Below are 458080 nucleotides of genomic sequence, written 5' to 3'. Positions count from 1 at the left end.
GGTGCCGATGTCGACGGCGTACGCCGACAGCGCGACCCCGGCGAAGACCCACCGCAGCCGTCGTGGAGCCCGCGGGGCCGACGTCTCGTCGTCGCCTACCGGCGTTCCTCGCGCTGCTTGCATGTCATGCAGAGTGTCGCACGAGGGAAAGCCATCAATCTATTCTTGCCGATGGGCTCCTCGCACGACTCGCACACGCCGTAGGTGCCGTCGTCGATCCGGGCGAGGGCCCGGTCGATCTGGTCGACCTTGTCGCGCTCGTGGCTCACCACGGTGAGCTCGTGGTCGCGCTCGAAGCTGGACGCACCGACGTCGGCCTGGTCGTGGCCGGCACCGTCGCCGGCGTCACGCATCAGGCCTGCGACCTCCTCCTCCAGCGCCGCCACGATCTCGGCGCTGTGGTCGCGTTGCTCGTGGAGCTCACCGAGCACCGTCGCGACCTCGGCCTTCGTCCACGCGGACTCGCCGGCGCCGACGACCAGGGCGCCGGGTGCCCTGCGGGCACGTGCCCTCGCGGCGGGCGCCCTCCGGGCGGGTGGCGACCCGGCCTCGGCGGCGGACGGTTCCGTGAGCCTGCGGGAGGAGCTGCGAACCATCGCCGGCCTTCCTGCCGCCGTGACCGCTGCGGGGTGCCACGGGCGGCACGACGCTAGCGGGTGCGGCTGGACGTCTCAACCACGCGCACGTCCGCGCCGGTGAGAACGCCGACGGCGGCCACCCCGCAGGGGTGGCCGCCGTCGTGGCGCGGTGGGGGCTGGGGTCAGCCCTCCTCCTCGCCGAGGATCGAGCGCAGACGCTTCGGCGCGGGGGCCTCGTCCTGCGGGACCTGCGACTCGTTGCCCGCGAGGGCCTCGAGCTGCTGGGTGAAGTAGCTCTTGAGACGCGAGCGGTACTCGCGCTCGAACGACCGGAGGTTCTCGACCTCGACGCTGAGCTTGTCGCGCTCCTTCTCGAGGTCGCCGAACAGCTGCGTGCGGCGCTCCGCGGTCTCGGAGTCGAGCATCTGCGAGCGGGTGCGGGCGTCGGACTCGAGCCGGTCGGCCTTGCCCTTCGACTCGTGCTCGAGCCGCTCGGCCTTGGTGCGGGCCTCGCCGATGATCTTGTCGGCGTCGTTCTTGGCCTCCTCGACCAGCTCGTCGGCGTTGCGCGTGGCGATCTCGAGGAGGCGGGCCGCGGCGTTGGACGCCTGGGGCACGGTCTCGACGCGGACCGTCTCGACCGGGGCGGCGACGGGAGCAGGGGCGGGCGGCTGCACGGGGGCGGGCTCGGGCTCGGGAGCCTTCTCGAACACGACGGGCGCGGGCTCGGCGGCCTGCGGCGCGGCGATCGGCGCGGTCTGCGGGGCCGGGGCACCGGACTGGGCCGCGGACAGCTTGGTCCGCAGGTCGTCGTTCTCCTTGGTGAGTCGGGCGAGCTCCGCCTCCACCTCGTCGAGGAACTGGTCGACCTCACCCATGTCGTAGCCCTCACGGAGCCGGACGGGAGTGAACCGCTTGTTACTCACGTCCTCAGGCGTCAGAGGCATGACTTCACTCAATTCTTCGTCGGTTGTTGCTTGCGATGGAGGCACCCGGAGATGCCCTGAGAGCAGTGCTTCGCGTGGTGCTGGAGGTGCGGGAGCATCTCCTCGGAGCACCTTAGCGCTTGAGACGGGACAGACGTGATCCGACGGGGCCCCGCGCAGGTCAGAGGAGCGCGCGGGTGGCGACGTTCAGCAGCACGTAGGCGGCGATGAAGACGATCAGGAAGCTGAGGTCGAGCGCGAAGTTCCCGATCCGCAGCGGCGGGACGAGCCGGCGCAGCGCCTTGATCGGGGGGTCGGTCACGGAGTACACCGCCTCGAGCACGACGAGGAGGATCCCCCGCGGGCTCCAGGAGCGGGCGAAGACCTGCACCCAGTCGGTGATGAACCTGACCCACATGCACCCGACGAAGACCCACAGGAGCGCGACGACGATCTGGCCGAAGACGTTCAACGATGCCCTAGCTCTGGTTGAAGAAGCCGCCCTCGGCGATCCGCTGCTTGTCCTCGGCGGCTACCGAGACGTTGGGCGGGGAGAGCAGGAACACCTTGTTGGTGATGCGCTCGATGGTGCCACGAGTGGCAAAGACCAGCCCGGCGGCGAAGTCGACGAGGCGCTTGGCGTCGTTGTCGTCCATCTCGGTGAGGTTCATGATCACCGGGGTGCCGTCGCGGAAGTTCTCGCCGACGATGCGCGCCTCGTTGTAGGTGCTGGGGTGCAGCGTGATGATCTTGGAGAGCTCGGCGACCGACGGCGTGGGCACGGCGGTCGGCCCGACCGGGGCCGCGCGGCGGCGCTCGGCGAGGTCGGCGACGGGGGCCGGACGCACCTCGGTGCGCTCGGCACGCTCGGGCCGGTCCTGACGGCGCTCCGCCCGGGTCGGGGCCGCGGTCTGGTGGACCTCGGTCTCCTGCTGGTCGTCGTACTCGTCGTACCGACCGGTGTCCTCGAGCAGGCCGAGGTACTCACCGATCCTGCGCATCGCACCGCTCATGACACTCCACTCATCTCGACTCGACGTCCTGCTCGGGGGTTGGGCATGGGCTGGGGGGACCTGGGAATCGGGTCCATTTCGGACACTACTTCACCGCCGGCCTCGAACCGAGGACCGCGGACCCGACGCGCACGTGTGTCGCGCCGTGACCGATCGCGGCCTCGAGATCGCCGCTCATCCCGGCCGAGAGGAGGACGGCGTCCGGGTGCGTCGCGAGGAGCTCCCGGCGGATCCCGGCCAGCCGCTCGAAGGCGGTGGCGGGGTCCTCCCCCAGCGGCGCGACGGCCATCAGGCCGCGCAGCCGGAGGCCGTCGGTCTCCTCGACCCGGCTCGCGAGCACGTCGAGGTCGGCGGGCTCGGCACCGGCGCGACCGGCGGCACCGGGTGGGTCGAGGCTGACCTGGAGGAGGACGTCCAGCGGCCCGCGCCGGTCGGCGTCGGCGCGTCCCTGCGCGCCGCGGGCCAGACCGGCGAGCAGCTTGACGCGGTCGACCGACTCGACGACGTCGGCGTGGGCGGCCACCGCGGCGGCCTTGTTGCTCTGCAGGCCACCGATGAAGTGCCAGGTGAGGCCGGAGACGCCCAGGTCGGCGCACTCGGCGACCTTCGCCTCGGCCTCCTGGTGCCGGTTCTCCCCCACGTCGGTGACGCCGAGGTCGGCGAGGATGCGCACGTCGGAGGCCGGGAAGAACTTGGTCACCGCCACCAGGGTCACCTCGCCGGGGTCGCGACCGGCGTCGCGACAGGCGGCCTCGATGCGCCGGCGCACCTCGGCGAGCCGGCCGGCGACCTCGTCGCGTCGTTCGCTCATCGCCGGCCCCTCACGATCGCACCCGGATCACACCGGCCAGGCGACCGGAACCGGCGCCGTCACGGCGGTAGGAGTAGAGGTCGGCCGTCTCGCGGGTGCACGCGGCCCCGTCGTCGACCACGGTGACGCCGGCGGCGGCGAGCTGGGCCCGGACGCCGGCGCCGATGTCGAGCGCGGGGGTGCCCCAGGAGGTGGTGGCGCGGGTCTCCGGCACCAGGGCGGCGACCTCGTCCTGCAGGGCGGGGGGCACCTCGTAGCAGGCGCCGCACACGTGCGGACCGACCCAGGCGGTGAGCTCGCGCGCCCCGAGCTCGCGCATCGCGGCGACGGTCCGCGGCACCACGCCGGCCGCCACCCCGGGCCGTCCGGCGTGGGCGGCGCCGACCACGCCGGCGTCGGGGTCGGCCAGCAGCACCGGCACGCAGTCGGCTGCCCGTACGAGCAGGACGACGTCGGCCCGGTCGGTCACGATGCCGTCGGCCGAGGGCCGCCCCCGACCGTCGGGGCCGGGCGCCGGGTCGGCGACCACGACGTGGTTGCCGTGCACCTGGCTCAGGTCGGCCACCGGCAGCCCGGGGGCGAAGTCGTCGAGCAGGAGGGCGAGGTTGCGGCGGGTGGCCGCGCGCTCGCCGTCCTCGTGGAAGGCCAGGTTGAGGGAGTCGAACGGCACGTCGCTGACCCCGCCGTGCCGGTCGGTGAAGGCCAGCTCGACGGGGCCGAGGGACGTGCGCAGGTGGTACAGGGCGACTACTTCAGGAAGTCGGGGATGTCGAGCTCGTCGTCGTCGAAGACGACCTGGGTCGCCGGACGCGCCGGCTGCTGCGACACCGCGGCCCGCTCCTCGGCCACCGGCGCCGTCTGGCGCGGGTGCTCGGCGGTCGGCGTCGGACGGGGCTCCTGACGGGCGGAGACCGCCGCCTTCACCTCGGCCTGGGTGACCTGCGGCGGCGCCTGCTGGCGCAGCGTGGAGCCCTCGGCCCGACGCTTGGGCGTGCCGCCGTCGAAGCCGGCCGCGATCACGGTGACCCGGACCTCGTCGCCGAGGGCGTCGTCGATCGTGGCGCCGAAGATGATGTTGGCCTCGGGGTGCACGGCGTCGGCGACCAGCGCGGCGGCGGTGTTGATCTCGAACAGACCGAGGTCGGACCCGCCGGCGATCGAGAGCAGGACGCCGTGGGCGCCGTCGATCGAGGCCTCGAGCAGCGGCGAGGAGACCGCCATCTCGGCGGCGGCGACCGCGCGGTCCTCGCCGCGGGCCGAGCCGATGCCCATCAGGGCCGAGCCGGCGTTGGCCATGACCGACTTCACGTCGGCGAAGTCGAGGTTGATCAGGCCGGGGGTGGTGATCAGGTCGGTGATGCCGGAGACGCCCTGCAGCAGCACCTGGTCGGCCTGCTTGAAGGCGTCGAGCACCGAGACGCTGCGGTCGCTGATCGACAGCAGCCGGTCGTTCGGGATGACGATGAGGGTGTCGACCTCCTCGCGCAGCTGGGCGATGCCCTCGTCGGCCGAACCCATCCGGCGCCGGCCCTCGAAGGCGAACGGGCGGGTGACGACACCGATGGTCAGCGCCCCGAGCGAGCGAGCGATCCGGGCCACGACGGGTGCGCCACCGGTGCCGGTGCCGCCGCCCTCGCCGGCCGTCACGAAGACCATGTCGGCGCCCTTGATGACCTCCTCGATCTCCTCGGCGTGGTCCTCGGCCGCCTGGCCGCCGACCTCCGGGTTGGCGCCGGCGCCGAGGCCGCGGGTCAGCTCGCGGCCGATGTCGAGCTTCACGTCGGCGTCGCTCATGAGCAGCGCCTGGGCGTCGGTGTTGATCGCGATGAACTCGACGCCCTTGAGGCCGACCTCGATCATCCGGTTGACGGCGTTCACGCCGCCGCCACCGATGCCGACGACCTTGATGATGGCCAGGTAGTTCTGTGCTGCAGCCACGACGGCTTCACCCCTCTGGGGTCGGGTTCTGGGTACTGATCGGTCTGGGTCGGCGTGTCCCTGAACTGTGACCCTCAACCTGAGGGTTATAGTTATGTCAACCTCGCCGTGACCACGACAGTAGGCAACCCGGCGCCCGGAACCCGGGAGGACACGCCGCGTGTCGTCAGGGACGGTCGCTGACGGTGGGCTGGCCCGGGACGCTGACGTCGTAGACCCTGCCCTCCTGCTGGAGCAGCGCGACCACGATCTCGGCCTTCTCCGCCGAGGCGTCCGCGGTGCCCCACCGCACGAGCCGCCCGTCCCCCAGCACCAGGTCGACCTGGTCGGTGCCGCTCAGCTCGACGTGGTCGAGGAGCGCCGTGACCTCCTCGGGCAGGGCGGCGACGACGGTGACCGCCTCGCGCAGCGCGTCGGGGTCGGCCGCGAGGTCCACGTCGGCGTCGGCGCCGGTCTCGATGCGGGGCAGGTCGGCGGGTGCGCGCTTGTAGGAGCCGAACAGCACGCCCTCGACGTCGACGGCACGCAGCAGCGCGCCCCGCTCCACGACCGCGACCGGCTCCCGCTCCTGGATCGTGATGAGGACGTCGTGCGGCCACTTGCGCGTGACCTCGACGCTGCGCACCACGGCGATCGAGGCGACCCGGCGCTGGATCGCGACCAGGTCCGCGGTCGCGAGCGGCCCACCGGTGGGGACGTCGGCCGCGGCGAGCACGTCCTCGGTCGCGATGGTCTCCTCCCCCACGACGTCGACGCCCTGCACCGACAGCGCGGTGGAGAAGTAGACGGCGTAGATCCCGCCGCCGACGAGCGCGACCACGACCACGAACACCAGGACGTAGCGCCAGGTCAGCCAGCGCCGGGCCCACTGGCGGCGCACGAACCGGCGCCGGGTGCGCTCCTCGGCGCTCCGGCGCCGCCTAGCCATCCGGGGGGCCGTCCGTGGGGCCGCCCGGGGGGCCGCCCGCCAGGAGGTCGAGCACCTCCGGGCCCACCCGGGTGACGGTGCCGGCGCCCAGGGTCAGCACGAGGTCGCCGGGCCGCGCGCGGGAGACCAGCTCGGCGGCGGCCGACTCGAGCGGGGTCAGCGCGACCCGCTCGGGTGCCAGCGGGACGGCGTCCGCGACGAGGCGCGAGGTGACGGCGGGGTCGGCCTCCTCCCGGGCCAGGTACAGGTCGAGGACGACGACCTCGTCGGCCGCGCCGAGCGCCCGGCCCATCGCGGCGCCGAAGATCCGGGTGCGCGAGACCAGGTGCGGCTGGAAGGCGACGACGAGCCGGCCGTCGCCCGCGAGCAGCCGCGCCGACTGGAGGTCGCCGTCGATCTCGGTCGGGTGGTGGGCGTAGCTGTCGTAGACCCGGACGCCGCCGGCCTCGCCCTTGCGCTCCATCCGGCGGCGGGTGCCGGTGTAGGCGGCCAGGCCGCGCACCAGGTCCGCGCGCGGCAGCCCGAGGGCCTCCCCCGCGGCGAGGGCCGCCAGCGCGTCGGCGACGTAGTGGTCGCCCGGCGCCCACAGCGTGGTGCCCCCGAGGGCGGAGGTGTCGGAGGCGGTGACGCGCACGACCCGACGGCCGGCGGCCTCCTGACGGTCGGCGAGCCGGGCCGCGCCGGCGTCGTCGACGCAGCAGACGAGGAAGCCGTCGGGGTCGAGACCGTCGGCGAACTCGTCGAACGCCGCGGCGTACGCCTCGGGCGTGCCCCACTGGTCGAGGTGGTCGGCGTCGACGTTGGTCACGATGGCGGCGTACGGCTCGTAGACGAGGAAGGCGCCGTCGCTCTCGTCGGCCTCGGCCACGAAGACCTCACCGGACCCGACCGCGGCGTTGACCCCGGTGGCCGCGAGGTCGCCGCCGATGGCGTACGTCGGGTCGGCGCCGGCCGTCTGGAGGGCCACCGTCAGCAGCGAGGTCGTCGTGGTCTTGCCGTGGGTGCCGGCGACGGCCAGGACGCGGCGGCCGGCCATCACCGAGGCGAGCGCGGCCGAGCGCGGCAGGATCCGCAGCCCGCGGCGCACCGCCTCGGCGTACTCGGGGTTGGTCTCGTTGACGGCGGTGGAGACGACGAGCGTGTCGCCGGCCTCGAGGTGCCGCACGTGCGAGGCGTCGTGGCCGACCGCGACCCGTGCGCCGAGCGCGCGGAGCGCGTCGAGGGTGGGCGAGTCGGTGCCGTCGCTGCCGCTGACCTCGACGCCCCGGGCGAGCATGATCCGGGCGATGCCGGACAGGCCGGCGCCGCCGATGCCGACGAGGTGGACGCGCCCGAGCCGCTCGACCGGCTCGAGGACGTCGGGGACGGGCACCCTCACGACGCCATCACCGGCGCGCCGCCTGCGCCACGATCGCGGCGAGCCGGTCGTCGGCGTCGCGGGGGACGAGACCCGCGGCGGCCGCGCCCATCCGGGCGAGCCGGCCGGCGTCGGTGGCGAGGGCGGGCACGGTGGCCGCGACCCAGTCGGCGGTGAGGTCGGCGTCGTCGACCAGCAGCGCTCCCCCGGCCGCCACGACCGGCTCGGCGTTGCGCCTCTGCTCGCCGTTGCCGATCGGCAGCGGCACGAAGATCGACGGGATCGCGCTGGCCGCGGCCTCGACGACGCTCGACGCGCCGCCGCGGCAGATCATCAGGTCGGCGGCGGCGAGGGCGAGGTCCATCCGGTCGACGAACGGGACCACGACGTACGGCACGCCGGTCGCCTCGGGGGCGGCCTCGCCCTTCGGGCCGACGACGTGCAGCACCTGCACGCCGGCGTCGCCGAGGGCGCGGGCCGCACCGGCGACGGCCTGGTTGAGCCGGCGCGCGCCCTGGGAGCCGCCGGTCACGACCAGCGTCGGCCGGTCGGCGTCGAGGCCGAAGAACGCCAGCGCCTCGGCCCGCAGCGCGGGACGGTCGAGCTGGGAGATCATCCGCCGGATCGGCAGGCCGACGTACTCGGCGTTCTTGAGCGGGGTGTCGGGGAAGCTGACCGCGACCCGCGTCGCGACCCGGGCGCCGGCCCGGTTGGCCAGCCCGGGGACGGCGTTCTGCTCGTGGACGACGAGCGGGATCCTGCGGCGCCGGGCGGCGAGGTAGGCCGGCATCGAGACGTAGCCGCCGTAGCCGACGACCACGTCGGGCTGCAGCCGGTCGATGATCGCCAGGGTCTCGCGGACGGCGCCGCGCAGCCGGCCCGGGACGCGGAGGAGGTCGGCGTTGGGACGGCGCGGCATCGGCACCGGCGCGATCAGCTCGAGCGGGTAGCCCGCCTCGGGCACCACGCGGTTCTCGAGGCCACGCGGCGTGCCGAGGCAGGTGACCACGACGTCGGGGTCGAGCCGGCGCAGGGCGTCGGCGGTCGCGAGCAGGGGCGAGGTGTGGCCGGCGGTGCCACCACCAGCGAGAAGGACGCGCATCACAGGAGCCAAAACTAGTCGGGTCAGCGTCGCGCCGAGACCCCGGCCGAGCGGATCTTCCTGCGCTGGGCGAGGGCCCGGGCGGCGGCGGGCTCGCGGCGGGCGAACCCGACGAGCAGGCCGAGCGCGGTCAGGGTGGGCAGCAGGCTGGAGCCGCCGTAGGAGACGAGCGGGAGCGGGATGCCGATGACCGGGAGCAGCGCGAGCACCATGCCGACGTTGATCGTCGCCTGGCCGATCAACCACACCACGATCCCGAAGGAGGCGTAGCGCACGAACGGGTCGGCGGTGTGCCGGGCGATGCGCAGCGCGGCGAAGGCGATGGTGACGAAGAGCCCGACGACCAGCAGGGTGCCGACCAGGCCGAGCTCCTCACCGAGGACGGCGAAGATGTAGTCGGTGTGGGCCTCGGGGAGCGAGCCCCACTTCTGCTGGCTGGCCCCGATCCCCTGGCCGAACAGGCCGCCGGAGGAGATGGCGTACAGCCCGTGGGCAGGCTGCCACCCGGAGCCGTGGAAGTCCTGGAACGGGTCGACGAAGTTGGTGATCCGTCCGAGCCGCTCGGCGTCGGTCGCGGCCATCGCGAGCGCACCCACGGCGATCGGCATGGTGGCCAGCAGGAACAGCCGCATCGGCGCGCCGACGACCCACAGCATGCCGGCGAGGATCGAGACGAACACGAGCGCCGTCCCGAGGTCGCGGCCGACGACGACCAGCAGCGTCGCCAGGAGCATCCCGGGCACCACCGGCACCAGGATCTCGTGGACCCGGCCGAGGCGACGCTCCTTGTTGGCGTAGATGTGGGCGGCCCAGATGATGAGGGAGAACTTGGCGATCTCGGACGGCTGGATCTGCAGGGGCCCGAGCGCGAGCCAGTTCCTGTTGCCGTTGATCTCCTCGCCGAAGATCGCCGTCGCCACCAGCAGCACCAGCGACAGCGAGAACGCCGGGTAGGTGAGGCGGCGGACCCACTGGTTGGGCACCCGGCTGGCCAGGAACGCCGCGGGCACGCCCACCACGACCCAGGTCAGCTGGCGCAGCACGACGGTGTAGGAGTTGCCGGTGCTGCGGTACGAGGCGACGCTCGAGGCGCTCAGCACCATGATCAGGCCGATGGTGAGCAGCAGCGCCGCGGCCCCGAGCAGCAGGTAGTAGGTCGTGAGCGGCCGGTCGAGGGCGTCGCGCAGCGCGGCGGTCCAGGCGCGCGGACGGGGACGTGGCACGGAGAGCCGGCGGGAGCGCTCGGGGGTCGCGGTGGTCACCCGGTCGTCTCCTGTCCTGCTACGGGGAAGTCTGCTCTCGGACCGCTGCGGCGAACAGGTCGCCCCGGGCGGCGTAGTCGGTGAACTGGTCCTGCGAGGCACAACCCGGTGCCAGGAGCACCGTGTCGCCGGGGACGGCCAGGTCGGCAGCCGCCTCGACCACGCGCCGCATCAGCTCCGGTCCGCCGTCTACGGAGCCAGTCTCACCGCCCTCGATCACGATCACCCGCACATCGGGTGCGTGTCGCGAAAGCGCGGCGGCGATCACGTCGCGGTCGCGCCCGATGAGGACGACGGCCCGCAGCCGCGAGGCGACCGACCGCACCAGCTCGTCGAACGCCGCCCCCTTGGCCAGGCCACCGGCCACCCACACCACGGGGTCGTAGGCCTGGAGCGAGGACTGGGCGGCGTGCGGGTTGGTGGCCTTCGAGTCGTCGACCCACGTGACGCCCCCGTGCGTGGCGACGACGGCGATCCGGTGCCCGTCGAGCCGGAAGGACCGCAGTCCCTCCCCCACGTCGGCGCGGCTCACGCCGTGGGCCCGGGCCAGTGCGGCCGCGGCCAGCGCGTTCGCGACCACGTGCGGCGCCGGGTCACCGCCCGCGGGTGCGAGGTCCGCCAGGGTGCACAGCTCGGCGGCGCTGGTCGCGCGCTCGGCGATGAAGGCGCGGTCGACCAGGATGTCCTCGACCAGGCCGAGCATCCCGACCGCCGGCATGCCGAGGGTGAACCCGACCGCCCGGGCGCCCTCCACGACGTCGGCCTCGCGCACCAGCGCCTCGGTACCGGGGTCGTTGACGTTGTAGACGCAGGCGCGCTGCACGTGCTGGAAGATCCGGCCCTTGTCGGCGGCGTACCGGTCCATCCCGCCCGCGGCTCCGGGCCCCACGGCGTCGTACCAGTCCAGGTGGTCCTCGGCGAGGTTGAGGACGGCGGCCGCCTGGGCGCTCATCGTCTGGGTGTAGTGCAGCTGGAAGCTGGACAGCTCGACGGCGAAGACGTCGTACGGCGCCGGGTCCATCACCGCCTCCACGATCGGCAGCCCGACGTTGCCGGCCGCGACGCTGCGCAGACCCGCGGCCCGCAGGATGCTGTCGAGCATCTGGGTGGTCGTCGTCTTGCCGTTGGTGCCGGTGACGCAGAGCCACGGGGCCGGCTCGCCACTCGGGCCCGGGGCGCGCAGCCGCCAGGCCAGCTCGACCTCGCCCCACACCGGGACGCCGCGTGCGGCGGCCTGGGCGAGCAGGGCCGAGTCGGGTCGGAAGCCCGGCGAGGTGACGACGAGGTCGACGTCGTCGGGCAGCGTCGCGGTGGCCCCGGTGTGGATGTCGACGCGGGCACCGAGCACCTCGAGGAGCTCGGCCTTCTCGAGCTGGGCGGCGGTGGCCCGCTCGGCCAGCGCCGTGACGCTCGCCCCGAGGTGGGTGAGGTTGTCGGCGGCGGCGAAGCCGGAGACGCCGAACCCCGCGACCACCGCCCGGACGCCGTCCCAGGGGGTGTCGCGGCCGAGGCCGTCGAGCCGGTCGGCTCCTGCTCCACTCATCGCCCGGTCCCCCGGGTCGCCGGCGCGGGGCGACGTGTCGTGACGCTCACAGCCGCGCGACCCACTCGGCGTAGAAGATGCCGAGCCCGGTCGCCACGAAGAGGCCGGTGATGATCCAGAACCGGACGACCACGGTGACCTGCTCCCACCCGAGCATCTCGAAGTGGTGGTGCAGCGGCGCCATCCGGAAGACGCGGTGCTGGGCCTCGACGCGGAAGACCTTGCGGAACAACGCGCTCTTGCGGCTGGCCTTGAAGACGGTGGTCTGGATCATCGAGGAGAGCGTGATCAGCACGAACAGGCCGCCGAGGATCACGAGCAGCAGCTCGGTGCGGGTCAGGATGGCGAAGCCGGCGAGCGCGCCGCCGAGGCCGAGCGAGCCGGTGTCGCCCATGAAGATGGCGGCCGGGGAGGCGTTCCACCAGAGGAAGCCGAAGCAGGCGCCGGTGATCGCGGCCGCGATGATCGCCAGGTCGAGCGGGTCGCGGACGTCGTAGCACTGGCCGCCGGGACTGTTCTCGCAGGACTGGCTGCTCTGCCAGATGTTCACCAGCATGTAGGCGCCGAAGACCATCACGCACGCGCCGGTGGCGAGCCCGTCGAGCCCGTCGGTGAGGTTCACCGCGTTGCTGGTGCCGGTGACGATGACCCAGATGAGCAGGACGGCCAGGATCGGCGGGAGCACCAGCCAGTCGATCTCGCGCAGGAACGAGATCTTCTCCGAGGCCGGCGTGTTGCTGCGGTCGTCCTCGAGCCACGGCGAGAGCGCGAGCGCGCCGAAGATCACCGCGACGAGGGTCTGGCCGACGATCTTGGCCTTGCTGCGCAGGCCGAGGCTGCGCTGCTTGTAGATCTTGATGAAGTCGTCGAGGAACCCGACCAGCCCGCAGCCGACGAAGAGGAAGATCAGCAGCAGCCCGGAGGCCGAGGGCGTCGTCAGGGTGATCAGGTTGGCGGCGAAGTAGGCGATGACGGTGGCGCCGATGATGACGACGCCGCCCATCGTCGGGGTGCCGCGCTTGGTGTGGTGGGAGGTCGGCCCGTCGTCGCGGATCTCCTGGCCGTAGCCGAGCTTGGTGAACTGGCGGATCGCGACCCGCGTGCCGAGCAACGAGATCAGCAGCGCGAGGCCACCGCCGAGGAGGATCGCTCTCATCGGGGCGTGTCTCCTCCGTTCTGGGGGGGCGAGCCGGCCAGCAGGTCGGATGCGATGTGCTCCAGGGCGGCTGCCCGGGAGGCCTTGACGAGGACGACGTCGTCGGCGTCCGCATTCTTCCGCACCCAGGCCGCGGCGTCGTCACGCCCCGCCGTGAGGACCACCTCCGGCACCCCGACGGCGCGGGCACCGTCGGCGACCCGGCCCGCGGCCTCCCCCACGACGACCACGACGTCGACGCCGGCGGCGGCCTCGCCCACCTCGCGGTGGCCGCTGTCGTGCTCGGACCCGAGCTCCTTCATCTCCCCGAGGACGGCGATCGTGCGTCCGGCGCGGTCGCGGCCGAGCGCCCGGACGGCGTCCAGCGCGGCGCGCATCGAGGCCGGGTTGGCGTTGTAGGCGTCGTTGAGCACCAGCAGTCCGTCGGCGCGCTCGGTGAGCTCCATCCGCCAGCGCGACACGGCCTCGGCCGACCCGAGGCGGTCGGCGACGACGGCGAGCCCGCGCCCGGCGGCCAGCGCCATCGCGGCCGCGGCGGCGGCGTTGGCGACCTGGTGGGCGCCGGTCTGGCGCAGCGCGACGGGGACCCACACCCCGTCGTGGCCGAGGTCGAACCGGGCTCGGCCCAGCCCGTCGAAGGTGACGTCGCGCCAGCGCACGTCGGCGTCCCGGCCGAACGTCAGCACCGGGGCCCGGGTGCGCGCGGCCATCGCCGCGACCCGCGGGTCGTCGGCGTTGAGGACGGCGACCCCGGTCGCGTCGAGCGCCTCGACGAGCTCCCCCTTCGCCGCGGCGATCGCGTCGACCCCGCCGAACTCGCCCACGTGGGCGGTCCCGACGTTCAGCACGGCGGCGATGCTCGGCGGGGCGATCTCGCACAGGTAGGCGAGGTGGCCGATCCCGCGCGCGCCCATCTCGAGCACGAGGAACTCGGTGGACTCCTCGGCGCGCAGCACCGTCAGGGGCACGCCGAGCTCGTTGTTCTGGTTGGCGCGGGTCGCGACCGCGCCGTCGCCCAGCACGTGGGCGAGGTAGTCCTTGGTGCCGGTCTTGCCCTGCGACCCGGTCATCGCGAGCACCGGGACCTCGAGGGTGCCGACCGTCAGCGCGGCCAACCGCCCGAGCGCGACCGTCACGTCGTCGACGACCACGGTGGGGGCGTCGGTCGGTCGGCTGCCGAGCACGGCGTGGGCGCCGGCGGCGTACCGGTGGCCGTCGACGTGCTCGCCCGCGATCGCGACGAACAGGCCTCCGGGCACCGCCTCGCGGCTGTCGAGGTAGGCGGCGCCGGTGACGTGCACGTTGGCTCCGTGGAGCTCGCCGCGGACGATCGAGGAGATCTCGCTCAGGGGAAGGTGGATCACGGACGCGCCTCCAGGACCTCGCGGGCGACGACCCGGTCGTCGAAGTCGTGCACCACGCCGTCGACCTCCTGGCCGGTCTCGTGGCCCTTGCCGGCGACCAGGACGACGTCGCCGGGGCGCGCGAGCCCGAGCGCGTGCTCGATGGCGGCGCGCCGGTCGCCGACCTCGACGACCCGCCCCGGCTGCGCGCGGTGCTCGGCGGCGACCCCGGCGAGCACGGCGGACCGGATCGTGGCGGGGTCCTCGGTGCGGGGGTTGTCGTCGGTGACCACGAGGACGTCGGCCAGCCGCGCGGCGATCTCGCCCATGATCGGTCGCTTGCCGGGGTCGCGGTCGCCGCCGGCGCCGAGCACCACGACGACCCGGCCGCCCCCGGCCTCCGCGAGCGGGCGCAGGGTCGCGACGGCGGCCTCGACCGCGTCCGGCTTGTGGGCGTAGTCGACGACGACGAGGAAGTCCTGACCGGCCTCGACCCGCTCGAGCCGACCGGGCACGCCACCGGAGCGACGGATCGCCGCGGCGACCGCACCGGGGTCGAAGCCGGCCTCTGCGGCGGCCGCGACGGCTGCGAGGGTGTTGGCGACGTTGAAGGCGCCCGGGAGCGGGACGCCGGCCTCGACGCGGACGCCGTCGGGCCCGAGCACGGTGAACGTCGACCCCTCCCGCTCCGACGCGACGTCGACCGCGCGCCAGTCGGCACCCGGGTCGCTCATCGAGAACGTGCGGACGGGCACCGACACCTCGCCGCGGAGTCGTCGGCCGTGCTCGTCGTCGAGGTTGACCAGCGCGAGCCGGGCCCGCTCGGGGGCGAAGAGGGACGCCTTGGCGCGGTAGTAGTCCTCGACGTCGGCGTGGAAGTCGAGGTGGTCGCGACCCAGGTTGAGGAAGACCGCGACGTCGAACACGACGCCGTCGACACGACCCATCACCAGCGCGTGGCTGGACACCTCCATGGCGCAGGCCTCGACGCCGCGCTCGCGCATGACGGCGAAGAGCCCGTGCAGGTCGGGGGCCTCGGGCGTGGTGAGGCTCGTCGGCACGTCGACGCCGTCGATCCGGGTGCCGACGGTGCCGACCACGGCCGCGCGGGTGCCCGAGCCCTGCAGCCCGGCCTCGGCGAGCCGCGTCGTCGTCGTCTTGCCCTGGGTGCCGGTGACGCCGATCATCCGCATCGACGAGGCAGGGTCGCCGTGGAGCCGCGCGGCGAGGCCGCCGAGCACGGCACGGGGGTCGTCGACCACGAGCACCGGGACCCCGGTCCCGCTCGCCGCGGCGACCGCGGCGCCGGCCGGGTCGGTGAGGACGGCGACGGCGCCGGACCCCACGGCGGCGGGGGCGAAGTCGATCCCGTGCACCCGGGCCCCGGGCAGGGCGGCGTACAGGTCGCCGGGGGCGACGCGCTTCGACGACAGCGTCAGACCGGTCACCGCGACACCCCGCGCACCGTCGGGGACCGTCGCACCCAGCCAGGCCGCGACGTCGTCCAGGGGCGTCGTGGTGGGGGTGCGGGGGCGGGTGGGCGGGAGCCCGGACTTGTCGGTGGACATCGGTCCACCATCCTCACCCATCACCACTCGACGGGCAGCCGCGAGGGTGGTGTGCCGGTGGGCGCCACCGCGTAGCGACGCAGCGCGTAGCCCATGATCTGGGAGAACGCCGGGCCGGCGACCGAGCCGCCGCCCTCGCCGTTGCGGGGGTTCTGGACGACGACGTAGATGGTGAAGCGCGGGTCGTCGGCGGGGGCGAAGCCGCCGAAGGAGACCGTGAAGGTGCCGTCGTAGCCGTCCTTGCCGGCACGCTGGGCCGTGCCGGTCTTGCCGGCCACCCGGTAGCCCGGGACGGCGGCCCCCGGCGCGACGCCGACGTCGGGGTCGACGACGCGCTCCATCATGAGCGCGGTCTGGCGCGCGGCCTCCTCGCTGACCACGCGCTGCTTGGTCGCCGCGCCGGTGCCGACCTCCGTGCCGTCGTCGAGGGTGGCGGTGCCGCGGACCACGCTGGGCTCGACGTGCACCCCGCCGTTGGCGATGGTGTTGACCGCGCTGGCCATCTGCAGGGCGTTGACCGAGTAGGACTGGCCGAAGGCGATCCGGTCGCCGGTCTGGCTGGTCCAGTCGTTGCCGGCCGGCAGGATGCCCTTGGTCTCGCCGCTGATGCCGACGTTGGTGCGCTTGCCGAGGCCGAAGGCCGACAGGTAGCGGCGCAGCTGGCCCGGCTCGAACTCGTCGGCGGCCATCACGGTGCCGATGTTGGAGGACTTCGCCAGGATCCCGGCCAGGGTCAGCTTGATCCACCCGTGGTCGAAGTAGTCGCCGATCGGGCGGTCCTGGCGCATCAGCTGCGGCGGGACGTTGAACTTCGTGCGCGGCGTGACCTTGCCGGCGTCGATCAGCCCGGCCACGGTCAGCACCTTCGACACCGACCCGGGCTCGTAGACGTCGGTGAGCGCACGGGAGTTGTAGTTGGCCTCCGGCGACAGCTCGGGGTGCTCGGCGTCGTACGTCGGGTAGTCGGCGAGCGCCAGGAGCTCACCGGTCTGGCGGTCCAGGACGACCGCGGAGCCCGAGTCGGCCCGCGCGCCCGTCACCGTATCGGCGAGGACCTCCTGGACGTACCACTGCAGGTCACGGTCGATCGTGGTCGTCAGGTCGGCGCCGTCGCGGGCCTCGTCGACGGTGTTGTCGCCCAGGGGGATCCGGGCGCCGCCACTCCCCGTCTGGTAGCGGGCCTCGCCGTCGTGGCCGGAGAGCCAGGTGTTGAAGGAGTTCTCGAGACCGGCGAGCGGCTGGGCGGCGCCGTCCTTGTCGGGCGTGCCGAGGAAGCCGACCAGGTTGGCCGCGACGTCGCGCGACGGGTAGACCCGCACCGGGTCGTCGCGCAGCTCGAGGCCGAGGAAGCCCTGCTCCTTCGCCGCGGCGACCACGTCGCGGGCCTCGGCGGCCGGCACCTGGCGCGCGAGGTACTGGAACCGGCTGTCGCGGGCCTGGAGCCGCTCGAGGGTGACGAAGTAGTCGAGGTCGAGCCGCTTGGACAGGAACGTCGCGAGCTCGGGTGCGTCCTGGGCGGTGAGGGAGGGGTCGGCGACGACCATCAGGCCGTCGATCGAGCCGGCGAGCGGCACGCCGTCGCGGTCGAGGATGTCGCCGCGCTCGGCCGGCAGCACGACGCTGACCTGGCCCTCGGCGGCCGCCATCGCGGCGTACTGCTGCGGGTCGATGCCCTGCAGCTGCACCAGGCGGGCGGCGAAGACCGACATCACCATCGCGATCGCCACGAAGCCGATGCGGAGCCGGACCGTGGAGGACCCGCGCCCGCTGCCGCGCGGGCGGCTCCGGGGGCGAGACGACACGGGCGTCCTCCTGATGCTGGGCCTGGTGCTGGGCCTGGCGCTGGGGCGTGGGGCGGGGCGCTTGCGGGGCCCGGTGCCGGGCCGGTTGCTCGTGCCCACTATCGGACGCCGCCCTGCCCGCGCCCGGACGACGCGCCGGGGCACGGCCCCGGGACCGCCGCGGTCGGCCTGCCCGTGACGGCGCCGGTCTCGACGTCGAGGAAGGTCGCCGACGGCGCGGCGACCATGCCCAGCGCGCACGCCTGGGCGGCGAGGTTCGTCGGGTTGCGGAGCTCGTCGATCTGGGTGGTGAGCGCCTGCTGGCGCGCGGCCAGCACGCTGGCCTCGTCCTCGAGCCGTGCCGCCGTGAACGAGGCCTGCTGCATCGAGGTGTTGAAGAGGAGGAGGCCGACGACGCCGGCGAGGAGGAGCACGCTCACCAGCGTCACGAACGGCACCTTCGGGGCCCGGCTGCGCAGCCGGGGCACGACGGCGAGCCGGGCGCGATCGGCCGCGCCGCCGCGGGCCAGGGCCCGCGGCAGCGGCCGCACACCCGTCCGCCGGGCTGTCGGGATCGTCAGGCTGCTCATCGGGCTGCTCATCGGTGTGCCTTTCCGTTCCACGGATCGCGCGGGTTGCTCGGGCGGGTGCGCTCGACGGCCCGCAGACGGACCGAGGCGGCGCGAGGGTTGGCGTCGATCTCGCCGGCGTCGGCCTTCTCCGCGCCGCGGGTGACCAGGCGGAAGGCGGGCTCGCTGCCCTCCGGCACGAAGGGCAGGTCCGGTGGCACCTCGCTGCGGGTGACCGCGACGAAGGCCTGCTTGACCAGGCGGTCCTCGAGCGAGTGGTAGGCCTCGACGACCACGCGGCCGCCGACCGTCAGGGCCTCGATCGCCGCCGGCAGCGCGCGGCGGAGCACGGCCAGCTCGTCGTTGACCTCCATCCGCAGGGCCTGGAAGGTGCGCTTGGCGGGGTGGCCGCCGGTGCGTCGCGCCGGCGCCGGGATCTCGGCGTACAGCAGCTCGACGAGGGCGGCGCTGGTGACGAACGGGGCGCTCTCGCGCTGCCGCACGATCGCGCCGGCGATCTTGCGGGCGAACTTCTCCTCGCCGTAGTCGCGCAGCACCCGGGTCAGCTCGGCGGCGCTGTAGGTGTTGAGGACGTCGGCCGCGGTCGGCCCGCCGCTGCGGCCGGTGCCGTCCATCCGCATGTCGAGGGGGGCGTCGACGGCGTAGGCGAAGCCACGCTCGGCGACGTCGAGCTGCATGGAGGAGACCCCGAGGTCGAACAGCACGCCGTCGACCCCGCCGTCGGTCCGGCCGCGGCGGTCGAGGCCGAGGTCGGCGACGACGTCGGGGATCTCGTCGTAGGTCGCGTGCACCCCGGTGAAGCGGTCGCCGTACGGCGCCAGGCGCGCGCCGGCCAGGGCCAGGGCGTCCGGGTCGCGGTCGATCCCGACGACGCGGGCGAGCGGGCAGCGGGCCAGGACCGCCTCGGTGTGGCCGCCGAGGCCGAGGGTGGCGTCGACCAGGACCGTCGGGCCGCCGGCGGCGCCCTCCCGGTCGAGTGCGGGCCGCAGCAGGTCCACGACCCGGTCGAGGAGCACCGGGTCGTGCTGGGGGCGGTTCACGTCAGCGTCCCAGCCCGGCCAGCAGGAGGAGGGCCACGGCACACGTCAGCGACATCCCCAGCGAGAACGCCATCAGGACCGCGGCGTCGCGGGCCTGCTGGCGGACCCGCGGCGGCGCGGGTGCGGGTGTGACGCTCATCGGTTCGACCCCAGAGACGTTGGTGGGTTGCTGAGTGGTGCCTGGTGGTGCGTGGTGGTGCGTGGTGGTGCGTGGTCGTGCGTGGTGGTGCGGTGGAGCCGCAGGGCCAGGTCCCGAGCCCGCCTCCTCCCGCTTCGCGAGCGAGCGTGCGAAGTCACGGGGAAGGTGTGCCTTCTGGAACCGGGGAAGGTGCCCCAGATGGCAGCGCGGAGGGAGCGGGCCAGAGACCTCGTCCTGCGGATCCGTTGTGCAGTTGAGTCGTGCGGGGCGGTGCGGTCGTGCGGGGCGGTGCGGTCGTGCGGGGCGGTGCGGTCGTGCGGGGCGGTGCGGTCGTGCGGGGTGGAGCGGTGGTGCGGGGTGGAGCGTGCGGGGCTACTCGCCCTCGTCGAGGTCGGAGAACTTCTGGATCTCGGCGGCCTGGTAGTCCTCCCAGGCGGTCGGGTTCCAGATCTCGAGGCGGTTGCGGACGCCGATGACGACCACGTCCTTCTCGAGCCCGGCGTACTCCCGCAGACCGGCGGAGATGGAGACGCGGCCCTGCTTGTCGGGCACCACCTCGTCGCCACCGGAGAAGAACATCCGCTGGTAGCCGCGGGCTGCCTTGTCGGTCATGGAGCGCTCGGCGGCCCGGTCGGCCTCCACGTCGAAGACGTCGGGGGGCCAGACGACGAGGCAGTGCTCCTGACCCTGCGTCACCACGACCCCCTCGGCCAGTCGGTCCCTGAACTTGGCGGGGAGGAAGAGGCGTCCCTTCTCGTCCAGCCTCGGTCGGTACGTGCCCATGAAACGCATCGGGCACCTCCTGCCTCAGCCTCGAGACACCACCGGCATCCCCGCTTGCTCCACTTTCCCCCACCTTACGCCACTTTCCCCCACGGTCAACCACATCCGCCCCCTTTCCCCCACCGCGCTCCACCGCGCTCCCCCGCCCTCCCTCGCGCCCACCTGCGCTCCCCCGCCCCCGCTCGGCGGGACGAGGTGGACCTCGGGCGGTCGCAGGACGGGCCGACCGACGGCGTAAGTTGCGCCCACGCCCTACGGTGGTCAGCGACGCGCGTCCAGGACGCGTGGGCACTGCCCGGACACGGAAGGACCTGGACAGGTGGAGCACGTGGATCAGAGGCAGGCGGGCATGGCCGGCGCAGGCTCGGCGGGCGACCTCGACACGCTCGCGCGGGTCGTGGGACGGATCCGCGGCAACATCGAACGGGTCATCGAGGGCAAGCCGGACGTCGTCCAGTCGGCCCTCGTCGTCCTGCTGGCCGAGGGCCACCTCCTCATCGAGGACGTGCCGGGCGTCGGCAAGACGATGCTGAGCAAGGCGCTGGCCCGCAGCATCGACTGCTCGGTGCGACGCATCCAGTTCACGCCCGACCTGCTGCCGTCCGACGTCACCGGCGTGTCGGTGTTCAACCAGAACACCCGCGAGTTCGAGTTCCGCCCCGGTGGCGTGTTCGCCAACATCGTGGTCGGCGACGAGATCAACCGGGCCTCGCCCAAGACCCAGTCGGCGCTCCTGGAGTGCATGGAGGAGCGCCAGGTCACCGTCGACAACAACACCTACCAGCTCGAGACGCCGTTCATGGTCATCGCGACCCAGAACCCGATCGAGATGGAGGGCACCTACGCCCTGCCCGAGGCCCAGCGCGACCGCTTCATGGCGCGGGTCTCGATCGGCTACCCCGTCGAGGCCGCGGAGATCGCGATGCTCGACAGCCACACCTTCGCCCGCCCGCTCGACGACCTCGAGCCGGTCGCCGACGCCGGCGAGATCCGCAAGCTGGCCGCCATCGTCGGTCAGGTCTACGTCGCCCCGGCGGTCCAGCAGTACGTCGTCTCGATCACCGGCGCCACCCGCCGCAGCAACGACCTCGTCCTCGGCGCGTCGCCGCGAGCCACGCTCCACCTGGTGCGCGCGGCCAAGGCCCAGGCCGCCATCGAGGGCCGCGACTACGTGCTGCCCGACGACATCCAGCGACTTGCACAGCCCGTCCTCGCCCACCGCCTGCTGCCGAGCGTCGAGGCCGCCATGGGGGGCCGCACCACGCAGGCCATCCTCGACGGGATCCTCGCCGGCGTCCCGGTGCCGAGCCCGCAGGGCGGCGCGGCACCCGTCCCCCACCGTGCGTGAGGCGTTCGCCGGGCTGACCGTCCGCGGACGGGCGTTCCTGGCCGCCGGGATCACCGCGATCGTGTGCGCGGTGCTCCTCGGGCAGCCGGCGCTGACCCGCGTCGGCGTCCTGGTGGTCGCCCTGCCCGTCGTCACCGCCGTGGTGCTCGGCCGCTCGCGCTACCGCCTCGCCCTGGTCCGCACCGTGACCCCCCAGCTGGTCTCCGCGGGTCAGCCGGCGCGCGTGCACCTCGCGCTGACCAACGAGGGCCGGACGCCGAGCGGCGTCCTCATGCTCGAGGACCACGTGCCCTACGTCCTGGGCACCCGGCCGCGCTTCGTGCTCGACGGCATCGGGCACGGGTGGCGTCGCCAGGTCGCCTACCAGGTGCGCTCCGACGTGCGCGGACGCTTCGAGATCGGTCCGATGACGGTCCGGGTCGGCGACGGCTTCGGCCTGGTCGAGCTCGGCCGGGCGTTCCGGATGACGGTCCCGCTCATCGTCACCCCCCGCACCGTGCCGCTGCCGGCCATCCCGCTCGGCGGTGGCTGGACCGGCTCGGGCGACAACCGCCCGCGCGCCTTCGCGATCGGCTCCGCCGAGGACGTCACCGTCCGCGACTACCGCCAGGGCGACGACCTGCGGCGCGTCCACTGGCGCAGCTCGGCGAAGACCGGCGAGCTGATGGTGCGCCGCGAGGAGCAGCCGTGGCAGTCCCGGGCCACGATCCTGCTCGACAACCGCCTCGTCGCCCACCGTGGGCAGGGCGTCGCGTCGTCCCTCGAGGCCGCGGTGTCGGCGGCCGCGTCGATCGCGCTGCACCTGAGCCACCGGGGCTTCCAGGTGCGCCTGGTGACCGCCGCCGGGGAGGACTCCGGCGGCCCGTCGCTGTCGCAGTGGCACTCCCGCGACGCCGACCTCAACGTCCGCCCGCTGCTCGAGGCGCTGGCGGTCGTCGAGCTCGACTCGCGCGACCGGCTCGACACGTCGTGGATGGGCGAGGCCGCGCACGGCGGGCTCACCGTCGCCGTCCTCGGCTCCGTCGACCAGCGTGACGGCCCCGCGCTGCGCCGCATCGTCCACCACACCGCCTCGGCCCTGGCTGTCGCGCTCGACGTCGACGCCTGGTCCGGTCCCTTCGTCGACACCGCGAGCGCCGCGCCGTTCCTCGCCGGCTCCGGGTGGCGAGCGGTCTCCCTCGGTCCGCGCGACCGGCTCGAGGCGGTCTGGGAGGACCTGGGCCGCAGCTCGGCGCGCGGCGCCTCCCGACTGCGGACCGCGGCGGTGCCGTCGTGACCATCGCACCCGTGCAGGACCGCCTGCAGGCCGGGTCGCCGGCGCCGCGCCGCGCGTGGGGTCGCGAGCGGGCCGCGCTCGGGGTCCACCTGCGCTTCGCCGCAGTCACGGCCGCGACCACGTGGATCGCGATGTGGTCGTGGCGCGGCTTCAGCGACGTCCCCGCCCGGTTCATCGGACCGCTCCTCCTCGTGGCGCTGACCGTCGGCGCCACCGGCGCCGTCGCCCGGTGGCGCCGCCTCCCGGCGGCCCTCGTGGTGCTCCTCCAGGCCCTCACCGGCCTCGCCGTGGTGTGCCTGCACGTCGGCGGCCGGCCCTACCCCGGGCACGCGTTCTGGGACGGGCTCGCGCGGGCGGTCGACGACGCCAACACCTACGCACCCCCGGTCCCGGTCACCAGCACGATCGACGTCAACCCCCTGCTCCTGGTCTCGGGCCTGGTCGCCCTGGTGCTCGTGGACCTGTGCGCCGCGACCCTGCACCGCGCTCCGCTGGCCGGGCTGCCCCTCCTCACCGTCTACAGCGTGCCGGTGAGCCTGCTCGGCGGTGGGCTGTCGTGGTGGATCTTCGCCCTCACCGCGGGCGGCTTCCTCTTCATGCTGTTCCTCCAGGAGGAGGAGCACCTGAGTCGCTGGGGCCGCTCGCTCGACGGGTCCGGCGCACCCGTGCGGCGGCTCAGCGACTCGATGCGCGCCAGCGCCTTCGGCATCGGGGCCGCGGCCACCGCGGCCGCCGTGCTGGTCCCGCTGGCCGTGCCGACCTTCGACTTCTCGATCTTCGACACCGGACCGGGTGGCGACGGCGACGGCGACATCGAGATCACCAACCCGATGGCCGACCTGCGTCGCGACCTCGTGCGCGGCGACGACATCGACCTCATCACCGTCCGCACCGACGACCCGAGCCCCGACCACCTGCGGATCTCGGTGCTCAACCGCTTCACCAACAACGAGTGGAGCGCCGGCGACCGCGACGTCCCGACCTCCAACCTGGCCCAGGGCGAGCTCCCCCTGCTCGAGGGCGTGGAGAGCTCGGTGGCGACCGAGGTCGCGACCTACGACTACGACGTCGAGATCACCGACGAGCTGGAGTCGAAGTGGCTGCCGACCCAGGCCCCGATCAACCGGATCGTGGCCGACGGCGACTGGCGCTGGGACCCCTCGACGATGGACTTCCTCGCCAGCGACGAGGACCTGACCACGGCCGGGATGGGCTACGACATGACGGCCGTCGAGCTCGCCTACGACGAGAACCGGCTGCTGTCGCTCGACGCCAACGCCGAGGCCGTCTCCGACGAGCTCACCGAGCTGCCCGACGACTTCTCCTCGGTGGAGGTCCTCGACGAGAGCGGCACCACCTCGGTCGCCACCCTCGCCCGGCGGGTCACCACCGGCAGCACCAGCGACTTCGAGGCCGCCGTCCTGCTCCAGCAGTGGTTCCGCCGCGACGGCGGCTTCACCTACGACGACTCGCCCGACACCACGCGGGTCGGCACCGACGAGCTGGCGTCGTTCCTCTCGGTCGGGGAGGGCGGCCGGACCGGCTACTGCGAGCAGTACTCCGCAGCGATGGGCGTGATGGCCCGCACCCTCGGGATCCCCGCCCGCGTCGCCGTCGGCTTCCTGCAGCCCGACGGCCCCGAGCAGACGGGCGAGGAGGACACCTACGTCTACAGCGCCCACGACCTCCACGCCTGGGTCGAGCTCTACTTCCCCGGCGCCGGCTGGGTCCTCTTCGACCCCACCCCGCCGCAGCGGGTCGACCAGTCGACGCTGCCGGACTACACCAACGCCGCGATCGAGCCGGCCCCCGTCCCGTCGGTGACCCAGGTGCCCGAGGAGACCCGGCCCACCACGACGCGCCCGCCCGAGCCGCCCGCGACCACCACCGACCAGCCCGACCAGCAGACGGCCGACGACACCGCGGCCGGTGGCTCCGGCGTCCCGTGGGGATGGCTGCTCCTCGGACTCGTCGTGGTCGTCGCCCTGGTGCTGCTGGTGCGCCTGCCCCGCCTGCTGCGCAGCCGCCAGCGCGCACGCCGGCAGGCGGCCGGTCCCGAGGCCGCCTGGGCCGAGCTGCGGGCCACCGCCCTCGACCTCGGCCGCCGCTGGCCGGAGGGCCGCTCCCCCCGCGAGACCGCCGCCGCCGTCACCGACTGGTTCGGCGCACCGAGCGCGCCCGACACCGCGGGCACTGGCACTCAGGACACCCCGGGCACCGACGAGCGCCCCGCGCACGGGCCCGGGGTCGCACCCGAGGCCGAGGCCGCCCTGGCCCGGATCGTCGCGCAGGTCGAGCGGTCGCGCTACGCCCGCCACCACGACGTCGAAGCCGGCTCGTCCGACGACGACGTGCAGACCTGCGCCGCCGCCCTCGCGCTCGGCGCGACCCCACGCGCCCGCCGACGCGCCACCTGGCTCCCGGTGTCGGCGTTCCAGCGCGGGGCGCGCGGCGAGGCCGCCGCGGCCCCCGACAGCAGCGACGAGCGCGGCCGTCGCGTCGAGCACATCTGACTCTCAGCCGAGCCCCGGCGAGGGCCCACCCGGAGGCTGAGCTAGCGAGCGCCGCCGCCCCAGCCGGAGGTCGAGCAAGCGAGCGCCAGCGAGCGCCGACGAGACCCCGGACGCCGACGGCTACGTCATCGGCGGCGTCGGCCTCGGAGGGCCGGAGGTCCCGACACGCGGGTCGCGACCTCGTTCCTCAGCCGCCCCGCTTGCTCGAGCGCCGACGACCTGACTAGGCCTCGCACGCTCGGACCGTCAGCCCAACGACCAACGACCTGACTCGTCCTCGCACGCTCGGACAGTCAGGTCACATGCCGCCGTTCTCCCGGCGGGTGCGCCAGCGGTTCTCCATGCGGTCCATGAAGGAGCCCCGGTTGGCCGTGCGACCGCGCGAGCGGCGGGTACGACGCCCGCCGTCGATGGAGGTGAATCCCGAGGGGTGCGACGTCATCCGGGGGTCGGCGGAGGCGGCCTGGCGACCACGGACGGCGCCGAGGCCGACCACGGCCGAGCCGAGCATCAGCACGAAGCCGGCGATGCCGACGTACCACTGGGTCAGCACGCCGACGAAGAGCAGCGCGATCCCGAGCGCGAACACGAAGCCGGCGGCGACGGCGCGGCGTCGTGCGCTGTGGCGCAGCGCGGTCCCGCGCAGCGTCGAGGCGAACTTGGGGTCCTCTTCGAGGAGGGCGCGCTCCATCTGCTCGAGAAGTCGCAGCTCCTGTTCGGAGAGTGCCACCGGAACCTCCCTGCGGGACGATGAAACCAACGCACGGGTCGTGCTTGGGGTCAGTCTAGGCAGGTGACCCACAGGACGGTAGGACGGATCCGAAAATTCGTGACCCGATCGGGTCAGGGCAGCAGGCTCGCCGGGCGGACCGCACCCGAGCCGAACCGGCGGGCGGCGAGGTCGACGGCCTGGTCGGCGTCGGACCAGCCGTGCTCGCGCTCCCCCAGGACGCCCTGGCGCTGCACCCGCGAGCGTGGCACCAGGCCCTCGACGCGCACGCCGACCAGCCGGACGCCGACCCCCCGCAGCCCCAACGCGTCGTGGAGGACGACGGCGGCGCCGTAGATCTCCTGGGTCACGTCGGTCGGCTCCGCGAGGGTCCGGCTGCGGGTGATCGTGCGGAAGTCGGAGAACCGGACCGTCAGGGTGACGGTGCGGCCGGCGACCTCGGCCGTCCGCAGCCGCCGGGCGACCTTCGCGGTGAGCCGGAGCACCTCGCGCAGCACGGTCTCCCGGTCGGCGCTGTCGCGGGCGAAGGTCTCCTGCGCACCCACCGAGCGGTCGGGCTCCCCCGCCCCCGAGCGGGCGCCGTACCCGAAGACCCCGGTGGTGCGGGTGGCGAGCTCGCTGCGGTCGGTGCCGTGCGCGAGGGCGTGCAGGTGGGCGCCGAGGTGCCGCCCGACCCGTTGCTGGAGCACGGCGACCGGGAGCCGGGTGACGTCGGCGACGGTGACCAGGCCGAGGTCGTGCAGCCGGGCCCGGGTCTTCTCCCCGATGCCGTAGAGCTCGCCGACGTCGAGCGGCGCGAGGTAGTCGGCCACCTGGTCGGGTGGCAGCACGAGGACCCCGTCGGGCTTGGCCCGTCGACTGGCGAGCTTGGCGACCGAGATCGTGGCCGCGATGCCGACCGAGCAGGTGATCCCCTGCTCGTCGCGGACCACGGCCCGGACCCGCTCGGCGATCTCGACCGGCGTGCCCAACCGGCGGGCCGCGCCGCGGACGTCGAGAAAGGCCTCGTCGGGCGAGACCGCCTCGACGAGCGGCGTGACGCGACGGAACACCTCGAGCACCGCGGTCGACACCGTCGAGAACGCGTCGTAGTCGGGCGCCAGGCGGACCGCCTGAGGGCACAGCCGCCGGGCCTGCGTGCCGCTCATGCCGGACCGGACGCCGTGGGCGCGCGCCGGGTAGCTCGCCGCCAGGACGACGCCGCGGTGCCCGCCGCCCACGATGACCGGCTGGTCGCGCAGGTCGGGACGCTCGCGCAGCATCACCGAGGCGTAGAACGCGTCCATGTCGACGTGCAGGAGCGGGGTCGCCGTCATCGGACGGCACCCCGCGCCGCCGGCGGCGGCTCAGTGGGCGAGCAGGTGCAGCTGGGTCGCCAGGGGGAGGTACTCCGAGCGGCCCGCGACGGCGCGCTCGAGGTCGACCAGCGCGGCGCCGGCGCCGGGCTCGAGGTCGAGCAGCGAACCGGGGACCAGGTCGGCGAAGACGCGGACCCCGTGGACGGAGTCGACGGTGATCCCGGCACCGTCGAGCAGCCCGGTGACCTCCTCCACGGTGAACCGTCGCCCGCTGCGACCTCGTGCCGCGGGCGCCCCGGCGCCACCGGTCGGTTCCACCGCGTCGAGGAGCGCGGCGGCCTGGGCGAAGTGCCCGGCCATCGCCCGGGCGACGACGGCGGCGTGCCGCTGGGCGACCAGCAGCGAGAGCCGTCCGCCCGGCCGCAGGACCTCGCGGATCGCTCCGAGCGCCGCCGCCGGACCCGGCACGACCTCGAGGACGCCGTGGCACAGGACCAGGTCGGCGCTGTCGGTCCCGACGGCGGCGGGCAGGTCGGAGAGGTCACCCTGGCGGCCGGCCACCTCGACGCCGCGCTCCCGCGCCCGCCGGCCGAGCGCAGCGAGGGCGTCGGGGCTGGGGTCGACGACGGTGACCCGGTGTCCGAGCCCCGCGATCCGGACGGCCGACCCGCCGGTGCCGCCGCCGATGTCGAGCACGTCGAGCGGCCCGGCCGCCAGGAGGGGCTCGAGGTCGTCCCAGACCACCGCGGTGCGAGGCGCGGCGGTGGGAGTACGGCGTTCGCTCGCGGACATGACCCGAACCCTAGCGGGCTGGCGGGGTCGATCTGGGCTGGCACAGCCACCTCGGCTCTTCGAACAGGTGTTCGAAGAACGGTATCACGAGGCCCAGATCTGCTGCGCCCACTCGGGGTGGTCGATGAACGGGTTCCGGTTGCCCTGGAAGTCGGACTGGACGAGGTCGTTGCGGCGCAGCTCGGCCGCGCTGGGCGGGTCCTCGGCGTTCCACTCGAGCAGGACCGACAGCCTGCCGTGGCGCGGGGCCGAGCCGTTGCCGACCGCGTCGTCGGCCTCGAGGTCGGGGTGGCCGTCCCCACCCTCGTAGCGGACCGACATGTAGAGGATCATCCGCGCGACGTCGCCCTTGTCCTCCTCGCGCGGCTCCCAGGAGTCGCCGTCGGAGAAGTTGCCGGGCGCCTCGTCGTTCTCGGCGCCCCCCTCGTCGAAGTCGAGGTTGCCGCGGTCGGAGTTGACCGTGACGTCGGTGGGCCGGAGGTGGTGGATGTCGGTGCCGGGCCCGGCGGCGGTGCCGAAGTCGCCGTGCGACTTGGCCCAGACGTGCTCGCGGTTCCACTGGTCGACGCCGCCGCCGTTGTCGGAGGCCGGGACGGAGGTGCCCTGGTAGAGCAGGATCACGCGGGTGGGGTCGGCCGGGTCCCGGTCGGTCACCTTGAGGGCGTCCCACACCTGGGCGTAGCTCAGCCTCGTGACGTCGGTGGAAATGATCTCGTGCAGCGCCGACTCCAGCTCGGCGCCGGTCTTGCCGAGGGCGGGCGCCCAGTAGGTGTCGTCGTGGGCGTCGGTGCCGCCGCTCGCGGCGACGGCGGAGGCGACCTGCGCGGAGGGTCCGCCAGCGTCGGCGAGCGCCGCCTGCGCCGGGACGGTGACGGCGATCGGGAGAGCCAGGGGCAGGGCGAGCAGGGCGGTGGCCGCGGTGCGGCGGAGGGGACCGAGGGGCATGCCACGACCCTGGCGAGTGGGAGCCGCCCGGTCGACCAGGGAAACCCTTGCAGCAGGGGTCAGGAGACGTGACGGACGAGCTGCTCGTGCAGCGGCGCGTGCGGGACCAGCCCGAGGGCCTGCTCGACGACGGCGAGGAAGCGGTCGGCGTCACGGACGAGGTCGTCGGCCTCGCGCTCGCTGACCGCCCGGGTGGAGCCGGCCTCGGCGGCCGCCCGCTTCGAGGCGCCGGCGGCGAAGAACGAGGCCCACTCCCCCAGCTCGGGGGCCACCTCGGCGAGCAGGACCCACGCGTTCCGCTGCGGGCGCCGCCGGGTCGCCGCCACCGGCCGGGCGCGCGCCGCGAGCAGGGCGGCCGCCGCCCGCAGTGCCGCGACGTGCGCGCAGGCGTAGCGGGTGGGCACCTCGGTGCTGGCGATGGCCTCGCTGAGCGACTCGGCGGCGCGGATGAGGTAGGAGTGCGTGGTGGCCGGGAGCATCATCGGGCGCTCTCCTGGGTCGAGGGGTGCCCCGGCGGGACCGGGGGTCGAGGTCGGCCCCACCGGAGGATCGAACACGTGTTCGAACAGGAGGAACGCTACACCCGGCCACCGACAAGCGGTCAAGACCGGATCGGCGACCCGTCGTCCGCGGTCTCGCGCCGGCTCACCGGCACGACGTGCGCCGCCGTCTCAGGCCGGTAGAGGTGGACGACGACCAGCGCCTCGAGCACCAGGCCCAGCACGCCGCCGACGACCGCGGCGAGCGGCGGGGAGGACGAGGTCAGCGCCGAGACCGTGCCCAGCCCGATCAGGGTGACGGTGCCGGCGAGCGAGTGCCGCGCCCAGCGGTGCCCGCCGACCACGAAGGCCAGCTGGACCAGCAGGAGGCAGGACACCGTCACGCCGAGGACCACCGCCACCGGCGCGAACGACGGCGGCACGCGGGTGTCGTCGGCGGAGGTGCCGGCGGCACCCAGGGCCCGCACCAGGTCGTCCTCGAACACGACGGTCAACGCGGCCAGCACCGTCGCGAGCACGACGAGTGCCCAGACCAGCTGCACCACCCGGATGACCGAGGTCGGTCGCTGCGCCATTCTCCGTCGTCTCCTGTCGGCCGTCCTGTCGGTCGGTGCGTTTACAGTCGGGCCCGTGTCCAGCGACCCGACCCCCGAACCGTCCCCGGCCGGCGAGCACCCCTCGGTGAGCCGGTTCCGCGCCGAGCACGCGCGGCTCGGCGGCACCGGTGAGATCGTCATTCTGCCCGACTCCGTCCACACCGCCGTCCTGGCGGCCCGGGCGCTCGGCTGCGAGCCGGGTGCGATCGCCAACAGCCTCCTCTTCGACGCCGGCGGCTCACCGGTCCTGATCCTCACCTCGGGCGCCCACCGGGTCGACCAGGCACTCGTGGCGGAGCGGATCGGCGTGCCGCGGCTGCAGCGTGCGACGCCCGACTTCGTCCGGGCCCACACCGGGCAGGTCATCGGCGGGGTCTCGCCGCTGGCCCACCCGGCTCCGGTGCCGACCTACCTCGACCCGTGGCTCGAGCGGCACCCCGTCGTGTGGGCGGCGGCCGGGCACCCCGCGGCGGTCTTCTCCACGACCCACGACGAGCTGCTGGCCCTGACCGGGGCCACCCTCGTCGAGGTCGAGTGAGCCGGGAGGCGTCGTCGTGGACTCCCTGGCACTGACCTTCTCGAGCGGGTGGGCGAGCGGGGTGAACGCCTACCTCGTCGTCCTGGTGCTCGGCATCGGTCACCGGGTGGGCGGCGTCGACGGCGTGCCCGACTCGCTCGCCCGGTGGGACGTCCTGGCGGTCGCGGGCTTCCTCTACGCCTTCGAGTTCGTCGCCGACAAGATCCCCTACATCGACTCCACGTGGGACGCGATCTCCACGTTCATCCGGCCGACGGCCGGCGCCGTGATCGGCCTGCTCCTCGCGGGCGACGCCGACTCGGTCACCCAGGCGCTCAACGCCACCGTCGGCGGCGGCACCGCCCTGGCCTCCCACCTCGTCAAGGCCGGCGGCCGGCTCGCCATCAACTCCTCGCCCGAGCCGGTCACCAACGTCACCGCCAGCGTCGTCGAGGACGTCGTCGTGCTCGTCCTGGTCGCCCTCGCGATCCAGCACCCGGTCGCGGCCGCCTCGATCGCCGCCGTCCTGCTGGTGCTCGGCCTCGGCATGCTGGTCCTGGCGATCAAGGTCGTGCGCCGGGGTTGGCGACGCATGCGCGACCGCCGCGCCCGCACGCGCACGTCCGCCTCCCCCGGGGCTCCGCCGGGTCCGCCGCCCCCGTGGACCTGAGCGACGCCGCCGTCCGGGCCGAGGTGACCGCGCGCCTGCAGCGCGACCACGCCGGCCGGCCCGTCGTCCTCGGGCCCGGCATCCTGGCCGGCTGGACGCCGGCCGTCGCGCGCCACGCGGCCCTCGGCTCCCCCGTCCTCGTGCTCTCGACCGGCCGCGGCGCCGGGCCGGTGCCCGACGACGGCGCGTGCCGCGTGGTCGAGGTCCCGCTCCCGCCGACCTGCTCGATGACCGAGGAGCTCCGGCTCCTCGACCGGGTCAGCCACCACCTGCCGGCCGACGTGGTCGCGGCGGTCGAGGCCTTCGACCCCGAGCGGCGCGCGGTCTGGTTCACCTCGCCGTTCGTGAGCAGCGACGAGCCGCTCCTGGGCCGCACGACCCGCGGTGGCCGGCCGGCGTCGTTCCTCGCGCTCGAGGACAAGCTGCGCGCCGACACCGTCTGGGACGCCGCCGGCGTGGCCCGGGCGCCGCGCCGGGTCGTCGCGCTCGACGCGGGGACGGCCGCGCTCGAGGCGGCCGCCGGTGCCGTGGCCGGCCCGCTCGGCACGGTGTGGAGCGGCGACGCCCGCGACGGCCCCAACGGCGGCGGCAACTTCGTCCGCTGGGTCGTCGACGAGCGCGACCGCGCGGCGGCGTTCGCGTTCTTCGCGCCCCGCTGCGACCGGGTGCGCGTGGTGCCGTTCCTCGACGGCGTGCCGTGCTCGATCCACGGGATGGTGCTGCCCGACGGCACCGCCGCCTTTCGACCGGTCGAGCTCGCCGTCCTGCGCGACCCCGTGCGACGCCGCTTCGTCTACGGCGGCCTGTCGACCTGGTGGGACCCCCCGGCCGCCGACCGCGAGCAGATGCGGGCCGCGGTGCGCCGGGTCGGGGCGCACCTGGCCGACGTCCACGGCTACCGCGGCGCCTTCGGCATCGACGGCGTGCTGACCGCCGAGGGGTTCCGCCCCACCGAGCTGAACACCCGGATGTCGGCCGGGCTGACCACCCTCGCGCAGGTCGACCGCGACCTCCTCGTCGCCCTCCAGGACCACCTCGTCGCCGGCCTCGACACCGGCCTCACCGCCGCCGACGTCGAGACGCTGGTGCCCTTGATGGACGCCGAGCGCGCCGGCCGCGCGGTCGCCGTCGGCGAGGGCGTCCCGGTCGGCGGCACGCTCTCCTACCCCGTCTCCCTGCGCGGGGGACGGTTGGTCGCCGACCCGGCCGGCAGCACGACCCTCGAGGCGGCCGACACCCCGGTCGGCTTCTTCGCCCGGCTCGACCCGGGCGGACTCCTCACGGTCGGGCAGCGCCTCGCGCCGCTCAACGCCGCGCTGCTGGCCCACCTCGACGAGACCTACGGCACGGCGTTCGGCCCGCTCGTCGCGGCGCCCGACCTCCGCACCGGCGGGTCGTAGGCCGCGCGCTCGGCGGCGTCCGGCGGCTGCCACCACCGCTGGTAGTCCTCGAGCTGGTCGCGGCTGATGACGACAGCGCCCGGCTCGGCGTTGCGCGCCGCCACCCGGCGCCAGCGCTCGTCGAGCGGGACGTCGAGCACGTGCAGCTCGACGTCCGCCCCGACGGCCCGGGCCTGCTCGCGGAGCCGGCGGCGCTCGACGCGGCTCCACAGCCCGAAGTCGACGACGACGGTGAGGCCCAGCTCGGCCAGGCGCAGCCCGTGGCGCCACTGCAGCCGCTCGAACCGGTCGCGGCGGCGCGCGTCGTGCGGGTCGATGCCGAGCGGGACCAGCCACTCGTCCGGGCACAGGTGGACGGCGTCCAGCTCGGCGACGAGGGCGCGCGCCAGCGTCGTCTTGCCGGCACCCGGCATGCCGCAGACCAGCACGATGCGTCCCACCGGCCCACCGTAGGGTTCGGCGCATGCGCGTGGTGGTCGTCGGGGGTGGGTACGGCGGCCTGGCCGTGTCGGTCCGCCTCGCCAAGCTCGGTCACGACGTCACCCTCGTGGAGGCCTCCGACCGGCTCGGCGGAGCGCTCACGACGGTCGAGACCGAGGGCTTCGCCTGGGACGCCGGCCCGTGGTCGCTGCAGGTGCCGGCCGTCGTCCGCGACCTGTTCCGCAAGAGCGGCCAGGCGCTGGAGCGCGAGCTCGGCGGGGACCTGACCCCGCTCGAGGTCGTCCGCGAGCACCGGTTCGCCGACCGCAGCGTCCTGCGGCTCCCCAGCGGCGCGCGACGCCAGACCGACGCGTTCGAGGCACTCGGTCCGGGGCTCGGCGACGCCTGGGACGCCTACGTGTCCCCGTACGCCGAGGTGTGGGACGTGCTGCGCCGTCACTACTTCGAGGAGCCGTGGACGCCGGCGGCGCTGCCGAGGGAGGTCGCCGCGCTCCTCGACAGCCGCGCGCACCTGCACCGGCGGCTGCGCAAGGCGTTCCGCGACGACCGGCCCGCGATGGTGGCCGGACACCCGTTCGTCGCCGAGGGCCACGACCTGCGCAACGTGCCGGCCTGGGCCGGCGTCGTCACGCACCTCGAGCAGCTCTTCGGCGCCTGGACGGTGCCGGCGCGGGACGGCGGCCTGGCACGGCTGCGCGACCTGCTCGTCGCGCGGCTGGCGACCCGCGGGGTGACGGTCCTGCTCGACACCCCGGCGACGGACCTCGTCGTGCGCGGGGGCCGGGTCGCGGCCGTCGCCACCGCCTCGGGCGAGGTCGCCGGCGACGCCGTCGTGTGCGCGGTCGACCCGCGCCGGCTGCCCGTGCTCGCGCCGCACGTCGCCCGCACCATGCCGGCGATGCCGCCGGTGATCGCCCACGTCGGCGTCGAGGGCGACCTCGACGACCTGCCCCACGAGACCGTGCTGCACGGCGACCCGATGGTCGTCGTCCGGCCCGGGGGTCGCGCCCCGGAGGGGCACGCCGCGCTCACCGTGCACGGCCGCGGCCGGCTCGCCGAGGACCTGCTGACCGTGCTGGCCCGCCACGGCACCGACCTGCGGCAGCGGGTCGTCGCCCGGGTCGACCGGACGCCGTACGAGACCGTGCAGGCGTGGGGCGGCTCGCCGCACGGCGTGCTGTGGCAGGGCCGCGGCACCGTGCGGCGACGCCTCGGGCCGACGACCCCGGTGCCCGGCGTGTACGCCGTCGGTGCGCACGCGACGCCCGGCTCGGGGCTGGCCTACGTCGGGCTGGGTGCGGCGCTGGTCGCGACCGTCATCGGTCCCGCCTGAGCGCGCGGGCCGGGCTCAGCCCAGCTCCCAGACGACCGTGACGGCGGCGGTGAGCTCCTCCTCGCCACCCTCGAGAGCCACCTCGGTCTTGGCGAGCGCCAGCCGCGCGTCGGCAGCACCGCCCCGGGCGACGCCACGCGTGGCGCCCTCGGCGATCGAGACCACGCTGCCGAGGCCGGCTCCGGCCAGGTCCGCGAGGTGCTCGGCGGTGGCCCGGGCGTCGGCGAAGGCGCGCTCGCGAGCCGTGCGGTGGTCGTCGGCGGTCGGCACGGAGGCCGGCGAGACGCCGTCGAGACTGATCCGGTCACCCACCTCGTCGGCCAGCGCCTGGACCAGCGCGGCGGCGGCGTCGAGGCCGGCGGCGCGGATGCTGAGCGAGTGCCGCGCCTCGTGGCCGACGCGGCGGCCCTGGTCGTCGGTGGTCTGCCAGATGTCGAGGCTCTGGGTCGCGATGCTGCCGGCGTCGGCCGGATCGACGTGGCGGCGGGCCACCTCGACGACGGCGGCACGCGCCGACTCGGCCCCCGCCAGGGCCTCGGACAGCGCCTCGGCACGGTGCGTGGCGGTCACCCGGACGACGGCGACCGAGCGCGGGAGGGCGACCCGACCGGAGCCGGTGGTGGTGACGGTGCGGGCGGCGAGCATGCTCCCGACCGTACCGTCAGACGGTGATCTGGAGCCGCTCGAAGATCTCGAGCGTGGCCCGCGAGAAGTTGAGGGTGTAGAAGTGCAGCCCCGGCGCCCCGCCGTCGAGGAGCTCGTCGCAGAGCTCGGCGGCGATGGCGATGCCCTCCGCGCGGACCGCGGCAGGGTCGTCGTGGGCGGCGACGCGGGCGACGAGGTCGGCCGGCACCTCGGCACCGATCAGCTCACCCTGACGGCGGATCGCGGCGACGTTGAGGATCGGCATGATGCCCGGAAGGATCGGGATGTCGACGCCGCGGGCGCGCACCCGCTCGACCAGGTCGAAGTAGTCCTGGGCGCGGAAGAACATCTGGGTGACCGCGAACTCGGCGCCGGCCTCGGCCTTCGCCACCAGGACGTCGGCGTCGGCGTCGCGGGACGCGGCGTTCGGGTGGCCCTCGGGGAAGGCCGCCACGCCGATCCGGAAGTCGCCGCGCGAGCGCGCGAGCTCGACCAGGTCGCGGGCGTAGTCGAGGCCGCCCTCGGTCGGGGTCCACTCGGCGCGCGGGCCGTCGGGCGGGTCGCCGCGCAGGGCCATCAGGTGGTGGACGCCCGCCTCGGCGTAGGTGTCGAGGATCCTCTCGAGCTCGTCGCGGGTGTGGCCGACGCAGGTGAGGTGCGCGACCGGGGTCAGCGACGTCTCGCGGGCGATCCGGCCGGTGATCTCGACCGTCGTGTCGCGGGTCGCGCCGCCGGCGCCGTAGGTGACCGAGACGAAGGTCGGCCGGTAGGGCTCCAGTGCCTGGATCGCCCGCCACAGGCGCTCGGTCCCGGCCTCGTCGCGCGGCGGGAAGAACTCGAAGGAGATCGACCGCTCGCCGTCGCGCAGGAGCTCGCCGATGCTGCGTCCGCGACCCGTTGCCATGCCTGGAATCGTAGAGCTCTACTGTCGTGGCGTGGTCATCGGCGACGGTTCCTGGGACGACGCGGAGTTCCGCTCCGGGCTCGATGCGAGCCTCTCGGCGTTCCTCGACGCGCAGGCCGAGCGGCTGGTTCCGCTGGGTGCCGACGCCGAGCGGCTGGTCGCGGAGGCGCGCACCGCGGTGGCCGGCGGCAAGAAGTTCCGGGCGGCGTTCTGCCACTGGGGCTTCCGGGCCGTCGAGCCCGTCGTGTCCGACGGGGCGGCGCTGCTGCGGGCCTGCGGCTCGCTCGAGCTGCTGCACGCGAGCGCCCTCGCCCACGACGACCTGATGGACGCCTCCGACACCCGCCGCGGCCGGCCCGCCACCCACCGCGCGTTCGAGGGGCAGCACCGCGGAGCGGGGTGGCGCGGTGACCCCGAGCAGTACGGCGCCGCCGCGGCGATCCTGCTCGGCGACCTGCTGCTGGGGTGGGCCGACGAGCTGCTGCGCCGCTGCGGCTTCGGCTGGGAACGCGTCGGCCCCGCCCTCGAGGTGTTCGACCTGTGCCGCACCGAGGTCATCGCCGGGCAGTTCCTCGACGTGTCGGTGCAGGCCCGCGGCCGCGCCGACGTCCAGGCCGCCATGACCGTGCTGCGCTACAAGTCGGCCAAGTACTCGATCGAGCGGCCGCTGCACGTCGGGGCCGCGCTCGCCGGCGCCGGCCCCGAGACCCTCACCGCCCTGTCGGCGTTCGGTCTCCCGCTCGGCGAGGCGTTCCAGCTGCGTGACGACCTGCTCGGCGTCTTCGGCGACCCGGCGACCACGGGCAAGCCGGCCGGCGACGACCTCGTCGAGGGCAAGCGCACCGTGCTGGTCGCGCTCGCCCTGGACGCCGCTCCCCCGGCCGACGCCGCGCTGCTCGACCGCTCCCTGGGAACGCCCCTGACGGCGTCGGAGGTCCAGCGCCTGCGCGAGGTCATCGACGCCAGCGGCGCGCACGCCCAGGTCGAGGACGTGATCTCCGAGCTCGCCGCCATCGCCGTGACCGGCCTCGACGCCGCGGCCCTCGACCCCGGCGCCACCGAGGTCCTGCGCGGACTCGCCGACGCCGTCACGCAGCGCGTGGTCTGAGCCCCCGTCCCCGGGGGTCGTGTGCCTGAGCACGGCGCATGGACCGTGCTCAGGCACACGACCCGCACGGGCCGGCCGGGGCCGCCCGGAGGGTGCCGTCAGTCGAGGGTCGGGAGGCCGGTCTCGGGGCCGGGTCCGCGCAGCAGGACGGTCAGCGACGAACCGAGGAGGTCGACGGCGATGGAGAAGACCCGCGGCTCGGCACGGGCCAGGACCGACCAGGTGTCCCAGAGGAGCACCTGGCGGGCGGGCAGGTCGGTGAGGCAGTCGGCGAGGGCGTCGAGGTTGCGGCCGTAGTGGTCGGGCAGGTCGAGGGCCTCCGCGAGGGCACCGTGCAGCTCGGGCACCGACTCGATCCGGGCGCCCTCGAGGTGCGCGAAGCGCCAGCCGGCCTCCTCGACCGGCTCGCGGACCCGGCCAGGCGGCCAGTTCGAGACCCAGTGGTAGGCGCCGGACGGCGTCCGGCCGGCCAGGATCGCGGCGAGCCCGCTCACCGGAGGATCCGTTCGAACGACGCGTAGTGGTCGGCGGTCCAGTACAGCTCGCCGTCGGCACCCGCGATGATCCGGCGGGCCCCCCGGTCGTCCTCACCGGGCGTGGGCACCGTGAACTCCTCGTAGTAGCCGCGTCCACGGTCGGGCAGCAGGCCCTCGTAGTTGCCGAACGTGCCGCCGTCCTGTCGGTAGGGGTAGGGCCCGCCCGCGTCGATCAGCCGGATGACGCCGGCCGCCTCGGGCGGCAGGTCGGCGACCGCGACCACGCCGTCCTCGGACGGGCTCGACCCGGTGGGGCTCGACCCGGCGGGGCTCGACGGTTCCGGGCCGACCGGGTCGGTCGCGATCGGGGTGGCGCCGGAGTTGCCGGTCGGCGTGCCGGGGTCGCCGCCGTTGATCAGCCAGATCCCGACGGCCACGACGAGGACCAGCACGATGGCCAGGGCGCTCGACCGCGCCGGCGCCGGCCCCGACCGGGCCGCCACTAGAAGGCCAGGGCCTGGGCGCGGCGCTTGACCTCGGTGCCACGGTTCTCGCGCAGCGCGTCGATGGCGCGGCCCGGGAAGTCCTGGTCGAGGAAGAGCCACGCGATGCACTCGCGGTCGTCGTAGCGGTTGTCGTGCATGACCGTGAGGAGGCCGGAGAGCCCCTTGACGGGCAGCCCGTCCTGGATCAGGTCGGCCGGCAGCTTCACGCCGCCGCCGGGCACCGGGACGGCGGCGGCCAGCTCGTGCTCGCGCACCATGGTCCGCACCTTGGCGGGCGTCACCTCGAGGCGGCGGGCCGCCTCGGCCCAGTCGATCCAGTCGTCGACGAGCGCGGCCAGGTCGGCCTCGGCGAGGGAGGGAGTACTCATCGCACCATGCTCCCACGCCGTCCCCACCCGGACGGGGCCGACCGCGCCACGCCGGTCGTCGGGTGGCAGGCCTCCCGGACCCGTCAACCGTAGGATGGCGGCCTCCGGCACCTTCCCCTGCCGGACAGGAGGGTCGACGTGGCGACAGACGCGAACGGCGCCGGCACGCCGTCGGCGGGCCCGCGCGGGCGCCTGCTCGACGGTCGCTACCTGGTCGGACCGCGGATCGCGCGGGGCGGGATGGCCAGCGTCCACGAGGCGCACGACGTCCGTCTCGACCGCACCGTGGCGGTCAAGATCATGCACGCGGGCCTCTCGGACGCCGACAGCGACCGCGACTTCGCCGACCGCTTCGTGCGCGAGGCGCGCGCCGCCGCCCGGCTCTCGCACCCGAACGTCGTCGCGGTCTACGACCAGGGCGACGACGACGGCACGGTGTTCCTGGCCATGGAGCTGGTCAGCGGCCACACCCTGCGCGACACGATCGCCAAGGAGAGCCCGATGCCGCCCGCGCGGGCGCTGGCGCTGATCGAGCCGGTGCTCTCAGCGCTCGCCGCCGCCCACCGGGCCGGGCTGATCCACCGCGACGTGAAGCCCGAGAACGTCCTCATCTCCGACGAGCAGTCCGGGGGGCAGGTCAAGGTCGCCGACTTCGGGCTGGCGAAGGCGATCAGCGCCGACACCCAGCACACGGCCACCCAGGGCGTGCTCATCGGCACCGTGTCCTACCTGGCGCCCGAGCTGGTCGTCGAGGGCCGCGCCGACGCGCGCGCCGACGTCTACGCCGCCGGCGTGATGCTCTACGAGCTGCTCACCGGTGAGAAGCCGCACGAGGGCGAGACCCCGATCGCCGTGGCCTACAAACACGTGCACCACGACGTGCCGCCGCCGTCGGCCCTGGTGCCCGGCATCCCGCCGTACGTCGATGCGCTGGTCGCCCGCGCCACTGCCCGCGACCGGGCGCTGCGGCCCGCCGACGCCGGCGTCCTGCTGCACCAGGTGCACCGGGTCTCGCACGCCCTCGACCGCGGCGTCCGCGACGACCCCGAGCTCACCCTGGACCTCGCACCGCACCTGCTGACCCCCGAGCGCGACGACCTCGACACCGACGTCGCGCTCTTCGCCGACCAACGGCTGCCCCGCGACCACCACGAGCCGACGACCACGCTGCCGGTCCTCGACGCGCCCGCGACCCGGCCCGTGCCGCTCCCCCCGCGAACCGACCAGCGCCCCGACCCGCGCACCGGCCAGCGCCCCGGCCAGCAGTCCCGCCAGGCCCAGCCGCCCGGCCCGCCTCCGCGTCAGCGGCCCGGGCAGGCGCCCCGGCAGGCGGGGCCGCCGGGATCGGGGCCGACCGGTCGTCCGCGGCGCTCGCGCCGCGGACCGGTCCTGCTCGTGCTGGCGCTCGTCCTGGCGCTCGCCGTGGGCGGCGGCGCGTTCTGGTACGGCTGGGCCCGCTACACCGCCGCGCCCACCGTCGTCGGGGAGTCCCGGGCGGTCGCGATCGCCGCCGTCGAGGACGCCGAGCTCGAGATCGCCTTCGCCGAGCCCGTCTACGACTCCGACGTCCCGGAGGGTGACGTCGTCTCCGCCGACCCGGCCGGCGGCGCCCAGGTGCTGCCCGGCGACACCGTCACGGTCACCCTCTCGCTCGGCAAGCTGATCGTCCCGGGGGTCCGCAACCTCACCGAGGACGCCGCGCAGGACGAGCTGATGGCCGTCCAGCTCGAGATCGGCGAGAGCATCGGCCGGTACTCCGAGACGGTCGGCGCCGACTCCGTGCTCGGCACCGTCCCGAAGGCCGGGGCCGAGCTCTCCAGCGGCGACACCGTCCAGATCGTCGTCAGCCTCGGCCGGCGTCCGATCAAGGTCGGCAGCTGGGTCGGCAGGACGCTCGAGGAGGCCGTCGCGGCCCTCGACCGCCGCAACCTCGACCACCAGAGCACCGAGGTCTTCGACGCCGAGGTCCCCCGGGGCACGATCATCTCCCAGGACCCCGCGGGCGGCACCCTGTTCCGCGACGACGTCGTCTCCCTCGTGGTCTCGAAGGGCCCGGAGATGGTCGAGGTCCCGCGCGTGAACCTGTTCGGCGTCGAGGCGGCCGAGCAGGCGCTGCGCGACGCCGGCCTGGTGCCGCAGCGCTCCGAGGAGGACGACTACTACGGCCTCGGGTTCGTCGTGCGCACCGACCCGGCGGCCGGCACCTCGGTGCCGAAGGGCAGCACGGTCACGATCTACGTCGTCTGAGGGCCTCCGGCCGGGGACGACGAGGTCACGGCCGGGTAACTCTCCACCCTCACGGGTTGCCGCCGGCCCCCGACCGGTTGTCAGATGTGCCGATGCCCACCAGCGACCTCGACGAGCCGTGGTCGCCGGACCGCACCGGCGGCACCGCAGCCGACCCGAGCCGGTCGGCGGCCCGCGGCGTCGAGGTCCGGTGCGAGGGCGTGGTCCACCTCTACCGCACCTTCGCCGGGCACGACGTCGTCGCCCTGCGCGGGATCGACCTCGTGATCGGTGCCGGGGAGCGGGTCGCGTTCCTCGGGCCGTCCGGGTGCGGCAAGTCGACGCTGCTGACCCTGCTCGGCGGCATCCAGCGCCCGAGCGCCGGACGGATCTTCCTCGACGACGAGGAGATCTCCCGACTCGGTGAACGGCGTCTGACCCGGGTCCGCTCGCGGCTCGTCGGCACCGTGCTCCAGGGCGCCACCCGCAACCTGCTGCCCTACGCGACCGCCCGGCAGAACCTCTCCTTCGCCCGGCTGGGCACCGGCGGGCGCGACGACCGGCGCGACCTCCCCCTCCCCGAGGAGCTGCTCGACGTCGTCGGGCTGGCCGACCAGCGCGACCAGACCGTCAGGACCATGTCGGGCGGACAGCGCCAGCGCCTCGCCCTGGCCTGCGCGGTCGCGACCGGGCCGCGCCTGCTGCTCGCCGACGAGCCGACCAGCGCGCTCGGCCACGACGACCGCGACGCCGTCGTCGCCCTGCTGCACCGGATCGGCACCGACCTGGGCACCACCGTGGTCGTGGTCACCCACGAGGCGGAGGTCGCGGCCACCTTCCCGCGCACCGTCACGATGAAGGGCGGCCGGATCGGGGCCGAGGGCCGGGCCGGGTCGGAGTACGTCGTGGTCGGCGAGGAGGGGCTGGTGCACCTGCCGACCGAGCTGGTCGACCTGTGGCCGGCGGGCACCCTGGTGCGGATCGAGCAGCACCCCGACGAGGGCTCGCTGGTCATCACCCGCGAGGACCGGGCCGGCGAGGTCGCCCCGTGATCCAGCTCTCGGGCGTCGGCTACGAGGCCGGCGGCAACGTCGTCCTCGCCGACGTCGACGTGCGCTTCGAGGCCGGGCGGATGACCGCCCTGTCCGGGTCGAGCGGCTCGGGCAAGACCTCGCTGCTCTCCGTCGCCGGTGGTCTGGTCGAGCCCACGGCCGGCACCGCGACGCTCGACGGCGAGCCGACCTGGCGGGGCACCGGCGACCCGCCGCCCGACGTCGCCTTCGTCCTGCAGGTCTACGGGCTGGTGCCCGTGCTGTCGGCCCGGGAGAACGTCTCGGTGGCGCTGCGGGCCCGGGGAACCACCCCCGTGGAGGCCGACGAGCGGGCCGACGCCGCGCTGGCCGCGCTGCACGTCGCCGACCTCGGCGACCGTCAGGTCGAGGAGCTGTCCGGCGGCCAGCTCCAGCGGGTGGCGATCGCGCGCGCCCTGGTCGTGCACGCCCGCGTGCTCCTGGCCGACGAGCCGACCAGCGAGCTCGACGCCACGACCCGCGGGCGGGTGATGGCGCTGCTGCGCGCCGAGGCGGACGCCGGGGCGGTCGTCGTGGTCGCGAGCCACGACCCCGACGTCATCGAGCTCTGCGACGCGCACCACCCGATGTCCGAGGGCAGGCTCGTCCGCCCTCGGCACCGGGCCGACTGATGGGGACCCGCTGATGCGCGTCCTCCGCGCCGCCCGGGCGTACGGCGGCGCGCTGACCCTGCTCGCCGCCACGGCCGCGGCGCTCGTGGCCGCGGTGGTCGTCGGCGTCGCCGCCACCGGTCCCGACGGGCGGCCCGCCACCGTCGTCCCGCTGCTGCTGCTGGCCCTGGTCGTGGTGCCCGTGCCGACCGTCGAGCTGGCCCGGAGGCGCCGGGCCGAGGTGGCGCTCGTGCGGGTGCGCGGCGCCGGGCCCGGCCGCCTCCTCGGCGCGGTGGCCGGGCCTGCCGTCGGCGCCGTTCTCGTGGGCGCGGCCGCCGGCGCCGCCGGCGGCCTCGCCGGCGCGTCCCTGCTCCGCGAGCCGTGGGACCTCCCAGCCGCCCCCGGATCGTCGCCGTGGGTCTGGGGCGGCGTGGCCGCCACGGTGGCGCTGCTCACCGCCCTGGCCGGCTGTGCGGCCGTCGCCCGGGAACCGCTGGCGACGGCCCTGGTCCGGCCGGGCTGGCGCCGCGCCCCCGGGGTGGCCGACGTCGTGGTCGGGGTCGCGCTGCTCGTCGCGGTCGCCGTCGTCGTCCAGCGGTCCCGCGGCGGTGCACCGGGCGACGGAGGAGCGCCCACGGGCGGCGACCTGGTGCTCGCGGGCTCCGCCGTGCTGGGCGTCGCCGCCGGGCACGCCCTGGTGACCGGCCTCCGCGCGCTCGTGCCGGCCGTCGCGGCCGACGGCAGGTCGACCGCCGTCCTGCTCGCCCTGCGCCGGGTCGTGGCGGGCGACCAGCGGGCACGGACCCGGGCGGTCGTGGCGGCCGGCGTGGTCGCGGTCGCGGCCCTCACCGCCGCCACCGCGGCCGGCGGCTGGGCCGACCGGGCGGCGCGGCTCGACCAGGGTGGCCCGGTCCGGGTCGCCCTCGCGGACACCGACGCGCTGTCGGCGCTGCTGCTCACCCGCGACCTCGACCCGGAGGGCCGCTGGTTGATGGCCGCCGCGTTCGACGCCTCGCGGGACGAGCCCGAGCTCCGGATCGCCTGGCTCGACCTCGCCCGCTACGACCGGGTCTCCGGCGACTTCCTCGCCGGCTCCGCCGCCGACGTGGGTCCGGAGACCGACTCCCTCCGCGCCGCGCCCGCGGTCGCGCCGGTCACCGGCGACGCCGTCACCGTCACCCGCGCCGGCGCCGACCGCCCAGTCACCGTCACGCTCTCGTTCCTCACCGACGACGCCGGCCTCGACACGGCGTCCGTCGCGCTCGGAGCAGGTGAGGCAACCGGCACCGCAGAGGTGTCCACGTGCCCCCGAGCCTGCGTCGTCGTCGGCCTCACCGCGACCGCCCCGGTGGAGGTGACCGCCCTGGGTCTCGGAGCGACCGACCTCCTCGCCGCTGCCTGGACGAGCGCCGGCACGACCGCCGGGTCGACCACCGGGACGAGCCGCAGGACGACCGACCAGACGACCGGGGGCAGCCTCGCCCTCGGTCCCGCCGCGCCCCTGGCACCCTCGGCCGCGACCACGGCGATCCCGGTCCTGACGGCCGGCCGGCCGTCCTGGCCCGACGCCGGACCCGCCGTGCCCGGGATCGGCGGCGGGTCCCGCCCGGCGACCGCGGCCGGCGACCGCACCGCGCTGCCGCTGGTGGGCGCGGCCGGCGTGCTCGCCGACCTCCCCACCGCGCTCGCCGGGGCCGTCGACTCGGTCTCCGGCGTCCAGGTGCTCGTGCTCGCGCGGGCCGACACCCCCGCCGACGTCCTGGCGGGCCTGCGCGACGCCGGCGGCGACCCGGTGACCTTCGGCGGCGGCGAGGCCGCGCTGGAGGGGCCGTGGGCGGCGGAGCGGCACGCCCGGTCGGTCGTCGCGGTCGGCGCCGGTGCGCTCGGGCTCCTGGTGTTCCTGGCCGGGCGCCGCCGCCGGGGTCTCGCCGCCCGCCGTGAGCACGCCGCCCTCCGGCTGGTCGGGGTCCCCGGGCCCGAGCGCCGCCGCGCCGACGTCCTCGAGGCGGCGGTCCTCGCCGGGGCGACCCTCGCCGCCACCGCCGGCGCCGGCTACCTCGCGGCGGTGACCGTCGTCGCCGCCACCCCGCTGGTCCCGGCCGGCCCGGCCCGGCCGCCGATCGGCTCGACCGTGGAGCCGTGGGTCCTGCTCCTCGGCGCCGTCGGCACGGCGGTCGCCGCCGTGCTCGGCGCCGCGCTCGTCCGGGCCGGCGCGGCCCGGCGCAGCGACCCCGCCCGCCTGCTCGAGGAGGAGTCGTGACGATCCTCGCGACCGTGCTGCGCGGGCTGCGCTCGCGCGCCCTGCTGTCCGTGGCGAGCCTGGTGATGATGGTGCTCAGCGTGGCCGGGGCGGTGCTCGGCCCCGCCTTCCAGCAGGCCGCGACGACGTCGTACACGCTCACCCGGCTCGCCGACGCGCCGCCGCCGCTCACGGGGCTCACCTTCGAGGTCGGCGCCGGCCGGACGGGCGACCTCGACGGCCTGGTCGCCGCCGGCGTGGCCGCGGTCGAGCGCGAGCTGCCCGACCTCTACGAGTCACCCGTCGTGATCCTGATGTCCCGGCCGGTCTACGGCGCCGCCGACGTCACCTACCTCGCCCGGGACGACGTCTGCTCCGTCCTCGACGTCCGGGGCCGCTGCCCGGAGCGTCCGGACGAGGTGCTGGTCAACGAGGACGACCTCGGCGCCCTGGCCGTCGGCGACCGCGTCGACGCGCCGCTCCTCGGCCGTCCCCGCATCGTGGGGACCTACACGACCCCCGACGACTCGGAGCACTGGCTCCTCCCGACCCTGCTGTCCTCGCGCCCCGAGTCGAGCAGCGGCGCGCCGGCGCTGGGGCCGTTCATCGTCACCGACGACGTGCTCGCCGGGCTCCCCCGTCGGCTGTGGGCGCCCCGGCTCGAGAGTCGCCTCCGGGTGCCCGACTCCCTGACCGACACCGAGCTCGACGCGCTGGTCGCGACCACCGAGCGGCTCCGGGCGGTCGAGGTCGACCTCGACGACGGCGGCACCGTCGTCGGCACGTCGGTGGTCAACGACCTGCAGACGGTCCTCGTCGACGTCCGCTCGCAGCGCGCCGCGGCCCGGTCCGCGGTCGCCCCGGCCGCCGTCTCGCTGGTGCTGGTCGCGCTGGCGATCATCCTGCGCCTGCAGACCGCCGCCGCCGAGCGTCGTGGCCACGAGCTGGCCCTGGCCGCGCTGCGCGGGGTCGGCCGACGACGGTCCTGGCTGCTCGGCCTGGCCGAACCCTGGCTCCTGGTCCTGCTGAGCGCCCCTCTCGGCGTCCTCGTCGGGTACGCCGCCACCGTGGCGCTGGCCCGGTCGTCGTTGCGCGACGGCCTGGTCGTCGACCTGCCGGCCGCGTCCGTCCTGAACGCGGTCGCCGTCACCCTCGTCGTCGCGGCCGTCACCGCCGTCGCCGTGGGGCAGGGGATGCAAGAGACCCTCGGCGCCCGCCTGGCAGGGGTACGACGCCCGGGTGGCCGGCGCGGGTGGACCGGGCTCGTCGTCGAGGTGGTCGTCGTCGCCCTGGCGGCCGCGCTGACCCTCGCCCGCCTCGGCGCCGGCAGCGACGGCAGCGACGGCCTCGGCGCCACCGACCTGCTGCTGCCCGTGGCCCTCGCGGTCGCCGCTGGGCTGCTGGTCACCCGCGGCACCGTCGCGGTCGCCGGCTGGTGGACCGAGCGGTTCGGCGACCGGCCCCTGTCGGCCTTCGTCGCGGGCCGGGCGATCGCCCGGCGCTCCCAGGGCACCCTGGTGATCCTCCCCGTGACGGCAGCCATCGCGATCTCGGTCTTCGCCATCGGGGTCGACTCGGCCGCGGGCCGCTGGCGCGACAGCGTGGCCAGCACCCGCTCCCCCGCCGACCAGGTCTGGGCCTCGCCCCTCGACGCCGTCGCGACCCTGCGGCTGACCCGTGCGATCGATGCCGACGGCCGCTGGACGATGGCCGCCGCAGCCGTGAGCATCCCCGAGACCGGCCCGATCGTCCTGGTCGACTCCGAGCGTCTCGGCCGGGTCGGCCGCTGGTCGCCGCAGTGGCTCGCCGACGGCGGGGACGCGGCCGAGGCCGCCGACCTGGTGCGCCCGCCGTCCCCGCTGCTCGTCCTCACCGGGCGCCGGGTGGGACTCACGGTCGCGACAGGGACACCGGTGACGCTCAAGCTCGACGTCCGCACCGCCACCGGCACGGCGTTCCTGCGCGTCGGGCCGTTCGAGCCCGGCACCTCGACCGTCGCCACGCCCGCGGAGGAGTGCGCGGCCGGCTGCGAGGTGCGCGCCGTCTCCCTGGAGGGCGGCACCGGACCGGCCCGGGTCTCCGCCGCGAGCACCGACCTCGGCGACGCCCGGCTCCTCGACTCCGGGTGGACGCGCGCCGACGCCGGGGGCTCCGCGGTCGAGGACGGCGTCCTGGTGGTGGAGCCGGGCGCACCGGTGGTGCCCGCCGCGATCGGTTCCCCGATGCGCGCGGTCCTGGGCCGCGACGCCGACGCCACCGTGGTCGACGGCTCCGGGGACGGGGCCGGGACGTCGATCACGGTCGCGTCCGGCACCATCCCGGTCGAGGTCACCGCGCGGGCCGAGAGCCTCCCGCTGACCGGTCCCGGCGGCATCATGCTCGACCTCGCGACGTTCCTCGCCCACGAGGAGCCGGCCACGGCCCTGGTGGAGCCGCTCGTGCTCGTCCGGGACGACGCGCCCGCCTCGGTGACCGACGCCCTCGGCGCGGCCGGGATGACCCGCACGGGCGGTGCGGCCGACACCCGACGCGCGCTCGACGAGACGGCGTACGCCCAGGCCCTCCGCCTCTACGTCGTGGTCGGGGCGGCGGTCCTGCTGATGGCCCTCGGCGGCCTCCTGGTCTCCACGCTGGTCCAGCTGCCCGACCGGCGCCGCGACGCGGCGGCGCTGCGCGTGGTCGGGGTGAGCCGCCGCACCGTCGTGCTCGCCGCGTGGTGGGAGTCGGTCGTCGTCCTGGGTGCGGCGACGCTGGCCGGGCTCGCCGCAGGCCTGCTCGCGCAGGTCGTCCTGCTGCGCTCGATCACGCTCGGGCTCGTCGACGACAGCGCGACGCCGCGGGTCCTCGCCGACGCCGACGGGAACCGTCTCGTGCTGCTGGCCGGTGGGGTGGCCGTGACCCTGGCGCTCGTGGCGGTCCTCGCCTCGGTCGCCGTCGTGCGCCGCGCCCGGGCCGCGACCCTGCGTGAGGACGCCCGGTAGCGCGGAGCCCCCGATAACCGTGCGACGGGTGTCGGCGCGAGGTGGGAGGATCCTCGGCGATGTCCACGCTCCTCACCCGTCTCGCGGCGCCGACGCCCCTCTCCGGGCGCCTGGCCCGGCAGTCGCTGCTCTTCGCGCTCGGCGAGGGCACCTTCATGACCGGCTCGGCGGTGTTCTTCACCCAGGTCGTCGGGCTCAGCGCCGCCCAGGTCGGGCTCGGCCTCACCCTGGCCGGCATCGCCGCTTTCGTGGCCGCCTGGCCGATGGGCCGGCTCGTCGACCGCTACGGCCCGAAGCGGTGCTGGGCGGTGAGCGCCGCCCTCCAGGCCAGCCTGTTCGGGGTCTGGCCGTTCATCGACGGGTTCGCCGGCTACCTCGCGATGGCGGTGGCGATGGAGGTCGTCGGGGCGCTCGGCGGCGCCGCGCACGGGTCGTACACGATCGACGTCCTGCCGGCCGACGAGCGGGTGCGCTCGCGCGCCTACATGTACTCCGCGCTCAACCTGGGCTTCACGATCGGCTCGATGCTCGGCGGCATCGCGCTCGCGTTCGAGTCCAACCAGGTCCTCCAGGTGCTGCCGTGGTTCACCGCCGCGGTCTTCCTGGTCAACGCCGCCGCCATCACCCGGCTCCCGAACGCCTCGCACGACGACCGCACCCCCGAGGAGCGCAAGGTCCGCGTCCCCGGGCCGGGCCCGCTGCGCAACCTCGGCTGGCTGGCGACGACGTTCTTCACCGGCGTGCTGTGGACCAACCAGGTCGTGCTCAACCTGGTCATCCCGCTGTGGCTGGTGGAGAAGACCGACGCGCCGCAGGTGCTGCTGGCGTTCCTGTTCGGCACCAACACCGTGATGTGCATCTTCCTGCCGATGGCCGCCGCCCGCACCGTCAAGGACGTGCCGACCGCCCTGCGCGCGATCCGCATCTCGACGGTGTTCTTCGTGCTGTCGTGCCTGATCACGCTCTACACCCACGAGACCGTCGGCTGGACGACGATCGCGCTGGTCTGGCTCGGTCACGTCACCGTCACCGGCGCCGAGCTCTACCTCTCCGCCGCCAGCTGGTCCTTCGAGGCCGAGCTGATGGACCCGCGGCGCCGCGGTGAGTACCAGGGAGCGGCCGAGCTCAGCGGCACCGCTGGCCGGGTGTGGGCGCCGGCGCTGTTCACCTTCCTTGCCATCGGCTGGGGCGAGGCCGGTTGGCTGGTGATCGCGGCGATCATCGTGGTCGCCGCGGTCGGGCTGCACCCGGCGACCCGGAGCGCGCAGCGCTTCCTCGACCAGCACGGGCCGCCCGCCGAGGAGCCACCCGCCGACCGGCCGGCCGCGACGGGTGCGGTCGAATAGGAGGGTGCGCAACCCCGTCGGTACCCACGTCCTGGTCGGTGCCGGGCTGGTGCGGGGCGCGCTCGCCTCGGCGCTGGAGCTGGGCTGCGAGGCGATGCAGGTCTTCGTCGGCAACCCGCGCGGCTGGGCGCTGAGCCCCGGACGCCCGGCCGAGGACGCGGCGTTCCGCGAGGCGTGCGCCGAGGCGGGGATGCGGGTCCTCATCCACACGCCGTACCTCGTCAACCCCGGGTCGCCGACGCCGGCCACCCACGAGCGATCGATGGCCCTGGTCGCGCACAACCTGCGCCGGGCGGTCGAGATCGGGGCCGAGGGGGTCGTCGTCCACACCGGCTCCTACGTCGACCCGGCCGGCGGGGTCGCCGAGCACGAGGCGGCCCTGGGCCGGGTGCGGGAGGGGCTGCTGCCGGTGCTGGACGCGCTCGAGGACGACGGCGACGGTGCCGCCCCGTGGCTGCTGCTCGAGCCGACCGCCGGTCAGGGCCGGTCGCTGTGCGCGGGGGTCGAGGACCTCGCGCCGTACCTCGCCGCGCTCGACGACCACCCGCGGGCCGGGATCTGTCTCGACACCTGCCACGTCTTCGCCGCCGGCGCTCCGCTCGACGAGCCCGGCGGCGCCACCGCCACGCTCGACCGGGTGGTCGCGATCGGTGGCCCGGGCCGGCTCCGGCTCGTCCACGCCAACGACTCGATGGACGTCCGCGGCGCCTTCAAGGACCGCCACCAACGCCTCGGCGAGGGGCACATCGGCGTCGGCGCCTTCGGCGAGCTGCTCGCCCACCCCGCGACCGCCGGCGTCCCGTTCATCCTGGAGACGCCCGGGTCGCGCGACGTCGGCGACGCCGGCATCGCGCTGCTGAAGGACCTTCGCGGCCCGACCTGAGCGGGGCTGGCAGACTTCCGTGGTGCAGCGCCGCAACACCACCCTCCTGGCCACGCTCGCCCTGCTGGTGACGGCCGCGGTGTGGGGCTCGACGTTCGTGCTCATCAAGGACCTCCTCGACCGGGTGCCGGTCCTGGACTTCCTGGCGGTCCGGTTCCTCCTCGCCGGGGTCGTCATGGCCATGGTGGCCCCGAGGGCGCTGGGCCGGCTCTCGCCGACCTCACGACGCCGGGCCGTGCTGCTCGGCGGCGTGTACGGCGTCGCCCAGATCCTGCAGACCGCCGGCCTGGCCCACACCGCGGCCAGCGTCTCGGGCTTCGTGACCGGCCTGTACGTCGTCGCCACCCCGCTCCTCGCCGCGGTCCTGCTGCGCACGCGGCTGACGGCGTACACCTGGACGGCGGTCGCCCTGGCGGCCGTCGGGCTCGGGGTGCTCACCCTCGACGGGCTCGCGATCGGGTACGGCGAGGCGATCACCCTGGTCTCGGCGGTGCTCTACGGCCTCCACATCGTCGGTCTCGGTGCGTGGGCCAACGCCGACGAGGCGCTCGGGCTGTCGATCCTGCAGCTCCTGGTCATCGCGGTCATCTGCCTGGTCGCCACCGCCCCCGACGGCGTGGTGCTCCCCGACCGCACCTCCGACTGGGTCTCGGTCGGCTACATGGCCCTCGCCGCCGGCGCCGCCGCCCTGGTCGCGCAGACGTGGGCCCAGTCGCACCTCGCGCCGACCCGGGCCGCGATCGTGATGAGCATGGAGCCGGTCTTCGCGGCGTCGTTCGCGGTCGGGTTCGGCGGCGAGTCCCCCACCTGGCGCCTGGTCCTGGGCGGGGCGATGGTCCTGACGGCGATGCTCGTGGTCGAGGCCGGCCCCCGCCGTCGGATCGAGGGCGAGGTCCAGCACCTGGCCGTCTGAGGCGGCTCGGGCGCCGGGGTCCGGGGTTTCCCCGGTCGACCGGGGAAACCTGAACTGGGGGGCCGGGATCCCGGTGCACAAGTTCAGGCATGGGCCGCCCAGTACGGCATCGACCCGGCCCTGGGCTACAGTCGTCGGCGTGGCGCACACCTATTTCTTCGGACACCTGCCGGGAGCACCCGTGCAGGCTCGTCCCTAGACGCGCCTCCACCACCAACGCCCCGGCCGACGGCTCGGGGCGTTTGTCATGCCGGGGGCCGGAACGCCGGAGCACCGACCCAGAGAAACCGAGGAATCACCATGGTCGTCGTCATGTCGCCGGACGCCACCGACGAGGACGTCGCGCACGTCGTCGAGAAGGTCCAGGAAGTGGGCGGTGAGGCCTTCGTCAGCAAGGGCGTCGTCCGCACCATCATCGGGCTGGTCGGGGACCTCGAGTCCTTCCACCACCTGAACCTGCGCACCCTGCGGGGCGTCGCGGACGTGCACCGCATCTCCGACCCGTACAAGCTCGTCAGCCGCCAGCACCACGCCGAGCGGTCGACGGTCTGGGTCGGCCGGGCCGGGCGCCGGGTGCCGATCGGGCCCGACACCTTCACCTTCATGGCCGGTCCGTGCGCCGTCGAGTCCGCCGACCAGACGCTCGAGGCAGCGCGGATGGCGCAGTCGGCCGGCGCCACGATCCTGCGCGGCGGCGCCTACAAGCCCCGGACGTCGCCGTACGCCTTCCAGGGCCTGGGCGTGAAGGGCCTCGAGATCCTGGCCGACGTCCGCGAGGCGACCGGCATGCCGGTCGTCACCGAGGTCGTCGACGCCCGCGACGTCCCGGTCGTGGCCGAGCACGCCGACATGCTGCAGATCGGCACCCGCAACATGGCGAACTTCGGGTTGCTCCAGGCCGCCGGCGAGTCCGGCAAGCCGGTCCTGCTCAAGCGCGGCATGACCGCGACCATCGAGGAGTGGCTGATGGCGGCCGAGTACATCGCCCAGCGCGGCAACCTCGACGTCGTCCTGTGCGAGCGGGGCATCCGGACCTTCGAGCCGGCCACCCGCAACACCCTCGACATCTCGGCGGTGCCGGTCGTGCAGGCGACCAGCCACCTGCCGATCATCGTCGACCCTTCGCACGCCGCCGGCCGCAAGGACCTCGTCGTGCCGCTCTCGCGCGCAGGGATCGCGGTGGGCGCCGACGGCATCATCGTCGACGTCCACCCCACCCCGGAGACCGCGCTGTGCGACGGCCCGCAGGCCCTGCTCGGCAACGACCTGCGCGACCTGGCCCAGGCCGTGCGCAAGCTCCCGCCGGTGGTCGGCCGGGTCGACTCCTCGGAGCGCGCCGAGAGGCCGTGACGCCGGCGGCGGAGGCCGACGGACGACTCCGGGGGGATCGCGGCGCGCGAGACCCCCGGAACCGGTCGTCTAGGGTTGACGCCGACCCGATCCCCGACACCGCAGGACCGACAGCAGGAGGGCGAGCCGATGGACGAGTGCCCGCACTGCGGCCACACCCTGGGCACGGGTCGGTTCTGCGTCTCCTGCGGCCACCCCCGCGAGGAGGCGGGTACGCCGCCCGAGGCGTGGCGCACCGACACCGCCGAGCGGCCCGCGGTACGGCCCGCCGGGCCCTTGAGGCCGCCGCCCGCGGCCCCGCCGGTGCTGCCGCCCGCGGCCCCGCCGGTGCTGCCGCCGGTGTCCCCGCCGGTGTCCCCGCTGCCGGCCTGGGAGCGCCCGCCCGAGCCGCGGTACCCGCTCTTCGCCGACGAGGCGCCGCGCGTGGCCCCTCCCTCGACCGGAGGCGACGACCAGGACCGTGACGACGAGCCGGCCGGTTCGGTCCTCCCGTACGCCGACGACGAGGCGGCCGCCTGGGCGGTCGCTCCGGAGGACACCACCGGCCGGGCCCGCCGAGGTCTCCTCCCGTGGCTGGTCGCCGCCGCCGCACTGCTGCTCGTGGCGGCCCTCGGCGGCTACCTCCTGCTCACCGGCGACGCCGACGACGACAGCGCCGACGACCCCGCCCCGACGGCACCCGCGGCGGGCACGGACCCGTCGTCCCCGAGCGGTTCCGCCTCCCCCGACCCCGCCACCTCGCCCCCGCCCGAGCCCTCTGCCCCGCCGACCACCAGGTCGGGCCCGAACGCCGGCGGCAAGCCGCGCGACGTCGCGGCGGCGGCCTCGGCGACCGCACCGCAGACGGCCCGGCCCTCGCGCGACGTCGGGGGCGCCGTCGTCCGCTACGGCGCCGGCAACCTGCTCGACGGCAGGACCGACACCGCCTGGCGGATGCCCGGCGACGGCACCGGGACGACGCTCTCGATCTCGCTGGCCGAGGCGACCCGGCTGACGAAGATCGGCCTGGTCAACGGCTATGCCAAGAAGGTCACCGGGTACGACGGCTACACCGCGAACCGGCGGGTGACCTCGGTGGAGTGGGTCTTCGCGGACGGCACCGTCGTGCCGCAGTCGCTCGTCGAGGGTCGCGGGTTGCAGAGCATCCCCGTCGACGTCGTCTCCGACACCGTCGAGCTCCGCATCCTCGGCGTCACCCGGCCCGGCCGCGGACCGAGCGGGCGCGACTACACCGCGATCAGCGAGATCGGCCTGGTCGGCGTCCCGCTCTGACGCTCGTCCTCACGAGAGGTCGGCGAGCACCGCCGCCGCCTTCTCGGCGTCCGCGCGGGTGACGTCCAGGTGGGTGACCATCCGCACCGTCGTCGGGCCGACCGTCGCCACGCGGACGCCAGCAGCCGCCGCCCGCCCGACGAAGGCGGCGGCGTCGGGGCGGTCGACGACGACGATGTTGGTCTCGACGGTCGCGGGGTCGACGCCGCAGGCCTCGGCGAGCAACCGGGCGTGGGCGTGGTCGTCGGCGAGCCGCTCGACGTGGTGGTCGAGGGCGTGCAGGCCGGCGGCGGCCAGGATCCCGACCTGGCGCATCCCGCCGCCCATCCGCTTGCGCCAGATCCGGGCCTCGGCGACGGTGTCGGCGGACCCGACGAGCAGCGAGCCGACCGGGGCACCGAGCCCCTTGGAGAGGCAGACCGACAGGACGTCGGCCGTGGCGCCGTACTCGGCGAGCGGGGTGCCCGTCGCGACGTGGGCGTTCCAGAGCCGCGCTCCGTCGAGGTGGACCGCCGCCCCGAGCCCGGTGGCGAGCTCCTTGAGGTCGCGCAGCAGCTGCAGCGGCAGCACGGTGCCACCGGCGAAGTTGTGGGTGTTCTCGACCGAGATCGCCGCGGTGCGCACGAAGAACGGCCCCATGTCGGGCGCGAACAGGCCGCGGACGGCGTCCAGGTCGACGTGGCCCCGCGGGTGGGTCCAGGTGCGCATCGTGACGCCGCTGTAGGCACCGTGGGCGCCGAGCTCGGCCCGCGCGATGTGGGCCGAGGAGTCGCACAGCACCTCCTGGCCGGGTTGCACGAGCGACCGGACCGCGAGCACGTTCGACATCGACCCGGTCGGCATGAAGAGGGCTGCCTCGTGGCCGAGCAGCCCGGCCACCCGCTCCTCGAGGCGCACGACGGTCGGGTCCTCGCCGTACACGTCGTCGCCGACGTCGGCGCCGGCCATCGCGGCCCGCATCGCCTCGGTGGGTCGGGTCAGGGTGTCGGAGCGCAGATCGATCACGACCCCATCTTGCCGACCCGTCACCCATCGCTGACGGGTCACCCCGGTTTCGCCGCTGACCCGTCACCTATCGCTGACGGGTCACCCCGGTCTCGACGCCGACCCGTCACCTATCGCTGACGGGTCACCCCGGTCTCGACGCTGACCCGTCACCTATGGCTGACGGGTCAGCGGGGGTCAGGCGCGGCGGAGCATCTCCGCGACGAGGAAGGCGAGCTCGAGGGACTGCACCCGGTTGAGGCGCGGGTCGCACACGGACTCGTAGCGGTCGCCGAGGTCGGCCTCGAGCAGCTCCTCGCCGCCACCGACGCACTCGGTGACGTCGTCGCCGGTGAGCTCGACGTGGACGCCGCCGGGCCAGGTGCCGAGCTCGTGGTGGACGTCGAAGAAGCCCTGGACCTCCTCGATGACGTCCTCGAAGCGCCGGGTCTTGTAGCCCGAGCTGGCCTCGAAGGTGTTGCCGTGCATCGGGTCGCACACCCAGGCGACCTCGAGCCCGGCGGCGGTGACCTTCTCGACGACCTGCGGGAGCCCGTCGCGGATCTTGCCGGCGCCGAAGCGGGTGATGAAGGTGAGCCGGCCCGGGGTGTTGTCGGGGTTGAGCCGCGAGGCGAGCGCGATGGCGTCGTCGGCGCTGGTGCTGGGGCCGAGCTTGACGCCGATCGGGTTGCGCACGTGGCTGAGCAGCTCGACGTGCGCGCCGTCGAGCTGGCGGGTGCGCTCGCCGATCCAGACGAAGTGGCCCGACAGGTCGTACGGCGCCCGGGTGCGCGAGTCGATCCGGGTCATCGCGTGCTCGTACTCGAGCACGAGCGCCTCGTGGGAGATGTGGAAGTCGACGCGGTGGAACTCGTCGGGGTCGGCGCCGATGGCCTCCATGAACGCCATCGCGCGGTCGATCTCGTGGGCCATCGCCTCGTAGCGCTGGCCGGCGACGGAGTCGGCGACGAAGTCGGTGTTCCAGGTGTGCACCTTGCGCAGGTCGGCGTACCCGCCGTCGACGAAGGCCCGGATCATGCTCAGCGTGGCCGCGGAGGTGCGGTGCACCTCGAGCAGCCGGCGCGGGTCGGGGATGCGCGACCCGGGCGTGAAGTCGTAGCCGTTGACGGCGTCGCCCCGGTACGCCGGCAGCGTGACCGGCCGGCCGTCGACCTGGCGGGTCTCGTCGTCGGAGCTGCGCGGCTTGGCGTACTGCCCGGCGAGCCGGCCGAGCTTCACCACCGGCACGGACGCGGCGTAGGTGAGGACGACGGCCATCTGCAGCAGCACGCGCAGCTTGTTGCGGGTGTTGTCGGCGGTGACGCCGGCGAACGTCTCGGCGCAGTCACCGCCCTGGAGCAGGAACGCCTCCCCGCGGGTCACGGCGGCGAGCTTGTCGGTGAGCTCGTCGCACTCCGCGGCGAACACCAGCGGCCGGGCCGCACGGAGCTGCTCGACGGTCGCGTCGACGACCGCCCGGTCGGGGTAGGACGGCTGCTGGGCGGGGTGGAGCGCGTGCAGCGCAGCGAGATCGGGAAGTACCACCCGCCAAGCCTACGCGGGCCCGACGCTCACTCCTCCAGGTGCTCGATGTCGCGGAACCCGGTCTTCTGCCCGCGCAGTCCACGGTTGGCCAGCCAGGTCAGTCCCCAGAGCACGATGCCGATGACCAGCAGCCCGCCGGCGATCTTGTACTGCACCATGTCGGCCTCCAGCCGGGCCCACGGTCCGAGCAGGTAGACGCAGGCGATGGCGCCGAGCACGGGGAAGGCGGTCGGCGCGCGGAACCGGCCCGCCGGGTCGCGCCGCAGGATGAGGACACAGACGTTGACGACCGCGAACACGGCGAGGAGGAGCAGCGCCGTCGTCCCCGACAGCGCGCTGACGACCGTGCTCTCGGACTGGGTGCGCACGTAGATGATGAGCCCGAACGCGAGCACCGTCGTGAACGCGATCGCGACGTACGGCGCGCGCCGACCGTGGGACACCCGGCCCAGCTGGCGCGGGAGCACGTCCTGCTGGGCCATGCCGTAGATGAGGCGGCTGGCCATCAGCATGTTGATCAGGGCGGTGTTGGCGACGGCGAAGACCGTCAGGAACGGGAAGATCTTGTCGATCGGGATGTCGGGCGCCCCGATGCGGACGACGTCGAGCAGGACCCCGGCCTCCGGGTTCTTCGGGGCGGCGATCTCACCGGGCGGGATGACCGCGACCACCGAGATGGCCACCAGCACGTAGATGACCACCGCGATGCCGAGGCCGGTGAGCATCACCCGGGGGAAGATCCGCTCGGGGTCCTTGGTCTCCTCGACCATGTTGACCGAGTCCTCGAACCCCACCATCGAGAAGAACGCGATCGCGGTCGCGACGGTGACCGCCATGAAGAGGCCCTTGTCGTCCGGGCTCTCGAAGACGGTGATGCGGTCCAGGTCGCCGTCGCCGGCGGTGATGGCGACGAACCCGATCACGATCACGATCGCCAGTGCCGTCATCTCGATGATCGTGAGGATCACGTTGAACTTGACGCTCTCCCCCACCCCGCGCAGGTTGATCCCGGCCAGCAGGAGCATGAACGCCAGGGCGACCAGCAGCGTCGCGGTGTCACCGGTCGGCACGCCGGGGAAGATCTCGTCGAGCCCGATCAGCAGGTTGGACGCCAGCAGGCCCGACGAGGTGGACGCGCTGGTGATGCCCGAGCAGACCACGGTGAAGGCGACGATGAACGTCACGAAGTGGATCCCGAACGCCTTGTGCGTGTAGAGGGCGGCCCCGGCGGCCTGGGGGTACTTCGTCACGAGCTCCAGGTAGGAGAACGCCGTGAGGGTCGCGACCGTGAAGGCGACCAGGAACGGGAGCCAGGCGATGCCGCCCACCTCGCCGGCGAGCTTGCCGGTGACGGCGTAGATGCCCGCGCCGAGGATGTCGCCGACGATGAACAGCAGGAGCAGCCTGGGCCCCATCACCCGTTTCAGGTCGGGTGTGTCCGGGCCGTTGACGTCTCCGTCTGCGGACTTGCTGAGATCGGTGGTCATGCCCGGGACACCTCCGCGTAGCGACTGGTGGAGCACAGCCAACACCGGTCGACCCCGCCTTGTCTGCCCCTGGTCTCGGGTGTCGTCCACCAGTTTTGAGGCAATCTTGTCTCATGTGAGACAGTTGTGTCTCATACCCACCGCAACGACCGAGGAACGAGCACCCCATGGCCACCCGTGACGACGTCCTGGCCGCCGCCCAGCGTCACCTGAACGTCGACGCCCGCGCCTCGATGGCCGACCTGGCCGGCGCGGCCGGCATCAGTCGGGCGACGCTGCACCGGCACTTCGCCACCCGCGAGGACCTCCTGCACGAGCTCGGCACCCGCTCGCTCGACCGCTGGGCGGCCAGCCTCGTCGCCGCGGACGCGCCCGGCGCGGCGGCCTCGGGCGACGCCGTCCGGATCCGGGCCTGTCTCGACGACCTGGTCGCCCGCTACCTCGCCGACTCCGACGACTTCGGCTTCGCCCTCACCGATCCCTACCTCCTCTCCGCCCCCGACCTCGTCGAGCGCAGCGACGCCCTCGTCGAGCGCGAGGTCGCGCTGTACGTCGCGGCCCAGGCGGCCGGCGTGCTGCGAGCCGACCTGCCACCGCGGTGGATCTCCCACGCCCTCTACGGGCTCCTCGTCGCCGCCCGGGACGCCCTCCTCGGCGGCGACCTGCCCCGGCGCGACCTCGACGCCCTCGTCCTCTCGACCTTCCTGACCGGAGCACAGCGATGAGCACGCCCCTGACCACCGGCTCCGCCGCCGTCACCCCGATCGAGGCGGACCCCCGCCGGTGGGCGGGCCTGGCCGTCCTGGCCGCCAGCCTCCTGGTCGTCGTGATGGACATGACGATCCTGAACGTCGCCCTGCCCGAGCTGACCGCCGACCTGCGCCCGGACGCCGTCGCCCAGCTGTGGATCGTCGACGTCTACGCGCTCGTCCTGGCGGGCCTGCTGGTGCCGCTCTCGGCGCTCGGCGACCGGTGGGGACGCCGCCGGATGCTGCTCGCCGGCTTCACCGTGTTCGGCGCCGCCTCGCTGCTCGTCCTGGTCGCCGACTCCCCCGGGGAGGTCATCGCCGTGCGGGCGCTGCTCGGCGTCGGCGGCGCGATGATCATGCCGACGACGCTCTCGCTGATCCGCACGCTCTTCCCCGACGCCCGCGAGCGGGCCACCGCGTTGGGCATCTGGGGCGCGATGGCCGCCGTCGGCGGCGCGATCGGGCCGATCGTCGGCGGCGCGCTCCTCGAGGCGTTCAGCTGGCACGCGGCCTTCCTTTTCAACGTCCCGGTCATGGTCGTGGCCGTCGTCGCCGGCGTGCTGCTGCTGCCCGAGAGCCGGTCGGAGCGCCCGGGCCGGCTCGACGCCGCCGGCGTCCTGCTGTCCTTCGGTGGCATGGCGTCGTTCGTCTACGGCGTCAAGCACCTCGGCAAGGAGGGGCTCGACCCGCTCACCCTGGCCACCCTCGGCCTCGGCGCGGTCCTGCTGACGGGGTTCGTGCTGCGGTGCCTGCGCCAGGACGACCCGATGCTCGAGGTCCGGCTGTTCACCCACCGGCCGTTCACCGCCGGCGTCCTCGCCGCGCTCACCAGCAGCATCGCGATGGTCGCACTGCTGCTCCTGGGCTCGCAGTGGCTGCAGCTCGTGCACGGCTGGTCGCCGCTGCAGGCCGGCGCCGCCCTGCTGCCGATGGCCGTCGGCGGCATCGTCGGCTCGCCGCTCGCCCCCTCGCTCGCCGAGCGGATCGGCGTGCGCACCGTCGTCGCCGGCGGACTCGCCGTCGCCGGCGTCGGCCTCCTGCTGCTGTTCGTGCTCCCCCAGCCGCTGGGCTACCTCTCGGTCGCCGCCGCACTCACCCTGGTCGGCATCGGCACGGCGTCCCTCGCCGTCGGCTCCGCGACGATCATGGGCTCGACCCCGGCCGACAAGGCCGGCAGCGCCGCCGCCATCGAGGAGTCGTCCTTCGAGATCGGCGGCGTGCTCGGGGTCGCCGTCCTCGGCAGCCTGGCCGCCTGGACCTACCGCGACGGGCTCCCCGCCGACGCCACCGACCTGGCCCGCGAGTCGCTCGCCGGCGCCCTCGGCACCCCGACCGCCGCGGCCGCGACCGCGTCGTTCGAGCACTCCTTCGCCGTCTTCGGGCTCGCCGCCGGCGTCCTGCTGCTCGCCGTCTCGGTGCTGGTCTGGTGGCTCACCCCCGCCGACCTCGACCTCGCCGACGTCGAGCACTGACGCGGGCCGGGCACACCGTCGCGCCGAGTCGGCGTGAAGTTGCACTGGAATCACGTCGAGTCGGCGTTCGCGTTCGACGCGAACGCCGACTCGGCGTCGTGGAGGGTCGGCTCAGCCGAAGAAGACCTGCGCCTCGGCGTACTCCTCGGGGCTGACGAGCTTGAGGTGGGCGGTGCCGTCGCTCAACGGGACCCGCACGATGCGGGTGCCGCGCAGCGCCATCATGGTGCCGAAGTCGCCGTCGGCGACCGCGTCGATGGCCTGGAGGCCGAAGCGGGTGGCCAGCCAGCGGTCGAACGCCGTGGGGGTGCCGCCGCGCTGCACGTGACCCAGGACGACGGCGCGCGCCTCCTTGCCGGTGCGGTGCTCGATCTCGGAGGCGATCCGGTCGCCGATGCCGCCGAGACGGACGTGACCGAACGCGTCCTTCTCGCCGGAGACGAGCGTCATGTCGCCGCCCTCGGCGGGCACGGCGCCCTCGGAGACCACGATGATCGGGGCGTACTCGCTCTGGAAGCGGGTCTCGACGTGGGCGCAGATGGCCTCGATGTCGAAGGGCTGCTCCGGGATCAGGACGGCGCTCGCACCGCCCGCGATGCCGGCGTGCAGGGCGATCCAGCCGGCGTGGCGGCCCATGACCTCGACCACGAGCACCCGGTGGTGCGACTCGGCCGTCGTGTGCAACCGGTCGATCGCCTCGGTCGCGATGTTGACCGCGGTGTCGAAGCCGAAGGTGAAGTCGGTGCCGGACAGGTCGTTGTCGATCGTCTTCGGGACGCCGACGACCTTCACGTCGAGCTCGGCGAGCTTGGTGGCCACGCCGAGGGTGTCCTCGCCGCCGATCGCCACGAGCGCGTCGACGCCGGCGGCCGCCATGTTGTCCTTGATCATCTCGACGCCGCCGTCGATCTTGAACGGGTTCGTGCGGCTGGAGCCGAGGATGGTGCCGCCGCGCGGCAGGATGCCGCGGCACTGCTCGACGCCGAGCGGCATCGTGAGGCCCTCGAGCGGGCCCTTCCACCCGTTGCGGTAGCCCACGAACTCGAACCCGTGCTGCTTGACGCCCTTGCGGACGACGGCACGGATGACCGCGTTCAGACCTGGGCAGTCGCCCCCACCGGTGAGTACTCCGACCCGCATCGCACGTCCTCCTTGGATCGTTCAAAGACTTGGCCGACCCACCTAACCACGTCGGTCGGCCGCGTGGCGACCGTCACCACACCGTGAGCACGAGCGCGGCCAGCCCGAACCCCACTGCGACGCCGACCGCGGCCGCCGCGACCAGGGCGAGGTAGCCGCCGACGACGGTGCGGTCGGTCGGCAGCCGCTGCGTCGTCCACCGCGGGTCGGCGTCGACGGCGGCCAGCGCGCCGGGCGCCACCCGGTCGTCGAGGACGGCGACGTCGCGCCGTCCGGGGTGCAGCAGGAGCAGGACGGGGGCGCCGTGTCCCAGGTCGAGGTCGGGCGGCACGAGCGCCGCGACCCGCCGGGCCCGATCGTCGTCCCGGCCGGCACGCGGCCCGTCGCCCAGCGCGACCAGCACCGTCAGGCTGGACGGCGCCGGCCCCGCCCCGCGCACCGGCAGGAACCAGCCGTGGCGGGTGTCGGCGCGGGCCCGGACGACGCGCCCGGCCGCGGGCACCGGCGTCACCTCGCCGCGGGCGATCTCGGCGGTGCCAGCGTCCACGGCGACCCGGAAGCGCCGCTCGGCCCGGCCGAGGAGCACCGGGAAGGCGCCGATCACCCCGAGCTCGACCAGCAGCCCGAGGAACAGCAGCGCCCACGATCCTCCCGACCCCTCGCCCAGGCTGGGTCCGCCGATCATCAGGCCGAGCGCGAGACCGAACCCGGCGATCAGCAGCCGGGTGGGTCGGGACAGGTCGTTCAGCACGGGCTCGATCCTCCCCCGTGACCGGGCGCGTACCCTCGCCGCCATGACGTTCTCGATCGTGGCCAGGTCCGACGACGGCGACTCGTGGGGCGTCGCGGTGGCCTCCAAGTTCCTGGCGGTCGGGTCGGTCGTGCCGGCCGCGGTCGCCCAGGTCGGCGCCCTCGCGACCCAGGCCCACGCCAACGTCGCCTACAAGGGACTGGCCCTGTCCCACCTCGACGAGGGCGCCACCGCGCCGATCGCGCTCGACCGTCTCCTCGAGGAGGACGACGGGCGCGACCACCGCCAGGTCGGCATCGTCGACGTCGACGGCGGCGCCGCCTCCCACACCGGGTCGGCCTGCATCGACTGGGCCGGCGGCGTGACCGGCGCCGGGTTCGCGATCCAGGGCAACTGCCTGGCCGGCGAGCAGGTCGTCGAGGCGGTCCGGGCGACGTGGGAGGCCGGCGCCGGGACGCCGTTCGAGCGCCGGCTGCTCGAGGCCCTGGCCGCGGGCGACGCCGCCGGTGGCGACAAGCGGGGCCGGCAGTCGGCCGCGCTCCTCGTCGTGCGCGACGAGGCCGGCTACGACGGCGGCGACGACATCGCCGTCGACCTGCGCGTCGACGACCACGCCACCCCGATCGAGGAGCTCGCGCGGCTCCTCGACCTCAACGAGCTCTACCTCGTCGCGTCGACCGAGGAGGAGAAGGTGCCGGTCGACGACGCCCTGCGCAGCGAGCTCGAGGCGTTCGCCCGCGACCAGGGCCACCCCGACTTCACGACCTGGGTCGGCACCGAGAACTACGAGATGCGCGTCGACGCCGGCCTCGCCTGGGTCGACCGGCGGGTGCTCGACATCGTCCGTGCGGTGGGGTCGCTCTCCTGAGCGTGCCGACCGTCCTGGCCGTCCGCGTCGGGGCCGGCACGGTCGCTGCGACCCTCGGCGCCGCGACAGCACGCCGCTCGGTCGCGGACGCCGACCGGCCCGAGCCCGGGGCGCTGTGGCGCGCGACGCTCGCGGCGGCGCAGGAGGTGCTCGGCGTCGCCGACCCGGCCGGCATCGAGACGGTGGAGGTCGTCGGCGACGGGGGCACCGTCGTCTGGTGGGACGTCGACACGCTCGGCTCCCCGCTGCCGGTCGCGCGCACCGGCGACGCCGCCGCGCACCTGGCCGGCCTGGCCGCCACCGAACCGCACACCTGGGCGCTCGCCGTCGCGGGCCGCTACGCCGCGGGCGACGTCGCGTCCTACCTGGTGGCGCGGATGACGCGCGGCCTGGAGCACCTGCTGCTCCCCGGCCCGGCCTGGGACCTCGACCGCTGCCGGGCCGCCGGCGTCCCCGCCGACGTCCTGCCCGAGCCCGTCACGCCCGGCGTCCCGGTCGCGACCACCGACCCCGCGACGTTCCTCGGCCTGGCCGTGGCGCTCACGCTCCGCACGACCCCGGCGGGGTAGTCCCGGACGATCGGCCCCACCGCCGCCGTCAGAAAGGGGCCGATCGTCCGGGACTACCGCAGCGTCGCCAGCACCGCCGCCGCGGCGTCGCGGTCGGCGGTGGCGCGCTCGAGGGTCTCGAGGGCCTCGTCGCGCACGGTCTCGGCGTCACCGAGCTCGTCGTCGACCTCGTCGTAGGTCTCCTCGAGCTCGGCGATCCTGCGCTTGAGCTCGTCGATCTCGGCCTCGATCTGCAGCTGGCGCGCGCGGAGCTGCTCGACGTCGGCGGCCGCCTCGTCGCGCGCGGCGCGGGCCTGCTCGACCGCCTCCTCGGCCTCGTCGACGGCGTCCTGGGCGGCCTCGCGGGCCTTCTCGCCGGCGTCCGGATCCGGGACGACGTGCAGGGCGGGTCGCCCCGGCGCCTCGGCCTCCCGGGGGACGGCGACGTGGCCGAGCGCCGCGGGCACGGCGACCGCCGCCACCGCCGCGGCGCGGTCGGCGTCCTCGTCGACGCCGGTGGTGCTCAGGGCGACCACGAGGAGCCCGCTGCTGACGGCCTCGCCGCACGCCGCCGAGATCATCGCCGCGGTCAGCGTCGCCTCGACCTGGTCGGCGACGGCCGGCGTCACCTTGACGCCGTCCTCGCGGGCCAGCGACCGGGCCTGCGTGGTGATCGCGGCCGTCAGCTGCCGGCGCTGCTTGGTGAGCTCGCGCAGCTCCGCACCCGACATCCCGGCCTGGGCCTCGCGCAGGGCAGCCCCGACCGCGAGCACCTGCTCGACCTGCTCGCCGGCCCGGCGCGCGAAGAGGTTGAGGACCCACGCCGCCAGCGACGGCTTCCTGAGCGCCTTGACCGGACCGGCCAGGTCGGCGTGGTCGGTGCCCTTGAGCGCCTTGGCGCGCGCGTCGCGGGCCGGGGTGAACTCCCCCAGCGGCAGCGCGTAGAGCTCGTCGGCGATCTCGAGCAGGGTGCCGTCGTCGTCGGCCACCGTCGCCCCGCTCAGTCCTCGTCGAGCCCGCGCTCGATGGCGTAACGGGTCAGCTCGACGCGGTTGTGCATCTGCAGCTTGCGCAGGGTGTTCTGCACGTGGTTCTGGACGGTGCGGTGCGACAGCACCAGCCGCTCGGCGATCTGCTTGTACGACATGCCCTTCGCGACCATCTTGAGCACCTCGGTCTCGCGCTCGGTCAGCTCCGGGTTGCCGGTGATCGACGGGTCGCCGCCGGGCTCGGAGAGGCGCCGGAACTCCCCCAGGACCAACCCGGCCAGGCCGGGCGTGAAGACCGAGTCGCCGCGCGCGACGCGCCGCACGGCGTCCAGCAGCTCCTCGCGGGAGGCCGACTTCACCAGGTAGCCGGTGGCGCCCGCCTTGACCGCCTCCAGGACGTCGTCCTGCTCGCCGGAGGCCGAGAGGATCAGCACCCGCGCGCTCGGGTCCTGCTGGAGCACCTGCTTGGTCACCTCGACGCCGTTCGGTGCCGGGATCTGCAGGTCGAGGACGACGACCTGCGGCCGCGCCGCCGCGAACCGCGCCAGCGCCTGCGTGCCGTCGGCCGCCACCGCGACCACCTGCAGGCCCGCGGCCTGGAGGTCCCGCTCGACGGCGTCGCGCCACATCGGGTGGTCGTCGACGACCATCACCCGGATGGCCTGCTCGCCCGGCTGACCGGGTGGACCCGCCTGGCCCGGACGTCTGGTCTCCCCTGCGCTCACCCGCCGACCCTAGGCCACGCCGCGCCACCCCACGGCGAGTCGCCGCCGAGTCGCCGCCGCGGACGCCACGGGGCGCCGCGGGGGCGCCACGGCGGGCGGGGTCGCGACGTCAGGTGGCCGGGTCGGTGCGGTAGCGCCCGCGCCGGTGCAGGAGCGGCGCGTCGTCGTCGCCGACGACGAGGTCGTCGACGGTGCAGGTCAGCAGCAGCGACCACCCGACGGTGACGGCCGACTCCATGCTCACCGACGCCCACGCCGCGGCGTCGGCCAGCCGCGGGCCGGCGCCGGTGTCGTCGAACGTCGCCATCCGGAACGGACCGCCCGGCGCGGGCGCGAGGCCGGCGAAGGCTTCGGCGAGGCCGCGGTGGTGCCACGACAGCAGGTGGACGACGGCGCGGCCGGTGCGCTCCACGACGTCGGCCAGGTCGGAGTCGGGGTCGACCAGGGCCAGCAGGCGGGCCGGCTCGCCGTGCGCGACCAGCAGCGAGCTGACGGTCAGCCCCGCCCGGGCGCCCGGCGCGGACCCGGAGCCGGCCGTCCAGAGCGAGACCGCGCCGCCGATCCGGCCGCGCAGCCGCCGGACCGGGTCGTCGCCGGTCGCGAACGGGTGTCCGGAGTGGATCGTCATCGGGGCACCACGAGCTCCCACTCGGTGCCGTACGAGCCGGTGCTCAGCTGCGCGGTGCCGCCCAGCTCGGCGATCCGGCCCCGGATCGACTCGCTCACGCCCAGCCGCCCGGCGGCCGCGGCCTCCTCGAGGCGACCCTCGGGGATGCCGGGCCCCTCGTCGCGCACCGAGACCTCGACCCGGTCGGGGAACGCCTCGAGCAGCACCCAGGCCGGCGCGCCCTCGCCGACGTGCACGGCCACGTTGTCGAGGCAGGCGGCCACGACGGCGACCACCTCGGCCGCGGCCGCCGACGGCAGCTCCACCGGGCCGCCCGGCACGGCGACGTCGACGCCGGGGCGCAGGCCGAGCCGACCCAGCTGGGAGGCCAGGTCGACGGTGCCCGCGGTGCCGGCGTCGCTGACGGCGTCCTGGGAGCGGATCAGGGTGCGCAGCGCCGACTCCTGCTCGCCCGCGAGCCGACCCAGGTCGGCGGCCGGCCCACCGATCTCGGCGCCCTTGCGCTGCACGAGCGCGAGCACCTGCAGGACGCCGTCGTGGACGACGCGCGCGAGCCTGGCCCGCTCCGTCGCCGCTGCCGCGGCCCGCTGGGCCTCGTCGCGCTCGGCGGCCATCTGCTGGAGCGAGCCGCACATGAACCCGACGATCGGGCCGCCGATCATCAGCAGGAAGAAGTTGCTGTAGTTGGTCTGGGTGAGCTCGTCGCGCAGGAACAGGTCGGCGCCGCCGATCAGGACGCCGGCGACGAACCCGCCCGGCGTCCGGAACCGGATCGCCCACGCGAACAGCGCCGCCATCACCCAGAACCCCGGGATCGTGGCGTTGAACCACGGCCCCTTCACCAGCGGCGTGAGCGCGAGCAGCGCCAGGGTCAGACCCAGGTCGGAGTAGAGCAGCAGCTGGCCGCGCCGGGCGCCGTCGGCGTAGGCCCAGGTGGCGAACGCCGTCCACGCGACCATCACCGCCATCAGCACGTAGCCGGCGGTCGGGTGGTCGTAGTTGTCGACGCCGCGGTAGAGCGCGAGGCCGACCGCGTTGACCAGCACCACCCAGCGCAGCACCGCGACGGCCCGGAACAGCCGGTCCTCGACGGCGACCGCGGCGTGGACGCCGTTGCCGCTGACGGGAGCCAGCCGGGTCAGGACGCCTTCTTCTGCTCTGCCGCGCCCTCGGCCTTCGCCCCGGCCTCGGCCTTCTTCGACTCCTCCTTGGCGACGCCGGCGTACTTGTCGACGTACTCCTGGCTGGAGAGGCGCATGATCTCGTACATGATCTCGTCGGTGATCGAGCGCAGGATGTAGCGGTCGTTCTCCATGCCCTCGTAGCGCGAGAAGTCGAGCGGCTTGCCGAAGCGCACGACCGGGCGGGTGAACGTGCCGAACTTCTTGCCCGGCGGCGCCACCACGTCGGTGCCGACGACCGCGGTCGGGACCACCGGGACGCCGGTCTCGAGCGCCAGTCGCGCGACCCCGGTCTTGCCGCGGTAGAGCCTGCCGTCGTGCGAGCGGGTGCCCTCGGGGTAGATGCCGAAGAGGCCGCCGGCGTCGAGGACCTTCTTCGCCGACATCATCGCGCCGGCCGCCGCGTCGGCGCCGGAGCGGTCGATCGGCACCTGGCCGGCGCCGGAGAAGAACTGCTTCTGCAGCCAGCCCTTGATGCCGGGCGTGGTGAAGTACTCGGCCTTGGCGACGAAGGTGACGCGCCGCGGGAGGGTCAGCGGCATGAACAACCAGTCGGCGTAGGACAGGTGGTTGCTGGCCAGGATGGCCGCGCCCTCGGCGGGCACGTGGTCGTCACCCTCGACCTGCGGACGGAAGACGACGCGGAGCAGCGGCCCCAGAGCGATCCACTTGAGGAACCAGTAGAACAACGCGACACCCCTCCTACGCGACCTGCCGGACCGACCTGCGCAGCGTAGACCCTCACGTGGCCTGCCTCACCAGTCCTGCGGCGCGTCTCACCGCCGCGGCGTGCGGCATGATCGCGCCATGTCCCTCGACCGGTCCCTCGACCCCCTGCACGAGCCGCTCACCGTCGCCGCCCGGCCCGAGCTGACCGGCGGCCGTCGGATCGGTGTCCTGCTCAGCCACGGCTTCACCGGCTCGCCGTACTCCATCAAGCCCTGGGGGCAGCACCTCGCCGACCGCGGCTACGGCGTGGCCGTGCCGCGGCTGCCGGGGCACGGCACCACCTGGCAGAACCTGAACGCGCACCGCTGGGAGGACTGGTACGGCGAGCTCACCCGCGCCTTCGACGCGCTCTGCCTCGAGAACGACGCCGTCGTGGTCGGCGGGCTGTCGATGGGCGGCGCGCTCGCGATCCGGGTCGCCGAGGAGCACCCCGACCGGGTCTCGGGACTGATGCTGGTCAACCCCGCCGTCGCCTCCCGGCGCCGCGACGTCAAGCTGCTGCCGGTGCTCAAGCGGGTGGTGCCGTCGCTCCCCGGCATCGCCAACGACATCAAGAAGCCCGGCCAGCTCGAGCACGGCTACGACCGGACGCCGCTCAAGGCGATCCACTCGTTCGCGCAGACCTGGCCGACGATCATCGCGGACCTGCCCCGGGTGACCTGCCCGCTGGTCTACTTCCGCTCCGCGGTCGACCACGTCGTCGACGACGCCTCGCAGCCGATCATCCTCGGCGGCGTCTCCTCGACCGACGTCACCGAGGTGCCGCTGCCCGAGAGCTTCCACGTCGCCACCCTCGACAACGACGCCCCCACGATCTTCGCCGGCAGCGCGGAGTTCGTGGCCCGCGTGACGGCCGCGTAAAGTCGAGGCGTGCCCACGGACGACGACGAGGCCTGGAAGGCGATCGTCGACAACTACGGCGACCGGCCGACCGTCGAGGACGACGCCCCGGCCGCGTCGCGGCCCGAGCCGACGCCCGAGCCGGAGCCGACGTCCACCCCGCTGCCGCGCGAGCGGGCGAGCGCGACCTGGGACGACGAGTACCCCGACTCCGACTGGAGCACCGACCGGTTCGTGCCGCCCGAGCCGCCGCCGATCCCGACGCCCACGCCCGACCGGCACGCGGCGTGGGCGGGGGTCTTCGGCTCCCCGGCGATCCTGCTGATCTGCCTGGTCCTCCAGGTGCGGGTGCCCGAGCTGGTGGCCTACCTGCTGGTGGCCGGCTTCGTGGGCGGCTTCCTCTACCTGGTCTTCACGATGACCCGCGAGCCCCGCGATCCGGACGACGACGGCGCGGTTTTATGACGCCGGCGCGGTAGTCGCCGGCGCCGATCGTCTGGACGCCACGGACGCTGCGAGCGGTGCGCGCCGACCGGGCCGAGCCGGCCCAGCGCGCCGAGCGGGAGAGCAGCGCGGCGCCGATCAGCCCGGCCTCCGGGCCGAGCCGGGCGCCGACGACCCGAGGCGGCGTGCGGTGGCCGGCCCCGACGACGGTGCGGGCCAGCGCGGCGCGGGCCGGCTCGAGGAGACGGTCGCCTGCGGCGGACACGCCGCCGCCGACGACGACGAGCTCGGGGTCGAAGGCGGAGGTGAGTCCGCCCAGGCCGACGCCGAGCCACTCGCCGATCGCCGCGAACGCCTGCCCGGCCACCGGGTCGCCCTGCTCGGCCGCCGCGGTGACCATCGGCCCGGTCAGCTGCTCCGGCCGGGAGTCGCAGAGGTCACCGAGGATCGAGGGGCCGGGGTCGAGGTGGGCGCGAGCGAAGCGCACCAGCGCGTTGCCGGAGCAGTACTGCTCCCAGCACCCCGACATCCCGCACTCGCAGTTGCGGCCGTCGGGGACGACCTGCATGTGGCCGAACTCGCCGGCCATGCCCTGGGCACCGCGCACCAGCTGGCCCGCCATCACGATCGCACCGCCGATGCCCGTGCCGAGGGTGATCATCAGCGCCGAGGAGGAACCGCGGGCGGCACCGAACGCCGTCTCGGCGACCGCCGCGCAGTTGGCGTCGTTGTCGAGCGCCACCGGGGCGCCCCACCGCCTGCTGAGGCGCTCGCGCACCCGCTCGCCGGCCCACGGCAGGTGCGGGGCGAACATGACCCGCTCCCCCGCGGCGTCGACGAAGCCGGCCGCGGCGAGGCCGACGCCGGCGATCCGGCGCCCGGCGGCGACGTCGAGGACCGCCTCGGTGAGCGCGTCCTCGACGGAGGCGACGCTGACCCGGCGGCCCGGTGTGCTGCGCCGCGCCGTCCGGACGACGGTCCCGGCGCGCGTCACCTCACCGGCGAGGACCTTCGTCCCGCCGACGTCGACGCCGATGTAGAGCACCATGTCGCTGCCTCAGCCCGCGCTCATCGTCGCGCCAGGTCGGCCGCGCCGATGACACCGGCCCGGTTGCCCAGGGACGCCGCCCGGATCTCCAGGACGGGGCGGTGACCCCGGCCGGTCAGCTCGCTCTCGAACGCCGCCCGCACCGGGTCGAGCAGCAGGTCGCCGGCCTCGCTGACGCCACCGCCGACCACCACGGCTCCCGGGTCGAGGACGGCGGTCAGGGACGCGATCGCCTCGCCGAGCCAGCGTCCGACCTCGGCGACCCGGGCGATGGCGAACGGGTCGCCGTCGGCGGCGGCCGCGGTGATGAGCGGCCCGTTGATCGCGGCGGCGTCGCCGCCGGCGCGCTCGAGCAGCGCGGCGGCCTCGGGGGTGGAGGCGAGCCCGCGGGTGACCTTCACCAGGGCCGAGCCGCTGGCGTACTGCTCGATGCACCCGCGGTTGCCGCAGCCGCAGAGCCGGCCGCCGGGCACCACGCGCAGGTGCCCGATCTCGGCCGCGGCACCGAACCCGCCGCGGTAGAGCTCGCCGTCGATCACGATGCCCCCGCCCACGCCGGTGCCGACGGTGACCATGAGCATGTCGTCGACGTCGAACGCCGCGCCGAAGGTGAACTCGCCCCAGGCGGCGGCGTTGGCGTCGTTCTCCACGACGACGGGCAGCCCGACCCGCTTCTGGATCTCGGTGCCGAGGTCCTCGTCGCGCCAGGCGACGTTGGGGGCGAACATCACGACGGCGCGGCCGGAGTCGACGTAGCCGGCGGCGCCGATGCCGACGCCGGTCAGCTCGTGGCGGCTGCCCAGCTCGGCGACGAGCTCGGCGATGGCGTCCTCGACGGCCTCGGCGTCGGTGGCCGGCGACACGACGCGGTGCTCGTCGAGCACGCGGCCCTGCGTGTCGACGACGGCGCCGGCGATCTTGGTGCCGCCCACGTCGATGCCGCAGGTCAGACCCCCCGCGGTGCCGTGCGCAGTGCCGTCAGGGGTCTCGGTGGTGGACCCTCGGGGGTCAGTCGTCGTCGCCATCGAGGTCGATCCTCTCGAACTGCTCGTCCGGGGGCGAGTCGGGTCCGCGGTGCGGGCGCGCGGCGACCAGCCCGTTGAGCGCCAGCAGCAGCGAGGACGCCGCGCTCGCGAGGTGTTCCCTGACCTCCGGGCTGGTGTTGCGCACGGCGTGCACGGTCCGGCAGATCGGGCAGTAGGTGCACTCGGCGGCGGCGGTGGCGAGGTGCTCGTCGATCCCCGACATCGCCTGCGCGGCGTGACCGGCGAACCCACCCAGCCCGCCCTGGCCGGCGCGGGGTCCGGCGCGGTGGCCGGCGCCGTCGCCGGCGCCCTGCCCGGCGTCCGGTCCGGCATCGGCGGAGTCGCGGGCCCACCCGCCCAGCGCGCCGAGCAGCTTGGCCGCCTCCTCGCCGACGCTCCCGACGTCGCTCGCGGCGTTGCTGTCTGCGTTGCCGGAGGCGCTGCCGTCGGCGTCGGGTCCTGCGGGGGTGGGCTCGGGCCCGCCGTCACGGCTCAAGGTCATCTCTCCTGTCCTGCGGTGGCGCCTGACGGGCCACCGCTGCGGTCCCCGGTCGGTTCGCGGAAGCGCACCCGCAGCTCCCCGTCGTCGACCCGGGCGCCGGCCACGCGCAGCCGCGCCAGTCCTGCCGGGAGCGTGAGGAGTCGACGATACGACCCCACGGTCACGACGAGCTCGTCGTGGTGCCTGGCGAGATCGACGTCGGCGCGCTGGACGTTCGGGAGGGCGAGGTGGAGCACCGCGCCCTCCGTGCTCCGGGTGACCCGGAACGGGCCGTCGCCGGTGGGGACGGCGAGGGGGTCGGCGCCGTCGTACAGCCCGGCGGCGACCTCGGTGAGCGCGGCCACGCCGACCGGCTCGGTGGACCGGTACTCCGAGCGCCACACCGGCAGGTCGGCGAAGGACTCCGCGACCTCGGCGAGGACGTCGTCCTGGGCGGCGACCCACCGCGCGCGCCACTCGTCGGCGCCACCGGCCGGGAAGACCCGGTTGGCGACGACGCCGTCGACGCGGTAGCCGAACAGCGACAGGCTCGTGTGGCTGCGCCTGGCCTCGGCGAGGACGACGTGCTCGGGGGTGAGCACGATCCGGACGCTCGCGCCCGGCCCGGACAGCAGGGCGTGGACCTCGCCGAGCTCGGCGTGCAACCGCTCGACCGCCTCGAAGACCGAGCCGCCCGGCATCGGGACACCGGCCGCGCGGGTCAGCACCGGCCGCAGGGCCTTCATCACGCGCTGCTGGGTCGGGAAGATCCGCTGCATGTACCAGCCGAGGGCCTCGGGCAGCGCGAGCAGCCGCAGCGTCTCGGCGGTCGGCGCGCAGTCGACGACGATGACGTCCCACTCCCCCGAGAGCGCGTGCAGCCGCAGCTCGAGCAGGGCCAGCACCTCCTCGGCCCCCGGGACGACGGTCAGCTCCTCGGCCGCGACCGGGTCGACGCCGGCGACGTCGAGCACCGACACGAGGTAGCCCTGCACCTCGGCCCACGACTGCTCGAAGCGCAGCTGCGCGTCGACCTGCTGCACGAAGAGCCGCGCGGCGACCTCGGTCGGCTCGGGGCCGACCTCGACCCCGAAGGCGTCGCCGAGCGAGTGCGCGGCGTCGGTCGACAGCACCAGGGTGCGGTGCCCGGCGGCCGCGGCGAGCGCGGCGGTGCCCGCGGCGACCGTCGACTTGCCGACGCCGCCCTTGCCGGTGAAGAGGAGGATGCGCAAGTTGTCGGGGTGGTCGGTCAGGGGGTCACTGGAGCGACTCGACGCGCTGCTTGAGGCCCTTCAGCGCGGTGTCGATGAGGATCTTCTCGCCCTTGCGCTTGATCATGCCGATCATCGGGATCGACACGTCGAGGGCGAGCCGGTAGGTCACCTCGGTCGAGCCGTTGCCGAGGTCGCGCAGCACGTAGGCGCCGTCGAGGGCCTTGAGCATCTTGCCCTCCGCGAGGGTCCAGGTGACCTGGCGGTCGCCGTCCCACTCGTAGGCGAGGGTGTACTCGTCCTTGACCGGCGCGACGTCGAGGGCGAAGAACACCTCGCGGGCACGGTCCTGGTGCTCGCCGGCGTACGACGACCGGGTCTCCGCGACCTTCACGCCCTTGGCCCAGGTGGGGTAGGACTCGAAGTCGGCGATCACGTCCATCACCGCCGCCGGAGGGGCGTCGACCGTGATCGAGGAGGTGGTCTGCTCGGCCATCGGGACCTCTCTCTGCTCCGAGGAGCACTGCTGGGCGGGCTGGACGGGACCGTCGGAGGCTACCGGATCGCGGGTCCACGCGGCGCGGCGGTAGCGTGCACGGGTGCGTGAGTTCTCGACCCCTCTGACCGTCGATCTCCCCACCTCGGGCAACCTCAGCGACGACGTGGTCCGCAACGCCGTCGAGGCGCCGGAGGTGGTGGTCCTGGCGCGGCGCTCCGACGACGGCACCTGGGCCGACGTCACCGCGGCGACGTTCCGCGACGAGGTCGCCGCGGTCGCCAAGGGGCTGGTCGCCGCCGGCATCGAGCCCGGCGACCGGGTGGCGCTGCTCTCGCGCACCCGCTACGAGTGGACGCTGCTCGACTACGCGATCTGGTTCGCCGGCGCCGTCACCGTCCCCGTCTACGAGACGTCCTCGGCCGAGCAGGTGGAGTGGATCCTGCGCGACTCCGGCGCCCGCGCCGTGGTGGCCGAGAGCGCCGAGCACCTGGCCCGGATCACGTCGGTGCGCGGCTCGCTCGACGACCTGCGCCACGTCTGGACGATCGACCCGCCGAGCGACGGGGCGGGCCACGGCGCCGTCGCCGTCCTGACCCGGCTCGGTGACGACGTCTCGGACGACGACCTGGAGACCCGCCGCACGAGCGCCGGTCCCGACGACGTCGCGACCCTCATCTACACCTCCGGCACGACCGGGCGGCCCAAGGGCTGCATGCTCACGCACGGCAACTTCCAGACCGAGCTGGGCGTCGCCGTCCACGAGCTGGGCGCCCTGTTCCAGCCCACCGACGGCAAGCAGCCCTCGACGCTGCTGTTCCTCCCCCTGGCGCACGTGTTCGCCCGGATCATCCAGGTGGGTGCGATCCAGGCCCGGGTGCGGCTCGGCCACAGCGCCGACGTCCGCAACCTGGTGCCGACGCTGCAGGAGTTCCGCCCGACGTTCGTGCTCGCGGTGCCGCGCGTCTTCGAGAAGGTCTTCAACACCGCCTCGCAGCGCGCGACCGCCGACGGGCGCGGCAAGATCTTCGACCGGGCCGCCGACACGGCGATCGCCTGGTCCCGCGCCCAGGAGAAGGGCCGCGCCTCGCTCGCCGTGCGCGGTCGGCACGCGCTGTTCGAGCGGCTCGTCTACGGCAAGCTCCGGCAGGCGCTCGGCGGGTCCTGCGTGTACGCCGTCTCCGGCGGCGCGCCGCTCGGCGAGCGGCTCGGGCACTTCTTCCGCGGCATCGGCCTGACCGTCCTGGAGGGCTACGGCCTCACCGAGACCACCGCCGCGATCACCGTCAACCTCCCCGACGCGCAGAAGGTCGGCACCGTCGGCCGGCCGCTCCCCGGCACCGCCGTCCGGATCGCCGACGACGGCGAGCTGCTGGCCCGCGGCGGCCAGGTCTTCCGCGGCTACTGGGGCAACGCCGACGCGACCGCCGAGGCGATCGACGCCGACGGCTGGTTCCACACCGGCGACGTCGGCGAGGTCGACGACGAGGGGTTCGTGCGGATCACCGGGCGCAAGAAGGAGATCCTGGTGACCGCCGGCGGCAAGAACGTCGCCCCGGCCGTCCTCGAGGACCGCCTGCGCGCCCACGCCCTGGTCAGCCAGGCGCTCGTCGTCGGCGACCGGCAGCCGTTCATCGCGGCCCTGGTCACCCTCGACGAGGAGTCGGTGCCGCTGTGGGCCGAGGCCCACGGCAAGCCGGTCGGCAAGGACCCCGTCGCCGACCTGGCCGACGACCCCGACCTGCTCGCGGCCATCCAGACGGCCGTGGACGACGCCAACACCGCCGTCTCGAAGGCCGAGGCGATCCGCAAGTTCCGCGTCCTGACCACCGACTGGACCGAGGAGGGCGGCCAGCTGACGCCGAGCCTCAAGCTGCGCCGCAACGTCGTCGTCCGCGAGTACAAGGACGAGATCGCCGCGCTCTACCTCTGAGCCGGCGGCACGTCCGGGCACATCCGGGCACATCGCGACGCCTCCCACGCCCTGTCGTTCCCCCGGGATGTCCCTCCGGGGCACTAGAGTGACGCGCGGTAATCCGGCCGCGATGGAGTTCGTGCTCGCGGGATGACGAGAGGCACGGGTAGTGGGCCGACGCATGGTGCTGCTGGTGGTCGCGATCGTGATGGCGGTGCTCGGCGCCGGCCTGGTCTACGCCTACGCCCAGGGAGCCGAGGAGCGGGCCGCCGACCAGCTCGACTCCGTGGAGCGGGTGGTGGCCACCGACACCATCGAGCCAGGTGAGCGCTTCTCCGAGCTCCTCGCCACCGGGCGTCTCGACCGGGTGAAGGTCCCACGCTCGGCTGTGATCACCGGTTCCAGCAACGAGCTCGACGACTTCACCGGCCTGGTGGCCACCACGCGGATCTACCCGGGTGAGCAGCTGCTCGCCGGCAAGTTCGGGGTCGTGGCGACGCCGGGCGTTCCCACCGGCATGGTCCCGGTGAGCGTGGCGCTCGACCCTGCGGAGCGGGGCGCCTTCACCCAACCGGGCAGTCGGGTGACGGTCTACCAGGTCCCCGTCGCCGGTAGTGGCGTGGCGGGCGTGCCGAAGGACGTGGTCCTCGAGGACGACGTCCTCGTGGTCGCGATCGGCAACCTCGTGCTCGGACCCGACGGGCTGACGCCCCTCGAGGTGCCCGGGAGCGAGGAGCTCTCCCCGGACCTCGTGACGGTCGCCCTGCCGCCGGCGGAGGCCGAGGAGCTCCAGCTGGCGACGTTCGACGACACGTTGTCGATCCGGATGCGGGTGGACGAGGTCGCGACGAACGACGCCGCGGACCAAGAGACGACGGGCTGACCTCGATGCCTGTCCTCGTCGAGTCGGACGACGCCGCGGTCGCCGCTCTCCTGCCGCTGCTTCCTCCCGGTTCGCACGCGATCTCCTCGCCGTCCCCCCTGGCCCCGTGGCTCGACCGGCATCCCGACGAGTACGTCGTCGTCCTCGGCCCGAGCACCGACCTCGAGGTCTGTCTCGCCGTGTGCGACGACCTCCGCTCCGCCCGACCCACGGTGAGCGTCGTCCTCGTGGTGCGGGAGCTCGACACCGTCACCGTGGTGCGGGCCATGAAGTCCGGCGCCCGCGACGTGGTCGCCCTCGGGGACGGACCTGCGTTCGAGGGAGCCGTGCGGCAGGCCTACGACACCTCGAGAGCGCTCCGGGGGCCGTCCGGGGCACGTCGGGTCGGACGGCTGGTGACCGTGTTCTCCCCGAAGGGGGGCGTCGGCAAGACCACCGTCGCCGTCAACCTGGCCCTCGCCCTCTCCGAGGGCGGGGCACATCGCGTCTGCCTGGTCGACCTCGACCTCGCCTTCGGCGACGTCGCCATCACCATGCAGCTCTTCCCGACCCACACCATTGAGCAGGCGATCGGCTCCGAGGTCTCCCTCGACCTGGCGGCGCTCGAGGGGTTGCTGACCCGGCACCAGGACTCCTTGATGGTGCTGGCCGCGCCGCTGCACCCCGACGTCCGGGAGCGGGTCACCCCCGCACTGGTCGTGAAGGTGCTCCGCACGCTGAAGGAGGGTTTCGACTTCGTGGTGGTCGACACCCCACCGTCCTTCGACGACCAGATCCTCACCGCGCTGGACGAGACCGACGAGTGTGTCGTCATGGCCGGTCTCGACGTGCCGACGCTGAAGAACGTCAAGGTCGCCCTCGAGACCCTCGACGTGCTCGACATCGCCCGCGGCCACCGCCACCTCCTCATCAACCGCGCCGACGAGGCGGTGGGCATCGACCTCGATCGCGTCCAGACGATCCTGGGGATGCCCGTGGCCGTCGAGCTGCCGTCGTCGCTCGCCGTTGCCGCCGCCACCAACTCGGGCACACCGATCGTCGCGGGAGACCCGATGCACCCGGTGAGCCAGGCCATCCGGCGTCTCGCCGCGTCCATGTCGGGCGTCACGGTCGCGGCACCCGCTCCCTCCGACGGGCGACACCTCGCCCTCGCCCCCCCGACGCGGAAGGGGATGTTCGGCCGTCGCAAGGGTGCCTCGGCATGACGACCGGCCCACGGCCCCGCAGCCTCGCCGAGCGCCTGGCCGCCGTTCGCGACGGAGCTGCGCCCAACCCCGTCGGTCCCGGTCCGGAGCCGCCGGAGACCGAGGCGCCGGTCGACCCGCTGTCCGCAGCACTGGCCGCCGTGGCGTCACCGGCCACCACCCGCCCGTCCGGCGGCCCGAGCAGCCACCGGGTCGCCGCAGCGGCGCCCGCGAACCGCCTCGAAGCGCTGAAGAGTGCGGTGCACGTCGCGCTCCTGCGCCAGCTCGGCCCGCACCTCTACGACGCCGACATGGCCCAGGAGGACCTCGAGCAGCGGGTCCGCGGGGTGCTGTCCGAGGTGCTCGGCTCGCAGGACCGGCCGCTCAGCAACACCGAGCGGGGCCGGGTGACCGAGGACATCACCGACGACATCCTCGGTTTCGGCCCGATCGAGCCCTACCTGCGCGACCCGGACGTGTCCGAGGTGATGGTCAACGGGTTCGACTCGATCTGGCTGGAGCGGGCCGGGCGCCTGGTGCGGGCCGACGCGAGGTTCGCCGACGAGTCGCACCTGCGACGCATCATCGACAAGATCGTCTCCCGCATCGGCCGCCGCGTCGACGAGTCGAGCCCCATGGTCGACGCCCGTCTCCCCGACGGCAGCCGGGTCAACGCCGTCGTCCCCCCTCTCGCGATCGACGGCTCGGCCCTAACGATCCGGAAGTTCGCCGCCGACCCGCTCGGCATCGACGACCTCGTCAACAGCGGCACCCTGACACCCCAGTCGGCCGGCTTCCTCGAGGCGTGCGTGCGGGGGCGGCTCAACATCGTGGTGTCCGGCGGCACCGGTGCCGGCAAGACGACCACCCTGAACGTCCTGTCGTCGTTCATCCCGGACGACGAGCGGATCGTCACCATCGAGGACGCCGCCGAGCTGCAGCTGCGCCAGGCGCACGTCGTCCGCCTCGAGTCGCGTCCCGCCAACATCGAGGGCCGTGGCGAGGTCAGCATCCGCGACCTGGTCCGCAACAGCCTGCGCATGCGGCCCGACCGGATCATCGTCGGCGAGGTCCGTGACGCCTCGGCGCTCGACATGCTGCAGGCGATGAACACCGGCCACGACGGCTCCATCTGCACCCTGCACGCCAACAGCGCCCGCGACGCGATGTCGCGCCTCGAGACGATGGTCCTGATGGCCGGGATGGAGCTGCCGATCCGGGCCGTGCGCGAGCAGGTGTCGGCGGCCGTCGACCTGGTCGTGCACCAGACGCGCTTCAAGGACGGGTCCCGCCGGATCACGCACGTCACCGAGGTGGGACGGCTGGCCGGCGAGACCGTGGAGCTGCACGACCTGTTCGTCTTCGACAACACCGCCGGCTTCGACGGCGACGGTCGGGCCCTGGGTCGGATCCGCCCGACCGGGCACCGTCCGGGCTTCCTCGAGAAGCTCGCCTACGCGAACGTCGCTCTCGACCCGCAGCTGTTGAGCGGGGACCGGGGGTGACGTGGCGTGCGCGGCTCGGGGCCGCGGCAGCAGCTCTCGGGACTGCGGCCCTCCTGCTGGCGACGGCCGCGCCGGCGACGGCCGACGACGGCACCGACATCCGCAGTCTCGACTACACCAAGCGCGGCCTGGTCCTCCTGGTCGACGTACCACCGGACGCGACGGTCGACGCGGACGCACCGGGAGCAGTGCGGGCAAGCGTCGCCGGTGTCGACTACCCCACCGAGGCCGGAGACTTCTCAGACGTGGAGGACCTCGTCGAGCGCACCACGATCCTCGCCATCGACACGAGCCGGTCGATGCGCGGGGCCAAGTTCGAGGCCGCCAAGCAGGCCGCCCGCACCTTCCTCGACGTCGTGCCGGCCGACGTGCGCGTCGGGATCGTCTCCTTCGACAGCGTCGTCGACCCCGTGCTGTCGCCGACCACCTCTCGCCAGGACGCGTTGGAGGAGATCGAGGCCCTCGAGCTCGGCCAGGGCACCCGCCTCTACGAGGCGGTCATCGAGTCCGTGGCGCTGGCCGGCACGGCCGGTGCAGGCAGCGTCCTGCTGCTCTCCGACGGGCGTGACACCAGCACGATGACACCGGAGTCGGTCGAGGCAGTCGTGGACGCGTCCGACGTGGCGGTCAACGCGGTGGCCCTCGACCAGGCCGACCGGATCCGCCCCATCCTGGACCAGATCACCGGAGCCGCCGGCGAGGTCATCGGTGCCGACCGCGACGAGCTCGACCGCGAGTACACCGAGCAGGCACGAGAGCTGGCGCGGCAGGTCTCCGTGACCATCGACGTGCCGCGCAGTGCCCTGGTCGATCCCGTCCAGGTCGAGATCGTCCTGGCCTCGAGCCGCGGCCCCCTCCTCGACCGGTCGCTCTACCAGCTGCCGCGCAGCCAGGTTCCCGACGAGAGCGCCACGCCACCCTCCTTCGATCCCGGCGGTGGGCCCGTGCTGCCCCCGTGGGTGATGTTCGCGGCCGCCGGCCTGGTCGCCGCAGCGGTGCTGCTCGCCTTCCTGGGATTCCTCCCGGTCGCGCCGGCGACCAACACGGCCGAGGCCCGCATCGCCAGCTACACGGCCGACATCCGGCGCGGCACGGCCAAGGACGAGCCCGAGGCGCCGATCCTCACCCAGGCGACCGAGGCCATCGACGAGGTCCTGCGCCGCAACCAGGGCGTCGAGGAGCGGATCTCGGCCCGCCTCACCTCCGCCGGCAGCGCCCTCAAGGCATCCGAGTGGTTGTTGCTCCACGCCGCTCTCGCGGTGGGTGCGCTGCTGCTCGGCCTGCTCCTGGGCAGGGGCAACCCCGCGGTGGTCCTCCTGCTCACCGCGCTCGGCGTCGTCGTGCCCTGGTTCTGGCTGGGCCTTCGACGTGGACGACGCCGTCAGAAGTTCGAGTCCGCGCTGCCCGAGACGCTCCAGCTGATGGCCGGGTCGCTCTCGGCGGGCCTCTCGATGCTGCAGGCCATCGACACCATCGTCCGTGAGGGCACGGATCCGGTCGCTGCGGAGTTCCGACGGGTGCTCATCGAGATCCGGCTCGGTGTGCCGCTGGACGACGCCCTCGAGGGTGTCGCCGACCGCTTCGACAGCGATGACTTCCGGTGGGTCGTGATGGCGATCCGGATCCAGCGCCAGGTGGGCGGCAACCTGGCCGAGCTGCTGACCACGGTGGCCGGCACCATCCGGGAGCGCGAGTTCATCCGCCGCCAGGTCGACGCCCTGGCCGCGGAGGGAAAGCTGTCGGCCGTGGTCCTCGGCGGGCTGCCACCGGCGTTCCTGCTCTACCTGGTCCTCGCCCAGCCCTCCTACGTGGAGCCGCTGTTCACCGACCTCCGCGGTCTGATCATGCTGGTCTTCTCCGCGGTCTGGCTGAGCATCGGCATCGCGTGGATGAGCCGCCTGGTCAAGGTGGAGGTCTGACGTGCTGCTCGTCCTCGGCACCCTGCTCGTCACCGGCGCCCTCGTGCTCGTCGCCGTGGGCGCCGGCCGATCCGCGACGACCCGCGGCGTGGACCGGTCGGTCGAGCTCCTCGACACGATGACGGCGGCGCCGGTGCGCCCTCGTCCCGGCGAGGACGACCGGCCCTTCGCCGAGCGCGTCCTGGCGCCCCTCCAGGAGCGCGCTCTCGCCGTCGGCCGTCGACTGACGGGGGCCGGCTCCGCCGAACGACTCCGCCGTCGGCTCGACCTGGCCGGCAACCCCCGCGACTGGAACGCCGACCGGGTGGTGTCGGTCAAGGTGATGGGCGCGGTCGCGCTCCTCGCCGCCGGCTCTGCGCTGGCCATCCTCCTCCACCTCGGGTTGACCGGTTCCGTGCTGCTCGTCGGCGGTGGCCTCGTGCTCGGCTTCTTCCTGCCGGACCTCTACCTCTACCAGGCCGCCTACGAGCGGACCGAGCGGCTCCAGCGCGAGCTGCCCGACGCGATCGACCTGCTCACCATCAGCGTGGAGTCCGGTCTGGGCTTCGACGCCGCCTGCCAGCAGGTGTCGCGCCACACCGAGGGTCCGCTGTCGGCGGAGTTCTCCCGGATGCTCCGCGAGATGCAGATCGGCCAGAGCCGCACCGCCGCGCTGCGAGCGCTCGCCGATCGCACCAACGTGCCGGACGTCCGCACGTTCGTCACCGCCATGGTGCAGGCGGACGCGTTCGGGATCCCGACCGCGCAGGTGCTCCGGGTCCAGGCCAACGAGATGCGGGTCCGACGCCGGCAGCGGGCCGAGGAGAAGGCCCAGCAGGTCCCGGTCAAGATCACCTTCCCCCTCGTGTTCTTCATCCTCCCGTGCCTGTTCATCGCCGTCCTCGGGCCGGCGGCGATCACGCTCATGGACAACTTCTGACAGGCGGCCCCCCGTGTCCCCCCAGCAGTCCCTCCGCGTCGCGCTCGTCGCGCGCTGCTTCATGCTCGTCGTCCTGGGCGCCAACGTGCTCCTCACGTCGGACGACTTGTTCGACCGCAGCGACGGTCTGCTGGCTCTGGCGGCACTGGCCACGATCTGGGCCACCGCCACCCTGGCCGAGGGCAGGCCGGAGCTGCGACAGCTGAGTCCGGTGGTGGAGGGCGCCGCCGTCGGCATCGTGTGCGGTGTCTCGGTCACACCGTTCACCACCATCCTCCTGGCCCTCGTTCTGCCGCCCTTCGTCGCCGCCCTCCTCGGAGGTCCTCGGATCGGCGCCCTGGCGCTGGTCGCCACGCTGACGGCGGTCGTCTTCGGGGCCCTGACCGTCGTGGGGCCCCTCACCGACACGCAGAGTCTCGCGATCTTCACGTGGGGCTTGGCCGGGCTGGGCTTCGGCCTCATCGGCGCCTTCGTGCACGTCAACGCCCGCGCGACCCCGGACCTCCTGGCGCCCTACCGTGACGCCCAGCGGCTGCTGCGCCAGCTGATCAACCTCTCCGACGACCTCAGCTCGGGCCTCGAGGTCACCACCCTCGCCGGCACCGTGCTCGAGGAGGTCGGCGACGCCGTCCCGACCGAGAGCCTGGTGCTGTACGCACCGCGGGGCGACGTGCTCGTCCCGCTCGCCGCACGCCAGCACGGCGTCGACAGCACCGACACCGAGAGCGTGTCGGCCCTCGCCTGGACCGGCCGCGAGACCGTGCTCCGTGACCGCGCCTTCGCCCTCCCGGTCGGCGACTCCACCGTCCTCGGCGGCGTCGTGCCGCCCGGAGCCGCGCGCGAGCCCACCGAGCTGCGGCGCACGCTCGACGCGCTGCGTGGACGACTGGCACCCACCGCGGTCCAGCTCGACACGGCCGTGCTGTTCGCCGACTTCCGCGACGCGGCCTCGGCCGACGTCCGCAAGCGGCTGGCCCGCGAGATGCACGACGGGGTGGCGCAGGACATCGCCTCGCTGGGCTACCTGGTCGACGCCCTGGCGGCGGCGCCGGCGAACGAGAAGCAGGGCCGACAGCTCGCCGTGCTGCGCGACCGGATCACCGCCGTGGTCGCGGAGGTGCGCCAGTCGGTGCTCACCCTCCGCACCAGCATCGGCGAGGCCGAGAGCCTCGGCACCGCGATCGGCGGCGTGGCGCGTCACCTCAGCGACGCCTCCCGGATCCCCATCCAGGTCACCCTCGACGAGCAGGCGGCCAGGCTGCGCCCGGAGGTCGAGGCCGAGCTGTTCCGCATCGCCCAAGAAGCGATGAACAATGCCGTCAAGCACGCGCGGTGCACCGTGATCGAGGTCCACTGCGAGGTCCACGCGCCGGACGCGCTGATCACCGTCTCCGACGACGGGCGCGGCCTCCAGCCCGGGCGCGCCGACTCGCACGGGCTCGAGATCATGCGCGAGCGGGCTCGCCTGATCGGGGCGGAGCTGGCGATCGACAACCGCCCCGAGGGTGGGCTCCGCGTCGCCGTGCGGGTCGGACCGGCCCGGTGACGCATCGGTTCGCGGGGGGTGCTTTCCCCCCGGCCGAAGTGTTGACAGAGTGCTCCCATGACCCCGACGTTCCCCGCCCGGAGGACCGCATGAGCGACGCTCCGACCCGGCTCCTCCTCGTCGACGACCACGAGCTCATCCGCGAGGGACTCGGTTCGGTCATCGACCTCGAGGACGACATGGACGTCGTCGCCACGGCCGGGACCGTGGGCGAGGCGCTGTCGATCTACGAGGAGCTGAAGCCCGACGTCGTCGTCGCCGACCTCCAGCTCCCCGACGGCACCGGCCTCGACATCGTGCGCGCGATCCGCAAGGCCAGCCAGACGACCGGCCTCATCGTCTTGACCATGCACTCCGGCGACGACCAGATCTTCGCGGCGATGCAGGCCGGCGCGTCCGGGTTCGTGGGCAAGGACGCCCCCTCCTCCGAGGTGGTCAAGGCCGCGCGGCACGCAGCGGTCTCGCCCCGGGCGTTCGTGTGCGCCGGTCTGGCCGGCGCCATGATGCGGCGCGTGTCGGGCGAGTCGGCCAGCCTCACCGAGCGCGAGCACGACGTGCTGCTGCTGCTCGCCGACGGCCTCGGCGCCGCCGCGATCGGCGACAGGCTCTTCCTGAGCGAGTCGACGGCGAAGTCCCACATCGCACGGATCTACCAGAAGCTCGGGGCCGCGAACCGGGCGCAGGCCCTTGTGACGGCCATGCGGGTCGGTCTGCTCTCGAGCATCCAGCCGACCGAGCGTTGACCGGCCGCATGGCCCGACCGGGCCATACGGACTAGTCATTCGTGACTAGAGAGAATTGCACGATCCGCCGATCAATCGCCGCCGCGCCCCCACGACACTGGAGCGGCACGGGTCTGTCGTGATCTCTCGGGCAGGCCAACCCGTCCCACCTCTCAAGGAGCATCCCGAATGGTCACCTACCTGCGCATCCTCCTGGACTCCCACCGGGCGCGCATGGACGAGCGTGGCGCTTCGGCGGTGGAGTACGGCCTCCTGGTAGCCGGCATCGCGGCGATCATCGTCGCAGTCGTGTTCCTGCTCGGCGACCAGATCACAAGTGCCTTCGACGACACCTGTGACAAGATTGCGGCGCGCGACGGCAACACCAACGTCAAGAAGAAGTGCGAATAGCGCGCGGTGCTTATGACCAAGTCCCGCAAGGACGACCGCGGTGCCTCAGCCGTCGAGTACGGCCTCATCCTGGTCGGCATCGCCGCGTTGATCGTGGTCATCGTCGTGCTGCTCGGCAGCCAGGTGGGAAGCATGTTCGGTGACACGTGCGACAAGATCCAGGAAGAGACAGGAGCTGCCCCCGAGGGCGGCAACTGCCAGGGCGACTGACCCCTACGGCTGACCCACCCGCTGCGCGATCGCGACCCGGGTGAGCAGGCCGGGGTGGCTGGCGAACCAGAGCTGGCCGAACGCCGGCGGGGTCGGGTCGGCCAGCGACCTCTGCGCCAGCCGCTGCTGCACGGCGACGAACGCCGGCACGTCGTCGGTGGCCCGGACCGCATCGACGTCGGCGCGGGCCTCGAGCTGACGACTGACCCCGTTGGTCACCGGCGACACGAGCAGCATCGCGACCGCGACGAGTGCCAGCACGAGGGGCACGGACGCCGGCTCGCCCGCCGCGGGCGCGCCACGGCGCCGGGCGGCGCCGAGCACCGTCGCGAGCAGACCCACGCCGGCCAGGGCGCCCGCGGCGCCGAGGACGGTGCCCGTCACGACGTCGTCGTGCCGGGCGTGCGCGAGCTCGTGGGCGACCACCGACAGCGTCTCGTCCTGGCTCGCCGAGTCGACGAGGGTGTCGTAGAGGACCACGCGGCGGGTGCTCCCGAACCCGGACACGTAGGCGTTGAGGGTCGTCGTGCGTCGGGAGGCGTCGGCCACGAGCACGTCGTCGACCGCGACGCCCTCCTCGTCGGCGAGGCGCAGGACCTCGCTCCGCAGCTGGCTGTCGGGCAGCGGCTCGACGTCGTTGAAGAGCGGCTCGACCACCAGCGGGTAGAGGAACGACCCCGCGACCACCAGCACCGCGAGCAGGCCACCGACGACCGCCGGCCAGGCGCGGGACCACCGCCGGGCGCAGCCGACCAGCACCAGCACGGCGAGGGAGGTCGACACGATCGCGACGGACTCGGTGCGCACCACGTCGCCCGCGAACGCCGTCCACGACTGCCGGGTGAGGCCCTCGTCGAGGCGCAGGCGCCGCAGCGCGACCGCGCACGGGAAGGTCACCAGCCGACCGACGAGGGTCAGCGCGGCCACCGTCAGGGGAACCTGCACCCACCACGGTCCGGGGAGCCACTCGACGAGACGGCGTCCACGGGAGGTCAGGCCGAACCAGCAGGCCACGGCGACCGAGACGCCGAGCGACGACCAGGACCACAGCCGCGCCCACCGCGAGTACGCCTCGGCGCGGGCGACCTCCTCGGAGTTGAGCACGCTCGCCACGGGCACCGGCGTCACCCGGCCGCCCGGGACGGCGTCCCACGGCACCAGCACGGCGCCGGCGACCACCAGCACGACGGCCCCGAGCACGAACGTCGCCAGGGCGACCCGCCGCTCGGTCGCCCGGTCAGCCACGGACCGCGCCCGGGAGTCCGGCGAGCCGGTCGCGCCAGGCCCGCACCAGGTCGGCCTCGCTCCAGTCGAAGCCGCCCCGGAGGACCTCCTCGAGCGCCTCGCCGTCGCTGACCCGGGCGTAGAGGTCGACGAGGACGTCCTGCCCGCCGCGCTCGGCGAGCGTGACGCAGGCCAGCCAGGCGGCCTCGTAGGCGGCACCGAGGTGGGGTCCGCGCGTGTCGAACTCGGCCTCGTCCGGGAGCGCCGCGGGCAACCCGTCGGCGCGGACCAGGTCGGCGACCTGGCCCGCGGTCCTGGTCAGGGGCAGGGTCGTGTCGCGCAGCGCGACGTAGTCGGCGAAGCCCTCGACCAACCAGGTCGGCGCGGCGCTCCCGGGCGCGGCCGTGGCGACGTGGGTGGCCTCGTGGGTCAGCACCACCTGTTGGCCGACGCGTCCGAGGCCGTCGAAGACGTCGGGGTTCACGTAGACGTGCACGGCACCCGCGTCGGCCGCCCCGTCGGCGGCCGTGCCGCCGGTGCCGGTCACGGCCGCGATCTGCTGGTAGTAGCCCGCCTCGACCCCGAGGGTCTGCTCGAGGGCCGCGGTGTCGGCGGGGACCTCGACGACGAGTCGAGGACGCCAGTCGCGGACGACGTCCGCCACCGCCGGAGCGGCGGCCCGCGCGCGCCGCAGGTAGGGCTCGGTGCCGCGCTCGGCCGCCGCGACGACGAGGACGTCGCGGTCGCGGGCCACCACCACCGGCCCGCTCATCCAGACCGGCGTGCGCAGCCCGGTGCCGGCGCCGCCGCCACCCGTGCCGCCCGTGCCACCCGTGCCGCCCGCGCCGCCCGCGCCACCGATGCCGGTCACCGCGACGCGACCGTCGACGGCCCGGAAGCCCACCCGCACCTCGGCCGCGGTCGGGACGTCGTCGAAGCCGCGGTAGGACCAGGTCGCGTCGACCGCTGCCGACCAGGCGCCGTCGGCGGAGACCCCGTCCTCCTCGTCGACGTAGCGCAGCGTGACGTCATCGAGCCGGATCGCGCGGGCCGCGTCGACCAGGTCGCCGAGCCGGGTCGCCGCGGCGGCGTCGTCCGGGGGCGCGAGAGCGGTCGCGGCCGACCGGTCGCCCTCCTGGAGGGCGCGAGCGAGGGTCTGCAGCGCCTGGGCCGCCCCGGCGGGCTCGACGACGGCCGGCGCAGCCGTCGGGGCGGAGGCCCGGTAGGGGACGTCTCCGTCAGGACCGTCGTCGACCAGGCCACGGACCACCAGGCCGCCGCCGAGGAGCACGGACAACGAAAGACCGGCCACCCACCATCGGGGGCGGCCGGTCCTCACGGCGTGCTCGGTCAGCGGATCAGCCGGGCCGGACCGCGCCGACGTAGGGCATCTCGTTGAGCGGGGAGATCTTGACGCCCGCGCCGGGGTTGGCGGCGTGGACGATCATGCCGTTGCCGATGTACATGCCGACGTGGCTGATCGGGCTGTAGTAGAAGACCAGGTCGCCCGCCTGCAGGTCGGAGACCGCGACCCGCGCGCCGGAGGAGTACTGGGCGCTCGAGGAGTGCGGCAGGCCGACGCCGGCCTGGGCCCAGGCCATCATGGTCAGGCCCGAGCAGTCGAAGGCGCTGGGACCCGCGGCGCCGTAGACGTAGGAGTCGCCGACCTGCGCCAGCGCGTAGTTCACGGCGGCGGTGGCCCGGCCGGAGACCGGGACGTCGGAGGGGACGCGGTCGCTGCCGCGGGAGAGGATCGCCTCGCGCTCCTCCTCCTTGAGACGGTCGAGGAGAGCCTCGGCGTCGGCGAGCTTGTCGTCGACGATCTCCTTGTCCTCGGCCAGGTCGGCCTCGATCTCGGCGACCTGGTCGACGCGCTTCTGGACGGCGTCGCGGCGGATGTCCAGCGCCTCCAGGCCGGTGGCGTAGTCGTCGAACACGCCGTCCTGGAGGTCCTGGTAGGACGACATCGTCGACAGGCGGTCGAGGAAGGCCCCGGCGTCGCCGGCGGTCACGACCTCGGTCACGGCACCGAGGTCGTTGCCGCCCCCGGTGTACTGACGCAGGATGCTCTCGCGGGCGTCGGTGCGGACGCCGTCGAGCGACTTCTGGGCGGCGCGCTGGTCGGCCTCGAGCGAGTCGAGGTCGTCCTGCAGCTCGTCGAGCTCGATCGTGGCGTCGTGATACCTCTCCTGGGCCTGCTCGGCCTCGTGGAAGAGGGTGTCGACGCGCGTCTGCACGTCGTCGATGTCGGGCTCGGCCTGGGCCGGCGAGCTGGTGACGAGGCCGGCGGTCGCGACGAGCGCGAGTCCGGAGACCATGGCGCTGAGGCGCACCCGGCGTGGGTTGGTCACTACGCGGCGTTTCCTTTGCAGTCGTACGCCTACCGGGTGAGCTGACGGATTCGGGCACGACCTGCCCTACCCCTGCTCCTCGGTCGATCCCGTGGGACCAGCCGCCTTGCAGAGGATTCACCCCAGAAGAGTTGGTTCCCCGGCTCCCCTGGGCACACGACGGGCGTGTACGACGGGGACTCAGCGTGGCGTCCGCGCGGGACCTGGTGGACCCACTTCCACGAACGCCTGAGCGATCACCGTAGACCGGTGCTCGCGGCCCCGCCAAAAATCCGCCCACATGGTGGCGTGGCGTGTCACACCCGTCACACGCGTCACAGATCGGCGCGGATCCGACCCGGTCAGGCGGACTCGACCTCGGGCCCGCTCACCGGGCGGACCAGGCGCAGCGGGGGCACCAGGCCACCGCCGGCCAGGACGTCGAGCGCGCGTCGCTCGTCGTCGTCGATGGTCAGCTCGGCGAGCTCGGGAGGTGGCCCGAGCAGCACCGTGACCACGCAGTCGTGGCACGCCAGCCCGCGGACCACGCAGGAGTCACAGTCGATTCGTGTCGTCATGGGAAGGACGGTGGCAGGACGTGGGGACAGTTCTGCCCGGGACGCCTCCGGGTCCGTGTGTCGCCCGGGGATTGTCGGTGGCCCCGCCTAGCGTGCGGTGGCATGAGCACGACCATGCCGGCCCGGACGGGTCGAGCCGACCCGCGGTGGGAGGCGCAGCGCAGCTTCGACGAGCTGGGCCGGTCCCTGGCCCAGATCACGTTCTGCGTGGTCGACCTGGAGACGACCGGCGGGTCGGCGCAGGCCGGGTCGCGGATCACCGAGGTCGGCGCGGTCAAGGTCCGCGGTGGCGAGGTGCTCGGCGAGTTCCAGACCCTGGTCAACCCGCACACCGAGATCCCGGCGTTCATCGCCGTGCTCACCGGCATCAGCAACTCGATGGTCTCCGACGCGCCGCCGATCGAGTCGGTGCTGCCGGCGTTCCTGGAGTTCGCGGCCGGCTGCGTGCTGGTGGCCCACAACGCGCCGTTCGACGTGGGGTTCCTCAAGCACTTCGCGCAGGAGCAGGGGCGCCCGTGGCCGGCGTTCGAGGTGGTCGACACCGCCGTGCTGGCCCGCCGCGTGATCACCCGCGACGACGCCCCCAACTGCAAGCTCTCCTCGCTGGCCAAGGCGTTCCGCTCGAGCACGACCCCCAACCACCGCGCCCTGTCCGACGCCCGCGCCACCGTCGACGTCCTGCACGGGCTGATGGAGCGGGTCGGCGCCCTCGGGGTGCAGACCCTCGAGGAGCTGCAGACGTTCTCCTCGCGCGTCACCTCCGCGCAGCGCAGGAAGCGGCACCTGGCCGACGGGCTCCCGCACTCCCCCGGCGTCTACCTGTTCAAGGACGACGCCGACCGGGTCCTCTACGTCGGCACCTCCCGCGACGTCCGCACCCGCGTCCGGTCCTACTTCACCGCCTCCGAGACCCGGTCGCGGATGGGCGAGATGGTGCGGCTGGCCTCCCACGTGACCGCGATCGAGTGCGCGACCCCCCTGGAGGCCGAGGTCCGCGAGCTGCGGCTGATCGCGCAGCACAAGCCGTCCTACAACCGGCGCTCGCGCCATCCCGAGAAGGTCACCTTCGTCAAGCTCACCCGGGAGCCGTGGCCGCGCCTCTCGCTGGTCACCAAGGTGCTCGACGACGAGGCCGACTACCTGGGGCCCTTCGGCTCCCGCGGGGCGGCCGAGCGCTGCCTGGCGGCGCTGCACGACACCTTCCCGGTCCGGCAGTGCTCCGACCGCCTCGCCCGGCGTCCCTCGCGCACGGCCTGCGTGCTGGCCGAGATGGGCCGGTGCCTGTCGCCGTGCGACGGCAGCGTCGACGAGCACACCTACGCAGCCGTCGTCCGCCGGCTGCGCGAGACGCTGCTGCAGCGACCCGACGACGTCGTCGAGGCGGTTAACGCCAAGATGGCCGCGCTGGCCGCCGAGGAGCGGTTCGAGGAGGCCGGCGTCCACCGCGACCGGTTGGCGGCCTTCGTGCGGGCGGCGGCGCGCACCCAGCGGCTCACCTCGCTGACCCACTGCCCGGAGGTGGTCGCCACCCGCCGCGAGGACGACGGCCGCTGGGCCGTCCACGTCGTCCGCTACGGCCGGCTCGCCGCCGCCGGCGTCATCCCAGCCGGCTCCGACGCCCACACCTACGTCGCCCAGCTGTGCGCGACCGCCGAGACCGTGCTCGCGCCGTCCGGCACCCCGGGCCCGACCCCGGCCGCGACGGCCGCCGAGACCGAGCGGGTGCTGCGCTGGCTCGAGGCGCCGGGGCTGCGCCTGGTCGACATCGACGGCGAGTGGACCTGCCCGGTCTCGGGCGCCACCCGTCAGCTCGCCCGGCACCTCGTCGAGCCGGCGCCGTTCGAGCCGGCCTGACGCACCCGCGCACTAGGGTGGGGCCGTGATCACCGCCATCGTGTTCGTGAAGGCCGAGGTCGACCGGATCCCGGAGGTCGCCGAGGCGATCGCCTCCCTCGAGGGGGTCACCGAGGTCTACTCCGTGACCGGTCAGATCGACCTCATCGTGATGGTGCGGGTCCGCCACCACGACGACGTCGCCGCCGTCGTCGCCGACCGGGTCAACAAGGTCTCCGGCGTCCGCGAGACCGAGACCCACATCGCGTTCCGGGCCTACTCGCGCCACGACCTCGAGTCGGCTTTCTCCCTCGGGCTGGACTGACCCGGGCACGAGGTCCGGCCGGCCACCGGTGACCGAGCGAGCCTGGCCGAGGGACCCGGTCGGGACCGCGCGTGTCGAGACGGCTGGACCAGCCACTAGCCTGCCGCGATGAGCTGGCTGGACATCCTGGGGTGGGGCGGAAGCGCCCTGCTCGTCTTCTCGCTGCTGCAGGCACGGGTGCTGCGCTTCCGCGCCCTGAACCTCGTCGCGTGCGTGATCCTGCTGGTCTTCAACGCTCTGCTCGAGGTCTGGCCGATGGTCGGCATGAACGCCGTGCTGTGCGCCATCAACATCTGGTTCCTCGTGAGGCTGCAGCGCGAGCGGCACGACGACGCGGTCTTCCAGGTGGTCGAGGTCGGTCGCGACGACGCCTACCTGCGCCACCTGCTGACCCTGCACGCCGACGACATCACCCGGTTCCAGCCCGACTTCGTCCGCAGCGACGCAGCGGAGCGCGACCACGCCTTCGTCGTCCTGCGGGGCGACGAGGCGGTCGGCGTCGTCCTGCTCGACGCCGACGGCGACGTGGCCCGGGTCCGGCTCGACTACGTGACTCCCCGCTACCGCGACTTCACCCCGGGCGAGTTCGTGTGGCGCGACAGCGGTGTCCTGACCACGCTCGGCTTCCGCCACGTGCTGTCGCCGCCGGGCATGGTCGGTGCCTACTACGACCGCGTCGGCTTCCGCCGCAACGGCCAGGAGTACGTGCTCGACCTCTGAGGGCGCTCAAGTCCCGCCTCCGGGAAGCCGAGGCTCCCGATGCCCCGCATCGGCGGGTCGCCGCCGACCCCGGGAGACCGCACCATGCACCACCCCTCGAAGCCACGCGCCCGGGTGCGCCTCGCGACCCTGCTCGCCGGACTCGTCGTCGGCGCCGGACTCGTCGCCACCGGTGCGCCGGGCCCGGCCGCCGCGCTCGACCCGCCGTCGAACCTGCGGGCCAGCGACGCCGTCAACCCGGTGCTGGCCTGGGACCGCGTCACCGGCGCCACCGGCTACGACGTCGAGCTGTCCCGCACGGCGGAGTTCACCGCGGCGGGCCGGATCGGCTCGGTCGTGTCGACCGCCAACGTGCAGTACGTGCCCACCGTGCAGCTGCCCGCGGGGACGGTCCACTGGCGGGTGCGCGCCAAGGGCGCGGAGACCGGCACCTACTCGGTCGGCGCCTTCACCCCGGCCACGACGGCCGCGCCGGTGCCGCTGCGCCCGGAGGCCGACCGGCACTTCCAGGCCCCGGAGACCCCGTACTTCACCTGGGAGCCGGTGCCCGGCGCGACGTCGTACACGATCCAGGTCGGTCCTGACCCGCAGTTCGTGGACACCGCCGTCGCCGGCTTCGCGACCCGCACCCAGAAGACGACCGCGGCCTACCTCACCGGCTACCAGTCGGCCGGGACGTACTTCTGGCGGGTGCGGGCCGAGCTGACGTCGGGCTACGCCACCCCGTGGACCGCGTCGAGCCCGTACGTCGTCGACGGTCTCCCGCCGGTCGTGCGCACGGCGCCGGTCGACGGCTTCGACGCCGCGGTCCGCGACGTCGTCCTGGACTGGGAGCCCGTGCCGGGCGCCGCCACGTACCAGCTGCAGGTCAGCACCGACGACGGCTTCCTCACGACCGTGGCGAACCCGACCGGCGTCGTCGCGACGCAGTGGTCCCCGACCACGACCCTGCCGAACGACGAGTACTTCTGGCGGGTGCGGGCGGTCGACGCGAGCGGCAACGCCGCGCCGTGGCCGGTCACGCCGTGGCGGTTCCGCCGCGCCTGGCCGCACCAGCCCACCCTGCTGCACCCGGTCGGCCCGACGGACCCCGCGACGCCGTTCTTCTTCGAGTGGACGGCGATCGAGCGGGCGAGCAAGTACACGGTGGTCCTCTACGCGGCCGACGACCCCGGGCAGCCGGTGTGCACCGCCGTGACCGTCCACACCACCTATGCCCCCAGCACCCCCGACGGCTGCGGGCCGAGCGCCGCGGGCGACTACCTGTGGCAGGTGCGCGCCACCGACGAGGGCGGAGCGGCCGCCCCGGTCACCGACCTCATCGGCCAGCCGGCCGCCGGCTTCCACTACGAGCCCCCCGCGCCGACCGTCGCCGGCACCGGCCTCACGGTCGACTCGGTGACCGGGCAGGCCACCTCGATCACGGGCACCGCCGCCTTCCCGGACGCCGGTGCGCCGGACGCGTGCACCGCGGTCATCCCGGCGACCTGCGTCGACCTGCGCCAGACGCCGGCGCTGTCCTGGGACCCGACACCCGGCGCGACGTCCTACCGGCTTACGGTCGCCTACGACCGTGAGCTGACCAACCTGCACCCGGACTTCCGGAGTGCCCCCGTGGTGCTCGACCAGCCGCTGTACACCTTCACCAAGACCCTGCCCGACAGCCAGGCCGGGTCGGCCTACTACTGGGTCGTCCAGCCCTGCGGCACGACGTGCGCGCCGATCGCCCACGCCCGGCACTCGTTCGCCAAGAAGTCGGTCGCGCCCACCCTCGTGGCCCCGGCAGCCGACGCCCTGGTGTCGGACGACGTCACCCTCGACTGGGACTCCGAGCTCGACACCCTCCGGGCCCCCGGCGCCGACACCGGTTCGTCGCTGCGCACCCCCGCGGCGACCGAGGCCCGCACCTACACCGTGCAGACGTCGACCAGCCCGACCTTCGCCACCACGATCGAGTCGGTCACCACCGAAGAGACCTCCTTCACCTCGCCCAGCGCCACCTACCCCGAGGGCTACGTCTACTGGCGGGTGCGGGCCAACGACGGCAGCAACAACCCGACCGTCTGGAGCGAGGTCCGACGGTTCGAGAAGCGCTCGCCCGTGCCGACGCTGCTCACCCCGGCGCTCGGAGCCGCCCTCGGCGCCGACTACACGCTGGGCTGGGCACCGCTGCCGTTCGCGGCGTCCTACGACGTCGAGGTGTACGCCGGCGGCAGCGTCACCCCGATCGCGACCGCCAACACCAAGCACGTCTCGTGGGCTCCGTCGGATCCGTTCCCGGTCTCCGCCACCGACTACACCTGGCGCGTGCGCCGGGTGGACGCCAGGGGCCTCAAGGGCGACTGGTCCGCGGTGCGGACCTTCCGCATGGAGGGCTTCCCCCTCACGGCCGCCGCACCGGCGGCCGGGGCCGTGGTCGCGCCGACCGGGGGTCTCTTCACCTGGTTGCCGGACGCCCGCGCGACCAGCTACCGGTTCGAGCGGCGCAAGCCGAACGACCCGACCAACACCGTCGCCGAGACGGTCACGACCCGGGCGACCGCCTGGGCGCCGACCAGCGGCCTGGCGGCCGGCACCGCGCAGTGGCGGGTGACCGCGCTCGACGTGGCCGGCAAGGACCTCGGGTCCTCGCCGTGGCGCGAGCTCGTCGTGATCGACCCTCCCGCCGTCGCCACCCCCGTGACGATCTCCGGCAGCGGTCGGGTCGGGACCGAGCTCCGGGCCTCGGCGCCGACGTTCGACCCGGTCGCGGAGTCGACGACGTACCAGTGGTACCGCGGCACGACGAAGATCACCGGCGCCACCGGTGAGGTGTACACGGTCACCAGCACCGACCTGGCGAAACAGCTCACGGTCGAGGCGACCGGCCTGCTGACGGGCTACAGGAGCGCCACGTCGCGCAGCGGCGGGATCCTCGCCGTCGACGGCGACGCCCTGGTCGCGACCACGGTCCCGGCCGTCGAGGGCGACCCGTTCGTGGGCCGCACGCTGACCGCCGTCCCCGGCTCCTGGCCGGGGACCCCCACGGTGACCCGCCAGTGGCACCGCGACGGCGTCGCCGTCGCCGGCGCCACCCGGACGACCTACGTCCTCACCGCCGCCGACCTCGGCCACGACCTCACCGTCGTCGAGACCGCCAGGAGGACCGGGTACGCGGACGGGACCGCGAGCAGCACCCCCGTCCCGGTCCTGGCTCCGCCGACGCTCGTCGCGACGGCCCCGCCCGTCGTCACCGGCACGCCGAGGGTCGGCCAGACGCTCACGGCGGGCCCCGGCACCTGGCCGGGCTCGCCCCGGTTCGCCCACCAGTGGTTCCGCGGCGGGACGGCGATCGCCGGCGCGACCCGGTCGACCTACACCCTGACCGCGACCGACGCCGCGCGCTCGGTGCACGTGGTCGTGACCGCGACGGCGTCCGGGTGGTCACCGGGAACCGCGCCGTCCGCCGCGCGTGCCGTGGCCAGGCTGGCCTCGACGACGGCGGTGACCCTCAGCGCCACGAGGACGCCGGCCAGGAAGCGGGTGACCGCGACGATCCGGGTCGCCGTGTCCGGGCTGTCGGCGCCGGGCGGCACGGTGACGATCTACGACGGGGCCCGCAAGGTGGCCACCAAGGCGGTCGGCACCGGGACGATCGTGTTCAGGCTGCCGAGGCTCGCCGTCGGCAGGCACACGGTCAAGGCCGTCTACGGCGGTGGCACCCAGGTCACCGGCTCGACGGGAACCGCGAAGCTGAAGGTGACCAGGCGCTAGGAGGCCCCGGTCAGGAGGCAGCGACCACCCAGCGGTCGAGGGTGGCCCGGGCGGCGCCGGTGTCGATCGCGGCGGCCGCCCGCACCATCCCGGCGGCCAGCGCGTCGTCGAGCGCCGCGCCCGACGCCTCGTGGACGGCGAGCGCGGCGCCGGCGTTGAGGACGACGGCGTCGCGCACCGGACCGGGGTCGCCGGCGAGCAGGCGGCGCACGACCTCGGCGTTGTGGGCGGCGTCGCCCCCGCGCAGGTCGGCGGTCGTGGCCGGGGCGAGACCGTGGGCGGCCGGGTCGACGGTGGCGGTCGTGACCTCACCGCCGGTGACCACCCAGACCCGGGACGTCGTGGTGGTGGTGAGCTCGTCGAGGCCGTCGTCGCCGCGCACCACCCACGCGTCGTCGCCGCGGCGCGCGAAGACGCCGGCCATCACCGGCGCCATCCGCAGGTCGGCGCAGCCGATCGCCGAGGCGGCCGGGCGGGCCGGGTTGGCCAGGGGGCCGAGGTAGTTGAACGTCGTGGCGATGCCGAGCTCGCGGCGCGGCGCGGCGGTGTGCCGCATCGCCGGGTTGAACGCGGCCGCGAAGCAGAACGTGATGCCGGCCTCGGCAGCGACCGCGGCCACGCGGTCCGGGGGCAGGTCGAGCCGGATGCCGAGCGCCTCCAGGACGTCGGCGCTGCCCGACAGGGAGGACGCCGACCGGTTGCCGTGCTTGACGACGGTCGCCCCGGCGCCGGCGGCGACGATCGCGGCCATCGTGGAGATGTTGACCGACATGGAGCGGTCGCCGCCGGTGCCGACGACGTCGAGGAGACGGCCCTCGACCGAGATCGGGACCCGGCGCGCGTACATGGCGTCGGCCAGTCCGGCCAGCTCCTCGCTCGTCTCGCCCTTGGCGCGCAGCGCGACGGCGAACCCGGCCACCTGGGCCGGCGTCGCCTCACCGGCGAGGATCTCCCCCATCGCCCACCCGGTCTGCTCGGCCGAGAGGTCGCGGCCGGCGACGAGGTCGGTGAGCAGGTCGGCCCAGGTCACGGGGTCGCGGGGACGCGGGACCGCAGCAGCCCGATCACGGACTCGGCGAGCTGGATCGGGTCGATCGGGTGCGGGACGGCGGCGTCGGCGCGCGACCAGGTGGCCAGCCACGCGTCCTGGGGGCGACCGGTCAGCACCAGGAGCGGCGGGCACCGGAAGATCTCGTCCTTGAGCTGCTTGGCGATGCCCATCCCGCCGGCGGGGGCGGCCTCGCCGTCGAGGATGGCCAGCCCGACGTGCCCGGCGTCCATGTTCTGGATGACGACCGGCTCGGTGGCCACCTCGATGTACTCGAGCTCGGGCAGGTCGGGGTGCGGACGGCGTCCGAGCGCGAGGATCACCTGCTGGCGGGTGTTCGCGTCGTCGCTGTAGACGAGCACCTTCAGACGGGGTGCGGGGCGCGTGTCGTCGGTCACGGCGCCCATCGTAGTGCCGGACCCGGAGGGCGCTCGCGCGGGACTCAGTCGGGGCGGTCCGCGCCGGCCGAGCGCACGGCGGCCGCCCGCTCGCGAGCCTCGGCCAGGTCGAGCCTGCGGTCCTCCCGCCTGGCCTCCTGCACCGAGGAGCGCACCCACTGGACGAACAGCACGCCGAAGAAGGACAGCCCGATGAGGTCGCCGGAGCCCCACAGGATCCCGCCGGCGAGCTCCTGGTCGGCGTACGGGTCGGGCAGCCAGGCCCCCATCGGACCGGCGTCGAGCCGCGGGTACCAGTCGCCGCCGATCAGGGTCGACTGCCCCATGATCGTCACCCCGAGGAACGCGTGGAACGGCAGCGTCAGCACCGTCAGCAGCACGCGGAACGGGTAGCCGACCCGGCCCGGCACCGGGTCGACACCCATCAACGGCCAGAAGAACAGCGCCCCCACGAGCACCAGGTGGACGTGCATCATCTCGTGCACCCACGCCGACTCGAGGGACGCGCGGTACCAGCCGGAGAAGTACAGCGCCCACGGCGAGACGACGTAGAGCGTGAAGGTGAGCGGCGGGAACGACAGCACCCTCGCGACCCGTGAGTGCAGGACGGCGAGCAGCCAGCGCCGCGGGGCGGCCGGGAGCGTGCGGAGCGCCAGCGTCACCGGGGCACCGAGGGCCAGGGCCAGCGGCGCCACCATCGACAGCACCATGTGCTGGACCATGTGCACGCTGAGCAGGGTGGTGTCGTAGGCCCCCAGCCCGGACGACGTGGCGACGTAGAACGCACCGAGCCCGAGGACCACGAACGCGATCGTGCGCCCGACCGGCCAGTGGTCGCCCCGGCGGCGCAGCGCGGCCACCCCGAGCAGGTACAGACCGCCGGCCCAGACGGTGACGACGAGCGGCAGCGGAGCCAGCGACCACTCCGTGAAGACCGCGCCCAGGGTGAACCGGGGCAGCACCTCGGAGGCGTTCAGCACGGCGTTGAGCCCGGCCACGGACGACGTTTCCCACACACCTCACAGGGTAGGTGGACCGCCCACCCGAGGGGGGTGGTGGCCCCGAGCGAGCGGGACGCCATAATGCTCTTGTGGCGACCACAGCAACCATCCCCGCATCCCGGCTGCACGGGCATCACGACCGCCCGTCCATGGTCGCGGTCGGCACGATCATCTGGCTCTCGAGCGAGCTGATGTTCTTCGCGGCCCTGTTCGCGTCGTACTTCACGATCCGCTCGGTGAGCAGCCCGCTGTGGGCCGAGAACACCGAGGCGCTCAACGTGCCGTTCGCCTCGGCGAACACCACGATCCTGGTGCTCTCCTCGCTCACCTGCCAGCTCGGCGTGTTCGCCGCCGAGCGCGGCCAGGTCGGTCGCTCCGGCTCGCTGCTCAAGATCAGCGGCTGGGGCCTGCGCGAGTGGTTCGTGCTCACCTACGTGATGGGCGCGATCTTCATCGGCGGCCAGGCGCTCGAGTACGCCGAGCTGATCCACGAGGGCATCACGATCCCCGACTCCGCCTACGGGACGATGTTCTACCTCACGACCGGGTTCCACGGGATCCACGTGACCGGCGGGTTGATCGCCTTCCTGCTGGTGCTGGGCCGCACCTACCTGGCCCGCAAGTTCACCCATGAGCAAGCCGTCAGCGCCATCGTGGTGTCGTACTACTGGCACTTCGTCGACGTGGTCTGGATCGGGCTCTTCGCCACGATCTACCTCATCAAGTAGCCGCAACCCGACCCCACATCGACGACACAGGAAAGAGAATCGTGCGTCTCCTGAACCGCTCCGCCGGTCGCCTCTCCCGGCACCGTAGAGGGCCGCTCGCCGGCCTGGTGGTGCTGCTGCTCGGCCTCCTGCTCACCGGAGGTCTCTACTCGGTGCTCTCCCCCGGCGCGCAGGCCGACGAGACCAGCACCAGCGCCGAGGACGTCCAGGCCGGCCGCGAGCTGTTCCTCGTCGGCTGCGCCTTCTGCCACGGCCAGAACGGCGAGGGCGTGCTGACCCAGAGCGGCACCCAGTACGGTCCGCCGCTCACCGACGTCGGAGCCGCCTCCGTCGACTTCCAGGTCGGCACCGGCCGGATGCCGATGGCCCAGCCCGGCCAGCAGGCCGTCCGCAAGCCCCCCGTCTACAACGACGACGAGGTCCGCCAGCTCGCCGCCTACGTCGACTCGCTCGGCACCGGCCCGGCCATCCCGGACGCGTCGGCGTACACGCTGCCCGACGACCTGACCGAGGAGGAGCGCCAGGAGGCGATCACCCGCGGTGGCCAGATCTTCCTGACCAACTGCACCGCCTGCCACAACTTCGACGGCTCCGGCGGCGCCATGCCCCGCGGCGGCTTCGCGCCCACGCTGCGCGGCGTGGAGGCCAAGCACATCTACGAGGCGCTGCTCACCGGCCCGCAGTCGATGCCGTCGTTCTCCGACGGCAACCTGACGCCCGACGAGAAGCGCGACGTCATCGCCTACCTCAAGACGACCGAGGAGAAGCCCGGCTACGCCGGCTTCTCCCTCGGCAGCCTCGGTCCCGTGAGCGAGGGCCTGGCCGCCTGGCTGATCGGCATCGGCGGTCTCGTCGGCGCCGCGATCTGGATCGCCGCCCACACCACCCGCACCGACCGCAAGAAGCCCACGGACCACACCCGCGTCAACCTGCCCTCGGGCACGCCCGACCCGGACCAGACGGGAGCAGCCTCGTGAGCGACCTGAACAAGCACGACGGGTCCGGCCCCGGCGACAGCGACGACCGCGTCGACCGCACGCCGGCCGTCCCGGAGGAGCCGATCGCCAACCCGGGTCTGCACCCGCACACCTGGCGTCCCACCGACGTCGACGAGAAGGCCTCGCGACGCGCCGAGCGGCAGGTCGCGACCCTCTTCGGGCTGTCGGCCGTCTGCACGGTCGCGTTCGTCATCTCCTACTTCACCCTCGACATCGGCACCAACTGGACGACGTTCGGCGGCCTCGGCGCCTCGACCCTGTTCCTCGGTGTCTTCCTCGGGCTGGCGCTGATGCTGATCGGCATCGGCATCATCCAGTGGGCCCGCAAGCTGATGGCCGACCAGGAGATCGTCGAGATGCGCCACCCGGCGCGCTCCTCCGACGCCGACCGCGAGGCCACCGTCGCCGCCCTGACGATCGGCATCGAGGAGTCGGGCATCGGCAAGCACAAGCTGGTGCGCCGCTCCCTGCTGCTCTCCGTCGGCTTCCTGGGTCTCCCGGCCGTCGTCATGCTGCGCGACCTCGGCCCGCTGCCCAAGGACGTCGCCAACGCGGCCGAGGGCACCGGCCTGCAGCACACGCTGTGGGGCGTCAAGCCCGGCGTCCGCGTCGTCCGCGACGTCGTCGGCACCCCGATCCGGGCCTCCGACCTCCAGATCGGCGACCTGGTCAACGCCGTCCCCGAGGGACTCTTCGACCTCCACGGCACCGAGCTGCAGGCCGCCAAGGCCAAGGGCGCGGTCATCGTGGTCAAGCTCGCCCCCGACGAGATCAAGTCCCAGCAGGGTGACCAGTGGGACGTCGGCGGCGTCCTGTGCTACTCGAAGATCTGCAGCCACGTCGGCTGCCCGATCTCCCTCTATGAGCGCACCACGCACCACGTGTTGTGCCCCTGCCACCAGTCGACGTTCGATCTCGCCGACTCGGCCAAGGTGGTCTTCGGACCTGCAGGACGACCCCTGCCGCAGCTCGCACTGGACGTCGACGACGAGGGTTTCCTCGTCGCTCAGCACGACTTCCTCGAGCCGGTAGGACCGAGCTACTGGGAGCGTGAGCGATGAGCATCGACACCAGCAAGGTCGCCGACAGCAACACCACGACGCCGGCTTCGGCCAAGGCGCCCTCGAAGGCCGGTGCGGTCGCGACCTGGGCCGATGACCGACTCGGTCTCGGCACGTCGATGAAGAAGCAGCTGCGCAAGGTCTTCCCGGACCACTGGTCGTTCATGCTGGGCGAGATCGCCCTGTGGAGCTTCGTGGTCCTACTGCTGTCGGGTGTGTTCCTGACGCTGTGGTTCGACCCGAGCATGGCCGAGGCCGAGTACCAGGGCTCCTACGACCCGCTGCGCGGCGTGGAGATGTCGAAGGCCATGATCTCGACCGTCGAGCTCTCCTTCGACGTGCGCGGCGGACTGCTGATGCGGCAGATGCACCACTGGGCCGCGCACCTGTTCATCGCCTCGATGCTGATCCACATGATGCGGGTGTACTTCACCGGCGCCTACCGCAAGCCGCGTGAGCTGAACTGGGTCATCGGCTGCCTGCTGATCCTGCTCGGCAGCCTCGAGGGCTTCACCGGCTACTCGCTGCCCGACGACCTGCTCTCGGGCACCGGCGTCCGCGCCGCCGACGGGTTCCTCAAGGCCACCCCGGTGGTCGGCAGCTACATGTCGTTCTTCCTCTTCGGGGGCGAGTTCCCCGGCGACGCGATCATCCCGCGCCTCTACATCATCCACGTGCTGCTGATCCCCGGCCTGCTCCTCGGCCTGATCGCTGCTCACATGCTGCTGCTCGTCTACCACAAGCACACCCAGTGGCCCGGTCCCGGCCGCACGGAGGAGAACGTCGTCGGCTACCCGATGCTCCCCGTGTACGCCGCCAAGGCCGGCGGGTTCTTCTTCATCGTCTTCGGCACGGTCGCCCTGCTCGGTGGTCTGCTGTCGATCAACCCGGTGTGGAAGTTCGGTCCCTACGACCCGACCAAGGTGACGGCGGGCTCGCAGCCCGACTGGTACATGGGCTGGCCCGACGGCCTGCTGCGCATCATCCCCGGGTGGGAGTCGGTCATCGGCGGTTTCACGATCTCGTGGAACGTCATGCTCCCGATCCTCATCGTCCCGCCGCTGATGCTCGTGATCCTGATCGCGCTGCCCTTCATCGAGTCGTGGATCACCAAGGACGACCGCGAGCACCACCTGCTGGAGCGCCCGCGCAACCGTCCTACGCAGACCGCCGTCATGGTGTCGCTGATGACCTTCTACGGCCTCGCCTGGGCCGCGGGCGGCAACGACATCATCGCGATCAAGCTGCACCTGTCGATCAACCAGATCACCTACTTCATGCGGGTGATGATCTTCCTCGGACCGCTGATCGCCTTCATCATCACGCGACGCTGGTGCATCTCGCTGCAGCGTCACGACGAGCAGACGCTGCTGCACGGCTACGAGACCGGCATCATCATGCGCTCGCCCGAGGGCGGGTACTCCGAGCGGCACCTGCCGATCAGCAACGATGCGGCGTTCCGGATCACCGCGCGTGACCGGGACGAGGTCTACGCCGTCGGCAGCAAGGTCGACGACAACGGCGTTGCGGCTCCGGGCGGCAAGCTCGACGGCCTGCGCGCCAAGCTGTCCACGCTGATGTACGCCGACAACGTGCAGAAGCCGACGGCTGCCGAGCTCGAGGAGGCGCACCACCACGCCGAGCACGAGCACGAGCTCACCGCGGCGCTCGACGGCCGGGTGGCCGACGGACACCAGTTCGACGGGCACCACGCCGTCGAGGGTGAGACCCTCCGCGGCGACCACTGACCGAGCGGTCCTGGATGACCTGACCGAGGCCGAGGCCGACCCCACCGGGGTCGCCCTCGGCCTCGTCGCTTTCGATGACGCCACCGTCGACGTCGAGGGTCGCGCCGTCCGTGCGGCGCGCGCCGTCGACCAGGCCAGCCCCTCCCCCGCTCTTCGTCCCCCACGGGTCCGGGCCCTCCCGCCTACACCCCGGCCGCGCCACCCTCCCTCCCCTCCCCTCCCCTCCCCTCCCCCCACCCCAGATCCAACCCTTCCGCTGACCCGTCACCTATCGGTGACGGGTCGATCCAGTCCGGGCGCTGACCCGTCGCCCATGGGTGACGGGTCGATCCAGTCCTGACGCTGACCCGTCGCCCATGGGTGACGGGTCGATCCAGTCCCGGCGCTGACCCGTCACCTATCGGTGACGGGTCAGCCTCGTCGGAAGTCCTCCCACGCCCTGCGCAGGGTGCGCTCGACGTCCTGGTGGCGTCCGACGACGTTGGGTCCGCGGGCGACGACGAGGGTCCATCCCTGTTGCTCGCGAGCCCAGGCGAGCCGCGTCTCGTCGTGGTCGTGCTGCTCCGGTCCGTGGAACTCCTCGCCGAAGAACTCGAGGCCGAAGCGGGTCTCGGGCAGGCCGATGTCGACGTAGAACCAGCCCCCGTCCGGCGCGGGCACCGGGACCTGGCACTCGGGGTGCGGCAACCCGGCCTGGTGCCACCGGAGCCTCGCGATGCTCTCGAACTGCGAACCCGACCGCGGGTCGACGATCGGAAGCAGCGCACGTGCCTGGACGATGCCCCGGTAGCCCTTGAACCGCGGGAGCTCGGTCGAGATCTCCTCCACCGCGCACAACGTCGCCAGGGCGTCCATCGCCGCCAGGGCCTGGTCGGGGTGCAGCAGCCGGCCGAGGTCGCACGCGGTGCGCAGCGGCGTGGTCACCAACACCCCCTCGACCTCCCGTACGTCGCGCGCGGCGAGTCGGCGTTCACCACTGTCGACGAGACCGTTGCGCAACCGCCGACCCGGCGGGCCGAAGACGCTGATCCTCGGGAGGTCGACGTGCTCGCCGGGAGCGAGGGCTCGTGCGCCGAGCCACACCCAGGCCGCTGTCCGGTCGGTCACGACGCAGTCCGGAGGGACCACGAGGCGCAGGGCCGCCAGCCTGAGCTCCAGCGAGTCGCGGAGCGCCGCCACGTGGTAGACGCCGGGCACCCGTCGCACCAGCAGTCGACGCGCCACGAGCTCGCGGCACTGCGGGTTGGAGAGACCGAGCGCCAGCGCCTCCGCCGCCGTGAACGGTCCGTCCTGGGGCAGGACCGCCAGGAGCGCCTGCACCTGCGCTGTCGTCCGTGCCCGAGTCATGGAGGCATGGTGCTCCGTCCGCGGCGCTCCGCGCTCCGGTCATCCACAGCCACGTCGACCCGTCACCTATAGGTGACGGGTCGACCTCGATGTCACGCTGACCTGTCACCCATGGGTGACAGGTCGACCTCGATGTCACGCTGACCCGTCACCTATAGGTGACGGGTCAGCGTTGCGGTGGAGAGAGGTCAGGCGAGGGCGGAGCCGGCCTGGTAGTCCTTGAAGGACTTGTTCCAGTCGCCGTAGCCGTTGTCGAAGGTCATCTCGCGGTCGGTGCCGGTGTACTCGACGACGTCGCCGCGGACGCTCATGGCGTAGAGCCAGCCGGCGTCGGCGGTGCTCATGCCGGTGCAGCCGTGGGAGACGTTGGCCTGGCCCTGGGAGCCGACCGACCACGGGGCGGCGTGGATGAACTCACCGGAGTTGGTGACCCGCATCGCCCACTGCACGTTGTCGATGTCGTAGGCCTCGGAGCTGCCCTGCGGGATCCCGACGGTCTCGGAGTTCATCCTCTTCGACTCGAACTTCTCCATGATCACCTTCGTGCCGGAGCGGGTGGTGAAGCCCGGCTTGCCGGTGGTGATCGGGAGGGTGCGGAGCAGCTTGCCGTTGGAGAAGACCTTCATCTGGTGCGCCCTGGCGTCGACCTGGTAGATGTGCGCGTCGCCGACCTCGAAGGCGACCTCGCGGTTCTCCTGGCCGTAGATCCCGTTGCCGGCGTCGACGCCGTTCACGTCGACGTCGACGGTGACCTCGGTGCCCGGCGACCAGTAGGCCTTGGGACGCCAGTGCGCCTCGGTGTCGCTGAGCCAGTACCAGGAGCCAACCTGCGCCGGCTTCGAGTCGACGACCATGTGCTCCTCGAAGGCGGCCTTGTCGGTGACCGGCAGGTCGAAGCTGACGATGACGGGCATGCCGACGCCGACGGTCTCGCCCTGCAGCGGCGCGACCGACGGGAACGTCTGCTCGTCGAGGGACAGGTCGACGGTGGTGAAGCCGAGGCGGGTGCGCGCGGTGGCGTCACCCTCGCCGGCACGGGAGCTGACGGTGTACGACGTGCCGGGCTCGAGCCGGTCGGACGCCGTCCAGGAGGCACCGTCGTCGGCGAGCGTGCCGGCCACCTCGCCGGCGTCGGAGGTCACCTTGACCTCGTCGAGGCTCCCACCCCGGGCGGTCACCTCGACCAGGGTCGAGACGGGCACGTCGGTCGCACCGCGCTCGACGTTGACCGAGACGGTGGGGGCGTCGGCGCTCTCGCTGGGGTCGTCGGTGGCGGCGGCGTCCTGGGCGGGGTCACCGGCTCCAGCGGCACCGGCGTCGGCGGTGGGGCCGGGCTCGCCGGAGCCTGCGTCGTCGGAGCTGCAGGCGGCCAGGGACAGGGCCAGGACCGCAGCCAGGGCGGAGGCGGACACGCGTGCCGAGAGACGCACGGACATCAGGGGTACTCCCAGGGGGTGAGCGAGCGCTACGAGGGTTCGACAGCGTCGTTCACGCTGCTGCACCAGCGTAACCGGGGGCCGGGCACGTTCCCGATTCCCCGGCGGGTCGGCCGGTGTGACCCGGGCGACCCACCACGGACCCGTGGGTCAGTGTGCGTGCACGCCGCGGTAGTACTCGAACACCAGGCCGCAGAGCGCCACGGCGCCGAGCACCCCACCGATGATGACGAGCCACCACGCGCCGGCGGCGACGCCGAAGACCATGACGCCGAGCGTCAGACCGCACCACAGCGGCCACCAGGAGTACGGCGGGAAGAACCCGAGCTCCCCGGCGCCGTCGGCGATCTCGCCGTCCTTGCGGTCCTCGGGCCGGGGCTCCATCTTCTTGGCGTGGAAGCCGAGGTAGAGGGTGACCATCGCGGCCAGCAGCGTCGTCATGACCAGCGCCGAGGTGCCGGTCCAGTCGCCGCCGTGCTCGCTGCCGTCGGTGACGAACCAGTACGCCGGCGTCACGAGCACCAGGAAGATGGTCGTGATGCCGAAGATCCAGGCCTCCGCCTTCATCGGGTGGTCTCCTCGCCCGCGGCGTCGTCGCCGTCGCCGTGGTCGTAGCTGTCGGCGCGGTCGGTGGCGTGGTCGTCCTTGCCGAGCCGTCCGTTGACGAGGTCCTCGCGGCCCTCCATGTCGGGTGCGTCGGCGAACTTGCCGTCGCGTGCCGAGGAGTTCTCGTCGAGCTCGATCGCGGCCACCTCGGGGTGGTGCAGGTCGAACGCCGGCGACTCCGAGCGGATCCGCGGGATGGAGTGGAAGTTGTGTCGCGGCGGCGGGCAGCTGGTGGCCCACTCGAGCGAGCGGCCCCAGCCCCACGGGTCGTCGACCTCGACCAGCGGCGCCTTGCGGGAGACGTAGACGTTGTAGAGGAACGGCAGCGTGGACGCGCCGAGCAGGAAGGCACCCACCGTCGAGATCTGGTTGAGGGTCTCCCAGCCGTCGCTCTCGAGGTAGTCGGCGTAGCGCCGCGGCATGCCCTCGACACCCAGCCAGTGCTGGACCAGGAAGGTCGTGTGGAAGCCCACGAAGAGCAGCCAGAAGTGGACCTTGCCGAGGCGCTCGTCGAGCATCCGGCCGGTCATCTTCGGCCACCAGAAGTAGAAGCCGGCGAACATCGCGAACACCACGGTGCCGAAGACGACGTAGTGGAAGTGCGCGACCACGAAGTAGGAGTCGGAGACGTGGAAGTCGAGCGGCGGGCTGGCCAGGATGATGCCGGTCAGGCCACCGAACAGGAACGTCGTCAGGAAGCCGATCGACCACAGCATCGGGGTGTCGAACGATATGGATCCGCCCCACATCGTGCCGATCCAGTTGAAGAACTTCACCCCCGTCGGTACGGCGATCAGGAACGTCATGCCCGAGAAGAAGGGCAGGTTCACCGCGCCGGTGACGAACATGTGGTGGGCCCACACCGCGACCGAGAGGATCGCGATGCCGAGCGTCGCGCCGACCAGGCCGACGTAGCCGAAGAGCGGCTTGCGGCTGAAGACCGGGAGGATCTCGGTCACGATGCCGAAGAACGGCAGCGCGATGATGTAGACCTCGGGGTGGCCGAAGAACCAGAACAGGTGCTGCCACAGGATCGCGCCGCCGTGGGCGGTGTCGAAGACGTGGGCGCCGAGCTGGCGGTCGGCCTCGAGCGAGAGCAGCGCGCCGGCGAGCACCGGGAAGGCGATCAGCACGAGCAGGCTGGTCACCAGCGTGTTCCAGACGAACAGCGGCATCCGGAACATGGTCATGCCGGGTGCGCGCATGCAGATGATCGTGGTGATGAAGTTGACCGCGCCGAGGATGGTGCCGAGACCGGCCATCCACAGGCCCATGATCCAGAGGTCACCGCCCACGCCCGGCGAGCGCACGGAGTCCGAGAGGGGCGTGTAGGCGAACCAGCCGAAGTCGGCCGCGCCGGCGGGGGTCAGGAACCCGGAGGCGGCGATGAGGCCGCCGAACAGGAACAGCCAGTAGCTGAACATGTTCATGCGCGGGAACGCGACGTCGGGCGAACCGATCTGGAGCGGCATGATCACGTTCGCGAAGCCGAAGAAGAGCGGCGTCGCGAAGAGCAGCAGCATGATCGTGCCGTGCATGGTGAAGAGCTGGTTGTACAGCTCGTCGTTGACGACCTGGTTGCCCGGGAACGCCAGCTCGGAGCGGATGAGCATCGCCATCAGGCCGGCGACGAGGAACCAGGCGAACGACGTGACGAGGTACATCTTGCCGATCAGCTTGTGATCGGTCGTGGTCATCATCTTGACCAGCTGCTGACCCAGCGGCTTGCGGTCCGGCGCGACGCTGCCCGTGATGGGGGCTGCGGTGGTGGTCACTGGCAGACCTCCCCGTTCTCCTCGGTGTCCAGACCGACCTGGGTGTTGGCGAACGAGCCGCCGCAGACCGGGTCGTCGGAGTAGAAGTCGGCGTCGTACTGACCCTGGAGGTACGCCTCGTACTCCTCCTGGGTCACGACGTCGACGGTGAAGAGCATGCGGGAGTGGTAGACGCCGCACAGCTCGTAGCACTTGCCGGCGTAGGTGCCGGTCTTCTTCGGCGTGACCTGGAAGTGGTTGTCCTGGCCCGGCATGACGTCCATCTTGATGAGGAAGCCGGGGACCCCGAAGTCGTGGATCACGTCGGGGCTGCGCAGCTCGAACCGCGTGGTCGTGTCGACCGGGATGACGAGCTTGGGGATGTTGTTGCCGGTGCCGGACTCGAAGACGTTGACGGGCTGACCGTCCTCGCCGTCGACCGCCTCGGGGTAGTTGAACGTCCACGACCACTGCTGGCCGACGACGACCACGGTGTTCTGGACCGGGACGTCCTCGTCGTTGAGCACGATGTTCTGCGTCTTGATCGTGTGGTCGAAGAAGACGATGACCATGATGATCGGGAAGATCGTGTAGAAGATCTCGAGCGGCAGGTTGTAGCGCGTCTGCACCGGGACCTCGTCGGCGTGCCGGCGGCGGTAGCGGAAGATGACGTAGAAGATCAGGCCCCAGACGAACCCACCGGTGAGGAGGGCGGCGATCCAGGCGCCCTGCCACAGCGCGAGGGTGGACTCACCCTCGACCGTGACCGGGTCGGGCATCGCGAGGCGCTCCAGCTCGGTGTCGGTGCCGCAGCCGGCGAGGACGACGAGCGCGACGCCGAGCAGGACGGCGAGACCGACACGGCGGCCACGTCGGGGAGCCGGCGCAGTGCGCTCGGGGAGTTGCAGACCCACGAACGAGCCTTCCTCTCAGCCAACAATCAGACGATCACGAACAGACCCGAACAGTATCGCGCGGAGTCCGTCCGCGGCGCCCCCGGGTGGGTGGTTGGATCGTGGTCGTGTCGGAACGTGGGGAAGCACCCCGGTCGGAGTCAGGGTCGGACGGCGCCGCAGCGCGCGGCGCCTACCTCGACGCGGCGTCCACCGAGCCTCTGCACCCCGTTGCCCGGACGACGTTCCTCGCCGCCCTCGACGCGGGGTACGCCGATCCCCGGCGGCTGCACCACCCCGGGCGCACCGCGCGGCTGCTGCTCGACAACGCCCGCGCCGTGGTGGCGGAGTGCCTGGAGGTGCGCTCCGACGAGGTGACGTTCACCGGGTCGGGCACCGAGGCGGTGCACCGCGGGCTGCTCGGGCTGGCCGCCGCGGACGCCGGCCGCGGGCGCCGGGTCGTGCTCGCCGAGGTGGAGCACGCCGCCGTCCGGCACGCCGCGCAGTGGTGGGGCGAGCCGACCCTGGTCGGCGTCGACCGCGGGGCCCGGGTCGACCGCGACGCCCTCGCCGCCGCCCTCGCCGAGGGCCCAGCCGCCGCCGTCGCGCTGCAGAGCGCCAACCACGAGGTCGGCACGCTCCAGCCCGTCGACGAGGTGGAGCTGCCACCGGGCACCCAGCTGTTCGTCGACGCGTGCGCCTCGATGGGCCGCGTCCCGCTGCCCCGCACCTGGCAGGCCCTGGCCGGCTCCGCGCACAAGTGGGGCGGACCGGCCGGGGTCGGCGTCCTGCTGGTGCGCCGCGGCGCCCGCTGGACGTCGCCGTTCCCGGCCGACGACCGCTCCGACCACCGCGCCAGCGGCTTCGAGAACGTCCCGGCCGCCTTGGCCGCCGCCGCGGCGCTGCAGGCCGTCGTGGCCGAGCGGGACGACCTCGGGGCCCGTCAGCACGCCTGGATCGCCCGCATCCGGGCCGCAGCGGCCGCGATCGGCGACGTCGACGTCGTCGGCGACCCCGAACGGCGACTCCCCCACCTGACGACGTTCTCGGTGCTCTACGTGAACGGCGAGCAGCTGGTCACCGAGCTCGACCGCCGCGGCTTCGGCGTCGCGAGCGGGTCGGCGTGCACCGCCTCGACCCTCGAGCCCTCCCACGTGCTGGCCGCCATGGGTGCCCTCACCCACGGCAACGTCCGGGTCTCGTTGACCCGCAGCACGACCGACGCCGAGGTCGAGGCGTTCTGCGCCGTGCTCCCCGAGGTCGTCGCGGGGCTCCGAGATGGATCCTGACCTCGTGCCCGACCTCGAGCTCGACTGCCGGGGCCTGCTGTGCCCCCAGCCGGTCATCGACCTGGCCCGCCGGATCGGGGAGGTCCCGGTCGGCGGGGTCGTCGCGGTCGTGGCGACCGACGCGGCCGCGCGCCACGACGTCCCGGCGTGGTGCCGCATGCGCGGTCAGGAGTACGTCGGGCAGGACACCGCCGACGACGGCGTCGCGCGCTACGTGGTCCGGCGCACGACGTAGCGCACGGCGTGGCGCACGGGGGCCGTCACCCGAGGTGCGCGGCGACCTCGGCGGCGGCCGCGGCCCCGTAGGACTCCTCGAGACGGGCCACGAACTCGGTCGGCGTGAAGGAGTACTCCTGGGTGCCGATGGTCTCGACGACGTAGGCGGCCAGGACGCAGCCGACCTGGGCGGCGCGCTCGAGGCCGAGGTCCCACTCGAGCGCGGCCAGGAAGCCGGCCCGGAAGGCGTCGCCGACCCCGGTCGGCTCGACCGCGGCCACACCGGTGGCGGCGGCGACCACGATCGGGTCCTCGCCGCTCCGGACGACGCGGACGCCGTGCTTGCCGAGCGTGGTGACCTGGGTGCCGACCCGGTCGAGCACCTCCGAGGCGCTCCAGCCGGTCTTCTGCTCGATCATGTGCGACTCGTACTCGTTGGAGAACAGCAGCGTGGCGCCGTCGATGAGCTGACGGATCATCGCGCCGTCACCGAAGGCCAGCTGCTGGCTCGGGTCGGCGATGAACGGGTAGCCGCGCTGACGGCACTCGTCGGTGTGCCGCAGCATGCCGGCCGGGTCGTCGGCGCCGACGAGGACGTAGTCGGGGGCCCCGACGCGGGCGACGATCGGGGCCAGCTCGATCAGCCGGGCCTCGCTCATGGCACCCGGGTAGAACGACGCGATCTGGGCGCCGGTCGGGTCGGTCGTGCACACGAACCTCGCCGTGTGCTTGGTCTCGGAGATCCGGACGCCGGAGCAGTCGACGCCGTGCCGCTCGAGCCAGGAGCGGTAGTCGGCGAAGTCGTCGCCGGCCGCGCCGACCAGCACCGGCCGCAGCCCGAGGCAGCCGAGACCGAACGTCATGTTGGCCGCGACACCCCCACGCCGGATCTCGAGCTCGTCGACCAGGAAGGACAGCGAGATCTTGTCGAGCTGCTCGACCACGAGCGAGTCGGCGAACTTGCCGCCGAAGGACATCAGGTGGTCGGTGGCGATGGAGCCGGCGATGAGGAGAGGCACGTGAGGGAACACTACCCAGCGGTACGCGTATCCGTACCAATCAGTAAGCCCTAGCGTCGAGACATGGCCTCGACCTCGCACTCCCACGACGACCTCGAGACCCCCGCCGAGATGCACGACGACTGCCGCGCGACGGGCGACCGGCTCCGGCTCCGGCGCGCCGCGCACCTGGCCTCGCGACCGGCGCCGAGCCTGCACTTCGACGAGCAGCCCGGCGAGCGGCCGAAGCCCCGGATCGAGGTCTCCGAGGCCGCCGCGAGGCTGGCCGCCGCGTTGTACGGGCGCTGAGTCCGGCCGGCCCGGCCCCGGCCACCGGTCCGGCCCTGGAGGCGACAAGAACCCCGCGACGTCGTCGCGGGGTTCTTGTGTTCGAGGGCCGGACCTCAGTCGGTCTGGCCGCTCGGCAGATCTCGACGCGCTCTCGCGACCTCGTCCCTCGGTCGCGACGCCTGCTCGATCAGTGGAAGGAGTCTCCGCAGGCGCAGGAGCCCGTCGCGTTCGGGTTGTCGATCGTGAAGCCCTGCTTCTCGATCGAGTCGACGAAGTCGATCTCGGCGCCGTTGAGGTAGGGGACGCTCATCCGGTCGACGACCACGGCGACGCCGTCGAAGTCGGTGACGACGTCACCGTCGAGGGTGCGCTCGTCGAAGAAGAGCTGGTAGCGCAGACCGCTGCAGCCACCGGGCTGCACGCTGATCCGCAGGGCGAGGTCGTCGCGACCCTCCTGGGCGAGGAGGCTCTGCACCTTGGCAGCGGCCACCGAGCTCAGGTTGATCTGGTCGGTGCGGCGCTCGGTCGTGGTGGTCTCGAGCTGCTCGGTCATGTCGATGACTCCCGTGAAGTTGGCCCTGAGAACTGGGCGGTTGTGCCTGGATCGATCTTCTGGTCAATGGTCGCACACCGAGGGTTATTCCTGGCCGGGACGTGACCAGGTCCTCGCGACCCTGGCCGCGACCTCCGCCAGGGCTCCGGACGGGTCTGCGAAGGCGCGCTCCTCCCCCACCAGGTCCGCCAGCGAGTACGCCGACTCGACCCCGAGCGCGCGCATCTCGCGGGAGCCGACCAGCACCTGGCCGGCGATCGCGACGCAGGGTCGCAGGGCCTCGGCGGCGACCTCGGCGACGCCGTAGGGCACCTTCCCGGAACGGCTGGAGAAGTCGAAGGCACCCTCGCCGGTGATCACGAGGTCGGCCCGGCGGGCCCGCTCGGCCAGCCTTACGGCGTCCGCCACCAGCCGGATCCCCGGCTCGCGGTGCGCGCCGAGGCAGAGCAGGGCGAAGCCGAGCCCGCCGGCGGCCCCGGCCCCCTTGTCGAGCGACGTGCGGCGGTTCGTGGCGGCCGCGAACCCCTCGAGCCAGCCGTCGACCTCGGCGATCCGGTCCTCGCCGAGCCCCTTCTGGGGACCGAAGGTCTTGGTGGCACCGAAGAGCCCGGTGAGCGGGATGTCGACGTCGGAGGCGAGCACCAGCGACACCCCCAGGCGCGGCAGCGTCACCGCGGTGACGCCGGCCAGGCCGGCGACGCCCGCGTCCAGGGGCCGGTCGGCCTCGGCGCCGAGCGCGGCGAGCAGGCCGGCCCCGCCGTCGTTGGTGCCGGACCCCCCGAGCCCGACCACGACGGTCGCCGCACCCGCCTCGATCGCGGCGCGCACCAGCTCGCCGACGCCGAAGGTCGTGGCCTCCTCGGCGCGCTCGCCGCCGGTCAGGTGGAGGCCGCAGGCCTGGGCGCTCTCGACGTAGGCGGTGTCGCCGACGTGGAGCAGCGTCGCGGGCACCGGCTCGCCGAGGGGGCCGCGCACGGTGACGACGTCGAGCCGACCGCCGAGCGCGGCGTGCAGGACGTCGACGAACCCGGGCCCGCCGTCGGCCATCGGAGCGAGGTCGAGCTCGTCGTCGGGCGCACGGCGGCGCCAGCCCGCGGCGATCGCCTCGGCCGCCTCCACGGCGGTCAGGGTGCCGGCGAACTTGTCGGGAGCCACGAGGACGCGCATGCGGCCATAGTGCCGACTCCCCGCGACGGTCCCTACGGTGGTGCCGTGAGTGGTGTGCTGATCCGGCCGATGCGGCCCGACGACGTACCGACCGCCGAGCGGCTCTCGGACGAGGCGTTCCTCGAGCTCGACCGCCGCGTGTTCCGGCGCGACCAGCCGGACCCGGAGCCGCGCCGCCCCGACCACAGCGCCGGGTGGATCGAGCGGACCCGGCACTTCCTCGTCACCGACGCCGGCGGGTGCTGGGTCGCCGAGGAGGACGGCGTGATGCTCGGCTTCGCGACCAGCATCCGTCGCGAGGGCACCTGGATCCTGGCGACGTACGCCGTGCGCCCCGGCCAGCAGGGCCGCGGGCTGGGCAAGCAGGTCCTGGACGCGGCGCTGACCCACAGCCGGGGCTGCCTGCGCGGGATGCTCTCGGCGTCCGACGACCCGAGGGCCGTGCGCCGCTACCTGCTGGCCGGCTTCACGATGCACCCGCAGATGGGTCTCTCCGGCACCGTCGACCGCACCGCGATCCCGCCGGACGCCGGGGCGAAGGTGCGCGGGGCGACCGCCGCCGACACCGACCTGATGGACTCCGTCGACCGGCACTGCCGCGGCGCCGCGCACGGCCCGGACCACCCGCTGATGCAGCGGATCTTCCGCGCGGTCGTGAGCGACTCCACCACCGGCTCGGGCTACGCCTACCTCAACCCTCGGGGCGCGGTGGTGCTGCTCGCGGCCACCAACCGCCGCACCGCGCAGCGGCTGCTGTGGTCGACGATCGCCGAGGGACCGGCCGTGCAGAGCATCGGTCACGTCACCGCCGCCAACGCCTGGGCGATCGAGATCGGCACCGCCGTCCGGCTCGGGCTGCGGACGTCGGGGTACCTGGCGCTGCGCGGGATGCGGCCGCCGACGACGTACCTGCACAACGGCGCACTGCTCTAGACCTAGGATCGAGCCATGACGACCGTCGACCTGCCGCTCCTGCCCCTCGGCCGGGGCGTCGACCGCGCCTCCGAGCGCGGGGTGGAGTGCCCCGGCGACCTGCCACAGGCCTCCGACCCCGACCTGGTGGCGCGCGCGCTGGCGGCCAAGGAGGCGCTCGGCGAGCGGGTGTTCGTGCTCGGTCACCACTACCAGCGCGACGAGGTCATCCAGTTCGCCGACGTCACCGGCGACTCCTTCAAGCTCGCCCGCGACGCCGCGGCCCGCCCGGAGGCGGAGTTCATCGTCTTCTGCGGCGTGCACTTCATGGCCGAGTCGGCCGACATCCTCACCGGGCCCGAGCAGCAGGTCGTGCTGCCCGACCTGGCCGCCGGCTGCTCGATGGCCGACATGGCCCGGCTGCCCCAGGTCGAGGCCGCCTGGCAGGCGATGGCCGACGCCGGGCTCCAGGACGTCGTCGTCCCGGTGACCTACATGAACTCCAGCGCCGACATCAAGGCGTTCTGCGGCCGCAACGGCGGCGTCGTCTGCACGTCCTCGAACGCCGAGGTCGCCCTCGCGTGGGCCTTCGAGCAGCGCGGCCCCGACACGAAGGTGCTCTTCCTGCCCGACCAGCACCTCGGCCGCAACACCGCCGTGCTCAAGATGGGCTACACCCTCGACGACTGCGTCGTCTGGAACCCGCACCTGCCGGGCGGCGGCGTCACCGTCGACGCGCTCCGCGACGCCAAGGTGATCCTGTGGAAGGGCCACTGCTCGGTGCACGGCCGGTTCTCCACGAAGGTCGTCGACGAGCTGCGCGCCACGCTGCCCGACGTCCAGATCCTGGTGCACCCGGAGTGCCCGCACGACGTCGTCCTGTCGGCCGACCTGGTCGGCTCCACGGAGTTCATCATCAAGACGATCGAGGCGGCGCCGCCCGGGTCGGTCTGGGCGATCGGCACCGAGCTCAACCTGGTGCAGCGCCTGGCCCGGGCCCACCCCGACAAGACGATCGTCTTCCTCGACAAGAACGTCTGCTACTGCTCGACGATGAACCGGATCGACCTCCCCCACTTCGTGTGGGCGATGGAGTCGCTCGTCGCCGGCGTCGTCGTCAACCGGATCGAGGTCGACCCCGAGACCGAGCGCGACGCCCTCGTCGCCCTCCAGCGGATGCTCGACCTGCCCGGCAAGAGCCACAAGGACTGATCCGGTGGCCCGCCCACGAGGGGCGGGCCACCGGAACCCTGGGTCGGGTCAGGGCGTGCTGGGCTCCAACCGGACCTCGGCGCTCCCGGTCAGCTCACCGTCGTCGTACTGCGCGACGAACACGGCGCTGAGGTCGTCCTCGTCCGGGTCGTGACCGCCGGGCACGGTCGTGGTGAGCGTGCCGACGCACCCGGTGGCGGTGCTCTGCGGGTGGCCGTGGGCGTCGTGACCCAGGATGTAGGTCACCGTCACCTGGTTGCAGTCGACCTCCGTGTCGTCGGTGACCGTCACCTCGTAGGAGACGGTGTCGCCGAACTGGAAGGTGTCGTCGGGCGTCGGGGTGACGAACTCGACGACGGGGGTCTGGTTCCCGACGACGATGTCGACGTCCGCCGAGGCGTGCCGGCCGCGGTGCTTGCCGCCGATGTCGGTCACCGTGAGCGTGGCCCGGTAGGTGCCGTCCTCGGTGTAGCGGTGGGTCGGGTTCTTCTGGGTGCTGTCGAAGCGTCCGTCGCCGTCGAAGTCCCACTGGTACTTCAGCTGGTCACCGTCGGCGTCGGTGGTGCCCGCGCTCGAGAACTTCACCCGGAGCGGAGCCTTGCCCGCGGACGGGTCGGCGGTGACCTGCGGCACCGGGCTGTGGTTGCCGTTGGCACCGATGTAGTCGATGCGCGAGAGCTGGGCGTCGGGGTTCTCGGCGAAGTACCCGTCGCCGTACTCGAGCACGTAGAGCGCGCCGTTGGGGCCGAACTCCATGTCCATCGGGTTGTCGGTGACGATGCCGGGGACGACGTCCTCGATCGCGACGTCGTCGCCGGTGACGTGCAGGCCCTTGATCCAGTCGCGGCTCCACTCGTAGAGCAGCGGCGTGTTGTCGTACTGCTCGGGCCACGCGACGGGGGTCTTGCCGCGGGTGTCGCGCACGTCGTACTGGTAGGCCGGGCCGGCCATCGGGGAGATGCCGCCCGTGCCGAGCTCGGGGAACTGCTCCGAGACGGGGTAGGAGTAGAAGATCTCCGGCTTCTCCACCGGCGGCAGCTTCACCCGGCCGGTGTTGTGGACCGAGGTGTTGCGGGGGTTGGCGCAGTCGAAGGTCTCGCCGGAGGTCTCGGTCTCGAAGTCGTAGTCGACGTAGGGCAGCTGGTCGGTCGCGCAGAAGGGCCAGCCGTAGTTGGCGGGCTTGTCGATCACGACCCACTTGCCCTGCCCGGACGGTCCGCGCTCCGGGTCGGCGGTGTTGGCGTCGGGTGAGTAGTCGGCGACCCACAGCTTGTCGGTGCGGGGGTGGATCTCGATGCGGAACGGGTTGCGCAGGCCCATCGCGTAGATCTCGGGCCGGGTCTTGGCCATCCCGGGCCGGAACAGGTTGCCCTTCGGGATCGTGTAGCCGCCGCGCTTGCCCGGCTTGACCCGCAGGATCTTGCCGCGCAGGTCGTTGGTGTTGCCCGAGGTCCGCTGGGCGTCGAAGGCCGGGTTGCGGTTGGGGCGCTCGTCGAGCGGGACGTAGCCGTCGGACTCGAACGGGTTGGAGTCGTCGCCGGTGGCGAGGATCAGGTTGCCCTGGGAGTCGAAGACGATGTCGCCGCCGACGTGGCAGCAGATGCCGCGGTCGACCGGCACGTCGAGGATCCGGCGCTCGGTGTTGTTCTTGATCTGGCCGTTGACGAAGCGGAACTTCGACACGCGGATGACGCCCTTGTACGGCGCGAAGTCGGCCGCGGTGCCCTCGAGCGGTGCGTCACCCTCGTTGATCGAGGCGGTCGCCGGGTCGTCGGCCGGGGTGTCGAGGGGCGGTGAGTAGTAGAGGTAGACCCAGTTGTTCTTCTCCCCGTCGAACCCTGGGTCGAGCGCGATGCTCTGCAGCCCCTCCTCGTCGTGCTGGTAGACGTCGATCTGGCCGGCGATCGAGTTGACGCCGGTCTCGTAGTCGTTGTGCCAGATGGCGCCGGCCCGCGTGGTGTGCAGGACGTCGCCGTCCGGCAGCACCGCGAGGTCCATCGGCTCGCCCGGACGGTCGTTGAGCGTGACCTTCTGGAACTCGCTGTCCGGGGGTGGGGCCGGAGGGTCGTCGTGGCCGGGGTGGGCGCCAGCCGGCGCGTTGATGCCGCCGAAGGCGGCGAGTGGAAGGGCGATAGCGCCGGCGGCCACGGCGGCCAGCACTCCCGAGAATCGATGCTGCACGGATCTGCTCCTTGCGTTGGCGAGCGGGACGGCCGTCTCCCCATGGCCTGGACGTGCTCAGCCGAGTGACGACGGCCACATCGAACGTAGGGCGGTGCGCGCAGGCCCGTCAACCAGGTGGACGACTTTCGCAAGTCATTTGCGTATCGCCGGGAGATGTGCCCGCCCGTCGTCCTCAGGTGGCGACGGCGGGGGCGAAGACCTCGGCGCTCACGAGTCTCGCCGCCCCGATGACGCCGCCCGCCTCGACCAGCTCGCTGAGCACGATGGGGAGGTTGCCCGTGGCCAGGGGCAGCGAGCGCTGGTAGGCCGTCCCGCGGATCTCGGCCAGCAGCGCGTGCCCCAGACCGCTCACCCGCCCGCCGATGACGATCAGGCCGGGGTTGAAGAAGGACACCAGGCCGGCCACCACCTCCCCCACCCGCTGCCCGCTCTCGCGCAGGAGGGTCGCCGCCGCGAGGTCACCGCGGGCCACCGCGGTACCGACGTCGCCGGCCCGGAGCCGGCCGTGCTCGACGAGCAGGTCGGCCAGCACGACGGAGCGGCCGCGCTCGGCGGCCTCCGTCGCGTCGCGGGCGAGCGCGGCTCCCCCGGCGTAGGCCTCGAGACAGTCGGTGTTGCCGCACACGCACCGACGCCCGTCGCCGCGCACCTGGATGTGGCCGATGTCGCCGGCGCAGCCGTTGACGCCCCGGTAGAGCTCCCCGTCGACGACGACCCCGCAGCCGATGCCGGTGCCGATCTTGACGAACAGGAAGTCGCGGGCGTGGCGGGCGACGCCGGCGTGCAGCTCACCGACCGCCATCACGTTGACGTCGTTGTCGAGCACGGCCGGGCAGCCCAGCTCGCGCGAGACCGTGTCACGCACGGGGTAGCCGTCCCAGCCGGGCATCAGGGGCGGGGCGACCGAGACGCCGCGCCCGAAGTCGACCGGACCGGGCACCCCCACCCCGACGCCCATCGGCCGCTCGACGCCGAGCTCGTCGAGGAGGCGCCGCACGTGGTCCAGCGCGGCCCTCAGCACCACGTCGGGACCCATGTCGATCCGGCAGTCCACCTTCTCGGTGCGCAGGACGTCGAGGCGACCGTCGGTGACGCCGACCGTCGTGCCGGTGGCGCCGATGGCGATGCCGACGAAGCGGATGTCGTCGGCCAGGGCGACCATCGTCGACCGGCGCCCGCCGCGCGACTGGGCCGGACCGGTCTCCTGGGTGAGACCGATCTCCGTGAGCCGGCCGACCTCGGCTGCGATCGTGGTCCTCGACACCTGCAGCCGGTCCCCCAGCTCGGTCCTCGGGAGCGGGCCCTGGTCGCGCAGCACGGTCAGCAGCCTGGCCTGCATCGCACTCTCGGCGCGGCCCGACAGGGAGTGCAGCATCAGGTCATCGTGCCATCCGGGCCAGCCGACGTCCGAGCCGCGCGGCCGCGTCGCGCAGCTCGTCGGGTTCGAGCACGTCCACCGGCCACGGCAGCAGCGCCAGGTGCACGGCCAGCCAGTCGAGGTGGTCGCCGCCTGCGGTGAGGACGGCGCCGTCGCCGTCGGGCTCGACGGCGCCCACCTGGGGCGGCAGCAGCTCGCGCACCTCCTCGGCGGTCGCCGACACCCGGGCGCGGACGACGTGCCGGTACGGCGCCGCGGTCACCGCCCGCTGGACGAAGGCCGCCGGGTCCGGGTGCTCGCGCGGGGGGAAGCGCCAGGTGGTGGCGACGACGTCGGCCATCCGGTCGAGACGGAAGGTGCGCCAGTCGTCGCGATCGACGTCGAAGGCCATCAGGTACCAGCGGCGACCGGTCGCCACCATGCGCACCGGCTCGACCGTCCGCTCCTGCGGCTCACCGCCGCGCGAGGTGTAGCCGAACCGCACCCGGACGCCGTCGCGACAGGCCCGCGCCAGCGTCATCAGCACCTCGCCGTCGGCCTCGGCGACCCCGCCCGGCAGCGTCTCCGTGGCACCGTGCAGCGCGCGGACCTCCGAGCGCAGCCGCGGCGGCATCACCTGGTCGAGCTTGGCGAGGGTGCGCAGCGCCGCCTCGCTGGCGCCCGCGACCGTCCCGCCGGCGGCGAGGCGCAGCGAGACCGCGATCGCGATCGCCTCGTCGTCGTCGAGCAGCAACGGCGGCAGCGCCCGGCCGGCGCCGAGCTGGTAGCCGCCGCCGACGCCCTGGCTGGCGTGCACCGGGTAGCCCAGGTCGCGCAGCCGCCCCACGTCGCGCCGCACGCACCGGTCGGTGACACCGAGCTCGCCGGCCAGCTCGGGGCCGGTCCAGACCCGGCGCTGCTGCAGCAGGGTGAGCAGGCGCAGCACGCGTTGGGTGGTCCCGTCGGCCATGCCGACAGCCTGCCAGAGACAGCGGACCGAAACAGTCCGGTATCGCTGGCACGGTGGAGTCATGACGAACTGGAACGCACTCCTGCGCGAGCAGCTCACCGCCCACTGGGACCACCAGGTCCGGCCCCGGCTCGACGGCCTGGGCGACGACGAGTACTTCTGGGAGCCGGCCCCCGGCGCCTGGAACGTCCGGCCCCGCGGCACCGGGACGGCGCCGGTCCAGGCCGGGAGCGGGGCGATGACCATCGACTTCGCCGTCCCCGAGCCCGAGCCGGCCCCCGTGACCACGATCGCCTGGCGGCTGGGGCACGTGATCGTCGGCGTCCTCGGCGCCCGCAACGCCGCGCACTTCGGAGGCGCGCCCGTCGACTACGAGTCGTTCACCTACGCCGCCACGGCCGCCGAGGCCCTGACCCAGCTCGACGCCGAGCACGCCGCGTGGTCGGCCGGCGTCGAGGCCCTCGGTGAGGAGGGGCTGCTCCGGCCGGTGGGCGCGGCCGAGGGCTCGTACGCCGACGCGCCGTACGCGACGCTCGTGCTGCACATCCAGCGCGAGGTCATCCACCACCTCGCCGAGGTGGCCCTGCTGCGCGACCTCCACGCGCAGCGCGCGGATGGGACGACGGCGCGATGAGCGAACCGATCGGCGACCGGGTGACCCGCGAGGTCCAGGTGACCTTCGACGCCGCCGACCCGGCCGCGCTCTGCGCGTTCTGGTGCGCCGCCCTCGGCTACGAGGTCGACGCGCCTCCGCCGGGCTTCGACACCTGGGACGCCGCCCTCGACGCCTTCGGGGTCCCGCCCGAGCGCCGCAACGACGCCTCCGCCGCCCACCACCCCGGAGCTGCCGGGCCACGGCTGTTCTTCCAGAGGGTGCCGGAGGCCAAGACGGCGAAGAACCGGGTGCACCTCGACGTCCGCGCCGCGCCCGGGTTGTCGGGCGAGGAGCGGATGGCGGCCCTGGAGGCCGAGTGCACCCGCCTGGTCGGCCTCGGCGGCGTCCGGGTGGAGCGGCACGAGCCCGCGCCCCCGCTGTCGCACGGGTTCATCGTGATGACCGACCCGGAGGGCAACGAGCTCTGCCTGGACTGACGTGGCGGGCGGCGGCGGCTCAGAGGCCGGGCGCGCCCCAGATCGCGAGCCAGCGCGAGGGGTCGTGCTCGACGGGGAGCTCGGCGGCGAGCAGGTCGCGGACCTGGATCTCGAGCAGGCTGTCGCGCTCGCGGCCGGCGGCGCCCTGGCCGGGCTTGGGCGCGAACGGGTAGAAGGTGCCCTGCTTGTAGAGGTAGACCAGGCCCAGGCGACGGCCGGAGGAGTCGGCGAACGGCACCAGCGAGCACAGCAGCGCGGGGCCGAAGCCCGCGGCCTCCAGGCCGGTGTTGACGGCGTGGAGGTCGGTGCACAGGCCGCCGAGGTCGGACGTCGCCGCGTCGTACGGCGGGTGGTCGACCGCGAGCCAGGTGAAGCCGAACTCGTCGGTGGTGACGTCGATCGCCGGCGCGCCCGACGTGGCGCGGAGCAGCTCGAGGACGTCGGTCTGGGTGTCGGCGAACGCCGGGCCCGCGGCCGCCCGGTAGCAGACGGCGCCGTCACCGGTGGGCGTCAGGCCGAGCGTCGTCTGGAGCGTGATCGCGGCGCTCGGGACGTTGAAGAGCGCGTCGAGGTCCGCCTGCTTGGGCCTGGAGCGCCCGAGGATGGAGTCGAGGAAGCCCATCAGGTGCTCACGGGGTGGGCCGGTCGAGCTCGCCCTGGATGCGGGCCAGCTGCTCGAGCCGCTTCTCCAGCGGCGGGTGGGTCGAGGCCAGCCCCTTCAGGCTGATCGGCGAGATGCACAGCGCGCTGCCGGCGCTGACCTGGCGCAGGTCGCGCTCGGGCACCTGCTGCATGCCACCGCTGATCTTCTGCAGCGCCGAGGCCAGTGCCGCGGGCTTCAGCGTGAGGTAGGCGCCGGCTCGGTCGGCGGACAGCTCGCGGTAGCGCGACAGCAGGCGCAGCAGCACGAAGCTGACGGCGTACACGACGAGGCTGACCAGCAGCACCACCAGCCAGATCGGGAGCCCGTTGTTGTTGTCGCGGCGGCCGCCCCCGAAGAACCCGAGGCCGCCGTACTGGGCGCCCTGGGTGAGCATCCCCGCCGCGATGCCGGACGACGACGCGACCGTCATCACCAGCACGTCGCGGTGCGCGACGTGGGAGAGCTCGTGGGCGAGGACACCCTCGAGCTCCTCGGTCGTGAGCAGCCGGAGGATCCCGGTGGTCACGCAGACGACGGCACGGTCGGGCGATCGGCCGGTGGCGAAGGCGTTGGGCACCGAGGTGTCGGCGATGCCGACGCGCGGCTTCGGCATGTCGGCGAGCGTGCAGAGCCGGTCGATCATGCCGTGCAGCTCGGGTGCCTCCTGCGGCGTGACCTCGCGGGCCCGCATCGCCCGCATCGCGATCTTGTCGGAGCTGGACCACTGGTAGACCGCGAACCCGATCCCGGCCACCCCGATCAGGATGCCGATCCCGCCGCCGACGACCGAGGCGAGCACGACGATCAACGCCACGAAGAGCCCGCCGAGCAGGAACATCACGAGCGTCATCCGGGCGGTCAGCCCGGCGTCACCGACGAAACGAGTGCGAGCCATGGGTCCAGTCTCTCGTGCCCTCCAAGCCGGTGGTCGCGGCCTCGGGTGCGACGCGGTGGCCTCAGCCGGGGATGAGCCCGTCGTCGGAGAGCATCTGACGCACCTCGGCGATGGAGGCGTCGTCGGGCGGCAGGATCAGGTCGGACTCGTCGAGGGCGTCGTCGGCGTGCCGGACGCCGACGGTGCGGACGCCGTCGAGCAGTGCGACCAGCGCCGGGCGGAACGTCGTCTCGTCGTCGGCCTCGATCGCGGCCTCGACGGCCGCGTCGAGCTCGTTGAGGCGGTCGAGCGCCTCCTCGGCGATGTCGAACTGCCCCTCGCCGAGGATCCGGATGATCATGGCGGTCATCAGCGCGTCTCGCCCTCGGTCCGGGTCTCCTTCGACAGCGGGTCGGCCCCGCCGGCACCCGCGGCACCGAGCTGGCCCGGCGCCTGCGGCGCGGAGAGTCCCTTGAGGCGGGCGAGCTCGAGCTCGACGTCGGACTGCGAGCCCAGCGAGTCGAGCTCGCGCGAGATGTCGTCGCTCGGACCCGTCGACGTGACGTCGTCGAGGGCGCCCGAGGCGATCAGCTCGTCGATCGCGCCGGCGCGGGCCTGCATGTTGGCCGTCTTGTCCTCGGCCCGCTGGATCGCCAGGCCGACGTCGCCCATCTCCTCGCCGATCCCGGAGACCGCCTCGCCGATACGCGTCTGGGCCTCGGCCGCGGTGTAGGTCGCCTTGATGGTCTCCTTCCGGGTGCGGAAGGCCTCGACCTTGGCCTGCAGCCGCTGCTGCGCCAGGACGAGCTTCTCCTCCTCGCCCTGCAGCTGGGCGTGCTGCGTGCGGAGGTCGGAGATCTGGGTGCTCAGCCCGGACTTGCGGGTCAGGGCCTCGCGAGCGAGGTCCTCCCGGTCCATCTGCAGCGCCTTCTCGGCCTGCGACTGCAGCTTGGCGGCCTGCTGCTCGAGCTGACCGATCTGCAGCTCGATCCGCTTGCGGCTCGTGGCGACGTCCGCCACCCCGCGGCGCACCTTCGAGAGCAGCTCGAGCTGGCGCTGGTAGCTGTAGTCGAGGGTCTCGCGCGGGTCCTCGGCTGAGTCGAGCGCCTTGTTGGCCTTGGCCCGGAAGATCAGGCTCATCCTCTTCATCAAGCTCATGGGCTCACCCTATGCCCGAGCCGCAAGTGGGTCGACGGACGCGGCCACCGGGTCGGTGGCGCACCGGCGACGCACCGGCGACGCACCTGCGGTGCATCGCCGACCGGACCGGCGGCACCCACGGGTACCCTGACCCCATCGTCCACCGGCCAGAAGGCAGCTCGTTGTTCCGTCGTCGCAAGTCCGAGACCAGCACGTCCGACACCCAGGGCGTCGACCTCGCCAAGAGCGGGGGCAAGGGGCGACCCACGCCGACCCGCAAGGAGGCCGAGGCCGCCGCCCGCGCGCGGGCCCGGGTGCCGCGCACCCGCAAGGAGCAGATGCAGGCACAGCGGGCCACACGCTCCGAGTCGAGCCAGCGGGTCCGGCAGGGCATGAAGGACGGCGACGAGCGCTACCTGCTGGCTCGCGACAAGGGCCCCGTGCGCCGGTTCATCCGCGACTTCGTCGACGTCCGGTTCTCCTTCGCCGAGATCGTCATCCCGTTGATGATCGTCTCGCTCTTCGTCCAGGCGCTGATCATCCCGCTGTTCCTCGTGCTCGTCGTCGACCTCGTCGTGCTCCGCCTGCGGCTGCGCAAGCAGCTGCGGGCCCGTTTCCCCGACGAGTCGCTCAAGGGCACCTCGTACTACGCGATCACCCGCGCGATGCAGATGAAGTTCATGCGGATGCCCAAGCCGAAGATGAAGATCGGCCAGGCGCTCCCCGAGCACTACCGCTGACCGAGAGCCCGGCTCGCGAGGGCTGTTCGGTCAGCGGGAGAGCTCATCGGTCGGTTGCTCGACCTTCGGTGGTTGCGCAGCTGCGGTTCCGTCGCACCCGCGGGAGCTCGCTTGCTCGACCTCCGGCGGGTGCCATGCTCAGCCGAAGATCTCCGAGCGTCGCGGCGACTGGGTCTTGGCCGGGTCGCGCACGACCACGTCGCCGAGGACGTCGTCGATCGCGGTGAGCGCGTCGGCGTCCAGCGTCACGCCGGCGGCCTTGACGTTCTCCGTGACCTGCTCGGGCCGGGAGGCGCCGATGATGGCCGAGGAGACGTTGGGGTTCTGCAGGACCCAGGCGACGGCGAGCTGGGCGAGGGAGAGGCCGGCCTCGTCGGCGATCGGCTGGAGGCGCTGGACCCGCTCGAGGACGTCGTCGTCCATCCAGCGCTTGATCATGTCGGCGCCGCCCTTCTCGTCGGTGGCGCGCGAGCCGGCCGGCAGCTCGGCGCCAGGCTTGTACTTGCCGGTGAGCGCGCCCTGCGCGATCGGCGACCAGACCACCTGACCGAGCCCCAGCTCCTCGCTGGTCGGCACGACCTCGGCCTCGATGACGCGCCACAGCATGTTGTACTGCGGCTGGTTCGAGACCAGCGGGACGTGGAGCTCACGAGCGAGCCCGGCCGCGGCGCGGATCTCCTCCGCTCGCCACTCCGAGACGCCGATGTAGAGCGCCTTGCCGGCTCGGACGACGTCGGCGAAGGCCAGCATCGTCTCCTCCAGCGGCGTCTCGTGGTCGAAGCGGTGCGCCTGGTAGAGGTCGACGTAGTCGGTGCCGAGGCGCTGCAGCGAGCCGTCGATCGACTCCAGGATGTGCTTGCGCGACAGCCCGTGGTCGTTCTGCTTGCCCGGGCCGGTCGGCCAGAAGACCTTCGTGAAGATCTCCAGGCCCTGCCGGCGCTCGCCGGCCAGGGCCTTGCCGAGCACCGTCTCGGCGGCCGTGTTGGCGTAGACGTCGGCGGTGTCGAAGGTGGTGATCCCCTCGTCGAGGGCCTGGCGCACACACGCGAGTGCGGCGTCCTCCTCGACCTGGGATCCGTGGGTGAGCCAGTTGCCGTACGAGATGGCCGAGACCTTCAGACCACTCGCACCGAGGTTGCGGAATTCCATGCCTTCCACCGTAGCCACCCCGGTGGTGCCGCCCCGCGGCGCCACCGCCGCTACGGCCACTGCGATGATCGGCCCATGAGCTCTCCGAGCGCCGACGTCTCCGTCCGCGTCGCCTGGTCCGACGACGCCGACGCGATCGCGGCGGTGCAGGTGCGCGCCTGGGGCGAACAGTACGCCGGCGTCCTGCCCCCCGAGGCGATCCCGACCGACCCGGCCCCGGTCGCCGAGGCCTGGCGCACGTCGATGAGCAGGCCCGCCGACGCCCGCAACCGGGTCCTGGTGGCGCTGGAGCGCAACCGGGTCGTCGGGTACGCGGTCACCACCCCGGCCGCCGACCCCGACTGCGACCCGATCGCCGACGGCGAGCTGGCCGAGCTGGTCGTCGTCCCCGACGAGCGCGGCAAGGGCCACGGCTCCCGGCTGCTGCAGGCGGCCGCCGAGACGCTCGAGGCCGACCGCTTCACCCGCGCCGTCACCTGGACGATCGCCACCGACGACCGGCGGCGCGCGTTCCTCGAGAGCGCCGGCTGGGCCCCCGACTCCGCGCACCGCGAGCTCGACCTCGACGGGAGCGGCACCACCACGGTCAAGCAGGTCCGCCTGCACACCGCCCTGGCGTGAACGACGCCGCGCCGGCCGACCCCGTCGTCCCCGCCGGTCGACGCGAGATCGTCCGCGACAGCCTCGGCGTCGGCGTCGCGACGGGTGCCTACGGCGTCTCGTTCGGCGCGGTCGCGGTCGCGTCCGGGCTCGACGTCCTGCAGGCCTGTGCCCTGTCGCTGCTGATGTTCACCGGTGCCTCGCAGTTCGCGATGGTCGGCGTCCTCGCCTCGGGCGGCACGCCGTCCGCGGGCGCCGCCACGGCGCTCCTGCTCGGCACCCGCAACACGCTGTACGGGCTCCGGCTCGCTCCCCTGCTCGGCTACCGCGGCTGGCACCGGGTCGGCGCTGCCCACCTCCTCATCGACGAGTCGACGGCGATGTCGGTGTCGCGGCCGACACGGGAGGCGGCGCGCACCGGCTTCCTCTGGACCGGCGGCTCGATCTTCGTGCTCTGGAACCTCGCCACCCTGGCCGGCGCGATCGCCGGCGAGGCCATCGGCGACCCGCGGGACTACGGCGTGGACGCCGCCGTCGGGGCGGCGTTCCTCGCGCTGCTGTGGCCGCGGCTCGACCGCCCGCTGCACCGCGTCGTCGCCGTCCTCGCGGCGGCGGTGGCGCTCGGCGTCGTCCCATTCACCGCCGCCGGCGTCCCGGTGCTGGTGGCGGCCGGGGTGGCCCTGCTGGCCGGCGTCCTCACGCGTCGCTCCCCCGCACCGAGGTCCGGCGCCGGGCCGGGCGGGGCGACGCCGTGACCTGGGCCGCGATCGTCGTCGGCGCCCTCGGCTGCTACCTGCTCAAGCTGAGCGGCCTCGCGGTGCCGCCCCGGGTGCTCGACCACCCCGTGGTCTCCCGCGTCGCCGACCTGATCCCGGTCGCGCTGCTGGCCGCGCTGGTCGCCGTCCAGGTCGTCGCCACCGACGACCAGGGGCTCACCCTCGACGCCCGTGCCCTCGCCCTCGGCGCCGCGGTCGTGCTGCTCCTCCTGCGAGCCCCGTTCCTGCTCGTCGTCTTCGGCGCCGCCCTCGTCGCCGCCCTCGCCCGCCTCCTCTGAACCCACCGTCAACCGCTGGTCGAGCCCGACACCCGCAGGTCGGGCCCAGCACCCGCTGGTCGAGCCGGCGAGCGCCAGCGAGCCGAGTCGAGACCACCCACCCCGGCCAGGTCTCGACTCGCGGTGACTCCGTCCCCACGGCTCGACCACCGGACCCCGCTGGTCGAGCCGGCGAGCGCCAGCGAGCCGAGTCGAGACCACCCACCCCCCGCGAGGTCTCGACTCGCGGTGACTACGTCCCCACGGCTCGACCACCGGCTACCGCTGGTCGAGCCGCCGAGCGCCAGCGAGCCGAGTCGAGACCACACCACCCCGCCAGGTCTCGACTCGCGGTGACTCCGTCCCCACGGCTCGACCACCGGACGACACCGCTGGCCGAGTCGAGACCACCCCCACCCGTCACCAGGTCTCGACTCGCGGTGACTCCGTCCCCGCGGCTCGACCACCGGAGGGGCGACGCACGATCCCGCCTCAGAGGTCGATGAGCTGCTCGAGGCCGACGGTGAGACCGGGACGCGCGGGGATCGCGCGGACGGCGGCCAGGACGCCCGGCGTGAACGACGAGCGGTGCAGCGAGTCGTGGCGGATCGTGAGGGTCTCCCCCGGTCCGCCGAGCACGACCTCCTGGTGGGCGACCAGGCCCCGGACCCGCAGGGCGTGCACCGGGACGCCGTCGACGTCGGCGCCGCGGGCGCCGTCGAGGGACGTCGACGTCGCGTCGGGCGCGGGGGCCGTGCCGGCGTCGCGACGCGCGGCCGCGATCAGCTCGGCGGTGCGGCGGGCCGTGCCCGAGGGGGCGTCGGCCTTGTCGGGGTGGTGCAGCTCGACGACCTCGACGGACTCGAAGTGCGGCGCGGCCGCCGCCGCGAACCGCATCATCAAGATCGCGCCGATCGAGAAGTTCGGGGCGATCAGGACGCCGCTGCCGGGACCCTCGCCGCTCCGCGCCGCCGCCAGCCGGGCCTCCAGCCGGGCCAGCCGCTCGTCGTCGAAGCCGGTCGTCCCGACGACGGCGTGGATGCCGTGCTCGATGCACAGCGCGAGGTTGTCCATCACCACGTCGGGGTGGGTGAAGTCGACGACCACCTCGGCCCCGGCGGCGACCAGGTCACCCGGGTCGTCGCCCTGGTCGAGGGCCGCGACGAGCTCCAGACCCTCCGCGGCGTCCACGGCCCGGCACACCTCGGCGCCGACCTTGCCCCGCGCACCCAGCACGCCCACACGAATCACATGCTCACCCTAGGTGTTGGTGAGTGAATGCCTTCGTGGGTTCTGGCAGGGTGGACGCATGGTGGCACAGCAGATTCCGGCGCGGATCCGATGGGCGGTGGAGTTCATGGACCCCCAACCGGCCGACCACGTGCTCGAGATCGGCTGTGGTCCCGGCGCTGCGGCCGAGCTCATCACCGGGCGGCTCGAGACCGGCAAGCTCTTCGCGATCGACCGCTCGGAGTCCGGGGTCGACCGCACCAAGCGTCGTAACGCCGAGGCCGTCAAGGCCGGTCGGCTGACCGTGCGCCAGATCGACCTCGCCACGCTGCGGGTGCCGGTGAAGCGGTTGCACAAGGTCTTCGCGTTCAACGTCAACCTCTTCTGGGTGCGCGAGTGCCAGGACGAGGTCGCCCTGCTGCACGAGCGGGTCGTCCCCGGCGGCGCCGTCTTCCTCTTCTTCGAGGCCAAGATCCCCGAGCAGGTCCCGAAGATCATCAAGGGCGCCTCGGCAGCCCTGTCCGAGGGCGGGTTCCGCGTCTCGGTGATCGACAACAAGCAGCCCCCGGTCGTGGGGGTCATCGGCCGGCGGTGAGCTGCCCCCGGAGCGGAGCCGGCGCCTAGGTGCTCGGCCCCACGATCGCCAGGACCTCGGGTCGCGCGAAGACGTCGGCGGCGATGGTCCGGACCTCCTCGAGCGTGACGGCGTCGATCTTGGCCATCACCTCGTCGATCTCGAGCAGCTCGTCGTGGACCAGCTCGGCCTTGCCGAGCCGGATCATCCGCGACGCGGAGTCCTCCAGGCCGAGCACGAGCCCGCCACGGAGCTGACCCTTGCCCCGCACCAGCTCGTCCTCGGTGATGCCGTCGGCGGCGACGCGGGACAGCTCGAGGCGGACGGTCGCGAGCACCTCGTCGAGCTTCGACGGCAGGCAGCCGACCGAGACGCCGACCACGCCGGCGTCGGCGTGGTGGGAGGTGAAGGAGTAGACCGAGTACGCCAGGCCCCGGCGCTCGCGGATCTCCTGGAACAGCCGCGACGACGTCCCGCCCCCGAGGGCGGTGTTGAGGACGCCGAGCGCGAAGCGCCGGTCGTCGTCGCGGGGGTAGCTCTCCATGCCGAGCACGATGTTGACCTGCTCGAAGGGCCGCGTCGCCTCGACCTGGCCGGGGTGCACCCGCACCCGCTTGCCGGTCCGGCGCGGGCCGACGGGGGTCTGCTCGCCGCTCAGGAAGGCGCGGCGGCCGAAGGCCTTGCGCACCTGACGGACGACGGTCGCGTGGTCGAGGCTGCCGGCGACCGAGACGACCATGTGCTCGGGCCGGTAGTGCTTGCGGTAGAACCTCAGGATCCGGGCCCGGTCGAGCCCGGTGATGGACTCCTCGGTGCCGGCGATCGAGCGACCCAGCGGCGACGTCGCACCCCACGCCTGCTCGGCGAAGAGGTTGTGGACGACGTCGTCGGGGTCGTCGTCGTGCATCGCGATCTCGTCGAGGATGACCTCGCGCTCGGCCTCGACGTCCTCGTCGGTGATCAGCGAGGAGGTGACCATGTCGCCGAGCACGTCGACGGCGAGCGGCAGGTCCTCGTCGAGGACCCGCGCGTGGAAGCAGGTGTACTCCTTGGCGGTGAAGGCGTTGAACTCGCCGCCGACCGCGTCGAGGGCCACCGAGATGTCGAGGGCCGACCGCTCGTGCGTGCCCTTGAAGAGCAGGTGCTCGAGGAAGTGCGAGGCCCCGTGCAGCGACGGCGTCTCGTCGCGCGACCCGACGTCGACCCACACGCCGATCGTCGCGGAGCGGGCGCCGGCCATCTGCTCGGTCACGACGCGGAGACCGCCCGGCAGGACCGTGCGTCGGACCTGCGAGGTGACGACCCCGCCGGTGTCGCGCACCGTCGAGAGGGTGCGCGTCGTGCCGACCTTCTGCGACGGCCGCGAGGCGGACGTCGCGACGGTGGTCGAGCGGGCCGTCGCGGCTTGGGCCTGCGAGGGCCGCGAGCTGGCGTGTGGGGACTGCATGCGTTCCATCATCCACTTCCTCGAAAACGACACTGACCCGCCAGCCGGGGCTGGCGGGTCAGCGTGCGGGTCAGACCTCGGCGTCGACCTCGGCGTCGGCCGTGTCGGGCTGGCCGGCCTCGGCGTCGTCCTCGACCACGGGGATCAGCGACAGCTTGCCGCGGTCGTCGACCTCGGCGATCTCGACCTGGATCTTCTGGCCGACCGAGACGACGTCGTCGACGTTCTCGACGCGCTTGCCGCCGACCAGGCTGCGCAGCTTGGTGATGTGCAGCAGGCCGTCCTTGCCCGGCATGAGCGAGACGAACGCACCGAAGTTCGTCGTCTTCACGATCGTGCCGAGGTAGCGCTCGCCGACCTCGGGCATCGTCGGGTTGGCGATCTGGTTGATCGCGTTGCGGGCAGCCTCCGCGGACTCGCCGTTGGTGGCACCGATGTAGATGGTGCCGTCGTCCTCGATCGAGATCGAGGCGCCGGTGTCGTCCTGGATCTGGTTGATGATCTTGCCCTTCGGGCCGATGACCTCACCGATCTTGTCGACGGGGACGCGCACCGTGATGATCCGCGGCGCGTGCAGCGACATCTCCTCGGGAGCCTCGATGGCCTCGCCCATGACGTCGAGGATCGCCAGACGGGCGTCCTTGGCCTGGGTCAGGGCCGCGGCCAGGACCTCGGCCGGGATGCCGTCGAGCTTGGTGTCGAGCTGCAGGGCCGTGACGAACTCACGGGTGCCGGCGACCTTGAAGTCCATGTCGCCCATGGCGTCCTCGGCACCGAGGATGTCGGTCAGCGCGACGTACGTCGTCTCGCCCTCGACCTCGCCGGAGATGAGGCCCATCGCGATGCCCGCGACGGGCGCCTTGAGCGGCACGCCGGCCTGGAGCAGCGAGAGGGTCGAGGCGCAGACCGAGCCCATCGAGGTGGAGCCGTTGGAGCCCATGGCCTCGGAGAGCTGACGGATCGCGTAGGGGAACTCCTCGCGGCTGGGCAGCACGGGCAGGATCGCACGGCGCGCGAGCGCACCGTGGCCGACCTCGCGGCGCTTGGGCGAGCCCACGCGACCGGTCTCGCCGGTGGAGAACGGCGGGAACACGTACTTGTGCATGTAGCGGCGATGCTTCTCCGGGCTCAGCGTGTCGAGCTGCTGCTCGAGCTTGAGCATGTTGAGCGTGGTGACACCCAGGATCTGGGTCTCGCCGCGCTCGAAGAGCGCCGAGCCGTGGACGCGCGGGATCACGCCGACCTCGGCGTGCAGCGGGCGGATGTCGGCGAGGCCGCGACCGTCCATGCGGATCTTGTCGCGCAGCACGCGCTCGCGCATGAGGGCCTTCGTGACCGACTTGAACGCGGCCCCGATCTCCTTCTCGCGCCCCTCGAACTGGGCACCGACCTGCTCGAGCAGCGACGCCTTGACGTCGTCGAGCTTCTCGTCGCGCTCCTGCTTGCCGAAGGTCGCGAGGGCCTCGGTGGTCGCGGCCGACGAGGCAGCGAAGACGGCGTCGTAGACGTCGTCCTCGTAGTCGAGGAAGACCGGGAACTCCTGGACGGGCTTCGCGGCCTGCTTGGCCAGCTCGGCCTGCGCGTCGCAGAGCTGCTTGATGAACGGCTTGGCGGCGTCGAGGCCACCGGCCACGATCTCCTCGGACGGGGCGGCGGCGCCACCGGCGACGAGCTCGTAGGTGCCCTCGGGCGCCTCGGCCTCGACCATCATGATGGCGACGTCGCCGGTGTCGGTGACGCGGCCGGCGACGACCATGTCGAAGACGGCGTTCTCGAGCTGGCTGTGGCTCGGGAAGGCGACCCACTGGCCCTCGATGAGGGCGACGCGGACGCCGCCGACGGGGCCGGAGAACGGCAGGCCGGAGATCTGGGTCGACAGGGACGCGGCGTTGATCGCCAGGACGTCGTAGGGCTGGTCGGGGTCGAGCGCCATCACGGTGATGACGACCTGGACCTCGTTGCGCAGACCCTTCTTGAAGGTCGGGCGCAGCGGCCGGTCGATGAGGCGGCAGGTGAGGATGGCGTCCTCGCCGGGACGACCCTCGCTGCGGAAGAACGAGCCGGGGATCTGGCCCACGGCGTACATCCGCTCCTCGACGTCGATCGTCAGGGGGAAGAAGTCGAAGTGGTCCTTGGGGTGCTTGCCGGCCGTGGTGGCCGAGAGCAGCATCGTGTCGTCGTCGAGGTAGGCGGTCACCGAACCGGCGGCCTGGCGGGCGAGGAGCCCGGTCTCGAACTTGACGGTGCGGGTGCCGAACTTGCCGTTGTCGAGAACGGTCTCGACGGCGGAGATGACGGGTTCTGTCACGTTGATCTTCCTGTTCGCGGCGCGATCCGCGACTGCCCGCGCACATGCCGGGCCCGGACATCTGCCGGGCGGGGCGTGGCCGATCTTCGATCGAGACCCGCAGGCCGTGCCACCACGTCAGTGGCTCGAGCTCCTGAAGGTCACTACCGAGGACCGGGCCGGACGGTGGCGCGGATCGCTCCAGTGGGTGGGTTTTCAGTTGTGCGCACCGGCGTACGAGCGCCAGATGCAGTAGTCGGGACCCACCCGATGGGTGGATCCCGACGACGGTCAGCGGCGCAGGCCGAGGCGCTCGATGATCGAGCGGTAGCGGTCGATCTCGGTCTTGCGCAGGTAGTTCAGCAGCCGGCGGCGCTGGCCGACCAGCAGCAGCAGTCCACGACGGCTGTGGTGGTCGTGCTTGTGCGTCTTGAGGTGCTCGGTGAGGTGGGCGATGCGGTGGCTGAGCAGCGCGATCTGCACCTCGGGCGAGCCGGTGTCGCCCTCGGTCGTGGCGTACTCGGCGATGATCTTCTTCTTCGTCGCTGCGTCGGTCCCGATGGACATGGCGGCTCCTTTTCGTCTCTTCGCTGCGCGGCGCGCCGGGGCCTGTTCTCCCGGGCACTCTGGATCCGCGGCCGTTGCACGGCGGTCAGTCGAGTGTCGTCGTCCTGTGAGGGACGGACATGACAGGTTAACGCGCGCCCGCGGTCGCACCCAAACCCGCGTCGCATCAGCCCTGCGGGGCCGCGGGCGTGTCCGGGTACGACGCCGCCCGCACCACCATGACGTCAGGCAGGTTGGCCACGACCTCGCGCCACGTCGCGCCGGCGTCGGCCGAGGCCCACACCGCACCGTTGCGGGCGCCGACGTAGAGCCCCGTGGGGCGGTGGTCGTCGGCGACCATGGCGTCGCGCATCACCCCGACCCAGCACGGGTCGGGCAGGCCGTCGTCCAGGGGCGACCAGCTCGCGCCGGCGTCCTGGGAGCGCCAGACCGCGGCGTGGGCACGGGCGGGGTAGCGGCCGCCGCTGCCCTCGAGCGGGAAGACGTAGACGGTGTCGGGATCGTGCGGGTCGACGACGACCGGGAACCCGAACTCCGCCGGCAGGCCCTCGGCGATCGACTGCCAGGTGGCGGCGTGGTCGTCGGAGCGGTAGACGCCGCCGTGGTTCTGCAGGAAGAGCCGCTCGGGGCGGTCCGGGTGGCGCGCGATCTTGTGGACGCACTGGCCGAACTCCGGGTACTGCTGCCCCTCGGGCAGGAACTCCGCGCGCAGCCCGTGGTTGCGCGGCGTCCACGACGCACCGCCGTCGGCGCTCTGGTAGACGCCGCCCGAGGAGATCGCGACGGTGATCGAGTCGGGGTCGGTGGGGTGCGGGAGGATCGTGTGGAAGGCCTGGCCGCCGTAGCCGGCGCCCCACGCGGTGCGGTGCGGGTGCTCCCACAGCCCGCGCACGAGCGCGAACGTGCGGCCGCGGTCGTCGGAGCGCCAGACCGCGCCGGGCTCGGTGCCGGCCCACACGACGTCCGGCTCGATGCCGGGGGTCAGCTGCCAGACCCGTTCCACGGTCGCGCCGTCGCCGGCGTCGAAGCGGATGGCGCCGCCGGGCGTCTCCTGCCAGGTCGCGCCGAGGTCGTCGGACCACCGCACCTGGGGCCCCAGCCACGGCGAGGAGGCGCCGGCGAACAGCCTCGGCGTCCCACCGCCACGGGTGTCGACCAGGCAGGAGTAGACCTCCTCCATGTCGTGGTGCGGCCCCGTGACGTCCCAGTCACGACGGGCGTCGTCGGAGGTCGCGATCCACAGGCCCTTGCGGGTCCCCACCATCAGCACCGTCGCCATCGAGTTCCTCCCGGGTCAGCCACGCCCGCCGGACGCGGACGTACGTCGTCCCTGCCTAGACCCCTCTCGAGCCCCAGAGTCATCGCCCACCCGGGCCCCCGCTGGTCGAGCCGCGGGGACGGAGTCACCGCGAGTCGAGACCCGACACCCCGGGGACGGGTCTCGACTCGGCTCGCTGACGCTCACCGGCTCGACCACCGGAACGACCCCCCGTTGGTCGAGCCGCGGGGACGGAGTCACCGCGAGTCGAGACCCGGCACACGAAGGGTCTCGACTCGGCTCGCTGACGCTCGCCGGCTCGACCACCGGAGCGGACCCCGCTGGTCGAGCCGCGGGGACGGAGTCACCGCGAGTCGAGACCCGGCACACCGGGGACGGACGGCGGGAGCCCGAGCCTGCCGCGGCGCTCGGCCTCGGCGATCTCACGCTCCCGACGACGGCGTGTCGAATAGCGCTCCGCGAGCGCTGGTAGATCGGCGTAGCAGCGGTCGATGAGAGCCTGTCGCTTCACCCGACTCCAGTTCTGGACCTGCTTCTCACGAGCGAAGGCGTCCGCGACGCGCTCGTACTCCTCGACCCACACGAGCTCGACCGGGCGACGTCGCTTCGTGTACTCGGCTCCTTCGCCGATCTCGTGCTCGTAGAGGCGATGCTCGAGGTTCCAGGTGCTCCCGACGTAGAAGGAGCCGTCCGCACATCTCAGCATGTAGGTGAAGGGCATCCACGAAGGATCGGTACCTCGTCGCCAGGTCGCCAGGGGACTCGACCCGCCTGTGGATGACCGCCTGCGCAACCGGTCGCGTGAACGCGTGGATGGTCTCGACTCGGCTCGCTGACGCTCGCCGGCTCGACCACCGGAACGGGCCCCGTTGGTCGAGCCGCGGGGACGGAGTCACCGCGAGTCGAGACCAGGCACACCGGGGACGGGTCTCGACTCGGCTCGCTGACGCTCACCGGCTCGACCACCGGAACGGCTCGTCCACCGGAACGAACCCGTTGGTCGAGCCGCGGGGACGGAGTCACCGCGAGTCGAGACCAGGCACACCGGGGACGGGTCTCGACTCGGCTCGCTGACGCTCGCCGGCTCGACCACCGGAACGGCTCGACCACCGGAACGGCTCGACCACCGGAGCGACCCCCGTTGGTCGAGCCGCGGGGACGCAGTCACCGCGAGTCGAGACCACCCGACGACACCGGGGCTCGACCCGGCTCGGCCACCGGGAGGCCGGCGTGCTGTGCCAGCCAGAGGGCGATCTCCTCGCCGGCGAGGACGCCGGTGGCGGCGGTGACGGCGCCGTCCCAGTCGTGGCTCTCGAGGTAGGCCCCCCTCGGGACCAGCGCGTGCCGCGCGAGGCGAAGCATCCCCTCGTCGAGGATCGAGTCGCCGGCCGCGGCGACCAGCTCGTCGTCGCCCGTCCCACCGCGCTCGAGCAGCCGGGCCAGGCCGGCCTCCTTGGTCAGGACGTCGGGCATCGCGTAGACCTTGGTCTGCTCGTGGGTCAGCCGCCAGCCGTCCTCGGCCGCGACCGCCTCCAGCTCCTCGACCCAGGCGTCGGGCACCGGGTCGCCGGTGAGCAGGAAGTAGCCGAAGTGGCCGTCGGCGTCCCGCAGGCCACGCACGTGCGGCGCCTCGGCGAGGTGGCGCACCCGGTCGGAGAACTCCGTCATCGGACGGCGCTGGGAGACCAGCGCCGTGGTCGCCCGGGCGTGGTCGGGGTCGGGGACGCCGTCGACGAGGAGCGCGCCGCCGTTGAGGCACAGCACCCGGCGGTACCGCGGCAACCGCAGCCGCAGCACCTGGTCGGGGGTGCGGGTCGTGCAGAGCACCAGCTCGCGGACGCCCTCCCCCGCGGTCATCCGGTCGAGGACGTCGAGGGCGCGCCGGGTCACGAACGCCCAGTCGCGCTCCTGGAGCACCTCGAGGCAGACCAGGTCGGCGGGCGGCACGTCGCCGATGCGCTTGTGGGACCAGAGCAGGGTGCGGTCGATGTCGGAGGCGAGCACGCAGGGTTCCTTCGTCAGGATTCGGACTGGGCGAAGCGCGGGTGGATGAGACCCATGCAGGAGAAGGCCAGGCCCTCGACGACCTCGACCGGGACGCCGCGCTGCTCGGCGAGCAGCTCGACGTGGCCGAGCTCGTGGCGCCGGTCGGGCCGCACGAGGATCCGCCACGGCACCCGGCGCAGCAGCACGCGGGTGGTCTCGCCGACGCCGGGCTTGACCAGGTTGACGTCGCCGATGCCGTAGGCGGCACTGACCTCCTCGACGGCCTGCCAGCCCGACCAGGACGGCGTCCGGTCGGTCCCGAGCAGGCGGGTGGCCTCGGCGCGGGCCTCGTCGGCGACGTCGTCGAAGTGCGCCTCGACCTCGTCGACGTAGCGGCGCGAGACGTCGCCGGGGGCCAGCTCGGCGTAGAACTTGGCGCCGTGGAAGTCGTCGGGGCCGATCAGCCGGTCGTTGAGGACGGTGCGCGAGACGAGCCCCGACACCGTGGAGTTCAGGCACGCCGACGGGATGAGGAAGTCGTCGCGGGTGCCGTAGACGTCGGTGCTGTTGGCCGGGTCGGCGAGCACGGCCAGCGAGGGGTCGAAGCGCTGGCCGGTGCGCTGCTCGAGGGCGGCACAGGCGGCGGTGAGCTCGCGGGAGATGGCGCCCTTGCCGGTCCAGCCGTCGACGAAGACGACGTCGCCGGGCGCGTGCCGCTCGGCGAGGTGGCGCAGCGCGACCTGGTCGAGGCCGCGGCCGCGCACGATCGACATCGTGTAGTGCGGCAGGTCGAGCCCGAGCCGGCGCGCGTAGCGGCGCAGCAGGATCCCGATCGGCGTCCCGGCGCGGGCGAGCGAGACCAGGGCAGCGTCGTCGCCGCGCAGGTCGACGACCAGGTGCACCAGCACCCCGGCGGCCAGCGCGACCCTGCGGGCCTGCTCGGCGAGGGCCTTCTCGAACAGCGCGGTGTACTCCGGGCTCGGCTGGTACTCGACCGGCAGCGACTCGGCGTAGTGCGCGGTGCCGGCCTGGATGGCGGCCTCGCGCTCTTCGACGGGCGCCTCGAGGTCGGCGTGGCTGAGGTCCTTGAGCAGCCAGGTGACGTCGTCGGCGGCGTAGGAGCCGAAGTCGGGGCCGTGCAGCGGGGTGGCGGTCGTGCGGCTCGTCACGGGCCCACCCGGACGACGACGAGGCGGTCGCACAGCGCGCGCAGCGCGGAGCGGAGCTCGGCCGCCCCGCCCTCCTCGGGCGGCGGCGTGGCGTCGTCGACGACGAGCACGACCGCGTCGAAGCGACCGGGCTCGAGGTTGTAGGCGAACCGCGGCTTGTCGTCGTCGGCGCCGTCGTGGGCAGCGAAGGTGATCCCGTGCCGGATCGCGTACGTCTCCTCGTCGCGGACGACGACCGGCGAGCGGGTCGTCGAGGAGAACGTCACCGCGGTGGCGGGCCGCGTCGACTCGAGGTGCTCGGCGATCCGGTGCGGGAGGTACATCAGCTCCTCGGTGCCGAGCACGTGCACCGTGCTCGCGCCGGCGACGTGCCGGCCGACCTCCTCGCCGAGCCCGGAGACGGCGGCCTCGAAGCCGTCGGCGTCGCCCGGGCCGAGTCCGTGCCGACCGCCGGTCGGGACGCCGTCGGGCCAGACGTGGCTCGTGGCGACCTCCACGGCGCGCTCGACGCCGGGGTGCGGCAGCGGCTCGGTCGCGGCGACGGCGGCCACCACGAGCTCGTCGGGCTCGTGGAGGGTGCGGACCTCGCCCGCCAGGAGCGAGACGAACGAGATCGAGGTGCCGAGCTCGGCGGCGACCTCGTCGGCCAGCGCCCGGGCGTCGTCGGGACGCAGGTCGACCAGCGCCGCCACGACGTAGGCCGGGCGCGCGGAGATCGCGTGCAGCTCGCGGACGGTGTTGAGGATGGTGCGGCCGGTGGTGAGCTCGTCGTCGACGAGCACCAGGGGGCCGGTGCCCTGCAGGAGAGCGAGGTCGCGCGGCTGGAGGCGGTGCGTGGTCGCGTGGCTGTGCTCCTCCTCGAAGCTCAGCGCCGACCAGCCCGGACGCCGCGTCGAGTGCAGTGTCGTGCTGCCCAGGGCGTCGGCCACCAGGTGCCCGAGGCCGGTCGCCGTCTCGGCGTACCCGACCACGAGGTCGGGGCGGACGCCGTCGAGGGCCTGCTCGGCCCTCGCCCCGAGCTCGGCACCGTGCCGGCGCGCCAGCGACGGGGCGACCGGGACGTGCTTGGCCAGGACGTTGGACACGATCAGGTGGGCGCGCTTGGGGTTGCGGCGCACGGCCAGGCCGACGAGCTCCTCGACCGCTCCGCCGTCCGGCGCGCCGGCCGGCCCCTCGACCGCGCGGGTCACCAGCTCGACCCCGGCGTGCTCGCACACCCAGGCACCGGTCCAGGTGGTCGTGCCGGAGCCGGCGGCGGGGCTCATGCCCGGTCCTCGTCGGTGGCTGCGGCGAGCAGGTCGACGAAGGTCGCCTCGGGCGCGGCCACGCCGAACACGTCGGCGCGCAGCATCAGCTGGCGGGCCCAGGCCAGGTGCGGGTTGGCCTCGTTCATCTTGTTGCGGTACGACGACCGGGTGACTCCCCCGCCGCCCTCCTTCGCCGACAGCACGCCGAGCGCGTCGTCGTGCTCCTCGTGGGTGACGACGGCGAGCGCGTGCACGACCGGGACGTGGCTGGGGTGGATGACGGTCTTGCCGATCAGCCCGTTGGCGCGGTCGAGCAGCACCTCGCGGATCAGCCCGTCGAGGTTGTGGGCGAGCAGCCGGGCCCGCAGGTCGCGGTCGTCCTTGCGGGCGAACGGCGACTCGCGCAGCTGCGGCTTGAAGATCCGGTCGGGCGCGGTGAAGTACTCCCAGACGGGCCCCGTCACGGCGTGCCCGCCGGGGCGGCCGAGCACGTTGACGACGTCGGTGACCGCGCTCGCGATCAGCCTCACGTCGTAGATCGTCAGGTCGCGGGGACGGCGCAGGGCGAACACCGAGGCCATGTCGGTGGCGCCGATCCGGACCGCGAGCACCCGCTCGGCGTGCGCGGCGAGGAGGTCGCGGATACCGAGCAGCTCGTCGATGCGCGACTCGTGGTACATCACCTCGGGCGTCTCGATGACCGGCATCATCGTCAGCCGGCGCCCCAGGGCGCGCTCGCAGTCGACGACGGCGTCGACGTACTCCTGGCCGCCGGCCGACGAGAACTTCGGCAGCACGAAACCGTCGATGACGGCGGCGCTCTCCCCCATCAGCCCGAGCAGCCGGGCCGGCTGGTCGGCGGAGCGGACCCGCACGAAGATCAGCGGGAGGTCGGTGCGGCCCTCCGGCGTGTAGAGCGTGGTGAGCTGCTCGGCGAGGTGGTTGACGGCGTACTCGACGGCGCCGTCGGGGATCGCGTCCTCGAGGCAGAGCACGCAGCTGGTGGCGCCGCGCGCGGCCATCCGCAGGACGTCGGCGGCCAGCTCGTCGCGCGTCGCGGGGATGTAGAGCGTGGCGCCGAGACCGTGGGCCAGCAGGTCGAGCGAGTCGTCGCGGTGCAGCTCGACGGGCTCCTTGTGGAACAGCTGCGCGCGGTCGGTCGCGTCGAGGAAGTGGAACTGGCGCATCGCGGTCCCGCTCTCATCCGGTGGTGCGTGGGGGGACGAGTGGCGGGCCGTCGTCCGAGGTCCGGGAAAGGATAGGTCGGCGGGGTTTCGCGCTCACCATCGCCGAGTAACCTCCGCAGCAACCGCCGGCGAACAGTTGCCGACGTCCGTCCCCGCACTTTCCAAGGAGAGAACATGCCCGTTTCGCTGTCCAAGGGTGGCAACGTCAGCCTGACCAAGATGGCCCCGTCGCTGCAGTCCGTCCGGGTCGGCCTCGGCTGGGACGCCCGGACGACCGACGGTGCCGACTTCGACCTCGACGCCACCGCCCTGGTCTGCGGCGAGGGCGACAAGGTCCTCAGCGACCAGCACTTCATCTTCTACAACAACCTCGTCTCCCCCGAGGGCACCGTGCGCCACAAGGGCGACATCCGCGACGGCGCCGCCTCCGGCGACGACGAGAGCATCGAGGTCGACCTCTCGCAGCTGACCCCGCAGACCGACAAGGTCGTCTTCAACGTCACCATCCACGACGCCGACACCCGCGGCCAGAGCTTCGGCCAGGTCAAGAACGCCTACATCCGCGTCATCGACACCTCCAACGACGCCGAGCTCGCCCGCTACGACCTGTCCGAGGACGCCTCCACCGAGACCGCCATGGTCTTCGGCGAGCTCTACCGCAGCGGCGAGGAGTGGAAGTTCCGCGCCATCGGCCAGGGCTACGCCTCCGGCCTGCAGGGCATCATCAGCAACTACGGCGTCACGCTCTAGGACGGGGGGCCGGGGTTTCCCCGGTCGACCGGGGAAATCTGAACTTGGGGGCCGGGATCCCGGCCCCCAAGTTCAGATTTGGGCCGCCCAGTCCGGGCTCGGGCCTCCTCAGACACGCCTGCACCCGCCAGCCACCGCGAGCCGGGGCCGCGACGCGGACGACGACCGCTACAGCCCGCGGAAGCGCTCGACCTGCTGCTTGACGGCGTCCTCGATCCGATCGGCCTCTCCGAGCAGCGCCCAGTAGTCGGGGTGCACGCCCTCCAGGGACGAGCGGAGGCCGTCGAGGCGCCGGGCCAGGGCGTCGAGGTCGCGGGCGACGGCCTCGCCGCCGGTCCGGGGCTGGTGGGTCACGAGCAGCTGGGCGTCGCGCAGCCGGAACCGCACGCGTCGCAGCAGCGCCTCGGGGTCGGCCTTGACCTCGCGCAACGCCGTCAGGCGGGTCATCGGCGCGTCGACCAGCCCGCCCGCGGTGTCGAGGGCGAGGCGCACCTCGTCGAGCAGCCGCAGCGGCAGCGCCCAGTCGGCGCCGGCGTCGACGAGCCGGTCGAAGTCGTGCAGCTTGGTGCGCGCCTCCTCCAGCGCGGCGTCGACCCGGCCGGCGGCGTCGTCGAGGTCGCGCCAGTTGCCGAGGCTGAACTCGCGCCGCAGCACCGCCAGGGTGTCGGGGATCCGGTCGCGCCGTGACTCGACGGCCTGCACCCGCGTGCTCAGCGACGAACGCCGGGTGCGGGCCTTGGCGACGCGCTGCGGGTACTCCTCGGCGAGCTTCTCGGCCTCGCGGGCCAGCGCCTCGAGCTCGGCACCGGCCTGCTCCAGCACGGGGAACCCGGACGCCGGCTGCCACTCGTTGGCGGCCACGGCCGCGGCGCGGGTGCGCGCCAGCAGGCCGTTGAGCTCGGGGACCTCGAGGCCGCCGTCCCGCAGCCTGGTCGCGGCCGCGGCGACCCGGCCGGCCAGCGCGGCGGCGCTCTCCTTGAGCGCGCGCCCCCGCTGGACCTGCTGCCCGATCCGGGTGAGCTCGGCGTCGTAGTCGCTGACGACCTGGTCCATCGCGTCGGCGTGCTTGGCGATCTTCGGCCCGGTGGCGGCGTACGCGCGGTGGGCCGCGCCGAGCTTGCCGGCGTCCGACGTCTCGTCGAACGGGTGCTGGTCGAGGACGTCGAGGTACTCCAGGATCAGCTTCTCCGCCTCGGCGTCGAGCACCCGGAACCGGGGCACCAGACCGGACGCCGCCGCCCGCTGCGGCAGGTAGGCCTGGAAGCTCTCCACCATGCCGCGCAGCGTGCGCTGCGAGCTGTCGAGGTGCTGGAAGTCGAGCATCAGCTGGTCGAGCGCCTGCTGCGTCGCCTCGAGCTGCGACGGCGGACGACGGGACACGGTCGTATCGTACGAGCACCGTGCCCACCCTCCGCCGCCCCTCCGCCCGCGTCGCGGTCGCGGTGTCCCTCGGGTCGCTCCTCCTCGGCTGCTCGGTGCCCGACCTCGCGCCGGCGGACGACGGCACCCGCGACGAGCGACCGACCCCGACCAGCGACCCCGCGGCGTCCCCGGCGCCCGGCGCCGACCGGGCGCGCGAGCTCCTCGGCCTGGTCCGGGTGGTCGAGCGGCGCCCGGACGTCCCGGGCTACGACCGCGAGTGCGGCCCCGACGGCGGCTGCGTCTTCGGCACCGACTGGAGCGACGACACCGACGCCCCCGACGGGCACAACGGCTGCGACACCCGCAACGACGTGCTCGGGGCGACCCTGCGCGACGTCCGGTTCTCCGAGCGGAGCCCCGACTGCGACGTCGTCGCCGGCATCCTCGACGACCCGTACACCGGCGGCAGGCTCGACTACGCGACCGAGGGCTCGCAGATCCACGTCGACCACCTCTTCCCGCTGGCGGCGGCCTGGGACCTCGGCGCCGCGGGGTGGAGCGCGGCGGAGCGCGCGAGGTTCGCCAACGACACCGACCTCGAGCTGGTCGCGGTCGACGGCACGGCCAACCTGCAGAAGGGCGACAGCACGCCGGCGAGCTGGTTGCCGCCGGCCACGACCTACCGGTGCACCTACGTCACGTCGTACCTCGAGGTCGCGCACGCCTACGACCTCGCGATCACCGCCACCGACGTCCGCGTCATCGAGCCGGTGCTGCGAAAAAGCTGCTGACCCGCCCCCGGGCTCGGGGACGGGTCAGCAGCCGGACAGGCGCTAGACGTGGACGACGTGCTCCTCGCCGCGGTGCTTCTTGTTGTAGTTGATGCTCGACCACAGGGCCAGCAGGATGAACGCGACCCCCACCAGGCCGGTGACCACCTCGGGGATGTGCGGGCCGATGCTGATGAACAGCAGCAGGGCCAGCGCACCGATCGCCCAGTGCGCCCCGTGCTCGAGGAACACGTACTCGCTCAGGGTGCCCTGGTGCACGAGGTAGATGGTGATGGAGCGGACGTAGAACGCTCCCACGCCGAGCCCGAGCGCGATGATGATCGGGTCGGAGGTGATCGCGAACGCCCCGATGACGCCGTCGAAGCTGAAGCTGGCGTCGAGCAGCTCGAGGTAGAGGAACAGCGAGAACGCCGCCTTGCCCGTCGCCTTGACGACCTCCCCGGTCGAGGCCTGCCGCTCCCCGTCGTCGTCGAGCTCGTCGTCGAGGCCGCCGTCGAAGAAGTCGCCGAGGCCGTTGACCGCGAGGTACAAGATGATGCCGAAGACCCCGGCCAGCAGCATGTCGGCGGACTCCTCGGAGAAGATCCGCGAAAACACGAACAGCCACACGAGCGCCACGAGCACCGAGACCCCCGGGAAGGCCGCTGCCTTCGAGAGCGCCCGCTCCACCGGCCCGAGCCAGTGGTGCTCCTTGTCCTCGTCGAAGACGAAGTCGAGGAAGATCATCAGCAGGAACATCCCGCCGAACGCCGCGATCAGCGGGTGGGCGTCGTTGAGGATGTAGCCGTAGGTGCCCGGGGTGTCCGGGTCGCCCTTCTCGAGCGCGAGGTCCCACGCCTCGATCGGCGACAGCCCGGCGGTCACGAAGACCACGACGAGCGGGAACAGCAGCCGCATGCCGAAGACGGCGATGAGGATGCCGACGGTGAGGAAGATCTTGACCCAGAACTCCGACATGCGGTTCAGGACCTTCGCGTTCACCACCGCGTTGTCGAAGGAGAGCGAGACCTCCAGGACGATCAGGATCGCGGTGACGGTCACGCCGGTGACGCCGTCGTAGAGGAAGGCGATGGCCAGACCGATGACGGTGAAGAGGAAGGACCAGCGAAGGGTCTTGAACAGCACGGGATCAGCTCACGTTCGAGTCAGGGGACGACCGAGGAGGTCGGTCAGGGGCACGGCGGGTCGAGCTGGTGGTGCGAGGACCCGAGGGTCAGAGGTTGACGCCGTAGTCGCGGACGATGCCCGCGAGACCCGAGGCGTAGCCCTGGCCGATGGCGCGGAACTTCCACTCGGCAGCGTTGCGGTAGAGCTCGCCGAAGACCATGGCGGTCTCGCTGGAGGCGTCCTCGGAGAGGTCGTAGCGGGCGAGCTCGGTGCCGTTGTCGCTGTTGACGACGCGGATGAACGCACCGGTGACCTGGCCGAAGTTCTGGCCACGGGCGTCGGCCTGGTCGATCGAGACCGCGAAGACGACCTTGTCGACGTCGGGGCCCATGCCGGCCAGGTCGACCTCGACGACCTCGTCGTCGCCCTCGCCCTCGCCGGTGCGGTTGTCGCCCTGGTGGATGACCTTGCCGTCGGGCGACTGGAGGTTGTTGTAGAACACGAAGTGCTGGTCGGTGACGACCTTGCCGGCCTCGTTGCACGAGAGCGCGGAGGCGTCGAGGTCGAAGTCCTGGCCGGTGGTGGTGCGGACGTCCCACCCGAGCCCGACGAGGACCTTGTTGAGACCGGTGGGGCCGGCCTCCTTGGTCAGGGAGACGTTTCCACCCTTGGACAAGCTGACAACCATGACACGCTCCTTCGATGGTGTGTGTGAGTGCTGCGGCACAGACTACAAACGACTGGTGACACGGCCCGATCCGGCCCGATCCGGCCCGATCGGTCCCGCGACCCGGCACTGCGGGATCACTTGGTGCCGCGACCCCACTTCAGGCCCCAGCCGTAGGCCTGGTCGACCTCGGCGTGACCGGGCACGTAGCGGACCTCGCGGCGCACGACGAGCTCGCCCCCGACGTTCTCGAGCATGGCGATCGCGCACATCCCGGCGCCGGCGCCCGCCTCGTCGAGACGCACCTCGACCTGCGGTCCGGACGGCGGGAACAGGGTGACGACGCCGTCGGCGGCCGCCCAGTTCGGGACGCCCTCGTAGATGAAGGCGTAGACCAGGATGCGCCGGATCGCCGCGACCTGACCGAGGTCGACGAAGAGGTTCTCGCCGGCGGCGTTCGTGCCCGAGCGGTCGTCGCCGTCGAGCCAGGCGATCGGCGTCGTCGTGTCGTGCTGGCCGCGCAGCGCGCCGCCCAGGGCCTGGACGGCGCCCTTGGCGCCGTTGGTGTGCTCGTAGAGGCAGCCGAGGTCGAGGTCGATCGCCGGGGTGGGCGTCGCGGCCAGTCGCTTGAGGAACCCACCGGACTTGGCCGCCGAGGGGGGCCGCGCGTTCCAGTTCAGGTTCACCCGCAGCACCCCGCCGGCCGATCCCGCCTTGGCGAGCGACACCGACGGAGCCGCCTTCGTCAGGGTCACCTTGTCGAGGGACACCGGGCCCCGGTCGTTGCTGTCGGTCATCGATCGTCCTCGCTGTCGCTGTCGCTGTCGCTGTCGCTGTCGTCGCCGGCGTCCGGTGCTCGTAGCCTGCCACGGGCCCGTCGCGCGTGCCACGATGACGAGGTGACCACCCTCCCCCGGTCCCCCGTGCCCGCCGGCTTCACCGGCACCCGCCTGGCGGCCTGCAACCTGTGCGAGGCGATCTGCGGGTTGCGGTTGACGATCCAGGACGGCGCCGTCACCGGCGTCCGCGGCAACGTCGACGACCCGCTCTCGCGCGGCCACGTGTGCCCGAAGGGCATCGCCCTCGCCGACGTGTACGCCGACCCCGACCGGCTCCGGCGTCCGGTGCGCCGGGTGGGCGACACGTGGGAGGAGCTGGCCTGGGACGACGCCCTCGACCTGGTCGCCGACCGGCTGGCCGCGACGATCACCGAGCACGGCGGCGACGCGGTCGGGGTCTACCTCGGCAACCCGAACGCCCACTCGCTCGGCTTCGGCACCCACGGGCCGGCGTTCGTGCGCGCGCTGCGGACCCGCAACCGGTTCAGCGCCTCGACCGTCGACCAGGTCCCGCACCAGCTCGTGGCCTGGCAGCTCTACGGTCACCAGCTGCTGCTGCCGATCCCCGACCTCGACCGCACCTCGTACTTCCTGGTGGTCGGGGCGAACCCGATGGCGTCGAACGGCTCGCTGATGACGGTGCCCGACTTCCCCGCCCGGGTGCGCGAGCTGCACGCCCGGGGCGGCCGGATGGTCGTGCTCGACCCGCGGCGCACCGAGACCGCGAAGGTCGCGGACGAGCACCACTTCGTGCGGCCCGGCACCGACGCGGCGGTGCTGCTGGCGATGCTGCACGTGCTCCTCGCCGACGGCCTGGCCCACCCGCCGGCCTACGTCGACGGCGTCGACGCGCTCGCCGACCTGGTCGCCCCGTTCACCCCCGAGCGGGCCGAGGCGGTCTCGGGTGTGCCGGCCGAGGTGGTCCGCGGCCTGGCCCACGACCTCGCGGCCCCGGCCGGCGGCGGTGCCGGGATCGTCTACGGCCGGATGGGCGTCTCGACCCAGGGTTTCGGCACGATCTGCCAGTGGGCGATCGCCTGCCTCAACCTGCTGTCGGGGCACTTCGACCGGCCGGGCGGCGTGATGTTCACCGAGCCCGCCGTCGACACCGTCGGACGGCGGATCGCCGGCCCCGGCCGGCACGACCGGTGGCGCAGCCGGGTGCGCGGCGTCCCGGAGTTCGCCGGTGAGCTGCCGGCCGCGGTGATGGCCGAGGAGATCCGGACCCCGGGTGAGGGCCGGATCCGCGCGATGGTCACCGTCGCCGGCAACCCGGTGCTGTCGACCCCCGACGGCCGCGGCCTGGCCGAGGCGCTCGGCGGGCTCGACCTCATGGTCGCGATCGACCCCTACCTCAACGAGACGACCCGGCACGCCGACGTCGTGCTGCCGCCGACGAGCGCGCTGGAGCGCGACCAGTACGACCTGGTCTTCCACGGCTTCGCGGTCCGCAACACCGCCCGGTGGACGCCGGCCGTCTTCGACGTCGACGACGACCAGCGCCACGACTGGCAGATCTTCGGCGGGCTCGCCGCCCGACTCGCCGACCGCCTCGGCACCCCGCTCGACGAGGGCCTGGCCGCCCGGCTTGCGACCCCGCCCGCCGACCTGGTCGAGGTGCTGCTCAACACCGGCGGGCGGGCCACCGCCGCCGAGGTGGCGGCGCACCCCGAGGGCCTCGACCTCGGCCCGCTGCGCCCGACGATGCCCGACCGGCTGCAGACCGAGGACCGGCGCATCGACGTCGTCCCGGCCCTCGTCGTCGCCGACCTCGACCGGCTGCGTGCCTGGCTGGCCGACCCGCCGGCGCCGGCCCCCGACGAGCTGCTGCTCATCGGACGCCGCCACCAGCGCGACTGCAACTCATGGCTGCACAACACCACCCGGCTCACCCGTGGCCGGCCGCGGCACCACCTGCTCATGCACCCCGACGACCTGGCCGCCCGGGGCATCGCCGACGGCGGCACCGTCGTGGTGACCTCACGGGTCGGCTCGGTCGAGGTGGAGGTGACCGGGTCCGACGACGTGATGCGGGGCGTCGTCTCGCTCCCCCACGGCTACGGCCACCAGGTCGCGGGCACCCGCCTCGCGCACGCCTCGACGGTGCCCGGGGTCTCGATCAACGACCTCACCGACCCCGGGCTCCTCGACGTCTCGGGCAACGCCGCGCTGAACGGCGTCCACGTGACCGTCAGACCGACTGGCGCTCCGGCGCCGGTCCCGGCCTGACCTCGCCGGTCCCCCAGTCCAGCGGAGCCACCGGCGGCGACGCGACCGGACTCGGGCGGCTCGGCCACCACGCCCGCTCCCCCAGGAGCACCAGCGCCGCCGGCAGCATGACCAGCCGGACCAGGGTGGCGTCGAGCAGGATCGCGGCGGACAGACCCACACCCATCATCTTCATCTCCAGCATCGACAGGGTCGCGAAGATCGCGAACACCGAGACCATCACGGCGGCCGCGCTCGTCACGACGCCGGCGGTGTCGGCGATGCCGCGCTGGACGGCGACGCGGGTCGGGAGCCCGTCGCGCACGTGCTCGCGGATCCGGCTCACCACGAAGACGTGGTAGTCCATCGAGAGCCCGACGAGCACGACCAGGACGAACAGCGGCAGCCAGTCGATGACGAAGCCCGGGTTGGTGAAGTCGAGCAGGCCCGAGCCCCACCCGTGCTGGAAGACCAGGACGAGGAAGCCGAACGCGACGCCGACCGAGGCCAGGTTGAGCACCGTCGAGAGGGCGGCGACCACCACGCTGCGGAACGTCGCCAGCATCATCAGGAACGTCAGCAGGAGCACGAACCCGACGACCAGCGGCAGCCGTCCCCCGAACCGGTCGGCGGTGTCGAGGCTGACGGCGACGTCGCCGCCGACGACGACCTCGGCGTCGGTCCCGTCGAACGCCGCCGGCACCAGGTCGGCCCGCAGCGCACGCACGGCGTCGTCCACCCGCTCGTCGGACTCCTCGTAGGGCAGCCCGAGGTGCAGCACCGTCGTGTCGCCGGCGGTGGAGAGGGTCTCCCCGGTCGCGGCGAAGTCACCGGTGGCGACGGCGTCCCGCTCGAGGGAGGCCAGGGCCCGGGCGACGGCGTCCGCGTCGCCACCGCCGTCGCGGGCGACGACGTCGACGACGGTGCCCTCCGCGGGGAAGGCGCGCGCGACCTCGCGCATCGTCTGCACCTCGGGCACCGAGGCGGGCAGGGTGTCGAGGTTGCCGGCGTGGACCCGCAGCCCGAGCGCCGGCAGGGCGAGCGCCGCGACGACGAGGCCGGACAGCACCAGCGCGACGCCGGGACGCCGGACGACGGGTGCGAGGATCCGCGTGCTCAGCCCGCCCCGGCCGATGCGCGCGTTGAGGCGCCACAGCAGCGGGACCCGGGGCCGGTCGACCCAGCGGCCGAGCTTGGCGAGCAGCGCCGGGAGCACGGTGATCGAGCCGAGCACGGCGACGCCGACGACGATGATCGAACCGACCGCGAGGCTGTTGAACGTCGCGTCGCCCATCAGGAACAGTCCGGTCATCGAGGCGATGACGGCCCCGCCGGAGACCAGGATCGAGTGCCCCGAGGTCTGGGCGGCGATGTCGACGGCGTCGAGCGTGCTGTGCCCGGCGAGCCGCTCCTCACGCTCGCGCTTGAGGTAGAAGAGCGAGTAGTCGACCCCGACCGCCATGCCGATGAGCACGACCATGCTGGTCACCGTGCTCTCGGCCGGCACCAGGTGCGAGACCGGGGCCAGGATGCCGATCGTGGCGGCCACGCTGGTCACCGCGAGCAGCACGGGGAGGCCGGCGGCGACCAGCGCCCCGAAGGCCACGAGCATCAGGACCAGGGTGATCGGGAGGCTGATCCCCTCGGCGGAGGCGAGGTCGTCGCCGACCCGCTCGTCGATGGCGGCGTCCAGGGTGGCGTCGCCGGTGGCGCGCACCTCGACGTCCGGGTGGGCGGCCTGGACGCCGGCGACGGCGTCCAGGACCCGCTCGGCGAGGGCGCCGCGGTCGGACCCGTCGTCGTCGCGGGCCAGCTGGACCGGCACCAGCAGGGCCGACCGGTCCGGGCTCCACTGGGGGCCGGTCACCGCGGCCACGCCCTCGAGGGGCGTGAGGGCGGTGACGACCGCCGCGGCCGCGGACTCCGCCGCAGCCGGGTCGAGGACGCCGTCCGCGGTGACGAGCACGTTCTCGGCGTCGGGGCCGTCGAGCCCGGCGGCGGTGACGAGCTCGGCGGCCCGACCCGAGTCGCCGTGCAGGTAGTCGGCGTCCTCGGTCTCGGCCGTCGGCACGAACGACGCCAGCGCGACGGCCACGACGACGAAGAGGAACCACGCGCCGATGGCGCGCCACGGGTGGGTGGCGCTCCAGCGGGCCGCGCGGCGCGGAAGGGTGGTCAGGGGGTTGGTCACGACGCTCTCCTGGGGAGTTCTGGGCTGAGGGCTCCAGCCTCGTGAGCGCGGGCCCCGCCGTCAGGAGTCCAGGCACCCCGGCCGGGGTGGTGCCAGCACCACTGCGTCCGGTCGGGGCGACCGCGAGGATGGAGCCATGTCCGAGCCGAGTCGCCTGCGCCTGACGGGGTACGCCGCCGCGCACCTCCTGCTGGGGGTCGTCGCGCTGGCGCTGGCGATCCTCACCGTCGTCGGCGGCGTGCTGATGGTGGTCTGGGTCGGCGGGCTGCTGCTGGTGGTGGCCGTGCCCGCGACCCGCCTGGTCGCCGACGCGCACCGGCGGATGGCCGCCGACGTCCTCGGCCTCGACGTGCCGCGTCCCTACCGGCCGGTGCCCCGTCAGCCGCTGGCCGCCCTCGTCGCGGTCGCGCGCGACCCGATGAGCTGGCGCGACCTGGGGTGGCTCGTCTGGGCCTGCACATTCGGCTGGGTGGTCGCGCTGCTCTGCGTCCTCGAGCTGCTGGCGGTCCTCACCTGGCCGCTGTGGTGGGTCGCGGTGCGACCCACCATGCAGCTGCGGTCGCACGTCGACCTGTGGTTCCTCGCGTCGAGCCGCACCGAGAAGCTCGAGCGCCGGGTGCAGGTGCTCACCGAGACCCGGGCCGAGGCCGTCGACCACGCGGCCGGGGAGCTGCGCCGGCTCGAGCGCGACCTCCACGACGGCCCGCAGGCCCGGCTGGTCGCGCTGTCGATGAGCCTCGGGCTCGCCGAGCAGGCCCTGGCCGACCCCGCCGGCGACCCCGCGCGGGCCCGCCGGCTCGTCACCGACGCCCGCGCGACGACGTCCGCGGCGATCGGCGAGCTGCGCGCCGTCGTGCGCGGGATCCACCCGCCGGTGCTGGCCGACCGCGGGCTGGCCGGCGCGGTCGAGGCCCTGGCCCTCGACATGGCGGTGCCGGTGCACGTCGAGGTGGACCTGCCCGGGCGGCCGCCGGCGCCCGTGGAGTCGGCGCTCTACCTCGGGGTCGCGGAGTGCCTGGCCAACGTCGGCAAGCACGCCGGTGCCGCCGCGGCGACCATCGCTCTGCACCACGTCGGGGGTCGGCTGCGCGTCGTCGTCACCGACGACGGCGTGGGCGGCGCCGACCCGGACGCCGGGACCGGCATGCTGGGCATCCGGCGGCGCCTGGCGTCGTTCGACGGCACGATGGCGGTGAGCAGCCCGCCGGGTGGGCCGACCGAGATCGTCCTGGAGGTGCCGTGCGACTTGTCCTGGCCGAGGACCACGCGCTCCTCCGCGCCGGGATGACCCAGCTGCTCGAGAGCAACGGCTTCACCGTCCTGCACGCGGTCGCCGACGGCGACGCCCTCGCCGAGGTGCTGCGCGACCCGGACGCCGACGCGGCCGTGGTCGACGTCCGGCTCCCTCCCTCGCAGACCGACGAGGGCCTGCGCGCGGCGATCGCCGTCCGCGCCCAGCGGCCCGGGTTCCCGGTGATGGTGATCTCGCAGTACGTCGAGCACCTCTACGCACGCGAGCTGCTCGCCAGCGGCGAGGGGGGCGTGGGCTACCTGCTCAAGGACCGGGTGTCCGACGTCGCCGAGTTCGTCGACGGCGTCCGTCGCGTCGCCGCGGGCGGCACCGTGCTCGACCCCGAGGTGGTCGCCGCGATCATGGCGCGGCGGCGCGAGCGGCCCCTGGACCGGCTCACGCCGCGCGAGCGCGAGGTGCTCGCGCTGATGGCCGAGGGCCGGTCGAACGCCGCGATCGCCGGGCACCTCGTCGTCACCGAGAAGGCCGTGGCCAAGCACATCAACGGGATCTTCTCCAAGCTCGACCTGCCGCCCGCCGACGACGACCACCGTCGGGTGCGGGCGGTGCTGGCCTGGCTGCACCTGTGACCCGGTCGCCCCACCCTCATCGTCGTCCCCACGGGCACCACCGCCGGGGTGAGTGATCCGCGCGGGTCGCCGGCGGTCTGCGAGGGTCGAGCCATGACGTCCCCCACGCCAGCCCCCGCCGCGCCGCCGCCCGCGCCCCGCCAGCGCGCGGAGGTGGCCGGCGACGGCATCGCCTGGCTGGCCCGGTGGAGCGGTCGGTGGATCCTGATCGCGATCGCCGCGGTACTGCTCGGCCTGGTCGTCGGGCGGTTCTGGAGCATCGTGCTCCCCGTCGCGCTGGCGCTCATCCTGACCACCGTGCTGGAGAAGCCGGCCCGCCTCCTCGAGCGCCGGCTGCACCTGCCCCCGGCCCTGGCCGCGGCCGTGGTGCTGCTGGGGTCGCTGGGGGCCCTGGTCGGCATCGGCTTCGCCATCGCGCCCGCCGTGGGCGGACAGCTCGGCGACATCGTCGACAAGGCCTCGGCCGGGCTGCAGGACGTGCAGGACTGGGTGCAGGCCAAGGACTTCGTCTCGCGCGACCAGATCGACGCCGGTATCGAGGCCATGCAGGACAAGCTGGGCAGCAGCAGCGGGGCGATCGCCTCCGGCGTCCTCACCGGCGTCGGCGCGGCCACCTCCGCCACCGTCACCGTGGTCATCACGCTGATCCTGACCTTCCTGTTCCTCAAGGACGGGCGCCGGTTCGGGCCGTGGGTCGAGCGCCTCGCCGGCGACCGGGTCGGCGGCCACCTCACCGAGGTGATGCGTCGCTCGTGGACGACGCTCGGCGGCTACATCCGCACGCAGGCGATCGTCAGCGCGGTCGACGCGCTGCTGATCGGCATCGCCCTGCTGGTCGTGGGTGTGCCCCTGGCGATCCCGCTGGCGATCCTGACGTTCGTCGGTGGCTTCGTGCCGATCGTCGGGGCCTTCGTGGTCGGCGCCCTCGCGGTGCTGGTGGCGCTGGTCACGAACGGGCCGACCGCCGCGCTGATCATCCTCGCGGTCATCGTGGGCGTCCAGCAGCTCGAGGGCAACGTCCTCTCGCCGTGGCTCCAGTCGCGGAGCATGCAGCTGCACGCGGCCGTCGTCCTGCTGTCGGTGACGCTCGGCTCGACGCTGTTCGGCATCACCGGTGCGTTCCTCGCCGTGCCGGTCGTGGCGGTCACGGCCGTGGTGCTGCGCTACCTCGACGAGATCGTGTCGGCGAGGAGCGGGACCCCGGTGGCGTCGGCGCCCGCCGACGAAGAGGACGAGCCCGACGAGGAGCCCGGCGAGAGGCCAGTCAGCTCACCGTGACCGGGTGCCGGACGACGGCGTCGAAGAAGTAGCCGTTGTCGTTGAACGGCGTCACGAGGGGCTGGGTGCGCCCGGCGCGGTCGGTGGCCCGGGCCAGCAGCGCGGTGGTCCCGGGCGCGGGACGACGCCAGCGCACCGACCAGCGGGTCCAGCCGTGGCCGCGGTCGCCGCGGTCGCGGCCCCGGTGGTGCCTGTGGTCCTCGTGGTGCCCGTGTCCTCCGCGGTCGTCGTCCTCGAGCCGGGCGGGGGTCCAGGTGCGGCCGCCGTCGAGGCTGACGTCGACCCGGCGGATCGGCGCGAGGCCGCTCCACGACCGGCCCGTGAGGACCTGGCTGCGGCCGGCCGGGAGCGTCGCGCCCCAGGGCAGCTCCCACGCCGAGCGGACGGGGTTGACGGTCAGCGGCGGCGCGTCGACGGGGTAGGCCCCGCCGGTCATCCGGTACCACGTGGTGTTCCACGGCGAGGTCAGCTCCCTGCGGCTGACCTCGAGCGAGCCGAGCCACTTGATGCTGCCGATGCCGACCCAGCCGGGCAGCACCAGCCGCAGCGGGTAGCCGTGGTCGGGCAGCAGCGGTGCGCCGTCGGCGCCCCACGCGAGCAGGGCGTCGTCCAGCGCCTTGGCGATCGGGAACGGCCGGCGCACCCGGCCGTGGTCGACCCCGCCGCTGACGTACGGCGCATCGAGGCCGGTCGCCTGCACCGAGACGGCGTCGGGTGAGAGGCCGAGACGGCGCAGCACGGTGCGCAGCCGCACGCCCTCCCAGCGCACGGTGGCGACCGAGCCGAGCGTCCACGCGGTGCCGTTGGCCGGCGTCCCCTGCTGGGTGGCGAAGAGGCTCCGGCCGTTGCCGGTGCACTCGTGCACCGAGGTCAGCGTGGTGCTCGGGAGCGCCCGCAGGTCACGCCAGGAGAGGGTGTGGGCCTCCGACTCCGTGCGCGGGTCGGCGAGCCCGTCGCCGTGCACCCGCAGCGCGTACGTCGCCCGGTCGATCGTCGGCGTCGCGGTGTGGTTGCGCACGAAGAGGTCGCGCTGGCGGGTGAGGAAGCGGCGCGGGTCGACGGAGTCCCAGCGCATCTCGGCGTTGGTGCCGAAGTCGACGAACCGGTCGGCCGGGAGCGGCTTGAGGATCGACGGCGCCCCGGCGGTGGCCCGCTGGGTGAGCGAGCCGCCGATGACGGACACGAGCGGCGCCGCGACCCCGGCCGCCAGGAGGGTGCGGCGCGTGGCGCCCGGTCCCGAGTGACTGGTCATGGAGCGACCGTAACAGCATCAACTCGCGCGACTTAATCTTGAAGGGCGCGCGGTCCCGGCCGACTCCAGGACGACGGGCGGCTCAGCCCCCGAGCACCGCCAGGGCCGCGGCGCGGGCCGAGGCCGGGTCGACGGCCGCGAGGGCGGCCTCGGCCGCCTCCAGACAGGTGTCGTGGGTGATCGTCGCCAGGCGGGCTCCGACGGGCTTCGCCGCGGCGGCCGCCATCGAGAGCGACGTGATGCCCATGCCGACCAGCACGCAGGCGAGCAGCGGGTCGGCCGCGGCCTCGCCACAGACGCCGACCGGCTTGTCGGCCTGACGACCGGCCTCGGCCGTGATCGCGACGAGCTGGAGGACGGCGGGCTGCCAGGGGTCGGTGAGGTGCGCGAGGTCGGTCGCCATCCGGTCGGCGGCCATCGTGTACTGGGTCAGGTCGTTGGTGCCGATCGAGAGGAAGTCGACCTCCTCCAGCATCTGGTGGGCCATCAGCGCCGCCGAGGGGACCTCGACCATGACGCCCGACTTCAGCCCGCGCCCCCGGACGGCGGCGGAGAACTCCCGCGCCTCGGCGATGGTCGCCACCATCGGCGCCATCACCCACGTCTCGGTGCCGGTCGACGCGGCCGCCGCGGCGATGGCGTCGAGCTGGCGCTCGAGCAACGAGGGGTTGCTGAACGACAGCCGGAGCCCGCGGACGCCGAGCGCGGGGTTCTCCTCGCCCGGCATCGTCGCGAAGGCGACGGGCTTGTCGGAGCCCGCGTCGAGGGTGCGCACGACGACGTACCGGTCGTCGTGGAAGGCCCGGAGCACCTCGGCGTAGATCTCGGCCTGCTCGTCGACCGTCGGCTCCTCGGTGCGGTTGAGGAAGCACAGCTCGGTCCGGAAGAGGCCGACGCCCTCGACCGGGCCGGTCGCCGAGGACCGCGCGGACTGACCGTCGGCGACGTTCGCCAGGATCTTGACGCGGAACCCGTCGGACGTCGCGCCGGGGCCGGTCCACTGGGCGAGCGCCTCGCGCTCCTCGGCGTCGGCGGCGACGAGCGCGCCGGCCACGTCGGGGTCGACGTCGATCGTGACCCCGCCGCTGGTGCCGTCGACGAGCAGCATCGTGCCGGGGTCGACCGTGAGGATGTCGGCGGTGCCGACGACGCACGGGATGCCGAGCTGGCGGGCGATGATCGCGGTGTGGCTGGTGGGACCGCCACGCTCGGTGACCAGGGCCAGCACGACGGCCGGGTCGAGACCGGCGGTGTCGGCGGGCGCCAGGTCCTCGGCGACGAGGATCGAGGGCGCGTCGGGGGTGGGGACGCCCGGCTCGGCCTCGCCGACCAGGCGCGCGACGAGGCGGCGCTCGATGTCGCGGAGGTCGGTGACCCGCTCGGCCATCAGTCCACCCATCTGCGTGAAGACGCCGGCGAACTGCTCCACGGCGTGGTCGACAGCCTCGAGCAGCGGGCTGCCGGCACGCAGGTTCTTGCGGACCGCGCCGCGCAGGCCACGGTCGGTGGCGAGCCCGGCGCTCGCGGTGAGCACCTCGGCGGCGGCGCCGCTGGCGCGCTCGGCCTTGGCGGAGAAGCCGCCGGAGACCGCGGTCGAGGCGGCGTCGTAGGCGGCCAGGGCCGCCTCGACGTCGGCGAAACCGCCGTCGCCGAAGGCCGCGACGGCCTCGGAGGAGACCTCGCCGCGGGCGAGGACGGCGGGCCCGTAGGCCACCCCGGGTACGACCGGGGTGCCGGTGAAGGCGGGCTGGAGGGCGCTGGCGGAGGGGTTGGCGTCGGTGACCACGATCACAAGTTACTCACCCCCACCCCTTGACAGTCAACACATTCGGGCATAAAACAACATAAGTGCAGATTGTGAGGGCCGCCACTCGGCCCTGCCGGTTCCACCGAGCGACCGGGCACGGGTGAGGAGGTCACGTGTACGCCGAGGAACGTCAGCAGGCCATGTCGCGCCTGATCACCGAGCACAGACGCGTCTCGGTGACGGCGCTGGCCGAAGAGTACGACGTCACCACCGAGACCGTGCGCCGTGACCTCTCGCAGCTGGAGCGCCTCGGCCTCGTGCGCCGCGTCCACGGCGGCGCCGTCCCCGCCGACGCGCTCGGGACGACCGAGGCCGCGCTGGGCGACCGCGACCGGCTCAACACCGACCTCAAGGACCTCATCGCCAAGGCGGCCGTGGCGCTGCTGCCCGCCGACGGGTCGACGATCATCCTCGACGCCGGCAGCACGACGTCCCGCCTGGCGGGTGCGCTCCCCCAGGACCGGCGCCTGGTCGTGTTCACCCACGCGGTCCCGGTCGCCTCGCGGCTGGCCACGCTCCCCCTGGTCGAGCTGCACCTGCTCCCCGGACGGGTGCGCACCGCGACGCACGCCGCCGTCGGCCCCGACACCGTCGCGGCCCTCGGCATGCTGCGCGCCGACATCGCCTTCCTCGGCAGCAACGCCCTCAGCGTCGGGCACGGACTGTCCACCCCCGACGCCGACGAGGCCGCGACCAAGCGCGCCATCGTGGGCGCCGCCCAGCAGGTGGTCGCCCTGGTCGACTCGACCAAGATCGGCCACGACTCCGCCATCCGTTTCGCGGCGCTCTCCGAGGTGGACATCGTGGTCACCGACGCCGCCATCGAGCCGTCCGACCGTCGGGCGATCGAGAGAGCAGGAATCGAGGTTCTCCTAGCGTGAGCATCCCCCCGACCGGCCTGATCGTCACCCTGACACCCAACCCCAGCATCGACCGCACGATCATGCTGGAGGGCCCGCTGCTGCGCGGCGCCGTCCAGCGCACCGAGGCGGCGTTCTCCCAGGCCGGCGGCAAGGGGGTCAACATCTCGCGGGCCTGCCTCGCCGCCGACGTCGCGACGACGGCGGTGCTGCCCGCCTCCCCCGACGACCCGTTCGCCCTCGAGCTCGCCGCGGCGGCCATCCCGAGCCGCCTGGTCGCCCCCGACGGGCCCGTCCGCGTCAACCTCACCGTCAGCGAGCCCGACGGCACCACCACCAAGCTCAACAGCCCCGGCGCCACCGCCACCCCCGCCACCCTCGACGCCCTCGCCGCCACGCTCCACGAGCTCGCCGCCTCCGCGGAGTGGGTCGTCCTTGCCGGCTCGCTGCCGCCGGGCGCCCCCGCCGGCTGGTACGCCGACCTGGTCGCCGACCTGCGCACCGTCACCCGGGTCGCGGTCGACACCTCCGAGGAGCCGCTCACCGCGCTCGTCGCGCGGCTCTCGCCCGAGACCGCGCCGCACCTGATGAAGCCGAACGGCGAGGAGCTGGCCTCCTTCACCGGTGGCGACGCCGACCTGCTCGAGTCCGACCCGGCGGCGGCCGCGACCGCTGCCCGCACGCTGGTCGACGCCGGCGTCACCGACGTCCTGGCCACCCTCGGTGGTCACGGCGCCGTCCTGGTCACCGCCGAGGGGGCGTGGCACGCGACGCCCCCTCCGACGGAGGTCGTCAGCACCGTCGGTGCCGGCGACTCCAGCCTGTTCGGCTACCTGCTCGGGGGGCTCCGCGGCCAGGACCCCGCCGACCGCCTGGCTCTCGCCGTCGCCTACGGCAGCGCAGCCGCCGCACTTCCCGGCACCACCATCCCCCAGCCAGAGCAGGTGCGACCAGACCTGGTCGTCGTCCGCGACCTGGCGACCACCACTGGAGCGTGACCGCATGACCGAGCTCATCACCGCTGACCTGGTCCGGCTCGACGCCGACCTCGGCAGCGACAAGCACGACGTGATCCGGGCGCTGGCCCGCGTCGTCCAGGACGCCGACCGGGCGATCGACGTCGACCGGCTCGTCGAGGACGCGCTGGCCCGCGAGGCCACCTCGCCGACCGGGCTCAAGGGCGGCATCGCGATCCCGCACTGCCGCACCGAGGGGGTCGAGGAGCCCACGCTGGTCTTCACCCGGCTCGCCCCGCCGGTCGACTTCGGCGCCAAGGACGGCCCGGCCGACATCGCGTTCCTCATCGCCGCCCCGGCCGGTGGCGGCAGCACCCACCTCCAGATCCTCACCAAGCTCGCCCGGGCGCTGGTCCGCAAGGACTTCACCGACGGGCTCCGCGCCGCCACCACCGCCGACGAGGTCGTCGCGCTCGTGCTGGACGCCGTGGCCGACAAGCCCAAGCCGGCCGCCGACCCGGTGAGCATCGACAAGCCCCCGGCTGACACCGCGACCGCGACCACCCCTGCGGCGGCCCGCGTCACCCGCCGCCTGGTCGCCGTCACCGCGTGCCCGACCGGCATCGCGCACACCTACATGGCCGCCGAGGCCCTGGAGGCCGCCGCGGCCCGCGCCGGCGTCGAGATCGAGGTCGAGACCCAGGGCTCGGCCGGCTCGACCCCGCTCGACCCCGCGACCATCGCCGCCGCGGACGCCGTCATCTTCGCCGTCGACGTCGGGGTGCGCGACCGGGGCCGGTTCGCCGGGAAGCCGCTGGTCTCCTCCGGCGTCAAGCGCCCCATCGACGACGGCGACGGCATCATCGCCGAGGCCCTGCGCAACGCCGACGACCCCCAGGCCCCGCGCGTCGAGGGCAGCGGCGGTGGCGAGAGCACGAACACCGGTGGCGGTGCCAACGAGTCGTGGGGCGGGCGCACCCGCCGGGTCCTGATGACCGGGGTGTCCTACATGATCCCGTTCGTCGCGGCCGGCGGTCTGCTGATCGCCCTGTCGTTCCTGCTCGGTGGCTACGAGATCGTCGGCCCGTACGGCGACGTCGCGGTCAACAACACGCTCTTCGACCTCCCGGACCCGGGCGCCCTCGGCCTCGACCACGCGCTGTTCGACTCCGGCCTGATGGTCTACCTCGGTGCGCTGTTCTTCATCATCGGCAAGACGGCGTTCATGTTCTTCATCCCGGCCCTGGCCGGCTACATCGCCTACGCGATCGCCGACCGCCCCGGCATCGCCCCCGGCTTCATCGTCGGTGGCCTGGCCGCCAACATCTTCGGCGTCGCCGACCCCAACGGCGTCGGCCTGCCGGCCACCGGCTTCCTCGGCGCGATCGTGGGCGGCGTCCTCGCCGGCATCATCGCGCACTGGATCGCGAGCTGGAGCGTGCCGAAGTGGGCCCGCGGCCTGATGCCGGTGCTCGTCATCCCGCTGCTGACCTCGATCATCGCCGGCCTGCTCATGATCGTCGTCTTCGGCCGGCCGATCGGCTGGCTGATGGACCAGCTCACCGACGGGCTGTCCGACATGAGCGGCAGCTACGCCGTCCTGCTCGGCGCGATCCTGGGCCTGATGATGGCCTTCGACATGGGCGGTCCGCTCAACAAGGTCGCCTACTCCTTCGCCGCGGCCGGCGTCGGCGGCGCCTCGCTCGCCAGCGACGCCCCCGAGCTGAAGATCATGGCGGCGGTGATGCTCGCCGGCATGGTCCCGCCGATCGCGCTGGCGCTGGCCACCGTCGTCCGGCCGCGGCTCTTCAACGCCGCCGAGCGCGAGAACGGCAAGGCCGGCTGGCTGCTCGGCGCGTCGTTCATCACCGAGGGCGCGATCCCGTTCGCGGCCGCCGACCCGCTGCGCGTGATCCCCGCGATGATGCTCGGCTCCGCCGTCACCGGTGGGCTCTCTGAGCTGATGGACGTCAGCGTCCGGGCACCGCACGGGGGTATCTTCGTGCTGTTCGCCGTCGACGGCGTGCTGGGATTCCTGCTGGCGCTCGCGGCCGGCGTCGTCGTCGGTGCGGCCGCCGTGATCGCCCTCAAGTCCACCGCCAAGGACCCCGTCGCCGCGGCCGTGGCGTGACCCCCTGACCCAGCAGCTCCCTCACCCACCACCACCAGGAGAACCCATGCCCACCAGGACCGTCACCGTCGGCTCGGCCGTCGGCCTCCACGCCCGTCCCGCCGCGATCATCAGCGAGGCGGCCGGCGACCTCGACTCCGACGTGCTGATCGGCGTCCCCGGCGACGAGCCCGTCGACGCCGGCTCGTCGCTGCTCATCATGACCCTCGGTGCCGGCAACGGCGACACGATCGAGGTCTCCGGTGACAACCAGGCCGACGTCGACGCCATCGCCGCCCTCGTCGAGAAGGACCTCGACGCCGAGTGACCGAACGCCACGACGACCAGACCGCGGTGTCGACGCCCTCCCGGCGGCGGCGCCGCGGCTGGTAGTCCTGGCTCCGTCCGATGCCGGTGGAGCCGCCTCCGGCTCCCGCCTCGCGCCGACGTGCGATCAGGCGGTGGCCGGGTCGTCGCGCAGGGTGAGGTAGACCGCCCGCATGCCGACCGCGCGCTCGAGCTCCTCGGTGACCGCCGCGAAGAACTGGCTGCGGTAGGTCTCGTCGGTGACCGCCGAGACGGTGAAGTAGAGCCCCGAGAACGCGGCGAGGAACAACGAGACCTTGAGCAGCTCGTAGGAGACCGTGGGCAGGAACGAGAAGCTGTCGACCCCGCCGTCGAGGCCGGTCCAGGCGTTCTGGACGTCCACGGTCATCACCAGCGCACCGAAGAGCAGGAAGAAGCAGAAGACCGTCACCGCGAGCAGCAGCACCTGGCCGATCTGCACGACCAGCAGCACCAGGATCAGGTTCCAACGGTCGTAGCCCGAGACCTGGGCGTTCGCGGCCGGGTCCCGCCCCTCCTCGACGAGCCGGACGGCGGCCGCCTCGAGCGGCGTGCCGCGCGTCGTGCGCCGCAGGAACTCGTCGTCGACCGCGTCGTCGACCCGGTCCACCTCCTCGGGCAGGCGGACGAGCAGGAACAGCACCGCGAGCCCGGTCAGCAGCAGCACGACGGTCCAGAGGATGCCGGGCTTGAGGTTGGCCGTCATCTGCCACGCCTCGGCGTTGATGAACAGGAACGTCACGAACACGAGCAGGAGCGGCAGCGCCCGGCTCACCATCGGCACCAGCACCCGCAGGCTGCCGAAGGTGTGGCTGAGCGCCCAGACGACGATCCCCTGCGCGCGCAGGGCCGTCAGGGCGTAGCCCAGGGCACCGATGCCCGCGAAGGAGACGATCACGGCGGGGGCCGCCGTCACCTCGTCGGAGAACCACGCCAGCAGCGCGCCGATCGCGACCGCCAGGAGGGAGACACCGAGCACCGGCGGGAGGAAGCGCCGCGGGCGGAGGCCGGCCCGGACGGCGTCGCGCACGTCGGGCACGAAGTACGACAGGCCGTGGGCCTGGAACCAGTGCTCGGCCTCCGCGACCGCCGGTGAGGGGGAGCCGTCAGGCACCGAGGACCTCGCGGGCCCGCCGGACGTCGTCGGCCATCTGCTCCACGAGGGCGTCGATCCCGTCGAAGGCGACCATCCCGCGCAGCCGGTCGACGAAGGAGACCTCGACCTCGACGCCGTACAGCTCGAGGTCGGTCCGGTCGAGGACGTAGCCCTCGACCCGGCGGTAGCGGTCACCGTCGAAGGTGGGGTTGGTGCCGACGCTGATCGCGGTGGGGAACGTCTCGCCGGTGTCGGCCCGATGCAGCCACCCGGCGTACACGCCGTCAGCCGGGGCAGCGGTGAGCCCGCCGGTCGGCACGTTGGCCGTCGGGTAGCCCAGCTCGCGGCCGCGCTGGTCGCCCCGGACGACGACGCCGCGGACGCTGAACGGCCGGCCGAGGGCCTCGGCGGCACCGGCGACGTCGCCGGCGGCCAGGCAGGTGCGGACGTAGGTGGAGGACCAGACCTGGGGTCCGCCGTCGAGCTCGACGCCCACGGCCTCGAACCCGGCGGCCTGCCCCGCGGCGACGAGGAACGCGACGTCGCCGGCGGCCCGGTGCCCGAAGCGGAAGTTGGCGCCCACCACGACCGCACGGGCGCGCAGGTCCCCGACGAGCACCCGGTCGACGAACTCCTGCGGGGTCCAGCCGGCCATCGCCAGGTCGAAGGGCAGGGCCAGGACGTGGTCGACGCCGACCTCGGCGAGCAGGACGGCCCGCTCCTCGAGCGTGGTGAGCATCGTCGGGGCGTGGTCGGGCCGGAGCACCGCCATCGGGTGCGGGTCGAAGGTGACCGCCACGAGGGGGACGCCGAGGGCGGCGGCGCGCTCCCGGGCACGGGCGATCACCGCCCGGTGGCCGCGGTGGACGCCGTCGAAGTTGCCGATGGTGACGGCGGAGGCGGCGAGGTCGGCCGGGATCTCCTCGAAGGAGCGCCAGATCGTCACGTCGCAGAGCCTACGGCGCGCTCACACGAAGACGGCGACCGGCCGCGCGCCCTGGTCGCGCGGCTCGTAGAGGGCGAGGAACTGGCCGTCGGGCGCGAAGACGGCGCTGAGGCCGCCGAGCTCGCGCTCGATCCGCCGACCGACGCGGACGTCGACCGCCTCGGCCTCGTCGAGGTCGACCCCCGGGAAGGTCGCCCGGGCCGCCTCGGCGATCGGGATGATCGCGAAGTCGTCGTCGAGCTGCTCGAGGGTGCGGGCGGTGCCGAGGTCGAAGGGGCCCACCGCGGTCCGGCGCAGTGCCGTCAGGTGCCCCCCGACCCCGAGCCGCTCCCCCGCGTCGCGCGCGATGGCGCGGATGTAGGTGCCGCTGGAGCAGCGCACCGACACGGTGAGCTCGGGCACCTCCGACCCGGCGCCGAGCCGGACGTCGTGGACGACGAGGTCGTGCACGGTCACCCGGCGCGGCTTGAGCTCGACCTCCTCGCCGTCGCGGACCCGCTGGTAGGCGCGCTTGCCGTCGACCTTGATGGCCGAGACGGCGGTGGGGACCTGGTCGATCGGGCCGACGAACGCCGCCAGCGCCTCGCGGACGGCGTCAGCGGTCAGGTCGGCGACGCGGGAGGCGTCGGCGGTGGCGACGACCTCGCCCTCGGCGTCGTCGGTGGTGGTGGTGACCCCGAGCCGGATGGTGGCGTCGTAGCGCTTCTCGGTGAGCATCAGGTGCCCGAGCAGCCGGGTGGCCCGGTCGACGCCGAGCACGAGCACGCCGGTGGCCATCGGGTCGAGGGTGCCGGCGTGGCCGACCTTGCGGGTGCCGGCGAGCCGGCGGATCCGGGAGACCACGCCGTGCGAGGTGATCCCGCCCGGCTTGTCGACGACGACGAGACCGGGTGCGGTCACCTCGGGCCGTCGTCCTCGGCGGTGTCGTCCGGGGCTGCGTCGGGCTCGGCGTCCACGCCGGGCTCGCCGCCCTCGTCGTCGTCCCCGTCGTCGTCGCCCTCGTCCTCGTCGTCCTCACCGATGACGCGAGGCTTCTTGTAGGGGTCCTCCTCGCCGGCGTACGCCGAGCCCCGAGCGGCCGCGACGGCCTCGTCCAGCGCCTTGGCGCGGGCGAGCACCTCCTCCAGCGCACGGGCCTCGTCGGGCAGCGCGTCGTGGAAGAACGACAGGGTCGGGACGATGCGGGTGCCGAGCTGCTTGGCGACCTCGGAGCGCAGGATCCCCTTGGCGGACTCGAGGGCCACGGCCGTGCCGGCCATCTCCTCCTCACCGCCGAGCACGGTGTAGAAGATCGAGGCCTGCTGCCCGTCGCCGGTGAGCCGGACGTCGGTGATGGTCACGAACCCGAGCCGCGGATCCTTGATCCGTCGCTCGAGCATCTCGGCCACGATCACCTGGATCCGGTCGGCGATCTTCCGGACGCGGGGGCTGGTCATGCTGCCTACTTTCTCAGACCGCCGTTGCTTGGAGCAGGGCGGGACGTCACGTGTCGCTCCGGACCGTCGCGACGGTCGGAGCGGGTGGGCGCGCCGGTGGGGACGGGCGCCCCCGAACGCCGCAAGCGGCCCCGCCGGGTGGCGGGGCCGCTTGCGCACGGGGAGCCGGTCAGCTCCGGGGGATCTCGCGCATCTCGAAGGCCTCCACGACATCGCCTTCCTTGATGTCCTGGAAGTTGCGCAGCACCAGACCGCACTCGAAGCCCTCGCGGACCTCCGAGGCGTCGTCCTTCTCGCGCTTCAGCGAGGCGAGGTCGAGGTTGTCGGCCACCACCTTGTTGTCGCGCAGGATCCGGACCTTGGCGTTGCGTCGGATGACGCCACTGGTGACCATGCAGCCGGCGATCTTGCCGATCTTGGAGCTGGAGAAGATCGCACGGATCTCCGCCTGGCCCAGGGTCGACTCCTCGAACTCCGGCTTGAGCATGCCCTTGAGGGCGGCCTCGATCTCGTCGATGGCCTGGTAGATGACGGTGTAGTACCGGATCTCCACGCCCTCCTTGTCGGCCATCTCGGTCGCCTTGCCCTGCGGGCGGACGTTGAAGCCGATGATGATCGCGTCGGAGGCGGCCGCCAGGTCGACGTTGGTCTCGGTGATCGCACCGACACCGCGGTCGATGACGCGGATGCTGACCTCGTCGCCGACGTCGATCTGCGACAGGGCGTCCTCGAGGGCCTCGACCGAGCCGGACACGTCGCCCTTGAGGATGAGGTTGAGCTCCTGGCTCGCGCCCTTCTCCATGGAGGCCATGAAGTCCTCGAGCGTGCGGCGCACGTTGCGCTTGGCCTGCATGGCCGCGCGCTGGCGGGACTCGCGCTTCTCGGCGATCTGGCGGGCCATCCGGTCGTCGTCGACGACGAGGAAGTTCTGACCCGCACCGGGCACCGAGCTGAGGCCGAGGACCATCGCCGGGCGACCGGGGTCGGCCTCGGTGATCTCCTGGCCGTGCTCGTCGAGCATCGCCCGCACGCGGCCGTAGGCCGCACCGGCGACGATCGAGTCACCGACGCGCAGCGTGCCGCGCTGGACCAGGATCGTGGCCACGGGGCCACGACCACGGTCGAGGTGGGCCTCGACCACGAGACCCTGCGCGTCCTGCGTCGGGTTGGCCCGCAGGTCGAGCGAGGCGTCGGCGGTGAGGACGACGGCCTCGAGCAGCTTGTCGAGGTTGAGCTCGGACTTGGCCGAGACGTCGACGAACATCGCGTCGCCGCCGTACTCCTCGGGCACCAGGCCGTACTCGGTCAGCTGGCCGCGGACCTTGGTCGGGTCGGCGTCGGGCTTGTCGATCTTGTTGACCGCGACGACGATCGGGACGCCGGCGGCCTTGGCGTGGTTGAGCGCCTCGACCGTCTGCGGCATGACGCCGTCGTCGGCCGCGACCACGAGGATCGCGATGTCGGTGGCCTGGGCACCACGGGCACGCATGGCGGTGAACGCCTCGTGACCGGGGGTGTCGATCAGGGTGATCCGACGCTCGTTGCCGTCGACGTCGGTCGCGACCTGGTAGGCACCGATGTGCTGGGTGATGCCACCGGCCTCCTTGTCGACGACGTTGGCGCCACGCAGGGCGTCGAGGAGCTTGGTCTTTCCGTGGTCGACGTGACCCATCACGGTCACGACCGGCGGCCGGATGACCAGGTCGGTGTCGTCGCCCTCGTCGGAGCCGAACTCGAGGTCGAAGGACCCGAGCAGCTCGCGGTCCTCGTCCTCGGGCGAGATGATCTCGATGTTGTAGTTGAGCTCCTCGCCGAGCACCTCCAGCGTGGCGTCGTTGACGGACTCGGTCGCGGTGACCATCTCACCGAGGTGGAAGAGCATCTGCACGAGCTGGGCCGCGTCGACACCCACCTTGTCGGCGAAGTCGGTCAGCGACGCGCCGCGCGCCAGGCGAACGGTCTCGCCGTTGCCCTTGCGGACGCGCATCCCACCCAGGGTCGGGGCCTCCATGGCCTCGAACTCCTGGCGACGGGCGCGCTTCGACTTGCGACCGCGACGCGACGGACCGCCGGGGCGACCGAAGGCACCCTGGGTCTGACCGCGCTGGCCGGGACGGTTGGTGGGGCGTCCACCGCTGGGGAAGCCACCGGGACGACCGGGGGCGCCGGCACCGGCACCGCCGGGACCACCGCCGGGACCACCGCGACCGGGAGCACCGGGGCGACCCGGGGCTCCGCCGCGACCGGGGGCACCGGGACGACCGGGACCGCCCGGACCGCCGGGGCCACGGCCACCGGGGCCGTTGCCGAACGCGGCCGGGGACTTCGGCATCATCGCCGGGTTCGGACGCGGCATGCCGGGGCGCCCGGGGGCGCCGCCGTCACGGGCCGACGGGGGACGCGGCGGACGGTTCTCACCGGCGCCGGCACCCGTGCCGGTGCCCGGGCTCGCGGGGGCGTCGCCCGCGGCGTCGGGGCGCGGGGCTGCGGGACGTCGTCCCATGCCCTGGTTGGACGAGAACGGGTTGTTGCCCGGACGCGGGGTGCCACCGGGCTTGCCGACCGGACGCGGGGCCGGGGCCTTGGGCGTCGGGGACGGCTTGGCCGGGGCGGAGGGTGCGGCCGACGCGGCGGGCGCGACGGGAGCAGCCGGCTCGGCAGCGGCCGGCTCGACGGGGGCCGGGGCGGCCGGGGCGGCAGCGGCCGGCTCGACGGGGGCCGGGGCGACGGGGGCGGGGGCCGGGGTCTCGACGACCGGCTCGGCCGCGGGGGCCGGGGCCTTCGGACCGGGCTTGGGGCCGGGACGGGCGCCCGGCTTCGGGCCGCTCGTGGGGGCGCCACCGGACGACGCCGGGGCCGGCGCCGACGGCGCAGCCTCGGCGGGGGCCGCGGGCGCGGCCTTGAGGGACGCGCCGACCTCCTTGCGGAAACGCATCTCCGCAGGCAGCTCGACGGTGGAGCTCGCCGACTTGACGAACTCGCCCATCTCCTTGAACTTCTCGAGAACGAACTTGCTCTCGACGCCGAACTCCTTGGCGAGCTCGTGTACGCGGGTCTTAGCCACAATTCTCCTTCATGGCTCGACCCGCTTGCCCTGGTAGGCGAATTGTGCGGTGACCGAGCCTCAGTGGTGGTGTTGCAAACTCATCGGGAAGTACTCATCGAGTGCTCATGAGCTGCTGCTCCAGTTCCCTGTGGTGGATGGTCATCTACTGTTCTCTCGCTCGTTGCGCGGCCGCGACGTGGTCCCTCACCGGCACGCTGGACAGGCCCGGGTCGGCACGCAGTGCCCTCCCGAACGCCCTCCGGCGCACCGCGAGCTCGTAGCACTCGGCGGTGGGGTGCACGTGTGCCCCCCGGCCGGGTGCGGTGGCTGTCGGATCGGGCACGACGGCCGGGTGGCCCCCTGCGTCCGAGCCGGCGGTCACCCGCAACAACTCGCGCTTGGCGGCCCGCAGCCGACATCCCACGCACGTGCGGATTGGCTCCGTGCGCACGAGGGACGACGATCGTTGGACCACCGATCCCAGTCTAGCCAACTCCCGCCCGTACTCCGAACCGGGCACGATCCCCGCGATGATGGGGCATGGCCTCCCTGGATCCTCGCGACCTCCGGTTCCCCGGGCCCGAGCTCGACACGAGCGTGTGGCTGCCCCACTACCTGCCGGCCTGGTCGTCGCGGGCGGCGACGCGGGCGTCGTACCGCTTCGAGGACGGCGACCTGCTGCTCGAGGTCCCGGTCGCGCACCCGGTGTGGTGCCCCGGCGACCACGAGCCGCCGCTGCGGGTCTCCGGACTGCAGAGCGGGAGCTGGTCGGGCCCGGTCGGCTCGACCCGCGGCCAGCAACGCTTCCGCGAGGGGCAGCTCGTCCGCGAGGAGCAGCCGCGCTTCGAGGGCTGGCTCCCCGCCGGCGGGCGGGTCGCGATCCGGGCGTCGATGGACCTGTCCCCCCGGTCGATGGCCGCGCTGTGGCTGGCCGGGCTCGAGGACGACGACGAGCAGCTCCGGTGCGGCGAGCTGTGCGTGGTCGAGGTCTTCGGCAAGGACGTCGTCCCCGGACGGTCCGCCGAGGTGGGCGTGGGGGTCAAGGCGTTCCGCGACCCGGCCCTGCGCCAGGACTTCGCGGCACCGCGGGTCGCGATCGACGTCTCCGAGCCGCACGAGTACGCCGTCGACTGGGACGCCGGGGCGGCGGTCCTGACCATCGACGGCGTGGTGGTCCGCCGCTGCCCGCGCCCACCCACGTACCCGATGCAGCTGATGCTGGCGGTCTTCGACTTCCCGGCGTGGTCGGTCGGGGACGACGACCACCTGGTCCCGTCGCTGCGGGTCAGCCGGATCTGGGGCTGACCCGCGGGGACGGGCGCCGGGCCGCTCCGGGGCACCTCGAGCGGGGTCAGCGCCGGGGCGCCTCCTCCTCGTCACCGTGGATGTCGATCCGCCAGCCGGTGAGGCGGGCGGCGAGGCGGGCGTTCTGGCCCTCCTTGCCGATGGCCAGCGACAGCTGGAACGACGGGACGACGACCTTGGCGGAGCGGGCGGCGAGGTCGACGATCTCGACGCTCTTGACCTGGGCGGGCGACAGCGCGCTGGAGACGAGCCGCGCGGGGTCGTCGGACCAGTCGACGATGTCGATCTTCTCCTCGTTGAGCGCGTGCATCACGTTGCGCACCCGCTGGCCCATCGGGCCGATGCAGGCGCCCTTGGCGTTGATGCCCGGGGCGGTCGAGCGGACGGCGATCTTGGTGCGGTGGCCGGCCTCGCGGGCGATCGCGGAGATCTCGACCTGGCCGCTGGCGATCTCGGGCACCTCGAGCGCGAAGAGCTTCTTGACGAGGTTCGGGTGCGAGCGGGTCAGGGTGATCTGCGGCCCGCGCATCCCCTTGCGCACCGACAGCACCAGGCACTTGATGCGGGTGCCGTGGCTGTAGGACTCGCCGGGCACGCGCTCGCTGACGGGCAGCAGCGCCTCGAGGCGACCCAGGTCGACCAGGACGTCGTCGGGGTTGCGGCCCTGCTGGATGATGCCGGAGATCAGGTCGCCCTCCTTGCCGGAGAACTCACCGAACTTGATCTCGTCCTCGGCGTCGCGCAGCCGCTGCATCATGATCTGCTTGGCGGTGGTCGCGGCGATCCGGCCGAACCCGTCGGGGGTGTCGTCGAACTCCCCGATCTTCTCGCCGTCGTCGTCGAGCTCGGCGGCGAGCACGGTGACGTGCCCGGTCTTGCGGTCGAGCTCGACACGGGCCTGCTCGTGGGCTCCGGGCGACTTCAGGTACGCCGTCTGGAGGGCCTGCTCGATGGCCTCGACGAGGACCTCGAACTTGATCTCCTTCTCGCGCTCCAGCATTCGCAGGATGCTCAGGTCGATGTCCATCAGTGCTCGTCCTCCTCGATGTCCGGCTCGTCGGCCGGGCCCTTGCGGTTGAACTCGATCTGCACCAGCGCCTTGGCGACGTCGGCGTACGGCAGGCGGGTGTCGGCACCGTCGACGTCGAGCACGACGGCTCCGCCGGGGTCGTCCTCGCACGCGCCGATGCGGCCGGTCACGGTGCCGCCCTCGACGAGGGTGACCTTGACCAGGCGGTCGGCGTTGCGGCGCCAGTGGCGCGGCAGGGTGAGCGGGCGGTCGACGCCGCGCGAGGTGACCTCGAGGGTGTAGGGCTGCTGCCCCATCGCCGCGGCCAGGTCACCGTCGAGCACCTCGGCGACGCAGCGGGTGGCCTCGGCGACGTCGTCCATCGTGACGCCGCCGTCCTGGTCGACCGCGACGCGGACGACGCGGCGCTTCCCGGCGGGGGTCACCTCGACGGCCTCGAGGTCGAGTCCGAGCTCGGCCAGAGGGTCGGTGAGTCCTGCTTCGATGCGGCTGGACAACGCCTGCGTGGCGGACATCCTCGCGACCTCCTGTGCTGTTGTGACGTGCGGTGGTGCCGGTCTCTCAGCGTAGGGCATGGCCGACGTCCCGGCCGTGTCGGCGCCGTCGACCGGGAGCCGCCGGGATATCGTCGCCCGGTGCCGCCGCGTCCTCCCCTCGTGACTCGTCGCGCCCTCGTCGGGGTGACCGTGCTCGGGACCGCCGGCTGCTCGATCGGGTCGCTCGACCCGTCGTCGGAGGACCCGACGATCACGCCGACGACAAGCCCGTCCGACGGCTCGGACCCCGACCCCGGCGGCACCGGGGCCACCGACGTCGACACCGACTCCGCCCTCGTCGAGGAGGCCCTGCTCGCGCTGTCGGTGGCCCACCGGACGGCCCAGGCCAACGCCCGCGCCCACCCGCCCCTGGCCGACGCGCTGGCCCCGCTGGTGCGGTTGCACCGCGCCCACGCCGGGGAGCTCGGCGGCCCGCGCCCCACGAGCGGCAGGGTCGCCGTCGGGCGTGGGTCGGTGCAGCGCGCCCGGCGCCGCGTGGCGCTGGCCGAGGAGACCCTCGAGCAGGCGCTGGCCGGCTTGGCCGTCCAGGCCGACAGCGGCGCGCTGGCCCGCCTGCTCGCCTCGATGGCCGCCTCGGTCGCGCAGCACCGGAGTGTCCTGTGACCTACCTCGACGCACTGCAGACCACCCTGGCCGCCGAGCACGCCACCCTGTTCGTCGGCGGCTATCTCGGCGCCCAGACGTCGGCCTCGGCGGACCCGACGCTCTACGAGGCGCTGCGCACGTCGTACGACGTGCACCGCGCCCGCCGTGACGAGCTCACGGCCTTCGTGGTCGCCGAGGGCGGCGAGCCGGTCGCGGCCGAGGCGTCGTACGACCTGCCGGGGGTCGTCACCGGCGACAGCGCCGCCATCCGCGCCGAGGCCCTCCGGGTCGAGCAGGCCTGCGGCACGACGTACGGCTACCTGGTGGCCAACGCCCCGAGCGAGCAGCGCCGCTGGGCGGTCGACGTGCTCGTGGACTCGGCGCGGCGCGAGCTCGCCCTAGGCGGGAGCCCCCGCCCCTCCCCCGGCCGCTGACCAGCGCGACGGAGCCGAAAAACCAGCCAGTCCGCGAACTCATCTTCCGGGGAACTCCCGAGATGCTCCCCGGAAGGATGAGTACGCGGACTGCTGGTGGCCTGGGACACCGGCCGGACGGAGGGACCGACCCGAGTCGGTGGAACCCCTTCGTGCAGAAGTCTGCAACAGTCGGGCCTCGCGGCGACACGGCCGCGGATCATCACAAGTGTGCAATGCACAAACCTGCAACCGGGGCGACCGCCCGACCTCTCCCCGGCCGCACCGCCGCGCGCGAGACCGGGTGACGGAGCGCCGAACCGGCCCGACCTCGGGCGGTGCCGGTCCCGCTCCACCGCGGCTCGGCCGCCGGGCACCGGCGGGCCCGGGCGTTGCAGGAACGTGCAGCCGACGACGCGCGGGCGCCAGGGGGTTGCGGCGGGGACCAGGTTCCGGTTCGTTGCTCGTAGGGGGAAAGGCAGCGCCGACGACGTCGACGCCGGAGTTCGGAGGACCGAGACATGAAGAAGCTCATCAACGACCCGGCGAACGTGCTCGCCGACGCCCTGCGCGGCATCGAGGCGGCCCACCCGGAGCTCAGGGTCGACCACCAGCACCGGGTGATCTACCGGGCGGAGCCGAAGCAGGACGGCCGGGTCGCGATCATCTCCGGCGGCGGGTCGGGCCACGAGCCGCTGCACGGTGGGTTCGTCGGTCCCGGCATGCTGGACGCCGCGTGCGCCGGCGAGGTGTTCACCTCGCCGACCCCCGACCAGGTGGCCGAGGCCACCACGGCCGTCGACCGCGGAGCCGGCGTGCTCCACGTCGTGAAGAACTACACCGGCGACGTGATGAACTTCGAGATGGCCGGCGAGCTCGCGGCCGCCGACTCCGGGGTCCGCGTCGAGACCGTGGTCACCGCCGACGACGTCGCCGTCCAGGACTCGACCTACACGGCCGGACGACGCGGCGTCGGCCTGACCGTCCTGCTCGAGAAGATCGTCGGCGCTGCCGCCGAGGAGGGCCAGGACCTCGACGCCGTGGTCGCGCTCGCGCAACGGGTCAACGACGCCGGCCGGTCGATGGGCATCGCCCTCACCAGCTGCACGGTGCCCGCGGCCGGCAAGCCGACATTCGACCTCCCCGAGGACGAGATGGAGGTCGGCGTCGGGATCCACGGCGAGCCGGGACGGCGCCGCGTCCCGCTCGCACCGGCGTCGGAGGTGGCCGCGCTGCTGGTCGAGCCGGTGCTCGCCGACCGCGACGCCACCGGCTCCCCCGCGATCGTGATGCTCAACGGCATGGGCGGCACCCCGCTCATCGAGCTCTACGTGCTGTACGGCGAGGTGGCGCGCCTGCTCGCCGACGCCGGCGTGCCGGTCGCGCGACGCCTGGTGGGCAACTACATCACCTCGCTCGACATGGCCGGCGCCTCGCTCACCGTGCTCGGCGCCGACGAGGACCTGCTGCGCCTGTGGGACGCGCCGGTCGACACCTCCGGGCTGCGGTGGGGGGTCTGAGCATGGCCGACACTGACACCGGCACCGTCACCCAGGCTCAGCTCGTCGGCTGGCTCGCGGCGTTCAGGGACGCCGTCCACGAGCACGGCGCCCACCTCACCGAGCTCGACTCCGCCATCGGCGACGCCGACCACGGCTCCAACCTGGTCCGCGGCATGGACGCCGTGATGGTCGCGGTGGAGGCGCCGCCCGACTCGGTGGGCGCACTGCTGAAGAAGGTCGGGATGACGTTGGTGACCTCCGTCGGCGGGGCCAGCGGGCCGCTGTACGGCACGTTCTTCCTCCGCGCCGGCACCGCCGCCGGCGACGCGACCGAGCTCGACGCGGCCGCCCTCGCCGCGGTGCTGCGGGCGGCCGTCGAGGGCGTCGTGGCGCGCGGCAAGGCCGACCGCGGCGACAAGACCATGTACGACGCGCTCGGCCCGGCCCTCGAGGCGTACGACGCAGCGCTCGCCTCCGGTGCCGACGCGGCCGGAGCCGCCCGGGCCGCCGCCGACGCGGCGGCGCGGGGCCGCGACGCGACCGAGCCGATGCAGGCGCTCAAGGGCCGGGCCAGCTACCTCGGCGAGCGCAGCATCGGCCACGTCGACCCGGGCTCGGCGTCGGCGACCCTGCTTGTCGAGGCGCTGGCCGCGGCGCTGGCCGACCCGCCGGCCGACCCGTGATCGGGATCGTGGTCGTGTCGCACAGCGCCGCGCTGGCCGCGGCGGCCGTCGACCTGGCCGCCCAGATGGTGCCGGCCGGCGGTCCGGTCGTCGCGGTCGCCGCCGGCACCGCCGACGGCGGGCTGGGCACCGACGCGACGGAGGTGGCCGACGCGTTCCGGACGGCGGCGTCGCCCGACGGCGTCCTGGTCCTGATGGACCTCGGCTCCGCGGTGCTGAGCGCCGAGCTGGCCCTCGAGCTGAGCCCGCCCGAGGACCACGAGGTGCGGCTGAGCAGTGCGCCGCTGGTCGAGGGTCTGGTCGCCGCCGTCGTCCGCGCCGCCGGGGGTGCCGACCTGGCGACGGTGCAGGCCGAGGCGGAGGACGCCCTGCGGCCGAAGGCCGTCGCGCTGGCCCCGGCCGGGGACGCCGGCGGGGTCGAGCAGGCGCCCTCCGACGGCGTCCGGCTCGTCCTGACGAACCCGCAGGGCCTGCACGCCCGCCCGGCCGCGCTCGTCGCGGCCGCCGTCGGCGACCTGGACGCCGAGGTGCGGATCACCCACGACGGACGCAGCGCCGACGCCGCGAGCTCGCTGGAGCTGATGACCCTCGGAGCCGCCGAGGGCGCCGAGATCGTGGTCTCCGCGTCGGGCGCCGACGCCGAGGCCGCGGTGCGCGCGATCAGCGCGCTGGTGGCCGACGGCTTCGGCGAGACCTGAGCCCACCGCGGCGGGCCGTCACCGGCCGCTACCAGCCCGCCACGATGTCGAGGACGTCGGCGACCCGGTGCGCCACGGCGTCCGGCTCGCCCTCGGTGTGCCCGACCTGGGAGGCCGGGATGGTGCTGTGCGGCACGTGGATCGCCCGGAGACCGGCGTTCTGGGCACCCCAGACGTCGTCGAAGAGCCGGTCGCCGACGTAGACGCAGCGGGCGGGGTCGGTGGCGCCGACGGCGTCCAGCGCGGCCCCGAACGCCCGCGGGGAGGGCTTCGTCCACGGGATCTCACTGGTGTAGACGTCGCCGTCGACCAGGTGCAGCACGCCGTCGCGCTCGAAGAAGCCCTCGTGGACCGAGCGGGGCCAGATGGTGTTGGAGAGCACCCCGACCTTGATCCCGCGCTCGCGCAGCCCCTCCCACAACGGGGCGACCTCCGGGTCGGTGATTGTGTGCGGCTCCCAGAACTCGTAGTACGCCGCCAGCAGCGCGGGGTCGTGCTCGAGGCCCGCCTCCACGAACAGGTCGGCCACCGTGGCGCTCTGCTGGTGGTCGCGGCTGCGGCCCCAGATGACCTCACCGGCACGGTGCAGCCGCTCGCGAGCCACGTCGGGGTCGTGACCGACGTCGACCACGGCCTGCACCAGCGCCAGCGACTCGGCGTGGAAGTCGACGTCGTGCCACCGGGTCAGGGTGCCGCCCCAGTCGAAGATGACGGCGTCGACCGCCCCGGTCGGCATCAGGAGCGGACCAGGGCGACCAGGTGGTCGACGATCGCGGTGGTGGCGACGTCCTCGCGCTCGCCGGAGCGCCGGTCCTTGACCTCGACGACGCCGTCGGCCAGCCCCTTGCCGACCACGACGATCGTCGGGACGCCGATCAGCTCGGCGTCCTTGAACTTCACCCCGGGGCTGATCTTGCCGGCGCGGTCGTCGAAGAGCACCTGGACCCCGGCGGCGTCGAGCTCGCGGGCGATCTCCTCCGCCGCGGCGAAGACGGCCTCGTCGCGGCCGGTGGCCACGAGGTGGACGTCGGCGGGTGCGACGTTGCGGGGCCAGCACAGGCCGACGTCGTCGAGGGTGTCCTCGGCGATCGCGGCGACCGCGCGGGTCACGCCGATGCCGTAGGAGCCCATCGTGACGGTGACGAGCTTGCCGTTCTCGTCCAGCACGCGCAGGTCGAGGGCGTCGGCGTACTTGCGGCCGAGCTGGAAGACGTGGCCCATCTCGATGCCGCGGGCGGTCTCGAGGGTGCCGCTGTCGCAGTTGGGACAGGGGTCGCCGTCGCGGATCTCGGCGGCCTCGACGGTGCCGTCGGGTGTGAAGTCGCGGCCCACGACGAGGTCGAGGACGTGGCTGCCCTGCACGTCGGCGCCGGTGACCCAGCGGGTGCCCTCGACGATGCGGGGGTCGACGAGGTACCGGATGCCGGTGGCGTTCTTCTCCCCCAGCACGCCGGGGCCGATGTAGCCCTTGACCAGCGCGGGGTGGCGGGCGAACTCGGTCTCGTCGAACGGCTCGACCTCGATCGGCTCGAGCTGGCCGTCGAGGCGCTTCTGGTCGACCTCACGGTCACCGGGGACGCCGATCGCGACCGGCTCGCGGGTGCCGTCGGGGTGCTTGAGGACGACGAGGACGTTCTTGAGCGTGTCACCGGCCGCCCAGGGCCGGTCCTCGCGGGGGAACGCGGCGTTGAGGTGGTCGACGAGGGTCGCGATCGTCGGGGTGCCGGGCGTGGCCTCGACGTGGGCGGCGGGCGCGTCGTCGTGGGCGACCGGCGCGGGCCGGCGGACCTCGACGGCCTCGACGTTGGCGGCGTAGTCGCAGTTCGTGCAGCGCACGTAGGTGTCCTCGCCCACGGCGGCACGGGCCAGGAACTCCTCCGACTTCGACCCACCCATCGCGCCGGCGGTGGCCTTGACGATGACGTAGTCGAAGCCGAGCCGGTCGAAGATCCGCACGTAGGCGTCGCGGTGGCGCTGGTAGCTCTGCTCGAGGCCGGCGTCGCTGACGTCGAAGGAGTAGGAGTCCTTCATGGTGAACTCGCGCCCGCGCAGCAGCCCCGCGCGGGGCCGCGCCTCGTCGCGGTACTTGGTCTGGATCTGGTAGAGCGAGAGCGGCAGGTCCTTGTAGGAGGAGTAGAGGTCCTTGACCACGAGGGTGAACATCTCCTCGTGCGTGGGGCCGAGCAGGTAGTCGCCGCCCTTGCGGTCCTGGAGGCGGAAGATGCCGTCGCCGTACTCGGTCCAGCGACCGGTCGCCTCGTAGGGCTCGCGCGGGAGCAGCGCGGGGAAGCTGAGCTCCTGGGCGCCGATGCCGTCCATCTCGGCCCGGATGACGTCCTCGACCTTGCGCAGGACCTTGAGGCCCAGCGGCAGCCAGGAGTAGATGCCGGGCGCGGCACGCCGGATGTAGCCGGCGCGCACGAGGAGCCGGTGGCTCGGGACCTCGGCGTCCGCGGGGTCGTCACGCAGCGTGCGCACGAACAGGGACGACATCCGGAGGATCATGGGTGAAGGCTACGGGTCGCGATCGCCCGGCAACCAATCAGTTCCTCGGGCGTCCCGCCGGTGCTGCGGCGGTCGGGGTGTCACCACATGACGGTGGAGAACCGGGTGGACTCCCGGAACCCCGCGCGGCGGTAGGCGCGGCGCGCGGGGTGGTTCCACTCGTTGACGTAGAGCGAGACGGTCGGGGCGATCTCGGCGCGCACGATCTCGACGACGGCGGCCATCCCGGCGGTCGCCAGCCCCTTCCCGCGGTGCTCGGGCGGCACCCAGACCCCCTGGATCTGGGCGGCGTCGTCGGTGGCACAGGCGACCTCGGCCTTGAAGACCAGCCGGCCGTCGTCGAAGCGGGCGAACGACCAGCCGCGCGACATCAGCTGGGTGACGCGGGCGCGGTACAGGTCGCCGGTGCCCCCGAGCTCCGGCGACACCCCGACCTCCTCGGTGTACATCGCGACGCACGCGGGGTAGAGCACCGGCAGGTCGCCGCGCTCGGTACGCCGCACGAGCGGGTCGGGCTCCACGGCCGGCGGGCCGTCGATCACCAGGTGGGGCTGCATCCAGCGCGACTCGCGAGGTCGACCCCACGAGCCGGCGACGGCGTTCCAGAACGTGCGCACGGCCTCGTGCGGCCCGACGATCGTCGTCGCCGTCCGGCTGCGCGTCAGCGCGCGCTCGGCGAACGCGCGGGCGTCGTCGTCGTTGGCCTCGATCGGCACCAGGTTCGCACCGACGTGGCAGGCCGCGACCAGCTCACCGTCGGCGTACCGGCCCCACATCTCGCCGCCCAGCCAGCGCGGCTCCAGGCTGGTGGTCCGCGCCCGGTAGAGCGCGAAGACGTTGGTCACCGGATCGCGCCCGGCCAGGGCGAGGAACGCCTCGAGGTCGGCGGGTCCGAGGACCCTGACCCCGTGGCGACTGGTTGGCACCCGGCAACCCTAGTGCGGACCGCGGGCCGGGCGCGGTGGGGCGGGCCGCCGGGTCGGTCGTGCTCCGTGGGTCAGGAGACGGAGACAGAGGCGGCGGCGCCCTCGACGGCTTCCATGCCCTCGGCGATGCGCATGGCCTCCTCGATGAGGGTCTCGACGATCTGCGACTCGGGGACGGTCTTGATGACCTCGCCCTTGACGAAGATCTGGCCCTTGCCGTTGCCGGAGGCGACGCCGAGGTCGGCCTCGCGGGCCTCGCCGGGGCCGTTGACGACGCAGCCCATGACGGCGACGCGCAGCGGGACCTCGAGCCCGTCGAGGCCGGCGGTGACCTGCTCGGCGAGGGTGTAGACGTCGACCTGGGCGCGCCCGCAGCTGGGGCAGCTGACGATCTCGAGGCGGCGCTCGCGCAGGTTGAGCGACTGCAGGATCTGGATCCCGACCTTGACCTCCTCGACCGGCGGCGCGCTGAGCGAGACGCGGATCGTGTCGCCGATGCCCTGGCTGAGCAGGGCGCCGAAGGCGGTGGCCGACTTGATGGTGCCCTGGAAGGCCGGCCCGGCCTCGGTGACGCCGAGGTGCAGCGGCCAGTCGCCGGCCTCGGCCAGCAGCTCGTAGGCGCGCACCATCACGACGGGGTCGTTGTGCTTGACGGAGATCTTGAAGTCGCGGAAGCCGTGCTCCTCGAACAGCCCGGCCTCCCAGACGGCGCTCTCGACGAGCGCCTCGGGCGTGGCCTTGCCGTACTTCTCCAGCAGCCGCTTGTCGAGCGACCCGGCGTTGACGCCGATGCGGATCGAGGTGCCGCGGTCCTGGGCGGCGCGCGCGATCTCCTTGACCTGGTCGTCGAACTTGCGGATGTTGCCCGGGTTGACCCGGACGGCGGCGCAGCCGGCGTCGATGGCCGCGAAGACGTACTTCGGCTGGAAGTGGATGTCGGCGATGACCGGGATCTGCGAGTGCTCGGCGATCTCGGCGAGCGCGTTGGCGTCGACCTGGTCGGGGCACGCGACGCGCACGATGTCGCACCCGGTCGCGGTGAGCTCGGCGATCTGCTGGAGGGTGGCGTTCACGTCGGCGGTGACCGTCGTGGTCATCGACTGCACCGAGATCGGCGACTGGCTCCCGACCCCCACCGTGCCGACCTTGATCTGACGGGTCTGGCGGCGCGGTGCCAGCACCGGCGGAGGTGCGGCGGGCATGCCCAGGCTGATCGCGGTCATGTCCCCAATCTACTGCCGAGGTCCTCGCGCCCCCACCGAGGCCGGGCCGACGGGGCGGGTCGGCAGCGCCGGGCCGGCGGTTTCGTCGGCGCTCCTCGGCGCTCACCGGTGCTCGCCGGTGCTCGCTTGCTCCGACCTCCGGGTGGGATCAGCCCGAGATGTCGAGCGGCACCACGATGTCGCCGACGATCAGCACGACGCCCATCACGAGCATGGCGCTGGCGACGACGTAGGCGACCGGGAGCAGCTTGGCGGCGTCGACGTACCCGGGGTCGGGCTTGCGGCGCAGCCGGGCGATGCCGCGGCGCACGGCCTCCCAGAGGGCGGAGGCGATGTGACCGCCGTCGAGCGGCAGCAGCGGCAGGAAGTTGAACAGCCCGATGAAGAGGTTGAACCCGGCGATGAGGGTGAGCAGGAAGATCGTCTTCTCCTGCACGTCGAGCACCTCGCTGGAGGTCTGCTCGCCGGCGAAGCGGCCGCCTCCGACGATGCTGACCGGGCTGTCGGGGGCACGCTCCTCGAGGCCGAGGATGGCCTGCCCGACGTCGAAGACCTTCATCGGCAGCTGGCCCAGGGCCTTGACGGTGTCGACGGTCATCGTGCCCATCGCGTCGAGGGTGTAGATCGGGCCGCCCTTCTCGACGGCGACGTAGGTGGTGGGCGAGATGCCGAGGAAGCCGACCTCGCGCACCGTCTCCTCGGGGTCGTCGCCGGGGCTGGGCGGCTTGACGGTCGTGTTGGTCTCGGCCGTCGTCTCCTCGCCGTCGCGCACGTAGGTGATCGAGGCCGTGCCCTGGGCGTTGGCCTCGATCAGGTCGCGCAGCTGCTGCCAGCCGGTGACCTCGACGCCGTTGAAGCCGACGATCCGGTCACCCGGCACCAGGCCGGCGTCGAGGGCCGGGCTGATCGGGTCGTCGGCGGTGCACTGCCGCGGTGGGCCGTCGCCGGTCTGGGCGATGGCGCACTGCGAGACCGTCGCGACGACCGGGGCGCCCGGCTCGACCTCCTGGGTCCGCTGGCCGTAGGTCGAGAAGACGATCAGGAAGAGCACGAACGCGATGAGCAGGTTGACCGTCGGCCCGCCGGCCATCACGACGACCTTCTTCCACCACGCCATCTTGTAGAAGAGCCGGTCGTCGTCCTCGGGCCGGATCAGCTCCCACTCGGCGCTGCGGGCATCGGAGATCAGCTGGGTGAACATCCCGGTGTTGGACTTGCGGACCCGGTGGACGGGGTTGCCGTCGGCGTCGTGCTCGACCGAATCGACGAGCTCCTCGGCGGCCGGCGGCAGCATCCCGACGATCTTCACGTAGCCGCCGAGCGGGACCGCCTTGACGCCGTACTCGGTCTCGCCGACCTGCTTGCTCCACACGGTCGGGCCGAAGCCGATGAAGTACTGGGTGACCTTCCCGCCGAACTTCTTCGCCGGGATCATGTGGCCGAGCTCGTGCAGGCCGATCGAGACGAGGATGGCGGCGACGAAGATCACCACTCCGAGGAGGTACAGCAGGGCGGTCACTCGTCACTCCGGATCAGCTCGTGCGCGGCGCGGCGCGCCCACGCGTCGGCGGCGAGGACGTCGTCGACGGTGAGGGTCTGCGACGAGGGTACGTCGTGGGACCGCAGCACGTCCCCGACAACGCTCACGATGTCGGGGAACGGCAGCCGGCCGTCGTGGAAGGCCTCCACGCACACCTCGTTGGCTGCGTTGTAGACCGCCGGGGCCGTGCTGCCCCGCGCGCCCGCCTCCCGGGCGAGCCGCACGGCGGGGAAGGCCGTGTCGTCGAGCGGCTCGAAGCGCCAGTCGGCGGCCCTGGTCCAGTCGATCGGCGTCTCGGCGTCGGGGACCCGGTCGGGCCAGCCGAGGCCGAGCGCGATCGGGACCAGCATCGTCGGCAGGCCGAGCTGGGCCACGACCGCGCCGTCGACGAACTCGACCATCGAGTGGATCAGCTGCTGCGGGTGGACGACGACGTCGATCCGGTCGAGCGGGACGTCGAAGAGCAGGTGCGCCTCGATCACCTCGAGCCCCTTGTTGACCAGGGTCGCGGAGTTGGTGGTGATCACCTTGCCCATCGCGAAGTTCGGGTGCGCCAGCGCCTGGGCCGGGGTGACCGACGTCAGCTGCTCGCGGGTCATCCCCCGGAACGGCCCGCCGCTGGCGGTGAGCACCAGGCGGCGCACCTCACCGGCGGTGCCGGCGCGCAGGCTCTGGGCGATCGCGCTGTGCTCGGAGTCGACGGGCACGATCTGGCCGGGCCGGGCGCGGTCGCGCACCAGCGGGCCGCCGATGATGAGCGACTCCTTGTTGGCGAGGGCCAGCGTCGTCCCGGCGTCGAGGGCGGCGAGGGTCGGGCGGAGCCCGACGGCTCCGGTGATGCCGTTGAGGACGACGTCGCAGGGCCGGCCGGCCGCCTCGGTCGAGGCCTCCTCCCCCAGCCCCGAGTACGCCGGCGCGAACTCGGCCACCTGCGCGGCGAACAGCTCGGGGTTGCCGCCGCCGGCGGTCAGTCCGACGACACGGAACCGCTCGGGGTTGCTGCGGACGACGTCGAGGGCCTGGGTGCCGATCGAGCCGGTCGAGCCGAGGACGACGACGTCGCGCCGCTCGGGCTGGGAGGTCGGGTTCACGCCCCCGATCCTGACAGCCCGGGGGTCAGCGCGCGGTACCCGCGTCGCCGCCGTCGCGGCCCCCGGGGAGGTCCGGCTCGACGGCCAGCGGGTCGGCGGCGGCGAGGTCGGAGTCGACCCGCGGGTCGCCGGCGTCGGCGTAGTAGTCGCCGGCGGTGGTGGCGTCCCTGCCGTTGGGCACCTGCAGCGCGTGGAGCAGCAGGGTGAGGAGCACGGTGACGACGAGGTTCAGCGAGAACGCGGTGATCGCGATGTAGCCCATGTCGCCGAGGCCCGGGATCTCGGCGAGGCTGCCGCCGAAGTGGTCGGTGGCGGCGCTGGAGACCTGGTAGGCCTCGACGGTGCCGTAGACCATGCCGACGGCCCAGCCGCCCAGCAGCGCCTTGCGGTGGAACCAGCGCGTGTAGAGGCTGAACACGATCGCCGGGAAGGTCTGCAGGATCCAGATCCCGCCGAGGAGCTGGAAGTTGATCGCGTTCTGCTTGTCGAGGGTGAGCACGAAGACCAGCGCGAACGCCTTCACGACCAGCGACATCAGCTTGGAGACCTTCGCCTCCTGCTGCGGGGTGGCGTCCTTCTTGAGCCACTCCTTGTAGATGTTGCGCGAAAAGGTGTTGGCGGCGGCGATCGACATGATCGCGGCCGGCACGAGCGCACCGATCGCGATGGCGGCGAACGCGACGCCGACGAACCAGTCGGGGAAGAAGTCCTCGAACAGCTGCGGGACGACGAGCTGCGGGTTCTTCTCGCCGTCGAGGCCGGTGACGTCGGTGCCGGCCGCGATCGCGACCCAGCCGAGGAGCGCGAGCAGGCCGAGGACGAAGGAGTACGCCGGGAGGATCGCGGCGTTGCGGCGGATGGTGTCGCGGCTGCCGGACGACAGGCTGGCCGTCACCGAGTGCGGGTACATGAACAGCGCCATCGCCGAGCCGAGGCCGAGCGTGGCGTAGGCCCACATCTGGCCGTCGCCGGGGATGAACGAGCCGGTCGGGGCGCCCGTGTCGGGGTTGGGCGTCGCCATCTTGTCCTGGGCGGCGCCGAAGATGTCGTCCCAGCCGCCGACCTGCGAGGGCAGGTAGATGACGGCGACGATGATGACGACGTAGATCAGCGCGTCCTTGACGAAGGCGATGATCGCCGGGGCCCGCAGGCCCGAGGAGTAGGTGTAGGCCGCTAGCACCGCGAAGGCGATGAGCAGCGGCGCGTCCTGGGCGATGATGTTGTCGCCGCCGCCGACGCCGGCCACCTCGAGCACCGCCTGGATGCCGACGAGCTGCAGCGCGATGTAGGGCATGGTCGCGACGAACCCGGTGACCGAGACCGCGAGCGAGAGGTGGCGGTCGTCGTACCGGCCGCGGACGAAGTCGGCGGTGGTGACGTAGCCGTGGCGGTGGCTGACCGACCAGAGGCGCGCCATGAAGAGGAAGATGATCGGGTACAGGATGATCGTGTAGGGCACGGCGAAGAAGCCGGCCACCGCACCCAGCGAGAACATCGCCGCGGGCACGGCCACGAAGGTGTAGGCCGTGTAGAGGTCGCCGCCGAGCAGGAACCAGGTCACCCAGGTGCCGAACTTGCGGCCGCCGAGGCCCCACTCGTCGAGGCTGTCGAGCGACTCGGCACGCCGCCAGCGCGAGGCCAGGAAGCCGAGCACGGTGACGACGAGGAAGAGCGCGACCAGGACGACCAGCGCGGTGGTGTTGACCGAGGAGTCGGTCACCTGCGCCAGCGGACGGTCGACCAGCGGGCCGGTCACCTCCGACCACCGCGGCGGGCGCTCCTGGTCAGCAGGTACGCCGTCCAGGTGAGTCCCGAGCAGAGGAAGACCCACAGGAACTGGTACCAGAAGAAGAACGGGATGCCCCCGATGCTGGGGTCCTCCCGGGCGTAGCTGGGCACCCCGAGCAGCGCGACGACGGGGATCGCGAGGCACACGCAGGCCAGCGCGAGCTTGCGCCGGTCGGTGGGCGGCACGCCCGTCGGGTCGGTGGGGGTGCCTGCGTCGTCAGGACTCCCGAGAGACATGGGTCGGACGCTACTCCCGCCGGGCCCCCTTGAGGAGCCCCGTCGGACGGCGTCCGGCGGGTCGCTCAGGCGTGGCGGACGTGGCCGTTGGCGACCTGGAGGCGGCGGGTGCTGGTCGTGGCCTCGACGGACCGGCCGGCGGCGCTGGTGGCGGGGCGGTCCGCGGTGCGCAGGAGGCTGCCGAGCGCGACGACGGTCAGGACGAGCGCGAGCCCGGCGACGGCGGCGAAGGCGGCGAACCACGGGGTCATGGTGGGGAGGAGGTCGAAGGTCATGATGGGTTCCTTTTGGGCTTTCTACGGATGTAGTACCTACTGATGTAGAAACTACGCCTGTAGAAGGGCCCAGGCAAGTGCGGGAGACTGTCGGCTGCGCCACACTGCGTCGTACGACGTCACTCCGGTCGGCCACCAGGTCGGCCACCCCGGTCAGCCGTCCCGCCCAACCCCTGGAGTCCCTCGTGCCCCGCCCCGTCGCCACGGAACGCCGCTCGGTCCTGCTCGACGCCGCGCTCGACGTCGTCGTCCAGCAGGGGCTGCGCGGACTCACGCACCGCGCGGTCGACCGGGAGGCCGCCGTGGCCGAGGGGACGACGTCCGCCTACTTCCGCACCCGCCGCGCGCTGCACCACGCGCTGGCCGAGCGGGTCACCCACCGCCTCGCCGACGACGTCGACGAGGTCGTCGGCGACATCGGCGACGGCGACCCGGGCCGGCCGGAGGCGCTCGCGTGCGTCGTCGACCTCTTCACCGGGTGGCTCGACGAGTCCCCGCTGCTCCAGGCCAAGGTCGAGCTGACCCTGGAGTCGACCCGCGACGCCGACCTCGCCGCCGTCCTGGCCCGCGAGCGGGAGCGGGTGGTCGGCCTGGTCGCCTCGGTGCTCGAGGCACGGGGCAGCTCCGAGGCCCGGCCCCGCGCCTCGGTGGTGGTCGCCGCGTTCGACGGCATCCTGCTCGCCGCGCTCACCAGCGCTCCGGAGGAGCGCGACGGGTTCGTCGCCGACGCCGTGCGCCTCACCCTGCAGCCGCTGTCGCGCAAGGACGGCTGACCGGTCCGCTCCGGTGCCCGGCTGACCTCGGCGGTGCTCGGCGGACCCCGGCGGACCTCAGTGGCCGTCGGCGGCCGGCAGCCGGACCGCGAACGTCGTGCCCGAGCCCAACGTCGAGGTGACGCGCACGGCCCCGGCGTGCCGCTCGACGATGGTCGCCACGATCGCCAGGCCGAGCCCGGTGCCCGGCTCGCGGAGCGCTGCGGGGTTCGTCGTCCGGAAGAACGCGCGGAAGAGGCCGGCCTGGTCGTCCGCGGAGATCCCGAGCCCGTCGTCGACGACCCGGACGACCACCTCCTGCCCGTCGCGCTCGAGGTCGATCGTCACGACCCCGCCGGCGGGGGTGTACTTGATCGCGTTGCTGACGAGGTTCGAGAGCATCCGGTCGAGCTCGACCGGGTCGCCGTCCACCACCAGTCCCGCCCGCGGCGCCTCGCCGCCCTGGCGGCGGATCCTGACGCCCTTGGCCTCGGCGGCCGACCCCATCAGGCCGAGGACGTCGGCCGACGTCCGCCCCAGGTCGACCGGGATCCGGACCAGCGGGTGCCGCGGGTCGCCCACCTGGGCCAGCAGCAGCAGGTCGTCGACCACCTTGTTCATCCGTCCGGCGCCGCGGCTCATGGCGCGGTGGTGCCGGGCCGCGCCGTCGTCCAGGTCGAGCTCCCCGAGCAGCTCGAGGTTGCCCAGGATGACGGCGAGCGGTGTCCGCAGCTCGTGCGACAGGGTCGCGATGAGCTGGCTGCGGTAGTCCTCCAGGCGCTTCAGCTCGCGCACCAGCGCCCGCTCGCTCTCGAGGGCCCGCACGGTCATCAGCGCCGCCCCGAGGTCGTGCCCGATCTCCAGCGCGGACGCCGTCTCGACCGGCGACCAGTGCGGCCGGGAGTCCTGGCGGGGCAGCACGAGGAACCCCAGGCACTCCTCCCCCGCCCCGAGCGGGATGCCGATCACCAACGACACCCCCAGGTCCGCGAGGAGCTGCCGCCCGGCCTCCAGGTGCCGGCCCGCGATGTCGTACCCCTGCGCGCCGGCGATGCCCTCCTCGTCGAGGACCGCCACCCGCTGCTCGCGCCACAGGCGGGGCGCCAGCTCGGCGGCCACCTCGTGCAACCAGTCCGGGAGGACGACGAGGTCGCCGGCCTTCGTGCGGGCGTAGCCGCGGGTGGTGCCGTCCGGCTCGAGGATCTCGATCCAGGTGCCGACCGCGCCGAAGCCCTCGATCAGCGGTTGGTGGGTCGAGATCAGCACCGCGTCCAGCGAGGCGTGCACGGGGATGGACGCCGCCCGGATCATCCGGCGGGCCGCCTCGGCGTGCGCCACCTGCTGGACGAGCTCCTCGCGCTCGAACGCCGTGAGCACGGCCCGCTCGGTCTGGGCGGCGTAGCGCTCGAGGAGGTCGCGCAGCGCGAGGTCGGGACGGCGGCCCGAGAGCGGGCCGTCCAGGGACAGCGCCCCGACGAGGGCGCCCTCGTCGTCGCGGAGGAACGCGACCAGGATGTCGCGCGGGTCCCACGCGTCCTCGAGGCTCGGGTCGTGCTCGGCGGGCAGGATGAACCAGTAGCCGTCGAGGTCGGAGGCCTCGTCGTACCGGTCGGCCGGGACGAACCGGAACCTGCCCCAGTCGTCACCCCGCTCGAGCACGAGGTCGAGGGCCGAGACCGGGTCGGCGTGCTGGAAGACGAGGTCGCGGAACTCGTCGGGACCGGTGTAGGCGACGGTGACCAGCAGGTCGTCGAGGATCACGCTCAGGGCGGCCGTGCTGAACCCGGTCATCTGCGCGACCGAGTCGACCATCAGCTGCAGCACCGCCCGGGCCGAGGAGTCCGACCAGACCGAGGGGTCGATCCGTCCGCCCGGGGCCGACTCGTTGTCCATCACCTCGCGCCCGTCGCGTCGCGGCGGCGTCAGCGCAGCCCGTTGCGGGCGGTCGCCCGCGGGGGACGTGGTGCCTTCAGCCAGGCGCGGAAGAAGCCGTCGAGACGGGTCCCCGCCACCTGCTCGGCGAGTCGGCGGAACTCCGGGACGCTCGCGTTGGCGTGGCGGTGCCGGCGGACCCAGGTGCGCAGCAGCCGGGTGAAGTCGCGGCCGCCGATGCGGTGCCGCAGCGCCTGCACGGCCATGGCGCCACGGGTGTAGACGGCGTCGTCGAAGATCCGGCCCCTGCCGGGGCCGGTCAGGTCGAGCCTCCAGAACGACCGGTCGCCGTAACGACCGTGGTAGGTGTCGCGCAGCCACTGCTGCCCGGTCGGACCGCCGTGCTTCTCGGCGTGCAGGACCTCCATGAACGTCGCGAAGCCCTCGTTGAGCCAGACGTCGCGCCACCGGTCGACCGAGACCGAGTCGCCGAACCACTGGTGCGCCAGCTCGTGGACGACGATCGAGGCGCTGTAGACGCCGGGGTACGTCGGCCGCGTCTGGTTCTCCAGGGCGAAGCCCACCGGCAGCGCGGTGCTGAGGCCGCCCGTCGACTCGAACGGGTACGGCCCGAGCCGTCCCGCGAGCCAGGACGTGATCTCGTCGCTGCGGAGCAGGTTGCGCCGCGAGATGCGGCGGCTCTCGGCCGGCAGTCCCCTCGAGACCGCGACGTACCACGGGAGCCCGTCGCGCACGCCCTGCGTCACGTCGTAGCGGCCGAGCGCGAAGAACGCCAGGTACGTCGCCATCGGCCGGGCCGAGCGCCAGTGGGTCGTGGCCTCCGCGCCCGCCACCGTGCGTCCGACCAGCACCCCGTTGGACACGACCTGGTGGCTGGCCGGCCCGGTGACGGTGACGTCGAAGGTGGCCTTGTCGCTCGGGTGGTCGTTGGAGGGGAACCACCACGGCGCCATGTGCGGCTCGTTCATGGTGACGACCTCGGTGTCGTCGGCGAGCCAGTTCTGCTCACCGGCGTACTCGATGCCGGCGGGCGCGCCGGCGTACTCGACGACGACGTCGACGACGTCACCGGCGTCCAGCGGCGTGGCCGGGGTGATCTGCAGCTCGTGCGGGTCCGGCTTGGAGTACGCCGCCGGCACGTCGTCGACCCGCACGGCGGTGACCGGCAGCAGCAGGTCGAGCTGGAACCGGGTCAGGTCGGCGGTCGCGCGCAGCGTCACCGTCGTCGTGCCGGACAGCACCCCGGTGCCGAAGACGTAGCGGTCGTGGACGTCGTAGTGCTGCACGTCGATCCCGCCGTTGCCGTCGAGCGGCCAGTAGGGGTCGCCGATCCCGGGACCGCCCGGCCCCGGGGCGCGGGCCGCGCGCGGTCCGCCCGCGGCCGTGCCGGCCGGGAGCAGGGCCACGAGCAGGGCGGTGGCGGCGGTCAGACCGACGCAGCGACGCAACGACATGCGAGCAAGGTAGACCGTCGTTCAGCCGGCCGCTGCAGGAGTCATCTCGCGCTGGCCCCACGGGGCGCCGTACTCGGTGAGCAGGTCGAGGAACGGCACGGCGTCGAAGGCCTCCGGCCCGAGCACGCCGACGCCCGTCCACACGCCGGTGGCGAGCAGCTCGAGCGCGACGACGGGGTTGACGGCGGTCTGCCAGACCACGCACTGGTGGCCGTACTCCGCCATCGTCCACTCGTTGTCGACGACGTGGTAGAGGTACGTCGACCTCGCCGCGCCGTCCTTGCCGGTGCCCGTCACCCACAGCCCGGCGCAGGTCTTGCCCCGCATCCGCGGGCCGACCGTGGCCGGGTCGGGCAGCACGGCGGCGACGACGTCGCGCGGGCTGACCTCGCAGTGGCCCCCGCCGGCCTTCACGCGCACCTTCTCGGTGCGGTCGAGGCCGAGGGTGTGGAGCACCTTGAGGATGGTGATGAACTCATCGCCCAGCCCGTACTTGAAGGTCGCGCGCCGGCAGTCGATCCAGCGCGGCATGAGGAGCACCTCCTCGTGCTCGACGTTGACGCACTCCACCGGGCCGATGCCCTCGGGGAAGTCGAAGACCTCGGGCTCGCTGAACGGCGCCGTCGTGTGCCAGGCGCCGTCCTGCCAGACCACCGGCGGGTTGAGGCACTCCTCGATCGTCGTCCACATCGAGAACGACGGCGCGAAGACCTCGTTGCCGTCGTCGTCGGTGACCACGAGGTTGGCGCCGTCGCGGGTGCCGAGCTCGTCGATCTCGGAGAACAGGTGGTCGGCGGCGTAGCGGGCGAAGACGTCGGACAGGCCCGGCTCGACGCCGATGCCGACCAGGGCGAGACGGCCGGCGGCCGCCCAGTCCTCGGCGACGGCGAACTGCTCGTCGCCGAGCTTGACGCCGGTCTTCTCGTACGGCGCCTCGGGGTGCGGCCGCGACAGCGACATCGCCATGTCGAGGTAGTCGGCGCCGGCGGCCAGGGCGCCGTCGAAGATCGACATGTTGAAGACCGGGTCGACGGCGTTCATCACGTGGGTGATGCCGTGCTCGGCGCACAGGGCCGAGACGGAGCCGGCGTCCGAGGCGTCGATCTGCGCGGCCACGAACCGGTCGTCGTTCGCGGCGGCCCGCTCGGCCTTCGCGAGGTCGTAGTCGGCGATCACGATCGCCGCGTAGAAGTCGCGCCGCGCCGCGATCGCGGTGAACGCGCCGCCGACGCCGCCGGCGCCGACGAGGAGGATCCGCATCGAGTCGCCCCGCTCACTCACCGAAGTAGCTCATCACGTGCTTGACGCGCGTGTAGTCCTCGAGGCCGTACATCGAGAGGTCCTTGCCGTACCCGGAGTGCTTGAAGCCGCCGTGCGGCATCTCGGAGACGAACGGGATGTGGGTGTTGATCCACACCACGCCGAAGTCGAGCTTGCGGCTCATCCGCAGGGCGCGGCCGTGGTTCTCGGTCCACACGCTCGAGGCGAGGCCGTACTGGACGCCATTGGCCCAGCGCAGCGCCTCGGCCTCGTCGCTGAACTTCTGCACCGTCATGACCGGGCCGAAGATCTCGTCCTGGACCTGCTCGTCGTCCTGGCGCAACCCGGAGAGGACGGTCGGCTCGTAGAAGTAGCCGCGCTCGCCCTGGCGGGTGCCGCCGGTCGCGACCGTGGCGTGGTCGGGCAGCCGGTCGACCATCCCGGCGACGCGCTCGAGCTGGTGGGCGTTGTTGAGCGGGCCGTAGTAGGTGCCCTCGTCGTCGGGCGCGCCGGTGGGCATCCCCCTCGCGGCCTCGGCCAGGGCCGCCACGAACTCGTCGTGGATGCCCTCCTGGACCAGCACGCGGGTGGCGGCGGTGCAGTCCTGGCCGGCGTTGAAGAGACCGGCCCCGGCGATGCCCTCCGCCGTCCGGGCGATGTCGGCGTCGTCGAAGACCACCACGGGGGCCTTCCCGCCGAGCTCGAGGTGGACCCGCTTGAGGTCGCTCGCGGCCGACGCCGCGACCTCCATGCCGGCGCGCACCGAGCCGGTGATCGCGACCATCTGCGGCGTCTTGTGGGCCACCAGCGCGCGGCCGGTGTCCCGGTCGCCGCACACGACGTTGAGGACGCCGGGCGGCAGGAACTCCTGGCAGATCTCCGCCAGCAGCGACGAGCTCGCCGGGGTCGTGTCGCTCGGCTTGAGGACGATGGTGTTGCCGCCGGCCAGCGCCGGGGCGATCTTCCAGATCATCATCATCAGCGGGTAGTTCCACGGCGTCACCTGGCCGACGACGCCGATCGGCTCGCGGCGGACCCAGGAGGTGTGGTCGGCCATGTACTCGCCGGCCGAGCGGCCCTCGAGGATGCGGGCGGCGCCGCCGAAGAACTTGAAGTGGTCCGAGGCGTAGGGCATCTCCTCGGCCATCGTCAGCCCGAGCGGCTTGCCGGTGTCCTTGCACTCGACGGCGTTGATCTCCTCGACCCGCTCCTCGATCGCGGCCGCGATCTTGAGCAGGGCGTTCGAGCGGTCCTGCGGGGTCGTGTCGCCCCAGGCCTCGAACGCGGCCTCGGCGGCGGCGTACGCGCGGTCGACGTCCTCCTGGCCCGACAGGGGCGCGGCGGCGTAGACCTCTCCGGTCGTGGGGTCGATGACGTCGTAGGTCTCGCCCGACACCGAGTCGACGAGCTCACCGTTGACGACGTTCTTGAAGGTCTGGTCGGCCATGGCGGGGAGCCTAGTGAGATGACAACGGAATCTGTAGCCCCTGGCGCAGGTCGGTCACGGATTTCGTTGCTGGTGGACCTGTTCACCATCGATCCAGGTGCTGAGGACCCGGGTCGCGCCGATCTCGGCGGCGGGGGCCGCGAACGGGTCGCGGTCGAGCACCACGAGGTCGGCGGCCGCGCCGGGGGCGACGACACCGGCCCCGTCGAGGCGGTCGCGGTGGTTGATCCACGCGCTGCCCGAGGTGTAGGCCGCGAACGCCGTCTCGAGGGCGAGGGCCTGCTCCGGGAGGAAGGCCACGACGTCGCCGCCGGGGCCGGCCGGCCCGTCCTCGCCGTGCGCCCAGCGGTTGACGGCCACGTGGATCGCCTGCAGGGGGTCGGGGGTGCTGACCGGCCAGTCGGAGCCGGCGACCAGGCGCGCGCCCGCGCGGTGCAGGTCACCGAACGGGTACTGCCAGCGCGAGCGCTCCTCCCCCAGGAACGGCAGCGTCAGCTCGACCATCTGCTCGTCGAGGCAGGCCCACAGCGCCTGCACGTTGGCCGCGACGCCGAGCGCGGCGAAGCGGCGGACGTCGTCGGGGTGCACGACCTGGAGGTGGGCGAGGTGGTGGCGGCGCTCGGCGCGGGTGGCGGGGTCGGTGGCCTCGAAGGCGTCGAGGGCCTCGCGGACCCCGCGGTCGCCGATCGCGTGCACGTGCACCTGGAAGCCGGCCGCGTCCAGGGCGGCGACGGCCGCGCGGAGCTCGGCCGGGCTGAGGAACGAGTGGCCGGTGTTGTCGGTGGCGTGGCCGCACCGGTCGAGGTACGGCGCGCCCAGGGCCGCCGTGCCGTTCTCGGCGACGCCGTCCTGCATGATCTTGACGCTGGTGGCGCGGAACCGGCCGCCGGACATCGCCTCGCGGCGCGCGACCAGGTCGGCGACCTGCTCGACGCCGCGCTGCCGCTCCCACCAGAGCGCCCCGACGACGTCGGAGCGGAGGTCGCCGCTCGCGGCCGCGGCGGTGTAGGTCGCCGAGGTGTCGTCCATGCCGGAGTAGGCGCCGACGATGGCGTCCTGCCAGCCGGTGACGCCGAGGGAGTGCAGGTAGGCCTGGCCGCTCATCAGGGCCGCGAGGTAGTCGGCGTCCGTCGAGGGCGGGAGGTGGCGCGAGACCAGCGCGGTGGCGCCCTCGTGCAGGGTCCCGGTCGGACGACCCTCGGCGTCGCGCTCGATCCGTCCGTCGGCGGGGTCGGGGGTGTGCCGGTCGATCCCCGCGACCTCGAGCGCCCGCGAGTTCACCCAGGCGCCGTGGTGGTCGCGGTTGGGCAGGAAGACGGGGCGGTCGGGCACGACGGCGTCGAGGTCGACTGCGGTCGGGGTGCCACCCGGGAAGGCCGGCATCGCCCAGCCGCCGCCGAGGATCCACGGCTCGCCGGGGTGCGCGGCGGCGTACGCGGCCACCGCGGCGACGTACTCCTCGCGGGTGTCGAGACCGGACAGGTCGCAGCGCATCCGCTCGAGCCCACCCTGGACGGGGTGGACGTGGGCGTCGACGAATCCCGGGGCGAGGAGGGCTCCGGCGAGGTCGACGACGTCGGCGCGCGCCGGGGATCCCGCCCCGGTCCCCGCGCCGCCGACGGCGACCACGCGGCCGGCGTCGACCAGCACGTCGTGACCGGGACCGCGGTAGCGGTGGCCGTCGAACAGGGCGGCGTTGCGGAAGAGCGTCGTCACGGCGACGAGTCTGGCACGACGGAATCCGCAGTCGGAGGTGCCGCCGACCACTGATTCACTTGCAGAAGCGGTCCGCGACCCTCAGGATGGTTACATGGACGCCGCCGAGCTGCAGCACGCCGCGAAGAACAACCTCTGGATGCACTTCACCCGCCACGACACCTACGGCGGTCCCGACGGGGCCGACGTACCGGTGATCGTGCGGGGCGAGGGCGCCTACATCTTCGACGACAAGGGCAAGCGCTACCTCGACGCGCTCGCCGGCCTGTTCGTCTCCCAGCTCGGCCACGGCCGCACCGAGCTCGCCGAGGCCGGCGCCGCGCAGGCGCGTGAGCTGGCCTTCATGCCGTTGTGGTCCTACGCGCACCCCCCGGCGATCGAGCTGGCCCACAAGGTCGCGCAGGCGGCGCCGGGCGACCTGAACCGGGTCTTCTTCACCAGCGGCGGCGGCGAGGCCGTCGAGACCGCGTGGAAGCTCGCCAAGAACTACTTCAAGCTCACCGGCCGGCCGATGAAGCACAAGGTCATCAGCCGCGCGATCGCCTACCACGGCACCACCCAGGGTGCGCTCTCGATCACCGGGCTCCCGCTGCTCAAGCAGCAGTTCGAGCCGCTGGTGCCCTCGACGTTCCGGGTGCCCAACACCAACATCTACCGCGCCCCGATCCACGGCGACGACCCGGAGGCCTTCGGCCGCTGGGCCGCCGACCAGATCGCGGTCGCCATCGAGAACGAGGGCCCCGACACGGTCGCCGCGGTCTTCCTCGAGCCGGTCCAGAACGCCGGCGGCTGCTTCCCGCCGCCCCCCGGCTACTTCCAGCGGGTGCGCGAGATCTGCGACGAGTACGACGTCCTCCTGGTCTCCGACGAGGTCATCTGCGCCTTCGGTCGCCTCGGCCACCTCTTCGGCGCCGAGCGCTACGGCTACCAGCCCGACATGATCACCTGCGCCAAGGGCATCACCTCCGGCTACGCCCCCCTCGGCGCGATGATCGCCAGCGACCGGCTGATGGAGCCGTTCCTGCAGGGCGGCGAGATGTTCGCCCACGGCTACACCTTCGGCGGACACCCGGTCTCGACCGCGGTCGGCCTGCGCAACCTCCAGCTGTTCGAGGAGGAGAAGGTGCTCGAGAACGTCCGCGACAACGAGGGCGCCTTCCGCGCCACCCTCGAGAAGCTCAAGGACCTCCCGATCGTCGGCGACGTCCGCGGCGACGGGTACTTCTACGGCATCGAGCTCGTCAAGGACAAGGACACCAAGGAGACCTTCAGCGCCGAGGAGTGCGAGCGCCTGCTCTTCGGTTACGTCTCCAAGCAGCTCTTCGCCGAGGGTCTCTACTGCCGCGCCGACGACCGCGGCGACCCCGTCGTCCAGCTCGCTCCCCCGCTGATCTGCGACCAGACGCACTTCGACGAGATCGAGCAGATCATGCGCACCGTCCTCGAGAAGGCCGGCCAGATGCTCTGAGGACGGACGCAGGAGCGAAGCGACAGCGTGCCGTCCTCGATGGTGGTCGAGCAAGCGGCGCTGCTGAGGAACGAAGCCGCGACCCGCGTGTCGAGACCTCCGCAGCCGGAAGCCCGACGGCACCAGGGACGAGCCGGGTCGAGAGGTCTCGACTCGCCGTGACTCCGTCCCCGCGGCTCGACCACCGGAGCCGCGGCGGTCGCGGCGCCAGGGACGAGCCGGGTCGAGAGGTCTCGACTCGCCGTGACTCCGTCCCCGCGGCTCGACCACCGGAGGCACGGCGCGATCAACCCGGGCCAGTCGAGGGCGCGCAGCTACAGGTCGCGGCACCAGGGACGAGCCGGGTCGAGCGGGTCTCGACTCGCGGTGACTCCGTCCCCGCGGCTCGACCACCGGAGCCGCGGCGGTCGCGGCACCAGGGACGAGCCGGGTCGAGCGGGTCTCGACTCGCGGTGACTCCGTCCCCGCGGCTCGACCACCGGAGGCACGCCGCGATCAGCCGGCGAAGCCCAGCCCGGCCACGGGAGGCGCGGCGTGATCAGCTGTCGAAGCCCAGGCCGGCCCGGTCGAGGGCGCGCAGCCACAGGTTGCGGCGGCCGCCGTTGCGGTCGGCGCGGTCCATCGACCAGCGCGTCAGGTTGATGCCGACGGCGCGGGCCGGCTCGGGGGGGAAGGGCAGCGGCTTGCTGCGCACCATCTCCAGCTCGGTGCGCTCGGTGGGCTCGCCGGCGAGCAGGTCGAGGACGACGTCCGCGCCGAAGCGGGTCGCGGCGACGCCGAGGCCGGTGTAGCCGAGGGCGTAGGCGGCCCGGCCCCCGAACGCCGTCCCGTAGAACGCCGTGAAGCGGGTGCAGGTGTCGATCACGCCGCCCCAGCGGTGGCTGAACCGCAGCCCCTCGAGCTGCGGGAAGGTCTCGAAGAAGTGCTCGGCCAGGACGCCGTGGGTGCGGTCGGACTGCTCGAGCGAGCGGTCGATGCGCGAGCCGTAGTGGTAGACCGCGTCGTAGCCGCCCCAGAGGATCCGGTGGTCGCGGGTCTGCCGGTAGTAGTGGAACTGGTTCGCGCTGTCGCCGACGCCCTCGCGCCCGGCCCAGCCGATCGCCGCCCGCTGCTGCGCCGACAGCGGTTCGGTCATCAGCACGTGGTCGTAGACGGGCACGCTCATCAGCCGGAGCCGGCGCAGCAGCGGACGGAACGCGTTCGTGGCCAGCGCGACCTGGCGCGCGCGCACCGAGCCCGTGGCAGTCCGCGCGACGACGCCGCCACCGACGCGGCCGTCGTCCCGGTCGAGCGAGCGCACCACCGTGCCCTCGTGGATCCTGGCGCCCAGGTCGAGGCAGGCCTGCCGCAGCCCCCAGGCGAGCCGCGCCGGCTCGACGAGCGCGCACCCGGCGCGGTCGAGGAGTCCACCGAGGTAGGTCGGGGAGTCGACGTGAGCGCGGACGCCGGCGGCGTCGAGCAGCTCGACGTCGTGCCCGGCGGCGCTCATCGCCCGCGCGGCCGCGGCGAGCTCCTCGACCTGGTGCGGCCGGGCGGCCACCGCCAGCTCGCCGGTCTCCTCCCACCCGCAGTCGATGCCGTGGCGCGCGACGGTCTCGCCGATCCCCCGCAGGTTCTCGGCGCCCAGCCGGTCCAGCTGGGCGAGCTCGTCGGGCCAGCGCTCCAGCCCGTTGCCGAAGCCGTGGGTCAGCGACGCCGCCGCGAAGCCGCCGTTGCGGCCGCTCGCCTCGTTGCCGCACCGGCCCGCCTCGAGCACCACGATTGATCGGCCCGGCTCGCGCTCCAGCGCCCGCAACGCGGTCCAGAGGCCGCCGTACCCGCCGCCGACGACGAGCAGGTCGGCCTCCACGTCGCCGACGAGGCCCGGGAGCGGCTCGGGTCGGTCGGGGTCGTCGAGCCAGAAGACCGACCGCTCGGCGGCCGCCAGTGCCCGGGCTGCACCCACGACGGCCTACGCGGCCTGGCGCCGGGCGCGGGACTGACCGATCAGCACGATCGCCAGCGAGATCACGATCATCACCGTGCCGACGACGTTGATCTGCATCGGGACGGACCGCCGGCTGACGCCCCAGACGTACATGGGGAACGTGGTGGTGTTGCCGGAGTTGAGGTTGGTGACGATGAAGTCGTCGAAGGACAGCGAGAACGACAGCATGGCCGCGCCGAGGATGCCGGGGAAGACCAGCGGGAAGGTGATCTTCCAGAAGGTCTGCGCCGGGGTCGCGTAGAGGTCCATCGCCGCCTGCTCGAGGGCGTCGTCCATGCCGGCGAGGCGGGCCCGCACCGTGACGACCACGAAGGACAGGCAGAACATCACGTGGGCGATGAAGATCGTCCAGAAGCCGAGCTGGCCGGCCAGGCCGGCCGCCACGAACATCGCGAGCAGCGAGGAGCCGAGCACGATCTCGGGCGCCGCCATCGGCATGAAGATCAGCAGGTTGCTCGTCGAGCGGCCCTTGAACTGGTGCCGCACCAGGGCGAACGCCGCCAGCGTGCCGAGCAGGGTCGCGAGCAGGGTCGCGAGCAGTCCGATCTCGATGCTGCGACCGAGCGCGCTGCACATGCTCGGGTCCTCGCAGGGGTTCAGCCAGTTGTCGAGGGTGAAGCCGTTGAACTCGTAGATCTTCGACTGCTCGCTGATCGGCTCGTTGAAGCTCATCAGCACCACGACGGCGATCGGCACGAACGTGTAGGCGAGGACGAGGATGCCGAGGATCAGCACGACGTGCTCGCGCAGCCACGCGAACGGGCTGCGGCGCGGCGGCTTCGCGGCCGGCCGGCGCCCGGTCGACCCCGTCGACCCGGTGGCCTGGACGGCGCTCACAGCAGCTCCTCCGTGCCGGCGCGGCGGACGTAGACCAGCACCATCGCCAGGATCATCGTCATCAGGATCACCGACAGCGCACCGGCCGCCGGGTAGTCGTTGGCGTCGGTGAACAGGCTCTGGACGACGTTGCCGATCATCCGGGTGTTGGTGTTGCCCAGCAGCTCGGCGTTGATGAAGTCGCCGACGGCCGGGATGAAGGTCAGCAGCGTCCCGGACACGACGCCGGGCAGCGACAGCGGCCAGGTGACCTTGAAGAACGACACGACCGGGTTGCCGTACAGGTCGCGGGAGGCCTCGATGAGCCGGTAGTCCATCTTGTCGAGGCTGGCGAACAGCGGGAGCACCATGAACGGCAGGAAGTTGTAGGTCAGGCCGGCCACCACCGCGAACGGCGTCGCGAGCAGCCGGCCGTCGTCGCCGAGGACCTGGAGGAGCTGCAGGGTGTTGACGATGAAGCCGTCGTCGGCCAGCAGCAGCTTCCACGACAGGGTGCGGACCAGGAAGCTGGTGAGGAACGGCGCGATCACCAGGACCAGCATCAACGTCTTGTATCGCCCGGACTTGAACGCGATCGCGTAGGCGAGCACGTAGCCGAGCACGAGGCAGAAGAAGGTCGCGATGGCGCCGTACAGCAGGGAGCGGAGCAGCGGCTGCCAGTAGGCCTCGACGACGTCGACGTAGTTCCCGAACGCGTAGGTCATCTGGTAGCCGCGGAAGTCGGAGCCGGTCGGGTCGTAGAGGCTCGTGGCGATCAGGGAGTAGAACGGGAAGGCGAAGAAGACCAGCAGCCACAGGGCGCCGGGGATGATGAGCAGGTAGCCGGTGCGCCCCCGCCGGCGCACCGTCTCAGCCATCCGCGCCGACCTTGTCGGCGCCGGCCGAGGCGTCCTGCGCGTGGTCGAGCAGGAACGCGTACTCCGGGCGCCACGACAGCTCGACGGCGTCGCCCTTGCGGAAGATCGTGACCCGCCCGGTGTTCTGCTGGAAGACCTGCAGCTCCTGGCCCCACGGCATCCTGACGAGGTACTGGGTGCTGACGCCGAAGAAGCTGACGTCGGTGACGATGCCGCCCGGGATCGTGTTGCCGGGCGCGTCGAGCGCCTCGCCCGGCGCCCCGATCAGCACCTTCTCGGGCCGGATGCCGATCCACCCGCGCTCGCTCGCGGTGTGGGACCGGCCGGCCGGCACCGACACCGGCGTCCCGTGCATGTCCATCGTGACGACGTCGCCGGAGCGGCCCACGACGGTGCCGTCGATGAGGTTGGACTGGCCGAGGAAGTTGGCGACGAACGTGCTCCGGGGGTTCTCGTACAGGTCGGCCGGCGCGCCCATCTGCTCGATGACGCCCTTGTTCATCACCGCGACGGTGTCGGCCATCGTCATGGCCTCCTCCTGGTCGTGGGTGACGTGGATGAAGGTGAGCCCGACCTCGGTCTGGATCCGCTTGAGCTCGATCTGCATGCTGCGGCGCAGCTTGAGGTCGAGCGCGCCGAGCGGCTCGTCGAGCAGCAGCACCTCGGGCTTGTTGATCAGCGCACGGGCCAGCGCGACGCGCTGCTGCTGGCCACCGGAGAGCTGCGCGGGGCGCTTGCGCGCCTGCGGTCCGAGCTCGACGAGGTCGAGCATCTCCTTGACCTCGGACTCGACGTTCTTCTGCTTGCGGCGCCGCAGACCGAAGGCGACGTTCTCGAAGATGTCGAGGTGCGGGAAGAGGGCGTAGCTCTGGAAGACCGTGTTGACCGGCCGCTGGTACGGCTTGGTCGCGGTGATGTCGTCGCCGGCCAGCAGGATCGTGCCGGACGTCGGCGTCTCGAGGCCGGCGACCATCCGCAGCGTCGTCGTCTTCCCGCACCCGGACGGACCCAGAAGCGCGAAGAACGAGCCCCGCGGGACGTCGAGGTCGAGGTCGTCGACCGCGGTGAACGTCGCGAACGACTTCGTCAGCGCCCGCAGCCGGAGGCCGTCGTACGTCGTGTGGTCGTCCTTGCCGAGGGTCGTCGAGCCTCCGGTGCGCTCCACCGCCTGCTTGTCAGCCGCCTGTGACACTGGCCCAGTCCCTCTCGTAGTCGATGCTCTGCCGGTCGTCGAGCGGCATGAAGTCGAACGTCGTCGCCAACATCTCCTCGTCGGGGAAGATGAGCGTGTTGTCGACCAGGGAGGGATCGACCTTCTCCATCGCCTCCTGGGCCCCCTGGACCGGGCAGATGTAGTTGACCCAGGCGGCGAGCTTGGCCGCGACCTCGGGCTGGTAGTAGTAGTCGATCCAGGCCTCGGCGTTCTCCTGGTGCACCGCCTGGTTCGGGACCATCATGTTGTCGCTCCACAGCGACAACCCCTCCTCGGGGACGACGAAGCGGATGTCGGGGTTCTCCGCGGCGACCGCGATCACGTCGCCGGACCAGGCCTCGCAGGCCACGATGTTGCCGGCGGCCAGGTCGTTCATGTAGTCGTTGCCGATGAACGAGCGGATCTGCCCGCTCGCGACGACCCCGCGGAGGTTCTCGATCGAGTTCTCCCACTGGTCCTGGGTGAAGTCGTCGGGGTCGGCGCCCTCGACCCGGAGCATGAACGCCATGGTGTCGCGCATCTCGCTGAGCAGCGTGACGCGGCCCTTGAGGTCGGAGCGGGTCAGCAGCTCGGTGAACGATCCCACCTCGTCGACCTTGGCCGCGTTGTAGGCGATGCCGGTCAGGCCCGACTGCCAGGGGGCGTGGTAGCTCAGGTCGGGGTCCCACTGGACGCCCTGCAACGGCTTGATGAGGTTCGCGCGGAGGTTGGGCACCCGGTCCTTGTCGAGCGGCTGGATCCAGCCGAGGGAGATCATCCGGGCCGCCATCCAGTCGGTCAGGATGATCATGTCGCGGTCGATCGGCTCGCAGGACCCGAGCTGGTTGCGGACCTTGGCGTAGAACTCGGCGTTGTCGCCGATGTCGTCGGTGTAGCTCACCTCGATGCCGGTCTGCTCCTCGAAGACGGAGATCGTCGAGGTCTTCTTCCGCGGCGGGTCCATGTAGCCCGGCCAGTTCGAGACGATCAGCTCCTTCGCGGACGACGAGACGTCGGAGGCCCGGCACTGCAGGGGGTCCTGCTGGGCGCCGGCGGCCCCGAAGAACGGCAGCTTCAGCGCGGCGCCCGCGACACCCAGCGCAGCGACTCCGCCACCGGCCTGCAGCAGGCGCCGCCGGGTGAGAGCACCACGGCCACTCTGCGGACCCACGGATGGACCTGACGGCATCCGACCCCCTCATGTCGACTCGCCCGGATCGTGCCACGCCGCGGGGGGCACGACAAGGGATTCGGTCGACCGGAAACACGATGGCAACGAAATCCGTTGTTTCGACGCGAGCTCGCCGACCGGGCCGGGGGGGTGTCTCCGGCGGCTCGGCATGGGTACCTTTCCGCCATGACGCGCTCCCCCTCCGCCCCCCTCGACGAGGTCTCGAAGGCGATCATCGAGCAGCTGCAGCAGGACGGGCGCCGCTCCTACGCCGCCATCGGCAAGGTGGTCGGGCTGTCCGAGGCGGCCGTGCGCCAGCGCGTCCAGCGCCTGGTCGACGGCGGCACGATGCAGATCGTCGCCGTCACCGACCCGATGCAGCTGGGTTTCGCCCGCCAGGCCATGATCGGCGTCACCGCCACCGGCCCGCTCGACCCGGTGGCCGCCGCCCTCGCCGCCCTCGACGAGGTCGACTACGTCGTGGTCACCGCCGGTCGCTACGACCTCCTCGCCGAGATCGTCTGCGAGAGCGACGACCGGCTCCTCGAGCTGATCTCGGAGAAGATCCGCACCATCGCGGGCGTCGCGACCACCGAGACGTTCATGTACCTGCGCCTGCAGAAGCAGTCCTACTCCTGGGGCGTCGTCCGGTGATTGTCCGCCACCCCCTTTTCGTGATATAAGTTTACTAACTTACATTACTTAAAGGAGGAGGCGACGTGAGCGCTCCCGCCCGTCCCGTCACCGCCGCCCAGGTCACCGACGCCGTCCTCGCCGGATCCTGGGTCATCGACCTGCGCGCCCGCGGCGCCTTCGCGGCGGCCCACGTGCCCGGCACCGTGAGCATCGAGTACGACGACCGGTTCGCGACGCACGTCGGGTGGCTGGTGCCGTGGGGCGACGACATCGTCCTGCTGACCGACACCCCCGAGGTCCTCGAGCCGGCCCTGCGCCAGCTGGCCGAGCTCGGGATCGACGACGTCGGGACCCACCTGCTCGAGGCCGACGAGGCCACTGCGGCACCCGGGACCTCCGCGCTGTCCGCGCAGTACCGGCGCGCCGACTGGGCGGCGTACCGGGACGCGAGCCGGATCGGCGCGGTCACCCGGCGCCGGCCGGTCGTGGTCGACGTCCGACAGCTCGACGAGTGGCGCGACGGACACCTGCCCGGTGCCCTGCACGTGCCGCTGCACGAGCTCGAGCAGAGCATCCGCCGGCTGCCGCCCGGCGAGCTGTGGGTCTACTGCCGCTCGGGCTACCGCGCCGGCATCGCGGCCAGCCTGCTGCACCGGGCCGGCCGCCAGGTGGTCCACCTCGACGACCGCTGGGACCGCGTCGGCGAGCTGCACATCGAGGTCGTCCCCGCCGCCGCCTGACCCCGCGCTGACCCGTCACCTATAGGTGACGGGTCAGCGACCGCACGACGCCGACCCGTCACCCATAGGTGACGGGTCGGCGTCGTAAACGGGTTGCGCGGTCGCGGGGGGTGGCCCCACCATGGGCTGCGAGCTCGTCGGAGTCGTCCAGGCGGCCGAGAGTGCCATCGAGAAGGAGCGTGACATGTCCACGACTGTCCTCGGTCTGCCCTGCGACCACCTCCCTCTTCTCGAAACGAGCACCGCTACCCATGACCTCCCAGGACTTCACTCCTGACGCACCGCTCCACCCCGACTTCACCCTCGACTGGACGACGTACGACGACGTCGACGACTCCCGTCAACGCTGGTCCACCTGGTTCGACGTCGAGCCGCTCTCCCGTGGGCCCGAGCCCCGACCCGACTGGGTGGTGACCTCGCGCGGCGCGGTCGACACCGAGCTCGGCATCCTCAAGACCGGCAAGGAGGGCGACGTCTTCCTCGTCGAGCGGGCCGACCCGCTCGACCCCGACGGCGGCGTCGTGATGGCCGCCAAGCGCTACCGCTCCTCCGAGCACCGCACCTTCCACCGCTCCGCCTCCTACACCGAGGGACGCTCGATGAAGCGCTCGCGCGACGAGCGCGCGGTCAAGCGCAAGTCGACCTTCGGCAAGCAGGTCGCGGCCGGCGAGTGGGCGGTCTCGGAGTGGGAGGCCCTCAAGCGCTGCTGGGCGATCGGCGTGCCGGTCCCCTACCCCGTGCAGATCGACGGCACCGAGATCCTGATGGAGTGGATCACCGTCGACGGCGAGACGGCGCCCCGGCTGGCCCAGACCCGGCCGGACCTCGACCTGCTGGGGTCGTATTACGACCAGCTGCGCGACGCGATGGCCACGATGGTCCAGGCCGGGCTCGTGCACGGCGACCTGTCGGCGTACAACATCCTCGCCGCCGGCGAGCGGCTGGTGATCATCGACCTGCCCCAGATCGTCGACCTCGTCGGCAACGTCAACGGCATGGACTTCCTGCTGCGCGACTGCACGAACATGTGCACGTGGTTCCGGCAGAAGGGCCTCGAGGACGCCGACGAGCACGAGCTGTTCGGGGAGCTCCTGGCGCACGCCTTCTGAGCCGGGCAGCTCCCTCGCCCGTGGATCTTATCGAAGATCGATGTTATCGTTCTTCGACAAGCCCGCCGACGAGGGAGCCACCCGTGAAGATGCCCGTGTTCGACCGCTGGGACTTCCTGGCGACGCAGATCGTCATCATCGGTGCCGGTGCGCTCACGGCCCTGGTGACGGTGGTCCGACCGCTCCTCGCGTGGATCGGCGGGCACGCCCTGGAGTGGGACCTCACGACCGAGGACGTCGGCCGCGCGCCCGAGGGCCTCCTGGCCCGCGACGGCGTGACGGTCCGCGGTGTCGAGGGCGTGCACGTCGAGGTCGCCGACGCGAGCACCGCCACCTGGCTGGCGAGCCTGCTCCCGGGGGTCCTCGTGTCGGTCACGGCCCTCGTGGTGGCGCTCCTGGCCGTGCGGGTGCTGCGGGGGATCCAGGCGGGACGACCCTTCACGCCGTCGAACGTGACCGCGCTGCGGTCGATCTCGATGACGGCGCTGGTGGGGGTGGTCCTCCACGTCCTCGCCACGAGCCTCGCCGACCACCAGGTCCGGGCCGCGGCGCTGGTCGACCGGGACGACGTCACGTTGTTCTGGGGCGAGGTCCCCTTCACCCTGCTCGGCGCCCTGCTCGTCGTGGGCGCGCTGGCGCACGCGTTCGACCGCGGTCTCCGGCTCGAGCAGGACGTCGAGGGGCTGGTCTGATGCCGGTCGAGGAACCGCACCGCGTCGTCTGCCACCTCGACCGGCTGCTCGCCGAGCGCGGGCTCACCGTCACCGCGCTCGCCGAGCAGATCGGCGTCACCAACGTGAACCTGAGCGTGCTGAAGAACCAGCGGGCCAGGGCGATGCGGTTCTCGACGCTGACCGCGATCTGCGACGCGCTCGACTGCCAGCCCGGTGACCTGTTCTCGGTCGCCGCCGCCGGCTCCCCTCCCCGGTAGGTTCGCCGCGTGAGGCACACCCACGGACGCGTCGTCCACGTCGAGTCCCTGGCCGAGGTCGAGCGACGCCTGGCCGCGGGGGCGAGCCGGATCGGCTCCTGGCGGGTGCACCACCTCGACCTCACCGAGCACGGCGCGCGACTGCTGTCGTGCCGGGTCGCCGGGGCGGCGTTCCTCGGCTGCACCTTCGCCCCGGGCGACGACGACGCGCTGGCCGCCGCAGGGGCGCTCGTGCTGCCGGTCGTCGGCTCGACCCCGCTCGACGTCTACCGGCCCCGGCTCTACTCCCCCGACGAGCTCTACGACCGGACGCCGTACCTGCGCACGCTCGACGCCCGCGCCTACGCCTGGGCCCAGCGGGTGCCCGGGCGCGACGACACGCTCGCCGCCGCGCTGCACGACCACGCCGTCGGTGAGGCGCTCGACTCGTGGGTGTCCGGACGCCGGGTGGTCGGGGTGATGGGCGGCCACGCGATGCAGCGTGGCGACGCCGGCTACGCGGACGCCGTCCGGCTCGGCTGGCTGCTCGGTCGCGACGCCGTGGTCGCGACCGGCGGCGGGCCGGGCGCGATGGAGGCCGCCAACCTCGGCGGCCGGCTCGCGGGCCAGGACGACGCCGCCGTCCGCGCGGCGCTCGACGTGCTGGCACCGGTGCCGTCGTTCCGGCCCTCGATCGACGACTGGGTCCGGACCGCCCGCGAGGCCGTCGCCGACCTGCCCGCGCGCGACGGCCTCGGCGTCCCGACGTGGCACTACGGCCACGAGCCGCCGAACCTGTTCGCCACCGCGATCGCGAAGTACGTCGACAACGCGACCCGCGAGGCCGTGCTCCTCGAGGTGTGCACCGCCGGCATCGTGTTCCTGCCGGGTGCGGCCGGCACCGTCCAGGAGGTCTTCCAGGACGCCTGCGAGAACTACTACGCCGACGAGTCCTCGGTCGCGCCGATGGTGCTGGTGGACCGGGCGCACTGGACCGACACCCTGCCGGCCTGGCCGCTGCTGCGGTCCCTGGCCCGCGGCCGCGCGATGGAGCAGCACGTGCACCTCGTCGACACCGTCGAGGAGGCGGCGGCGATCGTCGCCGGTCCCTGACGCGGTGCCGGGCTTCCCGGGCAGCCCTGGGCGGCCCGGGGCGTCCTAGGGCGTCCTAGGCGGCCCGACGCCCGGCGCGGACGTCGATGACGTCGCGGTAGTGCCCGAGCAGGGCGTCGTTGACCGACGTCCACGAGCGGCCCGCGACGGAGCGCCGGGCGGCCAGCGCCATCCGGCGACGCAGCAGCGGGTGCGAGGCGAGCACGTCGACGTACGTCGCGAGGTCGGTCGCGTCGCCGGGGCGGTAGAGGAAGCCGGCCTCCCCGTCGGCGACGACGTCGATCGGACCACCGGCCCGGGGCGCGACGACCGGCACGCCGGAGGCCAGCGCCTCCTGCGCGGACTGGCAGTACGTCTCGTGCCGTCCGGTGTGCACGAACACGTCGAGGGCGGCGTACGTCGCGGCGAGCTCGTCGCCGTGCAGGACGCCGAGGAGCTGCGCCCCGGGAAGCACCGATCGGAGCCGCTGCTCCTCGGGACCTCCGCCGACCACCACCAGTGCGTAGCGGGGGTCCTCGGCGAGCCCCGCCAGGAGCTCGAGCTCCTTCTCGGGGGCGAGCCGCCCGACGTACCCCACCAGGAGCGCGTCGGGCCGGTCGCCGAGCAGCCGGACCCGCAACGCGGGGTCGCGACGGCCGGGGTGGAACTGCTCCAGGTCCACCCCGCGCGGCCAGAGCGCCGTGCCGGGGACGTCGAGCGCGGCCAGCTGGGCCAGGCTCGCCGTCGACGGCGCCAGGGTCCGGTCGACGCGGGTGTGGATCCGGCGGGTCAGCCGGGCCGCCGCCCGGGCGCCGCCCGGCACGTCGTAGCGCTCGGCGAACCCGACGAGGTCGGTCTGGTAGATCGCGACCGTCGGGATGCCGAGCTCGCCGGCGGCCCTCGCCGCTTGGTGGCCGAGGGTGGCCGGCGAGGCGATGTGGACGACGTCCGGGCGGAAGCGCAGCATCACCGCGCGCAACCGGGCCGTGGTCTCGAGCCCGATCTTGAAGTCCCGGTAGAACGGGAGGTGGGCTCCGCGTGCGTGCCGCACCGGGAACCCGGCGTAGGTGTCGGGCCCGGTCGGGGCGACCAGCTCGGCGTGGTGCCCGGTGGCGGCGAGGTGCTCGAGCACCCGGCGCACCGAGTTGGTGACCCCGTTGACCTGCGGGAGGAACGACTCGCTGACGATCAGGACGCGGAGCGCATCGGTCATGTCCGTGACGCTAGGGATCCCCCGGCAACGCACGACGAGAACGGCGTGGCCGGTGCGTGAACAGCGTCAGACCGGCAGGACGTACGAGCGCTCGCGTCCGAAGACCGCGAAGCCGGCGCGGCGCAGGATCGGCCCCGAGGTCTCGACGCGTCCCTTGACCAGCGCCATCGACGCGCCCCGCGTCCGGGCCAGGTCGAGGCGCGCGGCGAGGACGGCGCGGTAGACCCCGCGGCCGCGTGCGTCGGGGACCACGCCACCGCCCCAGAGTCGCGCGACGTCGTGGCCGCCCGCGCCGGCGAACGTCAGGCCGCCCGACCCGACGGCCCGGTCCTCGAGGTAGGCGACGGCGGTGCTGGCCCGGCCCGCCCCGTGGTCGGCCGCCGCCTGCGCGGCGAGCTCGCCGACCCGCTCGTCGGAGGGGAGGCTGCCCTCCTCGAACGCCGCGATCGCGACCCGCAGGGCGTCGCGGGTGGTGGCCTCGTCGGCCTGCCACCGCACCTCGACGTCCCTCGGCACGTCCAGGCCGGGGAGGTCGGGGCCGAGGTCGAGCGCGAACACGTCGAGCGTCTCGGACGTCACCGCGCCCCGGGCGGAGAGCGCGCCCTCGAGCACGGCGGGGGCGTCGAGCCTGACCCAGACGACGAGCTCGTCGAGCTCCCAGGCCCGCACCAGCGCCAGCGCCTCGTCGAGGACGCCGTCGACCGGTGCCGAGCCGGCGACCCACAGCAGGTTCGGCGGTGCCCCGAAGTAGTCCGGCCACCGCACCAGCAGCAGCCGGTCGCTGCGGACGACGTCCGCGTCGTCGGGGTACCACGACCACGCGGCCGACTCCGCGGCGACGCGGGCCGGGGTGACTGCGGGACTCACGCCTCGGTGGCGGCCAGCTGTCCGCAGGCCGCGTCGATGTCACTGCCGCGGGTGTCACGGATGGTGGTGGAGATCCCCTTGGCCTCCAGTCGACGCACGAACTCGTCCATGTCGTGGTCGAAGGACCGGGTGAACCTCGACCCGGGCACCTCGTTCAGCGGGATCAGGTTCACGTGCACCCAGCCCCAGTCGCCCCGCGCCTGGAGGACGTCGCCGAGCAGGTCGGCGCGCCAGGCCTGGTCGTTGATGCCGCGCATCATGGCGTACTCGATGGAGACCCGGCGCTTGGTGACCTGGGCGTAGTTCCAGGCGGCGTCGACGGTCTCGTCGACCGAGTAGCGGGTGTTGATCGGGACCAGGTCGTTGCGCAGCTCGTCGTCGGGCGCGTGCAGGCTCAGCGCGAGGGTGACGGGGATGCCCTCGTCGGCCAGCTGCAGCATCCGCGGCACCAGGCCGACGGTCGAGACGGTGATGTTGCGCGCCGACATGCCGAGGCCGTCGGGCGTGGGGTCGGTCAGGCGCCGGACCGTGCCGATGACGGCCTTGTAGTTGGCCAGCGGCTCGCCCATGCCCATGAAGACGACGTTCGAGACGCGTCCCGGCCCGCCGGGGACCTCGCCGCGGGTCATCGACCGGGCACCGGCGACGACCTGCTCGACGATCTCCGCGGTCGACATGTTGCGCTGCAGGCCGCCCTGGCCGGTGGCGCAGAACGGGCACGCCATCCCGCAGCCGGCCTGGCTCGACACGCACACCGTGGCGCGGTCGGGGTAGCGCATCAGCACCGACTCGACCAGGGCGCCGTCGAAGAGCCGCCACAGCGTCTTGCGGGTGGTCCCCTTGTCGGCCTCCATGGTGCGCAGCGGCGTCATCAGGCTCGGCAGCAGCGTGCTGACGAGCTCGTCGCGCTGGCCGGCCGGGAGGTCCGTCATCTCGGCGGGGTCGTCGACCAGCCGTGAGAAGTAGTGCGTCGAGAGCTGCTTGGCGCGGAACCCCGGCAGGCCGTGCTCCTCGAGGAGCGCCTTGCGCTCGGGCGCGGTGAGGTCGGCGAGGTGCCGCGGCGGCTTCCGGCGCCCGCGCGGCTCGTCGAAGACCAGCTTCAGCGACGTCGCGCCCTCGGGCGCCGTCGGGCTGTCGGTGGGTGCGGGGTTGTCGGCCATAGGAGACCGATTCTCCCACCCCGCCGCAGTGGGACCCAAACGTCGATCCCCGGAGGTCGAGCAAGCGAGCTCCAGCGAGCGCCGACGGAACCGCAGGCCCTCAGCTCGTGAGCGGGACGACGTCGGCCGCACCGAGCCGGGCGGCGTCGGCGGTGGCGTCGTCGGGCATCTGCTGGCTCTCGAGCTCGGCCTCGACCCGCTTGACGTAGTGCTCGATCTCGAGGGCGCGCTGCTCGTCGCTCCAGCCCAGCAGCGGGCCGGCCAGGTCGGCGACCTCCTCGACCGCGCGGACACCGCGGTCGAAGGTCTCGATCGAGAGCCGGGTGCGCCGGGTGAGGATGTCGTCGAGGTGGCGCGCTCCCTCGTGGGAGACGGCGTAGACGACCTCGACCCGCAGGTAGTCGGGAGCGCCCTCGAGCGGCTCGCCCAGCGACGGGTCGGCGGCCACCAGGTCGAGCAGCTCGTGGATCAGCGATCCGTAGCGGCCGAGCAGGTGGTCGATCCACACCTCGTGCAGGCGCGAGGACTCCGCGAGCAGGTGCCGGGCGTTCTTCGCGGCCTGGAAGCCCTCGGCGCCGAGCAGCGGGATCTTCGCGGTCACCGACGGCCCGACCGTGCGGTCGAACAGCGCCGACATGCCGTGCACCGCCTCGTCGACGGCGTCCTGGGCCATGATCCGGTACGTCGTGTACTTGCCGCCCGCGACGACGACCAGGCCGGGCGCCGGGTGGCCCACCGCGTGCTCGCGCGACAGCTTCGACGTCGCCTCGGACTCGCCCTCCAGGAGGGGGCGGAGGCCGGCGTACACGCCTTCGACGTCGGAGCGGGTCAGCGGCGTCTCGAGGACGGCGTTCACGTGCTCGAGCAGGTAGTCGATGTCGGCCTGGCTCGCGGCGGGGTGCGCCTTGTCGAGGGTCCAGTCGGTGTCGGTGGTGCCGATGATCCAGTGCCGTCCCCACGGGATGACGAAGAGCACGGACTTCTCGGTGCGCAGGATCAGCCCGACCTCCGAGCGGATCCGGTCCTTGGGCACCACCAGGTGGATGCCCTTGCTGGCCCGGACGTGGAACTGGCCGCGCTGGCCGCCGAGGTCCTGGGTCTCGTCGGTCCACACGCCGGTGGCGTTGACGATCTGCTTGGCGCGGATGGTGACGGTGGTGTCGTTCTCGAGGTCGCGGACCACGGCGCCGGTGACCCGCTCGCCCTCGCGGACCAGCTCGACCACGCGGGCGCGGGAGGCCACCTTCGCGCCGTACGCCGCGGCGGTACGGGCCAGGAACATGGTGTGCCGGGCGTCGTCGACCTGGGCGTCGTAGTACTTCAGCGCGCCGACGAGCGCGTCCTTGCGCAGCGACGGCGCGAGCTTGCGCGCACCGCTGCGGGTCAGGTGCTGGTGCAGCGGGACGCCCGCGCGGCCCGAGACCCGCGACATGACGTCGTAGAGCGCGACGCCCGAACCGGCGTAGAAGCGCTCCCACCAGCGGTGCTGCAGCGGGTAGAGGAAGGCCACCGGGGTCACCAGGTGCGGGGCCAGCTCCTGCAGGAGCAGGCCACGCTCCTTGAGCGCCTCGGCCACGAGCCGGAAGTCGAGCATCTCCAGGTAGCGCAGGCCGCCGTGGACCAGCTTGCTGGAGCGGCTCGACGTCCCCGAGGCGAAGTCACGAGCCTCGACCAGGCCCACCTTCAGGCCGCGGGTGGCGGCGTCCAGCGCGCTGCCCGCGCCGACCACGCCCCCACCGATCACCAGGATGTCGAGCTCCTCGGCCGCCATGGCGCGCAAGGACTCCTCGCGGTACTCGGGCGACAGTGCGACGGACCTCATGGCAGGTGACTTCCTCTCGGGGTGGTTTCTCTCGACGGTACTGCCGGGTGGTGCGGTGACCAGGGCCCGACCGGGTGGGTCGGGCCCTGGTCCGCGCCTCAGTCGACGTCGACCCAGTCGAGCGTGCGCTCGACGGCCTTCTTCCACTGGGCATAACCCTCGGTGCGCTGCTCGTCATTCCACTGCGGCGACCAGCGCTTGGCCTCGTTCCAGTTCTCGCGCAGCTCGTCGGTGTTGTTCCAGAAGCCGACCGCCAGGCCCGCGGCGTACGCCGCACCGAGCGCGGTCGTCTCGGCCACCACCGGGCGGCTGACCTCGACCCCGAGGACGTCGGCCTGGATCTGCATGCACAGCTCGTTGGCGGTGACGCCGCCGTCGACCTTGAGCACCTCGAGCGTGACGCCGGAGTCCTTCTCCATCGCCTCGGCGACGTCGCGGCTCTGGTAGCAGATCGACTCCAGGGTCGCGCGGGCCAGGTGCGCGTTCGTGTTGTAGCGGGAGAGCCCGACGATCGCGCCGCGGGCGTCGGAGCGCCAGTACGGCGCGAACAGGCCCGAGAACGCCGGCACGAAGTAGACGCCGCCGTTGTCGTCGACCTGGCGGGCCAGCGACTCGCTCTGCGCGGCACCGCTGATGATGCCGAGCTGGTCGCGCAGCCACTGGACGGCGGAGCCGGTCACCGCGATCGAGCCCTCGAGGGCGTAGACGACGTCGGCGTCACCGAACTTGTAGCAGACCGTGGTCAGCAGGCCGGCCTTCGAGCGGACCAGCTCGGTGCCGGTGTTGAGCAGCATGAAGTTGCCGGTGCCGTAGGTGTTCTTGGCCTCGCCCGGGGCGAAGCAGACCTGACCGACGGTCGCCGCCTGCTGGTCGCCGAGGATGCCGGTGATCGGGACCTCGCCGCGCAGCGGGCCGTTGGCCCGGGTGGTGCCGTAGGCGTCGGGCTCGCTGGAGGACCGGATCTCGGGGAGCATGGCCTTCGGGATGTCGAAGAGCGCGAGCAGCTCGTCGTCCCACTCCAGGGTCTCCAGGTCCATCAGCATGGTGCGGCTGGCGTTGGTCGGCTCGGTCACGTGGACGCCGCCGTCGGTGCCGCCGGTGAGGTTCCACACCAGCCACGAGTCGGTGTTGCCGAACAGCGCGTCGCCCCGCTCGGCGGCCTCGCGGACACCGTCGACGTTCTCCAGGATCCACTGGATCTTCCCGCCCGAGAAGTACGTCGCGGGCGGCAGCCCGGCCCGCTGCCGGATCAGGTCGCCGTGCCCGTCGCGCTCGAGCTTGCTGGCGATCTTGTCGGTGCGGGTGTCCTGCCACACGATCGCGTTGTAGTAGGGCCGGCCGGTGTTCTTGTCCCACACGACGGTGGTCTCGCGCTGGTTGGTGATCCCGAGGGCGACCAGGTCGCTGGCGTTCAGGTTGGCCTTGCCGAGACCGGTCTGGAGGACCGAGCTGGTGCGCTCCCAGATCTCCACCGGGTCGTGCTCGACCCAGCCGGCCTGCGGCATGATCTGCTCGTGCTCGAGCTGGTGCCGGGCGACCTCGTTGCCGCTGTGGTCGAAGATCATGAAGCGGGTGCTGGTGGTGCCTTGGTCGACTGCTCCGACGTACTGGGCCATGGGTGTCTCCTGTGGTGGTGTGGACGTGAGGTGTCGTGAGGTGGGGGTCGTGCCGAGGCCTCAGGCCTGGACGCCCTTCTCGCCGGCGGTCTCCGGCTCCTCGGCGGGCAGGTGGATCTCGATGAGGTACTTGAACGCCACGCCGCCGATCAGGCCGCCGATCACCGGGGCCACGATCGGCACCCAGAAGTAGACGTCGTTGCTCCCTGCCGCCTCCCACACGTCGTTGCCGTACCCGGTCATCCAGGCGGCGAGCCGGGGGCCGAGGTCACGGGCCGGGTTGATGGCGTAGCCGGCGTTCGCGCCCCAGGCCATGCCGATCGCGACGACGATCATGCCGACGAACCAGGGCGTCAGGTTCGCCATCGGCGGGGCGTTGGTCGCCGTGGTCAGCGCCAGGACGAGGAAGACCAGGATCGCGGTGCCGAGCAGCTGGTCGGCGAACGCGGTGGTGATCGACACGACTGCCTCGCCGTCGGGCGTGGCGCCCGGCGAGGTGAAGAAGATGCCCATCGAGGCCTTGCCGAGGTCGGGGTCGATGGCCTTGATGAAGTCGGCGTAGGTGAAGCGCACGATGATCGCCGCGACGAACGCGCCGGCGAGCTGGGCCAGGGCGTACGGCCCGACCTTGCTCCAGGGGAAGCCGCGGAACGCCGCGAGCGCGATGGTCACGGCGGGGTTGAGGTGGGCTCCGGTGATCTTGCCGGCGGTGTAGATGCCGAGCACGACCCCGAGGCCCCAGGCCCAGCTGATCGAGTCGGCGTCCCCGCGTCCGGCGGCGACGACGGACGCGACGACGCCGCACCCGAACAGGATCAGGATCAGGGTCCCGGCGAACTCGGCGCTCAGCTCGCCGACCAGGGTGTTCTTCTTCGTGGACACAGCAGTGTTCTCCTCCCGGGTGCCTGTGGTCGGCACCGCGACCACTGTGACGCCCGTCACGGGTTCCGCGCCACCCCTGGCGTTCGACATGGTCGAACGTCGGGTCGACATGGTCGAACGGACCCTAGGATGGGCCGGTGCCCGGCTCCATCCAGTCCATCGAGCGCGCCGCGGTGGTGCTGCACTTCCTCGGGGCGCTCTCCGAGCCGGTCCCCCTCGGGGACGTCGCCCGGATGCTCGCCCTGCCCAAGCCGACCGCCCACGGCATCCTGCGCACCCTGTGCGAGGTGGGCTTCGTCGTCCAGGAGCGCGACACGGGGCGCTACGCCCTCGGTACCGGCCTGTCGCGCCTCGGGGAGGCGCTCGACCCGCACCTGCTGCGCTCGCGCGCCGTCAACTGGGCCGACGGTCTCGCCGCGCGCACCGAGCTCGAGGTGCAGCTCGGCATCCTCACCGGCCAGTCGGTCGAGGTGCTCCACCACGTCTTCCGCCCCGACGGGTCGCCCCAGCAGCTGCGGGTCGGCGAGCTCCAGCCGCTGCACGCGACCGCCCTCGGCATCACCCTGCTCGCCTTCTCCCCCGCCGCCGGGCGGCTGCACGACCTCCGGCTGCCGGCGTACACGCCGTCGACGCCGGTGACGCGCATCGACCTGACCCGCGTGGTGCAGCAGACCTTCCGGCGCGGCTGGGTCCTCACCGACGGCACCCTCCGACCGGGCGTCGCCGCGGTCGCCGCCCCGATCCGGCACCACATCGGCATCGGCGTGGGCGCGCTGGCCGTCGTCGGGCCCCGGGACCGCGTGATCGCGGCCGCGGGCGAGCCGCGCGCCGGCATCGTCGACCAGGTGGTCGCGGCCGCGGACGCGATCTCGGTGCACCTGCAGGACCGCCTGTGAGAACCCGACGATGAGGGCCTACGTCGCGGCGATCGACCAGGGCACGACCTCGACGCGCTGCCTGATCTTCGACCACCACGGCCGGATGGTGTCGGTGGCCCAGCACGAGCACGCCCAGCACTACCCCCAGCCGGGCTGGGCCGAGCACGACGCCGCCGAGATCTGGCGCAACACGCTGCGGGTGCTGCCCGAGGCGCTCGCGGACGCCGGGCTGTCGGCCGACGACCTGGCCGCGGTCGGGATCGCCAACCAGCGCGAGACCACCGTGGTCTGGGACCGGACGACCGGGCGGCCGCTCGCCCGGGCCATCACCTGGCAGGACACCCGCACGGCTGACCTCGTCGAGGACCTGAACCGCGGTCCCCACGCCGACCTGTTCCGGGAGGTGTGCGGGCTGACCCCGGCCGGCTACTTCGCCGCCCCCCGGCTGCGGTGGCTGCTCGACCACGTGCCCGGGCTCGAGCGCCGGGCGCGCAGCGGCGAGATCGCCTTCGGGACGATGGAGAGCTGGCTGATCTGGAACCTCACCGGCGGTCCCGACGGCGGCGTCCACGTCACCGACGTGACCAACGCGAGCCGGACCCTCCTCATGGACATCCGCACGCTCGACTGGGACCAGCGCCTGCTCGACGCGCTCGACATCCCGCGCGAGCTGCTGCCCGAGGTCCGGCCGAACGCCCAGGTGTACGGCGAGTGCGTCGTCGGCCTGCCGGGGGTGCCGATCGGCGGTGCCTTCGGCGACCAGCAGGCCGCGCTGTTCGGCCAGACCTGCTTCGAGGCCGGCGAGGCGAAGTGCACCTACGGCACCGGCGCGTTCCTCCTGATGAACACCGGCGACCAGATCCCCACCTCCGAGCACGGGTTGATCTCGACCGTCGCCTACGCCCTCGAGGGGCAGGCCCCGGTCTACGCCACCGAGGGGTCGATCGCCGTCGCCGGTGCCCTCGTGCAGTGGTTCCGCGACTCGCTGGAGATGATCCGCTCGGCGCCCGAGATCGAGACGCTCGCGCGCCGCGTCGAGGACAACGGCGGGTGCTACATCGTGCCGGCGTTCGCCGGGCTCTTCGCGCCGCGGTGGCAGCCGGACGCGCGCGGCGTGGTGGTCGGGCTGACGTCGTACGTGACGCGGTCGCACCTGGCGCGCGCCGTCCTCGAGGCGACGGCGTGGCAGACCGCGGAGGTGGTCGAGGCGATGGCCGCCGACACGGGGATCAACTTCGCCCGGCTCAAGGTCGACGGGGGGATGACCGCCAACCACCTGCTCATGCAGTCGGTGGCCGACGTCCTCGCCGTGCCGGTCGAGCGACCGCTCGTCGCGGAGTCGGTCTCGCTCGGCGCGGCGTACGCCGCCGGACTGGCCGTCGGCTACTGGCCCGACCTCCAGGGTCTGCGCGACAACTGGCACCGCGCCGCGGTCTGGGAGCCGGCGATGAGCGACGCGCTCCGGCGCCGCGAGCGGGCCGCGTGGGACCGGGCCGTCGAGCGGACCCTGCACTGGGTCCACGACGACGACGTCGCCCGCTGAGCCCCGGTGAGCCCGGCGGGCTCGGCCGGCTCGGCGGGCCCTGGGGTCAGCCGTCGCTCCGCAGCAGCAGGTACGTCGTCGCGACGGCCGTCAGCGCCACCACGAGCGGCGTGAGCAGGACGCCGAAGAGCATGTAGCGCGCGAACCGGCGGGTCCGCGGCAGGGCGATGAGCACCAGGTCGACCACCAGCACCAGGCCGACGGCGACCAGCAGGATCCACGGGTGGTCCGACACGTCGTAGCCGATCACCATGTCGAGCAGCCAGCCGAGCGCGAGCAGCGCCACCAGGATGGCGGCGACCCCGGCGAAGAACCCGGCCAGCGGGGTGAACACCGGGTGCTCGCGGTGCCAGAACCGGGGAGCGTCGGGCTCCGACGACGACGCCGGGTCGTCGAGCGACGCCGGGTCGTCGGCCGGCGTCGGCTCCTCGGGCGGCGTCGCGGTGCCGTCGGGCGGGGTCTCGGGGTCGCCCTGGGCGACGCGGACGCCCTCATCGGTGCTCATCACCGCTGATCGTAGGCGGTGGGGCGCAGCGATCAGGGCAGATCGAGGACCAGCACGTCCGGGAGGGTGAGGCGGGCCCACCGGTCGAGGTCGGGCTCGGTGCCGGTCAGGACGGCGGCCAGCACGGTCCAGGCGGTCCCGTGGCCCACCAGGACGACGTCGGCGGCGGCGTGGGCGGCGAGGATCGGCTCGACGGCGGCGACCACGCGATCGCGGCAGAGCGCGAGCGGCTCCCAGCCGTCGCGGACGGGGACCTCGGGCCTCGCGAACGCGTCGCGGACGGCTCCCTCGAGGTCCTCGATCCACACCGTCGAGTCACGCACGTGCTCGCGCAGCCCGTCGAGGATCCCCACGCCGTCGTCGGTGAGCAGCTGGGCGGTCTCGGTGGCCCGGGGCTCCGGCGAGCAGTACCACGCCGCGCGCCGCGGCAGCCGGTCCCGCAGCGCCCACACGTCGTCGTACCCCGCGGGGTCGAGCACCCACTCGTGGGCGGGCCGGTCGAGGTCGACCGACGGGCGGCCGTGGCGGACGAGGTGCAGCCTCACGAGCGGGGCCGCCTCACGTGAAGACGAGGTAGTGCAGGAGCAGCCAGATCGGCGCGATCGTGGCCAGCAGCGAGTCGAGCCGGTCCATCAGGCCGCCGTGGCCCGGGATCACCCGACTCATGTCCTTGATGCCGAGGTCGCGCTTCATGACCGACTCGCACAGGTCGCCGAGGGTCGCCATGACCACCGCGATCAGGCCGAGGCAGAGCCCGACCCACCACTCGCCGTCGAGCAGCAGGACCACGAGCGCCCACCCGGCGGCCAGGCAGAACAGCGCCGAGCCGGCGAAGCCCTCCCACGACTTCTTCGGGGAGATCACCGGCGCCATCGGGTGCTTGCCGAAGAGCACGCCGGCGATGTAGCCGCCGATGTCGGAGGCGATGGTGACCAGGATGAAGGCCAGGATCCCCTGGACGCCGTCGTCGTCGAGGCCGCCTCCGTCGAGGCCGCCCTCCGAGAGCATCAGCGCCACGAACGAGCCGAGGAACGGGACGTAGACGAGCGTGAAGACCGACGCGGTGGCGGTCTTCACGTAGCCGTCGATCCCCCGGCGCAGCAACCACAGCATCACCACGAGCGCCGAGACCGCGGTGGCGGTGACGAGCGCGTCGGTGCCCCAGAGGTAGGCCACGACGACCATCACGACGCCGCCGAGCATCAGCGGCTGCTCGGGCAGGTCGATGTCCTTGGCGAGCAGGCCCTGGCGCAGCTCCCAGATGGCGACCACGACGGCGATGACGACGATCACCATGAACGCCGGCTTCCAGAACGCCAACGAGGCCGCGATCGCGCCGAGCAGCACCACGGCCGAGCCGATGGCGGCCTTCAGGTCACGCCCGGCCCGCCCGTGGTCCTTCGGCGGCACCGTCGACGGACCGGAGGCCGGGGAGCCGGACGACGACGGGGACGAGGGCGGGGACGCGGGCGGCATGGGTGGGGTCGGGCAGCGGAGGTCTCAGACCTCGAGCAGCTCGGCCTCCTTGTTCTTCAGCATCTCGTCGATCTCGTCGGTGTGCTTCTTGGTCACGCCGTCGAGCCGCTTCTCGGCGCCGGTGACGTCGTCCTTGCCGACCTCGCCGTCCTTCTCGAGCTTCTCGAGGGCCTGCTTGGCGTTGCGACGCAGGTTGCGCACGGCGACGCGGCCGTCCTCGGCCTTGCCGCGGGCGAGCTTGATGTACTCCTTGCGGCGCTCCTCGGTGAGCTCGGGGAACACGCAGCGCAGCACCTTGCCGTCGTTGGCGGGGTTCACGCCGAGGTCGGAGTCGCGGATCGCCTTCTCGACGTTGGGCATCGCGCTCATGTCGAAGGGCTGGATCATGATGACCCGCGCCTCGGGCGCGGTGAACGACGCGAGCTGCTGCAGCGGGGTCGGGGTGCCGTAGTACTCGACGACGATCTTGCTGAACATCGACGGGGTCGCGCGACCGGCCCGGATCGCCGCGAACTCCTCGCGCGTCGCCTCGACCGACTTGTCCATCTTGCTGTCGGCCTCGTTGAGGATGTCCTTGATCACGGGTGGTCCCTTTCCGGTGGTGACGCTCGTGCGGGCGGCTCGTGCGACGGGTGCTGCTCGTGGGGCTCGGGGGGCCGGGTCAGTCGGCGCTGACGAGCGTGCCGATCCTCTCACCCTGGACCGCGCGCAGGATGTTGCCCTCGGGTTCCATGCCGAACACGATCATCGGCATCTTGTTCTCCATGCACAGGGCGAACGCCGTCGCGTCGGCCACGCGCAGACCCTGCTGGAGGGCGTCCTGGAACGTGAGCGCCTCGAGCTTGGTGGCGGTGGGGTCGACCTTCGGGTCGGCGGTGTAGACGCCGTCGACGCCGTTCTTGCCCATCAGCACGACCTCGGCCTTGATCTCGAGGGCGCGCTGGGCGGCGACGGTGTCGGTGGAGAAGAACGGCATCCCCATGCCGGCGCCGAAGATGACGACACGGCCCTTCTCCATGTGCCGGATCGCCCGGCGCGGGATGTAGGGCTCGGCGACCTGGCCCATCGTGATCGCGGTCTGGACCCGCGTCTCGACGTCGAGCTTCTCGAGGAAGTCCTGCAGGGCCAGGCAGTTCATGACGATGCCGAGCATCCCCATGTAGTCGGCACGCACGCGGTCGATGCCGCGCTGCTGGAGCTCGGCGCCGCGAAAGAAGTTGCCTCCCCCGGTCACGACGGCGATCTGGACGCCTGCCTGCGCGACTGCGGCGATCTCCCGCGCGATGGTCTGCACGACGTCGGGGTCGACCCCGACCCTGCCGCCGCCGAACACCTCGCCCGAGAGCTTGAGCAGGACTCGCTTGTAGCCGGTCATCGGGTCCTTCCGTCCGTGATAGGTCGCTGTGAGGCTACCGCCCGCTCACCCGCACCGCACCGCCGGTCGGGTCCTGCTCCCCCACGCGCCCGGATCTGCGCCACGCGAGCCGGCCAACTCGATGCAATTGCAGCCCTGTGGCCAGCTCGTGCCGCCACAGCTGCCCACGGCGCGGCAATTGCGCCGAGCTGGCCGGCCACGCGGCTGCCGAAAGCACCAGCAGCGCCGCCGAACGGGTCGGCGACGCTGCTGGGACGGAACGGTGGGGCCTGGATCAGGCGCCGACCTCGAAGCGGGCGAACCGCGTCAGGGTGGTGCCGGAGGCGTCGAGGACGGCCTTGACCGTCTTCTTGTTCTCGGTCACCGAGGCCTGCTCGAGCAGGACGACGTCCTTGAAGAAGCCGTTGAGCCGACCCTCGGTGATCTTGGCGATCGCCTGCTCGGGCTTGCCCTCCTCGCGCGAGGTCGCCTCGGCGATCTCGCGCTCCTTGGCGACGACGTCGGCGGGGACCTCGTCGCGGGTGAGGTACTGCGGGCGCATCGCGGCGACCTGCATGGCGGCCGCACGGGCGGCCTCCGCGTCTCCCTCGTACTGGACGAGGACGCCCACGGCGGGCGGCAGGTCGGCCGCACGCTTGTGCATGTAGGCGACGACGTTGCCGTCGAAGTAGGCGAACTGACCGAGCTCGATCTTCTCGCCGATGCTGACGGCCAGCCCGTCGACGATCTCGCCGACGGTCTGGTCGCCGATCGACACCGAGCGCAGCGCCTCGGCGTCGGCCGGCTTGGCCTGCGACGCGGCGTCCGCGATCCGCTGGGCGGCCGCGACGAAGTCGGCGTTCTTGGCGACGAAGTCGGTCTCGCTCTTGAGCTCGACCAGGACGCCGGGCGCGTGCGCCACGAGTCCGGACGAGGCCTCGCGCTCCGCACCGCGCTTGGCCGCCTTGGCCTCGCCCTTGATGCGCAGCAGCTCGACTGCCTTGTCGAAGTCGCCGTCGGTCTCGTCGAGCGCCTTCTTGCAGTCCATCATCCCGGCGCCGGTCAGCTCACGGAGCTTCTTGACGTCGGCCGCGGTGAAAGCCATGGGTACTCCTTCGTACGGGTAGCGGAAAGCTGGATCAGGACTCCGAGGAGACCGCGGCCGGAGCCTCGGTCGTCTCCTCGGCAGCGGGCGCCTCGGCGGCGGGGGCCTCGACAGCGGGCTCCTCGACGGCGGGAGCCTCGACAGCGGGCTCCTCGGCGACGGGCTCCTCGGCGGCCGGGGTCTCGGTCGGCACGGCCGACTCGGCGACCTCGGCGGCCTCGGCACCCTCGGACGCGGCACCGGTGGCCTCGGCGGCCGGGGTCTCGGCGGCCGGGGCGCTGGTGGCGGCCTCGGCAGCCTTCTCGGCGTCGCCACCCAGGAGCTCGCGCTCCCACTCGGCGAGGGGCTCCTCGGCCGTGGCGGCCGCACCGGTCTTCGCACCGGAGCGGGCGATGAGGCCCTCGGCGACGGCGTCGGCGATCACGCGGGTCAGCAGGCCGACCGCGCGGATGGCGTCGTCGTTGCCCGGGATCGGGAAGTCGACCTCGTCGGGGTCGCAGTTGGTGTCGAGGATGCCGATGATCGGGATCCGCAGCTTGCGCGCCTCCTCGACCGCCAGGTGCTCCTTCTTGGTGTCGACGATCCACACCGCGGCGGGCGTGCGGACCATGTCGCGGATGCCGCCGAGGGTCTTGTCGAGCTTGTCGCGCTCCCGCTTCATCTGCAGGAGCTCCTTCTTCGTGCGACCGGAGCCGGCGACGTTGTCGAAGTCGACCTCGTCGAGCTCCTTGAGGCGGTTGATCCGCTGGTGCACGGTCTGGAAGTTGGTCAGCATGCCGCCGAGCCAGCGCTGGTTGACGTAGGGCATGCCGACGCGGGTCGCCTGCTCGGCGATCGCCTCCTGGGCCTGCTTCTTCGTCCCGACGAACATGACCGTCCCGCCCTTGGACACGGTCTCCTTGATGAAGGCGTAGCTGCGGTCGATGTAGGCCAGCGACTGCTGCAGGTCGATGATGTAGATGCCGTTGCGCTCGGTCATGATGAAGCGCTTCATCTTGGGGTTCCAGCGACGGGTCTGGTGCCCGAAGTGGACGCCGCTCTCGAGGAGCTGGCGCATGGTCACGACTGCCATGGTGGTTCTCTTCTCCTGTGGTGGAGACACCGCCGTCCGCACGACCTTGAGGCAGGACGCGCCGGGGTGGCTCCGGGTGTGTTTTCAGTTCGACGCCGCCGACGGGTGCCGGTGGCCCTGACGCTCACGCGCGATCCGACCGGCCGGACGTTGGTGCTGGTGTCCGGCAGGACCGAGGATCGTCGCCCACGGGTGGTCGGCTGCCCGACAGGAGTCGGGCGGTCGTCGCGGTCTGGGAGCGTGCGAATTTCACTCTTCCGAGTGATGGGCACAGCGTAGTCCGTGCCCGAGCGGGACGGCGAATCCGCCGATGACCACTTGTCGTCCACAGGACCCCGCCGACGACGGTTCTCCCCAGGCCGGCCCGTGGACGTCGCCGGGCGCCGGTGCCCTGCGGCACCGTCGGTCCATGACCACCGCCACCCCCGGGGCCGCGCGCCTCCTCGCCGCCGTCGTGCTGGCCGCCGCCGGCTGGCTGCTCCTCCTGGGCGGGGCACCGACCGCCGTGGCCGACCCGGCCGGCCCCGACCCGGTCGGGGTCTGGCCGTTGGTTCCCGAGCCGGAGGTGGTCGCGCCGTTCGACCCACCCGACTCGCCCTTCGGGCCGGGGCACCGGGGGGTGGACCTGCGGGGGTCCCCCGGCCAGGGCGTGCGCGCCGCGCTGCCCGGCACGGTGTCGTTCGCGGGCGTGATCGCCGGGCGCGGCGTTGTGGTGGTCGGCCACGGTGCCACCCGCACGACCTACGAGCCGGTCACGGCGTCCCTCTCGGTCGGCGACGTCGTCGCGGCCGGCCACCGGATCGGCACGCTCCAGCTGCCCGGGTCGCACTGCTTCCCGACAGCCTGCCTGCACTGGGGCTGGATCGAGGGGGCCGCGACCTACCTCGACCCCCTGCGTCTCGTGGGGCTCGGGCCGGTCCGGCTGCTTCCCCTGTGGCGCGACCTGCCGGTCGGCGCCTCGGTGGGCCCCTCGGTGGGCCCCTCGGTGGGCCCAGCACCCCGGCTGCCCCTGGCGGTGGTGGTCGGGCTGTTCCGGTGAGCGCGCCGGGGCTCGGGTTCAGGCCCGGGGGTGCGCCTGCTGGTAGGCCCGGCGCAGTCGGTCGGTCGTCACGTGCGTGTAGCGCTGGGTCGTGGCGAGCGAGGCGTGACCGAGGAGCTCCTGCACCGAGCGGAGGTCGGCCCCGCCCTCGAGCAGGTGGGTCGCCGCGGTGTGCCGCAGCCCGTGCGGACCCATGTCCGGCGCCCCCGGGACGTCGGCGATCCGCCGGTGCACGAGGGTGCGGACCGCACGCTGGTCGATGCGTCGCCCGCGCGCCCCGAGGAACAGGGCGCCGCCGGCGCCGTCGACGACGAGCGCCGGGCGCCCGTGGCGCAGCCAGAAGTCGAGGGAGCGCGCGGCCGGGCGGCCGAACGGCACGGTCCGCTCCTTGCGACCCTTGCCGAGGACCCGGACGACGTTGCGGTCGCGGTCGACGTCGTCGACGTCGAGGCCGACCAGCTCGCCCACCCGGATCCCCGTCGCGTACAGGAGCTCGAGCATCGCGATGTCGCGCAGCCCGACCGGGCTGCCGTCGTCGGCGGCCTCCACGGCGGCCGCGATCAGGTCGCGGGCCTCGTCGGCGCGCAGCACCGAGGGCAGCGTGCGGTGGGCCTTGGGCGAGCCGAGGCTCGACCCGACGTCGGCGGCGACCCGGTCGGTGCGGGCGAGCCAGGCCGTGAAGACCCGGACCGCGGTGGCCCGCCGGGCCAGGGTGGTGCGGGAGCGGCCGAGGCTCTGCTGCTTGGCCAGCCAGCTGCGCAGGGTCCGCAGGTCCACCTCGGCGACGTCGGCGCAGCCCATCCGGGCGGCGTGCTCGAGCATCCCGGCGACGTCGCCGAGGTAGGCCCGGACGGTGTGGGGGGTCAGGTCGCGCTCGAGGACCAGGTGGCGCTCGTAGTCGGCGAGGACCCGCGAGAACCCCTCCGGCAGCCCCTCGGGCTGCTCGGGTCCGGCGTCGTCGCTCACCCGCCGATCGTAGGGGCGGCACCCGCGCTCACCCGTGAGCCTCGGCGGTGAGCCGCCAGCCGCCGTCGGCGACCTCGACCAGCCCGGAGTCGAGCAGCCGGGTGAGCCCCGCGCGCACCTCGAGCAGGCCGAGACCGGCCACCCGGGCGATGGAGTCGGGGTGGGCGGGCTGGCCGACCGGCACCGCGTCGAGCACCTGGCGCTGCCGGACGGTGAGCCGGTCGCGCGCGGTGGGTGGCTCCCGGTGCTCCTCGACGAGGTGCTCACCCGCGGCCCCGACCATCTCGAGCACGTCGCCGCCGCCGGTCACCAGGGTCATCGCACCGGCCCGGATCAGCTCGTGGACGCCGGCGGAGCCGGCGCTGGTGACCGGACCGGGCACGCCCATGAGGGAGCGTTGCAGCCGCCCGGCCCAGTTGGCGGTGTTGAGCGCGCCGCTGCGACGGGCTGCCTCGACCACCACGGTGCCCCGCGACAACGCGGCGATCAGCCGGTTGCGGGCCAGGAACCGCACCCGCTGGGGCGAGCACCCGGGTGCCGCCTCCGACACGACGGCGCCCGTGGCAGCAATGTGGTCGATGACCTCGCGGTGGGCCTGCGGGTAGACCCGGTCGGCCCCGCACGCGAGGATCGCGACGCTCGGCCCGTCGGTCGCTGCGCCGCCGCTGATCGCGCCGCGGTGCGCGGCCACGTCGATGCCGAACGCGGCGCCGGACACGACCACCCGCCCGGACCGGGCGACCACCGCCCCGATGTCTCGCGCGACGTCGGCGCCGTACTGGGTGGCCGCCCGCGACCCGACGACGGCGACCGCGTCGACCAGCCGGTCGAGCCGCAGCGGCCCCTTCACCCACAGCCCGACCGGCACGCCCCCGCGGTCCTGGATCGAGCTCGCGGCGGCGAGGTCGCCGAGCGACTCCGGCCACTCGTCGTCACCCGGGACGACGAAGCGCAGGCCGACCCGCGCTGCCCGCTCGAGCTCGCGCACGGGGTCGACCGAGGCCAGCCGGGCCGCGACGTCGGTGCGCAGGCCGTGCGGGTCACGCTCGTGGAGCAGCAGGTCGTGCAGCCGGACGGCGCCGAGCTCGGCCACCAGCGCGGTCATCTTGACGTCGCCGGGCTCACCGAGCCGGTTGAGGGCGACCCGGGCGAGCCGCTCTCGGTCGGGCACGCTCATCCGACCGCCCGCCGCTCGAGGGTCTGCACCATCAGGACGTCGCCGGTGCGCAGCCGCAGCGCGACGTCGACCTCGTCACGGCCCGGCTGCACGTCGCCGCCCGTGGTGGCCGAGCGCAGGTCGGCGATGGTCCAGGCGAGCCGGTGGACCCGCACGGCGCCCCGGCTGCTCAGCCTGCCGTCGTAGAGGCGGTCGTCGACCAGGCGTTGCGCCCGCTCCGGCAGCGGCCAGCGGTCGCGCAGCACCGGCCCGGGGACCTGGCTGTTCAGCCGCCAGCCGCACCCGGCGTACCGCTCGGCCTGGCGACCCCGGGCCGCGGCGACGCGCTCGCGCACCTCGGCCGACGACTCGACCCGCGAGAACCGGTCGTGGTCGTGGGGTCGGAGCGGCCCGACGTGGCGCGAGATGTCGAGCCGGTCGGCGATCGGCGCCCGCATCTTGCGGCGGTAGTCGCGCAGCTCGACGGCTCGACAGCTGCACCGGTTCTGGCCGCGGTCGTCGCTGTAGTCGCCGCACGGGCACGGGTTGCACGCCAGGACCAGCATGCCGCGGGCCGGGAGGGTGACGGACTCGTCGGAGCGCGCGACGGTGATCTCGCCGCTCTCCAGCGGTTGCCGCAGCGCGTCGATGACGTCGGACCGGAACAGCGGCCACTCGTCGAGGAACAGGACGCCGCCGTGGGTCCGGCTGAGCTCGCCGGGCCGCACCTGGCCGCTGCCGCCGCCGACGATGCTGGTCTTGCTGGCGTCGTGGTGGGGCGCCGAGAACGGCGGGCGGGTGATCAGCCCGTCGCCGGGCTCGAGCGCGCCGGCCAGCGAGTGCACGGCCGTCAGCTCGAGCGCCTCCTCCTGCCCGAGGTCGGGCAGCACGGTCACGATGCGCTCGGCGAGGCTCGTCTTGCCCGACCCCTTGGGGCCGGACAGGTGGAGGGCGTGCCCGCCCGCGGCCGCCACCTCCACGGCGTACTTGGCGTCGGCCATGCCGTGCAGGTCGGCGAGGTCGACGTCGTCGAGCCGGTCGGCCCCGCGCCACGCCAGCAGCCGGGTGCCGGACATCGGAGCGACCGGCGGCGCGCTCGGGACCTCCTCGTCGCGCAGCTCGGCCACGACCTGGAGCAGCGAGCGCATGCCGAGCACGGCCATGCCGGGCACCATCGCGGCCTCCTGGGCCTGGGGCTCGGGCACGAAGACGTGCCGGACGCCCCGGTCGGCGGCGGCGAGCACCATCGGCAGCACGCCCGGCACCGCCCGCAGCCCGCCGGCCAGGGTCAGCTCGCCGATGAACACGGTGTCCTTCAACGCCTCGGGGGGCACCTGCCCGTCGGCGGCCAGCACGGCGACCGCGATGGCCAGGTCGAAGTGGGGCCCGCGCTTGTGCAGGTCGGCGGGCGAGAGCAGCAGGGTGATCCGCTTGGTGGCCGGCCAGACGAGGTCACTGTTGGCGATCGCCATCCGGCAGCGGTCGCCGGCCTCGCGCAGCGACAGGTCGAGCCGGCCGACCATCGCGAGCCCGGCCTGGCCCGGCGAGACGTCGGCCTGGACGTCGACGAGGTGACCCAGCGCCCCGTGCAGGGACACCGCGTGGGCGGTGGCGAACGGCATCAGCCGATCCCGCGGACGTGCTCGACGACCGCCGGGCCCCGGCGGGGCCGCATCACCGCGACCAGGTCGACGCGGATCTGGGGCGGGCGCACCCCGCGGGCCTCGGCCCACCGGACCCCGAGGCGCTGCAGCCGCTCCCGCTTCACGTCGGTGATCGCCTCGTGCGGGCTGCCGTTGACCAGGCTGGTGCGGGTCTTGACCTCGCACACCACGAGCACCGGGCCCTCACGCATCACCAGGTCGATCTCACCCTCGCGACAGCGCCAGTTGGCGTCGAGGGTCACCATCCCCTGCTCGACGAGGTAGCGCTCGGCGACCCGTTCGCCGTACGCCCCGATCGCCTGCCTGCTCGTCGTCGCCGTGGTCGATCTCGTCACCGTCATCTGCTGACCCCCTGCCGAGAAGCATGGAGGTCAGCGGAGACGGTTCACCGAGCCCGCGGGCCAGCCTGTGGAGAACCCTCGAGGCGGGCGGCCTGTGGACGACAAGTGGTCATTCGACGAGGCGGACACCGCCACAGGTGGGCCGCTCCTCGCTGTACAGGTCGGCCCCGCCACGGGTCGTGCCCAGCACCCGCGTCAGGCGGGCGGCCTCGGTCTCGACCACCGTCGCGACGCCGTCGTCGACCCGGGTGTCGATCGTCGCGTCCAAGTCGCCCCGCAGGTCCCTCAGGAAAGCCCGGACCGCCTGTCTCGCGACCCGGGTGTCCGGGGCGTACTCGACCCGGGGATGCCGCAACCGCAATGCCACCGGCCGGATGCTCGGGACCGCGCCCAGCCCTCCGAACGTGGCGCCGGTGGTGCCTGGCACCGGCGGCCGCGCACCGTCGACGACGTTGTCCGGCACGCGCAGCTCGACCAGCGGCACCTGGGGTGCTCCCGGCAGCGGCGCGTCGAGCTCGAGCACCAGGTCGTTGAGGCTGAGCGCGTCCACGCCGTCGGGCAGGGGGTCGACCGCCCCGTCGAGGGTCACGGTCACCCCGAGCGAGCCGGTGCCGCGGCCGTCGGCCGCCTCGACGGTGAAGCGGTCCTGTCCGCTCTCGACGTCGCGGCACTCCACCCCCGACGGCAGCGAGAAGAGGGCGCCGCCCAGGTCGACGACCGCCTCCACCTCGGCCTCGAGAGTCGTAAACCCGCGGCGGCGTCCCGGCTGGTCGGCGAACAGGTCGAGGTTGTCGGAGTACGTCGCGGAGACCGACGCCCCGCGCGCTTCCTCGGCCGCGCACACCCGTTGCACCCCCGGGACCCCCACCACGTCGACCACGGTGTCGTCGTCGACGCCGGCGGGCACCGAGGTCCTGTACTCGCCACGCGCGGACAGCAGCAGCGGGGCGACGAGGTCCAGCAGCGACGTCGCGTTGCGCAGTGCCAGGCGGTCGTCTTCGCCGACCTTCACCACGTCGTCGAGCCGGACCACGTCGGTGCCGTCGACGCGGTCGAGCACACGCCGGGCGGCCGACCCGACGGGCAGCGCCTCCGCGATCGCGCGCACCAGGTCGCGTACCGGGAGCCGGTCCACGAACGACGCGGTGCCACGCGGAAGGCCCTCGGCGACGTCGTCGAGGGCCACCTCGGCACGGGCCAGGTCGAGGTAGTCCTCAATCGGGAGCGTGAGCCCGAGCAGCGCGTCGAGGGTGGCGGCGGTCGAGGGGTTGGCCCGCTCGACCGCGGCGGTGAACGAACCCACGTGGAAGCACGCCGAGGACTCCGCCGCGGCCACGGACTCACGCGAGGCACCGCCGGTGTCGACACCGACGACGGCAGCAAAGCCGAAGGCCACCTCCGTCGACGCGACGACCCGGACGGCATCCGGGACCTCGTCGTCGTCGGCTGTGCGCCACGGCGACGGCGCATCCGGGCGGGGGTCCTCGACGAGCAGGGTCGCCGTCAGGACGAGCTCGTCCTCGTCGCCGACGACGTCGTCGTCGTTGCGGGCCCGGCTGGCCTGCAGAGCGGCCGCCAGGGACGGGCTGCCGCCCTCGACCTGGCCCGCGGTCCGCTCGCCGTCGAGCATCCGCGCGAGGTCGAGCGCGACGACGTCGGCGAGTGCCTGGAGGTCCTGGCGAGCCACCCGTTGCATGCCAAGGTCGACGACGAATGCGGCGACGCCGAGCACCACGACCATGACCGCGGCGGCCACGATCGCGATCGCCCCGTCCTCGTCCCTGGGCCGCATCAGCCGACCTGGACGTCCGTGGTGTAGACGAGCCGGTCGGGCAGGAGGAAACCGAACCCGAACCCGACGAGCGGCTCGTAGTCGTAGGCGAGGGTGAGCCGGACGCACTCGGCCTCCGCGGTCCCGCTGACGCACTCGGCCGGGTCGCCCACCGTGCATTCCCCTACGATCTGCGAGTCAGATGTGAGATGTCCGCCGGCCTCGCAGACGAGCGAGTAGCCCGAGAGCGCGTCGGTGACCGCAGCGCGGGCGGCGGTCTGCGGGTCGCCGGTCGTGACGGCGGCCGCCCGGGCGCCCTCCGCAGCGGCCTGGCTGATCGCCTGGCGCACGCTGAGCATGTAGCCGTACTCGATGACCCCGAAGACGAGGTAGAGCAGCGGGACGACGACGAGGGCGAACTCGACGGCGGCGGCGCCGCGGTCGCCGCGCCCCGGCCCGGTCGTCCTCACGACTGCAGGCTACGGCTTGGGCGGGTCGACGTCGGGCTGGACGAGCTCCTCGACGTTGACGTCCTTGAACGTCAGCACCTTCACGCTCTTCGCGAAGCGCGCCGGGCGGTACATGTCCCACACCCACGCATCCGACATCGAGACCTCGAAGAACACGTCGTCGGCCTCGGTGCGCGCCTTCACGTCGACCTGGTTGCACAGGTAGAAGCGCCGGTCGGTCTCGACGACGTACTTGAAGATGCCCACCACGTCGCGGTACTCGCGGTAGAGCGTGAGCTCCTGCTCGGTCTCGTACTTCTCGAGATCTTCCGCACTCATGCCGGCTCCTTGTCCACCTCGGGGTGACCGCGCGGTCCCGCAGCGCTGCGAGCCTAGACGCATGACCCTCGGCGCCGTGCTGGACCCGCAGGGCCCGCCGCTCCCCAGCCGGCAGATCATGAACCAGTGGTGGCGCGACGTGGTGTTCGTGCACTGGCGCGTCGACCCCGACGCCGTCGCCGGGCTGCTCCCGCGCGGCGTCCGCCCCGACGTGCACGACGGCAGCGCGTGGGTCGGTCTCGTGCCGTTCCGGATGGTCGACGCCGGCCTGGGCCACCGCGGCCCGGTGCCGCGGCTCGGCACGTTCCTCGAGACGAACGTGCGCACCTACTCCGTCGACGCGGCGGGACGACGCGGCGTGGTGTTCCTGTCGTTGGACTGCGACCGCGCGGCCGTGGTGGCCGGCGCCGTCGCGACGCTGCGGGTGCCCTACCGCTGGGCCCGCATCGCCCACCACCGCCAGGACGACGTCGTCGGCTACCGCACCGCGCGGCGCACGGGCGCCCGTCCGCGCAGCGAGGTCGCCGTCCGGGTGGGCGCCGCCCTGGCCGAGCCCTCGCCGCGCGACGTCTTCCTCACTGCGCGCTTCGGGCTGCACACGCGCGTGGCCGGCCGGACGCTGTGGGTGCCGAACACCCACGGCCCGTGGCCGCTGCACGCCGCCGACGTCGTCGAGCTGGACGACGGCCGCGACGGACTGCTCGCGGGGGCCGGCCTCGACGTCGGGGGATCAGCCCCGGACTCGGTGCTGTTCTCCCCCGGCGTCCACACCGTCTTCGGGCTCCCCCGGCGGGCCTGACAGCGGCGGCTCGAGGCCGGCCGCCCGCCGGACGTTCACGAACCGCATCCGGTGCACCGGCGACGGTCCGTGCTCGAGCAGCGCGGCGGTGTGGTCGTCGGTGATGTAGCCCTTGTGGGTCCGGAAGTCGTAGTGCGGGAAGTCGTCGTGCATCTCGACCATGATCCGGTCGCGGGTCACCTTCGCCAGCACCGACGCCGCCGCGACGCAGGCCGCGACCCGGTCGCCCTTCCAGACGGCCAGCGCCGGGACGCCGAGCCCGTCGACCGGGAAGCCGTCCGAGAGCACGTACTCCGGTCGGACGTCGAGCAGCGCGACCGCGCGGCGCAGCGCCTCGACGTTGGCGACGTGCATGCCGAGGCGGTCGCACTCGTCGTGCGGGACGACGACGACGGCCCAGGCGAGCGCCCGCCGGACGACCTCGGTGTAGCAGCGCTCCCGGGCCCGCTCGGTGAGCAGCTTGGAGTCGGCCAGGCCCGGGACGACGCCGACCTTCCCGGCCGGGAGGATCGCCGCCCCGGCGACCAGCGGACCGGCGCAGGCACCGCGGCCGGCCTCGTCGACGCCGGCGACCAGTCCCACGCCGTGGCGTCGCAGGGCGCGCTCGAACCCGTAGATGCCGGCGTCGCGGCGCACCGTCAGACCACGCGGGAGCGAGCTCATCGAGACCTGCCTGCGCCGTTCAGCCCGCGTCGGGGACGGCGTCGAAGGAGTCGGGGCGGCCCAGGAGGCGACTGTGGCCCAGCGGCCACACCACCGCGAGGACCGTGCCGACGACGAGGTCGAGGTCGACGTAGGGGTCGCGCGCGCAGTCGACGGCGTCGGGCAGGCACAGGTGCACCGTGGAGTCGGCGGAGTCGTCGCGGTTGTCGCCCATCACGAAGACCTCGCCCTCGGGCACCGGACCGGCGCTCCACTCGCAGCCGATCATCGGGCCGTTGCAGTCGACGTCGGCGGACCGGCCGGCGGGTCGCTCGGCGACGTAGTCGTCCTCGTCGAGCGGGACGCCGTTGACCAGGATCCGGCCCTGCTGGTCGCAGCAGGTGATGGTGTCGCCGGCGACGCCGACGACCCGCTTGACCAGGTGGCCCCCGGTCGGGAAGAGGCCGACCCGCGACAGGGCGTCCTGGAGCCCGTTGGTGGCGTCGGGCGGACCGGTGAGCCAGCCGCCGGGATCCTCGAACACGATCACGTCACCGCGCTGCGGCGAGCCGCCGAACCAGGAGGAGACCTTCTGCACCAGGATCCGGTCGTTCTTCACCAGCCCCGGCTCCATCGAGGGCGACGGGATGTAGAAGGCCTGCAGGAAGAAGGTCTTGACGATGATCGCCAGGACCAGGGCGAGCGCGAGCAGGAGCAACGACTCCTGCCACAGCGGACGACGTCCGTAGGACTGCCCACCGACGACGGACGCCCCGTCCACGGGGGACGGGGCGCTCTCGTCGGTGGTCACGCGTCGAGTCTAGGAAACGCGAGGTGGGCCACCGAGGGTGGACCGGCGCAGCGATCGGACCAGGAGTCCGACCGGTGTCCGATCAGAACTCGCGGCGCTCCTTGATCTTGGCGGCCTTGCCGCGCAGGTTGCGCAGGTAGTACAGCTTGGCGCGACGGACGTCACCGCGGGTCACGATCTCGATCTGGTCGAAGATCGGGGAGTTCAGCGGGAAGGTGCGCTCGACGCCGACGCCGAAGGAGACCTTGCGGACGGTGAAGGTGCGGCCGATGCCGGCACCGTGGATCCGGATGACGACGCCCTGGAAGACCTGGACGCGGGCCCGGTTGCCCTCGACGACCTTCACGTGGACCTTGACGGTGTCGCCGGCGCGGAAGGCCGGGACGTCGGTGCGCTTGTGCGCGTTGCCGAGATCGACAACCAGCTTGTTGGTCATGATGTCTCCTCGCGGGCGCCACAGGTCGACCGCGGACAAGGAATGGTGTTCAGGTGGGTTCGTGCTGCTGGTCGCGACCGGTGGCCGGCGGCGTGCGACGTCCCCTGTGGCAGGCGTCCACGCAGTCCCCCCGGGCGGACGACGAGCGTTCCCCGGAGCGGACCTTCGGCCGGTCGGACCAAGGGGCGAGTTTGCCACAACGCCGCAGGGCGGGGTTAATCCGCCCGCGGCCGCCGCTGCTTGGTCAGGACGACGGCCAGCGGCGGTGCTGCGATGTCGGGACGCAGCCGGAAGCCGGCCCTCCGGTACATCCGGATGTTGTCGGTGCTGTGCTGGCCGGTGAACAGCACGTACGACGTCGCCTCGACCGGGGCGACGTCCTGGATGTGCTCGAGCAGCACCCGGCCCAGGCCGCGGCCCTGGAGGTCGGGGGCGACCATGATCCGGCCGATGTCCCACGCCTGCCCGGCCGGCGTGCTCTCCAGCCGGCCGCGGACGGCGCCGACGAGGCGGCCGTCGACGCGCACGACGTACGTCGTCCACTCCGGCAGCCAGCGGCGGACGTCGTCGAGCGACTCCCCCAGGGCCGGGATGCCCTCGACGCTGCCGTTGGCGATCGCCTCCTGGAGCCAGCAGGCGCGCTGCAGCGTGAGCAGCTCCCCGGCGTCGGCGGGCACGGCGGGCACGACCTGCCACTCGTGCAGCGCCTGGCTCGCCGGCAGCAGGTCGGGCCGTCGCGCGGCGGTCCGGGCCAGCTGCTGCGCGTGCCGCCACGCCGCGATCCGGCCGTGGTCGCCCGAGCGCAGCACGTCGGGCACCTCGAGCCCCCGCCACGTGGCCGGCTTGGTGTAGACGGGGTACTCCAGCAGACCGTCCTCGTGGGACTCCTCGACCAGCGACGCGGCGTTGCCCATGAACCCGGGGAGCAGCCGGACGACGGCCTCGGTGACCGCCAGCGCGGCGACCTCGCCCCCGTTGAGCACGTAGTCGCCGAGGCTGACCTCGACGACCTCGACGACGTCGGGGCGGCCGGCGGCGTGGTCGAGCACCCGCTGGTCGATGCCCTCGTAGCGGCCGCAGGCGAGGACGAGGTGCTCGCGGGTGGCGAGCTCGCGGGCCAGGGCCTGCGTGAACGGGCGTCCGGACGGCGTCGGCACGACCAGCGTCGCGGCGCCCGACGAGGCCAGGACGGCGTCGAGGGCCTCCCCCCACGGCTCGGGCTTCAGCACCATGCCGGCGCCGCCGCCGTACGGGGTGTCGTCGACGGTGCGGTGCCGGTCGTGGGTCCAGTCGCGCAGGTCGTGCACGGCGATGCTCAGCAGGCCGGACTCGATCGCCCGGCCGGGCAGCGACAGCGACAGCGGGGCGAACCAGTCGGGGAAGATGGTGATGTAGTCGAGACGCACGGCTGCGTGCCCGTCAGTCCGGCAGCGGGGTGACGAGGCCGGGGCGGTCGGCGACGACGACCCGGCCGCCGGGGACGTCGACCTCGGGGACCAGCGCGGACACGAACGGCACCAGCGTCGGACGGCCGTCGACGGCGCGGACCGCGAGCAGGTCCTGGGCGCCGTGCACCAGACCGGTGACCTCGCCGATCAGGGTGCCGTCGACGTCGTGGACCGCGAGCCCGACCAGCTGGTGGTCGTAGTACTCGTCGGGGTCCTCGGGGGTCTCGGTGGCGTCGACCATCGCGTGCAGGACCACGCCGCGGGCGGTCTCGGCGGCGTTGCGGTCGGTGAGCTCCTCGAACGTCGCCAGCAGGGTCTGCTGGTGCCAGCGGCTGCGGACCACCGTGAGCGTGCGGTGGGCGAACGCCGAGCCGCGCGGAGCCTCGACCCGCAGCACCGCGCCGTCGGCGAAGCGCCGGTCGGGCTCGTCGCTGCGGACGTCGACGGTCACCTCGCCACGGATGCCGTGCGGCTTGCCGATCCGGCCGACGACGACCTCGATGCTCTCCACGGTGCTTCCTCCAGGTACTCGGACGCGGTGACCCGTCACCTATAGGCGACGGGTCACCGCGAAAACGACGCTGACCCGTCGCTGATCAGCGACGGGTCAGCGTGGACGGCAGTGCTCAGCGGCGGCGGTCGACGTCGACGAAGTCGATCTTCGCACCGTCGCGGCCGGCCAGGGCCGAGATCACGGTCCGGAACGCGGACGCGGTGCGCCCGCCCCGGCCGATGACCTTGCCGAGGTCGTCGGGGTGGACCCGGACCTCGAGGATCGACCCACGACGCAGCTGCTTGTCGCGCACGGTGACGTCGTCGGGATTGTCGACGACCCCCCGCACGAGGTGCTCCAGCGCGTCGGCGAGCATCAGCTGCTCGGCTCGGTGCTGGTCTCGGCGGCCTCGGTAGCCTCCGTGGCGGCCTCGGGCGACTCGCCGGCTGCGACCTCGGGGGCGGGCGCCTCGGCGGGCGTCTCGTCCTTGGTCTCGGCCGGGGCGTCGGCCTTGGCGTCGTCCTTGGCCTCGGTCTTCTTGTCGGCCTTCTTGGCCGCGGTCTTCTTGGTCACCGCGGCGCCACCGGACTCGCCGCCGACCTGCTTGAGGGCCTCGTTGAAGAGGTCCTGCTTGTTGGGCTTCGCGGGGGCGGACCGGAGGGTGCCCTCGGCGCCGGCGATGCCCTTGAAGGTCTGCCAGTCGCCGGTGATCCGGAGGATCTTCGCGACGGCCTCGGACGGCTGCGCGCCGACGCCGAGCCAGTACTGCGCCCGGTCGGAGACGACCGTGATGTAGCTCGGCTCCTCCTTCGGGTGGTACAGGCCGATCTCCTCGAGGACCTTGCCGTCGCGCTTCTTGCGCGAGTCGACGACGACGATGCGGTACTGCGGCACCCGGACCTTGCCCAGGCGCTTCAAACGGATCTTGACGGCCACGGTTGTGGTGTCTCCTCAGTGATGGTGTGCGGGGGTGGAGGGCGCCGGACACGGGTGGGGAACACCAGGTCGGGACCTCCGAGGGCCACGACGCGTCGGAGAGAGGGTCCGAGCGCGCGGGACTCAAAGGGGAAGTCTGCCAGACGGGCCGACCGCACCGAAAATCGCTGTCGAATCCTGCGTCCGGGTCACAACCGGACGCCCCCGGACGTCGTCCCACGAGCATGACCCTCCTCGTCGCCCCGCTCCGGCCGGCCCCCGCCCCGCGGGTGCGGCCCTCCCAGCGCCACCCGTGGCTGTTCCCGTGGGCGGTGCGCGCCCACCGGCTGCGTCGCCACGCCCGCTGGCTGCTCCCCGGGACGACGTGGGCGCGCGAACGGCGCGACGACGACCTCCCCGTGCGCGTCAAGCGGCACGGGTCGCTGCTGATGCGCGAGCTGTCGGAGGCCGAGATGGTCCTGCAGCGCAACAAGGTGGTGAACCTCCGCCTCGCCTCCGCGCGCACCGACGGGCTGCTGATCCGGCCCGGGGAGACGTTCTCGTTCAACAAGGTCGTCGGCAGCTGCACCCGCCGCCGCGGGTACGTCGAGGGCATGCGTCTCTCGAACGGCGACGCGGTCCCCGGTGTCGGCGGCGGGATCTGCCAGCTCGCGAACCTCGTCCACTGGATGGTGCTGCACTCCCCGATGACCGTGGTGGAGCGCAGCGAGCACTCCTTCGACCCGTTCCCCGACAAGGGCCGGGTGCTGCCGTGGGGCGTCGGCTGCTCGATCGTCTACAACTACGTCGACCTCGTCGTCCGCAACGACACGAGCACGACGTTCCAGCTGCGCACCTGGGTCGGCGAGCGGCACCTGCGCGGCGAGCTCCGCGCGGGCGAGGCGACCACGACGTCGTACCGCGTGGAGGCGCGCGAGGAGGAGTTCGTCGCTGTTGGCGACGACGTCCACCGCCGCAACGAGATCTGGCGCACCACGATCGACAAGCGCACCGGCGCCGTCGTCGCCGACGACCTGGTCAAGCGCAACTGCGCGCTGGTGAAGTACGTGCCGGACGCGGCGCTGGTCCGGCGGGCCTGAACCCACCAGACTCCGACCATGACGTACCAGCCCCTGGCGCCACCCACCGTGAGGTACCGCCCACGCAAGCGCTGGTTCGCCGTCGGGGCGCTGCTGCTGGTGCTGGCCGGCGTCGTGTTCGTCGGCGGCCTCTACGTCGTGCTGCACCCGCTCACCCAGGAGGACGCCGTCGTCGAGGTCGGTGCCGGCCCGGTCGAGGTCGACCTGCCGCCGGGCGAGGAGCGCGGGCTGTTCGTCCGCGACGGTGAGCCGGTCGAGTGCACGGCGGTCGACGCCGACGGGGCGCCGGTCGAGCTGCGCACCGTGTCCGGCACGTTCACCGTCGGCGACTGGACCGCCGACCACCGCTTCGACACCGGAGCCGGCGACGTCACGTTCGCCTGCACCTCGGTGGCGGCCGACGCCGAGGCCCGGATCGGCGCCCTGCCCTCGACCGGGTCGTTCGTCGGCGGCCTGCTCGTCACCGTGCTCGTCCCGCTGGCGCTCGGGCTCGGCGGGCTCGTGCTGCTCATCGTCGTCGGCATCCTGTACGCCGTGCGCCCGGCTCGGCCGACCTCCCGGTAGCCCCGCACCTTCCCGGGCCGCGTCGGGGGCGCTCCGCGGGGGTAGTCCCGGACGATCGGCCCCGGTCCTGCGACGAAAGTGGGGCCGATCGTCCGGGACTACCCCGGCCGGGCCACCCCGGCCGGGGCGTTCGCGACGGCGGATCAGCGCGCCGCGACCATCGCGACGATGGAGGCGGTCGCGAGGCCGGTCGAGAGCAGCCGTCGTCGGCTGACCCGCTCGCGGAGCACGACGGCGGCGGCGAGCGCCGTCCAGACGAGGCTGGAGCTGCGGACGGCGGCCACGAGCGAGACCGGGGCGTGCTGGGTCGCGTAGAGCCCGAGCACGTACGACGTCGGGATGAGCACCGCCAGGACCGCGACCGGTCTCGGGTGGCGGCGCACCTGGGCCAGCCCGCGGCCCACCCGGCCGCGCAGCAGCACGGTCACCAGGGCGAGCTGGAGGACCGCGCCGAGGGTGTAGTAGGTCAGCGGGTCGGCGTCGCGGGACACGATCACCCAGCCGTCGAAGGTCGTGTACGACGCCACGGCGACCCCGATGCCGAGCCCCCAGAGCGCCGGGCGCCAGGAGAGCCGGGTGTGCTCCGAGCTCTCCCCGACCAGGGCGGCGACGGCGAGGCACATGAGCAGCAGGCCGACCCACGCCGCCCAGGACAGCCGCTGGCCGAGCAGCGGCCAGGCGGCCAGGGCGACCAGCACCGGCGCCGCACCTCGCGACAGCGGGTAGACCACGCTGACGTCGTGGTCGCGGTAGGCGCGCTGCAGGGCGGCGGCGTACCCGGTGTGGAGCACCGTGCTGACGGCCGACCAGCCCACGAGCTCGGGCGTGACGTCGACCGGGACGGCGGCGGACCGGACGGCGAGCACCACGACCACGACGGCCAGCCCGGCGAGGCTGTAGGCCCAGAGGACCGCCAGACCATCGGCGGCGACCCGCTTGACGGAGGTGTTCCAGGCGGCGTGCGCGACGGCCGACCCGAGGGCCAGCACGACACCCAGCAGCATGGCGGCTCCTCCCCCGTCGCGGCTCCCCGCCGCAGGGCAGGTCTACCGGGACCCGGCGGCCGTGCCGGTGCCGGGGGTCAGACCCGGGTCGCCACCACGGCGCCGCGGAGCACGACGCAGGCCGGCCGGGCCAGGGTCGAGAGGTCCTGGCGCGGGTCGGCGTCGAGGACGACGAAGTCGGCGGGGTCGCCCTCGCCGAGCTCGCCGTTCCAGCCGAGCCACTCCCGGCCGCGCCAGGAGGCCGCGGCGACGACGTGCTCCGCGGGCAGGCCGAGGCCGACCATCGCCGCGATCTCCTCGGCGAGGTAGCCGTGCCGGCCGGTGCCGCCACCGTCACTGCCGACGTACAGCTCGACGCCGGCCTCGTGGGCGGCCATCAACGTGTCGCGACGACGCCGGTGCAGGTCGTCCATCGTGGCGGCGTACGCCGGGAACCTGTCGCGCCCGGCATCGGCGAACTCGGGGAACTTGTCGGTCTGCTGCACCGTCGGCACCAGCGCGACGCCGTTCGCGACCATCCGCTCGAGGTGGTGCTCACGCAGGCCGGTGCCGTGCTCGATGCAGTCGATGCCGGCGTCCAGCAGGCCGTCGAGCACGTCGCTGCCGAAGCAGTGGGCGGTGACCTTGGCCCCGTGCTCGTGGGCGGCGGCGATGGCCGCGGCGAACGCCTCGGCCGGGAAGGACGGCGTCAGGTCGCCCGCGTCGCGCGAGATCCAGTCGCCGACGAGCTTGACCCACCCGTCGCCGGCGCGGGCCTGCTCGGCCACGGTCGCGGCGAGGTCGTCGGGCTCGACCTCGTGGGCGTAGTCGCGGATGTAGCGGCGGGTGCGGGCCACGTGCCGCCCGGCGCGGATCAGCCGCGGCAGGTCCTCGCGCTCCTGGACCCAGCGGGTGTCGACCGGCGACCCGCAGTCGCGCAGCAGCAGGGCGCCGCTGTCGCGGTCGGCCAGCGCCTGGCGCTCCACCTCGTCGTCGTCGACGCCCCCGCCGTCCTCGAGGCCGAGGTGGTTGTGGGCATCGACCAGTCCCGGCACGATCCAGCCCTCGGCCGCGGTCTCGGCGCCGGCCCGCGGCTCGTAGGTGACCCGGCCGTCGACGACGTACAGGTCACGGGGCTCGCCGTCGGGCAGGACCGGTCCTCGGAAGCGTTGCGCCGTCATGGTTGTCGACGCTAGCCCAGGGGTAGGGCGGGAGCCATGAGCGACGACCCCTGGTTCCTGGCCACCGAGTCGACCCACGAGCGGGTGGACGACTACTGGAGCACCCAGGGCCGCACGACCACGACCGGCTTCATCGGCCGGGGCCCCGGACTGGCGTGCGACGCGTGGGCGCTGTTGCCGGTCTGGACCCGCACCACCGGCGTGCTGCGCACCTCCGGGCTGTCCGGGCCGCTCGAGGTCGGCGCCGACGGCACCCCGTCGGGCGGCGAGGGCTTCGAGCTGTACGTCGAGTCGCCCGCCTGGGTCGACCGGGAGACGGCCGACTTCATGCAGGAGTGGTGGCCGACCGCGCTGCTCCGCACGATGACGCAGTACGTCGGCACCGCGATGCGGCCGACGATCGAGGAGCACGGCCTGCTCACCATGGCGGTGACCGGCTTCCCGGACCGGGCGGCGGCGAGCCTCGAGGGCTGGCTGGACGACGACGGCCGGGCGACGGTGGGCATCGGCCGCCTCGACACCGCACGGGAGGGGCTCGCGATCGACGTCGGCTGGGCGAGCGAGACGGCCTACCCGGTCACGCCGCTGCTGCCGGTGGAGGCGGCGTACCTGCGCGAGACCGGCGACCGGTCCGGCCTGCTGGCGGCGCTGCGCCGCGGCCCGACCCGCCACTGGGCCGTCGCCGGGCGCGACCCCGTCGTCCGCTGAGCGCCCGGGGACGCCGCTAGAGCTCGCCGAGCAGCCAGGTCGGGCTCAGCACCATCGCGCCGTACCGCTCGACCCGGCCCATCAGGATCCGGTCGGCGGTGACGACCGAGACCCGGTCGCCGCGCTCGGAGGCGCGCTTGGCCTCGGCGACGACGGTGTCGTCGCCGCTGGCCTTCGCGTGCACGGTGCGGACGTGGGCGTCCCGCCCGGCCCGGACCCCGCCCTTGGCCGCACCCTCGAGCACCAGGACGACGACGTCCTGCGGGACGTCGGCGGTCATCAGCTGCTCGTGCAGGCGCAGCGCCGCACCGGCCCGGTCCCTCCACCACCCGTCGGGGCGGGCGCCGACGACGTTGGCGCCGTCGACGACGAGGACGGTGGGCATGGGACCAGCCTACGAGGCGGTCGCGGCTGCTCGCCCCGGGTCGACGCGGTGCCTGTCGGTCGGGGCGACGGGCGCGACCCGCTCGGGTGCGCCCCCGTCCCGCGCACCTCGTCCGTCTCGGCTGTCATCCTGGGGCGGTGGGAGACCGGGGACGGCGGGCTGGACCCGCGCTGACCGTGCCGGCCGCGCTCGCGGTGCTGGTCCTCGCGGGATGCGGGTCCGCCGGCGACGCCGACCCGCCCGGCCCGGGCACACCCGGCAGCCCGGACGCCGCGACGTCGTCCCCGACGCCGACCACCGCTCGCGCCACGCCGACCCCCGTGCCGGCCCCCGCGCCGGACCCGCCCGCCCCGGCCGCCCCGGCCCGCGAGCGGTGGGTCCGCGGCATCGACGCGTCGCACCACCAGGGCGACATCGACTGGGTCCGGGTCGCCGGCGACCGCGTCGGGTTCGCCTACCTCAAGGCCAGCGAGGGCAGCACCTTCACCGACCCGCGGTTCGTCGAGAACGTCGCCGGCGCGCGGCGGGCCGGGCTGCGGGTCGGCGGCTACCACTACTTCAGCCTCTGCTCCCCCGGTGCACCCCAGGGCGAGCACTTCGCCGAGACCCTCGAGGCGGCCGGGCGCTCCACGCTCCCACCGGCGGTCGACCTCGAGCTGCAGGGCCAGTGCGCGACGCCGCCGGCGCGCCCCGACCTGCTGGCCGAGGTCCGCGCGTTCCTCGAGGTCGTCGAGGAGGCCACCGGCCGCCGGGTGGTGGTCTACGAGTTCCCCGACCTCGAGGAGGAGTACCGCCTCGCCGACGAGCTCGGCCGCCGCCAGTGGGTGCGCCGGCTCGGCGACGTCCCGCCCGCGCGCGACTGGTGGATCTGGCAGCGCGCCGACGACGCCACGGTCGCCGGCGTCGACGGACCCGTCGACCTCAACCTGGCGCGGTCGTGACGCGTCCGCAGGGCGCTGGGCCCACCCGCGCGGCCAGGTGGCCCCGGACGACCGGGCTCGGGCCGGTCGTCACTTGAGGAACTTGGAGAAGTCCTTCGGCAGGTCGAGGTTGGCGGCAGCGGACTCGTAGTCGATGGCCTCGCCCGGCGTGCCGAACGGGTTCGCGGCGGCGCGCTCCTTCGCCGCGGCGGCCTCCTGGGCCGCCTTGGCGGGGTTGCCGGACTTCTTGGCGCCCTTGCCCTTCCGCACCTGCTGCTTGGCCTTGCCGCGCTTGCCCCCACCGGCAGCGCCGGGCATCCCCGGCATCCCCGGCATGCCCGGCATGCCGCCGCCGCGCGCCATCTGCATCATCATCTTGCGGGCCTCGAAGAACCGGTCGACGAGCTGGTTGACGTCGGAGACCTGACGGCCCGAGCCCTTCGCGATCCGGGCGCGACGCGAGCCGTCGATCATCTTGGGGTTGCCGCGCTCGGCCGGCGTCATCGACTGGATGACCGCCTGGATGCGGTCGATCTCGCGCTCGTCGAAGTTCTCCAGCTGCTCGCGCATCTGGCCCATGCCGGGGAGCATGCCGAGGATCTTCGACATCGAGCCGAGCTTGCGGACCTGCTGCATCTGCTCGAGGAAGTCGTCGAGGGTGAACTCGCCGCCCTGGCCGGCGAGCTTCGCCGCGGCCTTCATCGAGGACTCCTGGTCGAAGGTCTTCTCGGCCTGCTCGATCAGGGTGAGCATGTCGCCCATGTCCAGGATGCGCGAGGCCATCCGGTCCGGGTAGAAGACGTCGAAGTCGGTCATCTTCTCGCCCGACGAGGCGAACATGACCGGGCGACCGGTGACCTGGCGGATGGAGAGCGCCGCACCGCCGCGGGCGTCACCGTCGAGCTTGGTGAGCACGACGCCGTCGTACCCGACCCCGTCGAGGAAGGCCTGCGCCGTGACGACGGCGTCCTGGCCGATCATCGCGTCGACGACGAAGAGGACCTCGTCGGGCTGGACGGCGTCGCGGATGTCGGAGGCCTGCTGCATCAGCTCGGCGTCGACGCCGAGCCGGCCCGCGGTGTCGACGATGACGACGTCGTGGAGCTTGCGCCTGGCCTCCTCGACGGAGGCGCGGGCGACCGCGACCGGGTCGCCGGTGCCGTTGCCCGGCTCCGGCGCGTAGACCGGGACGCCGACGCGGCCGCCGTTGACCTGGAGCTGGTTGACGGCGTTGGGGCGCTGCAGGTCGCAGGCGACCAGGAGCGGCGCCTTGCCCTGGTCCTTCAGCCACAGCGCCAGCTTGGCCGCGAGCGTGGTCTTGCCGGCGCCCTGGAGGCCGGCGAGCATGATGACGGTCGGACCCGACTTGGCGTAGCGCAGCCGCCGCTCCTCGCCACCGAGGATCGTGACGAGCTCGTCGTGGACGATCTTGATGACCTGCTGGGCCGGGTTCAGCGCACCGCTGACCTCCTCGGCCCGCGCCCGCTCCTTGACCGCGGCGACGAACTCCTTGACCACGGGCAGGGCGACGTCGGCCTCGAGCAGCGCGATCCGGATCTCGCGCGCGGTGGCGTCGATGTCGGCCTCGGAGAGGCGCCCCTTGCCCCGCAGGTTCTTGAAGGTGTCGGCGAGACGGTCGGAGAGAGTGGCGAACACAGGAGTCCTCAGCAGTGGCTCTGGAGATGGCGCGGTCGTGAAAGCACCAGACTAACGGCGGGTCACCTACGGTGAGGACGTGGACGTCGTGATCGGGGTGGTCGGGGGGCTGGTCCTGCTGTTCCTCGCGCTGTGGGTCGGGCACCGCTCGCTCGGGGCCGGCGGTCCCAGCAGTGCCGGCGGCAACGCCCTGGCCGGCGGGTTCGAGGTCTTCGACCCCGCCCGTGCCCGGGCCCGTGAGGACCTCGACTCCAAGGAGACCGAGGGCGAGGCGCTGCCCGCCCCGAACGACGAGGACGTCCCCGTCCGCGTCGACCTCAAGTCCGGCAAGGTCCACGTCCGCAGGCAGCCGCCGGCGCCCCCGGGCAGCTCCGACGACGCACCCTGACCTGCGCCACCACGCTGGTCGGGCGGACCCGGGACCTTCCCACCGGGACCACCTGACGTCCTCGGGCGCACGTCGTCGCCCCGCGCCGCGCTAGCGGCCCGGAGGCGGTGGCGGCGGGGCGCCCGGTCCCGGCGGCCCCGGCGTGGGCGGCCCGGGAGGCTGCGGCGGGTACGGGTACGCCGCCGGGGACGCCGTGACCACGGCCGTCGTGCGCAGCGGCAGCAGCACACCGAGCAGTGAGACGGCCAGGCCGGCGCTGGTGGCGAGCAGGCCGACGTCGACGGTGTCGATGTCGATGACCGCGACGACGTGGACGGCCAGGCCGGCGGCCGTGGCGGCCACCAGGATCGGGCGCGCCGCCCGCGGGTTGACCGCTCGTCCACGACGGCCCAGGGCGACCACGACCGCCACGCCGACGGAGAACAGCAGCAGCGCCCAGCCGACCCACCCGAAGTAGGCCTCGACGACCGCGCTGTCGCCGCCGTACTCACGCGCGGCGTCGCTGATGTCGCTGAAGGTGACGTCGGTGGCCCAGGGCAGCACCCCGTAGCCGGCCAGGCACAGCACGGCGGCGAGCGCGGTGAGCACGACCGCGACCGGTTGCGTGGTGGAGCGCACGAGCGGACCGCGACCGAACGGCGCGCCGGGGTGGGCGGGGAGCCCGGGGTGGGCCGGGTACCCCGGTGGACCGAGCGGTCCGACCTGCGCCCCGGGCGGCAACCGGTAGGCGACACGGGGCCCGAGCGCACCGGCGACCCACAGCAGCAGCGCACCTCCGAGCCAGAGGTAGGCGCCCAGGGCCGGCTGGACCTCGGCGGTCAGGAGCTCCGGCTCCGCCTCCCCGCCCGGGGCGGGCGCGCCGCCGGCCCCGGCCGTGCTGGGCGACGAGCCGCCGGACCCGCCCGTGGTGTCCAGCACCCAGCCGAGGTCCAGCAGACCGATCGTCCCAAGGGCGAGGGTCGCGGTGACCGCGACGACCGCGACCGTGCGCGCCACCGCCGTCCGGGTCCGGCGGCGCAGGCCCACCGCTGCCAGGGCGGTGAGCGCGCAGGCGGCGGCGGTGGCGACCAGCGCCCCCCAGGGGAAGAACGCCCCGGCGAACGCCCCGGCGTCGTGGAACCGCGGGACGACGCCGACCACGTCCGCGACGACGTTACGGGCGTCGAAGAGACCGGCGTACTCGCTCCTGTCGCCGATGGGGCCGTCCTGGCCGGAGCCGTAGACCACGAACCGGTTGGTCTCGACCCAGTCCAGGGCCAGGCTGACGACCATCATCAGCGCGCCGAGCACCGCCACGGGGAGTGCGAACCCGATCGCCTCGTGCCGGACCAGCCCGGCGGACTCGGGGTCCGCGTCGACCCAGTACGGCGGTGGCTCGCCCGCGTGGCCGAATCGGGGCTGTCCACCGTCAGAGCTGCTCATGGCGGTGAGCATGCCCCAGCGGCGCCGCGCTACTCGGCACCTGGTCCGCTCGCGGGATCAGCTCAACGCGGCCCGGACGGCGTGCGCGGTCTCGGCGGCGCGGATCTCCGACAGCGCGCCGGCCGAGGGCTCCTGCAGGTAGAAGACGTCGACGGCCTGGGGGCCGAGGGTGTCGACGTGGGCGGAGCGCACGGCGACGTCGAGGCGGGCCAGCTCGGCGCAGACGAGGTGGACGACGCCGGGCCGGTCGGCCGCGCGCACCTCCAGCACCGTGGCGTGCTCGCTCGCCTCGGGACGGACGACGACCGTCGGCGCCAGCTCGCCCTCGGGCAGGGCGCGGGCGAACCTGGCGGTCGGGTCGACCCGGCCGTCGACGACGGCCTCGTAGCGGGTGCGGAGGACGGCGGGGTCGACGGTGTCGGAACCGACCTCCCACACCGAGACGCTGTGGTCGTCCTGGGCCCACAGGCGGGCCGCGCGGATCGGCAGCCGCAGCAGCGCGAACGTCGCGGCGAGGTCGGCCAGGAGCCCGACCCGGTCGAGGGCGATCGCGGTGACCCGGCTGCCGTCGGCGACCGGCTCGACCGAGATCGCGACCGACGCGGCCGTCAGTCCCGCGGGCACGGCGACCTCGCCGACGGGGAACGCCGGCAGCGTGGCGCCGCTGTCGAGCGCGGCGTGGGCACGGCGGGCCAGGTCGGCGACCAGGCCGGCCCGCCACGAGGTCCACGCCTTCGGCGCGGTCGCCTTCGCGTCGGCCTCGGTCAGGGCCCGGAGGAGCGCGAGCGCCTCGGGCGTGCGGAGCCGCGAGGTGAGGATCTCGACGGTGGCGGGGTCGTCGGGGTCGCGGGTGGTCGCGGTCTCGGCGAGCAGCAGGTGCCAGCGCACGAGCAGCGCGATCAGCTCGACGCACTCGTCGTCGAAGCCCATCCGGGTGGCCACCGCACGGGCGATCGGCTCCCCGGCGACGCTGTGCTCGGTGAGCCCGCCCTTGCCGATGTCGTGCAGCAGGGCCGCGACCATCAAGACGTCGGGGCGGCGCACCGAACGGATCAGCGCCGAGGCCTCGATGCAGGTCTCGACGACGTGCCGGTCGACGGTGAAGCGGTGGATCACCGAGGCGTGCGGCAGCATCCGGACCCGCTCCCACTCGGGCAGGAAGCCCGCCAGGGCGCCGGTCTCCTCGAGCGTCTCCCACACCTCGAGCAGGCCGCGGCCGGAGGCGAGCAGCCGCACCAGCAGCTGCCGGGCCTCCTCGGGCCACGGGTCGGGCAGCGGCGCACCCTCGCGCACCAGCCGCGCGGCGGTCGGCGGGGCGAGGACGACGCCGCGCTCGGCCGCGATGGTCGCGGCCCGCAGCAGCAGCATCGGGTCGGCGGCGGGGTCGGCGCGGCCGTCGAGGACGACCTCGCCGGCCGACAGCGCGACGCCCGGCCCGAGCGGCTCGAGCACCGGTCGGCGCGCCGTGCGCGCCGACACCGGCCGCGCCAGGACGCCGTCGACCCGGCGCCACGCGAGGCGGGACAGGTGGGTGATCCGGCGTCCGGCCTCCCGCACGTGCACCTGGGCGGCCCGCTCCCCGGCCAGGCCGAGCACCTCGGCGAGGACCGGCCAGGTCTCGGGCGTGATCCGGTCGGTCGCCCGCCCGGTGGCCTCGTGGACGACGTCGCGGACGTCGAGCAGGGTCTGCCGGCTGCGCTCGAGCTCGGTGTGCGGGACGTCGACCAGCCAGGTCGCGACCAGGCCGCGCAGGGTGGTGGCGTCGCGCAGGCCGCCCTCGGCCTCCTTGACGTCGGGCACCGACAGGTGGGCCAGCTCACCCATCAGCCGGTGCCGTGCGTCGGACGCCCTACGGATCTCGGGCAGCCGCTCGCGCGCGCCGCGGCGCCAGTTCGCGAGCATCGTGGTCCGCAGCCGCAACGTGAGGTGGGGGTCGCCGGCGACGTGCCGGACGTCGAGCAGCCCGGAGGCGACGCGGTGGTCGGCGTCCGCGGCCGCGACCATCTCGGGCAGGGACCGCACCGAGTGGTCCAGCCGGGCACCGGAGTCCCAGATCGGGTACCAGAGCTGCTCGGCGAGGGGGCCGAGATCGACGTCCTCGTCGTGCACCAGCACCACGTCGAGGTCGGAGTACGGCGCCAGCTCGGACCGGCCGTAGCCGCCGACCGCGACCAGCGCCACGCCGGTGTCGGGACCGCCGGCCTTCTCGTAGGCCGCGGAGCAGAGCTCGTCGGCGTCGGCCGTGCGCCCGGCGCGGGCGGCTGCGGTCATCCGAGGTGCACCTGAGGAGCCGGGCCAGGAGCCACGTGCGGTCAGAGCGCTTCGTTGTCGCGGTCCCCGGTGCGGACCCGGATGACGGTGTCGAGCGGGGAGACCCAGACCTTGCCGTCGCCGATGCGGCCGGTGCGGGCGCTGCGCTCGATGGCGTCGACGATGGTGGCGGCGTCCTCGTCGTCGACGGCGACCTCGAGCCGGATCTTCGGCACCAGGGCGATGTCGTACTCCGCCCCGCGGTAGACCTCGGTGTGGCCCTTCTGGCGGCCGTAGCCGCTGACCTCGCTGACGGTCATGCCCGTCACGCCCACGGCCTCCAGGGCCTGGCGTACGTCCTCCCACTTGTGCGGCTTGATGACGGCGGTGACGAGCTTCATGGCGGTCCTCCCGATGTGGTGTGCCCCGTGACGCGCTGAGCGTCCGGTGTGTCGATGGTGCGGCCGTGCCGCCGATCCTGCCAGCGGCCCGGGCCCTCGACGGGGCACCGGGCCGCTGGGTGGATCAGGTGGAGCGGGTCGAGCAGGCGGACGACGGGGTCAGAGCGCGGCCTCGTCCTTGTCGCCGGTGCGGACGCGGACGACGGTCTCGACCGGGCTGACCCAGACCTTGCCGTCGCCGATCCGTCCGGTCTGCGCGGTCTTGACCACGATGCCGACGATGTCGTCGGTGTCGCTGTCGTCGACGACGATCTCGATGCGGATCTTCGGGACCAGGGCGATGTCGTACTCCGCCCCGCGGTAGACCTCGGTGTGGCCCTTCTGGCGGCCGTAGCCGCTGACCTCGCTGACGGTCATGCCCGTCACGCCGAAGGTCTCGAGGGCCTCGCGGACGTCCTCCCACTTGTGCGGCTTGATGACCGCGGTCACGAGCTTCATGCCTGGGCCCCTTCCTCGGTCCGCACGGTCGACTTGGCCAGGACGCCGGTCGAGCCGCCCGAGCTGAAGCTGCCCGGGTGCAGGTCGTAGGCGCTCTCCCCGTGCTCGGCGAGGTCGATGCCGCCGACCTCGTCGTCCTCGTCGAGGCGCAGGCCGAGCGTGTACTTGATGGCCAGCGCGATGACGGCGGTGAGGATGCCGGAGTAGAGGACCGCGACGAGCACGCCGAGCGACTGGTCGCCCAGCGAGCCGAGGCCGCCGCCGTACAGGAGTCCGTCGATGCCGCCGGCGCCGTCGGCGGTGGAGAAGACGCCGATCAGGACGGTGCCGATGATGCCACCGACGAGGTGGACGCCGACGACGTCGAGCGAGTCGTCGTAGCCGAGCCTGAACTTGAGGCCGACGGCCCAGGCGCAGACCGCACCGGCGATGGCGCCGATCGCGACGGCACCCTCGATGTCGACCGCACCGGCGGCCGGCGTGATGGCGACGAGGCCCGCGACGATGCCGGACGCGGCGCCGAGCGAGGTGGCCTTGCCGTGCATCAGACGCTCGATGAGGAGCCACCCGAGGATGGCGGCCATCGTGGCGAGCGTGGTGTTGGCGAAGGTGCGCCCGGTCTCGGCGACGAAGCGCTCGAGCTCGAAGGCGCTCGGGTCGGTCGGGTCGTAGCCGATGACGATGGAGCCGACGTTGAAGCCGTACCAGCCGAACCACAGCATGCCCGCGCCGAGCATGGTCAGGGTCAGGTTGTGCGGTCGCATCTTGTCCTTGGGCCAGCCGATGCGCTTGCCGAGCAGGAGCACGAGGACCAGGGCCGCGACACCGGCGTTGATGTGCACCGCGGTGCCACCGGCGTAGTCCTGGGCACCGATCCTGGTGCAGATCAGGGCCGACTCCGAGCAGCTGAAGACCATGTGGGCCAGCGGGAAGTAGACGATGACGGCCCAGACCGGGATGAAGAGCACCCAGGCGGAGAACTTCATCCGGTCGGCCACCGCGCCGCTGATGAGGGCGCAGGTGATGATGGCGAAGGTCATCTGGAACATGACGCCGATGTAGAAGGTGGGCTCGACGTCCTTGAGCCACGCCATGGCGAAGGGATCCGCGAAGAACGTCCCGTCGCCGCTCCAGCCCATCGACCAGCCGATGGCGACGTACAGGATGCCGACGATGGCGGCGGCCACGTACGACATCATCATCATGTTGAGCACGGACTTCGACCGCGTCATGCCGCCGTAGAAGAGCGCCAGCGCGGGCACGGTCATCATCAGGACCAGTGCCGTCGCGATGAGCATGAAGGCGTAATAGCCGTCCACAGAACCTCCATGGAGAGTGGGTCAGGGGAGCGAGGGTTCGCGACGACGTTGTCGATGCCCGTCCCGCTCGAGTTGCCGGAACTCTCGTGGCCGCAGATTTCGACCGGCGCGGCTGCGTGTTGCGGGTGGGTAACGAACCCCGGGCCGGTGTTACTTCGGTGTTTCGTCGTGGCCGCGCACCCTCGGCCGGCCGACGGCCGCGGTGCCGGCGCGACACCTCCGTTCGGGTATCCTTCCGCGGAGCATCGCGCCGGTCGGCGCCGATCGCCCCCAGTCTCGGATGGAGGAACGCACCGTCGTGGTGACCGGACCCTCTGCGTCGCGCACCGCGGGCGGCGTCGACGACCCGCGCCCCGCAGCGGCGCGGCTCACGACGGCTGCGGAGATCGAGGTCCTCCTCGCGGGGCTCCCGCAGCACTCCCCCGAGCTCCGGCTCGAGGTCGAGACCCTCGACCTGCTCCGCGTGCTCACCCTCGCCGAGCCCGGGACCACCGTCGACCGGCTCGTCCTCACCGTGTCGGCGTGGGAGCGACCGCTCGACACCTGGGTCGGGCGCCTGGGTCGCGTCGTGCACGTGCAGTCCTGCGCGGTCGACTACCCCGTCGTCGAGGAGCCCGCCCCGACGCGCTGGGCCGAGCTGGCCGCCGGCGTCGACCTGTCCGAGGCGGCCGACCACCCCGCCGACACGCTCGCGCCCGCCACGGTCGACATCCGGTTGAGCCGGCCGACGCCGCTCGCCGACGTGGCTCGCGGCGTCTACCCCCTGCTGGGCGTCGACCGCCGCCAGCACGGGTACGGCTTCGTCGAGCTCGGGACGGTCGGCGTGACCTCCGCCGCCCTGGCCCTGCTGCCGAACCGGACGGCGCCCGGCACCCCCGGCCCGCCGAGCGTGCACCTCGAGGGCGCGGGCCTGAGCCACGCCGACCTGGGGCTGGTGGGCACGCAGGCGGCCCTCGAGGAGCTCCTCGGGGACCAGGACCCGGCGCGGACCCTCGTCGGCCACCCCCTCCTGCTCGACCCGAGCGGGCACCTCGCGCTGACCGAGCGCGCGGAGCTCCCCCTGGTCGACCTCAACCTGCACAACCCGATCGGCCGCCGGCACATCCTCGAGCTCTCGCGGTGGACGCTCGCCCTCACCTCGCACGACGGCGACCTCACCTTCCGGCCCCTCCCGACCGGTGCGACGAACCCGGCCTGGCCGCCCGCCCGCAACCGCGTCCGGGACCGCACCGAGAAGCCCGCCCAGTGGTCACGTCCGGCCGCGGCGGTCCTCTCGGGCCGCGAGGTCCGGCAGGTGCGCGAGGTCGAGGCGATCGACCTGTCCGGCCTGGAGGCCGTCGACCACGACGACGAGCTGCTGCTGTACCGGCGGCTGGCCGAGCTGGCCGCCACCGGCTCGATCCTGCACTCGTTGCCGGCGTCGTTCACCGCTGCCGACGACGTCCTCGGACCCACGCTGGCCCGGTTGCTGCGCCAGCCCTACCGCCCGTCGACGGGTCTGGTGCGCGACCTGCGCTCGGTCCCCCAGCGCCGCGAGGCCATGCAGCGCTTCGGCGGCTTCCTCGAGCTCGCCGCCGGCGCCGCGACGCTCGGGCACCGCCTGCTCCCGACCGTGAGCGTCGTGTTGTCGACGATGCGGCCGAGCCGGGTGGTCGACGTCCTGCTCGCGCTCGCCGCCCAGCGCTACCCGCACCTCGAGATCGCCGTCGCGGTGCACGGGGCCGCCGAGCCGGTCGGCGCGGCGTTCGAGGACGCCGTCCGGGTCGCCGGGGCCTCGGTGTTCCACCACGACCGCGCGACGCCGTTCGGGGCCGTCCTCGCCGACCTCGCCCGGCACACCACCGGCGACCTGGTGGTCAAGATCGACGACGACGACGTCTACGGCCCCCGGGTCATCGAGGACCTGGTCCTCGCGCACCTCTACTCCAACGCCGACGTCGTCGGGAAGACCACGGAGTACCTGTACTTCGAGGACATCGACCACACCGCCCACCGCCGGTTCGCGACCGAGTGCTACCACACCCAGGTGGCCGGCGGCGCGATGATGCTGTCGCGCGCGATGCTGAACGAGATCGGCGGCTGGCGGCCCTCGCCGCACTCCACCGATCGCTCCATCCTCATCCGCGTCGGCCACGCGGGCGGCATCTGCTACCGGACGAACAGCCTCGGCTACGTCTACGTCCGGCACTCCGAGGGTCACACGTGGAAGCAGGCCGACTCCCTCCTCCTGCGCAACACGCCCGAGCAGTGGCCCCGGTTCATGCCCGAGATCATCGAAGCCTGACGCACCACCAGAGAGGCAACCGCCCCATGTCACCCAAGCCGCTGACGGTCAACCCCGCGCTGCGCGACGTCGTCTACAAGAACCGGTGGCGCGACGTCTTCGACGGAACCGTCCCCGAGGGCTGGGAGCCGACGCTCAAGGTCTCGGTCGTGACCGCGGCGTTCAACAGCGCCACCCTGCCGCTGACCCTGGCCTCGCTCGCGGCCCAGGACTACCCCGAGGACCTCCTCGAGGTCGTCGTCGTCGACGACGGCAGCACCGTCCCGGTCGAGATCGGCGACATCGCCCCGAAGCACACCCGCCTGATCCGGGTGCGCGAGGAGGACGGCGAGGGGTGGGGACGGTCGAACGCGCTGCGCCGCGGCATCGAGGCCAGCGACGGCGACATCATCTACTGGGTCGACTCCGACATGGTCCTGTTCGCCGACAACGTGCGCGAGCACGCCAAGTGGGCGCACTTCATCCCGGAGGCCGCGACCATCGGCCACAAGGGCTTCGTCGAGGAGTGGACCTTCACCCCCGAGGAGGTCTTCGAGGCGGTCCGCAACGGCACCATCGGCGACCACTACGACCTCGACTCGCTCCACCGGCACTGGTCGCTCGACATCTACGACAAGACCGACGACCTCAACGACAGCTCGGGCCGCAACTACAGCACCCACATGGGCGCCTGCGCCACCGTCACCCGCGCGGTCTACGACCGCACGCACGGCCAGGACCCCGTCCTGCGGCTCGGCGACGACACCGAGATCGCCTACCAGATCTGGCAGGCCGGCGGCGTCTTCATCCCGGTGGGCTCGGCGAGGACCTACCACCTCGGCCGCGCCCTCATCCAGGACAAGGCCGACGACGTCGCGCACTACAACGGGCCCCACTTCGCCCAGCGGATGCCGATCCCGCGCTACCGCCGCCGAGCCGAGAACCGCCAGTGGCAGGTGCCCTACATCGCGGCGGTCGTCACCACCGACCGCGACACGGCCCCGCTGGCCCGCGAGTGCGTCGAGCGGCTCCTGAACCAGACCGAGTCCGACCTCCACGTCTTCCTGGTCGGTCCGTGGTCGAGCCTGATGACCGGGCGGCGCAGCGCTCTCAACGACCCGGACCTCGAGCTGCACCTGACCCAGGAGACCTTCCGGTGCGACGGGCGGGTCTCCCTCGTCGACGAGGCGCCCGACGACGTCTTCCCCTCGCCGTACCGTCTCGACGTGCCCGTGCACGTCGGCCTGCCCTCGCGCGCGGTGTCGAGGATGATGCGCTCGGCGTTCGGCGACGACATCGGCATGGTCAGCTTCTTCCCGCCCGAGGGGACCGACGTCTCCGAGGCGGTGCGGATCACCTTCACCGCGGCCCACAGCCGGGCGCTCCCCCACGTCTCCGACGACGTCACCTACGTCGAGGCCATGGACGCGGTGTGGGGCGTCGAGTGGAAGCCCAACCTCGAGCTCGGCTTCCTCGACCTGCGCGACGTCGAGCCGGGCGCGAAGATCCGCCGCTTCGACCCCGAGCAGGTGGAGGCGCTGCGCGAGCGGGTCGACCGGCTCCGCACCCGCGCCGTCGAGGCCGAGCAGGAGGTCCGCCGGCTCCAGGACGAGGTCCAGGAGGACCAGCAGCACCCGGCGTCGTCCGTCGCCGAGGCGGCGCGGCAGCGGGCCGGCCGTCTCGCGCGCGCGGCACGCAGCCGCATCTCGTCCTGACGGTCGTCCGGGACGGCGGGCGCGCCGGTCAGCCGGAGCGGGGCGCCCGACGCCGGCGGTCGCCGTCGAGCAGCGCGTCGACGGCGTCCTGGACCGGCGGACGCAGCGTGCGGACGAAGGTCCCGGTGAGGTGGTGGAGGTCCGCGAGCGTGATCACCCCGCCGACCACCGCGCGACAGGTGGCCTCGGGGCAGAGGTAGGGCCGCACGTCGAAGAGGCCGACGCGTGGGTCGGTCGCCGCCAGGTCGGCGGCCACGTCCCCCTCGGGGTCGGCGACGTCGGCCTCGGCCAGCGGCCGGTCACAGGCGGCGAGGTCCTCCTGGTGGAGGTCGACGCACTGCGGGACCGTCTCCTCCTCCTGCCGGCGCGGGTTGTCGCGCATCACCAGGACCTTGCTGCCGGCGTCGAGCCACGTCGTGATGACGCGACGGTAGGAGGCCTCGGTCTCTCGCAGGTTCTCCTCCGCCCGGTCCTCGCCCTCCAGCCCCACCAGCGGGACCAGGGTGCGGTTGGCCAGGACGACTAGGTCGAACCCCTGGTCGGCGACCTCGCTGATCGCGCGCTGGTTGAACGTCTCGCAGTCGTCGGTCTGCACCTGCTCGGGGAAGGCGATCGGCCGGTCGGCGGTGTGGCACTCGAAGACGAAGTAGGTGGTGAGGCTCCAGGCCCGGTCCTCGGCCATCCCGCGGAAGGCGGGGAGCCAGTGCGCGGCGTGCGAGTTGCCGACCATCGCCACCCGGAACGCGTCCTCGGCGTCGCTGCCGTAGTGGCACGTCGGGTCCTCTCGCAGGCCCCCCAGGCTCGAGGTGCACCGGCCGTTGTAGACCGACTTCATGTCGGTCGCCGCGAAGGCACTGGTCGTGACGAGACGCTCGCCCTGCAGGTCGCACCCGTTGATGACCGCGCCCGCGCCGAGGCACGGGTCGGCGAGCTCGCCGGCCACCGGTGCCCGCTGCGCCTCCAGGGCCTGGTGCCGCACGACGACCGCGCCGCCGGCGACGAGGACCGCACCAGCCACGGCGAACACGAAGCTGCGGCGGAGGGGGACGCCGAGCGGTCGCCGGCCCCGCAGCGGGTCCTCGACGAGGACCTTGGTCAGGTACGACAGGACGAGCACGGCCCCCAGCGCCACCAACAGCTGCCAGGTGGCCGGCTCGTCGTCGAGGGCGAACGGCAGCAGCACCACCACCGGCCAGTGCCAGAGGTAGACGGCGTAGGAGATCCCGCCGAGCTCCTGGACGGGACGCAGCGCCATGGCCGGCAGCGGCGACAGCGCCCCCCGCCCTACCGACACCGCGATCACCAGCGCGGTGCCGAGGACCGGGACGAGGGCGGCGAGACCGGGGAAGGCGGTGGCGGCGTCGTAGCGGACGGCCGCGAGGGCCACCATCGCGAGCCCCGCCCAGGCCCCCAGGACCCGCGCCGCGGGCGGGAGGCTCGGGAGCCGGGGCAGCGCCACGGCCACCAGTCCCCCGGCGGCGAGCTCCCAGGTCCGGGTCCAGGTGACGAAGTAGCCTGCCGGGTCCTCCCGCTCCAGGAAGGACCACAGCAGCGACGTCGCGAGCACCCCGAGCACCGCGACGCCCACGCACCGCCGCACGCCCAGCCCCGAGCGACGCGCGACCAGCGCGGCGAGGAGCACGAGCACCGGCCAGCCGAGGTAGAACTGCTCCTCGATCGAGAGCGACCAGTAGTGCTGCACCGGGGTCGCGACGTTGTCGGCGGCCAGGTAGTCGACGGACTCGTCGGCGAGCAGCCAGTTCTGGACGTACACGGCCGAGGCGACCGCCTGCTTGGCGGTGCCCAGCCACATCGTCGTCGGCGCGAGCCACCAGGTCGCGGCGAGCGTGGCGAGGAGGACCGTCAGCGCCGCCGGCAGCAGCCGCCGGATCCGGCGTCCCCAGAACTCCGCGAGGTCGCGCGCCGTCGCGGGCGGGTGCTGCAGCAGGTGGCCGGTGATGAGGTAGCCGGAGATGACGAAGAAGACGTCGACGCCGACGTAGCCGCCGCTCAGCGCGGAGGGCCAGAAGTGGAAGACCACCACCAGCGCGACGGCGAGGGCCCGCAGCGCCTGGATGTCGAGTCGCATCCCCCCGGAGCCGGAGCCCGTTCCGGTGCCGGTCGCCGCGGCCGATCGGTCTCGCCCGGACACGATCTGCTCAGGCACCGATGTCACCCGCAGAAGTATCCGGATCACGCGTCGGCGCTCCGAATCCACGGCGCCCGGGGCCGCGCCCGACGCGGGAGACGTCGGTGCCGTCGCTCCCTCAGGCGGGCAGGAGGCGCACGCCGAGGTTCATGTGCCCGATGCTGACGCCCTCGTAGGAGAGGCCGGACCGGTCGAGGAACTCCATGAACGCCCGGTGCTCGTGCAGCTGCCAGCCGTGGTAGCCGAAGTACTCGTCGAACACGATGACCGTGCCCGGCACGAACCAGTCGAAGAGGACGTCGAACACGGTCCTGGTCGAGCTGTACAGGTCGGCGTCGAGGTGGACGAACGAGAACGGGCCCTCGTGGGCCGCCTCGAACGGGGCGACCGTGGTGTCGAAGAACCCCACGTGGAACTCGACGTTGCTCACGGGCAGCTCGGGCGGCCGGCCGCCGATGTCGAAGTCGCCGGCTCCCTTCGACGTGCCGCTCCAGGACTCCGGCAGGCCCGCGAAGCTGTCGAAGCCGTGCACCGTGCGGGTGTCGAAGAACCGGGCGATCTGGGTGAGCGAGGTGCCCTGGTAGACGCCGAACTCGGCCACCATGCCGTCGATCGTGGTGGCGCGGAGGGCGGCGGCGATCGCCTCGGGCTTGTTGAGCGCCACCTGGGCGGAGTCGAGGCGGCGCTCGCCCAGGATGTAGTCGACGGAGTGCTCCACCGAGCGCTCGCGCAGCCGCAGCGGCACCGACGGAGGACGTGGCTGCCTGCTCCGGACGATCTCCTGACGGACGAGGGCCATCTCCTTGCGGAGGGCGCGGAGGAGGCGCGGGACTCTGTTCGGCTGGGGCAACGTGTCTCCTCGGTGGGATCGGTAGGCCGACCCTAGCGGCCCGCCCCGGGCGGGCGGGCCACCGACGCACCCGCCTAGGATCGTCGCGACCATGACCATGGAGGTTGAGATGGGCGTACGAGCACGGGTGGGTCAGAGCCTGGAGTCGACTCTGGGCAAGGACCGCACCGACAAGATCCGCACCGCCGAGCGTCGCTACCGCACGGCGTTGTCGACGCGGCTCGCTCCGGCGCCCGTGCCGGAGCCGCGGCGCCGGCGCAAGCCCGCGCCGGGCTCCGCGTCCCCGGGCCCGCGTGCGGGCCGCCAGGGACCGCCGAAGGCCGCCGCGCGGCCGTTGGGCGAGCCGAACGACCGCCAGGGTGGCTGGATCCCGTCGGACCCCTTCGTGCCGCACCCGGAGCCGAAGCTCACCCGGCACGACCTGCTCCGCGGCCTCCACGAGCGTCTCGTCCCGCGCACCTACCTCGAGATCGGGGTGAACGAGGGCGCCAGCCTCACGCTCTCCCGCTCGAGGACCGTGGCCATCGACCCCGAGTACGCCGTGCGCCACCCGCTGCACTGCGACCTGGACCTGGTGAAGGCCAAGAGCGACGCCTACTTCTCCCGCCCCGACGCGCTCAGCCACCTCGACGGCGTCCCCGTCGACCTGGCCTTCATCGACGGGATGCACCTCTCGGAGTTCGCGCTGCGCGACTTCATCAACGTCGAGAAGCACCTGGCCACGACGGGCGTCACCGTGTTCGACGACGTGCTCCCGCGCAACGCCCTCGAGGCGGCCCGCGTCCGACGTACGGGCGCGTGGGCCGGCGACATCTACAAGTCCGTCGAGGTCGTCGCCCGGCACCGGTCCGACCTCGTGGTCCTCCTCGTGAACACCTGGCCCACCGGGACCGCCGTGATCATCGGCGCGGACCCCGCGTCGCAGGTCCTCGAGGACGGGTACGCCTCCGAGGTGCCCTACCTGGAGGCGAAGGACCCCCAGGCGCCGCCCCCGGAGTACATGTCCCGCACGGCGGCCGTCGACCCGGAGGACCTGCTGGCCTCCGAGGCGTGGCCGATGCTGGTCGCGGCGCGCGAGAACGGCGACGCGGCCCTGTTCGCCGAGGCGGTCGCCGTGCTCCGCGCCATCCCCACCCTCGGACGGTCGGGCGCGACGACGGCCTGACCGACCACCGCGGCGGGCGCTGCTAGCGTGCAGCCGTGCATCCACTCGACAGCCGGTTGGTCGAGGACGCCGTGGTCTACCCGACCATCCGCGTCGCGTCCCACCCCGGCCGCCTCCTCATGGGCGTGTTCGACGCCGACGGGTACGTCGAGGACACCGTCCTGGACCGGCGCTCGGGCGAGGTGGGTGCGCCGATGGTGCGCGGTCTCTTCCCCGACGTCGTCGAGGGCGACGACCCGGAGGCCATCTACGCGGGACCGTTGTACTTCCACTTCGGGCACTTCCTGCTGGAGAGCCTCGCCCGCGCCTGGTACGCGCGGCAGCGCCCCGACCTCCCGCTGGTGTGGGCCGGGGCGCACACGTGGCACGACGCCCGGCTGCGTCCGTGGCAGGTCGAGATCCTCGAGGTCCTGGGGCTGACGAACCCCCCGCGGATCCTCGCCTCCCCCACGCGCTACCGGCGGCTCCACGTCCCCGACCTCGGCTACCGGTACGACGACCGGTTCCACCCCGAGCACGCCGCGTTCCTGGCGTCCTACCGCGGCCCGGCCCAGGTGCCCGGGGAGCGGCTCTGGCTCTCCCGCAGCAACCTCGCCAGCGACGTCCGCGACCTCAACGCCGCCCCGACCGAGCGCCGGCTGGCGGCGGCCGGGTGGACGGTCAGCCATCCCGAGAAGCTCACCGTCCGCGAGCAGCTCGACCAGCTGAGCCGCGCCGAGGTGGTGGCCGGCGAGGAGGGCTCCGCCTTCCACACCATCGCGCTGCTCGCCGACGTGTCCACCAAGCGCCTGCGCGTGCTGCGCCGCCACGGCCAGGAGCACAACAACATGCACACGGTCGGCGACGCGCGCGGCGTCGACCAGAGCTTCCACTCCCTCCGGGACGAGGTGGTGCTGGAGGCGAAGGGGCGCGCCGTCACCAAGGTCAGCGCCCGCTCGGCGGAGGTCCTCGACCTCCTCGACGTCGCGGTCCCACCCGCCCCCGAGGCCGACGACGCGCCGAGCGAGACGGCGCTGCTGCTCCGCGTCCTGGAGGGCCTCGCCCCGAGCCGGCTGCTCGACCTCGGCGCCACGGACGCCGCCCTGGCCCTGGGATCCACGGCCGAGAAGCGGGTGGCCGTGAGCCCGTCGTTCGGGTTCGACACCCGCTCCTACGCCGGCAGCGGCGTCGACTTCCTCGACCTCGACGCGCGGACCTACGTGAAGCACTTCGTGACCCAGCGACGTCGCTTCGACGTCATCCGCGTGACCGGTCCCGACCTGCCCTCGGTGCTCGCCGCGTTCCGCGCCAGCCGGCGCCTCGCGACACCCACGACCACCTGGCTGCTCGGCACCGGCGACCTCGCCGCCCGGGCCGCCGTCGCCGTGGGCCTGACCCACCCCGGCTACGCCGTGCGGCGGATGGTCGTGCGGCGCACCGTCGTGTTCGTCGTCCACCGGGTCGCCGACGAACCGACCAGCGACGCCGGCATCGCCGACCTCCCCGACGACGAGATCGCCCGCCGCACGCGCCGGATCCCGCTGGCGCTCCCCCGGTTCGCGCGGTCCCGCTCCCGGGCGGGCCGCTCGCGGTGACGTCGTCCGGACCCGTCGCCGGGGTCCCCCCGCTCGGCTCGGCCACGCTCGAGGGCGCCACGGTCCACCCCACGCTCGTCTCGCCCGACCCGACGAAGGTGCACTGCGGCGTGGTGCGCGCCGACGGGACCCTGGTGGCGTCGACCATCGACGACCGCCGGCACGGGACCCACACCTTCATCCCTCCCGACCCGTCCCTGTACGGAACCGTCGAGGACGACCCCGGCGAGGTCGTCTACGCCGGCGCCTACCACCCGGCGTACGGGCACTTCATGCTCGAGTGCCTCCAGCGGCTGTGGTGGGCCGCCGAGCGCCCCGACCTGCCGATCGTGTGGGTCGGGTACCTGGACGGCCCGGTCCCCACCCTCACGCACTGGCAGCGCGACATGCTCGAGCTCGTCGGCGTCCGCAACGAGGTCAGGGTGATCACCCGCCCGACCCGGTTCGCGCGGGTGCACGTGCCCGACGCCGGCTACAAGTACGGCGACTGGAGCCACCCGGACCACATCCGGTTCCTGGCGGCCCACGACGGCCCACCGCAGGAGGCCGGCGCCAAGGTCTGGCTCTCCCGGGCGAGCGAGAGCGGGGTCGGCCTGGTCAACCGGGAGATCGTCGAGCGGCGGCTGCGGCGACGCGGGTGGACGATCGCGACCATGGAGAGGATGACCCTGCGCGACCAGCTCGACACCCTCGCGCGCGCCGAGGTCGTCGCCGGCGAGGAGGGGTCGACCTTCCACACCCTGCTCCTGCTCCGCGACGTGTCGACCAAGAAGTTCCACGTCTTCCGTCGCCACGGTCCCGAGCACATCTCGTTCGCGACGATCGGCGAGGCCCGCGCCGTCGACCAGACCTTCCACTCGTGCAGCGACGACGCCGTGATCTCGGCGACGGGGCGGGCCGTGGTGCGGCTCGCCCCGAACGCGTCGCAGTACCTGTCCCACCTCGGCCTCCACGTCCCCCGCGTCGACCCGGTGCCCCCGGACTGGACGCCGGGGCACACCGTGCGCAGGATCAACCGGCTCGCGCAGGCCCTCGGCGCCGCCACCTTCCTCCAGGTCGGGTGGCGCCACCGGTACGCCTTCACCGAGATCGCCGTCGAGACCCGTGACGTCGTCGACGAGCAGTTCCGCTTCGACGTCCGGTCCTACCGCGGCTCGGGTGCGGCCTTCTGGGAGGTCACCCTCGACCGCTTCCTCACCTGGTTCGCCGCCGGACGGACCTACGACCTCGTCCTCCTCGACGACCTCGAGGACTGGCGCACCGCGCTGGACCGCCTGCGCCGCGTGTTCGACGCCGCCTCCCACGACCGCACCGTCGTCGTCGTCGACAACACCGCCCCGACCAGCGCCGACGGTGGCGACGTCTTCAAGGCGGTGCTCGCCGTGCACGACCTGCACCCCGAGCTGAGCTACCGCACGATCACCACGCGCGGCGTGGCCCAGACCGTCGTCTGGCGCCAGGCCCGCACGGTCGAACCGCGGTTCGCCGGCGAGGACGCCGTCGCGGCGCTGACGCACGCGGACCTGGACACGCACCGCGACCTGCTCGCCCCGGTCGGCGAGGCCCAGGCCGTGGCCGACGTCGCGGCGTGGCTCGGGACCCGGGCGCCCCAGGGCTGAGGGCGCCGGCGCTCAGCCCAGGAGGGCGTCGACGAACGCGGCCGCGTCGAAGGGCGCGAGGTCGTCGGGTCCCTCGCCGAGGCCGACGAGCTTGACCGGCACGCCGAGCTCGCTCTGGACGGCGACGACGATGCCGCCCTTGGCGGAGCCGTCGAGCTTGGTCAGCACGATGCCGGTGACGTCGACGGCCTCGCGGAAGACGCGGGCCTGGATGAGCCCGTTCTGGCCCGTGGTGGCGTCGAGGACGAGCAGCACCTCGGTGACCCGGGCCTGCTTCTCGATGACGCGCTTGACCTTGCCGAGCTCGTCCATCAGGCCCTGCTTGTTCTGCAGGCGGCCCGCGGTGTCGACGATGACGGTGTCGACGCCCTGCTCGACGCCCTGCTTGACCGCCTCGAAGGCGACGCTGGCGGGGTCGGTGCCCTCGGCCCCGCGGACCACCTCGACGCCGACCCGCTCGCCCCACGTCGCGAGCTGCTCGACCGCGGCGGCGCGGAACGTGTCGGCGGCCCCCAGGGTGACCGAGTGGTCCTCGGCGACCAGGATCCGGGCGATCTTGCCGACCGTGGTGGTCTTGCCGGCGCCGTTGACGCCGACGACCAGGACGACGCCCGGCTTGCCGTCGTCGCCGGTGACCTGGAGGCGGCGGTCCATGGTCGGGTCGACCAGGGCGATGAGCTCGTCGCGCAGCACCGACCGCGGGTCACCGGCCTCGGCCCCGTCGACCCGGAGCCGGGTGCGGAGGTTGTCGACGACCTGCTGGGTCGGGGCGACGCCGATGTCGGCGGTGAGCAGGAGGTCCTCGATGGACTCCCAGGTGTCCTCGTCGAGGCGGTCCCGGCTCAGCAGCGCCAGCAGCCCACGGCCGAGGCCGCCCTGGGAGCCGGCGAGCCGCTCGCGCAGCCGGGCCAGGCGCGAGCGCGTGCTCTCGGGCTTCTCGCGGACCGGGACCGGCGCCGGCTCGACGACGACGGGCTCGTCGAGCAGCGGCTCGTCGAGGACCGGCAGGTCGGACTCGAGGGTCGGCGGCAGCGCCTCCCGCTCGGCCGGACGCGTGGTGGTCGGGGTGGACGGCGTCGGCTCGGTCCGCCGCGGCGTGCGGCGGGTGCGACTGGTGACCAGTCCGGCCAGGGCGACGACGGCCAGGACGGCGATGCCGATGACGAGGTAGAGCCACTCCATGGTGCTATCCAAGCAGGTGCGTGCCCGGGGCAGCGCACCAGTCACACCGTCCTGATCCCGCCAGCAGGGGCACGATCACGCGACCGGCGATCGCGTCGGACGGGCGGCGGGCGTCCTAGGATCACGCCATGGAGTGGACCGTCCCGACGTTCCCGCACGACGTGCGGGACGACCCGAGCATCGAGGTGATCGACGACGCGTTCCTCACCCGCCACGAGCTCGGGCGGCTTCGGACCTTCTCGCGGCCCGACCGCTACCTGCGCGGCGCGGTGCACGACGCCGAGGGCCGCCTGGTGGTCTCGTCGCAGAAGCTGAGCGTCCCCCACCACCCGTGGGTGGCGGCCGATCCCGCGAGAGCACGGGTGAACAACCGGGCCGAGCTGCTGCAAGGACGCTGGATGTACGGCGGTCACTGGGTCCAGCACTTCGGCCACTTCATCGTCGAGACCATCACCACGCTCTGGCCCACGGGCCAGGAGCCGGTCGGCCTGGTCTTCCACAAGTACCTGCACGGGCCGGTCACCCAGGAGAGGTGGATGCTCCGCCTGCTGGAGCTCGCCGGGTACGGCGCGCTCCCCGTCGAGATCGTCGGTGGCGCCCGCGCCCGGCGTGTCGAGCAGCTGGTCGTCCCCTCCCGGAGCGTGGTCGCCAACGGGTGGGGCCACCCGCAGGCGCGCGAGGTGTGGGAACGGGTGGTGTCGCCCTTCCGTGGTGGTGGTCCGCGTCGCGTCTTCCTCACCCGCTCCGCCTTCAACGACGCGCAGCGGCGTGCGGGGAGCCGTCGCGCCCGGTCCTCGCCCGAGCGCGACCGGGCGATGGACGGCGCCTTCCGTGCGGCGGGCTTCGACGTGGTCGCGCCCGAGACACTGGCGCTCGAGGACCAGCTGCGGCTGGTCGCCGACGCCGAGGTGGTCGCGGGCGGATCGGGGTCCGCGCTCCACCTCACGGCGTTCGCACCGGCCGGCACCCGGGTCGTCGAGATCGGCGACGAGCGCAACCCGGCCCACCCCGTCGGCATGCAGCGGGTGATCGACCACCTCGGCGGGCACCCGCACCGCTTCCTCCGTGGAGACCTCTCGACGGCTGACCTACAGCGAAGGATCGCAGACCTCGATGACTGAGCACCACGCACCCAGGTCCCGGCCTCCGGTCGGTCGCGCCCGGGTCGTCAACCGGCTGATGGCGATGTACGACGAGCCGCGCTACCTCGAGATCGGCGTCTGCTCGGGACGGACCTTCGACCGGGCCCGCGCCGCCACCAAGGTGGCCGTCGACCCGGCGTTCGAGTTCGATCCGAGCGACCCGGCACGGGTCGTCGCGGGGACCGAGTACCACCAGGTCACCAGCGACGAGTACTTCGGCACGGTCGTCGCGCCCGATCGCCAGTTCGACGTGATCTTCCTCGACGGGCTGCACACCGTCGAGCAGACCCTGCGCGACCTGACCAATGCCCTGCACCACCTGCAGCCCCGCGGCGTGGTCGTCATCGACGACGTCCGTCCGAGCAGCCACCTGGCGGCGATCCCGGACCGCCAGCTCTTCTTCGCGGTGCGCAACCGGCTCGGGACGACCGCCCAGGACTGGATGGGTGACGTGTTCCGGCTCGTCCTGGCGATCGAGACGTTCTTCCAGCAGCTGAGCTACGCCACCGTCGAGGACAACCACGGCCAGGCGATCGTGTGGCGCAAGCGGCGCGCGTCGGTGCCCGACCGCGCCCTCGCGGCGGTCGGCCGGTGGACCTTCGAGGAGCTGCTCCTCCACGAGGAATCGCTGCGACTGAGACCCTTCGCCCACATCCTGCGCGAGCTGCGGTCGGACCTGGGGCTCGACCCGGACTAGCCAGCGCCGGCAGCGCCGGCAGCGCCGGCAGCGCCGACACCCGACAGCGCTCCGTCGTGCCCGACCGGAGTGGTCAGCGGGCGCCGCTGTCGTGCGGCACCTTCTGGTCGCCGTCGACCTGCGGGTCGAGGTCGCCGTCGCGCAGGACGGGGACGGCGTCGGCGGCGCGCTCGACGGCGTTGCCGAGCCACGACGCACCCGGCACCCGCGCCCCACGGTGCGGGAAGGCGACGTAGGCCAGGGCGAGGGCGGCGACGCCCACGACGACGACCATGGTGACGATGACAGGGGTCACAGCGGTTCTTCTCCGAGTTCTACCGAGAGGCACCGGCGCGGGTCCGCCCGGGCGCAACCCTCACTGCACCACACGCCCCACCCCGGACCGGACTCAGGCGCGCACGAGCGGCGCCACTGCGACACGGATCACGTCGGGCACCGGGGTGACCTCCCGGGTGCCGCCGCCGTTGGTGACGTAGACGTGGACGAACCGGCCCTCGGCGTTCGCGGGCTGGTCGGGTCCCCCGGGGCCCTGGAAGAGCCCGACGCGGTAGACGACCGAGGAGCTCCCGAGCCGGTCGACGACCAGCCCCATCTCGACGTCGGCCGGGTAGCCCATCTCGGCGAAGTAGCGGCACGAGACCTCCGCGACGACGCCGACGGCGTCGAGGCCGCGGATGTCGACGCCGGTCGCCTCGGCGAGGTGGGCGTTGACCGCGGTGTCGACGAGGTCGAAGTAGCGGGCGTTGTTGAGGTGGCCGTAGACGTCGTCGTCGGACCACCGCGTGGTGGCCGTGCGCCACGCGACGTAGTCGGACCGGGTCGGCCGGGCGGGTCGGGCGGGTCGGGTCTGGGGGGCGTCGGGCATCAGGCCGACCCCCTGGGCTCGGTGTCGCGGAGCCGCTGGCTGATGACGGTGCTGACCCCGTCGCCGCGCATCGTGACGCCGTACAGCGCGTCGCCGACCTCCATCGTGCGCTTCTGGTGGGTGATCACCAGCAGCTGCGAGGTCTCGCGCAGCTCCTCGTAGATCTGGAGCAGCCGGCCCAGGTTGGTGTCGTCGAGGGCCGCCTCGACCTCGTCGAGGATGTAGAAGGGCGAGGGTCGCGCCTTGAACAGCGCCACGAGGAACGCGACCGCGACCAGCGACCGCTCGCCGCCGGAGAGCAGCGAGAGCCGCTTGACCTTCTTGCCGGGCGGACGCGCCTCGACCTCGATGCCGGTGGTGAGCATGTTGTCGGGATCGGTCAGCACCAGCCGGCCCTCGCCACCCGGGAACAGCCGCGCGAAGGTGGCGTCGAAGGCCACGGTGACGTCGGCGAAGGCCTCGGTGAAGACCTGCTCGACCCGGGTGTCGACCTCCTTGACGATGTCGAGGAGGTCCTTGCGGGTGCTCTTGAGGTCCTCGAGCTGCTCGGTGAGGAACTTGTGCCGCTCCTCCATCGCCGAGAACTCCTCGAGCGCGAGCGGGTTCACCTTGCCCAGCATCGTCAGCTGCCGCTCGGCCGCCCGCAGCCGCTTCGTCTGCTCCTCGCGGTCGTAGGGTGTCGGGCCCGGTGCCTCCTCGCCCTCGGCCGTCTCGAGGGTGGCCGGCGGCGGCACCGGCTGGTCGGGCCCGAAGTCGGCGACCAGGCCGTCGGCGTCGAGGCCGAGCTCGTCGAGCGTGCGCTCCTCGAGCTGCTCGATGCGCATCCGCTGCTGGGCGCGGGCCAGCTCGTCGCGGTGCACGGAGTTGACCAGCTCGTCGTGCTCCCGGCCGAGGTCGCGCAGGGTCGCCCGGACGTCGATCAGCGCGCGCTCGCGCCCGCTGCGCGCCTGCTCGACCTCGAGGCGTGCGGTGGTCGCGGCGTCGATCGAGACCTCCAGCCGGGCGAGCACGTAGGCCGCCGCCAGCGAGACCGCCTCGGCGGCCTCGCCCTCGCGCAGCAGCCGCTCACGGCGCTCGGCCGCCCGGGCGCGGGCCTCGCGCTCGGTGCGGGCCTGACGGAGCAGTCCGTCGACCCGGCCGTGGAGCGCGCGGGCCCGCTCCTCGCCGGTGCGCAGCGCGAGCCGGGCGTCCATCTCGGCCTGGCGCGCGGTGCGGGCCGCCTCGACGAGCCGCTCGCGCTCGGCGGTGTCCGGCTCGTCGCCGTCGTCGGCGCCGTCCCCCGTCGCCGTGGTCGCCTCGGCTGCCTCCAGGCGCTGCTCGAGGTCGGCCAGGCCGGCCAGGTCGGTGTCCCGAGCCGTCTCGGCCTTCTCGATCGCCTGCGCCAGGCGGTCGGCCTCCCCCTTGGCGGCCCGGGCCTGCGAACCGTGCTGGCCGAGCTCCTCGGCGACGGCGGCCAGGGTCGCGTCGGACTCGTGCAGCCGGGCCAGGGCCGCGTCGGCGCGCTTCTGTGCCTCGAGCCGCTCGGCCTCGAGTCGGCTGAGCTCGAAGCCGAGCCGCTCGCCGTCGGCGGTGGCCGCGAGCAGCCGCTCGGCGGCCTCGTCGACGGCGCTCTGGATCTCGATCAGGCTCTGCTGGGTCTGCGAGCCGCCGGCGGCGACGTGCGTGCCGAGGACGTCGCCGCCGCGGGTGACGGCGACGACGGTCGGCTCGGCCTCCACCAGGCGGCGCGCGGCGTCGAGGTCGTCGACGACGGCGGCGCGCAGCAGCAGGTGCGTCAGCGCCGGCCGGAGCCGGTCGGGGCACTCGACGACCTCGACGGCGTACGTCGCCCCGTCGGGCAGGGCCGGCCAGTCGCGGGCGGGGTCGGCGACCGGCGCGCCCGGGTCGGCGCCGAGCACGAGGCCGGCACGGCCGAGGTCACCGGCGCGCAGGTGGGCCAGGGCGGCGACCGCGGCGCCGGCGTCGGTGACCGCGACGGCGTCGGCGGCCGAGCCGAGGGCGGTGGCGACGGCGGTCTCGAACCCGGCGCGGACGCCGAGCAGCGCGGCGACCGAGCCCATCAGGCCCTCGACGCCGTCGTCGCTGCCGGCAGCGAGCAGCGCTCCGGCGCCGTCCTTGCGGGTCAGGCCCATCTCGAGGGCGTCCTTGCGTGCCGCGAGCCCCGCGCGGTCGCGGTCGGCCTGCTGGGCGGCGACGCGGACGGCGGCGAGCTTCTCCTCGAGGTCGTCGAGCAGGGCGACGGCGGCCTCGTGCTCGGCGTCGAGCCCCTCCTCGCCGGCGTCGAGCCCGGCGACCTGGGTCTCGAGGGCGGTGAAGGCGCGCTGGGCGCGCTCGGCCCGCGCGGCGGCCTCCTCGCGGGCGAGGGTGAGCCGGCCGACCTCCTCGGCGGCCGCGGCGGCCCGCGACTTGAGGGCGTTGACCTGGCCGTGCAGCCGGGCCAGTCCCTCGCGCCGGTCGGCGGCGGCCCGCTGCAGCGCGGCGATCCGACGGTCCTCCTCCGCGGCGGCGTCCTCAGCGGCCTTGCGGGCGGCGACCGCCTCCTCGAGGCCGGTGCGGTGCCGGGTGACCTGGGCGCCGATCTCCTGCTCCTGCACGCGGACCCGCTCGGCCTCGGCCTCGATCTGGTCGGGGTCGCGCCCCTGCTGCCCGGTGGTCTCGGCGGCGCCGGCGGCGTTGCGGATCCGCTCGGCGGCCAGGCCCTGGGTGCCGTGCACGCGCTCGCGGAGCCCGCGCAGGGCGAACTGCACCTCCTGGGCCCGGCTCAGGGCCGGCAGGTCCTCGCGCAGCGCGGCCTCGAGCTCGGCCTCGCGCTGCCGCGCGGTCGCGACCGCGGCCTCCACCTCGGTGCGACGCTCGAGCAGGATCGACTCGTCGGCCATCTCCTGCTCGAGGGCGGTGCGGGCGGTGACGAGGTCGTCGGCCAGCAGCCGGGCCCGGGCGTCGCGGGCATCGGCCTGGACGCCGGCCGCCTTGCGCGCGACCTCGGCCTGGCGGCCGAGCGGCTTGAGCTGGCGGCGCAGCTCGTGGAGCAGGTCGCCGAGCCGGGTGAGGTTGCCCTCGGTGGCGTCGAGCTTGCGGAGCGCCTTCTCCTTGCGCTTGCGGTGCTTGAGGACGCCGGCGGCCTCCTCGATGAAGCCGCGCCGGTCCTCGGGCGTGGCGTGCAGGATCGTGTCGAGCTGGCCCTGGCCGACGATCACGTGCATCTCGCGGCCGATGCCGGAGTCGGAGAGCAGCTCCTGGACGTCGAGCAGGCGGCAGCTGGTGCCGTTGATCGCGTACTCGGACCCGCCGCTGCGGAACATCGTGCGGGTGATCGTGACCTCGGCGTACTCGATCGGCAGCGCGCCGTCGGCGTTGTCGATGGTCAGCGCCACCTCGGCGCGGCCCAGCGGCGGGCGACCGGACGTGCCGGCGAAGATGACGTCGTCCATCTTCCCGCCGCGCAGGCTCTTCGCGCTCGCCTCACCCATCACCCAGGCGAGCGCGTCGACGACGTTCGACTTGCCGGAGCCGTTCGGACCGACGATGCAGGTGATGCCCGGCTCGAGCTGGAGCGTGGTCGCCGACGCGAAGGACTTGAAGCCCCTGAGGGTCAGGCTCTTGAGGTACAACGCGGGGCTCCATCGCGGTGCTCGGGTACGTCGGGCGTGCGGCTACTGACGCGGGGGAAGCTCAGCGCGCTCACCCTACCGGTGGCGCGCTCGACTCCTCGGGAGTGCGGGTCGTGCGCGTCGACCGGGGCTGGAGGGCGGGAGAGTCACCGCTGGGCGCGGGAATCCCGGGCGGCAGTGGTCCGGAACCCGAGTGGTGGGCGCCGCCGACGTCGTCCCGTCGGCCCCGCCCGTCTCGCCGGACGGCCTGAACCTGAGCTGGGGGGCCGGGATATCGGCCGCCAAGTTCAGATTTCCCCGGTCGACCGGGGAAATCCCGGCGCGGCAGGGGTTCCGGAACCCGAGTGGTGGGCGCCGCCGACGTCGTCCCGTCGGCCCCGCCCGTCTCGCCGGACGGCCTGAACCTGAACTGGGGGGCCGGGATATCGGCCGCCAAGTTCAGATTTCCCCGGTCGACCGGGGAAATCGCGGCGGGCAAGGGAGCCGGACTCGAAGCCCACGCGGGAGAGGCGCGGACGTCGCCCGTCACCCGACCGGCAGTCGCCCCGACGCCGGGTGAGACGCAGCACGGCGGGCGCGCGCGGCCCGGGCCCGGCGACGCGAGGCCGGGTAGGTGAGCACCAGCCCGACCGCGATGCCCACGAGGGCCCCGACGGTGTTGGCGAGCAGGTCGCGCTCGTCGGGGACCCGGCCCGGGATCGACCGTTGCGCGGTCTCGATCGCCGAGGTCATCAGGAACCCGCCGATCCCGGCCACCCACCAGAACCGGGTGCCGACCAGCAGCAGGAGGAACACACCGACCGGCACGAACAGCGCGATGTTGGCCAGGAGCTCGGCCCGGTCGTAGGTCAACCACGACAGCTCCTCGTGGCGCTGCAGCCGGGCCAGCACCCGCAGCACGAGGTCGCTGCCCGTCGGTGCGGTCGAGGCGGGCGTCAGCGTCACCCAGCCGACGAAGCCGAGGTAGGCGAAGGTGAGGACGCTGAGGAAGGGATGCCGGTGGAACATGACGTCATCCTCCCCCGGCTTCCTGGCCGTCGGCTGAAAGGGCCGTGAGCGGCGCGGACGCCTCGTCGGCGTGCGCGACGTGGCTGAGCTGGCGCCAGATCGCGACGACGAAGACGGCCGAGCCGGCGAAGGCGAACCAGAACGGCGCCGCGAGCCCCCCGTGCTGGGCGAGCAGGCCGCCGATGCCGGACCCGACGACGAGGCCGCCGAACACGCCGACGAGGTAGACCGAGCCCACCCGGCCCTGCAGCGGCGAGGGCACCGCGCGCTGGCGGACGGTGATCGACGTCGTCCCCCAGATGAAGGCGTGCGCGCCGAAGACGAAGAAGATCGGCAGCGCGACGTACGGCGAGGTGGTCAGCGCCAGGCCGAGGTGGGTGAACGTCTCGACGACGAGCCCGATCCGCATCAGGTCGCCGAGGCTGACGTGCCGGGTGATCCACCCGTAGGAGAGCGTGCCGAGCAGGCCGCCGGCCGCGCCGACCGTCGTCACCAGGCCGAAGCCGACCTCGCCGAGGCCGAGGCGCTGGGTCGCGTAGAGGACCAGCACCGACCAGGCGGCGCCGAAGGTGATGTTGAAGATGAAGATCGTCAGCACGAGCGTCCGGACGGCGGCGTGGTGGACCACCCAGCGGAAGCCCTCGGCGATGTCGTGGCTGATCCGCGCCACCGTCTCCGGGTCGCGCCGGTGCGGTGGCAGCTCGAGCCGCGAGATCAGCAGCGCCCCGAGCAGCACGAGCACCGCCTCGGCAGCGAACGGCCACGCGCTGCCGGCCGCGAACAGGGCCGCGCCGAGCGGCGGCCCGGCGAGCTGGTTGACGGTGATGAAGCCGGTCTGGATGCGGGAGTTGGCGACGGCGAGGTCGTCGCGGTCGACGAGCATGGGCACGAGCGTGCTCGCGGCGTTGTCGGCGAACATCTCGGCGGTCCCGAGGGTGAACATCACGGCCAGCACCACCGCGATGGAGACCGCGTCGGTGACGATGAACGTCGTCAGCACCACCAGCACCGCGACCCGGAGGGCGTTGGTGACCAGCACGATCAGTCGCCGGTCGAGGCGGTCGGTGATCGCGCCGGCGTACAGCCCGATGACCAGCGGCGGGGCCCAGACCGCGAGCGCGGCGAGGGCCACGAGGAACGGCTGGTCGGTCTGGGAGGCCACCAGGAGCGGACCCGCGGCCAGCGCGATGCCGTCGCCCAGGTTGGTCGTCCAGGACGACGCCAGCACCCAGCGGAACCCGGCACCCAGCCGGGCTGGGACCACCAGCTCGACGAGGCTGCTCACGGGGTCAGGACGTTCGTCGTGGTGGTCGTCGACCGCGACCTCGGTCTCCGCGCGGCCCACCGCGCGCGGCAGGCCGTCGGGCGGTGACCCGAGATCCGCCTCAGGCGGGCTGCAGGGTCGCGTCGTGCATCTGCGAGTCGAGCAGGTCGGCGGCCCGGGAGGCCACCAGCCGGTCGTTCTCCTCCGAGAGACGGAGGACGAGGGACTCCAGCTCGGCCACCCGCGTGCGGAGCCGGGCGTTGTCGGCAGCCAGGCGGGGGTCTCGCAGGTCGCTGTTCAGGTAGCCGATCAGCGCCTTGGCCATGTGTCGAGCCTTCCGGTGAGTACGAGCGGCCCGGGACCTGGGCCGCTTACCAGAGTCCCACCGGAACCGGAAGGGGTCAATCTGGCGTGACGGCCGGTGTGGGCACCCGACGCCGCCGCGGCACCGGCTGGCAGCGGGGGCAGAAGTACGACGACCGGTTCATGAACGCGATCCGCCGGATCGGCGTCCCGCACCGGTCGCACGGCTCGTCCTGGCGGCCGTAGGCGTGCAGCGAGCGGTCGAAGTAGCCGGACTCGCCGTTGACGTTGACGTAGAGCGCGTCGAACGACGTCCCGCCCTGCCCGAGCGCCTCCTCCATCACCTCGCGGGCGTGGCCGAGCAGGGTGCGCGCCTGGGCGGCGGTGAGCCGCTCCCCGGGCCGATCGCCGTGCAGGCGAGCGCGCCACAGCGCCTCGTCGGCGTAGATGTTGCCGACGCCGGAGACCAGCCCCTGGTCGAGCAGCAGCCGCTTGACCCCCGAGCTCCTCCGGCGCACCCGGGCGAGGAACAGGTCGTCGTCGAACTCGGGGTCGAGCGGGTCGCGGGCGATGTGGGCGATCTCGGCCGGGAGGTCGGCGCCGCCGGTGGAGACGGAGAGGCCGCCGAACATCCGCTGGTCGACGAAGTGCAGGTTGCGGTCCTCGGCGGCCCCGTCGAGGACGAGCCGGACCCGGAGGTGCCGCTCGGGGACGGCGTCGTCGGGCTGCACCAGCAGCTGGCCGCTCATGCCGAGGTGGCCGAGCAGGGCGTCGCCGTTGTCGAGCGGGAGCCAGAGGTACTTGCCGCGTCGACGGGCCGCGACGATCCGGCGTCCGGCGAGAGCGGCGGCGAACCCCTCGGGGCCGCGCGGGTCACGGCGGACCGGACGCGGGTGCAGGACGTCGACCCGGGTGATCCGCGAGCCGAGCACGTGCCGCTCGAGGCCGGCACGGACGACCTCGACCTCAGGCAGCTCGGGCACCGGTGTGCCTCAGACGATCTCGTCGGGCCGGGGCACGTGGGCGGCGACGATCTCGCCGTACGCCGTCTCGGCGGAGGCCTGCTCGGCCTCCTTCTTCGAGCGGCCGGTGCCGTTGCCGTAGAGCTGGTCGGCGACCCGGACCTGGGCGTGGAAGGTCTTGCGGTGGTCGGGACCCTCGTCGGTGATGACGTACTCCGGGACGCCGAGGCCGTGCTCGGCCGAGAGCTCCTGCAGCGACGTCTTCCAGTCGAGCCCGGCGCCCATCGCCGAGGCCTCGGCGATGAGCGGGTCGAACAGCCGGTGGATCACGACGGCGGCGACCTCGATGCCGCCGCTGAGGTGCACCGCGCCGATCACCGCCTCGACGGTGTCGGACAGGATCGACGCCTTCAGGCGGCCACCCGTGGCCTCCTCGCCGCGCCCGAGCTTGACGTGGTCGCCGAGCCCGATCGTGATGGCGACGCCGGCCAGTGCGCGAGCGTTGACGACCGCGGCGCGCAGCTTGGCCAGCCGACCCTCCGAGAGGTCGGGGTGCATCGTGTACAGCGTCTCGGTGACCACCACGCCGAGCACCGAGTCACCCAGGAACTCCAGGCGCTCGTTGGTCGGCAGCCCACCGTTCTCGTAGGCGAACGAGCGGTGCGTCAGAGCGCGCTCGAGCAGCTCGGGGTCGAGTACCGGGTCCCCGAGTGCCGAGCGCAGCTCGCTGTAGTTGATGTCGGTGACTGCCGACCGGGTCTCAGAGGACCTGGCGACGGTCGGCGCGGGCGCCGTACTGACCGCACTCGCCGCACGCACGGTGCGGGAGGTGCTTGGCGGCGCACGCGGGGTTCGCGCAGGTGACGAGGGTCGGCGCGACGGCCTTCCACTGCGAGCGACGGTGCCGGGTGTTGCTCCGCGACATCTTCCGCTTCGGGACAGCCATGGTGATCTCCTAGTTGCTCGGGTCGTTCTGGGTGGTCTCGATCGTGGTGAGCGACGCCCACCGTGGGTCGATCGGGGCCTCGTGCGTGTGATCCGGGTCTTCCTTGAGGTTGGCGCCGCACTCGGTGCACAACCCGGGGCAGTCGTCCTCACACAGCGGCTGGAACGGTAGTGCGAGCACCACCGCGTCCCGCAGCAGGGGTTCGAGGTCGAGCAGGTCGTCCTCCATCGTGCTGACACCGTCGTCCTCGTCGCCGTCGTCGTGACCGGCGTTGTCGGTCGGGCGGCCGCGGGAGTCTCGAGAGTCGCCGTACACGAACAGCTCCTGGAACCTCACGTCGACCTGGTCGACGATCGGGTCCAGGCACCGCGCGCACTCGCCCTCGAGGTCGGCCGTGGCCGTCCCCGTGACCAGCACGCCCTCCATGACCGCCTCGAGGCGCAGGTCCAGCTCGACCGGCGCTCCTTCGGCGACACCGAGGACGTCGATGCCCAGATCTGCCGGTGCCGGCACCGTCAGCGTCACCTCACGTTGGGACCCCGGGCGGCGGCCGAGCTCGCGGGTATCGAGCACGAGCGGCGCTCTCGGGTCCAGGCTGGTCAGGGGATCACTTCCGGGTCCGGGCACAAACAGATCAGCGAGAAGACTACTGTCGTTGTTCCCGTCGGCGAAATCAGGGCTGGACCGGGGCTGCTCGGGCCCCGTGAGGGTGCCGGAACGCGGGGTCGCGCCGTCCGGGTCGCTCCCCGCGCCGCGGTCGCGCGGGTGGGGGCGCTCATGCCCGCTCGGCGAGCCGGGCCGTCAGCGCCGCCAGCACGAAGTCGGGCACGAACGCCGACACGTCCCCGCCGAACGCCGCGACCTCCTTGACCAGGCTGGAGGAGACGAAGGACTGGCGGGTGCTGGTGGGCAGGAACACCGTCTCGACGCCGGTGAGCGCGGAGTTCATCTGCGCCATCGGCATCTCGTAGTCGAAGTCGCTCGAGGCGCGCAGGCCCTTGACGATCGCCGGGGCGTCCTGGGCGAGGCAGAAGTCGGTGACCAGGCCGGTGAAGCCCTCGACCCGTACGTTCGTGAACGGCTCGACCGCCCGGCGCAGCATGTCGGTGCGCTCCTCGGGGCCGAAGAGCCGGCTCTTCGAGGGGTTGACCCCGATCGCGACGATCACCTCGTCGAAGAGGGTCGCTGCCCGCCCGATGATGTCGAGGTGCCCGTGGGTGACGGGGTCGAAGGAGCCGGGACAGACGGCCCTGCTCATCGGGCCTGCTCGAGGGCGGGGCGGCGGGTGCTCACGGTGCGTGACCGTACCAAAGCACCGTCTCGCCGTACCGCTTGCTGCGGTCACCGACGATCGGCCGCCCGCCGGTCGGCCAGGTCGGCTCCGGGCTGCGCCGCGACCGCTCGACGACCACGAGGGCGTCGGGCGCGAGCCACTCGGTCAGCAGGTCGAGGTCACCCGCGAGGTCGGTCTCCGACAGTGGGTACGGCGGGTCGCTGTAGACGACGTCGTAGCGGTGCTGCGGCACGCGGGCCAGGCACGGCTGGACCCGCATCGCGTGCACCTCGGCGTCGGCGAACCCGAGGCTGCGGGCGTTCTGCTCGATGAGGGAGGCGGTGGACCGGTCGGACTCGACGAGCGTGACGCCCACCGCGCCGCGCGACCACGCCTCGAGGCCGACGGCACCGCTGCCGGCGTACAGGTCGAGGAAGCGGAGCCCGTGCAGCGACCCCGCCCACGACTCGACGGCGCTGAACAGCGCCTCCCGCACCCGGTCGGTGGTGGGACGGGTGTGCTCGCCCGGCGGGGTCTGGAGCCGGCGTCCCTTCGCGGTGCCGGCGATGATGCGGGTCATGCGGTGGGCCTCCGGGTGCTGGTGCGGGTGTCGCCGGTCGGCCGGGGAGACCGGGCGTCGTCGGGGAGAGCTTCGGCCGCCGTCGTCCGGTGTGCCCGGTCAGCCGGGAAGACCTGCACCGGCGCACGCCCGCCCACCACGACCGCACTCACGACTTCTCGATGAAGTCGGCGTTGGCGCTCGCCTCGAGGTCGGCCACGGCGTCGGCGAGCAGCGGCGAGCCACCCAGCGACTCGTCGGCCTCGAGCAGCGACTCGGCGGCCTCGCGGGCCTCGACGATGGTCTGCTCGTCGCGCAGGACGCGGAGGTTCTGCAGGGTCGAGCGCCAACCCGACTGCGACCGGCCGAGGACGTCGCCCTCGCGGCGCTGCTCGAGGTCGACCCGGCTGAGCTCGAAGCCGTCGGTGGTGCCGGCCACGGCGTCGAGCCGGTCGCGGGCCGCGGAGAGCTGCTCGGCGTGCGAGACGAGGAGGCACAGCCCCGGCAGGCCGCCCCGGCCGACCCGGCCGCGGAGCTGGTGGAGCTGGGAGACACCGAACCGGTCGGCGTCGAGGATCACCATCGCGGTGGCGTTGTGGACGTCGACGCCGACCTCGATGACGGTGGTGGAGACGAGCACGTCGATCTCGCCCGCGGCGAAGGCGCGCATGGTCGCGTCCTTCGCGTCGGGCGCCATCCTGCCGTGCAGGACCGCGAGCCGCAGACCCTCCAGGGGCCCCTCGGCGAGCTCGGTGACGACGTCCTCGACGGCGGCGAGCGGCGGCCGGTCGGCCTGGGGCCTGACCGGCTCGCCGTCCTCGTCGACCTCGGGGACGTCGACCTCGCCCTGCTCCAGCTCGTCGCCGGCGATGCGCGGGCACACGACGTAGGCCTGGTGCCCCTTGTCGACCTCCTCCCGGACCCGCTCCCAGACCCGGTTCACCCACCCGGGGTGGTCGACGAGGTTGACGACGTTGGACTGGATGGGCGCCCGGCCGGCCGGCAGCTCGCGCAGCACCGACGTCTCGAGGTCGCCGAAGACGGTCATCGCGACCGTGCGCGGGATCGGGGTCGCGGTCATCACCAGCACGTGGGGCGGCGAGCCCGCCTTGTCGGTGAGCGCGGCCCGCTGCTCGACGCCGAAGCGGTGCTGCTCGTCGACCACGACGAGGCCGAGGTCGGCGAACTGGACCCGCTCCTCCAGCAGCGCGTGCGTGCCGATGACGATGCCGGCCTCGCCGCTGCCGAGCCGCGACATGGGGCCGGTGCGCTGGGTCTTGCTCATCGACCCGGTGAGCAGCTCGACGGAGGTGCCACCGAAGACCCCTCCCCCGGCCAGGTCGCCGAGCAGCGCGGTGATCGAGCGGTGGTGCTGCTGGGCGAGCACCTCGGTGGGCGCCAGCAGGGCTGCCTGTCCGCCGGAGTCGACGACGCGCAGCATCGCCCGCAGCGCGACGAGGGTCTTGCCCGAGCCGACCTCGCCCTGCAGCAGCCGGTTCATCGGGTAGGGGTGCGCCAGGTCGGCCTCGACCTGCGCGCCGATCTCGCGCTGGCCGTCGGTGAGCTCGAACGGCAGCGACGCGTCGAACGCCGTCAGCAGCGCACCGTCGCCACCGTCACGGGCCTGCGCGCCGAGCGCCCGCACGGCCCGGCGCCGCCTGGCGAGCACCAGCTGGGTGACCAGCGCCTCCTCGAAGCGGTAGTGGCGCTGGGCCTGCTTCACCTGCTCGAGGCGCTCGGGCACGTGGACCCACTCGAGTGCGGTGGCCGCGTCGACCACGTCGTACTGCTCGCGGACGGCGTCCGGGACGACCTCGGGCAGCGCGTCGACGACGGAGCGCGCGAACGTGACGACGCGGGCGACGTCCCAGGACTCGAGGCCCTTGGTGAGCGGGTAGATCGGGTAGAGGTCGGCCATCGCGTCGACCGTCGCGATGTCGCCGTCCTCGCTCCCGCCCTGGGCGCCGAAGAGCACCATCTGCGGGTGGGCGAGCTGCCACTGGTTGTTGAACAGCTTGGCCTGACCGATGAACAGACCGGGCTGCCCGGGTGCGAGCTTGGTGGCCCGCCACTGCGCGGACTGGTGGCTCCTGGCGAAGAAGGTGATCTGCAGGCGCGGGCCGTCGGTGCGCAGCGAGGTCTCGACGCGGTGCATCACCTTGCCCGTGCGCCGGTCGGTGTGACTCTTGACCTGGCTGCTGACGACCTCGCCCACGACGCTGAGCATCTGGCCGGGCTGGAGGTCGTCGAGCTTGGTGAGCGTGCCGGTCTGGACGTACCTCCGGGGGAAGTGGTGCAACAGGTCGCCGACGGTGCGCATCCCGAGCCCGTCGGTGAACTTCTTGGCCTTCTTCGACTCGCCGAGCACCGCCGCGACGGGTGAGTCGAGCGTGATCACGCGCTCAACTCTGCCTCACTCCACCGACAGCAGCAGCGGGTACCGGTCCTGGCCGCCGTCGTACACGACGACGTCGACCGTCGGGTGGTGCTCCTCGGTCCAGGCCGCGGCGCGGTCGGCGAGGTCGCGGGCGCCCTCGCCCGCGACGATCGTGACGAGCTCGCCACCACCGGCGACCAGTCGCTGCAGCACGGTCGTGGCGACCTCGTACTGGTCGGCGCCGATGACGGCGAAGTCGCCCTCGATGACGCCGAGGACGTCGCCGGGCTCGCACCAGCCGGCCATCGTCAGGGCGTTCTTGGCGGCCACGGTGACGGCACCGTGCCGCGCGTGCCGGGCGGTCGCGGTCATCTCCAGCACGTCGAGGTCGAAGCTGCGGCCGGGCTCGTGCACCGCGAGGGCGGCCAGGCCCTGCACCTGCGCCTGCGTCGGGATGACGACGACGCGCAGGCCCAGGTCGGTCTCCGCCGTGCCGGCCGCGATCCTGGCGGCCCGCACGGAGTCGGGGTCGTTGGGCAGGACGACGACCTCGTGCGCCCCGGAGCCGGCGATCGCGTCGAGGATCTCCCCGGTCGAGGGGCGTCGGCCGGGCCCGCCGGCGACGACGACCGCGCCGGCGTCCTCGTAGAGCCGGGTCAGCCCGGCGCCCGCCGAGACGACGACGACGCGCCGACCCGACGGCCCCGCCTGGGCGGCCGGCTCGGCGGCGCGGCGGGCGGCGACCTGCTCGGCGAAGTGGGTGACCCGCACGCGGTGCGGGCGGCCGGCCTCGATGCCAGCCTCGATCGCGGCGCCGACGTCGTCGACGTGCACGTGGACGTTCCAGAGCCCCTCGCCCCCGACGACGACGAGCGAGTCACCGAGCGCCGCCAGCCGCACCCGCAACCGGTCGACGTGGTCGTCGTCGGCGTCGAGGAGGTACATCACCTCGTAGGACGGGCCGTCGGGCCCGAGGTCGTGCGGCTCGAGGGAGTCCGCCGGCGGGGCGACCGGCGCCGCGACCGGCGCCGCGACGGGCCGCCGCGGGCTGGTGACCGGGCTCGGACGTCGTCCGGTGAGCACGGTCTCGGCGGCGTCGAGGATGACGCTGATGCCGCGCCCACCGGCGTCCACGACGCCGGCGTGGCGCAGCGCCTCGAGCTGCTCGGGCGTGCGGGCCAGCGCCTCCCGGGCGGCGACCGCCGCGCTGGTGAAGACGTCGCGGGCCCGGACGCCGTCGTGCCGGGCGCGCTCGAGGGCCGCGTCGGAGGCCGCCCGGGCCACGGTGAGCATGGTGCCCTCGACGGGTCGGCCGACGGCGCGGTAGCTGGCCTCGGTCGCCTCGTGCAGCGCCTCGGACATCACCTGCGCGTTGCGCTCCTCGGGTGTCGAGCGGGCGATCCGGCGGGCGATCGCGCCCAGCATCTCGCTCAGGATCACCCCGGAGTTGCCGCGGGCGCCGAGCAGCGCTCCACGGGCGAAGGCGGCCAGGGCGCGCTCGCGGTCGGCGTCCTGCTCGGCGGCGGTGCGCACGGCCTCGCGGGCCGCGGAGACGGTGAGGTACATGTTGGTGCCGGTGTCGCCGTCGGGCACCGGGTAGACGTTGAGGGTGTCGATCTCCTCCCGCGCCGCGGCCAGGGCGTCGGTGGCGATGTCGACGAAGCGCAGCACGACCGCCAGCTCGATGCGGTCGCTCGCCGGTGCCTGCTCCATGATGGGCCAGACAGTAGTGGGCCGCTCCCCCCGCGTGGCGCAGGTCACGCGACGTGGTCACCCCTGGTCCACAATTTTGGCACCGCACGCCGGCGGGATACTCTTCTTCGGTTGCCCGCTGCGTCGGGCCCCCGATCATCGATCCAACTTTCAGGAGTGTCCCCCGTGGCTGCCGTCTGCGACATCTGCGCCAAGCGCCCGAGCTTCGGCAACAACCGCCCTTGGTCGCGCAAGATCACCAAGCGCCGGTTCGACCCGAACATCCAGCGCGTCCGTGCCACCGTGAACGGCACGCCCAAGCGCCTCAACGTCTGCACCGGCTGCCTCAAGGCCGGCAAGGTCAGCCGCTGACCCCAGCTCCTCCACGAAGGCCGTCACCCCTGGGGTGGCGGCCTTCGTCGTCTCCCCGGCCCGACGCCGGGTGTCAGCGGGTCCGGTAGCGGGCGTAGACCACGCCGCTCCCGAAGGAGCGCTCCTCGACCAGGTCGAGGTCGAGACGGACGCCGTCGGGGAAGAACCGGGTGCCGCCGCCGACCACGCTGGTGGTGACGAACAGGTGGTACTCGTCGACCAGGCCGGCCGCGATGGCCTGGGCGGCCAGGGTCGGGCCGTCGACGCTGAGGTCGTGCTCGGACTCCTCCTTGAGCCGTCGTACGGCGGCGGGGTCGAAGGTCCGCTCGATCCGCGTCCGCGCGCTCGAGACCGACGTCAGCGTCGTGGAGTAGACGACCTTGTCGGCGTCCTGCCAGCCGCGTGCGTACTCGACGACGAACGGCGGGTGGTCGGGGTCGGCGTGCGCGGTCTCCCAGAAGACCATGGTCTCGTACATCCGGCGTCCGTAGAGGAACGTGCGCACGCCGCCGAAGACGTCGTTGACGAAGGTGTGCACCTCCTCGTCGTCGGCACCGTGGCCGAGGTCGCCCTCGGCCGCCACGGCGTAGCCGTCGAGCGAGGTGATCATCGAGTAGACGAGCTTGCCCATGGTTCCCCTCCGGTCCGACCGCGCCGGCCCTCCGGCGGTCCTGGGAGGCTGTGACCCCGCCACCGCCCGGAACTCATCGATCCCGCGGGCCGGGGACGCGGCTCAGAAGTGCGTCCACCCGGTCGGGCCGTCGTACGGCGAGCCGTCGACCGTGACGACGCCGACCTGCTCGGGCTCGGCCGCCCGCACCTCGCCCACGACCGCCCAGCCGGGCGGCACCGCGCCGGCGTCCGGGAAGGTCGCGAGCAGGGCGTGGTCGTCGCCGCCGCCGAGGATCAGGTGCACCGGGTCGCTGTTGAGCGCGGCGCCGACGGCGACCAGCGGCTCCGGCACGTCGAACGCCGCCGTGCGGACGTCGATCGTCACCCCCGAGTCGGCGGCCAGGTGCGCGGCGTCCGCGAGCAGCCCGTCGGAGACGTCGATGAGCGAGGTGGCGCCCGCCTCGGCGGCCACCCGGCCCGCGTCGTACGGCGGCTCGGGACGACGGTAGGCCTCGACCAGGACGCGCGGCGAACGGAACCCGCGCCCCAGGACGGCCAGGCCGCCGGCGGCCCAGCCCTGGCGCCCGGTGATCGCCAGCACCTCGCCGGGCGCGGCGCCGGAGCGCAGCACCGGAGCCTGGGTGCACGAGCCGAGCACCGTCACCGCGACGACCACCTCGCTGGCCCGGGTCAGGTCGCCGCCGACGACGGAGGCGCCGACGAGGGCACACTCGGCGGCGAAGCCGCGGGCGAAGTCGAGGGCCCACGTGACCGGGAGGTCGGCCGGGGCGGCCAGGCCGACGGTCAGCGAGTGGGCGCGGCCGCCCATCGCGTTGATGTCGGAGAGGTTCTGCGCGGCGGCGCGGTGCCCGACGTCCTCGGCGCTGGCCCAGTCGCGACGGAAGTGCCGGCCCTCGACGACGAGGTCGGTCGAGACGACGACGTGCCCGCCGCGGATCCGCAGCACGGCGGCGTCGTCGCCGGGGCCGACGAGCACGTGCTCGCCCTGGTCGAAGAGGGCCACCAGCTCGGAGATCAGGCGGAACTCACCGGCGTCCGCGAGCGTCGCGGACGGGCCGAGGGACGAGGTCGCGTCGGGCGGGGGTGCCATGGCTCCATCCCACCAGACCGCCCCCGGACCGCGGGTATCGACAGGTCCGTGACCCGCGATAGGTTGGACGCCGCACCTCCCAGCAAGCGCCCATCAGCAACGCAACGTCGCGATGCCGTCCCGAAGGAGCAACCCCATGGTCGTCCAGGCCTACATCCTGATCCAGACCGACGTGGGCAAGGCCGCCGAGGTCGCCAAGTCGATCGCCCTGATCAAGGGCGTCACCCTCGCCGAGGACGTCACCGGCCCCTACGACGTCATCGTCCGGGCCGAGGCGCGCAACGTCGACGAGCTCGGCAAGCTGGTGGTCTCCAAGGTCCAGAACCTCGACGGCATCACCCGCACCCTGACCTGCCCGGTCGTGCACATCTGAGCGTGCAGCGCCGGTCCCGACGCCCCGAGTCCGCCCGGACCCGGGGCGTCGTGCTGTGCTCGGCCGTCGCGGCGGTCCTCGCCGGCGCGCTGTCGGCGTGCGGCGGGCCGGTCGAGATCGAGTCCCACGACCTGGACGCCGCCGACCGCGCCGCCTGCGCGGCGTTCGTCGCCGACCTGCCCGACACCCTCGCCGACGAGGAGCGGGTCGACGTCGAGCCCGACGACGCCCTCGGTGCGGCGTACGGCGATCCCGCCATGGTCGTGACCTGCGGCGTCCCCACGCCCGACGGGTTCGACCTGACCGCGCAGTGCCAGGTCGCGAACGGGGTGGGCTGGTACATCCCGAACGAGGTGCTCGACGACCCCGACGCCGACGCCACGCTCTCGGCGGCCGGCAACCGCCCCGTCGTCGAGGTGTTCGTGCCCGGCGACGGCGACCGCGGCGACCGGGCAGCCGCCGCCATCGCCGACCTCGCCCCCCTGGTCGAGGAGCACCTCCCGCTCGTGACCCGCTGCGACTGACTGACGCCGACCCGTGCGCCCCCCGCTGACCCGTCACCCATAGGTGACGGGTCGGCCTGGACTTTGGGCTGACCCGTCACCTATAGGTGACGGGTCAGCGCAGGCCGGTGTCAGCGCAGGCCGGTGTCAGCGCAGGCCTGGGTCAGCACAGGCCTGGGTCAGCGCAGGCCGGTGTCGCGCTGGAGGGCCAGTGCGATCAGGCGGTCGACGAGCGCCGGGTAGTCGAGGCCGGAGGCGGCCCACATCTTCGGGTACATCGAGAGCGGGGTGAAGCCCGGCATCGTGTTGAGCTCGTTGACCACCAGGGAGCCGTCGGGCATGACGAAGAAGTCGACGCGGGCCAGTCCCTCGCAGCCGACGGCCTCGAAGGCGCGCACGGAGAGCGCGCGCATCCGCTCCTCGACGCCGTCGGGCAGGACCGCGGGGATGTCGACCGAGGTCGCCTCCTCGGGGACGTACTTGGCCTCGAAGTCGTAGAACTCGTGGGCGCCGGTGACCCTCAGCTCGGCGGGCGAGCTGGTCTCCGGGACGCCGTCGAGCGCCTGCAGGACGCCGCACTCCACCTCGCGCGCGCCCTCGGCGGCGACCTCGACGAGCACCTTCGGGTCGTGCTCGAACGCCGTCGCGAGCGCGCCGTCGAGCTCGGCGGCGTCGTGCGCCTTCGAGATGCCGATGCTCGAGCCGCCGCGGGCGGGCTTGACGAAGAGCGGGTAGCCCAGCTCGTCGGCCCGCCGGCGGACGGCGTCCGGGTCGGCGGCCCACGAGCGGGTCGTCACGGTCAGGCTGGGCATCACCGGCAGCCCCGCGTCGGCGAGCACGACCTTCATGAAGGCCTTGTCCATGCTGACCGCGGAGGCCAGGACGCCGGCGCCGACGTAGCGCACGCCGGACATCTCGAGCATCCCCTGGATCGTGCCGTCCTCGCCCCAGGGCCCGTGCAGCACGGGGAACACGACGTCGACCTCGCCCAGGGTCTCGGGCGGGCGGGCGGCGTCGGTGACGACGAGGTCGGTGCCGCCCTGGTTGTCGCCGGTGCCGTGCGCGAGGGTCACCGCGGCGCGGCGGCCGTCGACGCTCGGCAGCGTGCCGGCGCCGAGGCTGAGGCGGGCGGGGTCGCCGGACTCCAGCACCCAGCGGCCGTCGCGGGCGATGCCGATCGGGACGACGTCGTACTGCTCGCGGTCGATGGCCGCGAGCACGCTCCCGGCCGACACGCACGAGATGGCGTGCTCGCTCGAGCGACCGCCGAAGACGACGGCGACACGGGGCTTCCGTCTGCCAGTCACGCCGCCGACCCTATCCTCGAACCATGCCCGACCAGCGCGACGTGCCCGGCCCGAACCCACCCCGGATGAGTCCCGCGACGCTCGCGGTCACGACCGGCCGCCCCCCGCACGAGCCCGACCAGCCGCTCAACGTGCCGATCACCCTGGCCTCCACCTACGTCGCCGGCGGCGACATCGACTACGGCCGCTACGGCAACCCGACGTGGTCGGCGTTCGAGGACACCCTCGGAGCGCTGGAGGGCGGGCACTGCCTGGCGTTCTCCTCCGGCATGGCGGCGGTGACCACCGTCCTCGACCTCGTCGGCCAGGGCGCGAAGGTGGTGCTGCCGAAGCACGCCTACCAGGGCAGCCTGATGGCGGTCGCCGACCTGGAGGCCCGCGGGCGGCTGGTGAGCCGCCTCGTCGACATCACCGACACCGCCGCGGTCGTCGCCGAGTGCCAGGACGCCGCGCTGGTGTGGATCGAGTCGCCGACCAACCCCGCCCTGGAGCTGGCCGACATCGAGACGATCGCGGCCGCCGCCCACGAGGCCGGCGCCTACGTCGTGGTCGACAACACCTTCGCGACGCCCCTGCTCCAGCGGCCGATCCCGCTCGGCGCCGACATCGTCGTCCACTCGGCCACCAAGTACCTCGCCGGGCACAGCGACGCCCTCATCGGCGCCCTCGTCACCGCCGACGACGAGCTCCACCAGGTGCTCAAGGGACGGCGCGGTCTCGCCGGCTCCACGCCCGGCACCATGGAGGCCTGGCTCGCCGTCCGAGGGATGCGCACGCTGCACCTGCGCGTCGAGCGCGCCCAGGCCAACGCGCAGGCCCTGGTGGCCCGGCTGCAGGAGCACCCGGCCGTCGCGGAGGTGCGCTACCCCGGCTTCGGCGGCATCGTCGCGATCGTCCTCGCCGAGGGCGAGCTCGCCGCCGACCTGCTGGTGCGCAAGACCAGGATCTGGGTGCACGCGACGTCCCTCGGCGGCGTCGAGTCGACGTTCGAACGGCGTCGCCGCTGGCGCACCGAGTCCCCCACCATCCCGGTCGCGCTGGTGCGGATGTCGGTCGGCATCGAGGACGTCGAGGACCTCTGGTCCGACCTCGAGACCGCGCTCGACACCCTCACCGCCGGTCCCCGCTGACCGCCACCGGTCCTCCGGCACCGGCTCGCCGGGGCCGAGCCACCGCTGGTCGAGCCGGCGAGCGCCAGCGAGCCGAGTCGAGACCACCGGCCCCCCCGGCGCCGGTTCGCCGGGGCGGCTCGGCCTGGGTCAGCCGGTGATGTCGTTCCTCACCCTGCTTCGGACTTGATCCCGCGGGCCAGGATGGCGTCCATCATCTCGGGCGCAGTCATCCGGCCGGCGACGACGTCGTCGACGTACGTCGCCACGGGGGCGTCGCACTCGGAGCGCTCGGCGAGGGCACGCAGCGAGGCGCACGACTTGGCGCCCTCGGCGACCTGCCGGGTGGAGGCGTAGATCTCGTCGGAGGTCATGCCCTGGCCCAGCTTCTCGCCGAACGTGCGGTTGCGCGAGAGCGGCGAGGAGCACGTGGCGACGAGGTCGCCGAGGCCGGCCAGGCCCATCAGCGTCAACGGGTTCGCGCCGAGCTTCATCGCGAGGCGGGCGGTCTCGGCGAGGCCCCGGGTGATGAGGGAGGCGGTGGTGTTGTCGCCGAAGCCGAGCCCGACCGCCATGCCGACGGCGAGGCCGACGACGTTCTTGTAGGCGCCGCCGAGCTCGCAGCCGAGGACGTCGTCGCTGGAGTAGGGGCGGAACGCCGGGGAGTGCACCCGGGTCTGGAGCATCTTCGCGACCGACTCGTCAGCGCACGCCACGACGGACGCGGCCGGCTCGCGGCGCGCGATCTCCTTGGCCAGGTTGGGACCGGAGATGACGGCGATCCGCTCCGGACCGGCGCCGGTGACCTGGGCGATCACCTCGCTCATCCGGTTGAGGGTGCCGAGCTCGACGCCCTTCATCAGCGACACCAGCACGGCGTCCGGCTCGATGAACGGCGCCCACTCGGTGAGGTTGCCGCGCAGGGTCTGCGACGGCGTCGCCAGGATCACGACGTCAGCCCCGCTGAGGGCCCTCTCGACGTCGTGGGTCGCGCTCACCGGCGGCGGCAGCTGGATCCCGGGCAGGTAGTCGGTGTTCTCGCGCTGCTCGTTGATGGTCGAGGCGACCTCCTCGCGGCGAGCCCAGATCGCGACGTCGTTGCCGCCGTCGGCCAGCACGATCGAGAACGCCGTGCCCCACGAGCCGGCGCCCAGCACCGCGACCTTCGGGTTCGCTGCCCCACTCATCCGGACTCCTTCTCGTTCGACTTCCTGGGTCTCGCGTGCGGGTTGCCGATCTCCGAGACGCCCGCCTTGCGCGGGTCGAACCGCTCGGCGGGGGCCTTCTCGTGGCGCAACGCCTCGACGATCCCGGTGATCGCGGCCATGATCCGGCCGGTCGCCTCGTCGAGGACGGCGGCGTCGCGCGGGCGGTCGACGAGGTCGGAGAGGTCGACGGGGTCGCCGACGACGATGTGGATCGGCTTGCGCGGGAACAGGTCGGGCTTCCTCGCGTACGGCGCCAGCAGCGCCTGCGCGCCCCACTGACCGACCGGGATGACCGGGCACCCGGTCTCGAGGGCGATCCGCGCGGCGCCGGACTTGCCCTTCATCGGCCACAGGTCGGGATCGCGGGTGATCGTGCCCTCGGGGTAGACCACGATGCACTCCCCCGCACGCACGGCTGCGACGGCGGCGTCGTAGGCGCCGACGGCGGTGACGCTGGCCCGTTCCACCGGGATCTGCCCGGCGGCGCGCATGAAGTAGCCGAGCACCCGGCCCTTGAACAGCCCGGACTTCGCAAGGTACCGCGGCAACCGGCCGTGGTCGTAGCAGAAGTGCGCCGCGGTGAGCGGGTCGACGTGGGACACGTGGTTCATCACGACCACGCAGCCCCCGGTGGCCGGGATCTTGGTGCCGCCGACCCAGCGCGGCTTGGTGGTGAGGAGGAACAGCGGCTTGAGGATCATCGCCCCGACGATGAACGCCCACCCCCGGGGCTCCTGGAACTCGCGGACTCTCACAGTGACGCAGGCTACTCGGCCAGGACACCCGAGCCGCGCAACCACCTGGTTGGATCGAGCGGTGGACGCACGCATCGCCGACGACGGCGCCTTCGTCGTCGTGCTGCCGGTCAAGCCGCCGGCCCGCGGGAAGTCGCGGCTGCAGCGCGGGCTCTCCGACCAGGGCCGCCGCGACCTCGCCGAGGCGTTCGCGCTCGACACCGCGGCCGCGTGCCTGGCCAGCGGGCGGGTGCGCGCGGTCCTCGCCGTCACCGACGACGCCGCGTTCGCCTCCCGCCTCGCCGCACTGGGGTGCCGCGCGATCCCGGACGGCGACGGCTCCGGCCTGAACGCCGCCCTGCGCCAGGCCGCCGCCGAGGCCGCCCGGCGCTGGCCGGACTCCCAGCCGGTCGCGCTGCTGGCCGACCTGCCGGCGCTGCGCCCGAGCGACCTGGACGCCGCGCTCGACGCGCTGGTGCCGGGCGGGCCGTCGTACGTCGCGGACGCCGACGGCACGGGCACGGTGCTCTACACGGCGCCGTACGACCAGTTCGACCCGGCGTTCGGCGCCGGCTCGGCGCACGCGCACCAGGTCGGCGGCGCCCTCGCGGTGCGCGGCGACCTGGCGTCGTTGCGGCGCGACGTCGACGACGTCGAGGACCTCGTCACGGCCCTGGCCATCGGCGTCGGCCCGGAGACGCTGCGGCGGGTCGCCGAGCTCGACCTGCCCTCGGCCTGAGCGGGCTCCCGGACGACGACGGGCCGCCCTCCGGGAGGAGGACGGCCCGTCGGGTGCGGCAGGTCAGGACTTCTTGGCCGCCGCCTTCTTCGTGGTGGCCTTCTTCGCCGGCGCCTTCTTGGCCGCCGTCTTGCTGGCCGTCGTCTTGCTGGCCGTCGACTTGCTGGCCGTCGACTTGCTGGCCGTCGACTTGCTGGCGGCGGCCTTGGCCGGCGCCTTCTTGGCCGCGGTCGACTTCGTCGCCGCGCTCTTGGCCGGTGCCTTCTTGGTGGCGGCCGACGTCGTCGCCGTGCTCGTGGCCGACGCCTTCTTGGCCGGCGCCTTCTTGGCCGCGGTCGACTTGTTCGCGGTCGACTTGCTCGCGGTCGCCTTGCTCGCGGTCGACTTGCTCGCGGTCGACTTCGCGGCGGTCCTGGTCGGCGTCGCCTTCTTGGTCGCAGGCGCCTTCTTCGCAGCAGACGTCGCCACCGAGGTCGCCGCCGACGCCGCCTTCCGGGCCGGCGCGGTCGCCTTCTTCGCCGCCGGAGCGGCGAGCTTCGGGAGCTTGGTGGCGCCGGAGACGACGTCCTTCAGGTTCGCGCCGGCGGTGAACTTCGGCACCGACTTCTTCTTCGCCTTGATCCGGTCACCGGTCTGCGGGTTGCGGACCCAGCGCGCGGCCCGCACCCGCTTCTCGAACGACCCGAAGCCGGTGATCGCGACCTTCTCCCCCTTGGCCACCTCGCGGGTGATGGTGTCGAGCACGGAGTCCAGGGCGTGCGCCGCCTGCTTCCGGTTCCCCTCGTAACGCGCGGCCAGCGCGTCGATGAGCTGTGTCTTGTTCACTGTCTTCCCTTCCAGAGAACAGATGCCGCCGGACAGACGCCCGACATTCCTCCTGCACGCTAGGCACTTGTGTGCCGCGTCACAATCGCCACGCCGCAACCCGTCGGCCCAATTTCTGCGTGGTTGAGCGGGTAACGCGTCACGCGCGACCGACCGGGTGGGCGCAGCAACCCGCTCGGAGGACGTCAGACCCGCTCAACCGCGGGGCTCTCGGCCTATTGGGGGTGCCGGGCCGCGGGCCCGAGAGCTGCGCGGCCGGACCGCCGTACGCGTGGCGGTCCGGGTTCGAGCTCGGTCGGTCGGAGGAGGACGGCCGGCAGGTGCCGGCTCAGAGCGTCGCGGGCTTGAAGCGCGGACGCTCGGCCTCGAAGGCGGAGATCACGTCGGCGTGGCCGAGGGTGATGCCGATGTCGTCGAGTCCCTCGAGCAGCCGCCACCGGGTGTAGTCGTCGATGTCGAAGGAGTCCTCGATCGCGTCGACGCCCTCGCCGGCACGCACGGTGCGGGTCTCGAGGTCGACGGTGATCTCGGCACCGGGCTGGTCGGCGAGCAGGTCCCACAGCCGCTGGACGACCTTCTCGTCGACCTGCGCGGCGAGCAGGCCAGCCTTGCCGGAGTTGCTACGGAAGATGTCGGCGAAGCGTGGCGAGATCACGGCCCTGAAGCCGTAGTTCTGCAGCGCCCACACGGCGTGCTCGCGGGAGGAGCCGGTGCCGAAGTCGGGGCCGGCGACGAGCACGGAGCCCGCGGCGTACACGGGGTTGTTGAGGACGAACGTCGGGTCGTTGCGCCACGCCGAGAACAGCCCGTCCTCGAAGCCGTCACGGGTGACGCGCTTGAGGTAGACGGCCGGGATGATCTGGTCGGTGTCGACGTTGCTGCGGCGCAGCGGGACGCCGACGCCGGTGTGGCTGGTGAACTTCTCCATGGCTCAGGCTCCTGCCGTGACGGGGGTGTCGGTCGACAGCGGCTCGAGGTCGGCCGGCGACGACAGGGTGCCGCGGACGGCGGTGGCCGCCGCGACCGGGATCGAGACCAGGTGGGTGCGGCCGCCCTTGCCCTGGCGCCCCTCGAAGTTGCGGTTGGACGTCGACGCGCTGCGCTCCCCCGGCTCGAGGGTGTCAGGGTTCATGCCCAGGCACATCGAGCAGCCCGCGCCGCGCCACTCCGCTCCCGCCTCCTTGAAGACCACGTCGAGGCCCTCGTCCTGCGCCTGCAGCCGCACCCGGACCGAGCCGGGGACCACGAGGAGGCGGGTCTGGGGGTCGACCTTGCGGCCCTTGATGATCTCGGCGGCGAGGCGGAGGTCCTCGATCCGGCCGTTGGTGCAGGAGCCGACGAAGACGGTGTCGACGCGGACCTCGCGCATCGGGGTGCCGGCGGTCAGGCCCATGTACTCCAGCGCCTTCTCGGCGGCGACCTGGTCCTGCGCGTCGTCGAAGTCGGCCGGGTCCGGCACGCTCGCGCCGAGCGGCACGCCCTGGCCGGGGTTGGTGCCCCAGGTGACGAACGGCGTCATCTCGGAGGCGTCGAGCACGATCTCCTTGTCGAAGACCGCGTCGTCGTCGGTGACGAGCGACGTCCAGTGCGCGACGGCGGCGTCCCAGTCGGCACCCCGGGGTGCCTCGGGGCGGCCCTCGATGTAGTCGAACGTCGTCTGGTCGGGCGCGATCATCCCCGCCTTGGCGCCCCACTCGATGCTCATGTTGCAGACCGTCATCCGGCCCTCCATGGAGAGTGCCTCGATGGCCGGGCCGCGGTACTCGACGATGTAGCCCTGGCCGCCACCGGTGCCGGTGTGCGCGATCAGGGTCAGCACGAGGTCCTTGGCGGTGACGCCGGCCGGCAGGGTGCCGTTGACGGTCACCGCCATCGTCTTCGGCTTCGCCTGCATCAGGGTCTGGGTGGCGAGCACGTGCTCGACCTCGGAGGTGCCGATGCCGAACGCGATCGCCCCGAACGCGCCGTGGGTGCTGGTGTGGCTGTCGCCGCAGACGATCGTCATGCCTGGCTGGGTCAGTCCGAGCTGCGGGCCGACGACGTGCACGATGCCCTGGTCGAGGTCGCCGAGCGGGTGCAGCCGGACGCCGAACTCCTCGGCGTTGCGGCGCAGCGTCTCGACCTGCGTGCGCGAGACCGGGTCGGCGATCGGCTTGTCCCAGTCGATCGTCGGGACGTTGTGGTCCTCGGTGGCCAGGGTGAGGTCCGGACGGCGGACCTGGCGGCCCGCGAGGCGGAGCCCGTCGAAGGCCTGGGGACTGGTCACCTCGTGGATGAGGTGGAGGTCGATGTAGAGGAGGTCCGGCTCCCCGGGGGTCGCCCGGACGACGTGCTCGTCCCACACCTTCTCCGACAGGGTCCTACCCATGTGTCCTGCTCCTTCGTCCCGAACGGTCGCGCCTACGCTGGATGCTGCTGCGACTACTGGTCGAGCGTAAGCCTTGCGTCCCATCTTGTGAGACGGTAATCTTGCCATATGGACAACTCCAGCGGCGTGGGCGTGCTCGACAAGGCGGCCCTCGTGCTCACCGCACTCGAGTCGGGACCGGCGACCCTGGCGGGACTGGTGGCCGGCACCGGCCTGGCCCGCCCCACCGCGCACCGGCTCGCCGTCGCACTCGAGCACCACCGGCTGGTGGCCCGCGACATGCAGGGTCGCTTCGTGCTCGGCCCCCGCCTCGCCGAGCTCTCCGCCGCCGCCGGCGAGGACCGCCTGCTCGCCACGGCCGGCCCCGTGCTGGCGCGGCTGCGCGACATCACCGGCGAGTCCGCCCAGCTCTGGCGCCGTCAGGGTGAGCACCGCGTGTGCGTCGCCGCCGCGGAGCGTCCCTCCGGCCTGCGCGACACGATCCCGGTCGGCTCGCAGCTCACGATGCGCGCCGGCTCGGCCGCCCAGGTGCTGCTCGCCTGGGAGGACCCCGAGCGGATGCACCGCGGTTTGCAGAACGCCGCCTTCTCGGCCGCCGCGCTCTCCGGCATCCGCCGCCGCGGCTGGGCCCAGTCGGTCGGCGAGCGCGAGCAGGGCGTCGCCTCGGTCTCGGCGCCGGTCCGCTCCCCCGGCGGCAAGATCATCGCCGCCGTCTCGGTCTCCGGCCCGCTCGAGCGCCTCTCCCGCCAGCCCGGGCGGATGCACGCCCCCGCCGTCCTCGCCGCCGCCGAGCGGCTCTCGGAGTCCTTGCGCCGCGCTGCTGCCGAGTAGCCCCGTCCGGGATTTCCCCGGTCGACCGGGGAAGTCTGAACTTGTCGGCCAATGCATCGGCCCCCCAGTTCAGGTATCCCCGGTCGACCGGGGAAACCTGAACTGGGCGGCCAAAACCCCAGGAACGGCGGAGGGGCCGCTCAGAAGAGCGCGTCCTGCTCCAGGCCCAGCAGCAGCTGCTTGCGCTCGAGGCCGCCGGCGTAGCCGGTGAGGGTCCCGTTGGCGCCGATGACGCGGTGGCACGGGATCACGATCGGGATCGGGTTGCTGCCGTTGGCCAGGCCGACGGCGCGGGAGGCGGCGTTGGTGCGGCCGATCCGGTGCGCCACCTCGCCGTACGACGCGGTCTCGCCGTAGCCGATCCCGCACAGCGCGTCCCAGACCAGCTGCTGGAAGGCCGAGCCGCCGGGCGCGAGCGGGAGGTCGAACTCCTTGAGGTCGCGGGCGAAGTACGCCGCCAGCTGCCGGGCGCACTCGAGGAGCACCGGGTGGTCGTCGGAGCGGACGCCGCGCGGCTGCCCGTTGGCGGCGGCGACCTCGCGCAGCGGCGAGAACTCGATCGCGGTGATGGCACCGGCGTGCTCGACGAGGCGCAGCTCGCCGATCGGTGAGTCGATGACGGTCCACATGTCAGTTCTCCATCTGGTCGTTCGGCGGGTCGGTCGGCGGGTCGCCCGGCGCGGCGACCGGCGTCGGCGGCATGAGCGTGTTCCACAGGTGCATCAGCGCGTAGGAGCGCCAGGGCCGCCAGTCGTCGGCACGGGCGATCACCTCGGCCGGGTCGAGGCCCAGGCCGCGCAGCGCGTTGCGCACGCCGATGTCGGTGGGCAGGAAGACGTCGGGGTGCGCCAGGGCGCGCATGGCGACGTAGTCGGCGGTCCAGGGCCCGATGCCGCTCAGCCCCAGCATCGACTCCCGGACGACGGCGCGGTCGGTGCCCCGGTCGAGGACGACGTCGCCCGCCTCCAGCGCCGCCGCCAGGCCGACGAGCGCCCGCCCACGGGCCCGCGGCATCGGCAGGGTCTCGGGGTCGACGCCGGCGAGCTCGGCCGCGGTCGGGAACAGGTGGGTCAGCCCGGGCAGCGTCGTCTCGACCCGGTCGAGGCGACGTCCGTGCTCGGCCACCACCCGACCGGTGACGGTGCGCGCACCGGTGACGCTGACCTGCTGACCGATCACCGTGCGCACGGCGGTCTCGTCGCCGTCGACCTGACCGGGCAGGCGCAGGCCGGGCGTCCGACGCACGAGCGGGCCGATGACGGGGTCGCCGGCGAAGTGGTCGGCGACGGCGGTCGGGTCGCAGTCGGCGTCGACGAGGCGCCGGGCCCGCTCGACGGCGGCGGCGGTGTCGCGCAGGTCGGCCAGCTCGAAGCGGGCCTCGACGAACGCCGTCTGGCCCGGCTCGAGCGCGTCGGCCATGGCCAGGCGCACCGTGCCCGGACCGTGCGGCAGGTCGAGCGTGCGGGCGTACCAGCCGTCGCCGGCGACCTCGACGCCCGGCACCAGGTGGTAGGCGAGGAAGTCGAGCAGCGCGCGACCCGCGAACGGCGTCCGCACCGCGAGCCGCATCGTCACCGCGCCCGGCGTACGACGCCCGCCGCGCCGCCCGCGCAGGTCGGTCGGGTTGGCGGCGTAGACCTCGCGCACCGTCTCGTTGAACTGCCGCACGCTCGAGAACCCGGCGGCGAAGGCGATGTCGGCGTAGCCCAGGTCGGTCGTCTCGATGAGCACCCGGGCGGTCTGCGCCCGCCGGGCGCGCGCCAGGGCCAGCGGCCCCGCCCCGAGCTCGGCGGTGAGCACCCGGGTCAGGTGGCGCGGGGTGTAGCCGATCCGGCCGGCCAGCCCCTCGACGCCCTCGCGGTCGACGACGCCGTCGGAGATCAGCCGCATCGCGCGGCCCGCGACGTCGGCGGCGACGTCCCAGTCGGGACTGCCCGGGGTGGCGTCGGGAAGGCAGCGCTTGCAGGCCCGGTAGCCACCGGTCTGCGCCGACGCCGGGCTCGCGTGGAACGAGACGTTCGCGAACGCCGGCGTCCGGGCCGGGCACGAGGGGCGGCAATAGATCCCCGTGGTGCGGACGGCGACGTAGAAGACGCCGTCGAAGCGCCGGTCGCGGGACTTCACGGCGCGGTAGCAGGTCTCGGGGTCGAGACGGACGTGGGCGCTCATGGCATCCATCATCATCCCCCACCGGTGGGGGTTCTGGCGGGAATCGGACAGCGGGGTGGACGGCTCCGCCGGGCTAGTCCCGGACGAGAGGCCCCTCTTGGAACGATCACAGGCAACACTTTCGTCCGGGACTACCCCAGGGGCCGACACCGAGCACAGGATTGCGTCACCAGGTCGGTGAGAGGATGCGCACGTGAACGAGGAGAGCAACGGCGCCCCGCAGGCCGACGTGAGCCAGCCGGGGAGCCGCAAGGTCGAGAAGGCCCGCAAGCCGCACCGGCGCGCCGTCTGGTCGACCATCGTCGCGACCCAGCTGGTCGTCGCGCTCGCCACCGCGGGCAGCGTGTTCCTCGTCCACCAGAACCTCAACGACAACATCGCCGACGGCGTCGACGTCGAGCACCAGGTCGAGAAGGTGCTGCCGGACGGCGTCGAGAAGGGCGACCCGGAGCCGCTCAACATCCTGGTCCTCGGCTCCGACCTCCGCGCGGGCGCCGGCAACGGCATCGACAACGAGAACGCCGACGGCTCCCAGCGCGCCGACACCACGATCCTGCTGCACGTCGCCCAGGACCGGAAGAGCGCCTACGGCGTCAGCCTGCCGCGCGACGCGATCATCGACCGTCCCGACTGCAAGGTCGACGGCAAGACGGTGCCCGGCGCGGACGGCGTCCGGTTCAACACCGCGTTCTCCGAGGGCGGGCCGACCTGCGCGGTGCAGACCGTCGAGGCCCTCACCAAGATCCACGTCGACCACTTCATCTCCCTCGACTTCAACGGCTTCAAGGAGATGGTCGACGCCGTCGGCGGCGTCGAGGTGTGCATCCCCAAGGACGTCGACGACGACGAGCACAACATCCACTTCGACGCCGGCACCCAGGTCCTCGACGGCCAGCAGTCGCTGAACTACGTGCGCGAGCGCTCGGTGCTGTCGGTGAACGCCGACATCGGCCGGATGAAGCGGCAGCAGGCCTTCATCGCCTCGATGATCAGCACGGTCAGCTCGGCCGGCACCCTCACCCAGCCGCAGAAGGTCATCGACTTCCTCGGCGCGTTCACCTCCTCGATCGAGGTCGACAGCGGACTCGACAAGCTCGGCAAGCTCGTCGACCTCGCGATGGAGGTGCGGGGCACCGACCTCGACAAGATCAAGTTCATCACGGTGCCGATCGAGCCCGACCCCGACAACCCCACGGTCACCCTGGTCTGGGGCCCCGGCGCCGACGACCTCTGGGAGCGCATCCGTCAGGACCAGAAGCTCGGCAAGGACTTCAGCGCCGGCAGCATCGGCGCCGACGACGACCCGTCGGGCGACAACGGCGGCGACGGCGGCAACGGCGGCACGCCCGGGTCCGGCTCCGACGACGAGTCCGCCGAGAGCGCCGAGCGGGTCGCCGCCGGGCTCTGCGCCTGAGGTCGCGACCAGGACGGTCGTCGGGACCGGGTGGGAGATGAACGAAGCCCGGTCCTGGTGGACCGGGCTTCGTGCTGTGTACCCCCGACCGGATTCGAACCGGCGCTAACGCCGTGAGAGGGCGCCGTGCTAGGCCGCTACACAACGGGGGCATGTCCCGCACCATTGCTGGTGGCGACCGGTGGAACCTTACAGATCCGCCTGCCGGAGGGACAAATCGGGGCCCGGAGGACCCGATCTCGCTGGGATACTAGGACTCGAACCTAGAACGACTGGACCAGAACCAGCTGTGTTGCCAATTACACCATATCCCACTGCTTTACTAGCGTTCGGCTCCCCTGGACGAGGTCCGGAGGCCGAGTAGAAACCTTACACGCGGGCTCCGGGACGGGCCAACTCGGCCAACCTCTCGCGGCCGACGCGCGTCTGCACGCCCATCCGGCGGGCTACCCAGATCGAGAGCCCGACGAAGATGACGGACTTCAGGACGGTGAGGGCGACGTCCCACCAGCTGCCGCCCTCCGGGGTCAGCACGGTCGTCATGTCGCCGACGGCGAGCGTGATGCCGAAGGCGAGGAGGTTGTTGACGACGTGGTAGGCGATGCCGGCCTCGAGGCCGCCGGTCGCGATGACCAGGATCCCGGCGGAGATGCCGAACGCGAGGCGGTCGACGAAGACGGGGAAGTCCTGGGTGCCGTGCGCGAGGGCGAACAGCACGGCCGGTGCCAGGACGGCGACCGAGCGCGAGACCCAGCGGTCGGCGAAGAGGCCGCCGAAGGCCTGCGTGAGGTAGCCGCGGAAGACGTACTCCTCCGCGATCGCCTGCAGCGGGGTCAGCAGCACGATCACCAGCAGGAAGTCCCGGCTGGTCGCGGTGAAGTCGTTGAGCTCGCCCGAGACCGTGCCGGTGTCCCCGCTGGCGGGCAGCAGCGAGCCGAGCACGATCGTCAGGACCAGGGCGAACAGCGACACCCCGAACGACGCCGCCAGCCACCCCCAGCGCACCCGCGGGCGCACGGAGGTCAGCCACCGCGGCGCGAGGCCCTGGAAGGCCCGGACGCACAGCCAGGTGCCGGGGATGGCCAGCACGATGACGAGGTTGACGAAGAGCAGCACGCCCGGGGTCACCGGGTCGGTGTCGGCCAGCCGTGCCACCTTGTCGGTCACCGCGTCGGCGGACGTGCCCGTGGCGGCGAACCAGACCGTGAAGGCCGAGACGACGACGATCACGTTCACGACGAGGAACAGCACGGCGACCGCCAGCGCGCCGAGCAGCGACCACGCCGCGACCGGCTGGCGCCCGGCCCGGTAGAGCTGGTGGTACTCCAGCCCGTCCCGCTCGGGGGGCGCGGTGCTCACGCCCGGCACGTCGGCGGCCGCCGTCACGCCAGCGCGCTGTCGAGACGGGACAGGCTGCGCTCCCGTCCGAGGAGCTCCATGGACTCGAAGAGAGGCGGGGAGACCCGGCGTCCGGTGACCGCGACGCGGACCGGACCGAAGGCCACCCGCGGCTTCAGCCCCCGCTCCTCGACCAGCGCGGTCTGCAGCGCCGTCTGGATGGTCTCGGTCGACCAGACGGGCAGGTCCGCGACGGCGTCGCGGGAGGCGCGGACGATGTCGCGCCCGGCCCCGTCGTCACCGTCGAGCAGCTTGGCGACGTCGGCCTCGTCGCGGGTGAACGAGTCCTCGTCGGCGAAGAGGAAGCCGAGCATGTCGACGGCCTCGGTCAGCTTGTTGATCCGCTCGCCGACCAGCGGCATCGCCTGCTCGAGCAGCTGTGCGTCGGCATCGGTGACGGGATCGCCCACCACGCCGGCGTCCTTGAGGAAGGGCAGCGCCCGGTGGGTGATGTCGTCGAGCGCCAGCCGCCGCATGTGCGCGGTGTTGATGGCGTCGCACTTCTTCAGGTCGAAGCGGGCCGGGTTGCCGTTCACGTCGCCGATCTCGAACGCCTCGACCATCTCTTCGAGCGTGAACACGTCGCGGTCGGCGGCGATCGCCCAGCCCAGCAGCGCCATGTAGTTGAGCAGTCCCTCGGGCAGGTAGCCCTGGTCGCGGTAGGCCAGCGCGTTGGCCTCGGGGTCGCGCTTGGAGAGCTTCTTGTTGCCCTGGCCCATGACGTAGGGCAGGTGACCGAACGCCGGCGCACCGGTGCCGATCCCGACGTCGGCGAGGGCGGCGTACAGCGGGATCTGGCGGGGCGTGCTCGAGAGGAGGTCCTCGCCGCGCAGGACGTGGGTGATCTCCATCAGCGCGTCGTCGACCGGGTTCACCAGCGTGTAGAGCGGCTCGCCGTTGGCCCGGGCGAGCGCGTAGTCGGTGACGTTGTCGGAGTGGAACGAGATCGTCCCCCGCACCAGGTCGTCGAAGGCGATGTCGCCGTCGGGCATCTTGAACCGGACGACGGCGCCGCGGCCCTCGGCCTCGAAGGCGGCGACCTGCTCGGCGCTCAGGTCGCGGCAGAACCGGTCGTAGCCCTGCACCTTCGAGCCGCTGGCCCTCCGGCGCGCGTCGACCTCGTCGGTGGTGCAGAAGCAGCGGTAGGTGTGGCCGGCCGCGGCGAGCCGGGCCAGCGCGTCGGCGTACAGGTCGCCGCGCTCGGACTGGCGGTAGGGCGCGTGCGGGCCCCCGACGTCCGGGCCCTCGTCCCAGTGCAGGCCGAGCCAGCCGAACAGGTCGAACAGGGCGTCGTAGGACTCCTGGGTGTTGCGCGCGGTGTCGGTGTCCTCGATGCGGAGCACGAACGTGCCGCCGTGGTGGCGCGCGAAGGCCCAGTTGTAGAGGCAGGTCCGCACCAGGCCGACGTGCGGGCTGCCGGTGGGGCTCGGCGCCATGCGGACGCGGACGGGGCGGGTGCTCGCGGTGTCGTTCAACGGAGGGCGATCCTGTTCGTGAGGGAACCGAGACCGGCGATCGAGACCTCGACCTCGTCACCGACCTGCATCGGGCCGACACCCTCGGGGGTGCCGGTGAGGATGACGTCGCCGGGCAGCAGCGTCATCACGCTGGAGACGTGGGCGACCAGGGCCGGCACGTCGAAGACCATGTCGGCCGTCGACCCGTCCTGGACGACGTCCCCGTTGAGGAAGGTCTGCACCCGGACGCCGTCCTGGAAGTGCTGCGGGTCGAGGTCGGTCTCGATCCACGGGCCGAGCGGGCAGAACGAGTCGAAGCCCTTGGCGCGGGTGAACTGGCCGTCCTTGCGCTGCAGGTCGCGGGCGGTGACGTCGTTGGCGATGGTGTAGCCGTGGATCACGTCGGTGGCCTGCTCGACCGGGACGTCGCGGCAGATCCGTCCGATCACGACGGCGAGCTCGCCCTCGTACTGGAGGTCCTGGGTCTGCGGTGGGTAGAAAACCGGGTCGCCGGGGCCGACGACGCTGGTGTTCGGCTTGAGGAACATCATCGGCTCGCTGGGGACGTCGTTGCCGAGCTCGGCCGCGTGGGCGGCGTAGTTGCGGCCGATGCCCACGACCTTGCTGCGCGGCAGCACCGGTGCCAGCAGCCGCACGTCGGCCAGCCTGAACTCCTGGTCGAGCAGCTTGACCCCGACGTAGAGCGGGTCGCCGGCCAGCGCCACGACGACGGCGTCCTCCTCGGGTTGGCCGAACTGGTCGACCTCACCCGTCACGACTCCGTACATCGGCTCTTCGCCTGTGGTGAACCTCGCGATACGCACGAGGTCGAGCCTATCGACCGGCCGCGTGCCCGTCCTGCCGGGACTCGTGCCGGCGCCCCCCGCTGGTCGAGTCGACTCGACTTCCGCTGGTCGAACCGACTCGGCTTCCGCTGGTCGAACCGACTCGGCTTCCGCTGGTCGAGCCGGAGAGCGCCAGCGAGCCGAGTCGAGACCACCGAGCCGGACACGGATCCCGCTGGTCGAGCCAGCGAGCCGACTCGGATCCCGTTGGTCGAGCCGGCGAGCGCCAGCGAGCCGAGTCGAGACCACCGAGCCGGACTCGGGAGGTTCGCATGGACGTCGCGGGGTTCCGCCGGCGCTCGCCCGCGCTCGCCGGCGCTCGCGTGCTCAACCTCCGGCAACGCTCACGTGCAGGACCTCCGGCGGAGGCTCCGTAGGATGGCCCGTCGTGGAGGTGCTGGCGCAGGAGACGTGGGAGGCACGCGCGGCGGCGCACGCCGCGCGGGTCGACGCACTCGTCGGCCCCCACCTGGAGCGCCGTGACGCCCGGGCCAAGCACCCGGTGCACGACTTCCTGTTCACCTACTACTCCCACCGCCCGGCCCAACTGCGCCGCTGGCACCCCGGCGCCGAGGTCGTGCTGGCCGGTGGCGCGGCGGCGTACGGCGGGCTCCGCGGGTACGCGGTCGCCGAGGGCGCCCCGGACGACGCGGCGGTCGACCCCGCCCACGTCGAGTCCCAGCGTCCCCTCGTCGAGGCACTGCACCGGCTCCTGGTTGCGACCGCCGCCCGGCCGGCCCACCTCGGCTGCTTCGGGCTGCACGAGTGGGCGATGGTCTACCGCCAGGGCGACGACGAGACCCGGCACGCCGACTGGCCGTTGCGACTCGGAGGCGACGGCACCGACGCGGTCGTGGAGTCGCACCGCATCGCGTGCTCGCACTTCGACGCGTTCCGGTTCTTCACCGACCCGGCCCGCCCGCTCAACACCCTCTCCCCCACCGCCGGCGACCGGACCGCCTTCGAGCAGCCGGCCTGCCTGCACGCCGGCATGGACCTCTACAAGCACGCCTTCCGGCTCTCGCCGCTGGTGTCGTCGGACCTGGTCGTCGACGCCTTCGAGCTCGCCTGGGACATCCGAGTGCTCGACATGCGCGCGGCGCCGTACGACTTCACCGGCATCGCGATGGACCACACCGGCGAGCCCTGGGCGCCGGTCCGGATCGAGACGGCCGGCGGCAAGCAGGAGTACGCCGAGGCGCAGCGACGCTTCGCCGAGCGGGGCGCGCCGATCCGTCAGGCGCTCGTCGACGCGGGCGAGCGGCTGCTCGCGGGTTCCCCCGCCCGCTGACGCACCTGATTGGCTCGGCTCCCCCCTGACGCCGGTCGGCCTGAAACCAACGCCTCCCGCATTGCCTCCGTGTGCGGCCACCGGAGTCGGCCGTCAGGCGATGCCGCCCGAGCGGGGGTGGGGCCGGCCGGGCGGCCCGGTCCGCTTGTTAGGTTCGGCGCCATGACCGACCCACGGGAGGCCCGTCGCGCCGGCGAGCTTTACGTCGCCGCCATCGAGAGCTCGCGCGGCGGCGTGGTGCGCCGGGTGGCCACCGCTGCCGGCGACCTGTTCACCGCCGCGTTCGGCGGGGCCACCGAGACGTCGAGCGTGGGTGACGTCGTCGTCCGACGCATCGACGACGACGCCGAGGTGGTCCGCGTCGCCGCCGGCCCGAGCGAGGAGGCGGCCCTGACGATCCAGACCGTGCGCGAGCAGCTCGAGCACCTCTCGATCGACGACTTCCACGCCACCTGGGGCGTCGAGGACTGATCCCCGTCGTCGGTCGAGCGGCTACCAGACGTCGCCGTCGCGCCAGTCGCAGGTGATCGGGGCGTCGAGGTCGAGCAGGCCGCCGGCCGGCCCGCCGAGCACGTGGATCGAGCCGTCGCGGTCCGGGGTCGGCTCGATGCCGGACGGCGCCAGCACCGAGGTCGGTCCCCGCCAGGGCTGCCAACCGCGGGACGCGTAGAGCGGGAACCCCTCGGTCGAGGAGCTCAGGGCCAGGAGGTCGTGGCCCGGCGCCAGGGCCTCGAGCTCGGCCATCACCCGGTCACCGAGGCCCTCGCGCTTGCGGTCGGGGGCGACGGCCACCGACGCGACGTAGCCGCAACGCAGCGAGCGACCCTCCACCAGGAGGCGGCGCTGGACCACCGCGCCGTGCGCGACCACCTGGCCGTCACGTGCGTCGGCGTCGCGGACGACGACGTGCAGCCCGCCGAGCGTGTGCGCCCAGTCGAGGTCGGTGAAGTTGTCGAAGGCGGCGTCCATCAGGTCCCGGATCGCGGCGAGGTCGGCCGGGGCGAGGTGGGCGGTGGGGACCACCGACACGCTCACCACCGCGGCGGCCTCCGGCCGTGCCAGGGGGCGGCGGCCTCGACCTGGGCCGCCAGCGCGAGCAGGACGTGCTCCTCGGCGGGCCGGGCCGCGAGCATCACGCCCACCGGCAGCGGCAGCGGGTCCTCGGTCCAGTGCAGGGGCAGCGAGATCGCCGGCATGCCGGTGACGTTCCACGCCGACGTCCAGGGGGTGAAGGCCTTCTGGTTCTCGAAGTCGCGGGCCGGGTCGGCGTCGTCGCGGATCGCGCCGACGGGCAGCGGGGGTTGCGCGACGGTGGGGGTGAGCACGGCGTCGTACGGCGCGAGGGCGGCCAGCGCCTGCGCGGCGTAGCGCCGCATCGCGCCGATCGCGAGGCCGAAGTCGGGCGCGCTCACCGCGCGTCCTCGCTCGGTCAGCCACCGCGTGAGCGGCCGCAGCAGCGGCTCGTCCTCGGGCGGGACGACCGACAGCGCGGTGAGCACCGCCCAGCAGGTCTCGAAGGTCGACACCGACTCGGGCGGCAGCGGCACCGGCACGTCGACGACGTCGTGTCCGAGGCTCTCGAGGAGCCGGGAGGCGTCCTCGTAGGCGGCCAGCACCTCGCTGTGGACGGAGTCGGCGGACATGTCGGTGATGACTGGTGTGCTGAATTTCGCGACCCGGAGCCGTCCCGGGTCGCGGTCGCAGGAGGCCAGGAAGCTCTCGGGAGGAGGTGGCGCCCACGACGGATCACCGACCCGGTGACCGGCCATGACGTCGAGCAGCGCAGCGGCATCCCGCACGGTGCGCGCGATGGAGCCGGCAGTCGCCAGTCCTACTGGATCCCCGTACGCGGGGAAACCGCTGATCCGACCGCGCGACGGCTTGAGACCGACGAGCCCGCAGCAGGAGGCCGGGATCCGGATGGAGCCACCACCGTCCGAGCCCTGCGCCACCGGCACCAGGCCCGCCGCGACCGCCGCCGCCGCGCCGCCGGAGCTGCCGCCGGCCATCCGGGTGCGGTCCCACGGCGTGACGGCCGCCGGGGCGTCGTCCGGCTCGGTGTAGCAGGGCGAGCCGAGCTCGGGGGTGCTCGTCTTGCCGAGGCTTGGCAGCCCGGCCCCCTCCAGCGAGAGGGTGACGTGGTCGGAGACCTCGGGCACGAAGTCGGCGAACGCGCGCGAGCCGAACCGGGTGGGCACGCCCGCGGTGAGGTTCAGGTCCTTGATCGCGGTCGGGACGCCGCGCAGCGGGTCACCCGCGCCGTCCTCGGCCGCGGGTCGATCGTCGGCAGCGCGCGCCTGCTCGCGAGCCCGTCCGGGGGTGAGCGTGACGAACGCGCCGACGTCGTCGAGACGGGCGGCGCGTTCGAGGTAGTGCTCGGTGAGCTCGAGCGACGAGACCTCGCCGCGACGGACGAGGGCTCCCTGCTCGAGGGCGGTCAGGTCATGGAGCTCGGCCACGCCCCGACCGTAGTGCGTGGTCGGGGACCGGTCAGGCCGCGGCGGGCTCGAAGGCGAGCAGCGCGTTGACGACGCCGTGGAAGCGCTCGATCGCGTCGACGTCGGTGAGCGGGTCGATCTCGAGCACCGACTGCGAGACGACCGCACCGTCGACGACGGCCGCGCCGGCGATCCGGGCGGAGCGCTGGGCGTCCTCGTGGGCCCACTTGCCACCGAACGGCGTCGGGGTGGTGCCGAGCACGCCGAAGGGCTTGGCGACGATCGCGCCGGCGCCGTACGGGCGGGAGAGCCAGTCGATGGCGTTGTTGAGCACGGCCGGCATGGTGCCGTTGTACTCGGGGGTGATCGCGAGCAGGGCGTCGGCGCCGGCGACGCGCTCGCGCAGGGCGACGGCCGCGGCCGGGGTGGCCTCGGCGTCGAGGGTCTCCTCGTAGAAAGGCAGGTCGGCCAGGCCGTCGACGATGTCGATGACGACGCCGTCGGGCGCCTGGTCGCGCAGCAGCTCGGCGACCTTGCGGTTGAGGGAGTCGGCGCGCAGGCTGCCCACGAGGACGGCGACGCGGCGGGCGGTGGGGGCGGAGTTGATCGTCATGACGAGCCAAACGGACCGTGGTCCGCTTTTCTTCCCGTCGGGCCGAGGCAATTCTCGCGACGCCGTCCGCGACCCGCTCGCTAGGCTCGCGCCATGGAGGGGATGCGGCTGCTGCCGATGGCGGGCGAGGCACCCGCCGAGCGGTCCGACGCCGCCCGCAACCGCGAGGCGCTGCTGGCCGCGGCAGCCGAGCTCATCGCGCTGGGCTGTGTCGAGCACGTCACCATGGACGCCGTCGCACAGCGGGCCGGCGTCGGCAAGGGGACGGTCTTCCGCCGCTTCGAGAGCCGCGAGGGCCTGATGGCGGCCCTGCTGGACCGTTCCGAGTCGGCGTGGCAGGGGCGCATCCTCTCGGGCCCGCCCCCGCTCGGCCCGGGTGCGCCACCGCGCGAACGGCTGCACGCCTTCGGCCACTCCCGCCTCGAGGTGACCCTGCTGCACGCCGACCTCATCCGGGCGGCCGGGCACGCGGGCGCCCGCGCCTACGCGGCGGTGTCGTTCACCGCGATGCACGTGCGCTACCTGCTGGGCGAGCTCGGCGTCCACGGCGACCTCGGCTACCTCGCCACCGCGTTGCTCGCACCCCTGGAGGTCCCGATCCTCGAGCAGCAGGTGCACCTCGAGCACCGCTCGCTCGAGCAGCTCCGCACCGGGTGGGACGACCTGGTGAGCCGCGTCGTCGGCTGCTGAGCCGGCCGAGGTGGTCGCCGCCCTCAGGCCGGGTGGTGGTGCCTCAGCCCGTAGGTCAGCCCGTCGAGCAGCGCCTCCCACGAGGCCTCGATGACGTTGTGGCCGACGCCGACGGTGACCCACGACGACGCGCCGTCGGTGGTCTCGATGAGCACCCGGGTGATCGCGTCGGTGCCGTGGCCCTGGTCGAGGATGCGCACCTTGTAGTCGATCAGCTCGAACTTGGCGACCTCGGGGAAGGCCTGGCCGATGGCGGCGCGCAGGGCGAAGTCGAGGGCGTTGACGGGGCCGTTGCCCTCGCCGGTGACGACGTAGCGCACCCCCTCGGCGGTCAGCTTGACGGTCGCCTCCGAGACGGCCTCCTCGGTGTCGCCCCGGTGGTTCAGCGTCTCGGTGATGACCCGCCACGACTCGACCTCGACGTAGGCCGGACGACGTCCCTCGACCTCCTCGACGAGCAGCAGCTCGAACGAGGCGTCGGCGGCCTCGAAGGTGTAGCCGCGCTGCTCCATCGCCTTGACCCGGTCGGTGACGCGGGCGACGACGTCGCGATCGCCCGAGAGGTCGAACCCGAGCTCGCGGCCCTTCAGCTCGATCGAGGCGCGGCCGGCCATGTCGGAGACGAGCAGCCGCATGTCGTTGCCGACGCCGACCGGGTCCATGTGCTGGTAGAGGTTCGGGTCGACCTTGATCGCGCTGGCGTGCAGCCCGGCCTTGTGGGCGAACGCCGAGGTGCCGACGTAGGGCTGGCGCGAGGCCGGCGCGAAGTTGGTGACGTCGGCGACGGCGTGGGCGATCCGGGTCGACTCGCGCAGCGCGCCCTCGGGCAGCACCGGACGGCCGAGCTTGAGCTCGATGTTGGCGACGGTGGTGACCAGGTCGGCGTTGCCGGTGCGCTCGCCGTAGCCGTTGAGGCAGCCCTGCACGTGGGTCGCGCCGGCCTCGACCGCGGCCAGGCTGTTGGCGACGGCGCAGCCGGTGTCGTTGTGGGCGTGGATGCCCACCCGCGCTCCCGTCGCGGCGATGACCTCGGCGACGGTCTCGCCCACCCACGGCGGCAGCATGCCGCCGTTCGTGTCGCACAGCGCGACGACGTCGGCGCCGGCCTCGGCGGCCACGCGCACGACCTCGAGGGCGTAGTCGCGGTTGCGCCGGAAGCCGTCGAAGAAGTGCTCGGCGTCCAGGAAGACCTGCTGCCCCTCGGCCCGCAGGTGGCTGACGGTGTCGCGCACCATCTCCAGGTTCTCCGCCAGCGTCGTGCGCAGGGCGAGCTCGACGTGCCGGTCGTGCGACTTCGCGACCAGGGTGACCACGCCGGCACCGCTGTCGCGCAGCGCGGCGACCTGCGGGTCGTCGGCGGCGCGGACGCCGGCCTTGCGGGTCGCACCGAACGCCGCCAGCCGCGCGTGGCGCAGGTCCAGCTCGGCCGCGGCCCGGCGGAAGAACTCGGTGTCCTTCGGGTTCGCGCCCGGCCACCCGCCCTCGATGTAGCCGACGCCGAGCTCGTCGATCAGCCGCGAGATCGTCAGCTTGTCGGCGACGGAGAGGTTCAACCCCTCCTGCTGCGCGCCGTCGCGCAGGGTGGTGTCGTAGACGTGGAACGCGCCGTGCAGGTCCATCGGTCAGCTCTCGGTTCGGTCGATCGGGTGGTGCGTCGGTCGGGTCGGGGACCGGGTCGGGGCAACAAAAAAACCTCCCGTGGAACGAGAGGTTCGCGCACCGAGCGGGGCCCGGTGCGCTAGCGAATGATGATCACGCCGTGCTGCACGTCACTCATCGTGCCACGCGGGCCGTCGGACCGACACCCGTTCCACGATCCGGGACCACCCGCGGGCTACGACGGTCCGCGCCGCGCCACGGGTGAGACCAGCCCGTGGTCGAAGGCGAAGACGACCGCGGCGGCCCGGTCGCGCAGCCCGAGCTTGGCGAACACGTGGCCCACGTGGGTCTTCACCGTGCCCTCCCCCAGCACCAGCTCCGCCGCGATCTCGCCGTTGCTGAGCCCGGAACCGATCAGGGCGAGCACCTGCCGCTCCCGGGCGGTGAGGACGTCGGCGGCCGCGGACGGTCCGGTCGCGGCCGCGGGTCCGCCGTCGCGGTAGGCCGACAGGACGCGGCGGGTGACGCCCGGGTCGAGCCAGGCGTCCCCGGCGGCGACCGCTCGGACCGCGCGCTGCAGGTCGTCGGCGGGCACGCCCTTGAGCAGGAAGCCGTCGGCGCCCGCGCGCAGCGCACCGGCGAGCGTCTCCTCGTCCTCGAACGTCGTCAGCACCAGCACCGGCGGTGCCTCGTCGAGCGCCCCGAGCCGCCGGGTCGCCTCGACGCCGTCGATGCCCGGCATCCGCACGTCCATCACGACGACGTCGGGCCGCAGCTCGGTCACGGCGGCGACGACGCCGGCCCCGTCACCGAGCTCGCCCACGACGTCGAAGCCGTGCGAGGCGCGCAGGATGCCGCGCAGCCCGGCCCGGATCAGCTCCTGGTCGTCGACCAGGAGCACCCGGACCGGGGGCGGCGTCACGGGACCGGTCACGCGGGCAGCACCGCCTCGACCCGCCAGCCGCCGTCGTGCGGGCCAGCCGTGAGCTCGCCGCCCAGGGCGACCGCCCGCTGCCGCATGCCGTCGAGCCCGGTGCCGTCGGCGGTGGCGACACCGGCCGGCGCGCGGCTGTCGACCACGACCCGGCAGCGGCCGGCCACGAGCTCGAGACGCGCGGTCACCGGAGCACCTGGGGCGTGGCGGACGACGTTCGTCAGCGCCTCCTGCAGGATCCGGTAGAGGGTGAGCCCCTCGGTGGCCGTCAGGTGCGACGGGTCGCCGGTCACCGACCAGTCGACGTCGGCGCCGGCGCGGACGAACGACGCGACGAGCTCGTCGAGCTGGTCGGCGCCCGGAAGCGGCCCGGCAGCGCCGGCGTCCTTCATCAACCCGACCACGCTGCGCACCTCGGCCAGGCTCTGCCGCGCCAGCCGCTCGGCCTCGGCGAGCGAGGCCGCCGCCTCGGCGGGGTCCTCCTCGAGCGCGAGCCGGGCGCTGGTGACGTGGAGCAGCGAGACGGTGAGTGCATGACCGATGACGTCGTGCAGCTCGTGGGCGATCCGGTTGCGCTCCTCCGCGGCCGCCCGCTCGGCCAGCCCCGCCTGCGCCGCGCGGAGCTCGGCGAGCAGCACCCGCTGACGGCTGGCCATCTGGCAGGCCAGCGCCGTGAACAGGACCCCGGCGCACCAGGTGCCCCACCCCGGCTCGGGCTCGACGAGCCCCTGCACGACGAAGCCGACCAGGGCGACCGCCGTGAACACCGCCGTCGGGGCGGGTCCCGACGTGAGCGCCACCCAGCCCACGACGACGCAGATCGCGAACCAGCCCAGGTTCGCCGAGAGCCCGGCAGCCAGCACGTAGACCAGGCCGACCACGGGGAGGAAGGCGACGACGGCCGCCCACTCGGTGAGCCACACGCGCGCGACGACCACGCAGATCCCCACAGCCGTGACGGAGACCGCCACCGCGAGGACCACCGGCCGGTCGGTCAGCAGCACACCCGCCGCGAGGAGCAGCGCGACGGCGACCGGGCCGCTCCACCGTGCCCACCGCTCGACCATGGGATCCAGTGTCACAGCCACCGCCGGTCAGAGCGCGGTGCGGCGCGCGGCGAGCGCCGTCGTCACCACCGCGAGCAGCCCCACCACGACCAGGCCGCCGGTGCCGCCGTCCAGCCCGAGCCACGGCTCGCGGACGGCGTCGGTGACCACCTTGAGGGGCAGCGCGTCGGAGATCGACGCCAGGGTCGGCGACATCACCGCCGGCGGCGGTCCACCGACCCCGAGCAGGAAGGAGGGGAAGAACAGGAGCATCCCGACCGCCTGGGCGGCTCGGGCCGAGGGCAGCACCGACCCGAGCAGCACGCCGAGCGACACGAACGCGACCGCGCCGAGGAGCACGCCGAGCACGACGCGGACCGGGTCGTCGACCGCCGGGACGCCGTACACCGGGGCCGCAACGGCCAGCAGGACGACGCCCGCGACCGACACCGCCGTCAGGCCGAGCACCAGCTCGGCCAGCGCGAACGACCAGCGCGGGAAGCCGGCGGCGGCGAAGCGGCGCAGCACCCCCCGCTCCCGGTAGGACGCGATGTGCACCGGCAGCATGATCAGCCCGGTCGCGCCGATGACGACGGAGAAGTACGACGCGACGTACCAGTGCGCCGGGTTGACCGGGAAGGCGTCGTCGGGCGTCGTGCCGAACGAGCCGCCGATGATGAGCATCGAGATCACCGGGAAGACGAACACGAACGTCAGGGTCAGCGGGTCGCGACGCAGCAGGCGCAGCTCGGCGGCGACCAGGCGGCGGGTCGCCGAGGGGTGCCGGCGCGGTCGGCCCGGTCGGCCCGGTCGGCTCGTGGGGTTCGCGGGGCTCGTGGGGCTCGTGGTGGCGCCGGCGGGCTCGGCGAGGGGGGTGGCAGTCATCAGGCGGCGTCCTCGGTCGTGGTGGTGGGGGTGTCGAGCAGGGCGAGGAGGGCGCCCTCGAGGTCGGGCGAGGTGACCGACAGGTCGTCGGGGACGTCGCCCCGCGCGACCAGCCAGGCACCCACGTGGGCGATCGCGCTGCGCCGTCCGTGGACGGCGACCCGGTCGCCGCGCCGCTCGACGTCGAGGACCCCGGGCAGCGCGCGGAGCGCGACGAGGTCGTGCGCGGGCCGGCCGGCCGGCAGCCCGAACCGGACGACGACCGGTCCGCCGTGGCGGGTGACGAGCTCCTCCGGCGTACCGCTGTCGAGGACGCGGCCCGCCTGCATCACCACGACGCGGTCGCACAGCGCCTCGGCCTCCTCGAGCTCGTGGGTGACCAGCAGGACCGTGGTGCCGTCGGCGCGCAGCTGCTGCACCGAGCGCCACACCTCGCGGCGCGCCGCGGGGTCGAGACCCTGGGTGAGCTCGTCGAGGATCACCAGGCGCGGCCGGTTCAGCAGGGCGAGCACGAGGAAGAGCCGCTGCCGCTCCCCGCCGCTCATCGTGGCGAAGTGGAGGCGCCGACGGTGCGCCAGCCCGAACCGCTCGAGCAGCTCCTCGGCGTCCCCGGCGTCGGGACCGGCGAAGAGCCGGACCGCCTCCTCCACCCGCAGCCGGTCGGGCAGCCCGGAGTCCTGCAGCTGGCTGCCGATGAGCGGGCGCAGCCGCTCGGCGTCGCGCGCCGGGTCGAACCCAAGGACCCGGACGGCGCCGGCGTCCGCCCGCCGGAGGCCCTGGAGGCACTCGACCGTGGTGGTCTTGCCGGCGCCGTTCGCGCCGATCAGGCCGACGACCTCGCCGGCGTCGACCCGGAGGTCGAGGTCGTCGACGACCACGCGGCCGTCGTAGCTCTTGCGGAGTCCGGTGACGCTGATGACCGGCGGCGCGGCCGGGCTGGGGAGCGGGGAGGTGTCCATGTCCCCAGGTTGCTCGCTCCGGCGCCCGCCCACATCGGCCCACGGGCAGAACCGTCCCTCCCCCTGCGGGCAGAGGCCGACCCGTCACCTATCACTGACGGGTCGGCCTCGGATCTGCGCTGACCCGTCACCTATCGTTGACGGGTCGGCCTCGGATCTGCGCTGACCCGTCACCTATCGCTGACGGGTCAGCGTCGGTGCACCGCGGGTGGGTCAGCGACGGGAGAAGGGGTGGTCGGAGGCGGGGGCCCACGACGGACCGCGTGCCTCGACGGCCAGCCCGCCCGCGACCGCGAGAGCGAGGACGACGAGCGTCGCGACGAGCCAGGGGCCGACCCGGCGGCTCAGCGGGTCGACGACCCGGCCGACCGGGCCACGCAGGCGGCTGCCCCCCGGCCCCCACCACAGCGCCGGGGCGAGCGTGATGCCGGTGACGAACAGGGTGACGGGGATCGCGGCGCCGACCGCGTAGCAGACGAGGGCCGCGGCGACAGCCAGGCCGCAGGCCCACACCAGCAGCATGACGGCGCCCGGGACCGACTGCACGAGGTGCCACGGGGTGCTGAGCAGCAGCTGCGGGGCGTCGTACCACCGCCGGCCGCGGACGTCGCGCCGGGCGCCGACGGCGCCGGTGGCGAGCGACCCGCTGCGCAGCAGCCAGACCACGACCACCACGACGGCCAGCGTGAGCCAGGGTGCCGCCGCGACGGCGGCACCGACCACGAGCGCGCCGGCGGCGACCAGGCCGAGGCGGCGCAGTCGCTCGCCGAGCGCCGGGCGCTCGACCGGGGTCGGGGCGAGGTGCGGCGGCGGGACGTCGTACGACAGCGGCACGTAGGCGGCCGGCACCACGGGCGCCGAGAGGGGCGCCGGCACGGGCGGCGCGTACGGCGGCGCCGGGGCCGGGTGGCGCTCACGGAGGGTCGGGTCCTCCTCGTGCGGCAGCACGAGGGTCGAGTGCTCCCGGACGGTCGGGGCGGCCGCCGGCGGCACGACGTCGTCCTCCGCGCTCGCGTCGGGGCGCAGCATCACCGGCGCCGTCATCGCCGGCTCCACCGGTACGTCGTGCGCCTGCGCCGCCAGGGCGAGCGACATGGCGAACGGGTCGTCGGAGCCACCGCCGGGACCCCCGTCGAGACCACCGCCGGGACCCCCGTCGAGACCGCGCGTCGGGGGCGGCGCGAGCAACGGGGTCGGCCGGGTGGTCTGCGGCCGGAGCCAGCCCAGGACGGCGTCGAGGCTCGGGCGCCGCGAGGGCTCGGGGTCGAGGGCGGCCTCGACGACCTCGCGCAGCGGCCCGGTCAGGCCGGTGAGGTCGTGCTCGCCGCGGCGGACCCGGTCCATGATCGCCATCGACGGCCCCCGCCCGAACGGCGCGGCGCCGATCCCGGCGAAGGCGACGGTCGCGGCCCACGAGTGCAGGTCGGAGGCGGCCGAGGCGTCGTCGCCGTACAGGATCTCGGGCGCGAGGTAGCCGGGCGTGCCGAGCAGCCAGCCGGTGTGGGTGAGGCGGGGGTCGTCGGCGACCCGGGCCAGCCCGAAGTCGATGAGGATGGGGGTGCGTCCCTCCATCAGCACGTTCGACGGCTTCACGTCGCGGTGCAGGACGCCGACCGCGTGCACCGACGCCAGTCCCTCGGCCAGGCAGCCCGCGAACCACAGCAGGTCGGCACCCTCGATCGGGCCCTCCTGCGCGATCTCGTCGTGCAGCGACAGGCCCGGGACGTAGCGGGTGGCGACGTACGGGACCGGGGCCCACGGGTCGGCGTCGACGATCTCGGCGACCCACCGGCTCTTGATCCGACCCAGCGACGACACCTCGCGAGCGAGCCGCTGCCGGGCCTCGTCGTCGCCGACGATGTGCGGGCGCAGCACCTTCAGGGCCACCCGCGGCCCGTCGCCGCGCCGCGCCAGGTGGACGACGCCCATGCCGCCCTCGCCGATCTTGGCGAGCAGCGTGTACGGGCCCACGGAGGTCCGGCCCGCGGGCGACTCGTCGCGGGGTCGGGTCGTCACGCGACGAGGTTACCCGCGCTGCGCCGGTCCCATCCGCACCACGGGCCCCAGGTCGGGGGTAGTCCCGGACGATCGGCCCCTCGACGACGACGATTTCGGGGCCGATCGTCCGGGACTACCCCGCGGCGACGGTTCGGTGCCGGGACGGGCCGGTTGCCCCTACAGTTCCGGCATGGCGACGTGGGGGGCGACCGGCGGGCGGGCGACGACGGGGGCCGCGGACGACCCGGCGGTCGCGAAGCTGCAGGCGCTGATCCGGATCCCGACGGTCTCCGACCGCGACCCCGAGCGGGTCGACGCGGCGGCGTTCGAGGCGTTCGGCCGCGAGCTGGAGCGACAGTTCCCGCTGCTGCACGCCCTCGACCGGACGACGATCGCCGCGCACGGGCTGCTCGTGCACTGGCCCGGCGCGTCGGCCGAGCGACCCGTCGTCCTGATGGCCCACCTCGACGTCGTCCCGGTCGAGGGCGAGTGGAGGCACCCGGCGTTCGGCGGTGACGTCGTCGACGGGGCGATCTGGGGCCGCGGAACCCTCGACGACAAGGGCCAGCTGGTGGCCGTCTGCGAGGCCGTCGAGACCCTCCTCGCGACCGGCTTCACCCCCGCGCAGGACGTGTGGCTCTCGTTCGGCTGCACCGAGGAGGTCTCCGGCAGCGGCGCCTCGGACGCCGTCGCCGAGCTCACCGCCCGCGGCGTCCGGCCGTGGTTCGTGCTCGACGAGGGCGGCGCCGTCGCGCACGAGGCGTTCCCCGGCGTCAGCACGCCGATCGGCGTCATCGGCGTCACCGAGAAGGGCGTGACCTCGCTCGAGCTGCGCGCCGAGGGCCGCGGCGGTCACGCCTCGACCCCGGCCCGGCGCGGCCCGACCGCGCGGATCGCCCGGGCGATCACCCGCCTCGACGCCTCCGCGATGCCGAGCCGGCTGCCCGAGCCCACGATCGAGCTGTTCCGCCGGATGGCACCCCACGCCCCGCTCCCCCTGCGCGCCCTGATGTCGAACGCCGGCCGGCTCGCGCCGGTCCTGGCGCGCGCCCTCGTGGCGGCCGGGCCGGAGGCGGCCGCGATGACCCGGACGACGGTCGCCGTGACCACGCTCTCCGGCTCCCCCGCCCTCAACGTCGTCGCCCAGACCGCCGGGGCCGGCGTGAACATCCGGGTGATGGTCGGCGACACCGTCGAGGACGCCGTCGATCACGTCCGCGCGTCGGTCGGCGACGAGCACGTCCACCTCGACATGATCGAGGCCAACGAGCCGAGCCCGGTGAGCCCGCGCGACGAGGCCTTCGAGCTGCTCGAGGCCACGATCTCGGCGATCTTCCCGGACGCCGTACCGGCGCCGTACGTGATGATGGCGGCCACCGACGCCCGGTTCTTCACCGAGATCTGCGAGCGGGTCTACCGCTTCGCGCCCTTCCGCATGACCAAGGCCCAGCGCGAGGCCATCCACTCCTACGACGAGCACCTCGGCGTCGAGGACTTCCTCGACGGCATCCGCTGGTACCGCCGACTGATCGAAGGGCTGCCCTCATGAGCACGAAGGAGGCGCTCGTCTCCCCGCCGGCCCGCAGCCTCGCCGCGATCGTCGGCTTCCTGGTCTGCGTCGAGCTCGCGAGCGGGATCCTCCAGGGCTACTACACGCCGATCTTCAGCGACATCGCCGACTCCCTCGGCATCAAGGACGCCGACGTCAACTGGTTCGAGGCGGCCCAGCTGGTCGTCTCCGCGCTGGTGGTCCCGCCGCTGGCGCGGCTCGGCGACCTCGTCGGGCACAAGAAGGTGCTGCTGCTCTCGACGGTGGTCACCGCCGTCGGGTCGTGGATCCTGGTCCTCGCGCCGTCGTTCACGACGTTCCTGGTCGGCTGGGCGCTCCAGGGCGCCTACGTCGTGTGGCTGCCGATCGAGGTGGCGATCATCCACCGCCGCACCGCCGGCACGGGTCGCCAGGGGCAGCTCACCCGTCGCGCCGCGGCGATCCTGGTGGGGGCCCTCGAGCTGGCCGTCATCATCGGTGCGCTGACCTCCGGCGCCCTGGTCGAGTCGACGTCGATGTCGGTGCTGCTGATGCTGCCGGCCGTCGCGGTGACGCTGTGCCTGTTCGCGATCTGGTTCGGCATCGAGGACGCCCCCGGGACGGCGACCGGCGGCTTCGACTGGACCGGCCTCGCGCTCGTCACCGCCGCGATCGGACTCGTGATGGGCGGCCTGATCGCGCTGCGGGTCGCCGGCCCCGACTCGTTCCTGCCCTGGGTGCTGGTCCTCGCCGGCCTGGCGGCGCTGGTGCCGTTCGGCCGCTACGAGGCCCGGCAGGAGGATCCGATGGTCGACGTCCGGCTCCTCGCGACACCCGGCCAGTGGCCGGTGCAGCTGACCGCGTTCCTCTTCGGCATGTCGGTGCTCGGCGCCCAGATCCCGCTGTCGACGTACGCCCGCACCGACCCGGACACGGTCGGGTACGGCCTCGGTGCCGACGCGTCGTTCGTCTCGACGCTGATCGGCGTCTACGTGGTCTTCCTGGCGATCGGCGCGTTCACGCTGCCGCTCACCTCCCGGCTGCTGGGCACCCGGGGAGCGCTGGTCGGCTCGGCGCTGCTGGTCGCCGCGGGGTACGCGCTGTGGCTGCCGTTCCACGACTCCACGGGCCAGGCCCTCGTCAACATGGCGGTCGCCGGCGTCGGCTCGGGCGCACTGGTGGCCGCGCTCCCGGCGTCGGCGGCCGCGGCAGCGCCGGCGGACCGCACCGGGTTCGCGACCGGGATGACGAACGCGACCAAGACGATCGGCGGCGCGATCGCGTCGTCGGTGTTCGCGATCGCGTTGGCCTCCGCCGGGTCGATCGACGACCCGGTCGAGGGCCACGCGCCGCTGTCGGGCTACCTGACGGTGTGGGCGATCTGCGCCGCCGCCGCGCTCTGCGCCGCGGTGGTGCTGGCGCTGACACCGCAGCGCGAGGTGACCACCTAGCCGGGTGCCGGTGCCGGTGCCGGGCCGGCGGTGGCCGGGGCCGCCGCCGGTGGCCGGCGGGCGCGGCTCAGCCGACGCGGTGCATCCAGCCGAAGGTGTCCTCGGCCCGGCCGAACTGCACGTCGACGAGCGCCTCGCGGATCCGCATGGTGAGGTCGGTGCTGGCGGGGGCGGCGACCTCGCCGCCGTCCCACTTGAGGGCGCCGACGGGCGTGACGACGGCGGCGGTGCCGCAGGCGAAGATCTCGGTGATCCGGCCGCTGGTGACCCCGTCGCGCCACTCGTCGATCGAGAAGCGCCGCTCCTCCACGGGGTGGCCGAGCTTGCCGGCGAGCTCGATGATGCTGGCGCGGGTGATGCCCTCCAGGATGGTGCCGGTCGCCGGGGTGACGATGTGGCCGTCGTCGTGCACGAAGTACAGGTTCATCCCGCCGAGCTCCTCGATGTAGCGACCCTCCTGGGCGTCGAGGAACACCACCTGGTCGCACCCGTGGCTCGAGGCCTCCTGCTGGGCCACGAGCGAGCTGGCGTAGTTGCCGCCGGTCTTGGCCGCGCCCATGCCCCCGCGACCGGCGCGGGTGTAGTCCTCGGTGAGCCACAGCGTCACCGGCTTCACGCCGCCCTTGAAGTAGGCGCCGGCCGGGCTGGCGATCACCATGAACGTCACGTGCTGGGAAGGACGGACGCCGAGGAACGCCTCGCTCGCGAACATGAAGGGGCGCAGGTACAGGCTCTTCTCGCCACCCGACTCGGGCACCCAGCGCTCGTCGACGGCGACCAGCGCGTCGACGGCCTGGACGAAGTCCTCGACCTCGAGCACGGGCAGCGCGAGCCGGTGGCTCGAGCGGACCATCCGGGCGGCGTTCTCCTCCGGACGGAAGGTCCAGACGGTGCCGTCGGCGTGGCGGTAGGCCTTCATGCCCTCGAAGGTCTCCTGCGCGTAGTGCAGGACGGCGGTCGCCGGGTCGAGCGTGAGCGGACCGTACGGCGTCACGCGGGCGTCGTGCCAGCCGGCGTCCGGCGTCCACTCGATGGTGACCATGTGGTCGGTGAAGTGGACCCCGAAGCCGGGGTTGGCCAGGATCTCGGCCAGGCGCTCGTCGGTGGTCGGCTCGCTGGTGAGCGTGGTGCTGAACTCCATGGCCACAAGTTAGTCCTTCGTCGGGAGATGGCGAACGCCGGACGGTGCACGTCGATCGCGCACCCGCCCGGCGTCCGTGGGGTCCGGGGCGGTCAGCCGGCTACTCGGGCGGCGATGGCGTCGCCGACCTCGGACGTCGTCCGCGGGATGCCGGTGCGCTCGGCCAGGTCGGCGACGATCGCGGCGTCGACGACGGCGGCGGTCCCGGGGTGGCCGAGGTGGTCGAGGAGCAGCGCGACCGAGCCGATGGCGGCGGTCGGGTCGGCCTTCTGCTGGCCCGCGATGTCGGGCGCGGAGCCGTGGACCGGCTCGAACATCGACGGCGCGGTGCGGTCCGGGTTCACGTTGCCGGACGCCGCGAGGCCGATGCCGCCGGTGATGGCGGCGGCGAGGTCGGTGATGATGTCGCCGAAGAGGTTGTCGGTGACGATCACGTCGAAGCGGGCGGGATCGGTGGTCAGGTGGATCATCGCGGCGTCGACGTGCATGTAGTCGACGGTGATCTCGGGGAAGTCACGGGCGACCGCCTGGGTCAGGCGCCACCACACGGACCCGGCGTGCACGAGCACGTTGGTCTTGTGGACCAGGGTGAGCTTCTTGCGCGGACGCCGCCGGGCGCGCGCGAAGGCGTCGCGGAGGACCCGCTCGACCCCGAAGGCGGTGTTGACCGACACCTCGGTGGCGATCTCGTGCGGCGTGCCGACGCGCAGCGCGCCGCCGTTGCCGGTGTAGGGGCCCTCGGTGCCCTCGCGGACGACGACGAAGTCGACGTCGTCCCGACCGTCGAGCACGTGCGGGGCCAGGGGCGAGGTGACGCCGGGGAAGATCCGCGAGGGGCGCAGGTTGACGTAGTGGTCGAGCTCGAAGCGCAGCCGCAGCAGGAGGCCCCGCTCGAGGATGCCCGGCGGGAGGTTCGGGTCGTTCGGCCTGCCCCCGACGGCACCGAGCAGGATCGCGTCGTGCCCGCGGATCTCGGCGAGCACGGAGTCCGGCAGCACCTCGCCGGTCGCGAGGTAACGCTCCGCGCCGAGGTCGTAGTGGGTCTGCTCGAACTTCACGCCGGCGGGAGCGACCGCGTCGAGGACCTTGAGGGCCTCGGAGGTCACCTCCGGGCCGATCCCGTCGCCGGGGATGACGGCGAGCCGGATCGTGCTGCCGGCGCTGGTGCTCTCGGCGGTGCTGTCGGTGGTGCTGTCGGTGCTGGTCATGGGGCGAAGGCTAGTTGTCGTCGGGGCGTTCGCCGCCGTTGTCTCGCAGGTCGAGGGACGTCTGCAGCGAGCGCGCGGTGGCGCGGCTGCCGTCGTCGGTGCTGCGGTTCTTCGCCGGGCCCCACTCGGGATACATGTCGTACATCGGGCTCTCCTTCTCGCAGGCGGATGTGTCGGTCACACCCGGAGATGTCCCCACGGAGGGGCACCCGTGGATCGCACGGGAGAGCCTGCGGACGAGCGGATCGCGCTTCGAGTGGCCGAGGACCGGACCGCCGCGGAGACATCACCAGGGATGGTGGTGCGAGGGGCCGGGAACGCACGAGGACCACCGCGACGGGGTGGCCTCTCGCCGCAGGATTCAGACCTGCTGGGCCCCGTCGCGGCGCTCGATAAGTACGAAGACGTTCCGCATGGTGAGCACACGGTAGGACGACGGGGCCGTCGTCCGCCACGGAGTTCCGAGAACTGCTCACATGGCGAGACCCGGGTCCCAGGCGTCGAGACCGTCGGGGAAGACTCCCCCCATGAGCGCCCCACCCGACCTCCCCGACGTCGTGAACCGCGCGTTCGCGGTCTCCCGCCGGGCCGGGTACGTCTCCTTCTGCCGCAACGAGACCGGTCGCCTGCTCGCCATGCTGGCCGCGACCCGCGACGGCACCATGGCCGAGTTCGGCACCGGCTGCGGGGTCGGGACGGCGTGGCTGCGCTCCGGCGTCCGCGGCGAGAAGGCCCGGATCGTGACCGCCGAGCTCAACCCCAAGCTCGCCCAGGCCGCCGCGGAGATCTTCGTCGACGACCCCCAGGTCGAGGTGCTGGCCGCCGACTGGTCGACGCTGCTCGACAAGGGTCCCTTCTCGCTGCTGTTCCTCGACTCCGGCCAGCAGGACGCCGGCTGGTCCGACGGCGGGCGCACCAGCGCGGTCGGCGTCGACGCCGTCGCCGACCTCGTGGAGGACGGCGGCATCGTCGTCCTCGACGACTTCACGCCGTGCGAGCAGTGGCCGCCGATCACCTACGGTCGCGTCGACACCCTGCGCGAGCAGTGGCTGACCGACGAGCGCTTCACCGCCGTCGAGGTGATGGTCGCCTCCGACGCCAGCACCATCATCGCCACGAAGCTCTGAGCGCCGTGCCGCGGCGTCCCTGACCCTCCCCGCCCGCGCGCCCCCAGGACGCCGAGTGGGCGTTCGTGCTGAGTGTCCACGCCGACTCGGCGTCCGACGACTTCACCTCGACGCCGACTCGGCGTGCGGTCAGATCTCGCCGGGGGCGGCCCTGCGGACGACGATGCGGGTCCAGGCGCCGACGTAGACGCGCTCGTCGGGGCGGACCTCGACCTTCGCACCGACCGCCACCGGGGTCTTCGGGAGGACGCCGAGGGCGCCGCCGACGTAGGTGCCGTTGGAGGACCCGAGGTCCTCGACGAACCAGCGGGTGCCGTCGGTGGTGAGCTGGGCGTGGCGGCGGCTGATGCCGGTGTCGGTGCCGAGGTCGAGCTCGGGGGCGATGCCGCGGCTGCGGGAGGCGCGGCCGATGAGCACCGAGGTGTGCCGCAGCGCGACGACGACGGGCAGGCCCGGCGAGGGCAGCGGGTCGGTGCTCTGCTGCTCGGCGTACCAGTCGGGGTCGATCCAGACCTCCGCCACCCACTCCTCGGCCAGGGCCGGGGCGGTGCTGGCCGGGGCGGTGTCGGCCGGTGTCGGTGCCTGGGCGGGGGCGGCGGGCAGGTCGAGGGAGCTCGACGGCGGCGGGTCGAGCGGGCGCGGCATCGTGCCGGTGGTGAAGTCGTAGCCGCAGTTCTCGCAGAAGAGCGCGTTGGGCGGGTTGGCCGTGGAGCAGCTCGGGCAGGCGCCGGCGGCGGGGCCGTCGACGGGCTCGGTGACGGGGAGCTTCCCGGTGCCCCCGCCGTCGGGGTCGGCCGCCGTGGGCAGCGGCGGCGGGGTCCCCGCCGGCGAGGCAGGAGCCGCACCCATGGCGATGCCACAGGTGTCGCAGTAGTCGGTGGCCTCGGACGCGTGGCCCGCGGGGCAGGTCTGGCTCACGTCGTCCGGCTCACTTCTTGATCCGGGTGGTCTTGGTGGACGCCGTGTCGAGCGCCATCTCGTCGGCCTTGGCCACCGCCCGCTTCAGCCGGACGGTCCCCTCCCGCTCGTCGTCGACGTCGACGACCTTGCGGAGCTTGGACGTCGCCTCGTCGTTGCCGGTGGCGGCGGCGAGCTGGACGGCCCGGCCGAGCTTGGTGGTGGCGGTGGCCTCGTCGCCGGCCGCCTTGGCCGCCAGGCCCTCCTGGATCATCTCGGCGAGCTCGGTCTGCCCGGTGTAGTGGGCGACCTGCTGGTCGATCTTCGCGGTGAGCTCGGAGTCGCCGGACCAGGTCGCCTTGACCAGGGCCTGGGTGATGACGTCGTCGCCGATCGCGAGCTGCACGCGGGCGGCGAGCTGCTCCTGGCCGATCGCCTTGGCCGCCACCCGGACGCCGACGTGGTAGTCGCGCGACTCGTCGGCCCAGGCGCCGGTCGGGTAGGCGCCGGTGAGCGGGTTGACGTCGGTCCGACGGGTGGTGAGGTCCTCGACGGTCGGCGCGACCTGCCGGACGAAGAGGATCTGGGCGCCCTGCGGCGTCCAGACGCGCAGCTGGGCGTCGGCGACGCCGCGCGACATCGAGGCCTGCATCATCGCGCGGAACTGCTCGACCATCGTCTCGGGCGTCGGGATGATGTCGACGGTGCCGAGCAGGGCCTGCGAGATCCGCCGGACCTCCTCCACCTGCCAGTCGGTGCCGGCGCCGCGGCAGTCGCACTGGAAGTAGCCGGTGGCCCGCTGGATGGCGGTGTCGAGCTTGCCCGCGTCCTCGCGGTTCTCGCCGTCGGTCAGCAGGATGGCGTGCCGCTGGGTGACGCCCTCCACGGAGGAGAACAGCTGCCCGGCCAGGTCGAGCCAGGTGCTCATCGCGGTGCCGCCGCTGCCGACGAACCGGGAGATCGCGTCCTGCGCCTCGGCGCGGGTCTGCGCCGACATCCGCACCATGCCGGGGCCCGAGGACACCGGCGGGTAGGCGAGCATGGCGCGGTCGGAGCCGGCGATGACGGCGAACCAGACGCCGTCGAGGATCTCCCCCACCGCGGTGGAGGCGGCCTGGCGCGCGGCGGCCATCGTGCTCGGGCCCATGGAGCCGGAGGTGTCGACGATGATGATCTCGCCGGCCGAGGCTCCCCCGCCGCTGGTCACCGCCGACCCGGCGCCGGTGCAGGTGACGGTGACGATCGCGTTGACGTCGGTGCCCCCGTCGGGCAGGAACTCGTTCTGGTAGACGGTTGCGTCGAACTCAGCCATCGGTCTCCCCTTCGTCGGCGGTAGCGGCATTGTGCCCTGGGTCGGCCGCGCCCGGGTCGGCCGGTGCACCGGCCGGTGCATCGATGCGGGCCAGCACGGCGGTGATGTTGTCCTGGCCCCCGCGACCGTTGGCGAACGCGACCAGCGCCAGCGCCAGGGCCTGCGGGTCGGACGTCGCGGCGGCGGCGACCTGGTCGGTGAGCTCCTGCGGCTCCGAGGCGTAGTTCCACAGCCCGTCGGAGCAGTTGAGCACCCAGCCGGGGCCGGTGACGTCGAGGCTGGCCACGCGCGGGGCGAGGTCGGGCGCGTCGATCCCGAGCCAGCGGGTGATCGCGTGGCCCTGCGGACCCTGCTCGGCCTCCTTGCGCGAGGCTCCGGCGGCGATCTGCACCTGCGCGACCGAGTCGTCGACCGTGAGCTGGACGCCGGCGCCGGCGTCGGGCAGCCAGTAGGACCGGGAGTCGCCGATGTTGGCGACGTGCAGGCGCGCCCCACCGGCGCCGGTGCGTCCCTCGACGACCACGGCCGAGAACGTCGCGGACGGCGGCTGGGCCGAGCCCTCCGGCGTCAGGGCGACGATCGCCTTCTGGGCCCCGTCGACCGCGGCGGCGAAGGTCCGCGTGACCGCCGCGGCGCGACTGTCGGCGGTGCCCATGCCGCTGGGCAGCGGGACGACGAGCGCGTCGCGCGCCGCCCGGGCGCCGGCGAGCGAGGCCAGGTGGGAGTCGTCGGTGTTGGAGACGCCGTCGAGGACGACGAGCACGGCCCGGTCGCCGGTGGCGAACAGCGCCATCGCGTCCTCGTTGCGGGAGTGCCTGATCCCGCGGTCGCAGACCCCGGCCACCCAGTCGGCGGGCGCCTCCCCGAAGTGGTCCCGCTCGCTGGGCTGCTTGGAGCCACACGACTCGCAGTAGCCGTCCGGGCCGACCGCTCCCCCGCACTGCAGGCAGGGTCGCACCGCACCGGGGGCGGCCCGGCCGGGGACGGCGGTGGCCGTGGTCAGGTCGAACGGCGCCGCCTCGGCGGCGACGTCGGCCGCGGCGGCCGGAGCGGCGGGCGCCGCGGCACCGACCGGCGTGCCGCAGGCCTCGCAGAACGCGGCACCGGGCGAGAGGGGCTCGGCGCAGGAGGGACAGTTCACAGGGGGTTCCTTCGCATGCTCAGGTGAGGGTCCAGGCGCGGACGGCGTTGGCGCGGTTGACCAGCTCGATGCGCTCGCCGAGGTCGCCGGCGTCGCGCGCGAGGGCGCGGTAGGCCTTCTCGATGCCGGCCCGGAGCCCGGCCTCGTCGGCGACCGTCGAGCCGATCGTCGAGCCACCGGGGCCAGCGGGGCCGCCGCCCGACGCGGTCACCAGGGCGAGCGCCTGCTCGAGGATCCGCACGGTGTAGCGGCCGTGGGTGGCGGGGTCCATCGACGCGGACTCGATCGAGCGCATGGCCTGGTCGAGGACCCGCAGGTCGGTCGACCCCTGGCCGAGCAGCACCTCGGCCCGCAGCTGCCGGCTCTCGGGGTAGCCGCGGCTGGTCTTCGGCACCAGGTCGAGGGCGGCGACGGCGCCCGGCGCGTCGCGACGCTCGGCGCGGATCCGCGCGACGCCGAACGCGGCCGGCGCGACGTACGCCGCGTCGGTGGCGGCGCAGGTGAGGTAGAGCGACTCCGCGACGGCGGGCTGGCCGCCGTTCTCGCAGGCGACGGCGAGCGCCATCTTGGCGGCGAGCTCGCCGGGCACCTGCTGGTAGACGGCGTTGAACGACGCGGTGGCGCGCCCCCAGTCGCGCTGGCTCATGGCGGCGAGGCCCTCGACCCACAGGGCCCGCCACTCCCACGGGTCGTCGGCGAGCAGCTGGGCGACGGTGTCCTGGGCGAGCGCCGGGTCCCCCTTCTCCAGGGCGGCCCGGGCGATCGCGAGCAGCACCTCCGGCGACTGCTCGGGCGCCTGCGAGGTGAGGACGTCGAGCAGCTCGTCGGGCTCGGCCGAACCCTGACCGTGCTGGGCGATCCCGCTCAACCACGCGTGCTGCGGGTCGGTGGTGTCGACGCGGAGCAGCGGCAGCTGCGACCACAGCAGGACGCCGCGCGCCGTCGTCGGCGCCTCGAACAGCACCGACGCCGCCGAGGTCAGCGCCGTGCCCTGGGTGCTGCGGGCGACCGTCTCACGCAGGACGCCGAGCAGCTGCGTCCGGAGCTCGTCGGCCGAGGAGAACCGGTCGGCCGGGTCGGTCGCGCAGCACTTGGCGATCAGCCAGTACAGCGAGTCGTTCGCGGCGAACAGCGGCGTGCTCTCCACGGGGGGCAGGCTGTGCAGGTAGGTGCCCTGGTAGCCGCGGAACTCCATGCACAGCACGACCAGCGTGCGGCCGATCGTGTAGAGGTCGGAGGCGACGCTGGGACCGACCTGGGCGACCTCGGGCGCCTGGTAGCCGACCGTGCCGTAGATCGCCGACTCCTCGTCGTCGATCCTGCGGACGCCGCCCAGGTCGATCAGCTTCAGGGCGTCGTCGACCTGGATCATGTTGTCGGGCTTGAAGTCGCAGTAGACGAGGCCGAGGTCGTGCAGGTACTGGAACGCCGGCAGGATCTCGAGCACGAACGCCAGTGCCTGGTCGACCGGCAGCGGGTCGTAGGTGCCGCCGTTGGCCCGCATCCGCTCCTTGAGCACCTGCTTGAGCGAGTGGCCGCCGACGTACTCCATGACGATGTAGCCGGCGCCCTCGTGGGTCACGAAGTTGTAGATCTCGACGATCAGCGGGTGCTCGACCTGGGCCAGGAACTGCTGCTCGGCGATCGCCGCGGCGAGCGCGTCGGGGTCGCCGGAGTTGAGCAGGCCCTTGAGCACGACCCAGCGGTTGGAGACGTTGCGGTCGCGGGCGAGGTAGATCCAGCCGAGGCCGCCGTGCGCGATCGCGCCGGCCACCTCGTACTGCCCGCCGACCAGGTCACCGGGCTGGAGCTTGGGGGTGAAGGAGAACTCCTGGCCGCACTGCGCGCAGAAGCCCTCGGTGCGGCCGGGGACGCCGTCGCGGCCGCGGCCGACGGCGTTGCCGCACTTGGAGCAGGTGCGCTTGTCCTCGGGCACCATCGGGTCGGGCCGGATCGCCTTCACGGGGTCGACCGGCGGTGCCGGCGGGACGCTGGTCAGGCCGGCCCCGATCCGCGCCGCCCGCATCCGCTGGGAGCCGACCCGCGCGCGGCGGGTGGTCACGCTCGTGCCGGTGGCCCGCGCCGAGCCGAAGCGCGCCGAGGGGACCTGGGAGGACGACGTCCGCGTCGACAGCGCGTCGTGCGCGGCGGGCGCGGCGGGCGGCAGCGTGGCTGAGGTGGCGACCGAGCCGCCCTGGCCGGCGGGGGCCACCGCGGCCGGGGCCGAGACGCCGGCCATGCCGCACGTGTCGCAGTAGCCGTCCGCGATGGTGCCGGTGCAGCCGGGCTGGGTGCAGGCACCGGCCGGGGCGGGGGCGGCGGCGGGCGTCGAGGCCTGCGGCGGGGCAGGCGAGGGAGCCGGGCTGGCGCCGGCCGCCGGCGCCATGCCGCAGGTGTCGCAGTAGCCGTCCGCGATGGTGCCGGTGCAGCCCGGCTGGGTGCAGGCGGGAGCGCTCATCAGGTCGCGTCCTTCCCGAGAGAGGGGCCGGTGGCGGGCCCGGAGGTCAGGGCGGTGAGCCAGGACTGGTAGGTCGAGACGAGCTGGCGGCAGACCGCCATCGGGGCCGGGCGCCGGGCCAGGACGTCGCGCGCCTGGCGCTCGCTGGCGGCGAGGTCGGCGTCGCCGGCCACGGCGGACGCGCGGGCCTTGGCGACGTAGGCGTCGAGGAGCGCGGCCAGGTCGGTGTGCTCGGCCAGCGCCGCGGCGTACCGCTCGTGGGCGTAGGCCATCGCCTGGCCGACGCGGTCGAGGCGGTCGAGGTACGGCGTCAGGGCATCGGCCGTGTTGGGCACCGGGCCGAGCGCGTCGACGTCCGGGACGGCGAACCGCGGCGCCGGGTCGACGGTCGCGACGCAGGTGGCGGCCAGGGCGGTGAGCTCGGCCTCCCGGCCCACGAGCGCGGCCCGCCGGGTACGGGCCTGCTCGACCAGGCCGCGGGCCTCGCGGCGCTTCTGGTTGCCCACGATGAGGTCGCGCTCGTAGAGGGCGGCGTCCTGCTCGAGGGGGTTGAGGAGGCCGCCGACGTCGGCGCCGCGACCGGCCCGCTCGGCGACGTCGTTGAGCCGGACCATGAGGGAGGCGAGCCGGTCGACGGCGTCGTCGCGCAGCAGCGCGGGCTCGAGGGCGACCTGGTCGCGGATCCGCTCGAGCTGCGCGCGGAGGTCCTTGACGCGGACGGCGGACGCGCCGGCGCCGGCGCTCAGCTCGAGGCGGGCGTGCAGCTGACCGGCGATGGCGTCGTTGAGCCGGCAGGCCTCGGGCACCGACATCCCCTGGCCCGCGTCGCCGAGGCGGCCCCAGACCAGCGAGCCGATCCGCTCGCGGTCGGTCGGCAGCACGCGGCCGCCGTCCCAGAGGGTCCACATCTCGCGGTAGCGGTCGGAGACGTTCTTCCACAGCGACAGCGCGAGCGCCATGTCGGTGGCCACCTCGGCCCCGCGGCCGGCCGCGAGCGCGGCGGCGTCGAGGTCGTCGAGCTCGCTGCGGCGCAGCCGGACCCACGCCTCGAGCTCGCCCAGGTAGGCACCGAGCACGGCGGCGTCGGGCGTGCTGCCGAGCGAGCCGGGTGCCGCGGGCGCGGTCAGGGGGACGTCGGTCATGACGGGGGCAGTCATCGGCGCCCGTAGAGGGGAGTCGGCTGGACGCCGGGGACGTTCTCGAGCGGCGCCTTCAACCACGCGTCGTACGACGCCTGCCAGCGGCCGTCGGTGCGCATGTCCTCGAGCACCTTGTTCACGAGCCGTGCCAGGTCCGGGCGGTCGGCACTCACGCCGATCCCGTAGGGCTCCGTGCTGAGCCGGACCGCGCTGAGGACCTCGGCGTACGGGTCCTGCGCGGCCAGCCCGGCGAGCACCGTGTCGTCGGAGGTGACGGCGTCGGCCTCACCGTTCTGGAAGCGGACCATGCAGCGGGAGTTGTCCGGAGCCGTGACGATCTCGGCCTCGGGAGCCTTCGCGCGGATGTTGTCGATCGTGGTGGTCCCGGCCGAGGCGCACACGCGCCTACCGGCCAGGTCCTCCACCGAGTCGATGCCCGACCCCTCACCGACGAGCAACGACTGGCCCGCCTCGTAGTACACGGCGGAGAAGGCGATCTGCTCCCACCTGGAGCAGTTGATCGTCATGTTGCGCGCCACGATGTCGATCGTGCCGTCCTGGAGGAGCGGCACCCGGTCGGCCGCGGTGATCACGCGGTACTCCACGTGTCCGGGTTCGCCGAAGATCTCCTCCCCGATCGCCTCCGCGAGGTCGATGTCGAAGCCCTCGAGCTGGTTGGTCTCCGGATTGCGCGACCCGAGCAGGTACGTGTCGCCGGCGACACCGGCAACCAGCTTGTCGGAGGCGCGGATCTCCCGGATGGTCGCGCTCTGACCGACCCCGGACCCCGGTTCGAAGGACCGCAGCTGGCGGCCGTCGTTCACGCAGGTCGAGGGCGCCGCCGGCGCCGCGGACGGCGGCGCCTCGGGCTCCGGGACGACGGTCGTGTCGTAGCCGCCGCACCCGGCGAGCAGCACCATCCCGGCCAGGGCGGCGAGAAGACGGGGGCGGCGGTTCACTGGTACTCCTTGCGGCGCAGGTCGATCCCGCGGGTCACGGCGCCGGCCGCAGCCAGCGCCCCGAGGATCGTGAGGGCGATGAGGGTGAGGGCGACGCCGCCGCCGGAGCCGAAGCCGTCGCTGGCCCGCTCGCCCTGGTCGGCGGCGACCGCGGCGGTCGCGGCGTCGAACTCGTCGAGGGCGGCGGTGGCCGAGCCAGCCCCGGTGCCGGTGGCCAGCGCGACGGCACCGTCCCAGTCGCCGGCGTCGTCGAGGTCGCGGATCGCCCGGTGCGCCTGGACGTAGGCACCCCACAACCCCTCCGTCGACCGGGTGGTGTTGTCGTCGACGACCGCGGCCTGCTCGTCCCAGAACGCCTCGTAGGTGACGCCCGCACCGCGGTTGATCAGGCCCTGGCTCTCGCGGGCCTTCGCGTCGTTGCCGGCCGTGCGCGCCGTCGCGGCGGCGACCGCCTCGCGGTAGGCGCCGTCGCGCAGGGAGTCGTTGTCGTCGTCACGGAGGTAGGCGTGGAAGCCGGTGGCGAGGGCGAGCACCCCGATGATCACCGCCGCGAGGGCGAGGCCGACGTTGACCCGTCGGCGGAACCTGCGTCCGACCTGCTGGTTGACCCAGAGCAGGACGGCGACCGCGAGGAGCCCCAGGCCGACCAGCCACCACGGGTGCTGGGCGTCCATCTCGTCGACGGCGCGCTCGGCGTTGGCGTCGACGAGTGCGTCGAGCTTCGGCAGCGCGTCGGTGCGCAGCGACGTGCCGGCGTCGTTGAGGTAGGCGATGCCGATCGGGAGCTGCTGTCGGTTGTAGTCGCGGGCCTGCGTCACCGCGGTGGTGTAGTCGGTGATGGCGGCGTTGAGGTCGGCGAGCACCGCGCGGTCGGCGGGCTGGGCCTCCGCGGCGTCGGCGACGAGGCGGAGCGCCCGCTCGACCGCGTCGTCGTACTCGGCGCGGGCGCCGGTCGGCTCGAGCCCGCCGACCAGGAAGGAGTTGGTGGCGAGGGCGTCGGCACGCAGGAGCAGCGACTGGACCTCCTGCACGCGCACGACCTGCTCGGTGTTGGCGGCGGCGCGGCCGTTGGCCTGCCAGGACAGCACCTGCACGGTGACGGCGAGGACGCCGAAGACGACACAGGCGGTGATCGCGATGGTCTGGAGCCGGGTGAGCAGACGGGGCACGTTCTCGGTGAACCCGGTGCTCGCCGGCTGCACCGAGGCGTGGGTGGCCCGGCCCTGCTGGGCCGGGCCCGCCGGCGCGGGCAGCGGCGCGGGTGCCGGTTGCGAGGCGGTCTGCGTCACGGGGTCTCCTCGCGGTCGGGCTCGGTGTCGGGCTCGGTGCCGGGCTCGGTGCCGGACTCGGAGTCGGGCTCGGAGTCGGTGGGCTCCGGGGGCACCACGTCCGCCACTGCGACGGGCCCCTCGACCTCCGGCTCGAGCACCTCGGCCGGGACGTCGAGGTCGTCGACGTCGAGGGTGCGCAGCTGCTCGAGGGTCGGTGCGTCGACCTCCCGGAGCCGCCAGGCGTGGCGCCCGATGGCGGCCTCGAGCAGGTTGCGGACGTAGCGCGCGTTGCCCAACGTCGGGCCGCGGCGGACCCCGGCGAGGACGTCGCGCAGCCGCGTCAGCACGGGCTCGCCGGCGTCGTACTCGGCGCCGGTGGCCATCACGCCGAAGATGTCGACGAGCTCGTCGTCGGTGTAGTCAGCGAAGTCGATGGTGGTGCGGAACCGGCTCTCGAGGCCGGGGTTCTGGGCGATGAAGACCTGCATCGGCAGCGGGTAGCCGGCGACGATGACGACGAGGTCGTCGCGCCGGTCCTCCATCTCCTTGACCAGGGTGTCGATGGCCTCGGTGCCGTACTGGTCGCCCGACAGCGAGTAGGCCTCGTCGATGAACAGCACGCCGCCGGCCGCGGAGGCCACGACCTCGGCGGTCTTCATCGCGGTCTGGCCGAGGTAGCCGGCGACCAGCTCGGAGCGGTCGACCTCGACGAGCTGGCCCTTCGAGAGCAGCCCGAGCGCCTGGTAGATCCCGGCGACCAGCCGCGCGACCGTGGTCTTGCCGGTGCCGGGGTTGCCGTTGAAGATCATGTGGCGGGTGATCGTCGCGGCCTTCAGGCCGGCGTCGGCGCGCAGCCCCTCGACGCGCAGGACGGCCGCCTGACGGTGGATCTCGGCCTTGACGTCGGCCAGCCCGACGAGGCCGTCGAGCTCGGCGAGCAGCTCCTCGACGGTCCGCCTCGGGACCTCCGGCTCGGGCTCCGCCTCGACGGTCGGCGCCGGGGCGGCCGGCGCCGCCGCGGTCGGGGACGCGAGCGGGTCCGCGGGCGCGGCGGGAACCGGTGCGCCCAGGCCGGCGAGCTTGCGCTGGACGACGGACAGCTGCTGCAGCAGCGACCCGGCGACCTCGTCGCCGAGGCCCGGCGCCGGGGGGCGGCCCCCCTGGCTTCCGGGCTCGCCGAGCTGGGCGGCCGCGGCGGTGGCGGCGTTGCCGGTGGCCCGCGGGTCGGGCGTGCCGAGGCCGGCCGCGGCCAGTGCGACGTCACCGAGGGCGGCGGCGTACGCCGGGGCGTGGGTGGAGCCGGTGGTGGCGAGCAGGCTCATCGAGGCGGTCGGGGCCGCGCGGTAGCGGCGTCCGCGCGAGGCGGCGTCCTGGAACGACTCGGCGGACGTCGGGCGGCCGGTCTCGGCGCACCAGTCGAGGAAGGCGCCCCTGGACGGCTCGGCCACGGTGGCGGCCAGGCTCTCGCCCTCGCGGCGCGCCGTCGTGGGGTCGACGCCGGCGTCCAGCGCGACCCTCGCGAGCGCCTCGAGTGCCGCGGCCAGCGTCGGGGCGGGCGCCTGGGTGGGCACCTGGGTGGGCGTCGTCATCGTCGTCCTCTCACGTCGGGCTGCCCAGCTGCAGGTCGGGGCCGCCGTCGGAGGTGTGCCCGAACTTGGCGTCGAGGAACATCCCGTGCGCGATCAGGGCCTGGGCGTCGGCCCGGTTGGCGGCGTCCAGGATCTTGTCCGTCGTCGCCGCGAGCAGCTCGAGCTGCTCGACGAGCACCATGAGCGAGGTCTTGTAGCCGTCGATCGGCCGCGTGTCGGCCCACTCGCGGGGCAGCCGCAGGTAGGCGCCGACCGCCTCCGGCAGGTAGGTCGTCGCCGTCGCCACCACCGAGTACCCCTCCTGCGAGCCGAGCCCCAGGTTGCGGATCCTTGGCAGCGTGTCGTTGATGGTGCGGGCGATCCGGACCACCCGCGTGGTCACCACGGCCGGAGCGCCGGCCGTCGTCAGCTGGGCGTTCAGCCGGTTGAGGGCGGCCAGGACGTCCTGCTCGGTCGGCGGTGCCGGGATCGCGGTGACGGCGGCGTCGCCGCCTCCGCGGCGTTGCTGCCACCAGTCCCTCAGTCCCACGCGCGTGTCGGATTCGGTGTCGGATCTCGACGTCAGCTCAGGGGCTGCGCGGAGAGGTCGAGGGTGCCGGCGGCGTTGCGGGCGTCGTGCTTCTGGACCCGGTCGAGGTAGGACCGCGACTTCTCGACCTCGGTCTCGAGCACCCCGATCGTCGAGGACATCGAGTCGAGCGCCTTCAGCTTGAACTCGTCGATGGAGTCCATGGTGGCGTAGATGTTGGCGAACGCCGCCTGCAGCTGCTCGATGCCGATCGTCGAGGACGCCGCCTGCTCCTGGATGGCCGCCGAGTTCTCCTTGAGCATCTCGGAGGTGCGCTGGATCATCCCGGACGTCGTCGTGTTGAGCGCGGTGATCTGGTCGAGCACGAACTTCTGGTTGCCCAGCGCCTGGGCCACGATCACCGCCGTCCGCAGTGCCGAGACGGTCGTCGTCGACGCGCGGTCGACGCCCTTGATGAGCTCGATGTTGTTCTTGATGATGATGTCGATCGCGAGGTAGGCCTGGATCGAGACGGCGAGCTGGGTGAGCAGGTCCTGGTGCTTCTGCCGCACGTAGAAGAGCACGTCCTGGCTCAGCGCCTTCGCGGCCTCGGGGTCGCTCAGCTCGAGCTCGGCGATCCGCGCCGCGAGCTTGGCGTCGAGGCGCTCGGCGACGTAGACGTACTGGTTGAGCCGGCCCATCACCGCCCACAGGTTGGTCTTCTCGAGGTTGAGGGCGACGTTGTCGCGCTGCAGCTCGTCCTGGCCGTTGCGCAGGCTGTGCAGGATGCCGTTGAGCTGGGTCTGCGCCGACTGGTACTTGCGGAAGTAGTCGGTGATCTTGTCGCCGAACGGCAGCAGGTCGAGCCAGCGCTTGGCGCCGGTGGCCTGGCTGGGATCGAGGTCCTCGACGGTGCGGCGCAGCTCGAGGAGGGTCCTGCCGACCGCCGAGCCCTGGGCGATGCCGCCCTCCTTGAGGGCGGTGACCGGCTTGTCGAGCATCCGGTTGGACGTCTCGGCCGCCTTGCGGATCTCCGCGTCGCCCATCGTCCGGACGTTCTCGGCCTGGGCCGCGAACTCGGGGCTGCCGGCCTGGGTGCTGCCCAGCGCGGCGAGGAAGCCCTCGACCTTCGCGTCGAGCTCGGGGAGCACGGCCGCGGCGACCGGCGGGGCCATCTTCGGCGCCTGGGTCTCGAGGACGAGCGGCGGCGCCGCGGGGGCCGTCAGCGTGATCACGGGGTCGGGCGGGGCGAGGGGTGCGACGGCGGCCTCGCCGCCCGGCTGCTCGGGGGTGCCTGCGGTCATGGCGCGCAGTCTGTCACGCAGATCACGTCGCGTCGCGTGCCATCCGCTCCGCACCGTCCCGCGCCCCGCCCGGTCCTCGTGCCGGCCGCCCGGCCACCGGCCGTGCCGGAGGGAGCTCGGTGGCCGCGCCCGCCGTCGCGGGTGGACGTGGCCGGGGACGGGAGGAGCCCCGGATCACCGGGGACTCCTGCGCCCGGCGACCGCCGGACCGCGCTCAGTAGGGTCGAGACATGGCAGAGCGAGCGGTCGCGCGCTGGGCGCGCACGGTGTGGCGACGTCGGCCGTCCCGGCCGTCGGCCGAGCCGGCCTACCGGGGCGACCTCGGCGGCACACCCCGGATCACCTACGCGCCCACCCCGAACGGCGTCGCCGACCCGGGCGAGGTCGTCTGGGCCTGGGTGCCCTACGAGGAGGACGCGACGCGCGGCAAGGACCGGCCGGTGCTGGTGCTGGCCATGGACGGCACCGACCTGCTCGGGCTGATGCTCACCAGCAAGGACCACGACCGCCGGCGCGACGCCGACGACTGGTTCGACCTCGGCACCGGCGCCTGGGACCGTCAGGGCCGGCCCAGCGAGGTGCGGCTCGACCGGGTGCTCCGGCTGGCGCCGTCCGCCGTACGACGCGAGGGGGCGACGCTCGACCGGGCCCGGTTCGACCGGGTGGTCGCGGCGGTCCAGGAGCGTCGGGGCGGCTGAGCCCCTCGCTCAGCTCGCGGCGGGCTGCTCCGCGGTCGGAGGTGCCGCCCCTGCGACGTCGACGACGAAGTACGGCATCAGGGCCTGGGCGACAGGTCCGATGCCGAGGGCGTAGAGGACGGTGCCGAGGCCCAGGACGCCGCCGAGGGCCAGGCCGACCAGGACCACGGTGACCTCGAGACCGGTGCGCACCAGGCGCAGGGACAGCCCGGTGCGGCGGGCGAGGCCGGTCATCAGGCCGTCGCGAGGGCCGCGGCCGAGCTGGGCGCCGATGTAGAGGGCGGTGGCGACGCCGCAGACCAGCACGCCGCCGACCATCAGGGCGAGCCGGGCGGCGAACGGGCCGGGGACCTCGAGGACCGCGAGGGTCGCGTCGGCGGAGAACCCGACCACGAGGGCGTTGGCCAGGGTGCCGACGCCGGGCATCTCGCGCAGCGGGATCCACAGCACCAGCACGACGAAGCTCATCACCACGACGGCCTGGCCCAGCGTCAGCGGCACGTGCCGGATGAGCCCCGAGTGCAGCACGTCCCACGGAGCCAGTCCGAGGTCGCCGCGCACCATCATCGCGAGCGAGACGCCGTAGAGGACCAGGCCGACGAACAGCTGGACGAGCCGGCGGACGAGCCGCCCGGCGCGGAGCTGGGCGAGCGGGCCGAGGTCGACGAGCGTCCGGGTCGTCCGGGGGTGCGAGGTGGCGGCGGTGCGGGCCTTCATGACTCCAGCCTGCACCTGATTGGCCTTGGAATCGATAGCCAATCGTGCGAAAGTGGTCTGCATGGTGCAGTCCATCTCGGCCGCGCGCGTGGCCACGCTGGTCGGGGACTTCGACCGCTCCCCCGCCTACGTCGGCCTCGCCGACGCCCTCACCGAGCTGGTCGGCGACGGCCGGATCGGCCTGGACGTCCGGCTGCCGAGCGAGCGCGACCTCACCGCCGCCCTCTCCGTGTCGCGCACGACGGTGACCCGTGCCTACGCGCTGCTGCGCGACGGCGGGTACGCCGAGGCCCGACAGGGCGCCGGGACGTTCACGCGGGTGCCCGGCGGACGCTCCCGGGCCCACGACCGCGCGCTCCTGCCCGGACCCGACGACGGCGACGCGATCGACCTCAACTGTGCCGCCGCCTCGGCCCCACCCGGCATCGCCGCCGCGTACGCCGACGCCGCGGTCGAGCTGCCGGCGTACCTCGGCGGGCACGGCTACTTCCCCGCCGGGCTCCCCCGGCTCCAGGCCGCCATCGCCGCGACGTACGACGCCCGCGGCCTGCCGACCGCCCCCGAGCAGATCATGGTCACCCCCGGCGCGCTGACGGCGGCGGCGATCGTCGCCCAGGCCTTCACCGGCCCGCGCGACCGGGTGCTCGTCGAGTCGCCGGTCTACCCCAACGCGGTCGGCGCGATCCGGCACAGCGGCGCGCGGGTCACCGGGCTGCCGGTCGACCCGGACGGCTGGGACCTCGACGCCGTCGGCGCGAGCCTGCGGCAGGTGCGGCCCACCCTCGCCTACCTGATCCCCGACTTCCAGAACCCGACCGGCCACCTGATGACCGAGCCCCAGCGCCGCGCCTACGCGCGCCACCTCCGGCAGGCGGGCACCGTCGCCGTCGTCGACGAGGCGCACCAGGCGCTGTCCCTCGACGGGCAGGAGATGCCGCGTCCGTTCGCGGCGTTCGACGACCGGACGATCACCCTCGGCAGCGCCAGCAAGTCGTACTGGGGCGGGATGCGGCTCGGCTGGATCCGGGCCCCGCACGGCGCCATGGAGCGGCTGACCCGGGCCCGCCTCGGCCTCGACCTCGGAGCACCGGTCATGGAGCAGCTGGTCCTGGCCCGCCTGCTCACCCACCCGAACGACGTCGTGGAGCGACACCGCGACCGGCTCCGCGAGCAGCGCGACGCGCTGCTCGCCGCGATCGGTCGCGACCTGCCCACGTGGCGCGTCCGTCGTCCGAGCGGCGGCCTGGCGGCGTGGTGCGAGCTGCCTGCCGCGCGCGCGACGGCCGTGGCGGACCGGGCCGAGCGGCACGGCCTCATCGTCGCGCCCGGTCCGGCGTTCGCGGCCGAGGGCGGGCTCGACCGGTTCCTCCGCGTCCCGTGGACCCGGCCCGCCGCCGAGCTCGAGGACGCCGTGCGGCGGCTCGCGGCCGCGTGGGGCGACGTCGCGGGCGGCCCGGCCCCCGGTCCCCGGTCCTCGACCCGGGTGATGGTGGCCTGACCCGGCGCTCCGAACGCCCGGGCGCGCGGACGTCCCGAACGCCCTAGCGCGGCGACGACCGGCGCGGGCGCCGTCAGACCAGGTCGATGGACCGCGCGGTGCGCACGCTCATGGCCGCCTCGATCGCGGCCAGCACCTCGGTGCCGATCGCGGAGTCCACCGAGAGCGCCACGAGGGCCTCGCCGCCCCTGGCGTTGCGGGAGACCTGCATGCCGGCGATGTTGATGCCGGCCTCGCCGAGGATCCGGCCGACGGTGCCGACCATGCCGGGCTGGTCGTGGTAGGTCAGGACGGCGAGGTGGTCGGTCGGCTCCAGGTCGATGTCGTAGCCGTTGACCTCGACCAGCCGCTCGCGCTGGTGGATGCCGACCAGGGTGCCGCTCACCGAGACCTGCGACCCGTCGGCGAGGGTCCCGCGGATGGTGATCAGGTTGCGGTGGTCGGGGCTCTCGGTCTCGGCCACCAGCCGCACGCTGGTGCCGCGCTCGGCGGCCAGCAGCGGGGCGTTGACGTAGGAGACCGCACCCTCGACGACGTCGGTGAAGACGCCCTTCAGCGCGGCGAGCTCGAGCACCTTGACGTCGTTCTCGGTGATCTCGCCGCGCACCTCGACGTCGATCTGCTGGGCGACCTCGCCGGCCACCCCGGTGAAGATCCGGCCGAGCTTCTCGGTGAGCGGGATGCCGGGCCGCACGTCCTCGGCGATGACGCCGCCCTGGACGTTGACAGCGTCGGGCACCAGCTCGCCGGCCAGCGCCAGCCGCACCGAACGGGCCACCGAGACCCCGGCCCTCTCCTGCGCCTCCTCCGTCGAGGCCCCGAGGTGCGGGGTCGCGACGACGTTCTCGAGGGTCAGGAGCGGGCTGTCGGTGCACGGCTCGCTGGCGAAGACGTCGAGCCCGGCCGCGGCGACCCGGCCGCTCGTCAGCGCGTCGTACAGGGCGGCCTCGTCGACGATCCCGCCGCGGGCGGCGTTCACCAGCACCAGCCCCGGGCGCGCCGCCGCCAGCTGCTCGGCGCCGATCAGGCCGATGGTCTCGGCGGTCCTCGGCAGGTGCACCGACATGAAGTCAGACTCCGCGACCAGCGTGTCGAGGTCGACCAGCCGCACGCCCACCTGGGCGGCCCGGCCGGCCTGCACGTAGGGGTCGTGGGCGATGACGTTCATCCCGAACGCCGCCAGCCGCTGGGCCACCAGGACGCCGATCCGCCCCAGGCCGACGATCCCGACGGTCTTCTCGTACAGCTCGGTGCCGGTGTAGCGCGACCGCTTCCACTCCCCCTCGCGCAGGGCGGCGTGCGCCGGCGAGATGTGGCGGGCCGCGGCGAGCATCAGCCCGACCGCGAGCTCGGCGGCCGAGACGGTGTTGGCGGTCGGCGCGTTGACCACCATGACGCCGGCCAGGGTGGCCGCCCGCACCTCGACGTTGTCGAGACCGACACCGGCCCGGGCGACCACCTTGAGGTGGCGCGCCGCCGCGAGCACCTCGCCGTCGACGCGGGTCGCCGAGCGCACCATGACCGCGTCCGCCTCGACGACCGCGGCGAGCAGGGCGTCGCGGTCGGTGCCGTCGCAGTGCCGGATGTCGAAGTCGGGGCCGAGCGCCTCCACCGTCGCCGGACTCAGCTCCTCGGTGATGAGCACGACGGAGCGACGGTCGACGGCTTGGATCACAGCGGTCCTCGGGCGGGGTGGGACACGACAGGGGCTCGGGTGCGCACGACGCTGTGCCGCCCGCCACAGTACCCGCTCACCGTGGCCACAACTCGGTGGACCACCCGGTCGCGGGGTGTCTAGGCTGGACGGCGTCCTGCCCCCGACGAACGGCGTGCGTCTTGAAGCTCTGAGGCCCGAACTCGCTTCGACCTCCACCCGCCACCGTCCACGAGCCCGCTCGCGCGACGAGATCCAGGGAGCTTCCGCATGCCATCACCCCACTGCGTCATCAGCCTGTCCGGAGTCACCTTCGCGTGGCCCGACGGCACCCCCGTCCTGTCCGGGCTCGACCTCCTCGTCCCGCCGGGGCGCTCGGCCCTGGTCGGCGCGAACGGCGCCGGCAAGTCCACGGTGCTCCGGCTCGTGGCCGGCGAGCTCACCCCGAGCGCCGGCCACGTCTCCGTCGCGGGCGAGGTCGGCTACCTGCCGCAGGACCTCACCCTCGACGCCGACCGGCCCGTCACCGACTTCCTCGACGTCGGCGCCACCCTGCGTGCCCTGCGCGCGATCGAGGCCGGGTCGGTGGACCCGGCCGACTACGACGCCGTCGGTGACGACTGGGACGTCGAGGAGCGCACCGTCGCCGTCCTCGGCCGGCTCGGCCTGCCGGTCGGCGCCCTGCGGCGCCGGCTCGGCGAGCTGTCCGGCGGTGAGGTCGTCCAGCTCGGGCTGGCTCGCCAGCTGCTCCGGCGACCCGACGTCCTGGTGCTCGACGAGCCCACCAACAACCTCGACGCCGCCGCGCGCGACCGGCTGGTCGACGTCGTCGCGTCGTGGACCGGGTCGCTGCTGGTCGTCAGCCACGACCGCGAGCTCCTCGAGCACGTCGACCGGATCGGCGACCTGCGCGACGGCGCCGTCCGTTGGTACGGCGGCGGCTTCCGCGCCTACACCGAGCAGGTCGCCGCCGAGCAGGAGGCCGCCGAGCACGCCGTGACGGCCGCCCGCTCCGACGTACGCCGGCAGCAGGGCGACCGGCAGGCGGCCGAGCGGCTGCTCGCCCAGCGCAAGCGGCAGGGCGTCCGCAACGCGGAGCGCACCCACATGCCCGCGGGGGCCAGGGACTTCTGGAAGAACCGGTCCGAGAAGCACGCCGCGAAGTACCGCCGCATCCACGACGACCGGCTCGACTCGGCTCGCGGCCGGCTCGACGAGGCGGAGTCCCGGCTCCGCGGGGACCGGGAGATCCGCGTCGACCTCCCCGCCACCGCGGTGCCGCGCGGGCGGGTCGTGCTGCGCACGACCGGGCTGGTGCTGCGCCACGGCGTCGCCGTCGACCCGGACGGGGCGGGACTCCTCGACGTGAGCGGGCCGGACCGGATCGCGCTGGTCGGCGCGAACGGCGCCGGCAAGAGCACCCTGCTCCACACGCTCGTCGGCCGGGTCGCGCCGGCGGCGGGGACGGTCGACGTACGGGTCCCGGTCGGGCTGCTCCCCCAGCGCCTGGACCTGCTCGACGACGACCTCACCGTCGTGGAGAACGTCGGCGCCGCGGCGCCCGGCACCGACCCGAACGTCGTCCGGGCGGCTCTCGCGCGGTTCCTGTTCCGGGGGGCGCGGGCCGACCAGCCCGCCGGCACTCTCTCGGGCGGCGAGCGGTTCCGGGCCACGCTGGCCACCGTGCTGCTCGCCGACCCGGCCCCGCAGCTGCTGCTGCTCGACGAGCCGACCAACAACCTCGACTTCGCCTCCTACGACGCGCTCGTCTCGGCGTTGTCGGGCTACCGCGGAGCCCTGCTCGTGGCCAGCCACCACCAGGGGTTCCTCGACGACGTCGGCGTGGAGCGGGTGGTCGAGGTCGGGCCGGGGCGCTGACGGCCCGCCGGCTCGCCGGTCCCGACGCGCGGTCGCGACCCCGTGCGTCGCGGACCGCTGCTCAGGCGAACAGGGCCTGGCCCACGTGCTCGCCGTCGGCGGTGCCCGGAGGCACGGCGAAGAGCGCCGAGCCGGTGACCTTGAGGTACTCCATCAGCGCGTCGGACTTCGCCATGGTGTTCTGGATCGGGATGAAATGGGTGTCGGGGTCGCGCACGTAGGCGATGAAGAACAACCCGGCGTTCAGCCCCCCGCGGTCGTCGCTGCCGTCGACGAAGTTGTAGCCGCGGCGCAGCATCCGGGCGCCGTCGTGGAGGTCGGGGTGGACCAGCCGCACGTGGGCGTCGACGGGCACCGACGGCGACGTGCCGGTGACGGCGTCGAAGTCGGGCTCGTCGAACTCCCCACCGCCGGAGAGCGGACCGCCCTCGCCCTTGGTGCGGCCGACGAAGAGCTCCTGGTCGCCGAGCGGCTGCCGGTCCCAGACCTCGATGGTCATGTTGATACGGCGCGCGCACAGGTAGGACCCGCCGACCAGCCACGGCGCCGCCGCGTCGTCGTCGGCGCCGACCCAGACGTGCTCGGCGAGCGCGGCGGTCTCCTCGGCCTTGACGTTGGCGGTGCCGTCCTTGAACCCGAACAGGTTGCGCGGGGTGTCCTGGGTGGTGCTGGTCGAGGACGTGCGGCCGAACCCCAGCTGCGACCAGCGGACGGCGGCCCGCCCGAACGCGATCCGGGCCAGGTTGCGCACGGCGTGGACCGCCACCTGCGGGTCGTCGGCGCACGCCTGCACGCACAGGTCGCCGTTCGACTTCGCCGGGTCGAGCATGTCCGCGGGGAAGTGCGGCAGCGTGCGCAGCGCCGCGGGACGCCGGTCGGCGAGGCCGAACCGGTCGTCGAAGAGCGACGGCCCGAAGCCGAAGGTGATCGTGAGACCGGACGCCGGCAGGCCGATGGCCTCACCGGTGTCGTCGGGCGGCAGCAACGGATCGCCCTCGACCGGCCCCACCTCGCCGGCCGGCTCGGCCCTCGTCATCCGCTCGGCGGCCTCGGTCCAGTCCTGGAGCAGCGACACCAGCTCGTCGCGGTCGTCGGTGGTGACGTCGAAGGCGGCGAAGTGCAGTCGGTCCTGCGCCGGCGTCACGATGCCGGCCTGGTGCTCGCCGCGGAACGCGTACGCCGCCGGCCCGCTCGCCTCGGACGCCTCGGCCGCGGTGGTGCGCCCGACGGCGAAGGCGCCGGCCACCCCGGCGGCGGCCGCGCCGCCGCCGAGGAGCCCACGTCGGGAGATGCGCGGTGTGCTCATGGCCTCAAGGAGATCAGACGACCGCGGCCGTCAGGCTGCCGAGGGGCTCGGCGAGCGCGTCGACGGCGTTCGAGAGGCCCTTGACCTCCTCGGGCGTGAGGTCGGTGTAGAGCTTGAAGCCGTCGCCCTCGCGCTGGGCGTCGAGCAGGGTCTGGAGCTCGTCGAACCGGGTGGTCAGCGTCTCGGCCAGCTCGGGGTCGTTCTTCTCGACGATCGGCTTGACGCCGTCGAAGGCGACCCGCGCGCCGTCGACGTTGGCCTGGAAGTCCCACAGGTCGGTGTGCGACCAGAACTCCTCCTCGCCGGTGACCTTGCCGACCGCGACCTCCTCGAGCAGGCCACGCGAGCCGTTGGCGAGCTGGTCGATCGTGTAGTCGAGGTCCTGGATCTTCTCGTCCAGCGTCTCGGTGTTGGCCAACAGGTCGTCGGCGTAGAACGCCCGCTCCTCCGGCGTGAGGGCCTGGTACTTGACGGCGTCCGCGGGCCAGAGGTCCTTCTCGATCTTGTGCCAGCCCGTCCACTCCTGGCCGGGCTCGAGGTCGGCCTCGCGCAGGTCCATCTTGGGGTCGAGGTCGCCGAAGGACTCGGCGACCGTCTCGATCCGCTCCCAGTGGGTGCGGGCGACCGGGTAGAGCACGCGGGCGGCGTCGTCGTGGTCACCGGCCTTGTAGAGGTCGACGAACTCCTGGGTCTTCTCGAGCAGCTGCGCGGACTGGTCGCGCACGTAGAGCTTGTAGCCGGCCAGCGCCTCGTCGACCATCTCCTGGTCGCTGGCGCTGAGCTGCTCCTCGCCCTCCTCGGACTCGGTGACGGTGAACGCGGAGCGGATGCCCTCGCCCTTCATCCCGGGCTTGCACGACGCGAAGTACTCGCCGGCGGGGGCGTTCACGGTCAGGGTGTTACTGCTGTCGGCACCGATGTTCTCGACCTCGCCGAGGATGCGCAGACCGTCCTTGCCGAGCAGGTAGAACTCGGTCACGTCGCTGCCCTTGTTGCTCACCTCGAACGTCAAGGTGCCGGCGGGAGCCTCGTCGCCGGAGACGGTGCAGGCGTCGTCGGTGGACTCGACCGTGAACGCGCGGCCCGCCTCGGCCTGCTCGGTGCTCTCGGTGCCGCACGCGGCCAGGACGGGTGCTGCCACCAGCAGGCCGGCCGCGGTGATGAGGATTCGCTTCACGAGGTGGGTTCCTTCTCTTCGGTGCTGACGGGTGTCGGGCTCTGCGCGGCGGGCGCTCGGCGCCCGGGACGGGTACGGAGGATGAAGATCGTCATCACCGGCACGACGTACAGGACCCAGGCGAGGGCCTCCAGGACGGTCGGGGTGGGCGTGAAGTTGAACATCCCGCCCAGCAGCGAGCCGTACCACGAGCTCGGGTCGACGACGCCGGAGATGTCGTAGAGCTGGTTGCCGTAGCCGGGGAGGACGTCGATCTCCTGGAAGTCGTGGACGCCGTAGGACAGCACGCCACCGGCGACGAGCACGAGCAGCGCCCCGGTCCAGGTGAAGAACTTGCCGAGGTTGATCGAGATCGCACCGCGGTAGATGAGGTAGCCGATGACGACGGCGGTCCCGATGCCCAGGAGGGCGCCGACCAGCGGCGTCGACGTCGTCTCGAAGGCCTCGGACTTGTCGCGGCCGGTGGCGTCGCGGGTGTTGGCCCAGAGGATGGCCGCGGTCTCCATCCCCTCGCGTCCGACCGCGAGGAAGGCGATCAGGACGACCGAGAGCCGGCTGTCGGCAGCGGCGTCCAGCTTGCCGCGCAGCTCGCCGGCGATGCTCTTGGCCGCGCCGGCCATCCAGAAGATCATCCAGGTCACGAAGACGACGGCGACCAGCGACATCGTGCCGCCGAGGAGCTCCTGGGAACGGAAGTCCAGGGCGCGGGACTGGAAGCCGAGGAAGAGGGTGAAACCGACGCTCAGCGCGACCGCCAGACCGACGCCGACCCAGATCCACCTGAGCTGCGGACGACGATCGGACTTGACCAGGTAGGCCACCAGGATGCTGACGACGAGCGAGGCCTCGAGGCCCTCGCGGAGGCCGATCAGGAAGTTGCTGAACACAGCCGGCGATCGTACGCCTGAAGGATAGGTTTACCTAACCTGTGTGGCAGGGGTCTCGCGGCACGGCGGGCTCGGGCGTGCTCGGGGGCGTTCCGGAGCGGGCCAACTCGGGGTGGTTCAGGGCGTCGACGGGACGGCGCAGGCGCCGTCGTCGCAGCCCGGTGCGACCGCCGCGTCCGCAGTGTCACCCGGCCCGTCGCCCGCCCCGATCGTGACGATCGAGCTCGGCGCGTGGTGGGTCCAGGCGCGCTCCAGGAGCTGGGTGAAGACCTCAACCGGCTGCGCCCCGCTGACGCCGTAGCGGCGGTCGACGACGAAGAAGGGGACGCCGGTCGCGCCGAGTCCGGCGGCTTCGCGGACGTCGGCCTCCACCTCGTCGTCGTACCGGTCGGAGGACAGCACGGCCCGCACGTCGTCGGCGTCGACACCGACGCCGGTCGCGATCTCGGTCAGGACGGCCGGGTCGGCGAGGTTGCGGGCCTCGACGAAGTAGGCGTGCAGGAACGCCTCCTTCAGCTCGGCGCGGAGCGGGCCCGCGGCGTGCAGCAGCCGGTGGGCGTCGCGGGTGTTGAGGTGCAGGCCCTCGGCGTGCCGACCGAAGTCGAGGCCCACCTCGGCCGCGACACCGGCGACCTGGGCGATCATCTGCTGCCCGGCGTCCGCACCGCCGCCGTACTTGCGCCCGATCATCTCGGCGACGCGCTCGGTGGGCCCGTCCGCACCCGCGGGTGCCGACGGGTCGAGCTGGAAGGAGCGCCACTCGACGTCGACCCGGTCGCGGTGCTCGAAGCCAGCGAGCGCCTCCTCGAGCCGGCGCTTGCCGATGTAGCACCAGGGACACACGACGTCGGACCAGATCTCGATGAGCACGCCTGCCTCAGCACCACGACCGCCGGATGTGTTCCCGGCGCGAGCGTTCGGGGGCCGACCAGACGGTCGTCCACAGGGCTGGGAGCGGTGGTGGACGAGCGTCGGGCGCCGTGCCTAACGTCGCCGCCATGAGACAGTCCGCGGCAGCGTCGAGCCCGTCGTTCCCCGCGACCGCGGCCGCGTGCGTGGACGAGCTCGCCCGGCTCGAGGACCGCAAGGCGGAGATCGCCGCCCGGCAGGCCCGCGTGACCGCGCACCTCTCGTCCCTGTGCCCGGGGTCGAGCGACCGCAGCCTCGGCGCCCAGGTGGGCCTGGCGCGCCGCGAGTCGCCGTACCGGGGTCGGCGCCTGCTCACCCTCGCTCGTGGCCTCGACCACGGGCACCCCGAGGTGCTCGCCCTGCTCGAGGACGGAACGCTCAACGAGCGGCGGGCCGAGCTCATCTGCACCGAGACCGACACCCTCGACATCGACCAGCGTCGCGACGCCGACCGGGCCATCGCACGGCTGATCACCGAGAACCCCGAGTGGGGCGACCGCACGATCGAGCACGAGGCCCGCCGGGTGACGATGCAGGCCGACCCCGACGGCAGCACCGCCCGCCGGGAGCAGGCCCAGGCGGGGCGGCACGTGTCGGCCCGGAGCAAGGGTGACGGCACCGGCCTCGTGACCGGCACGGTGCCGGACCACGAGATGGTGGCCATCATCGCCTCGCTCGAGGAGTCCGCCGAGTCGCTACGAGCCTCGGGCGACGACCGCACCCGCGCCCAGATCACCGCCGACCTCTTCGTCGAGCGGCTCACCGGCCAGAGCGTCGCGGCCGCGACCCCGGTGCACATCGAGCTCGTCGTCCCGGTCGCCACGCTGCTCGCCGAGGGCGACGAGCCCGCCGAGGTCCACGGTCTCGGCCCCGTGCCCGCCCCGGTCGCTCGCCGTCTCGCCCTCGCCTCGCCCGACGGGGCCACCCGGGTCCGGCGGCTGTTCGCCCAGCCGGGGCGACTCGTCGCGATGGAGTCCTCGACCCAGCTGTTCGACGGACTGCTGCGCAGCTTCGTCGGGCTGCGCGACCGCCGGTGCCGCACCCCGTGGTGCGACGCACCGATCCGACACCACGACCACGTCGTGCAGCGGCGCTCCGGAGGAGCGACGTCCGCAGCGAACGCACAGGGACAGTGCGAGAGCTGCAGCTACACCAAGGAGGAGCAGGGCTGGACCCACCAGGTCGTCCGGACCGACGTCGACGGCGTCCACGAGGTGGAGATCGCCACCCCGACCGGGCACCGCTACCGGAGCCGCGCGCCCACGCCGCCGGGCGACGTCGTCCCTCCTGAGCCGGCAGGTCGGTCGGAGGCCGTCAGTGACGGCGCGACGCCCCCCGACGGTCCTGGGGTCGGTGCCGAGGACGGCGACACCGACCCCGCGCCGGGTGACGCCGCGTGAGCTCGCGCCTGCCTCGACCCTGAGACGATCTCGGGGTCGCGGACCAGGGTGCGCTCCGGCGCCGTCCCCGATGCCAGGAGGGGCCCCTGACCACGAGGCTTCGAGACATGATCACGGTCGAGAACCTCACCAGGACCTACGGCGGCTTCCGAGCCGTCGACGACGTCTCCTTCACGGCACGGCCCGGACGGGTCACCGGCTTCCTGGGGCCCAACGGCGCCGGCAAGTCAACCACCATGCGGGTCCTCGTCGGGTTGACCCCGGCGACATCCGGCAGCGCGACCGTCGCCGGCCGCCGCTTCGCGGACCTGCCCAACCCCGCCCGCGAGGTCGGCGTCCTGCTGGACGCCTCGGCCCAGCACGCCGGCCGCACCGGGCGCGAGATCCTGACCATCGCGCAGCGCACGCTCGGGCTGCCGTCCTCCCGCGTCGACGAGATGCTCGAGCAGGTCAGCCTGACGCCGTCCGAGTCCCGACGCCGGGTGCGGAACTACTCGCTCGGCATGCGCCAGCGCCTCGGGATCGCCGTCGCCCTCATCGGGGACCCCGCGGCGCTCATCCTCGACGAGCCGGCGAACGGGCTGGACCCGGCCGGCATCCGATGGATGCGAGACCTGCTCCGCACCTACGCCGACCGCGGCGGCAGCGTGCTCCTGTCCTCCCACCTGCTGCACGAGATCGAGGTCGTCGCCGACGACCTGGTCGTCATCGGCAACGGACGGATCGTGGCGAGCGGCACCAAGGCCGAGCTGCTCGCGAGCGCGGGCACGCTGGTCCGCACCCGCGACGTGCCGGCGCTCACCCGGGCCCTGGCCGAGTCCGCCATCGACACCACTCCCCTCGACGGCGGGCTGCGCGCCGACGCCGACGCGGAGCTGGTGGGCAAGGTCGCGCACGCCGCCGGCGTCGCGCTCATGGAGCTGCGCCCTGCCGAGGGCGCCGGACTCGAGGAGATGTTCCTCGAGCTCACCGCTGACACGCAGCGCGAGTCCACCACCCCCACGCAGGACCACCCGAACGGAGCAGCGGCATGACCGCCACCACTGTCGAGACCGTCGACACCCACGCCCGCCCGACCTTCTCCGCGATCCCGCTCAGCCGGGTCGTCTCGGTCGAGCTGCGCAAGATGTTCGACACCCGCTCGGGCTTCTGGTTGCTGTGCAGCATCGGCATCCTCGCCACGCTCGCCACGGGCGCGGTCATCCTCTTCGCTCCCGACTCCGAGCTGACCTACGAGACGTTCGCCACGGCGATCGGCTTCCCCATCGCGGTGGTGCTCCCGATCATCGCCGTGCTGTCGGTGACGAGCGAGTGGAGCCAGCGCACCGGTCTGTCGACGTTCACCTTCGTGCCGAACCGCGGCCGGGTGATCGCCGCCAAGGCGATCTGCGCCATCGGTGTCGGCGTGGTCTCGATGGTCCTCGCCGCCGCGATCGGGGCGGTCGGCAACGTCGTGGGGACGGCGATCGCCGGCGTGGACACGGTCTGGAACGTGTCGCTGCTCGAGCTCGGGCTGATCGTCCTGGCCAACGTGCTCGGGCTGCTGGTCGGCTTCATGCTCGGAGTCCTGCTGCGCAACTCGGCGGCCGCGATCGTCGCGTACTTCGTCTACTCGTTCGTGCTCAGCGTGATGACCGAGCTGCTCGCCGGACTGCAGGACTGGTTCGCCGACATCCGGCCCTGGGTCGACTTCAACTACTCCCAGGCGCCCCTGTTCGAGGGCAGCGTCTCGGTCGAGCAGTGGACCCAGCTGGGCGTCGCGAGCGTGTTCTGGCTGGTCATCCCCCTGGCGATCGGTCTGCGCATCGTGATGCGGTCCGAGGTCAAGTAGCCGACGCGAGCAGGAGCAGAACCGCCCCGTCACGACGTGTCGTGACGGGGCGGTGCTGTCGGACGAGGTGCGGTCAGCGCGCCGAGGAGCCCTCGACGTAGTCGGAGTCGTGCGACTTCACCCAGGCCATGAGCTTGCGCAGCTCGCGCCCGGTGGACTCGATCGGGTGGGCCTCACCCTTCTTGCGGAACTCGGTGAACTCCGGCGAGCCGTTGTCCATGTCGGCGATGAACCGCTCGGCGAAGGCACCGTTCTTGATGTCGTCGAGGACGGCGACCATGTTCGCCTTCACGTCGGGCGTGATGACCCGAGGACCGGAGACGTAGTCACCGAACTCGGCGGTGTCGGAGACCGACCAGCGCTGCTTGGCGATGCCGCCCTCGTACATGAGGTCGACGATCAGCTTGAGCTCGTGCAGGCACTCGAAGTAGGCGACCTCCGGCTGGTAGCCGGCCTCGATGAGGACCTCGAAGCCGTACATGACCAGCTGCGACGCGCCGCCGCAGAGGACGGCCTGCTCGCCGAACAGGTCGGTCTCGGTCTCCTCGGTGAAGGTGGTCTTGATCCCGCCGGCACGGAGCCCGCCGATGGCCTTGGCGTACGACAGCGCAAGCGGCCAGGTGCCGCCCGAGGCGTCCTTCTCGACGGCGACGAGCACGGGGACGCCGCGGCCGTCGACGTACTCGCGACGCACGAGGTGGCCCGGGCCCTTGGGGGCGACCATGAAGACGTCGACGCCCTCGGGCGGGGTGATGTAGCCGAAGCGGATGTTGAAGCCGTGGCCGAACACCAGGGTGTCGCCCTCGGCGAGCTGGGGGGCGATCTCCTCGGCGTACAGCTTCCGCTGGTGCTGGTCGGGCGCGAGGATGACGACGACGTCGGCCTCCTCGGCCGCCTCGGCGGGCGTGACGACGCGCAGGCCCTCGGCCTCGGCCTTGGCCCGGCTCTTCGAGCCGGGCTGGAGGCCGATCCGGACGTCGACGCCGGAGTCGCGCAGCGACAGGGCGTGGGCGTGACCCTGGCTTCCGTAGCCGATCACGGCCACGTTCTTGCCCTGGATCAGGGAGAGGTCGGCGTCATCGTCGTAGAACATCTCAGCCACTGCAGGTTCCTTCTCTCGGCGCGAGCGCGCACATTCTTGTAGGGGTTGTTCAGCCCGCGACGGGCGGGACGGGAACGGTGACCGGGCGCAGGCTGCGCTCGGAGATGGAGCGCGAGCCCCGGCTGATCGCGACCTGCCCGGACTGGACGAGCTCGCGGATGCCGAAGGGCTCGAGGACGGCGAGGAAGTCGCCGATCTTGCCGGAGTTGCCGGTGATCTGCATGGTGACCGCGTCGGGTGCGACGTCGATGACCTTGGCCCGGAACAGCTGCACGGTGTCGAGCACCTGGCCGCGGGTCTCGGCGGTGGCCGCGACCTTGACCAGGACGAGCTCCCGGTTGACGGAGTTCGTCGGGTCGAGCTCGACGATCTTGATGACCTCGACGAGCTTGTTGAGCTGCTTGGTGACCTGCTCGAGCGGCGAGGACTCGACGGCGACCACGATGGTCATCCGCGAGATCTCCGGGTGCTCGGTCGGCCCGACGGCGAGCGACTCGATGTTGAAGCCGCGGCGGCTGAACAGGCCGGCGATCCGGGCCAGGACGCCGGGCTTGTCCTCGACCAGGACGCTCAGGGTGTGTCGGCTCACAGGCTCGCCTCGTCCTCGTCGAAGTCGGGCGCGAGGTCGCGCGCGTACTTGATCTCGTCGTTGCTGGTGCCGGCGGCGACCATCGGCCAGACCATCGCGTCGCGGTGCACGCGGAAGTCGACCACGACGGGGACGTCGTTGATGCCCATCGCCTTCTCGATCGTCGCGTCGACGTCCTCGGGCTTCTCGCAGGCCAGGCCCACGCAGCCGTAGGCGTCGGCGAGCTTGACGAAGTCGGGGATCCGCTTGGAGTGCAGGTCGGTGTTGGAGTAGCGCTCGTTGTAGAAGAGCGTCTGCCACTGCCGCACCATGCCGAGCGACTCGTTGTTGATGATCGCGACCTTGATCGGGATGTCGTTGATCGCGCAGGTGGCCAGCTCCTGGTTGGTCATCTGGAAGCAGCCGTCGCCGTCGATCGCCCAGACGGTGGTGTCGGGCATGCCGACCTTCGCGCCCATCGCGGCCGGGACGGCGTAGCCCATCGTGCCGAGCCCGCCGGAGTTGATCCAGGTGTTCGGCTTCTCGTAGCGGACGAACTGCGCGGCCCACATCTGGTGCTGGCCGACGCCCGAGGCGTAGACGGTGTCGGGACCGGCGATCGCGCCGAGGCGCTCGATGACGTACTGCGGCGAGAGGCCGCCGTCGGCGGGCTCGTCGTAGCCGAGCGGGTACGTCGACTTGATCCCGGCCACGAACGCGACCCAGCCCTCGTAGTCGCCGGTGCGACCGGCGGCCGCCTCGGTCGTCAGGGTCGCGACGAGGTCGAGGAGGACCTCGCGGACGTCGCCCACGATCGGGACGTCGGCGTGCCGGTTCTTCCCGATCTCGGCGGGGTCGATGTCGGCGTGGATGATCTTGGCGTGCGGCGCGAACGAGTCGAGGTTGCCGGTGACACGATCGTCGAAGCGGGCGCCGAGGCTGATGATCAGGTCGCTCTTCTGCAGCGCGGCGACGGCGGCGACGGTGCCGTGCATGCCCGGCATCCCGAGGTGCTGGACGTGGCTGTCGGGGAAGGCGCCGCGGGCCATCAGGGTGGTGACGACCGGGATGCCGGTGAGCTCGGCGAGGGCCAGCAGCTCGCGCGACGCGCGGGCCCGGATGGTGCCGCCGCCGACGTACAGGACGGGCTTGCGCGACTCGAGGATCAGCCGGGTGGCCTCGCGGATCTGCTTCGCGTGCGGGCGGGTGACGGGGCGGTAGCCCGGCAGGTGCAGCTCGCTCGGCCAGTCGAAGATGGTGCTCGCCTGCAGCGCGGACTTCGCCACGTCGACCAGCACGGGACCGGGACGGCCGGTCGAGGCGATGTGGAAGGCCTCGGCGATGCGGCGCGGGATCTCGGCCGGGTCGGTGACCAGGAAGTTGTGCTTGGTGATCGGCATCGTGATGCCGCGGATGTCGGCTTCCTGGAAGGCGTCGGTGCCGATCATCGAGGCACCCACCTGACCGGTGACGGCCACCATCGGGACCGAGTCCATGTGGGCGTCCGCGATCGGCGTCACGAGGTTGGTCGCCCCCGGGCCGGACGTCGCCATGCAGACGCCGACCCGGCCGGTGGCGGCGGCGTAACCCTGGGCCGCGTGGCCCGCGCCCTGCTCGTGGCGGACCAGGATGTGCCGGATCGTGGAGTCCATCAGCGGGTCGTACGCCGGGAGGATGGCGCCGCCGGGGATCCCGAAGATCGTGTCGGCTCCGGCCGCCTCCAGCGACCTGATCAGGCTCTGGGCGCCTGTCATCTGTTCGGTCATGCCGCGGGTGTCCTTACTGCTGGTGGTGCGGATGGGTCGGGGTCCTCCGGGCAACAAAAAACCCCTCGGCCAGGGTGGCTGCGAGGGGTGACGCGCTGGCGTTGCCTGGTGGGACCAGGGTCAGCCGGCGCGTCGGGTGCGTACGAGAAGGCGGTGGAGCATGCCCTCACCGTAGCCGGTGGCCCTGCGCAGCCGGGACCCAGTCTGTCACCGTCCCACATGTCGGGATGGAGATCCCGACATGTGGGCAGCGAGCGACCGACCTCGTGGTCAGGCGGGGTTGCGCCCGAGCCACGTCGTGATGCACGCCTGGTTGCCCTGCGCGTCGGCCAGCACCCAGAACGCCGGGGCGCGCTCGTCGGAGACGAGCGTCCCGCCGGCCTCGATCGCCTGCTTCACCCGACGCTCGGCCACCTCGGGCGGGACCCGCAGGTCGAAGTGCCAGCGCTGCTGCGGACGGTCGTGCCGCTCGGCGTCCTGCGCCCAGATCGTCGGCATGGTCCCGTCCGGGTCGACGAGCTCGTCCTCGAACCGGTCGTTGCTCTCGTAGCCGAGCAGCGCCGCCCAGAACGGCTTGACCTCGGCGAAGTCCCAGGTGTCGAGGCCGACCTCGAGCACCGAGACCTCGTCGGGTCGGGCGGTCGCGCCGAGGCGTCCGGCGAGGTCGGTGATCGTGCGGGCGAGGCGGACGTCGCGCATGGTCACGCCGCCGACGTCGTGGCTGGAGAGCCGGACGTCGACGCGGGGGTAGGTGAGGTCGACGTCGGGGTGGTGGTCCATCTCGTCGGCCGCCGCGCCGATCCCCTCGACCAGCTTGACCCCGGTGGCGAAGTCGCCGGTCTCGAAACGGCCGTGCAGCCGGGAGAACAGGATCCGCCAGTCCGCCAGCAGCTCGGCCTCGACGTCGTGGCCGGACAGGAGGGTCGTGTCGGTCCGCTCCTCGCCGGGGTCGGTGGTCGTCTGGTCGGTCGTGTCCGACGTGTCGTCGCTCATGGCAGCACCTTCTGTCCGATGGGTCCGGGATTGGTGGCGATCTCCCAGCGGAAACCGTCGGGGTCGGCGAAGTAGCCGGTGTAGCCGCCCCACTCGCGCTCCTGCGCCTCGCCGACGGCCACGGCGCCCGCGGCGACCGCCTCGGCGAGGACGGCGTCGACCTCGGCCGGGGTCCGCACGTTGTGGGCGAGCGTGACCGGAGCGACCCCGTCGTGGGCGGCGATCGGCCCGACCTCGTCCTCGAAGCTGGCGCGGCTCCACAGCGACAGCACGAGGTGCTCACCGGCCGCGAGCATCAGCACGTCGCCGTCGTCGAACGATGGCTCCCAGCCGAGCCCGTCGACGTAGAACGCCCGGCTCGCCGCGAGGTCGGCGACCGCCAGGGTCACGAAGCTGATCCGCTGGTCCATGCCCGCGACCCTGCCACAACCACCCGGTCAGGTCTCCACACGAAGGGGCGTGCGCTGGTGCCCGTCGACGTCGAAGTTCCCCGGGTCGAGCCACCGCTCGTGCGCGGCTCGGACGGCGGGCCACTCGCTGTCGGTGACCGAGAACCAGTCGGTGTCGCGGTTGCGGCCCTTGGTGATCATGTGGTGGCGGAACCGGCCCTCGTAGGTGAAGCCGAGCCGCGCGGCGGCCCGCCGCGACGGCTCGTTCAGGGAGTCGCACTTCCACTCGAAGCGGCGGTAGCCCAGGACGTCGAAGGCCCACCGCATGAGCAGGTGCGTGGCCTCGGTGGTCGCGGGCGTGCGCTGGAGGTGACGCGCGTACAGGACGCCGGCGACCTCGACCTGCCCGGTCGCCGGGTCGATCCGCATGAACGACGTGAGCCCGGCGGCCTCGCCACCGCGCGGGACGACGGCCCAGGCCTCGACGGTGTCGGGTGCCAGCACGTCGGCGACGAACGCCTCCGTCGCCGGTACGTCGGCCGGGGGCTCGGTCGGTCGGTAGCTCCAGAGCGCGTGGCTCCCGGGGTCGCAGAGCGAGCGGTGCAGCGCCGGGGCGTGGTCGAGCGAGAGCGGCTCGAGGACGACGTGGCGACCCTCCAGCACGACGGCGACCGGCCAGGCCCGCGCCGACCACCCCTCGACCATGTCGCCGACCGACTGCCCGTGCTCGTTGAGGTGCACCATGAGGGCCAGTGTCACCGACGTGGACACGCCCCGTCACCGGCACACCCCGACCGCGGCCGTGGCGACTCGGCGCCCGCCCTCCGGCGCGAGCGTCGGGTCCGTGGGAGTCACGGGTCCGCGGCTCTCGACCGCGGGGCACCTCGCCCGGCAGAATCCGCCCCATGACCGATCCCGGTGCGACCCCGACGGACGCCGTCGACCTCTCCGTCCCTCCCAGCGGCGCCGGCTGCGTCGAGTGCGACTCCGTCGAGGGCTGGTGGGTGCACCTGCGCCGTTGCGCCGCCTGCGGCCACGTCGGCTGCTGCGACTCCTCCCCGGGCCAGCACGCCTCGGCCCACTTCGCCGCGACCGGACACAGCGTCATGCAGAGCTTCGAGCCGGGCGAGGACTGGTTCTGGGACTTCGCGCACGCCGCCGTGGTCGACATGCCGGCCGGGTTCGAGCTCGCCGAGCCGCGGTCGCACCCGGCCGACCAGCCTGCGCCCGGCCCGCGGGGGCGGGTCCCCGCCGACTGGCGCTCCCACGTGCACTGAGGCGCCGGCCCCGTTCGGGACGGTCAGACCAGCGACTGCGTGATCTCGCGCCGGTCGCCGTCCACGACCACCCGCGCGAGGGCGCCGTTGACGAGCGGCAGGAACGGCTGGCAGTGACCGACCTCGACGTCGAGCACGATCGGCACGTCGAGCGACCCGAGCGCGTCCCGGACGGCGTCGTGCTGGCTCAGGTCGGCGTGGCCGGGCGCCCGGGTGCGGCCGACCAGGATCGCGGTCGCCTGCTCGAACCAGCCCGCCAGCCGCAACCCGTGCAGGGCGCGACCGACGGTGTAGGCATCGGCCTCGGCCGCCTCGAGGTACACGACGAGACCGTCGCCGGCGTGCAGCTCGCCGTACCCCGGGACGTCGCCGAACGGCGTCCCAGCGAGGTGCGAGACCGTCTCGATGCAGCCGCCGACCAACCGGCCGGTCACGTCGAGGCCGCCCCCGCCGACGAGGGTCCAGGACCCTGTCCCCGGCAGCGTCATCTCCTCGACACCCGGGTCGCCGCGGTAGTCGTCCCAGCCGTCGTCGCGGTAGCGGCCCGGGCTGCGCTGGACGACGTCGTCGCCCTCCCCGAGCGCCGCGAGCCCCGTCCAGTGCGCGAGGCCCTCGGGCGTGCGGTAGGCGGTGTCCATCAGGTTGCTACCGTGGATCGAGGCCCACCCGAGACGGGTCGTCATCGGCAGCAGCAGCGTCGATAGGTCGCTGAAGCCGACCACCCAGGTCGGCTCGAGGGCGGCCAGCGCGGTCCAGTCGAGCTGGTCGAGCAGGTCGATCAGCAGCTCCCCACCCCACGGCGGGACGACGGCGCGGACCGCCGGGTCCGCGAGCATCGCGGTCAGCTCGGCGGCCCGCTGGGCCTTCGGCGCCGAGACGTAGCGGTCCCCGGCCAGGCAGTCACCGACGCGGACGTCGTACCCGCGGGCGCGCAGCCAGCCCACGTTGTGCTCGAGCCGGGCCCGCAGCCCGGCGTCGACCCCGGACGACGGTGCGGTCACGGCGATCGTGTCGCCCGGGCGGAGGGGTGCGGGGTAGCGGGTCACGCCCCTCACCCTGCCAGGCCGGGCTCCGGCTCCTCGCCGAGCGTCTCGGTGGCCACCAGCCACGGCAGCACGGCGAGCAGGCTGACCAGCGCCGTCACGCCGAACGCGTACCCGAACCCCCACCGATCGGCGACCAGGCCGACCAGGACCGGACCGAGGATGGCGCCGCCGTCCTGCGCCATCTGGAAGGTGCCCAGCACCGTGCCGCCGGCCCGGTCGGACCCGACGACGTCCGCCACCGTCGCCTGCTGGCCGGGGTTGACCAGCCCGGCGCCGACGCCGGAGAGCGCCGACAGCGCCAGCAGGGTGACGAGGTCGCCGCTGAGACCGATCAGGCCCAGGCCGAGCGCGGTCACGACCAGCCCGACCAGCACCAGCGGACGCCGCCCCACCGAGTCCGCGACGCGGCCGGCGACCTGCAGGGTCAGCGCCGTGCCGAGCGCGGCGAGGGCGAGCGCGACCCCGGCGACCCAGGTGTCGTCGTGCACGACGACGGCGAACTGCGGCAGCACCGCCACCCGCACGCCGAAGTTGCACCACCCGTTCGCGAAACCCGACGCGAGCGCCGCCCGGTAGGCGAAGTGGCCGAGCGCCTCGCGGACGCGCATCGGCGCCTTGACCGGGCCCGACCCGTCCGGGCGCAGCTGTGCCGAGGAGAGCCGGACGCCGACCACCGCCGCCGCGGCGACCAGCGCGACGGCGTAGGCGATGAACGGGACGCGCAGGCCGAAGCCGGCCAGCGCGCCGCCGAGCACCGGCCCGAGCATGCCGCCGATGAGGAACGAGCTCGCGTACGCCGAGGACACCCGGCCACGGATGGTCGGCGGCGCGAGCCGCACCAGCAGCGCCATCGCCGAGACGGTGAACATCGTCGAGCCGATGCCGCCCAGGCCGCGGAAGACCAGCAGCTGCGCGTAGGACTGGGCGAAGGCCGTCGCCAGCGACGACGCCGCGACCAGGAGCAGGCCGGTGAGGTAGACCGGCCGCTCCCCCAGCCGCGACACCAGCGCCCCGCCCGCCGGCGCGAAGACCAGTCGGAAGAACGCGAACGCCGACACGACGACCGACGCGGCCGCCACCCCGACGTCGAAGCTGCGGGCGTAGGCCGGGAGCACCGGTGCGACCAGGCCGAAGCCGATCGCGATGACGAAGGCCGAGCCGACGAGGACCTTGATCTCGGCCGGGATCGGCGGCCGGCCGGCCTTCCGGCCCGTGCGCGCGCTCAGGTGAGGCCGTCCAGCACCTCGCGCACGGCGCGCAGCCCGCGCTCGACCTCGTCGTACGACGTCGACAGCGGCGACAGCCCCAGCCGCAGCCCGTGCGGGTCGCGGTAGTCGGGGATCACGTCGCGCTGCCAGAGCGCGGCGGTCGCCCCCCGCATCAGCGGGTGGTTGAGGGTGACGTGGCCGCCGCGCCGCTCGGCGTCGCGCGGCGACGCGACCGTCGTCTCCGGCAGGAGGTCGTCGGCGAGGGCGATCGCGTGCTCGGTCAGCCCGACCGACTTGGCGCGCACGGCGTCCATGCCGACCTCGCCGAGCAGCGCGAGCATGTCCTGGACGGCGAGCATCCCGACCACCGGCGGGGTCCCCGACAGCATCCGCCGGATGCCTGCGGCGGGCGCGTACGTCGGGCCCATCAGGAACGGGTCGGTCGCGCCCATCCAGCCCTGGACGGGCTGGACGAGCGGGTGGTCGGGGTCCGCCAGCAGCCGCTGCGCGACGTAGACGAACGCCGGCGCACCCGGCCCGCCGTTGAGGTACTTGTAGGTGCAGCCGACCGCGAGGTCGGCGTCCCAGGCGTCCAGGGCCAGCGGGACCGACCCGACCGAGTGCGACAGGTCCCAGAGCACCAGGGCGCCGGCGTCGTGCGCGATCCGGGTCAGCCCGGGGCCGTCGGCGAGCCACGCCGACCGGTAGGCCACGTGGCTGAGGACGACGAGCGCCGTGCGCTTCCCGACCACCGCGGCGAGCTGCTCGGCGGTGACGCCGCCCGCGGTGTCGACGTCGATCCACCGCAGCGTCAGCCCGCACTCGCGGGCGACGCCGTCCGCGACGTACCGGTCGGTCGGGAAGTTGTCACGGTCGACGACGATCTCGGTGCGGCCCGGCCGCAGCACGACCGCGGCGCGCATCGCCTTGTAGAGCAGGACGGTCGTCGAGTCGCCCACGACGGTCTGCCCGGCCGCGGCACCGAGGCACGTGCGTCCGAGCTCGTCGCCGACGACCTCGGGGAGCGCGAACCAGCCCTCGTCCCAGCCGCGGATCAGCCGGCTCCCCCACTCGCCGCCGACGAAGTCGCGCAGCCGGTCGCCGGTGAGGTGCAGCGGTCGGCCGAGGGAGTTGCCGTCGAGGTAGACCAGGGGTTCGTCGGTGCCGACGAAGCGGGCCCGGTACGCCGCCAGCGGGTCCTGCGCGTCGAGGTCGGTCACGGTGGCGAGGCTACCGAGCCGGGCCCGGCGGCGCGGAGCGGGACGGCACCGGCGGCACCACCCACCCCGGGCGAACCCGCTCGACACCGGGAGCCGCCACCCGGTAGACCTGCGACGTGGAGATCCGCCGCCTGACCCTCGACGACTTCGACCAGACGATGGCCCTGGGCAAGGAGGCCTTCGGGAGCCTCCCGCCCGGCACGCCGGCACCGGCCCGGCCGACGACCGAGGCGACGAACCGGCGCGTGTGGGGTGCCTTCCACGACGGCCGGCTGCTGGGCCGGGTCGCCGCGTACCCGTTCGCGTCGTGGTTCGGGGGCGCCCGGGTGCCGACGTCCGGGATCGCGTCGGTGGCGGTCGCGGCCGAGGAGCGCGGCGGCGGCCTGCTCGGCGAGCTGTTCGCCGCGGTGCTCGAGGAGGCCGCGGGGCTGGGCGAGGTGGTCTCGACGCTCTACCCGACCGCCAACGGCATCTACCGCTCGCTCGGCTACGAGCTCGTCGGCTCCTACGACGTCGCGTCGGTCCCGACCGCCGAGCTGGCGCGGGTCCGGCCGCCGACGGCCACCCGCACCCGCCGGGCCACCGTGGCCGACGTCCCGGTGGTCCGGGCGCTGTACGCCGCGTGGGCGGCCGAGCAGAACGGCCCCCTGACGCGCACCGGCCCGGCCTACGCGGAGACCGACGAGGAGGTGCTCGGCGAGCACGACGCCGTCACCCTCGCGGTCGACGCCGACGACCGCGTCGTCGGCTACGCCGCCTGGGACCGCGGCCACGGCTACGACGCCACCGCCAGCATCACCGTCCACGACCTGCTGGCCACCACCCTCGACGGCTACCGCGCGCTGTGGTCGATGTTCGCGACGTTCTCGTCGGTGACCGGCCACGTCCGGGTGCAGACCTCGGGCCAGGACCCGGCGCGGCTCGTCCTCGGCACGTCCACGTGGGACCTGGTCGAGCGACACCCCTACATGCTCCGCGTCTGCGACGTCGTCGGCGCCCTCGACGCCCGCCGGGTCGTCGTCCCGGGTCTGGCCGCGGACGTCGGCTTCGCCGTCGCCGGCGACCGGTTCGGCAGCACCGACGGGACCTACCGCCTGACCCTCGGCGACGGCCCCGGCCGGTGCACCCGCACGAGCACCGACGGCCACGTCCCCACCTTCACGCCCCAGGGCCTGGCGATGCTGTACGCCGGCGCCCAGTCGTGCGGCAACCTCCGCCTGACCAGCCACCTCACCGGCCCGCGCGAGCACGACCTCGTCCTCGACGCCGCTCTCAGCGGTCGCCCCGTCCACGTCCGCGACTACTTCTGACCGACGCACGGACCGACGCACCCCCGGGCCCACGAGGAGCCCGCAGCGGGGACGCACCTACTGGAAGCTGACGAACCGCACCTCGGGGCGGATGCGGTGCACGGCGTCGGCCGGCATCCGGCGCACGTCCTCGTCGTAGAAGAGCTTGAACCCCATCCGGAACTGCCGCGGCCGGGCGACGTGGTGGTACGTCGCGAGCTTCTGTCCCGGGGTGCCGAAGCCGTCGACGTGCTGGACCATCGCCAGCCCGGGCCGGGGCCGGACCCGGTCGATGTCGGAGATCATCTCGCGACGGAACTGGTGGAGGACGAACAGCTTCTCGGGCAGGTCCTCCCCGGCCCGCAGCCGCGCCAGCCAGGCCGCGGTCCGGTCGACCTCGGCGCCCCGCACGGACCCGATCACCCGGCCGGGCACCTGCCGCGGACCCATCCGCCACTCCGGGTCGAGCGCGAGGCCGACCGACGGGTCGCGCAGCGCCCACGCCCAGCGCCGAGCCACCTCGGGGAACGTCGACCGGCCCGGTTGGATGTCGAGCAGCAGCAGCGCGTCGTGCCGGCGGGCGGCGCGCAGGTAGCGCTCGACGACGGCCCGCGGGACGTCGTGGCTGTAGTCGCCGTCGGGGCCGGGCACACCGTCGGCGACGGTGACGATGAGCTCGTAGACCGGCTGGACGGGGCGACCGGGGCGGGCGAAGCGCCGCGCCTCGCGCATCAGCCGCCGGTGCATCGTGTCGGGGTCGGACTCGCCGAGCACCCCGAGCGACGCGGTCTGACCGGTTCCGTAGTAGGCCACCAGCATCCGGCCGTCGGCGAAGACCCGCCGCCCGGGCGGCGGCGTCGCAGGCTCCGGCGGCGGATCCGGCGTCGCGACCGGCGCACTCGGGCTCGGTGAGGGGACCCCTGACGTCGAGGCGCCCCCCGAGGGCCCCGCGGGCGCCGCGGACGCCGAGGGAGCCGACCCGTCGGGCCGCGCCGACGCGGCGTCGTCGTCGGTGAGGCGGACGACGCCGGCCAGCAGGATCAGCACGAGGATCGCCGCCAGGGCGCCGAGCACCCCGCGGCCCTCGCGGGTCAGCACGGTCGTGGTCCTCGCCGGGCCGCTCAGGAGGTGACGGCGCCGTGCGCCGCCGAGGCGACCGTGCGGGCGTACTTGCCGAGCACGCCGCGGGTGTACTTCGGCGGGTTCGGCTCCCACCCGACCTTGCGGGACTCGAGGTCGTCGGGGTCGATCTCGACCTCGAGGGTCCGGTTGAGGACGTCGAGGGTGATCGGGTCGCCGTCACGCACGAACGCGATCGGCCCACCGTCGACCGCCTCGGGGGCGACGTGCCCGACGCACAGGCCCGTCGTGCCGCCGGAGAATCGGCCGTCGGTGAGGAGCAGCACGTCCTTGCCGAGGCCGGCGCCCTTGATGGCGCCGGTGATGGCGAGCATCTCGCGCATGCCGGGGCCGCCCTTGGGGCCCTCGTAGCGGATGACGACGACGTCGCCGGCACCGATCTTGCCCTCGGTGAGGGCGTCCATCGCGGCGCGCTCGCCGTCGAAGACCCGGGCGGTGCCGGAGAAGACGGACTCGTCGAAGCCGGCCGACTTGACGACCGCGCCCTCGGGGGCGAGCGAGCCCTTGAGGATGGTCAGGCCGCCGGTGGCGTGGATCGGCCGGTCAAGGCTGCGGATGACGTCGTCGTCGAGCGCCGGCGGCGCGAGGGCCTCGAGGTTCTCGGCCATGGTCCTGCCGGTGACGGTGAGGCAGTCGCCGTGCATGAGGCCGGCGTCGAGGAGCGCCTTCATCACCACGGGGATGCCGCCGATCTTGTCGACGTCGTTCATCACGTAGCGACCGAACGGCTTGAGGTCGGCGAGGTGCGGCACCTTGTCGCCGACCCGGTTGAAGTCGTCGAGGGTGAGGTCGACCTCGGCCTCGCGGGCCATCGCCAGCAGGTGCAGGACGGCGTTGGTGGAGCCGCCGAGCGCCATCACCACGGTGATCGCGTTCTCGAAGGCCTCCTTGGTCATGATCTGGCGCGCGGTGATGCCGAGGCGCAGCAGGTTGACGACGGCCTCGCCGGAGCGGTGGGCGAACCCGTCGCGGCGGCGGTCGACGGCCGGCGGCGCGGCCGAGCCGGGCAGCGACATGCCGATCGCCTCGGCCACCGCCGCCATCGTGTTGGCGGTGTACATCCCGCCGCAGGCGCCCTCACCGGGACAGATCGCGCGCTCGATGCGGTCGACCTCCTCGCGGGTGATCTTGCCGGCCAGGCACGCACCGACGGCCTCGAAGGCGTCGATGATCGTGACGTCGTGACCGTCGACCTGGCCGGGCATGGTCGAGCCGGCGTAGAGGAAGACCGAGGAGAGGTCGAGGCGCGCGGCGGCCATCATCATGCCGGGCAGCGACTTGTCGCAGCCGGCGAGCAGCACCGAGCCGTCGAGGCGCTCGGCCATCATCACCGTCTCGACGGAGTCGGCGATGACCTCGCGGGAGACCAGCGAGAAGTGCATGCCCTCGTGGCCCATCGAGATGCCGTCGGAGACCGAGATGGTGCCGAACTCGAGCGGGTAGCCGCCGGCGGCGTGGACGCCGTTCTTGACGGCCTTGGCCAGCCGGTCGAGGGAGAGGTTGCAGGGGGTGATCTCGTTCCACGACGAGGCGACGCCGATCTGCGGCTTCACCCAGTCGTCGTCGCCCATGCCGACCGCCCGGAGCATCCCACGCGCGGCGGCCTTCTCGAGGCCGTCGGTGACGTCGCGCGAGCGGGGCTTGATGTCGGGGTGCTGCGGCTGAGCGGGGGCGTCGTCCATGCCCCGAGGATAGGACGCGGCGCCGACGATCGGGCGTCGGGTTCAGGCCTCGGCCACCGCCGTGAGCCGGCCCGGGGCCCCGCCTCGGCGCCCTCGTCGGGTCGGGGGCGGGCCGAGGACGCCGTCCCGGCACCCCGGGCGCGCCCTCCTACAGTGTGCGGGTGCCACGACCGTCCCCCATCGTGCTGGTGCTGGTCGGCATCGCCTCGGTGCAGCTCGGCGCGAGCATCGCCAAGTCCCTCTTCGACGAGGTCAGCCCGACGACGATCGTCTGGCTGCGCCTGGCCACCAGCGCGGTGGTGCTCGTCGCCATCGCCCGGCCCCGCCTCCACGTCCGCTCGCGCGCCGACCTGCTCGCCGTCCTCGGGTACGGCGCCAGTCTCGGCCTGATGAACTGGGCGATCTACCAGTCCTTCCAGCGCATCCCGCTCGGCATCGCGGTCACCGTCGAGTTCATCGGCCCCCTCACGCTCGCGGTCCTCGGCTCGCGCCGGGCGCGTGACCTGGTCTGGGTCGCGCTCGCGGCCGCCGGCGTCGCGCTGCTCGGCGCGGAGCGTGCCGACCTCGACGTGCTCGGGGTCCTGTTCGCCCTGCTCGCCGGGGCGGCGTGGGCGTCGTACATCCTCCTGGCCGGCTCGGTCGGGCGCCGGTACGACGGCCTCGACGGACTCGCGCTCGGCAGCGTTGTCGCCGTGGTGCTGCTGACGCCGTTGCTGCTCACCGACGACGCGACCGACGGCCTGCTCGACCCACGGATCCTGCTCCTCGGCGCGGCGGTCGGGCTGCTGAGCTCGGTGGTGCCCTACAGCTGCGAGCTGATCGCCCTGCGCAGCATCCGGCCGGCGGTGTTCGGGATCCTGATGAGCCTCGAGCCGGCCGCCGCCGCCCTGGCCGGTCTGCTCGTGATCGACGAGCGGCTGTCGCCCGTGCAGTGGCTGGCGATCGCGTGCGTCATCGCGGCCAGCGTCGGCGCGACCCGGCAGCGCGGCACCCTGGCCGATCCCGTGCCCGACTGAGCGTTCCGCTCGCCGCCCTCCGAGCCGGTCCCACGCAGCTGCTTCACGCAGGTGTCACGTCGAGGTGGTGCCCCCGGGGCGTCGTCGGCGTAGCGTCGGGGCCATGGCCCACTCCTCCAGCGCCGGCAGCCCGTTGCGGGCGCTGGTCCAGATCGTGCGTGACTGGCCGGTCTCCTCCCAGCAGCGGGCACGCCGCAACGCGATGGTGGCCACCACCTCCTGCGCGCAGCGACGCGTCGAGCGGCAGGAGGTCGCCGACTTCCTGGCTACCCGCCCGGCCGACCACACCGACCACACCGACCGCACCGACCCGGAGCACCGAGCCGGGCACTGAGCGAGCACCGCGCCGGTGACGCGACGTCGCGCAGCACCGTCGACGGGGCACAATCACCGCATGCCGACCTCTCCCTCGCGAGCCGTCACCCCCACGTCGGGGCCGTGGTCGCTGCAGTTCCGCGACGTCCTCTCCGACGACGGCACCCACCTCCGTGCCTGGACCAACGACCCCGACGGCACCCTCGCCGCCGCCGGTGCGCCGACCGTCGTGCTGTGCAACGGGCTCGGCACGAACCCGTGGTGCTGGCCGGCGCTGCTCGACCCCGGCTGCGGGGTCCGGGTGGTCTCGTGGAACCACCGCGGGGTCGGCGGGTCCGAGCGGCCGCGCGACCCGGGCCACGTCGAGATCGAGCACTTCGTCGAGGACGGTCTCTCGGTGATGGATCACTTCGGCATCGACCGGGCGGTGCTGATGGGGTGGTCGATGGGGGTCAACACGATGTTCGAGATGGCGGTGCGACAGCCCGAGCGGGTGGCCGGGCTGTTCGCGGTGGCCGGCGTGCCGGGTGACACGTTCGCCACGATGCTCGGCCCGCTGCACGTGCCGCACGTGGTGGCGCGGGCGGTGACGGTGTCGCTGTCGCGGGCGATGGCGGTGGCCGGCCGGGCGCTCTCGCCGGTGGCACGGTCGCTGCCGATCGGACCGCGCGCCATCGCGGCGCTCTCCCACACGGGCTTCATGCTGCCGGTGCGCGACCCGGTGCTCGCCGCGATGGGGGTCAAGGAGTTCCTCACCACCCCGCTCGACTGGTACTTCCACCTCGCGCTGAGCACCTCGCGCCACGCCCGCGTGTCGCTGAGCGGCATCGAGGTGCCGGCGTTCTTCGTCGCCGGCCGCTACGACGTCCTCGCCGGATCGCGCGACATGGCCACCGCGGCGGCGCGGATGCAGGACGCGGAGTACGTCGAGCTGGCGACGTCGCACTTCGTGCAGATGGAGCAGCCCGCCCGGGTCCACGCGCTGCTGCGCGACTTCCTCGCGAAGGTCGGCTGACGACGTGCGGCGGCGCACGACGCCACTCCTGGCGACCCTGACCACCGGCGTCCTGCTGCTGGCGGCGTGCGGCGGCGGGGACGACGGCCCGGACGACGCCGCCTCGTCGACCTCGGCCGCACCGAGCCCGACCGGGCCGGCGAGCGACCCCACCGGCGATCCGACGGGCACCCCGACGGGCACCCCGACAGGCACCCCGACGGGCGACCCCACCGCGGGCGCGCCCTCGGGACCGCCCGAGGCCGAGGCGATCGTCACCGGCCTCGAGGTGCCCTGGGGCATCGACTTCTTCCCCGACGGCAGCGCGATCGTCACCGAGCGCGACACCCGCCGGGTGCTCCGCGTGACGCCCGAGGGCGACGTCACCGAGCTCGGCGTCGTCGAGGCGGCCGAACCGACGGGCGGCGGCGCCGAGGACGGCCTGCTCGGCGTCGCGCTGTCGCCGACGTTCGAGGACGACGCCCTCGTCTACCTCTACCTGACCACCGCCGACGACAACCGCGTCGTGCGCACCGAGCTGCGCGACGACCGGCTCGGCGACGACCTCGAGGTGCTCCTCGACGGCATCCCCAACGGCTTCATCCACGACGGCGGCCGGCTCGAGTTCGGCCCCGACGGACTGCTCTACGTCTCCACCGGGGAGTCCGGCGAGCCGGGCCTGGCGCAGGACCGCGACTCCCTCGGCGGCAAGGTGCTGCGCCTGACGCCCGACGGCGACCCCGCGCCCGGCAACCCGTTCGACTCCCCGGTCTACTCCTACGGCCACCGCAACATCCAGGGGCTCGCCTTCGACGACCAGGGCCGGCTGTGGGCCTCGGAGTTCGGTGACCAGGAGACCGACGAGCTCAACCTGATCCGCGCCGGAGGCAACTACGGCTGGCCGGAGGTCGAGGGCGCCGGCGGTGCCCCCGAGTACGTCGACCCGCTGCAGACCTGGGACACCGACGACGCGTCGCCGTCCGGTCTCGCCCACGCCGACGGATCGCTGTGGATGGCGGCCCTCAAGGGCGAACGGCTGTGGCGGGTGACGCTCGACGGCCGCCGCGCCGTGGACCCGAACGCCTTCTTCATCGGCCGCTACGGCCGGATGCGCACCGTCGCGGTGGCCCCGGACGGGGCTCTCTGGGTCACCACGAGCAACCGTGACGGCCGCGGCACGCCCGCCGCGGAGGACGACCAGATCCTCCGGGTGACCTCGTAGTCGGCCGCCCCGGGCTCGTCCCGCGTCGGGCGTAGCCAGGCTCCGCGCAATGTGGGACGGTCGGAGGACGCTTCACTCTCGGGAGGTACTCCTCATGCGTCGTCCCCGTCTAGGCCTCGTGGTCGCCGGCATCCTCGCCGCCGTCCTCGGCGCCACCCTCACCGCCACGCCCGGCACCGCCACGCCCGGCACCGCTCGCACGCCCGACGTGCGGCCGTCCGCCGCGGCCCGTACCGCGGCCGGCACCGCGCCCACCGCGGCGCGCTGTCCGCAGCTGCGCCTCGCCGAGCGCTGGTACGGCGACAACGCCGAGCTGATCCAGCGCGTCATCGACCGCCGCGGCCGCTGCTCGTGGCCGGGCGGGCGGGCGCCGCGGCAGCGCCCGTACGCGGTCTTCGACTTCGACAACACCCTGATCAAGAACGACATCTCCGACCAGACGATCTTCTGGATGCTCGGCCACGACAAGATCCTGCAGCCGCCGGGCCGCAACTGGCGGGCGACGAGCCGCTACATGACCGACGCCGGCGCTCGGGCCCTGCGCCGGGCGTGCGGCTCCCTGGCCCGGCCGGGTGAGCCGCTCCCGACCCGCACCGACGCCCGGTGCGCCGACGAGATCCTCTCGGTCCGCAAGGAGCAGACGACGACCACCGGCGAGGAGGTCTTCGCCGGCTACCACCACCGCCGGATGGAGGCGATGTACGCCTGGGTCGGCCAGGTGCTCCAGGGCTACCGCCCCGCCGAGGTACGACGCCTCGCGGCCCGCGCTCGCACCGCCGCCCTCGAGGCGCCGATCGGCGCGACCCAGCGCGTCGGGTCGACCCGCCAGACCGCGTGGATCCGCTACTACCCGGAGATGAGGGACCTGGTGCGCACGCTGGAGCGGGCCGGGATCGAGCCGTGGATCGTGTCGGCCTCGCCGAAGGAGTTCGCCGACGTGTGGGGCGGCGGCCTCGGCATCGACCGCGCGCACACGATCGGGGTCTCGCAGCTGACCACCCGCGGCCGGCTCAACGGCCACCTCGAGGGCTGCGGCGGCATCCCCGACGGCGCCGACGCGATCATGACCTACGTCGACGGCAAGCGGTGCTTCATCAACAAGCGGGTGCTCGGGGTGGACGGCCCGCGGGCGCTGCGCCCGATGCCGCGCGCGCTCCGCCCGGTCCTGGCCGGCGGCGACGCGACCACCGACGTCTCGATGGTCAAGGACGCGACGGGCGTGCACGTCGTCCTCAACCGTAACTCCGCGGAGCTGATGTGCGTCGCCTACGACGGCGACGCCACCGGTGATCGGCGCTGGGCGATCAACCCGATGTTCATCCAGCCCCTGCCGCAGCTCGACGAGCCCTACCCGTGCTCGACCACCGCCGCCCTCGGCCCGCGCGGCCGCGAGCGCCCGGCGCGGCGCGACGACGGCACGGTCATCCCCGACCAGGAGGACACCGTCTTCGCCGGGTGAGGCTCCGCGTCGCCCTGCGAGGCGACGCCGCTCAGCCCTCGCCGACGTACGCCGCGAGGTGCTGCCCGGTGAGGGTCGAGCCGTCGGCGACCAGGTCGGCCGGGGACCCCTCGAAGACCACCGTGCCGCCGTCGTGGCCGGCGCCGGGACCGATGTCGATGATCCAGTCGGCGTGCGCCATCACGGCCTGGTGGTGCTCGATGACGATGACCGACTTGCCGGACTCGACGAGCCGGTCGAGCAGCCGCAGGAGGTTGTCGACGTCGGCGAGGTGCAGGCCGGTGGTCGGCTCGTCGAGGACGTAGACGCCGCCCTTCTCCCCCATCCGCATCGCCAGCTTGAGCCGCTGCCGCTCGCCGCCCGACAGGGTGTTGAGCGGCTGGCCGAGCCGGAGGTAGCCGAGCCCGACGTCGTCCATCCGCTGCAGGATCGACGCGGCCGCGGGGGTCTTCGCCTCGCCCGAGGCGAAGAAGGCGTAGGCCTCGGCCACCGGCAGGTCGAGCACGTCGGCGATGTTGAGGCCACCGAGGCGCAGCTCGAGCACGGAGGCCTGGAACCGCTTGCCGCCGCACTCGTCGCACAGCGTCGCGACGGTCTCCATGAACCCGAGCTCGGTGTAGATCATCCCGTTGCCCTTGCAGCTCTCGCAGGCCCCCTCCGAGTTGGCGCTGAACAGGGCCGGCTTGACGCCGTTGGCCTTGGCGAAGGACTTGCGGATCGGCTCGAGCAGCCCGGTGTACGTCGCCGGGTTGCTGCGGCGCGAGCCCTTGATGCCGCTCTGGTCGATGACGACGACGCCGTCGCGCCCCGCGACCGAGCCGTGGATCAGCGAGCTCTTGCCCGACCCGGCGACGCCGGTGACGACGCACAGGACACCGAGCGGCACGTCGACGTCGACGTCGCGCAGGTTGTGGGTCGATGCCCCGCGGATCTCGAGGACCCCGGTGCGGGCGCGGACCTCGCTCCTGAGTGCGGCGTGGTAGCTGAGGTGGCGACCGGTGAGCGTGTCGGAGCCGCGCAGCGCCTCGACGTCGCCCTCGAAGCAGATCGTGCCGCCGCCGGTGCCGGCCCCCGGGCCGAGGTCGACGACGTGGTCGGCGATCCGGATCGTCTCGGGCTTGTGCTCGACGACGAGCACGGTGTTGCCCTTGTCGCGCAGCTCGAGGAGCAGGTTGTTCATCCGCTCGATGTCGTGCGGGTGCAGCCCGATCGTCGGCTCGTCGAAGACGTAGGTGACGTCGGTGAGGGCGGAGCCGAGGTGGCGGATCATCTTGGTGCGCTGGGCCTCGCCGCCGGACAGGGTGCCGGCCGGCCGGTCGAGGGAGAGGTAGCCGAGCCCGATCTCGACGAAGGAGTCGAAGAGGTGCAGGAGGTTCCGCACCAGCGGCGCCACCGACGCGTCGGTGACGCCGCGGGCCCACGCCGCGGCGTCGGTGATCTGCATGGCGCAGACCTCGGCGATGCCCCGGCCGGCGACCCTCGACGACCTGGCCGCCTCGTTGAGCCGGGTGCCGTCGCACGCCGAGCACGCCGCGAAGACGGCCGCCCGCTCGACGAAGGCCCGGACGTGCGGCTGCAGCGAGTCGACGTCCTTGCTGAACATCGACTTGCGGATCTTGGGGATCAGCCCCTCGAAGGTGATGTTGATCTTGTCGACCTTGACCTTCTGCGGCTCGCTGTGGAGCAGGGTCTCGCGCTGCTCGGCGGTGAGGTCCCGGATCGGGACGTCGGGCGGCACGACCTCCTTGTAGGGCGCCACCATCCAGCCGTCGGCGGTGTAGCCCGGGACCAGGATGGCGCCGTCGACCAGCGACCTGCTCTCGTCGATGATCGCGGTGAGGTCGAGGTCGGAGACGGTGCCGCGGCCCTCGCACCCCGCGCACATGCCACCGAGGTAGACGGCGTCGCGCACGACCTGCTTCTCCCCGGTGGCCGAGGTCATCACGCCGCTGGCCCTGCGGGTGGGCACGTTGAAGGCGAACGCCGTGGGCGGGCCGATGAACGGGTCGCCGATCCGGCTGAACAGCACCCGCAGCATCGCGTTGGCGTCGGTGGCCGTGCCGACCGTCGAGCGCGCGTTGGCGCCCATCCGCTCCTGGTCGACGAGGATCGCGGTGGTGATGCCCTCGATGTGGTCGACGTCGGGGCGGGCGAGCGACGGCATGAAGCCCTGGACGAAGGTGCTGTAGGTCTCGTTGATCATCCGCTGAGACTCGGCCGCGATCGTGCCGAAGACCAGGGAGCTCTTGCCGGAGCCCGAGACACCGGTGAACACCGAGAGGCGCCGCTTCGGGATCTCGACGCTGACGTCCTGCAGGTTGTTGACCCGGGAGCCCTGCACCCGGATCAGGTCGTGCCGGTCGGCCGGGTGCTCGCCGGTGGTCGGGTCGGTCATCTGTCGTCTCCTCCTGGCGCCCGGTCGCGGGACGCGCCACAGGATACGGACGACCGCCGACAACCGCCGGATTCATCGCTCCCGGATCAGGCGAGCAGCGCGACGATCCCGATCACCACCGGCACGCAGCCCAGCGTGCTGACGAAGATCGCGTCGCGCGCCAGCAGCTCGGCCCGTCGGTAGCGGCCGGCGAGGACGAACACGTTCTGCGCCGTCGGCAGCGCCGAGATGACGGCGACCGCCAGCAGCGCGCCGGCGTCGAGCCCGACCAGCAGGCCCACGGCGTACGCCGCCGCCGGCTGGACGAGGAGCTTGAGACCGACCGCGAGGCCGAGCTCGCCCGGCGGCACGCCGCGGCCCGGGAGCGGTCCGAGCCGCAGGCTGACGCCGTAGGCGAGCAGCATCGCGGGCACCGCCATCGCGCCGACGAGCGCGAGCGGGTCGTTGACGGCGGCCGGCACCTCGACCCCGCTGAGCGCGACGACGAGACCCGCGGCGCTGGCCACGGTGATCGGGTTCGTCAGCGGCCGGGTCAGCACCCGGCCGAGCGACGGGCGCTCGGGGCTGGCGGCGACGTCCAGGACCGTCAGCGCGAGCGGCTGGAGCACGAGCAGCTGCAGGAGCAGGACCGGCGCGATCAGCGCCGCGTCGCCGAGCGCGTAGGCCGCGATCGGCAGGCCGAGGTTGCCGGCGTTGCAGTACGACGAGCACATGGTCGCGATGACGCCCCGGCCGAGCTCCTCGCGGCGCACGACGGCCACCGTGATCGTCACCGCCCCGGTGACCACGACCCCGCCCACGATGGCCACGAGGTTGCCCGAGAAGACCCGGCCGACGTCGTTGTCCTGCAGCACGGTGAACAGCAGCGCCGGGCTGGCCAGGAAGAACGCCACCGCGCTCAGCGTGCGCTGGCCGGCGTCGTCGACGATCCCGGCGTGCGCCAGCACCATCCCGAACCCGATGATCACCGCGATCGTCGCGAACCCGGCGAGCACCCCTGTCACGGCCCGACCCTAGTGCCCCCGCCCCGCCGACCCGTCAGCGATCGGCGACGGGTCGGCGCCGGGCACGCTGACCCGTCACCTATCGGTGACGGGTCACCGTCGATCTACCGCTGACCCGTCACCTATCGCGGACGGGTCAGCGTGGGTCAGGAGGTGGCGGCGCGCTCGGCCTCGGAGCGCAGCACGCACAGCTGGTTGCCCTCGGGGTCGGCGAGGGTCACCCAGCCGGTGCCGGGGCCGTACTTCCCGCGCCGGTCGGCGACCTGGGTGGCGCCGTGGGCGAGCAGCCGGGCGACCTCCTCGTCGCGGGTGCCCGTGCGCGGGACGACGTCGAAGTGGATCCGCTTCCCCGGCAGCTCGGTGCCCTCGGCGACCGGCACCTCGATGAAGAGCAGCTGGTGACCGCTGTCGGGGTCGCGGATCATGCACTCCTCGTGGCCGGGCTCGTTGGGGTCGCCGTCGATGTCGACGTAGCCGAGCACCGGCTTCCACCACTCGGAGAGCGCGTAGGCGTCACGGCAGTCGACGGTCGTGTGCGAGATGAAGGAGGTCACGCCCCGACCCTCACACCATGCTCGGCCAGGCGCGACTCGATTTCGTCGAGCCCCTCCAGGAAGGTCCAGTGGACGCCGACCAGCCCGACCGACCGCGCGCTCTCGACGTTGTCGAGCCGGTCGTCGACGAACAGCACCTCGCCCGGCTCGGCGCCGATCCGCTCGAGCGCCCGCTCGAAGTAGGCCGGTTCCGGCTTGAGCGCCCCGAGCTCCCACGAGTAGCAGGAGACGTCGAACAGGTCGTCGTAGCCGAGGGTGGTGCGCATGTACGCCGCCCGGTGCCGCTCCTGGTTGGTGCCGAGGTGGACGCCGTACCCGGCTCGGCGCAGTCGGTGCACCAGCTCGATCGACGACGGCACCAGCTCGATCGAGTGCCACACGGCGGCGAAGACCTCCTCGACCGGGACGTCGACGTCGTAGGCCCGCAGGTGCGCGGTGAGGTGCTCCAGGAAGTCGCCCTCGCCCCGCAGGCACGGCAGCTCGGTGCGCCAGGACTCGCGGATGAACTCCTCGGCGCGCTCGCCGAGCCACGGCCGGACGCCGTCGAACCAGCCGCCGGGGAGGTCCTGCAGGACGCCGTCGGCGTCGAGCAGGACGTGCCGGACCTCGGGCGCGGTCACTCGACCCCGTTGGCCGCGATCCAGGCGAGGATGCGGTCGGCCAGCTCGGGGCGGCACACGACGAGGTCGGGCAGGTAGACGTCGTCCTGGTTGTAGCGCAGCGGCGAGCCGTCGATCCGGCTGGTGAACAGCCCGGCGGCGCGGGCCACCGCGACGGGCGCGGCGCTGTCCCACTCGTACTGGCCGCCGGCGTGGACGTAGGCGTCGGTGACGTCGCGGGCCACCGAGAGCACCTTGACGCCGGCCGAGCCCATCGCCACGAGCTGCGCGTCGAGCTCGGTGGCGAGGCCATGCACGAACTCCGGCGGCCGGCTGCGGGACACCGCGATCCGGGGGCTCTCGCTCGTGGACGGCGCGACGACGGGCGGCCGGCCGGTGTGGAAGGTCTCCCCCAGGGCGGGCTGGCCCACGGCTCCGGCGGTCAGGTCCCCGCCGTCGGCCGACTCCCAGAGCGCGACGTGCACGGCCCAGTCGTCGCGCGGCGGCTCGGAGAACTCGCGGGTGCCGTCGAGGGGGTCGATGATCCACACCCGGTCGGCGCCGAGGCGAACCTTGTCGTCCTTGCCCTCCTCGGACAGCACGGCGTCGCCGGGCCGGTGCTCGGCCAGCAGCTCCATCAGCAGCACGTGCGCCGCCCGGTCGCCGGCGTCCTTGAGCTCGCGTCCCTCGAGGCCCTGGCTGCGGACGTCGAGCAGCCGGCGTCCGGCCTCCTCGGCCAACCAGGCGGCCAGGACGTGGTCGTCGGTGGCGGCGGCTTCGGGTGCGGTGCTGGGCTCGTAGGTCACGTCCCCAGGGTAGGTCCGGCGGCTCCCGGCCCACAGCGCGGCCCGCGGGCACGTCACCCGCACCTCGCCCGTCGAGGGCACCACGAGCGCGGCCGACGGGCGCCCCCGGTCTAGGCGTCTCCCGTCAGACGCAGGTCGAGGCCGAGGTCGGAGGACGAGGGTGAGTCCTGGTGCACCTCGACGGCGACGACGTTGACCCCGGCCGCGATCAGCCCCGCCGGGACGACGAAGCCCCGCCACGTGTTCTCGGCCGTGCCGGAACGGTTCGACGAGGCGCGGGTGCCGTTGTCCACCTGCCCGGCCGGCATGTTGTCGCGGACCACCTCGACACCGTTCAGGTAGACGACGGCGCCGTCGTCGGCCAGGAGCTCGAGTCGCGCCGACCGTGGGATCGCGGACGCCGTGAAGGTCGTACGGAAGTAGGTGGAGACGAATCGCTGGGGTCCGGGACCGGACCCGACCACGGTGGTCTCGTCACCGTCGCCGTACCCGAGCTGCGAGCCGCCGACGGGCCAGGCCGCGTCGTCGTGGGTGGCGGTCTCCCAACCGCTCGGCCGGGTGCCGCGGTCCCAGTAGCGCCACGGGGTGGTGCTGCCCACGAAGCTGGTCGGCGTCGCCGGCGGGTCGCTCACGACCGCGAACCGGACGAAGCCCTGGGCGGGGACGCCGGAGACGGCCGTGAACTCGCCCCCGGCGACCAGCACGTCGTCGCTGACCCCGATGGCGAAGACCCCCCAGAAGCTGTTGAACCGTGCCCGGAAGGTGGGGTCGACGGCGCCCGTCGCCTCGTCGGCGGCGAGGAGCTTCAACGTCGCGTCTCCCTGGAACCCGTCGTGGAAGCCGAAGAAGACGGTGCCGTCGTGCTCCTCGATGGCCTGGATGTCGCCCATCGCGACCTGCCGCCACGCTCTGGTGCCGGTGGCCGTGCTCCAGGCGGACACCGCGTTCTCGCCGGTGCCGCCGGCGCCGAAGAGCCGGGTGCCACTGGCGTTGACGGCCAGCCCGAGCGTCGGGCGGGCGGAGGAGGCGAACGCCACCCCGTTCACCGCGCCCGTCGTCGAGCTCACCGCGGCGACGCCGTTGCGGCCGACGCCGTTGACGGCGCTGAACTGCCCGGCCGCGTAGACCACGCCCGACACCGGGTTCCTCACCACGGCCCACACCGCGTTGTTGGCGTTGGCGACGAAGGACGGGTCGGTGGCGCCGCTGCCGGACGACACCTTCGCCAACCGGTTGCGCGGGACCCCGTTGACCTGGGTGAACGCTCCGCCGAGGTACACCCCCGTCGCATCGATCTCGAGGGCGCGGACGTTGTCGTTCACGGCCGGCCGGAACAGGGGGTCCACGGCCCCGGTCGCGACGGAGACCTTCGCCAGTCGCGAGCGGGCCTGGCCCGCGACCTGACCGAAGGCGCCCCCGACGTAGAGCGAGGTGCCGTCGCTGACGATCGCCCGCACGGCGGCGCCGGTGTCCGCCCTCCAGCTCGTGCGCAGTGCCCCCGTCTCGACGTCGAACGCGGCGAGGTTCAGGCGCGCCTGCACCTGGCCGGTCGGGCTCGTCGCCGTGGTGAACGTGCCGCCGACGAACACGGTGTCACCGACGATCTCGACGGCGTAGACCCTGCCGTTCACCCGCCACGACGGGGACGGCGACGACGCGACCTCGGTCGCCGCCGAGGCCGGCCCGAGCACCACTCCCGAGAAGACCGTCGACACCGCGCCGGCGATCGCGAGCCCCACCACCGCGAGCCGGATCCACCCGCCGGGCCTTCTCGTCCTCATCGCGTCTCCAGCCTTCGCCACGCAGCCCGGGACAGGCCCCGGGGCCGCCAGTCGGACGGCGCCGATCAGGGGACTGCTGCTCACGCCAGGGTAGGACGACCGGCGGCCGGGCGCAGCAGATCCTCGGGCCGACGAAGGCAAAGATTCAGCCCGCGACGCCCCGGGCCGGACCGGGGCATCTTCGCGAACGGCCGAGGTCCGTTGGGTGCGGGCGTTATCATCGCCACGTCTCTCCCGGGTACGCCGGGCACTCACCTCGGCTCGGAGTAATCGATGCGCCCTCGTCACCTGATGCGCACTGCCGTGCTGACCTCGGCGATGCCCCTGCTCGGCCTCCTCGTCGTGCCGCTGGCACCTCCGGCCGCCGGGCTGGCCGAGGTGGCTCCGGCCGCTGCCCGACCCGCCGCCGGGTGTCCCACCGCGCCCGCCTACCAGAACAACGGCGCCAAGTTCGGCGTCCACCTCTCGACCGGCTCGACGAGCTTCGCCGACGCCTTCAAGGCGAGCGAGCGGACGTTCTCCGAGATGCCCATCGTCCGCGTCTTCGACGGCAACGTGCCCCCGGCCGACGCCTGGACCAACCGCGCCCCGGTGCTGGACGGGACACCGGTGGTGACGTCGTTCCGCATGCCCCCCGGCCGCGTGCTGAAGGGCGTCTTCGACAGCAGGCTCACCGCGTTCTTCCGGGACGCTCCCTCGCAGCCGATCTTCTGGAGCTACTTCCACGAGCCCGAGAAGGAGATCGACGTCAACCGCACCTTCAGCGCCCGCAAGTTCCGACGCGCCTTCCAGCACGTGGCCCGGCTCGCCGCCGCGGTGTGCCGCCCGAACCTCTTCCCCACGCTGATCCTGACGGCCTGGACGACGAACCCCGTGTCGGGCCGCGACTGGCGCGACTACTACCCGGGCGACCGGTTCGTCTCGGTCCTGGCCTTCGACCCCTACAACAACGCCAACGGGAAGCCCACCAGCTACCCGCGACCCGCCACCGTCTTCGCGTCGGTGGTCCAGGCGGCCCGTGCCTCCGGCAAGCCGTGGGGTGTCGCCGAGATCGGCAGCGGACTCGTGCGCGGCGACGCCGGCCAGGGCAGGGCGCGCTGGCTCACCCGCACCGGCCGGTACTTCAAGTCCCACGGCGTGTCCTTCGTGTGCTACTTCAACTCCCGCATCGACGCCGTCGACTTCCGGCTCTTGGACCGACCGTCCATCCGCGCCTGGCGGGCGTTGATCCGCGGCTGACCGTCCGCCCCTCGCGCCGGCCCCGTCCTCGCGTGCGCCCCAGCCCGATCTCCGCCTCCGCGGAATAGGATCGTGGGGCGGCGGGACACCGCGGCGATCCGATGACGCCGAGCGCGTCGGCGTGGAAGGCCCCACCTGTGCACCTGCGACGACTGGCCGTGCCGTACGCCGCCCCGGTGGCCCGTGCGGTGCCGGCGGTGGCGCTGCTGCTCACGACCGGCTGCGGCAGTGACGTGCTGACCCCTCCGTCGGGTCCGGCTGCCGTGGGCTCGTCCGCGCCGCCCGGTGTGGCGAGCCCGGTCGTCCCCAGCGACCCCGACGTGCTGGTGACGCTGGCCGGCGACGAGCTGCGCCAGCGGGGCTCGGCTCCGGCGGACGTCGAGGCATCCACCCTCGACGGGGGCCGGCTGGGCCGGGCCCCCGGACCCGACGGGGCCGCGGACGGCGCCATCGACTTCCCCGACTTCACGACCGACCCGGAGTACCCACGTGCCGTCGTCCGGTTGCGGCCGGCCGATCCGGGCGACCTCGACCCCGGTTCGGCCGACCTGGTCTGGGGCGCGACCGTGCGGATCGACGCCGTCTCCAAGGGCAGCGCGGTCGACAACGGGGACAACATCATCCAGCGCGGGCTGTCGAGCGACTCCGTGATCTTCAAGGCGGAGGTCGACGGGGACCGCCCGGCGTGCCTGCTCCGCGGGGACGCCGGCGAGCTCATCGTCCGAGCCGACCTCGTGATGGATCCGAGTCACTGGTACACGGTCCAGTGTCGCCGCAGCGGCGACACCCTCACCGTGTTCGTCCTCGACCACGACACCGACGAGACCACGGCACGTCAGGTGGCGGGGCCGGTGGGCGCCGTCGCCTTCGCCGACCCGACCGTCCCGGTGACGATCGGCGGCAAGCTGTCGCACGAGGGAAGCATCATCGCCTCCAGCACCGACCAGTTCAACGGGCTGATGAGCGAGCCCTACGTCAAGATCCTCTGAGGACGCCCGCTCCGCGCGCCTGCGGGGAGCCGTCCGGCTGGACGACTCCCCGCAGCACGGGTGGTGCGGTGGCCCTCAGCCGCGGGTGGTGATCGAGGCGTCGAGGTCGAAGGTCATGTCGCGGGTCGCCCGGAAGTTCAGGTGGGTCTCCGCCGAGATGACGTTCGTGCCGTTGACCAACAGGCTCGTCGGGACCTCCACCACGACCGGTGCGGAGTTCGCGACGCTCGAGTTCCGCGCCGACGAGGCGTAGGTCTGGCCGGTGATCGTCCCGGCCGGCATGTTGGACCGGGCGACCTCCACGCCGTTGACGTACACCACGACGCCGTCGTCAGCCACGGTGTTGAGCACCAGGCGCGTCACCTTCGAGGCGTCGGGCACCGTGAAGGACTTCGTGAAGTACGCGGCGCGGGCCCGGTCGGCCGTCGTGGCGAACGTGTCGATGTTCGTGCCGAGCGGTGTCGAGCCGAACCCGAGGGTGCCGTTGCCCTGGTTCCACCCGGAGGCGTCGAAGGTGCGGGTGTTCCAACCCACCGGGACGGCGTCGCTCGAGTAGCGCCACGCCCAGCTCGACCCCCGCGCCACCGCCGCGGTCGTCACCGGCCCGGCCGTCACGACGACGTCCTGGGTGACGGGGTCGCTGACGTTGCCCTGGTCGTCGGTCACGGTCAGGGTCACCGTGTAGGTGCCGGGAGCCGCGTAGGTGTGGCTGGAGAGCCGCCCGGTGCCGGTGCTCGCGTCGCCGTAGTCCCACGCGTAGCCGGCGACCTGGCCGTCGCTGTCGGAGGACCCGCCCGCGTCGAGGTCGGCCTTCAGGTCCGTGGTGGCCGTCGAGAACGCGGCCGTCGGACGGATGACGCCGGCGCCGACGATGCGCACCGGGCTGCTCGCCGACACGTTCCCGGCCGCGTCGACCGCTCGCACGAAGAAGCGTCCGCTCCCACCCAGCGGCACCGTCAACGTCGTCTGGGTGGTCGTGGCGATCGTGCGGTCGTCGCGCAGGACCTGGTAGCTGACTCCCGCCCGATCGTCGCTCGCCGCGCCCCAGGAGAGCCGGACCGTGGTCGCCGTGACGTTGCTGGACGTCAGGTTGCCGGGCCTGGTGGGTGCCGTCGAGTCGACCATCGGGAACCGGGCGAAGCCCGCCGCGAACCCGGAGCGCCGGGTCTGGGTGCGGGCGCCCACGATGTCCCCGCCCACCCAGAGGTTGCCGGCGGTGTCGTTGTCGATGGCCCAGACACCCGAGCCCAGACGCATCAGCAGGGTCGCGGTGAACTGCGGCATCATCTTCCCGGTCGTCGCGTCCCAGGCCCCTACCCAGTTCATGGCGTCGGACTGGGTCCAGTCGGGCGTGATCGTGGGCCAGGTGAACTGGTTCTCGTAGGAGAAGTTGTTGCAGTGGCACCCGGCGTACAGGACGCCCCGGTCCTCGTTGATCGCCTGGATGTCGCCCTTCGGCTGCATGATGTAGCCGGCCTTGCGCACGAAGCTGTCGGCGTCGAACTGGAAGAGGCTGTGCTCGGACCCGCCGACCCAGACGTCGTCGCCGACCGCCTTGATCGAGCGCTGGTAGTCCTTGCTGGTGCTGCTCCACGTCGGGTTCCAGGTGGGCGTGACGAGGGCGGCGCCGGACGCCGTCGAGAGGGCGGCGACCCGCTTGGCCGCCACGCCGTTGGAGGTGTTGAAGAAGCCGGAGGCGTAGACCCGGGAGCCGTCGGGGCTGTAGCTGATCGAGGACACCGTGCCGTTGAGCTTCGGGTTCCAGGCGTTGTCGGTGGTCCCGTTGGTCAGGGCGACCCGACCCATGTTCCAGGCGGCGACGGCCGAGACCCGGGTGCCCCCGGTCAGGTGGGTGAAGATGCCGCCGAGGTAGAGGTGCGAACCGCCGACCTCGAGCGTGTAGATGCTCACCGCCGGGATCTCGCGGCGGTTCTCGGGCGTCACCTTCCAGGTGGTGGAGTTCGCCCCGGTGGTGGGGTTGAGCGCGACCACCCCGGCGACCACGGCGCCGTTGCTCGAGGTGAAGTCGCCGCCGGCCACGACCTCGCCGCTGGGCAGCGTGGCCAGGGCGTGGACCTGCTCGTTGAGCGCGGGGCGGAAGGAGGAGAGCCACTGACCGGTCGTCACGTCGAAGGCTGCGAGGAACGGCTGGTTGACGGCGCCGACGCCGCCCTCCTGAGTCACGCGCGCGAAGTTGCCGCCGACGTACATGGTGTTGCCGGACTGGGTGAAGGCCTGCACCTCGACAGCACCCTCCCGCGCCGTCGATCCGGCGATGCCGGAGACGCCCCACGGGGAGTCGAGCGCGTCGTTGGCGGCGACGCGCGGCTGCGCCTTCGCCGCGGTGCCCGAGTCGGGGATCGCGGTGAAGCCCGGGTCGCTGGAGGTCACCCGGGGCCGTACGTAGACCTGGGTGTAGGGAAGCGCGCCCCCGCCGTTGTTGGACGCCGACCAGAGGTACGACGTGCTCGCGTTCGAGCCGGCCACGCCGGACCCGAAGGCGAAGCCCTGGGCGAAGCCCTGGCTCGTCTGCGGGACGTTGTTGACCCGGCGGAAGGCCTGGTCGCTGCCGTAGCTGCTGGTGTTGCCACCCGACCCGTTGACCCCGTCGAAGGACCACGAACCGAGCGGGTGCACGGCACCGAAGGTCCACGCCCACCGGTCACGCTTGGCGAGGTTGAACCTGGACTCCTGCCAGGTGCTGCCGGCGGCGTTGGTGGCCCGTCGCAGACGGACGCCGTCGGCCAGCGACTTCACCGGCTGTCCGTTGAGCAGGGCGTCGACCGTCGTGGACGGCAGCTGGGTGGTGGTGGCCGACATGGTGGCGAGGTCGGGCGACTGCAGGTCGGACGGACGTCCGATGCCGTTGTAGTCGGTGATCCAGCCGTTGCGGCCCTTGCCGACCAGGACCCAACCGCCGCCGTCGGTCGTCATGTCGCAGTAGAACTGCTGCGGGGCCAGCATGGCCGGCGTGAGGAGCCAGTAGGCGCCGTCCGTGGCGCCCGGTCGCACCTGCTTGATCTCCCAGCAGGAGCCGGCGGCCTGACTCGCACTGGTGCCCAGCGTCACGGGATCGGCCGGCGCGGCACTGGCCGACGGCGACACCCCCGGCGCCATGAGTGCGGCGGCGGCGAGTGCGCCCGCCAAAACGGCGTACCTGAATGATCTGACCATCACGTGAATCCCCCCGGCGCCAGCGGCGCCGCTTCAGCTCGCGAACGAGCAGCCCCCAATATCATTCGCGACGTTACCAGTCAGCAGCACCCCCCACACCATTTTCCACACCCACCACCAAAGTGGGGTAGACCACTGCCGTGGCGTCGACCGGCCCGTCGGTGACGGGCCGGCTCGACCTCGACGTGCCGGCGCGTCGAGGTCGAGCCGTGGGACGATGACGGCGCCCACCGCGCGACCGCGGTACCCGCGGGTCGGCAGCACGAGAGGAACGGGAAGGCTCATGTCGCCGATCGACCTGCTGTGCGAGCAGCTCTGGGGCGTCGCGGTCTCGCACCCCGACCTCCGGGTCACCCGTCAGGCGGCCGACGACGAGTGGCAGGACCTGGAGCGGTACTGGCTGGTGCCGAGCGCGACGCGGGCCCGCCTCCTGCTGCCCGTCGCCGCTGGCCGCGCCGTGACGGCGGGGGCCTGCCTGAACTACCGGGGGCTCCGACCGCGCCACGTCAACCTCGCCCGGGCCGCGCTCGGCGCCGCGGCTCGAGCCGGCGCACCCCTGTCGCCCCACACCGTGGCGGTGCAGGCGCGCAGGTCGCGGGCGAGCGCGGCGGCCCGCCTGCCGCTCGCGTCGGTCGGCGCGGCCCTCGGGGCGGGCGAGGTCTTCGCCAGCCTGGGAGTCCGTTCGGGGGCGAACCGCAAGGCCACCCTGTCGCTCGTCGACTCGACCGGTGACGCGGTCGGGTACGCCAAGGTGGGGTGGAACGAGCTCACCGACGGCTTCGTCACCACCGAGAGCCGGGTCCTGCACGCGCTGGACGGAGGGGCGAGCCAGGTCCGGACACCCCGCGTGCTGGCCGACGTCGCCGTGGACGGCCACGCCGTGGTGGTCACCGAGCCGCTGCCCGACGACGTCAGGGCCGTCGCCGCCACGACGCAGTGGCCCACCGCCCAGGAGATGTACGCCCTCACCCCGGTCCACCGGCGTGCTCGCCTGGGCGACACGGGCCACGCCCGCGCCCTCGGGAGACGGCTCGCCGAGAGGCGGGCGGGCTCGCCCGATCGCCGGACGACGGACCTGCTCGGACGGGCGGAGCAGCTCCTCTCCGAGCTGTGCTCCCTCCCCGGGCACCTCCCGGTCGCGACCCGCTGGCACGGCGACCTCACCCCGTGGAACGCCGCGCGCGACGGGTCCGGCCGGCTGTGGATCTGGGACTGGGAGACCGCGGAGGACGACGTCCTCGCCGGCCTCGACGCCTTCCACTGGATGTTCAGCGTCGAGCGCCTCCGCGTCGGTTCCATGACCGGGATCGAGCTCCACGCCTGCCTGGGCCGGGCGCTCCCCCACCTGGTCGCGGCCGGGACCAGCCGGTCGCAGGCCCCCGTGGTCGCGGCCGTCTACAGCGTGGTCGTCGTCGAGCGGGCGGCCACCCTCGCCGCGCTCGCAGGGGGCTGGGACCGCGTCTGGTGCGGTGTCGACGAGCTCGAGACGCTGCTCGCCCGGGCTCGTGCCCTCCTGGACCGGCCGGACCCGGTGTCCGGCTGACCCGGCCGCGCCCGGTGTCGGGCGCGTCGGGCCGGGGCGCAGCTCAGGCAGGGGGCGCGTCCCACCCCACCGGCCGTCCGAGCCACTGCGCGAGGTCGGCGTTGAACGGCGCGTAGTAGTCGTAGAGCTCCGCGGCTGCCGCCGCCGGCATGGCAGGGCGCCGGCTGGCGTTGAAGCGCTGCGTGGTCGGCAGGTCGTGGCGGGCGATCCCCAGGAAGTCGCAGACGGTGTCGAAGGTCCCCTGGACGTCGGCGTACATGTCCTCGCTGCGCACGACCAGGAGCTGCTCGCGAGGGAAGGCGGTGCACCAGTTCTCCAGCTGGGGTCGGTAGATGCCGCGCGCTCGGTAGCTGTACCAGTCGTGGGGGTCGCTGTGGTAGCCCGGATCGGCGCGCATCCGCTCGACCTCGCCGGCCGTCCGCGACGCCTCGGCCGCCAGGGCGTCGGCGAAGCCCAGCGGCTCGACGCCGTTCTGGACCCGCTCCTGCCAGTGGGAGAAGGCGCGCTCGACGGGGTCGCGGACGAGCATGATCGCGCGGGCAGCCGGGTTCACGGCCCGCGCGAGGTGGGCGATGCGGGGGTCCCAGACGTAGTACGGCGACGCCTCCCCGACGACGGGTCGGTACCCGAGCCGGCGCGTGCGCCTCTCCATCACCGCCTCCGGGTAGAAGTGCGACCGGTACCAGGTCTCGCCGCGCTGGGCGCCGCCGAAGAAGTAGTCGGTGCTCTTGGTCTCGCGCGAGCGTGGGAAGAGACCGATGACCCCGGGATGCATGCGCAGATAGCGGAACAGGGACGTCGTGCCGCCCCGCTTCGCCCCGATGACGAAGTAGTCGGGCACGCCCCGTCGCGACGCCGTCACCATGCCCGCCCCGCGCGTCAACCCGCGCGCGGCCTGACGGACCCACTGCGGCGAGCGGTCCTTGAGGCTCGTGGACGACACCATGGGCGAGATGCTAGCGAGCACCGGGCGACCTGGAGCGGCCCCGGGACAGACCGACCAGCTCGTCGAGCCGCAGGCGACGGCGGTCGAGCCGGCAGTAGGCACCCAGGAGCAGGAGCACGAGGACCCCGGCGACGACCAGCTGCGCCAGGCCCTGCCCGGCGACCGCCACCACGGCGAGGGCCGGCGCCGCCACCGTCGCGACCACCGCCACCAGGGTCCGCAGGATCGCGCCGGCCGCGACGGACACCCCGGCCGCGCGGCGCACCTGGTAGGCCGCCAGCACCGTGTCGAGCGCCATGCTGGCCGCCCACGTGACGGCCGCCGCCGTGATGCCGTAGCGGGGCAGGAGGACGACGTTGCCGGTGACGTTGAACGCCACCACGAGCAGCTTGTTGAACGCACTCCACCCGCTGCGACCGCTCATCAGCAGGAGCGCCTGGACGTTACCGGCCGCCAGGACCACGATCGACCCGCAGCACAGCACGACGGTCGCGGGCACGCCGTCCTCGAACCCGGGGCCCAGCCACGAGATGACCGTGGGGGCGAAGACCGCGAGCACGACGTAGACGGGGGCGCCCAGCAGGAGGATCCAGCGAGCCGTCACCCGGTAGAGCTCCTCGACGGCGCCGAGCTCCTCCCGGGCCAGGAGAGCGCTGAAGCGGGGCGCGACGACGATGCGCAGGGCGGTGGCGATGATCACCCCGGCGCTCACGAACCGGGACGCCGCCCCGTAGATCCCGGCCTCCGCCGAGCCGAGGATCACGCCCACCAGGATGACGTCGAGCCAGACGACGGTCTGCTCGAGACCCGACGCCAGGGTCCGGGGCAGGGCGAACCGGGCGATCCGCCGCCGGAGCTCGCGCCGCAGGACCCATCCCGACGCGCCGTGACGGTCGAGCTGGCGGTGCAGGACGACGAGCGCGGCGGCCGCGCCCCCCAGCCACGGGGCCACCCAGCTCGTCACCCCGCCCAGCACGGCCCCGCCGCCGGCGGCGAGGACGACGAGCAGCAACGGCCGCAGCAACGGCACCGCGACGTTGCCGATCAGGGTGAACGGGAGGACACCACCCAGGGCCCGGGTGGCCGCGAGGGCCACGGTCATCACGCTCGCGGCCGGCAGGAACCAGGAGGCGAGCGAGACGCTGTCGACCACGGTCGGCGAGACCGCACCACCCAGGAGGAGCGGCCGGACGGCGAACCACGCCGCGGTCGTGACCACCGCGGCACCGAGCGCCGGCACCAGCATCGCGAGCACCGCGGCGCGCAGCGCCGCGGGCTCGGACTGGACCAGCCGGGGCAGCAGCCACACCGCGGCCGTGTCGAGACCCAGCTTGACCAGGCTCAGCGCGATGGTGAACACCGCCACGGTCTGGAAGACCACGCCGGCCCCGACGGCCCCGAGCTCCCGAGCGAGCAGGACGCTGAAGACGAACCCCAGGGCCGAGCTCGCCACCGCCCCGACCAGGGTCACGAGGCCACCCCGGGCCGCGCGGCCCAGCTCACCGACCTGCGGGGCGTCCGAGCCGTCGGGACGGACCTCGGCCGACAGCCGGGGGTCCGGCGCGCCGCCCCCCTCGGTCACCTCAGCCCTTGGTCGCGCGACCGGCGAGTTCGCCGGCGGCGTCGCTGGTCACGTCGTCGGTCGGCTCCGCCTGGTCCACGGCGAGACGCCGCTTGGTGGGGACCACCAGGCTGCCGTACACGACGGCGTCGACCGCCTGGAGCTCGTCGGCCAGGACGCTCACCGCACGCAGCCGGGTGCCCATCCGGCTGACCACCAGCATGATCGAGTGCCCGACGCGCGCTGCGGCAAGACGCAGGGACCGCGAGGCGTCCGCCGGGAGGTAGACCAGGGTGAGGGCGTCCTCGTTGGCGGGGTGGGCGAGCAGCTCACCGAGGGCGGCCGCCGAGGCGCCGCCGTCACCGGTGGACTCGGGCACCCGCACGACCAGCTCGGGCACGCGGGCCGACTGCCACGACGACCACCCCTTCACCGGCGGGCTCTTGGCCGCCGGCACCCGCTTGAGCCTGAGCTGGACCTTCATGGTGTTCATCAGCTCGACCGTGCGGTCGGTGTGGACGAGCTCGACCGCACGGCCGGCCTCGGCGAAGGTGAGCGCCAGGTTGACCCCGACGTCGGACGGCTGTCCGGACGTCGTCAGGTCGATGAGTGCGAGCACGGACCGCTCCGGCACGGCAGCCAGGAGTCGCTCCCGCAGGCTCTGGAAGGCGTCGTGGTCCGTCCCGCGCACGGGGATCGTGGCCTCCGAGCTCGTCAGCGTGGCCAGGACGATGCCACCGCCGCTCGCCCGCAGCCGCTCGACGGAGTAGACCCGACGGTCCAGTCGGTTGGCCACCAGGGCGAGGATCAACCCCAGGATGAGGCCGACGACGGCCCCGGTCACCAGGGTCACGTCGCGCGCCGGGGTGACGATGGCGCCGTTGTCACCGGCGCCGCTCACCACCTCGCCCCCGCTGGTGTCGACGCCTCGGAGACCGTTGATCTCCTCCACGAGGGCCGGGAGCTGGAGGTTGATGAGCTCCGCGTCGCTGGCGGCCTGGATGGCGGCCGGGGTGCCCGGTTCGGCGTTCGACCGCAGCGTGTTCGCCTCGATCAGCTGCGTCCGCAGGTCGGCGCGATCGGCCTCGAGCCGGTCGGTCGCCGCGGAGATCTTGGCCTGGGCCGACCCCGAGCGCTCGTCGAGGTAGGCCTGGGCGATGGCGTCCGCCCCGGCGACGGCGTCGTCGAGGTTGGGCGCGGCGAACGAGATCCGCACGATGGTGGACAGCGGCAGGATCTCCACGGTGGTGCGTCCGCGCAGCCGGCTCCCGGACACCTCGGAGCCCATCGCCCGGGCGGCGTCGTCGAGCACGGCGGAGGACCGGGCCAGCTGGGCCTCGGTCTGCGTGTCGATGAGGGTGGACGCGGCTCGCTGGTTGCTGAAGAGCTGGTCGGACACCACGTTCAGGTTGACGACCGACGTCGCCGTCACCTCCCGCGGGCGCAGTTCGAGGTACGCCGCCGCGACGAGGACACCGAGGATCGTGACCACGACCACCACCCGCCACCGCCGACGAAGGGTCCGCAGGTAGCTACCGAGCTCGAAGGACGAGGTCTCGGCGGCCGCTGGTGTGCTCAATGGGTCCCCCAAGCGGAGTCGAGACGACACGGAAGCGCGTGCCGCCCGCCTAGGATAGCCAGCGTCCCCCCCGCTCCAGACAGAACGTCTCCCCGCCCCATGACGCTCACGACCGACCTGCCCGGCAGCCACAGTGGCGACGATCGATCGTCGCCGCGGCCGCTGGTCGGCGCGCGCCTGCCCGCGTGGCCGCTCGTCGCCATGTTCGTGCCGTTCCCGCTGTGGTGGTTCCTCGGCCTCGCCGATCTCGTGTGGATCGTCCTCGCCGTGCCGATGGCGGCCTACCTCGGTGTGCAGCGTCGGGTCCTGGTGCCGGTCGGCTTCGGGCTGTGGCTGGTCTTCCTGCTGTTCGTGGCCGCCTCCGCGACGCGGGTCGAACCCACCTTCGGCAACCTGGTCGAGTACGGGTACCGGTCGTCGGTCTACCTGGCCTGCACCGTCGTGCTGGTCTACGTGTTCAACGCGCGGCACACCATCGGCGAACGACTCGTCGCCGCGTGCCTGAGCGCCTACTGGCTCACGACGGTCGCCGGCGGCTACCTCGGGGTGCTGCACCCTGAGGGCGAGCTCCGCACCCCCTTGTACTACGTGCTCAGCCGGGTCGGGGGCGGCCTGGTCTCCAACGACCTGGTCAACCACATGGTGGTGCGCCGGTTCACGCAGTACTCCCCGACGTCCTTCCTCGACATCGCGCCCCGGCCGAGCGCCCCGTTCCTCTTCACCAACAACTGGGGCAGCGTCTACTCACTGATCCTCCCGGTCGTCGTGGCCTACCTGCTCGGCGCGCGGCGTCGCGGCCCCTGGTGGTGGCTGCTGGCGGTCTCGGTGCCGGTCTCGCTCGTGCCCGCCTTCCTGACCCTGAACCGCGGCATGTTCATCGGGCTCGGCCTGGCGATGGTCTACTGCGCCGTCCGGCTGGCCGTGCAGGGCAAGGTGAGGGCGCTGCTCGCGCTCGTCGCGATCGGCGTCGTCGCCGCCGGCGTGTTCCTCGCGCTCCCGGTGCAGGAGCGGCTGGACACCCGCCTCCAGGCCGACGGCACCTCGACGCGCGCCTCGCTCTACGACCGCTCCCTCGAGGCGGTCCCGGGCTCGCCGTGGATCGGCTACGGCCTGCCCATCCCGTCGGAGAACCCCAACGAGCCGGCGATCGGGACCCAGGGTCAGTTCTGGATGATCCTGGTGTCGAACGGGGTGATCGCCACGGCCGCCTTCATCCTTTTCTTCCTGTGGGCGTTCGTCGTCTCGATGAGACGCACCGACGCGCTGGGGCTCGCGCTGAACGCGATGATGCTCGTCAGCGTCGTCGAGCTCGCGTACTACGGCGTGGTCCCGTACGGCCTGCCCGTGATGGTGGTGGGCGCCGCCGTGCTGCTGCGTTCGCCCGGAGCCGCGCCCGTCACGGGCTCCCCTGCTGGCCCGGGCGACCGGGGGCCTGACGCGGTGCCGGGCGCGACTCGATGATCGTGGGGCTGTAGGCGACACCGTGGGCGGGCACGTCCTTGACCACCACGGCGCCCGCGCCGATCTTGGCGTAGTCGCCGACGGTGACCGCACCGATGACCGTGGCCCCGGCGCCGAGCTCGACACCACGCCCGATCACCGGGCAGTCGTCGGTCGAGCGGCGGTTGCCGAGGGTGACGGACTGCCGGATCATCACGTCCTCGCCGATCACGACGTGCGGGTTGATCACCACCCCGATCCCGTGCTGGAGGCTGAGTCCGGCGCCGATCCGGGTGGCCACCGGGATCTCGACCCCGAGCACCCACTCCGTCAGCAGCTTGTACCAGCTCGCCACCACCAGGTAGGACAGCCGCCAGACCGGGCCCTTGCGCGAGCGGAACAGCTGGGCGGTCCGGAAGGCCGTCAGCACCAGGATGCTCTTCGGGGCGCCACGGTTCGCTGCCCGGTCGCGCCGACACAGGACACGCCACTCGTCCACCGTCACGTGCGCTCCTTCGTCGGGGTCTCGCGATCGCGGAACCCTGCTCGCGACCTCCGATATCCTCACCGAGTCCCGCACGTCCCACAAGCCGCGGACGCCGCACCCCGGGACTCCGCGCACGACCGAGGACTCGAGAGGCAGGTGCAGGACCGTGGGCACCTCGCCGTCCTCGAGCCCGGACCGGCCGTCCGTGCTCTACATCGGGGGGTCCGGCCGCAGCGGCTCGACGCTCCTGGAGAGCCTGCTCGGCGAGATGCCCGGCGTCGTGGTCCTCGGCGAGGTGGCGCACCTGTGGGAGCGGGGTGTCCGACTCGACGAGCTGTGCGCGTGCGGCGAGCACTTCAGCGCGTGCCCGTTCTGGAGCGAGGTCGGTGAGCTGGCCTTCGGCGGGTGGTCGCGCGTCGACCTCGAGCGCGTCGCCTTCCTCAAGGACGCCGTGGACCGCCAGCGACGCATGCTCAGGACGGCGCGACGCCGCCCGGCCCCGGAGGTCCACGTCCTCGCCCAGGAGTACGCCGACCTGTTCGTGGACATCTACCGCGCAGCTCGCGAGACCAGCGGGGCCCGGGTGGTCATCGACTCGAGCAAGGTGGCCCCCACCGCCCTGGCGCTGAGCCACCACGACGAGCTCGACCTGCGGATCCTGCACATCGTGCGCGACAGTCGCGGGGTGGCGTTCAGCTGGTCCAAGCAGGTGGCGCGCCCGGAGACCGGCGGCACCGAGGACATGCCGCGGCTCACCGGCCGGCAGAGCACCCAGCTCTGGCTCTCGCACAACCTCGCCCTCTCGGCGGTGACCCACCGCGGGGTGCCCATCGCGCGGATCAGGTACGAGGACCTGGTGCGGGACGCCGCCGGCACCATCGACGACGTCTGGCGGCGCCTCGACCTGCCGCCCCCGGCGGTCCTGCCGATGATCGACGACCACACGGTCGAGCTGCACCCCACGCACTCGGTGGCCGGCAACCCGATGCGGTTCAGGACGGGGACGACCCGCTTGCAGCCCGACACCGAGTGGCGCGAGGCGATGGACGCTCGCGAGCGCAGGATCGTGACGGCCATGAGCCTGCCCCTGCTCAAGTTCTACGGCTACGTCTGAGCATGCGCAGGACGATGCTGGTGGCGTCCCCCGGTGGCCACCTCGACGAGCTGAGGATCATGGTCGACCTCCTCGACCTCGACACCAGCGACCTCTTCTGGGTGACGGGTCGGACGCCGCAGACCGAGTCGCTCCTCGAGGGCATGGCGGTCGAGTGGATCCCCCGGGTCGGGTCCGGCGAGATCCGCAAGGCCGCCCTGGGGCTGCCCGCGGCGCTGCGGCTGCACCGCCGGGTCCGGCCGGACCTGCTGGTCAGCACCGGGGCACTCTTCTCCTCGCCGCACCTGGTGGCGGCCACCCTCCTGGGGTGCACGACCTGGTTCATCGACAGCGCGACCCGGGTCAAGGGCCCGTCGCGCACGGGCGCCTTCGCTGCCCGCTTCACCCGTGCCGAGCTGTTCGTCCAGGGCGACGGGTGGGGCGACCCACGCTGGACCCGGGTGCCGAGCGTCTTCGACGCCTTCGAGGTGGGGCCCACACCGGTCCCCGTGGGCCTCGGGGACCTGCACACGGCGACCGTGTCGCTCGGCACCGAGCTCTGGCCGTTCCGCCGGGCCGTGGACGCGGTGCTCGGACTGCTCGGCGACCTCGACATCACCTGGCAGACCGGTGCCACCGAGGTCGTGCACGACGGCGGGCTGCTGGCCCAGTGGCAGCCGGCGACCCAGCTGCACCGTTCCTTCGGCGCCTCCGACGTCGTGATCACCCACGCCGGCGTGGGTTCGGTGCTGTCGGTGCTGTCGCAGGGCCGGGTCCCCGTGATCCTCCCGCGGCTCTCGACGCACGCGGAGATGATCGACGACCACCAGGTCGAGTTCGCCGAGATGATCGCCGAGCTCGGTCTCGCCGTGGTCGTCGACCCCGACGACCTGACCGCGGACCACGTGGTCCGCGCCGCGAACCTCCGTGCTCAGCGCCGTCCCGCTGCCGGCTGACGGATCAGATGCCCTTGCCCAGGCGTTGGACGACCCGGACCACGAGACCGGCCGACAGCAGCCGGCAGGCGATCCCGAGCGCGAGCCACGCCTTGACCTGGGTGGGGTTGCTCCGCAGCGCCCGCCACACCCACGAGCGGGCGACCGCGCGGTCGCCGTTCGCGGCTCGGGCGAAGGCGATCTGGCTGGCGATCCGAGCGAGCGCGATCCGATCGGCGCTGAAGCCCGGGTGGGCCCCCAACAGGTACTCCAGCCCCTCGGCGTAGGCCCCCCAGCGTCCGAAGAAGTAGGAGTCCTGGGACCACGTCACCCGCACCAGGGACTCGTTGACCACCTCGATCGGACCGTGGAGAGCGGTGCGCAGGAGCAGGTCGTAGTCCTCCCCGTAGCTGCCGGGGAGCGCCTCGTCGACCATGCCGAGGGGGTCGACCAGCGCAGCGGTGCGGAACACGAACGTGCTCGAGTGCAGACCCGCCATCCGGTCCCGCAACAGATCGGCGTGGGTGACCCGGCTGGTCGGCACCAGGCGCTCGTGGGTGTGCTCGCCGTCGTCGAGGGACATCGCCGTGCCGACCAGGATGGCCGAGGGGGAGCGCTCGAAGCGGTCCATCTGCCTGCCCAGCTTGGCGGGCAGCCAGGTGTCGTCGTCGTCGAGGAACGCCACGTAGTCGTGCGCCGCCGCCAGGATCCCGGTGTTGCGCGCCCCGGCCAGCCCGCGGGTCCTCGTGTTCGTCACGACCCGGACCGAGCGACGGGGGCCCTGCTCGACGTCGGGGAGGAAGGGCTCGCAGGCGTCGAAGACGACGATCACCTCGATCGCGCCGAGGTAGTCCTGGTCGAGGATGCTCTGCACGGCCCTCCGCATCAGCTCCGGGCGGTTGTGCGTGGGGACGACTGCGGTGACCGACGGCCTGGATGACACCTGCGAACCTCCGTGAGCGATGACGCGGTCCCCGAGCGTAACGATGCGGGCGCGCCGGCGCTGGTCACGGTCGTGTTCGCGGTCGTGCCGTGTCGTGCCGTGTCGTGTCGTGTCCGGACCGTGGTCGCCGGGTTGCGGGCGGGCTGCCGTCGGGGCGGCCCCGACCCCGACTAGTCTTCCTTCCTGAGCTCCACCTCTGGCGCTCCCGAACCGGAGGGCTCCCGTGCTACGAATCGCAGTCGTCGGCGTCGGCAAGATGGGTCTCTCGCACCTCTCGATCCTGGGCGCCCACCCCGACGTGACGATCGCCGCCATGTGCGACACGAGTGGCTACGTCCTCGACGTGCTCGAGAAGTACACCGGCATGCATGCCGCCGGCGACTACCAGAAGATGCTGGACGCCGTCCCGCTCGACGCGGTGGTGATCGCGACCCCGACCAAGGCGCACTACCCGATGGTCCGCGCCGCGCTCGAGCGCGGACTGCACGTGTTCTGCGAGAAGCCGCTGACGCTCAGCTCCGAGGAGTCCAGGGCGCTGGTCGAGCTCGCGGCCGAGAAGGGCCTGGTGGCTCAGGTCGGCTACCACAACCGGTTCGTCGGCGCGTTCGCCGAGACCCGACGCCTCCTCGACCTCGGCGCCATCGGGCGGGTGACGCACGCGACGGCGGAGGCGTACGGCCCCGTCGTCCTCAAGGCCAAGGGGGCCACGTGGCGGTCGCAGCGCTCCGAGGGTGGTGGTTGCCTCTACGACTACGCGGCGCACCCCCTCGACCTCCTCACCTGGTACCTGGGGACGCCCGAGCGGGTGGGCGGCACCCACCTCGGCAAGATCTTCTCCACCGCGACGGAGGACGAGGTCTACTCGACCCTCTTCTACGACGACGGCTCGACGGCGCAGCTGTCGGTCAACTGGTCCGACGAGTCGTACCGGAAGATGTCGACCCGGATCACGCTCTCCGGGACGCACGGCCGGATCACCGTCGACCGCCAGGAGTGCCAGGTCTACCTGCGCGACACCCAGCCCGCACCTGCCGGCTACCAGCACGGCTGGAACGTGAAGTACACGACCGAGCTCACCGCACCGGTGTGGTTCTACCTGCGCGGCGAGGAGTACAGCGCCGAGCTCGACTACTTCGTCCGTTCGGCCTCCGGAGCCCTCGGGAGCGACGAGCCGGCGGCCCAGAACTCCTTCGAGACGGCGGCGGTCACCGACCGCGTCATCGAGCTCCTCATCCGCGACGCCGAGCAGCCGGGTTCCGGCACCGGCGACGCCCCCGGCCACACCGCCCGGCGGCCGTCCCCCGCTGACGCGCGACGACAGAGGCTCGCCGCTGTGTCGGCTCGCGCTCGCGTGCTCCTCGGCGACACCGTCGCGTCCGGACGTGCCCGCATCGCACGAGCAAGGTCCACCCGAAAGGCCGTCCGATGACCACTCCAGCCACCGACCACGTCATGGATCGCCTGCTCTTCGGCGACAACCAGTTCTTCGGGGTCAACCACATGTCGGAGGAGAAGGCGCGCGCCCAGGCCATGCGCTTCCAGGACTTCGAGTCCGTGATGGGGGTGCTGGACAGCGCGCAGGCCGAGGGCATCAGGACGTTCATGTGCACCACCCACGAGCGCGTCGCCCAGATCGTCGACCGCGTCCGGGCGCGCCCCGACGACTACCCGGGCTTCGTCTTCTACCCGTGCATGCCGTACGCCCACAAGTACGCCAACGCGGTGACGGAGCACGGGCCGCTGGAGGCCGTGCGTCGCCTCCTCCCCGACGAGGGTCTGGTCTCCACCGCCCTGCGCGGCGGACGGGCGCTGGCCACGAAGGACGTCGAGAGCCTCGTCACCATGCTCGTCGATGCCGAGATGGCGATGTTCCAGGGCGTCACCACCCCGGTGATCTTCCTCCAGAACGTCGTGGTGGACCTGCTCCTCGGACTCGGGTTCGACGAGGCCTTCGCGATCTTCGCCAGGCACGTGCGCACCCGCTACGGCGCGGAGCCGGGCTACATCACGATGAACCTCCCTCGGCTGCTGGACGCTCTCGACCGCGTCGAGGTCCTCAACCCGATCGTCTGCAGCAACATGAACAAGCTCGGCTTCCGGATGTGCGGCGGGATCGAGGCCTACCGCGAGGCACTGGACGAGCGCGAGTTCCGGGCCGTCGCGATGTCGGTCTACGCCTCGGGGGCCCTGGGCCCGGAGGAGGCCTTCGAGTGGATCGCCCAGTTCCCGAAGATCGAGTCGGTCGTCTTCGGCGCCTCGAGTGCGACGAACATCCGCGGGACCCGCCAGGTCGTCGACGACGTCTGGCTCCCCCGCCTCTCCGTGTGAGACAGATCACCCCTCCCTCCCGAACCAGCAGTCCCACCAGTCCCAGGTGACCCGCATTCGCCCGATTTTGCCTCGGCGACACTGATCTCGGCGTCCGGCCCGGTTACGGTCGGATCATCGGCCGACCGCATGTCCCCCCGTCCTCCGGGTACGTACGGATCAGTTGAACCGCAACCGCGGCGCATCCAACCCTTCAGTCATCCCCCCCGGGTGCCGAAGAAGAAGACGCGCCATCCCCCCCGGTGGCGGGCCACTGCTGGTCGACATCGGAGCCCCACTCCCGACTCGCCCTCCTTGGTCGCACTATCTCTCCCCCCGAGATTGAGGACCTGCTCGTGCCCGAGACCCCCCACGCCCCCTCCCGCCCCGCGTTCCCCCGCCTGACGTCCCGCGCCGTGCTCGCGACCGCCACCGTGGCGGCTCTCCTGACGTCCGCCGTCGCCGGCGGCGCCACGGCCCGGGAGTCGGCGTCCCCCGCCCCTGCTCGGGCCGGCGCCGACCGCGGCTCGGTGAGCCAGACCGAGTTCGACCGGCTCCGGCCCGGCCTCAGCCGACGAGAGGTTCGCGCCATCACCTCGGCGAGGGGGGCGGTCGTCGCCCGCTGGGACCAGAACGACCGGCGCAACCACCGTGCGCTGTACGCGAGCAGCGCGCAGGAGTCGTCGGTCGAGATCGACTTCCAGCGGCGGGGCGGCGCCCCGTGGCGGACGAGCGCGATCAGGTGGATCCCGGCCGCCGGTCCCCACGGCACCGTGACGCGTGCGGAGTTCGCGAAGCTCAAGCCCGGGCTGACCCACCGTCAGGTCTACGCCGTCACGGCCGCGGCGGGCGTCCTGAGCTCGAGCAGCAAGCAGGGCAGCTACCTCGTGCGGAACTACCTCTACACGACGGACGTCGCCGGCGCATCCGTGGCCATCCGGTACCGGAACCTCGCGGGCGAGCCCTGGAAGGTGGGCGCGGTGTCCTGGGTCGCCGCACCCGGCAACCCCGTGCCGCCGGTCCCGCCGGTCCCGCCCACCCCGCCCGTCCCGCCCACCCCGGGCGAGCCGCCCGTGCCTCCCGGCAGCCACGGCGGCACCACCGGCTGGCGACTCCTCCAGGACCTCGACCTGACCCGTGAGCCGAGCGGCACGGCGTACACCACCGGCGTCAGGAACACCGACCAGAGCTACAACCGTCGGGACAACGCCGTCTGGGACACCCGCGGCCTGACCGTCACCGCGACCCGTGAGTCGGAGGGCGCGCGCATCTACTCAGCCGACGTCCAGATGCGCGGCGTCCGCATGCCCGACACGTTCGCGCTGGAGGCCGACGTGACCCTGGACGGGCTGGGCTCGGGCATGTTCCCGTCGCTGTGGGCCCGGCCGGCAGGAGAAGGCCAGGGCGAGCTCGACTTCTTCGAGTACTGCGGCTCGCAGATCGGCAAGAAGCTGGAGATGAAGTCGACCATGATCCGTACCGGGTCGCTGGGCTCCGGCTACAACATGGGCCAGGCCATGGTCGGCCTGCCCAAGGCCGCCTTCGCCAACCGCTTCGACGGGCGTCACCTGTGGCGGTTCGAGAAGACCGCCCAGGCGCTCACCATCTGGGTCGACGGCCGGCTCGTCGACCAGATCACCAAGGCAGCCTTCGAGTCGGACGCCGGCGCGGGACAGTGGGACGCCCTCGCCGACGCCTGGTACCCGCGCGTGACGTTCCAGGTCGGGGACGGCGCCGGGGCGAAGCTCGGCGGCCCGATCCCGCCGGCCTGGCGCACCTCCACCATGACCGTGGCGGCCCTCCGGGTCTACGCGCGCTGAGCCGACGCGCGCGGGTCGGGTCCCGCGCCGGCCGCTCGAGGGGCCGGCGCGGTGACCCGGCGCACGACGTCGTGGGTCGGTGCCGGGGTGCGGGACCCGCGTCCGCGGGTCAGCTGTTGAACTGCTGCTGCGTCTTCTCCAGGCCCTCGGAGACGAGGGTCTCGACGGCGTCGGCGGCGGAGTCGACCTGGAAGGGCAGCTCCTTGCGCTCGGTCGAGGAGTAGTTCGACAGCACGAAGTCGGCGACCTCCTGCCGGCCGGGCGGCCGGCCGATCCCGGCGCGGACGCGGTAGAAGTCGCCGGTGCCGAACGACGAGCGCATCGACTTGAGACCGTTGTGGCCGTTGTCGCCCCCACCGAGCTTGACCCGGAGGGTGCCGAAGGCGATGTCGAGCTCGTCGTGGATCGCGACGATCCGGTCGGGTGCGACCTTGTAGAAGCTCGCCAGTGCCTTGACCGGCCCGCCCACCTCGTTCATGTACGAGCGCGGACGGGCCAGGACGATCCGGGGCGCGTCGGTCCCGGTCGGACCCACGCGGCCCTCCACCACCTCGGCACGGCCGGTCTTGTGGGCCCGGAACGGGCTGCCGAGGCGGCGGGCCAGCTCGTCGACGACGAGGTAGCCGATGTTGTGCCGGTGCCCTGCGTACTTCTCACCGGGGTTGCCGAGCCCGACGACCAGCCAGACGTCAGACATGTCGTCGTCCTTCTCGGGATTCGTCGGGACACCAGCGGTGGTGGGAGAGATCGCGCGGCCCAGGTACCACCTGAGCCGCGCGATCGTCGTCCGGGTCATGCAGTGCCGGTCGTCCGGTGCGGGACGCTCGGCGGGGTCACTCGGAGTCGGAAGCGCCCTCGGCGTCGCCCTCGGCGGCGGCCTCGGCCTCGGCGCTCTCGGCGGCTTCCTCGTCGGACTCCTCGCGCTCGATGCCGGCCTCGGCCTCGGCCTCCTCCAGCTCGGCCTCGAGGGCCTCGGCGCTGATCTGCTCGGTGATGTTGACGACGAGGGTGTCGGCGTCGACCAGCAGGGTGGTGCCCGCGGGCAGGTCCAGCTCGGAGGCGAGGATTTGCGTGCCGGCCGGGAGGCCCTCGATGCTGAGCTCGATGCTCTCGGGGATGTTGGTCGCCTCGGCCTCGACCTGCACCGAGTTGTTCTCGGTGACCACGAGGGTGTCGGGGCCGGCCTCGCCGACGACGTGCACGAGGACGTCGACGGTGACCCGCTCGCCCTTGCGGACGGCGACGAAGTCGATGTGCTCGAGCGTGCGGCGGATCGGGTCGACCTGGATCTGCTTGGTCAGCGCGAGCTGGCTGGTGCCGTCGATGTCGAGCTCGAGGAGCGCGTTCGCGCCGCCCCGCTTGAGCGCCATCATCGTCGAGTGGCCCGGCAGGGTGACGTGGATCGGCTCGTTGCCGTGGCCGTAGATGACCGCGGGGACCTTGTTGTCGCGGCGGATGCGGCGGGCCGCGCCCTTGCCGAACTCGGTGCGGCTCTCGGCCTGGATCTTCTCGGTGTCGGACATGCTGGACTCCTGGCGTTCGCTGGGTGTGTCGACGGTTGCGTCGAGGTCGGCGGGCCCGGCTCCGGGAGCGACGAGCTCCGCGCGACAGCGCGGCGCTCAAGTCTCTGAGTTCAGCCGGCCCTGTCGATCACGGAGCATCCACTCCCTCGCCGAGGCAACCAGGGAACCCTACGCGACGCCCGCCTCGGCCCGCCAATCGACCGGCCCCCGGGACCTCCTGCCGGAGTCGGCCCCGCGTGCCGACCCGGGTCCCGGCGCGCCCCGGAGTCCTAGAGTCGTGTCGTGAGCCTGACCCTCGACGAAGCCCGTGCCCGTGCCGCCGCCGTCTCGGAGGTGTCCTACGACCTCGACCTGGACCTCACCGACCCCGCGCGCGGCGACTTCGGGCTGGTCGCCCGCATCGGCTTCACCTGCTCGGCCCCGACGACGTTCCTCGAGCTGACCGCGGCCACCGACGTCGTGGTGTCCCTCGACGGCCGCACCGTCGACCCGGCGTACGACGGCAGGCGGCTGCACCTCGGCGGGCTCGGCGGCACCCACGAGGTCGTGGTGAGCGCGCGGGTCCCGCTGGTGACCGACGGCGACGGCATGCACACCTTCACCGACCCGGCCGACGGCGCGACGTACGTCTCGGCGTACCTCGGCATGGACGTCGCCCAGAAGGTCTTCGCCTGCTTCGACCAGAACGACCTCAAGGCGCCGGTCACGCTCGCGGTGACCGCCGACCCGAGCTGGACCGTGGTCGCCAACGGCCGGGTGACCGGCCACGACCCGGCCGCGGGCCGCTGGACGTTCGCGACCACCAGGCCGATCCCGGTGGCGATGTGGGTGGTGTGTGCCGGCCCCTGGCACTCGCGCAGGTGGGAGCACGCCGGCCTGCCGTTCGCGTGGCACGCCCGGGCGTCGCTGGCCGCCGAGCTCGACCGCGACTTCGACGAGCTGCGCCGCACGACGCAGGCCTGCTTCGACCACTACGCCGGGCTGTTCGCGGAGCCGATGCCGTTCGACTCCTACGAGCAGGCCTTCGTGCCGGGGCAGAACTGGGGCGCCCTCGAGACGCCCGGCTGCGTGACCTACCGCGACGAGTACCTCCCCCGCGGCGTCCTGCCCGAGCGGATGCGCGCCTCACGGGCCACCACGATCGCCCACGAGATGGCGCACATGTGGTTCGGCGACCTCGTGACGATGACGTGGTGGGAGGACACCTGGCTGCAGGAGAGCTTCGCCGACTACATGGGCTACCGGGTCGCCGAGGCCGCGGCCGGCTACCCACACCTGCTCGTCGGCTTCGAGACGACGCGCAAGGTCGCCGCCTACCGGGCCGACGCGCGCCGCTCGACCCACCCGGTCGCGCCGGCGGCCGAGGACGTGCCGGACGTCGACGCCGCGGCCACCAACTTCGACATGATCAGCTATGCCAAGGGCAACGCCAGCCTGCGCCAGCTCGTCACCTGGCTCGGCGACGACACCTTCCTCGACGGCGTCAACGGCTACCTCTCGCGGCACGCCTTCGGCAACACCACGCTCGCCGACTTCGTGGCCGCGCTCGACGCGGCGTCCGACCGGGACGCCGTCGCCTGGGCCGACGCCTGGCTGCGCACCAGCGGGTTCGACACGATCCGCGTCGAGCGCGGCGACGACGCGACCCCGGTCCTGCGCCGCGTCGGCAGCCGGCCGCACCGGCTCCGCGTGGCCTCCTACGACGCCGCCGACGGGGCGCTGACGCCGCTCGACACCCGGGTGGTCGACCTGGCCGACGAGCCGGTCCGCCTCGAGGGCTGGGCCGGCCGGGTCGTGCTCCCCAACGTCGGCAGCGAGACCTACGCGCAGGTCGACCTCGACGAGGCGTCGATGGAGGCGTTCGCGACCGGCCTCGGCCGCCTCGAGGACCCGCTGGCCCGCGCCGTCGTCTGGGGCCAGTGGTTCGACGGCGTCCGCACCCGGCGCATCGACCCGCTCACCTACCTCGGCGTCGTCGCCCGGCACCTGCCCGGCGAGACGCACCCGATGATCGTGACGTCGGTCGTCAGCCGCACCCTCACCTCGGTGCTGCCCGAGCGGGTGCCGGCCGAGGCGGTGCCCTCAGCCGTGGACGGCCTCGCCCTGACGTTCGCGGCGGGGCTCGCCGCGGCGGCCACCGACGAGCTCCGGCTCACCTTCGTCGAGGCCCTGGCCTCCACGAGCCGCGACGTCGACCTGCTCACCGGCTGGCTCGACGCCGACGGCGTCGACCACGCCGACGGCCGCCTCGCCTGGTACGCCGCCCTGCGGTGGCGCGTGGTCGCCCGGCTCGCAGCGATCGGCGGGGCCGACGCGGCGTTCGTCGAGGCCGAGCGGCGTCGCGACGGCACCGTCGACGGCGAGCTGGGGGCCGCGCGCGCCCTGGCCGCGCGACCCACGCCCGAGGCCAAGGACGCCGCCTGGGCCGCCGCCACCGAGCCGGGCGTCGCCAACCGTCGCTTCGGCGCGGTCACCGCCGGGCTCTGGGACGTCGAGCAGGCCGACCTGCTGGCGCCGTACGTCGAGCGCTACCTCGACGAGGCGCCGGCGCTGGCCGAGCGCGGCCAGGCCTTCGCGCAGGCCGTCGGCCACGCGTTCCCCGCCGTCGCGCTGACGGCCGCGCAGCTCCACGCCGTCGAGGCCCGCGCGGCCGGTGTCAGGAGCTCGATCCTGCGACGCGCCTGGGAGGACGCGCTCGACGACCGGCGCTGACGACCGCGAGGCACAGGACGGCGACGCCGACCGCCCCGGCCAGCGCCGCCGCTCCCCCACCGAAGGCCCCCAGCGCGTACGGCGCCGCGAAGCCCAGGTAGGTCAGCGCGTAGAAGACCGCGACCGTCGCGCCGCGCTCGTCGGGCGCGGAGAGCCGCTCGGTCTCCCGCAGCCCCGAGACCAGCACCATCCCGTACCCGGCGCCGAGGACCGGCCCGGCGCCCAGGAGCAGCAGCCGCTCGTCGGCGACCAGGGCGGCCACGCCGATCGCGCAGCCGAGGGCGGCGGCGACCAGCCCGACCTCGCCCGCGAGCAGGGGACGGCGGTCGTCGAGCCGGCGGGCCCACCCCTGCACCACGACGCCGGTCCCGAGGGTGATCCCGGCCAGGACGCCGGCGAAGGCGAGCTGTCCGGGCGGGTCGCCGCCGAGGCCGCCCGGCAGGAACGCGATCGAGATCGCCGCGCTGCCGAAGACCCACGGCGCCGAGGGGGCGACCACGAGCAGGAACCGTCGACCGCGGGTCACCGCCGGCAGCCGCAGCAGCGCTCGCGGCTCGGCCTCCCCGCGGTCCGGGAGCGTCTCGGGCACCCGGAGCACCAGCGTGGCCGCCACCACGCCGAGGACGACGTGCGGCAGGTACGGCGTCACCAGCGGCTCCGGCGCCCACTGGGCGACCAGCCCGGTCACGAGCGGACCGACCCCGAAGCCGGCCGACAGCGCGATCGCGGCCCGCCGCGCCGCCGTCCCGGGCGCCTGGTCGCCGGAGCGCTCGGTCAGCTCGGCCACCCACGCGCTCGCCGCGCTGAACACGACCCCGGAGCAGAGACCGGCGACCAGCCGGGCCACGCACAGCCCGAGCGTCGAGTCCTCCTCGACCATCAGCAGCACGCTGGCCAGCGGCGAGAGCACCACGGCCGGCAGCACGAGCGCCCGCCGTCCCCACCGGTCGGACGCCGCACCGCCGACCAGCAGCGCCGGCACCAGGCCCGCGGCGTACACCCCGAACAGGAAGGCCCGGGTCTGCGTCGACATCCCGAGCTCCTCGCGGTAGGCGAGCAGCATCGGCGTGAACTGGTTGGCGCCCCACCCGACCGCGAACATCGCGAACGCGACGCGCTGCCAGGACCGGTGGACGTCGTTCACGGCACCGACCGTAGGCCGACCGTCCGTGGATCCCGGCACGCGGGTCGCGACCCGGTTCCTCGGTGGTGTCGCGGAGCCCTGCTCGTCCCGCGCAGGCCTCCTACGCGTGGCCGTCGAACATGGAGGTGACGGAGCCGTCCTCGAAGACCTCGCGGATGGCGCGCGCGACGAGCGGCGCGATCGAGAGCACCGTGAGCTTGTCGAACCGCTTCTCCGGCGGGATCGGCAGCGTGTCGGTCACGATGATCTCGATGGCCGGGGAGTTCTTCAGCCGGTCGACGGCGGGGTCGGACAGGATCGCGTGGGTGGCCGCGATCACGACGCCCGCGGCGCCGTCCTCCAACAACGCCTCGGCGGCCTTCACGATGGTGCCGCCGGTGTCGATCATGTCGTCGGTCAGGATGCACATCCGGCCCTTGACCTCGCCGACGACGCGGTTGGCGACGGTCTCGTTGGGTCGGTCGGTGCGGCGCGACTTGTGGATGAAGGCCAGCGGGGCTCCGCCCAGGCGGGCCGACCAGCGCTCGGCGACCTTGATCCGCCCGGCGTCGGGCGAGACGATCGCGAGCTGCTGGCCGCCGTAGGCGCTCTTGATGTAGTCGGTGAGCACCGGCAGCGCCATCAGGTGGTCGACGGGGCCGTCGAAGAAGCCCTGGAGCTGGTCGGCGTGCAGGTCGACGGCGATGATCCGGTCGGCGCCGGCGGTCTTGAACATGTCGGCGACCAGGCGGGCCGAGATGGGCTCACGGCCGCGGTGCTTCTTGTCCTGGCGGCTGTAGCCCCAGAACGGCATCACCACGGTGATCCGCTTGGCCGAGGCGCGCTTGAGCGCGTCGACCATGATCAGGTGCTCCATGATCCACTCGTTGATCGGGGCCGTGTGGCTCTGGAGGACGAAGGCGTCGCAGCCGCGCACCGACTCCTCGTAGCGCACGTAGATCTCGCCGTTGGCGAACTCGTAGGCCGCGGTCGGCACGATCGGCGTCCCGAGGATCTCCGAGACCTCCGCCGCGAGCGAGGGGTGGGCCCGTCCACTGAAGACCATGAGGTTCTTCTCGGTGGTCTTCTGGATGCCGATCACGCGTGCTCCTCGTTCGTCGAGCCAGTCGTCGGGCCGGGGGGCCGGTCGAGCTAGTGGCCGGGCGGCGGGTCGGCCTGCTGGTCGTCCGCCGCCGCTGATTCTGCCAGTGCAGCGCGGGCGGCCTCCGCCTGGTCCGTCCCCGGACGTCGGCGCATCGCCCAGCCGACCAGGTTGCGCTGCGGTCCGCTGCTCACCGCGAGCGCGCCGGGCGGGACGTCGCGGCGGACCACCGAGCCGGCGCCGGTCGCGGCGCCGTCGCCGACCTCGACCGGGGCGACGAAGGTGTTGTTGCTCGCGGTCTTGGCGTGCCGGCCGATCTTGGTGCGGTGCTTGGCGATGCCGTCGTAGTTGGCGAAGATCGTGCCGGCGCCGATGTTGGTGCCCTCGCCGATCTCGGCGTCGCCGACGTACGACAGGTGCGGGACCTTGGCGCCGTCGCCGATGTCGGCGTTCTTGGTCTCGACGAAGCCGCCGATCTTGCCGCGGGCCCCGAGCCTGGTGCCGGGTCGCAGGTAGGAGAACGGACCGACCGACGCCTCGGCGCCGATCACGGCGAGCTCGCCGTGGGTGCGGACGACGCGCGCGCCAGGGCCGACCTCACAGTCCTTGAGCGTGGTGTCGGGCCCGACGACGGCGTCCTCGCCGACCTCGGTCAGCCCGAGGAGCTGGGTGCCGGGCAGGATCGTGACGTCGGGCGCGAGGACGACGCCGGCGTCGATCCAGGTCGTCGCGGGGTCCATCACGGTGACCCCCGCGCGCATCCACCGCGTCACGATCCGGCGGTTCATCTCGCGGCCGAGCTCGGCGAGCTGCACCCGGTCGTTGGCGCCCTCGGTCTGCATCACGTCGTCGATCGCCCATGCGCCGACGGTGAGGCCGGCGTCGCGGGCGATCTGGACGGTGTCGGTGAGGTAGTACTCGCCCTTGGCGTTGTCGTTGCCGATCCGCGGGAGCGCGTCGAGGAGGAACCCGGCGTCGAAGGCGAGGATCCCGGAGTTGATCTCGCGGATCTCGCGCTGGTCGGCGTTCGCGTCCTTCTCCTCGACGATCGCGACGACGTCGCCGTCCTCGTCGCGGACGACGCGGCCGTAGCCGAACGGGTTCGCGAGCTCGCCGGACAGGATGCTCACGGCCCGCTCGGCCGCCTCGTGCTCGGCCACGAACGCCCGCAGCGACTCGCCCTCGAGCAGCGGGGTGTCTCCGTAGGCGACGACGACGGTGCCCTCGGCGCGCCCGTCGTGGGCGACGAGGGTCTCGACGGCGATCCGGACGGCGTGCCCGGTGCCCTTCTGCTCCTCCTGGACCGCCAGCAGGCTGTCGGGCACGAGCGTCTGGATGTGCGGGCCGACCTGCTCGCGCTGGTGGCCGACGACGGCGACGACCCGCTGCGGCTCGGTGGCCTGCACGGCGGCGATGACGTGGCCGATCATGCTGCGCCCGCCGACCTCGTGCAGCACCTTCATCGTCTTCGACTTCATGCGGGTTCCCCCACCGGCGGCCAGGACGATGACAGTCAGGTTGCTCGGCACCGGCTCACTCTAAGCCCGCGCGCCGGGACGCCGCGATGCGAGGACGGGCACGCACCAGCTGTCGGCTCCCCGGGATGGAGTCGAACCATCGTCGCTAGTCCTGATTCAAAGTCAGGCGGGCCCTGCCGGCAGACCAACCGGGGATTGCTGGAACGACCATAGAGCGCGAGCGGTGGCACGGCACGTCCAACCCGACCCCCGCGGCGCCGGGCTCCCGGCCACCGGTCGGACAAGCACGTACACCACGCCGGGGGCGACCGTGCCGACCGCGGCGCCGCGCGGCGGCGCCCCGACGAACCGACCGCCGTGTACGTGGTTCTACGACGCTCCGGCGCGGCGGGGACCGGGAGCCGGGTCAGAGTCGCTGGCGGTACTCCGCGAGCGCCTCGCGCACCCGGTCGTCGTCGCGGTCGGCGACGGGGAGCAGCAGCTCGGCGACGACGTCGGTGAGCTCGGCGATGCGGCGGTTCAGCTGCCGGTTCTCCTGCACCTCCGCCTCGAGCGCGGTGATCCGGGCACGCAGGCCGACGTGGTGGCGCCGGACCCGGCGGTAGCGGTCGCGGGCGAGGTCCGCGCGGGCCCGGAGGGAGCCGGCGGCGTCCAGGGGTCTGGTCATCAGGGTGTCCTCTCGGGGAGCGGGTCGGCGGGCCGGTCTGGGGGCGGGGTACGGCGGGGCCACGCGACCCGCATCCGCACGACCGCGGGGTCGGGCTGGTCCCAGACGTCGGTGCCGGGACCGCGCTCCTCGAGCTCGACGACGCCGCCGGTGGCCTCGATCTCGCGTCGCACCAGGTCGGCGTCGAGGCGCCGGACCAGGACGCCGGGCGCCGGGTCGGGCAGCCGTCGTCCCGGCTCCGTGGCGCTGAACTCGACGAAGAGCCGGCCGCCGCTGCGGGTCCCCATCCGGGCCAGCACCCACAGGTTGGCCCGCGCGGCCGGCCCGAGGCAGCCGAGCAGCTGGCGGGCGTAGAGGTGGTGCGGCTCACGGGCGAGCTCGGCGCCGGTGACGAGCACGGTGCGCAGCTCGTCGAGGATCAGCGGCCGGACGTCGAGCGGCAGGCCGTCGCGTCGCGCCCGGCGGGTCAGCCGGCCGCGCGCCGCGCGCGAGAAGTCGAAGGCGCGCACGGCGTGCCCGCGGGAGGCGAACCACAGGGCGTCGCGGCCGGTGCCGGCGCCGAGGTCGGCGATCCCGGCGCGGCGCGGCACCTGGCCGGCCACCCAGCGGGCGAACGTCGAGCGGCGCCGCGGCACCCGGCGGGCCCCGGCGGCCTGGTGGAACTCGGTCCAGGCGGGCATCTCGGTGCGGAAGCCGCGCAGCCAGCCGTCGAGCCGGCGGACCCCGCCGACCGGGTCGGCGTACTTGAACGACGGGTCGGGGACGCGCCACCCCGGCCCGTAGACGAAGGCCAGCATCTCCTCGGGGCGCGCCGGCGCCGGGAACTCGACGCCGTGCAGCTCGATCGTCGACAGCGGCAGGATCGCGGAGTCCGGCAGCGACCCGCTGCGGTTGCCGAGCTGGTAGAAGACGCCGTCGACACGGAACGCGACGAAGACGTCGACGTGGCACTGCCTCCCGTCGCTGAGGGGCAGCAGCAGCTTGATGTCGCCGCCCGACATCCGCAGCAGGTTCCAGCCACGCTCGCGCATGACCCGCTCGATCCGGTACGACTCCAGCACGACCTCGGCCGGCGAGGCCCGGGTGCTGAGGTAGCAGACGTCGGTGTCGGAGTCGTGGGCGATCATCGCGCCGTCGCGCACCGCGCCGAGCAGGGCGCCGTAGTTGAGGTACGCCGCGACGCCGCACCCGTCGCGGAGGTCGGCGATGGCGCGTCGGGTGCCGGCGAGGATCTCGTCGCGGACGCCGGTGCCGGTCGCCGAGAACGCGCGGCACAGGTGGCCGACCTTGTCGACGGCCAGCGGCAGTCCCTGGGGGTCAACGACGGCGATCCGGCGCTCGTCGGGCGGGTCGCCGAGGCGCACCTCCTCGTCGAGCAGCACCCGTCGTCCGGACGGGTCGGCCACCCGGACGCGGGTCCGCCCCGTGAGGAACGGCCCCAGCACTGCCGGCCACCCGACGAGCACCCCGCCCCGCACCGCCCGGCCGTCGCGGACGGGCGTCGTCGCGAACACGTAGTGCCCGTCGAAGCTGACGACGAGGGCACCCTCGACGGCCTCCCGGACGACGATGCCGGCGTCGTCGGCGTGCGCGCCCGAGGCTGCCCTCGCGGGCGCCGGCGGGCTCGTCGTCGTCACGAGGCCGGCTTCGCGGCGGGCCGTGGCGCGGCGCCGCCGAGGATCAGCGCGCGCAGCTGGGTGCTGGAGGTGTGGGCGGTGTAGGGGATGTAGCGGACCTCCACGCCGAGCGGCGCCATCCGGCGCTCGAGGTCGAGGCCCCGGGGGCTCCCCCGCCAGTCGTCGCCCTTGAAGACCCGGTGGAAGCCGACCTCGCGCCAGGCGTCCTCGCGGTCGAGGGTGGTCTCGGCGTAGGTCGCGTCCACGATCGCGAGGCTGTCGACGATCTCGATCCGCTCACCGAGCGGCACGAAGGGCCGCACGCCCTTCGCCCGCTCGCACACGTCGTCCGAGACGACACCGGCCACCAGGACGTCGCACGCGGCGCGGGCCTGGCGCAGCACGTTGAGGTGACCCACGTGGAAGAGGTCGAAGACGCCCGGCACGTAGCCGATCGTGGGTCCCACGGCCATGACGATGCCTTCCGGTCTTTGTTGGGTTGTTTACTCTACTTTACGAAGCGGCCACCGACAGCAGGTACCTGCCCTCCGGCGGGTCGCACACTAGGCTCGCCCCGTGGACCTCCCCGTGATGCCACCCGTCCAGCCGATGCTCGCCAAGGCGGTCAACGGCGTGCCCGACCCCGCCAGGACCGTCGTGGGCGGCGTGAGCGGGCTCAGCTTCGAGCCGAAGTGGGACGGCTTCCGCTGCCTGGTGTTCAAGGACGGCGACGAGGTCGAGCTCACCAGCCGCAACACCAAGCCGCTGACCCGCTACTTCCCCGAGCTCGTGGTCGCCGCTCGCGAGCAGCTGCCCGACCGGTGCGTGCTCGACGGGGAGGTGTTCGTGGCGCTGTCCCAGGAGGACGGCAGGGACCGCCTCGAGTTCGAGGTGCTCCAGGAGCGGATCCACCCCGCCGCCTCCCGGGTGACGATGCTGTCGGAGAAGACGCCGGCCAGCTTCGTGGCCTTCGACCTGCTCGCCCTGGGCGACACGTCGTACCTCGACCGCCCGTTCGTCGAGCGGCGGGCCGCCCTCGTGGCGGCGCTCGCCGGGCTCGACGACCAGCACGGTCCGTGTCACCTGACCCGCACCACCGACGACCCGGCGGTGGCCGAGGAGTGGTTCCACCAGTTCGAGGGAGCCGGGCTCGACGGCGTGATCGCCAAGCCGCTCGGGGCGCCGTACACGCCCCACGGGCGCACCATGATGAAGATCAAGCACGAGCGCACCGCCGACGTCGTCGTCGCCGGCTACCGCGAGCACAAGACGAGCACGCCCGAGAAGCCGCTGCTCGGCAGCCTCCTGCTCGGGCTGCACACCGAGGACGGGCTGCAGCACGTCGGCGTCAGCGCCAGCTTCACCGCGGCCCGGCGCGCCGAGCTGATCGAGGAGCTCCAGCCGCTGGTCTGCCCCATCCAGGAGCACCCCTGGGGCCGCTGGCAGGAGTTCCTGACGGCCAACCCCGACCGCGTGCCGGGGACCCAGAGCCGGTGGAGCCAGGGCAAGGACCTGTCCTTCGTGCCGCTTCGTCCCGAGCGGGTCCTCGAGGTGAAGTACGACGCCATGGAGGGCCGCCGCTTCCGGCACACGGCACACTTCAAGCGCTGGCGACCCGACCGGGAGCCCGAGTCCTGCGGTTACGAGCAGCTCGAGCAGCCGGTGAGCTACGACCTGGCCAGCGTCCTGTCGGCCGGGGTTCCGTCCGGAGGAGAGTGAAGATGGCCGACTACGACGTGGTCCTGCTGGTGGAGCAGGCCCTGTCCACCCTCGACGCACGACAGGTGCGTTCGCTGCACGAGGGTCTGGAGGACCCCGTGACCTACCACGTGCTGCTGCCGCTCGACGACGCCGCGGCGCGGGTCGAGGCCTCCCTCGGGTCGCTGTCGGGCAGCGAGCTGCTCGCCACCCGCGGGATGCCGATGAGCGACCTCGACGTCGACGCCGTCCGCGACGACTGCCGCGAGCGGTCCACCGCCGACCTCACCGCCACCGTCGCCGCGCTCGAGGGCGCCGGCGCGACGGTCGCGTCGAGCTCCCTCGTCACCGGCTCACCGGTCGACGAGCTGGTCGCCAAGGTCAAGGAGGTCGACGGTCGCGAGACGATCATCCTGACCCGGTCGCACGTCGTGGCCGAGCTGTTCCGCCTCGACTGGGCATCGAAGGCGCGCCGCGACCTCGACATCCCGGTGCTGCACCTCCTCGAGCACGAGAGCTTCGACGAGCAGGCCGCCGGGCCGGACGGCATCGGCGGGGCGTAGGCCGCGGCGCACTAGGGTCGCGGGCGTGAAGTTCCGTCGCCGCTCCGAGGCACCCGAGCCGGCGGCGACGCCGCTCGCCGCGCCCGACGCGCCCGCAGCACCGGGCGACCGGGTGCCGGCGGCGTTCGCCGGCGTCCTCGACGGGCGCCGGCTGTGGGTGGCCGTCGAGGACGGGCCCGACGTCGCCCCCGGCACGTTCGGGCTGCGTGAGGCCGCCACCGGCGACGTCGTCGCGCCGCCGGACGACGACGCCGGCGACCATCCCGGCTACCTCGCCGCGCGCCTCGACCTCACCGCGCTGCCCGACGGCCCCGGCACCTACGACGTGGTCCTGCTGCCGGCCGGCTCCGGCGGGCCCAGGCCCCTCTGGACGCCGCCGTTGCCCGCCCGGCGCACACCGCCCGCGCCCGACGGCCGCAGCCGGTTCGTCCTGGCCCGCGCCGACGACGGCACGCTGCGGGTGCGTCGCGAACCGGTGCCCGCTGCGGCAAGGCTCGACGTCGTGAGGGTCGGCGGGGAGAGCGGGGCGGACGTCGTCCTGCGGCTCTCCGGTCCCGCCGGTCCCGGCGCGGCGCTCCGGCTGGTCACCGACGACGAGGTCGAGCTGGCGACGTGGCCGGTCCGCGACGGCACCGTCGTCCTCGACCCCGACGCGAGCGAGGCGCTGCGCGGCGTCGCGCCCCAGGTCGCGCGGCTGCTGCTCGACGACCTGCCGGTGCGACGCCGCGACCACGACCTGGCCGACCCGGCCCGCGCCGTCCCGCTCCCCGAGGTGGGCAGGCTGCGGTTGCGCTGGTCGCCGCCCGGGCTGCTGCAGGCGCGGGTCCTCGACGAGCAGCAGGAGGGCGGCGCATGAGGATCGGCTACCTCGTCTTCAACGTCGACGGCATGGGGGGCACCAGCCGCTCGGCGATCACCCAGGCCAACGCGCTGGCGGCCGACCACGACGTCCGGATCCTCAGCGTGACCCGCACCGAGGAGCAGTCGCACTACGCGATCGACCGACGGGTCGCCGTGGACCGGCTCGTCGACGTCCGCGACCCGGCCCGTCCGGCGTACGACGGCCTGCCCGAGCGGGCCGCGGCGGCGCTGCACGCCCGCGAGTCCGCCCTCGTGCCCGCCCGTTGGGACGCCCAGTTCACCGCGCTGTGCGACGTCGCCCTCGAGGCAGCGCTGCCGGACCTCGACGTCGACGTCCTCGTCACCGTCACCCCCGGTCTCCTCGTCGCCGGCCTCGAGCTGGCTCCTGGCCGGACGGTCGTGGTGCACCAGGAGCACCGCTCGAGCAGCGCCCGCACCGGCGGCCTCGAGCCGCTGCTCGCCCACGCTCCCCGGGCCGACGTCGTCTCGCTGCTCACCCCGGGCCTCGAGGCGTGGCTGCACGACCAGCTCGGCGGACTCGCGCCGACCACGGTCGTCGTCCCGAACCCGCTCCCCCTCGGCTTCACCCCACGTTCGACCCTGGACTCGCGGCTGATCACCACCGCCGGCCGCCTGGTCGGCGAGAAGCAGTTCGGTCGGCTGGTGGAGGCCTTCGCCCTGGTCGCCGACGACCTGCCCGGGTGGCGGTTGCGCTTGTGCGGCGAGGGTCCGCAGCGGGTCGAGCTGCTGCGCCAGGTCCGCAAGTGGAACCTGTGGGACCGCGTCGAGCTGCCCGGCACCGTCACCGACATGGCGGCCGAGTGGGCGAAGGCCTCCGTCGTCGCGCTGTCGTCGAAGGCCGAGGGCTACCCGCTGGTGCTGCAGGAGGCGATGGCGGCCGGGGTGCCGGCGGTGAGCTTCGACTGTCCGTCGGGGCCTCGCGAGATCATCGACCACGACGTCAACGGGCTCCTGGTGGCGCCGCAGTCGGTCAACGGGCTGGCCAGCGCGCTGCGGCGGATCGCCGGCGACGACGACCTGCGCCGGCGGCTCGGCCGCGGCGCCCTCGAGACCGCCCGGCAGTGGGACGCCGCCGCCGTGGCCGAGCGCTGGGTCGGGATCTTCTCCGCTGCCCGCGCCGCCCGCGGCGGCCAGGGGCGGCTGACCGCGCGCGCCCACGCACCCGCACCACCGGCGGTGGTCGACCCCACCGCCGGCCTCGACGTCGGCGGGCTCACCCCCGCGAAGGCCCGCCACGCCGCCCTGGCCTGGGCCGTCGACGCCGCCCGGTCGGCGACCGACGCCTGGCTGGTCGTGCCGGCCCACGAGCGCCCGGCGCCGACGGTCGTCGTGCCGATGACCGCGCGCACCGCCGTCCTGGAGGCGCTGGCCCGGCCGGGGTGGCCGGCGTACCTCTGCCTGCGCGATCCGGCCGCCCACGGCTGGCCGGAGCGCCGCGGCGTTGTCGACGTCCTCGCCGGCGACCTGCGCTCCGGGATGACGTCGTCGGTGTGGCTCGAGCCGTGGCCCGAGGTCGACGGTCGGAGCACCGTGCTGACGACCGGTCCGTCGACGGGGTGCGGCGTCGAGATCCAGTTCTGGGAGTCCGCCCCCGACGGCGGGCTGGTGTCACCGCGCCGCGGCCCCTACGCCGACTGGCTCCCGGACCGGCCCGAGACCGTCGACGCCGAGGTCGACGGGGTCGCCGTCCGCACGCTGCCGCTGATGCTGGCGCCCACCGCCACCGAGGCGACGTTCCCGGTCGACGTCGTCTACACCTGGGTCGACGGCAACGACGCCGCCTGGGACGACGCCCGCCGGGCGCGGCTGGCCGGTCTCACCGGGACCGCGCAGACGCGCGAGGCGAGTGGTCGCGCCCGCTTCGTCGACCGCGGTGAGCTGCGCTACTCGATGCGCAGCCTGCACCTGTTCGCCCCGTGGGTGCGGCGCATCCACCTCGTCACCGCGGGGCAGGTGCCGCCGTGGCTCGACGTCGACCACCCGGCCGTCCACCTCGTCGACCACCGCGACCTGCTGCCCGCGGAGGCGCTGCCGACGTTCAACTCCCACGCGATCGAGTCGGTCCTGCACCGCATCGACGGCCTGGCCGAGCACTTCGTCTACCTCAACGACGACATGCTGTTCGGTCGGCCGGTGCGACCCGAGACGTTCTTCAGCCCGGCGGGCCTCACCTCGGTCTTCCTGTCCACCCTGGCGGTCGGGCTGACCGACGCGCCCGGCGCCGCGCCGTTCGCCAAGGCCGCGTGGAACAACCGTGCCCTGCTGCAGGAGGCGTTCGGTGCCGTCGCCACCCACCACCTGGCCCACGCGCCGTACGCCCACCGGGTCTCGGTGCTCGGCGAGCTCGCGGCGCGCTTCCCGGACGCGCTGGCCGCGACGACCCGGTCGCCGTTCCGGAGCGACACCGACGTGTCGACGCTCAGCTCGCTGGCCCAGCACTACGGGCTGCTCACCGGGACGGCGTACGTCGGCGACCTCGAGGCGCACCCGCTGACCTTCGTCAACCTCAGCAACAGCGGCGTCGACCGGCTGTTGCGCCAGGCCCTCGACCGGCAGCAGGACTTCCTCTGCCTCGGCGACCACCACGACCACGCGCTGGGGGCGGACTCGCTCGACCGCGCGCTCGCGGCGTTCTTCGAGCGCTACTACCCGGTGCGCGCACCGTGGGAGCGCGAGGACCTCTAGCGGAGCCAGCCGCGGCGCTTCGGGGCGGCCTCGAGCTGCTCGACCCGCGCCTCGAGCTCGGCGATCCGCTCGTCCTTCGCCGCGATGCGGTCCTTGAGCTTCTTGCGCGCCGCGGCCACCTGGGAGGTCGCCTCGTCGGAGGCGATGGCGGCCGAGGTGACGTAGAGGTCGGCGTACTCCGTGGCGAGCGCGTCGAGCTCGGCCGTCGCCGCGGCGTCGTCCGGGGTGGCGACGAGGACGTTCGCGGCGGTCCAGGTGCGCTCGGCCAGGTCCCGCAGGGCGGCCGGGACCGTGAGGCCGTCCCACGCGTCGGAGGAGCGGTTCAGCGAGGAGGTGATGAAGTCGTCGACGTCGTGCGGCGGGGCCAGGTCGCCCGGATCGACGTCGACCTGCGCGCAGGCGCGCGACATCGCGGTGCGCCAGTCGCCGATCAGGTCGTAGTACGGGACGAACGCGCGGGGGTTGTCGCGGGTGGCGCGCTCGGTCACGAACACCGAGTTCATCCAGGCGGCGACGTTGGTGGTCTCGCGCTGCAGCCGGGCGTCGTCGGACATGCCGGTGAGGTAGGCGGAGTCGCGGGAGCGGACGACCTGCGTGGGGTGGCGCAGCATCGTGAGGCTCGCGAGCTCAGCACCGGTGGCCGCCACGACCCGCTGCCACAGCGGGTAGACCCAATAGGCGCGGGTCTCCTTGATGACCACGACGTCGCCGTCCGCGCGCTGGGCGAGCTCGTCGGCCAGCCAGGCGCGCAGCGTCTCCTCGCGCTCCGGCGTGAGGTCGGCCATCGCGATGTCGCCGGCCAGGGGGCGGCTGTCGATGGTGCGGACCGGGATGCCGTTGAGCCAGAACTTGTGGAAGTCCGCGACCCACAGCGGCTCGTAGTAGCCGCGCGGGTTGCGCTCGTCGGCCTCGACCTCGGGCTGCGGCACGTGGAACCCGAACCGCTTCAGGGTGCCCGCGACGCTGCTGGTGCCGCTGCGACCCGAACCGGTGACGATCAGGACCTTCTTCACGCTGGCGAGGCTACCGGTCCTCCTCGGCCGAGCAGCGAGTTGGGCTCGAAGACCGGACGGCGGTCGGCCTGCTCCGCCGTCGGACGGACGAACTCGAAGCCGGACGTCGTCACGACGGCCCAGCCGCGGCCGTCGGGGTCGACGTCGTCCTGGCCGAGCAGGGGCCCGGACGCGCCAGCCAGCCAGCCGAGCAGGTGCTCGGCGCAGCCGACGTGCAACGGGGCGGCGTGGAACGCGTTGCGGCCGCGCTCGCGCTCGGTGCCGACGAACGCGACCGGGCGACCCAGCGGCGCGCCGCAGACCCCGCACACCCGGCTGAGGGCGCACTGGGTGACGCGGCGGCCGTCCAGCCGGCGGATCGTCGGCGCCGAGCCGTCGCGCGGCCCGCCCCACTGGTCGGTCCCGCACATGAACGGCACCGGGACGCCGAGCTCGGCGTCGGTCGGGAGGTCGACGAGGTCGCGGGGGGCGGCGTCCACGTCAGGACCCGTCCCGCCCGGCGCGGGTGCGCGACCAGCGCCCGAGCTCGCGCACCCGGGAGGGCCGCTCGGCGTCGCTGCGGCGGCCGCGGGGCAGCTCGGCCCTCGGCGGGGCGTCGCCGCCGACGGCGTACGCCCGGTCCTCCTGGGTCCAGCCGTTCGGCACCGACAGCTTGATGATGGTGCGCAGCGCCTGGCCGTACTGCTGGTGAAGCGGGCCGGTGGTGTACGGGATGCCGTACTTGTCGCACAGCTCGCGCACGCGCACCGAGATCTCGGCGTACCGGTTGCTCGGCAGGTCGGGGAAGAGGTGGTGCTCGATCTGGAAGCCGAGGTTGCCCGACAGGATGTGCAGCAGCGGGCCGCCCCGGAAGTTGGCGGCACCGAGGATCTGGCGCAGGTACCACTCGGCGCGCGTCTCGTCCTCGATCTCGTCCTCGGTGAAGTGCAGCGCGCCGTCGGGGAAGTGTCCGCAGAAGATGATCACGTACGACCACAGGTTGCGGGTCACGTTGGCCGTGGCGTTGGCGGCCAGAGTCTGCTTCCACCGCGGGCCCGAGAGCGCCGGGTAGACGACGTAGTCCTTGAGGATCTGGTTGCGGCCCTTGCGCACGATCTGGCGCAGCTGCCGCTTCATCTCCTTCGGGTCCTTCTCGAGCTTGCGGATCCGCTCGATGTCGAGGTCGTGCAGCGCCACGCCCCACTGGAACAGCGTCGCGAGGAGCGCGTTGTAGACCGGCTGGCCGAGGTTGAACGGCGACCACTTCTGCTCGCGCGCCATCCGGAGGATGCCGTAGCCGATGTCGTTGTCGTGGCCGAGCACGTTGGTGAACTGGTGGTGGATGTAGTTGTGGCTGTGCTTCCACTGCTCGGCGGGCTGCGCGGTGTCCCACTCCCAGGTCGAGGAGTGGATCTCGGGGTCGTTCATCCAGTCCCACTGGCCGTGCATGACGTTGTGGCCGATCTCCATGTTCTCGAGGATCTTGGCCAGCGCGAGCGCCGACGTGCCCGCGACCCACGAGGCCCGGCGGGTCGTCGAGGCGTGCAACCCGAGCAGGAGGCTGATCCGGCCGGCGGCGGCGAGCCCGCGCTGGACCCGGATCATCCGGTTGATGTAGGCGGCGTCGTCGTCGCCGCGGGACTCCTCGACCTCGGCACGGATCGCGTCGAGCTCGCGGCCGAGCTGCTCGACCTCGTCGTCGGTGAGGTGCATGTACTGCTGGACGTCGGCGATGGCCACGGTTCCTCCGGCGGGTTGTCGGTGTCGGCTGGTGGTGGGGTCGGTCTGGGGTCGGTCTGGGGTCGGTCTGGGGATCAGATGTCGAGGACGCAGTCGCCGGCAGGCGCCGTGATGCACGTCTGGACGGCCTCGTTGGGCTGGTTGTACTCGTCGCCGTTGCGCAGGTCGCGGACCGTGCCGGACACGAGCGTGAGGGTGCAGGTGTGGCAGACGCCCATCCGGCAGCCGTAGGGCATCCCGACGCCGGCCTGCTCGCCGGCCTCGAGCACGGTGGTCGCACCGTCGACGTCGATCTCCTTGCCCGAGTTCTGGAACCGGATCGTGCCGCCCTCGCCGCCCTCGCCCCCGAGGTCGAGCGAGAACCGCTCGAGGTGGAGGTGGTCGGCGAGGTCCTGCTCGTCGTAGTGGGCGGTGACGGCGTCGAGCATGGGGGCCGGGCCGCAGGCGTAGGTCTCCCGCTCGCGCCAGTCCGGGCAGACGCTGTCGAGGTCGGCGGGGTCGAGGATCCCGTCGACGTCGGTGTGCTGCGGGACGAACGTCAGCGCGTCGTGGCGCTCGTGGAGCGCGGCGAGCTCGTCACGGAAGATCATCCGGCCCTCGGTCGGCGAGGAGTAGTGCAGGACGACGTCCGGCATCGTCCCGCGGCGGTCCAGGGTGCGGATCATCGAGATGACGGGGGTGATCCCGCTGCCGCCGACGAGGAAGAGCAGCTTCCGCGGCGGCGGGTCGGGGAGCACGAAGTCGCCCTGCGGCATCGCGAGCCGGACGATCGTGCCGGGCTCGAGGCCCCGCACCAGGTGCTCGGAGAGGAACCCCTCCGGCATCGCCCGCACGGTGATCGCGAGGTGGCGGCCGTCGCGTCGCGGGGGCGAGCTGATCGAGTACGAGCGCCAGTGCCACTTGCCCCGGACCTGCAGCCCGATCCCGACGTACTGTCCGGGACGGTGCTGGTAGCGCCACCCCCAGCCCGGGCGGATGACGAGCGTCGCGGCGTCCTCGGTCTCGGGCACGACCTTCTCGACGCGCCCGCGCAGCTCGCGGGAGCTCCACAGCGGGTTGAGGAGGGTGAGGTAGTCGTCGGGCAGCAACGGGGTGGTGAGCTTGTCCGCGGCGCGGCGGACCTTCTCCCAGGAGAGCCGTTGGTCCGGCGGGTCGGTGGTGCTGGTCATCGCACTGAGTGAACACCTGTCTACTGAAATGGTCAATGCCCTCCCCGGGGTGAGGCGCCCCACACCGAGATGACCACGAACCGTCCACAGGGCGTCGCTGACCTCCGCCGTCCACAGGCTTCCCGGCAGCGGTCGCGGCGCCGTCCCGGGCCGCCCTACCGTCGCCGACATGACCGACCCGACCGTCGCCGATCTCGCGTCCTGGGCAGCCGCCCTGGCCGGTCTCGACGCGCCCGGCGAGGGCATGGACAGCTCGCAGGACGCTGTGCGGGTCGACCTGCTCCGCGGGCTCGAGCAGCTCAAGGGCGCCGTCGACGCAGCCCAGCACCGCGTGGCCCACGCCTTCGAGGAGTCACAGCGCGAGGAGCAGCGGCGCGCCGGCGTACCGGCGCAGAAGGTCGGCGAGGGCATCGCGCTCCAGGTCGCCCTCGCGCTGCGCGAGAGCCACCAGCGCGCCGCCCGTCTGCTGGGCACCGCCCGGATGCTGTGCACCGAGATGCCGCAGACCCTGGCGGCGCTGTCCGAGGGCCGGATCGACGAGTGGCGCGCGATGCTGCTCGTCCGTGAGACCGCGTGCCTCAGCGAGGAGCACCGCCGCACGATCGACGAGAAGGTCGCGGGCGGCGACGACGTCGAGCGGCTCGGCACCAAGCACCTGATCTCGGCCGCTCACCACCTCGCTGCCCGTCTCGACTCTGCCGGCGTCGCCGAGCGCCAGCGTCTCGCCGAGCGTGACCGCCGGGTGACCATCCGACCGGCGCCCGACACGATGTCCTACGTCACGGCCCTCGTGCCCGTCGCCGACGGCGTGGCCATGTACGCCGCGCTCAAGCGCCACGCCGACGCCGCGGCCGCCGCCGGCGACGAACGCGGTCGGGGGCAGGTCATGGCCGACACCGCGGTCGAGCTCGTCACCGGCCGCTCGACCGACGTCCCGCCGCCGGTCGACCTGCACCTGATCATGACCGACCGCGCGCTCCTGGCCGGCGACGACGAGCCCGCCCACCTGCCGGGCTACGGGGTGGTTCCCGCCGAGTGGGCGCGCGACCTGGTGGGGCGGGCGGCGTCCGCCGCGACAGCCTGGGTGCGCCGTCTCTACGTGATGCCGGGCGGACGATCGCTGATGGCCATGGACTCGCGTCGCCGCACGGTGCCAGCCGGTCTCGCCGAGTTCATCGCGGCCCGCGACCTCCTGTGCCGCACTCCCTGGTGCGGTGCACCCGTTCGCCACGTCGATCACATCCGGCCCCACCGAGACACCGGCACGACGCAGGCCTACGACCTCCAAGCCCTCTGCGAGCGGTGCAACCACGCCAAGGAAGCGCTCGGCTGGTCGTCCCGACCACGCCCCGGACCGGTCCACGCCACCGAGATCACCACACCGACCGGGCACACCTACCTGTCGTTCGCACCACTCCTGCCCGGGGACGACGAGGCCGCCTGACACTGCGGGCGGGCCTCGTCGACCAGCGGTGGATCACGTGTCGACCCGGTTCCCGTCCTCGTCCCAGTGCTCAGCGACCTTCTTGCTGGGCTGCACCCGGGGCGGCTCGCCGGGCATCTTGGGGTAGTCCGGCGGGTAGTTGAGCTCGACCGCGCCCTGCTCCTCCCACAGGTCGAGCAGGGGTTGCAACGAGTACGCCGCGTCGTCGATCGTCGCCCACGCGTCACCGTCGGTGTGCCGGTCGGGGACGGTGAAGAGGTTCAGCTCGCGCGGGTCCCTCAGGTCGCGCAGCTCGGCCCAGGTGAGCGGAGTCGACACCGGCGCCCCGAGCTGCGGCCGCAGCGAGTACGCCGAGGCGATCGTCCGGTCCCTGTTGTTCTGGTTGTAGTCCACGAAGATGCGCTCGCCGCGCTCCTCCTTCCACCAGTCGACCGTGACCCCGTCGTCGCGGCGGGCCAGCTCCCGGCCGAGACCGATGGCGGCGTGTCGAACGTCGACGAACTCCCACCGCGGCTCGATGCGGACGAAGATGTGCACACCCCGGTTGCCGCTGGTCTTCGGGAACCCGACCAGCCCCAGCTCGCGCAGCAGCTCGTCGGCCACGCCGGCCACGCGGACGGCGTCGGCGAAGGTGGTCCCGGGCTGCGGGTCGAGGTCGATGCGCAGCTCGTCGGGACGGTCGACGTCGTCCCGGCGAACCGGCCACGGGTGGAAGGTCAGGGTGCCCATGTGCGCACACCACACCGGCACCGCGATCTCGGTCGGGCAGACCTCGTCGGCGGTCCGACCGCTCGGGAAGGTGATCCGGACCGTCTCCAGGTAGTCGGGAGCACCCTTCGGCACCCGTTTCTGGTAGAAGGCGTCGGCGTCCTTGTCCTGCGGACCGGTGGCCAGCTTCATGCCCTCGCGAAACCCCGAGGTCCACCGCTCCAGCGCCGTCGGGCGATCCCGCAGGGCACGCATCAAGCCGTCCTCGACGCCGGCGAAGTACTGCGCCACCATCAGCTTGGTGACCTCCGGCGTGCGGTCGGTGGCCTCGTAGATCACACGGTCCGGGCTCGAGACGCGCACGGCACGGCCGCCCGCCTCCACCTCCGCGGCTGGGGTCTTCGCCATGACGCGAACCCTAGACCGCCGAGGCTCCTACCCCGGGCCCGTACGCTGGAGACATGGCCTACGACGTGCAGAAGACCGACGAGGAGTGGCGGGCGGAGCTCTCGAAGGAGGAGTACCAGGTGCTGCGCAAGGCGGGCACCGAGCGCGCCTTCACCGGCGAGTACACCGACACCGAGACGACCGGCATCTACCGGTGCAAGGCCTGCCAGGCCAAGCTCTTCGAGTCCGACACCAAGTTCCACTCGGGGTGCGGGTGGCCGAGCTTCTACCAGCCGATCAGCGACACGATCGAGTACATCGAGGACGTCTCCCACGGCATGAAGCGCGTCGAGGTCCGCTGCGCAGGCTGCGGCTCCCACCTCGGGCACGTCTTCCCCGACGGCTACGGGACTCCGACCGGCGATCGCTACTGCATCAACTCGATCAGCCTGACGCTGGAGCCCGTCGAGCCCTCTTAGCCGAGCGCCGGCGCGGCAGGCCGGCCAGGTCAGACGTCGACCAGAGCTCCGGTGACCCGGACGAGGCCGGCACCGTACTCCTGGTCGACCCACGCCTGGATGGACCCGTCGTCGTACACGACCCCGAGATCGACGACGTCGTCGCCGCTGCCGCTGCTCGTCATCCCGGGCAGCTCTCCCACCTGCCGCTGCACCCGGGCCAGGTCGGCCTGCGTGTGGCTCGCCTCGCCGAGGCACAGCCCGCCGCCCCAGACCTCGCGGATCGCCGCCTCGGCCGCTTGCGGGTCCGACGTCACCGACACGTTGACGATCGTCGGGACCGGGCCTCGAATCGGCGGACCCTGAACCATCTCCTCCGGGGTGCGTGGGTCGAGGGACAGGTCGACGAACGAGCTGGCGTAGTCCTCGAGTCGCCGTGCCACCCGGAACGCGTTGTCGACGTCGCGCTCCGTCGCCAGGGAGGGGTCGACCACCCATCCGCCGTCGGGCTCCGGACAGGGCGTCGCGAAGGGGTCGCGCTCCTCGACGGGGTCGGGGACGTCGACCTCGTCGGCCGGCACGACCTCGACCGGCGTCACGTCGGTGCCATCGAAGGTGCCTACGACCACGAAGTCGCCCCACCGGGTCCCCGACACGTCCTCGAAGTCGCCCGCGTGGTCTGCCCAGTCCCAGCCGACCAGCCCCGGCCCGCCGCATTGGGGAGGCAACGACTGGGCGACGCCACCGAGGCAGAGCTCGGCGCCGTTGCCGTCGTCGAGCACGGTCACCGGCCACGTCGTCGTCACCTGCCCCGGAGCCGCCGGCACCGTCATAGGGCGGGTGACCTGCGCCGCGAGTCCGTCCGCCGTTCCGCCAGCCCCGTCGGTCGGCTCCCCCGCCGACTCCGTGCCGCACGCCGCCCACGACAGGAGTGCCGGACCGAGCACGGCCGCGGCGACGACTCGCCTGCTCACGCGTCCACCAACGCGCCGGTCACGACCACCACGCCGACGCCGTGGGCCTCGTCGACGTACCGCTGCAGGGTTCCGTCGTCGTAGACGACGTCGACGAGCACGTGACCCTCACCGTCGGCGTAGGCACCCTGGGCGCCCGGGAGCCAGGAACCCAGGTCGGTGGCGAGCGCCTCCGCCTCGGGCTGGCTGTAGTCCCGCGAGGGCTCGGGGAGCGGAGCCTGCTCCGGGGGCGCCGGGTCGTACAGCGCGCCCGGCACGGCCTCGGTGACGGTGAACGCGGTCCCGTCCCAGGTGCCGGTGACGGCGTAGGTGCCCCAGCGGACGTCGCCCTGCTCGTCGAACGTGCCGCGCTGCTTGGACCAGTCCCAGTTCGAGATCGTCGGCCCGCCGCACTGCGGCGGGTACGACTCCGCGACCGGCCCCAGGCAGAGCTCGGCCCCGGCGCCGGTGTCCATGACGGTCGCCAGCGACCGCGAGCGCACCGGACCGGCGGCCGCCGGCGTCGCGGCCGGCCGCGGTGCCGTCGCCCCGCCGCCGGCAGCCCCGCCGCCGGCTCGGTCAGCAGCCGTGGTCGGCCCGCCGTCGTCGCCGCAGGCGGTGAGCGCCAGCACCAGGGCAGCAAGCGCGAGGATCGTCTTCATGCTGGTACGACGTGCGCCGCGGACGCCGGGTTCCCTACCTGTCAGGGGAGCCGGTCGAGCAGGTCCGGGACCGTGGTGAGCGACCCCGTGTAGAACGGGGTCTCCTCGCGGACGTGCCGGCGCGCGCGACTGGCCCGCAGGTCGCGCATCAGGTCGACGATCCGGAAGAGGTCGTCGGCCTCGAAGGCCAGCATCCACTCGTAGTCGCCCAGGCCGAACGAGGAGACCGTGTTGGCGCGCACGTCGGGGTAGGGCCGGGCCTGCATCCCGTGCTCCTTGAGCATGTCGCGGCGCTCCTCCTCGGGCAGGAGGTACCACTCGTAGGAACGCACGAACGGGTAGACGCACACGTGCGCGCGCACCCGCTCGTCGTCGAGGAACGCCGGCACGTGGCTCTTGTTGAACTCGGCGGGGCGGTGCAGGGCCATCTGCGACCAAACCGGCGCGAGCCGACGTCCGAACGCCGTGCGGCGCAGCCGGTGGTAGGCCGCCTGCAGGTCCTCGGAGCGGTTGGCGTGGGTCCACACCATCACGTCGGCGTCGGCGCGCAGGCCGCTGACGTCGTACACGCCGCGGACGACGACGTCCTGCTCGCCGAGCTCGGCGAAGAGCTTCTCGACCTCGGCCGCCTCGGCGGCCCGGTCCGCGCCGTCGTCACCGTCGCCGAGCACGTCGGCGAGCCGGAAGACCGACCACATCGTGTAGCGGATCGAGTCGTTGATCTCGCGCAGGCGGGCGGCGTTGGTCTGGCTGTCGCTCATGGCTCCATTGTGCCGCGTCAGCCCTGGGCGTCGGCGGCCAGGACGTCCCGCGCCGCACGGTGGCCCGACGCGATGCACCCCGCGATGCCCACGCCGTCGTAGGCGGCGCCGCACACGGCCAGCCCCGGCACGCCGGCGACGTCGGCGCGGACCCGCTCCACCCGGGCCAGGTGCCCGACGTCGTACTGCGGCAGCCCGCCGCCCCACCGCTGCACGTGGGTGGCCAGCGGGGGCGACGCCAGGCCCGTCCCGTCGCGCAGGTCGGCGAGCGAGGAGGCGACGAGATCGTCGTCGCTGCGCTGGAGGGTGCGCTCCTCCCCCACCCGACCGATCGACGTCCGCAGGAGGGTGACGTCGGCGTCGAGCCCCCACTTGGTGCTGGAGAACGTCGAGGCCTTGATCCGGCGACCGTCGACCGGCGGCACGAGGAACCCCGACGCCTCCCGCACGACGTCCGGGACGGCGGCGGGGTCGAACGCGAGGGTGACCACGACGACCGAGGCGTACTCGAACGCCGCGAGCTCGGCGGCGGCGGCCGGGGCGAGGTCGCCGAGCAGCCGCGCGGCGGGAGCCGCGGGGACGGCGACCACGACGCCGTCCGCCTGCTCGCCGGCCACCGTGAACCCGCCGGACGACCGCACCAGCGCGCGGACCGTGACACCGGTGCGGACGTCGAGCCCCGCCGCGAGCCGGTCGACGAGGCCGGACATCCCGCCCCGCAGGCCGGCGAAGACGGGGGTGCCCGGGTCCGGCGGGATCGCGAGCGGCCCCTGCCGCAGGTCCAGCAGGGCGGGCGCCGCCGCCGCGGCCGAGATCCGCCGCGCGTGCCCGGCGTAGACCCCGCCGAGCAGCGGCTCGACCAGCCGGTCGACGACCTCGTCGCCGTACCGCCCGCCGACGAGGTCGCCCACGGACACGTCCCCGGACTGGACGCCGGTCAGCTCGCCCACCCCCTGGCGCGCGCGGGCGAGACCGCTGGCCGAGAGGATGCCGGCAGCGGCCAGGTCGTCGAGGTCGAGGGGGGCTCCGAGGAGCGTGCGGGGCAGCCGGCGCAGGGCGCCGCGGGTCCAGATCCGCGACGAGGCGACGCTCGGGTGGACGATGTCGAGGTCGAGCGCGCCGGCGAGGGTGACGCCCTCGGGGCGCCGGTTGACCATCGCCTCGGCGCCGACGTCGACGGGGACGCCGGCGACGCTCTCGCGGCGGATCTTGCCGCCCGCACGGTCGCTCGCCTCGAGGACGACGACGTCGTGACCGTCGGCGACCAGGTCGTGCGCGGCGGTCAGCCCCGCGATCCCGGCTCCGACGACGACGATCCGCACGTACCGATGGTCTCAGATGGCGAGGCTGCCGAACGCGCTGCGGTGGAAGACCAGGGGCTGGGAGGTGTCGGCCGCCTCCACGGCGTGCAGGAGCAGCAGCACGATGGTGTGGTCACCGGCCTCCACCTCGCGGTAGATCGAGCAGTAGAACCTGGCCAGGCCCTCGTCGAGGGTGATCGCGCCGAGCGGGGTGGTCGTCGTCGGGATCCCGGTGAACCGCCGGTCGACCGGGCCGGCGAGCTGGCGGCAGACGGCGCCGTGCGCCTCGGCCAGGATGGTGACGCCGAGCCGCTCGGAGCGGCGCAGGTCGGGCCAGGTCCTCGAGGTGTTGGCGATCGAGAACTGCACCAGCGGCGGGTCCAGGCTCACCGACGTGAACGACGACGCCGCCAGCCCCACGGGCGCCCCGTCGACCTGCGCCGCGACCGCCACGACGCCGCTGGGGAAGACACCGAACGCCGCTCGCAGCGCATCGGGATCGATGTCCTGGTTGGTCGGCATCTGCAGAGCGCTCATGGTGTGGTGGCTCCTGTACGGGCGGAGAGCAGGGTGGAGACGATCGGTCGTGCGACCGCCAGCCAGTCCGCGTAGGCGGCCGGGTCGTCGTGGGCGGAGTCGAGCACGTAGTGCCCACGTACCGGCACCGTAGCGCCGATCTCGGTGAGCACGGGACGCAGTGTCAGCTCCGGCGCGAGCGCGTGGACCGGCCCTCCCCCGAGCATCAGCGGGATCGCGATGCCCCGCAGCCCGGTGCCGTACGAGGGCGCGAACCGGTCGAGGAAGAGCTTGAGCAACCCGGTGTACGTCGCCTTGTACGTCGGGCACGCGACGACGACCAGGTCGGCGGACGCCACCTCCGCGGCGAGCGCGGTGACGGCCTCGTCGGAGAAGTCGAGCAGACCCGGCCCGACGCTCGCCAGGTCGACGACGAGGTCGGGCTCCGCCCCGCCGAGCTCACGGGCGACGTAGGTCGCGGCCGCCAACGTGCGCGAGGCCGGCTTGGGGTTGCCGACGACGACGGCGGTGCGGATCCGGGCGGACGGGGAGAGGGTCACGAGGCGGCCTTCCTGGCCGCCCCGGACGGGGCGGCGGGGTGGTGGGCGGTGGTCACGAGGGGCTCCCAGCGGCCGCGGGCGGCGAGCTCGGGCAGGACGCCCTCGCCGAAGTGGTAGGCCTCCTCCAGGTGCGGGTAGCCGGACAGGACGAACTCGGTGATCCCGACGGCCGCGTACTGCTCGACCAGGTCCGCGACCTCGGCGTGGCTGCCGACCATCGCGGTCCCGGCACCGCCGCGCACCAGCCCGACACCGGCCCACAGGTTCGGGTGGATCTCCAGGCCGTCCTTGCTGCCGCCGTTGAGGGCCAGCATCCGCCGCTGCCCCTCCGACTCACTGCGCCGCAGACCGGACTGGACCCGCTCGATCTCCTCCGCCGAGATCGCCGCCAGCAACCGGTCCGCCTCGCCCCACGCCTCCGCGGAGGTGTCGCGCGCGATCGTGTGCAACCGGATCCCGAACCGGACCTCACGACCCTCGCCCGCCGCGAGCCCCCGGATCCACTCGACCTTCTCCGCCACCGCGGCCGGCGGCTCGCCCCAGGTGAGGTAGACGTCGGCATGCCGCGCAGCCACCAACCCGGCCGCCGGCGAGGACCCCCCGAAGTAGATCTCCGGCACCGGGTCCGGCACCTGCGCGAGGACCGCGTCCTCGACCCGGTAGTGCTCACCCTCGAAGTCGACCCTCTCCCCGGCCCACAACCGGGTCACGACCTCCAGGAACTCCCCGCACCGCGCGTAACGAGCGTCCTTGTCGAGGAAGTCACCGAACATCCGCTGCTCGTGACTCTCCCCACCGGTCACCACGTTCAACAACAACCGACCGCCCGTCAGGTTCTGGAACGTGCCCGCCATCTGCGCCGACAGGAACGGCGCCGTCAACCCCGGACGGAACGCCACCAGGAACTTCAACCGCTCCGAGACCTGGCTCAACATCGCCGTGGTCAACCAGGCGTCCTCGCACCACGCACCGGTCGGCGTCAACGCCGCCTCGAACCCCAGCTGCTCAGCACTGCGGGCCACCTGCCCCAGGTACGCCACGCTCGCGGGACGACCCGCCGCCCCCACCTCCACGCCGTGGCCACCACCGACCACCTGACGACCATCACCGCCGTTGGTGGGGAGGAACCAGTGGAACTTCAAGGTGCTCATGCCCGCTCCTTCGCGACCGTTTATGTACAGTGACTTTATCGGTTTAGGTGAACCGTGCAAGGCAGCCGCACCCACCGCACCGACGGAGATCGCGACAGGGTGGCAGGCGGCGCCTACCACCCGAGCCCGCCAGCCCACCCAGCCAACCCGCCCGTAGACCCAGCCAGGAGCGCCCGTGCGCATCGAGCAGCTCCAGTACCTCGCCGCCGTGACCCAGCACGGCTCGTTGCGCCGCGCGAGCGAGCGGCTGCACCTATCGCAGCCGGCCCTGAGCGAGGCGATCAGCAAGCTCGAGCGCGAGCTCGGGGTGACACTGCTCGACCGACGCCGCTCCGGCGCCCGGATCAGCCGCGACGGCCGCGAGCTGCTGCAGCACATGGTCGAGGTGCTCGAGGCCGTCGACCGCCTCAAGGTCGCCGCCGGCGACCGCAGCGCGCGCTCGCGGCAGGTGCGGCTGGGCACCGTGAACGCCGCCACGACGACCATGCTCGTCCCCGCGATCGCCCGGCTGCAGGCCGACCACCCCGAGACCAACCTCGAGCTGCTCACCCTCCAGCAGCCCGAGATCGACCAGGGCCTGCTGGAGGGCTCGCTCGACCTCGGCCTGGTCAACGTCCTCGGCGGCGACGACCCGCCGGTCGACCTGGTCGGCACCGACCTCGTGCACGGTCGCCCCGTCGTCGTCCTGCCCGCGGCGCACCCGCTCGCCGCCCGCTCCCACATCACCGTCGACGAGCTGCGCGAGGAGCGGTTCGTGGCGATGCGCGCGGGCTACCTGATGCACCGCTTCGCCCACCGCATCTTCGGGCCCTCGATGCCGGCCGGGTGGCACAGCACCGACGGCGCCGAGATGGGCAAGACACTGGTCGCCGAGGGCCTCGGCGTCACCCTGCTGCCCGACTACAGCGTCGTCGGGGACGCGATGGAGCGCGCGGGCCTGATCACCACCCGGCCGATCGCCGGCGACCAGACCGTCGTCACCCTCGTCCTGCGCCAGCGCAGCGCGGTCACGGTCTCGCCCCAGGTGCGGGCGCTGCGCGCCGCACTGGTCGAGGCGGCGCGGGAGTACGCCGGGTCGCAGGCGTCCTGAGCCCGGGGCCGGGCCGGCCCGCTGGCCGGCGCCGGCGTCAGAGCCGCGGGTCGACGAGCACCTTGGCGTGCCGGGTGCGCCCGGAGTCGAGCTCGTCCATCAGCGCGGCCAGGTCGGCGAGGCCGACGGTGCCGGTGTGCAGCCCCTCGACCCGCACCGACCCGTCGGCGATCGAGCGCATCGCGCCCAGGAAGTCCTCGTGGCGGTAGGCCAGCGACCCGATGACGGTCAGCTCGCGCACCTGCCAGTCGCCGTAGCTGACCCGGGAGTCGGTCATCGGGAAGCCGAGCAGCGACAGGACGCCGCCGCGGCGGACCAGCTCGGCCGACGGCTGCAGGAGCGCCGCCGCCCCGGTGCACTCGTACAGCACGTCGGCGCCGAGCCCGCCCGTGATCGCGAGGAGGTGCTCGCGGACGGCGTCGCCCGGCTCGAAGACCTCGGTGAAGCCGAGGTCGGTCGCCGCGTGGCGGCGCTCGGCGTTCGGCTCGATGACCACCAGCCGACCCGCCCCGGCGTGCCGCGCGTGCTGGGCGGCGAGCAGGCCGATCGGACCGGCGCCCTGCACGACGACGACCGCGCCGAGCGGCTGCCGGGTGCGCCGGACCGCGTGGAAGGTCACCGCGGTCGGCTCGACGAGCGCGGCCTGGACGTCGCTGAGCCCGTCGAGGACCGGCATGACACGCCGCGCAGCGACCACGAGCCCGGTCGCGAACCCGCCGTGGACGCCGGCGCCGGGCGAGACGCCGTTCGCCTCGGCGAAGGCGGTGTCGCAGTGCGCGGCGTGCCCCGCGACGCACATCGCGCAGGTGCCGCACGGCGGCCCCACGCAGGCGACGACACGGGTGCCGGGCGCGACGGTGTCGACGTCGTCGGCGCTGATCGCGGCGTGCGACAGGTTCATCTTCCTCGAGGTGCTGACCGCCGGCGGCTCCGCCGCGGCGCCCGACGAGCCGGCCGACCCCGACGAGTCCGTCGCGCCGCTGCCCGACCTCGAGACCATCCTCCGCGCCGCCGTCGAGGCCACCGCGCAGGAGGACGACTGGGCGCACCTCGGCTCGATCGGCAACCACCTGGCCAAGCGGCACGCGTCGTTCGACCCGCGCAACTACGGCTTCCCCAAGCTCATCTCGCTGGTCCGCGCGCAGACCTACCTCGACGTCGAGCAGGCCGGGGGCAACGTCACCCGGGTCCGCCTGAGGCCGGCCGCGCCGGGGCAGTCGGCCCAGCCGGCCCAGCCGGCCGCCAAGCGGGCCTCGGGGCGACGCCGCTCCTGAGGCTCAGTGCAGCGTGAGGTGTCCGCAGCCCGGGTCGGTGAGCTCGCCGGTGCGCGCGAACGCCGCCCACAGCCGTCGTACCGGCCGGCCGGCCGCCACCACGTCGTCCCAGTCGACCCCCTCGACCAGCGGGGAGCCGGCCCAGCCGTCGGGGTTCGGGAAGAGCAGCGCGAGGTCGATGGTGTGGGCGCCGGTCAGCCGGCTGCCGCGCGGCCCCCAGGAGATCGTGTAGCGCCCGCCCCGGCCACCCGACGCGCGATGACGGCGCAGCCACCGCACGGCGTCGCGGGTGTAGATCCGCCAGGTGAGGGCCCGCACGAGCGGCTCGACGAGCGCGCGGCCGACGACGGGGAGCCCGCCGAGCCGGGCGACCGCCGGCACCTCGGAGACGAAGAAGGCGGTCTCGCGGCTGTTGGTCCCGATGAGGACGTCGACGTCGGGGGCGACCGCCGCCCAGGCCGCCTCGACGTCGTCCTCGGCCGGCACCGGGGACCGGCCGTACTGGACCCCGAACGGCATCCCGCCCAGCAGCCCGAACGAGCGCGCCCGGTCGTTGACCCGCTCGTAGTGGCCCAGGACCTCCTCGGCCGGAGCGTCCTCGGGGATGGAGCCGGCCTCGGCGGCCATCGCCTCCGACATCGCCTCGCGCCCCCGGGTGATGCCGAGCGGGGCGCTCTGCACGATCGCACGGCGGAACAGCCCGGCCGCGCCGTCGGCCACCATCAGGTGCAGGACGGCGTCCGCGCCGGCCGACTCGCCGAACGCGGTGACGTTGCCGGGGTCGCCGCCGAAGCCGCGGACGTTGCGCCGCACCCAGCGCAGCGCCTCGACCTGGTCGAGCAGGCCGAGGTTGGCGGGGCGGTCGGCGTCACCGAGGAAGCCGAACAGGCCGAGCCGGTAGTTCACCGACACCACCACGACCCGCTCCTCGCGCACCAGCGTCGCCGGGTCGTGCATCGGGACGTCGCCGGCGCCGCTGACGTAGGACCCGCCGTGGAAGAACACCATCACCGGCAGGTCGTCGCCGGGGGCGGCGTCCTCCGGCAGGGTCACCGAGAGCGCCTGGCAGTGCTCGTCCTGGTCGAGGTCGCCGAACCCCGCCGGGAACATCCGCTGCAGCAGCGGCGACCCGACCTGCGGGCAGGCCGGCGCCCAGGACGTCGCCAGGATCGGCCCGTCCTCGGCCGGCACCGCCGGCTCGGCGACCGGGGCCGCGTGGCGCTCGGCCCGCGCGTAGCGCAGGCCGGTGGCACGGACCACGCCGGCGTCGCGCCACCCGACGACAACACCGGCGGCGCACTCGAAGCGGGGGGCGGTGCGGACCTGCTCGTCGGACGTCACGGCGCGAACCTACCCACCCGGGCCAGGCCCGACGGGCGAGGGAACCGATCGTGGGCCGACCACGTCGGACGCGTATGACCTCACGACGTGGCCGGCGCCTGGGCGCCGCGGCAGCAACCCTGGCCATCCTCACCCTCGCCGTCGGCGCGTGCTCCTCGAGCGGCTCCGACGACTCCGGCGGCGGCGGCGACAGCAGCGGCGGCGAGGCGGCCGCCGAGGCGCCCGCGGAGTCGGCCCCCGAGGCGCAGCAGTACCTCGCCGACGCCGACAGCGGAGCAGCTGCCGACAGCGCCACCCGTTCCGCGGCCGGCGCCACGTCGTCGGAGACCCCGACCGACGTCACCCGCCCCGAGGGGGCGGCGATGATCCGCAACGGCAACGTGGCGCTGCGCGCCGAGGACGTCGGCGCCGCCGTCTTCGGCGTCCGGAAGATCGTGGCCGGGGCCCGCGGGGAGGTCTCCGACGAGAACACCGAGGCCGACGAGGACGGCGCCGCCGAGCGGAGCATGCTGACGCTCCGCGTGCCGGAGGCGACGTTCGACGACGTGCTGGCCGACCTGAAGGCGCTCGAGGCCACGTCGCTCGTCGATGCCTCGTCGAGCTCCAAGGACGTCAGCACCGAGGTGATCGACGTCGACGTGCGGGTGGAGCTGCAGAAGCGCAGCATCGAGCGGATCAGCATCCTGCTCGACCGGGCCACCAGCATCCGCGACGTCGTGAGCATCGAGCGCGAGCTGGCCCGCCGCGAGGCCGACCTCGGCTCCCTGCAGCAGCGCCAGACCTACCTCGCCGACCAGACCTCGATGTCGACGATCACCGTCTCCGTCGAGCGGCCGCGCGAGAAGGTGGTCGAGAAGAAGGAGGAGAGGAAGGACGACGAGACCGGCTTCGTCGCCGGGCTCGAGGGCGGGTGGTCGGCGTTCACGACCGTGGCGACCGGCCTGTTCACCGCGACCGGTGCGGTGCTGCCGTTCGCGGCCGTGCTGCTGCTGGTCGGCGTCCCGGCGTGGGTGCTCCTCCGCCGCCACCGACCCGCGATCACCCCGGCGACCCCGGCAGCCGCCGGCAGTGGTGACCCGTCAGCGTGAGAGCGGGTAGGACTGCACGAACTCGGTGAGCCGGGCCAGCTGGTCGGGGTCGGTCGAGGGGATCACGCCGTGCCCGAGGTTGAAGACGTGGCCGCGCGCGGCGCGACCGGCCTCGATCACCTCGGCTGCGCGCGCGGTCATCACCTCGGTGGGGGCGAAGACCAGCGTCGGGTCGAGGTTGCCCTGGACGGCGCGGTCGCCGACGAGCGGGATCGCGGAGGCGAGCGGGGTGCGCCAGTCGACGCCGACGACGTCGGCCCCGGCCTCCCCCATCAGGCCGAGCAGGTTCGACGTCCCGACACCGAAGTGGATCCGCGGGACGCCGAGGGCCCCGGCCCGCTCGAGCACGCGGGCCGAGTGCGGCGCCACGTGCGTGCGGTAGTCGTCCGGGGTGAGCGCGCCGGCCCACGAGTCGAAGAGCTGGACGGCGGACGCGCCGGCCGCGACCTGGACCTCGAGGTAGGCCGCCGACATCGCGCCGATCTTGCGCATCAGCGCGTCCCACACCTCGGGCGCCCCGAACATCATCGCCTTGGTCCTCGCGTGGTCCTTGGACGGACCGCCCTCGACGAGGTACGACGCCACGGTGAACGGCGCGCCCGCGAACCCGATGAGCGGCGTCGCGCCCAGCTCGCCGACCAGCCCGCGGACGGCCTCGGTGATGAACGGGACGTGCTCGGGGGTGAGGTCGGGGATCGCCTCGACGTCGGCCAGGGTGCGCACGGGGTGCGCGACGACCGGGCCGACGCCGGGCTTGATGTCGAGGTCGACCCCGACCGCCTTCAGCGGCAGCACGATGTCGGAGAAGAAGATGGCCGCGTCGACGCCGTAGCGCCGCACCGGCTGCAGGGTGATCTCGACGACCAGCTCGGGCGTCATGCACGACTCGAGCATCCCGACACCCTCACGCAGCGCGAGGTACTCCGGCAGCGAGCGACCCGCCTGGCGCATGTACCAGACCGGGGTGTGGGGCACCGGCTCTCCACGCACGGCCTTGAGGAAGGCGCTCTGCGCCAGCAGGTCGACGGGTCGATCGGCCGGCGCGGGTGGGGTCGTCACCGGCCAAGCCTCGCATCCCCTCCAGCGTGTCAGGCGATCGGATCCCCGGGACCGCCCTAGGGTGAGCGCATGGTGGTGCGTCAGGAGTCGAGCCTCGCGCCGGCGGAGTTCCGCGCCGCGGTCGCCGCGATGCGCGCTGCCCCGCTCAGGCCGGAGGTCTTCTGCGAGGAGATGCCGGCCCCGCAGCGGATCGCGCCGTACGCCGCCGCCCTGTCGGCCGACGTGACCGTCGACGAGACCGACGTCGGCACCGGCCGGCTGATCCTGCTGCACGACCCCGACGGCAACGACGCCTGGGACGGCACCTTCCGCTGCGTCGCCTACTGCCGCGCGGAGGTCGAGCTCGAGCTGGTCGCCGACCCGATGCTCGCCCACGTCGGCTGGTCCTGGCTCACCGACGCCCTCGAGGCACACGGCGCGGCCCACACCGCCGCCTCCGGCACGGTCACCCGGGTCGCGACCGAGAGCTTCGGCGGCATGGCCGAGGACGGCGGCACCGCCCAGGTGGAGGTCCGCGCGTCGTGGACGCCGATCGCCGCACCCGACAGCCCCGACGGACCCGCCGGGCTCGACATCACCCCGCACGTCGAGGCCTGGGGCGAGCTGCTGTGCGCGGCGTCCGGGCTCGAGCCCGTGCCCGAGGGTGTCGTCGTGCTCCCGAGCCGTCGCGGGCAGCGGGGCACGCCCGGCCGATGACCTCTCCTGCCGACACTCCCCCGCCCGATGACCTCGAGGCGGTCGAGACGACCGTCGACGTCGCCGACGAGACAGTCGACGAGACACCCGCCGACCCCGAGGCTCCCCCGGCGCCGCTGCTCGTCCTCGCCGACGGCCTGCCGCCGCTCATCGACACCGAAGCGGCGCTGGTCGACTACTGCGCGCGGCTCGCGGCCGGCACCGGCCCGGTCGCGATCGACGCCGAGCGGGCCTCCGGCTACCGCTACTCCGGGCGCGCCTACCTGATCCAGCTGCGCCGCAACGGCAGCGGCACCGGCCTGGTCGATCCCGTCGCCTTCGACTCGCTGGCCCCGCTGGCCGAGGCGCTCGAGGGCACCGAGTGGATCCTGCACGCCGCGACCCAGGACCTGCCGTGCCTCACCGAGGTCGGCCTCCACCCCTCGGCGCTGTTCGACACCGAGCTCGCCGGGCGGCTGCTGGGCTACCCGCGGGTCGGGCTGGCGACGCTGGTCGAGACCCTGGTCGGCTTCCGGATGAAGAAGGAGCACTCGGCCGCCGACTGGTCGACGCGCCCGCTCCCGGAGTCGTGGCTCGAGTACGCCGCCCTCGACGTCGAGGTGCTGGTCGAGCTGCGCGACCTGCTCGCCGCCGAGCTCGAGGAGACCGGCAAGGCCGAGTGGGCCCGCCAGGAGTTCGACGCGCTGCGCAGCTTCACCGCGACCCCGCGGGTCGACGCGTGGCGCCGGACCTCGGGGTTGCACCGGGTCCGCGGCCGCCGCGCCCTCGCCGCCGTCAAGGCGCTGTGGGAGACCCGCGACGAGCTCGCCGAGCGGCGCGACGTCACGCCGGGCCGGATCGTCCCCGACTCCGCGATCATCGCGGCCGCCGTCGCGATGCCGACCGACCGGGCCGGGCTGCAGGGCGTGAAGGGCTTCCACGGCCGGGGCGCCGAGCGGTACGCCGCCCGTTGGGTCGACGCGCTCACCGAGGCCGCCGAGCTCGCCGAGGACGACCTGCCCAGCCGGTCGCCGCGCGGGGACGGCCCGCCGGTGCCGCGCGCCTGGGCGGAGAAGGACCCGGTCGCCGCCGTCCGGCTGCAGCTGGCCCGGGAGGCCGTGCTGGCGCTGTCGGCGCAGCACTCGATCCCGGTCGAGAACCTGCTGACCCCCGACACGCTGCGTCGCACGCTCTGGTCGCCGCCCGAGACCCGTGACTCCGGTGACCTCCTCGACGCCGTCGTCGACCAGCTCACCGCGCTGGGGGCGCGGGCGTGGCAGGTGGCGCTGACCGCACCGGTCATCGCGACCGCCGTCCTGGAGGCGGACCGGCTGGCCGAGACCGTCCCGGAGCCGGCACCGACGGCGCTCGAGCCCGCGCCCGAGGATCAGGACGACGAGTCGGACGGCTCCGGCTCGTAGTCGGGGTCGAGCACCGAGCGTGACACCTCGTCGATCTCGGCGGTGAGGCTCGGCGGGTCGATGACGCTGCCGTTGAGCATCTCCTCGACCAGCGGCCGGACCGCCTCGTCGAGCTCGAGACCCTCCTCGATGACGGGCAGCAGCACGAGGTTCTGCGCGCTGGCGTTGAAGACACCCGCGTGCTCGGGCAGCTCGCCCGGCTGCAGGAAGGCGTCGGACCGGGCGACGGTCAGGTTGGCCGGCACGGTGTGGCCGGCCCTGGCGACGGTCGCCACGCTCAGGTCGGAGATGGCGTGGACGAGGAAGTCGGCGGCCTGCTGGACCCGGTCGCCGGGTGCGAGGCAGAGGCCGCTGATCTCGGCGATCGTGGCGGGCGTGCCGAGGGTGGGCATCGGCATCACGTCGAAGTTGAGCCCGTCGACCTCGCGCAGCTCGGGCGTGATCTCGCGGTAGCCCTCCATCATGCCGAGCTTGCCGCGCTCGAACCACTCGCGCGGGGTCGCCTCCGCGAGCTGGTCGGGGGTGAGGGCGAGGGGGCCGCGCAGCAGCTCGAGCGTGGTGGTCAGGGGCTCGACGTTCTCGTCGGCCGACAGCGCCAGCGACGTCGGGTCGGCGTCGTCGTCGAAGAGCCGGCCCCCGCCGGAGTAGAGGAACGGCGCCAGGCTGCGCAACCGCGGTTCGACGCTGACGCCCTTGGTGTTGCCGCGTCGGCGGGTGGCGTACTCGGCGGCGGCCTCGAACTCCTCGAACGTCCAGCCCTCGAGCTCGTCGTCGGGGGCCGGCAGCCCCCGCTCGCGCATCGCCTCGAAGTCGATGAGGTCGGTGTTGTAGTAGATGACCATCGGCGAGACCGAGTAGGGCATGCACTGGAGGTCGTCGTCGGAGGAGAACGCCTCGATGCCGGTCTGGGCGTAGCCGTCGCCGTAGCTGATGTCGCGCGCCTCGAGCAGGTCGAACAGCGGCGCGTTGTGGCCGCCGTCGACGATGCTCCTGAGGTCGCGGCGGGCGGTCAGGTAGATGTCGGGCGGGGCGTCGCCCGCGTCGAGCGCGGCGGCGAGCGCGGCGCTGTCGGGCCACGACTCGAGCTCGACCTCGGTGCTGACGGCCTGCGCGTTGTAGCTGTCGACCACGGCCTGGTAGGCCGCGACCTCCTCGTCGCTGCCGAACACCCCGAACCGGAGCGTCACCGGACCGGGCGGCGGCTCGTCGTCGGCCTGCTGGTCGCACGCGGCCAGCGACGTCACCAGGACGGCCGCCAGGGCCAGGGCGAGCCGACGGCTCAGGCGTCGTCTCATCGTGCTCCTCGGGTGCGGCGACCGTGCTGCGACACCCTACCGACCACCGCCGACACCCGGCCCGACCCCCGGCCCGACCCCCGCCGGGTCTCCGCTGCGTTGTGCCGACCCGGCACCTGCGCGGCGGGCGACGGCGGCGTGGCCCGGGCGCGGCGTCGCGGCCCGGAGAAATGTCGAGCACGCCGGACCGGGGAGCGCCTCACGGCGCGTGGCCGCTCGTAGCGGCTTGTGTTGGGACCCGGGGCTGCCACAGCCCGACGTGCTCGACCTGTCCAACCCTACTCGCTCGGAGCGCATTCCCCAGGGCTCGTCCCCAGCCGGTCGGCGCGGCCGTGAGTCCGGTCTCAGGACAGCCGGCCGTCGAGCTCGAGGCGCGCGGCGACCTCGAGCTGCTCGGCGAGGCCGAGCATCCGGCGCACGTCGGGCTCGGAGGTCTCGGCGAGGGTGGCGCGACCGGTGGCCACGACCCGGCCGAAGGCCGCGGCGCGCAGGAGCACGTCGGCGAACTCGCCGCCGGCGATGCCACGCAGGACGTCGTCGACCATGGCGCGCAGCTCGGCGGGGCCGGGCGGGTCGGCGACGCCGGCGACGACCTCGGCGACCTGCGCGCGGGACCGGCCGGCGTCGTACTCACGGGCGACGCGGACGGGGTCGGCGTGGACCCAGGACCGGAGCAGGTAGAGCCGCCACAGACACCCGGCGAGCGAGTCGGCGGGAGAGCCGGCCCAGACCTCGGCGACCGTCTCGATGCCCTCGGTGTCGGCGAGGTGGAGGAGCCGCTCGGCGACGGCGTCGTCGTCGACGTGGCGGGCGCCGCGCACCAGCAACGTCGCCGCCCGGTCCGCCGCCTCGCTGACCAGCGCCGGGTCCGCGCCGCCCTCGAACTCGTCGAAGTACGCCGACCAGCGGGCCAGCGGTCGCTGGTGCGCCCGCTGGCGCGGGCGGGGGTCGGGGGCGGGGTCGGGCACCGGTCAAGCCTACGCACGACGGGGTTCGCGCCGGAGCGGGCGGGGAACGGTGGCGCCATGCGTCGTCCCCCGGTCCTGACCGTGCTGCCCGTCCTGCTGCTCGTCACCCTCGCCGCCCTGGCCGGCTGCTCCTCCGACGACGACGGCGGCGACGGCGGGTCCGACGGCAGGACGGACGACGCCTGGCTGGAGACCGACGTGTGCGCGTTGCTCCCCGACGCGATCCTCGAGCAGGTCTTCGACGATCCGGCGGCCATCGCGCCGGAGCCTCGCACGCCGAGGGACATCGAGGCCGACGTGCCGGACGACGTCCCCGACGCGATGGCGAAGGCGAACCGGACCGAGTGCCGGTGGGCCAGCGACGACGCAGCCGGGAGCGTGCGGCTGGCGCTCTTCGACCCTCCGCTGCCCGGCCTCTTCACCGAGACCGAGGGCGAGGACGCGATCACCGAGCCCTATGACGTCGACGGCGACCCGGCGTACGTGACGGTGCTCGGCGGCGGCTCCTGCTCGCTCTACCTGCCGACCGAGCCGGCGTGGGTCACCGTCGACCTGTCGGCGTACGGCACCGACCCCGGGACCGGCGAGGAGCCGGCCACGTGCGCGATCGCCGCCGACGCCGCCGGGAGCGTCGCCGACGAGCTGGGCTGGTCGGTCGAGAAGGGCTGAGTCCTCAGCCCAGCGCCTTGCGGATGCGCTGGTCGCTAACCGGGCCGTCGGTGCCGAGCTGCTGGGCCCACAGCGAGACGCGGTACTCCTCGAGCATCCAGCGGACCTGGCGCAGCCGGGCGTCGGCCGGGCGGCCGGGCGGCAGCGCGTCGACGCGGTGCAGGTAGGCCTCCTGCAGGGAGGCGACCTGGTCGAGGTGCTGCCGGTCGCGGACGACGGCCCCGCCGTCCTCGTCGAGCCGGGCGCGGCGCACCTCGAGCGCCCGGAGGTACGTCGGGTAGCGGCGCAGTCGCAGCGCGCCGGCCTCGCCGACGAACCCACGCACGACGAGCCGCCCGAGCTGGGCCTTCATGTCGGTCAGCGCCGGCAGCTGGGCCATGTCGGCGCGGCCGCCGAGGGCCTTGTCGGTGGTGCGCCAGCGGTCGAGCACGCCGATGACGTCGCCGACGGTCGCGCGCACCGCCGCCTCGTGCTCGACGGACGCCGCGGCGACCAGCGCCGCGAACCCGGCCTCGTCGCGCACCGGCGGGCGGGCGTCGACGACGTCGGCGAGGACGGCGGTGCGGCAGTCGGCCAGCAGGTCGGCGACCGTGGCGTACGGCGAGCCGGCCAGGCCGAGCTTCTCGAGGTTGCCCAGGCCGCCGAGGACCCGGGCGGTCGGGTCGGGGACGACGAGGGCGAGCAGGCGTCGCACGCCGAGACGGTGCCTGGCCTCGGCCTCCTCGGGGGACCCGACGACGGCCAGCCCGACGGTCGCGCCCTCGTCGACGAGGGCCGGATGGGCGGTCACCTCGTGACCGGCGCGGCGCTCGGTGATCGCGGCCGGGATGCTGCCGAAGGTCCAGGCGGTCTCGCCGGTGCGGGCCAGGCCGCTGTCGTGCGCGACCTCGTCGAGCGCCGCCGCGAACTGGGGCCGCAGCGGCGCCTTGAGCGCCTCGAGGTCCTTGCCGCGCGCCTGCTCGGCACCGGCGTCGTCGACGACGCGGTAGGTCGGCCGCAGGTGCTCCGCGACCCGGCTCCAGTCCCACGCCTCGCGCGGGACGACCACGCCGGTGGTGGCGCGGACCCACCGCTCGAGCGCGTCGAGCAGCGGCTCCTCGCCGGCCGGCACCTCACCGAGGAAGGACCGGGCCCGGTCGGGGGCGGGCACGAGGGCGACGCGGAGGTTCTTGGGGAGGCTGCGGACCAGGGCGGTGACGAGCTCCTCGCGCAGGCCGGGCACGTTCCAGGAGAAGTCGGCGTCGCTGACCTGGTTGAGCGTCGCGACGGGCACGTCGATGGTGATCCCGTCGTCGTCGGAGCCCGGCTCGAAGTGGTAGCTGATCGGGAAGGTCAGTCCCTCGCGCCCACCGCCGGCCGGGCTGTCGCCGTGCCAGCTGCTCGGGAAGTCGGCCTCGCGGACGGCGTCCGCGGAGTCGTGGGTGAGCATGTCGAGGTCGAAGGTGAGCAGCTCGGGGCGACGCTGTCGCTCGCGCTTCCACCAGGTGTCGAAGTGTGCGCCGCTGACGACGTCGGGACCGACCCGGGCGTCGTAGAAGTCGAACAGGGTGTGCTCGTCGACGACGATGCCCCGGCGCCGGGCGCGGTGCTCGAGCTCGGCGGCCTCCTCGAGCAGCTCGAGGTTGCGGGTGAAGAACTTCTGCCGGGTCGACCACTCGCCGTAGACCAGGGCGTGGCGGATGAAGAGCTCGCGCGCCACCGCCCGGTCGACGGTGCCGAACTGGACGAGCCGGTCGGCGACCAGCGGGACGCCGTACAGGGTGACCCGCTCGTGGGCCATCACCGCCGCCCGCTTCTTCGACCAGTGGGGCTCGGAGTAGGTGCGCTTGACCAGGTGCGCGCCGAGCCGCTCGGCCCACTCGGGCTCGATGGCGGCGTTCTGGCGGGCCCAGAGCCGGCCGGTCTCGACCAGCTCGCCGGCCATCACGAACGCCGGGTTCTTCCTCGCCAGGCCGCTGCCGGGGAAGATCGCGAACCTGGCGCCGCGCGCGCCGACGTACTCGCGCATCGGACGACGTCCGCCCTGGCCGCCTGCCCCCGACCGGGCGCCGGGCTTCTCCTTCTCGCGCTCCTCGAGCAGGCCGACGTGGCTGAGCAGCCCGGACAGGAGGGCCTGGTGGATGCCGTCGGCGTCGGGGATGTCGGCGGGCTGGCCGACGTCGATCTTCATCTCCCGGCAGACCTGGCGCAGCTGCGACTCGAAGTCCTGCCACTCCCGCACGCGCAGGTAGTTGAGGTACTCGCGCCGGCACATCCGCCGGAACGCGCTGCTGCTCAGCTCGCGCTGCTGCTCCTTGAGGTAGCGCCACAGCTCGAGCCAGGTGAGGAAGTCCGAGCCCTCGACCTTGAAGCGGGCGTGCTGCTGGTCGGCCTGCGGGCGTTGCTCGGCCGGCCGCTCGCGGGGATCCTGCAGGCTCAGCGCGGCGGCGATCACGATCACCTCGCGCACGCACCCCAGCCGCTCGGCCTCCAGGATCATCCGGGCCAGCCGGGGGTCGATCGGCAGCCGCGCCAGGCGTCGTCCGGTCTCGGTGAGCCGTGGCCCGTCGTGGTGCCCCCGCTGCGGTGGTCCCGGGTCGCCTCCGGCGTCACCGCCGATCCGGACGGCGTTGAGCTCCTCGAGCAGCTGGACGCCGGCCTGGACGTTGCGGCGGTCGGGAGGCTCGACGAACGGGAACCGGGCGACGTCGCCGAGGCCGAGGGAGGTCATCTGGAGGATGACGGAGGCGAGGTTGGTGCGCAGGATCTCGGGCTCGGTGAACTCGGGGCGGGACTCGAAGTCCTCCTCGGAGTAGAGCCGGATCGCGATGCCGGCCGCGACGCGGCCGCAGCGGCCGGAGCGCTGGTTGGCCGAGGCCTGGCTGATCGGCTCGATCGGCAGCCGCTGGACCTTGGTGCGCACCGAGTAGCGCGAGATCCGGGCGACGCCGGTGTCGACGACGTAGCGGATGCCGGGCACCGTCAGCGAGGTCTCGGCGACGTTCGTGGACAGCACGACGCGGCGGCCGCCGTGCGCGGCGAAGACACGGTGCTGCTCGGCGGCCGAGAGCCGGGAGTACAGCGGCACGATCTCGGGCCCGCGCTCGCCGAGGGCCGTGGAGAGCGCGTCGGCGGTGTCGCGGATCTCGCGCTCGCCGGGCAGGAAGACCAGGACGTCGCCCTGCCCCTCGGCGCCGAGCTCCTTGACGGCGTCGACGATCGCCTCGGTCTGGTCGCGGACGATCGGCTCGCCCTCCTCGTCGTCCTCCATCACGTCGACGAGCGGGCGGTAGCGCACCTCGACCGGGTAGGTGCGGCCCGAGACCTCCACGACGGGGGCGCCGCCGAAGTGCCGGGCGAAGCGCTCGACGTCGATGGTCGCCGAGGTGATGATCAGCTTGAGCTCGGGGCGCCGCGGCAGCAGCCGCTTGAGGTAGCCCAGCAGGAAGTCGATGTTGAGGCTGCGCTCGTGGGCCTCGTCGATGATGAGCGTGTCGTACTTGCGCAGCTGCCGGTCGCGCTGGAGCTCGGCGAGCAGGATGCCGTCGGTCATCACCTTGACCCGGCCGGCGCGCGAGGTGCGGTCGGTGAAGCGCACCTGGTAGCCGACGATGCTGTCGGGGTCGCCGATCGTCGTCCCGAGCTCGGAGGCGATCCGCTCGGCGACCGAGCGCGCGGCGATCCGGCGCGGCTGGGTGTGGCCGATGAGTCCGCCGCGACCACCGGGGCCGCGGCCCAGCTCGAGGCAGATCTTCGGCAGCTGGGTGGTCTTCCCCGACCCGGTCTCGCCGGCGACGATGACGACCTGGTGGTCACGGATCGCCGCCGCGATGTCGTCGCGCCGCTGGCTGACCGGGAGCTCGGGTGGGTAGGTGATGCCGAGCTCGTCGTGACGCTCGGCGGGCGGGGAGGACATGGTCCCCCCATTCTGCCCGGTGGCGTCGTCCTGGTGTCGACGCGGTGTCGAGTGGATAGGAGAGCAGCACCCGGTCGGGGTCGACTACGGTCTCGTACACCGGACGCCGGCACGACCCACGGCACGACCGACTGCAGAGAGAGGCGACAACCCCATGGGCCTGATGGATGCCATCCGCGGCGAGTTCATCGACATCATCGAGTTCCTCGACGACAGTCGCGACACCCTCGTGTGGCGCTTCCCGCGCCACGACAACGAGATCAAGAACGGCGCCCAGCTCGTCGTCCGCGAGGGCCAGCAGGCCGTGTTCGTCAACGAGGGCCAGATCGCCGACGTCTTCGGGCCGGGCACCCACTCCGTGGAGACGAAGAACCTGCCGATCCTGTCGACCCTCAAGGGCTGGAAGTACGGGTTCGACTCGCCCTTCAAGGCCGAGGTCTACTTCGTCGGCACCCGCCAGTACACCGACATGAAGTGGGGCACCCAGAACCCCGTCACGCTGCGGGACGCGGAGTTCGGGATGGTCCGGCTCCGCGCGTTCGGCACCTACGCGCTGCGGATCACCGACGGCGCCAAGCTGCTGCGCGAGCTGGTCGGCACCGACCCGCAGTTCCGCACCGAGGAGGTCTCGGAGTTCCTGCGCCAGTCGATCGTCTCCCAGCTCGGCACGGCGCTGGCCCAGGCCAACGTGCCGATGCTCGACCTCGCGGCCAACCAGCAGGGCATCGCCGACAAGCTCGCGCTCACCCTGTCCGAGCAGCTCGGCTCGATGGGCATCGAGATCCCCCGCTTCGTCATCGAGAACATCTCGCTGCCGAAGGAGGTCGAGGAGGTCCTCGACAAGCGCACGTCGATGGGCGTGCTCGGCAACCTCGACCAGTACGCGAAGTTCCAGGCCGCCACCGCCATCGGCGACGCCGCCAACAACCCCGGCGGCGCCGGCGAGGGGGTCGGGCTCGGCGTCGGTGTCGCGCTCGGCCAGCAGATGGCCGGCGCGCTCGCGCCGCAGGCGCAACCGCCCGCCCAGCCGGCCCAGCCGCCGGCCGCTCCCGCTGCGGCCCCGGCGACGCCGGCGGCCGCCGCACCGCCGCCGCTGCCGACCACGTCGTCGGCGTTCTTCGTCGCGATCGGCGGTCAGCAGGTCGGACCGCTCGACCGGTCCGAGCTGCAGGAGCGCGTCGCCGCGGGCGAGCTGACCCCCGAGACGCTCGTGTGGCGTGACGGGATGGACGCCTGGACGCCGGCGAGCGACGTCGCGGAGATCCGGGCCCTGTTCCCGGCGACCCCGCCGCCGCTGCCGCCGAGCGCCCCGCCCGTCCCCCCGACCGCCTGAGGACGACGCGATGACCGGCACCGGCGCCCCTCCTCCCCTGCCCTTCTCGGACCCGGAGCCACCGGAGCCCGACCAGGTCGCCGACCAGCGCGACGACACCCCCGACACCCCCGACACCCTCGACGACCTCGACACCGACGGCACCCTCGACCACGAGGTCGGCGACGAGCACCTGAGTGCGGTCTGCCCGAGCTGCGGCGCCCAGACGGCGTACGCCCCGGGCACGACGTCGCTGCGGTGCGGCTCGTGCGGCGCCCTGCAGGAGATCGCGCCGTCCGAGGCGACGATCACCGAGCACTCCTTCGACGAGTGGGTCGCCAGGCACGGCGGGGTCAGCGTGGCGTCCCTGGCCGCGATCGAGCTCGAGTGCGGCAACTGCGGTGCCCGGTCCGAGAGCACCGACCTGGCCTCGACCTGCCAGTTCTGCAGCGGCGCGCTGGTCGCCGTCACCAAGCAGGAGGGCCTCGTCGAGCCGGAGGCGGTGCTCCCGTTCCACGTCGACCGCGACGGCGCCCGCGAGAACTTCCGCGCGTGGGTGGGCTCGCGGCGGTTCGCGCCGAACGCCCTGAAGCGGGTCGGCTCGACCGAGGGTCTGCGCGGCACCTACCTCCCGCACTGGACCTTCGACGCCCGCACCGACACCGACTACCAGGGCCAGCGCGGCGACCACTACTACGTCACGAGGACCCGGCGGGTCTCCGACGGCAAGGGCGGGCACCGCACCGAGACCTACCGCGAGCGGCGCACCCGCTGGCGGGGGGCCTCGGGCAGCGTCAACCGGTCCTTCGACGACGTCGTCGTGGTCGCCAGCCACCACCTCGAGCGCGAGCAGCTCGAGAAGATGGGTCCCTGGACGCTGTCGGAGGCGCGGCCGTTCCAGCCCGAGTACCTCACCGGATACTCCGCCGTCCGCTACGACGTCGACCCGCAGGCCGGCTCCGAGGAGGCCCGCGGCGAGATGCGCGAGGTGATCCGCCAGGACGTCGAGCGCGACATCGGCGGCGACGAGCAGCGGATCTCCGAGATGGACGTCACCTACTCGAGGGCCATGTTCAAGCTGATCCTGATGCCGCTGTGGATCGCCACCTACCTCTACGGTGGCAAGACCTACCAGGTGCTGGTCAACGCCAACACCGGCAAGGTCATCGGCGACCGTCCCTACAGCGCGCTGAAGATCGCGGCCGCCGTGGTCGCGGCGCTCGTCGTGGTCGCCGCCGTCGTCGCGATCGTGATGGCCACCCGGCAGTAGCGCGAGCCCCCGCCCTCGGCGGCGCGATCGACGCGCCGGGCCGCCTCAGGTGGTGGCGCCGCCCGTGTCGCCCGACGAGTCGGGCTGGGTGCCGGGCTGGGTGCCGTCCGGGGCGGTGCCGGGCGGCACCCCGCCGTCGGGCGGGGTGCCCTGCCCGGGCTGGAGACCACCGCCGGGCTGGCCCTGCTGGCCCTGCTGGCCGGGCTGGCCCTGCTGGCCGGGCTGGAGCTGGCCGCCCGGGCCACCGCCGAAGCCGCCCGGACCCTGCTGCCCGTCGCTGCCGTCGCTCAGCGCGCCGAGCGCGGCGCCGCCGAGCCCGCCGAGGACCAGCGAGGCCAGGGAGACCGCCACCACGCCGCGGAGGCCCAGGACGCGGTGGCGCAGGCTGGTCCTCGCCGGTGCCGCCGGTGTCTCGGCGTACCCCGGCGGGGCGACCGGTGCCGGGCCGTCCGACCCGGTGCCCGTACCGGTGCCGGTACCGGAGCCCGCAGCGTGGTCGGGTGCGGCCGGCTGGTCGGCCGCGGGGACGGGGTGCTGAGTGCGCGTGTCGTTCATGACCTCGACAGTCGGGCGGGGACCTGTCAGGAGCCTGTGCGGACGACGTGCGCCGGCTACCACCTCGAGGCGTCGGTGAGGCAGAACGGGTGCCCGGCGGGGTCGAGCAGGACCCGCCAGGTCTCGCCGGGCTGCGGGTCGGCGAGGGTGGCACCCATCGCGAGGGCCCGCTCCTCGGTCGCCGCCACGTCGTCGCACGCGAGGTCGAGGTGGAACTGCTTCCGGCCGCCCTCGTCGGGCCAGGCCGGCGGCTGGTAGCCGGCCACCTGGCCGAGGCCGAGCGCCGGCGAGGCGCCGCCGGGATCGGTGATCATGGCGTACTCGTCCTGCACGTGGGCGACGTCCCAGCCCAGCAGGGCCGACCAGAACGCCGCCTCGGTGCGGACGTCGGCACAGTCGAGGGTGGTCATCTTGAGCACGGCGGTCGCCGGGGTGGTCGCGGGTGTCGAGGTCATGTCCCCGATCGTCCCTACGATCGTGACGTGGCGGCTAGGAGAAATGCGACGTCGACGCGGGCCGGGATCCTGCGCCCCGACGAGTTCGCGCGCCACGTGACGATGGAGCGCACCGAGACGCCGGCCGACCTGGCGCCCTGGGTGGAGTACCACTGGACGCTCGCGTGGGACCTCCCCGACGATACGGCCTACCCGAGTGCCGTCATCCCCCACCCGGCCTGCAACCTCACCGTCGAGCAAGGCGCCGCGCGGGCGGCGGCAGGGGGCGAGGTCGTGCTCGTCACCGGCGTCACGACCCGGCGCTTCGAGGTCGAGGTCACCGGCGCGGGCTGGGTCCACGGGGCCAAGCTGCGACCGGGCGGGCTGGTCGCGCTCACCGGCGCCGACGCCAAGGCGTGGGTCGACCGCACCGCACCGGCCACGGAGGTGCTGTCGCGCGAGGTGCACGACGTCCTCGCCGACCTCGCCCCCGGCACGCCGGCAGCCGCGGCGACGGAGGTCGTCGCGGCGGCCCTGCGGCCCCTGGTGCCCGAGACGGCCGACCCGGCCTACGACCGGCTGCTCCACGTCGTCGAGGCCATGCTCGGCGACCGCACCCTCCTGCGGGTCGACGACGTCGCCGAGCGGCACGGACTGTCGCGGCGGGCGCTCGAGCGGCTGTTCGCGCGCTACGTCGGCGTCGGGCCGAAGTGGGTGCTGGCCCGCTACCGGATGCACGACGTCGTCACCGCCCTCGACTCCGGCTACGACGGTTCGATGGCCGACCTCGCCGCCGCCCACGGCTGGTACGACCAGGCGCACTTCGGGCGGGACTTCGCCGCGCTGGTCGGCGTCCCACCCAGCAGCTACCGACGCCCCTGAGGTCATCCGGTCTCCCCAGCGCGTTCACAGACAACGCACAGACAGCCGGTCCACAGTGTCGTCATGGCTGCTGCACCCCACGTCGTCCCCCGCCTCACCCGCCCCGACGGCTCGCCCGTCCGGGTGCTCGTCGTCGACGACGAGGTCAACATCGCCGAGCTGATCTCGATGGCGCTGCGCTACGAGGGCTGGCACGTCGAGACCGCCCACACCGGCACCCGGGCGGTGGCGGCCGCGAAGGCGACCGACCCGGACGCCGTCGTCCTCGACATGATGCTGCCCGACTTCGACGGCCTCGAGGTGCTGCGCCGGATGCGCGGCACCCACCCCGACGTCCCGGTGCTGTTCCTCACCGCCCGCGACGCCGTCGAGGACCGGATCGCCGGGCTCACCGCCGGTGGCGACGACTACGTCACCAAGCCCTTCTCCCTCGAGGAGGTCGTGGCCCGCCTGCGCGCGCTGATGCGCCGCTCCGGCGCCCAGCAGGCGGCGACGTCGTCGGTGCTCACCGTCGGCGACCTCACCCTCGACGAGGACAGCCGCGAGGTGGTGCGCGCGGGCGCGGAGATCACGCTGACCGCGACCGAGTTCGAGCTGCTGCGCTTCCTCATGCGCAACCCGAGGCGGGTGCTGAGCAAGGCCCAGATCCTCGACCGCGTCTGGAACTACGACTTCGGCGGCCAGGCCAACGTCGTCGAGCTCTACATCTCCTACCTGCGCAAGAAGATCGACGCCGGCAACGACCCGATGATCCACACGATGCGAGGCGCCGGCTACGTCCTCAAGCCGGCCACGACGTCGTGAGCCGGCTGCGCGGCCCGGTCTCGCTCACCTCGCGCCTCGTGGTCACCGCCGTCCTGCTCGTCGCGGTCCTCGCGCTCCTCATCGGCACCGCCACGACGTTCGCCATGCGCGACAACCTGACCGGTCAGCTCGACGAGAAGGTGCTGGCCTCCGTCGACCGCGAGAGCGGCCCCCGGCCCCCGCCCGACGGCCTGGACGAGCCGCCGGTCGCCCTCGGCAACCAGGGCCCCGACACGCTCCTGGCGTTCCCCGCCGCCGGCGAGGGCGTGATCCTCGCCGCGCGCCGCCCCGACAACGACCCCCTGAGCGACGCCGCGCTCGAGACCCTGGCCGAGGTGCCGGCCGACGGCACCGTGCACGAGGTCGACGTCGACGGGGCCGGGACCTACCGGGTCGTGGCGTTCGAGACCGGCACCACCAGCGGGGTCCTGGTCACCGGCCTCCCCACCGAGGACGTCGACGACTCGGTCGCGTCGCTCGTCCGCCTCGAGCTGCTCCTCGGCGTGGTGGCGGTGCTGCTCGCCGGGGCCGCCGGGCTGCTCCTCGTGCGCCGTCAGCTCCGCCCGCTGCGCGAGGTCGCCGAGACCGCGCACACGGTCGCGACGCTGCCGCTGGAGTCGGGCGAGATCGGCGTCACCGAACGGGTGCCGGCCCACCTGACCGACGAGCGCACCGAGGTCGGCCAGGTCGGCGCCGCCCTCAACACCCTTCTGGCGCACGTCGAGACCAGCCTCGACGCGCGGCACGCGAGCGAGCAGCGGGTGCGCCAGTTCGTCGCCGACGCCTCGCACGAGCTGCGCACGCCGCTCACGACGATCGCCGGCTACACCGAGCTGGCCCGCCGACGCCCGGACGACACCGCGTTCGCGGCGACCGCGCTGACGAAGGTCGCCGACGAGTCGAAGCGGATGACCGCCCTCGTCGAGGACCTGCTGCTGCTCGCCCGGCTCGACTCCGGCCGCCCTCTCGAACGTCGTCCGGTCGACCTGACCCGGCTGCTGCTCGAGGCGGTCGCGGACGCCCGCGTGGTCGCACCGGAGCACCACTGGCGCCTCGACCTGCCCGACGAGGCCGTCGAGGTCGAGGGCGACGCCGACCGGCTGCACCAGGTGCTGACCAACCTGCTGACCAACGCCCGCAAGTACACCCCGGCCGGCACCACCGTCACCGTCGCCGCACGCCGCGACGGCTTCAGCGTCCACGACGACGGCCCCGGCTTCGCCGCCGAGGTCCTCCCCCACGCCTTCGAGCGGTTCGCCCGCGCCGACGCCGCCCGGCACCGCGAGGGCGGCGTCGGTCTGGGCCTGGCACTGGTGGAGGCGATCGTGACCGCGCACGGCGGCACCGTCACGCTCACCAGCACACCCGGCGACACGCTCGTCGACGTCCGGCTCGGCTGAGGTCGGCTCGACCCGGATCCCCCACGACCCGGATCCCCCACGACCGGGATCCCCCACGACCGGGATCCCCCACGACCGGGATCCCCCACGAACCGGATCCCGGCCGACCCGGAGCGCGCTCAGCTGACGTAGCTGCGGCGCCGCACGTCGAGACGCAGGTCGGTGTCGGTGGTCACCGTGAGCGGGGCCAGCTGCAGCTCGTCCCACGACTCGACCCACGGTGCCTGGTCGATGAAGACGGTGTAGCCCGGGACGACGTCGGTGCGGGCGGTGGTGACCGGTCGAGGCGCCTGTCCCTCCGCCGCGATCGAGACCTCGGCGTCCCCCGGGACCGATCCGACCAGCAGGTAGCCCGACCCCTCCACGGCATCGACCACCCCGGGCTCCTCGCGCATGCCGCCCCACATGACGAACCGCTCGCTGGTGTCGGCGGCGGGCCCGATCGCACAGAGCAGGCGCAGGATCCGACCCTGGTAGCGGACGCCGATCGAGATGCAGGCACCGTCGTCGGCGGCGGGACCGGGGGCGGCGGCGTAGAGCACCTGCTCGTAGCCGTAGTAGTCGCCCAGCTCGACCATCTCGCCCAGGATCACCCCCTCCTCCCACTCCCCGGAGAACCGGCCGCCGCCGGGGATCGGGACCCGGACGGGCTCCACGGAGCCCGGCGGCGGGGGGTCGACGTTGTCGGTCGCTCCGCCGCCCGGCGAGGTCGGGGCCGACGTCGGGGCCGTGCTCGGGGGGTCGCTCGGGTCGGGGCGGGCGTCGGAGGTGACTGCGGGGCCAGGGTCGGGCGCCGCCTCGTCCTGCCCGCCGACCACCGCCAGCGGCACACCGACCGCCAGCACCACGGCCGCGGCGGCCGCGCCCACGGCGAGCCGTCGGCGGCGCACCAGGCGACGTCCACCGGCCCGCAGCGCCGTCAGATCGGGTGGGACCGGGGCGGTGGGGTCCGCGGCGACCAGGCGGGCCATCGCGTCGTCGTCGGGCAGGTCTGCCTGCTGCTTCATCGGGGGTTCCTCCCCTGGTCGGCGCGGACCCGGGCCAGGGCACGCGAGGCGGTGCTGCGGACGGTGCCGGGGGCGACGCCGAGACGCTCGGCGACCTCCTTCTCCGGGGTGTCCAGGTAGTAGCGGTAGACGATGATCGAGCGTTCGCGCGGGGAGAGCGGCGCGAGCAGGTCGAGCAGCTCGCTGCGGTCCTCGACCGCGTCGCCGTCCTCGGTGGCCCGCTCGGGCACGTGCTCGACCGGCACCGGCCGACGCCGGCGGGTGGAGTCGATGTAGGCGTTGACCAGGGCCCGGTGCACGTAGGAGTAGGCGCCCTCCTTCCGGACCACCGACCACCGGGCGTAGCTGCGCGTCAGCGCCGTCTGCACCAGGTCCTCGGCATCGTGGCTGTCGTGCGCGAGCAGGTAGGCCGCCCGTCTCAGCCGGGGCCAGGCGGCGAGGACGAACTCCTCGAACTCCTGGTCACGTCTCGTCGTCATCGTCGCCTCCGCGTCACCTGCTGCGTCGTCCGCACTGTCTCACCTGTCCCTACGCAGGTCCGGGTGGTGACGTTGAGCCGGTCCCGGATTCGTCCGCGCAAGAATTGTCTGACAATCTTGGGGTGAGCCCCTACCGTGGGCTGTGACCCCGAGGAGAGGAGTGACCATTGAGCGCGTCGCTGACCGAGCAGAGCCAGCAGACCGGGCGGACCGAGCAGACCGCCGGCACCGAGTTCACCCGGGCCGAGGCCCGCACGGCCCACAACTACCACCCGCTGCCCGTCGTGGTCGCCCACGCCGAGGGCGCCTGGATGACCGACGTCGACGGCCGCCGCTACCTCGACCTCCTCGCCGGCTACTCCGCGCTGAACTTCGGCCACTCGCACCCGCGCCTCCTGGAGACCGCGCACGCCCAGCTCGACAAGCTCACCCTCACCAGCCGCGCCTTCGTGCACGACCAGTTCGCCGACTTCACCGCCAAGCTCGGCGACCTGTGCGGCAAGGACCTCGTGCTGCCGATGAACACCGGCGCCGAGGCGGTCGAGACCGCCCTGAAGGTGATGCGCAAGTGGGGCTACGAGGTCAAGGGCGTCGCGGCCGACCAGGCCGAGATCATCGTCGCCAGCGGCAACTTCCACGGCCGCACCACGACCATCGTCGGCTTCTCCGACGACCCCGACGCCCGCGACGGCTTCGGCCCGTTCGCGCCCGGCTTCGTGACCGTCCCGTACGGCGACCTCGCGGCCCTCGAGGCCGCGATCACGCCCCGCACGGTCGGCGTGCTCGTCGAGCCGATCCAGGGTGAGGGCGGCGTCGTGATCCCGCCGGCCGGCTACCTCGGTGGCATCCGCGAGGCCTGCACCCGGGAGAACGTGCTCCTCGCCGCCGACGAGATCCAGGCCGGTCTCGGCCGGACCGGCCGCACCTTCGCGTGCGACCACGAGGACGTCGTCCCCGACCTCTACGTGCTCGGCAAGGCGCTCGGCGGCGGCATCGTCCCGGTGTCGGCCGTCGTCGCCGACCGCGACGTCCTCGGCGTGCTCAGGCCCGGGCAGCACGGCTCGACGTTCGGCGGCAACGCGCTGGCCTGCGCGGTCGGCTCCGCCGTCGTCGACCTGCTCGCCACCGGCGACTTCCAGCGCCGCTCGGCCGAGCTCGGCGAGATGCTGCGCGAGCGCCTCGAGGCGATGGTCGGCCACGGCGTGGTCGGCGTCCGGGTGCGCGGCCTGTGGGCCGGCGTCGACGTCGACCCGGCGGTCGGCACCGGCCGCGAGGTCTGCGAGGCGCTGATGGCCCGCGGCGTCCTGGCCAAGGACACCCACGGCTCCACGATCCGGCTCGCACCCCCGCTCGTCGTCTCCGAGGCCGACCTCGCCTGGGGCCTCGACCAGCTCGCGGCGGTCGTCTCCGGAGCCTGAGCCCGGGCACCGTCGGCCGCGCCACCCGTGGCGGTCGACGCTCGCGCGAACGTTGAGGGCTGCTGGTGGAACATCGGCGGACGGCGCGGTGAAGGATGTCGCGCGCGGTGGGAGACGCACCTCGCCGCGGCACAGGATGGCGACATGCTCGCGATCCCGGGTCGGTTGCGGCGGGTCCCGCCCCTCGCCGTCCTGCTGACCGCCACCGCCGCGCTCTACCTGTGGGGCCTCGGCTCGTCGGGGTGGGCCAACGCCTACTACTCCGCGGCCGCGCAGGCCGGGGCGCAGTCGTGGACGGCGTTCTTCTTCGGCTCCTTCGACGCCGCGGGTTCGATCACCGTCGACAAGCCGCCGCTGGCGGTGTGGCCGATGGCGCTCTCGGTCCGGCTCTTCGGACTGTCGACGTGGAGCATCCTGGTGCCCCAGGTGCTGCTGGGCGTGGCCACGGTCGCCGTCGTCCATGCCGGGGTACGCCGCGCGACGGGCTCACCGGGGGCGGCGGTGCTGGCCGGCACGGCGTTCGCACTGACCCCCGTGGCCGTCCTGATGTTCCGCTACAACAACCCCGACAGCCTCCTGGTCCTGCTGCTCACCGGGTCCGCGGTCGCGACCCTGCGGGCGATCGACCGCACCCGGGACGGCACGGCGCCGGGGCACCGCGCGCTCCCCTGGCTCGTCCTGGCCGGCTCCCTGGTCGGGCTGGCCTTCCTCACCAAGATGCTCCAGGCCTTCCTGGTGCTCCCGGCGCTCGCGGCGACCTACGCCGTCTTCGCGGTCGTGCCGTGGCGCCGTCGGCTGCTCCACCTGCTCGCCGCGGCCGGTGCCGCGGTCGTGAGCGGCTCCTGGTGGATCGTGGCGGTCGACCTGTGGCCCGCGTCGTCCCGGCCCTACATCGGCGGCTCGCAGAGCAACTCCGTGCTCGAGCTGGTGCTCGGGTACAACGGGGTGGGCCGGCTCACCGGCGACCAGACCGGCGCCGTCCGCGGGCCCGGCGGGTGGGGCACCAGCTCGCTGCTGCGCCTGCTCGACCCCGGCACCGGCAGCCAGGTCGCCTGGCTGCTCCCGGCCGCCGTCGTCCTCGGGATCGCCGGCCTGGTGATGACCCGCGGCACCGACGACCGGCGCCGTCCGGCCCTCGCGCTGTGGCTCACCTGGACCCTGGTCACCTGGCTCGTGTTCAGCCTGATGAACGGGATCTTCCACGACTACTACACGGTCGCCCTCGTCCCGGCCGTGACCTCGCTCGTCGGGATCGGCGCCCACGTCGTGTGGGAGCAGCGGACGTCGGCGGCCGCGACGCGCGTGTGGGGTGTGACCCTGGCCGCGACCGGTGCGATGGCCCTCGTGGTCCTGTGGCCGCGTCGGGACTGGCAGCCGTGGCTGCCGTGGCTGGTCGTCGCCGCGGTCTCGGCCGCCGTCGTCCTGGCCGTCGTCGCGCGCGGGCGCGGACTCCCCCTGGGCGCGGTGTCGGCGACGGTCGCGCTGACCGCGGCCCTCGCGGCGCCGGCGGCCTACTCGGTGGAGACGGTGCTGCAGCCGCACAGCGGCGCCGTCCCCCACGCAGGTCCCCCGCGCGCCGGCACGCCGGCGACGGCAGCGACCGCCCGACCCGGGTCGGCGACGGTCGGCGACCTCCTGACGGTGAGCCGGTCCTCCCGCGAGCTGACCGCCGTCCTGCTGGACGACGCGGAGGCCTACACGTGGGTGGCCGCCGTCACCGGGGCCAACAGCGCCGCCGGCTTCCAGCTCGCCACCGGCCGACCGGTGATGCCGGTCGGAGGGTTCAACGGCACCGACCCGAGCCCCGCCGCCCGCGACTTCCGCCAGCTGGTCCGCACCGGCCGGATCCACTACTACATCGCCGGCGGCGGCACCCTCGTGCGCGAGACCGACGCCGGCGAGCCGGGGCCGGTCACCCGCACCGGCAGCGACGACGCGCTGCGCATCGACCGCTGGGTCGCCCGCCGCTTCGAGCCCCGCGTGGTCGACGGCGTCACCCTGTACGACCTCTCGCGGCCACCCGCGCGCGGAGCACTCACAGGCGCCTGACAGGGAGGGCCCGGTCCGGTCCCAGCCGGCCCGACGATCGTCGCCGTCATGACGACGTACGCCGCCGACCGCGCGCTCGAGCCCACCTCCGAGCCGACGCCTCCTCCCGCCGTCCCGCCGCGCGAACGACGCCGGGTCCCACCGGAGCGGGCGGCGTACGTCGTCCTCCTGCTCGGCACCGCCGTGCTCTACCTGTGGGGCCTCGGCGCCTCCGGGTGGGCGAACTCCTTCTACTCGGCGGCCGCCCAGGCCGGCTCGGAGTCGTGGAAGGCGTTCCTCTTCGGCGCCTCGGACGCCGCCGGGTCGATCACGGTCGACAAGCCCCCGCTGTCGCTGTGGCCGATGGCGCTGTCGGTGCGGGTCTTCGGGCTCTCGTCGTGGGCCGTCCTGGTGCCACAGGCGTTGATGGGCGTCGCGTCGGTCGCCGTCCTGGTCGCGCTGGTGCGGCGGGCGACCGGCAGCGCGTGGGCCGGCCTGCTGGCCGGGCTGGCACTGGCGACCACGCCGGTCGCCGTCCTCGTGTTCCGGTTCAACAACCCGGACGCGCTGCTCACCCTGCTCGTGCTCGGCGCCGCGTACGCCGTCCAGCGGGCGCTCGGCTCCGACGCCGCCGGTAGCGGGGACGGCCGGGAGCGAGCGCTGCGGTGGCTGGTCCTCGGCGGCACGCTGCTCGGCCTGGCGTTCCTCACCAAGACCCTGCAGGCGTTCCTGGTGCTGCCGGCGTTCGCCGTCACCTACGCCGTCTTCGCGGTGGTGCCGTGGCGGCGCCGGATCGTGCACCTGCTCGCCGCCTGCGGCGCGATGGTCGTCGCCGCCGGGTGGTGGGTCGCGCTGGTCGAGCTGTGGCCGGCCGGCTCGCGGCCCTACGTCGGCGGTTCGCAGACCAACGACTTCCTGGAGCTCACCTTCGGCTACAACGGCTTCGGTCGGCTCACCGGCGACGAGGCCGGCTCGGTCGGCGGCGGGGGCGGCTGGGGCTCGACCGGACTGTTCCGCCTGCTCGGGACCGAGAACGGCGGGCAGGTCGCGTGGCTGCTCCCGGCCGCGCTGGTGCTCGGCGTCGGCGCCCTGTGGGTGGGGCCGCGCGCGGTGCGGGTCGCCACGTCGCTGGTCCTCGGGTGGCTCGTCGTCACCGCGGCGACGTTCAGCTTCATGGCCGGGATCTACCACGCCTACTACACCGTCGCGCTGGCCCCGGCGATCGCCGCGTGCGTCGCGCTCGGCGCCTGGGCGCTGTGGCAGCGGCGCGAGTCGCTCGTGGCGAGCGCCGTCCTCGGCTTCACCGTCGCGCTCACCTCGGCCTGGGCGTTCGTGCTGCTCGACCGCACCCCCGACTTCCAGCCGTGGCTGCGGTGGGCGGTCGTCGTCCTCGGGTTCGCGGCCGCGCTGCTGGTCGTCGGCGTCCGCCACCTCCCCGCCGCGGTCGCGGCCGGGGTCGCCGCGGTGACGCTCGTCGCCGGCCTGGCCGGACCCACGGCGTACGCCGTCAGCACCGCGGCCACGCCGCACACCGGCTCGATCCCCTCGGCCGGGCCGTCGTCCGCTGGCGGACGGGGCGCGGGCGGCCCGGGCGGCGGCCCCGGCGGCACGGGCGGCACGGGCGGCACGGGCGTCGGCGGGCTGCTCGACGGCTCGACGTCGACCGACACCCTGACCGCGCTGCTCCTCGCCGACGCCGACTCCTACGACTGGGTCGCCGCGACCGTCGGCGCCAACTCCGCCGCCGGCTACCAGCTGGCCACCGAGCAGTCGGTGATGCCGATCGGCGGCTTCAACGGCAGCGACCCGAGCCCGACCCTCGCGGAGTTCCAGCAGTACGTCGCCGACGGCCGGATCCACTACTTCATCGCCGGCGGCGGTGGCCTCGGCGGCGCGGGGGGCGGTGGGGTCGGCGGTGGCGGGTTCGGTGGTGGCGGGTTCGGCGGTGGCGGCGCGGGAGGCGACTCGGAGATCGCCACGTGGGTGGCCGCGACCTACCCCGCCCAGACCGTCGACGGCGTCACCGTCTACGACCTCACCACCTAGGCCCTCGCTGACCCGTCACCTATAGGTGACGGGTCAGCGCCACATCCTCGCCGACCCGTCACCTATGGGCGACGGGTCAGCGCCACATCCTCGCCGACCCGTCACCTATGGGCGACGGGTCAGCGTCTGCGTGGGGCGGCGTCAGCGGGGGCGGCGGCGACGAGGGCGGGCAGCGAGGTGGCGAGCAGGTGCAGCAGCTCGTCGCGGGTGACGTCGGTGGGCGCGGCGACCCACGACAGCACGACGTCCTCGGCCATCGCCGACCAGCCGCGCACCAGCAACCGGGTGGCCGGGGTGTCGGGGAGGAGCGCGGCGCCCCCGCCGGCCTGGTCCTCGACGAAGATCCGGTCCGTGAGGGCCGCGCGGGCCTCGTCGTAGATCGCGCGCAGCGTCTCGTTGCCGCCCTGGGCGCCCTTGACCAGCGACAGGTAGCCCTCGTAGTTGGCCTCCACGTAGGCGAGGTACGCCGCCATCGACGTCGCGAGCCGCTCGAGCGGGTCGCCCGCCGGCGGGGGCGCGGTCTGCGCGATGAGGTCGTCGGCCGCGCGCCGGACGACCGCCTCGTGGAAGGCGTGCTTGTTGCCGAAGTAGTGGTAGAGCAGGCCGCGGGAGATGCCGGCCTCCTCGGCGAGGACCTCGATGCTGAGCTCGTCGAGCGAGCGGTGCGCGAGCAGCTTGACGCCGAGGTCGAGCAGCTGGGAGCGCCGCTCGGCCGGCGTGAGCCGGGTCCTCGACGTCCTGCTCCGCGCGGTGCGATCCTCCGTGCCTCCGGTCACGCCCCCACTCTATTGACGATTGTTCAATAGCGCCACTACCGTCGGGGCCATGAAGACCCTCCACGACAAGGTCGTCGTCATCACCGGCGCCGGCTCCGGCATCGGTCGGGCCCTCGCGCTGCACACCGCGGCGAAGGGCTCCCTGCTCGCCCTCTCGGACGTCGACGAGGCCGGCCTCGCCGAGACCGTCCGCCTGGTCGAGGCGGCCGGCGTCACCCGGGTCCGCAGCGACCGCCTCGACGTCGCCGACCGCGACGCGTTCGCGCGCTACGCCCTCGACGTCGTCCAGGACCTCGGCCGGGTCAACGTCGTGGTCAACAACGCCGGCGTCGCGCTGGCCGGTGACCTCACCGACCTCGAGTACGGCGACATGGACTGGATCATGGGGATCAACTTCTGGGGCGTCGTGCACGGCACCAAGGAGTTCCTCCCCCACCTCATCGCCAGCGGCGACGGGCACGTCGTCAACCTGTCGTCGCTGTTCGGGCTGATCTCGATGCCCGGCCAGTCGATGTACAACGCCTCCAAGTACGCCGTGCGCGGGATGACCGAGGCGCTGCGCGAGGAGATGCTGGTCGCGGGTCACCCGGTCGGCGTCACCGCCGTCCACCCGGGCGGCATCAAGACCGCGATCGCCCGCAACGCGCGGTACTCCGCGAAGGAGGACGGCGACGCCTCGGCGAGGCTGTTCGACAAGAAGCTGGCCCGGATGACGCCCGAGAAGGCCGCGGCGGTCATCGTGCGCGGCATCGAGCGGAACCAGGCCCGCGTGCTCGTCGGCATCGACGCCCACGCCCTGCACCACCTCGCCAAGCTCACCGGTTCGCGCTACCAGGACATCGTCGCGCGCGCGTCGAAGAAGGTCGTGCCCGACAAGGCGACCATCGTCTGACCATGGCCGTGCACCCCGGTGACGCCGTCCGCGTCGAGATGACCAAGTGGGTCGACCGGCCGCACTGGTCCTTCGACGCGCGCCACCTCGGCTCCGACGAGCACGGCGACTGGATCGGCATCCGCACCGGCACGACGATGTCGCGACCGGGCGCTACCTTCGTGGCCGCCACCGACCAGGTCGGTCTGGTGCCTCCGGACGCCGGCTGGTTGGCCACCTTCCACGCCCCGGGCTTCCGCATCGCGACGTACGTCGACATCACCACCGTCCCGCGCTGGGACGGCGCGGTGGTGCGCGCCGTCGACCTCGACCTCGACGTCGTCCGCACCGCCGAGGGAGTCGTGTACGTCGACGACGAGGACGAGTTCGCCGAGCACCAGCTCTCCCACGGCTACCCGGCGGAGGTCGTCACCGCTGCGGAGGAGTCCTGCGCGTGGGTGCTGGCGCAGGTCCGTCGGGAGCACCCTCCGTTCGACGGCGGGTCCGCCGATCGATGGCTCGACCGGCTCGCCGGCCGAGCAGGCTGGTAGGGCCGACGAGCCGGGGGCCGACCAGACGGTCCTCGACGCGCCGGACCTCGCGGCCCAGCGGCTGGGCGAGGTACTCGCCGAGGATCACCCCGGCGGCGATCGCCAGCGCCACGGAGGCCGCGCCGATGATGGCGACCAGGCCGAGCGAGGTGTCACGACGGCTGCCCTCGCCGAGGAGCGAGAGGCCGCGGTAGATCGCGATGCCGGGCAGCATCGGGACGACGCACGAGACCACGACGATGAGCGGCGGCACGTGCAGGCGCTTGGCGACGGCGTACCCGACGAGTCCGACGAACAACGCCGCCACCGCGACCGCCCAGGTGCGGCCCAGCCCGGGCTCCTCGATCGAGGACGAGATCGTCACGGCGACCGCCGAGACCACCGCGATCGGGGCCAGCACCCGCTTAGGCGAGTACGACGAGAACGCGAACGCGGCCGCGGCGATCCCGCCGCCGAGCGCGGCCATCCCGATGCCCTGGATGCCGGTGGCTCCGGGCTCCACCGTCGGCAGGTCGACCCCGAACGCACTGGCGACGCTGAGGCCGCCGCTGACGCCGGCGATGATGCCGGTCGTCGACAGCACCGCCTCGGTGATCCGCGCGCCGGCGGTGATGTAGAAGCCGGTCAGCGCGTCCTGGATCGCGCCCATGAAGCCGACGCCGGCCAGCAGCATGACGATGTTGGCGGTGATCACGAACGACACGTCCAGCCCGAGGTCGAACCGCTCGTCGAGCACCCGGGCCGCGACCGCCACCAGGGCCGCGGTGCCGCCGCCGGCGACCTGGGCGTAGAAGGTGGGCAGCCGGCGGCGGGCGATGCGCAGCTGCAGCCGGTCGATGAGGAGCGCGGCCAGGGCGGCGACGAGGACGACGACCGGTCCGCCGCCGAGGAGGATGGCGACGCCCGCCGACATCACGCCCCAGCCCGCCGTGACCGACCAGCGGTGCCGGTCGTGACCGGTGGAGGTGATCCGGCTGAGCTCGGCGCGACCCTCGCGCAGGCCGATCCGGCCCGCGACGACCCCGCGCACCAGGTGGTCGACGTTCGTCAGGTCCTGGTAGTCGGTGACTCGTTGGGTGACCTGACGTCGGGCGATCAGCGGCGCCTCGTCGGGGCTGGTCTGGTGGCTCATCGTGATCAGGGTGAAGGTGATGTCGGCCTCGGCCTCGGCCGCGCCGAGCGCCCGGGCGACCGAGAGCATCGTCACCGTCACGTCGGCGGCCCCGGCGCCCGACGAGAGCAGGATCTCGCCGAGCCGCAGGCAGAAGTCGAGGGTGAGCGCGAGTCGGTTCGGCAGCGGGATCAGCTGCGTGGCGGGGAGTTCCGGCTCGACCATCCCTCGATGGTGACCCACGACCGGCGCGCGCCCAAGCCGGCACCCGGGCGACGTCCGTCACGCCGGCCCGGGCGCGGTGTGGAACGCTGGTCGGGTGCGCATCGACTTCACCCCGTCGCCGGAGTACACGCTCGGCGTCGAGTGGGAGCTCGCCCTGGTCGACCGGCGTTCTCGCGACCTGCGCAACGACGCCTCGCACCTCTTCGCCCGGGCCCGGCCCCGGCTTCCGCACCCCGACCGGCTGCACCAGGAGCTGCTCCGCAACACCGTCGAGCTGGTCACCGGGGTCTGCCACACGACCGGCGAGGCGATGAGCGACCTGCGGCGCACGCTCGCCGGCGTGCTGCCGGCGTGCGACGACCTCGACCTCGACCTGTACGGCGCGGGCACGCACCCGTTCGCGTCGTGGTCCGGCCAGCAGCTCAGCGCCGGGCACCGCTACGAGGAGCTGATGAAGCGCACCCAGTGGTGGGGCCGCCAGATGCTCATCTGGGGCGTCCACGTGCACGTCGGCCTCCCGGAGCGGACCCGGGTGATGCCGGTCCTCTCCGCGCTGCTGCGGTACTACCCGCACCTGCAGGCGCTGTCGGCGTCCTCGCCGGTGTGGGGCGGCATCGACACCGGCTACGCCTCCAACCGGGCGCTGATGTTCCAGCAGCTGCCCACCGCCGGGCTGCCCTTCCAGTTCGCCACGTGGGAGGAGTTCGAGGCCTTCGCCGCCGACCAGATGACGACCGGGGTGATCGACGACCTCTCCGAGATCCGCTGGGACCTGCGGCCGGCCGCGCACCTCGGCACCCTGGAGAACCGGATCTGCGACGGCGTCTCCTCCCTCGGCGACCTCGGCGCGCTGACCGCGCTGATGCACTGCCTGGTCGTCGACCTCGACACCCGGATGGCCGCCGGCGAGACGCTGCCGACGATGCCGCCGTGGCACGTGCAGGAGAACAAGTGGCGCGCGGCGCGCTACGGCCTCGACGCGATCGTGATCCTGGACGCCGACTGCACCGAGCGGCTCGTGACCGACGACCTCGCCGACCTGCTGGAGCGGCTGGCCCCGACCGCCGAGCGGCTCGGGTGCACCGACGAGCTCGCCTCGGTCGCCGCCCTCGTGGCCGGCGGCGCGTCGTACCAGCGCCAGCGCGCGGTCGCCGCGCGGACCGGTGACGACCTCGTCGCCGTCGTCGACTCGGTGGTCAGGGAGCTGAAGGAGTCGCTGTGATCGTGCGCACCGGCCGCTCCGCCGTTCAGCGCGGGTAGCCGCCCTCCGGCTCGACCATCTCCAGCCGGACGCCGAGCAGCCGCACCGGTCGCCTCCGCTCGACCTTCGCGAGCAGCGCCACCACGGCGTCTGCGAGCGCGTCGGGGTCGTTGGTCGGCTCGGCCAGCTTGCGGCTGCGGTTGACGGTCTGGAACGCGCGGTCGCGGACCTTGAGGCCGACCCGCCACGCCGGCCGACCCTCGGCGTCGATGTCGGCGACCACCCGGCGGGTGATCCGGCGGACCTCGGCCTCGATGGCGGCGTCGTCGTCGAGGTCGGTCTGGAAGGTCTCCTCCCGCCCGTGGGCGCGGGCCACCCAGGGCGTCGGGTCGACCGTCCCGGTGTCGACGCCGCGGCCGAGGCGGTGGTACCAGGGCCCCATCGTCGGCCCGATCTCGGCGGCGAGCACCCGGACGTCGGAGGTCGCGAGCTGGACGACGGTGTCGATCCCGAGAGCGGCGAGCCGCTTCTCGATCTTGGCGCCGACGCCCCACAGCGCCCGGGTCGGCCGGTGCCCCATCTGGGGGAACCAGGTGTCGTCGGTGATCGTGTGGACCCCGCGCGGCTTACCGAAGTCGGTGGCGATCTTGGCCTGCAGCTTGTTGTTGCCGATGCCGACCGAGCAGTGCAGCCCGGTGGCGGCGAGGACCTCGGCCCGGGCCTGCTCGGCGAAGGCCTGCGGGTCGCGCGGGCGCTCGGGCGCACCCGGGCGGAGGCCGACGAACGCCTCGTCCCAGCCGAGCACCTCGACGTCGACGGGGTCACCGTCCCACAGCAGGGCGCGCAGGGTGGCCATCACGACCGCCGACGCCGCCTCGTAGACCGGGAAGTCGACGGGCAGGAAGACGGCGTCGGGGATCTTGCGGTGGGCCAGCCGCAACGGCATCCCCGACCGGACGCCGTGCTCGCGCGCCTCGTAGGAGGCGGTCGAGACGACGGCCCGCTCGGTCGGGTCGCCGCGACCCCCGACGACCACGGGCAGCCCGGCGAGCTCGGGCCGGCGCAGCACCTCGACCGCAGCCAGGAACTGGTCGAGGTCGACGTGCAGCACCCAGCGGGCCGGGGTGCCCGGCGTGCCCGTGGTGACCATGCGCCGATGCTGCCACGGTCCGCCGACGCACCGGCGGTGCCGGACGCGGCCCGGCTACCCGTGCTCGCGCACCCAGGCCAGCGACCGCTGCAGGTCGCCGAGGTCGCGGTACCAGGTGCGGACCTCGGTGCGGCACCGCACCCGCTGGCGCAGCGTGTCGTACTCGCCGCACTCGGCCATCGACTCGGAGTCGGTCGGCGGGAACGCCTGCGACCCGTCGGCGTAGCTGATCTCGAAGCCGTTGGCGGCATCGCCGGTGACGTCGACGACGACGGGTCTGGCCCCCCGTGCCGGCGGGCTCGACGACGGGCCCGACGACGGGCCCGCGAGCGCGAGGCCGGCGGCACCGCCGAGCAGCGCGAGCACGAGGAGGGGCAGGACGACGAGGTGCGTGACGGACTTCTTCATGGGTCCCCCGAGGGGTCGAGTGCCGGCGGGTTCCGGCAGTGCGAGGGACGCTAGGCGCGCGGGGGGACGGTCGCGGCCCGTCGTGCGCGGGCCTGTGGAGAACCCGGCCGACCCCCGGCCTGTGCACGAGAAGTGGTCATCACCACCGCCCCGGCCCGGCCCGATCGTCCAGCCCGGCCCCCGGTTCAGCGCGCGAGCGTGACCGTGACGGTGCCGCTGCACCCGGAGGCCAGCGACGACATCGCCGACTGCTCCGCGCCGTCGACCGACAGGCCCCACCGGACCTTCACCGCGACGAACTCCCTCAGGTAGCGGCACTGCTCCCGGCCGGGCGTCCACTCGGCGACGTCCTGGTCGCTCTTGGAACGGTTCTCCCCCGCGGTGACGCCGACGAGCGACCGCGGGTCGCCGAGGTCGTTGGCGTAGGACCGACGCTCGGCCGCGGTCCAGTCGGAGGCGCCGGAGTCCCAGGCCTCGGCCAGCGGCACCATGTGGTCGATGTCGAGGTCGCCGGCCGCGGACTGCGAGACGCCGTCGTAGTAGGAGAACCAGCGCCCGCCGCTCAGCGCGCAGCCGCTGCCCACGGTGACCGGGTCGTCGGCCTCCGCGATGAGCACCTCGTCCCGGGTGTCGCAGCCGTCGCCGTCCTCGTCGACCCAGTGCTGGAAGGCGTCGCGGTCGTAGCCGGTCCGGTCCTCGGTGGCGACGGGGAGCGAGGCCACCGCGTCGGCGAGCGGCGCCGAGTAGTCCTCCGCGTGAGCGGCGTCCGGGGCGGCGAGGAGGCCGACCCAGACCGCGCACGCGCCGAGTCCGGTGAGCACGAGACGACGAGGCATGAGGGATCTCCCGAGGTGTCCGAGGCGGTGGGTGCCCCTCGACCCTGGGCGCCGGCACCGGGGGGCACAACCCCTCGGCCGCAGGTCGAGGGAGAACCCGCACCCACCCGTGGGCGCTTGTGGAGGCCGTCACAGCGCGCGAGGATCGGCGGGAGAAGCCGACGCACAACTCCAGAGGGGGCCCCGCCGTGGCCACGCCGATCGACCCGACCGCTACCGGGTTCCTGCTCGCCGAGAACCGCAACATGCCCATGCACGTCGGCGGTCTGCAGCTGTTCAGGAAGCCCGACGGCGCCGGACGCAACTACGTCCGCGAGATGTTCCAGGCGATGAGCAGCCCCGAGGAGATGGCCCCGCTCTTCCTCAAGCACCCGCACCGCTCGGTGCGCACCGGCGGCCAGCTCGTCTGGAAGCCCGACGAGCAGTTCGACATCGAGCACCACGTCCGCCACAGCGCGCTGCCGAGGCCCGGCCGGGTGCGCGAGCTGCTCGAGCTGTGCTCACGGCTGCACAGCACCCGCCTCGCGTGGGAGCGCCCGCTGTGGGAGTCCCACGTGATCGAGGGCCTGCGCGACGGCCGGGTCGCGATGTACACCAAGTCGCACCACGCGCTCCTCGACGGCGTCTCCGCGATGCGGCTGCTCGCCAGCGTGCTCAGCACCGACCCCGACCAGCGCGACATGCCGCCGCCGTGGGGCGCCCGCCCGAGCAGCCGCGGGCCGGGGCCGGCCGTCACCGACGACGGCGGGATCTCCGAGGTCACGATGACGGCGCTGCGCTCGGCGATGGGCATCACCGCCGAGGCCGCCGGCATGCCGGGCGCGCTGGTGAAGACGATCCGCAAGGGACTCCGCAACGAGACGTCGGCGCTGTCGCTGCACGCCCCGCGCACCATCTTCAACCAGAGCATCACCGGCTCGCGCCGCTTCGCCGCGCAGGACTGGCCGATCGAGCGGCTCCGTGCGATCGGCAGGTCGACGGGCACCACGATCAACGACGTCGTGATGGCCATGTGCTCGGGCGCGATGCGCACCTACCTCCTCGAGCTCGACGCCCTCCCCGACGCCCCGCTGGTCGCGATGGTGCCGGTCGGCCTGAACGCCAAGCAGTCGCAGGTCGCCTCCGCCGAGGGCGGCAACGCCGTCGGCGCCGTCATGGTCCAGCTCGCCACCGACCAGGCCGACCCGGCGCGCCGGCTCGGCGCCATCCACCGCTCGATGAAGGACGGCAAGGAGGCGCTGTCGTCGATGACGCCGGTGCAGATCCTCGCCATGAGCGCGATCGGCCAGGCGCCGGCCATCCTCACGCCGATGCTGCGGCTGCAGGGCATCGTGCGCCCGCCGTACAACCTCATCATCAGCAACGTGCCCGGCCCGCGCTCGACGCACTACTGGAACGGCGCGCAGCTGCTCGGCTCGTACCCGCTGTCGATCCCGATCAACGGGATGGCGCTCAACATCACCTGCACGTCCTACGACGGCAACATGGCCTTCGGCCTGACCGGCTGCCGCCGCACGGTCCCGCACCTGCAGCGGCTGCTCGGCCACCTCGACGACGAGCTCAGGAACCTGGAGACGGCGGCAGGGTTGTGACGACCTCGCGGGCGCCGGTGCGCTCGGCACCCACCCCCGCGGCGACCACGAACCCGACACCGAGGACCGCGAGCCAGCCGGGCACCTGGTGCAGGGCGACGAACCCGATGAGCAGCGCGAACGCGGGCTCGAGCGCCATCAGGGTGCCGAACGCCGCGGTCGTGAGCCGGCGCAGCGCGAGCAGCTCGAGCGCGAACGGGACGACGGGCAGCAGCACCGCCAGCCCCAGCCCGGCCAGGACGAGCTCAGGGGTCAGGTCGGCGACGACCGAGGCCCCACCGAACGCCGTCGCGGTGAGCGCGGCGACCGGCATCGAGACCGCGAGCGCGGTCAGCCCCTCGACCTGGTCGCCGGCGCGCTGGGTCAGCAGGATGTAGGCCGCCCAGCAGGCGGCGGCACCGAGTGCGAAGGCGACCCCGACCGGGTCGGCTCCCCCGCTCCACGGCTCGGTGAGCAGCAGGACCCCGGCCGCGGCGAGCGCCGGCCAGACGATCCTGGCGCCACGCCCGCGCAGGACCGCGACGCCCAGCGGACCGAGGAACTCCAGGGCGCTGGCGGTGCCGAGCGGGAGCCGGGCCACCGCCTCCATGAAGAGCATCGTCACGCCGCCGGTGGCCACGCCGAGCAGCACGCACGAGCGCAGCGCCGCGGCGCTGAACTGGACCCGGCGCGGCCGCACGACCAGCAGCAGGATCACGGCCGCCCAGGTCAGGCGCAACCACGCCGTCCCCTGCGTGCCGAGGTGGTCGAGAAGGCCGACGGAGACCGCCAGCCCCAGCTGCACGCAGAGCATGGACACGACCGCGAACGACGTGCCGGTGCGGGCGCCGTGGGTCGAGGTCGTGGGGGCGAGGGTGGTCACGACGACCACGATGAACCCCTGCAACAGTTCGCGTCCACGCGTGAATGGTGGACACGTCGTTCATGATCGACGGACAATCAAAGCATGGACGTCCGCCGGCTGCGGCTGCTGCTCGAGCTCTCCCGCCTCGGCTCGATGCGCGAGGTCGCCGACGAGCTCGGCCTGACGACGTCCACGGTCTCCCAGCAGATCGCCGCGCTGGCCCGCGACGCGGGCACGCCGCTGCTCGAGCCCGACGGCCGCCGGGTCCGGCTCACCGCCGCGGGCCGGCGCCTGGCCGACCACGCGGTCGGCATCCTCGCCGCCGTCGATGCCGCCCGCCGCGACCTCGACCCGGACGCCGAGCCGGCCGGCACGGTCCGGGTCGCGGGGTTCGCCAGCGCCGTGCGCCGCTCGTTGCTCCCGGTGGTCGCCGCGATCGCCGGGACCCACCCCGACGTCCGGGTGCGCATCGACGAGTTCGAGCCGCTCGAGGCCTTCGGTCTCCTGGCCCGCGACGACGTCGACCTCGCCCTCGTCTACGACTACACCCTGGCGCCCGCGGCGTGGCCGGTCGACGTCGACGTCCACGACCTCTGGACGACGTCCTGGGGGCTCGCGGTGCCGGCCGGGGACCGGCGGCCGGCGCCGGGCACGAGCGCGGTCGACGTGGTCGCGGCGTACGCCGGGCACCCGTGGATCACCAACTCGCGCAACACCGCCGACGAGGACGCCGTCCGCACGCTGGCCTCGATGGCCGGCTTCACGCCGCGCATCGAGCACCAGATCGACAGCCTCGACCTCGTCGAGGTGCTGGTCGGGGCGGGGCTGGGCGTGGGCCTGCTCCCGACGGCGTGGCCCTCGCGACCCGGCGTGACGGTGCTGCCGCTCGACGAGCCGGCGATCACCCTGCGCACCTACGCCGTCACGCGCCGCGGTCGCGACCGGTGGCCCCCGTTGCGGCTGGTGCTCGACGGGCTGCTCCCGGACCGACGTCCCGGCGCGGGCGCCGGGAGCCCTCCTCCCAGAGGGGCCCGAGGAGGAGCCAGAAGCCGGTGACCACCCACAGCGGTGCGGCCGAGGCGAGCACGGAGCCGCGCTGGTCGGGGTCCGCGACGAGGGCCAGCAGAGCGAGCACGACCGAGGCGACGACGGCGGCGAGCACGACCCGGAACCACTCGGCCCAGGTCGCGGCGCGACGCTCGGGCGAGCCGGCGGGTGGTGCGGCGGCGGGCGGCGGCCCGCCCGCGAAGCGGTGCGCGAACCGGACGTCGGCCCACCGCACCATGCTGGGACCGAAGGCCAGGCTGAAGCCGAGGTAGGCCGCGGCCAGCGCGTGCATGGCCGACATCTGAGCCCCTCGCCCGAGGTCGACGGCGGCCGCCGCGAGCAGGACGACGTCGACGAGCGGCACGCACGCCAGGACGACGGCGCCGGCCCGGGCGCGACCGAGCGGGTAGCGCAGCAGCATCCCGAGGCCGAGGACGACCCAGAACCCGATCTCGCAGGTGACGATGACGGCGGCGATCACGCGACCTCCTGGTGCTAGTACGTCTGTGCCACCACCGAGATTAGCACGGTCGTACTACCATGGCCGCGTGCCGCGCCTCATCGACCACGCCGCCCGCCGGGCCGAGCTCGCCGAGGCGGTCTGGCGGGTGATCGTCCGCGACGGCGTCGGGGCGGTGTCGGTGCGCACCGTCGCCGCCGAGGCCGGCGTCTCGGCCGGTTCGCTGCGCCACGTGCTGCCCAGCAAGGGGCTGATGCTCGCGGCGGCGATGGACCTCGTCGTCGAGCGTGCGACCGCGCGGTTCCAGGCGCACGCACCGGTGCTCGCCTCGCGCGCCGACGTGGTCGCCCTGCTCGGCGAGATGCTGCCCCTCGACGAGGAGCGTCGCCTCGAGATGCAGATCCACCTCGCGCTGGCCGCCGAGGCGGCCGGCCACCCCGAGCTCAGCCACGTCCGGGCCGGCCCCGACGGCGCGGTCCGCAGCGGCTGCCGCACGCTGCTCGACCTCGCCCACCGCGACGGCCACCTGCGTCGTGGCCTCGACCTCGACGCCGAGACGACCCGGCTGCACGTGCTCCTCGACGGCCTCGCCTTCCACCTGCTCGGCGACGTGATCACCGTCGCCGGCGCCCACGCGCTCCTCGACGAGCACCTCGCGGCCCGCTGGCGTCACTGACCTCGTGGACGACGGGAGGTGCGCGAACCGCCCGGCCCCGACCGGCACGTCCTCTACGACGCGCCCTCGCGGTACCCGCCGCCGACGGTGTCCGCGACCGCGCGGAGCCGGGCCCGGGTGACGTCGGCGACGGTGGCGTGACCGGCGAGGGCGGCGTTGGAGCCGGGGCGGGTCGGCTCGCCCCGGTTGATCGACAGGCAGGTGCGGGTGCCGCCGTCCTCGGCGTTCGCGAGGGCGACCGCGTGGCCGGTGGTGCCGCTGCCGGCGAACGGGTCGAGCACCCGGACGTCGGACGGCATCGTCGCGAGGACCCGCCGGACCAGCCCGGTCGGCTTGGGCGACTCGAAGAGGTGGCCGACCAGCGCCTTGAGCTCGGCCACGGCGGTGTCGGTGGAGCCGACCTCCTCGGCCAGCCAGATCGTGCGCAGCTTCTTGCGCCTGCCCTCGTGCAGCCAGTCGCGCTGGAAGACGTCGACCCGCTCCCCCGACCGTCCGCGGATCGTGCGACACACGAGGTCGTCGGGGCGCTCGTCGATGCGCGGACGGCTCCAGCGCCACACCGCCGGCGTCCCGTCGCCGAAGACCGGCAGCACCTCGACCGCGCCGGCGAACGACGCCGTCGCGACCCGCCCCGAGACCGGGTCACCCCACACCGGGAAGTGCAGGGTCCGCGCGGTGACGGGGTTGAACTTCTTGTTCGTGTTGCGCAGCGGGAGGTGCCGGAACCGGCGGCCGTCGCCGTCGGTGCGGGGGAAGTCGGCCGGGTCGACGGTGTCGGTGGTGGAGGCGTCGAGCACGCAGCGGGCGGCGTCCCGGGCGTAGACGAGCAGGTACTCGTGCGAGGTCGCGAACCCCCGTCCGAGCTGGCGGCCCTTCGGGTTCAGGTTGACCACGACCTGCGCGAGGAACTGGGCCTCGCCGAACACCTCGTCCAGCAGCAGCCGCAGGTGGGCGACCTCGTGGTCGTCGATCGACACGTAGAGCGCGCCGGTCGGCGCCAGCACCCGACGGACCTCGACCAGGCGGGGCCGCATCATCGTGGTCCACGCGGTGTGCCGGCCGTCGCGCCGGCCGTCGCTGCCCCGGACGTCGTCGGCGTAGGCGAAGTCGTTGCCGGTGTTGTACGGCGGGTCGGTGCACACCAGGTCGACGCTGCCGTCGGGGAGGCCGGCCAGGACGTCGATGTTGTCGCCCTCGACGAACCGGTTCCAGACCGGTGCCCGCGCCGCTTCGTCCACCGCGCCATCATGGACGACATGACCCGTCCCCGTGAGCGCGACCGGACGATCACCATCGTCTCGCTCGTGCTCACCCTGGTCGCGGTCGGTGCCTACGTCACCTTCGGCAACAGCCCGATCAGCACCCGCGTGCGCTCGCTGATCGGTGCCGAGGACCGGGTGATGCCGCCCGTCGAGGCCGGGGCGACCGGGGCCCACGCCTTCCTCAACACCCAGCCGGGCAGCGACCGGCCCGTGGGGTTCAGCCCCTGCCGCGTGATCCCCTACGTCGTCAACCCCGAGCAGGCGCCCGACGACTGGCAGCGCTACGTCGACCGGGCGGTCGCCGAGGTGAGCGAGCGGACCGGGCTGCGCTTCGACGACCGGGGCACCACCGAGGACCGCGACTTCGACGACCGGGGCACCACCGGTGGCGATCCCGAGCCGGTGCTCATCGGCTGGGCCGACGAGGACGAGGTCGGCGAGCTCGCCGACGACGTCGCCGGTCTCGGCGGACCGACGATGGCGCAGCTCGGCAGCCACCGCGCCTACGTCACCGGCTCGGTCATCCTCGACAGCGACACGACCGACCGCCTCGAGCGGACCAGCGACGGCGATGACCTCCAGGTGGCGCTGCTGCTCCACGAGCTCGGCCACCTCGTGGGCCTCGACCACGTCGACGACACCGGCGAGCTGATGTACCCGGACGGCGTCACCCGGGCCGGCTACGGACCCGGTGACGTCGAGGGGCTCGCCGCGCTGGGCGCGATCCCCTGCAGATGACCCTCCGACTCTTCTACCCTCGGAGCCGTGCGCTCCCCCCACCCGACGTCCCGCCCGACATCCCGCCCGCCTTCTCGCCCGACTCCTCGCCCGGCACTGCCCCCGACCGTGCTCGCCGGCCCGCTCGTCGCCCTGCTCGTCGGCCTGCTCGCGCTCCTGGCACCGGTCATGGTGTCCGCGCCGGCAGCGGACGCCGCTCCGGGACCACGGGTCGCGGCTGACCGCGACGGCACCCGCCCTCCCCAGACGAGCGACGGGGTGGTCGGCCCGGTCGCCCGCTGGCTCCCGCCGCGGCTGCGGGGCCAGGGTCCGCTCGCCGAGCCGACCCGACAGTGGGTCGCGCCCGGCGTCCACCTGTCGCAGTGGGAGGAGGACACCGCCCGCGGGCGGATCCGCGCCCACCTGCTGACCGTGCAGTGGCGCCGCCCCGGGGTGTCGCTCGACTACGGCAACGCCGGCCGGGTGCGCGCCACCGCGACCGTGCCCGAGATCGCCGCCCGCGACCGCCGCGTCGTCGGCGCCGTCAACGGCGACTTCTTCGACATCCACGACACCGGCGCCCCGATCGGCATCGGTGTCGAGCGCACCCGCGGGCTGCTCCACGGCCGACGGGTCGGCTGGAACTCGGCGTTCACGATCGGCCGCGACGGCACCCCCGACATCGGACGACGCGAGGTCGTCACCCGGGTCCGACAGCACCCCGGGATCGAGATCGCCACCCTCAACGCCCCGAACGTGCCCGTCGACAGCATCGGGGTCTACACCCGGGCCTGGGGCCGGGCCGCGGGGGCACGGGTGACCGACGAGAGCCGGCGCGGGGTGCGCGTCGTGCGCGTCGTCCGGGGCCGGGTCGTGAGCAACGACCGCCGGCTGCCGCGCGGCGTCGACATCACCGGCCCGGTGCTGGTCGGTCGCGGCCAGGGCGCCCGGCAGCTGCGCGCGCTGGAGGTCGGCAGCCGGGCGAGCATCGTCTCCGAGGTCGAGGGCCGGCCGCGGATGGCGATCACCGGCAACGCGTTCCTGATGCGCGACGGCGTGGTCGAGGCGCTCGACGACCGCGAGCTGCACCCGCGGACCGCCATCGGGATCGACCGCGACACCGGGACGATCCTGCTGCTCGTGGTCGACGGCCGGCAGGCCTCGAGCCGGGGCTACACGATGTTCGAGCTGGCCGACGCGATGGCCCGGCTCGGCGCCGACGAGGCCCTCAACCTGGACGGCGGCGGGTCGAGCACCCTGCTCGCGCGCCGCACCGGACTGGGGGTCGGGATCGTGAACTCACCCTCCGACGGGGTCGCCCGCAGGGTCGCGAACGTCGTCGAGGTCAGCTACCGCCGTCCGCGCTGAGCCCGGGTGACTCACCCTCCGACGGTCATGACGGCGACGGTCGTCACCGGCGCGAAGCACTCCACGTCCGGGCCGGGGACCTTGGCGACCACGACGAGGTACACGTCCTCGGCCGTCGTCGCCACGTCGACCGGCGGGACGTCGCAGCCGATCGCCGCCACCGCGGCGTAGGCCGTCCCCGGCCCGGCCGCCACGCCCGCCACCGAGACCCGCACCTCCTCGGCGAATGCGTCGTCGGAGAACTGCGCGACGAAGTCGGCGAGCTCCGGCTCGTCGTCGACCCGCACGAACTGCTCGGTGCTCGCGCCGCCGGCGGCGGTGGCGTGCAGCACCTCGACGACCTCGGGCCCGCCGGAGGGCTCGCTGCCGGGCCTGGTGGGCCCGCCGGTGGGCTCGCTCGTGGCGGTGCTGGTCGTCTGCTCAGACGGAGCGGGGTCGGTCGTGTCGGTGCCGGCGTCGTCGCTGCCGCAGCTCGTGAGGACCGGGCAGAGGAGCACGCCGAGCAGGAGGGCAGGGCCGAGACGTCGTCGCATGGTGGTCCGACGTTACTGCCGCGCCGAGGGTTCCGGCAGGCTGGCCGGATGGGATTCACCCGCGCCGAGCTCGAGTCGTTCCGTGACGCC

Annotated in this window: 428 protein-coding genes, 3 tRNA genes, 2 pseudogenes and 1 riboswitch (2 of these 434 cut by a window edge); of the genes and pseudogenes, 160 read left to right on the top strand and 273 right to left on the bottom strand. The window is 73.5% G+C overall.

From position 1 onward, the window contains the following. The 21 genes from lspA to mraZ all read right to left on the bottom strand — a co-directional run. On the bottom strand, positions 1-123 hold the 5' end (the start) of the coding sequence (gene lspA / locus E4623_RS16250) for a signal peptidase II (protein WP_134767578.1). 504 nt of this gene lie to the left of the window's left edge; only the first 123 of its 627 coding nucleotides appear in the window; the start codon lies at positions 121-123; its stop codon lies off the left edge, out of view. Next, positions 96-596, bottom strand: a complete 501-nt coding sequence (locus E4623_RS16245) for a TraR/DksA C4-type zinc finger protein (protein WP_134767577.1) — start codon at positions 594-596, stop codon at positions 96-98. Before E4623_RS16245 ends, lspA begins: the two co-directional genes overlap by 28 nt. A 164-nt stretch (positions 597-760) precedes the next feature. Continuing rightward, entirely contained in the window at positions 761-1525 is a 765-nt protein-coding gene (locus E4623_RS16240) for a DivIVA domain-containing protein (protein WP_134767576.1), read from the bottom strand. Positions 1526-1685: 160 nt separating this feature from the next. Beyond that, a complete protein-coding gene (locus E4623_RS16235; RefSeq protein WP_134767575.1) occupies positions 1686-1976 on the bottom strand; it encodes a YggT family protein in 291 nt (96 codons plus the stop codon). Positions 1977-1983: 7 nt separating this feature from the next. Then, positions 1984-2517, bottom strand: a complete 534-nt coding sequence (gene sepF, locus E4623_RS16230; RefSeq protein WP_134767574.1) for a cell division protein SepF — start codon at positions 2515-2517, stop codon at positions 1984-1986. A gap of 85 nt (positions 2518-2602) precedes the next feature. Further along, positions 2603-3328 carry a YggS family pyridoxal phosphate-dependent enzyme gene (locus E4623_RS16225; protein WP_134767573.1) on the bottom strand — a complete coding sequence of 242 codons (726 nt, stop codon included), beginning with the start codon at positions 3326-3328 and terminating at the stop codon, positions 2603-2605. Positions 3329-3338: 10 nt separating this feature from the next. Beyond that, positions 3339-4034, bottom strand: a complete 696-nt coding sequence (gene pgeF / locus E4623_RS16220) for a peptidoglycan editing factor PgeF (protein ID WP_280633673.1) — start codon at positions 4032-4034, stop codon at positions 3339-3341. 41 nt (positions 4035-4075) lie between these two features. Next, positions 4076-5266 carry a cell division protein FtsZ gene (ftsZ, locus tag E4623_RS16215; protein ID WP_134767571.1) on the bottom strand — a complete coding sequence of 397 codons (1191 nt, stop codon included), beginning with the start codon at positions 5264-5266 and terminating at the stop codon, positions 4076-4078. Between the two features lie 166 nt (positions 5267-5432). Next, positions 5433-6194, bottom strand: a complete 762-nt coding sequence (locus E4623_RS16210) for an FtsQ-type POTRA domain-containing protein (RefSeq protein WP_134767570.1) — start codon at positions 6192-6194, stop codon at positions 5433-5435. Next, a complete protein-coding gene (gene murC, locus E4623_RS16205; protein WP_134767569.1) occupies positions 6187-7572 on the bottom strand; it encodes a UDP-N-acetylmuramate--L-alanine ligase in 1386 nt (461 codons plus the stop codon). The genes E4623_RS16210 and murC overlap by 8 nt, the downstream gene beginning before the upstream one ends. A gap of 7 nt (positions 7573-7579) precedes the next feature. Continuing rightward, positions 7580-8653, bottom strand: coding sequence for an undecaprenyldiphospho-muramoylpentapeptide beta-N-acetylglucosaminyltransferase (gene murG / locus E4623_RS16200; protein ID WP_134767568.1), 1074 nt, complete (start codon positions 8651-8653; stop codon positions 7580-7582). 23 nt (positions 8654-8676) lie between these two features. Beyond that, positions 8677-9915, bottom strand: coding sequence for a putative lipid II flippase FtsW (ftsW, locus tag E4623_RS16195; protein ID WP_134767567.1), 1239 nt, complete (start codon positions 9913-9915; stop codon positions 8677-8679). A 19-nt stretch (positions 9916-9934) separates the two neighbouring features. Next, entirely contained in the window at positions 9935-11458 is a 1524-nt protein-coding gene (gene murD, locus E4623_RS16190) for a UDP-N-acetylmuramoyl-L-alanine--D-glutamate ligase (protein ID WP_134767566.1), read from the bottom strand. A 46-nt stretch (positions 11459-11504) separates the two neighbouring features. Beyond that, complete coding sequence (gene mraY, locus E4623_RS16185) at positions 11505-12614, bottom strand: phospho-N-acetylmuramoyl-pentapeptide-transferase (protein ID WP_134767565.1); 1110 nt, start codon at positions 12612-12614, stop codon at positions 11505-11507. Further along, entirely contained in the window at positions 12611-13978 is a 1368-nt protein-coding gene (gene murF, locus E4623_RS16180) for a UDP-N-acetylmuramoyl-tripeptide--D-alanyl-D-alanine ligase (protein ID WP_134767564.1), read from the bottom strand. The genes mraY and murF overlap by 4 nt, the downstream gene beginning before the upstream one ends. Further along, positions 13975-15525 carry a UDP-N-acetylmuramoyl-L-alanyl-D-glutamate--2,6-diaminopimelate ligase gene (locus E4623_RS16175; RefSeq protein ID WP_134767563.1) on the bottom strand — a complete coding sequence of 517 codons (1551 nt, stop codon included), beginning with the start codon at positions 15523-15525 and terminating at the stop codon, positions 13975-13977. Before E4623_RS16175 ends, murF begins: the two co-directional genes overlap by 4 nt. Before the next feature lie 20 nt (positions 15526-15545). Beyond that, positions 15546-17327, bottom strand: coding sequence for a penicillin-binding protein 2 (locus E4623_RS16170; protein WP_245155116.1), 1782 nt, complete (start codon positions 17325-17327; stop codon positions 15546-15548). A 98-nt stretch (positions 17328-17425) separates the two neighbouring features. Further along, entirely contained in the window at positions 17426-17896 is a 471-nt protein-coding gene (locus E4623_RS16165; RefSeq protein ID WP_134767562.1) for a cell division protein FtsL, read from the bottom strand. Positions 17897-17904: 8 nt separating this feature from the next. After that, entirely contained in the window at positions 17905-18936 is a 1032-nt protein-coding gene (gene rsmH, locus E4623_RS16160) for a 16S rRNA (cytosine(1402)-N(4))-methyltransferase RsmH (protein ID WP_134767561.1), read from the bottom strand. Between the two features lies 1 nt (position 18937). After that, positions 18938-19075 carry a hypothetical protein gene (locus E4623_RS22715; protein WP_167736681.1) on the bottom strand — a complete coding sequence of 46 codons (138 nt, stop codon included), beginning with the start codon at positions 19073-19075 and terminating at the stop codon, positions 18938-18940. Between the two features lie 372 nt (positions 19076-19447). After that, a complete protein-coding gene (gene mraZ, locus E4623_RS16155) occupies positions 19448-19867 on the bottom strand; it encodes a division/cell wall cluster transcriptional repressor MraZ (protein ID WP_134767560.1) in 420 nt (139 codons plus the stop codon). 340 nt (positions 19868-20207) lie between these two features. Here mraZ and E4623_RS16150 point away from each other — a divergent pair, with 340 nt between their 5' ends. The 3 genes from E4623_RS16150 to E4623_RS16140 are packed head-to-tail and all read left to right on the top strand — an operon-like array spanning position 20208 to position 24995. Continuing rightward, complete coding sequence (locus E4623_RS16150; protein WP_134767737.1) at positions 20208-21206, top strand: MoxR family ATPase; 999 nt, start codon at positions 20208-20210, stop codon at positions 21204-21206. Next, positions 21199-22482: a DUF58 domain-containing protein gene (locus E4623_RS16145; protein ID WP_134767559.1), complete on the top strand. Its 1284-nt coding sequence runs from the start codon at positions 21199-21201 to the stop codon at positions 22480-22482. Before E4623_RS16150 ends, E4623_RS16145 begins: the two co-directional genes overlap by 8 nt. Beyond that, entirely contained in the window at positions 22479-24995 is a 2517-nt protein-coding gene (locus E4623_RS16140; RefSeq protein ID WP_134767558.1) for a DUF3488 and transglutaminase-like domain-containing protein, read from the top strand. The genes E4623_RS16145 and E4623_RS16140 overlap by 4 nt, the downstream gene beginning before the upstream one ends. 298 nt (positions 24996-25293) lie before the next feature. Here E4623_RS16140 and E4623_RS16135 read toward each other — a convergent pair whose 3' ends face one another. The 6 genes from E4623_RS16135 to E4623_RS16110 all read right to left on the bottom strand — a co-directional run bounded on the left by E4623_RS16135 (position 25294) and on the right by E4623_RS16110 (position 29835). Continuing rightward, positions 25294-25725, bottom strand: a complete 432-nt coding sequence (locus E4623_RS16135; RefSeq protein ID WP_134767557.1) for a DUF3040 domain-containing protein — start codon at positions 25723-25725, stop codon at positions 25294-25296. A 113-nt stretch (positions 25726-25838) separates the two neighbouring features. Continuing rightward, entirely contained in the window at positions 25839-27041 is a 1203-nt protein-coding gene (dinB, locus tag E4623_RS16130) for a DNA polymerase IV (protein ID WP_134767556.1), read from the bottom strand. A gap of 30 nt (positions 27042-27071) precedes the next feature. Further along, complete coding sequence (locus E4623_RS16125; RefSeq protein ID WP_134767555.1) at positions 27072-27815, bottom strand: methyltransferase domain-containing protein; 744 nt, start codon at positions 27813-27815, stop codon at positions 27072-27074. An 84-nt stretch (positions 27816-27899) separates the two neighbouring features. Then, positions 27900-28760: an endonuclease gene (locus E4623_RS16120; protein WP_134767554.1), complete on the bottom strand. Its 861-nt coding sequence runs from the start codon at positions 28758-28760 to the stop codon at positions 27900-27902. A gap of 59 nt (positions 28761-28819) precedes the next feature. Further along, positions 28820-29242 carry an SAV_6107 family HEPN domain-containing protein gene (locus E4623_RS16115; RefSeq protein WP_134767553.1) on the bottom strand — a complete coding sequence of 141 codons (423 nt, stop codon included), beginning with the start codon at positions 29240-29242 and terminating at the stop codon, positions 28820-28822. Positions 29243-29361: 119 nt separating this feature from the next. Continuing rightward, positions 29362-29835 (bottom strand): hypothetical protein, encoded by a 474-nt coding sequence (locus E4623_RS16110; protein ID WP_134767552.1) that lies wholly within the window; start codon positions 29833-29835, stop codon positions 29362-29364. Positions 29836-29890: 55 nt separating this feature from the next. Here E4623_RS16110 and E4623_RS16105 point away from each other — a divergent pair, with 55 nt between their 5' ends. From E4623_RS16105 to E4623_RS16095, 3 genes are read left to right on the top strand one after another with little or no spacing between them, the layout of a single operon-like run. Next, positions 29891-30394 carry a YbaK/EbsC family protein gene (locus tag E4623_RS16105; RefSeq protein ID WP_245155115.1) on the top strand — a complete coding sequence of 168 codons (504 nt, stop codon included), beginning with the start codon at positions 29891-29893 and terminating at the stop codon, positions 30392-30394. A 16-nt stretch (positions 30395-30410) separates the two neighbouring features. After that, positions 30411-31043 carry a DUF4126 domain-containing protein gene (locus E4623_RS16100; protein ID WP_134767550.1) on the top strand — a complete coding sequence of 211 codons (633 nt, stop codon included), beginning with the start codon at positions 30411-30413 and terminating at the stop codon, positions 31041-31043. Continuing rightward, positions 31034-32443, top strand: a complete 1410-nt coding sequence (locus E4623_RS16095; RefSeq protein WP_134767549.1) for a hypothetical protein — start codon at positions 31034-31036, stop codon at positions 32441-32443. The genes E4623_RS16100 and E4623_RS16095 overlap by 10 nt, the downstream gene beginning before the upstream one ends. On the opposite strand, the gene E4623_RS16090 is transcribed toward E4623_RS16095, so the two are convergent. After that, positions 32383-32883 carry an AAA family ATPase gene (locus E4623_RS16090; protein WP_134767548.1) on the bottom strand — a complete coding sequence of 167 codons (501 nt, stop codon included), beginning with the start codon at positions 32881-32883 and terminating at the stop codon, positions 32383-32385. The two genes, E4623_RS16095 and E4623_RS16090, sit on opposite strands and share 61 nt — an antisense overlap. A 23-nt stretch (positions 32884-32906) precedes the next feature. Here E4623_RS16090 and E4623_RS16085 point away from each other — a divergent pair, with 23 nt between their 5' ends. Then, a complete protein-coding gene (locus E4623_RS16085) occupies positions 32907-34217 on the top strand; it encodes an NAD(P)/FAD-dependent oxidoreductase (RefSeq protein WP_134767547.1) in 1311 nt (436 codons plus the stop codon). Between the two features lie 15 nt (positions 34218-34232). Here the strand turns inward: E4623_RS16085 and E4623_RS16080 are convergent, their stop codons facing one another. Then, entirely contained in the window at positions 34233-34862 is a 630-nt protein-coding gene (locus E4623_RS16080) for an SIMPL domain-containing protein (RefSeq protein WP_134767546.1), read from the bottom strand. A gap of 16 nt (positions 34863-34878) precedes the next feature. Beyond that, the gene (gene metF / locus E4623_RS16075) at positions 34879-35766 is read right to left on the bottom strand and encodes a methylenetetrahydrofolate reductase [NAD(P)H] (protein ID WP_134767545.1); all 888 of its coding nucleotides are present in this window, start codon (positions 35764-35766) and stop codon (positions 34879-34881) included. A gap of 31 nt (positions 35767-35797) precedes the next feature. On the opposite strand from metF, the gene E4623_RS16070 reads away from it, so the two are divergent. Continuing rightward, positions 35798-36874, top strand: a complete 1077-nt coding sequence (locus E4623_RS16070; protein ID WP_134767544.1) for a polyprenyl synthetase family protein — start codon at positions 35798-35800, stop codon at positions 36872-36874. Between the two features lie 98 nt (positions 36875-36972). Here the strand turns inward: E4623_RS16070 and E4623_RS16065 are convergent, their stop codons facing one another. The 3 genes from E4623_RS16065 to E4623_RS16055 are packed head-to-tail and all read right to left on the bottom strand — an operon-like array spanning position 36973 to position 38224. Next, positions 36973-37368: a barstar family protein gene (locus E4623_RS16065; protein ID WP_134767543.1), complete on the bottom strand. Its 396-nt coding sequence runs from the start codon at positions 37366-37368 to the stop codon at positions 36973-36975. After that, entirely contained in the window at positions 37365-37802 is a 438-nt protein-coding gene (locus E4623_RS16060) for a ribonuclease domain-containing protein (RefSeq protein WP_245155114.1), read from the bottom strand. The genes E4623_RS16065 and E4623_RS16060 overlap by 4 nt, the downstream gene beginning before the upstream one ends. A gap of 50 nt (positions 37803-37852) precedes the next feature. Next, positions 37853-38224 carry an Rv2175c family DNA-binding protein gene (locus E4623_RS16055; protein ID WP_134767542.1) on the bottom strand — a complete coding sequence of 124 codons (372 nt, stop codon included), beginning with the start codon at positions 38222-38224 and terminating at the stop codon, positions 37853-37855. A gap of 138 nt (positions 38225-38362) precedes the next feature. Between E4623_RS16055 and E4623_RS16050 the strand changes: the two genes are divergently transcribed. From E4623_RS16050 to E4623_RS16005, 10 genes are all read left to right on the top strand, one after another. Continuing rightward, complete coding sequence (locus tag E4623_RS16050; protein WP_245155113.1) at positions 38363-40471, top strand: Stk1 family PASTA domain-containing Ser/Thr kinase; 2109 nt, start codon at positions 38363-38365, stop codon at positions 40469-40471. 92 nt (positions 40472-40563) lie between these two features. Further along, entirely contained in the window at positions 40564-41502 is a 939-nt protein-coding gene (locus E4623_RS16045; RefSeq protein WP_134767541.1) for an ABC transporter ATP-binding protein, read from the top strand. Next, a complete protein-coding gene (locus E4623_RS16040; RefSeq protein WP_134767540.1) occupies positions 41499-42152 on the top strand; it encodes an ATP-binding cassette domain-containing protein in 654 nt (217 codons plus the stop codon). The genes E4623_RS16045 and E4623_RS16040 overlap by 4 nt, the downstream gene beginning before the upstream one ends. Before the next feature lie 13 nt (positions 42153-42165). After that, positions 42166-44391, top strand: coding sequence for a hypothetical protein (locus E4623_RS16035; protein WP_134767539.1), 2226 nt, complete (start codon positions 42166-42168; stop codon positions 44389-44391). Then, positions 44388-47351, top strand: coding sequence for an FtsX-like permease family protein (locus E4623_RS16030; protein WP_134767538.1), 2964 nt, complete (start codon positions 44388-44390; stop codon positions 47349-47351). The genes E4623_RS16035 and E4623_RS16030 overlap by 4 nt, the downstream gene beginning before the upstream one ends. Positions 47352-47410: 59 nt before the next feature. Beyond that, on the top strand, positions 47411-48697 hold the full coding sequence (locus E4623_RS16025) for an MFS transporter (protein WP_134767537.1): 1287 nt from the start codon (positions 47411-47413) through the stop codon (positions 48695-48697). A 4-nt stretch (positions 48698-48701) separates the two neighbouring features. After that, positions 48702-49580, top strand: a complete 879-nt coding sequence (locus E4623_RS16020; RefSeq protein ID WP_245155112.1) for a deoxyribonuclease IV — start codon at positions 48702-48704, stop codon at positions 49578-49580. A 22-nt stretch (positions 49581-49602) separates the two neighbouring features. Beyond that, positions 49603-50493: a DMT family transporter gene (locus E4623_RS16015; protein ID WP_134767535.1), complete on the top strand. Its 891-nt coding sequence runs from the start codon at positions 49603-49605 to the stop codon at positions 50491-50493. 300 nt (positions 50494-50793) lie between these two features. Beyond that, positions 50794-51843, top strand: a complete 1050-nt coding sequence (gene aroF / locus E4623_RS16010) for a 3-deoxy-7-phosphoheptulonate synthase (protein ID WP_134767534.1) — start codon at positions 50794-50796, stop codon at positions 51841-51843. 129 nt (positions 51844-51972) lie between these two features. Further along, positions 51973-53115, top strand: coding sequence for a zinc ribbon domain-containing protein (locus tag E4623_RS16005; protein WP_134767533.1), 1143 nt, complete (start codon positions 51973-51975; stop codon positions 53113-53115). A 9-nt stretch (positions 53116-53124) separates the two neighbouring features. Here E4623_RS16005 and E4623_RS16000 read toward each other — a convergent pair whose 3' ends face one another. The 3 genes from E4623_RS16000 to E4623_RS15990 form a co-directional block, all read right to left on the bottom strand. Further along, positions 53125-54120 (bottom strand): threonine aldolase family protein, encoded by a 996-nt coding sequence (locus E4623_RS16000; protein ID WP_134767532.1) that lies wholly within the window; start codon positions 54118-54120, stop codon positions 53125-53127. Positions 54121-54297: 177 nt separating this feature from the next. Next, positions 54298-55644, bottom strand: a complete 1347-nt coding sequence (locus tag E4623_RS15995; protein WP_134767531.1) for a 3-deoxy-7-phosphoheptulonate synthase class II — start codon at positions 55642-55644, stop codon at positions 54298-54300. Positions 55645-55670: 26 nt separating this feature from the next. After that, positions 55671-57131, bottom strand: a complete 1461-nt coding sequence (locus tag E4623_RS15990; RefSeq protein WP_134767530.1) for an APC family permease — start codon at positions 57129-57131, stop codon at positions 55671-55673. Positions 57132-57298: 167 nt separating this feature from the next. Between E4623_RS15990 and E4623_RS15985 the strand changes: the two genes are divergently transcribed. Further along, positions 57299-57856, top strand: coding sequence for a TetR/AcrR family transcriptional regulator (locus E4623_RS15985; RefSeq protein ID WP_134767529.1), 558 nt, complete (start codon positions 57299-57301; stop codon positions 57854-57856). Beyond that, positions 57853-59352 (top strand): MFS transporter, encoded by a 1500-nt coding sequence (locus E4623_RS15980; protein WP_134767528.1) that lies wholly within the window; start codon positions 57853-57855, stop codon positions 59350-59352. The genes E4623_RS15985 and E4623_RS15980 overlap by 4 nt, the downstream gene beginning before the upstream one ends. A gap of 111 nt (positions 59353-59463) precedes the next feature. On the opposite strand, the gene E4623_RS15975 is transcribed toward E4623_RS15980, so the two are convergent. Both E4623_RS15975 and E4623_RS15970 read right to left on the bottom strand, forming a co-directional pair. Next, positions 59464-60492, bottom strand: a complete 1029-nt coding sequence (locus tag E4623_RS15975) for a 6-phosphofructokinase (protein WP_134767527.1) — start codon at positions 60490-60492, stop codon at positions 59464-59466. A 73-nt stretch (positions 60493-60565) separates the two neighbouring features. Further along, positions 60566-61243: a hypothetical protein gene (locus E4623_RS15970; protein ID WP_134767526.1), complete on the bottom strand. Its 678-nt coding sequence runs from the start codon at positions 61241-61243 to the stop codon at positions 60566-60568. 43 nt (positions 61244-61286) lie between these two features. On the opposite strand from E4623_RS15970, the gene E4623_RS15965 reads away from it, so the two are divergent. Both E4623_RS15965 and E4623_RS15960 read left to right on the top strand, forming a co-directional pair. Continuing rightward, positions 61287-62111, top strand: a complete 825-nt coding sequence (locus E4623_RS15965) for a DUF1028 domain-containing protein (protein WP_134767525.1) — start codon at positions 61287-61289, stop codon at positions 62109-62111. Positions 62112-62113: 2 nt separating this feature from the next. Continuing rightward, complete coding sequence (locus tag E4623_RS15960; RefSeq protein WP_134767524.1) at positions 62114-62680, top strand: hypothetical protein; 567 nt, start codon at positions 62114-62116, stop codon at positions 62678-62680. Positions 62681-62733: 53 nt separating this feature from the next. Here E4623_RS15960 and E4623_RS15955 read toward each other — a convergent pair whose 3' ends face one another. The 5 genes from E4623_RS15955 to E4623_RS15935 all read right to left on the bottom strand — a co-directional run bounded on the left by E4623_RS15955 (position 62734) and on the right by E4623_RS15935 (position 66871). Further along, complete coding sequence (locus tag E4623_RS15955) at positions 62734-63648, bottom strand: hypothetical protein (protein ID WP_167736678.1); 915 nt, start codon at positions 63646-63648, stop codon at positions 62734-62736. 11 nt (positions 63649-63659) lie between these two features. Continuing rightward, positions 63660-64298 carry a response regulator transcription factor gene (locus tag E4623_RS15950; protein WP_134767733.1) on the bottom strand — a complete coding sequence of 213 codons (639 nt, stop codon included), beginning with the start codon at positions 64296-64298 and terminating at the stop codon, positions 63660-63662. Positions 64299-64482: 184 nt separating this feature from the next. After that, positions 64483-65001, bottom strand: a complete 519-nt coding sequence (locus E4623_RS15945) for a flavin reductase (RefSeq protein ID WP_134767523.1) — start codon at positions 64999-65001, stop codon at positions 64483-64485. Next, entirely contained in the window at positions 64998-66134 is a 1137-nt protein-coding gene (locus E4623_RS15940) for a DUF5931 domain-containing protein (protein WP_134767522.1), read from the bottom strand. The genes E4623_RS15945 and E4623_RS15940 overlap by 4 nt, the downstream gene beginning before the upstream one ends. Positions 66135-66139: 5 nt before the next feature. Continuing rightward, the gene (locus E4623_RS15935; protein WP_134767521.1) at positions 66140-66871 is read right to left on the bottom strand and encodes a lysophospholipid acyltransferase family protein; all 732 of its coding nucleotides are present in this window, start codon (positions 66869-66871) and stop codon (positions 66140-66142) included. 118 nt (positions 66872-66989) lie between these two features. Here E4623_RS15935 and E4623_RS15930 point away from each other — a divergent pair, with 118 nt between their 5' ends. Together E4623_RS15930 and E4623_RS15925 are read left to right on the top strand one after the other, a co-directional pair. Then, complete coding sequence (locus tag E4623_RS15930; RefSeq protein WP_134767520.1) at positions 66990-67772, top strand: alpha/beta fold hydrolase; 783 nt, start codon at positions 66990-66992, stop codon at positions 67770-67772. 9 nt (positions 67773-67781) lie between these two features. Further along, entirely contained in the window at positions 67782-68216 is a 435-nt protein-coding gene (locus E4623_RS15925; RefSeq protein ID WP_134767519.1) for a hypothetical protein, read from the top strand. On the opposite strand, the gene E4623_RS15920 is transcribed toward E4623_RS15925, so the two are convergent. From E4623_RS15920 to E4623_RS15900, 5 genes are read right to left on the bottom strand one after another with little or no spacing between them, the layout of a single operon-like run. Continuing rightward, the gene (locus tag E4623_RS15920; RefSeq protein WP_134767518.1) at positions 68164-69243 is read right to left on the bottom strand and encodes an ROK family protein; all 1080 of its coding nucleotides are present in this window, start codon (positions 69241-69243) and stop codon (positions 68164-68166) included. The two genes, E4623_RS15925 and E4623_RS15920, sit on opposite strands and share 53 nt — an antisense overlap. Positions 69244-69263: 20 nt before the next feature. Beyond that, entirely contained in the window at positions 69264-70268 is a 1005-nt protein-coding gene (locus E4623_RS15915; protein ID WP_134767517.1) for an ROK family glucokinase, read from the bottom strand. After that, on the bottom strand, positions 70252-70770 hold the full coding sequence (locus E4623_RS15910; protein WP_134767516.1) for a hypothetical protein: 519 nt from the start codon (positions 70768-70770) through the stop codon (positions 70252-70254). The genes E4623_RS15915 and E4623_RS15910 overlap by 17 nt, the downstream gene beginning before the upstream one ends. After that, the gene (locus E4623_RS15905) at positions 70767-71981 is read right to left on the bottom strand and encodes an ArsA family ATPase (RefSeq protein WP_134767515.1); all 1215 of its coding nucleotides are present in this window, start codon (positions 71979-71981) and stop codon (positions 70767-70769) included. The genes E4623_RS15910 and E4623_RS15905 overlap by 4 nt, the downstream gene beginning before the upstream one ends. 25 nt (positions 71982-72006) lie before the next feature. Continuing rightward, on the bottom strand, positions 72007-72456 hold the full coding sequence (locus E4623_RS15900) for an SRPBCC family protein (RefSeq protein WP_134767514.1): 450 nt from the start codon (positions 72454-72456) through the stop codon (positions 72007-72009). Positions 72457-72559: 103 nt separating this feature from the next. Between E4623_RS15900 and E4623_RS15895 the strand changes: the two genes are divergently transcribed. The 10 genes from E4623_RS15895 to E4623_RS15850 all read left to right on the top strand — a co-directional run bounded on the left by E4623_RS15895 (position 72560) and on the right by E4623_RS15850 (position 83670). Beyond that, positions 72560-74389: an AMP-dependent synthetase/ligase gene (locus E4623_RS15895; RefSeq protein WP_134767513.1), complete on the top strand. Its 1830-nt coding sequence runs from the start codon at positions 72560-72562 to the stop codon at positions 74387-74389. Between the two features lie 151 nt (positions 74390-74540). Next, entirely contained in the window at positions 74541-75254 is a 714-nt protein-coding gene (locus E4623_RS15890; RefSeq protein WP_134767512.1) for a hypothetical protein, read from the top strand. A gap of 5 nt (positions 75255-75259) precedes the next feature. Next, entirely contained in the window at positions 75260-76459 is a 1200-nt protein-coding gene (locus E4623_RS15885) for a P-loop NTPase (RefSeq protein ID WP_134767511.1), read from the top strand. After that, positions 76456-77943 (top strand): CpaF family protein, encoded by a 1488-nt coding sequence (locus E4623_RS15880; RefSeq protein WP_134767510.1) that lies wholly within the window; start codon positions 76456-76458, stop codon positions 77941-77943. The genes E4623_RS15885 and E4623_RS15880 overlap by 4 nt, the downstream gene beginning before the upstream one ends. Continuing rightward, positions 77940-79862: a type II secretion system F family protein gene (locus E4623_RS15875; protein ID WP_134767509.1), complete on the top strand. Its 1923-nt coding sequence runs from the start codon at positions 77940-77942 to the stop codon at positions 79860-79862. Before E4623_RS15880 ends, E4623_RS15875 begins: the two co-directional genes overlap by 4 nt. Position 79863: 1 nt before the next feature. After that, positions 79864-80781: a type II secretion system F family protein gene (locus E4623_RS15870; protein WP_134767508.1), complete on the top strand. Its 918-nt coding sequence runs from the start codon at positions 79864-79866 to the stop codon at positions 80779-80781. A gap of 13 nt (positions 80782-80794) precedes the next feature. Beyond that, on the top strand, positions 80795-82327 hold the full coding sequence (locus E4623_RS15865; RefSeq protein WP_134767507.1) for a histidine kinase: 1533 nt from the start codon (positions 80795-80797) through the stop codon (positions 82325-82327). Positions 82328-82416: 89 nt separating this feature from the next. After that, positions 82417-83070, top strand: a complete 654-nt coding sequence (locus E4623_RS15860; RefSeq protein ID WP_134767506.1) for a response regulator transcription factor — start codon at positions 82417-82419, stop codon at positions 83068-83070. A 168-nt stretch (positions 83071-83238) separates the two neighbouring features. After that, positions 83239-83460 carry a Flp family type IVb pilin gene (locus tag E4623_RS15855; RefSeq protein WP_134767505.1) on the top strand — a complete coding sequence of 74 codons (222 nt, stop codon included), beginning with the start codon at positions 83239-83241 and terminating at the stop codon, positions 83458-83460. A gap of 12 nt (positions 83461-83472) precedes the next feature. Further along, positions 83473-83670, top strand: coding sequence for a Flp family type IVb pilin (locus E4623_RS15850; RefSeq protein WP_134767504.1), 198 nt, complete (start codon positions 83473-83475; stop codon positions 83668-83670). A 3-nt stretch (positions 83671-83673) separates the two neighbouring features. Here E4623_RS15850 and E4623_RS15845 read toward each other — a convergent pair whose 3' ends face one another. The 4 genes from E4623_RS15845 to E4623_RS15830 form a co-directional block, all read right to left on the bottom strand. Beyond that, positions 83674-84915, bottom strand: coding sequence for a M48 family metallopeptidase (locus E4623_RS15845; protein WP_134767503.1), 1242 nt, complete (start codon positions 84913-84915; stop codon positions 83674-83676). Then, on the bottom strand, positions 84908-86191 hold the full coding sequence (locus E4623_RS22710; protein ID WP_167736676.1) for a hypothetical protein: 1284 nt from the start codon (positions 86189-86191) through the stop codon (positions 84908-84910). Before E4623_RS22710 ends, E4623_RS15845 begins: the two co-directional genes overlap by 8 nt. Positions 86192-86252: 61 nt before the next feature. Next, a complete protein-coding gene (locus E4623_RS15835; RefSeq protein ID WP_245155110.1) occupies positions 86253-87245 on the bottom strand; it encodes a C40 family peptidase in 993 nt (330 codons plus the stop codon). Positions 87246-87256: 11 nt separating this feature from the next. Further along, a riboswitch (cyclic di-AMP (ydaO/yuaA leader) is annotated at positions 87257-87417 on the bottom strand. A gap of 169 nt (positions 87418-87586) precedes the next feature. Then, on the bottom strand, positions 87587-87802 hold the full coding sequence (locus E4623_RS15830) for a hypothetical protein (protein ID WP_134767501.1): 216 nt from the start codon (positions 87800-87802) through the stop codon (positions 87587-87589). A 102-nt stretch (positions 87803-87904) separates the two neighbouring features. Between E4623_RS15830 and E4623_RS15825 the strand changes: the two genes are divergently transcribed. The 4 genes from E4623_RS15825 to E4623_RS15810 all read left to right on the top strand — a co-directional run bounded on the left by E4623_RS15825 (position 87905) and on the right by E4623_RS15810 (position 94433). Beyond that, a complete protein-coding gene (locus E4623_RS15825) occupies positions 87905-89656 on the top strand; it encodes a DEDD exonuclease domain-containing protein (RefSeq protein WP_245155109.1) in 1752 nt (583 codons plus the stop codon). 25 nt (positions 89657-89681) lie between these two features. Beyond that, positions 89682-89960, top strand: a complete 279-nt coding sequence (locus E4623_RS15820; protein ID WP_134767500.1) for an Lrp/AsnC ligand binding domain-containing protein — start codon at positions 89682-89684, stop codon at positions 89958-89960. 108 nt (positions 89961-90068) lie between these two features. Further along, positions 90069-90680, top strand: coding sequence for a YgjV family protein (locus tag E4623_RS15815; RefSeq protein ID WP_134767499.1), 612 nt, complete (start codon positions 90069-90071; stop codon positions 90678-90680). 39 nt (positions 90681-90719) lie between these two features. After that, the gene (locus E4623_RS15810) at positions 90720-94433 is read left to right on the top strand and encodes an Ig-like domain repeat protein (protein ID WP_134767498.1); all 3714 of its coding nucleotides are present in this window, start codon (positions 90720-90722) and stop codon (positions 94431-94433) included. A gap of 10 nt (positions 94434-94443) precedes the next feature. Here E4623_RS15810 and trpD read toward each other — a convergent pair whose 3' ends face one another. Genes trpD through E4623_RS15795 form a run of 3 tightly spaced genes read right to left on the bottom strand, consistent with a single transcriptional unit; the run spans position 94444 to position 96895 of the window. Then, complete coding sequence (trpD, locus tag E4623_RS15805; RefSeq protein ID WP_245155108.1) at positions 94444-95463, bottom strand: anthranilate phosphoribosyltransferase; 1020 nt, start codon at positions 95461-95463, stop codon at positions 94444-94446. Next, on the bottom strand, positions 95460-95879 hold the full coding sequence (locus E4623_RS23205) for a hypothetical protein (protein WP_245155107.1): 420 nt from the start codon (positions 95877-95879) through the stop codon (positions 95460-95462). Before E4623_RS23205 ends, trpD begins: the two co-directional genes overlap by 4 nt. 44 nt (positions 95880-95923) lie before the next feature. After that, positions 95924-96895, bottom strand: a complete 972-nt coding sequence (locus E4623_RS15795; RefSeq protein ID WP_134767496.1) for a cytochrome c oxidase assembly protein — start codon at positions 96893-96895, stop codon at positions 95924-95926. 107 nt (positions 96896-97002) lie between these two features. Between E4623_RS15795 and E4623_RS15790 the strand changes: the two genes are divergently transcribed. From E4623_RS15790 to E4623_RS15775, 4 genes are all read left to right on the top strand, one after another. After that, complete coding sequence (locus tag E4623_RS15790) at positions 97003-97608, top strand: heme-copper oxidase subunit III (protein ID WP_280633672.1); 606 nt, start codon at positions 97003-97005, stop codon at positions 97606-97608. A 41-nt stretch (positions 97609-97649) separates the two neighbouring features. After that, the gene (locus tag E4623_RS15785; RefSeq protein ID WP_134767494.1) at positions 97650-98585 is read left to right on the top strand and encodes a c-type cytochrome; all 936 of its coding nucleotides are present in this window, start codon (positions 97650-97652) and stop codon (positions 98583-98585) included. Between the two features lie 83 nt (positions 98586-98668). Beyond that, the gene (locus E4623_RS15780) at positions 98669-99667 is read left to right on the top strand and encodes a Rieske 2Fe-2S domain-containing protein (RefSeq protein WP_245155137.1); all 999 of its coding nucleotides are present in this window, start codon (positions 98669-98671) and stop codon (positions 99665-99667) included. Further along, positions 99664-101415: a ubiquinol-cytochrome c reductase cytochrome b subunit gene (locus E4623_RS15775; protein WP_134767493.1), complete on the top strand. Its 1752-nt coding sequence runs from the start codon at positions 99664-99666 to the stop codon at positions 101413-101415. The genes E4623_RS15780 and E4623_RS15775 overlap by 4 nt, the downstream gene beginning before the upstream one ends. Before the next feature lie 411 nt (positions 101416-101826). On the opposite strand, the gene E4623_RS15770 is transcribed toward E4623_RS15775, so the two are convergent. The 5 genes from E4623_RS15770 to coxB all read right to left on the bottom strand — a co-directional run bounded on the left by E4623_RS15770 (position 101827) and on the right by coxB (position 107472). Beyond that, a complete protein-coding gene (locus E4623_RS15770) occupies positions 101827-102762 on the bottom strand; it encodes a type IV toxin-antitoxin system AbiEi family antitoxin domain-containing protein (protein ID WP_134767492.1) in 936 nt (311 codons plus the stop codon). 188 nt (positions 102763-102950) lie between these two features. After that, positions 102951-104198 carry an Ig-like domain-containing protein gene (locus tag E4623_RS15765; protein ID WP_134767491.1) on the bottom strand — a complete coding sequence of 416 codons (1248 nt, stop codon included), beginning with the start codon at positions 104196-104198 and terminating at the stop codon, positions 102951-102953. A 150-nt stretch (positions 104199-104348) separates the two neighbouring features. Continuing rightward, the gene (locus tag E4623_RS15760; protein WP_134767490.1) at positions 104349-104765 is read right to left on the bottom strand and encodes a cytochrome c oxidase subunit 4; all 417 of its coding nucleotides are present in this window, start codon (positions 104763-104765) and stop codon (positions 104349-104351) included. After that, complete coding sequence (gene ctaD / locus E4623_RS15755; protein ID WP_245155106.1) at positions 104762-106579, bottom strand: cytochrome c oxidase subunit I; 1818 nt, start codon at positions 106577-106579, stop codon at positions 104762-104764. The genes E4623_RS15760 and ctaD overlap by 4 nt, the downstream gene beginning before the upstream one ends. Continuing rightward, a complete protein-coding gene (gene coxB, locus E4623_RS23025; protein WP_134767489.1) occupies positions 106576-107472 on the bottom strand; it encodes a cytochrome c oxidase subunit II in 897 nt (298 codons plus the stop codon). Before coxB ends, ctaD begins: the two co-directional genes overlap by 4 nt. 107 nt (positions 107473-107579) lie before the next feature. Between coxB and E4623_RS15745 the strand changes: the two genes are divergently transcribed. Both E4623_RS15745 and E4623_RS22705 read left to right on the top strand, forming a co-directional pair. After that, complete coding sequence (locus tag E4623_RS15745) at positions 107580-108740, top strand: aminotransferase class V-fold PLP-dependent enzyme (RefSeq protein ID WP_167736673.1); 1161 nt, start codon at positions 107580-107582, stop codon at positions 108738-108740. Between the two features lie 4 nt (positions 108741-108744). Then, positions 108745-108975 (top strand): sulfurtransferase TusA family protein, encoded by a 231-nt coding sequence (locus E4623_RS22705; protein WP_245155105.1) that lies wholly within the window; start codon positions 108745-108747, stop codon positions 108973-108975. Positions 108976-109000: 25 nt separating this feature from the next. Here E4623_RS22705 and E4623_RS15740 read toward each other — a convergent pair whose 3' ends face one another. Further along, complete coding sequence (locus E4623_RS15740) at positions 109001-109975, bottom strand: carbohydrate kinase family protein (RefSeq protein WP_134767488.1); 975 nt, start codon at positions 109973-109975, stop codon at positions 109001-109003. A gap of 63 nt (positions 109976-110038) precedes the next feature. On the opposite strand from E4623_RS15740, the gene E4623_RS15735 reads away from it, so the two are divergent. After that, positions 110039-110263, top strand: coding sequence for a hypothetical protein (locus E4623_RS15735; protein ID WP_134767487.1), 225 nt, complete (start codon positions 110039-110041; stop codon positions 110261-110263). A 169-nt stretch (positions 110264-110432) separates the two neighbouring features. Here the strand turns inward: E4623_RS15735 and erpA are convergent, their stop codons facing one another. After that, positions 110433-110798 carry an iron-sulfur cluster insertion protein ErpA gene (erpA, locus tag E4623_RS15730; RefSeq protein ID WP_134767486.1) on the bottom strand — a complete coding sequence of 122 codons (366 nt, stop codon included), beginning with the start codon at positions 110796-110798 and terminating at the stop codon, positions 110433-110435. Positions 110799-110882: 84 nt separating this feature from the next. Beyond that, a complete protein-coding gene (locus tag E4623_RS15725; protein WP_134767485.1) occupies positions 110883-111965 on the bottom strand; it encodes a glycerate kinase in 1083 nt (360 codons plus the stop codon). 45 nt (positions 111966-112010) lie between these two features. Here E4623_RS15725 and E4623_RS15720 point away from each other — a divergent pair, with 45 nt between their 5' ends. Both E4623_RS15720 and nadA read left to right on the top strand, forming a co-directional pair. Beyond that, positions 112011-112898, top strand: coding sequence for a GNAT family N-acetyltransferase (locus tag E4623_RS15720; protein ID WP_134767484.1), 888 nt, complete (start codon positions 112011-112013; stop codon positions 112896-112898). 15 nt (positions 112899-112913) lie between these two features. Next, the gene (gene nadA / locus E4623_RS15715) at positions 112914-114089 is read left to right on the top strand and encodes a quinolinate synthase NadA (RefSeq protein ID WP_134767483.1); all 1176 of its coding nucleotides are present in this window, start codon (positions 112914-112916) and stop codon (positions 114087-114089) included. Between the two features lie 48 nt (positions 114090-114137). Here the strand turns inward: nadA and E4623_RS15710 are convergent, their stop codons facing one another. The 3 genes from E4623_RS15710 to E4623_RS15700 form a co-directional block, all read right to left on the bottom strand. Further along, positions 114138-116270, bottom strand: a complete 2133-nt coding sequence (locus E4623_RS15710) for a PQQ-dependent sugar dehydrogenase (RefSeq protein WP_245155104.1) — start codon at positions 116268-116270, stop codon at positions 114138-114140. 175 nt (positions 116271-116445) lie between these two features. Further along, on the bottom strand, positions 116446-117648 hold the full coding sequence (locus tag E4623_RS15705; RefSeq protein WP_134767482.1) for an ROK family transcriptional regulator: 1203 nt from the start codon (positions 117646-117648) through the stop codon (positions 116446-116448). A 4-nt stretch (positions 117649-117652) separates the two neighbouring features. Further along, complete coding sequence (locus tag E4623_RS15700; RefSeq protein ID WP_134767481.1) at positions 117653-118600, bottom strand: YafY family protein; 948 nt, start codon at positions 118598-118600, stop codon at positions 117653-117655. Positions 118601-118661: 61 nt separating this feature from the next. Between E4623_RS15700 and E4623_RS15695 the strand changes: the two genes are divergently transcribed. Further along, the gene (locus tag E4623_RS15695; RefSeq protein ID WP_134767480.1) at positions 118662-119234 is read left to right on the top strand and encodes a DinB family protein; all 573 of its coding nucleotides are present in this window, start codon (positions 118662-118664) and stop codon (positions 119232-119234) included. Positions 119235-119254: 20 nt separating this feature from the next. Further along, positions 119255-119692: a VOC family protein gene (locus E4623_RS15690; protein ID WP_134767727.1), complete on the top strand. Its 438-nt coding sequence runs from the start codon at positions 119255-119257 to the stop codon at positions 119690-119692. Between the two features lie 19 nt (positions 119693-119711). On the opposite strand, the gene E4623_RS15685 is transcribed toward E4623_RS15690, so the two are convergent. The 4 genes from E4623_RS15685 to E4623_RS15670 all read right to left on the bottom strand — a co-directional run bounded on the left by E4623_RS15685 (position 119712) and on the right by E4623_RS15670 (position 122367). Beyond that, a complete protein-coding gene (locus E4623_RS15685) occupies positions 119712-120314 on the bottom strand; it encodes a hypothetical protein (protein ID WP_134767479.1) in 603 nt (200 codons plus the stop codon). Positions 120315-120321: 7 nt separating this feature from the next. Beyond that, entirely contained in the window at positions 120322-121230 is a 909-nt protein-coding gene (htpX, locus tag E4623_RS15680; RefSeq protein WP_134767478.1) for a zinc metalloprotease HtpX, read from the bottom strand. Between the two features lie 61 nt (positions 121231-121291). Further along, on the bottom strand, positions 121292-121579 hold the full coding sequence (locus E4623_RS15675; protein ID WP_245155102.1) for a hypothetical protein: 288 nt from the start codon (positions 121577-121579) through the stop codon (positions 121292-121294). Then, the gene (locus tag E4623_RS15670) at positions 121579-122367 is read right to left on the bottom strand and encodes a PspA/IM30 family protein (RefSeq protein ID WP_167736669.1); all 789 of its coding nucleotides are present in this window, start codon (positions 122365-122367) and stop codon (positions 121579-121581) included. The genes E4623_RS15675 and E4623_RS15670 overlap by 1 nt, the downstream gene beginning before the upstream one ends. A gap of 164 nt (positions 122368-122531) precedes the next feature. Here E4623_RS15670 and E4623_RS15665 point away from each other — a divergent pair, with 164 nt between their 5' ends. After that, on the top strand, positions 122532-123089 hold the full coding sequence (locus tag E4623_RS15665) for a DUF3043 domain-containing protein (protein WP_134767477.1): 558 nt from the start codon (positions 122532-122534) through the stop codon (positions 123087-123089). A 138-nt stretch (positions 123090-123227) separates the two neighbouring features. Here the strand turns inward: E4623_RS15665 and E4623_RS15660 are convergent, their stop codons facing one another. Continuing rightward, a complete protein-coding gene (locus tag E4623_RS15660; protein ID WP_134767476.1) occupies positions 123228-124238 on the bottom strand; it encodes an aldo/keto reductase family protein in 1011 nt (336 codons plus the stop codon). 75 nt (positions 124239-124313) lie between these two features. On the opposite strand from E4623_RS15660, the gene E4623_RS15655 reads away from it, so the two are divergent. From E4623_RS15655 to E4623_RS15645, 3 genes are read left to right on the top strand one after another with little or no spacing between them, the layout of a single operon-like run. Further along, positions 124314-124859, top strand: a complete 546-nt coding sequence (locus E4623_RS15655; protein ID WP_134767475.1) for a GNAT family N-acetyltransferase — start codon at positions 124314-124316, stop codon at positions 124857-124859. After that, on the top strand, positions 124856-125593 hold the full coding sequence (locus tag E4623_RS15650; protein WP_134767474.1) for an AzlC family ABC transporter permease: 738 nt from the start codon (positions 124856-124858) through the stop codon (positions 125591-125593). Before E4623_RS15655 ends, E4623_RS15650 begins: the two co-directional genes overlap by 4 nt. Next, positions 125590-125892 carry an AzlD domain-containing protein gene (locus E4623_RS15645; RefSeq protein ID WP_134767473.1) on the top strand — a complete coding sequence of 101 codons (303 nt, stop codon included), beginning with the start codon at positions 125590-125592 and terminating at the stop codon, positions 125890-125892. The genes E4623_RS15650 and E4623_RS15645 overlap by 4 nt, the downstream gene beginning before the upstream one ends. A 471-nt stretch (positions 125893-126363) precedes the next feature. On the opposite strand, the gene dapB is transcribed toward E4623_RS15645, so the two are convergent. Next, positions 126364-127122, bottom strand: coding sequence for a 4-hydroxy-tetrahydrodipicolinate reductase (gene dapB / locus E4623_RS15640; RefSeq protein ID WP_134767472.1), 759 nt, complete (start codon positions 127120-127122; stop codon positions 126364-126366). Between the two features lie 58 nt (positions 127123-127180). Between dapB and E4623_RS15635 the strand changes: the two genes are divergently transcribed. Further along, on the top strand, positions 127181-127696 hold the full coding sequence (locus E4623_RS15635) for a class I SAM-dependent methyltransferase (protein WP_134767471.1): 516 nt from the start codon (positions 127181-127183) through the stop codon (positions 127694-127696). Between the two features lie 25 nt (positions 127697-127721). Here E4623_RS15635 and E4623_RS15630 read toward each other — a convergent pair whose 3' ends face one another. The 9 genes from E4623_RS15630 to E4623_RS15595 form a co-directional block, all read right to left on the bottom strand. Then, positions 127722-129122, bottom strand: coding sequence for a pitrilysin family protein (locus tag E4623_RS15630; RefSeq protein WP_134767470.1), 1401 nt, complete (start codon positions 129120-129122; stop codon positions 127722-127724). A 70-nt stretch (positions 129123-129192) separates the two neighbouring features. Beyond that, positions 129193-131430 carry a polyribonucleotide nucleotidyltransferase gene (locus E4623_RS15625; protein WP_134767469.1) on the bottom strand — a complete coding sequence of 746 codons (2238 nt, stop codon included), beginning with the start codon at positions 131428-131430 and terminating at the stop codon, positions 129193-129195. Between the two features lie 270 nt (positions 131431-131700). After that, positions 131701-131976, bottom strand: coding sequence for a 30S ribosomal protein S15 (gene rpsO, locus E4623_RS15620; protein WP_134767468.1), 276 nt, complete (start codon positions 131974-131976; stop codon positions 131701-131703). A gap of 166 nt (positions 131977-132142) precedes the next feature. Then, complete coding sequence (locus E4623_RS15615) at positions 132143-133255, bottom strand: exo-alpha-sialidase (RefSeq protein ID WP_134767467.1); 1113 nt, start codon at positions 133253-133255, stop codon at positions 132143-132145. A 343-nt stretch (positions 133256-133598) separates the two neighbouring features. After that, positions 133599-133976, bottom strand: a complete 378-nt coding sequence (locus tag E4623_RS15610) for a GIY-YIG nuclease family protein (protein ID WP_134767466.1) — start codon at positions 133974-133976, stop codon at positions 133599-133601. A 443-nt stretch (positions 133977-134419) separates the two neighbouring features. Further along, positions 134420-135259, bottom strand: coding sequence for a hypothetical protein (locus E4623_RS15605; protein WP_134767465.1), 840 nt, complete (start codon positions 135257-135259; stop codon positions 134420-134422). Positions 135260-135273: 14 nt separating this feature from the next. Continuing rightward, the gene (locus E4623_RS23020; protein WP_209020710.1) at positions 135274-136410 is read right to left on the bottom strand and encodes a cysteine protease StiP family protein; all 1137 of its coding nucleotides are present in this window, start codon (positions 136408-136410) and stop codon (positions 135274-135276) included. Then, positions 136407-137675, bottom strand: a complete 1269-nt coding sequence (locus E4623_RS23015) for a phosphoribosyltransferase family protein (protein WP_209020709.1) — start codon at positions 137673-137675, stop codon at positions 136407-136409. Before E4623_RS23015 ends, E4623_RS23020 begins: the two co-directional genes overlap by 4 nt. After that, positions 137672-138844 (bottom strand): HpcH/HpaI aldolase/citrate lyase family protein, encoded by a 1173-nt coding sequence (locus E4623_RS15595; protein ID WP_134767464.1) that lies wholly within the window; start codon positions 138842-138844, stop codon positions 137672-137674. Before E4623_RS15595 ends, E4623_RS23015 begins: the two co-directional genes overlap by 4 nt. Before the next feature lie 174 nt (positions 138845-139018). Here E4623_RS15595 and E4623_RS15590 point away from each other — a divergent pair, with 174 nt between their 5' ends. Then, positions 139019-139594: a TerD family protein gene (locus E4623_RS15590; protein WP_134767463.1), complete on the top strand. Its 576-nt coding sequence runs from the start codon at positions 139019-139021 to the stop codon at positions 139592-139594. A gap of 168 nt (positions 139595-139762) precedes the next feature. Here E4623_RS15590 and E4623_RS15585 read toward each other — a convergent pair whose 3' ends face one another. Continuing rightward, positions 139763-140974: a hypothetical protein gene (locus E4623_RS15585; protein WP_134767462.1), complete on the bottom strand. Its 1212-nt coding sequence runs from the start codon at positions 140972-140974 to the stop codon at positions 139763-139765. A gap of 20 nt (positions 140975-140994) precedes the next feature. Here E4623_RS15585 and E4623_RS15580 point away from each other — a divergent pair, with 20 nt between their 5' ends. Beyond that, positions 140995-141747: an HNH endonuclease family protein gene (locus tag E4623_RS15580; protein WP_134767461.1), complete on the top strand. Its 753-nt coding sequence runs from the start codon at positions 140995-140997 to the stop codon at positions 141745-141747. A 42-nt stretch (positions 141748-141789) separates the two neighbouring features. On the opposite strand, the gene E4623_RS15575 is transcribed toward E4623_RS15580, so the two are convergent. The 3 genes from E4623_RS15575 to E4623_RS15565 all read right to left on the bottom strand — a co-directional run bounded on the left by E4623_RS15575 (position 141790) and on the right by E4623_RS15565 (position 144318). Next, on the bottom strand, positions 141790-142872 hold the full coding sequence (locus tag E4623_RS15575) for a DUF475 domain-containing protein (protein WP_134767460.1): 1083 nt from the start codon (positions 142870-142872) through the stop codon (positions 141790-141792). A gap of 88 nt (positions 142873-142960) precedes the next feature. Then, positions 142961-143542, bottom strand: coding sequence for a TerD family protein (locus tag E4623_RS15570; protein ID WP_134767459.1), 582 nt, complete (start codon positions 143540-143542; stop codon positions 142961-142963). Positions 143543-143658: 116 nt separating this feature from the next. Continuing rightward, positions 143659-144318 carry a tellurium resistance protein gene (locus E4623_RS15565; protein WP_134767458.1) on the bottom strand — a complete coding sequence of 220 codons (660 nt, stop codon included), beginning with the start codon at positions 144316-144318 and terminating at the stop codon, positions 143659-143661. A 102-nt stretch (positions 144319-144420) separates the two neighbouring features. Here E4623_RS15565 and E4623_RS15560 point away from each other — a divergent pair, with 102 nt between their 5' ends. Beyond that, positions 144421-146589, top strand: a complete 2169-nt coding sequence (locus E4623_RS15560) for a molybdopterin-dependent oxidoreductase (protein WP_245155101.1) — start codon at positions 144421-144423, stop codon at positions 146587-146589. Here the strand turns inward: E4623_RS15560 and E4623_RS15555 are convergent. Then, on the bottom strand, positions 146552-148759 hold the full coding sequence (locus tag E4623_RS15555) for an MMPL family transporter (RefSeq protein ID WP_245155100.1): 2208 nt from the start codon (positions 148757-148759) through the stop codon (positions 146552-146554). The two genes, E4623_RS15560 and E4623_RS15555, sit on opposite strands and share 38 nt — an antisense overlap. Before the next feature lie 136 nt (positions 148760-148895). Here E4623_RS15555 and E4623_RS15550 point away from each other — a divergent pair, with 136 nt between their 5' ends. From E4623_RS15550 to E4623_RS15540, 3 genes are all read left to right on the top strand, one after another. Further along, positions 148896-150047 carry a sensor histidine kinase gene (locus tag E4623_RS15550; protein WP_134767457.1) on the top strand — a complete coding sequence of 384 codons (1152 nt, stop codon included), beginning with the start codon at positions 148896-148898 and terminating at the stop codon, positions 150045-150047. Then, on the top strand, positions 149999-150640 hold the full coding sequence (locus E4623_RS15545) for a response regulator transcription factor (protein WP_134767456.1): 642 nt from the start codon (positions 149999-150001) through the stop codon (positions 150638-150640). Before E4623_RS15550 ends, E4623_RS15545 begins: the two co-directional genes overlap by 49 nt. Before the next feature lie 93 nt (positions 150641-150733). Next, a complete protein-coding gene (locus tag E4623_RS15540; RefSeq protein WP_134767455.1) occupies positions 150734-151918 on the top strand; it encodes an AI-2E family transporter in 1185 nt (394 codons plus the stop codon). Here the strand turns inward: E4623_RS15540 and E4623_RS15535 are convergent. Both E4623_RS15535 and ptsP read right to left on the bottom strand, forming a co-directional pair. Then, the gene (locus E4623_RS15535; RefSeq protein WP_134767454.1) at positions 151905-153170 is read right to left on the bottom strand and encodes a molybdopterin-dependent oxidoreductase; all 1266 of its coding nucleotides are present in this window, start codon (positions 153168-153170) and stop codon (positions 151905-151907) included. The genes E4623_RS15540 and E4623_RS15535 overlap by 14 nt on opposite strands. 82 nt (positions 153171-153252) lie before the next feature. Then, entirely contained in the window at positions 153253-154956 is a 1704-nt protein-coding gene (ptsP, locus tag E4623_RS15530; RefSeq protein ID WP_209020708.1) for a phosphoenolpyruvate--protein phosphotransferase, read from the bottom strand. 134 nt (positions 154957-155090) lie between these two features. Here ptsP and E4623_RS15525 point away from each other — a divergent pair, with 134 nt between their 5' ends. From E4623_RS15525 to E4623_RS15510, 4 genes are read left to right on the top strand one after another with little or no spacing between them, the layout of a single operon-like run. Continuing rightward, positions 155091-155858: a DeoR/GlpR family DNA-binding transcription regulator gene (locus E4623_RS15525; protein ID WP_134767452.1), complete on the top strand. Its 768-nt coding sequence runs from the start codon at positions 155091-155093 to the stop codon at positions 155856-155858. A gap of 17 nt (positions 155859-155875) precedes the next feature. Continuing rightward, the gene (locus E4623_RS15520; protein WP_134767722.1) at positions 155876-156835 is read left to right on the top strand and encodes a hexose kinase; all 960 of its coding nucleotides are present in this window, start codon (positions 155876-155878) and stop codon (positions 156833-156835) included. Between the two features lie 4 nt (positions 156836-156839). Further along, positions 156840-158924, top strand: coding sequence for a fructose-specific PTS transporter subunit EIIC (locus E4623_RS15515; RefSeq protein WP_134767451.1), 2085 nt, complete (start codon positions 156840-156842; stop codon positions 158922-158924). Between the two features lie 46 nt (positions 158925-158970). Then, positions 158971-159231 carry an HPr family phosphocarrier protein gene (locus E4623_RS15510; protein WP_134767450.1) on the top strand — a complete coding sequence of 87 codons (261 nt, stop codon included), beginning with the start codon at positions 158971-158973 and terminating at the stop codon, positions 159229-159231. 126 nt (positions 159232-159357) lie between these two features. Here the strand turns inward: E4623_RS15510 and E4623_RS15505 are convergent, their stop codons facing one another. The 6 genes from E4623_RS15505 to E4623_RS15480 form a co-directional block, all read right to left on the bottom strand. Further along, positions 159358-160362, bottom strand: coding sequence for a hypothetical protein (locus E4623_RS15505; RefSeq protein ID WP_134767449.1), 1005 nt, complete (start codon positions 160360-160362; stop codon positions 159358-159360). Then, positions 160355-161290, bottom strand: coding sequence for a bifunctional riboflavin kinase/FAD synthetase (locus tag E4623_RS15500; protein WP_134767448.1), 936 nt, complete (start codon positions 161288-161290; stop codon positions 160355-160357). The genes E4623_RS15505 and E4623_RS15500 overlap by 8 nt, the downstream gene beginning before the upstream one ends. A gap of 21 nt (positions 161291-161311) precedes the next feature. Then, on the bottom strand, positions 161312-162190 hold the full coding sequence (truB, locus tag E4623_RS15495) for a tRNA pseudouridine(55) synthase TruB (RefSeq protein WP_134767447.1): 879 nt from the start codon (positions 162188-162190) through the stop codon (positions 161312-161314). Then, positions 162187-162726, bottom strand: coding sequence for a 30S ribosome-binding factor RbfA (gene rbfA / locus E4623_RS15490; RefSeq protein ID WP_134767446.1), 540 nt, complete (start codon positions 162724-162726; stop codon positions 162187-162189). The genes truB and rbfA overlap by 4 nt, the downstream gene beginning before the upstream one ends. A gap of 169 nt (positions 162727-162895) precedes the next feature. Then, positions 162896-165790, bottom strand: a complete 2895-nt coding sequence (gene infB, locus E4623_RS15485) for a translation initiation factor IF-2 (RefSeq protein ID WP_134767445.1) — start codon at positions 165788-165790, stop codon at positions 162896-162898. A 145-nt stretch (positions 165791-165935) separates the two neighbouring features. Next, complete coding sequence (locus E4623_RS15480; protein ID WP_280633671.1) at positions 165936-166196, bottom strand: YlxR family protein; 261 nt, start codon at positions 166194-166196, stop codon at positions 165936-165938. Positions 166197-166312: 116 nt separating this feature from the next. Here E4623_RS15480 and E4623_RS15475 point away from each other — a divergent pair, with 116 nt between their 5' ends. Then, positions 166313-167077, top strand: a complete 765-nt coding sequence (locus tag E4623_RS15475; protein ID WP_134767443.1) for a glycoside hydrolase family 16 protein — start codon at positions 166313-166315, stop codon at positions 167075-167077. A gap of 46 nt (positions 167078-167123) precedes the next feature. Here the strand turns inward: E4623_RS15475 and nusA are convergent, their stop codons facing one another. Both nusA and rimP read right to left on the bottom strand, forming a co-directional pair. After that, positions 167124-168104 (bottom strand): transcription termination factor NusA, encoded by a 981-nt coding sequence (gene nusA, locus E4623_RS15470; protein WP_134767442.1) that lies wholly within the window; start codon positions 168102-168104, stop codon positions 167124-167126. After that, on the bottom strand, positions 168104-168622 hold the full coding sequence (rimP, locus tag E4623_RS15465; RefSeq protein WP_134767441.1) for a ribosome maturation factor RimP: 519 nt from the start codon (positions 168620-168622) through the stop codon (positions 168104-168106). The genes nusA and rimP overlap by 1 nt, the downstream gene beginning before the upstream one ends. A 141-nt stretch (positions 168623-168763) precedes the next feature. Between rimP and E4623_RS22700 the strand changes: the two genes are divergently transcribed. The 6 genes and pseudogenes from E4623_RS22700 to E4623_RS23450 all read left to right on the top strand — a co-directional run bounded on the left by E4623_RS22700 (position 168764) and on the right by E4623_RS23450 (position 172545). Continuing rightward, complete coding sequence (locus E4623_RS22700; protein WP_167736667.1) at positions 168764-169267, top strand: hypothetical protein; 504 nt, start codon at positions 168764-168766, stop codon at positions 169265-169267. After that, complete coding sequence (locus tag E4623_RS22695) at positions 169264-169683, top strand: DUF4439 domain-containing protein (protein WP_167736666.1); 420 nt, start codon at positions 169264-169266, stop codon at positions 169681-169683. Before E4623_RS22700 ends, E4623_RS22695 begins: the two co-directional genes overlap by 4 nt. A gap of 500 nt (positions 169684-170183) precedes the next feature. After that, positions 170184-171182, top strand: coding sequence for a dihydroxyacetone kinase subunit DhaK (gene dhaK / locus E4623_RS15455; protein ID WP_134767440.1), 999 nt, complete (start codon positions 170184-170186; stop codon positions 171180-171182). 2 nt (positions 171183-171184) lie between these two features. After that, positions 171185-171847, top strand: coding sequence for a dihydroxyacetone kinase subunit DhaL (dhaL, locus tag E4623_RS15450; RefSeq protein WP_134767439.1), 663 nt, complete (start codon positions 171185-171187; stop codon positions 171845-171847). Beyond that, positions 171844-172227: pseudogene (gene dhaM, locus E4623_RS23455) on the top strand (dihydroxyacetone kinase phosphoryl donor subunit DhaM); the annotation flags it as partial. The gene dhaL and the pseudogene dhaM, both read left to right, overlap by 4 nt. Continuing rightward, entirely contained in the window at positions 172216-172545 is a 330-nt protein-coding gene (locus E4623_RS23450; protein ID WP_348537298.1) for an HPr family phosphocarrier protein, read from the top strand. The pseudogene dhaM and the gene E4623_RS23450, both read left to right, overlap by 12 nt. A 28-nt stretch (positions 172546-172573) precedes the next feature. Here the strand turns inward: E4623_RS23450 and E4623_RS15440 are convergent, their stop codons facing one another. The 9 genes from E4623_RS15440 to E4623_RS15400 all read right to left on the bottom strand — a co-directional run bounded on the left by E4623_RS15440 (position 172574) and on the right by E4623_RS15400 (position 182130). Continuing rightward, positions 172574-173281, bottom strand: coding sequence for an HAD family hydrolase (locus tag E4623_RS15440; RefSeq protein ID WP_134767437.1), 708 nt, complete (start codon positions 173279-173281; stop codon positions 172574-172576). After that, positions 173281-175050, bottom strand: coding sequence for a proline--tRNA ligase (locus E4623_RS15435; protein ID WP_134767436.1), 1770 nt, complete (start codon positions 175048-175050; stop codon positions 173281-173283). The genes E4623_RS15440 and E4623_RS15435 overlap by 1 nt, the downstream gene beginning before the upstream one ends. Positions 175051-175130: 80 nt before the next feature. Continuing rightward, positions 175131-175976 carry a GNAT family N-acetyltransferase gene (locus tag E4623_RS15430; protein ID WP_134767435.1) on the bottom strand — a complete coding sequence of 282 codons (846 nt, stop codon included), beginning with the start codon at positions 175974-175976 and terminating at the stop codon, positions 175131-175133. Positions 175977-176047: 71 nt separating this feature from the next. Beyond that, positions 176048-177199: a flavodoxin-dependent (E)-4-hydroxy-3-methylbut-2-enyl-diphosphate synthase gene (gene ispG / locus E4623_RS15425; RefSeq protein WP_134767434.1), complete on the bottom strand. Its 1152-nt coding sequence runs from the start codon at positions 177197-177199 to the stop codon at positions 176048-176050. A 148-nt stretch (positions 177200-177347) separates the two neighbouring features. After that, entirely contained in the window at positions 177348-178718 is a 1371-nt protein-coding gene (locus E4623_RS15420) for a site-2 protease family protein (RefSeq protein WP_134767433.1), read from the bottom strand. Further along, positions 178715-179830: a 1-deoxy-D-xylulose-5-phosphate reductoisomerase gene (gene dxr / locus E4623_RS15415; protein ID WP_134767432.1), complete on the bottom strand. Its 1116-nt coding sequence runs from the start codon at positions 179828-179830 to the stop codon at positions 178715-178717. The genes E4623_RS15420 and dxr overlap by 4 nt, the downstream gene beginning before the upstream one ends. Before the next feature lie 25 nt (positions 179831-179855). Beyond that, positions 179856-181586, bottom strand: coding sequence for a sodium:solute symporter (locus E4623_RS15410; protein WP_280633663.1), 1731 nt, complete (start codon positions 181584-181586; stop codon positions 179856-179858). After that, complete coding sequence (locus tag E4623_RS15405; RefSeq protein WP_134767431.1) at positions 181583-181855, bottom strand: DUF3311 domain-containing protein; 273 nt, start codon at positions 181853-181855, stop codon at positions 181583-181585. The genes E4623_RS15410 and E4623_RS15405 overlap by 4 nt, the downstream gene beginning before the upstream one ends. Positions 181856-181920: 65 nt before the next feature. Then, the gene (locus tag E4623_RS15400) at positions 181921-182130 is read right to left on the bottom strand and encodes a hypothetical protein (protein WP_134767430.1); all 210 of its coding nucleotides are present in this window, start codon (positions 182128-182130) and stop codon (positions 181921-181923) included. Between the two features lie 185 nt (positions 182131-182315). Here E4623_RS15400 and E4623_RS15395 point away from each other — a divergent pair, with 185 nt between their 5' ends. After that, complete coding sequence (locus E4623_RS15395) at positions 182316-182903, top strand: TetR/AcrR family transcriptional regulator (RefSeq protein ID WP_167736664.1); 588 nt, start codon at positions 182316-182318, stop codon at positions 182901-182903. A gap of 57 nt (positions 182904-182960) precedes the next feature. Here E4623_RS15395 and E4623_RS15390 read toward each other — a convergent pair whose 3' ends face one another. Genes E4623_RS15390 through E4623_RS15370 form a run of 5 tightly spaced genes read right to left on the bottom strand, consistent with a single transcriptional unit; the run spans position 182961 to position 190652 of the window. Continuing rightward, a complete protein-coding gene (locus tag E4623_RS15390; protein WP_134767428.1) occupies positions 182961-184775 on the bottom strand; it encodes a HAMP domain-containing sensor histidine kinase in 1815 nt (604 codons plus the stop codon). 29 nt (positions 184776-184804) lie between these two features. Beyond that, positions 184805-186229 carry a M1 family metallopeptidase gene (locus E4623_RS15385; protein WP_134767427.1) on the bottom strand — a complete coding sequence of 475 codons (1425 nt, stop codon included), beginning with the start codon at positions 186227-186229 and terminating at the stop codon, positions 184805-184807. Between the two features lie 21 nt (positions 186230-186250). Beyond that, positions 186251-187510, bottom strand: a complete 1260-nt coding sequence (locus tag E4623_RS15380; protein ID WP_245155098.1) for a saccharopine dehydrogenase C-terminal domain-containing protein — start codon at positions 187508-187510, stop codon at positions 186251-186253. Continuing rightward, on the bottom strand, positions 187503-188936 hold the full coding sequence (locus E4623_RS15375) for a gamma-aminobutyraldehyde dehydrogenase (RefSeq protein ID WP_134767426.1): 1434 nt from the start codon (positions 188934-188936) through the stop codon (positions 187503-187505). The genes E4623_RS15380 and E4623_RS15375 overlap by 8 nt, the downstream gene beginning before the upstream one ends. 54 nt (positions 188937-188990) lie before the next feature. Continuing rightward, on the bottom strand, positions 188991-190652 hold the full coding sequence (locus E4623_RS15370) for an amidohydrolase (RefSeq protein WP_134767425.1): 1662 nt from the start codon (positions 190650-190652) through the stop codon (positions 188991-188993). 94 nt (positions 190653-190746) lie between these two features. Here E4623_RS15370 and E4623_RS15365 point away from each other — a divergent pair, with 94 nt between their 5' ends. Next, positions 190747-192120 carry an aspartate aminotransferase family protein gene (locus E4623_RS15365; RefSeq protein WP_134767424.1) on the top strand — a complete coding sequence of 458 codons (1374 nt, stop codon included), beginning with the start codon at positions 190747-190749 and terminating at the stop codon, positions 192118-192120. 538 nt (positions 192121-192658) lie between these two features. Here the strand turns inward: E4623_RS15365 and E4623_RS15360 are convergent. Genes E4623_RS15360 through E4623_RS15340 form a run of 5 tightly spaced genes read right to left on the bottom strand, consistent with a single transcriptional unit; the run spans position 192659 to position 198164 of the window. Continuing rightward, entirely contained in the window at positions 192659-194065 is a 1407-nt protein-coding gene (locus E4623_RS15360; RefSeq protein WP_134767423.1) for an FAD-dependent oxidoreductase, read from the bottom strand. Between the two features lie 6 nt (positions 194066-194071). Continuing rightward, positions 194072-194944, bottom strand: a complete 873-nt coding sequence (locus tag E4623_RS15355) for an ABC transporter permease (RefSeq protein WP_245155097.1) — start codon at positions 194942-194944, stop codon at positions 194072-194074. Further along, on the bottom strand, positions 194941-195801 hold the full coding sequence (locus E4623_RS15350; protein WP_134767422.1) for an ABC transporter permease: 861 nt from the start codon (positions 195799-195801) through the stop codon (positions 194941-194943). The genes E4623_RS15355 and E4623_RS15350 overlap by 4 nt, the downstream gene beginning before the upstream one ends. Next, on the bottom strand, positions 195794-196966 hold the full coding sequence (locus tag E4623_RS15345; protein ID WP_134767421.1) for an ABC transporter ATP-binding protein: 1173 nt from the start codon (positions 196964-196966) through the stop codon (positions 195794-195796). Before E4623_RS15345 ends, E4623_RS15350 begins: the two co-directional genes overlap by 8 nt. A gap of 10 nt (positions 196967-196976) precedes the next feature. Continuing rightward, the gene (locus E4623_RS15340) at positions 196977-198164 is read right to left on the bottom strand and encodes a spermidine/putrescine ABC transporter substrate-binding protein (protein WP_245155096.1); all 1188 of its coding nucleotides are present in this window, start codon (positions 198162-198164) and stop codon (positions 196977-196979) included. Between the two features lie 186 nt (positions 198165-198350). Between E4623_RS15340 and E4623_RS15335 the strand changes: the two genes are divergently transcribed. From E4623_RS15335 to E4623_RS15310, 6 genes are all read left to right on the top strand, one after another. Beyond that, positions 198351-198818: an Lrp/AsnC family transcriptional regulator gene (locus tag E4623_RS15335; protein WP_134767419.1), complete on the top strand. Its 468-nt coding sequence runs from the start codon at positions 198351-198353 to the stop codon at positions 198816-198818. A gap of 65 nt (positions 198819-198883) precedes the next feature. Beyond that, entirely contained in the window at positions 198884-199540 is a 657-nt protein-coding gene (locus E4623_RS15330; protein ID WP_134767418.1) for a rhodanese-like domain-containing protein, read from the top strand. Positions 199541-199791: 251 nt separating this feature from the next. Next, complete coding sequence (locus E4623_RS15325; protein WP_134767417.1) at positions 199792-200649, top strand: RIO1 family regulatory kinase/ATPase; 858 nt, start codon at positions 199792-199794, stop codon at positions 200647-200649. An 89-nt stretch (positions 200650-200738) separates the two neighbouring features. Beyond that, positions 200739-201341 carry a DUF2975 domain-containing protein gene (locus tag E4623_RS15320; RefSeq protein ID WP_245155135.1) on the top strand — a complete coding sequence of 201 codons (603 nt, stop codon included), beginning with the start codon at positions 200739-200741 and terminating at the stop codon, positions 201339-201341. After that, a complete protein-coding gene (locus E4623_RS15315; protein WP_134767415.1) occupies positions 201341-201580 on the top strand; it encodes a helix-turn-helix transcriptional regulator in 240 nt (79 codons plus the stop codon). The genes E4623_RS15320 and E4623_RS15315 overlap by 1 nt, the downstream gene beginning before the upstream one ends. A gap of 9 nt (positions 201581-201589) precedes the next feature. Further along, positions 201590-202672, top strand: coding sequence for an LOG family protein (locus E4623_RS15310; RefSeq protein ID WP_134767414.1), 1083 nt, complete (start codon positions 201590-201592; stop codon positions 202670-202672). 55 nt (positions 202673-202727) lie between these two features. Here E4623_RS15310 and E4623_RS15305 read toward each other — a convergent pair whose 3' ends face one another. From E4623_RS15305 to E4623_RS15280, 6 genes are all read right to left on the bottom strand, one after another. Continuing rightward, positions 202728-203864: a glycosyltransferase family 1 protein gene (locus E4623_RS15305; RefSeq protein WP_134767413.1), complete on the bottom strand. Its 1137-nt coding sequence runs from the start codon at positions 203862-203864 to the stop codon at positions 202728-202730. Positions 203865-203930: 66 nt separating this feature from the next. Next, positions 203931-204731: a GNAT family N-acetyltransferase gene (locus E4623_RS15300; protein WP_134767412.1), complete on the bottom strand. Its 801-nt coding sequence runs from the start codon at positions 204729-204731 to the stop codon at positions 203931-203933. Beyond that, entirely contained in the window at positions 204728-205891 is a 1164-nt protein-coding gene (gene rlmN / locus E4623_RS15295; protein ID WP_134767411.1) for a 23S rRNA (adenine(2503)-C(2))-methyltransferase RlmN, read from the bottom strand. Before rlmN ends, E4623_RS15300 begins: the two co-directional genes overlap by 4 nt. A 100-nt stretch (positions 205892-205991) precedes the next feature. Next, positions 205992-207713 (bottom strand): glycerol-3-phosphate dehydrogenase/oxidase, encoded by a 1722-nt coding sequence (locus E4623_RS15290; protein WP_134767410.1) that lies wholly within the window; start codon positions 207711-207713, stop codon positions 205992-205994. Between the two features lie 98 nt (positions 207714-207811). Then, complete coding sequence (glpK, locus tag E4623_RS15285) at positions 207812-209329, bottom strand: glycerol kinase GlpK (protein ID WP_134767409.1); 1518 nt, start codon at positions 209327-209329, stop codon at positions 207812-207814. Positions 209330-209389: 60 nt separating this feature from the next. Continuing rightward, a complete protein-coding gene (locus tag E4623_RS15280) occupies positions 209390-210247 on the bottom strand; it encodes an MIP/aquaporin family protein (RefSeq protein ID WP_245155095.1) in 858 nt (285 codons plus the stop codon). A 101-nt stretch (positions 210248-210348) separates the two neighbouring features. Here E4623_RS15280 and E4623_RS15275 point away from each other — a divergent pair, with 101 nt between their 5' ends. Both E4623_RS15275 and glpK (E4623_RS15270) read left to right on the top strand, forming a co-directional pair. After that, entirely contained in the window at positions 210349-211107 is a 759-nt protein-coding gene (locus E4623_RS15275) for an IclR family transcriptional regulator (protein ID WP_134767407.1), read from the top strand. A gap of 10 nt (positions 211108-211117) precedes the next feature. Continuing rightward, positions 211118-212632: a glycerol kinase GlpK gene (gene glpK, locus E4623_RS15270; protein WP_134767406.1), complete on the top strand. Its 1515-nt coding sequence runs from the start codon at positions 211118-211120 to the stop codon at positions 212630-212632. 46 nt (positions 212633-212678) lie between these two features. On the opposite strand, the gene E4623_RS15265 is transcribed toward glpK (E4623_RS15270), so the two are convergent. The 7 genes from E4623_RS15265 to rpsB all read right to left on the bottom strand — a co-directional run bounded on the left by E4623_RS15265 (position 212679) and on the right by rpsB (position 218144). Next, positions 212679-213137, bottom strand: a complete 459-nt coding sequence (locus tag E4623_RS15265; RefSeq protein ID WP_134767405.1) for a hypothetical protein — start codon at positions 213135-213137, stop codon at positions 212679-212681. 32 nt (positions 213138-213169) lie between these two features. Beyond that, positions 213170-213682, bottom strand: coding sequence for a histidine phosphatase family protein (locus tag E4623_RS15260; protein ID WP_134767404.1), 513 nt, complete (start codon positions 213680-213682; stop codon positions 213170-213172). A gap of 13 nt (positions 213683-213695) precedes the next feature. Next, a complete protein-coding gene (locus tag E4623_RS15255; RefSeq protein ID WP_245155094.1) occupies positions 213696-214547 on the bottom strand; it encodes a phosphatidate cytidylyltransferase in 852 nt (283 codons plus the stop codon). A 90-nt stretch (positions 214548-214637) separates the two neighbouring features. Continuing rightward, the gene (frr, locus tag E4623_RS15250; protein WP_209020721.1) at positions 214638-215192 is read right to left on the bottom strand and encodes a ribosome recycling factor; all 555 of its coding nucleotides are present in this window, start codon (positions 215190-215192) and stop codon (positions 214638-214640) included. An 82-nt stretch (positions 215193-215274) separates the two neighbouring features. Then, positions 215275-215988 (bottom strand): UMP kinase, encoded by a 714-nt coding sequence (gene pyrH, locus E4623_RS15245; protein WP_134767401.1) that lies wholly within the window; start codon positions 215986-215988, stop codon positions 215275-215277. Positions 215989-216262: 274 nt separating this feature from the next. Further along, positions 216263-217072 carry a translation elongation factor Ts gene (gene tsf / locus E4623_RS15240; RefSeq protein WP_134767400.1) on the bottom strand — a complete coding sequence of 270 codons (810 nt, stop codon included), beginning with the start codon at positions 217070-217072 and terminating at the stop codon, positions 216263-216265. A 34-nt stretch (positions 217073-217106) separates the two neighbouring features. Then, on the bottom strand, positions 217107-218144 hold the full coding sequence (gene rpsB / locus E4623_RS15235; protein ID WP_134767399.1) for a 30S ribosomal protein S2: 1038 nt from the start codon (positions 218142-218144) through the stop codon (positions 217107-217109). Positions 218145-218553: 409 nt separating this feature from the next. Here rpsB and E4623_RS15230 point away from each other — a divergent pair, with 409 nt between their 5' ends. Then, a complete protein-coding gene (locus E4623_RS15230) occupies positions 218554-219183 on the top strand; it encodes a peptidoglycan DD-metalloendopeptidase family protein (RefSeq protein WP_134767398.1) in 630 nt (209 codons plus the stop codon). An 18-nt stretch (positions 219184-219201) separates the two neighbouring features. On the opposite strand, the gene E4623_RS15225 is transcribed toward E4623_RS15230, so the two are convergent. The 7 genes from E4623_RS15225 to E4623_RS15195 form a co-directional block, all read right to left on the bottom strand. Continuing rightward, positions 219202-220149 carry a tyrosine recombinase XerC gene (locus E4623_RS15225; RefSeq protein ID WP_134767397.1) on the bottom strand — a complete coding sequence of 316 codons (948 nt, stop codon included), beginning with the start codon at positions 220147-220149 and terminating at the stop codon, positions 219202-219204. Between the two features lie 28 nt (positions 220150-220177). Next, positions 220178-221326, bottom strand: a complete 1149-nt coding sequence (dprA, locus tag E4623_RS15220) for a DNA-processing protein DprA (RefSeq protein WP_134767396.1) — start codon at positions 221324-221326, stop codon at positions 220178-220180. After that, positions 221323-222927 carry a YifB family Mg chelatase-like AAA ATPase gene (locus E4623_RS15215; protein ID WP_134767395.1) on the bottom strand — a complete coding sequence of 535 codons (1605 nt, stop codon included), beginning with the start codon at positions 222925-222927 and terminating at the stop codon, positions 221323-221325. The genes dprA and E4623_RS15215 overlap by 4 nt, the downstream gene beginning before the upstream one ends. Next, positions 222927-223304 (bottom strand): YraN family protein, encoded by a 378-nt coding sequence (locus tag E4623_RS15210; protein WP_245155093.1) that lies wholly within the window; start codon positions 223302-223304, stop codon positions 222927-222929. Before E4623_RS15210 ends, E4623_RS15215 begins: the two co-directional genes overlap by 1 nt. Positions 223305-223419: 115 nt before the next feature. Continuing rightward, positions 223420-225102: a pilus assembly protein TadG-related protein gene (locus E4623_RS15205; RefSeq protein ID WP_167736660.1), complete on the bottom strand. Its 1683-nt coding sequence runs from the start codon at positions 225100-225102 to the stop codon at positions 223420-223422. Further along, on the bottom strand, positions 225102-225551 hold the full coding sequence (locus tag E4623_RS15200; RefSeq protein WP_134767392.1) for a TadE/TadG family type IV pilus assembly protein: 450 nt from the start codon (positions 225549-225551) through the stop codon (positions 225102-225104). The genes E4623_RS15205 and E4623_RS15200 overlap by 1 nt, the downstream gene beginning before the upstream one ends. A gap of 9 nt (positions 225552-225560) precedes the next feature. Continuing rightward, positions 225561-225869 carry a DUF2469 domain-containing protein gene (locus E4623_RS15195; protein WP_134767391.1) on the bottom strand — a complete coding sequence of 103 codons (309 nt, stop codon included), beginning with the start codon at positions 225867-225869 and terminating at the stop codon, positions 225561-225563. A 61-nt stretch (positions 225870-225930) separates the two neighbouring features. On the opposite strand from E4623_RS15195, the gene E4623_RS15190 reads away from it, so the two are divergent. Continuing rightward, positions 225931-226668, top strand: a complete 738-nt coding sequence (locus E4623_RS15190) for a DUF2071 domain-containing protein (RefSeq protein ID WP_134767390.1) — start codon at positions 225931-225933, stop codon at positions 226666-226668. On the opposite strand, the gene E4623_RS15185 is transcribed toward E4623_RS15190, so the two are convergent. From E4623_RS15185 to rpsP, 7 genes are all read right to left on the bottom strand, one after another. Next, positions 226600-227331: a ribonuclease HII gene (locus tag E4623_RS15185; protein ID WP_134767389.1), complete on the bottom strand. Its 732-nt coding sequence runs from the start codon at positions 227329-227331 to the stop codon at positions 226600-226602. The genes E4623_RS15190 and E4623_RS15185 overlap by 69 nt on opposite strands. 19 nt (positions 227332-227350) lie before the next feature. Further along, positions 227351-228121: a signal peptidase I gene (lepB, locus tag E4623_RS15180; RefSeq protein WP_134767388.1), complete on the bottom strand. Its 771-nt coding sequence runs from the start codon at positions 228119-228121 to the stop codon at positions 227351-227353. A gap of 82 nt (positions 228122-228203) precedes the next feature. Next, a complete protein-coding gene (rplS, locus tag E4623_RS15175; protein ID WP_134767387.1) occupies positions 228204-228557 on the bottom strand; it encodes a 50S ribosomal protein L19 in 354 nt (117 codons plus the stop codon). Between the two features lie 215 nt (positions 228558-228772). Continuing rightward, positions 228773-229963 (bottom strand): tRNA (guanosine(37)-N1)-methyltransferase TrmD, encoded by a 1191-nt coding sequence (gene trmD, locus E4623_RS15170; protein ID WP_134767386.1) that lies wholly within the window; start codon positions 229961-229963, stop codon positions 228773-228775. A gap of 13 nt (positions 229964-229976) precedes the next feature. Beyond that, on the bottom strand, positions 229977-230516 hold the full coding sequence (gene rimM, locus E4623_RS15165) for a ribosome maturation factor RimM (RefSeq protein WP_134767385.1): 540 nt from the start codon (positions 230514-230516) through the stop codon (positions 229977-229979). Positions 230517-230631: 115 nt separating this feature from the next. After that, positions 230632-230874, bottom strand: coding sequence for an RNA-binding protein (locus tag E4623_RS15160; RefSeq protein ID WP_134767384.1), 243 nt, complete (start codon positions 230872-230874; stop codon positions 230632-230634). Then, on the bottom strand, positions 230874-231434 hold the full coding sequence (gene rpsP / locus E4623_RS15155; RefSeq protein WP_134767383.1) for a 30S ribosomal protein S16: 561 nt from the start codon (positions 231432-231434) through the stop codon (positions 230874-230876). Before rpsP ends, E4623_RS15160 begins: the two co-directional genes overlap by 1 nt. Before the next feature lie 224 nt (positions 231435-231658). Here rpsP and E4623_RS15150 point away from each other — a divergent pair, with 224 nt between their 5' ends. Beyond that, a complete protein-coding gene (locus tag E4623_RS15150; protein WP_134767382.1) occupies positions 231659-232513 on the top strand; it encodes a VanW family protein in 855 nt (284 codons plus the stop codon). A gap of 18 nt (positions 232514-232531) precedes the next feature. Then, positions 232532-233077, top strand: a complete 546-nt coding sequence (locus E4623_RS15145) for a hypothetical protein (RefSeq protein ID WP_134767381.1) — start codon at positions 232532-232534, stop codon at positions 233075-233077. A gap of 143 nt (positions 233078-233220) precedes the next feature. Here the strand turns inward: E4623_RS15145 and E4623_RS15140 are convergent, their stop codons facing one another. Beyond that, the gene (locus tag E4623_RS15140; protein ID WP_134767380.1) at positions 233221-234081 is read right to left on the bottom strand and encodes a DMT family transporter; all 861 of its coding nucleotides are present in this window, start codon (positions 234079-234081) and stop codon (positions 233221-233223) included. A 77-nt stretch (positions 234082-234158) separates the two neighbouring features. Further along, positions 234159-235241, bottom strand: coding sequence for an amidohydrolase family protein (locus tag E4623_RS15135; protein ID WP_134767379.1), 1083 nt, complete (start codon positions 235239-235241; stop codon positions 234159-234161). Between the two features lie 36 nt (positions 235242-235277). On the opposite strand from E4623_RS15135, the gene E4623_RS15130 reads away from it, so the two are divergent. Then, positions 235278-235949, top strand: coding sequence for a hypothetical protein (locus E4623_RS15130; RefSeq protein ID WP_134767378.1), 672 nt, complete (start codon positions 235278-235280; stop codon positions 235947-235949). A gap of 16 nt (positions 235950-235965) precedes the next feature. Here the strand turns inward: E4623_RS15130 and E4623_RS15125 are convergent, their stop codons facing one another. Then, on the bottom strand, positions 235966-236334 hold the full coding sequence (locus tag E4623_RS15125) for an NYN domain-containing protein (protein ID WP_134767377.1): 369 nt from the start codon (positions 236332-236334) through the stop codon (positions 235966-235968). 137 nt (positions 236335-236471) lie between these two features. On the opposite strand from E4623_RS15125, the gene E4623_RS15120 reads away from it, so the two are divergent. Next, the gene (locus E4623_RS15120; protein ID WP_167736659.1) at positions 236472-237275 is read left to right on the top strand and encodes a GH25 family lysozyme; all 804 of its coding nucleotides are present in this window, start codon (positions 236472-236474) and stop codon (positions 237273-237275) included. Between the two features lie 69 nt (positions 237276-237344). Here E4623_RS15120 and ffh read toward each other — a convergent pair whose 3' ends face one another. After that, on the bottom strand, positions 237345-238910 hold the full coding sequence (gene ffh / locus E4623_RS15115; RefSeq protein WP_134767375.1) for a signal recognition particle protein: 1566 nt from the start codon (positions 238908-238910) through the stop codon (positions 237345-237347). A 79-nt stretch (positions 238911-238989) separates the two neighbouring features. On the opposite strand from ffh, the gene E4623_RS15110 reads away from it, so the two are divergent. Further along, the gene (locus tag E4623_RS15110) at positions 238990-239298 is read left to right on the top strand and encodes a hypothetical protein (protein ID WP_134767374.1); all 309 of its coding nucleotides are present in this window, start codon (positions 238990-238992) and stop codon (positions 239296-239298) included. A gap of 90 nt (positions 239299-239388) precedes the next feature. On the opposite strand, the gene E4623_RS15105 is transcribed toward E4623_RS15110, so the two are convergent. The 5 genes from E4623_RS15105 to E4623_RS15085 all read right to left on the bottom strand — a co-directional run bounded on the left by E4623_RS15105 (position 239389) and on the right by E4623_RS15085 (position 245188). Then, a complete protein-coding gene (locus E4623_RS15105; protein WP_134767373.1) occupies positions 239389-240720 on the bottom strand; it encodes a hypothetical protein in 1332 nt (443 codons plus the stop codon). Positions 240721-240777: 57 nt separating this feature from the next. Further along, complete coding sequence (locus E4623_RS15100; RefSeq protein WP_134767372.1) at positions 240778-242991, bottom strand: [protein-PII] uridylyltransferase; 2214 nt, start codon at positions 242989-242991, stop codon at positions 240778-240780. Positions 242992-243032: 41 nt separating this feature from the next. After that, positions 243033-243371 (bottom strand): P-II family nitrogen regulator, encoded by a 339-nt coding sequence (locus tag E4623_RS15095; protein ID WP_134767371.1) that lies wholly within the window; start codon positions 243369-243371, stop codon positions 243033-243035. A 159-nt stretch (positions 243372-243530) separates the two neighbouring features. Further along, a complete protein-coding gene (locus E4623_RS15090) occupies positions 243531-243869 on the bottom strand; it encodes a P-II family nitrogen regulator (RefSeq protein ID WP_134767370.1) in 339 nt (112 codons plus the stop codon). Further along, the gene (locus tag E4623_RS15085) at positions 243866-245188 is read right to left on the bottom strand and encodes an ammonium transporter (protein ID WP_245155092.1); all 1323 of its coding nucleotides are present in this window, start codon (positions 245186-245188) and stop codon (positions 243866-243868) included. The genes E4623_RS15090 and E4623_RS15085 overlap by 4 nt, the downstream gene beginning before the upstream one ends. A 301-nt stretch (positions 245189-245489) precedes the next feature. Here E4623_RS15085 and E4623_RS15080 point away from each other — a divergent pair, with 301 nt between their 5' ends. Beyond that, positions 245490-247472 carry a glycosyltransferase gene (locus E4623_RS15080; RefSeq protein WP_134767369.1) on the top strand — a complete coding sequence of 661 codons (1983 nt, stop codon included), beginning with the start codon at positions 245490-245492 and terminating at the stop codon, positions 247470-247472. 26 nt (positions 247473-247498) lie between these two features. Continuing rightward, entirely contained in the window at positions 247499-249166 is a 1668-nt protein-coding gene (locus tag E4623_RS15075) for a glycosyltransferase family 2 protein (RefSeq protein ID WP_134767368.1), read from the top strand. A gap of 28 nt (positions 249167-249194) precedes the next feature. Here E4623_RS15075 and E4623_RS15070 read toward each other — a convergent pair whose 3' ends face one another. Together E4623_RS15070 and E4623_RS15065 are read right to left on the bottom strand one after the other, a co-directional pair. Continuing rightward, positions 249195-251255, bottom strand: coding sequence for an acyltransferase family protein (locus E4623_RS15070; protein WP_134767367.1), 2061 nt, complete (start codon positions 251253-251255; stop codon positions 249195-249197). Positions 251256-251433: 178 nt separating this feature from the next. Then, positions 251434-252165 carry a class I SAM-dependent methyltransferase gene (locus E4623_RS15065; RefSeq protein WP_167736658.1) on the bottom strand — a complete coding sequence of 244 codons (732 nt, stop codon included), beginning with the start codon at positions 252163-252165 and terminating at the stop codon, positions 251434-251436. A 91-nt stretch (positions 252166-252256) separates the two neighbouring features. Between E4623_RS15065 and E4623_RS23360 the strand changes: the two genes are divergently transcribed. From E4623_RS23360 to E4623_RS15050, 3 genes are read left to right on the top strand one after another with little or no spacing between them, the layout of a single operon-like run. Continuing rightward, positions 252257-253330 (top strand): class I SAM-dependent methyltransferase, encoded by a 1074-nt coding sequence (locus tag E4623_RS23360; protein ID WP_134767365.1) that lies wholly within the window; start codon positions 252257-252259, stop codon positions 253328-253330. A gap of 35 nt (positions 253331-253365) precedes the next feature. Continuing rightward, positions 253366-254904, top strand: a complete 1539-nt coding sequence (locus tag E4623_RS15055) for a glycosyltransferase 61 family protein (RefSeq protein ID WP_134767364.1) — start codon at positions 253366-253368, stop codon at positions 254902-254904. Beyond that, positions 254901-256523, top strand: coding sequence for a glycosyltransferase 61 family protein (locus E4623_RS15050; RefSeq protein WP_134767363.1), 1623 nt, complete (start codon positions 254901-254903; stop codon positions 256521-256523). The genes E4623_RS15055 and E4623_RS15050 overlap by 4 nt, the downstream gene beginning before the upstream one ends. Positions 256524-256535: 12 nt before the next feature. On the opposite strand, the gene ftsY is transcribed toward E4623_RS15050, so the two are convergent. Then, positions 256536-257705 carry a signal recognition particle-docking protein FtsY gene (ftsY, locus tag E4623_RS15045; protein WP_134767362.1) on the bottom strand — a complete coding sequence of 390 codons (1170 nt, stop codon included), beginning with the start codon at positions 257703-257705 and terminating at the stop codon, positions 256536-256538. 128 nt (positions 257706-257833) lie between these two features. On the opposite strand from ftsY, the gene E4623_RS15040 reads away from it, so the two are divergent. Both E4623_RS15040 and E4623_RS15035 read left to right on the top strand, forming a co-directional pair. Further along, positions 257834-258826, top strand: coding sequence for a glycosyltransferase 61 family protein (locus E4623_RS15040; RefSeq protein ID WP_134767361.1), 993 nt, complete (start codon positions 257834-257836; stop codon positions 258824-258826). Beyond that, positions 258819-259544 (top strand): class I SAM-dependent methyltransferase, encoded by a 726-nt coding sequence (locus tag E4623_RS15035; RefSeq protein ID WP_134767360.1) that lies wholly within the window; start codon positions 258819-258821, stop codon positions 259542-259544. The genes E4623_RS15040 and E4623_RS15035 overlap by 8 nt, the downstream gene beginning before the upstream one ends. Positions 259545-259617: 73 nt before the next feature. Here E4623_RS15035 and E4623_RS15030 read toward each other — a convergent pair whose 3' ends face one another. From E4623_RS15030 to E4623_RS14965, 14 genes are all read right to left on the bottom strand, one after another. Further along, on the bottom strand, positions 259618-259839 hold the full coding sequence (locus tag E4623_RS15030; RefSeq protein WP_134767359.1) for a hypothetical protein: 222 nt from the start codon (positions 259837-259839) through the stop codon (positions 259618-259620). A gap of 93 nt (positions 259840-259932) precedes the next feature. Then, entirely contained in the window at positions 259933-260409 is a 477-nt protein-coding gene (locus E4623_RS15025) for a thioesterase family protein (RefSeq protein ID WP_134767358.1), read from the bottom strand. Further along, the gene (smc, locus tag E4623_RS15020; RefSeq protein WP_134767357.1) at positions 260409-264020 is read right to left on the bottom strand and encodes a chromosome segregation protein SMC; all 3612 of its coding nucleotides are present in this window, start codon (positions 264018-264020) and stop codon (positions 260409-260411) included. Before smc ends, E4623_RS15025 begins: the two co-directional genes overlap by 1 nt. Positions 264021-264545: 525 nt before the next feature. Then, positions 264546-265028 (bottom strand): VanZ family protein, encoded by a 483-nt coding sequence (locus tag E4623_RS15015; RefSeq protein ID WP_134767356.1) that lies wholly within the window; start codon positions 265026-265028, stop codon positions 264546-264548. Between the two features lie 4 nt (positions 265029-265032). Further along, entirely contained in the window at positions 265033-266313 is a 1281-nt protein-coding gene (locus E4623_RS15010) for an MFS transporter (RefSeq protein ID WP_134767355.1), read from the bottom strand. Positions 266314-266413: 100 nt separating this feature from the next. Beyond that, positions 266414-266617: a hypothetical protein gene (locus E4623_RS15005; protein WP_134767354.1), complete on the bottom strand. Its 204-nt coding sequence runs from the start codon at positions 266615-266617 to the stop codon at positions 266414-266416. A gap of 76 nt (positions 266618-266693) precedes the next feature. Further along, complete coding sequence (gene mutM, locus E4623_RS15000) at positions 266694-267578, bottom strand: bifunctional DNA-formamidopyrimidine glycosylase/DNA-(apurinic or apyrimidinic site) lyase (RefSeq protein WP_134767353.1); 885 nt, start codon at positions 267576-267578, stop codon at positions 266694-266696. A gap of 9 nt (positions 267579-267587) precedes the next feature. Beyond that, entirely contained in the window at positions 267588-268295 is a 708-nt protein-coding gene (rnc, locus tag E4623_RS14995) for a ribonuclease III (protein WP_245155134.1), read from the bottom strand. A 22-nt stretch (positions 268296-268317) separates the two neighbouring features. Beyond that, complete coding sequence (rpmF, locus tag E4623_RS14990) at positions 268318-268503, bottom strand: 50S ribosomal protein L32 (RefSeq protein ID WP_134767351.1); 186 nt, start codon at positions 268501-268503, stop codon at positions 268318-268320. A 9-nt stretch (positions 268504-268512) separates the two neighbouring features. After that, positions 268513-269106 carry a YceD family protein gene (locus E4623_RS14985; protein ID WP_167736701.1) on the bottom strand — a complete coding sequence of 198 codons (594 nt, stop codon included), beginning with the start codon at positions 269104-269106 and terminating at the stop codon, positions 268513-268515. Positions 269107-269278: 172 nt separating this feature from the next. Continuing rightward, the gene (coaD, locus tag E4623_RS14980) at positions 269279-269761 is read right to left on the bottom strand and encodes a pantetheine-phosphate adenylyltransferase (protein ID WP_134767349.1); all 483 of its coding nucleotides are present in this window, start codon (positions 269759-269761) and stop codon (positions 269279-269281) included. A 31-nt stretch (positions 269762-269792) separates the two neighbouring features. Then, positions 269793-270356 carry a 16S rRNA (guanine(966)-N(2))-methyltransferase RsmD gene (gene rsmD, locus E4623_RS14975; RefSeq protein ID WP_134767348.1) on the bottom strand — a complete coding sequence of 188 codons (564 nt, stop codon included), beginning with the start codon at positions 270354-270356 and terminating at the stop codon, positions 269793-269795. Positions 270357-270504: 148 nt separating this feature from the next. Beyond that, positions 270505-272733: an ATP-dependent DNA helicase RecG gene (locus E4623_RS14970; RefSeq protein WP_134767347.1), complete on the bottom strand. Its 2229-nt coding sequence runs from the start codon at positions 272731-272733 to the stop codon at positions 270505-270507. Between the two features lie 15 nt (positions 272734-272748). After that, the gene (locus E4623_RS14965) at positions 272749-274425 is read right to left on the bottom strand and encodes a DAK2 domain-containing protein (protein ID WP_134767346.1); all 1677 of its coding nucleotides are present in this window, start codon (positions 274423-274425) and stop codon (positions 272749-272751) included. Between the two features lie 165 nt (positions 274426-274590). Here E4623_RS14965 and rpmB point away from each other — a divergent pair, with 165 nt between their 5' ends. Further along, positions 274591-274776, top strand: coding sequence for a 50S ribosomal protein L28 (gene rpmB, locus E4623_RS14960; protein ID WP_134767345.1), 186 nt, complete (start codon positions 274591-274593; stop codon positions 274774-274776). Positions 274777-274849: 73 nt separating this feature from the next. Here rpmB and E4623_RS14955 read toward each other — a convergent pair whose 3' ends face one another. After that, positions 274850-275407 carry a dihydrofolate reductase family protein gene (locus tag E4623_RS14955; protein ID WP_134767344.1) on the bottom strand — a complete coding sequence of 186 codons (558 nt, stop codon included), beginning with the start codon at positions 275405-275407 and terminating at the stop codon, positions 274850-274852. Positions 275408-275509: 102 nt separating this feature from the next. Continuing rightward, positions 275510-276499 (bottom strand): thiamine-phosphate kinase, encoded by a 990-nt coding sequence (locus E4623_RS14950; protein WP_134767343.1) that lies wholly within the window; start codon positions 276497-276499, stop codon positions 275510-275512. A 136-nt stretch (positions 276500-276635) separates the two neighbouring features. Here E4623_RS14950 and E4623_RS14945 point away from each other — a divergent pair, with 136 nt between their 5' ends. Next, the gene (locus E4623_RS14945; RefSeq protein ID WP_134767342.1) at positions 276636-276872 is read left to right on the top strand and encodes an Lrp/AsnC ligand binding domain-containing protein; all 237 of its coding nucleotides are present in this window, start codon (positions 276636-276638) and stop codon (positions 276870-276872) included. Positions 276873-276874: 2 nt separating this feature from the next. Then, positions 276875-277396: a DUF3515 family protein gene (locus E4623_RS14940; RefSeq protein WP_167736655.1), complete on the top strand. Its 522-nt coding sequence runs from the start codon at positions 276875-276877 to the stop codon at positions 277394-277396. A 158-nt stretch (positions 277397-277554) separates the two neighbouring features. Here E4623_RS14940 and E4623_RS14935 read toward each other — a convergent pair whose 3' ends face one another. Next, the gene (locus tag E4623_RS14935; protein WP_134767341.1) at positions 277555-278682 is read right to left on the bottom strand and encodes a D-alanine--D-alanine ligase family protein; all 1128 of its coding nucleotides are present in this window, start codon (positions 278680-278682) and stop codon (positions 277555-277557) included. A 23-nt stretch (positions 278683-278705) separates the two neighbouring features. On the opposite strand from E4623_RS14935, the gene E4623_RS14930 reads away from it, so the two are divergent. Continuing rightward, positions 278706-279812, top strand: a complete 1107-nt coding sequence (locus E4623_RS14930; RefSeq protein WP_167736654.1) for a PLP-dependent aspartate aminotransferase family protein — start codon at positions 278706-278708, stop codon at positions 279810-279812. A 149-nt stretch (positions 279813-279961) separates the two neighbouring features. On the opposite strand, the gene E4623_RS14925 is transcribed toward E4623_RS14930, so the two are convergent. Both E4623_RS14925 and E4623_RS14920 read right to left on the bottom strand, forming a co-directional pair. Continuing rightward, on the bottom strand, positions 279962-280978 hold the full coding sequence (locus tag E4623_RS14925; RefSeq protein ID WP_134767340.1) for an NAD(P)H-dependent glycerol-3-phosphate dehydrogenase: 1017 nt from the start codon (positions 280976-280978) through the stop codon (positions 279962-279964). Next, positions 280975-281754 (bottom strand): lysophospholipid acyltransferase family protein, encoded by a 780-nt coding sequence (locus E4623_RS14920; protein WP_245155090.1) that lies wholly within the window; start codon positions 281752-281754, stop codon positions 280975-280977. The genes E4623_RS14925 and E4623_RS14920 overlap by 4 nt, the downstream gene beginning before the upstream one ends. A 61-nt stretch (positions 281755-281815) precedes the next feature. On the opposite strand from E4623_RS14920, the gene cofC reads away from it, so the two are divergent. After that, on the top strand, positions 281816-282472 hold the full coding sequence (gene cofC, locus E4623_RS14915; protein WP_245155089.1) for a 2-phospho-L-lactate guanylyltransferase: 657 nt from the start codon (positions 281816-281818) through the stop codon (positions 282470-282472). 63 nt (positions 282473-282535) lie between these two features. On the opposite strand, the gene E4623_RS23445 is transcribed toward cofC, so the two are convergent. The 3 genes from E4623_RS23445 to leuC all read right to left on the bottom strand — a co-directional run bounded on the left by E4623_RS23445 (position 282536) and on the right by leuC (position 285665). Beyond that, positions 282536-283297 carry an HU family DNA-binding protein gene (locus tag E4623_RS23445; RefSeq protein WP_134767337.1) on the bottom strand — a complete coding sequence of 254 codons (762 nt, stop codon included), beginning with the start codon at positions 283295-283297 and terminating at the stop codon, positions 282536-282538. Between the two features lie 328 nt (positions 283298-283625). Next, the gene (gene leuD / locus E4623_RS14905) at positions 283626-284225 is read right to left on the bottom strand and encodes a 3-isopropylmalate dehydratase small subunit (RefSeq protein ID WP_134767336.1); all 600 of its coding nucleotides are present in this window, start codon (positions 284223-284225) and stop codon (positions 283626-283628) included. 3 nt (positions 284226-284228) lie between these two features. Further along, complete coding sequence (gene leuC / locus E4623_RS14900) at positions 284229-285665, bottom strand: 3-isopropylmalate dehydratase large subunit (protein WP_134767335.1); 1437 nt, start codon at positions 285663-285665, stop codon at positions 284229-284231. A 108-nt stretch (positions 285666-285773) separates the two neighbouring features. On the opposite strand from leuC, the gene E4623_RS14895 reads away from it, so the two are divergent. Beyond that, positions 285774-286496, top strand: a complete 723-nt coding sequence (locus E4623_RS14895) for an IclR family transcriptional regulator (protein WP_091021586.1) — start codon at positions 285774-285776, stop codon at positions 286494-286496. Between the two features lie 140 nt (positions 286497-286636). Here E4623_RS14895 and E4623_RS14890 read toward each other — a convergent pair whose 3' ends face one another. Beyond that, on the bottom strand, positions 286637-287125 hold the full coding sequence (locus E4623_RS14890) for a methylated-DNA--[protein]-cysteine S-methyltransferase (RefSeq protein WP_134767334.1): 489 nt from the start codon (positions 287123-287125) through the stop codon (positions 286637-286639). Between the two features lies 1 nt (position 287126). Then, complete coding sequence (locus tag E4623_RS14885; RefSeq protein WP_134767333.1) at positions 287127-288665, bottom strand: DNA-3-methyladenine glycosylase 2; 1539 nt, start codon at positions 288663-288665, stop codon at positions 287127-287129. Between the two features lie 193 nt (positions 288666-288858). Between E4623_RS14885 and E4623_RS14880 the strand changes: the two genes are divergently transcribed. Further along, positions 288859-290079 (top strand): LCP family protein, encoded by a 1221-nt coding sequence (locus E4623_RS14880; protein ID WP_134767332.1) that lies wholly within the window; start codon positions 288859-288861, stop codon positions 290077-290079. A gap of 79 nt (positions 290080-290158) precedes the next feature. On the opposite strand, the gene E4623_RS14875 is transcribed toward E4623_RS14880, so the two are convergent. The 5 genes from E4623_RS14875 to E4623_RS14855 all read right to left on the bottom strand — a co-directional run bounded on the left by E4623_RS14875 (position 290159) and on the right by E4623_RS14855 (position 293758). Further along, a tRNA-Glu gene (locus tag E4623_RS14875) sits at positions 290159-290231 on the bottom strand. Between the two features lie 90 nt (positions 290232-290321). After that, positions 290322-290393: transfer RNA gene (locus tag E4623_RS14870), tRNA-Gln, on the bottom strand. 55 nt (positions 290394-290448) lie between these two features. Continuing rightward, positions 290449-291438 (bottom strand): CPBP family intramembrane glutamic endopeptidase, encoded by a 990-nt coding sequence (locus E4623_RS14865; protein ID WP_134767331.1) that lies wholly within the window; start codon positions 291436-291438, stop codon positions 290449-290451. A gap of 23 nt (positions 291439-291461) precedes the next feature. Further along, entirely contained in the window at positions 291462-292913 is a 1452-nt protein-coding gene (gltX, locus tag E4623_RS14860) for a glutamate--tRNA ligase (RefSeq protein ID WP_134767714.1), read from the bottom strand. A gap of 35 nt (positions 292914-292948) precedes the next feature. After that, on the bottom strand, positions 292949-293758 hold the full coding sequence (locus E4623_RS14855) for a fumarylacetoacetate hydrolase family protein (protein ID WP_134767330.1): 810 nt from the start codon (positions 293756-293758) through the stop codon (positions 292949-292951). 409 nt (positions 293759-294167) lie between these two features. Between E4623_RS14855 and E4623_RS14850 the strand changes: the two genes are divergently transcribed. Further along, positions 294168-295070, top strand: a complete 903-nt coding sequence (locus E4623_RS14850) for a 3-methyladenine DNA glycosylase (RefSeq protein WP_134767329.1) — start codon at positions 294168-294170, stop codon at positions 295068-295070. Between the two features lie 162 nt (positions 295071-295232). After that, positions 295233-295541, top strand: a complete 309-nt coding sequence (locus tag E4623_RS14845) for a hypothetical protein (RefSeq protein ID WP_134767328.1) — start codon at positions 295233-295235, stop codon at positions 295539-295541. A 21-nt stretch (positions 295542-295562) separates the two neighbouring features. Here E4623_RS14845 and E4623_RS14840 read toward each other — a convergent pair whose 3' ends face one another. From E4623_RS14840 to E4623_RS14830, 3 genes are read right to left on the bottom strand one after another with little or no spacing between them, the layout of a single operon-like run. Continuing rightward, positions 295563-296099, bottom strand: coding sequence for a GNAT family N-acetyltransferase (locus E4623_RS14840; protein WP_245155088.1), 537 nt, complete (start codon positions 296097-296099; stop codon positions 295563-295565). Between the two features lie 2 nt (positions 296100-296101). Next, entirely contained in the window at positions 296102-297529 is a 1428-nt protein-coding gene (locus E4623_RS14835) for an amidase (RefSeq protein WP_134767327.1), read from the bottom strand. A gap of 31 nt (positions 297530-297560) precedes the next feature. After that, positions 297561-298121 (bottom strand): NAD(P)H-dependent oxidoreductase, encoded by a 561-nt coding sequence (locus E4623_RS14830; RefSeq protein ID WP_134767326.1) that lies wholly within the window; start codon positions 298119-298121, stop codon positions 297561-297563. A 93-nt stretch (positions 298122-298214) separates the two neighbouring features. On the opposite strand from E4623_RS14830, the gene E4623_RS14825 reads away from it, so the two are divergent. Continuing rightward, positions 298215-298811, top strand: coding sequence for a TetR/AcrR family transcriptional regulator (locus E4623_RS14825; RefSeq protein ID WP_134767325.1), 597 nt, complete (start codon positions 298215-298217; stop codon positions 298809-298811). A 23-nt stretch (positions 298812-298834) separates the two neighbouring features. On the opposite strand, the gene cimA is transcribed toward E4623_RS14825, so the two are convergent. The 6 genes from cimA to E4623_RS14795 form a co-directional block, all read right to left on the bottom strand. Further along, entirely contained in the window at positions 298835-300430 is a 1596-nt protein-coding gene (cimA, locus tag E4623_RS14820; protein WP_134767324.1) for a citramalate synthase, read from the bottom strand. 215 nt (positions 300431-300645) lie between these two features. Then, positions 300646-301344: a response regulator transcription factor gene (locus E4623_RS14815; protein ID WP_245155087.1), complete on the bottom strand. Its 699-nt coding sequence runs from the start codon at positions 301342-301344 to the stop codon at positions 300646-300648. Next, the gene (locus E4623_RS14810) at positions 301341-302411 is read right to left on the bottom strand and encodes a histidine kinase (protein ID WP_134767323.1); all 1071 of its coding nucleotides are present in this window, start codon (positions 302409-302411) and stop codon (positions 301341-301343) included. The genes E4623_RS14815 and E4623_RS14810 overlap by 4 nt, the downstream gene beginning before the upstream one ends. 27 nt (positions 302412-302438) lie before the next feature. Then, a complete protein-coding gene (locus E4623_RS14805) occupies positions 302439-303275 on the bottom strand; it encodes an ABC transporter permease (protein ID WP_134767322.1) in 837 nt (278 codons plus the stop codon). Beyond that, positions 303275-304234 carry an ABC transporter ATP-binding protein gene (locus E4623_RS14800; protein WP_134767321.1) on the bottom strand — a complete coding sequence of 320 codons (960 nt, stop codon included), beginning with the start codon at positions 304232-304234 and terminating at the stop codon, positions 303275-303277. The genes E4623_RS14805 and E4623_RS14800 overlap by 1 nt, the downstream gene beginning before the upstream one ends. Positions 304235-304447: 213 nt before the next feature. Beyond that, the gene (locus tag E4623_RS14795) at positions 304448-306250 is read right to left on the bottom strand and encodes a serine/threonine-protein kinase (RefSeq protein WP_134767320.1); all 1803 of its coding nucleotides are present in this window, start codon (positions 306248-306250) and stop codon (positions 304448-304450) included. A 172-nt stretch (positions 306251-306422) separates the two neighbouring features. Here E4623_RS14795 and E4623_RS14790 point away from each other — a divergent pair, with 172 nt between their 5' ends. Together E4623_RS14790 and E4623_RS14785 are read left to right on the top strand one after the other, a co-directional pair. Continuing rightward, positions 306423-307781 (top strand): M20/M25/M40 family metallo-hydrolase, encoded by a 1359-nt coding sequence (locus E4623_RS14790; protein WP_134767319.1) that lies wholly within the window; start codon positions 306423-306425, stop codon positions 307779-307781. Further along, positions 307778-309211 (top strand): MFS transporter, encoded by a 1434-nt coding sequence (locus E4623_RS14785; protein WP_134767318.1) that lies wholly within the window; start codon positions 307778-307780, stop codon positions 309209-309211. The genes E4623_RS14790 and E4623_RS14785 overlap by 4 nt, the downstream gene beginning before the upstream one ends. 67 nt (positions 309212-309278) lie before the next feature. On the opposite strand, the gene E4623_RS14780 is transcribed toward E4623_RS14785, so the two are convergent. The 3 genes from E4623_RS14780 to E4623_RS22690 all read right to left on the bottom strand — a co-directional run bounded on the left by E4623_RS14780 (position 309279) and on the right by E4623_RS22690 (position 311741). Then, positions 309279-310352, bottom strand: coding sequence for a branched-chain amino acid aminotransferase (locus tag E4623_RS14780; RefSeq protein WP_134767317.1), 1074 nt, complete (start codon positions 310350-310352; stop codon positions 309279-309281). 92 nt (positions 310353-310444) lie between these two features. Next, a complete protein-coding gene (locus tag E4623_RS14775; RefSeq protein WP_134767316.1) occupies positions 310445-311560 on the bottom strand; it encodes a 3-isopropylmalate dehydrogenase in 1116 nt (371 codons plus the stop codon). 10 nt (positions 311561-311570) lie between these two features. Further along, positions 311571-311741 carry a hypothetical protein gene (locus tag E4623_RS22690; RefSeq protein ID WP_167736637.1) on the bottom strand — a complete coding sequence of 57 codons (171 nt, stop codon included), beginning with the start codon at positions 311739-311741 and terminating at the stop codon, positions 311571-311573. A 346-nt stretch (positions 311742-312087) separates the two neighbouring features. On the opposite strand from E4623_RS22690, the gene E4623_RS14770 reads away from it, so the two are divergent. Further along, complete coding sequence (locus tag E4623_RS14770; RefSeq protein WP_134767315.1) at positions 312088-312687, top strand: class I SAM-dependent methyltransferase; 600 nt, start codon at positions 312088-312090, stop codon at positions 312685-312687. Between the two features lie 129 nt (positions 312688-312816). Here the strand turns inward: E4623_RS14770 and E4623_RS14765 are convergent, their stop codons facing one another. The 10 genes from E4623_RS14765 to E4623_RS14720 are packed head-to-tail and all read right to left on the bottom strand — an operon-like array spanning position 312817 to position 325265. Next, positions 312817-313605 (bottom strand): FHA domain-containing protein, encoded by a 789-nt coding sequence (locus E4623_RS14765; RefSeq protein ID WP_134767314.1) that lies wholly within the window; start codon positions 313603-313605, stop codon positions 312817-312819. A gap of 10 nt (positions 313606-313615) precedes the next feature. Next, positions 313616-314896 carry a VWA domain-containing protein gene (locus E4623_RS14760; protein WP_134767313.1) on the bottom strand — a complete coding sequence of 427 codons (1281 nt, stop codon included), beginning with the start codon at positions 314894-314896 and terminating at the stop codon, positions 313616-313618. After that, the gene (locus E4623_RS14755) at positions 314889-316037 is read right to left on the bottom strand and encodes a zinc ribbon domain-containing protein (protein ID WP_134767312.1); all 1149 of its coding nucleotides are present in this window, start codon (positions 316035-316037) and stop codon (positions 314889-314891) included. The genes E4623_RS14760 and E4623_RS14755 overlap by 8 nt, the downstream gene beginning before the upstream one ends. A 19-nt stretch (positions 316038-316056) precedes the next feature. Next, entirely contained in the window at positions 316057-318495 is a 2439-nt protein-coding gene (locus E4623_RS14750) for a serine/threonine-protein kinase (protein WP_134767311.1), read from the bottom strand. Next, positions 318495-319652: a hypothetical protein gene (locus tag E4623_RS14745; RefSeq protein WP_245155086.1), complete on the bottom strand. Its 1158-nt coding sequence runs from the start codon at positions 319650-319652 to the stop codon at positions 318495-318497. The genes E4623_RS14750 and E4623_RS14745 overlap by 1 nt, the downstream gene beginning before the upstream one ends. Continuing rightward, positions 319649-320593, bottom strand: coding sequence for a glutamate ABC transporter substrate-binding protein (locus tag E4623_RS14740; RefSeq protein ID WP_245155085.1), 945 nt, complete (start codon positions 320591-320593; stop codon positions 319649-319651). The genes E4623_RS14745 and E4623_RS14740 overlap by 4 nt, the downstream gene beginning before the upstream one ends. Continuing rightward, positions 320590-321882, bottom strand: a complete 1293-nt coding sequence (locus E4623_RS14735) for a hypothetical protein (RefSeq protein ID WP_134767310.1) — start codon at positions 321880-321882, stop codon at positions 320590-320592. Before E4623_RS14735 ends, E4623_RS14740 begins: the two co-directional genes overlap by 4 nt. Further along, a complete protein-coding gene (locus E4623_RS14730) occupies positions 321879-323453 on the bottom strand; it encodes an AAA family ATPase (RefSeq protein ID WP_134767309.1) in 1575 nt (524 codons plus the stop codon). Before E4623_RS14730 ends, E4623_RS14735 begins: the two co-directional genes overlap by 4 nt. A 10-nt stretch (positions 323454-323463) precedes the next feature. Then, positions 323464-323982 carry a hypothetical protein gene (locus E4623_RS14725; protein WP_134767308.1) on the bottom strand — a complete coding sequence of 173 codons (519 nt, stop codon included), beginning with the start codon at positions 323980-323982 and terminating at the stop codon, positions 323464-323466. 32 nt (positions 323983-324014) lie between these two features. Then, positions 324015-325265 carry a toxic anion resistance protein gene (locus E4623_RS14720; protein ID WP_134767307.1) on the bottom strand — a complete coding sequence of 417 codons (1251 nt, stop codon included), beginning with the start codon at positions 325263-325265 and terminating at the stop codon, positions 324015-324017. A 230-nt stretch (positions 325266-325495) separates the two neighbouring features. Between E4623_RS14720 and E4623_RS14715 the strand changes: the two genes are divergently transcribed. Next, positions 325496-325963 (top strand): type II toxin-antitoxin system PemK/MazF family toxin, encoded by a 468-nt coding sequence (locus E4623_RS14715; RefSeq protein ID WP_134767306.1) that lies wholly within the window; start codon positions 325496-325498, stop codon positions 325961-325963. A 9-nt stretch (positions 325964-325972) separates the two neighbouring features. Here the strand turns inward: E4623_RS14715 and E4623_RS14710 are convergent, their stop codons facing one another. After that, positions 325973-326680: a hypothetical protein gene (locus E4623_RS14710; RefSeq protein ID WP_134767305.1), complete on the bottom strand. Its 708-nt coding sequence runs from the start codon at positions 326678-326680 to the stop codon at positions 325973-325975. Positions 326681-326741: 61 nt separating this feature from the next. Between E4623_RS14710 and E4623_RS14705 the strand changes: the two genes are divergently transcribed. Further along, positions 326742-328178 (top strand): PLP-dependent aminotransferase family protein, encoded by a 1437-nt coding sequence (locus tag E4623_RS14705; protein ID WP_134767304.1) that lies wholly within the window; start codon positions 326742-326744, stop codon positions 328176-328178. 73 nt (positions 328179-328251) lie between these two features. Here the strand turns inward: E4623_RS14705 and serA are convergent, their stop codons facing one another. After that, entirely contained in the window at positions 328252-329853 is a 1602-nt protein-coding gene (gene serA / locus E4623_RS14700; RefSeq protein WP_245155084.1) for a phosphoglycerate dehydrogenase, read from the bottom strand. A 249-nt stretch (positions 329854-330102) separates the two neighbouring features. On the opposite strand from serA, the gene E4623_RS14695 reads away from it, so the two are divergent. After that, positions 330103-331710, top strand: a complete 1608-nt coding sequence (locus E4623_RS14695) for an ABC-F family ATP-binding cassette domain-containing protein (protein WP_134767303.1) — start codon at positions 330103-330105, stop codon at positions 331708-331710. Between the two features lie 61 nt (positions 331711-331771). On the opposite strand, the gene efeB is transcribed toward E4623_RS14695, so the two are convergent. The 4 genes from efeB to E4623_RS14675 form a co-directional block, all read right to left on the bottom strand. Then, positions 331772-333016 carry an iron uptake transporter deferrochelatase/peroxidase subunit gene (gene efeB / locus E4623_RS14690; protein ID WP_134767302.1) on the bottom strand — a complete coding sequence of 415 codons (1245 nt, stop codon included), beginning with the start codon at positions 333014-333016 and terminating at the stop codon, positions 331772-331774. Between the two features lie 13 nt (positions 333017-333029). Next, entirely contained in the window at positions 333030-334193 is a 1164-nt protein-coding gene (gene efeO / locus E4623_RS14685; protein WP_209020705.1) for an iron uptake system protein EfeO, read from the bottom strand. Further along, positions 334190-335080 (bottom strand): iron uptake transporter permease EfeU, encoded by an 891-nt coding sequence (efeU, locus tag E4623_RS14680; protein ID WP_134767301.1) that lies wholly within the window; start codon positions 335078-335080, stop codon positions 334190-334192. The genes efeO and efeU overlap by 4 nt, the downstream gene beginning before the upstream one ends. A gap of 117 nt (positions 335081-335197) precedes the next feature. Beyond that, positions 335198-335950 carry a DsbA family oxidoreductase gene (locus E4623_RS14675; protein ID WP_134767300.1) on the bottom strand — a complete coding sequence of 251 codons (753 nt, stop codon included), beginning with the start codon at positions 335948-335950 and terminating at the stop codon, positions 335198-335200. A 128-nt stretch (positions 335951-336078) separates the two neighbouring features. Here E4623_RS14675 and E4623_RS14670 point away from each other — a divergent pair, with 128 nt between their 5' ends. The 3 genes from E4623_RS14670 (at position 336079) to E4623_RS14660 (ending at position 339220) form a co-directional block, all read left to right on the top strand. Further along, positions 336079-337389: a DUF222 domain-containing protein gene (locus tag E4623_RS14670; protein ID WP_167736652.1), complete on the top strand. Its 1311-nt coding sequence runs from the start codon at positions 336079-336081 to the stop codon at positions 337387-337389. A gap of 107 nt (positions 337390-337496) precedes the next feature. Then, positions 337497-338423 (top strand): ATP-binding cassette domain-containing protein, encoded by a 927-nt coding sequence (locus E4623_RS14665; protein WP_134767298.1) that lies wholly within the window; start codon positions 337497-337499, stop codon positions 338421-338423. Continuing rightward, complete coding sequence (locus E4623_RS14660; RefSeq protein WP_134767297.1) at positions 338420-339220, top strand: ABC transporter permease subunit; 801 nt, start codon at positions 338420-338422, stop codon at positions 339218-339220. The genes E4623_RS14665 and E4623_RS14660 overlap by 4 nt, the downstream gene beginning before the upstream one ends. A gap of 73 nt (positions 339221-339293) precedes the next feature. Here E4623_RS14660 and ilvC read toward each other — a convergent pair whose 3' ends face one another. The 6 genes from ilvC to E4623_RS14630 form a co-directional block, all read right to left on the bottom strand. After that, positions 339294-340322 (bottom strand): ketol-acid reductoisomerase, encoded by a 1029-nt coding sequence (gene ilvC / locus E4623_RS14655; RefSeq protein WP_280633660.1) that lies wholly within the window; start codon positions 340320-340322, stop codon positions 339294-339296. 49 nt (positions 340323-340371) lie between these two features. Then, positions 340372-340911, bottom strand: coding sequence for an acetolactate synthase small subunit (ilvN, locus tag E4623_RS14650; protein WP_134767296.1), 540 nt, complete (start codon positions 340909-340911; stop codon positions 340372-340374). Continuing rightward, positions 340908-342656: an acetolactate synthase large subunit gene (locus E4623_RS14645; RefSeq protein WP_134767295.1), complete on the bottom strand. Its 1749-nt coding sequence runs from the start codon at positions 342654-342656 to the stop codon at positions 340908-340910. The genes ilvN and E4623_RS14645 overlap by 4 nt, the downstream gene beginning before the upstream one ends. A gap of 270 nt (positions 342657-342926) precedes the next feature. Beyond that, a complete protein-coding gene (locus E4623_RS14640) occupies positions 342927-343649 on the bottom strand; it encodes a 4a-hydroxytetrahydrobiopterin dehydratase (RefSeq protein WP_134767294.1) in 723 nt (240 codons plus the stop codon). Then, positions 343646-344059: a VOC family protein gene (locus tag E4623_RS14635; RefSeq protein ID WP_134767293.1), complete on the bottom strand. Its 414-nt coding sequence runs from the start codon at positions 344057-344059 to the stop codon at positions 343646-343648. Before E4623_RS14635 ends, E4623_RS14640 begins: the two co-directional genes overlap by 4 nt. Before the next feature lie 27 nt (positions 344060-344086). After that, the gene (locus E4623_RS14630; RefSeq protein WP_134767292.1) at positions 344087-344782 is read right to left on the bottom strand and encodes a GNAT family protein; all 696 of its coding nucleotides are present in this window, start codon (positions 344780-344782) and stop codon (positions 344087-344089) included. Between the two features lie 161 nt (positions 344783-344943). Between E4623_RS14630 and E4623_RS14625 the strand changes: the two genes are divergently transcribed. Then, positions 344944-345315, top strand: a complete 372-nt coding sequence (locus tag E4623_RS14625) for a UBP-type zinc finger domain-containing protein (protein WP_134767291.1) — start codon at positions 344944-344946, stop codon at positions 345313-345315. Positions 345316-345338: 23 nt separating this feature from the next. On the opposite strand, the gene E4623_RS14620 is transcribed toward E4623_RS14625, so the two are convergent. From E4623_RS14620 to E4623_RS14610, 3 genes are read right to left on the bottom strand one after another with little or no spacing between them, the layout of a single operon-like run. Continuing rightward, positions 345339-346361 carry a S66 peptidase family protein gene (locus tag E4623_RS14620; protein WP_134767290.1) on the bottom strand — a complete coding sequence of 341 codons (1023 nt, stop codon included), beginning with the start codon at positions 346359-346361 and terminating at the stop codon, positions 345339-345341. A 5-nt stretch (positions 346362-346366) separates the two neighbouring features. Beyond that, positions 346367-347536, bottom strand: a complete 1170-nt coding sequence (locus E4623_RS14615) for an MFS transporter (protein ID WP_280633669.1) — start codon at positions 347534-347536, stop codon at positions 346367-346369. A 47-nt stretch (positions 347537-347583) separates the two neighbouring features. Continuing rightward, entirely contained in the window at positions 347584-348789 is a 1206-nt protein-coding gene (locus E4623_RS14610) for an aminotransferase class V-fold PLP-dependent enzyme (protein WP_134767289.1), read from the bottom strand. A gap of 116 nt (positions 348790-348905) precedes the next feature. Here E4623_RS14610 and E4623_RS14605 point away from each other — a divergent pair, with 116 nt between their 5' ends. Next, complete coding sequence (locus tag E4623_RS14605) at positions 348906-350099, top strand: GNAT family N-acetyltransferase (RefSeq protein WP_134767288.1); 1194 nt, start codon at positions 348906-348908, stop codon at positions 350097-350099. A gap of 57 nt (positions 350100-350156) precedes the next feature. Here the strand turns inward: E4623_RS14605 and E4623_RS14600 are convergent, their stop codons facing one another. Further along, positions 350157-351176: a hypothetical protein gene (locus E4623_RS14600; protein ID WP_134767287.1), complete on the bottom strand. Its 1020-nt coding sequence runs from the start codon at positions 351174-351176 to the stop codon at positions 350157-350159. A 23-nt stretch (positions 351177-351199) separates the two neighbouring features. Further along, positions 351200-352900 (bottom strand): dihydroxy-acid dehydratase, encoded by a 1701-nt coding sequence (ilvD, locus tag E4623_RS14595; RefSeq protein WP_134767286.1) that lies wholly within the window; start codon positions 352898-352900, stop codon positions 351200-351202. A gap of 161 nt (positions 352901-353061) precedes the next feature. Here ilvD and E4623_RS14590 point away from each other — a divergent pair, with 161 nt between their 5' ends. From E4623_RS14590 to E4623_RS14570, 5 genes are all read left to right on the top strand, one after another. Next, entirely contained in the window at positions 353062-353916 is an 855-nt protein-coding gene (locus E4623_RS14590; protein ID WP_245155083.1) for an EamA family transporter, read from the top strand. 103 nt (positions 353917-354019) lie between these two features. Further along, positions 354020-354250, top strand: coding sequence for a hypothetical protein (locus tag E4623_RS14585; RefSeq protein WP_134767285.1), 231 nt, complete (start codon positions 354020-354022; stop codon positions 354248-354250). Positions 354251-354310: 60 nt separating this feature from the next. Then, complete coding sequence (locus tag E4623_RS14580; protein ID WP_134767284.1) at positions 354311-355246, top strand: alpha/beta hydrolase; 936 nt, start codon at positions 354311-354313, stop codon at positions 355244-355246. A gap of 4 nt (positions 355247-355250) precedes the next feature. Beyond that, the gene (locus E4623_RS14575; protein ID WP_245155082.1) at positions 355251-356447 is read left to right on the top strand and encodes a PQQ-dependent sugar dehydrogenase; all 1197 of its coding nucleotides are present in this window, start codon (positions 355251-355253) and stop codon (positions 356445-356447) included. A gap of 94 nt (positions 356448-356541) precedes the next feature. Beyond that, on the top strand, positions 356542-357906 hold the full coding sequence (locus tag E4623_RS14570) for a haloacid dehalogenase-like hydrolase (RefSeq protein ID WP_134767283.1): 1365 nt from the start codon (positions 356542-356544) through the stop codon (positions 357904-357906). A gap of 31 nt (positions 357907-357937) precedes the next feature. Here the strand turns inward: E4623_RS14570 and E4623_RS14565 are convergent, their stop codons facing one another. From E4623_RS14565 to E4623_RS14540, 6 genes are all read right to left on the bottom strand, one after another. Then, positions 357938-360301: an excinuclease ABC subunit UvrA gene (locus E4623_RS14565; protein ID WP_134767282.1), complete on the bottom strand. Its 2364-nt coding sequence runs from the start codon at positions 360299-360301 to the stop codon at positions 357938-357940. Between the two features lie 86 nt (positions 360302-360387). Then, positions 360388-361305, bottom strand: coding sequence for an AEC family transporter (locus tag E4623_RS14560; protein ID WP_134767281.1), 918 nt, complete (start codon positions 361303-361305; stop codon positions 360388-360390). A 146-nt stretch (positions 361306-361451) separates the two neighbouring features. Further along, a complete protein-coding gene (locus E4623_RS14555; protein ID WP_134767280.1) occupies positions 361452-361859 on the bottom strand; it encodes a VOC family protein in 408 nt (135 codons plus the stop codon). Then, positions 361856-362479, bottom strand: a complete 624-nt coding sequence (locus E4623_RS14550; protein WP_134767279.1) for an HAD-IA family hydrolase — start codon at positions 362477-362479, stop codon at positions 361856-361858. Before E4623_RS14550 ends, E4623_RS14555 begins: the two co-directional genes overlap by 4 nt. Beyond that, on the bottom strand, positions 362476-363264 hold the full coding sequence (locus E4623_RS14545; protein WP_134767278.1) for a 3'(2'),5'-bisphosphate nucleotidase CysQ: 789 nt from the start codon (positions 363262-363264) through the stop codon (positions 362476-362478). The genes E4623_RS14550 and E4623_RS14545 overlap by 4 nt, the downstream gene beginning before the upstream one ends. Before the next feature lie 110 nt (positions 363265-363374). Next, positions 363375-365045, bottom strand: a complete 1671-nt coding sequence (locus E4623_RS14540; protein WP_134767277.1) for a hypothetical protein — start codon at positions 365043-365045, stop codon at positions 363375-363377. Between the two features lie 291 nt (positions 365046-365336). Between E4623_RS14540 and E4623_RS14535 the strand changes: the two genes are divergently transcribed. After that, positions 365337-366284, top strand: coding sequence for a hypothetical protein (locus E4623_RS14535; protein ID WP_134767276.1), 948 nt, complete (start codon positions 365337-365339; stop codon positions 366282-366284). A gap of 137 nt (positions 366285-366421) precedes the next feature. After that, a complete protein-coding gene (locus tag E4623_RS14530; protein WP_134767275.1) occupies positions 366422-367273 on the top strand; it encodes a hypothetical protein in 852 nt (283 codons plus the stop codon). 75 nt (positions 367274-367348) lie between these two features. Here E4623_RS14530 and E4623_RS14525 read toward each other — a convergent pair whose 3' ends face one another. Continuing rightward, positions 367349-370342: a fibrinogen-like YCDxxxxGGGW domain-containing protein gene (locus E4623_RS14525; protein ID WP_167736650.1), complete on the bottom strand. Its 2994-nt coding sequence runs from the start codon at positions 370340-370342 to the stop codon at positions 367349-367351. A gap of 388 nt (positions 370343-370730) precedes the next feature. On the opposite strand from E4623_RS14525, the gene E4623_RS14520 reads away from it, so the two are divergent. Continuing rightward, positions 370731-371990: a hypothetical protein gene (locus E4623_RS14520; RefSeq protein WP_134767273.1), complete on the top strand. Its 1260-nt coding sequence runs from the start codon at positions 370731-370733 to the stop codon at positions 371988-371990. 43 nt (positions 371991-372033) lie between these two features. Here E4623_RS14520 and E4623_RS14515 read toward each other — a convergent pair whose 3' ends face one another. From E4623_RS14515 to E4623_RS14505, 3 genes are read right to left on the bottom strand one after another with little or no spacing between them, the layout of a single operon-like run. Then, complete coding sequence (locus E4623_RS14515) at positions 372034-372936, bottom strand: sulfotransferase (RefSeq protein WP_134767272.1); 903 nt, start codon at positions 372934-372936, stop codon at positions 372034-372036. A 10-nt stretch (positions 372937-372946) separates the two neighbouring features. After that, positions 372947-374518: an oligosaccharide flippase family protein gene (locus tag E4623_RS14510; RefSeq protein ID WP_134767271.1), complete on the bottom strand. Its 1572-nt coding sequence runs from the start codon at positions 374516-374518 to the stop codon at positions 372947-372949. A gap of 1 nt (position 374519) precedes the next feature. Then, complete coding sequence (locus tag E4623_RS14505) at positions 374520-376076, bottom strand: Wzz/FepE/Etk N-terminal domain-containing protein (protein WP_134767270.1); 1557 nt, start codon at positions 376074-376076, stop codon at positions 374520-374522. Between the two features lie 99 nt (positions 376077-376175). On the opposite strand from E4623_RS14505, the gene E4623_RS14500 reads away from it, so the two are divergent. Beyond that, positions 376176-377537, top strand: a complete 1362-nt coding sequence (locus E4623_RS14500; protein WP_134767269.1) for an O-antigen ligase family protein — start codon at positions 376176-376178, stop codon at positions 377535-377537. Here the strand turns inward: E4623_RS14500 and E4623_RS14495 are convergent. Beyond that, positions 377473-378021, bottom strand: a complete 549-nt coding sequence (locus E4623_RS14495) for a hypothetical protein (RefSeq protein ID WP_209020704.1) — start codon at positions 378019-378021, stop codon at positions 377473-377475. The genes E4623_RS14500 and E4623_RS14495 overlap by 65 nt on opposite strands. 148 nt (positions 378022-378169) lie before the next feature. Here E4623_RS14495 and E4623_RS14490 point away from each other — a divergent pair, with 148 nt between their 5' ends. Then, entirely contained in the window at positions 378170-379117 is a 948-nt protein-coding gene (locus E4623_RS14490; RefSeq protein ID WP_209020703.1) for a sulfotransferase, read from the top strand. A gap of 2 nt (positions 379118-379119) precedes the next feature. Continuing rightward, positions 379120-380052, top strand: coding sequence for a glycosyltransferase (locus E4623_RS14485; protein WP_134767266.1), 933 nt, complete (start codon positions 379120-379122; stop codon positions 380050-380052). Between the two features lie 4 nt (positions 380053-380056). Here E4623_RS14485 and E4623_RS14480 read toward each other — a convergent pair whose 3' ends face one another. Next, positions 380057-380974 carry a glycosyltransferase family 2 protein gene (locus E4623_RS14480; protein ID WP_209020702.1) on the bottom strand — a complete coding sequence of 306 codons (918 nt, stop codon included), beginning with the start codon at positions 380972-380974 and terminating at the stop codon, positions 380057-380059. A 223-nt stretch (positions 380975-381197) separates the two neighbouring features. Between E4623_RS14480 and E4623_RS14475 the strand changes: the two genes are divergently transcribed. From E4623_RS14475 to E4623_RS22685, 3 genes are all read left to right on the top strand, one after another. Further along, a complete protein-coding gene (locus tag E4623_RS14475; protein ID WP_134767264.1) occupies positions 381198-382403 on the top strand; it encodes a Gfo/Idh/MocA family oxidoreductase in 1206 nt (401 codons plus the stop codon). Beyond that, entirely contained in the window at positions 382400-383302 is a 903-nt protein-coding gene (locus E4623_RS14470) for a hypothetical protein (protein WP_209020701.1), read from the top strand. The genes E4623_RS14475 and E4623_RS14470 overlap by 4 nt, the downstream gene beginning before the upstream one ends. A gap of 335 nt (positions 383303-383637) precedes the next feature. After that, positions 383638-385101 carry a family 16 glycosylhydrolase gene (locus E4623_RS22685; RefSeq protein WP_167736635.1) on the top strand — a complete coding sequence of 488 codons (1464 nt, stop codon included), beginning with the start codon at positions 383638-383640 and terminating at the stop codon, positions 385099-385101. A 109-nt stretch (positions 385102-385210) separates the two neighbouring features. Here the strand turns inward: E4623_RS22685 and pth are convergent, their stop codons facing one another. Beyond that, complete coding sequence (gene pth / locus E4623_RS14455; protein ID WP_134767261.1) at positions 385211-385798, bottom strand: aminoacyl-tRNA hydrolase; 588 nt, start codon at positions 385796-385798, stop codon at positions 385211-385213. Positions 385799-385934: 136 nt separating this feature from the next. After that, positions 385935-386624 carry a 50S ribosomal protein L25/general stress protein Ctc gene (locus E4623_RS14450; protein ID WP_134767260.1) on the bottom strand — a complete coding sequence of 230 codons (690 nt, stop codon included), beginning with the start codon at positions 386622-386624 and terminating at the stop codon, positions 385935-385937. A 282-nt stretch (positions 386625-386906) separates the two neighbouring features. Here E4623_RS14450 and pepN point away from each other — a divergent pair, with 282 nt between their 5' ends. Beyond that, positions 386907-389336 carry an aminopeptidase N gene (gene pepN / locus E4623_RS14445; protein WP_134767259.1) on the top strand — a complete coding sequence of 810 codons (2430 nt, stop codon included), beginning with the start codon at positions 386907-386909 and terminating at the stop codon, positions 389334-389336. Here the strand turns inward: pepN and E4623_RS14440 are convergent. The 7 genes from E4623_RS14440 to E4623_RS14410 form a co-directional block, all read right to left on the bottom strand. After that, complete coding sequence (locus E4623_RS14440; RefSeq protein ID WP_134767258.1) at positions 389281-390480, bottom strand: MFS transporter; 1200 nt, start codon at positions 390478-390480, stop codon at positions 389281-389283. The genes pepN and E4623_RS14440 overlap by 56 nt on opposite strands. Positions 390481-390580: 100 nt before the next feature. Further along, a complete protein-coding gene (locus tag E4623_RS14435) occupies positions 390581-391561 on the bottom strand; it encodes a ribose-phosphate diphosphokinase (protein WP_134767257.1) in 981 nt (326 codons plus the stop codon). Between the two features lie 50 nt (positions 391562-391611). Then, entirely contained in the window at positions 391612-393090 is a 1479-nt protein-coding gene (gene glmU, locus E4623_RS14430; protein ID WP_134767256.1) for a bifunctional UDP-N-acetylglucosamine diphosphorylase/glucosamine-1-phosphate N-acetyltransferase GlmU, read from the bottom strand. A 65-nt stretch (positions 393091-393155) separates the two neighbouring features. Then, a tRNA-Gln gene (locus E4623_RS14425) sits at positions 393156-393234 on the bottom strand. Positions 393235-393445: 211 nt separating this feature from the next. Next, positions 393446-393706 (bottom strand): DUF6752 domain-containing protein, encoded by a 261-nt coding sequence (locus E4623_RS14420; protein ID WP_134767255.1) that lies wholly within the window; start codon positions 393704-393706, stop codon positions 393446-393448. Then, positions 393706-395343 carry a class I SAM-dependent methyltransferase gene (locus tag E4623_RS14415; RefSeq protein WP_134767254.1) on the bottom strand — a complete coding sequence of 546 codons (1638 nt, stop codon included), beginning with the start codon at positions 395341-395343 and terminating at the stop codon, positions 393706-393708. Before E4623_RS14415 ends, E4623_RS14420 begins: the two co-directional genes overlap by 1 nt. Next, the gene (locus E4623_RS14410; RefSeq protein WP_245155081.1) at positions 395340-395789 is read right to left on the bottom strand and encodes an adenylyltransferase/cytidyltransferase family protein; all 450 of its coding nucleotides are present in this window, start codon (positions 395787-395789) and stop codon (positions 395340-395342) included. Before E4623_RS14410 ends, E4623_RS14415 begins: the two co-directional genes overlap by 4 nt. Positions 395790-395898: 109 nt before the next feature. Here E4623_RS14410 and E4623_RS14405 point away from each other — a divergent pair, with 109 nt between their 5' ends. From E4623_RS14405 to E4623_RS14390, 4 genes are read left to right on the top strand one after another with little or no spacing between them, the layout of a single operon-like run. Next, entirely contained in the window at positions 395899-397041 is a 1143-nt protein-coding gene (locus E4623_RS14405) for an ATP-dependent DNA ligase (RefSeq protein ID WP_209020700.1), read from the top strand. Between the two features lie 2 nt (positions 397042-397043). After that, positions 397044-397583 carry a hypothetical protein gene (locus E4623_RS14400; RefSeq protein ID WP_134767252.1) on the top strand — a complete coding sequence of 180 codons (540 nt, stop codon included), beginning with the start codon at positions 397044-397046 and terminating at the stop codon, positions 397581-397583. Between the two features lie 25 nt (positions 397584-397608). Continuing rightward, positions 397609-398439, top strand: a complete 831-nt coding sequence (locus E4623_RS14395; RefSeq protein ID WP_134767251.1) for a hypothetical protein — start codon at positions 397609-397611, stop codon at positions 398437-398439. Next, on the top strand, positions 398436-401150 hold the full coding sequence (locus tag E4623_RS14390) for a stealth conserved region 3 domain-containing protein (protein ID WP_134767250.1): 2715 nt from the start codon (positions 398436-398438) through the stop codon (positions 401148-401150). The genes E4623_RS14395 and E4623_RS14390 overlap by 4 nt, the downstream gene beginning before the upstream one ends. On the opposite strand, the gene E4623_RS14385 is transcribed toward E4623_RS14390, so the two are convergent. The 4 genes from E4623_RS14385 to E4623_RS14370 all read right to left on the bottom strand — a co-directional run bounded on the left by E4623_RS14385 (position 401147) and on the right by E4623_RS14370 (position 405051). Beyond that, positions 401147-402163: a hypothetical protein gene (locus E4623_RS14385; RefSeq protein WP_134767249.1), complete on the bottom strand. Its 1017-nt coding sequence runs from the start codon at positions 402161-402163 to the stop codon at positions 401147-401149. The two genes, E4623_RS14390 and E4623_RS14385, sit on opposite strands and share 4 nt — an antisense overlap. Further along, entirely contained in the window at positions 402160-402642 is a 483-nt protein-coding gene (locus E4623_RS14380; protein ID WP_134767248.1) for a hypothetical protein, read from the bottom strand. Before E4623_RS14380 ends, E4623_RS14385 begins: the two co-directional genes overlap by 4 nt. 1 nt (position 402643) lies before the next feature. Beyond that, positions 402644-403882 (bottom strand): acyl-CoA desaturase, encoded by a 1239-nt coding sequence (locus tag E4623_RS14375; protein ID WP_134767247.1) that lies wholly within the window; start codon positions 403880-403882, stop codon positions 402644-402646. Positions 403883-403956: 74 nt separating this feature from the next. Further along, on the bottom strand, positions 403957-405051 hold the full coding sequence (locus E4623_RS14370) for a ferredoxin reductase (RefSeq protein ID WP_134767246.1): 1095 nt from the start codon (positions 405049-405051) through the stop codon (positions 403957-403959). Positions 405052-405220: 169 nt separating this feature from the next. Here E4623_RS14370 and E4623_RS14365 point away from each other — a divergent pair, with 169 nt between their 5' ends. After that, on the top strand, positions 405221-406495 hold the full coding sequence (locus E4623_RS14365) for an HNH endonuclease signature motif containing protein (protein WP_134767245.1): 1275 nt from the start codon (positions 405221-405223) through the stop codon (positions 406493-406495). Between the two features lie 33 nt (positions 406496-406528). Here the strand turns inward: E4623_RS14365 and E4623_RS14360 are convergent, their stop codons facing one another. After that, a complete protein-coding gene (locus E4623_RS14360) occupies positions 406529-407611 on the bottom strand; it encodes a DNA polymerase domain-containing protein (RefSeq protein WP_134767244.1) in 1083 nt (360 codons plus the stop codon). 53 nt (positions 407612-407664) lie between these two features. Between E4623_RS14360 and msrB the strand changes: the two genes are divergently transcribed. Then, the gene (msrB, locus tag E4623_RS14355; protein ID WP_134767243.1) at positions 407665-408069 is read left to right on the top strand and encodes a peptide-methionine (R)-S-oxide reductase MsrB; all 405 of its coding nucleotides are present in this window, start codon (positions 407665-407667) and stop codon (positions 408067-408069) included. 29 nt (positions 408070-408098) lie between these two features. On the opposite strand, the gene E4623_RS14350 is transcribed toward msrB, so the two are convergent. The 7 genes from E4623_RS14350 to E4623_RS14320 all read right to left on the bottom strand — a co-directional run bounded on the left by E4623_RS14350 (position 408099) and on the right by E4623_RS14320 (position 413952). Then, the gene (locus tag E4623_RS14350; protein WP_134767242.1) at positions 408099-408836 is read right to left on the bottom strand and encodes a hypothetical protein; all 738 of its coding nucleotides are present in this window, start codon (positions 408834-408836) and stop codon (positions 408099-408101) included. 182 nt (positions 408837-409018) lie between these two features. Then, on the bottom strand, positions 409019-409663 hold the full coding sequence (locus E4623_RS14345) for a hypothetical protein (RefSeq protein ID WP_134767241.1): 645 nt from the start codon (positions 409661-409663) through the stop codon (positions 409019-409021). 41 nt (positions 409664-409704) lie between these two features. Continuing rightward, positions 409705-410424, bottom strand: coding sequence for a hydrogen peroxide-dependent heme synthase (gene hemQ, locus E4623_RS14340; protein ID WP_134767240.1), 720 nt, complete (start codon positions 410422-410424; stop codon positions 409705-409707). A gap of 17 nt (positions 410425-410441) precedes the next feature. Beyond that, positions 410442-411746: an FAD-dependent oxidoreductase gene (locus E4623_RS14335; protein ID WP_134767239.1), complete on the bottom strand. Its 1305-nt coding sequence runs from the start codon at positions 411744-411746 to the stop codon at positions 410442-410444. A 12-nt stretch (positions 411747-411758) separates the two neighbouring features. Then, complete coding sequence (locus E4623_RS14330; RefSeq protein ID WP_134767238.1) at positions 411759-412262, bottom strand: flavin reductase family protein; 504 nt, start codon at positions 412260-412262, stop codon at positions 411759-411761. Then, positions 412259-412801 (bottom strand): NAD(P)H-dependent oxidoreductase, encoded by a 543-nt coding sequence (locus E4623_RS14325; protein ID WP_209020699.1) that lies wholly within the window; start codon positions 412799-412801, stop codon positions 412259-412261. Before E4623_RS14325 ends, E4623_RS14330 begins: the two co-directional genes overlap by 4 nt. Next, a complete protein-coding gene (locus E4623_RS14320; RefSeq protein WP_134767237.1) occupies positions 412798-413952 on the bottom strand; it encodes an LLM class flavin-dependent oxidoreductase in 1155 nt (384 codons plus the stop codon). Before E4623_RS14320 ends, E4623_RS14325 begins: the two co-directional genes overlap by 4 nt. A gap of 175 nt (positions 413953-414127) precedes the next feature. On the opposite strand from E4623_RS14320, the gene E4623_RS14315 reads away from it, so the two are divergent. Next, positions 414128-415042 (top strand): LysR family transcriptional regulator, encoded by a 915-nt coding sequence (locus tag E4623_RS14315; RefSeq protein ID WP_134767236.1) that lies wholly within the window; start codon positions 414128-414130, stop codon positions 415040-415042. Positions 415043-415079: 37 nt separating this feature from the next. On the opposite strand, the gene E4623_RS14310 is transcribed toward E4623_RS14315, so the two are convergent. After that, entirely contained in the window at positions 415080-415943 is an 864-nt protein-coding gene (locus E4623_RS14310) for a zinc-binding dehydrogenase (protein WP_209020698.1), read from the bottom strand. Here E4623_RS14310 and E4623_RS14305 point away from each other — a divergent pair. Continuing rightward, positions 415900-416316 (top strand): OST-HTH/LOTUS domain-containing protein, encoded by a 417-nt coding sequence (locus tag E4623_RS14305; protein ID WP_134767234.1) that lies wholly within the window; start codon positions 415900-415902, stop codon positions 416314-416316. The genes E4623_RS14310 and E4623_RS14305 overlap by 44 nt on opposite strands. Positions 416317-416319: 3 nt before the next feature. Here E4623_RS14305 and E4623_RS14300 read toward each other — a convergent pair whose 3' ends face one another. Beyond that, on the bottom strand, positions 416320-417657 hold the full coding sequence (locus tag E4623_RS14300) for a carboxylesterase family protein (protein WP_134767233.1): 1338 nt from the start codon (positions 417655-417657) through the stop codon (positions 416320-416322). 74 nt (positions 417658-417731) lie between these two features. Between E4623_RS14300 and E4623_RS14295 the strand changes: the two genes are divergently transcribed. Continuing rightward, positions 417732-418745, top strand: coding sequence for a DUF4349 domain-containing protein (locus E4623_RS14295; RefSeq protein WP_134767232.1), 1014 nt, complete (start codon positions 417732-417734; stop codon positions 418743-418745). On the opposite strand, the gene hemE is transcribed toward E4623_RS14295, so the two are convergent. After that, complete coding sequence (gene hemE, locus E4623_RS14290; protein ID WP_245155080.1) at positions 418737-419804, bottom strand: uroporphyrinogen decarboxylase; 1068 nt, start codon at positions 419802-419804, stop codon at positions 418737-418739. The genes E4623_RS14295 and hemE overlap by 9 nt on opposite strands. A 69-nt stretch (positions 419805-419873) precedes the next feature. Between hemE and E4623_RS14285 the strand changes: the two genes are divergently transcribed. Together E4623_RS14285 and E4623_RS14280 are read left to right on the top strand one after the other, a co-directional pair. Further along, positions 419874-420500, top strand: a complete 627-nt coding sequence (locus E4623_RS14285; RefSeq protein ID WP_134767231.1) for a DUF3000 domain-containing protein — start codon at positions 419874-419876, stop codon at positions 420498-420500. Then, a complete protein-coding gene (locus tag E4623_RS14280; protein ID WP_134767230.1) occupies positions 420497-421900 on the top strand; it encodes a ribonuclease D in 1404 nt (467 codons plus the stop codon). The genes E4623_RS14285 and E4623_RS14280 overlap by 4 nt, the downstream gene beginning before the upstream one ends. Here E4623_RS14280 and E4623_RS14275 read toward each other — a convergent pair. Both E4623_RS14275 and E4623_RS14270 read right to left on the bottom strand, forming a co-directional pair. Continuing rightward, a complete protein-coding gene (locus E4623_RS14275; protein WP_134767229.1) occupies positions 421867-423195 on the bottom strand; it encodes an extracellular solute-binding protein in 1329 nt (442 codons plus the stop codon). The genes E4623_RS14280 and E4623_RS14275 overlap by 34 nt on opposite strands. Before the next feature lie 344 nt (positions 423196-423539). Continuing rightward, positions 423540-424163, bottom strand: coding sequence for a hypothetical protein (locus tag E4623_RS14270; protein WP_245155079.1), 624 nt, complete (start codon positions 424161-424163; stop codon positions 423540-423542). A 57-nt stretch (positions 424164-424220) separates the two neighbouring features. Between E4623_RS14270 and E4623_RS14265 the strand changes: the two genes are divergently transcribed. Continuing rightward, a complete protein-coding gene (locus E4623_RS14265) occupies positions 424221-424832 on the top strand; it encodes a DUF3558 domain-containing protein (protein WP_134767228.1) in 612 nt (203 codons plus the stop codon). A gap of 4 nt (positions 424833-424836) precedes the next feature. Here the strand turns inward: E4623_RS14265 and hrpA are convergent, their stop codons facing one another. Continuing rightward, positions 424837-428727 carry an ATP-dependent RNA helicase HrpA gene (gene hrpA, locus E4623_RS14260; protein WP_134767227.1) on the bottom strand — a complete coding sequence of 1297 codons (3891 nt, stop codon included), beginning with the start codon at positions 428725-428727 and terminating at the stop codon, positions 424837-424839. Between the two features lie 154 nt (positions 428728-428881). On the opposite strand from hrpA, the gene E4623_RS14255 reads away from it, so the two are divergent. Then, positions 428882-430060: an SPFH domain-containing protein gene (locus E4623_RS14255; RefSeq protein ID WP_134767226.1), complete on the top strand. Its 1179-nt coding sequence runs from the start codon at positions 428882-428884 to the stop codon at positions 430058-430060. A 10-nt stretch (positions 430061-430070) separates the two neighbouring features. After that, positions 430071-431309, top strand: coding sequence for a hypothetical protein (locus E4623_RS14250; RefSeq protein ID WP_209020697.1), 1239 nt, complete (start codon positions 430071-430073; stop codon positions 431307-431309). A gap of 45 nt (positions 431310-431354) precedes the next feature. On the opposite strand, the gene E4623_RS14245 is transcribed toward E4623_RS14250, so the two are convergent. Together E4623_RS14245 and E4623_RS14240 are read right to left on the bottom strand one after the other, a co-directional pair. Beyond that, positions 431355-431864, bottom strand: coding sequence for a hypothetical protein (locus tag E4623_RS14245; RefSeq protein ID WP_134767225.1), 510 nt, complete (start codon positions 431862-431864; stop codon positions 431355-431357). Between the two features lie 56 nt (positions 431865-431920). Next, on the bottom strand, positions 431921-432319 hold the full coding sequence (locus E4623_RS14240) for a VOC family protein (RefSeq protein WP_134767224.1): 399 nt from the start codon (positions 432317-432319) through the stop codon (positions 431921-431923). Positions 432320-432346: 27 nt separating this feature from the next. On the opposite strand from E4623_RS14240, the gene E4623_RS14235 reads away from it, so the two are divergent. From E4623_RS14235 to E4623_RS14225, 3 genes are all read left to right on the top strand, one after another. Then, the gene (locus E4623_RS14235; protein WP_209020696.1) at positions 432347-433180 is read left to right on the top strand and encodes an AraC family transcriptional regulator; all 834 of its coding nucleotides are present in this window, start codon (positions 432347-432349) and stop codon (positions 433178-433180) included. A gap of 63 nt (positions 433181-433243) precedes the next feature. Further along, positions 433244-433984: a response regulator transcription factor gene (locus E4623_RS14230; RefSeq protein WP_134767223.1), complete on the top strand. Its 741-nt coding sequence runs from the start codon at positions 433244-433246 to the stop codon at positions 433982-433984. Continuing rightward, the gene (locus E4623_RS14225) at positions 433981-435384 is read left to right on the top strand and encodes an ATP-binding protein (RefSeq protein WP_209020695.1); all 1404 of its coding nucleotides are present in this window, start codon (positions 433981-433983) and stop codon (positions 435382-435384) included. Before E4623_RS14230 ends, E4623_RS14225 begins: the two co-directional genes overlap by 4 nt. Before the next feature lie 119 nt (positions 435385-435503). Here E4623_RS14225 and E4623_RS14220 read toward each other — a convergent pair whose 3' ends face one another. Continuing rightward, positions 435504-436391: a hypothetical protein gene (locus E4623_RS14220; protein WP_134767222.1), complete on the bottom strand. Its 888-nt coding sequence runs from the start codon at positions 436389-436391 to the stop codon at positions 435504-435506. Continuing rightward, positions 436388-436870, bottom strand: coding sequence for a SigE family RNA polymerase sigma factor (locus tag E4623_RS14215; protein WP_134767221.1), 483 nt, complete (start codon positions 436868-436870; stop codon positions 436388-436390). The genes E4623_RS14220 and E4623_RS14215 overlap by 4 nt, the downstream gene beginning before the upstream one ends. A gap of 167 nt (positions 436871-437037) precedes the next feature. Here E4623_RS14215 and rocD point away from each other — a divergent pair, with 167 nt between their 5' ends. From rocD to E4623_RS23355, 3 genes are all read left to right on the top strand, one after another. Then, a complete protein-coding gene (gene rocD / locus E4623_RS14210) occupies positions 437038-438288 on the top strand; it encodes an ornithine--oxo-acid transaminase (protein ID WP_280633659.1) in 1251 nt (416 codons plus the stop codon). A gap of 144 nt (positions 438289-438432) precedes the next feature. Beyond that, positions 438433-440337 (top strand): glycosyltransferase family 39 protein, encoded by a 1905-nt coding sequence (locus E4623_RS14205; RefSeq protein WP_134767220.1) that lies wholly within the window; start codon positions 438433-438435, stop codon positions 440335-440337. Between the two features lie 48 nt (positions 440338-440385). Then, complete coding sequence (locus tag E4623_RS23355; protein WP_134767219.1) at positions 440386-442362, top strand: glycosyltransferase family 39 protein; 1977 nt, start codon at positions 440386-440388, stop codon at positions 442360-442362. A gap of 119 nt (positions 442363-442481) precedes the next feature. On the opposite strand, the gene E4623_RS14195 is transcribed toward E4623_RS23355, so the two are convergent. After that, positions 442482-443138, bottom strand: a complete 657-nt coding sequence (locus tag E4623_RS14195) for a TetR/AcrR family transcriptional regulator (protein ID WP_134767218.1) — start codon at positions 443136-443138, stop codon at positions 442482-442484. A 49-nt stretch (positions 443139-443187) separates the two neighbouring features. Here E4623_RS14195 and E4623_RS14190 point away from each other — a divergent pair, with 49 nt between their 5' ends. Together E4623_RS14190 and E4623_RS23440 are read left to right on the top strand one after the other, a co-directional pair. Continuing rightward, positions 443188-444030 carry an SDR family NAD(P)-dependent oxidoreductase gene (locus E4623_RS14190; protein WP_134767217.1) on the top strand — a complete coding sequence of 281 codons (843 nt, stop codon included), beginning with the start codon at positions 443188-443190 and terminating at the stop codon, positions 444028-444030. 2 nt (positions 444031-444032) lie between these two features. After that, positions 444033-444386 (top strand): annotated as a pseudogene (locus E4623_RS23440) (DUF402 domain-containing protein); the annotation flags it as partial. A gap of 52 nt (positions 444387-444438) precedes the next feature. Here E4623_RS23440 and E4623_RS14180 read toward each other — a convergent pair. After that, positions 444439-445896: a threonine/serine exporter family protein gene (locus E4623_RS14180; protein WP_134767215.1), complete on the bottom strand. Its 1458-nt coding sequence runs from the start codon at positions 445894-445896 to the stop codon at positions 444439-444441. Between the two features lie 94 nt (positions 445897-445990). Between E4623_RS14180 and E4623_RS14175 the strand changes: the two genes are divergently transcribed. Further along, a complete protein-coding gene (locus E4623_RS14175; RefSeq protein WP_134767214.1) occupies positions 445991-447118 on the top strand; it encodes a glutamate--cysteine ligase in 1128 nt (375 codons plus the stop codon). Between the two features lie 25 nt (positions 447119-447143). On the opposite strand, the gene E4623_RS14170 is transcribed toward E4623_RS14175, so the two are convergent. The 3 genes from E4623_RS14170 to E4623_RS14160 form a co-directional block, all read right to left on the bottom strand. Then, the gene (locus E4623_RS14170) at positions 447144-448247 is read right to left on the bottom strand and encodes a DNA polymerase IV (protein WP_134767213.1); all 1104 of its coding nucleotides are present in this window, start codon (positions 448245-448247) and stop codon (positions 447144-447146) included. Between the two features lie 54 nt (positions 448248-448301). Beyond that, positions 448302-448655, bottom strand: a complete 354-nt coding sequence (locus tag E4623_RS14165; RefSeq protein ID WP_134767212.1) for a hypothetical protein — start codon at positions 448653-448655, stop codon at positions 448302-448304. A 185-nt stretch (positions 448656-448840) separates the two neighbouring features. Next, positions 448841-449491, bottom strand: a complete 651-nt coding sequence (locus tag E4623_RS14160) for an HNH endonuclease family protein (RefSeq protein ID WP_134767211.1) — start codon at positions 449489-449491, stop codon at positions 448841-448843. Between the two features lie 188 nt (positions 449492-449679). On the opposite strand from E4623_RS14160, the gene E4623_RS14155 reads away from it, so the two are divergent. Beyond that, on the top strand, positions 449680-451083 hold the full coding sequence (locus tag E4623_RS14155; protein ID WP_134767210.1) for a wax ester/triacylglycerol synthase family O-acyltransferase: 1404 nt from the start codon (positions 449680-449682) through the stop codon (positions 451081-451083). Here E4623_RS14155 and E4623_RS14150 read toward each other — a convergent pair. Further along, positions 451052-451945, bottom strand: coding sequence for an EamA family transporter (locus E4623_RS14150; protein ID WP_245155078.1), 894 nt, complete (start codon positions 451943-451945; stop codon positions 451052-451054). The genes E4623_RS14155 and E4623_RS14150 overlap by 32 nt on opposite strands. A gap of 84 nt (positions 451946-452029) precedes the next feature. Between E4623_RS14150 and E4623_RS14145 the strand changes: the two genes are divergently transcribed. Together E4623_RS14145 and E4623_RS14135 are read left to right on the top strand one after the other, a co-directional pair. Further along, a complete protein-coding gene (locus tag E4623_RS14145; RefSeq protein ID WP_134767209.1) occupies positions 452030-452983 on the top strand; it encodes a LysR substrate-binding domain-containing protein in 954 nt (317 codons plus the stop codon). Positions 452984-453522: 539 nt separating this feature from the next. Beyond that, the gene (locus E4623_RS14135) at positions 453523-454110 is read left to right on the top strand and encodes a TetR family transcriptional regulator C-terminal domain-containing protein (RefSeq protein ID WP_134767208.1); all 588 of its coding nucleotides are present in this window, start codon (positions 453523-453525) and stop codon (positions 454108-454110) included. A 53-nt stretch (positions 454111-454163) separates the two neighbouring features. Here the strand turns inward: E4623_RS14135 and E4623_RS14130 are convergent, their stop codons facing one another. Continuing rightward, positions 454164-455348 (bottom strand): site-specific DNA-methyltransferase, encoded by a 1185-nt coding sequence (locus E4623_RS14130; RefSeq protein WP_134767207.1) that lies wholly within the window; start codon positions 455346-455348, stop codon positions 454164-454166. Between the two features lie 18 nt (positions 455349-455366). Between E4623_RS14130 and E4623_RS14125 the strand changes: the two genes are divergently transcribed. Together E4623_RS14125 and E4623_RS14120 are read left to right on the top strand one after the other, a co-directional pair. Next, positions 455367-456110 carry a matrixin family metalloprotease gene (locus tag E4623_RS14125; RefSeq protein WP_167736647.1) on the top strand — a complete coding sequence of 248 codons (744 nt, stop codon included), beginning with the start codon at positions 455367-455369 and terminating at the stop codon, positions 456108-456110. Positions 456111-456137: 27 nt separating this feature from the next. Further along, on the top strand, positions 456138-457457 hold the full coding sequence (locus tag E4623_RS14120; RefSeq protein WP_134767205.1) for a phosphodiester glycosidase family protein: 1320 nt from the start codon (positions 456138-456140) through the stop codon (positions 457455-457457). Between the two features lie 11 nt (positions 457458-457468). On the opposite strand, the gene E4623_RS14115 is transcribed toward E4623_RS14120, so the two are convergent. Then, a complete protein-coding gene (locus tag E4623_RS14115; protein WP_134767204.1) occupies positions 457469-457990 on the bottom strand; it encodes a hypothetical protein in 522 nt (173 codons plus the stop codon). 48 nt (positions 457991-458038) lie between these two features. On the opposite strand from E4623_RS14115, the gene E4623_RS14110 reads away from it, so the two are divergent. Then, a protein-coding gene (locus tag E4623_RS14110) for a mismatch-specific DNA-glycosylase (protein WP_134767203.1) crosses the window boundary here: on the top strand, positions 458039-458080 show its start. It continues 537 nt past the right edge of the window; the window shows 42 of its 579 coding nt (coding positions 1-42); its start codon is at positions 458039-458041; its stop codon lies beyond the right edge, outside the window.

It is taken from the genome of Nocardioides sp. 1609, from assembly GCF_004522105.1.
In the GTDB taxonomy this organism is placed as follows: domain Bacteria; phylum Actinomycetota; class Actinomycetes; order Propionibacteriales; family Nocardioidaceae; genus Nocardioides.
Note: the sequence above shows the minus strand (reverse complement) of the source record. Positions and strands in the feature narration are given on the sequence as shown.

Excerpts from the sequence above, each read along its gene's own strand:
- E4623_RS15290 (WP_134767410.1), bottom strand. The coding sequence starts at position 207,713 with ATGAGGTCCGTCGCACTGTCGCCCGAGTACCGCGAGGAGTCCTTGCGC.
- E4623_RS16245 (WP_134767577.1), bottom strand. The coding sequence starts at position 596 with ATGGTTCGCAGCTCCTCCCGCAGGCTCACGGAACCGTCCGCCGCCGAG.
- E4623_RS15440 (WP_134767437.1), bottom strand. The coding sequence starts at position 173,281 with ATGCCGACCGGGGCGGTCGACGCCGTCATCTTCGACTGGGGCGGCACC.
- E4623_RS15365 (WP_134767424.1), top strand. The coding sequence starts at position 190,747 with ATGGACGCCGCCGAGCTGCAGCACGCCGCGAAGAACAACCTCTGGATG.
- hrpA (WP_134767227.1), bottom strand. The coding sequence starts at position 428,727 with ATGTCCTCCCCGCCCGCCGAGCGTCACGACGAGCTCGGCATCACCTAC.
- E4623_RS15070 (WP_134767367.1), bottom strand. The coding sequence starts at position 251,255 with ATGCGACTCGACATCCAGGCGCTGCGGGCCCTCGCCGTCGCGCTGGTG.
- E4623_RS14895 (WP_091021586.1), top strand. The coding sequence starts at position 285,774 with ATGGACAACTCCAGCGGCGTGGGCGTGCTCGACAAGGCGGCCCTCGTG.
- E4623_RS15765 (WP_134767491.1), bottom strand. The coding sequence starts at position 104,198 with ATGTCCGTGCGTCTCTCGGCACGCGTGTCCGCCTCCGCCCTGGCTGCG.
- E4623_RS14265 (WP_134767228.1), top strand. The coding sequence starts at position 424,221 with ATGCGTCGTCCCCCGGTCCTGACCGTGCTGCCCGTCCTGCTGCTCGTC.
- E4623_RS14585 (WP_134767285.1), top strand. The coding sequence starts at position 354,020 with ATGGCCCACTCCTCCAGCGCCGGCAGCCCGTTGCGGGCGCTGGTCCAG.
- E4623_RS15830 (WP_134767501.1), bottom strand. The coding sequence starts at position 87,802 with ATGACGACACGAATCGACTGTGACTCCTGCGTGGTCCGCGGGCTGGCG.
- E4623_RS14320 (WP_134767237.1), bottom strand. The coding sequence starts at position 413,952 with ATGAGCACCTTGAAGTTCCACTGGTTCCTCCCCACCAACGGCGGTGAT.
- E4623_RS16125 (WP_134767555.1), bottom strand. The coding sequence starts at position 27,815 with ATGTCCGCGAGCGAACGCCGTACTCCCACCGCCGCGCCTCGCACCGCG.
- E4623_RS14645 (WP_134767295.1), bottom strand. The coding sequence starts at position 342,656 with ATGACCGAACAGATGACAGGCGCCCAGAGCCTGATCAGGTCGCTGGAG.
- E4623_RS14470 (WP_209020701.1), top strand. The coding sequence starts at position 382,400 with ATGACCACTCCAGCCACCGACCACGTCATGGATCGCCTGCTCTTCGGC.
- E4623_RS15685 (WP_134767479.1), bottom strand. The coding sequence starts at position 120,314 with ATGGGCTTCCTCGACTCCATCCTCGGGCGCTCCAGGCCCAAGCAGGCG.
- E4623_RS14780 (WP_134767317.1), bottom strand. The coding sequence starts at position 310,352 with ATGGAGTTCAGCACCACGCTCACCAGCGAGCCGACCACCGACGAGCGC.
- E4623_RS15350 (WP_134767422.1), bottom strand. The coding sequence starts at position 195,801 with ATGGCTGAGACGGTGCGCCGGCGGGGGCGCACCGGCTACCTGCTCATC.
- E4623_RS15400 (WP_134767430.1), bottom strand. The coding sequence starts at position 182,130 with ATGACCTTCGACCTCCTCCCCACCATGACCCCGTGGTTCGCCGCCTTC.
- E4623_RS16175 (WP_134767563.1), bottom strand. The coding sequence starts at position 15,525 with ATGTCCACCGACAAGTCCGGGCTCCCGCCCACCCGCCCCCGCACCCCC.
- E4623_RS14115 (WP_134767204.1), bottom strand. The coding sequence starts at position 457,990 with ATGCGACGACGTCTCGGCCCTGCCCTCCTGCTCGGCGTGCTCCTCTGC.
- E4623_RS16150 (WP_134767737.1), top strand. The coding sequence starts at position 20,208 with ATGGCCGGCGCAGGCTCGGCGGGCGACCTCGACACGCTCGCGCGGGTC.
- E4623_RS16005 (WP_134767533.1), top strand. The coding sequence starts at position 51,973 with ATGGACGAGTGCCCGCACTGCGGCCACACCCTGGGCACGGGTCGGTTC.
- E4623_RS14770 (WP_134767315.1), top strand. The coding sequence starts at position 312,088 with ATGAGCGCCCCACCCGACCTCCCCGACGTCGTGAACCGCGCGTTCGCG.
- E4623_RS16045 (WP_134767541.1), top strand. The coding sequence starts at position 40,564 with ATGCCCACCAGCGACCTCGACGAGCCGTGGTCGCCGGACCGCACCGGC.
- coaD (WP_134767349.1), bottom strand. The coding sequence starts at position 269,761 with ATGAGCAGGGCCGTCTGTCCCGGCTCCTTCGACCCCGTCACCCACGGG.
- glpK (WP_134767409.1), bottom strand. The coding sequence starts at position 209,329 with ATGGCCCAGTACGTCGGAGCAGTCGACCAAGGCACCACCAGCACCCGC.
- htpX (WP_134767478.1), bottom strand. The coding sequence starts at position 121,230 with ATGGCTCGCACTCGTTTCGTCGGTGACGCCGGGCTGACCGCCCGGATG.
- E4623_RS16210 (WP_134767570.1), bottom strand. The coding sequence starts at position 6,194 with ATGGCTAGGCGGCGCCGGAGCGCCGAGGAGCGCACCCGGCGCCGGTTC.
- cimA (WP_134767324.1), bottom strand. The coding sequence starts at position 300,430 with ATGGACCTGCACGGCGCGTTCCACGTCTACGACACCACCCTGCGCGAC.
- E4623_RS14805 (WP_134767322.1), bottom strand. The coding sequence starts at position 303,275 with ATGACTGCCACCCCCCTCGCCGAGCCCGCCGGCGCCACCACGAGCCCC.
- E4623_RS23355 (WP_134767219.1), top strand. The coding sequence starts at position 440,386 with ATGACGACGTACGCCGCCGACCGCGCGCTCGAGCCCACCTCCGAGCCG.
- E4623_RS15145 (WP_134767381.1), top strand. The coding sequence starts at position 232,532 with ATGACGTACCAGCCCCTGGCGCCACCCACCGTGAGGTACCGCCCACGC.
- E4623_RS15930 (WP_134767520.1), top strand. The coding sequence starts at position 66,990 with ATGTCCCTCGACCGGTCCCTCGACCCCCTGCACGAGCCGCTCACCGTC.
- E4623_RS15035 (WP_134767360.1), top strand. The coding sequence starts at position 258,819 with ATGACTGAGCACCACGCACCCAGGTCCCGGCCTCCGGTCGGTCGCGCC.
- E4623_RS15105 (WP_134767373.1), bottom strand. The coding sequence starts at position 240,720 with ATGAGCAGCTCTGACGGTGGACAGCCCCGATTCGGCCACGCGGGCGAG.
- E4623_RS14450 (WP_134767260.1), bottom strand. The coding sequence starts at position 386,624 with ATGTCCGACACCGAGAAGATCCAGGCCGAGAGCCGCACCGAGTTCGGC.
- E4623_RS14310 (WP_209020698.1), bottom strand. The coding sequence starts at position 415,943 with ATGAACCTGTCGCACGCCGCGATCAGCGCCGACGACGTCGACACCGTC.
- E4623_RS14245 (WP_134767225.1), bottom strand. The coding sequence starts at position 431,864 with ATGAACGACACGCGCACTCAGCACCCCGTCCCCGCGGCCGACCAGCCG.
- E4623_RS15770 (WP_134767492.1), bottom strand. The coding sequence starts at position 102,762 with ATGACTCGGGCACGGACGACAGCGCAGGTGCAGGCGCTCCTGGCGGTC.
- E4623_RS15320 (WP_245155135.1), top strand. The coding sequence starts at position 200,739 with ATGCCCGTGTTCGACCGCTGGGACTTCCTGGCGACGCAGATCGTCATC.
- E4623_RS14165 (WP_134767212.1), bottom strand. The coding sequence starts at position 448,655 with ATGAAGAAGTCCGTCACGCACCTCGTCGTCCTGCCCCTCCTCGTGCTC.
- E4623_RS15595 (WP_134767464.1), bottom strand. The coding sequence starts at position 138,844 with ATGCGCCAGTTCCACTTCCTCGACGCGACCGACCGCGCGCAGCTGTTC.
- E4623_RS14370 (WP_134767246.1), bottom strand. The coding sequence starts at position 405,051 with ATGACCAGCACCACCGACCCGCCGGACCAACGGCTCTCCTGGGAGAAG.
- E4623_RS16120 (WP_134767554.1), bottom strand. The coding sequence starts at position 28,760 with ATGCCCCTCGGTCCCCTCCGCCGCACCGCGGCCACCGCCCTGCTCGCC.
- E4623_RS14705 (WP_134767304.1), top strand. The coding sequence starts at position 326,742 with ATGGTGCAGTCCATCTCGGCCGCGCGCGTGGCCACGCTGGTCGGGGAC.
- ilvD (WP_134767286.1), bottom strand. The coding sequence starts at position 352,900 with ATGGACGACGCCCCCGCTCAGCCGCAGCACCCCGACATCAAGCCCCGC.
- E4623_RS15760 (WP_134767490.1), bottom strand. The coding sequence starts at position 104,765 with ATGAAGGCGGAGGCCTGGATCTTCGGCATCACGACCATCTTCCTGGTG.
- E4623_RS15880 (WP_134767510.1), top strand. The coding sequence starts at position 76,456 with ATGACGACCGGCCCACGGCCCCGCAGCCTCGCCGAGCGCCTGGCCGCC.
- E4623_RS16115 (WP_134767553.1), bottom strand. The coding sequence starts at position 29,242 with ATGATGCTCCCGGCCACCACGCACTCCTACCTCATCCGCGCCGCCGAG.
- E4623_RS14330 (WP_134767238.1), bottom strand. The coding sequence starts at position 412,262 with ATGAGCGCTCTGCAGATGCCGACCAACCAGGACATCGATCCCGATGCG.
- rpsB (WP_134767399.1), bottom strand. The coding sequence starts at position 218,144 with ATGGCAGTCGTGACCATGCGCCAGCTCCTCGAGAGCGGCGTCCACTTC.
- E4623_RS15660 (WP_134767476.1), bottom strand. The coding sequence starts at position 124,238 with ATGGAATTCCGCAACCTCGGTGCGAGTGGTCTGAAGGTCTCGGCCATC.
- E4623_RS14365 (WP_134767245.1), top strand. The coding sequence starts at position 405,221 with ATGACCGACCCGACCGTCGCCGATCTCGCGTCCTGGGCAGCCGCCCTG.
- E4623_RS14565 (WP_134767282.1), bottom strand. The coding sequence starts at position 360,301 with ATGACCGACCCGACCACCGGCGAGCACCCGGCCGACCGGCACGACCTG.
- dprA (WP_134767396.1), bottom strand. The coding sequence starts at position 221,326 with ATGAGCGTGCCCGACCGAGAGCGGCTCGCCCGGGTCGCCCTCAACCGG.
- E4623_RS14715 (WP_134767306.1), top strand. The coding sequence starts at position 325,496 with ATGGCAGAGCGAGCGGTCGCGCGCTGGGCGCGCACGGTGTGGCGACGT.
- E4623_RS14500 (WP_134767269.1), top strand. The coding sequence starts at position 376,176 with ATGACGCTCACGACCGACCTGCCCGGCAGCCACAGTGGCGACGATCGA.
- E4623_RS14220 (WP_134767222.1), bottom strand. The coding sequence starts at position 436,391 with ATGAAGCAGCAGGCAGACCTGCCCGACGACGACGCGATGGCCCGCCTG.
- E4623_RS15945 (WP_134767523.1), bottom strand. The coding sequence starts at position 65,001 with ATGACGATCCACTCCGGACACCCGTTCGCGACCGGCGACGACCCGGTC.
- E4623_RS15540 (WP_134767455.1), top strand. The coding sequence starts at position 150,734 with ATGACGTCCCCCACGCCAGCCCCCGCCGCGCCGCCGCCCGCGCCCCGC.
- E4623_RS15630 (WP_134767470.1), bottom strand. The coding sequence starts at position 129,122 with ATGCAGTCCCCACACGCCAGCTCGCGGCCCTCGCAGGCCCAAGCCGCG.
- E4623_RS14285 (WP_134767231.1), top strand. The coding sequence starts at position 419,874 with ATGGTGGTGCGTCAGGAGTCGAGCCTCGCGCCGGCGGAGTTCCGCGCC.
- E4623_RS15825 (WP_245155109.1), top strand. The coding sequence starts at position 87,905 with ATGAGCACGACCATGCCGGCCCGGACGGGTCGAGCCGACCCGCGGTGG.
- E4623_RS14950 (WP_134767343.1), bottom strand. The coding sequence starts at position 276,499 with ATGGCACCCCCGCCCGACGCGACCTCGTCCCTCGGCCCGTCCGCGACG.
- hemQ (WP_134767240.1), bottom strand. The coding sequence starts at position 410,424 with ATGAGCGACAGCCAGACCAACGCCGCCCGCCTGCGCGAGATCAACGAC.
- E4623_RS15670 (WP_167736669.1), bottom strand. The coding sequence starts at position 122,367 with ATGAGCTTGATGAAGAGGATGAGCCTGATCTTCCGGGCCAAGGCCAAC.
- E4623_RS15205 (WP_167736660.1), bottom strand. The coding sequence starts at position 225,102 with ATGCGGCCCAGGGACGAGGACGGGGCGATCGCGATCGTGGCCGCCGCG.
- E4623_RS14535 (WP_134767276.1), top strand. The coding sequence starts at position 365,337 with ATGCGCACTGCCGTGCTGACCTCGGCGATGCCCCTGCTCGGCCTCCTC.
- E4623_RS15230 (WP_134767398.1), top strand. The coding sequence starts at position 218,554 with ATGACCACCGCCACCCCCGGGGCCGCGCGCCTCCTCGCCGCCGTCGTG.
- E4623_RS23360 (WP_134767365.1), top strand. The coding sequence starts at position 252,257 with ATGACCATGGAGGTTGAGATGGGCGTACGAGCACGGGTGGGTCAGAGC.
- E4623_RS15025 (WP_134767358.1), bottom strand. The coding sequence starts at position 260,409 with ATGCCCGACGCCCCCCAGACCCGACCCGCCCGACCCGCCCGGCCGACC.
- E4623_RS14845 (WP_134767328.1), top strand. The coding sequence starts at position 295,233 with ATGACCGACCCACGGGAGGCCCGTCGCGCCGGCGAGCTTTACGTCGCC.
- murG (WP_134767568.1), bottom strand. The coding sequence starts at position 8,653 with ATGCGCGTCCTTCTCGCTGGTGGTGGCACCGCCGGCCACACCTCGCCC.
- E4623_RS14250 (WP_209020697.1), top strand. The coding sequence starts at position 430,071 with ATGACCGGCACCGGCGCCCCTCCTCCCCTGCCCTTCTCGGACCCGGAG.
- E4623_RS15565 (WP_134767458.1), bottom strand. The coding sequence starts at position 144,318 with ATGACCGACAGCAACGACCGGGGCCCGGTGTCCCTCGACAAGGTGACC.
- leuD (WP_134767336.1), bottom strand. The coding sequence starts at position 284,225 with ATGGAGAAGTTCACCAGCCACACCGGCGTCGGCGTCCCGCTGCGCCGC.
- efeB (WP_134767302.1), bottom strand. The coding sequence starts at position 333,016 with ATGAGCACACCGCGCATCTCCCGACGTGGGCTCCTCGGCGGCGGCGCG.
- E4623_RS15860 (WP_134767506.1), top strand. The coding sequence starts at position 82,417 with ATGAGCGACGCTCCGACCCGGCTCCTCCTCGTCGACGACCACGAGCTC.
- rpmF (WP_134767351.1), bottom strand. The coding sequence starts at position 268,503 with ATGGCTGTCCCGAAGCGGAAGATGTCGCGGAGCAACACCCGGCACCGT.
- E4623_RS14710 (WP_134767305.1), bottom strand. The coding sequence starts at position 326,680 with ATGAAGGCCCGCACCGCCGCCACCTCGCACCCCCGGACGACCCGGACG.
- E4623_RS15150 (WP_134767382.1), top strand. The coding sequence starts at position 231,659 with ATGACCCTCCTCGTCGCCCCGCTCCGGCCGGCCCCCGCCCCGCGGGTG.
- E4623_RS15735 (WP_134767487.1), top strand. The coding sequence starts at position 110,039 with ATGGCCTCGACCTCGCACTCCCACGACGACCTCGAGACCCCCGCCGAG.
- E4623_RS15160 (WP_134767384.1), bottom strand. The coding sequence starts at position 230,874 with ATGCTCGCCGACGCGCTGGAGCACCTCGTGCGGGGGGTCGTCGACAAT.
- E4623_RS15140 (WP_134767380.1), bottom strand. The coding sequence starts at position 234,081 with ATGCTGCTGGGTGTCGTGCTGGCCCTCGGGTCGGCCGTCGCGCACGCC.
- E4623_RS15915 (WP_134767517.1), bottom strand. The coding sequence starts at position 70,268 with ATGGCGACGACGACTGACCCCCGAGGGTCCACCACCGAGACCCCTGAC.
- E4623_RS14485 (WP_134767266.1), top strand. The coding sequence starts at position 379,120 with ATGCGCAGGACGATGCTGGTGGCGTCCCCCGGTGGCCACCTCGACGAG.
- E4623_RS15885 (WP_134767511.1), top strand. The coding sequence starts at position 75,260 with ATGCCTGTCCTCGTCGAGTCGGACGACGCCGCGGTCGCCGCTCTCCTG.
- sepF (WP_134767574.1), bottom strand. The coding sequence starts at position 2,517 with ATGAGCGGTGCGATGCGCAGGATCGGTGAGTACCTCGGCCTGCTCGAG.
- E4623_RS14360 (WP_134767244.1), bottom strand. The coding sequence starts at position 407,611 with ATGGCGAAGACCCCAGCCGCGGAGGTGGAGGCGGGCGGCCGTGCCGTG.
- E4623_RS14885 (WP_134767333.1), bottom strand. The coding sequence starts at position 288,665 with ATGAGCGCCCACGTCCGTCTCGACCCCGAGACCTGCTACCGCGCCGTG.
- E4623_RS15855 (WP_134767505.1), top strand. The coding sequence starts at position 83,239 with ATGGTCACCTACCTGCGCATCCTCCTGGACTCCCACCGGGCGCGCATG.
- E4623_RS14400 (WP_134767252.1), top strand. The coding sequence starts at position 397,044 with ATGGCCGACTACGACGTGGTCCTGCTGGTGGAGCAGGCCCTGTCCACC.
- ispG (WP_134767434.1), bottom strand. The coding sequence starts at position 177,199 with ATGACCGCGATCAGCCTGGGCATGCCCGCCGCACCTCCGCCGGTGCTG.
- E4623_RS15850 (WP_134767504.1), top strand. The coding sequence starts at position 83,473 with ATGACCAAGTCCCGCAAGGACGACCGCGGTGCCTCAGCCGTCGAGTAC.
- E4623_RS16110 (WP_134767552.1), bottom strand. The coding sequence starts at position 29,835 with ATGGCGCAGCGACCGACCTCGGTCATCCGGGTGGTGCAGCTGGTCTGG.
- rbfA (WP_134767446.1), bottom strand. The coding sequence starts at position 162,726 with ATGACCAGCCCCCGCGTCCGGAAGATCGCCGACCGGATCCAGGTGATC.
- E4623_RS15385 (WP_134767427.1), bottom strand. The coding sequence starts at position 186,229 with ATGTCGTTGCGTCGCTGCGTCGGTCTGACCGCCGCCACCGCCCTGCTC.
- E4623_RS22715 (WP_167736681.1), bottom strand. The coding sequence starts at position 19,075 with ATGAGCGTCACACCCGCACCCGCGCCGCCGCGGGTCCGCCAGCAGGCC.
- E4623_RS15130 (WP_134767378.1), top strand. The coding sequence starts at position 235,278 with ATGAGCGACGACCCCTGGTTCCTGGCCACCGAGTCGACCCACGAGCGG.
- E4623_RS15195 (WP_134767391.1), bottom strand. The coding sequence starts at position 225,869 with ATGAGTGCGGAAGATCTCGAGAAGTACGAGACCGAGCAGGAGCTCACG.
- leuC (WP_134767335.1), bottom strand. The coding sequence starts at position 285,665 with ATGGGTAGGACCCTGTCGGAGAAGGTGTGGGACGAGCACGTCGTCCGG.
- E4623_RS15435 (WP_134767436.1), bottom strand. The coding sequence starts at position 175,050 with ATGATCCTCCGGATGTCGTCCCTGTTCGTGCGCACGCTGCGTGACGAC.
- E4623_RS15700 (WP_134767481.1), bottom strand. The coding sequence starts at position 118,600 with ATGGCCGACGGGACCACCCAACGCGTGCTGCGCCTGCTCACCCTGCTG.
- E4623_RS15655 (WP_134767475.1), top strand. The coding sequence starts at position 124,314 with ATGAGCTCTCCGAGCGCCGACGTCTCCGTCCGCGTCGCCTGGTCCGAC.
- E4623_RS14280 (WP_134767230.1), top strand. The coding sequence starts at position 420,497 with ATGACCTCTCCTGCCGACACTCCCCCGCCCGATGACCTCGAGGCGGTC.
- E4623_RS15815 (WP_134767499.1), top strand. The coding sequence starts at position 90,069 with ATGAGCTGGCTGGACATCCTGGGGTGGGGCGGAAGCGCCCTGCTCGTC.
- E4623_RS15075 (WP_134767368.1), top strand. The coding sequence starts at position 247,499 with ATGTCACCCAAGCCGCTGACGGTCAACCCCGCGCTGCGCGACGTCGTC.
- E4623_RS15305 (WP_134767413.1), bottom strand. The coding sequence starts at position 203,864 with ATGACCGATGCGCTCCGCGTCCTGATCGTCAGCGAGTCGTTCCTCCCG.
- E4623_RS15265 (WP_134767405.1), bottom strand. The coding sequence starts at position 213,137 with ATGAGCACCGATGAGGGCGTCCGCGTCGCCCAGGGCGACCCCGAGACC.
- E4623_RS14640 (WP_134767294.1), bottom strand. The coding sequence starts at position 343,649 with ATGAGCGACGACACGTCGGACACGACCGACCAGACGACCACCGACCCC.
- E4623_RS14240 (WP_134767224.1), bottom strand. The coding sequence starts at position 432,319 with ATGACCTCGACACCCGCGACCACCCCGGCGACCGCCGTGCTCAAGATG.
- E4623_RS14520 (WP_134767273.1), top strand. The coding sequence starts at position 370,731 with ATGTCGCCGATCGACCTGCTGTGCGAGCAGCTCTGGGGCGTCGCGGTC.
- E4623_RS15100 (WP_134767372.1), bottom strand. The coding sequence starts at position 242,991 with ATGACCGCAGCCGCCCGCGCCGGGCGCACGGCCGACGCCGACGAGCTC.
- E4623_RS15590 (WP_134767463.1), top strand. The coding sequence starts at position 139,019 with ATGCCCGTTTCGCTGTCCAAGGGTGGCAACGTCAGCCTGACCAAGATG.
- rsmD (WP_134767348.1), bottom strand. The coding sequence starts at position 270,356 with ATGACCCGCATCATCGCCGGCACCGCGAAGGGACGCCGGCTCCAGACC.
- E4623_RS14720 (WP_134767307.1), bottom strand. The coding sequence starts at position 325,265 with ATGACCGCAGGCACCCCCGAGCAGCCGGGCGGCGAGGCCGCCGTCGCA.
- E4623_RS15675 (WP_245155102.1), bottom strand. The coding sequence starts at position 121,579 with ATGACCGCCATGATCATCCGGATCCTCGGCGAGGGGCAGTTCGACATC.
- E4623_RS14825 (WP_134767325.1), top strand. The coding sequence starts at position 298,215 with ATGGAGGGGATGCGGCTGCTGCCGATGGCGGGCGAGGCACCCGCCGAG.
- E4623_RS15775 (WP_134767493.1), top strand. The coding sequence starts at position 99,664 with ATGAGCATCGACACCAGCAAGGTCGCCGACAGCAACACCACGACGCCG.
- E4623_RS14145 (WP_134767209.1), top strand. The coding sequence starts at position 452,030 with ATGGACGTCCGCCGGCTGCGGCTGCTGCTCGAGCTCTCCCGCCTCGGC.
- murD (WP_134767566.1), bottom strand. The coding sequence starts at position 11,458 with ATGAGTGGAGCAGGAGCCGACCGGCTCGACGGCCTCGGCCGCGACACC.
- E4623_RS15005 (WP_134767354.1), bottom strand. The coding sequence starts at position 266,617 with ATGGCCAAGGCGCTGATCGGCTACCTGAACAGCGACCTGCGAGACCCC.
- msrB (WP_134767243.1), top strand. The coding sequence starts at position 407,665 with ATGGCCTACGACGTGCAGAAGACCGACGAGGAGTGGCGGGCGGAGCTC.
- E4623_RS15705 (WP_134767482.1), bottom strand. The coding sequence starts at position 117,648 with ATGCTGCACTCCCTGTCGGGCCGCGCCGAGAGTGCGATGCAGGCCAGG.
- E4623_RS14420 (WP_134767255.1), bottom strand. The coding sequence starts at position 393,706 with ATGACCAGACCCCTGGACGCCGCCGGCTCCCTCCGGGCCCGCGCGGAC.
- dhaK (WP_134767440.1), top strand. The coding sequence starts at position 170,184 with ATGAAGAAGCTCATCAACGACCCGGCGAACGTGCTCGCCGACGCCCTG.
- E4623_RS14515 (WP_134767272.1), bottom strand. The coding sequence starts at position 372,936 with ATGGTGTCGTCCACGAGCCTCAAGGACCGCTCGCCGCAGTGGGTCCGT.
- E4623_RS14390 (WP_134767250.1), top strand. The coding sequence starts at position 398,436 with ATGAGGATCGGCTACCTCGTCTTCAACGTCGACGGCATGGGGGGCACC.
- E4623_RS15135 (WP_134767379.1), bottom strand. The coding sequence starts at position 235,241 with ATGACGGCGCAACGCTTCCGAGGACCGGTCCTGCCCGACGGCGAGCCC.
- E4623_RS15335 (WP_134767419.1), top strand. The coding sequence starts at position 198,351 with ATGACGCGCTCCCCCTCCGCCCCCCTCGACGAGGTCTCGAAGGCGATC.
- E4623_RS14695 (WP_134767303.1), top strand. The coding sequence starts at position 330,103 with ATGCCATCACCCCACTGCGTCATCAGCCTGTCCGGAGTCACCTTCGCG.
- mraZ (WP_134767560.1), bottom strand. The coding sequence starts at position 19,867 with ATGCGTTTCATGGGCACGTACCGACCGAGGCTGGACGAGAAGGGACGC.
- E4623_RS15125 (WP_134767377.1), bottom strand. The coding sequence starts at position 236,334 with ATGCCCACCGTCCTCGTCGTCGACGGCGCCAACGTCGTCGGCGCCCGC.
- E4623_RS15550 (WP_134767457.1), top strand. The coding sequence starts at position 148,896 with ATGTCCGAGCCGAGTCGCCTGCGCCTGACGGGGTACGCCGCCGCGCAC.
- E4623_RS14345 (WP_134767241.1), bottom strand. The coding sequence starts at position 409,663 with ATGAAGACGATCCTCGCGCTTGCTGCCCTGGTGCTGGCGCTCACCGCC.
- pth (WP_134767261.1), bottom strand. The coding sequence starts at position 385,798 with ATGTCTGACGTCTGGCTGGTCGTCGGGCTCGGCAACCCCGGTGAGAAG.
- E4623_RS16240 (WP_134767576.1), bottom strand. The coding sequence starts at position 1,525 with ATGCCTCTGACGCCTGAGGACGTGAGTAACAAGCGGTTCACTCCCGTC.
- E4623_RS15475 (WP_134767443.1), top strand. The coding sequence starts at position 166,313 with ATGGCCTCCCTGGATCCTCGCGACCTCCGGTTCCCCGGGCCCGAGCTC.
- E4623_RS14540 (WP_134767277.1), bottom strand. The coding sequence starts at position 365,045 with ATGAGGACGAGAAGGCCCGGCGGGTGGATCCGGCTCGCGGTGGTGGGG.
- E4623_RS14750 (WP_134767311.1), bottom strand. The coding sequence starts at position 318,495 with ATGAGCGCTCCCGCCTGCACCCAGCCGGGCTGCACCGGCACCATCGCG.
- E4623_RS15990 (WP_134767530.1), bottom strand. The coding sequence starts at position 57,131 with ATGACCACCGATCTCAGCAAGTCCGCAGACGGAGACGTCAACGGCCCG.
- rpsO (WP_134767468.1), bottom strand. The coding sequence starts at position 131,976 with ATGTCCATCGGGACCGACGCAGCGACGAAGAAGAAGATCATCGCCGAG.
- E4623_RS14635 (WP_134767293.1), bottom strand. The coding sequence starts at position 344,059 with ATGGACCAGCGGATCAGCTTCGTGACCCTGGCGGTCGCCGACCTCGCG.
- E4623_RS14215 (WP_134767221.1), bottom strand. The coding sequence starts at position 436,870 with ATGACGACGAGACGTGACCAGGAGTTCGAGGAGTTCGTCCTCGCCGCC.
- E4623_RS14625 (WP_134767291.1), top strand. The coding sequence starts at position 344,944 with ATGACCGATCCCGGTGCGACCCCGACGGACGCCGTCGACCTCTCCGTC.
- E4623_RS16055 (WP_134767542.1), bottom strand. The coding sequence starts at position 38,224 with ATGAGTACTCCCTCCCTCGCCGAGGCCGACCTGGCCGCGCTCGTCGAC.
- E4623_RS15095 (WP_134767371.1), bottom strand. The coding sequence starts at position 243,371 with ATGAAGCTCGTCACCGCCGTCATCAAGCCGCACAAGTGGGAGGACGTA.
- E4623_RS23015 (WP_209020709.1), bottom strand. The coding sequence starts at position 137,675 with ATGAGCCCCGCCGCCGGCTCCGGCACGACCACCTGGACCGGTGCCTGG.
- E4623_RS14790 (WP_134767319.1), top strand. The coding sequence starts at position 306,423 with ATGGCGACGTGGGGGGCGACCGGCGGGCGGGCGACGACGGGGGCCGCG.
- E4623_RS14170 (WP_134767213.1), bottom strand. The coding sequence starts at position 448,247 with ATGGTCACCACGGGCACGCCGGGCACCCCGGCCCGCTGGGTGCTGCAC.
- E4623_RS16035 (WP_134767539.1), top strand. The coding sequence starts at position 42,166 with ATGCGCGTCCTCCGCGCCGCCCGGGCGTACGGCGGCGCGCTGACCCTG.
- E4623_RS16225 (WP_134767573.1), bottom strand. The coding sequence starts at position 3,328 with ATGAGCGAACGACGCGACGAGGTCGCCGGCCGGCTCGCCGAGGTGCGC.
- E4623_RS15910 (WP_134767516.1), bottom strand. The coding sequence starts at position 70,770 with ATGACCTTGAGCCGTGACGGCGGGCCCGAGCCCACCCCCGCAGGACCC.
- E4623_RS14630 (WP_134767292.1), bottom strand. The coding sequence starts at position 344,782 with ATGGTGCACCTCAACGAGCACGGGCAGTCGGTCGGCGACATGGTCGAG.
- E4623_RS14800 (WP_134767321.1), bottom strand. The coding sequence starts at position 304,234 with ATGGACACCTCCCCGCTCCCCAGCCCGGCCGCGCCGCCGGTCATCAGC.
- E4623_RS15375 (WP_134767426.1), bottom strand. The coding sequence starts at position 188,936 with ATGGCCGACCAGACCTTCAAGAACGTCGTCAACGGTGAGCTCGTCGAC.
- E4623_RS15185 (WP_134767389.1), bottom strand. The coding sequence starts at position 227,331 with ATGAGCTCGCTCCCGCGTGGTCTGACGGTGCGCCGCGACGCCGGCATC.
- E4623_RS16085 (WP_134767547.1), top strand. The coding sequence starts at position 32,907 with ATGCGCGTGGTGGTCGTCGGGGGTGGGTACGGCGGCCTGGCCGTGTCG.
- E4623_RS14830 (WP_134767326.1), bottom strand. The coding sequence starts at position 298,121 with ATGACGATCAACTCCGCCCCCACCGCCCGCCGCGTCGCCGTCCTCGTG.
- E4623_RS14160 (WP_134767211.1), bottom strand. The coding sequence starts at position 449,491 with ATGCCTCGTCGTCTCGTGCTCACCGGACTCGGCGCGTGCGCGGTCTGG.
- E4623_RS15405 (WP_134767431.1), bottom strand. The coding sequence starts at position 181,855 with ATGTCTCTCGGGAGTCCTGACGACGCAGGCACCCCCACCGACCCGACG.
- E4623_RS15515 (WP_134767451.1), top strand. The coding sequence starts at position 156,840 with ATGACCGAGCTCATCACCGCTGACCTGGTCCGGCTCGACGCCGACCTC.
- E4623_RS14925 (WP_134767340.1), bottom strand. The coding sequence starts at position 280,978 with ATGAGTGGGGCAGCGAACCCGAAGGTCGCGGTGCTGGGCGCCGGCTCG.
- E4623_RS14570 (WP_134767283.1), top strand. The coding sequence starts at position 356,542 with ATGCGTCGTCCCCGTCTAGGCCTCGTGGTCGCCGGCATCCTCGCCGCC.
- erpA (WP_134767486.1), bottom strand. The coding sequence starts at position 110,798 with ATGACCGAGCAGCTCGAGACCACCACGACCGAGCGCCGCACCGACCAG.
- E4623_RS16025 (WP_134767537.1), top strand. The coding sequence starts at position 47,411 with ATGTCCACGCTCCTCACCCGTCTCGCGGCGCCGACGCCCCTCTCCGGG.
- E4623_RS15810 (WP_134767498.1), top strand. The coding sequence starts at position 90,720 with ATGCCCCGCATCGGCGGGTCGCCGCCGACCCCGGGAGACCGCACCATG.
- E4623_RS15725 (WP_134767485.1), bottom strand. The coding sequence starts at position 111,965 with ATGCGCGTCCTCGTGGCTCCCGACAAGTTCGCCGGCACCCTGACCGCC.
- E4623_RS15615 (WP_134767467.1), bottom strand. The coding sequence starts at position 133,255 with ATGGCGACGGTGCTGATGGTGGGGACCCGCAAGGGCCTGTGGATCGCG.
- E4623_RS14580 (WP_134767284.1), top strand. The coding sequence starts at position 354,311 with ATGCCGACCTCTCCCTCGCGAGCCGTCACCCCCACGTCGGGGCCGTGG.
- E4623_RS16165 (WP_134767562.1), bottom strand. The coding sequence starts at position 17,896 with ATGAGCAGCCTGACGATCCCGACAGCCCGGCGGACGGGTGTGCGGCCG.
- E4623_RS15090 (WP_134767370.1), bottom strand. The coding sequence starts at position 243,869 with ATGAAGCTCGTGACCGCGGTCATCAAGCCGCACAAGTGGGAGGACGTC.
- mraY (WP_134767565.1), bottom strand. The coding sequence starts at position 12,614 with ATGAGAGCGATCCTCCTCGGCGGTGGCCTCGCGCTGCTGATCTCGTTG.
- E4623_RS14775 (WP_134767316.1), bottom strand. The coding sequence starts at position 311,560 with ATGACCAGCACCGACAGCACCACCGACAGCACCGCCGAGAGCACCAGC.
- E4623_RS15900 (WP_134767514.1), bottom strand. The coding sequence starts at position 72,456 with ATGGCCGAGCAGACCACCTCCTCGATCACGGTCGACGCCCCTCCGGCG.
- E4623_RS14665 (WP_134767298.1), top strand. The coding sequence starts at position 337,497 with ATGATCACGGTCGAGAACCTCACCAGGACCTACGGCGGCTTCCGAGCC.
- E4623_RS16080 (WP_134767546.1), bottom strand. The coding sequence starts at position 34,862 with ATGCTCGCCGCCCGCACCGTCACCACCACCGGCTCCGGTCGGGTCGCC.
- E4623_RS15390 (WP_134767428.1), bottom strand. The coding sequence starts at position 184,775 with ATGGACAACGAGTCGGCCCCGGGCGGACGGATCGACCCCTCGGTCTGG.
- E4623_RS15975 (WP_134767527.1), bottom strand. The coding sequence starts at position 60,492 with ATGCGGGTCGGAGTACTCACCGGTGGGGGCGACTGCCCAGGTCTGAAC.
- E4623_RS15510 (WP_134767450.1), top strand. The coding sequence starts at position 158,971 with ATGCCCACCAGGACCGTCACCGTCGGCTCGGCCGTCGGCCTCCACGCC.
- E4623_RS14785 (WP_134767318.1), top strand. The coding sequence starts at position 307,778 with ATGAGCACGAAGGAGGCGCTCGTCTCCCCGCCGGCCCGCAGCCTCGCC.
- E4623_RS15570 (WP_134767459.1), bottom strand. The coding sequence starts at position 143,542 with ATGGTTGTCAGCTTGTCCAAGGGTGGAAACGTCTCCCTGACCAAGGAG.
- E4623_RS14295 (WP_134767232.1), top strand. The coding sequence starts at position 417,732 with ATGACCTCACGACGTGGCCGGCGCCTGGGCGCCGCGGCAGCAACCCTG.
- tsf (WP_134767400.1), bottom strand. The coding sequence starts at position 217,072 with ATGGCTTTCACCGCGGCCGACGTCAAGAAGCTCCGTGAGCTGACCGGC.
- E4623_RS14205 (WP_134767220.1), top strand. The coding sequence starts at position 438,433 with ATGCTCGCGATCCCGGGTCGGTTGCGGCGGGTCCCGCCCCTCGCCGTC.
- dhaL (WP_134767439.1), top strand. The coding sequence starts at position 171,185 with ATGGCCGACACTGACACCGGCACCGTCACCCAGGCTCAGCTCGTCGGC.
- aroF (WP_134767534.1), top strand. The coding sequence starts at position 50,794 with ATGGTCGTCGTCATGTCGCCGGACGCCACCGACGAGGACGTCGCGCAC.
- dinB (WP_134767556.1), bottom strand. The coding sequence starts at position 27,041 with ATGACGGCGACCCCGCTCCTGCACGTCGACATGGACGCGTTCTACGCC.
- metF (WP_134767545.1), bottom strand. The coding sequence starts at position 35,766 with ATGGCAACGGGTCGCGGACGCAGCATCGGCGAGCTCCTGCGCGACGGC.
- E4623_RS15040 (WP_134767361.1), top strand. The coding sequence starts at position 257,834 with ATGGAGTGGACCGTCCCGACGTTCCCGCACGACGTGCGGGACGACCCG.
- rlmN (WP_134767411.1), bottom strand. The coding sequence starts at position 205,891 with ATGGCCGACAACCCCGCACCCACCGACAGCCCGACGGCGCCCGAGGGC.
- E4623_RS15980 (WP_134767528.1), top strand. The coding sequence starts at position 57,853 with ATGAGCACGCCCCTGACCACCGGCTCCGCCGCCGTCACCCCGATCGAG.
- gltX (WP_134767714.1), bottom strand. The coding sequence starts at position 292,913 with ATGGCGCCGAGCCCCACCGGCAGCCCGCACGTCGGCCTGGTGCGGACC.
- E4623_RS15315 (WP_134767415.1), top strand. The coding sequence starts at position 201,341 with ATGCCGGTCGAGGAACCGCACCGCGTCGTCTGCCACCTCGACCGGCTG.
- E4623_RS14890 (WP_134767334.1), bottom strand. The coding sequence starts at position 287,125 with ATGTGGACCGTCATCGACTCACCGATCGGCGAGCTGCGCCTCGTCGAG.
- E4623_RS14810 (WP_134767323.1), bottom strand. The coding sequence starts at position 302,411 with ATGGTCGAGCGGTGGGCACGGTGGAGCGGCCCGGTCGCCGTCGCGCTG.
- E4623_RS14730 (WP_134767309.1), bottom strand. The coding sequence starts at position 323,453 with ATGACGACGCCCACCCAGGTGCCCACCCAGGCGCCCGCCCCGACGCTG.
- E4623_RS15215 (WP_134767395.1), bottom strand. The coding sequence starts at position 222,927 with ATGCCGTTCGCCACCGCCCACGCGGTGTCCCTGCACGGGGCGCTGGGT.
- glpK (WP_134767406.1), top strand. The coding sequence starts at position 211,118 with ATGAGGGCCTACGTCGCGGCGATCGACCAGGGCACGACCTCGACGCGC.
- E4623_RS15610 (WP_134767466.1), bottom strand. The coding sequence starts at position 133,976 with ATGCCCTTCACCTACATGCTGAGATGTGCGGACGGCTCCTTCTACGTC.
- E4623_RS15985 (WP_134767529.1), top strand. The coding sequence starts at position 57,299 with ATGGCCACCCGTGACGACGTCCTGGCCGCCGCCCAGCGTCACCTGAAC.
- E4623_RS15920 (WP_134767518.1), bottom strand. The coding sequence starts at position 69,243 with ATGGTGCTCTACATCGGCGTCGACGTCGGCGGGACGAAGGTCCTCGCC.
- E4623_RS15965 (WP_134767525.1), top strand. The coding sequence starts at position 61,287 with ATGACGTTCTCGATCGTGGCCAGGTCCGACGACGGCGACTCGTGGGGC.
- rplS (WP_134767387.1), bottom strand. The coding sequence starts at position 228,557 with ATGACCAACAAGCTGGTTGTCGATCTCGGCAACGCGCACAAGCGCACC.
- E4623_RS14255 (WP_134767226.1), top strand. The coding sequence starts at position 428,882 with ATGGGCCTGATGGATGCCATCCGCGGCGAGTTCATCGACATCATCGAG.
- pyrH (WP_134767401.1), bottom strand. The coding sequence starts at position 215,988 with ATGACCGGCTACAAGCGAGTCCTGCTCAAGCTCTCGGGCGAGGTGTTC.
- E4623_RS14760 (WP_134767313.1), bottom strand. The coding sequence starts at position 314,896 with ATGGCTGAGTTCGACGCAACCGTCTACCAGAACGAGTTCCTGCCCGAC.
- E4623_RS14930 (WP_167736654.1), top strand. The coding sequence starts at position 278,706 with ATGCCCGACCAGCGCGACGTGCCCGGCCCGAACCCACCCCGGATGAGT.
- E4623_RS14180 (WP_134767215.1), bottom strand. The coding sequence starts at position 445,896 with ATGGTCGAGCCGGAACTCCCCGCCACGCAGCTGATCCCGCTGCCGAAC.
- rimP (WP_134767441.1), bottom strand. The coding sequence starts at position 168,622 with ATGTCCGCCACGCAGGCGTTGTCCAGCCGCATCGAAGCAGGACTCACC.
- E4623_RS14745 (WP_245155086.1), bottom strand. The coding sequence starts at position 319,652 with ATGACTGCCCCCGTCATGACCGACGTCCCCCTGACCGCGCCCGCGGCA.
- E4623_RS14660 (WP_134767297.1), top strand. The coding sequence starts at position 338,420 with ATGACCGCCACCACTGTCGAGACCGTCGACACCCACGCCCGCCCGACC.
- E4623_RS14955 (WP_134767344.1), bottom strand. The coding sequence starts at position 275,407 with ATGGGCAAGCTCGTCTACTCGATGATCACCTCGCTCGACGGCTACGCC.
- E4623_RS14230 (WP_134767223.1), top strand. The coding sequence starts at position 433,244 with ATGGCTGCTGCACCCCACGTCGTCCCCCGCCTCACCCGCCCCGACGGC.
- E4623_RS15950 (WP_134767733.1), bottom strand. The coding sequence starts at position 64,298 with ATGGTCGTCGACGACCACCCGATGTGGCGCGACGCCGTCGAGCGGGAC.
- E4623_RS14945 (WP_134767342.1), top strand. The coding sequence starts at position 276,636 with ATGGTCGTCCAGGCCTACATCCTGATCCAGACCGACGTGGGCAAGGCC.
- E4623_RS15190 (WP_134767390.1), top strand. The coding sequence starts at position 225,931 with ATGACCCTCGGCGCCGTGCTGGACCCGCAGGGCCCGCCGCTCCCCAGC.
- E4623_RS15325 (WP_134767417.1), top strand. The coding sequence starts at position 199,792 with ATGACCTCCCAGGACTTCACTCCTGACGCACCGCTCCACCCCGACTTC.
- nadA (WP_134767483.1), top strand. The coding sequence starts at position 112,914 with ATGACGACCGTCGACCTGCCGCTCCTGCCCCTCGGCCGGGGCGTCGAC.
- E4623_RS15695 (WP_134767480.1), top strand. The coding sequence starts at position 118,662 with ATGACGAACTGGAACGCACTCCTGCGCGAGCAGCTCACCGCCCACTGG.
- E4623_RS15535 (WP_134767454.1), bottom strand. The coding sequence starts at position 153,170 with ATGACCAGTCACTCGGGACCGGGCGCCACGCGCCGCACCCTCCTGGCG.
- E4623_RS14190 (WP_134767217.1), top strand. The coding sequence starts at position 443,188 with ATGAAGACCCTCCACGACAAGGTCGTCGTCATCACCGGCGCCGGCTCC.
- ftsY (WP_134767362.1), bottom strand. The coding sequence starts at position 257,705 with ATGGAGTGGCTCTACCTCGTCATCGGCATCGCCGTCCTGGCCGTCGTC.
- E4623_RS14670 (WP_167736652.1), top strand. The coding sequence starts at position 336,079 with ATGAGACAGTCCGCGGCAGCGTCGAGCCCGTCGTTCCCCGCGACCGCG.
- E4623_RS15015 (WP_134767356.1), bottom strand. The coding sequence starts at position 265,028 with ATGTTCCACCGGCATCCCTTCCTCAGCGTCCTCACCTTCGCCTACCTC.
- E4623_RS14125 (WP_167736647.1), top strand. The coding sequence starts at position 455,367 with ATGACCCGTCCCCGTGAGCGCGACCGGACGATCACCATCGTCTCGCTC.
- E4623_RS15635 (WP_134767471.1), top strand. The coding sequence starts at position 127,181 with ATGGTGGCACAGCAGATTCCGGCGCGGATCCGATGGGCGGTGGAGTTC.
- nusA (WP_134767442.1), bottom strand. The coding sequence starts at position 168,104 with ATGGACATCGACCTGAGCATCCTGCGAATGCTGGAGCGCGAGAAGGAG.
- E4623_RS14965 (WP_134767346.1), bottom strand. The coding sequence starts at position 274,425 with ATGGAGCAGGCACCGGCGAGCGACCGCATCGAGCTGGCGGTCGTGCTG.
- E4623_RS14275 (WP_134767229.1), bottom strand. The coding sequence starts at position 423,195 with ATGAGACGACGCCTGAGCCGTCGGCTCGCCCTGGCCCTGGCGGCCGTC.